Annotated in this window: 439 protein-coding genes and 1 pseudogene; 221 read left to right on the top strand and 219 right to left on the bottom strand. The window is 63.9% G+C overall.

What is annotated here, in order from left to right:
- Positions 1 to 944 precede the first annotated feature (944 nt).
- Positions 945 to 1193, top strand: coding sequence for a hypothetical protein (locus ACSBOX_RS11775; RefSeq protein WP_442542622.1), 249 nt, complete (start codon positions 945 to 947; stop codon positions 1191 to 1193).
- A 204-nt stretch (positions 1194 to 1397) separates the two neighbouring features.
- Here the strand turns inward: ACSBOX_RS11775 and ACSBOX_RS11770 are convergent, their stop codons facing one another.
- The 4 genes from ACSBOX_RS11770 to ACSBOX_RS11755 all read right to left on the bottom strand — a co-directional run bounded on the left by ACSBOX_RS11770 (position 1398) and on the right by ACSBOX_RS11755 (position 7198).
- Positions 1398 to 3191, bottom strand: coding sequence for an SAVED domain-containing protein (locus ACSBOX_RS11770; protein ID WP_442542621.1), 1794 nt, complete (start codon positions 3189 to 3191; stop codon positions 1398 to 1400).
- On the bottom strand, positions 3188 to 4660 hold the full coding sequence (locus tag ACSBOX_RS11765) for a ThiF family adenylyltransferase (RefSeq protein WP_442542620.1): 1473 nt from the start codon (positions 4658 to 4660) through the stop codon (positions 3188 to 3190). The genes ACSBOX_RS11770 and ACSBOX_RS11765 overlap by 4 nt, the downstream gene beginning before the upstream one ends.
- The gene (locus ACSBOX_RS11760) at positions 4657 to 5667 is read right to left on the bottom strand and encodes an SMODS domain-containing nucleotidyltransferase (RefSeq protein WP_442542619.1); all 1011 of its coding nucleotides are present in this window, start codon (positions 5665 to 5667) and stop codon (positions 4657 to 4659) included. Before ACSBOX_RS11760 ends, ACSBOX_RS11765 begins: the two co-directional genes overlap by 4 nt.
- A gap of 514 nt (positions 5668 to 6181) precedes the next feature.
- The gene (locus ACSBOX_RS11755) at positions 6182 to 7198 is read right to left on the bottom strand and encodes a hypothetical protein (protein ID WP_442542618.1); all 1017 of its coding nucleotides are present in this window, start codon (positions 7196 to 7198) and stop codon (positions 6182 to 6184) included.
- A 415-nt stretch (positions 7199 to 7613) separates the two neighbouring features.
- On the opposite strand from ACSBOX_RS11755, the gene ACSBOX_RS11750 reads away from it, so the two are divergent.
- The 3 genes from ACSBOX_RS11750 (at position 7614) to ACSBOX_RS11740 (ending at position 14449) form a co-directional block, all read left to right on the top strand.
- A complete protein-coding gene (locus ACSBOX_RS11750; protein ID WP_442542617.1) occupies positions 7614 to 12803 on the top strand; it encodes a sacsin N-terminal ATP-binding-like domain-containing protein in 5190 nt (1729 codons plus the stop codon).
- Between the two features lie 568 nt (positions 12804 to 13371).
- Positions 13372 to 13917: a hypothetical protein gene (locus ACSBOX_RS11745; protein ID WP_442542616.1), complete on the top strand. Its 546-nt coding sequence runs from the start codon at positions 13372 to 13374 to the stop codon at positions 13915 to 13917.
- Positions 13907 to 14449 carry a DUF6036 family nucleotidyltransferase gene (locus tag ACSBOX_RS11740; RefSeq protein ID WP_442542615.1) on the top strand — a complete coding sequence of 181 codons (543 nt, stop codon included), beginning with the start codon at positions 13907 to 13909 and terminating at the stop codon, positions 14447 to 14449. The genes ACSBOX_RS11745 and ACSBOX_RS11740 overlap by 11 nt, the downstream gene beginning before the upstream one ends.
- Before the next feature lie 1304 nt (positions 14450 to 15753).
- On the opposite strand, the gene ACSBOX_RS11735 is transcribed toward ACSBOX_RS11740, so the two are convergent.
- From ACSBOX_RS11735 to ACSBOX_RS11715, 5 genes are read right to left on the bottom strand one after another with little or no spacing between them, the layout of a single operon-like run.
- Positions 15754 to 16650, bottom strand: coding sequence for a 5-oxoprolinase subunit PxpA (locus ACSBOX_RS11735; protein ID WP_442542614.1), 897 nt, complete (start codon positions 16648 to 16650; stop codon positions 15754 to 15756).
- A complete protein-coding gene (locus tag ACSBOX_RS11730; RefSeq protein WP_442542613.1) occupies positions 16647 to 18143 on the bottom strand; it encodes an amidase in 1497 nt (498 codons plus the stop codon). The genes ACSBOX_RS11735 and ACSBOX_RS11730 overlap by 4 nt, the downstream gene beginning before the upstream one ends.
- A 23-nt stretch (positions 18144 to 18166) precedes the next feature.
- Positions 18167 to 19174, bottom strand: a complete 1008-nt coding sequence (locus ACSBOX_RS11725; RefSeq protein ID WP_442542612.1) for an ABC transporter permease — start codon at positions 19172 to 19174, stop codon at positions 18167 to 18169.
- Complete coding sequence (locus tag ACSBOX_RS11720) at positions 19171 to 20724, bottom strand: sugar ABC transporter ATP-binding protein (protein WP_442542611.1); 1554 nt, start codon at positions 20722 to 20724, stop codon at positions 19171 to 19173. The genes ACSBOX_RS11725 and ACSBOX_RS11720 overlap by 4 nt, the downstream gene beginning before the upstream one ends.
- A 1-nt stretch (position 20725) precedes the next feature.
- Positions 20726 to 21823, bottom strand: a complete 1098-nt coding sequence (locus tag ACSBOX_RS11715; RefSeq protein WP_442542610.1) for a sugar ABC transporter substrate-binding protein — start codon at positions 21821 to 21823, stop codon at positions 20726 to 20728.
- Positions 21824 to 21966: 143 nt separating this feature from the next.
- Between ACSBOX_RS11715 and ACSBOX_RS11710 the strand changes: the two genes are divergently transcribed.
- Positions 21967 to 22767 carry a FadR/GntR family transcriptional regulator gene (locus ACSBOX_RS11710; protein WP_442542609.1) on the top strand — a complete coding sequence of 267 codons (801 nt, stop codon included), beginning with the start codon at positions 21967 to 21969 and terminating at the stop codon, positions 22765 to 22767.
- 128 nt (positions 22768 to 22895) lie between these two features.
- Here the strand turns inward: ACSBOX_RS11710 and ACSBOX_RS11705 are convergent, their stop codons facing one another.
- From ACSBOX_RS11705 to ACSBOX_RS11690, 4 genes are read right to left on the bottom strand one after another with little or no spacing between them, the layout of a single operon-like run.
- Positions 22896 to 24554 (bottom strand): flavin monoamine oxidase family protein, encoded by a 1659-nt coding sequence (locus tag ACSBOX_RS11705; RefSeq protein ID WP_442546022.1) that lies wholly within the window; start codon positions 24552 to 24554, stop codon positions 22896 to 22898.
- 50 nt (positions 24555 to 24604) lie between these two features.
- Positions 24605 to 25417: a nitrilase-related carbon-nitrogen hydrolase gene (locus ACSBOX_RS11700; RefSeq protein ID WP_442542608.1), complete on the bottom strand. Its 813-nt coding sequence runs from the start codon at positions 25415 to 25417 to the stop codon at positions 24605 to 24607.
- Positions 25414 to 26784: a M20 family metallo-hydrolase gene (locus ACSBOX_RS11695; protein ID WP_442542606.1), complete on the bottom strand. Its 1371-nt coding sequence runs from the start codon at positions 26782 to 26784 to the stop codon at positions 25414 to 25416. The genes ACSBOX_RS11700 and ACSBOX_RS11695 overlap by 4 nt, the downstream gene beginning before the upstream one ends.
- Positions 26781 to 28304: an amino acid permease gene (locus ACSBOX_RS11690; RefSeq protein WP_442542605.1), complete on the bottom strand. Its 1524-nt coding sequence runs from the start codon at positions 28302 to 28304 to the stop codon at positions 26781 to 26783. The genes ACSBOX_RS11695 and ACSBOX_RS11690 overlap by 4 nt, the downstream gene beginning before the upstream one ends.
- Positions 28305 to 28488: 184 nt before the next feature.
- Between ACSBOX_RS11690 and ACSBOX_RS11685 the strand changes: the two genes are divergently transcribed.
- The gene (locus ACSBOX_RS11685) at positions 28489 to 29637 is read left to right on the top strand and encodes a helix-turn-helix domain-containing protein (RefSeq protein ID WP_442542604.1); all 1149 of its coding nucleotides are present in this window, start codon (positions 28489 to 28491) and stop codon (positions 29635 to 29637) included.
- Positions 29638 to 29785: 148 nt separating this feature from the next.
- On the opposite strand, the gene ACSBOX_RS11680 is transcribed toward ACSBOX_RS11685, so the two are convergent.
- The 4 genes from ACSBOX_RS11680 to ACSBOX_RS11665 form a co-directional block, all read right to left on the bottom strand.
- A complete protein-coding gene (locus tag ACSBOX_RS11680; protein ID WP_442542603.1) occupies positions 29786 to 30424 on the bottom strand; it encodes an RraA family protein in 639 nt (212 codons plus the stop codon).
- The gene (locus tag ACSBOX_RS11675; protein WP_442542602.1) at positions 30421 to 30825 is read right to left on the bottom strand and encodes a RidA family protein; all 405 of its coding nucleotides are present in this window, start codon (positions 30823 to 30825) and stop codon (positions 30421 to 30423) included. Before ACSBOX_RS11675 ends, ACSBOX_RS11680 begins: the two co-directional genes overlap by 4 nt.
- Positions 30822 to 32180: an MFS transporter gene (locus ACSBOX_RS11670; RefSeq protein WP_442542601.1), complete on the bottom strand. Its 1359-nt coding sequence runs from the start codon at positions 32178 to 32180 to the stop codon at positions 30822 to 30824. The genes ACSBOX_RS11675 and ACSBOX_RS11670 overlap by 4 nt, the downstream gene beginning before the upstream one ends.
- Before the next feature lie 148 nt (positions 32181 to 32328).
- A complete protein-coding gene (locus ACSBOX_RS11665) occupies positions 32329 to 33561 on the bottom strand; it encodes a PucR family transcriptional regulator (protein WP_442542600.1) in 1233 nt (410 codons plus the stop codon).
- 151 nt (positions 33562 to 33712) lie between these two features.
- Here ACSBOX_RS11665 and ACSBOX_RS11660 point away from each other — a divergent pair, with 151 nt between their 5' ends.
- From ACSBOX_RS11660 to ACSBOX_RS11640, 5 genes are read left to right on the top strand one after another with little or no spacing between them, the layout of a single operon-like run.
- A complete protein-coding gene (locus ACSBOX_RS11660; protein ID WP_442542599.1) occupies positions 33713 to 35050 on the top strand; it encodes an MFS transporter in 1338 nt (445 codons plus the stop codon).
- On the top strand, positions 35047 to 36663 hold the full coding sequence (locus ACSBOX_RS11655) for a thiamine pyrophosphate-dependent enzyme (protein WP_442542598.1): 1617 nt from the start codon (positions 35047 to 35049) through the stop codon (positions 36661 to 36663). Before ACSBOX_RS11660 ends, ACSBOX_RS11655 begins: the two co-directional genes overlap by 4 nt.
- 12 nt (positions 36664 to 36675) lie before the next feature.
- Positions 36676 to 38082 carry an aldehyde dehydrogenase family protein gene (locus tag ACSBOX_RS11650; protein WP_442542597.1) on the top strand — a complete coding sequence of 469 codons (1407 nt, stop codon included), beginning with the start codon at positions 36676 to 36678 and terminating at the stop codon, positions 38080 to 38082.
- A 9-nt stretch (positions 38083 to 38091) separates the two neighbouring features.
- Positions 38092 to 39774, top strand: coding sequence for an amidohydrolase (locus tag ACSBOX_RS11645; protein WP_442542596.1), 1683 nt, complete (start codon positions 38092 to 38094; stop codon positions 39772 to 39774).
- Between the two features lie 44 nt (positions 39775 to 39818).
- On the top strand, positions 39819 to 41078 hold the full coding sequence (locus ACSBOX_RS11640; RefSeq protein ID WP_442542595.1) for a M20 family metallo-hydrolase: 1260 nt from the start codon (positions 39819 to 39821) through the stop codon (positions 41076 to 41078).
- Here the strand turns inward: ACSBOX_RS11640 and ACSBOX_RS11635 are convergent.
- From ACSBOX_RS11635 to ACSBOX_RS11625, 3 genes are all read right to left on the bottom strand, one after another.
- A complete protein-coding gene (locus ACSBOX_RS11635) occupies positions 41075 to 41209 on the bottom strand; it encodes a hypothetical protein (RefSeq protein ID WP_442542594.1) in 135 nt (44 codons plus the stop codon). The two genes, ACSBOX_RS11640 and ACSBOX_RS11635, sit on opposite strands and share 4 nt — an antisense overlap.
- Positions 41210 to 41322: 113 nt before the next feature.
- Positions 41323 to 42573 (bottom strand): IS256 family transposase, encoded by a 1251-nt coding sequence (locus ACSBOX_RS11630; RefSeq protein ID WP_442546021.1) that lies wholly within the window; start codon positions 42571 to 42573, stop codon positions 41323 to 41325.
- Between the two features lie 241 nt (positions 42574 to 42814).
- On the bottom strand, positions 42815 to 43822 hold the full coding sequence (locus tag ACSBOX_RS11625) for a transposase (RefSeq protein WP_442542593.1): 1008 nt from the start codon (positions 43820 to 43822) through the stop codon (positions 42815 to 42817).
- A gap of 59 nt (positions 43823 to 43881) precedes the next feature.
- On the opposite strand from ACSBOX_RS11625, the gene ACSBOX_RS11620 reads away from it, so the two are divergent.
- The gene (locus ACSBOX_RS11620) at positions 43882 to 44025 is read left to right on the top strand and encodes a hypothetical protein (RefSeq protein WP_442542592.1); all 144 of its coding nucleotides are present in this window, start codon (positions 43882 to 43884) and stop codon (positions 44023 to 44025) included.
- A gap of 606 nt (positions 44026 to 44631) precedes the next feature.
- Here the strand turns inward: ACSBOX_RS11620 and ACSBOX_RS11615 are convergent.
- Entirely contained in the window at positions 44632 to 44970 is a 339-nt protein-coding gene (locus ACSBOX_RS11615; RefSeq protein WP_442542591.1) for a hypothetical protein, read from the bottom strand.
- Positions 44971 to 45183: 213 nt separating this feature from the next.
- On the opposite strand from ACSBOX_RS11615, the gene ACSBOX_RS11610 reads away from it, so the two are divergent.
- The 5 genes from ACSBOX_RS11610 (at position 45184) to ACSBOX_RS11590 (ending at position 49094) form a co-directional block, all read left to right on the top strand.
- A complete protein-coding gene (locus ACSBOX_RS11610; protein ID WP_442542590.1) occupies positions 45184 to 45396 on the top strand; it encodes a hypothetical protein in 213 nt (70 codons plus the stop codon).
- Between the two features lie 351 nt (positions 45397 to 45747).
- Complete coding sequence (locus tag ACSBOX_RS11605) at positions 45748 to 46605, top strand: hypothetical protein (RefSeq protein ID WP_442542589.1); 858 nt, start codon at positions 45748 to 45750, stop codon at positions 46603 to 46605.
- 90 nt (positions 46606 to 46695) lie between these two features.
- Positions 46696 to 46944 carry a hypothetical protein gene (locus ACSBOX_RS11600; RefSeq protein WP_442542588.1) on the top strand — a complete coding sequence of 83 codons (249 nt, stop codon included), beginning with the start codon at positions 46696 to 46698 and terminating at the stop codon, positions 46942 to 46944.
- A gap of 129 nt (positions 46945 to 47073) precedes the next feature.
- Complete coding sequence (locus tag ACSBOX_RS11595; protein WP_442546020.1) at positions 47074 to 47985, top strand: HNH endonuclease; 912 nt, start codon at positions 47074 to 47076, stop codon at positions 47983 to 47985.
- Positions 47982 to 49094 carry a hypothetical protein gene (locus tag ACSBOX_RS11590; RefSeq protein ID WP_442542587.1) on the top strand — a complete coding sequence of 371 codons (1113 nt, stop codon included), beginning with the start codon at positions 47982 to 47984 and terminating at the stop codon, positions 49092 to 49094. Before ACSBOX_RS11595 ends, ACSBOX_RS11590 begins: the two co-directional genes overlap by 4 nt.
- A gap of 382 nt (positions 49095 to 49476) precedes the next feature.
- Here ACSBOX_RS11590 and ACSBOX_RS11585 read toward each other — a convergent pair whose 3' ends face one another.
- On the bottom strand, positions 49477 to 50271 hold the full coding sequence (locus tag ACSBOX_RS11585) for a hypothetical protein (protein WP_442542586.1): 795 nt from the start codon (positions 50269 to 50271) through the stop codon (positions 49477 to 49479).
- A gap of 167 nt (positions 50272 to 50438) precedes the next feature.
- Between ACSBOX_RS11585 and ACSBOX_RS11580 the strand changes: the two genes are divergently transcribed.
- Positions 50439 to 50981: a hypothetical protein gene (locus ACSBOX_RS11580; RefSeq protein ID WP_442542585.1), complete on the top strand. Its 543-nt coding sequence runs from the start codon at positions 50439 to 50441 to the stop codon at positions 50979 to 50981.
- 743 nt (positions 50982 to 51724) lie between these two features.
- Here the strand turns inward: ACSBOX_RS11580 and ACSBOX_RS11575 are convergent.
- A complete protein-coding gene (locus ACSBOX_RS11575; protein ID WP_442542584.1) occupies positions 51725 to 51847 on the bottom strand; it encodes a hypothetical protein in 123 nt (40 codons plus the stop codon).
- Between the two features lie 598 nt (positions 51848 to 52445).
- Between ACSBOX_RS11575 and ACSBOX_RS11570 the strand changes: the two genes are divergently transcribed.
- From ACSBOX_RS11570 to ACSBOX_RS11550, 5 genes and pseudogenes are all read left to right on the top strand, one after another.
- On the top strand, positions 52446 to 52601 hold the full coding sequence (locus ACSBOX_RS11570; RefSeq protein ID WP_442542583.1) for a hypothetical protein: 156 nt from the start codon (positions 52446 to 52448) through the stop codon (positions 52599 to 52601).
- Positions 52602 to 52714: 113 nt separating this feature from the next.
- A pseudogene (locus ACSBOX_RS11565) lies at positions 52715 to 52783 on the top strand (DUF805 domain-containing protein); the annotation flags it as partial.
- A 91-nt stretch (positions 52784 to 52874) separates the two neighbouring features.
- Complete coding sequence (locus ACSBOX_RS11560; RefSeq protein ID WP_442542582.1) at positions 52875 to 52997, top strand: hypothetical protein; 123 nt, start codon at positions 52875 to 52877, stop codon at positions 52995 to 52997.
- A gap of 167 nt (positions 52998 to 53164) precedes the next feature.
- Positions 53165 to 53440, top strand: coding sequence for a hypothetical protein (locus tag ACSBOX_RS11555; RefSeq protein ID WP_442542581.1), 276 nt, complete (start codon positions 53165 to 53167; stop codon positions 53438 to 53440).
- 98 nt (positions 53441 to 53538) lie between these two features.
- Positions 53539 to 53949, top strand: a complete 411-nt coding sequence (locus ACSBOX_RS11550) for a hypothetical protein (protein WP_442542580.1) — start codon at positions 53539 to 53541, stop codon at positions 53947 to 53949.
- A gap of 88 nt (positions 53950 to 54037) precedes the next feature.
- On the opposite strand, the gene ACSBOX_RS11545 is transcribed toward ACSBOX_RS11550, so the two are convergent.
- The 3 genes from ACSBOX_RS11545 to ACSBOX_RS11535 all read right to left on the bottom strand — a co-directional run bounded on the left by ACSBOX_RS11545 (position 54038) and on the right by ACSBOX_RS11535 (position 56346).
- Positions 54038 to 54328, bottom strand: a complete 291-nt coding sequence (locus tag ACSBOX_RS11545; RefSeq protein ID WP_442542579.1) for a hypothetical protein — start codon at positions 54326 to 54328, stop codon at positions 54038 to 54040.
- Positions 54329 to 55596: 1268 nt separating this feature from the next.
- Positions 55597 to 55791 (bottom strand): hypothetical protein, encoded by a 195-nt coding sequence (locus ACSBOX_RS11540; RefSeq protein ID WP_442542578.1) that lies wholly within the window; start codon positions 55789 to 55791, stop codon positions 55597 to 55599.
- Between the two features lie 123 nt (positions 55792 to 55914).
- Positions 55915 to 56346, bottom strand: a complete 432-nt coding sequence (locus tag ACSBOX_RS11535) for a hypothetical protein (protein ID WP_442542577.1) — start codon at positions 56344 to 56346, stop codon at positions 55915 to 55917.
- A gap of 1861 nt (positions 56347 to 58207) precedes the next feature.
- Between ACSBOX_RS11535 and ACSBOX_RS11530 the strand changes: the two genes are divergently transcribed.
- Positions 58208 to 58621, top strand: coding sequence for a VOC family protein (locus tag ACSBOX_RS11530; RefSeq protein ID WP_442542576.1), 414 nt, complete (start codon positions 58208 to 58210; stop codon positions 58619 to 58621).
- A gap of 56 nt (positions 58622 to 58677) precedes the next feature.
- On the opposite strand, the gene ACSBOX_RS11525 is transcribed toward ACSBOX_RS11530, so the two are convergent.
- From ACSBOX_RS11525 to ACSBOX_RS11505, 5 genes are all read right to left on the bottom strand, one after another.
- Complete coding sequence (locus ACSBOX_RS11525) at positions 58678 to 59220, bottom strand: hypothetical protein (RefSeq protein WP_442542575.1); 543 nt, start codon at positions 59218 to 59220, stop codon at positions 58678 to 58680.
- Between the two features lie 96 nt (positions 59221 to 59316).
- Positions 59317 to 60057 (bottom strand): phosphotransferase, encoded by a 741-nt coding sequence (locus ACSBOX_RS11520; protein ID WP_442542574.1) that lies wholly within the window; start codon positions 60055 to 60057, stop codon positions 59317 to 59319.
- A gap of 213 nt (positions 60058 to 60270) precedes the next feature.
- Positions 60271 to 61164 (bottom strand): hypothetical protein, encoded by an 894-nt coding sequence (locus ACSBOX_RS11515; RefSeq protein ID WP_442542573.1) that lies wholly within the window; start codon positions 61162 to 61164, stop codon positions 60271 to 60273.
- A gap of 526 nt (positions 61165 to 61690) precedes the next feature.
- Positions 61691 to 62245 carry a barstar family protein gene (locus tag ACSBOX_RS11510; RefSeq protein WP_442542572.1) on the bottom strand — a complete coding sequence of 185 codons (555 nt, stop codon included), beginning with the start codon at positions 62243 to 62245 and terminating at the stop codon, positions 61691 to 61693.
- Between the two features lie 180 nt (positions 62246 to 62425).
- Positions 62426 to 62986 carry a hypothetical protein gene (locus ACSBOX_RS11505; RefSeq protein WP_442542571.1) on the bottom strand — a complete coding sequence of 187 codons (561 nt, stop codon included), beginning with the start codon at positions 62984 to 62986 and terminating at the stop codon, positions 62426 to 62428.
- 341 nt (positions 62987 to 63327) lie between these two features.
- On the opposite strand from ACSBOX_RS11505, the gene ACSBOX_RS11500 reads away from it, so the two are divergent.
- The 3 genes from ACSBOX_RS11500 (at position 63328) to ACSBOX_RS11490 (ending at position 64355) form a co-directional block, all read left to right on the top strand.
- A complete protein-coding gene (locus ACSBOX_RS11500; protein WP_442542570.1) occupies positions 63328 to 63528 on the top strand; it encodes a ribbon-helix-helix protein, CopG family in 201 nt (66 codons plus the stop codon).
- Entirely contained in the window at positions 63525 to 63893 is a 369-nt protein-coding gene (locus tag ACSBOX_RS11495; RefSeq protein ID WP_442542569.1) for a type II toxin-antitoxin system death-on-curing family toxin, read from the top strand. Before ACSBOX_RS11500 ends, ACSBOX_RS11495 begins: the two co-directional genes overlap by 4 nt.
- Positions 63894 to 64190: 297 nt before the next feature.
- A complete protein-coding gene (locus ACSBOX_RS11490; protein WP_442542568.1) occupies positions 64191 to 64355 on the top strand; it encodes a hypothetical protein in 165 nt (54 codons plus the stop codon).
- A gap of 283 nt (positions 64356 to 64638) precedes the next feature.
- Here ACSBOX_RS11490 and ACSBOX_RS11485 read toward each other — a convergent pair whose 3' ends face one another.
- The gene (locus tag ACSBOX_RS11485; protein ID WP_442542567.1) at positions 64639 to 66093 is read right to left on the bottom strand and encodes an MFS transporter; all 1455 of its coding nucleotides are present in this window, start codon (positions 66091 to 66093) and stop codon (positions 64639 to 64641) included.
- Between the two features lie 574 nt (positions 66094 to 66667).
- Between ACSBOX_RS11485 and ACSBOX_RS11480 the strand changes: the two genes are divergently transcribed.
- The 3 genes from ACSBOX_RS11480 (at position 66668) to ACSBOX_RS11470 (ending at position 69975) form a co-directional block, all read left to right on the top strand.
- The gene (locus ACSBOX_RS11480) at positions 66668 to 68029 is read left to right on the top strand and encodes a sensor domain-containing phosphodiesterase (RefSeq protein WP_442542566.1); all 1362 of its coding nucleotides are present in this window, start codon (positions 66668 to 66670) and stop codon (positions 68027 to 68029) included.
- A gap of 1017 nt (positions 68030 to 69046) precedes the next feature.
- Entirely contained in the window at positions 69047 to 69631 is a 585-nt protein-coding gene (locus tag ACSBOX_RS11475) for an SOUL family heme-binding protein (protein ID WP_442542565.1), read from the top strand.
- Between the two features lie 83 nt (positions 69632 to 69714).
- Positions 69715 to 69975, top strand: a complete 261-nt coding sequence (locus ACSBOX_RS11470) for a hypothetical protein (protein WP_442542564.1) — start codon at positions 69715 to 69717, stop codon at positions 69973 to 69975.
- 31 nt (positions 69976 to 70006) lie between these two features.
- Here the strand turns inward: ACSBOX_RS11470 and ACSBOX_RS11465 are convergent, their stop codons facing one another.
- Complete coding sequence (locus ACSBOX_RS11465) at positions 70007 to 70867, bottom strand: universal stress protein (protein ID WP_442542563.1); 861 nt, start codon at positions 70865 to 70867, stop codon at positions 70007 to 70009.
- 212 nt (positions 70868 to 71079) lie between these two features.
- Between ACSBOX_RS11465 and ACSBOX_RS11460 the strand changes: the two genes are divergently transcribed.
- The gene (locus ACSBOX_RS11460) at positions 71080 to 71553 is read left to right on the top strand and encodes a DUF805 domain-containing protein (protein WP_442542562.1); all 474 of its coding nucleotides are present in this window, start codon (positions 71080 to 71082) and stop codon (positions 71551 to 71553) included.
- Between the two features lie 22 nt (positions 71554 to 71575).
- Here the strand turns inward: ACSBOX_RS11460 and ACSBOX_RS11455 are convergent, their stop codons facing one another.
- Genes ACSBOX_RS11455 through ACSBOX_RS11445 form a run of 3 tightly spaced genes read right to left on the bottom strand, consistent with a single transcriptional unit; the run spans position 71576 to position 74650 of the window.
- Positions 71576 to 72046 (bottom strand): GbsR/MarR family transcriptional regulator, encoded by a 471-nt coding sequence (locus tag ACSBOX_RS11455; protein WP_442542561.1) that lies wholly within the window; start codon positions 72044 to 72046, stop codon positions 71576 to 71578.
- Entirely contained in the window at positions 72043 to 73665 is a 1623-nt protein-coding gene (locus ACSBOX_RS11450; protein WP_442542560.1) for an ABC transporter permease, read from the bottom strand. Before ACSBOX_RS11450 ends, ACSBOX_RS11455 begins: the two co-directional genes overlap by 4 nt.
- A 1-nt stretch (position 73666) precedes the next feature.
- Positions 73667 to 74650, bottom strand: a complete 984-nt coding sequence (locus ACSBOX_RS11445) for an ABC transporter ATP-binding protein (RefSeq protein WP_442542559.1) — start codon at positions 74648 to 74650, stop codon at positions 73667 to 73669.
- 236 nt (positions 74651 to 74886) lie between these two features.
- On the opposite strand from ACSBOX_RS11445, the gene ACSBOX_RS11440 reads away from it, so the two are divergent.
- Genes ACSBOX_RS11440 through ACSBOX_RS11425 form a run of 4 tightly spaced genes read left to right on the top strand, consistent with a single transcriptional unit; the run spans position 74887 to position 78066 of the window.
- A complete protein-coding gene (locus ACSBOX_RS11440; RefSeq protein ID WP_442542558.1) occupies positions 74887 to 76059 on the top strand; it encodes an FAD:protein FMN transferase in 1173 nt (390 codons plus the stop codon).
- Positions 76056 to 76625 carry a ferric reductase-like transmembrane domain-containing protein gene (locus ACSBOX_RS11435; RefSeq protein ID WP_442542557.1) on the top strand — a complete coding sequence of 190 codons (570 nt, stop codon included), beginning with the start codon at positions 76056 to 76058 and terminating at the stop codon, positions 76623 to 76625. The genes ACSBOX_RS11440 and ACSBOX_RS11435 overlap by 4 nt, the downstream gene beginning before the upstream one ends.
- Positions 76622 to 77845 carry an NADH-ubiquinone oxidoreductase-F iron-sulfur binding region domain-containing protein gene (locus ACSBOX_RS11430; RefSeq protein WP_442542556.1) on the top strand — a complete coding sequence of 408 codons (1224 nt, stop codon included), beginning with the start codon at positions 76622 to 76624 and terminating at the stop codon, positions 77843 to 77845. Before ACSBOX_RS11435 ends, ACSBOX_RS11430 begins: the two co-directional genes overlap by 4 nt.
- Positions 77842 to 78066, top strand: coding sequence for a ferredoxin (locus tag ACSBOX_RS11425; RefSeq protein ID WP_442542555.1), 225 nt, complete (start codon positions 77842 to 77844; stop codon positions 78064 to 78066). The genes ACSBOX_RS11430 and ACSBOX_RS11425 overlap by 4 nt, the downstream gene beginning before the upstream one ends.
- Positions 78067 to 78165: 99 nt before the next feature.
- Here ACSBOX_RS11425 and ACSBOX_RS11420 read toward each other — a convergent pair whose 3' ends face one another.
- Together ACSBOX_RS11420 and ACSBOX_RS11415 are read right to left on the bottom strand one after the other, a co-directional pair.
- Entirely contained in the window at positions 78166 to 79119 is a 954-nt protein-coding gene (locus ACSBOX_RS11420; RefSeq protein WP_442542554.1) for a hypothetical protein, read from the bottom strand.
- A complete protein-coding gene (locus ACSBOX_RS11415; RefSeq protein WP_442542553.1) occupies positions 79116 to 79823 on the bottom strand; it encodes a cytochrome b N-terminal domain-containing protein in 708 nt (235 codons plus the stop codon). Before ACSBOX_RS11415 ends, ACSBOX_RS11420 begins: the two co-directional genes overlap by 4 nt.
- 327 nt (positions 79824 to 80150) lie before the next feature.
- Between ACSBOX_RS11415 and ACSBOX_RS11410 the strand changes: the two genes are divergently transcribed.
- Positions 80151 to 80594, top strand: coding sequence for a pyridoxamine 5'-phosphate oxidase family protein (locus ACSBOX_RS11410; RefSeq protein WP_442542552.1), 444 nt, complete (start codon positions 80151 to 80153; stop codon positions 80592 to 80594).
- A 34-nt stretch (positions 80595 to 80628) separates the two neighbouring features.
- Here the strand turns inward: ACSBOX_RS11410 and ACSBOX_RS11405 are convergent, their stop codons facing one another.
- Both ACSBOX_RS11405 and ACSBOX_RS11400 read right to left on the bottom strand, forming a co-directional pair.
- Complete coding sequence (locus tag ACSBOX_RS11405; RefSeq protein ID WP_442542551.1) at positions 80629 to 81513, bottom strand: universal stress protein; 885 nt, start codon at positions 81511 to 81513, stop codon at positions 80629 to 80631.
- 61 nt (positions 81514 to 81574) lie between these two features.
- Positions 81575 to 82018: a pyridoxamine 5'-phosphate oxidase family protein gene (locus ACSBOX_RS11400; protein WP_442542550.1), complete on the bottom strand. Its 444-nt coding sequence runs from the start codon at positions 82016 to 82018 to the stop codon at positions 81575 to 81577.
- Between the two features lie 166 nt (positions 82019 to 82184).
- Here ACSBOX_RS11400 and ACSBOX_RS11395 point away from each other — a divergent pair, with 166 nt between their 5' ends.
- The 4 genes from ACSBOX_RS11395 (at position 82185) to ACSBOX_RS11380 (ending at position 84082) form a co-directional block, all read left to right on the top strand.
- Positions 82185 to 82472, top strand: a complete 288-nt coding sequence (locus tag ACSBOX_RS11395) for an SHOCT domain-containing protein (protein ID WP_442542549.1) — start codon at positions 82185 to 82187, stop codon at positions 82470 to 82472.
- A gap of 173 nt (positions 82473 to 82645) precedes the next feature.
- Entirely contained in the window at positions 82646 to 83452 is an 807-nt protein-coding gene (locus ACSBOX_RS11390) for a universal stress protein (RefSeq protein WP_442542548.1), read from the top strand.
- Positions 83453 to 83534: 82 nt separating this feature from the next.
- Entirely contained in the window at positions 83535 to 83816 is a 282-nt protein-coding gene (locus ACSBOX_RS11385; RefSeq protein WP_442542547.1) for a type II toxin-antitoxin system Phd/YefM family antitoxin, read from the top strand.
- Positions 83813 to 84082, top strand: coding sequence for a type II toxin-antitoxin system RelE family toxin (locus ACSBOX_RS11380; RefSeq protein ID WP_442542546.1), 270 nt, complete (start codon positions 83813 to 83815; stop codon positions 84080 to 84082). The genes ACSBOX_RS11385 and ACSBOX_RS11380 overlap by 4 nt, the downstream gene beginning before the upstream one ends.
- Positions 84083 to 84101: 19 nt before the next feature.
- Here ACSBOX_RS11380 and ACSBOX_RS11375 read toward each other — a convergent pair whose 3' ends face one another.
- Genes ACSBOX_RS11375 through ACSBOX_RS11365 form a run of 3 tightly spaced genes read right to left on the bottom strand, consistent with a single transcriptional unit; the run spans position 84102 to position 87572 of the window.
- Entirely contained in the window at positions 84102 to 85934 is a 1833-nt protein-coding gene (locus tag ACSBOX_RS11375; protein WP_442542545.1) for a heavy metal translocating P-type ATPase, read from the bottom strand.
- Between the two features lie 54 nt (positions 85935 to 85988).
- Positions 85989 to 87056: a zinc-dependent alcohol dehydrogenase family protein gene (locus tag ACSBOX_RS11370; protein ID WP_442542544.1), complete on the bottom strand. Its 1068-nt coding sequence runs from the start codon at positions 87054 to 87056 to the stop codon at positions 85989 to 85991.
- Between the two features lie 45 nt (positions 87057 to 87101).
- Positions 87102 to 87572, bottom strand: a complete 471-nt coding sequence (locus ACSBOX_RS11365) for a pyridoxamine 5'-phosphate oxidase family protein (protein WP_442542543.1) — start codon at positions 87570 to 87572, stop codon at positions 87102 to 87104.
- Between the two features lie 168 nt (positions 87573 to 87740).
- Between ACSBOX_RS11365 and ACSBOX_RS11360 the strand changes: the two genes are divergently transcribed.
- Positions 87741 to 89456 (top strand): GAF domain-containing protein, encoded by a 1716-nt coding sequence (locus tag ACSBOX_RS11360; protein WP_442542542.1) that lies wholly within the window; start codon positions 87741 to 87743, stop codon positions 89454 to 89456.
- Between the two features lie 35 nt (positions 89457 to 89491).
- Here ACSBOX_RS11360 and ACSBOX_RS11355 read toward each other — a convergent pair whose 3' ends face one another.
- A complete protein-coding gene (locus ACSBOX_RS11355) occupies positions 89492 to 90190 on the bottom strand; it encodes a response regulator (protein ID WP_442542541.1) in 699 nt (232 codons plus the stop codon).
- 194 nt (positions 90191 to 90384) lie between these two features.
- Between ACSBOX_RS11355 and ACSBOX_RS11350 the strand changes: the two genes are divergently transcribed.
- The 5 genes from ACSBOX_RS11350 to ACSBOX_RS11330 all read left to right on the top strand — a co-directional run bounded on the left by ACSBOX_RS11350 (position 90385) and on the right by ACSBOX_RS11330 (position 93888).
- Positions 90385 to 90822: a universal stress protein gene (locus tag ACSBOX_RS11350; protein WP_442542540.1), complete on the top strand. Its 438-nt coding sequence runs from the start codon at positions 90385 to 90387 to the stop codon at positions 90820 to 90822.
- Positions 90823 to 90876: 54 nt separating this feature from the next.
- Positions 90877 to 91083, top strand: a complete 207-nt coding sequence (locus tag ACSBOX_RS11345) for an SPW repeat domain-containing protein (RefSeq protein ID WP_442542539.1) — start codon at positions 90877 to 90879, stop codon at positions 91081 to 91083.
- A 70-nt stretch (positions 91084 to 91153) separates the two neighbouring features.
- A complete protein-coding gene (locus ACSBOX_RS11340) occupies positions 91154 to 92539 on the top strand; it encodes an MBL fold metallo-hydrolase RNA specificity domain-containing protein (protein ID WP_442542538.1) in 1386 nt (461 codons plus the stop codon).
- A 37-nt stretch (positions 92540 to 92576) separates the two neighbouring features.
- Positions 92577 to 92900 (top strand): DUF3040 domain-containing protein, encoded by a 324-nt coding sequence (locus tag ACSBOX_RS11335; protein ID WP_442542537.1) that lies wholly within the window; start codon positions 92577 to 92579, stop codon positions 92898 to 92900.
- Positions 92901 to 93024: 124 nt separating this feature from the next.
- Entirely contained in the window at positions 93025 to 93888 is an 864-nt protein-coding gene (locus tag ACSBOX_RS11330) for a universal stress protein (RefSeq protein ID WP_442542536.1), read from the top strand.
- Between the two features lie 39 nt (positions 93889 to 93927).
- Here the strand turns inward: ACSBOX_RS11330 and ACSBOX_RS11325 are convergent, their stop codons facing one another.
- The 4 genes from ACSBOX_RS11325 to ACSBOX_RS11310 all read right to left on the bottom strand — a co-directional run bounded on the left by ACSBOX_RS11325 (position 93928) and on the right by ACSBOX_RS11310 (position 96404).
- Entirely contained in the window at positions 93928 to 94371 is a 444-nt protein-coding gene (locus ACSBOX_RS11325) for a pyridoxamine 5'-phosphate oxidase family protein (RefSeq protein ID WP_442542535.1), read from the bottom strand.
- Between the two features lie 31 nt (positions 94372 to 94402).
- A complete protein-coding gene (locus ACSBOX_RS11320; RefSeq protein ID WP_442542534.1) occupies positions 94403 to 94846 on the bottom strand; it encodes a universal stress protein in 444 nt (147 codons plus the stop codon).
- Between the two features lie 292 nt (positions 94847 to 95138).
- On the bottom strand, positions 95139 to 95981 hold the full coding sequence (locus tag ACSBOX_RS11315) for an MBL fold metallo-hydrolase (protein ID WP_442542533.1): 843 nt from the start codon (positions 95979 to 95981) through the stop codon (positions 95139 to 95141).
- A gap of 84 nt (positions 95982 to 96065) precedes the next feature.
- Positions 96066 to 96404, bottom strand: a complete 339-nt coding sequence (locus ACSBOX_RS11310; protein ID WP_442542532.1) for a carboxymuconolactone decarboxylase family protein — start codon at positions 96402 to 96404, stop codon at positions 96066 to 96068.
- 132 nt (positions 96405 to 96536) lie between these two features.
- On the opposite strand from ACSBOX_RS11310, the gene ACSBOX_RS11305 reads away from it, so the two are divergent.
- The 6 genes from ACSBOX_RS11305 to ACSBOX_RS11280 all read left to right on the top strand — a co-directional run bounded on the left by ACSBOX_RS11305 (position 96537) and on the right by ACSBOX_RS11280 (position 100032).
- Positions 96537 to 97445 (top strand): helix-turn-helix transcriptional regulator, encoded by a 909-nt coding sequence (locus ACSBOX_RS11305; protein WP_442542531.1) that lies wholly within the window; start codon positions 96537 to 96539, stop codon positions 97443 to 97445.
- A 13-nt stretch (positions 97446 to 97458) separates the two neighbouring features.
- On the top strand, positions 97459 to 97587 hold the full coding sequence (locus tag ACSBOX_RS11300; RefSeq protein WP_442542530.1) for a hypothetical protein: 129 nt from the start codon (positions 97459 to 97461) through the stop codon (positions 97585 to 97587).
- A 22-nt stretch (positions 97588 to 97609) separates the two neighbouring features.
- Positions 97610 to 98044, top strand: a complete 435-nt coding sequence (locus ACSBOX_RS11295; protein ID WP_442542529.1) for a cupin domain-containing protein — start codon at positions 97610 to 97612, stop codon at positions 98042 to 98044.
- Entirely contained in the window at positions 98041 to 98898 is an 858-nt protein-coding gene (locus ACSBOX_RS11290; RefSeq protein WP_442542528.1) for an aldo/keto reductase, read from the top strand. Before ACSBOX_RS11295 ends, ACSBOX_RS11290 begins: the two co-directional genes overlap by 4 nt.
- Before the next feature lie 149 nt (positions 98899 to 99047).
- The gene (locus ACSBOX_RS11285; protein ID WP_442542527.1) at positions 99048 to 99479 is read left to right on the top strand and encodes a hypothetical protein; all 432 of its coding nucleotides are present in this window, start codon (positions 99048 to 99050) and stop codon (positions 99477 to 99479) included.
- Positions 99480 to 99531: 52 nt separating this feature from the next.
- On the top strand, positions 99532 to 100032 hold the full coding sequence (locus ACSBOX_RS11280) for a DUF1801 domain-containing protein (protein WP_442542526.1): 501 nt from the start codon (positions 99532 to 99534) through the stop codon (positions 100030 to 100032).
- Positions 100033 to 100093: 61 nt separating this feature from the next.
- On the opposite strand, the gene ACSBOX_RS11275 is transcribed toward ACSBOX_RS11280, so the two are convergent.
- From ACSBOX_RS11275 to ACSBOX_RS11255, 5 genes are all read right to left on the bottom strand, one after another.
- A complete protein-coding gene (locus ACSBOX_RS11275) occupies positions 100094 to 100267 on the bottom strand; it encodes a YqaE/Pmp3 family membrane protein (protein ID WP_442542525.1) in 174 nt (57 codons plus the stop codon).
- Positions 100268 to 100402: 135 nt separating this feature from the next.
- Complete coding sequence (locus ACSBOX_RS11270; RefSeq protein WP_442542524.1) at positions 100403 to 100756, bottom strand: TraR/DksA family transcriptional regulator; 354 nt, start codon at positions 100754 to 100756, stop codon at positions 100403 to 100405.
- 38 nt (positions 100757 to 100794) lie between these two features.
- Positions 100795 to 101853: an LLM class flavin-dependent oxidoreductase gene (locus ACSBOX_RS11265; RefSeq protein ID WP_442542523.1), complete on the bottom strand. Its 1059-nt coding sequence runs from the start codon at positions 101851 to 101853 to the stop codon at positions 100795 to 100797.
- A gap of 62 nt (positions 101854 to 101915) precedes the next feature.
- On the bottom strand, positions 101916 to 102338 hold the full coding sequence (locus tag ACSBOX_RS11260) for a hypothetical protein (protein WP_442542522.1): 423 nt from the start codon (positions 102336 to 102338) through the stop codon (positions 101916 to 101918).
- A gap of 101 nt (positions 102339 to 102439) precedes the next feature.
- Positions 102440 to 102751 carry a hypothetical protein gene (locus ACSBOX_RS11255; RefSeq protein ID WP_442542521.1) on the bottom strand — a complete coding sequence of 104 codons (312 nt, stop codon included), beginning with the start codon at positions 102749 to 102751 and terminating at the stop codon, positions 102440 to 102442.
- A gap of 337 nt (positions 102752 to 103088) precedes the next feature.
- On the opposite strand from ACSBOX_RS11255, the gene ACSBOX_RS11250 reads away from it, so the two are divergent.
- Together ACSBOX_RS11250 and ACSBOX_RS11245 are read left to right on the top strand one after the other, a co-directional pair.
- Complete coding sequence (locus ACSBOX_RS11250; RefSeq protein ID WP_442542520.1) at positions 103089 to 104105, top strand: hypothetical protein; 1017 nt, start codon at positions 103089 to 103091, stop codon at positions 104103 to 104105.
- A 260-nt stretch (positions 104106 to 104365) separates the two neighbouring features.
- On the top strand, positions 104366 to 105928 hold the full coding sequence (locus tag ACSBOX_RS11245; RefSeq protein ID WP_442542519.1) for an HIRAN domain-containing protein: 1563 nt from the start codon (positions 104366 to 104368) through the stop codon (positions 105926 to 105928).
- A gap of 315 nt (positions 105929 to 106243) precedes the next feature.
- Here ACSBOX_RS11245 and ACSBOX_RS11240 read toward each other — a convergent pair whose 3' ends face one another.
- Both ACSBOX_RS11240 and ACSBOX_RS11235 read right to left on the bottom strand, forming a co-directional pair.
- Positions 106244 to 106477: a hypothetical protein gene (locus tag ACSBOX_RS11240; protein ID WP_442542518.1), complete on the bottom strand. Its 234-nt coding sequence runs from the start codon at positions 106475 to 106477 to the stop codon at positions 106244 to 106246.
- Positions 106474 to 106875, bottom strand: coding sequence for a hypothetical protein (locus tag ACSBOX_RS11235; RefSeq protein WP_442542517.1), 402 nt, complete (start codon positions 106873 to 106875; stop codon positions 106474 to 106476). The genes ACSBOX_RS11240 and ACSBOX_RS11235 overlap by 4 nt, the downstream gene beginning before the upstream one ends.
- 325 nt (positions 106876 to 107200) lie before the next feature.
- Between ACSBOX_RS11235 and ACSBOX_RS11230 the strand changes: the two genes are divergently transcribed.
- Positions 107201 to 108895 carry an APC family permease gene (locus tag ACSBOX_RS11230; protein ID WP_442542516.1) on the top strand — a complete coding sequence of 565 codons (1695 nt, stop codon included), beginning with the start codon at positions 107201 to 107203 and terminating at the stop codon, positions 108893 to 108895.
- Positions 108896 to 108952: 57 nt separating this feature from the next.
- Here the strand turns inward: ACSBOX_RS11230 and ACSBOX_RS11225 are convergent, their stop codons facing one another.
- A complete protein-coding gene (locus tag ACSBOX_RS11225) occupies positions 108953 to 109978 on the bottom strand; it encodes an NADPH:quinone reductase (RefSeq protein WP_442542515.1) in 1026 nt (341 codons plus the stop codon).
- A 508-nt stretch (positions 109979 to 110486) separates the two neighbouring features.
- Here ACSBOX_RS11225 and ACSBOX_RS11220 point away from each other — a divergent pair.
- Both ACSBOX_RS11220 and ACSBOX_RS11215 read left to right on the top strand, forming a co-directional pair.
- On the top strand, positions 110487 to 111269 hold the full coding sequence (locus ACSBOX_RS11220) for a carbon-nitrogen hydrolase family protein (RefSeq protein WP_442542514.1): 783 nt from the start codon (positions 110487 to 110489) through the stop codon (positions 111267 to 111269).
- A gap of 295 nt (positions 111270 to 111564) precedes the next feature.
- A complete protein-coding gene (locus ACSBOX_RS11215; RefSeq protein WP_442542513.1) occupies positions 111565 to 112992 on the top strand; it encodes an APC family permease in 1428 nt (475 codons plus the stop codon).
- Between the two features lie 80 nt (positions 112993 to 113072).
- Here ACSBOX_RS11215 and ACSBOX_RS11210 read toward each other — a convergent pair whose 3' ends face one another.
- The 6 genes from ACSBOX_RS11210 to ACSBOX_RS11185 all read right to left on the bottom strand — a co-directional run bounded on the left by ACSBOX_RS11210 (position 113073) and on the right by ACSBOX_RS11185 (position 120601).
- The gene (locus tag ACSBOX_RS11210; RefSeq protein ID WP_442542512.1) at positions 113073 to 114686 is read right to left on the bottom strand and encodes a PucR family transcriptional regulator; all 1614 of its coding nucleotides are present in this window, start codon (positions 114684 to 114686) and stop codon (positions 113073 to 113075) included.
- Between the two features lie 51 nt (positions 114687 to 114737).
- Positions 114738 to 116060 (bottom strand): ATP-binding protein, encoded by a 1323-nt coding sequence (locus ACSBOX_RS11205; RefSeq protein ID WP_442542511.1) that lies wholly within the window; start codon positions 116058 to 116060, stop codon positions 114738 to 114740.
- Between the two features lie 386 nt (positions 116061 to 116446).
- Positions 116447 to 117826, bottom strand: coding sequence for an aspartate aminotransferase family protein (locus tag ACSBOX_RS11200; RefSeq protein ID WP_442542510.1), 1380 nt, complete (start codon positions 117824 to 117826; stop codon positions 116447 to 116449).
- Between the two features lie 34 nt (positions 117827 to 117860).
- Positions 117861 to 119348: a CoA-acylating methylmalonate-semialdehyde dehydrogenase gene (locus tag ACSBOX_RS11195; protein WP_442542509.1), complete on the bottom strand. Its 1488-nt coding sequence runs from the start codon at positions 119346 to 119348 to the stop codon at positions 117861 to 117863.
- 200 nt (positions 119349 to 119548) lie between these two features.
- Positions 119549 to 120367, bottom strand: a complete 819-nt coding sequence (locus ACSBOX_RS11190; RefSeq protein WP_442542508.1) for a sulfurtransferase — start codon at positions 120365 to 120367, stop codon at positions 119549 to 119551.
- A 75-nt stretch (positions 120368 to 120442) separates the two neighbouring features.
- Complete coding sequence (locus ACSBOX_RS11185) at positions 120443 to 120601, bottom strand: DUF1059 domain-containing protein (protein ID WP_442542507.1); 159 nt, start codon at positions 120599 to 120601, stop codon at positions 120443 to 120445.
- Between the two features lie 64 nt (positions 120602 to 120665).
- Between ACSBOX_RS11185 and ACSBOX_RS11180 the strand changes: the two genes are divergently transcribed.
- The 10 genes from ACSBOX_RS11180 to ACSBOX_RS11135 all read left to right on the top strand — a co-directional run bounded on the left by ACSBOX_RS11180 (position 120666) and on the right by ACSBOX_RS11135 (position 130736).
- Positions 120666 to 121418 (top strand): AfsR/SARP family transcriptional regulator, encoded by a 753-nt coding sequence (locus tag ACSBOX_RS11180; RefSeq protein ID WP_442542506.1) that lies wholly within the window; start codon positions 120666 to 120668, stop codon positions 121416 to 121418.
- 48 nt (positions 121419 to 121466) lie between these two features.
- The gene (locus tag ACSBOX_RS11175) at positions 121467 to 122039 is read left to right on the top strand and encodes a pyridoxamine 5'-phosphate oxidase family protein (protein WP_442542505.1); all 573 of its coding nucleotides are present in this window, start codon (positions 121467 to 121469) and stop codon (positions 122037 to 122039) included.
- Between the two features lie 145 nt (positions 122040 to 122184).
- Positions 122185 to 122826, top strand: a complete 642-nt coding sequence (locus ACSBOX_RS11170) for a hypothetical protein (protein ID WP_442542504.1) — start codon at positions 122185 to 122187, stop codon at positions 122824 to 122826.
- 79 nt (positions 122827 to 122905) lie between these two features.
- The gene (locus ACSBOX_RS11165; protein ID WP_442542503.1) at positions 122906 to 123844 is read left to right on the top strand and encodes a 5'-3' exonuclease; all 939 of its coding nucleotides are present in this window, start codon (positions 122906 to 122908) and stop codon (positions 123842 to 123844) included.
- 81 nt (positions 123845 to 123925) lie between these two features.
- Positions 123926 to 124375 carry a DUF7793 family protein gene (locus tag ACSBOX_RS11160; RefSeq protein WP_442542502.1) on the top strand — a complete coding sequence of 150 codons (450 nt, stop codon included), beginning with the start codon at positions 123926 to 123928 and terminating at the stop codon, positions 124373 to 124375.
- Positions 124376 to 124414: 39 nt separating this feature from the next.
- Positions 124415 to 125953, top strand: coding sequence for a putative bifunctional diguanylate cyclase/phosphodiesterase (locus tag ACSBOX_RS11155; protein ID WP_442542501.1), 1539 nt, complete (start codon positions 124415 to 124417; stop codon positions 125951 to 125953).
- Positions 125954 to 125962: 9 nt separating this feature from the next.
- Positions 125963 to 126772 carry a class I SAM-dependent methyltransferase gene (locus ACSBOX_RS11150; RefSeq protein WP_442542500.1) on the top strand — a complete coding sequence of 270 codons (810 nt, stop codon included), beginning with the start codon at positions 125963 to 125965 and terminating at the stop codon, positions 126770 to 126772.
- A gap of 109 nt (positions 126773 to 126881) precedes the next feature.
- Positions 126882 to 129590 (top strand): LuxR C-terminal-related transcriptional regulator, encoded by a 2709-nt coding sequence (locus ACSBOX_RS11145; RefSeq protein WP_442542499.1) that lies wholly within the window; start codon positions 126882 to 126884, stop codon positions 129588 to 129590.
- 97 nt (positions 129591 to 129687) lie between these two features.
- A complete protein-coding gene (locus ACSBOX_RS11140) occupies positions 129688 to 130005 on the top strand; it encodes a hypothetical protein (protein ID WP_442542498.1) in 318 nt (105 codons plus the stop codon).
- Complete coding sequence (locus ACSBOX_RS11135) at positions 130002 to 130736, top strand: DUF4386 domain-containing protein (protein ID WP_442542497.1); 735 nt, start codon at positions 130002 to 130004, stop codon at positions 130734 to 130736. The genes ACSBOX_RS11140 and ACSBOX_RS11135 overlap by 4 nt, the downstream gene beginning before the upstream one ends.
- Before the next feature lie 12 nt (positions 130737 to 130748).
- On the opposite strand, the gene ACSBOX_RS11130 is transcribed toward ACSBOX_RS11135, so the two are convergent.
- Entirely contained in the window at positions 130749 to 131333 is a 585-nt protein-coding gene (locus ACSBOX_RS11130; RefSeq protein WP_442542496.1) for a helix-turn-helix domain-containing protein, read from the bottom strand.
- 123 nt (positions 131334 to 131456) lie between these two features.
- Between ACSBOX_RS11130 and ACSBOX_RS11125 the strand changes: the two genes are divergently transcribed.
- A complete protein-coding gene (locus tag ACSBOX_RS11125; RefSeq protein ID WP_442542495.1) occupies positions 131457 to 132497 on the top strand; it encodes an NAD(P)/FAD-dependent oxidoreductase in 1041 nt (346 codons plus the stop codon).
- Here the strand turns inward: ACSBOX_RS11125 and ACSBOX_RS11120 are convergent.
- The 3 genes from ACSBOX_RS11120 to ACSBOX_RS11110 all read right to left on the bottom strand — a co-directional run bounded on the left by ACSBOX_RS11120 (position 132455) and on the right by ACSBOX_RS11110 (position 135927).
- Positions 132455 to 133471: an aldo/keto reductase gene (locus tag ACSBOX_RS11120; RefSeq protein ID WP_442542494.1), complete on the bottom strand. Its 1017-nt coding sequence runs from the start codon at positions 133469 to 133471 to the stop codon at positions 132455 to 132457. The genes ACSBOX_RS11125 and ACSBOX_RS11120 overlap by 43 nt on opposite strands.
- A gap of 38 nt (positions 133472 to 133509) precedes the next feature.
- A complete protein-coding gene (locus ACSBOX_RS11115) occupies positions 133510 to 134394 on the bottom strand; it encodes an aldo/keto reductase (RefSeq protein ID WP_442546019.1) in 885 nt (294 codons plus the stop codon).
- An 81-nt stretch (positions 134395 to 134475) separates the two neighbouring features.
- On the bottom strand, positions 134476 to 135927 hold the full coding sequence (locus tag ACSBOX_RS11110; protein WP_442542493.1) for an MFS transporter: 1452 nt from the start codon (positions 135925 to 135927) through the stop codon (positions 134476 to 134478).
- A 102-nt stretch (positions 135928 to 136029) separates the two neighbouring features.
- Here ACSBOX_RS11110 and ACSBOX_RS11105 point away from each other — a divergent pair, with 102 nt between their 5' ends.
- A complete protein-coding gene (locus tag ACSBOX_RS11105; RefSeq protein ID WP_442542492.1) occupies positions 136030 to 136911 on the top strand; it encodes a helix-turn-helix transcriptional regulator in 882 nt (293 codons plus the stop codon).
- Positions 136912 to 136926: 15 nt separating this feature from the next.
- Here ACSBOX_RS11105 and ACSBOX_RS11100 read toward each other — a convergent pair whose 3' ends face one another.
- Positions 136927 to 137229: a helix-turn-helix domain-containing protein gene (locus ACSBOX_RS11100; RefSeq protein WP_442542491.1), complete on the bottom strand. Its 303-nt coding sequence runs from the start codon at positions 137227 to 137229 to the stop codon at positions 136927 to 136929.
- Positions 137230 to 137272: 43 nt separating this feature from the next.
- On the opposite strand from ACSBOX_RS11100, the gene map reads away from it, so the two are divergent.
- The 3 genes from map (at position 137273) to ACSBOX_RS11085 (ending at position 139951) form a co-directional block, all read left to right on the top strand.
- Positions 137273 to 138058, top strand: a complete 786-nt coding sequence (gene map / locus ACSBOX_RS11095; protein ID WP_442542490.1) for a type I methionyl aminopeptidase — start codon at positions 137273 to 137275, stop codon at positions 138056 to 138058.
- A 198-nt stretch (positions 138059 to 138256) separates the two neighbouring features.
- Positions 138257 to 138898, top strand: coding sequence for a VC0807 family protein (locus ACSBOX_RS11090; protein WP_442542489.1), 642 nt, complete (start codon positions 138257 to 138259; stop codon positions 138896 to 138898).
- Between the two features lie 42 nt (positions 138899 to 138940).
- On the top strand, positions 138941 to 139951 hold the full coding sequence (locus ACSBOX_RS11085) for a LacI family DNA-binding transcriptional regulator (RefSeq protein ID WP_442542488.1): 1011 nt from the start codon (positions 138941 to 138943) through the stop codon (positions 139949 to 139951).
- Between the two features lie 56 nt (positions 139952 to 140007).
- Here the strand turns inward: ACSBOX_RS11085 and ACSBOX_RS11080 are convergent, their stop codons facing one another.
- The gene (locus ACSBOX_RS11080; protein ID WP_442542487.1) at positions 140008 to 140751 is read right to left on the bottom strand and encodes a hypothetical protein; all 744 of its coding nucleotides are present in this window, start codon (positions 140749 to 140751) and stop codon (positions 140008 to 140010) included.
- 815 nt (positions 140752 to 141566) lie between these two features.
- Here ACSBOX_RS11080 and ACSBOX_RS11075 point away from each other — a divergent pair.
- The 3 genes from ACSBOX_RS11075 (at position 141567) to ACSBOX_RS11065 (ending at position 144584) form a co-directional block, all read left to right on the top strand.
- Entirely contained in the window at positions 141567 to 142073 is a 507-nt protein-coding gene (locus ACSBOX_RS11075) for a hypothetical protein (protein WP_442542486.1), read from the top strand.
- 154 nt (positions 142074 to 142227) lie between these two features.
- Positions 142228 to 142995 (top strand): glucose 1-dehydrogenase, encoded by a 768-nt coding sequence (locus ACSBOX_RS11070; protein WP_442542485.1) that lies wholly within the window; start codon positions 142228 to 142230, stop codon positions 142993 to 142995.
- Complete coding sequence (locus ACSBOX_RS11065; protein ID WP_442542484.1) at positions 142992 to 144584, top strand: GMC family oxidoreductase; 1593 nt, start codon at positions 142992 to 142994, stop codon at positions 144582 to 144584. The genes ACSBOX_RS11070 and ACSBOX_RS11065 overlap by 4 nt, the downstream gene beginning before the upstream one ends.
- Here the strand turns inward: ACSBOX_RS11065 and ACSBOX_RS11060 are convergent.
- The 3 genes from ACSBOX_RS11060 to ACSBOX_RS11050 all read right to left on the bottom strand — a co-directional run bounded on the left by ACSBOX_RS11060 (position 144581) and on the right by ACSBOX_RS11050 (position 147978).
- The gene (locus ACSBOX_RS11060) at positions 144581 to 145768 is read right to left on the bottom strand and encodes a hypothetical protein (RefSeq protein WP_442542483.1); all 1188 of its coding nucleotides are present in this window, start codon (positions 145766 to 145768) and stop codon (positions 144581 to 144583) included. The genes ACSBOX_RS11065 and ACSBOX_RS11060 overlap by 4 nt on opposite strands.
- An 84-nt stretch (positions 145769 to 145852) precedes the next feature.
- On the bottom strand, positions 145853 to 146710 hold the full coding sequence (locus ACSBOX_RS11055; protein WP_442542482.1) for a patatin-like phospholipase family protein: 858 nt from the start codon (positions 146708 to 146710) through the stop codon (positions 145853 to 145855).
- Positions 146707 to 147978, bottom strand: coding sequence for a phosphatidylserine decarboxylase family protein (locus tag ACSBOX_RS11050; protein WP_442542481.1), 1272 nt, complete (start codon positions 147976 to 147978; stop codon positions 146707 to 146709). The genes ACSBOX_RS11055 and ACSBOX_RS11050 overlap by 4 nt, the downstream gene beginning before the upstream one ends.
- 97 nt (positions 147979 to 148075) lie before the next feature.
- On the opposite strand from ACSBOX_RS11050, the gene ACSBOX_RS11045 reads away from it, so the two are divergent.
- The 3 genes from ACSBOX_RS11045 to ACSBOX_RS11035 all read left to right on the top strand — a co-directional run bounded on the left by ACSBOX_RS11045 (position 148076) and on the right by ACSBOX_RS11035 (position 150541).
- Positions 148076 to 148996 (top strand): DUF5996 family protein, encoded by a 921-nt coding sequence (locus ACSBOX_RS11045; RefSeq protein WP_442542480.1) that lies wholly within the window; start codon positions 148076 to 148078, stop codon positions 148994 to 148996.
- 90 nt (positions 148997 to 149086) lie between these two features.
- Entirely contained in the window at positions 149087 to 149434 is a 348-nt protein-coding gene (locus ACSBOX_RS11040) for a UBP-type zinc finger domain-containing protein (protein WP_442542479.1), read from the top strand.
- Positions 149435 to 149605: 171 nt separating this feature from the next.
- Positions 149606 to 150541 carry a pilus assembly protein TadG-related protein gene (locus ACSBOX_RS11035; protein ID WP_442542478.1) on the top strand — a complete coding sequence of 312 codons (936 nt, stop codon included), beginning with the start codon at positions 149606 to 149608 and terminating at the stop codon, positions 150539 to 150541.
- 4 nt (positions 150542 to 150545) lie between these two features.
- On the opposite strand, the gene ACSBOX_RS11030 is transcribed toward ACSBOX_RS11035, so the two are convergent.
- Positions 150546 to 151160, bottom strand: coding sequence for an isochorismatase family cysteine hydrolase (locus ACSBOX_RS11030; RefSeq protein WP_442542477.1), 615 nt, complete (start codon positions 151158 to 151160; stop codon positions 150546 to 150548).
- Between the two features lie 183 nt (positions 151161 to 151343).
- On the opposite strand from ACSBOX_RS11030, the gene ACSBOX_RS11025 reads away from it, so the two are divergent.
- On the top strand, positions 151344 to 151673 hold the full coding sequence (locus tag ACSBOX_RS11025; RefSeq protein WP_442542476.1) for a DUF4234 domain-containing protein: 330 nt from the start codon (positions 151344 to 151346) through the stop codon (positions 151671 to 151673).
- A 220-nt stretch (positions 151674 to 151893) separates the two neighbouring features.
- Here the strand turns inward: ACSBOX_RS11025 and ACSBOX_RS11020 are convergent, their stop codons facing one another.
- Both ACSBOX_RS11020 and ACSBOX_RS11015 read right to left on the bottom strand, forming a co-directional pair.
- Entirely contained in the window at positions 151894 to 152214 is a 321-nt protein-coding gene (locus tag ACSBOX_RS11020) for a hypothetical protein (RefSeq protein ID WP_442542475.1), read from the bottom strand.
- A 523-nt stretch (positions 152215 to 152737) separates the two neighbouring features.
- Entirely contained in the window at positions 152738 to 153856 is a 1119-nt protein-coding gene (locus ACSBOX_RS11015; protein WP_442542474.1) for an alanine racemase, read from the bottom strand.
- A 219-nt stretch (positions 153857 to 154075) separates the two neighbouring features.
- Here ACSBOX_RS11015 and ACSBOX_RS11010 point away from each other — a divergent pair, with 219 nt between their 5' ends.
- Together ACSBOX_RS11010 and ACSBOX_RS11005 are read left to right on the top strand one after the other, a co-directional pair.
- Positions 154076 to 154381 (top strand): hypothetical protein, encoded by a 306-nt coding sequence (locus ACSBOX_RS11010; protein ID WP_442542473.1) that lies wholly within the window; start codon positions 154076 to 154078, stop codon positions 154379 to 154381.
- A gap of 12 nt (positions 154382 to 154393) precedes the next feature.
- Positions 154394 to 154855 carry a GyrI-like domain-containing protein gene (locus ACSBOX_RS11005; RefSeq protein ID WP_442542472.1) on the top strand — a complete coding sequence of 154 codons (462 nt, stop codon included), beginning with the start codon at positions 154394 to 154396 and terminating at the stop codon, positions 154853 to 154855.
- A 28-nt stretch (positions 154856 to 154883) separates the two neighbouring features.
- On the opposite strand, the gene ACSBOX_RS11000 is transcribed toward ACSBOX_RS11005, so the two are convergent.
- The 3 genes from ACSBOX_RS11000 to ACSBOX_RS10990 all read right to left on the bottom strand — a co-directional run bounded on the left by ACSBOX_RS11000 (position 154884) and on the right by ACSBOX_RS10990 (position 158778).
- Complete coding sequence (locus tag ACSBOX_RS11000) at positions 154884 to 155786, bottom strand: alpha/beta fold hydrolase (protein ID WP_442542471.1); 903 nt, start codon at positions 155784 to 155786, stop codon at positions 154884 to 154886.
- 103 nt (positions 155787 to 155889) lie between these two features.
- Positions 155890 to 156585, bottom strand: a complete 696-nt coding sequence (locus tag ACSBOX_RS10995; RefSeq protein WP_442542470.1) for a maleylpyruvate isomerase family mycothiol-dependent enzyme — start codon at positions 156583 to 156585, stop codon at positions 155890 to 155892.
- Between the two features lie 72 nt (positions 156586 to 156657).
- Positions 156658 to 158778, bottom strand: coding sequence for a putative bifunctional diguanylate cyclase/phosphodiesterase (locus tag ACSBOX_RS10990; protein WP_442542469.1), 2121 nt, complete (start codon positions 158776 to 158778; stop codon positions 156658 to 156660).
- Positions 158779 to 158958: 180 nt separating this feature from the next.
- Here ACSBOX_RS10990 and ACSBOX_RS10985 point away from each other — a divergent pair, with 180 nt between their 5' ends.
- Both ACSBOX_RS10985 and ACSBOX_RS10980 read left to right on the top strand, forming a co-directional pair.
- Positions 158959 to 159441, top strand: a complete 483-nt coding sequence (locus tag ACSBOX_RS10985) for a MarR family winged helix-turn-helix transcriptional regulator (protein WP_442542468.1) — start codon at positions 158959 to 158961, stop codon at positions 159439 to 159441.
- A gap of 100 nt (positions 159442 to 159541) precedes the next feature.
- Positions 159542 to 159838, top strand: coding sequence for a hypothetical protein (locus ACSBOX_RS10980; protein WP_442542467.1), 297 nt, complete (start codon positions 159542 to 159544; stop codon positions 159836 to 159838).
- A 163-nt stretch (positions 159839 to 160001) separates the two neighbouring features.
- On the opposite strand, the gene sigK is transcribed toward ACSBOX_RS10980, so the two are convergent.
- A complete protein-coding gene (gene sigK / locus ACSBOX_RS10975; RefSeq protein ID WP_442542466.1) occupies positions 160002 to 160586 on the bottom strand; it encodes an ECF RNA polymerase sigma factor SigK in 585 nt (194 codons plus the stop codon).
- 258 nt (positions 160587 to 160844) lie between these two features.
- On the opposite strand from sigK, the gene ACSBOX_RS10970 reads away from it, so the two are divergent.
- Positions 160845 to 161495: a TetR/AcrR family transcriptional regulator gene (locus ACSBOX_RS10970; protein ID WP_442542465.1), complete on the top strand. Its 651-nt coding sequence runs from the start codon at positions 160845 to 160847 to the stop codon at positions 161493 to 161495.
- A 29-nt stretch (positions 161496 to 161524) separates the two neighbouring features.
- On the opposite strand, the gene ACSBOX_RS10965 is transcribed toward ACSBOX_RS10970, so the two are convergent.
- The 7 genes from ACSBOX_RS10965 to ACSBOX_RS10935 all read right to left on the bottom strand — a co-directional run bounded on the left by ACSBOX_RS10965 (position 161525) and on the right by ACSBOX_RS10935 (position 166409).
- Entirely contained in the window at positions 161525 to 161962 is a 438-nt protein-coding gene (locus tag ACSBOX_RS10965) for a hypothetical protein (RefSeq protein ID WP_442542464.1), read from the bottom strand.
- Between the two features lie 40 nt (positions 161963 to 162002).
- Entirely contained in the window at positions 162003 to 162449 is a 447-nt protein-coding gene (locus tag ACSBOX_RS10960) for a cupredoxin domain-containing protein (protein WP_442542463.1), read from the bottom strand.
- Positions 162450 to 162523: 74 nt separating this feature from the next.
- Positions 162524 to 163237, bottom strand: a complete 714-nt coding sequence (locus ACSBOX_RS10955) for a class F sortase (RefSeq protein WP_442542462.1) — start codon at positions 163235 to 163237, stop codon at positions 162524 to 162526.
- Between the two features lie 17 nt (positions 163238 to 163254).
- Positions 163255 to 164013, bottom strand: coding sequence for a hypothetical protein (locus tag ACSBOX_RS10950; RefSeq protein WP_442542461.1), 759 nt, complete (start codon positions 164011 to 164013; stop codon positions 163255 to 163257).
- Positions 164014 to 164158: 145 nt separating this feature from the next.
- On the bottom strand, positions 164159 to 164764 hold the full coding sequence (locus tag ACSBOX_RS10945) for a hypothetical protein (protein WP_442542460.1): 606 nt from the start codon (positions 164762 to 164764) through the stop codon (positions 164159 to 164161).
- A gap of 19 nt (positions 164765 to 164783) precedes the next feature.
- Positions 164784 to 164963, bottom strand: a complete 180-nt coding sequence (locus ACSBOX_RS10940; protein WP_442542459.1) for a hypothetical protein — start codon at positions 164961 to 164963, stop codon at positions 164784 to 164786.
- Between the two features lie 45 nt (positions 164964 to 165008).
- Complete coding sequence (locus tag ACSBOX_RS10935; protein WP_442542458.1) at positions 165009 to 166409, bottom strand: glycosyltransferase 87 family protein; 1401 nt, start codon at positions 166407 to 166409, stop codon at positions 165009 to 165011.
- A 112-nt stretch (positions 166410 to 166521) separates the two neighbouring features.
- Between ACSBOX_RS10935 and ACSBOX_RS10930 the strand changes: the two genes are divergently transcribed.
- Together ACSBOX_RS10930 and ACSBOX_RS10925 are read left to right on the top strand one after the other, a co-directional pair.
- Positions 166522 to 167739 carry a molybdopterin-dependent oxidoreductase gene (locus ACSBOX_RS10930; protein ID WP_442542457.1) on the top strand — a complete coding sequence of 406 codons (1218 nt, stop codon included), beginning with the start codon at positions 166522 to 166524 and terminating at the stop codon, positions 167737 to 167739.
- The gene (locus ACSBOX_RS10925) at positions 167739 to 168251 is read left to right on the top strand and encodes a hypothetical protein (RefSeq protein ID WP_442542456.1); all 513 of its coding nucleotides are present in this window, start codon (positions 167739 to 167741) and stop codon (positions 168249 to 168251) included. Before ACSBOX_RS10930 ends, ACSBOX_RS10925 begins: the two co-directional genes overlap by 1 nt.
- Here the strand turns inward: ACSBOX_RS10925 and ACSBOX_RS10920 are convergent.
- The 8 genes from ACSBOX_RS10920 to ACSBOX_RS10885 form a co-directional block, all read right to left on the bottom strand.
- On the bottom strand, positions 168212 to 168991 hold the full coding sequence (locus ACSBOX_RS10920) for a methyltransferase domain-containing protein (protein WP_442542455.1): 780 nt from the start codon (positions 168989 to 168991) through the stop codon (positions 168212 to 168214). The two genes, ACSBOX_RS10925 and ACSBOX_RS10920, sit on opposite strands and share 40 nt — an antisense overlap.
- Complete coding sequence (locus ACSBOX_RS10915; RefSeq protein ID WP_442542454.1) at positions 168988 to 169689, bottom strand: TIGR04282 family arsenosugar biosynthesis glycosyltransferase; 702 nt, start codon at positions 169687 to 169689, stop codon at positions 168988 to 168990. The genes ACSBOX_RS10920 and ACSBOX_RS10915 overlap by 4 nt, the downstream gene beginning before the upstream one ends.
- The gene (locus tag ACSBOX_RS10910) at positions 169686 to 170501 is read right to left on the bottom strand and encodes a glycosyltransferase family 2 protein (protein ID WP_442542453.1); all 816 of its coding nucleotides are present in this window, start codon (positions 170499 to 170501) and stop codon (positions 169686 to 169688) included. The genes ACSBOX_RS10915 and ACSBOX_RS10910 overlap by 4 nt, the downstream gene beginning before the upstream one ends.
- Before the next feature lie 98 nt (positions 170502 to 170599).
- Positions 170600 to 171664 (bottom strand): NAD-dependent epimerase/dehydratase family protein, encoded by a 1065-nt coding sequence (locus ACSBOX_RS10905; RefSeq protein WP_442542452.1) that lies wholly within the window; start codon positions 171662 to 171664, stop codon positions 170600 to 170602.
- Positions 171661 to 172641: an MTAP family purine nucleoside phosphorylase gene (locus ACSBOX_RS10900; protein WP_442542451.1), complete on the bottom strand. Its 981-nt coding sequence runs from the start codon at positions 172639 to 172641 to the stop codon at positions 171661 to 171663. The genes ACSBOX_RS10905 and ACSBOX_RS10900 overlap by 4 nt, the downstream gene beginning before the upstream one ends.
- 84 nt (positions 172642 to 172725) lie before the next feature.
- The gene (locus ACSBOX_RS10895) at positions 172726 to 173073 is read right to left on the bottom strand and encodes a DUF6510 family protein (protein WP_442542450.1); all 348 of its coding nucleotides are present in this window, start codon (positions 173071 to 173073) and stop codon (positions 172726 to 172728) included.
- On the bottom strand, positions 173070 to 173807 hold the full coding sequence (locus ACSBOX_RS10890) for a ferredoxin reductase (RefSeq protein WP_442542449.1): 738 nt from the start codon (positions 173805 to 173807) through the stop codon (positions 173070 to 173072). Before ACSBOX_RS10890 ends, ACSBOX_RS10895 begins: the two co-directional genes overlap by 4 nt.
- Before the next feature lie 10 nt (positions 173808 to 173817).
- The gene (locus ACSBOX_RS10885) at positions 173818 to 174414 is read right to left on the bottom strand and encodes a sulfite oxidase-like oxidoreductase (protein ID WP_442542448.1); all 597 of its coding nucleotides are present in this window, start codon (positions 174412 to 174414) and stop codon (positions 173818 to 173820) included.
- A 185-nt stretch (positions 174415 to 174599) separates the two neighbouring features.
- On the opposite strand from ACSBOX_RS10885, the gene ggh reads away from it, so the two are divergent.
- On the top strand, positions 174600 to 175955 hold the full coding sequence (gene ggh, locus ACSBOX_RS10880) for a glucosylglycerate hydrolase (protein ID WP_442542447.1): 1356 nt from the start codon (positions 174600 to 174602) through the stop codon (positions 175953 to 175955).
- A gap of 17 nt (positions 175956 to 175972) precedes the next feature.
- Here ggh and ACSBOX_RS10875 read toward each other — a convergent pair whose 3' ends face one another.
- Together ACSBOX_RS10875 and ACSBOX_RS10870 are read right to left on the bottom strand one after the other, a co-directional pair.
- Positions 175973 to 177046 (bottom strand): DNA polymerase IV, encoded by a 1074-nt coding sequence (locus tag ACSBOX_RS10875; protein WP_442542446.1) that lies wholly within the window; start codon positions 177044 to 177046, stop codon positions 175973 to 175975.
- 78 nt (positions 177047 to 177124) lie between these two features.
- On the bottom strand, positions 177125 to 177541 hold the full coding sequence (locus tag ACSBOX_RS10870; protein WP_442542445.1) for a hypothetical protein: 417 nt from the start codon (positions 177539 to 177541) through the stop codon (positions 177125 to 177127).
- A gap of 240 nt (positions 177542 to 177781) precedes the next feature.
- Here ACSBOX_RS10870 and ACSBOX_RS10865 point away from each other — a divergent pair, with 240 nt between their 5' ends.
- A complete protein-coding gene (locus ACSBOX_RS10865; RefSeq protein WP_442542444.1) occupies positions 177782 to 178453 on the top strand; it encodes a dihydrofolate reductase family protein in 672 nt (223 codons plus the stop codon).
- 16 nt (positions 178454 to 178469) lie between these two features.
- On the opposite strand, the gene ACSBOX_RS10860 is transcribed toward ACSBOX_RS10865, so the two are convergent.
- Positions 178470 to 179003: a hypothetical protein gene (locus ACSBOX_RS10860; protein ID WP_442542443.1), complete on the bottom strand. Its 534-nt coding sequence runs from the start codon at positions 179001 to 179003 to the stop codon at positions 178470 to 178472.
- Positions 179004 to 179400: 397 nt separating this feature from the next.
- On the opposite strand from ACSBOX_RS10860, the gene trxA reads away from it, so the two are divergent.
- The 4 genes from trxA to ACSBOX_RS10840 all read left to right on the top strand — a co-directional run bounded on the left by trxA (position 179401) and on the right by ACSBOX_RS10840 (position 180910).
- Complete coding sequence (trxA, locus tag ACSBOX_RS10855; protein ID WP_442542442.1) at positions 179401 to 179727, top strand: thioredoxin; 327 nt, start codon at positions 179401 to 179403, stop codon at positions 179725 to 179727.
- A 66-nt stretch (positions 179728 to 179793) separates the two neighbouring features.
- Positions 179794 to 180183 carry a heavy metal-responsive transcriptional regulator gene (locus tag ACSBOX_RS10850; protein WP_442546018.1) on the top strand — a complete coding sequence of 130 codons (390 nt, stop codon included), beginning with the start codon at positions 179794 to 179796 and terminating at the stop codon, positions 180181 to 180183.
- A gap of 70 nt (positions 180184 to 180253) precedes the next feature.
- The gene (locus ACSBOX_RS10845; RefSeq protein ID WP_442542441.1) at positions 180254 to 180724 is read left to right on the top strand and encodes a cupin domain-containing protein; all 471 of its coding nucleotides are present in this window, start codon (positions 180254 to 180256) and stop codon (positions 180722 to 180724) included.
- 57 nt (positions 180725 to 180781) lie between these two features.
- On the top strand, positions 180782 to 180910 hold the full coding sequence (locus ACSBOX_RS10840) for a hypothetical protein (RefSeq protein ID WP_442542440.1): 129 nt from the start codon (positions 180782 to 180784) through the stop codon (positions 180908 to 180910).
- 6 nt (positions 180911 to 180916) lie between these two features.
- Here the strand turns inward: ACSBOX_RS10840 and arfB are convergent, their stop codons facing one another.
- Both arfB and ACSBOX_RS10830 read right to left on the bottom strand, forming a co-directional pair.
- Complete coding sequence (arfB, locus tag ACSBOX_RS10835) at positions 180917 to 181339, bottom strand: alternative ribosome rescue aminoacyl-tRNA hydrolase ArfB (RefSeq protein ID WP_442542439.1); 423 nt, start codon at positions 181337 to 181339, stop codon at positions 180917 to 180919.
- Positions 181340 to 181391: 52 nt separating this feature from the next.
- Positions 181392 to 181976 (bottom strand): HhH-GPD-type base excision DNA repair protein, encoded by a 585-nt coding sequence (locus ACSBOX_RS10830; RefSeq protein WP_442542438.1) that lies wholly within the window; start codon positions 181974 to 181976, stop codon positions 181392 to 181394.
- 137 nt (positions 181977 to 182113) lie between these two features.
- Between ACSBOX_RS10830 and ACSBOX_RS10825 the strand changes: the two genes are divergently transcribed.
- The 3 genes from ACSBOX_RS10825 (at position 182114) to ACSBOX_RS10815 (ending at position 184763) form a co-directional block, all read left to right on the top strand.
- Complete coding sequence (locus tag ACSBOX_RS10825) at positions 182114 to 182986, top strand: NAD-dependent epimerase/dehydratase family protein (protein ID WP_442542437.1); 873 nt, start codon at positions 182114 to 182116, stop codon at positions 182984 to 182986.
- Positions 182987 to 182994: 8 nt separating this feature from the next.
- Positions 182995 to 184026, top strand: coding sequence for an aldo/keto reductase (locus tag ACSBOX_RS10820; RefSeq protein WP_442542436.1), 1032 nt, complete (start codon positions 182995 to 182997; stop codon positions 184024 to 184026).
- 92 nt (positions 184027 to 184118) lie between these two features.
- Entirely contained in the window at positions 184119 to 184763 is a 645-nt protein-coding gene (locus ACSBOX_RS10815) for a hypothetical protein (protein WP_442542435.1), read from the top strand.
- A gap of 57 nt (positions 184764 to 184820) precedes the next feature.
- Here ACSBOX_RS10815 and ACSBOX_RS10810 read toward each other — a convergent pair whose 3' ends face one another.
- Complete coding sequence (locus ACSBOX_RS10810; RefSeq protein WP_442542434.1) at positions 184821 to 185702, bottom strand: transglycosylase domain-containing protein; 882 nt, start codon at positions 185700 to 185702, stop codon at positions 184821 to 184823.
- 363 nt (positions 185703 to 186065) lie between these two features.
- Here ACSBOX_RS10810 and ACSBOX_RS10805 point away from each other — a divergent pair, with 363 nt between their 5' ends.
- Positions 186066 to 186965, top strand: coding sequence for a diacylglycerol/lipid kinase family protein (locus ACSBOX_RS10805; RefSeq protein WP_442542433.1), 900 nt, complete (start codon positions 186066 to 186068; stop codon positions 186963 to 186965).
- Between the two features lie 13 nt (positions 186966 to 186978).
- Here the strand turns inward: ACSBOX_RS10805 and ACSBOX_RS10800 are convergent, their stop codons facing one another.
- Genes ACSBOX_RS10800 through ACSBOX_RS10745 form a run of 12 tightly spaced genes read right to left on the bottom strand, consistent with a single transcriptional unit; the run spans position 186979 to position 200045 of the window.
- Positions 186979 to 188214 (bottom strand): cytochrome P450, encoded by a 1236-nt coding sequence (locus tag ACSBOX_RS10800; protein WP_442542432.1) that lies wholly within the window; start codon positions 188212 to 188214, stop codon positions 186979 to 186981.
- Positions 188211 to 189926, bottom strand: coding sequence for an FAD-dependent oxidoreductase (locus ACSBOX_RS10795; protein ID WP_442542431.1), 1716 nt, complete (start codon positions 189924 to 189926; stop codon positions 188211 to 188213). The genes ACSBOX_RS10800 and ACSBOX_RS10795 overlap by 4 nt, the downstream gene beginning before the upstream one ends.
- 16 nt (positions 189927 to 189942) lie before the next feature.
- Entirely contained in the window at positions 189943 to 190746 is an 804-nt protein-coding gene (locus ACSBOX_RS10790) for an ABC transporter permease (protein WP_442542430.1), read from the bottom strand.
- Positions 190674 to 191042 carry a hypothetical protein gene (locus ACSBOX_RS10785; RefSeq protein ID WP_442542429.1) on the bottom strand — a complete coding sequence of 123 codons (369 nt, stop codon included), beginning with the start codon at positions 191040 to 191042 and terminating at the stop codon, positions 190674 to 190676. The genes ACSBOX_RS10790 and ACSBOX_RS10785 overlap by 73 nt, the downstream gene beginning before the upstream one ends.
- Positions 191042 to 192151 carry an ABC transporter permease gene (locus ACSBOX_RS10780; protein WP_442542428.1) on the bottom strand — a complete coding sequence of 370 codons (1110 nt, stop codon included), beginning with the start codon at positions 192149 to 192151 and terminating at the stop codon, positions 191042 to 191044. The genes ACSBOX_RS10785 and ACSBOX_RS10780 overlap by 1 nt, the downstream gene beginning before the upstream one ends.
- The gene (locus tag ACSBOX_RS10775) at positions 192148 to 193086 is read right to left on the bottom strand and encodes an ABC transporter ATP-binding protein (RefSeq protein WP_442542427.1); all 939 of its coding nucleotides are present in this window, start codon (positions 193084 to 193086) and stop codon (positions 192148 to 192150) included. Before ACSBOX_RS10775 ends, ACSBOX_RS10780 begins: the two co-directional genes overlap by 4 nt.
- Positions 193079 to 194374, bottom strand: coding sequence for a vWA domain-containing protein (locus ACSBOX_RS10770; RefSeq protein WP_442542426.1), 1296 nt, complete (start codon positions 194372 to 194374; stop codon positions 193079 to 193081). Before ACSBOX_RS10770 ends, ACSBOX_RS10775 begins: the two co-directional genes overlap by 8 nt.
- Positions 194367 to 195311: an AAA family ATPase gene (locus ACSBOX_RS10765; RefSeq protein ID WP_442542425.1), complete on the bottom strand. Its 945-nt coding sequence runs from the start codon at positions 195309 to 195311 to the stop codon at positions 194367 to 194369. Before ACSBOX_RS10765 ends, ACSBOX_RS10770 begins: the two co-directional genes overlap by 8 nt.
- The gene (locus tag ACSBOX_RS10760; RefSeq protein WP_442542424.1) at positions 195295 to 196245 is read right to left on the bottom strand and encodes an XdhC family protein; all 951 of its coding nucleotides are present in this window, start codon (positions 196243 to 196245) and stop codon (positions 195295 to 195297) included. The genes ACSBOX_RS10765 and ACSBOX_RS10760 overlap by 17 nt, the downstream gene beginning before the upstream one ends.
- 1 nt (position 196246) lies before the next feature.
- Entirely contained in the window at positions 196247 to 198640 is a 2394-nt protein-coding gene (locus tag ACSBOX_RS10755) for an aerobic carbon-monoxide dehydrogenase large subunit (protein WP_442542423.1), read from the bottom strand.
- On the bottom strand, positions 198637 to 199161 hold the full coding sequence (locus tag ACSBOX_RS10750) for a (2Fe-2S)-binding protein (protein ID WP_442542422.1): 525 nt from the start codon (positions 199159 to 199161) through the stop codon (positions 198637 to 198639). The genes ACSBOX_RS10755 and ACSBOX_RS10750 overlap by 4 nt, the downstream gene beginning before the upstream one ends.
- 5 nt (positions 199162 to 199166) lie before the next feature.
- Complete coding sequence (locus ACSBOX_RS10745) at positions 199167 to 200045, bottom strand: FAD binding domain-containing protein (protein ID WP_442542421.1); 879 nt, start codon at positions 200043 to 200045, stop codon at positions 199167 to 199169.
- Positions 200046 to 200261: 216 nt separating this feature from the next.
- On the opposite strand from ACSBOX_RS10745, the gene ACSBOX_RS10740 reads away from it, so the two are divergent.
- From ACSBOX_RS10740 to ACSBOX_RS10725, 4 genes are all read left to right on the top strand, one after another.
- Positions 200262 to 200588: a YciI family protein gene (locus ACSBOX_RS10740; protein ID WP_306870842.1), complete on the top strand. Its 327-nt coding sequence runs from the start codon at positions 200262 to 200264 to the stop codon at positions 200586 to 200588.
- A 43-nt stretch (positions 200589 to 200631) separates the two neighbouring features.
- Positions 200632 to 201975: an RNA polymerase sigma factor gene (locus tag ACSBOX_RS10735; RefSeq protein WP_442542420.1), complete on the top strand. Its 1344-nt coding sequence runs from the start codon at positions 200632 to 200634 to the stop codon at positions 201973 to 201975.
- Positions 201972 to 202310, top strand: a complete 339-nt coding sequence (locus ACSBOX_RS10730) for a YciI family protein (protein ID WP_442542419.1) — start codon at positions 201972 to 201974, stop codon at positions 202308 to 202310. Before ACSBOX_RS10735 ends, ACSBOX_RS10730 begins: the two co-directional genes overlap by 4 nt.
- 79 nt (positions 202311 to 202389) lie before the next feature.
- On the top strand, positions 202390 to 202995 hold the full coding sequence (locus tag ACSBOX_RS10725) for a DUF1326 domain-containing protein (RefSeq protein ID WP_442542418.1): 606 nt from the start codon (positions 202390 to 202392) through the stop codon (positions 202993 to 202995).
- A 567-nt stretch (positions 202996 to 203562) separates the two neighbouring features.
- Here ACSBOX_RS10725 and ACSBOX_RS10720 read toward each other — a convergent pair.
- The 7 genes from ACSBOX_RS10720 to ACSBOX_RS10690 form a co-directional block, all read right to left on the bottom strand.
- Positions 203563 to 205284, bottom strand: coding sequence for a CocE/NonD family hydrolase (locus ACSBOX_RS10720; RefSeq protein WP_442542417.1), 1722 nt, complete (start codon positions 205282 to 205284; stop codon positions 203563 to 203565).
- A complete protein-coding gene (locus ACSBOX_RS10715; protein WP_442542416.1) occupies positions 205277 to 206245 on the bottom strand; it encodes an MBL fold metallo-hydrolase in 969 nt (322 codons plus the stop codon). The genes ACSBOX_RS10720 and ACSBOX_RS10715 overlap by 8 nt, the downstream gene beginning before the upstream one ends.
- Positions 206242 to 207174 (bottom strand): alpha/beta hydrolase, encoded by a 933-nt coding sequence (locus ACSBOX_RS10710; protein ID WP_442542415.1) that lies wholly within the window; start codon positions 207172 to 207174, stop codon positions 206242 to 206244. The genes ACSBOX_RS10715 and ACSBOX_RS10710 overlap by 4 nt, the downstream gene beginning before the upstream one ends.
- A gap of 5 nt (positions 207175 to 207179) precedes the next feature.
- Positions 207180 to 207701 (bottom strand): FAD-dependent oxidoreductase, encoded by a 522-nt coding sequence (locus ACSBOX_RS10705; protein ID WP_442542414.1) that lies wholly within the window; start codon positions 207699 to 207701, stop codon positions 207180 to 207182.
- Complete coding sequence (locus tag ACSBOX_RS10700; protein ID WP_442542413.1) at positions 207620 to 208318, bottom strand: FAD-dependent oxidoreductase; 699 nt, start codon at positions 208316 to 208318, stop codon at positions 207620 to 207622. Before ACSBOX_RS10700 ends, ACSBOX_RS10705 begins: the two co-directional genes overlap by 82 nt.
- Before the next feature lie 66 nt (positions 208319 to 208384).
- Entirely contained in the window at positions 208385 to 209338 is a 954-nt protein-coding gene (locus ACSBOX_RS10695; RefSeq protein WP_442542412.1) for a phosphotriesterase, read from the bottom strand.
- A 40-nt stretch (positions 209339 to 209378) separates the two neighbouring features.
- Positions 209379 to 210389 carry a phosphotriesterase gene (locus tag ACSBOX_RS10690; RefSeq protein ID WP_442542411.1) on the bottom strand — a complete coding sequence of 337 codons (1011 nt, stop codon included), beginning with the start codon at positions 210387 to 210389 and terminating at the stop codon, positions 209379 to 209381.
- A gap of 218 nt (positions 210390 to 210607) precedes the next feature.
- On the opposite strand from ACSBOX_RS10690, the gene ACSBOX_RS10685 reads away from it, so the two are divergent.
- From ACSBOX_RS10685 to ACSBOX_RS10645, 9 genes are all read left to right on the top strand, one after another.
- Complete coding sequence (locus ACSBOX_RS10685) at positions 210608 to 212329, top strand: MFS transporter (protein WP_442542410.1); 1722 nt, start codon at positions 210608 to 210610, stop codon at positions 212327 to 212329.
- Positions 212330 to 212376: 47 nt separating this feature from the next.
- Positions 212377 to 213549 (top strand): cytochrome P450, encoded by a 1173-nt coding sequence (locus ACSBOX_RS10680; RefSeq protein WP_442542409.1) that lies wholly within the window; start codon positions 212377 to 212379, stop codon positions 213547 to 213549.
- The gene (locus ACSBOX_RS10675) at positions 213546 to 213740 is read left to right on the top strand and encodes a ferredoxin (protein WP_442542408.1); all 195 of its coding nucleotides are present in this window, start codon (positions 213546 to 213548) and stop codon (positions 213738 to 213740) included. Before ACSBOX_RS10680 ends, ACSBOX_RS10675 begins: the two co-directional genes overlap by 4 nt.
- Complete coding sequence (locus ACSBOX_RS10670) at positions 213737 to 214993, top strand: NAD(P)/FAD-dependent oxidoreductase (protein ID WP_442542407.1); 1257 nt, start codon at positions 213737 to 213739, stop codon at positions 214991 to 214993. The genes ACSBOX_RS10675 and ACSBOX_RS10670 overlap by 4 nt, the downstream gene beginning before the upstream one ends.
- Before the next feature lie 442 nt (positions 214994 to 215435).
- Positions 215436 to 216050, top strand: coding sequence for a TetR/AcrR family transcriptional regulator (locus tag ACSBOX_RS10665; protein ID WP_442542406.1), 615 nt, complete (start codon positions 215436 to 215438; stop codon positions 216048 to 216050).
- A gap of 79 nt (positions 216051 to 216129) precedes the next feature.
- Positions 216130 to 216333, top strand: a complete 204-nt coding sequence (locus ACSBOX_RS10660) for a hypothetical protein (RefSeq protein WP_078105172.1) — start codon at positions 216130 to 216132, stop codon at positions 216331 to 216333.
- A gap of 101 nt (positions 216334 to 216434) precedes the next feature.
- Positions 216435 to 217604, top strand: a complete 1170-nt coding sequence (locus ACSBOX_RS10655; RefSeq protein WP_442542405.1) for a carboxylate-amine ligase — start codon at positions 216435 to 216437, stop codon at positions 217602 to 217604.
- 26 nt (positions 217605 to 217630) lie between these two features.
- Positions 217631 to 218083, top strand: coding sequence for a DUF1003 domain-containing protein (locus ACSBOX_RS10650; protein WP_442542404.1), 453 nt, complete (start codon positions 217631 to 217633; stop codon positions 218081 to 218083).
- Positions 218084 to 218149: 66 nt separating this feature from the next.
- Positions 218150 to 219259 (top strand): AI-2E family transporter, encoded by a 1110-nt coding sequence (locus ACSBOX_RS10645; protein WP_442542403.1) that lies wholly within the window; start codon positions 218150 to 218152, stop codon positions 219257 to 219259.
- A 20-nt stretch (positions 219260 to 219279) separates the two neighbouring features.
- On the opposite strand, the gene ACSBOX_RS10640 is transcribed toward ACSBOX_RS10645, so the two are convergent.
- Positions 219280 to 220593, bottom strand: a complete 1314-nt coding sequence (locus tag ACSBOX_RS10640; protein WP_442542402.1) for an alkaline phosphatase family protein — start codon at positions 220591 to 220593, stop codon at positions 219280 to 219282.
- 90 nt (positions 220594 to 220683) lie between these two features.
- Positions 220684 to 221268: a histidine phosphatase family protein gene (locus ACSBOX_RS10635; protein ID WP_442542401.1), complete on the bottom strand. Its 585-nt coding sequence runs from the start codon at positions 221266 to 221268 to the stop codon at positions 220684 to 220686.
- A gap of 463 nt (positions 221269 to 221731) precedes the next feature.
- Here ACSBOX_RS10635 and ACSBOX_RS10630 point away from each other — a divergent pair, with 463 nt between their 5' ends.
- Positions 221732 to 223390 (top strand): phosphodiester glycosidase family protein, encoded by a 1659-nt coding sequence (locus tag ACSBOX_RS10630; RefSeq protein WP_442542400.1) that lies wholly within the window; start codon positions 221732 to 221734, stop codon positions 223388 to 223390.
- A gap of 27 nt (positions 223391 to 223417) precedes the next feature.
- On the opposite strand, the gene ACSBOX_RS10625 is transcribed toward ACSBOX_RS10630, so the two are convergent.
- The 5 genes from ACSBOX_RS10625 to ACSBOX_RS10605 form a co-directional block, all read right to left on the bottom strand.
- On the bottom strand, positions 223418 to 224389 hold the full coding sequence (locus ACSBOX_RS10625) for a magnesium transporter CorA family protein (protein ID WP_442542399.1): 972 nt from the start codon (positions 224387 to 224389) through the stop codon (positions 223418 to 223420).
- A gap of 91 nt (positions 224390 to 224480) precedes the next feature.
- Entirely contained in the window at positions 224481 to 226073 is a 1593-nt protein-coding gene (locus tag ACSBOX_RS10620; protein WP_442542398.1) for an AMP-binding protein, read from the bottom strand.
- A 113-nt stretch (positions 226074 to 226186) separates the two neighbouring features.
- Positions 226187 to 226567 (bottom strand): YegP family protein, encoded by a 381-nt coding sequence (locus ACSBOX_RS10615; protein WP_442546017.1) that lies wholly within the window; start codon positions 226565 to 226567, stop codon positions 226187 to 226189.
- Between the two features lie 206 nt (positions 226568 to 226773).
- Entirely contained in the window at positions 226774 to 227637 is an 864-nt protein-coding gene (locus ACSBOX_RS10610) for an HNH endonuclease (protein ID WP_442542397.1), read from the bottom strand.
- A 28-nt stretch (positions 227638 to 227665) separates the two neighbouring features.
- Positions 227666 to 228130 carry a GatB/YqeY domain-containing protein gene (locus ACSBOX_RS10605; RefSeq protein ID WP_442542396.1) on the bottom strand — a complete coding sequence of 155 codons (465 nt, stop codon included), beginning with the start codon at positions 228128 to 228130 and terminating at the stop codon, positions 227666 to 227668.
- A 174-nt stretch (positions 228131 to 228304) separates the two neighbouring features.
- Between ACSBOX_RS10605 and ACSBOX_RS10600 the strand changes: the two genes are divergently transcribed.
- Positions 228305 to 230800: an ATP-dependent Clp protease ATP-binding subunit gene (locus ACSBOX_RS10600; protein ID WP_442542395.1), complete on the top strand. Its 2496-nt coding sequence runs from the start codon at positions 228305 to 228307 to the stop codon at positions 230798 to 230800.
- A 40-nt stretch (positions 230801 to 230840) separates the two neighbouring features.
- On the opposite strand, the gene ACSBOX_RS10595 is transcribed toward ACSBOX_RS10600, so the two are convergent.
- Entirely contained in the window at positions 230841 to 231707 is an 867-nt protein-coding gene (locus ACSBOX_RS10595; RefSeq protein WP_442542394.1) for an SDR family oxidoreductase, read from the bottom strand.
- A gap of 222 nt (positions 231708 to 231929) precedes the next feature.
- On the opposite strand from ACSBOX_RS10595, the gene ACSBOX_RS10590 reads away from it, so the two are divergent.
- Entirely contained in the window at positions 231930 to 232469 is a 540-nt protein-coding gene (locus ACSBOX_RS10590) for a hypothetical protein (RefSeq protein ID WP_442542393.1), read from the top strand.
- Between the two features lie 212 nt (positions 232470 to 232681).
- On the opposite strand, the gene ACSBOX_RS10585 is transcribed toward ACSBOX_RS10590, so the two are convergent.
- Positions 232682 to 234799 carry an ABC transporter permease subunit gene (locus tag ACSBOX_RS10585; RefSeq protein WP_442545936.1) on the bottom strand — a complete coding sequence of 706 codons (2118 nt, stop codon included), beginning with the start codon at positions 234797 to 234799 and terminating at the stop codon, positions 232682 to 232684.
- An 8-nt stretch (positions 234800 to 234807) separates the two neighbouring features.
- Entirely contained in the window at positions 234808 to 236028 is a 1221-nt protein-coding gene (locus ACSBOX_RS10580; RefSeq protein WP_442545935.1) for a sugar ABC transporter substrate-binding protein, read from the bottom strand.
- Positions 236029 to 236422: 394 nt separating this feature from the next.
- Here ACSBOX_RS10580 and ACSBOX_RS10575 point away from each other — a divergent pair, with 394 nt between their 5' ends.
- Positions 236423 to 236785 (top strand): SPW repeat protein, encoded by a 363-nt coding sequence (locus ACSBOX_RS10575; protein ID WP_442545934.1) that lies wholly within the window; start codon positions 236423 to 236425, stop codon positions 236783 to 236785.
- 124 nt (positions 236786 to 236909) lie between these two features.
- Here the strand turns inward: ACSBOX_RS10575 and ACSBOX_RS10570 are convergent, their stop codons facing one another.
- A complete protein-coding gene (locus tag ACSBOX_RS10570; RefSeq protein WP_442545933.1) occupies positions 236910 to 237965 on the bottom strand; it encodes a zinc-dependent alcohol dehydrogenase family protein in 1056 nt (351 codons plus the stop codon).
- A 250-nt stretch (positions 237966 to 238215) separates the two neighbouring features.
- Here ACSBOX_RS10570 and ACSBOX_RS10565 point away from each other — a divergent pair, with 250 nt between their 5' ends.
- Both ACSBOX_RS10565 and ACSBOX_RS10560 read left to right on the top strand, forming a co-directional pair.
- Positions 238216 to 238914 (top strand): ABC transporter ATP-binding protein, encoded by a 699-nt coding sequence (locus ACSBOX_RS10565; RefSeq protein WP_442545932.1) that lies wholly within the window; start codon positions 238216 to 238218, stop codon positions 238912 to 238914.
- Complete coding sequence (locus ACSBOX_RS10560) at positions 238911 to 240197, top strand: ABC transporter permease (RefSeq protein WP_442545931.1); 1287 nt, start codon at positions 238911 to 238913, stop codon at positions 240195 to 240197. The genes ACSBOX_RS10565 and ACSBOX_RS10560 overlap by 4 nt, the downstream gene beginning before the upstream one ends.
- A 48-nt stretch (positions 240198 to 240245) precedes the next feature.
- On the opposite strand, the gene ACSBOX_RS10555 is transcribed toward ACSBOX_RS10560, so the two are convergent.
- Entirely contained in the window at positions 240246 to 240440 is a 195-nt protein-coding gene (locus tag ACSBOX_RS10555) for a hypothetical protein (RefSeq protein ID WP_442545930.1), read from the bottom strand.
- 74 nt (positions 240441 to 240514) lie between these two features.
- Positions 240515 to 240739, bottom strand: a complete 225-nt coding sequence (locus ACSBOX_RS10550) for a hypothetical protein (RefSeq protein ID WP_442545929.1) — start codon at positions 240737 to 240739, stop codon at positions 240515 to 240517.
- Positions 240740 to 240865: 126 nt separating this feature from the next.
- On the opposite strand from ACSBOX_RS10550, the gene ACSBOX_RS10545 reads away from it, so the two are divergent.
- On the top strand, positions 240866 to 242047 hold the full coding sequence (locus ACSBOX_RS10545) for a low temperature requirement protein A (protein ID WP_442545928.1): 1182 nt from the start codon (positions 240866 to 240868) through the stop codon (positions 242045 to 242047).
- A 53-nt stretch (positions 242048 to 242100) separates the two neighbouring features.
- On the opposite strand, the gene ACSBOX_RS10540 is transcribed toward ACSBOX_RS10545, so the two are convergent.
- Genes ACSBOX_RS10540 through ACSBOX_RS10525 form a run of 4 tightly spaced genes read right to left on the bottom strand, consistent with a single transcriptional unit; the run spans position 242101 to position 247595 of the window.
- Positions 242101 to 243510 (bottom strand): aldehyde dehydrogenase family protein, encoded by a 1410-nt coding sequence (locus tag ACSBOX_RS10540; protein ID WP_442545927.1) that lies wholly within the window; start codon positions 243508 to 243510, stop codon positions 242101 to 242103.
- A gap of 54 nt (positions 243511 to 243564) precedes the next feature.
- The gene (locus tag ACSBOX_RS10535) at positions 243565 to 244092 is read right to left on the bottom strand and encodes a hypothetical protein (protein WP_442545926.1); all 528 of its coding nucleotides are present in this window, start codon (positions 244090 to 244092) and stop codon (positions 243565 to 243567) included.
- Between the two features lie 27 nt (positions 244093 to 244119).
- On the bottom strand, positions 244120 to 245634 hold the full coding sequence (locus tag ACSBOX_RS10530; RefSeq protein WP_442545925.1) for an APC family permease: 1515 nt from the start codon (positions 245632 to 245634) through the stop codon (positions 244120 to 244122).
- Positions 245631 to 247595 carry a primary-amine oxidase gene (locus tag ACSBOX_RS10525; RefSeq protein ID WP_442545924.1) on the bottom strand — a complete coding sequence of 655 codons (1965 nt, stop codon included), beginning with the start codon at positions 247593 to 247595 and terminating at the stop codon, positions 245631 to 245633. The genes ACSBOX_RS10530 and ACSBOX_RS10525 overlap by 4 nt, the downstream gene beginning before the upstream one ends.
- A 100-nt stretch (positions 247596 to 247695) precedes the next feature.
- Here ACSBOX_RS10525 and ACSBOX_RS10520 point away from each other — a divergent pair, with 100 nt between their 5' ends.
- The 3 genes from ACSBOX_RS10520 (at position 247696) to ACSBOX_RS10510 (ending at position 250325) form a co-directional block, all read left to right on the top strand.
- Positions 247696 to 248304, top strand: coding sequence for a TetR/AcrR family transcriptional regulator (locus tag ACSBOX_RS10520; protein WP_442545923.1), 609 nt, complete (start codon positions 247696 to 247698; stop codon positions 248302 to 248304).
- An 87-nt stretch (positions 248305 to 248391) separates the two neighbouring features.
- On the top strand, positions 248392 to 248790 hold the full coding sequence (locus ACSBOX_RS10515) for a hypothetical protein (protein ID WP_442545922.1): 399 nt from the start codon (positions 248392 to 248394) through the stop codon (positions 248788 to 248790).
- 50 nt (positions 248791 to 248840) lie between these two features.
- The gene (locus ACSBOX_RS10510; RefSeq protein WP_442545921.1) at positions 248841 to 250325 is read left to right on the top strand and encodes an MFS transporter; all 1485 of its coding nucleotides are present in this window, start codon (positions 248841 to 248843) and stop codon (positions 250323 to 250325) included.
- Positions 250326 to 250352: 27 nt separating this feature from the next.
- Here the strand turns inward: ACSBOX_RS10510 and ACSBOX_RS10505 are convergent, their stop codons facing one another.
- From ACSBOX_RS10505 to ACSBOX_RS10495, 3 genes are all read right to left on the bottom strand, one after another.
- Positions 250353 to 250823, bottom strand: coding sequence for an Hsp20/alpha crystallin family protein (locus ACSBOX_RS10505; protein ID WP_442545920.1), 471 nt, complete (start codon positions 250821 to 250823; stop codon positions 250353 to 250355).
- Between the two features lie 111 nt (positions 250824 to 250934).
- Positions 250935 to 251618, bottom strand: a complete 684-nt coding sequence (locus ACSBOX_RS10500) for a hypothetical protein (protein ID WP_442545919.1) — start codon at positions 251616 to 251618, stop codon at positions 250935 to 250937.
- A 45-nt stretch (positions 251619 to 251663) separates the two neighbouring features.
- A complete protein-coding gene (locus tag ACSBOX_RS10495; protein WP_442545918.1) occupies positions 251664 to 252515 on the bottom strand; it encodes an alpha/beta hydrolase in 852 nt (283 codons plus the stop codon).
- Between the two features lie 162 nt (positions 252516 to 252677).
- Between ACSBOX_RS10495 and ACSBOX_RS10490 the strand changes: the two genes are divergently transcribed.
- The 4 genes from ACSBOX_RS10490 (at position 252678) to ACSBOX_RS10475 (ending at position 254945) form a co-directional block, all read left to right on the top strand.
- The gene (locus tag ACSBOX_RS10490; RefSeq protein WP_442545917.1) at positions 252678 to 253070 is read left to right on the top strand and encodes a nuclear transport factor 2 family protein; all 393 of its coding nucleotides are present in this window, start codon (positions 252678 to 252680) and stop codon (positions 253068 to 253070) included.
- Between the two features lie 102 nt (positions 253071 to 253172).
- The gene (locus tag ACSBOX_RS10485) at positions 253173 to 253463 is read left to right on the top strand and encodes a hypothetical protein (protein ID WP_442545916.1); all 291 of its coding nucleotides are present in this window, start codon (positions 253173 to 253175) and stop codon (positions 253461 to 253463) included.
- Between the two features lie 131 nt (positions 253464 to 253594).
- On the top strand, positions 253595 to 254602 hold the full coding sequence (locus ACSBOX_RS10480) for an isopenicillin N synthase family dioxygenase (protein ID WP_442545915.1): 1008 nt from the start codon (positions 253595 to 253597) through the stop codon (positions 254600 to 254602).
- A 31-nt stretch (positions 254603 to 254633) separates the two neighbouring features.
- On the top strand, positions 254634 to 254945 hold the full coding sequence (locus ACSBOX_RS10475) for a hypothetical protein (RefSeq protein ID WP_442545914.1): 312 nt from the start codon (positions 254634 to 254636) through the stop codon (positions 254943 to 254945).
- A 2-nt stretch (positions 254946 to 254947) separates the two neighbouring features.
- Here ACSBOX_RS10475 and fdxA read toward each other — a convergent pair whose 3' ends face one another.
- The 8 genes from fdxA to ACSBOX_RS10435 all read right to left on the bottom strand — a co-directional run bounded on the left by fdxA (position 254948) and on the right by ACSBOX_RS10435 (position 262866).
- A complete protein-coding gene (fdxA, locus tag ACSBOX_RS10470) occupies positions 254948 to 255265 on the bottom strand; it encodes a ferredoxin (RefSeq protein WP_442545913.1) in 318 nt (105 codons plus the stop codon).
- A 6-nt stretch (positions 255266 to 255271) separates the two neighbouring features.
- Positions 255272 to 256747, bottom strand: a complete 1476-nt coding sequence (locus tag ACSBOX_RS10465) for an aldehyde dehydrogenase family protein (protein WP_442545912.1) — start codon at positions 256745 to 256747, stop codon at positions 255272 to 255274.
- 59 nt (positions 256748 to 256806) lie between these two features.
- A complete protein-coding gene (locus tag ACSBOX_RS10460) occupies positions 256807 to 257592 on the bottom strand; it encodes an SDR family oxidoreductase (protein WP_442545911.1) in 786 nt (261 codons plus the stop codon).
- The gene (locus ACSBOX_RS10455; RefSeq protein WP_442545910.1) at positions 257592 to 258524 is read right to left on the bottom strand and encodes a dihydrodipicolinate synthase family protein; all 933 of its coding nucleotides are present in this window, start codon (positions 258522 to 258524) and stop codon (positions 257592 to 257594) included. Before ACSBOX_RS10455 ends, ACSBOX_RS10460 begins: the two co-directional genes overlap by 1 nt.
- A gap of 57 nt (positions 258525 to 258581) precedes the next feature.
- Positions 258582 to 259382: an enoyl-CoA hydratase-related protein gene (locus ACSBOX_RS10450; RefSeq protein ID WP_442546016.1), complete on the bottom strand. Its 801-nt coding sequence runs from the start codon at positions 259380 to 259382 to the stop codon at positions 258582 to 258584.
- A gap of 8 nt (positions 259383 to 259390) precedes the next feature.
- The gene (locus ACSBOX_RS10445) at positions 259391 to 260650 is read right to left on the bottom strand and encodes a CaiB/BaiF CoA transferase family protein (protein ID WP_442545909.1); all 1260 of its coding nucleotides are present in this window, start codon (positions 260648 to 260650) and stop codon (positions 259391 to 259393) included.
- Entirely contained in the window at positions 260647 to 262029 is a 1383-nt protein-coding gene (locus tag ACSBOX_RS10440) for an FAD-dependent oxidoreductase (protein WP_442545908.1), read from the bottom strand. The genes ACSBOX_RS10445 and ACSBOX_RS10440 overlap by 4 nt, the downstream gene beginning before the upstream one ends.
- A gap of 228 nt (positions 262030 to 262257) precedes the next feature.
- A complete protein-coding gene (locus ACSBOX_RS10435; RefSeq protein ID WP_442545907.1) occupies positions 262258 to 262866 on the bottom strand; it encodes a helix-turn-helix domain-containing protein in 609 nt (202 codons plus the stop codon).
- Between the two features lie 546 nt (positions 262867 to 263412).
- Here ACSBOX_RS10435 and ACSBOX_RS10430 point away from each other — a divergent pair.
- On the top strand, positions 263413 to 264717 hold the full coding sequence (locus ACSBOX_RS10430; protein WP_442545906.1) for an MFS transporter: 1305 nt from the start codon (positions 263413 to 263415) through the stop codon (positions 264715 to 264717).
- A 4-nt stretch (positions 264718 to 264721) separates the two neighbouring features.
- Positions 264722 to 265174 carry a hypothetical protein gene (locus ACSBOX_RS10425; protein WP_442545905.1) on the top strand — a complete coding sequence of 151 codons (453 nt, stop codon included), beginning with the start codon at positions 264722 to 264724 and terminating at the stop codon, positions 265172 to 265174.
- A gap of 74 nt (positions 265175 to 265248) precedes the next feature.
- On the opposite strand, the gene ACSBOX_RS10420 is transcribed toward ACSBOX_RS10425, so the two are convergent.
- Positions 265249 to 265590 (bottom strand): YegP family protein, encoded by a 342-nt coding sequence (locus ACSBOX_RS10420; RefSeq protein WP_442545904.1) that lies wholly within the window; start codon positions 265588 to 265590, stop codon positions 265249 to 265251.
- Positions 265591 to 265831: 241 nt separating this feature from the next.
- Here ACSBOX_RS10420 and ACSBOX_RS10415 point away from each other — a divergent pair, with 241 nt between their 5' ends.
- The gene (locus tag ACSBOX_RS10415) at positions 265832 to 266089 is read left to right on the top strand and encodes a DUF6458 family protein (RefSeq protein WP_415984111.1); all 258 of its coding nucleotides are present in this window, start codon (positions 265832 to 265834) and stop codon (positions 266087 to 266089) included.
- Positions 266090 to 266221: 132 nt separating this feature from the next.
- On the opposite strand, the gene ACSBOX_RS10410 is transcribed toward ACSBOX_RS10415, so the two are convergent.
- Positions 266222 to 267538 (bottom strand): serine/threonine-protein kinase, encoded by a 1317-nt coding sequence (locus ACSBOX_RS10410; RefSeq protein WP_442545903.1) that lies wholly within the window; start codon positions 267536 to 267538, stop codon positions 266222 to 266224.
- 308 nt (positions 267539 to 267846) lie between these two features.
- On the opposite strand from ACSBOX_RS10410, the gene ACSBOX_RS10405 reads away from it, so the two are divergent.
- Positions 267847 to 268368, top strand: a complete 522-nt coding sequence (locus ACSBOX_RS10405; RefSeq protein ID WP_442545902.1) for a hypothetical protein — start codon at positions 267847 to 267849, stop codon at positions 268366 to 268368.
- 128 nt (positions 268369 to 268496) lie between these two features.
- Here ACSBOX_RS10405 and ACSBOX_RS10400 read toward each other — a convergent pair whose 3' ends face one another.
- Positions 268497 to 269450 carry a sugar kinase gene (locus tag ACSBOX_RS10400; protein ID WP_442545901.1) on the bottom strand — a complete coding sequence of 318 codons (954 nt, stop codon included), beginning with the start codon at positions 269448 to 269450 and terminating at the stop codon, positions 268497 to 268499.
- The gene (locus ACSBOX_RS10395; RefSeq protein WP_442545900.1) at positions 269447 to 270121 is read right to left on the bottom strand and encodes a bifunctional 4-hydroxy-2-oxoglutarate aldolase/2-dehydro-3-deoxy-phosphogluconate aldolase; all 675 of its coding nucleotides are present in this window, start codon (positions 270119 to 270121) and stop codon (positions 269447 to 269449) included. The genes ACSBOX_RS10400 and ACSBOX_RS10395 overlap by 4 nt, the downstream gene beginning before the upstream one ends.
- A 165-nt stretch (positions 270122 to 270286) precedes the next feature.
- Here ACSBOX_RS10395 and ligD point away from each other — a divergent pair, with 165 nt between their 5' ends.
- Positions 270287 to 271309: a non-homologous end-joining DNA ligase gene (ligD, locus tag ACSBOX_RS10390; RefSeq protein WP_442545899.1), complete on the top strand. Its 1023-nt coding sequence runs from the start codon at positions 270287 to 270289 to the stop codon at positions 271307 to 271309.
- Between the two features lie 137 nt (positions 271310 to 271446).
- Here the strand turns inward: ligD and ACSBOX_RS10385 are convergent, their stop codons facing one another.
- The 6 genes from ACSBOX_RS10385 to ACSBOX_RS10360 all read right to left on the bottom strand — a co-directional run bounded on the left by ACSBOX_RS10385 (position 271447) and on the right by ACSBOX_RS10360 (position 276402).
- Positions 271447 to 271794, bottom strand: a complete 348-nt coding sequence (locus tag ACSBOX_RS10385) for a YegP family protein (RefSeq protein ID WP_442545898.1) — start codon at positions 271792 to 271794, stop codon at positions 271447 to 271449.
- Between the two features lie 205 nt (positions 271795 to 271999).
- Positions 272000 to 272248 carry a hypothetical protein gene (locus ACSBOX_RS10380; protein WP_442545897.1) on the bottom strand — a complete coding sequence of 83 codons (249 nt, stop codon included), beginning with the start codon at positions 272246 to 272248 and terminating at the stop codon, positions 272000 to 272002.
- A 178-nt stretch (positions 272249 to 272426) separates the two neighbouring features.
- Complete coding sequence (locus ACSBOX_RS10375) at positions 272427 to 274319, bottom strand: transketolase (RefSeq protein WP_442545896.1); 1893 nt, start codon at positions 274317 to 274319, stop codon at positions 272427 to 272429.
- Between the two features lie 270 nt (positions 274320 to 274589).
- The gene (locus ACSBOX_RS10370; protein ID WP_442545895.1) at positions 274590 to 275276 is read right to left on the bottom strand and encodes an SRPBCC family protein; all 687 of its coding nucleotides are present in this window, start codon (positions 275274 to 275276) and stop codon (positions 274590 to 274592) included.
- Positions 275277 to 275331: 55 nt separating this feature from the next.
- The gene (locus ACSBOX_RS10365; RefSeq protein WP_442545894.1) at positions 275332 to 275634 is read right to left on the bottom strand and encodes a hypothetical protein; all 303 of its coding nucleotides are present in this window, start codon (positions 275632 to 275634) and stop codon (positions 275332 to 275334) included.
- 285 nt (positions 275635 to 275919) lie between these two features.
- A complete protein-coding gene (locus tag ACSBOX_RS10360; protein ID WP_442545893.1) occupies positions 275920 to 276402 on the bottom strand; it encodes a DUF6328 family protein in 483 nt (160 codons plus the stop codon).
- A 475-nt stretch (positions 276403 to 276877) separates the two neighbouring features.
- On the opposite strand from ACSBOX_RS10360, the gene ACSBOX_RS10355 reads away from it, so the two are divergent.
- Entirely contained in the window at positions 276878 to 277858 is a 981-nt protein-coding gene (locus ACSBOX_RS10355; RefSeq protein ID WP_442545892.1) for a cation diffusion facilitator family transporter, read from the top strand.
- Positions 277859 to 278058: 200 nt separating this feature from the next.
- Positions 278059 to 278523, top strand: a complete 465-nt coding sequence (locus ACSBOX_RS10350; RefSeq protein WP_442545891.1) for a hypothetical protein — start codon at positions 278059 to 278061, stop codon at positions 278521 to 278523.
- A gap of 55 nt (positions 278524 to 278578) precedes the next feature.
- Here ACSBOX_RS10350 and ACSBOX_RS10345 read toward each other — a convergent pair whose 3' ends face one another.
- From ACSBOX_RS10345 to ACSBOX_RS10330, 4 genes are all read right to left on the bottom strand, one after another.
- Positions 278579 to 279469, bottom strand: coding sequence for a helix-turn-helix transcriptional regulator (locus tag ACSBOX_RS10345; RefSeq protein ID WP_442545890.1), 891 nt, complete (start codon positions 279467 to 279469; stop codon positions 278579 to 278581).
- Positions 279470 to 279585: 116 nt separating this feature from the next.
- Positions 279586 to 279738 (bottom strand): hypothetical protein, encoded by a 153-nt coding sequence (locus tag ACSBOX_RS10340; protein ID WP_172465612.1) that lies wholly within the window; start codon positions 279736 to 279738, stop codon positions 279586 to 279588.
- 89 nt (positions 279739 to 279827) lie between these two features.
- Entirely contained in the window at positions 279828 to 280694 is an 867-nt protein-coding gene (locus ACSBOX_RS10335) for a class II glutamine amidotransferase (protein WP_442545889.1), read from the bottom strand.
- 46 nt (positions 280695 to 280740) lie between these two features.
- A complete protein-coding gene (locus ACSBOX_RS10330; RefSeq protein WP_442546015.1) occupies positions 280741 to 282141 on the bottom strand; it encodes a glutamate decarboxylase in 1401 nt (466 codons plus the stop codon).
- Between the two features lie 209 nt (positions 282142 to 282350).
- Here ACSBOX_RS10330 and ACSBOX_RS10325 point away from each other — a divergent pair, with 209 nt between their 5' ends.
- The 4 genes from ACSBOX_RS10325 (at position 282351) to pgsA (ending at position 287415) form a co-directional block, all read left to right on the top strand.
- Positions 282351 to 283949 (top strand): S53 family peptidase, encoded by a 1599-nt coding sequence (locus ACSBOX_RS10325; protein ID WP_442545888.1) that lies wholly within the window; start codon positions 282351 to 282353, stop codon positions 283947 to 283949.
- Between the two features lie 198 nt (positions 283950 to 284147).
- Positions 284148 to 286157 (top strand): threonine--tRNA ligase, encoded by a 2010-nt coding sequence (gene thrS / locus ACSBOX_RS10320; protein ID WP_442545887.1) that lies wholly within the window; start codon positions 284148 to 284150, stop codon positions 286155 to 286157.
- A 30-nt stretch (positions 286158 to 286187) separates the two neighbouring features.
- Positions 286188 to 286793, top strand: coding sequence for an HIT family protein (locus ACSBOX_RS10315; protein ID WP_415984083.1), 606 nt, complete (start codon positions 286188 to 286190; stop codon positions 286791 to 286793).
- Positions 286786 to 287415 (top strand): phosphatidylinositol phosphate synthase, encoded by a 630-nt coding sequence (gene pgsA, locus ACSBOX_RS10310; protein ID WP_442545886.1) that lies wholly within the window; start codon positions 286786 to 286788, stop codon positions 287413 to 287415. Before ACSBOX_RS10315 ends, pgsA begins: the two co-directional genes overlap by 8 nt.
- A gap of 65 nt (positions 287416 to 287480) precedes the next feature.
- Here the strand turns inward: pgsA and ACSBOX_RS10305 are convergent, their stop codons facing one another.
- A complete protein-coding gene (locus ACSBOX_RS10305; protein ID WP_442545885.1) occupies positions 287481 to 289337 on the bottom strand; it encodes a DUF222 domain-containing protein in 1857 nt (618 codons plus the stop codon).
- 443 nt (positions 289338 to 289780) lie between these two features.
- Between ACSBOX_RS10305 and pdxS the strand changes: the two genes are divergently transcribed.
- Complete coding sequence (gene pdxS / locus ACSBOX_RS10300) at positions 289781 to 290707, top strand: pyridoxal 5'-phosphate synthase lyase subunit PdxS (protein WP_306959754.1); 927 nt, start codon at positions 289781 to 289783, stop codon at positions 290705 to 290707.
- A gap of 388 nt (positions 290708 to 291095) precedes the next feature.
- Here pdxS and ACSBOX_RS10295 read toward each other — a convergent pair whose 3' ends face one another.
- From ACSBOX_RS10295 to ACSBOX_RS10285, 3 genes are read right to left on the bottom strand one after another with little or no spacing between them, the layout of a single operon-like run.
- A complete protein-coding gene (locus tag ACSBOX_RS10295; RefSeq protein WP_442545884.1) occupies positions 291096 to 293108 on the bottom strand; it encodes a M3 family metallopeptidase in 2013 nt (670 codons plus the stop codon).
- Positions 293109 to 293157: 49 nt separating this feature from the next.
- Positions 293158 to 293910 (bottom strand): type 1 glutamine amidotransferase, encoded by a 753-nt coding sequence (locus ACSBOX_RS10290; protein WP_442545883.1) that lies wholly within the window; start codon positions 293908 to 293910, stop codon positions 293158 to 293160.
- Complete coding sequence (locus ACSBOX_RS10285) at positions 293907 to 295202, bottom strand: MurT ligase domain-containing protein (protein ID WP_442545882.1); 1296 nt, start codon at positions 295200 to 295202, stop codon at positions 293907 to 293909. Before ACSBOX_RS10285 ends, ACSBOX_RS10290 begins: the two co-directional genes overlap by 4 nt.
- 101 nt (positions 295203 to 295303) lie before the next feature.
- Between ACSBOX_RS10285 and pdxT the strand changes: the two genes are divergently transcribed.
- The 9 genes from pdxT to ACSBOX_RS10240 all read left to right on the top strand — a co-directional run bounded on the left by pdxT (position 295304) and on the right by ACSBOX_RS10240 (position 305198).
- Entirely contained in the window at positions 295304 to 296005 is a 702-nt protein-coding gene (gene pdxT / locus ACSBOX_RS10280) for a pyridoxal 5'-phosphate synthase glutaminase subunit PdxT (protein WP_078108967.1), read from the top strand.
- Positions 296006 to 296008: 3 nt separating this feature from the next.
- Entirely contained in the window at positions 296009 to 296764 is a 756-nt protein-coding gene (locus tag ACSBOX_RS10275) for a YebC/PmpR family DNA-binding transcriptional regulator (RefSeq protein WP_078108968.1), read from the top strand.
- 44 nt (positions 296765 to 296808) lie between these two features.
- Positions 296809 to 297387 (top strand): crossover junction endodeoxyribonuclease RuvC, encoded by a 579-nt coding sequence (gene ruvC / locus ACSBOX_RS10270; protein ID WP_236810689.1) that lies wholly within the window; start codon positions 296809 to 296811, stop codon positions 297385 to 297387.
- A 103-nt stretch (positions 297388 to 297490) separates the two neighbouring features.
- Positions 297491 to 298135, top strand: a complete 645-nt coding sequence (ruvA, locus tag ACSBOX_RS10265) for a Holliday junction branch migration protein RuvA (protein ID WP_284754937.1) — start codon at positions 297491 to 297493, stop codon at positions 298133 to 298135.
- Complete coding sequence (gene ruvB, locus ACSBOX_RS10260; protein WP_442545881.1) at positions 298128 to 299204, top strand: Holliday junction branch migration DNA helicase RuvB; 1077 nt, start codon at positions 298128 to 298130, stop codon at positions 299202 to 299204. The genes ruvA and ruvB overlap by 8 nt, the downstream gene beginning before the upstream one ends.
- 190 nt (positions 299205 to 299394) lie before the next feature.
- Complete coding sequence (gene yajC / locus ACSBOX_RS10255) at positions 299395 to 299778, top strand: preprotein translocase subunit YajC (protein WP_442545880.1); 384 nt, start codon at positions 299395 to 299397, stop codon at positions 299776 to 299778.
- A 109-nt stretch (positions 299779 to 299887) separates the two neighbouring features.
- The gene (gene secD / locus ACSBOX_RS10250) at positions 299888 to 301642 is read left to right on the top strand and encodes a protein translocase subunit SecD (RefSeq protein WP_442545879.1); all 1755 of its coding nucleotides are present in this window, start codon (positions 299888 to 299890) and stop codon (positions 301640 to 301642) included.
- Positions 301642 to 302655: a protein translocase subunit SecF gene (gene secF, locus ACSBOX_RS10245; protein WP_442545878.1), complete on the top strand. Its 1014-nt coding sequence runs from the start codon at positions 301642 to 301644 to the stop codon at positions 302653 to 302655. Before secD ends, secF begins: the two co-directional genes overlap by 1 nt.
- A gap of 149 nt (positions 302656 to 302804) precedes the next feature.
- Complete coding sequence (locus ACSBOX_RS10240; protein WP_442546014.1) at positions 302805 to 305198, top strand: RelA/SpoT family protein; 2394 nt, start codon at positions 302805 to 302807, stop codon at positions 305196 to 305198.
- 11 nt (positions 305199 to 305209) lie between these two features.
- On the opposite strand, the gene ACSBOX_RS10235 is transcribed toward ACSBOX_RS10240, so the two are convergent.
- The 3 genes from ACSBOX_RS10235 to ACSBOX_RS10225 all read right to left on the bottom strand — a co-directional run bounded on the left by ACSBOX_RS10235 (position 305210) and on the right by ACSBOX_RS10225 (position 308295).
- Positions 305210 to 305854, bottom strand: coding sequence for a hypothetical protein (locus ACSBOX_RS10235; protein WP_442545877.1), 645 nt, complete (start codon positions 305852 to 305854; stop codon positions 305210 to 305212).
- A 93-nt stretch (positions 305855 to 305947) separates the two neighbouring features.
- Complete coding sequence (locus ACSBOX_RS10230) at positions 305948 to 307456, bottom strand: DUF349 domain-containing protein (RefSeq protein ID WP_442545876.1); 1509 nt, start codon at positions 307454 to 307456, stop codon at positions 305948 to 305950.
- A gap of 65 nt (positions 307457 to 307521) precedes the next feature.
- Positions 307522 to 308295, bottom strand: a complete 774-nt coding sequence (locus tag ACSBOX_RS10225; protein WP_442546013.1) for a peptidylprolyl isomerase — start codon at positions 308293 to 308295, stop codon at positions 307522 to 307524.
- Between the two features lie 258 nt (positions 308296 to 308553).
- Here ACSBOX_RS10225 and hisS point away from each other — a divergent pair, with 258 nt between their 5' ends.
- The 5 genes from hisS to ACSBOX_RS10200 all read left to right on the top strand — a co-directional run bounded on the left by hisS (position 308554) and on the right by ACSBOX_RS10200 (position 314169).
- Positions 308554 to 309909, top strand: coding sequence for a histidine--tRNA ligase (gene hisS, locus ACSBOX_RS10220; protein WP_442545875.1), 1356 nt, complete (start codon positions 308554 to 308556; stop codon positions 309907 to 309909).
- 145 nt (positions 309910 to 310054) lie between these two features.
- A complete protein-coding gene (gene aspS / locus ACSBOX_RS10215; protein ID WP_442545874.1) occupies positions 310055 to 311848 on the top strand; it encodes an aspartate--tRNA ligase in 1794 nt (597 codons plus the stop codon).
- A 97-nt stretch (positions 311849 to 311945) separates the two neighbouring features.
- A complete protein-coding gene (locus ACSBOX_RS10210; protein ID WP_442545873.1) occupies positions 311946 to 312434 on the top strand; it encodes a helix-turn-helix domain-containing protein in 489 nt (162 codons plus the stop codon).
- On the top strand, positions 312431 to 313285 hold the full coding sequence (locus ACSBOX_RS10205; RefSeq protein ID WP_442545872.1) for an IS3 family transposase: 855 nt from the start codon (positions 312431 to 312433) through the stop codon (positions 313283 to 313285). Before ACSBOX_RS10210 ends, ACSBOX_RS10205 begins: the two co-directional genes overlap by 4 nt.
- A 104-nt stretch (positions 313286 to 313389) precedes the next feature.
- A complete protein-coding gene (locus tag ACSBOX_RS10200; RefSeq protein WP_442546012.1) occupies positions 313390 to 314169 on the top strand; it encodes a GNAT family N-acetyltransferase in 780 nt (259 codons plus the stop codon).
- Positions 314170 to 314234: 65 nt separating this feature from the next.
- Here ACSBOX_RS10200 and ACSBOX_RS10195 read toward each other — a convergent pair whose 3' ends face one another.
- Complete coding sequence (locus tag ACSBOX_RS10195) at positions 314235 to 315944, bottom strand: DUF222 domain-containing protein (protein WP_442545871.1); 1710 nt, start codon at positions 315942 to 315944, stop codon at positions 314235 to 314237.
- A gap of 286 nt (positions 315945 to 316230) precedes the next feature.
- Here ACSBOX_RS10195 and ACSBOX_RS10190 point away from each other — a divergent pair, with 286 nt between their 5' ends.
- Positions 316231 to 317904, top strand: coding sequence for a peptidoglycan D,D-transpeptidase FtsI family protein (locus tag ACSBOX_RS10190; RefSeq protein WP_442545870.1), 1674 nt, complete (start codon positions 316231 to 316233; stop codon positions 317902 to 317904).
- Between the two features lie 233 nt (positions 317905 to 318137).
- Here ACSBOX_RS10190 and ACSBOX_RS10185 read toward each other — a convergent pair whose 3' ends face one another.
- Positions 318138 to 318815 (bottom strand): acVLRF1 family peptidyl-tRNA hydrolase, encoded by a 678-nt coding sequence (locus tag ACSBOX_RS10185; protein ID WP_442545869.1) that lies wholly within the window; start codon positions 318813 to 318815, stop codon positions 318138 to 318140.
- A 41-nt stretch (positions 318816 to 318856) separates the two neighbouring features.
- Between ACSBOX_RS10185 and ACSBOX_RS10180 the strand changes: the two genes are divergently transcribed.
- The 27 genes from ACSBOX_RS10180 (at position 318857) to ACSBOX_RS10050 (ending at position 347745) form a co-directional block, all read left to right on the top strand.
- Positions 318857 to 320317, top strand: a complete 1461-nt coding sequence (locus ACSBOX_RS10180; RefSeq protein ID WP_442545868.1) for a replication-associated recombination protein A — start codon at positions 318857 to 318859, stop codon at positions 320315 to 320317.
- Between the two features lie 170 nt (positions 320318 to 320487).
- Positions 320488 to 321108 carry a 30S ribosomal protein S4 gene (gene rpsD / locus ACSBOX_RS10175; RefSeq protein ID WP_028267147.1) on the top strand — a complete coding sequence of 207 codons (621 nt, stop codon included), beginning with the start codon at positions 320488 to 320490 and terminating at the stop codon, positions 321106 to 321108.
- Positions 321109 to 321257: 149 nt separating this feature from the next.
- The gene (locus ACSBOX_RS10170; protein WP_442545867.1) at positions 321258 to 321632 is read left to right on the top strand and encodes a DUF948 domain-containing protein; all 375 of its coding nucleotides are present in this window, start codon (positions 321258 to 321260) and stop codon (positions 321630 to 321632) included.
- Between the two features lie 58 nt (positions 321633 to 321690).
- Entirely contained in the window at positions 321691 to 321903 is a 213-nt protein-coding gene (locus tag ACSBOX_RS10165; protein ID WP_442546011.1) for a hypothetical protein, read from the top strand.
- 130 nt (positions 321904 to 322033) lie between these two features.
- Positions 322034 to 324712 (top strand): alanine--tRNA ligase, encoded by a 2679-nt coding sequence (gene alaS / locus ACSBOX_RS10160; protein ID WP_442545866.1) that lies wholly within the window; start codon positions 322034 to 322036, stop codon positions 324710 to 324712.
- A gap of 2 nt (positions 324713 to 324714) precedes the next feature.
- Positions 324715 to 325305: a Holliday junction resolvase RuvX gene (ruvX, locus tag ACSBOX_RS10155; RefSeq protein WP_442545865.1), complete on the top strand. Its 591-nt coding sequence runs from the start codon at positions 324715 to 324717 to the stop codon at positions 325303 to 325305.
- Positions 325302 to 327005, top strand: coding sequence for an endolytic transglycosylase MltG (gene mltG / locus ACSBOX_RS10150; RefSeq protein WP_442545864.1), 1704 nt, complete (start codon positions 325302 to 325304; stop codon positions 327003 to 327005). The genes ruvX and mltG overlap by 4 nt, the downstream gene beginning before the upstream one ends.
- Positions 327002 to 327889 (top strand): shikimate dehydrogenase, encoded by an 888-nt coding sequence (locus tag ACSBOX_RS10145; RefSeq protein ID WP_442545863.1) that lies wholly within the window; start codon positions 327002 to 327004, stop codon positions 327887 to 327889. Before mltG ends, ACSBOX_RS10145 begins: the two co-directional genes overlap by 4 nt.
- Before the next feature lie 29 nt (positions 327890 to 327918).
- Positions 327919 to 329118 carry a chorismate synthase gene (gene aroC / locus ACSBOX_RS10140; RefSeq protein WP_078108990.1) on the top strand — a complete coding sequence of 400 codons (1200 nt, stop codon included), beginning with the start codon at positions 327919 to 327921 and terminating at the stop codon, positions 329116 to 329118.
- Between the two features lie 56 nt (positions 329119 to 329174).
- Positions 329175 to 329684, top strand: a complete 510-nt coding sequence (locus ACSBOX_RS10135) for a shikimate kinase (RefSeq protein ID WP_078108991.1) — start codon at positions 329175 to 329177, stop codon at positions 329682 to 329684.
- Entirely contained in the window at positions 329681 to 330772 is a 1092-nt protein-coding gene (gene aroB / locus ACSBOX_RS10130) for a 3-dehydroquinate synthase (RefSeq protein ID WP_078108992.1), read from the top strand. The genes ACSBOX_RS10135 and aroB overlap by 4 nt, the downstream gene beginning before the upstream one ends.
- Positions 330769 to 331290: a tetratricopeptide repeat protein gene (locus ACSBOX_RS10125; protein ID WP_442545862.1), complete on the top strand. Its 522-nt coding sequence runs from the start codon at positions 330769 to 330771 to the stop codon at positions 331288 to 331290. Before aroB ends, ACSBOX_RS10125 begins: the two co-directional genes overlap by 4 nt.
- 156 nt (positions 331291 to 331446) lie before the next feature.
- Complete coding sequence (gene efp / locus ACSBOX_RS10120) at positions 331447 to 332010, top strand: elongation factor P (RefSeq protein WP_078108994.1); 564 nt, start codon at positions 331447 to 331449, stop codon at positions 332008 to 332010.
- Positions 332010 to 332420: a transcription antitermination factor NusB gene (gene nusB / locus ACSBOX_RS10115; RefSeq protein ID WP_059389192.1), complete on the top strand. Its 411-nt coding sequence runs from the start codon at positions 332010 to 332012 to the stop codon at positions 332418 to 332420. The genes efp and nusB overlap by 1 nt, the downstream gene beginning before the upstream one ends.
- Positions 332421 to 332619: 199 nt before the next feature.
- A complete protein-coding gene (pyrR, locus tag ACSBOX_RS10110; RefSeq protein ID WP_078108996.1) occupies positions 332620 to 333201 on the top strand; it encodes a bifunctional pyr operon transcriptional regulator/uracil phosphoribosyltransferase PyrR in 582 nt (193 codons plus the stop codon).
- On the top strand, positions 333198 to 334211 hold the full coding sequence (locus ACSBOX_RS10105; RefSeq protein WP_442545861.1) for an aspartate carbamoyltransferase catalytic subunit: 1014 nt from the start codon (positions 333198 to 333200) through the stop codon (positions 334209 to 334211). Before pyrR ends, ACSBOX_RS10105 begins: the two co-directional genes overlap by 4 nt.
- Positions 334211 to 335560: a dihydroorotase gene (locus tag ACSBOX_RS10100; RefSeq protein ID WP_442545860.1), complete on the top strand. Its 1350-nt coding sequence runs from the start codon at positions 334211 to 334213 to the stop codon at positions 335558 to 335560. Before ACSBOX_RS10105 ends, ACSBOX_RS10100 begins: the two co-directional genes overlap by 1 nt.
- Entirely contained in the window at positions 335560 to 336081 is a 522-nt protein-coding gene (locus tag ACSBOX_RS10095; RefSeq protein WP_442545859.1) for a PH-like domain-containing protein, read from the top strand. The genes ACSBOX_RS10100 and ACSBOX_RS10095 overlap by 1 nt, the downstream gene beginning before the upstream one ends.
- On the top strand, positions 336062 to 337351 hold the full coding sequence (carA, locus tag ACSBOX_RS10090; RefSeq protein WP_442545858.1) for a glutamine-hydrolyzing carbamoyl-phosphate synthase small subunit: 1290 nt from the start codon (positions 336062 to 336064) through the stop codon (positions 337349 to 337351). Before ACSBOX_RS10095 ends, carA begins: the two co-directional genes overlap by 20 nt.
- Positions 337351 to 340671, top strand: coding sequence for a carbamoyl-phosphate synthase large subunit (carB, locus tag ACSBOX_RS10085; protein WP_442545857.1), 3321 nt, complete (start codon positions 337351 to 337353; stop codon positions 340669 to 340671). Before carA ends, carB begins: the two co-directional genes overlap by 1 nt.
- Positions 340664 to 341542 (top strand): orotidine-5'-phosphate decarboxylase, encoded by an 879-nt coding sequence (gene pyrF, locus ACSBOX_RS10080; protein ID WP_442545856.1) that lies wholly within the window; start codon positions 340664 to 340666, stop codon positions 341540 to 341542. The genes carB and pyrF overlap by 8 nt, the downstream gene beginning before the upstream one ends.
- Before the next feature lie 110 nt (positions 341543 to 341652).
- Complete coding sequence (gene mihF / locus ACSBOX_RS10075; protein WP_241709964.1) at positions 341653 to 341979, top strand: integration host factor, actinobacterial type; 327 nt, start codon at positions 341653 to 341655, stop codon at positions 341977 to 341979.
- Positions 341980 to 342033: 54 nt separating this feature from the next.
- Entirely contained in the window at positions 342034 to 342606 is a 573-nt protein-coding gene (gene gmk, locus ACSBOX_RS10070) for a guanylate kinase (RefSeq protein ID WP_345450601.1), read from the top strand.
- 39 nt (positions 342607 to 342645) lie between these two features.
- Positions 342646 to 342906 (top strand): DNA-directed RNA polymerase subunit omega, encoded by a 261-nt coding sequence (rpoZ, locus tag ACSBOX_RS10065; protein ID WP_028267125.1) that lies wholly within the window; start codon positions 342646 to 342648, stop codon positions 342904 to 342906.
- Between the two features lie 26 nt (positions 342907 to 342932).
- On the top strand, positions 342933 to 344180 hold the full coding sequence (coaBC, locus tag ACSBOX_RS10060) for a bifunctional phosphopantothenoylcysteine decarboxylase/phosphopantothenate--cysteine ligase CoaBC (RefSeq protein ID WP_442545855.1): 1248 nt from the start codon (positions 342933 to 342935) through the stop codon (positions 344178 to 344180).
- 92 nt (positions 344181 to 344272) lie between these two features.
- Positions 344273 to 345502 carry a methionine adenosyltransferase gene (gene metK, locus ACSBOX_RS10055; protein ID WP_442545854.1) on the top strand — a complete coding sequence of 410 codons (1230 nt, stop codon included), beginning with the start codon at positions 344273 to 344275 and terminating at the stop codon, positions 345500 to 345502.
- A gap of 116 nt (positions 345503 to 345618) precedes the next feature.
- Positions 345619 to 347745 (top strand): primosomal protein N', encoded by a 2127-nt coding sequence (locus ACSBOX_RS10050; RefSeq protein ID WP_442545853.1) that lies wholly within the window; start codon positions 345619 to 345621, stop codon positions 347743 to 347745.
- Here ACSBOX_RS10050 and ACSBOX_RS10045 read toward each other — a convergent pair.
- The 4 genes from ACSBOX_RS10045 to ACSBOX_RS10030 are packed head-to-tail and all read right to left on the bottom strand — an operon-like array spanning position 347742 to position 351679.
- Positions 347742 to 348827 (bottom strand): glycosyltransferase family 4 protein, encoded by a 1086-nt coding sequence (locus ACSBOX_RS10045; protein WP_442545852.1) that lies wholly within the window; start codon positions 348825 to 348827, stop codon positions 347742 to 347744. The two genes, ACSBOX_RS10050 and ACSBOX_RS10045, sit on opposite strands and share 4 nt — an antisense overlap.
- A complete protein-coding gene (locus tag ACSBOX_RS10040) occupies positions 348824 to 349771 on the bottom strand; it encodes an alpha/beta fold hydrolase (RefSeq protein WP_442545851.1) in 948 nt (315 codons plus the stop codon). Before ACSBOX_RS10040 ends, ACSBOX_RS10045 begins: the two co-directional genes overlap by 4 nt.
- A 10-nt stretch (positions 349772 to 349781) precedes the next feature.
- Positions 349782 to 350663, bottom strand: coding sequence for an aldo/keto reductase (locus ACSBOX_RS10035; RefSeq protein ID WP_442545850.1), 882 nt, complete (start codon positions 350661 to 350663; stop codon positions 349782 to 349784).
- A gap of 53 nt (positions 350664 to 350716) precedes the next feature.
- Positions 350717 to 351679, bottom strand: coding sequence for a sugar-binding transcriptional regulator (locus ACSBOX_RS10030; protein ID WP_442545849.1), 963 nt, complete (start codon positions 351677 to 351679; stop codon positions 350717 to 350719).
- Between the two features lie 124 nt (positions 351680 to 351803).
- On the opposite strand from ACSBOX_RS10030, the gene ACSBOX_RS10025 reads away from it, so the two are divergent.
- From ACSBOX_RS10025 to holA, 9 genes are all read left to right on the top strand, one after another.
- Entirely contained in the window at positions 351804 to 353633 is a 1830-nt protein-coding gene (locus ACSBOX_RS10025) for a glycerol-3-phosphate dehydrogenase/oxidase (protein WP_442545848.1), read from the top strand.
- Between the two features lie 175 nt (positions 353634 to 353808).
- The gene (locus tag ACSBOX_RS10020) at positions 353809 to 354558 is read left to right on the top strand and encodes an MIP/aquaporin family protein (protein ID WP_241709955.1); all 750 of its coding nucleotides are present in this window, start codon (positions 353809 to 353811) and stop codon (positions 354556 to 354558) included.
- 57 nt (positions 354559 to 354615) lie between these two features.
- On the top strand, positions 354616 to 356130 hold the full coding sequence (gene glpK / locus ACSBOX_RS10015; RefSeq protein ID WP_442545847.1) for a glycerol kinase GlpK: 1515 nt from the start codon (positions 354616 to 354618) through the stop codon (positions 356128 to 356130).
- Positions 356131 to 356537: 407 nt separating this feature from the next.
- Positions 356538 to 359066: a leucine--tRNA ligase gene (leuS, locus tag ACSBOX_RS10010; protein WP_442546010.1), complete on the top strand. Its 2529-nt coding sequence runs from the start codon at positions 356538 to 356540 to the stop codon at positions 359064 to 359066.
- A 57-nt stretch (positions 359067 to 359123) separates the two neighbouring features.
- Complete coding sequence (locus ACSBOX_RS10005) at positions 359124 to 360146, top strand: DegV family protein (protein ID WP_442545846.1); 1023 nt, start codon at positions 359124 to 359126, stop codon at positions 360144 to 360146.
- 168 nt (positions 360147 to 360314) lie between these two features.
- Positions 360315 to 362075, top strand: coding sequence for a DUF222 domain-containing protein (locus tag ACSBOX_RS10000; protein ID WP_442545845.1), 1761 nt, complete (start codon positions 360315 to 360317; stop codon positions 362073 to 362075).
- Between the two features lie 122 nt (positions 362076 to 362197).
- On the top strand, positions 362198 to 363103 hold the full coding sequence (locus ACSBOX_RS09995) for a helix-hairpin-helix domain-containing protein (RefSeq protein ID WP_442545844.1): 906 nt from the start codon (positions 362198 to 362200) through the stop codon (positions 363101 to 363103).
- Positions 363104 to 363119: 16 nt separating this feature from the next.
- On the top strand, positions 363120 to 364787 hold the full coding sequence (locus ACSBOX_RS09990; protein ID WP_442545843.1) for a ComEC/Rec2 family competence protein: 1668 nt from the start codon (positions 363120 to 363122) through the stop codon (positions 364785 to 364787).
- Positions 364788 to 364857: 70 nt separating this feature from the next.
- A complete protein-coding gene (gene holA, locus ACSBOX_RS09985) occupies positions 364858 to 365874 on the top strand; it encodes a DNA polymerase III subunit delta (protein ID WP_442545842.1) in 1017 nt (338 codons plus the stop codon).
- A gap of 294 nt (positions 365875 to 366168) precedes the next feature.
- Here the strand turns inward: holA and rpsT are convergent, their stop codons facing one another.
- Positions 366169 to 366429 carry a 30S ribosomal protein S20 gene (gene rpsT, locus ACSBOX_RS09980; protein ID WP_028267110.1) on the bottom strand — a complete coding sequence of 87 codons (261 nt, stop codon included), beginning with the start codon at positions 366427 to 366429 and terminating at the stop codon, positions 366169 to 366171.
- A 171-nt stretch (positions 366430 to 366600) separates the two neighbouring features.
- Positions 366601 to 367170 carry a type II toxin-antitoxin system PemK/MazF family toxin gene (locus ACSBOX_RS09975; RefSeq protein WP_442545841.1) on the bottom strand — a complete coding sequence of 190 codons (570 nt, stop codon included), beginning with the start codon at positions 367168 to 367170 and terminating at the stop codon, positions 366601 to 366603.
- A 147-nt stretch (positions 367171 to 367317) separates the two neighbouring features.
- Here ACSBOX_RS09975 and lepA point away from each other — a divergent pair, with 147 nt between their 5' ends.
- Both lepA and hemW read left to right on the top strand, forming a co-directional pair.
- The gene (lepA, locus tag ACSBOX_RS09970; RefSeq protein WP_442545840.1) at positions 367318 to 369171 is read left to right on the top strand and encodes a translation elongation factor 4; all 1854 of its coding nucleotides are present in this window, start codon (positions 367318 to 367320) and stop codon (positions 369169 to 369171) included.
- A gap of 78 nt (positions 369172 to 369249) precedes the next feature.
- Positions 369250 to 370479 carry a radical SAM family heme chaperone HemW gene (gene hemW / locus ACSBOX_RS09965; protein WP_442545839.1) on the top strand — a complete coding sequence of 410 codons (1230 nt, stop codon included), beginning with the start codon at positions 369250 to 369252 and terminating at the stop codon, positions 370477 to 370479.
- Positions 370480 to 370518: 39 nt separating this feature from the next.
- Here hemW and ACSBOX_RS09960 read toward each other — a convergent pair whose 3' ends face one another.
- Both ACSBOX_RS09960 and ACSBOX_RS09955 read right to left on the bottom strand, forming a co-directional pair.
- Entirely contained in the window at positions 370519 to 370932 is a 414-nt protein-coding gene (locus ACSBOX_RS09960; protein WP_284752243.1) for a DUF4870 domain-containing protein, read from the bottom strand.
- A gap of 103 nt (positions 370933 to 371035) precedes the next feature.
- On the bottom strand, positions 371036 to 371890 hold the full coding sequence (locus tag ACSBOX_RS09955; protein ID WP_442545838.1) for a DUF3097 domain-containing protein: 855 nt from the start codon (positions 371888 to 371890) through the stop codon (positions 371036 to 371038).
- 187 nt (positions 371891 to 372077) lie between these two features.
- Between ACSBOX_RS09955 and hrcA the strand changes: the two genes are divergently transcribed.
- The 3 genes from hrcA to ACSBOX_RS09940 all read left to right on the top strand — a co-directional run bounded on the left by hrcA (position 372078) and on the right by ACSBOX_RS09940 (position 375064).
- On the top strand, positions 372078 to 373091 hold the full coding sequence (hrcA, locus tag ACSBOX_RS09950) for a heat-inducible transcriptional repressor HrcA (protein WP_442545837.1): 1014 nt from the start codon (positions 372078 to 372080) through the stop codon (positions 373089 to 373091).
- 66 nt (positions 373092 to 373157) lie between these two features.
- A complete protein-coding gene (gene dnaJ / locus ACSBOX_RS09945) occupies positions 373158 to 374285 on the top strand; it encodes a molecular chaperone DnaJ (protein ID WP_442545836.1) in 1128 nt (375 codons plus the stop codon).
- A gap of 2 nt (positions 374286 to 374287) precedes the next feature.
- On the top strand, positions 374288 to 375064 hold the full coding sequence (locus tag ACSBOX_RS09940; RefSeq protein WP_442545835.1) for a 16S rRNA (uracil(1498)-N(3))-methyltransferase: 777 nt from the start codon (positions 374288 to 374290) through the stop codon (positions 375062 to 375064).
- 11 nt (positions 375065 to 375075) lie between these two features.
- Here the strand turns inward: ACSBOX_RS09940 and ACSBOX_RS09935 are convergent, their stop codons facing one another.
- The gene (locus ACSBOX_RS09935) at positions 375076 to 375963 is read right to left on the bottom strand and encodes a GerMN domain-containing protein (protein ID WP_442545834.1); all 888 of its coding nucleotides are present in this window, start codon (positions 375961 to 375963) and stop codon (positions 375076 to 375078) included.
- Between the two features lie 420 nt (positions 375964 to 376383).
- On the opposite strand from ACSBOX_RS09935, the gene ACSBOX_RS09930 reads away from it, so the two are divergent.
- The 5 genes from ACSBOX_RS09930 (at position 376384) to ACSBOX_RS09910 (ending at position 381868) form a co-directional block, all read left to right on the top strand.
- Positions 376384 to 377472, top strand: a complete 1089-nt coding sequence (locus ACSBOX_RS09930; RefSeq protein WP_442545833.1) for a PhoH family protein — start codon at positions 376384 to 376386, stop codon at positions 377470 to 377472.
- Positions 377469 to 377942, top strand: coding sequence for an rRNA maturation RNase YbeY (ybeY, locus tag ACSBOX_RS09925; protein ID WP_442545832.1), 474 nt, complete (start codon positions 377469 to 377471; stop codon positions 377940 to 377942). Before ACSBOX_RS09930 ends, ybeY begins: the two co-directional genes overlap by 4 nt.
- Positions 377939 to 379270: a hemolysin family protein gene (locus ACSBOX_RS09920; RefSeq protein ID WP_442545831.1), complete on the top strand. Its 1332-nt coding sequence runs from the start codon at positions 377939 to 377941 to the stop codon at positions 379268 to 379270. The genes ybeY and ACSBOX_RS09920 overlap by 4 nt, the downstream gene beginning before the upstream one ends.
- Positions 379254 to 380216 carry a GTPase Era gene (gene era / locus ACSBOX_RS09915; RefSeq protein ID WP_078105123.1) on the top strand — a complete coding sequence of 321 codons (963 nt, stop codon included), beginning with the start codon at positions 379254 to 379256 and terminating at the stop codon, positions 380214 to 380216. The genes ACSBOX_RS09920 and era overlap by 17 nt, the downstream gene beginning before the upstream one ends.
- Before the next feature lie 74 nt (positions 380217 to 380290).
- Positions 380291 to 381868, top strand: a complete 1578-nt coding sequence (locus ACSBOX_RS09910) for an LCP family protein (RefSeq protein ID WP_442545830.1) — start codon at positions 380291 to 380293, stop codon at positions 381866 to 381868.
- 86 nt (positions 381869 to 381954) lie between these two features.
- Here ACSBOX_RS09910 and ACSBOX_RS09905 read toward each other — a convergent pair whose 3' ends face one another.
- Positions 381955 to 383907 carry a M13 family metallopeptidase gene (locus tag ACSBOX_RS09905; protein ID WP_442545829.1) on the bottom strand — a complete coding sequence of 651 codons (1953 nt, stop codon included), beginning with the start codon at positions 383905 to 383907 and terminating at the stop codon, positions 381955 to 381957.
- Positions 383908 to 384158: 251 nt separating this feature from the next.
- Here ACSBOX_RS09905 and leuA point away from each other — a divergent pair, with 251 nt between their 5' ends.
- The 3 genes from leuA to ACSBOX_RS09890 all read left to right on the top strand — a co-directional run bounded on the left by leuA (position 384159) and on the right by ACSBOX_RS09890 (position 387558).
- Positions 384159 to 385898, top strand: coding sequence for a 2-isopropylmalate synthase (gene leuA / locus ACSBOX_RS09900; RefSeq protein WP_442545828.1), 1740 nt, complete (start codon positions 384159 to 384161; stop codon positions 385896 to 385898).
- A gap of 83 nt (positions 385899 to 385981) precedes the next feature.
- Positions 385982 to 386737 (top strand): DNA repair protein RecO, encoded by a 756-nt coding sequence (gene recO / locus ACSBOX_RS09895; protein ID WP_264636457.1) that lies wholly within the window; start codon positions 385982 to 385984, stop codon positions 386735 to 386737.
- Between the two features lie 2 nt (positions 386738 to 386739).
- Positions 386740 to 387558, top strand: coding sequence for an isoprenyl transferase (locus tag ACSBOX_RS09890; protein WP_442545827.1), 819 nt, complete (start codon positions 386740 to 386742; stop codon positions 387556 to 387558).
- A 36-nt stretch (positions 387559 to 387594) separates the two neighbouring features.
- Here ACSBOX_RS09890 and ACSBOX_RS09885 read toward each other — a convergent pair whose 3' ends face one another.
- The 3 genes from ACSBOX_RS09885 to ACSBOX_RS09875 are packed head-to-tail and all read right to left on the bottom strand — an operon-like array spanning position 387595 to position 391403.
- Positions 387595 to 388668, bottom strand: coding sequence for an alpha/beta hydrolase (locus ACSBOX_RS09885; protein WP_442545826.1), 1074 nt, complete (start codon positions 388666 to 388668; stop codon positions 387595 to 387597).
- Positions 388665 to 389711, bottom strand: a complete 1047-nt coding sequence (locus ACSBOX_RS09880) for an alpha/beta hydrolase (RefSeq protein ID WP_442545825.1) — start codon at positions 389709 to 389711, stop codon at positions 388665 to 388667. Before ACSBOX_RS09880 ends, ACSBOX_RS09885 begins: the two co-directional genes overlap by 4 nt.
- A 9-nt stretch (positions 389712 to 389720) precedes the next feature.
- Positions 389721 to 391403 (bottom strand): FAD-binding dehydrogenase, encoded by a 1683-nt coding sequence (locus ACSBOX_RS09875; RefSeq protein WP_442545824.1) that lies wholly within the window; start codon positions 391401 to 391403, stop codon positions 389721 to 389723.
- A 68-nt stretch (positions 391404 to 391471) separates the two neighbouring features.
- Here ACSBOX_RS09875 and ACSBOX_RS09870 point away from each other — a divergent pair, with 68 nt between their 5' ends.
- On the top strand, positions 391472 to 392539 hold the full coding sequence (locus tag ACSBOX_RS09870) for a quinone-dependent dihydroorotate dehydrogenase (protein WP_442545823.1): 1068 nt from the start codon (positions 391472 to 391474) through the stop codon (positions 392537 to 392539).
- A gap of 96 nt (positions 392540 to 392635) precedes the next feature.
- Here ACSBOX_RS09870 and ACSBOX_RS09865 read toward each other — a convergent pair whose 3' ends face one another.
- Positions 392636 to 393229: a DUF3043 domain-containing protein gene (locus ACSBOX_RS09865; RefSeq protein WP_415984011.1), complete on the bottom strand. Its 594-nt coding sequence runs from the start codon at positions 393227 to 393229 to the stop codon at positions 392636 to 392638.
- Between the two features lie 121 nt (positions 393230 to 393350).
- Here ACSBOX_RS09865 and ACSBOX_RS09860 point away from each other — a divergent pair, with 121 nt between their 5' ends.
- From ACSBOX_RS09860 to ACSBOX_RS09840, 5 genes are all read left to right on the top strand, one after another.
- Positions 393351 to 394778 carry a dipeptidase gene (locus ACSBOX_RS09860; RefSeq protein WP_442545822.1) on the top strand — a complete coding sequence of 476 codons (1428 nt, stop codon included), beginning with the start codon at positions 393351 to 393353 and terminating at the stop codon, positions 394776 to 394778.
- Between the two features lie 170 nt (positions 394779 to 394948).
- On the top strand, positions 394949 to 395335 hold the full coding sequence (locus ACSBOX_RS09855) for a HesB/IscA family protein (RefSeq protein WP_059390004.1): 387 nt from the start codon (positions 394949 to 394951) through the stop codon (positions 395333 to 395335).
- 181 nt (positions 395336 to 395516) lie between these two features.
- Entirely contained in the window at positions 395517 to 396389 is an 873-nt protein-coding gene (gene ctaC / locus ACSBOX_RS09850; protein WP_078105134.1) for an aa3-type cytochrome oxidase subunit II, read from the top strand.
- A gap of 10 nt (positions 396390 to 396399) precedes the next feature.
- On the top strand, positions 396400 to 398118 hold the full coding sequence (ctaD, locus tag ACSBOX_RS09845; RefSeq protein ID WP_078105135.1) for an aa3-type cytochrome oxidase subunit I: 1719 nt from the start codon (positions 396400 to 396402) through the stop codon (positions 398116 to 398118).
- Positions 398115 to 398516, top strand: a complete 402-nt coding sequence (locus ACSBOX_RS09840; protein ID WP_442545821.1) for a cytochrome c oxidase subunit 4 — start codon at positions 398115 to 398117, stop codon at positions 398514 to 398516. Before ctaD ends, ACSBOX_RS09840 begins: the two co-directional genes overlap by 4 nt.
- A 106-nt stretch (positions 398517 to 398622) precedes the next feature.
- On the opposite strand, the gene ACSBOX_RS09835 is transcribed toward ACSBOX_RS09840, so the two are convergent.
- Positions 398623 to 398916 (bottom strand): HPr family phosphocarrier protein, encoded by a 294-nt coding sequence (locus ACSBOX_RS09835; RefSeq protein ID WP_442545820.1) that lies wholly within the window; start codon positions 398914 to 398916, stop codon positions 398623 to 398625.
- A 156-nt stretch (positions 398917 to 399072) separates the two neighbouring features.
- On the opposite strand from ACSBOX_RS09835, the gene ACSBOX_RS09830 reads away from it, so the two are divergent.
- Positions 399073 to 399864: a GntR family transcriptional regulator gene (locus ACSBOX_RS09830; RefSeq protein ID WP_078108937.1), complete on the top strand. Its 792-nt coding sequence runs from the start codon at positions 399073 to 399075 to the stop codon at positions 399862 to 399864.
- 93 nt (positions 399865 to 399957) lie between these two features.
- Here ACSBOX_RS09830 and qcrB read toward each other — a convergent pair whose 3' ends face one another.
- The 4 genes from qcrB to ctaE all read right to left on the bottom strand — a co-directional run bounded on the left by qcrB (position 399958) and on the right by ctaE (position 404291).
- Positions 399958 to 401631, bottom strand: a complete 1674-nt coding sequence (gene qcrB, locus ACSBOX_RS09825) for a cytochrome bc1 complex cytochrome b subunit (protein ID WP_442545819.1) — start codon at positions 401629 to 401631, stop codon at positions 399958 to 399960.
- Entirely contained in the window at positions 401609 to 402679 is a 1071-nt protein-coding gene (gene qcrA, locus ACSBOX_RS09820) for a cytochrome bc1 complex Rieske iron-sulfur subunit (RefSeq protein ID WP_241710217.1), read from the bottom strand. The genes qcrB and qcrA overlap by 23 nt, the downstream gene beginning before the upstream one ends.
- A 96-nt stretch (positions 402680 to 402775) precedes the next feature.
- A complete protein-coding gene (gene qcrC, locus ACSBOX_RS09815) occupies positions 402776 to 403564 on the bottom strand; it encodes a cytochrome bc1 complex diheme cytochrome c subunit (protein ID WP_078108934.1) in 789 nt (262 codons plus the stop codon).
- 88 nt (positions 403565 to 403652) lie between these two features.
- Positions 403653 to 404291 carry an aa3-type cytochrome oxidase subunit III gene (gene ctaE / locus ACSBOX_RS09810; protein WP_442545818.1) on the bottom strand — a complete coding sequence of 213 codons (639 nt, stop codon included), beginning with the start codon at positions 404289 to 404291 and terminating at the stop codon, positions 403653 to 403655.
- Between the two features lie 148 nt (positions 404292 to 404439).
- Here ctaE and trpD point away from each other — a divergent pair, with 148 nt between their 5' ends.
- Positions 404440 to 405498 carry an anthranilate phosphoribosyltransferase gene (gene trpD, locus ACSBOX_RS09805; RefSeq protein WP_442545817.1) on the top strand — a complete coding sequence of 353 codons (1059 nt, stop codon included), beginning with the start codon at positions 404440 to 404442 and terminating at the stop codon, positions 405496 to 405498.
- Between the two features lie 23 nt (positions 405499 to 405521).
- On the opposite strand, the gene ACSBOX_RS09800 is transcribed toward trpD, so the two are convergent.
- Both ACSBOX_RS09800 and ACSBOX_RS09795 read right to left on the bottom strand, forming a co-directional pair.
- Positions 405522 to 405803 carry an Lrp/AsnC family transcriptional regulator gene (locus tag ACSBOX_RS09800; protein WP_078108932.1) on the bottom strand — a complete coding sequence of 94 codons (282 nt, stop codon included), beginning with the start codon at positions 405801 to 405803 and terminating at the stop codon, positions 405522 to 405524.
- Between the two features lie 61 nt (positions 405804 to 405864).
- The gene (locus ACSBOX_RS09795; protein ID WP_442545816.1) at positions 405865 to 406263 is read right to left on the bottom strand and encodes a DUF3054 domain-containing protein; all 399 of its coding nucleotides are present in this window, start codon (positions 406261 to 406263) and stop codon (positions 405865 to 405867) included.
- A 140-nt stretch (positions 406264 to 406403) separates the two neighbouring features.
- Between ACSBOX_RS09795 and ACSBOX_RS09790 the strand changes: the two genes are divergently transcribed.
- Together ACSBOX_RS09790 and ACSBOX_RS09785 are read left to right on the top strand one after the other, a co-directional pair.
- Positions 406404 to 406778 carry a VOC family protein gene (locus ACSBOX_RS09790; RefSeq protein WP_442545815.1) on the top strand — a complete coding sequence of 125 codons (375 nt, stop codon included), beginning with the start codon at positions 406404 to 406406 and terminating at the stop codon, positions 406776 to 406778.
- A gap of 118 nt (positions 406779 to 406896) precedes the next feature.
- Positions 406897 to 407316 carry a VOC family protein gene (locus tag ACSBOX_RS09785; protein WP_442545814.1) on the top strand — a complete coding sequence of 140 codons (420 nt, stop codon included), beginning with the start codon at positions 406897 to 406899 and terminating at the stop codon, positions 407314 to 407316.
- Between the two features lie 61 nt (positions 407317 to 407377).
- Here the strand turns inward: ACSBOX_RS09785 and ACSBOX_RS09780 are convergent, their stop codons facing one another.
- Entirely contained in the window at positions 407378 to 408904 is a 1527-nt protein-coding gene (locus ACSBOX_RS09780; protein ID WP_442545813.1) for an LCP family protein, read from the bottom strand.
- A gap of 119 nt (positions 408905 to 409023) precedes the next feature.
- Here ACSBOX_RS09780 and ACSBOX_RS09775 point away from each other — a divergent pair, with 119 nt between their 5' ends.
- The gene (locus ACSBOX_RS09775) at positions 409024 to 409656 is read left to right on the top strand and encodes a LysE family translocator (RefSeq protein WP_442545812.1); all 633 of its coding nucleotides are present in this window, start codon (positions 409024 to 409026) and stop codon (positions 409654 to 409656) included.
- Between the two features lie 14 nt (positions 409657 to 409670).
- Here ACSBOX_RS09775 and ACSBOX_RS09770 read toward each other — a convergent pair whose 3' ends face one another.
- The 7 genes from ACSBOX_RS09770 to ACSBOX_RS09740 all read right to left on the bottom strand — a co-directional run bounded on the left by ACSBOX_RS09770 (position 409671) and on the right by ACSBOX_RS09740 (position 416319).
- On the bottom strand, positions 409671 to 410147 hold the full coding sequence (locus ACSBOX_RS09770; RefSeq protein WP_442545811.1) for a GbsR/MarR family transcriptional regulator: 477 nt from the start codon (positions 410145 to 410147) through the stop codon (positions 409671 to 409673).
- Between the two features lie 47 nt (positions 410148 to 410194).
- Positions 410195 to 411817, bottom strand: a complete 1623-nt coding sequence (locus tag ACSBOX_RS09765; RefSeq protein WP_442545810.1) for an ABC transporter permease — start codon at positions 411815 to 411817, stop codon at positions 410195 to 410197.
- Positions 411814 to 412800: an ATP-binding cassette domain-containing protein gene (locus ACSBOX_RS09760; protein ID WP_442545809.1), complete on the bottom strand. Its 987-nt coding sequence runs from the start codon at positions 412798 to 412800 to the stop codon at positions 411814 to 411816. The genes ACSBOX_RS09765 and ACSBOX_RS09760 overlap by 4 nt, the downstream gene beginning before the upstream one ends.
- An 84-nt stretch (positions 412801 to 412884) precedes the next feature.
- On the bottom strand, positions 412885 to 414363 hold the full coding sequence (locus ACSBOX_RS09755; RefSeq protein ID WP_442545808.1) for an MFS transporter: 1479 nt from the start codon (positions 414361 to 414363) through the stop codon (positions 412885 to 412887).
- Positions 414360 to 414926: a cysteine hydrolase family protein gene (locus ACSBOX_RS09750; protein WP_442545807.1), complete on the bottom strand. Its 567-nt coding sequence runs from the start codon at positions 414924 to 414926 to the stop codon at positions 414360 to 414362. Before ACSBOX_RS09750 ends, ACSBOX_RS09755 begins: the two co-directional genes overlap by 4 nt.
- A 5-nt stretch (positions 414927 to 414931) precedes the next feature.
- Positions 414932 to 415381 carry a MarR family winged helix-turn-helix transcriptional regulator gene (locus tag ACSBOX_RS09745; RefSeq protein ID WP_442545806.1) on the bottom strand — a complete coding sequence of 150 codons (450 nt, stop codon included), beginning with the start codon at positions 415379 to 415381 and terminating at the stop codon, positions 414932 to 414934.
- A 74-nt stretch (positions 415382 to 415455) separates the two neighbouring features.
- Positions 415456 to 416319: a PhzF family phenazine biosynthesis protein gene (locus ACSBOX_RS09740; protein WP_442545805.1), complete on the bottom strand. Its 864-nt coding sequence runs from the start codon at positions 416317 to 416319 to the stop codon at positions 415456 to 415458.
- A gap of 134 nt (positions 416320 to 416453) precedes the next feature.
- Between ACSBOX_RS09740 and ACSBOX_RS09735 the strand changes: the two genes are divergently transcribed.
- Positions 416454 to 417086, top strand: coding sequence for a dihydrofolate reductase family protein (locus ACSBOX_RS09735; RefSeq protein ID WP_442545804.1), 633 nt, complete (start codon positions 416454 to 416456; stop codon positions 417084 to 417086).
- Positions 417087 to 417130: 44 nt separating this feature from the next.
- Here the strand turns inward: ACSBOX_RS09735 and ACSBOX_RS09730 are convergent, their stop codons facing one another.
- From ACSBOX_RS09730 to ACSBOX_RS09720, 3 genes are all read right to left on the bottom strand, one after another.
- Positions 417131 to 417583 (bottom strand): META domain-containing protein, encoded by a 453-nt coding sequence (locus ACSBOX_RS09730; protein ID WP_442546009.1) that lies wholly within the window; start codon positions 417581 to 417583, stop codon positions 417131 to 417133.
- 93 nt (positions 417584 to 417676) lie between these two features.
- The gene (locus ACSBOX_RS09725) at positions 417677 to 418660 is read right to left on the bottom strand and encodes a serine hydrolase domain-containing protein (protein ID WP_442545803.1); all 984 of its coding nucleotides are present in this window, start codon (positions 418658 to 418660) and stop codon (positions 417677 to 417679) included.
- Positions 418661 to 419345: 685 nt separating this feature from the next.
- Positions 419346 to 419537, bottom strand: a complete 192-nt coding sequence (locus tag ACSBOX_RS09720) for a hypothetical protein (RefSeq protein ID WP_442545802.1) — start codon at positions 419535 to 419537, stop codon at positions 419346 to 419348.
- Between the two features lie 840 nt (positions 419538 to 420377).
- On the opposite strand from ACSBOX_RS09720, the gene ACSBOX_RS09715 reads away from it, so the two are divergent.
- Together ACSBOX_RS09715 and ACSBOX_RS09710 are read left to right on the top strand one after the other, a co-directional pair.
- On the top strand, positions 420378 to 422693 hold the full coding sequence (locus ACSBOX_RS09715; protein ID WP_442545801.1) for a hypothetical protein: 2316 nt from the start codon (positions 420378 to 420380) through the stop codon (positions 422691 to 422693).
- 98 nt (positions 422694 to 422791) lie between these two features.
- Complete coding sequence (locus ACSBOX_RS09710) at positions 422792 to 423451, top strand: class F sortase (protein WP_442545800.1); 660 nt, start codon at positions 422792 to 422794, stop codon at positions 423449 to 423451.
- A 33-nt stretch (positions 423452 to 423484) separates the two neighbouring features.
- Here ACSBOX_RS09710 and ACSBOX_RS09705 read toward each other — a convergent pair whose 3' ends face one another.
- Positions 423485 to 424159 (bottom strand): hypothetical protein, encoded by a 675-nt coding sequence (locus ACSBOX_RS09705; protein ID WP_442545799.1) that lies wholly within the window; start codon positions 424157 to 424159, stop codon positions 423485 to 423487.
- Between the two features lie 185 nt (positions 424160 to 424344).
- Positions 424345 to 425079 (bottom strand): hypothetical protein, encoded by a 735-nt coding sequence (locus ACSBOX_RS09700; RefSeq protein WP_442545798.1) that lies wholly within the window; start codon positions 425077 to 425079, stop codon positions 424345 to 424347.
- Positions 425080 to 425329: 250 nt separating this feature from the next.
- On the opposite strand from ACSBOX_RS09700, the gene ACSBOX_RS09695 reads away from it, so the two are divergent.
- The 4 genes from ACSBOX_RS09695 to ACSBOX_RS09680 are packed head-to-tail and all read left to right on the top strand — an operon-like array spanning position 425330 to position 429036.
- A complete protein-coding gene (locus ACSBOX_RS09695) occupies positions 425330 to 426466 on the top strand; it encodes a type III polyketide synthase (protein WP_442545797.1) in 1137 nt (378 codons plus the stop codon).
- A gap of 13 nt (positions 426467 to 426479) precedes the next feature.
- Positions 426480 to 427208 carry a class I SAM-dependent methyltransferase gene (locus tag ACSBOX_RS09690; protein ID WP_442545796.1) on the top strand — a complete coding sequence of 243 codons (729 nt, stop codon included), beginning with the start codon at positions 426480 to 426482 and terminating at the stop codon, positions 427206 to 427208.
- Entirely contained in the window at positions 427201 to 428343 is a 1143-nt protein-coding gene (locus ACSBOX_RS09685; RefSeq protein WP_442545795.1) for an FAD-dependent oxidoreductase, read from the top strand. Before ACSBOX_RS09690 ends, ACSBOX_RS09685 begins: the two co-directional genes overlap by 8 nt.
- A 15-nt stretch (positions 428344 to 428358) precedes the next feature.
- On the top strand, positions 428359 to 429036 hold the full coding sequence (locus tag ACSBOX_RS09680; RefSeq protein WP_442545794.1) for a peptide deformylase: 678 nt from the start codon (positions 428359 to 428361) through the stop codon (positions 429034 to 429036).
- On the opposite strand, the gene ACSBOX_RS09675 is transcribed toward ACSBOX_RS09680, so the two are convergent.
- On the bottom strand, positions 429026 to 431053 hold the full coding sequence (locus ACSBOX_RS09675) for a S9 family peptidase (RefSeq protein ID WP_442545793.1): 2028 nt from the start codon (positions 431051 to 431053) through the stop codon (positions 429026 to 429028). The two genes, ACSBOX_RS09680 and ACSBOX_RS09675, sit on opposite strands and share 11 nt — an antisense overlap.
- A 68-nt stretch (positions 431054 to 431121) precedes the next feature.
- On the opposite strand from ACSBOX_RS09675, the gene ACSBOX_RS09670 reads away from it, so the two are divergent.
- The 4 genes from ACSBOX_RS09670 to ACSBOX_RS09655 all read left to right on the top strand — a co-directional run bounded on the left by ACSBOX_RS09670 (position 431122) and on the right by ACSBOX_RS09655 (position 434276).
- Complete coding sequence (locus ACSBOX_RS09670) at positions 431122 to 431976, top strand: methyltransferase domain-containing protein (RefSeq protein WP_442545792.1); 855 nt, start codon at positions 431122 to 431124, stop codon at positions 431974 to 431976.
- Between the two features lie 109 nt (positions 431977 to 432085).
- Positions 432086 to 432547, top strand: a complete 462-nt coding sequence (locus ACSBOX_RS09665; protein ID WP_415986403.1) for an NfeD family protein — start codon at positions 432086 to 432088, stop codon at positions 432545 to 432547.
- A 118-nt stretch (positions 432548 to 432665) separates the two neighbouring features.
- Positions 432666 to 433685 carry an SPFH domain-containing protein gene (locus tag ACSBOX_RS09660; RefSeq protein WP_442545791.1) on the top strand — a complete coding sequence of 340 codons (1020 nt, stop codon included), beginning with the start codon at positions 432666 to 432668 and terminating at the stop codon, positions 433683 to 433685.
- Positions 433686 to 433928: 243 nt separating this feature from the next.
- Complete coding sequence (locus tag ACSBOX_RS09655; RefSeq protein WP_059389983.1) at positions 433929 to 434276, top strand: RNA polymerase-binding protein RbpA; 348 nt, start codon at positions 433929 to 433931, stop codon at positions 434274 to 434276.
- 81 nt (positions 434277 to 434357) lie between these two features.
- On the opposite strand, the gene ACSBOX_RS09650 is transcribed toward ACSBOX_RS09655, so the two are convergent.
- The 15 genes from ACSBOX_RS09650 to arc all read right to left on the bottom strand — a co-directional run bounded on the left by ACSBOX_RS09650 (position 434358) and on the right by arc (position 452069).
- Positions 434358 to 435101, bottom strand: a complete 744-nt coding sequence (locus ACSBOX_RS09650) for a polyprenol monophosphomannose synthase (RefSeq protein WP_442545790.1) — start codon at positions 435099 to 435101, stop codon at positions 434358 to 434360.
- Between the two features lie 437 nt (positions 435102 to 435538).
- A complete protein-coding gene (locus tag ACSBOX_RS09645; protein ID WP_442545789.1) occupies positions 435539 to 437215 on the bottom strand; it encodes an amidohydrolase in 1677 nt (558 codons plus the stop codon).
- A 32-nt stretch (positions 437216 to 437247) separates the two neighbouring features.
- A complete protein-coding gene (locus tag ACSBOX_RS09640) occupies positions 437248 to 440145 on the bottom strand; it encodes a DEAD/DEAH box helicase (RefSeq protein ID WP_442545788.1) in 2898 nt (965 codons plus the stop codon).
- 24 nt (positions 440146 to 440169) lie between these two features.
- The gene (gene tatC / locus ACSBOX_RS09635) at positions 440170 to 440964 is read right to left on the bottom strand and encodes a twin-arginine translocase subunit TatC (protein ID WP_442546008.1); all 795 of its coding nucleotides are present in this window, start codon (positions 440962 to 440964) and stop codon (positions 440170 to 440172) included.
- A gap of 48 nt (positions 440965 to 441012) precedes the next feature.
- Positions 441013 to 441279 carry a Sec-independent protein translocase subunit TatA gene (tatA, locus tag ACSBOX_RS09630; protein ID WP_078108908.1) on the bottom strand — a complete coding sequence of 89 codons (267 nt, stop codon included), beginning with the start codon at positions 441277 to 441279 and terminating at the stop codon, positions 441013 to 441015.
- A 32-nt stretch (positions 441280 to 441311) separates the two neighbouring features.
- Positions 441312 to 441662, bottom strand: coding sequence for a hypothetical protein (locus ACSBOX_RS09625; RefSeq protein WP_442545787.1), 351 nt, complete (start codon positions 441660 to 441662; stop codon positions 441312 to 441314).
- Between the two features lie 9 nt (positions 441663 to 441671).
- Positions 441672 to 443708 carry a helix-turn-helix transcriptional regulator gene (locus ACSBOX_RS09620; RefSeq protein ID WP_442545786.1) on the bottom strand — a complete coding sequence of 679 codons (2037 nt, stop codon included), beginning with the start codon at positions 443706 to 443708 and terminating at the stop codon, positions 441672 to 441674.
- Between the two features lie 95 nt (positions 443709 to 443803).
- On the bottom strand, positions 443804 to 444199 hold the full coding sequence (locus tag ACSBOX_RS09615; RefSeq protein ID WP_442545785.1) for an FKBP-type peptidyl-prolyl cis-trans isomerase: 396 nt from the start codon (positions 444197 to 444199) through the stop codon (positions 443804 to 443806).
- A 49-nt stretch (positions 444200 to 444248) separates the two neighbouring features.
- Positions 444249 to 445187: an FKBP-type peptidyl-prolyl cis-trans isomerase gene (locus ACSBOX_RS09610; protein ID WP_442545784.1), complete on the bottom strand. Its 939-nt coding sequence runs from the start codon at positions 445185 to 445187 to the stop codon at positions 444249 to 444251.
- A 110-nt stretch (positions 445188 to 445297) separates the two neighbouring features.
- The gene (gene pafA, locus ACSBOX_RS09605; protein ID WP_078108903.1) at positions 445298 to 446662 is read right to left on the bottom strand and encodes a Pup--protein ligase; all 1365 of its coding nucleotides are present in this window, start codon (positions 446660 to 446662) and stop codon (positions 445298 to 445300) included.
- A 1-nt stretch (position 446663) separates the two neighbouring features.
- On the bottom strand, positions 446664 to 447371 hold the full coding sequence (gene prcA / locus ACSBOX_RS09600) for a proteasome subunit alpha (RefSeq protein WP_442545783.1): 708 nt from the start codon (positions 447369 to 447371) through the stop codon (positions 446664 to 446666).
- A gap of 1 nt (position 447372) precedes the next feature.
- Positions 447373 to 448182, bottom strand: a complete 810-nt coding sequence (gene prcB, locus ACSBOX_RS09595; RefSeq protein WP_442545782.1) for a proteasome subunit beta — start codon at positions 448180 to 448182, stop codon at positions 447373 to 447375.
- 78 nt (positions 448183 to 448260) lie between these two features.
- Entirely contained in the window at positions 448261 to 448464 is a 204-nt protein-coding gene (locus ACSBOX_RS09590) for a ubiquitin-like protein Pup (RefSeq protein ID WP_078108941.1), read from the bottom strand.
- 123 nt (positions 448465 to 448587) lie between these two features.
- Positions 448588 to 450204 carry a depupylase/deamidase Dop gene (dop, locus tag ACSBOX_RS09585; RefSeq protein WP_442546007.1) on the bottom strand — a complete coding sequence of 539 codons (1617 nt, stop codon included), beginning with the start codon at positions 450202 to 450204 and terminating at the stop codon, positions 448588 to 448590.
- A gap of 50 nt (positions 450205 to 450254) precedes the next feature.
- Entirely contained in the window at positions 450255 to 452069 is a 1815-nt protein-coding gene (gene arc / locus ACSBOX_RS09580) for a proteasome ATPase (RefSeq protein WP_078108900.1), read from the bottom strand.
- Positions 452070 to 452099 lie beyond the last annotated feature (30 nt).

The raw sequence follows: 452099 nt of genomic DNA, 5'->3' as shown, positions 1-452099 counted from the left end.
ATGTTCACGATGCTTCCACATCACCGGCGCCTACGCCGCCCTGCACATATTGGAGGTTTTGGCGGTGGGACGAATGACGACTCGTGAACTTACTGGGGGAGTGCCCAGTCCAAAATGACGCCTGTTGAGTCGTTTGAGTACCGTGCAGTCGTCATTGGTGTGGTGTTTGATCCCTCGATGATCACCCAGGCCCGGTAGCAGTCTCCGGCCTTAACTTGCTGTTCCGGCGGCCAGAACCCCGGAACCGCTCCCGGATGCTGCCATGTTGAGCTTGCCGGGGTGTAGGTACGGTTCGCGGCATCGCGAAGCGACCAGAAACGTTGATAGACGGTAGCGGGGGAGCTCGAAGTCTGGGCCGGGACGCAGACCTGAATGTCGATGGCCTCTTGGTTCACGTCTTGTGGCTCAACGCCTTTTCGATGTTCAAACACCGTAACGCTGCCGCCGCTTGGAAGTTGGGCCGCGGTTCCTAACGGCAACGGCCCCGACCGTGTCGGCGTCGGTGTAGGTGATGGACTTGGAGTGGCAGTGACCGTCACCGTGTGAGTAACGGTGACGACGGGCTGTGCCGTCGCACTTCCACCTGCGCAGCCTGCTAGAAGGGTAGGCAGGGAGAGCCAGAGGGCTAGGGTGCGCTTACGCATGTGGTTCCCGATCTCGAAAATACTGTTTGTATCCCTTGTTGTACCACTCCAACTGTTGTCTCCAGGCAGTGACACATTCGTTCTTGCGTCGAATCTCGAATCACTCCTGTTCAGGGCGGCGTTCCGGTCCAGGAGCCAGCTGGGGGTTCCTGCCGCGCCCGGGCTTTCCTACAGATGACACCGACAATACGGCCTCAGTGTCGCTGCCGCTGCCGGAGACCGGAAGTTCTAAACGCTGAATTGCGGCCAGTGGGCCAGCCGATGTCCAAAATTTCCATTGGCTGAAATTAGAGTGGAGGCATGACCGAATCGCGCTCCACCTTCCCGTCCAAGGCCGTTGAGATCTACTTGAACTCCCCTCACATCACTGGAGAAAAGAGGCGCAGGCTTTCGGCCGCCACTACACACGATGAGCAGTGCGAGGCCCTCGATTACGTCGTCGAGTCGATGCAGGGTGATAAGGACTTGATCCTCGCGTTCAGCGACACCGAACGCCAGGCGATTGCACTTGGCGCGATCGCCGCCAAGCAGTACCTCGCGCGCCTGTAACAACATGAGAAGGCCTATCCGGGATCCTGCGCGAACCGGAACCACAGGGGCGGCACCTTTCGTGCACTAACGGCGGAACTACTGTGCTACCGCGGCGATGATCAGTGTGGGTATCGTCGCGAGCTCAGCCGGGTTAAATGGACCACGGCCGTTGCTTACCCTCGACCTGCGACCCCCAAATTCCTCCTACGGACACAAGGCTTGTCAGGCTTCGGGCAACTTCGCTGAATCTTCAAGCAGCACTTCGGTGACGGGACCGCCGGCATGACCCGGGTCAAGGACGAGGGCCGGACGGTACCGGGGGGCGCCGCCCTCGTCCTCCCACTCATAGACCACGGTTCGGAGCGTGTTCAAATGACGTCCGATCAGTAAGGCCATGGTGTACGGGCCGTGGAATGCCAGATGGACCTCGGCGCGCCCACTGTCGGCCGCCAGTTGTTTGATGTGGTGCGCGATCGATGCACTGAGGCGTCCGGCTTCACGGGCGTCAACCTTGGTAGTAGTTGAGGTTACTTTTGCGGCTTTGGTGAATTCGTTTGGGGACGTGCTGATGAGCAGCTCGAAGGCCGTGCTGTCTGCTGCGGGCGTGAGACTGACGAAGATTGCGATTCTGTTCGGGGTACTGGCCTTTTGGTGGGCTGAGAAGTCGATTTCTTCCACGTTGATGAGGTTGTCGTGCGGGTCATCTTCGCATGGGTCAGAGGCCCATGCTTCGTTGCGTGTGTCTATTGCTTCGACCGTTCCGAATTTGGTTTCCGGCAGTGCTGCTCCCAGTGCAAGAGCGATTGAAAGGTGTGCCCCGCCTAGGATCTGCACACGGGGCGCCCGGGATGCGTAGATGGCGTCGCTGATGAGGGGGAGTGTTTTCTGAAGGAGATGGAGTCCTTCGGGTGAGGGGAGCCGTCCGTTCTCCGCGGCGTTGACCCGGATATGCAGGTCCTCATCGTCCGCGTCGATGGCGAATGGTGTCGGCCGGCTCTGGATCCGAATCGTGAAGGCTCGATTTTCTGTCCGGAGCGTGGGCTTGCGTTGCTCGATGCGGTGCATGAGCAAGTCACGTACTATCTCCAGTTCACCCGTGATGTCGAGCATGTTGCTCTGCTTCTTTTCTGCCAGTGTGCGCTGAGGCGTACGGCGCAGGAGCCGGTCAGGGGCATCGTAATCACACTTGTAGGGGCTCCTGCGTCTGGCGACTGTGTTCGCGATGCTAAGACTGAACTCAGGGTTTTCGTCGAGTTGTAACAGACGCGGGAGTTCACGTTCCCTGACGATCTCGCTGTAAACAATGTCGGGGGTCACTACGAGCACCGCCCCTGAGAGGCCTTGGGTCAGGGCCTGTTCGAGTCGGTCCGTTGTCGTGCCGGCTCGCAGATCGCGGTAGTCACGCCAGACCACTAGGCCGGCAGCCCTGAGAAGGTGTTCCAGCTGTTCGGCTTGCCCGGTCCCGTCTGTTTGGCGGTATGAGATGAAGACAGGCCCGTCGCCTCGTACAGCAGTTGCCGGCAGAAGGCCAAGGGGCTGGAACCTGGGCTTCGGCAGCATCACTGGGACAGCTTCGGTACTGATACGGCCAAACCGTTGGCGTCGGGCGACGACTCCGTGGAACGGTGCGGTGTGCGAAGTGGCGCGGACGATCAAGGCGATCGGTCCGTCGGTGGTCTTGGCAATTGCACGAAGTGCGCTGATGTCGGTGGGGCTCGGGCCTGCCGGGGCGGGGTGGCTGTGCCATTCGCCGACGTATCCGGTGGGGTCATCGATGGCCCGATCCGCTAGGAAGTCCTTGAGCAGCTTGTTGGCGTAGACGTCGTCGCGGACGTACTGGTTTGTCGTTGCTTGGTCGCTGTCGATTGTCAGTGCATTTGTGACCACGATGGTGTTGGATTCGTGGTAGCCGAGCAGGATACCGCCGGTTTCGGTTGGCAGGCTTTTCGCTGTTTCGGTAGCGATTGCCTCATGCGACGCATGTCGTAGTTCGATGCGATCAGGTGACCGGGTCATTGGTGATGCCTTTCAGGAACAGAGGTGAGGTCTCGTGATTCTCCTGCTGGATGGAGGATGCGTTCGGTGAGTAGCCCAATGCTGTGTCGTACGGCGGCGGCTGCTGCTTCGATAACGGCGTGCGGTGGAGTTGGGGAGATCGGGCTTCCGCATCCGGCCTCGAACAGCTCGGGGGCGTGGACGCCGGTATCCGGTGACGGCGCCCTGGGCGGCAAGGGGGAGGCGTTTTCCGAGGGGGGTAGGATGTCGACGCGATAGGCTGTCCCGTCATCATGTAGTGAGACTGAGAGAATCCGTGTGCCTAGGGACTGGGCCATGACGTGGAGCAGCGCTGTCGTGGTGAAGTCGGCTGTGGCGTTCACGACTAGGTCGTGATTGCTGATGAGTTGGGCCGCCATCGTGCCGGAGGTGAGGTGCTGGGTAAGCACCTCGAAATCCTCATGCTTTAGTTCGTTCCTGGCGACGAGGTGACGTTTTACGGCTTCGCTTTTCGGCAATCCGATTGCGTCGGGTCCCACTAGATGCCGGACGATGTTGCCGGGAAGGATTAGGTCTCCGTCCACTAGTGTCATCCGGCCGATTCCTGCGCGAGCCAACATGTCAGCGACGAAGGATCCGAGCGCGCCCAGCCCGATAATAGCCACGCTGCTGTTCCCAAGCTCTGCCTTTTGGACGCCCGCGCGGGCAGTTCTGGCCGCGGCCGTATCGGCCGCGGATGTTAGTCGCCTTGCGGCGATGTCGCCGCCGACTGTTGGCCAAACTTCCAGCACGATGACGCCGTCGTGAGTGCCGCGGTGGTACTTCAGCAGTACCACGGAGACGTCGTGGCACCGGATTCTGGCATCAAGCTTATTCTCCGGCTGGATCCGGGCGCTGATGTCTGCCCAAGTGCGTGGTGGGACGTCGAATTCACCCACGTCGGCGACGTACCCGGAACGGTCGTTGCCGGCTTTCCTTAGCTTCTTCGGGATTGTCCCGCGGCTTGCCCGCATGTTGTTGTTCTTGGCTGGGCGGAATCGAATGAAGCCGTCAAGGAACGACCCGGGTTCCTCATAGAGGTAGACCCGGGTGTCCTGTGAACGTTGAAAGTACCGATCCAGGTCCAGATCGGGGCGATCATCCGGCCAACCAGCTGCTGCTTGCGCTAGCCATTCCGAGACATGCTCAAGGAATGCCGGGGCTTCACTCCACCACAGCCCGTCATGATCGTCCTCGGCGATCAAGCAGAGTGCGCCGTCCAACTCGCGGTGCCAAGACCACGGCACAGCGTCCTCCGCAACCGGGGCTACTTTCGGAGGCGTAAAGGGAAAGCGCTCCGGCAGGGAGATGAGGACCTTGGTCGGGTTCTCGGGGTCCCCTGTCAGCCCTGTCCAGCCGTTCTCTGTTTCGGTAAATCCTGCTCGGATGAGGCCTTCCTCGAAGTGCTGGCGAGCGTGGGCTACGGAGTCGTTGTAGGCGTCGAGGTTCACCCAAATGTCCTCGTTCCGGCGGGGACGGTGCGGGCCCCGGCCGAAATTGCGGATGCACGTTTGGTACCGTCTTCGTTGAAGCCAGGTGGCATTTCGAACACGGTTTCGTCGTCACCGTTTTTGCCGAGCAGTTTCCGGAATGCCAGGGCAGCGTTACCCTCGTCCTCTTCGTTGAGAGCTTCGCGGGCTGAGGCGGCAGCGTCGGCAAACCGGAGCCTCGCGGTCTCAAGTTCGTCCTCGGTTGCACGGATACTGATGCTTTGTCCCAAGACAGTCGGGTCGGTCACCCCGATTCCGTAGACGACGAAGTTGTTGATGATTTTGGCGACCTCTTCAAGAGCTGACACGTAGTATTCTGCGTCGTCATTTCCCGAGACAAGGCCGGATTTGAACGCCTGGTGGGTTGCCATTTCGATGAAAAAACCTCCAGGCTTCGCACCGCTGCGAAGGAGAGCGCGTCGGGTCTGCCGCAGGAGTTTGACGGTAGGGACGTAGTAGCCACCGTGGGCAGCGTTCATTTCACTGGACAGCGCGGTCAGTGCTTCAGGGTTTGTTTGAACCCATTTGTTCTCATCACCCTTTTGCGGAATTTCCCATGTCTGTCCGCCCAAGTGTGGACGGGCTGGCACAGCGTCCACGTAAAGATCGTATTCGGGAAACGAAACCTGCAGGCTTCGGTCTTGGCGCTTCGTGCGGCGGTGCCCCTCGTCGTCGGAGCCAAACTCCTTATGGAGCACGGTGAAGAATCGGTCGAGGATATCTTTCGAGGTCACGTCGCTCGGAAGGTCAGGGAGACGGACGAACACATCGACGTCTTTGACGCGCTTGATGGAGACGCTGCGTTTGTATGAGCCGATCAGCACGGGGCTAACCCCATACTCCAACAGCTTGGAATCAGCCTCGAGGGCTTGGCGAACAAGCTGGTGTGCCTCCGGGGCGTTCACCTTGTCGTCGCCGGGTTCGACCGAGCGCAGGGCATCTTTGAATTGCTGTTTCAGATGAGCCAAAGGGCTCCTCCGATCTTGGTAGGAAATTGTTGGACCTGTCGAGTCTGCCGTGTACCACCGACATTTTCGCGGGTTACGGAAGCGTATACGACCTGACTATCACGTCTATTGCAAGTTATTCTCAGTTTCAGCCTAAGATCCCGTCAAGAACCGGCCGACCGACGTAACTGTTTATGCTCGTAGATCTCGAGCAGCCCCGATCGCTTCGGCCGTGCCAGTGGGGCTGCCTGATTTTCGCGAGCGTTTCTCAAACGAGGCATGCGCCTGTTTCACCAGCACTATGGGCGAGTCTCGCGGACGTATTGACTTCCAACTGAGGGAGCGGCACCATTCGACCTATGGGCGACGATAGGGTAACGGGGGTCGGGCCTGCAGGGGCGGAGGAGTGGGTATGTCCGCGGCCAAGGTGCGGGGAGAACAGGTTCAGCACCTTGCCACCCACGTGTCCAAAGCACAGCGTTCTCATGGTGAAGAAGTCGAACTAGAGTTCCTCTTCCCTGGTTGTCCGGTTTATCTACTGCTCGCGCTTGGCCTCCGCGTTCATTGCTAGAAGAGTGGAGCCGTATCCTCTGGCCGACGCAATAGCAGCTCGGTAGCTAAGCCACGCCAAACTCGCCAGCAGAGTGAACCCTACTGCCGGCGGTGTCCAAGCATAGTCCGTGCGAGACTCCATCAGGAGAGGAATGGATGCGACCGCAAGAACGGCGAAAACCAGCACCAACAGCGAATACATGTCGAGCCGGTCCCGGAATTGGTCATGCTGCGCCATTAGGCGCGGTGGCATGGACTTGTAGTTTTCCATCACGAAGCGCTCGAGCGCCGATCCTTTGAGGTTCAGTCCCTCTTCTGAGGCTCGAAGCACGTTACCCAGGGTTGTCGGAAGCACCCGGTTTCGTGCAGAAGGATAGTCCTCTGCACGCTGATGCGCGCGGTAGAACAGCGCGGCAAGTGCCGGGTCTGCCTTCTCTCGCCAATCGATTTCACTGGCTTCGGCGATGACGCCGTCGTCCTGTTGGCGCCATTTCTCCCTGGGAATCTCGTACACGTCGGCTTCCCAAACATCAACGTAGTCACGTTCTTCTTCGCGGAGCAGCCTTGCTCGGGCCGACTCGAACAACTTCTGTTGGAGAACCGACGCTCGTTGGGTGATTCGTGCGGCTCGCTTGACGTGGTGCTTGACTCTGGCCTTAGTGAAAGAGTCAAGCAGCCTGCTCGGCCTCCAGTAGCCCTCCAGCGCGCGGATGATCCCGAACGAGAAGGCTTGCGTCACCATCGTCGCCAAGACAAGCCCGAATGCCAAGATGACAAGCACGCCCCATGGCTTGGACGCAATATCGTCGACGGCCTTAGGGACGTCTAGGTTGTTGTTCTCGTGCAGTTGCACTAGAAGTGTGCCTATACCGATGAGCATAGCCGCGGGTAGCCAAGCACTAACGGCCAACTGCTCCAGGATCCTCGTGGTGAACCCGGAGACCCCTTCCGGGCCCTTTGGCGATCGGCTGTCCTTGGCCACGGGGGTCTCGTCCACCATGGGCCTATTTTCTACTCCAGTCCGGGCACGGCCGTGCCGCCACGCCGACGAGAGTCGGGTACTAACCGAGGCGGCGATTCTTAGTCACTGCAGGTTCAAGGAACGGGATGAGGAAATTGCGATTCTTCAGCGATGGCTAAGCGGTCTCCTGCCACCTTGTTCGTGCGGTCAATTGCAACGAGGAACGAGGTCTGAGCTACTGCACGGGGCAGACCACCCATATCCTGATTCAATGGATGGAGGAGTTGAGCGTGCTTCTGACGAATTGTCGGACAGAGGAGCGCCTTTCGGCGATGAGGCCGATGGCAGAACCAGGCGCGACTTTCGGAAGCTGGTCACCGAACGCGCCCGCGATGTCGTAGACGCGTATCTCGAGACTCGCGATCGCGTTGACTGGGGCCGGAGCATTAAGAGTATGACGGAACACACCGCTCATGAGTACGGCGGCCGTTTTCTCCTAGAGCTCCTTCAGAATGCCTATGACGCTCACCCTCGTGGTTCCCAGGAAGGCCGGATCCACATTCGGCTGGACGAGTCATCGGGTGACCATGGCGTGTTGTACATGGCCAACGGCGGCCGAGGGTTTACGGAAAGTAACTTCCGGGCGATCTGCAATCTGGGACTCAGTGACAAGCCGGTGGGGGAAGGAATCGGCAATAAGGGCGTCGGGTTCAAAAGCGTCCTTCAAATATGTGAAGCCCCGGAGATCTACAGCAGCGATCCGGCCGATATTACGCAGGCGGGATTCTCATTTAGATTTGCCCGTCCTGAGGACATCCCCGGGCTGGTTCACGCTAACGTAGAGAAGTCGGACCAGATCCTCGCGGACGTTTCCTTGTACACGATTCCTGTTCCCTTGGAGGTCACGGACACATACGTCACGGAACTGCGTGCCGAAGGGTACGCTACGGTCCTCCGTCTGCCTATGCGTAACGGGATCTCGCTCGAGGAAACGCGCAAGCGACTCCAAGAACTAGCAGGCGAGGACGCACCCGTGCTGTTGTTTCTACCGAGAATCGACAGGCTCATCATCGACCATGTGTGCGACGAGGACTTGAGCCGTCGGGAACTCCGCAGAGAGGCGACCCCACTGAGCTGTGACGGGGCCGAAGCGCAGCGAGTCCGACTTACCGAAGGGGGAGAATTCTTCATTTTTTCCCGCGACGTCGACCCCGGTGAATTGCACAACTCCATCAGCAACGCCGTTGAGGCGGAATTGCTGGACCCGCGCTGGCTCGAATGGAACGCTCCAGCGAGTATTTCCGTTGCTGTTCCTGCCTCTCACGAAATTTCGGAATTCCGCAGCTACACGTCCTTACCCATGGGGGAGAAAGCACCCGCACCATTTGCGGGCCATTTGAACGCGCCCTTCTTCACTAACCTAGCGCGACTTGACGTCGACACATCCCACCCCTTGAACTCAATGCTTCTGGGCGCGTGCGCTGAATTGGCGCTGACGGCGGCCCAAACTCTCGCCTCTGGTGTCGAGACTGGCTGGGAGAGCGCAGTTGTGGATCTGATCAGCTGGAAGGCCGATGCGGTCAATCATCTTGCGGCGGTCCGGGATCTCGACGGAGTAAAAGTCGGCGACAGGAGGCTGCTTCCCACCGGACAGTCTTCGGCCCCGTTGACGTCGATGGCGGACGGATGGCGGTGGCCGCTTCGCGGGGCCGATATCTTATCGGCCGATCTCGGGCATAGAACCACAGGAATGTCACCGGTATGGGATGGGTTGGGTGATGCCCGCTTGGCCCGGCTAGGCGAGACTATGTTGGCTCTAGGGTTTGAACTTGATCCAAAGGCTGAAACTTTAGCGGCGTGGGCCGAGAAGATGGCGGCGCAATGCCTTCAAGAAGAGCTGTCGCTGAGCGGATGGGACCAGCTGTACAACGACATTGCTTGTATGTTCGAAAGAAGTCCGCAAGTACTTATCGGCCGACGGATTCTGCTCTCGGATGAACGTGAGCTAATGCCATGCGCCGGGCGGCGGGCCCTAAAGGAGCCCCGGCGCCAGGCCACTCCCTTTTTTCCGCCAGTCCGGCAGCGTATCGAAGACGAGGACATAGTCGAGACGGACGCTGACTTGCGTTTGCCCTCGGACGTGAAGAAGAGGATCTTCTATCTTCACCCGGGCCTGACCTGGCACGACGAGAACCGGGAACAAACCCGGGCTCGGGCGTTTTTCCAAGACCACCACCTGGTTCGCAGATTCGACGCCCGGAGCCTGCTGGAGCACCTCAGGTCAATTCTGACGAGCAGTCACAACAAACGGCTTCATTCTGAGTCTCTGCGATTTGTCTTCAACCTCAGCCGTCCCAGGGCCCCCAGAGGCGTGAATCTCATTGATCTCGGCCTGCGGCTTCCGAACGGGAGCGGGGAGTGGATTCCGGCGGAAACAGCACTGTTCTCCCGTGACTGGCCCGGCACACATGGCGAGGACCTTTCCCTTCTCACGGCGGCGCCTCCCGATGTTGCGCCGGACCTAGCTGCCCTCGGCCGTCGCATGCTTGCGCCCCCTTCCCAGCTTCTTCGCCCGAACGACGCAGTGGAGCAGTGGGTGGAGTTCCTAAGCGACTTGGGAGTGCGCAATGGGCTTCCTGTGCTGGGCGCCCCGGATAAGCGGAAGGTGTATGGGCGGAACATTGGTCGCGGCGAGCTCGAAAAAGCAGCTGGCCTGCCGGCGGACGTCGTACCATCCTGGGGTTCGATCTTGCCTCCTGACTGTCAGGCAAGATATCCGGATACCGAGTACGTGGCGACGACGCCCGTTTGCTGGCTGACGGGCCAGACCTTCTTCGATAAACTGCCACGCCGCCATCGTGAAGCTTATGCTCGCCTTGTCATTGACGGGCTATCACAGTGGCCGGACGAGTATTTCAGAACGTATTGGGAGCGAGACCGTACTGGTAATAAGGATCAGCAGCCGATCCCGACACCTCTCACTGCCTTCCTGAGAGTGACCGAGTGGATCCCCATCCACGATCCCGGCCACCGCACAAACCGATTCTCCAGAGCCGCGGATGCCTGGTACTTCCCCCTTCGCGACACTGATGCGCCGCGGTTCAGCCCTCTAATATCGGCTGCTCTTCGAGAAACAATGGACGGCAACTCGGTCGTCGTGCGCCGCCTTAAATATATCGGTGTTGGTATCTGGACCGATCCCCAGCACGCCTATCGACTCATTGCCTTCCTCGGCGAACAGTTCGCCGCCGACCGGCCCGATAGCTCCCATCTGTCCCAATTCCTCCAAACATACGTTGCCGCATGGACACAGGCCGCTAGCCTTTCCAGACCCTCCCTGGACGGGCTCCGCCACCTTGTAGTGGAAAAGGACGGCCACCTGCAGGCTGTTGCGGTCGAAGACCTGCCGGAGCACCCACCGCTCGCTGTCGCCGACAAATCGGACGATCCTTTCGCGACCAGGCTCATTCGCGAATTCGGCCAACCCCTTTTGAAGCTTGCTGACAGCGCTTCCAAAGTCGCTCCCGTGCTTGCCCAACGGTTTGATTACCGGATAACCCGACTAGCTGACATGAAACTCTCCCCGGTACTCGATGGCCAGATCTTCAGTCCCACAGGCGGAGCTCCCGCGCTCCTCGATGAAGTTCCGTGGCTGCGAGCGACATTGGCTGTCGTGCTCGAGCACCGATGGCCAAACCCTACGCCCTTGTCTGAGAGAGTATTCCAGTTGGCCATCGATCGCCTCTCCCACGTTCGCGTGGTTCACACCAATGCCATCGGCGTTCGGGTTGGAGACCAGGACCGTGCACTGCCGAAAAAAATGCGCGGAATCCTGCCCATTCCCGACCCTCATCATCCGACACTCGCAATCCAGGGAGGAAAGGCCGAATCAGATTGGGGGCTTCTTGAAGCGATCCCAGAGGCGCTCCTTCAACTGGTGGGCCACCGATCTTTGGCAACCGAGTTCTCCCTGGTCATCCATAAACTCCGCTCCATGCACGTGGACTTCCAAGCAGGTCCGGCGACGGCCACTCTCGCCGAGGCCTGCGACCTCGACGCACATGCGGTCGAGCAGACGCTGCACCGAATCGACTCAGCACTGCTTCCGCTATTGGAACGGCTCTTCCCGATTGTGCACTTGTGGGCAGGATCGGAAGCGGCCCAGCCGCTGCTGCCCCAGGAGGATGGCATCAGGAACGAAGAAGACCTACTCGCTGAACTAAACAAAATAAGTGACAGTCTGCCCGTATCCGCGGCTGACCTCATCATTGTCGCTCGGAGCGTAAGCAGTCTTGACGAGCTGCGGAAGAAGCTCGAAATTCCGCTGTCCGACCTCAACCCTGTGCTGAGCCATCTCCACCCGCAATACCAACCCATCGACTATTCGCAACAGCATTCCGAGGAATTCGATTGGTACGTGCGGTCGAAATGGAACGAAATCACCGACCGCATTAGGTGGGCGCTACTGCCCACATTTCGCGCCAATCACCCCATCAACCGATGGATAGAAATCCGAGAGCCCAAATCACTCACACCCGACATGGCCTGGAATCAAACGCTAGATCAACTGTCGGAGAACCAGCTTAACCAACGGATCGAGAACCAGCTCAAAGCCCTCCTCGGAGACACCGTGCCGACACAAGGCCCAGCCCTCCCGGCGATGGCCTCCGTGCACCAAGCAAACGTTCGCCTGGGAGAAAGCGAATATCCAACGTTGGCCCGCAACGTTCACGCTTGGTGCGCGAAGAATGGCGCCATGCCGCCTACTGCATGGGGGGATGTGACGGACAGCCGGCCAGCCCTCCAACGGTTGGATGATGTAGGAGCCCTTGATTTCGAGCCACTCGACGCTAGCCAGATGTTGAAATGGTTGAAGGCTGCCGACCTATGGCCTACCGGGATGCCGCTCTCGACGGACCCCAAAGAGGTCGGGTTGAGTGCCCAGGACCTTGAACGCGCGGATTCGGACGAACACAAAGCGCGGCAGGAACGGCAAAGAGCACGTCAGACCGTCACCGTCAACGGCGAACCAGTTAATGTGGGCGATGGTTACAGAGACCTCCGGGAAAGGATCGAGGCCTCACTTAACGATGATCCAAAAATCATCAATACCCCGATCCGCTTCGCCAAGCTCGAGGAACTTGACAGCCCTTCAGCACGAGGGGGCAATGAGGGCCGCACAAAGGGCCCGACCGCTTCGGCGCGCCCACGCCCGTCCCAAAGCCAGCTCGAGGCCATCGGGTTTGCAGGTGAACTGGTGGCCTACCGCTGGCTCGCTAGCCGCTACAAAGACCGGTTCACCGACGATTGCTGGGTCTCCAAAAATCGAGCCTTCTTCATGACCGGCTCCGCTGGTGACGACGGATGCGGATACGACTTCCTCATCCCTGCCCGGGGAGGTGCCCTCATGTACGAAGTCAAAGCCACCTCCGGCGGTGCCGGCGAATTCCAACTCGGCGAGAGTGAAGTCCGGCAAGCCCAGATGAATGCACGAAATGATCGCTGGCGGCTACTCATTATCACTCACGTGCTCGCAACTGAGCGGCAGCTCCTGGTACTGCACAACCCCTTTAGCCCAAATAGCAGAGGTCAATACGTCTTCGCAGGGGAAGGGCTGCGAATCCGCTACAACCCCTCTCAGTAGCACCGGGGGTCGGCTAGCGTCGCAGCAGTCCGTCTTCCTCTGACACGAAGGAGGGCCAGCCACGGTTGGGGTCGTCTCAGAGTACGTGATGGACGTCCACAGGGGAGGTTAAGGAGCCTATCAGCGCGGGTGCGTGCCCCGAACGCGGAGTCTTGCTTCCCGCCAGCGCTACAAGAGTCCGGTACTCGACATCCCTGGGGGTGCTTTAAGGGCTTCCGTAGCTGTCGCCATACATGCGAGCTTAGGTGTGATGTCCAGAATTTCTGGACATCACACGCGTCGGATTTCGGCCGATCTCAACGGCAGCCAGGGAAGGGGAAGCGATTGCGTGTGTGGGGGCAATTTCACCACCTTCTGTAGTAACCGTCCGACCCGCTGTCTAGGGTGGCTTCGGCTTCCGCGAGTCAGTCGCTCTCTTCAAGCCCCACCCCTTCCCGGCGTCTGCGGGAAGTTCCAGAGACACGAGGTGGGCCTGCCCGGGCCAGCCTCAAGGGAGGAAACGGCCGAAAGGCAGCAGCATTCTGATCGCGGGCTTTTGGGTAGACTTGTACCCGGGTAGGATACAACCATGTCCACCCTGTTGACGGATGTGCTCATCCAGAAGGTGAAAGTTGCTGGCGACGCGGCCAATAGGGCGCGTCGGGAGATGGTTGCGGCTTCGGATAGCCGCGCGGAAGCTGTCTTTTCTTTGTGGGTCGAGGGCATGACGGTTCGGGGGATCGCCAAGGCGACGGCTGTCAGTCCTTCGGTGAGTCAGCGCCTGTTGGAGAAGGCCCGGGCCGGCCGGCCGGCGTTTGAACGGCGGGAGGAACGGGTGTCCTATGAGTTGCACCGGGCCGTTGCCGAGAAGTTGCGTGTCGATCCTCAGGCTGTTCTGAGCAAGGCGACGGTGAACCTCGCCCGTCTTGCGGCAAGGTCCCGGGGCTCCTTTGCCGAGGGGTGGGTGAGGGATTGGTCGACGTTGCTCGCTGGCCCGGTCGAGAACCTTATTGAGGTGATGCTCCGCCCGGACGAGCGGTCGATCGACCTGCGCCAGATGACGCCATTCGCCGGAGTGTTGACGGGTGAGGAGAGGCTTTTGGCCATTCACAAGGCGACACGGCATGGATCGTAGCCAGTTGGAGCACGCCATTCGGGCTGCGACGGAAATCATCCGGCATGACACCGTCGTGATTATCGGCAGCCAGGCGATCCTGGGGTCGTTCACGGAGGACGAGTTGCCGCTCGAGGCGACGATGTCCGAGGAAGTCGACGTCGCTCCGATGGAGGACGATGATGCCCAGTCGTTGGCGACGGAGCTGGACGCGGCGATCGGTGAGATGTCGTTCTTCCATGAAACGCACGGGTTTTATGTCCAGGGCGTCGGCATGGACACTGCGGTGCTGCCCGAGGGCTGGACGGACAGGCTTGTGAGGGTCAATAACGCGAACACCAGGGGCCGGACCGGACTTTGCCTTGAACCGCACGATCTGTGTGCGGCCAAGCTCGTCGCCGGCCGGGCCAAGGACCGCGTCTTCGTGAATGCCCTCCTTGAGCATGGGCTGGTCGACGCGGACACGATTGCCGTGCGGCTTGAAACCGTACGTGGTGACGACATTCGCCGGGACCGGGCCCTGGCATGGGTCCGCAGTTCCGCCGGCCGCTGACAATCAGGCAACCACGCCCTCCTCATCCCCGAGGGCGGCCTGCGACGGAGCCCCCCGCCGTTTCAGCTCCAACCCGTTCGCTCGGTTCCACGGCCCACGGTGACGTTGTCGTGCAGACTGCAAGGTCATGGGCGCTCCTGCACTTTGGGTCTATGAGATGTACGAAGGAGGATCGCCGTGGCCAGAATCAAGCCGACACATCTGTCGCGGACGGATGCATCGAGGACGAGTTGGCCTGATCCCGTTGCAACCGACGATATAGCGACTGCCGCTTCTCCTAAAACGAGGGCGGCAGTCGCTCTGTGTTCTTCAAATTCTGTCAGTAAGGGGTGTTGACAATGTCAACAGATTTGGCTCCGTACTGGGCCGTACATCGGCCGGACTGGCTCGGATTGGCTATGTTTTTGGGATTTCCCTGTGTTTGCAAGGTTCGGAATGCGGTTCGAGTCCCACCTCGGGCACAGCATTCCCCCTCGTCAGAGGGGTTTTTGCTTTAACATGTGTACAAAGCTTGTGGTCAGGTCCCTCTGACGCTAGGTTGGCGGGCTTTGGCCTGGCCGCCGCGGTGGCCTATTCAGATGTGTGGGTTGCGGGTTCAGGGTCCTGGCTGGTGGACCCTCCGCCTGCTCTGGGGTGGGGTTATGCGGTTCCTCGTTCCGGTTCGCTCTGGTTGGTCGTGGATGGCCAACACCCGTTCATGGTTCATGGTCCGGAGTACGACATGATGAAACCGAATTTGGCTCGGAAGTTTCTTGGAGAGCTGTTCCTGGTTGTAAGGGCGTGCTCTGGCTGTCCGCTTGTCCTGCCAAAGGGGGTGTGGACAGTGTCCACGCTTAAGTCTGATTTTATGGAAGCGCCAGTGGCGGTCCGCTCCTGAGTATTGGACGTATGTGGCCTCAGTGCACGGCCGGGCTGGTTGCGGCCTGCGCCCCGACCGCGGCGGCTTTCATCGCCTCTGACTAGATGGCCTTCCGGTGCGCTCATGGTCGTCCGTCGGGCGGGTCTGGACCTCCCGTGGGATTGCTCCGTGCTTGGTTTCGAGAATCACGAACTCTGCGAGGTCCTGGGCATGACAACGATGGACCACGACGTGGCTGGTCAAGGCCAGGACGTGCTGGATCGGCCGGCCAACGCCAAACGTTTCCGCCGCAAACGTAGGCGCGAGCTGGCCCGAGTAGTTCGACGACACCGTCAAAGCCGCGGACCTGGCCCTGGACGGAGAAACTCTCTCGCTCGAATCGACGGCGCGCTCGGCGACGTGATTGAGCTGGACCCGCCAACGTCGAACCCTTCGCGGAACGAGACTAGCGGCAGTATGGGTGGCCCAGATTATGGTCCTGCGGACTCGGGGAGGGGAAATTGTCGTTCATTCTCTGATTGGGAGTGAAACGGGTTCTTGATACGGCAAAGCCGGGCGCCTGGGTTTGGCAGGCGCCGGCTTTGCCGGGCTTGGTGGGCGCGGATAAGGTGTTGAGGACGTCCCGGACTGCGGTTGCCAGTTCGATGGAATTTGCCTGGTCGGAGTGGATACAGATGGTGTCCGCCCTGACGGTGACGGTTTCACCCGTCACCGAAGCTATCGTTCCCTCCTCCAGGTATCTGTGGGTGCGTTGAACGGCTTGTGTAATCCCGGTTTCATGGCTTGAGCGGTTGACGATGACGGTGCCGTCGGAGTTGTAGTCAAGGTCGACGTAGAGTTCGCCGATGAAGGGGATTCCTCGGCGTGCCGCGATTGTTTCGTGGCAGGTTCCCGGGAGTCCGTAGACCGACACGTTGAATTGCTCAGCGACGTCGCAGAGGGCGTCCATGAGTTCCTCGCTTCTGGAGAGCATGGCGAACAGCGCTCCGTGCGGCTTGATGTGGTTCAGGGGTACGCCTGCGGAGTCAAGGAATCCCCACAATGCACCGACCTGGTACCGGACGAGGTCCCGGACTTCGTCATTCCGCAGGGCCATTTCTCGCCGGCCGAAGCCGACGGGGTCCGGGAGGCCGGGGTGGGCGCCGATTCGGACACCGGCTGCGGCGGCCGCGGTGACGATGCGGTTCATGGTGCCGGGGTCTCCGGCGTGCATGCCGCAGGCGACGTTGATGGAGTCGACGAGGGGCAGGAGGGCTTCGTCGTTTCCGAAGGAGTGGATTCCGTAGGACTCGCCCATGTCCGAGTTGAGTGTCAGCTGCGGGATCGAGGTCTTGCCTTTCACGCTGTTACCTGGGACAGGCTGGGTGCCTTGCGTGCGGCGGTGGCCTTCTCGACACCGTGTGCCAGTCCGAGCAGTTGCGGTTCGGAGTAGGGCAGCGCCATGATTTCCAGTCCGACGGGCAGTCCGCCGCTGGTGAATCCGGCGGGAACGGTGATGGCGGGGAACAATAGCTGGGATGCGATGACGGTGTTGGTCGGGTATGTCAGGCAGGTCCAGCGGTCGGCGAAGATGTCTGCGTGGCTCGGGGCTGCGACTTTGACATCGGGGAAGCAGATGGCGTCAAGCTTTTGTTCGGCCATGATTCCCGCCACCAGTCGCTGGAAGTCGCCTTGGCGGGCAACCCGGTCCGGGTAGGTGGGGTCGTCCTTTGCCGTTGCCGGGCCGGTGGCAATCCCGACGAACAGGTCCAGCTTCTCGTGGAATTTGCCCTCGGCGTGCAGCTGTTCGACCGAGCCGATGCCGAGTTCGGGCCGTTTGGCGATGAAGGCATTCATGTCCTGCCGGGACCGTGAGAAGTACACCGAGGTGTCGGCGACGTAGTCGTTCAGGTTCGGTACCTCCACATCGACCAGCTGGGCGCCAGCCGCTTCCACATTGGCCAGTGCCTGGCGGATGACGTCGTTGACTTCTGCCGATTCGGCGTCGGATTCCGGGCCGAAGGCCTGGCGGAGGACACCGATGCGTTTGCCGGCGAGCCCGTCCTTGGCCACGGCTTCGGCATAGGTGCCGGAGTGCCGGGCAATGGCATTCGCCACGGTGTAGGGGTCTTTCGGGTCGAAGCCGACCAGCGCGTCCAGAACGACGGCGGCATCCGTGACGGTTCGGGTGATGGGTCCGGCCGTGTCCTGCGGCACAACGAGGGAGGACATCCCGGCGCGGCTGATCAGGCCCGGCGTTACGCGTAGTCCGACGACGTTGCAGAAGGAGGACGGCAGTCGGATAGACCCGCCGGTGTCTTCGCCGATGCCCACAAGGGCGAGGTTGGCGGCGACGGCGGCTGCGGAGCCGCTGCTGGACCCACCCGGGTCGCGGGCCAGGTCGTAGGGATTGCGGGTGATTCCGCTGCGCGAGGAAGTGGAGAACCAGGAAGTGGCGAAGTCCGGCATGGTGGTCTTGGCCAGGATGATCGCACCGGCTGCGCGCAGCTGGGCGATCGCGGTCGCGTCCTGGGCGGCTGTGTAGGCGCCGGTTGCGGCGCTGCCGAAGCTTGTGGGAATTCCGGCGGTTTCGATCTGGTCTTTTACCACCACCGGAACCCCGTGCAACGGGCCGGAAAGCGTGCCGTTCGCGGCGAGGTACGCGTCCTGCGCATCGGCCTCCTCGAGTGCGGTGTCCGAGACGGTGACGATGGAGTTCAGTGCCGGTCCCTCGGTGTCGAGGGTGCGGATGCGTTCCAGGTAGGCCTCGACGAGTTCCCGCACGGTGAAGGTTCCTGCGAGGAGCGCATCATGGACCTGGGCGATGGTCAGTTCTTCGACGGTTGTGATGGTCATGGTGATTCCTTGGTTTCTGGTTCTTATTTGGAGGAGTTGGGGCGGCGCAGTCTGAGTGCGGGCCGGATTCCGGGGAGCCGGGTCAGAGCGGCGATGATGATGATGCCCTTGATGATGTTCTGGTAGTACGAATCGATGTCCAGAAGGTTGAAGCCGTTCTGGAGGGTGGCCAGGATTGCCACCCCGACGGCGGTCCGCCAGATGGCGCCTTTTCCTCCAGTCAACGACGTGCCGCCGACGATCACAACAGTCAGGACATCGAAAACCAGGTTCGGGTTGAGGTTCGGTTGTGCCGAACCCAGTTGCGAGGCCGTGACGACACCGGCAATGCCGGCGCACAGCCCGGAAAGTGTGTAGGTGCTGGCCACGACGCCGCGCGTTCGGATACCGGCGAGACGGCTTGCTTCCTGGTTCCCTCCGACCGCGTAAACGGATTGCCCGTACGGCGTGAAGGCCAGGATGAAGCCTGCCAGCAGAAGCAGGACGAGCAGAAGCATCCCCGAGTAGGGGATCCCTGCGAGCCGTCCGCTGCCGAGTTCCTGGAACGGGGCGAAGCTCACCACGACGGCCCGGTTTCCCGTGATGACCAGCGTGGTGCCGGAGATGATCAAGGAACTTCCCAGGGTAGCGATAAACGGGTTGACCTTCAGCCCGGTAACGATCCAGCCGTTGATGGCTCCTGCCGCGATGCCGGCTCCGGCTGCTGCGACGAAGGCCACGATCGGGGCTTCCGTCCGGCCGACGGTCGCCGCGATGACGGCAGTAAGGGAGTAGATGGCCCCGACGGAGAGGTCGAATCCGCCCGTGATGACCACGTACGTCATGCCGATTCCCATGATGGCCACGGGAGCCCACTGGCTGACGATATTCATCAGGTTCCCCCCGGCGAGGAAACCCGGTTGGGCGATGCTGATGAGCGCCACCAGGACCAACAAGGCCGCCAGAACGCCGAAACGGCGCAGGGTTGGACCTATCCGGGGCGTCTGCCCGGGCTGAGACATCCTGTTCTTTTGAAGTGTTGTCGTGCTCATGATGCTGCCATATCTGTTGTTGTGGGCCCGAGGCTTCCGAGCGCCGGCGCGGTGTAAGTGTGGGTGAGGATGTCCTGGACGGTGGAGCCCGCCGGTAGTTCGGCGACCGCCCGGCCGGAGGCCAGGACAACGATCCTGTCGCTGTACCGGGTGACTTCGTCCAGGTCGCTGCTGCACCAGATGACGCACAGCCCTTCGTCGGCCAGCTTGCGCACCGTGGCGAAGATCTGGGCTTTGGCGCCGATGTCGATGCCTCGTGTCGGTTCGTCCAGGAGTAGGCAGCGCAGGCCGCGGTCCAGCCATCGGGCCAGGACGAGTTTCTGTTGGTTTCCGCCCGACAGGGTTCCCGCTGGACTGTTCAGTCGATGTGGGTGGAACCCCATCCGTGCAGCGCCGGGACTTGCCCATCCCGCGAGGGCGCCGGTCTGGAAGGGGCGGCGGCCCGATGCTTTGGTGAATTGGCCCAGGGCAACGTTCCACGCAGCGCTGCGGTCCAGGACAAGGGCCTGTTCTTTTCGGTCCTCCGGGGCCAGGGCGATCCCGCGCCGGATGCCGTCCCGAGGGGAACGGGGCCATGGAACCTGCTTTCCGTCGAGCGTGAGGGCTCCGGTTGTGTGCCGGTTCGCACCGGCCAGGGTCCGCAGAAACCTGGTGCGTCCTGAGCCGACGAGTCCGGCCAGTCCGATGATCTCGCCTTCGCGGATGTCCAGTGCCGGCAGATCGACGCCGGGGGCCGTGAGGCCGCGGACGCTCAGGGCGATCCTGCCCTTGGTGTGTCCCGGGGCGGTAGGTTGGACCTCAGCGGGGGTGCCGCCGAGCATCGCGACGATCAGGGAAGGTTTGTCCCAGTCGGCTGTTGCTCTGCTGTCGATCACGGCGCCCTCGCGTAGCACGGTGACCGTGTCGGCGATGTCCAGGACGTCGTCGAGGTTGTGGGATATGTAGACAACCGAGCATCCGGCGGAGGTCAGTTCCTTGATGGCTTTGTGGAGGGAACGGCTGTCTTCCGGGCCAAGCGAGGCGGTGGGCTCATCCATGACGATCATGCGCCGGTGGCTGGCTAGGGCCCTCATGATTTCGAGCATCTGCTGGTTGGCCGTTGAGAGGTCTCCGGCACGGGTGGCTGCGGGTATGGAGGTGCCGGCCGCTGCGGCGGCCTCCCGGTATTGGGCAAGGGCGGCCGGGCGGTCGATGAAACCAAACCTTTGTGGTGGCCTGCCGAGCAACACGTTTGCCAGTGCTGTCGTTTCCGGAACGATGGTCAGCTCCTGGTAGATCACCGCGAGACCCGCGGCGGCAGCCTTGCCTGGCTGGCCGCCGTCGAGCTCCTGGCCCCAGATACTGACCGTTCCGCTGTCCTGCTGGACGGCACCGGCCACGGTTTTGATGAGCGTCGATTTTCCTGCACCGTTTTCCCCGACAAGTGCATGGACTTCACCTGCCCTGACCGTGAGGGAGACGTTCCTCAGGACCTGGGCATCCCCGTACTGCTTGTTCAAGCCGCGGACGACGAGCGCGTCGGCGGCGGTGGATGGAGCGTGGGCCCGCATGTCAGTACTCCGGGTGGAATTTGCTGGCGTTGGCTGCGGTGATGAAGATCGAGCCTGGTCCCTGCGTGACGGCGGGTGCCTGGGCCAGGTAGGCGAACCCTGGGGTGTTTTCGCCGCTGGAAAGGGCACGGACAAGCTGGGCGACACCGTAGGAGGATTCCTCGTAGGGGAGCAGCACCGATGTTGACGTCCAAGCCCCGCCGGTTACCTTGGCCACGCCTGCCGTGGTGCCTCCCACGCTGTAGATGCGGACGTCTTTCCCTGGGGTCTTGCCGGCGTCGTGTACGGCCTGTTCCACACCGCGGGTCATGTCATCCCAGGAGGAAATTACGAGGTCGATCTTGCCGTTCGCGCTGATCGCGTCCTGGACCACCGAGAGAGCCTTGGCGGGGTCGAAGTTTCCCGGCTGGTCGGAGACAACCTTGACGTTCGGGTATTTCGCGCCCGCTGTCTTGATGGCGGTCTCCCATCGGGTGAACAGGTCTGACCCGACGAAGCCTCCGACGGCGACCGCATTGCAGGATGCGGTGCAGGACCTGAAGGCGTTTTCGACGTGCTCGGTGAAGAACTGGGTGGTCTGCATGCCGACGAAGCCGGCAGTCTCCGGTGTGTAGTCGGGGTTGCCGCACATGGGGCTGTTGATGGTGCTGACGGGCTTGCCGCTGGCCTGGAGCAGGTGGAAGTCCGAGCATCCGGGGGCGTCGGCGACGGGCGAGAAGATGTATCCGTCGAATCCCCGCTGCACGGCGTCCTGGACTTGCTGCAACTGGGCGGCCGGGTCGAAGTTCGCGTCGAAGACGGTCAATTGGACACCCAATTTGGCGGCTGTCTCCTGCGCCCCTTTCAGCCGGGTCTGGCAATAGGCGTTGGCGGCGGCGCATTCTGCCAGGTAGGCCACCTTTTTCCCGGCTGGCGCCTTGGTCCCGGCATCGACGAACTTAAGGGTGTTGCTCATGGCTTCGGTGCTGGCCGCGGATCCCGATGCTGCGGCTGTGGCGGGGGTATCCGTTGCGGTCTTGGGAGGTGCGGTGCAGGCGCTGAGGGAAATAGCGGACACGAGTGCAGCGATCCCCAACGCTGTGCTGATCTTCAAACTCATCGGTTTCTCCAAGGGGTGGATCGGGTGGCTCCCGCAACGATCGTCGGGGGGAAAAGTCAATGTCTAACTTTGGACATTATGCAAGGAGTATCCTTTCCTTGTAAAGGGGTTTCCACCGATGTGAAGGCAAGGTGCGTTTAGCGATGCCAGAAGAGTTCGTGCCGGTTCAGCTCGGCCGCAAGGACGCGTCCGGGCAAATTGCCCGCCAGCTGCGAAGGGCGATCAGCGTCGGCCAATGGCTGCCGGGGGAGCGGCTGCCCTCTGAGTTGGAGCTGGCGGAATCATTCGATGTTGCGCGCGCCACCGCAAGGGAGGCCCTGAAGATCCTGGCGGCAACAGGACTCGTCGTCTCTTCCCGCGGAAGCCGGGGAGGGACCTATGTTGCGGTGCCCGATGCTGAGACCGTCGCCGAACAGCTCAGTGACGCGATCCGCTTGTGGTACCGGGCCGGCAACGTCTCCCTGCACGACGTGGACGAGGCCCGCTGGGTGCTGGAAATGCAGTGCGTTGACCTGGCCGCACGGCGGCGCACCGAGGACGACCTCGAGGCCATCCACCAACCGATACACCTCGCGTCGAACCCCGATCTCGATCTCGCTGAATGGCTCCAGCTAGACATTGAGTTCCACACAGCGATCACCAGGGCCGCAAAGAACCAGATTCTCGAACTCGCCATGATGTCGGTGCATCTCATGCGGCCGGCCACCAACACCGTGTTCGTCGATCTACTGGACCGCGAAGCCGTATGGGCGCAACACGCGGTCATCTACCAGGCAATCGCAGACCAGGACCCGGAAGCCGCCCGCGCGGCATTCCAAAACCACGTCGGATACCTCGACGACACCCGGCGCAAGGCACTGGCGGACATCAGCGCGACGGACGTTTTCGTGGCAACATTGCCCGATTCGAGCCGCCTGGCAGCGTCAAGGCCCCGCGCCGAATAACCGCCCAGAGCGGGCCGTTCATCCGGTGCTACCCATTGGCATGGGCACGGCCGTATGGAGCCCCTTTGAGACGGGCCCCATACGGCCGATGCGTGAGTCTGGCCGATGAACAGCCTGCCCCGGGGAGGTCAGGGAAGCCGAATGGGTTTGAGTTCGTCGAAGCGGTCGCCCGGGCCCGGGTTCTCTGGATTGGTCTTGCCGCCCAGCTGCGTCATGACGCCCCACACGGCATTGAGGCCCGTAGTCACGGCTCCGTCGGCCCAGCCGCCGGTCCAGGAGATGCCGTCGCCGGCCAGATAGATGCCGCGGTGGGCCGGGTCCATTCCTTCCTGCATGAAGTGCGTGTAGAGCCGCTCCTGGTAGCGGTAATGCCCTGGGAGGTTGTCACTGAAGGCACCCATGAAGTTGGGGTCGTCTTCCCAGGAGACCGTGATTGGATCCCCGATGATGTGCGAGGCGATGTCCGCGGTGGGATAGATCTGCTTCAAGGAGTGCAGCATAAGCCGGACTCGCTCGTCGGCATCCAGCGGCAACCACTTCAGGGCGTCGTCGTTCCAGGTGTAGGACAAGCAAATCAGGGCGGGCTGGTCCGGGCCGTTGTCCAACAGGTAGGTGCCGCGCGTGAGCCGGTCTGTGAGCGTGGTACTCATGAGCTGGCGGCCGGTCTGTGGGTCGATGTCCTTCCAGAACGGCCTATCGACCACTACGAACGTCTTGGAGGACTGCATGTAGTGGCTACGCTCGATCGCCGTCCAGAGCTTGTGGCTGAAGAGCGACTCGTCGACATCGATGCGCGCCGAGAGCAGCCAGCTCTGGCACGTCGCAATGACCGCCGGATACTCCCGCGACTGTCCCCACTTGTCCGTGACGGCGATGGGTCCCTCGACCGCTGCAGCGGCGCCCCCACTGTCAGGAAGGCGCCGGATGGACGCGACGCCGGGCCGCGGGTGCCCGCCGTGAAGGGACGCGAGGCTTGTGCCTTCTGGCCAGTGCGCCAGGTCGGAGGGGGCATGGTTCCAGAGACGTTCCGGCAGGAGCTGCGCCCCGCCGATGATCCGGTGCTGGTCCGCGTCGGCATCCACGTACACGACGCGGAGGATCTCCAGGATGCTGTCCGGGAAGTTGGTGTCCCAGCCGCCCGTTCCGAACCCGACCTGGCCGAAGGCCTCCCGGTATTCGAACGAGAGGGACGAGAACGCCTTTGACGTGGCCAGGTAACCGGAGAAGGAGATGTCGTCGAAGCGCGGAACCAGTTCGTTCCAGAGCCTCTTGATGGTGGCGAGGTCCTTCGTCCGGATGGCTTCCTGCATGGCGCTGAAGTGGGCGCGTTCCTCCAGGCAGTCGTCCCAGGCGTTGGACACGTCCCGGAAGAACCCAGGAAGATCGTCGGGGGTCTCGGCATAGTGGGCCGTGCCGCCAAGTTCGATCACAGTGCTTCCGGCGGCAGGCGTCAGTGGGTTGGGGAACGGTTGCGTTTCGATGCCAACAAGATCCGCGTAGTGGAAGAACGAGGTGCCGCTCTTGGGGAACCGCATTCCGCCCAGGTCCGCCACGGGTCCGGGCTTGCCCGGCTGGGTGCCTCCGCGGAGGCGTCCTCCGATCCTTGAGGACTCGTACACAACCGGCCTGAGTCCCATTTTCATGAGTTCGTAGGCTGCGACGAGTCCTGACAGTCCGGCGCCCACAACGGCCACTTCGGTGCCGTACATGTCGGCCGGGACGGAACCTATTCCCGCTTCATGGGTGATGTAGTCGTCGTAGGGGAACGGGAAATCGGGGATGAGCATGCTCAGTTTTGCAGTCGGAGTGCTGGTGGCTGCGATGGTCACGGGGGTCCTTACTTGGGGTTGGCGCTGGCTGCGCTGTCGATGAACCGGGAGAGGTAGTCGGTGTCCAGCCGGGCCTGGCGAAGGCTGGACAGGGCAACGTCTGCGACGATGAGCGCGGCATCGTCACCGGCGGCCGCAAGGTGCCGCCCGTACGGATCGGCGATGGTGCTTAGGCCGGCGAAGTGTGGGCCGGTGTGGTTGGCGTACGCAATGAACAGCTGGCTTTCGAGGGCTCTGGTGGGTACCACCATCGCCGGAATCATCCGGGTGTCGAACGGGTGTGAGTCGGACTGGCCGCCTTCACGCAGGGGGACTGCCGTTGGAATGCAGAGCAGTTCCGCGCCCGCGACGGCCGCGGCGCGCGCAAACTCGGGAAACTCGATGTCGAAGCAGATTCCGAGGGCAACGTTGACTCCGTCGAAGCGGACGACGGCGGGGGGAGCCTCCCCGGCGTCGAACGCTTCCTTCTCGACTGCACCGAAGAGGTGCTGCTTGCGGTAGCGGGTCAGTTCGGCACCGTCGCGGTCAAAGAAGGACGCCGAGATATAGCGCCGCTCCCGGTCGTGTTCGACTGTGGAGCCCACGATCGCCAGGCCCGCGGATAGGGCGATGTCGGCGATCTGCCGCCGCTGGGCTGTCCCGTCGGTGCCGTGGACCAGGCCCGGAGCGTAACCGCTGACGAACAGTTCGGGGGTTACCAGAAGGTCCGCACCCAGTGCCTTTGCTTCCTGCGCCCGAGCAGCAAGCCTGATCAGGTTCTGCTGCGGCGAGTTGACCAGCCCGGTCGCTTGCAGGACGGCCACCTTGATCCGGCCGGTCACGTGGTGCCCTCCAGCCGGGAGCCGGGTTCCGGCGACGCGGCATCGTCGAGGTCTCCGTTGCACAGCCTTTCAACTACGCGGGTCAGCATGTCCACGCCGGCGCAGGCATCGTCGTCGTTCGTGTATTCGCGCTCATTGTGGGAGATGCCGTCCACGCTGGGGACGAACAGCATGACCGTAGGGACGACATCCTTCATGTTGATCGAGTCGTGCCCGGCGAGCGTGAACACTCGGAGATAGCTGAGGCCCAGCTCGGCTGCGCATTCGGCGGCCAAGGCCACACCCGCGGGCTGGTAGGCGTTGATGCCCCAGGCGTGGGACTCCTCGACCTCTATGCTGACGTTGGCCTCCGTCTCGATGGCGGCGATACCGGCGCGGAGCAGGGCCTTGGCAGTGGCCAGGACGCCCTCATCGGCGGTCCGCAAGTCCATCACGAGGTCCACCCGGGACGGCACCACAACGGGCGAGTTCGGATACACCGTCAACTGACCCACGGAGGTGTGCAGCACGGCACCGCTGAAGTGGTCCGCGATTTCCCGAAGCAAGACCACTAGGCGCGACGCTCCCAGCAGGGCGTCCTTGCGGTCGGCGATGACGGTTGAACCCGTGTGTGCCTGCTCGCCGTGGACCGTAACGGTGTATTTCGCAGCGGCCCAGCAGGCGTGGACTAGGCCGATCGTGGTGCCGGAGTCCTCCATCGACCGGCCCTGTTCAATGTGGATCTCCGCATAGGCGGCGGCAGCGGGCCCATCGCCAGTTCCTAGGTGCCCGATTTCGGTAAGGGCTTCGCGCACGCTGGTACCCGCGGTATCCGTAATGGACAGCGCGACGTCGGCGCGGAGCTTTCCGGTGTAGACGGAACTTCCCATCATGGACGGGGTGAAGCGGCACCCTTCCTCGTTGAACCAGTCAACGACGGCAAGGTTGTACTTGGGAACCGCTGGCGGGGTGCCGTCGTCGGGCGATTTCGAGGCTGCGCGGTCGGCCAGCCTGCGGGCAGCGTGAAGGGCCGCGGCGACACCGTAGGCGCCGTCGTACTTTCCGGCCGTCGGCTGGCTGTCCAAGTGCGAGCCCACCAGTACGTACGGTGCGCCGGGGTTCCATTCGATCAGCGCGAAGAGATTACCGATCCTGTCCGTCTCGGTGCGGAATCCGTACTGGGAGGCGAGAGAAGTGAACCACGCACGTGCCTGTGCGTCCGCCGCAGTGCCGGCCTGACGGTCCACACCGTGGCCGGGTGTTTCGCCAATGGTCGAGAGGCTGCGGAAGTCGCGGAGGAAGGACGCAGCGTCATCGGTCGCTGCCCGGCTGATGGCGGCTGGATTTTGGGACGGGGCGTTGGCGGGACGCGTTGCTGCGGTGGTCATGGCGTGTGCTCCTCGTTGTTGAACCGCGCGGTGGAAGACTGGGGCGGTGATTGCTGGGCTGTGGCCTGCGCTACCGGGATGGCATTGGTCAGCGGCTGGGTCCTAGCAAGTTCGTTGACGCGCCTTCGCACGGAGTACCAGCCGGCCATGAGGGCCGGGATGATGATTGCCAAGGAGGCGACCGTGTACGTGCCGATCGGGAAATCAAACAGCATCAGGACCAGCACCGCTGCTAGAAACGCCAGGGTCAGGTAGGAGGTCCAAGGCGCACCGAAGAGCCGGAAGGCTGGCCGCGGCATCAGTCCCGCTTTGGACAGTTTGTACAGTTTCAGTTGGCACAAAATGATGGTTGCCCACGTGCAGAGGATGGCCAGGGCGGTGGCGTTGATGGTGATTTCGAAGGCCATCTTTGGAACAACTGCGTTGAGCCCCACGCCGAGCAGAGTGAAGGCTGCCGTGAAGAGGACGCCGCCGTAGGGCACCCCGCCGCGGCTCATCCGTTTCATGAATTGGGGTGCCGTCCCGGTCTGGGCCATGGAGCGGTAGATCCGCCCGGTGGAGTAGAGCCCGGCGTTGAGGCTGGATAGCGCGGCGGTGAGGACCACGAAGTTCATCACGTCGCCCGCACCGGGCACGCCGATACTGGCGAAGAAGGTTACGAACGGGGACTCCCCGGCCTTATAGGAGCTATACGGAAGCAGCATCGCCAGCAGGGCAGTGGAGCCCACATAAAAGATGGCGATCCGGAAGATGACCGCGTTGACCACTTTGGGCATGATCTTCCGAGGGTCCTTTGTTTCGCCGGCGGCTACACCGATCATGTCGATGCCGGCGTAAGCGAACACAATGCCCTGCACAATGATGACCGCGGGGAGTAGCCCGTTGGGCAGCAGCCCCCCGTGGTCGGTGATCAGGGAGAGCCCGGGCTGGTGTCCGGCGACCGGGAAGTTGCCGGCGAGGAAGATGCCGCCCACCAGCAGAAACGCCACGAGCGCGCCCACCTTGACGATGGCGAACCAGAATTCCAGTTCACCGAACAGCTTCACGGAGATGAGGTTGACCCCGGTGACCACGAGCAGTGCAGCCAGCGCCAGGACCCATTGCGGGACACTGCTGAAGGCTGTCCAGTAGTTCAGATAAACGGCGACGGCGGTAATGTCCACGATCGCGGTGAGTGCCCACGACAGTGAGTACACCCACCCGGAGATGTACGCTGCCTTTTCGCCATAGAACTCCCGAGCGTACGAGACGAAGGAGCCTGATGACGGGCGGTGCAGGACCAGCTCGCCGAGAGCGCGGAGGATGAAGAAGGCGAACACTCCGCAGATCGCGTAGACAACGGGGAGTACGGGCCCGGCTGAGGCCAGGCGTCCGCCGGCGCCGAGGAAGAGTCCCGTGCCGATGGCGCCGCCGATGCCGATCATTTGGACCTGGCGGTTGGAAAGGCCCTTCTTGTAGCCGGATTGCTCGTCGGGGCGGACAGCCGTTGTCCGCTCCTCGACTGGATCAATGGTGGTCATGGAAACTCCTGGCCGGTGAAAGTGTTGGGCTGCCACAGGAGCAGCTGATTTCGATCGTCCCAAGGCGATGGATCATTGCCCATGACAGCGGCGAACGTAAAAGCATGCAATAAATGTACGAACGTACATGGGCCGTGGCGTCCGGTTCCGCGAGGATGTATGGAGATGCTGTGGGAGGGGCGACATGACGGACGATGAGCAGTGGCTGACTTTGGTTGATGCCGTGGGCAGGCAGCTCCCTGGCCTCGTCGAGAATTTCCTGACCCGGATTCTTCCCGATCCCGCCTACGCCGATTCCGGCCTCACGCTTGAGGACCTGCGTCGCAGCAGTTTCAGCTCCTTCTCTGCCATGCTTTCGGCTCTCGGCGGGCGTGCCGAGGATATTGGCGCGCTTTCGGTCTTTGCCTCCGAACTTGGCGCCCGGAGGGCGCGCCAAGGCGTTCCGCTGGAAAGCCTGGTCCGGGCGATTCGCCTCGATTTCTCGGTGCTCTGGGATGCTTTGTCCGCACCGGAGCTGCGCGCAGACCCTGCTTTGTTGGTAAGGAAGGCGGAAGTCGTGTGGGCGACTGTCGACCGCTTCGCGTCCAGCGTCCAAGAGCGGTATTTGAGGGAGTTGGAGGAAATTGAGGGCGCCGATGCCGATCTTCAGCAGCAGTATCTGACCCAACTGTTGGCGCCGGCCGAGCCGTCCCCAACTGAGCTGTCACGCATAGCCGGTGCCCTCCGCATCAACCCTCACGCGATGCTTCTTGTAGCGGCCATCGACCGGAACGATGGCCTGCTGATCAGGAGGCGGGTCCGGGCGCGTCCGCCGCGGGACTTTCCTGTGCTGACCTATGACCAAGGGCACCACACTCTTGTCATCCGCCCCCGAACGGTGGACTCCAACGAAAAGCTGAGTTATCAGGAGGCCGCGCTGTTCGACGATGTGGCCGTCGCTGTGGCACCGCACGCCAACGGGATAGCAGGAGTGCGCACAGCAGTCAGCGCCGCCCGGGAAATCATGAAAGACCTGCCCATGGGCAGCAAGGGGGTCTTTACGCTGAGGGACCGTTGGCTGTCCATTACGGCACACCGACTCTCGCAAGTGGGCTGTAACCCTGAAAACCTGGTCTTTTCGGCGCTTGGTCGATGCAGTGACGCGGAGCGGGAACGCCTCCTGGAAGCGGCGCGAGCATTCCTGGAGCTCGGGAGCCTCGTAGCCACGGCAGACCGACTCGCCTGCCACCGGAACACCGTTGTCAACAGGCTGGCGGCATTTGAAGGTTACACGGGCCTTGACCTTCAAAAGCCACGGGACAGTGCGCTGGCGCTGCTTGCCATTGGGGGGTAGGGGCGCAGGTTCCGGAGTCGATATTCCCGTGCTGGCATCACGAAGCCGCGGCGTGGAGACGGCTCAAAGCCACACACTCCTGTGTGGCTTTGAGCCTTCTTCTCTGGGCAAGTCCAGCGTGCTGTCAGCACCGTGGCGGTCACATGCTTCAGTGCACGAGCAGCGTTTCGAGTGGTTCACCCGCGGCGATTCGTGCCAGCAGTTCCGGCTCGGCCGCGTCCGAGGCCAGTGCCCGCTCCAAGACCGCTGTCGCCTCCTCCTGGGTCAGCACGATCACGCCATTATCGTCACCCAGCACCCAGTCTCCGGGATGAACCTCGACTCCGCCGAACGACACGGGAACGTTGACCGATGATTCCTTGCCGTGCAGCCGCTTGGTGGTGAGGCACGAGGTCCCGCGGGCGAAGACCGGCAGGCCGGTGCTCCGCAACTCCAACAGATCCGTGGCTCGGCCGTCTACAACTATGCCGGCCGCGCCACGGGCCTTGGCAGCTGCTGCCGTCACTGCGCCGACGGGGGCGTGACGGTGGTCGCCATCCATGTCGATCACCAGCACTGCTCCTGGGTACAGCTTTAGGAGTGCACGGTTCATGGCGATCGCATCGTTGTCAACGATTCGGACTGTCACCGCAGGCCCGGCCACCTTTACGCCGTCGAGCAGCGACTGGATTGCCGGATCAACAAATCCGTCCTCAAGAAAGTGTCCGATAGTGGGGTAGCTGACCTCGGCAAGCCGGGCTAACAGGCCTGCCGAAGACCGAAGCTCCGCCGTAGATGCCTGGCTCATGCGAGCACCGCCACGCATTCAATCTCAAGGGATACTCCCCAGAGGCTCACACAGACGGAAGTACGCGCGGGCTTCGCGGAGCCGAAGTACTCCGTGTAGACGCGGTTGTACTCCTCGAGTTGGTCCTGGCTGGTCAAGTACGTGTTGACCTTGACCACGTGCGCCAGGCTGGAACCTGCTGCCTCCAGTACCGCACGCAGGTTTTCGATCGTCTGACGGACTTGTCCTTCGAAGGTCTCCGGTTGGTCGTCCAAACCGGTGATGGCCGGGATCTGGCCGGAGGTGAACACGAAACCATTGGCGATGACCGCGTGGGAGAAAGGTCCGACGGCGGCTGCCTGGCCGGGGACCTCGCCGAGCCGCGTGATGGTGGCCGGGTTCGTCGCTGGGGAATCGCTCATTTCGCCGCCGCTTCCGCCGCATCCACCGGGGCGACGTCGACGGCGTCGATGTTGCCGTGGCGGGTTTCCGTCAGGACGAACAACGCCGCCAAGGAGATTAAGGCAGCGGCTGTGATGTACCAGGCGATGGAGGAGCTCTGGTGCGTCATGCCCAGGAGCCAGGTGGTGATGAACGGGGTAGCGGCGCTGCCGAGGAGGCCGGAGAGCATGTAGGCCACGGACAATCCGGAGTAGCGGACCTTGGAACCGAAGAGTTCGGCCAGGAACGTGGCGATGGGACCGTAGTTGGCTGCGAAGGCCGTCATCATTCCGAGGTAGGCGACGAATAGCAGGGCGACGGACTTGGTGTCCATGAGCCAGAACATCGGGAAGGCGAAGAGCGCCTCCGCCGCCACTCCGGCGTAGATGATGGGCTTGCGGCCGTACTTGTCCGAGAGCTTCCCGAAGTAGGGGATGAGCACAAAGCACAGTGCGCACGAGGCCAGGACAACCCAGAGCATGAGGCTTTCCGAGTGGCCGAGGTCCTTCTTGCCGTAGGAAACGCCGGAGGCAACCAGCAGGGTGAAGGTGCTGCCGGTTGAGAGGGTGGCGATGCCGCCGAGGACAACTTGCTTCCAGTACTTGGCCATGAGGGTGGCAAAGGGCATTTTCGCCTTGGCGCCGGCGGTCTTGACGGCCTGGAACGACGGGGTTTCCTCGATGTGGAGGCGGATGTAGACGCCGACAGCCACCAGCAAGCAGGAGGTAAGGAACGGGATACGCCAACCCCAGCTGAGCAGCGCGTCCGAGCTGACGGTGGAAGCGACGATCAGGAACGCGACGTTGGCGATCAGGGTGCCTGCCGGAACGCCTACCTGGACGAGTGAGCCGTAGAAGCCACGGCGGCCGGAAGGAGCATGCTCTACGGTCATGAGTACCGCGCCGCCCCACTCGCCGCCCAATGCCAGGCCTTGGATGACGCGTAGCAGGAGGAGAAGCAGCGGTGCCGTGATGCCGATGCTGTTGTAGTCAGGCAGCAAGCCGATGGCGAAAGTTGCCGCTCCCATGGTCAGCAAGGAGATCAGGAGCATGGATTTGCGGCCGAGACGGTCACCGAAGTGGCCGAAGATGATGGCGCCTACCATGCGGGCAATGTAGGCGGAGGCGAAGGTGCCGAAGGCCAGCATGGTGCCGACGATCGGGTCGAAGCTGGGGAAGAAGATCTTGTTGAAGACTAAGGCGGACGCTGTTCCGAACACGAACAGGTCGTACCACTCGACTGTGGTGCCGATGACGCTGGCGAGGGCGATTTTGCGCATCTTGGCCAGGTCAAGCCTGGCTGCGGACGCGGAAGCGGTATCTACCGTTTGGGCCATGAGAAGCTCCAGATGAGTGTGGGGGCGAGTGCCCGGGTGAGGATGCAGATAACTATCCTGTGTTGCGTACCACACTTCAATGGCTGAATTTCCAGCAAAAAACGACGGAAAATGTGTGTTCACACAACACCGCTTTCCTTTGCAGATCTCAGGCCCAGGCCACCACCAGCCGGGCCGCTTGCGCCGGCACGGCCAGATCGATGCCAGTGAGCTCCTGGAAGCGGTTGAGCCGGTTGAGGATGGTGTTCCGGTGGCAAAACAGTTCCTGCGCCGTCGTGGTGATGTTGCCCGTGTGCAGGAAATGGCGCACCGTCTCGGTCAGCCGCTCGCGCTCGCCGTCGCGGCATTCCGAGAGGGCGGACTCAAGATCGGCCCAGAGGTCCAGGCCCGCATCCTGGAGTTGCTGCTTGGCGAGACGGGCCCACGCTGCTGCCGCCGTCAATGGGCCTCGGTCAGCGGGCTGGAGCAGCAAAGCGAGGCGCTCCGCCGTGCGTGCTGCGGAGGGCAGGGCGCGCAGGCCGGAAAATCCCTCGACATAACCACAAGGTATTCCGATGATGGGCGCAGGAATGTAGGCAGGTCCTTCGTCTTGCCGGCCTGCGCCGCCGAGTCCAGCGACGCGGGGCCCCCCGCCATGAGCCCGCGGCAACGCCCAGAAGACGTACGTGCTGCCGCCGAATTCGTGGACGTAGAGCCGTTGGGACGGTTGGAGCCAGCCGCCCTGGGTGGCAATCGTCCGCAGTTTGGAGGCTGCCTCGCCGCTCGCCGCCACGATGGAAAACCTTGCTTCCGGGTCCGTGGCCAGTGCTGCCGCGGCCTGGCTGATGGTGTCTGCCGATAGCTCGGACTTGCTGAACAACCGGGCGATGAACTCCCGGCGGATGTTTGATTCCTCCTGGGCCATCCGGACGCGCTCGCTCGAATAGCTGGAGTGGGTCTGGGTGGCAAATTCATCCACCACGCGCCACACCTGGTCTACATGGGACGTCAGGAGCACGGCATCCTCCGCGTCCGAGATCTTCAGGAGATCTGCCCAAAGAATGCTGAAATCCAGGCGCACAGCTGAAATCAGGGCTTCGGGCGAAATTCCGGCACGGGCCCGTTTGGCACCAAGCTCCGAGGAGAAGCGCGCCAGCGAATCCTGACTGCCATGGGAGTTTGAATGGCGGAACCTCTCGTCCCGCAGTCCGTCGATGAGGCGCCGGAAAGTTTCACGTGCCGTGATCCTCAATTCCGGCAAGCTCACCCTATTGTCGGCATATTCGGGGATCTCCTGGACGCGCGTCACGAAAAGCTCGACAAGTTCCTCCAGCCGCCCGTGCAGCCCTTCCACGAGCTCTCCCCAGCGTGCTGCGTCGCCAGCCTTCTCTGCATTGTGCATTCACACATTCTACGGCCGATATTCAGTGGCCCGAAGCTAGTTTTTTTGGGCGGATCTACTGGCACTATGGGAGTAGTCACCGCCGAGTGAGGCCAATCACAACGGCAGTTCCCCGGTTTTCACGGCATCGTTCGAATCTTTTGGAGTAATCATGGCCAGCAGCGCAGGCAGCGCCCCCACGCATCTGACTCCCGGGATGCCCCGCACAGTCGATGAGAGGGTCACCAGGAAGGTCGCGCTCGCCGCCCTCGTAGGCACAGCGCTGGAGTGGTACGACTTCTTCCTCTTCACCACCGCGGCAGCACTCGTGTTCAACGCGCAGTTCTTCGTGTCTCAGGATCCATTCGTGGCCGCGATGGGCTCCTTCGCCACCCTCGCCGTAGGGTTCGTCGCCCGTCCCATCGGTGGATTCATCTTCGGCGCCCTCGGCGACAAAGTAGGCCGCAAAAAGATCCTCATGGTCACCATCGTCGGAATCGGTGTCGTCACCGGCCTGATCGGATTGCTGCCGAACTATATGACCATCGGTCTGGCCGCCCCGATCCTCCTGGTGGCCCTGCGGATCGTCCAGGGCCTCGCCGTCGGAGGGGAATGGAGCGGCGCGGTGATCATCGCCGTCGAAAACGCCCCGGTTGCCAAGCGTGCCCGCTACGCGGCGCTGCCGCAGATCGGCTCTCCGATCGGGACCATCCTGTCCTCCGGAGGCTTCTTCGGCATGCTTTTCATGGTGGGCCAGAACAACTTCGACGCGTGGGGTTGGCGCATCCCTTTCATCGCGGCCATGCCGCTCCTGGCCATCTCCATGTGGATCCGCAGCAGACTCAGCGAGTCGCCCGAATTCGAAGCCCTCATCGAATCGGGCGAGACAGAGCATGCACCCATCCGCGGCGTGCTGAAGAACAGCTGGCGCCAGATCCTGGTGGGCATGTGCTCGGCGCTGCTTGGCATCGGAGGCTTCTACCTCATCACCAGCTTCGTGGTCTTCTATGGCAACAAGGTCCTGAAGCTGCCGTCCGAGCTGCTTCTCCTGGGCACCCTCCTTGCGGCCGCACTCGAAATCGGGGCGCTGATCTGGGCCGGCAGGATGGGTGAAAAATTCGGTGCCAGCAAAGTCATCTTGTGGGGCGGTGTGGCCTCAGCCATCATTGCGGTCCCTGTCTTCCTTGCCATCGACAGCCGTAATCCGGTCCTGGTGGTCGTTGGCATGATGATCGGCGTCGCCGTCCTGTCCATCCCGTACGCCGTCTCCGGCACGGCGCTGACGGCACTGTTCGCCACCAAGGTCCGCTACACGGGCGTCGCCATCACTTCCAATACCGCGGGTGTCATATCCGGCTTCGTACCCCTTATCGCCACAGCGCTGGTGGCCGCCAACGGCAACTCATTTTGGCCCGGCACCATCATTCTCCTGATTGTTTCCATACTGACCGCCGTGTCCGGGATCTTCCTTCCCGGCCTGAGCATCAAAGAAGAAGGAATGAAGCATTGAGCACCACTACAGCAGGCCACCTCATCGTCGAGCAGCTTGAACGCGCAGGCATCAAACGCGTCTACGGCGTCCCCGGCGAGAGCTACCTGGATGTCCTGGACGGACTCCACGACTCCTCGATTGAGACCATCGTGACGCGCCACGAAGGCGGAGCCGGTTTCATGGCGCTGGCCGAGGGCCGCCTCACGGAACTCCCCGGCGTCGCCATGGTGACGCGCGGCCCCGGCGCCGCCAACGCGTTCATCGCTATCCATACGGCACACCAGGACGCGACACCAATGATCCTGTTCGTGGGCCTCATCCCCGTGGCGGACCGCGGGCGGGAATCCTTCCAGGAGTTCGACATCAACGCCTGGTTCGGCAGCACCGCGAAGAAAGTCGTGACTCTCGACGACGCCGCCTCCGCCGCCCGTGTGGTGGACGACGCCATCTTTACCGCGCTTAGCGGACGCCCCGGTCCCGTAGTGATCGGCTTGCCGGAGGATGTGCTGGTGCACGCCGTCACCGAAGGCACCGTGGAGCCGCGCCGGGTCTCCCGCCCAGAACCCAGCGCCGCGGACCTGGCCGCGCTGGAAACGCGGCTCGCCGGAGCCGCCAAGCCGCTCGTCGTGGTGGGTGGCGAGGGTTGGACCCAGGAATCCGGAGACGCGCTGGCCGCCTGGGCGGCACGCCACAGCATCCCGGTCGTGGCCGACTTCCGCGCCTACGACGCCATCCCGCACAGCAGCGAGTCCTACGCAGGCTTCCTGGGATACGGCCGCAGCGACGCCACCGCAGCGCTTCTGAACGACTCCGACCTGCTCGTTTTCCTTGGCTGCGTCCGCGGCGACGTCCTCTCCGACGGCTACACCCGTGGCCACAATACCGGGACCGTCGTGATCAACCAGGACCCGGACCTCCTCGGCCACTTCGGCCAGGTGGACCAGCACATCACCGCAAACGTCTCGGCGTTCTCGCTTGCCATCGCGGACACGGAATCTGCCGTGCGGCCGGCCGCCGGCTGGTTCCAGGATGCCCGGGCAAATTACCTCAAGTTCTCTTCGGCCCAACCCGACGGAGGCACGGCAGTGGACCTCGGCGTCGTGATGGAGATCCTCAAGCAAGAGATGGACGACGACGCCGTCCTCACCTTCGGCGCGGGCAACCACGCCTTGTGGCCGGCCCGCTACCTGAAGCACAACAGCGCCAACTCGCTGGCCGCTCCGCGCAACGGAGCCATGGGCATGGGAATCCCGGCAGCCGTTGCGGCCTCGCTGGCATATCCCGGCCGCCAGGTCATCTCGGTGGCCGGCGATGGCTGCTTCATGATGAACGGCCAGGAAATCGCCACGGCCATGGGCCACGGCGCACAGTTCATTGTGCTGGTGGTGGACAACGGCATCTTCGCCACCATCCGCGAGCACCAGGAAGCGCACTACCCAGGCCGACCGTCCGGCACGCACATGACCAATCCCGATTTTGCCGCCCTGGCCCGCTCCTACGGCGGCTACGGCGAGCGCGTTGAGAGGGCCGAGGACTTCGCCGCCGCGTTCCGCCGCGCCGTCGACTCCGGCCTCCCGGCCGTGTTGCACCTCCCGCAGGACCCCACCACCCGTTCCCCCAAGAGCAACTGACTGGAGCCCCACGTGATCACGCTCAAAAACATCATCAACGGCCAAGCGGTGGACGCCCCGGCGAGCCTGCCCTTCTTCGATCCACGGACGGGGACCCAGATCGGCACCGCCCCGGACAGTGACGCGGCCGCCGTCGACCTCGCCTTCCGGGCGGCTGCCGCCGCTTTCAAGAGCTACAAGCGCACGACGCCGGGCGAGCGCCAAGCGCTGCTGCTGCAACTCGCGGACCTCATCGAAGCCAATGTGGACCGGCTGCTGGACGCCGAAGTGGCGTGCACGGGCAAGCCGCGGGCCGTCACCCGCGAACTGGAGATCCTCCGCGGCGCCGACCAATTGCGCTTCTTCGCCGGAGCCTGCCGCGTCGTGTCCGGTACCGCGTCCACCGAGTACGTGCAGGGCTTCACGTCCACCATCCGCCGCGAACCGCTGGGTGTGGTCGCGCAGATTACCCCGTGGAACTACCCGTTCATGATGACCATCTGGAAGATCGGGCCGGCTTTGGCGGCGGGAAACACTCTGGTTTTGAAGCCCGCGGACACCACCCCGTGGTCCACCGTGATCCTGGGCGAGCTGGCCCAGCAGATCTACCCGGCCGGCGTCGTGAACATCGTGTGCGGAGGCCGCGAGGCCGGTGCCGCCATGGTGGACCACGAGATCCCGGAGATGGTGTCCATCACGGGTTCCACCCGGGCGGGCGCCCAGGTCATGTCCGCCGCGTCCAAGACCTTGAAGGACGTCCACCTGGAGCTGGGCGGCAAGGCACCGGCGATCGTTTTCGCTGACGTCGATATCCAGCAGACCGCCCGCGAACTCGCCCTGAGCGCCTTCTTCAACGCCGGCCAGGACTGCACCGCGGTGACCCGGGTGCTGGTCCACGCGGACATTCACGCCGAGTTCGCCAAGGCCCTCGGTGCTGCCGCCGCCGCGCTGACCCTCGGCGATGACGCCTCGGACCTTGGGCCGCTCAACAGTGCAGCGCAGCTTGAACGCGTGGAGGGCTTCATGACCCGGCTTCCGGCCAACGCTACCGTCCTGTCGGGCGGGAAACGCACCGGCGCGGGGTACTACTTCGAACCGACAGTGATCGACGGCGTCTTCCAGACTGACGAAGTGGTGTGCGACGAGATCTTCGGCCCAGTAGTCACGGTCCAACCTTTCGCCACCGAGGAAGAGGCGCTTGAGCTTGCCAACGGTACGAAGTACGCGCTCGCCTCCAGCGTTTGGTCCAACAACCACGGCGTGGTCACCCGGGTGTCCAACGAGCTCGACTTCGGCGCCGTGTGGATCAACTGCCACCAAGTCATTCCGGCCGAGGCGCCACACGGCGGTTTCAAGCACTCCGGCACGGGCAAGGACCTCTCGGTCTTCGGGCTGGAGGACTACACCCGGATCAAGTCCGTCACCACCTCGCACCGCTAGGCCATCGGTATGAAACTCGACCTGCTCCTGCGCAACGCGGACATCATCACGATGGACCCGGGCCGTCCATGCGCCCGCTCGCTGGGAGTCTGGAAAGGCCTCGTGGCGGGACTCGATGAAGACCTGGATGGCATTGCCGCCACCGAGATCCTCGACCTTGGCGGCGCCACCGTCACTCCCGGCTTCATCGATGCGCACTGCCACACCACGTGGTTCGGGCTGGGCCTGGCCGAGCTGGATGTGTCCAAGGCGCGGGGGCTGGGGGAGTTGTACGGGCTGCTGCGGGAAGCCATGGACGACGCTGGCGCTGGCCCAGGCCATGGGGCTGGCGCCTGGCTCATGGCCACTGGCTTCAGCCAGCAGCAGCACGACGGCGCGTTCCCGGACATCCGCGAACTCGACCGCATCACGGGGGAGCGGCCATTGTTCATGCGGCACAACTCCGGTCACATGGCCGTGGTCAACACAGCCGCACTGCGGCAGGCCGGTGCTGAGTCGCCGTCGTACTCAGATCCCGACGGCGGCGTGATCGTCCGCGACTCCGCCGGGAGGCCCACGGGGCTTGTCCAGGAAACGGCGCAAGCACTGATCCAGCAGCTGACCCTGCCGTATTCGATTACCGAAATCGAGGCGGCCCTGGATCGGGCCACGCGGCACTACGCCTCCGAGGGCATCACGAGCTTCACCGAAGCGGGCGTGGGTGGTGGCTGGATCGGACACAGCCCGGTCGAGCTAGCCGCCTACCAGCGGGCCGCGGCCAACGGCAAGCTCCATGCGCGCGCCCAGGTCATGCCGGTGCTGGACGTTTTGCACCGGATTGGCAGCCACGACGACGACGGTTCCGGTGCGGCAGGCCTGGATTTGGGCATAGCGAGCGGATTCGGCAACGAATACCTCTCCCTGGGCCCAGCCAAGGTCTTCCTGGACGGCTCGCTTCTCGGCGAGACCGCCGCAGTCAGCGACGAGTACTGCAGCCATGGGCAGACGGACAACACAGGCAACACGGGATACTTCCAAGCCGAACCCGCTATGCTGCGGGAACGGATCGAGGCCGCCTACGCCGCTGGATGGTCCATTGCGGCCCACGCCATCGGAGACCGGGCCGTGGACTTGGCGATCGATATTCTTGCGGATTGCGACGCCAAGAACGGTCCGCGCACGATGCCGAACAGGATCGAGCACGCCTCCATGACCAGACCGGAACAGCTCGAACGGCTCGCAGCGGCGGGGATCGCCGTGACGCCTCAGGCCAGCTTCTTCCATGACGGCGGCGACGGCATGGCGGCGTCGCTCGGTCCGGAGCGACTGCCTTGGGCCTACCGCGCGTCGTCGTTCCTGTCCGCAGGGGTGACCTTGGCCGGGAGCTCCGACCGCCCCGTCGCGAACGGAAGCGTTTTGCGTGGCATGCAGGCTTTTGTGGACCGGAAGACGTCATCCGGCGCGATGTTCGGCAACCCGACAGAGCGGCTCAGCCCGTACGAGGCACTCGCCGCTTACACCACGGGAGCGGCCGCGGCCACAGGGATGTCGGCCGTAAAGGGCTCTTTGGCCCCAGGCAAGCTTGCCGACTTCACCGTCCTGTCCGGCTCGCCGTTTGACACCGGAAACATTGCCCAGCTGCACGTCCTGGCCACCGCAGTCGGCGGCCGCTTTACCCACAACTCTCTGACCGCACTTCAACACAGTTCATAGATTCAGCACTCTACTTAGATCCAACTCAGTTCATAGGGGAACCAATGACTTCCACCACCAGCTTCACTGCCCAGGACGCCGCCTTCGTCCAGGACTTCCACACGATGAGCGCTTTCGGGGCCACCGCCAACGGCGGCGTGGACCGGCAGGCTGCCAGCGAGCCCGACGGCGAACAGCGGCACTGGCTCAGCAGCTTGCTCGAAGCCCGCGGCTTCAGCGTCCGTTTTGACCAGGTCGGCAACCAGTGGGGTCTCTATGAGGCCGTGCCGGGAGCTCCGTTTGTTGTGGTTGGCTCGCACATGGACTCACAGCCGACGGCGGGACGTTACGACGGTGCCTTCGGTGTCCTGGCCGCCGCGCATGCGGCCTTTCGGCTGGTCGACCAGTGGAACGCGCACGGGGCTGAGGCGCCCAAGTTCAATATCGCTGTGGTGAACTGGTTCAACGAGGAAGGCAGCCGCTTCAAGCCCTCCATGATGGGTTCCTCCGTTTACACCGGCAAGCTCCCGCTGGACACGGCACTGGCCACCACGGATGCCGCCGGGATTTCCGTGCAGGACGCCCTGGACGCCATCGCGTGCCGTGGTTCCTATGAAGGACCCGAGGCTGCATACTGCGCCGAAATCCACATCGAACAAGGCCGCAGCATGGAGCGGGAAGGCATCACGATTGGCCTGGTGTCCTCCAACTGGGCGGCCAACAAGTACGAATTCGTGGTCCACGGCGAGCAGGCACACACGGGCTCCACCGTCATCGCTGACCGCAAGGACGCTCTCCTGGGAGCCTCGATGTTGGTGGTTGCCGCCCGGGATATCGCCAACCGGTTCCCCGGAGTGCTCCACACCTCGGTTGGGCAATTGAACGTCTACCCCAACTCGCCCGTCGTCGTGCCGTCCCGCGTCAGCTTGCTGTTGGATCTGCGCAGTGCCGACGAAGCCGTACTCGCCCAGGCCGATGCCCTGCTGCACGAGCGCATCGCGGAAATCGAGGCGCTTGCCAACGTTTCCGTGGAACAGCACCACTCGCACTCGTGGCCGGTAACTCCTTACCAGCCCGAGGGCGTGGAACTCGCCGCCAAGGTTGCGGCCGACCTGGGGCTGTCCAACAAGGAAGTCATGACCTTGGCCGGGCACGATTCCACCAATATGAAGGACATCGTTCCCACAGTGATGCTCTTTGTTCCCAGCGTGGACGGCATCTCCCACAACGAGCACGAATACACCAAGGACGAGGACATCGTAGCCGGCCTGGCAATGCTCACCGAAGTGGTCAATCGGCTCTGCAACGGAGCGCTGGAGGATTAGTCCAGTCTGAAGCCGATGACGACGGCTTCCTCGTCGTGTCCCACGGGGAGGCTGGCGAACTCCTCGTGTTGTCGGGTGATCTCGATGGTGTATCCCGCGGCTCCGAACGCGGTGTCCGTACTTCGCGTCAACGTTGAACTCGGCGACGAACCGATCCAGATCGCCTTAGCGGTAACCCAGACCACTACTCATTCATCCGTTGGGGGACTGTCCGATAAACGGTGTGTGGGTCCGGCGGTTTTCATTAGTGAATGGTTCTTTCGAACCGGCCGGCGAAGGTGATCGCGAACGCGTTCAGCGCAGGCTTCCACCTCATCACCCAGCGTGCCCGACCGCCGCCGGTGGGATCAAGGGCTCTGGTGACCAGATACAGGCATTTCAGGGCGGCGGCCTCGTTCGGAAAGTGCCCGCGGGCCCTCACGGCCCTCCGGTAGCGGGCGTTGATCGACTCGATCGCGTTTGTTGTGCAGATCACCCGCCGGATCTCCACGTCGTACTCCAGGAACGGCACGAATTCCGCCCAGGAGGACTCCCAGAGCCGCACGATTGCCGGATATCGCTGGCCCCACTCGGCCGTGAATTCGGCGAACCGGTCCTTCGCCGCTTGCTCGGACGGGGCCGTGTAGACCGGCTTGAGCGCCTTGACGATGCCGTCGCGGTGCTGGCGTCCGGCGTAGCGGAAGCTGTTGCGGATCAGGTGCACGATGCACTGCTGCACGACCGTTCGCTCCCACGTGGTCGTGATGGCCTCCGGCAGGCCCTTGAGCCCATCGCAGACAGCGATCAACACGTCCTCAACGCCCCGGTTCTTGAGTTCGGAGAAGACCTGCATCCAGAACCGGGCACCCTCGCCGCCGTCGCCGGCCCAGATGCCCAGGATCTCCCGCTCCCCGTTCACGGTGACGCCCATGACGACGTAGAACGGGGTGTTGCGCACCTGCCCGTCACGGACCTTGACCACGATCGCGTCAACGAAGAGCACCGGATAGACCGGATCCAAAGGTCGGGACGACCATTCGGCCAGTTCCCCGGCGACCTTCTCCGTGATGCGGCTGACGGTGTCTTTGGAGACCTTGGCCCCGTAGACCTCCTCGAAGTGCGCGGCGATCTCCCCGGTGGTCAGCCCCCGGGCGGAGAGCGAGAGGACGATCTGGTCGATCCCGTCCAGGCGCCGTTTCCGTTTGGGCACGATCACCGGTTCGAACGAGCCGTCCCGATCCCGGGGCACCTCGATCTCGACCGGGCCGATCTCGGTCAGCACGGTCTTGGGCCGGGTGCCGTTGCGCATGTTGGCTGCGATCGGCGTCTGGCCGTGCTCGTGCCCGAGGTGCTCGGTAAGTTCCGCTTCCAGCGCGGTTTCCAGCACGTTCCTGGTGAGCTGGTTCAGCAGTCCGCCAGGGCCCACCAGGCTCACGCCCTGTTCCTTGGCCTGCGCGAGCAGCCGCTCCGCAAGCTCCTTCTGATCGATGATCTCTCCCGTCACAGGATCGATCATCACCCCTGTCATCTCGGTCGTGGATTCCAACACGGCCGTCTCCTTTCGGATCAGGCCGGACCCCACACACCGTTATTCAGACAGTCCCTCCGTTGGTTTCTGCGTGAATCGGATTCAGAAGTGGGATAAGAGGATGTGTTGACAGTGTCAACACATTTGGCTTCGGGCTGGGCCGTACATCGGTCGGACTGGCTCGGATTGGCTATGTTTTCGGGAGTTCCCTGTGACGCTCCTATGGTTGTCAATTCGTTTTTTGAGTGCCCTGCTCCTCGAGCCATTTCCTGTAGCTTGTTGCGAGGTCGTCGTTGCGCATGAGGCCTCGTTCGATGCGGGAGATAACGGAGGGCCATTGGCTGAGTTCGCCGGCGACCGCATTGACGGTCAACCCGAGGCTTTTGCGTTTCTGGCGTAGGTCGGTGATGCCTGGTGCCGGTACCGGGTTGAATATCTGTCGGTATATTTCACGGGATACGTAGCGTTTGAGGCAACGCATGATCTCTCGCTTGCTTTTTCCTTCCGTGGTGCGTTTGCTGACGTAGTTTTTCGTGCGTGGACACGATGCCATCCGGGTCAGCACTACTTGATGCAGGGCGCGGTTTTCGTTGCGGTCACCGCCTCGGCTGAGCCGGTGGCGGGTCGTTTTTCCTGACGATGCCGGGATGGGTGCAACCCCGGCGAATGCCGCGAACTGGGCTTCGTTTCCGATCCGTCCCTGGTTGTCTCCCACGGTGATGAGGAGCTGGCTGGCAACGTCCGGTCCTACACCTGGGACGTCGCAGAGCAAGGGCGCATAGGAATCGAGGATTTCTTGCAGGGCGGTATCGGCGGCGGTGATTTCCTCGGCAAGCGCCTGGTAACGGGTGGCCAGGGTTTTCAAGGTCAGCAGCGTCATGTATTCCGGGTCGGCCACATGGCCTGACGGCCTGCTCCGCTGGAGGGCGGTGATCATGGCAGGAGTGGCCATCCCCCTGTATTTCGCCCGGAGAGCGTCCGGTGCCGACACGAGGAGACCCTTGATCTGATTGATTGCTGCCGTGCGGGCCTTCATTGCCGATGAACGCGCGGTACGTAGGATCCGCAGGCATTCGACGGGTCCGTCTTTGGCTTTCGGGGTCGAGAGGCCTCGTTGAGCCAGTACCGACTGGACTGCCTGGTAGGCATCCAGGGGATCGGATTTGCCTTTCAGGCGACGCTGGGCCCGGTTGGGCCGGTCGACTTCCAGGACAGTGAGCCCTTCGTTGCGAAGCACCTTGGACAGCCCGGCACCGTATGAGCCGGTTCCTTCGACCCCACCGCGGCAGCCGTTCCATGACTGGCAATGAAGTCCAGGATTTTGCGGTATCCGGAGCCCACGGCAAGGAACTCCTGATCGGCCAGAGGTTTGCCGTACTCGCTGATGATGGCGACGTGGTGAGTATCGGCATGCGTGTCGACGCCGACGAAGTCATTTAGCGGTTCTTTTGCCAAAATGGAAACTGCCCTTGAGATATCAGTGATTAGTTGACGGGCACGTGGGCCAGGTGGGCAGACAAAACGGTAATGGGACTGGTCGAATCAGGCTCCTATGAAGTCATGTCCGCCAGGCTCAACGCGCTTATAGCGGAACTTGAACCGGCAGACAGATCACAGGGAAGACAGCACCGGCACGCACGTCAGTTTTCAAGCGGGTCACACCGGTTCAAGACCAATTCCATTATTACCGTTTTCAGGGCCTGGAATGCAGTTCGAGTCCCACCTCGGGCACAGTGTTTCCGCAGGTCAAAGACCTGTTTGCTCTTTACTGTTGACAAAGCTTTACTTTTCAAAGCGGAATGAAATCTTTGCTACCCTGCCACGGTACGTTGGCCTTGTCATATAGAGCCAGCATCAAGCTTGCTCAACTCAAGTCACTCTCCAGGATCGGCGCGACAGACGTAGCCAATCCAAAGGAGCCGAAGGCCCAACGGGAAGTGGAGCCCGCCATATTGCGCCATACCCGTCGGATATCACCCTGGCACCCTCAGCCGCCAAATGGAGCGGCGATTCCTAAGAGATGGGGCGGCCAGTGGATAAGGGCCGCTACTTGCCGAGGCCGGGCAGACCTGCAGAGCGGACGCTTTTGACGCTTTGGGTGTGCCTCGATGTTGACCCGCTCCATGTATCGCGGATGTAGTGCTGAGCGTCTAGGAACGATATGACGGAGCGCATCCGTTCCAGCTCCCGGATGAGGTCTGTGCGATCTGCCCCGGGCTTGAGGGCTCGGGCTTTGTGCAGGGTTTCCCTGACGTCACGGCTAACGGCGCGGGCAATCGTCGGGTAGTTCTCGTCCTTCTTGGCCCACACTGTCACGATGAAGGCAACCTGCCTGCCCTGCAGCTCGCAAGCCCCAGCCAGGTCTTCGAACCTCACAGATTCCATCGTTCGTCGTCCATCCCCAGTCGCTCGTTACCGACCAATCTAGTCGGATGGGCGGCGCCGGCAAGGAAACGTGGTCAGCATGTGGGAGTGCGTGTCTTCCGGGTTACGCGAGACCCCCTGACTCACCAGCAACCGGCGAGGACGATGCATTCGACGTGTGACAGGGCCAGTTCCGTAGCATCCGGGGTTCGCCTGCATCACCAGCAATGCGACGTGAAACGCGAGCTGGTCGTGGGGGAACGGCGTCGGGCACAGCAGAGCATGACCGACGCGGAGAAGGCGGCCACGCGTGACTTGCAGAGAAGGCACGGAAAGAGGCAGCGCGACGATGGCGCGTCGCGGAGCATCGAGCCGGCGCAAAAGGCCCTTCTTGAAGCCTGGAAGCACAGGCCAGAGGGGCTGGAATATGCCTCGCCGTCTGCGTGATCCAGCTCAACGGCAGCCCCACACAGTTGACCACAATCATGTGGGTTTTCACGCCGCCTTTCCTGCCTTAGCGGACGCTGACCGTGCCTTGCTGGCATGCTTGGGCTCGTGGTCAGCGCCGATGGCTGCGGTGAGAACGAAGAACCCTCTTCACCTCCAATATCCCGATTTTCTTGGGAGTGCCGCGGTTCAGTCCTTTTTGCCGGGTGCAGGCACCCCGGACCGCGGAGTGCTGTTCCTTGACGAGTCCGTCAAGCCTTAGCACCGTGCGCTATCTAAAGCCCAAATGTGGGCGGGAAAGCCGATGCCTGACGCTCCAATCCTGCGCACCGCGACTGTTAGGCTCCCAAGATGAGTAAGAGCAGTCCCGGTCCCCGCAGCTACAGCAGTGCCACTGTGCGGGCGCTCTTCACCCTCTCGGGAACGACCTGTTACTTCCCGGACTGCCCGCGTTCCGTCGTCACTTTCATCGACGATGAGCCTTTCACCGAGGTTCAGATTGCGCACATACGCGCGGCAAGCTCCGACGGGCCCCGCTACGACCCCGACATGACCGATGACGAGCGCAGAGCATTCGCAAACCTGATCTTGCTCTGTACCCCTCACCACGAACTGGTCGACAAGCGGCACCCGGAGCGCTATTCCGTCGAAACGCTTGTGGAGTGGAAAACCGGGCGGGAAACCGCTATGGGCATTGAGCGGCAGAATCTGGCAGGTGTCAACGAAGACGGCCTCATTGAAGCCATCCTGGCAGCTATCGCCAGCACTCCTCCTCAGCGAAAGGTTGTCGTCGAACTAGGGATTGGCTACTTCGGAGCCCAAGGCTTGATTGAATTCCCAACCGAGACCGCCAACCAGTTCGTTGGTCTGGAGCAGTACAAGAACCTCGGTAATCAGATCCTGCTGCTGACAGTGCGGAATACCGGGACACTGCCGGCCTATTGGGACGGGCATGTGCTCTACTACCACCCCTGCGGGATCGCCCGTGCCGGCGATAACTATTTTCCTTACGACAATCCGACGTTGCCTTGTCGACTCGAGTCAGGACAGTCCGCACGCTGGTTGTACTTCCTGCCTGAAGTCAGTAATTTAGTGGCATTCATGCGAGAGAAGAAGTTAGCAATTGAGACGCTCGTGGCGAAAGTCAACCTTGGATCGGGTGAATCGATCGAATCAAGCCCGCTGTCAGTGGCGTTTCTTCCAAACTGATCCTGCTGCTCGTCTTGTAGTCCTTGGCCCGGACGGGAACTATCAAGCCCTTAGCGGAAGTTTGCCGTTGTACCTTGCTAGAGCCCGACCATGACGACTGACTTCACTGCCGAGGCGGAAAAGCTGGCAGAGCTGTGCCGGGGCATCTTTGGCGACGAGACCAAGTGGATTTCACCCGATGATTACCCTCGCAACCTGGCGCTCTGCATCAATGACTCGATATTCTCCACGGGCTCGCACTACACGCACGTCATCGACGTCGTGAACGGCTACCGGGCCACCGGTGCACGGAGGCTTAAGACCCCGAGTCAACAAAAGCCGGGGCAGTCCCGGACATAGTCCAGCTTGTCTGGAAGTGAACGCAGAAAACGGGAAGAAGTGGGCGTTGATACCGCCCATGAGATGTCGTAAGGCAGAAAATAGGTTGGCCTGTGGCGATTCAATGTCATGATTGTCGGTGTGACTGAAATGGAAGCGGGAGCTGAGGCGTCCGCTGCGCCGCCCAAGATCGGTCAGCCGGGGGTGATAGCTTCTGTGACCGGGCATGGCACTGCTCGTGGAATCCCTGAAGCCCATCACCTTTCACTCCAAATGGATGACGGCTCTGTTCTCGAGACGCGCATGCCGACCCCGCAAGGCGTAAAGATCTCCGGTGGGTTGCTGCCGGTTAATGTCGAGTACTTCAACTTCGGCGAGTGCCCGATTTGTCTAGTACCGAGCCCGTCAAGCCGAGAACACGTTCCGCCGCATTGTATCGGCGGCAATGTGCGGACGCTCACCTGCGAACGGTGCAACAACGAGTTCGGAAGTCGGTTCGAGCCGCACCTTCAGACCTGGTACGAACGGTCACTCGGTCGGGTTCGCATCTCAGGCGGGGATGTCCGCGGTCGCCGCAACGGCGGACAATATCTCTATCGAGAAACGCTGACCGGCGAATATGTCCTCTTTCAGACTGGGCGTTCCGACCCAAACTTCGACCGCATGGTTCAAGGCGGCAGGATCGAAATCACGGTCCCGGAATTCAACGAAAAGGCGTTCCGGCTCGCGGCGCTCAAGACTGGGTACGTGGCGGCCTGCCTCATCATGAAGGAGGTTCCTCGAACCGAACGCGCCACTGCGATCCGCGCCGAGCTGGTGGCCGCACGGGACCGTGATCGAGGAGAGGACTACGAGTTGAGCGCCCTCGCCCGATCGATCCAAGTGAGCCGCACCGCAGCCGATCCGGTGCCCGGCGAGATCGCCCTCGCCGAGATGACGGAAGCCGACGGGTCGACGTTCTTCGCCGTCAGCTTCAACCGTGTCTTTGCAGTCGATTGGCCCCTTGACCCGATCTTCATCCGGGAGGCAGGAGCTCCAGATCCTGCAAGGACGCAGTCTTGACCGGCCAACGACGCTGTGCCTTTTGCGGGAGTGCGGGTCCGCTCACACGGGAACATGTGCTTGGGAACTGGCTCAGCAAGATTGGTTTGGAAAGCGCGCCCGTCGAGAATGTCGCAGGCCCGCTCAACCGGATCGGCAAATCGCTGGGCGTGGCTCCACCGTTTCAGATGACCGTGAAAAACGTGTGCAAGACTTGCAACAACGGCTGGATGGAAGGCCTCGAGCAGGTAGCCCACCGAGTCCTCACTCCGCTAATCCTTGGAGAGCCCGGAGGGATCCACCAAGGGGATCAGGGAGCTGTCGCCGCATGGCTTCAGAAGACCGCACTCGTCGCAATGCTCGTGTCTTCGGCTGACGACAGGGAACAAGGCTACGGTTTACCGCCCTCGGAGTATGAACTCCTGTATCAACTACGCAATGACAAGACGCCACTACCAGCCAGCATGTTCTGGATCGGGCGATACTCAGGTGAGCTAAGGCTGGGATCGGTTTGGGTGACGCCGCTCTCGCTCAACGTCGATCGGCTGCCAGAGTCGGACATGCCGCACGCATACGCGATGACAGTTGCTTTGGGTGCCCTTCTCATCCACGGCATCCGATTCACAAATTTGCCCTTCTATATTGACGTCGCGACAGGACACCTTTTCGAGCACCTCTGGCCTACGCAGGAAGCCATGACAGGGACCAATTGGGAGGATCTGGAGGAACTCGGGGACACTGAGTTTTTGGCTCTCGCACGTGGGCGAAGCTTCGTCGTACCTGAACCGGAGTTGACGCTGCGGCCCTGGCGACCAGCGGCGGAACTGAAGGAGAGCACTCTGGTCGGATCCATGGTCAAGCTCCCGACCTTGTGCGGCAAACATGTCACCTACTACCCGGCGTCACTGGTCGAAGAGGCACTGTGCGGCCGATTTTATTGGTTCAAGGCCTCATGCGACTGCGACCAAATTGCCTATCTCGTTCGCACCGAATCAGACGGCGCACACGCGAAGTCCGCTGACACTCCTGAACGGGTTGCAGCTCAGTACGACGCACTCCCTGGTCCCGAGCTCGTTATCGAGAATCCCAATGGTAGGTTTGTCGTCAAGCCAGCTTCGAAGGTCTCTTGAATAGCTGTCGTGAGCAACAAGTGCCAAAGACCTCGTTTCGACTGTCGCTGACGGGGATTCCTACGAGCCGAATGATCCATGAGCAAATGGCTGAGGGCCCCACAGCTCCTGGCCGTGAAGACAAGGTGTTCATCTACATCAAGGAGAGCACAACCAGGACGGACGCGATCAACACGGCGTCAGGGGCGTGTGGACTGGGCCAGGCATTGCCATGTAGCAAGCTTTCATGTTGCCTAATCGACTACGAATGCCAGGACAAGTGGTTTTCCACCTACGCGATGCAGCGGTACGGGAGCTGGGCTAAGGCTAAGGCCTTCTGGCTTCAACACCACTGGTGGTAATGGATAGTAAGGAAGGCTATGCGAGGGTCTTCCTTATTTTCTTATGCGCTGGCGGGTTCTGGCTTATCGTCATATTTGTCGGCGGGAACGGCCTCAAGTCTTGAGATCATCTGCGACTCGATGGTGCCGATCTCCAAGGCCGTGACAACGACGTTCACCGAGCTAAAGCGCTTCTGGAACCCCTTGACTACCAATGCCACCACTGCGATGAGGCCGATGTATCCGGCCCAGGGCCACAGAGTCAGCGTGCGGTCCATCCCGAGAATGATGAACTGAGCGGACAACATTGCTATAGGTGGCGCAATACTTAGCCGGAATTCTGACTCGGACCTGTCTCGGTCATAGCTCCCGTAAAGCAACGGGTTCTTGTCCTGGAGCTTGATCGCAAGTGAGGGTATGGATTGGACGATCTCTTCAGAGACGGGGGTGCGGAGTTCCTTGAGTGAATATTCGCGCCACTCATCGTCCATCATGCGCTCGTTGCCCTGGTTCTCCGTATGGAAGATTTGGTACTCTCCCTCGCCGTCGATCATGGATCTAAGACGAAACTCCCGTTCGATTTCGAAGCCGTTCACCCTGCGGACTCTCGCGCGATGGAACGCTGACTCAATATGGGCATTGATCACATCGAGATCGCTACGGGAGATGTAAGGAAGGCTGAGCCGTCGGCCGAGGCGGATAACGGACCCTGCCTTGATGTCCACCATGAGCAACATGCCGATGACATACGCCAGGAAGCTTAGGACTCCGACGTAGATCGTGGGGGTCAGGAAGTTGCCGAAAGCATTGATAGCCCCCATCACGCCAGTCGTCGCGTCCTTGTCGGGTAAAGGCATGCCAATGAGTGTCCACACGACAACGAGCCACAGGTATCCGGTGACAAGCGGTGTGCGGAAGTCCCGGAAGCCGGGCAGTATTTGAGCGAGCAATTTTCCCCCTAGGAGACGAAGCTCTAGCAGACTACCGCCACGGAGGGGCAACCAAGTGCTCATACACTGTTGACATGCCTTCCATGTCTTTCAAGTTCAAACCCGCAGCTATCAGCCTGGCTCTCGGTGAGTCCTCCACAGCGGCGTCAACTGACGACACTGACGAGAAACCGGTCGATCAGCTCAAGTTAGTACATGCGGAGGTTGACCGGCAGCGTGCTGCCGTCACGCAGCGGCTGGCCAGCATGCACACCAGAGGTGCGATTTTAGTGACCGCATCAGGCGTTTTCAGTACGGTTCAAGCCAATACGTGGGTGTCGGGGTGGCAGTTCATCGGCATCGGACTCTCAGTCATCGCGGCTGTCTTTGGTCTCCTGGCGATGCGCCCAACAAGCGGGCTGGACGCGTTTGCAGGGAAATCTTTCGAAGACAGACTGTGGGCTGACACCTACAGCGTCGAGTACAGCATCGTCACGGATAGCATTACAGGACTATCGAACGACATGGAGTTGGTGGCCAAGACCGCCAATATCGTCGTCATCGGTTACGCCATCCTTGCAGTGGCATGGTTGGCGATGCCGGTGATGGTTGCTCTTATCAGTTCGAAGATTATTTAGAAGGATAGAAGTTGGGCAACGACAAACCTAGAAGTATCAAACCAAACGTGAGCATCCCCGCGACAACAGTGCGGGTCTCTAAGTCCACCGAGTTTTCAAATCGCGAGCCGAAGATCCCCACGAATCCGAGGCAGAGCGGTTCGAAAGATCCAAAGACGAAGTGATGTAGCGTCAGCCCCTATCGATACGGTGGGGGCTTTGCTCTTTTAATTTCTTCGTGTTATTTCTCAAGACATCGGTGACAGTTCTGCGGGCTTTGGTGGCGTGTCGTAGTCGACATGGAGGTGAAACTCGACGCCGACACCGGCGCCCTCGTCGTCATGGGGTCCGATGTTCGTGACCTAAACACTAGCCTCGCCCAAGTGCGGCCGGCCGATCACGTCCTCCGGATTTGGTGGATCCAATGGCTTCCATTCGGGCGCGGTAATGATGACTAACGATCTCCGGTTGATGGAGTCCCGGTGGCAGTTTTGCCGTGACCGGCCCTTCATGTTGCGGTAGATAAGGCGGATCGAATGCGACATGGCTTGCCCCGGCTTGCGTTGAGAGGGATCAGCTGGCGCCCCCTGCTCCCAGCTGATCCTCACGAGCCGACCCGCCGTCAAGGAGTCACGACGGGAAACGGCCTACTTGAAGAGGAAGATGGTGGGCATTGCCCTGGAGACCGGCTTCCCCCAGCGCGGTTAACCGCCTTGCCGGCAGATGCGACGGCGTCGGGCTCAACAAGTTCTGGGTACGGGTTTTCAGTTCGGTACTAACGCCAGGCCGACGCGCTGCGGAAGTACGTTGAAGCGGTGGGTGGCCGGCTTCGTGTCGAGGTTGAACGCGGCGACGAACGGATCCAGATCGCCTGACCCGCAACTCATTTCGTATCTTCGAATAACGTGGTCGTGTTCGGGTGCAGGCTACGAAAGTAGGAAAGAGGAGGTGTTGACAATGTCAACACCTTTGGCTTCGGATCGGGTCGTACATCGGGCGGATTGGCTCGGATTGCCTATGTTTTCGAGAGTTCCCTGTGTTTCCGGGGCCTGGAATGCGGTTCGAGTCCCACCTCGGGCACAGCATTCCCCCTCGTCAGAGGGGGTTTTTGCTTTAACATGTGTACAAAGCCTGTGGTGGCGTCCCTCTGACGCTAAGTTCGCGGGCTTTGGCTTTGGCCTGGCCGCCGCGGCGGCCTGTTCAGGTGTATGGAGTGGCAGGTTCAGGGTCCTGGCTGGTGGGCCTTCCGCCTGCTGTGGGGTGGGTTATGCGGTTCCTCGTTCCGGTTCGCTCTGGTTGGTCGTGGATGGCCAACACCCGTTCATGGTTCAGGGTCCGGGGTACAACATGATGAAACCGGCTTTGGCGCTCAGATTTCCTGGAGAGCTGCTTCCCGACCGCAAGCGGGAGCTGCGCCTGTTCGCTTGTCCTGTCAAAGAGGGTGTGGACAGTGTCCACACTTAAGTCTGATTTCTGGAAGTGCCGATGGCGGTCCGAACCGGGGTCCTGCTGGGTTCGGAACGCGGGATGAACATCTTCTACGATTGGGTCCGCGGCCACAACGGGCACCCGGTGAACGACCTCGCAGGCCGGCTCGCGGTGTTGGCCCGCGGGAACCGGGAATGGGTGTCGATAAACTGACCAACGCCCAGATGATCGCCTCGATCCGGGATGACGCCAAGTAGGTCCGGGTGGGGGAGTGGCTGGAAGGCCAGCATGCGATGGTAAAGGTCGGACAGGCATCCTGAAGATCCATCGGTGAGGCCGCACGCCGCTTCTTCAAGAAGTACGCCACCTTCACCGGCCGGGCCAGCCGCAGCGAATACTGGTGGTGGGCCCTGATCGCCGCAGGCGCCACCGTCAGCGACTCCGGCGCGATGGTCCCTGGCCCTCGTCGTCCGGCGCCTGCACAACGTGAACTTCAGCGGCTGGATGATCCTCATCGAGCTGGCCCCGTTCCTCGGGAGCCTGGCGCTGCTGATCATCATGATCCTTCGGTTCAAACCGGAAGGTCAGCGCTTCGACGTCCCCGCCTAGGAGCACTCCTGCAAATGCACTGAAGGCCACCGGCATTGTGCTGGTGACCTTCGGTTCGTCGCGATCGTCCGCCTTCGACTCTGGCCGGGGCCGGTTCTATCGCCGGGCCGACATTCTTGGTTCACTGACAAGAACGGAACTGATTGCACGAGCGCACGGGAGGACGCGTGGCCACAAACGAGGAAGTTCGCCGCAGGTTCCAGCGCATCAGCGACTTGGCCCTTCCAATAGTGGTCTTCGAATTCGTTGCGAGCGTCCTGAGCCTCATGGGCATCGATTCCGAGCCGCGGCTCTGGATCCGAACGATCATTCTGGCGGTCGCGGTGACGGTACTCTGCGTGCAGGTGACCCGGTTTACGTTGTGGCAGCGCGATGAGTATTGGCGAGAGCGCGGCAAGGACCCCAAGCACCCGGAACTGCCGGGGAGGACGGACGGCTCCTGAGGTTTTTAGAATTAGTCCCACCCTGACAGGGGAGTGGGAGACTTTCAGTAGTTTCGATTATTGGGACCGCACCTTGCAGTACGGATCGAGGGAGCACGATGGATGGTGATCGCACGGCCTTCACTGTTGCGTTTCCCGAAGCCAGGAAATTCAGGGCCGTCAGGATCATCTCGGGGGTTTGCTTCCTCGTGGTCTGGTTCCAGTTGGGTGTCGACTTGTTCGGGACAGCGGAACTTCCCAAGTGGCCCGTGTTCATCGTCGCGGGACTCGCGATGGTCTTCGCCTTCGGGTTGACTATGTATGAGAGACGGAAGTGGAAGGGGCTTGCTCTTGTCATCAACCGCAGATTCGCAGAAGAGTTCACGGCCCACACCGGGTGCGACTATCCGCAGGACGTGGACATCTTGAGGGTCCAACGATCCATCGCCGTCCGAAGGCCTGACGGGTCCGTCTTGCTCTGGGGCGTAAGCCGCTCCAAGGATGGGTTCATGGTGTTTCCGATGGCCTGAGAGCAGCAGTATGCCGAGCTGAAGCGCCAATAGGTGACTGGGCGCCCTGCTGGGAATTCTGGTGAAACCTGGTCCGGCTAGGGGCTGCCTACATTGAAAAGATCGCCATGCAAAGCCAAAGCGAACCCATGACCATGTACATGAATCCCATGCCTTTGAGTGTTGGTACGTCGGCAAAGGTGAACTGCGCTGGGGAGAGGCCCCGGCTTTCCTTGTACATGCGGGACCATGAACTTGCCGCGCCGTTGATGTCTCGGAAGATGCAAAATCCGAAAACTAAAAGGAACACACCCGCCGCACCAAAAGCGATACGAGATGGCCAAAACTGCCGTGTGAGGACATAGATCAACGGGCCTGCGATGAAGAGTGAAGGGATCATCGACGACAATGCGCGAGCGGGCTGTGGCATCTCAGTGACGAGGCGCCTGATCAACCGGATAGTTTTGATGACGCCTCCAAGATCCGAGCGGCTTGCCGATCCATTGCATTCCTGCAAGCAGGAAGGCCCACCCGAGGTGACAAGAGATCGCAGCCGCACGTTCAGCCCGGTGTTTTGTCGAGGTCCGCCATCTCGGTCTAGCCCCGGATTCAGCTTTCCGCCTGCACCAGGGTGAGGTGCCCGAAGCACTATGAATCCGGCTCGGGTCCGAAGGCCTCGCCGAAGATCATGTAATCGTTCGCGACGGGAATGAAACCGTAGCAGTATGGGGCGAGCCTTCTCTGCGTTAGATGCGTGCCCGCCGGGAAACAGGCGCTATCGGCGGGGATGATTGGCGCCATTATGGTGTGTCTTCAGGCCGCCGTGCTCCTTTGAACTGTCCGTTCCTCTTCTTGTAGATCGTCTCCTCTTCTGGTAGATCGTCGCAACATCACGAAGTTAGCAACGGCCAAGACAAGAGACATCACGACCAGGGCTGCCGAGTTGCATGTCCCCTCGGTCTCGGTTCCCAGCGACGGAGCTCCAGTGTCACTGCCGGGAGTATTGCACTATTTTGTTATTGCATGGATTGCGCGCCGTTACACCGGTGACTCTCAGGGACAACGTCCGTGAGCCGATCCCCTTTCGGGCTGCGTTGCGGCGACTCACCTGGCAAAGAATCGGCCTTGCCCCTGACGCGTTTTGGGATCCATCGGGTAGCCAAGCTCCTCGAGGCAATCCAGTACCTCCGTAGGGTGATAGGTCCAGAATGTCCACCAAGTTCCGTCCGGCCGCAGGAATCCCAGACCGTGAAACGTATCTAGGCCCCTCATCGTCCGGTAAACCAGGCGGACGTCATCCCGTTCCAGTGTCCATGGGCCGAAGAACCTGCCTAGCCCGTGCCGCGCCCGGAACTCCAGATGGTCCTTTGTGGGCACGAGAAGGATCCATGGCGTGCCCGCCGCGAACTTTCCGGGGACAGCGAGACCTCCCCTGAATTCTGGCTGCTTCTCCATCTCATTCCAATCCACCTCAAGGCGCTCTCACGTCACCGTACCGCCTGGTCGGGTGAGGGTGCCCGATCCGGCCCTTCCCTGAAGGGCGACCGCCTGGATGGGGACCCTGCAACGGGCGCCGCAATCGAATCGTCTCAAGGTCGATTCCTCGATGGGGTCGGACGACTGCTTTTCCGAAGAGGGAGACTCCGACGACGCGGCGGAATTTTTTGGCTAGTGTCTTTCACGTTCCGCGCAGTCAATCCTGAAGTTATTGACGACCGCAAGGAGGATCACCACTAGCAGGATTGTTGGTAGCCAGTAGCCAAATCGGTTGCCGCCTTGAGCTGCAATAAACAACCCGACATCCACAACCCCGACCGGAATAAAGGACAAAGCCGGCGTTTTCTTGTTCCAAAACTTAGCCATTAGTCCCCAATTTACTTCGGTCGTCTACGGAGCGTTGGGTTCTCGATTCCAGCTCTTGGCCAAATCGGGACCTGCTCGTCGATGTCGATGGTGCTGAGGCGCGCTCGTCCCGTCGGTGGATCCTCAGGGGGTGGCGTTCGGTTTGCGGGGCCATTCGCGAATGATGTTGGCGACGGTCACGGTGATGCCGGCACCCAGTCCGCCGTAGAATCCCCCGCCGAAACCGATGAGGTCGCCTGCAGCCCAGGCCAGGAGCGGGAACATCAGCACGGGTGGAACAAGCATGATCGCACGATGGACCCACAACTGCTTTCGGACACGTTCCGGGGCGTTAAGTGAGAAGACGGCCAGAAGCACAAACAGCACGGGGATGAGCAGCGCCGGGAACATCCACTCCCGCAGGGGCCACCAGCGCCAAAGCACAGCGCCGGCCATCCCGAAAAAAACCACCACTGCCACACAAGCTCCGACAAGGATCGCCCAGCGCAACCGCGAGACTCGAAGCTGCTCAAGGCCCCGGGCGACCATAGCGGATTCTTCCTCATCGTCCGCCATCGCGGCTGACTCCTTGAACGGTTCCGCAGGGATGTCTGGTTCGCGGACTAAGAATCATTATTGCTATGGCATTCATTCGTGTCCCCCTAAGCATCTTGACGCCACGGAGTCGCGTGAAGTTGCCGGCGCAAGCATGCCCGAACCACGCTGGCCTTGTTCTCTTGCGCCACGGATCTCGCGTAACAGTGAACATGCTGCTAGCCACGGTAAACAATCAGCAAGCTTCCTAACTAGAGTGTTCGATACCCGCTTGCGCTCGAGAGAGTAAAACCACATGGATGAGCGGTTAGAAGTCCGCCTACCAATCGGGAGATGGACGCTCAAAAGGTGATGCCAAAAAGGAGCCATTTAGCCATCAGTACCGCCCGGTGGGGGATCGATCACCGTACTCTTGGTGCGCGTTAAGCGAACCCTCAACGGGCTATATCTGAGTCCCAGAGGCTTCCCTTACCGCCCGTTGAAGCGCCAGTCGATGGGAATGGTTACCGTCGCCATGGACTTGTACCGATCAGTCAGTGTTGTTTGTTGTGATCTGCTGAGGGTCGACCAAGGCTGAATAGGTATCGGCGCCAAATGATGACGTGAGGACCGGCAAGAATCCCGGCGAAAAGGATGCTCATCCATGGAGGCTGGCCGCCGTTAACAACGATCAGGAGTGCCCATGGCCCTGAGCAGAACAGCGCCACGATGGACCACAACAGTCTCTTACGTACGTCGGCTGGTTCCATGCCGGCATCGTAGCTGCGCACGGTTACGGGCGACAGCCTCGGAACGAAGAGCCTTCTCGCAGGAGAAAATGCACGCTGGTGGATCCCTCACCGCGCGCCGAAGGTCGGAGGACGAATGTTCTGTATAGCTGTTGGTCTAGAAAGGGCTATCCACTTCAATCCGCCGGGTTTACAGTCCTATCTATCGAACTGGAGGATATAGTGAGCAAAACGCAAGTTCTGGCTATCGTCGGCAGCCTCCTGATTGGAACCGTCGTTTGTGCCGGAATTCTCGCAGTAACCCTAGGACCCGCAAGCACCAAGTTCTGGCCGGCGCTGGGTACCAACATGGTAATTGTGGCCATCGTAACGGCGCTAACTCAAAAGGCCCGAAGAGGCGATGACGGCCGAGCGGACAAATTTCGACAATGAAAGCGGCGTCCAGAAACCGAGGTCGTACGGGAATCCTCATTCGGGCGGGGTCAGATGTAGAGGTCTTCGCCTCGAAAGTCTGAGACCCGAAGGCGTGCATCTGGCGCCAAGGCTTTCCCTGAGGCAAATTCCGTGCCAGCATTTGCACAAATGCTCTGGACGGAGTGCCGTGACGGGTCGAAAGCAGAAAGCCTTCATTGCGACAACCACTGTGATTTTGGCTATTGGCATTGCGGTCTGGATCCAACTTACAACGGGCTCCCCGGCTGTGACGGCGGCGGCTTTCGCGTTAGCTGGTCTTCTTGGCTCCTATTTCGGTTGGCAGTGGTCTCGGAAGAAGTCTGCAGAAGTTGAGGGCTATCGCCAGGAGCTCATCGGCAAGAGGACAAATCTGCACCCGGATGGGCGAGAAGACCTCGGCGATTGAGCGTTAGATCGGACTGCCGGCCCCAATACGGCTCTCCGTCGGCTGACCGCTCAACTTCGGCCCCGCGCGCATAAGGCTCCGAGCGCTAAATGCATAACCCCCGACGTGAGCCACGTGCCCGCAAGCCCGTCCCCTACCGGTTTACGGGCAGTCACACTAATCAATCGATAGGGCGTCTGACCCCGGCTGCGAATTCTCGCTGTGCTCCTCGTGATCGACGGCGATAGCCTTACATCCTCCTTTGGAAGCAAAGCGGCGCTGCGTGGAAGACGCTGATAATTGTTAGTCTCGGCCCATGACCGGATTTCCTCAGTTACTTCACACGGTTCTCGACGCTGCTGATGTGCGAGGACTCGCGGAGTTCTACCGCCAGCTTCTCGGACTCCAGTACCGGTCAGGAGACGAGCCCGCGGCCGAGGGCTTCCCTGATGATGTCGACTGGCTTGTCCTAACTGATGCGGAGGGCAATCGTAAGCTCGCTTTTCAGCAGGTTGATCATTTGAAGCGGACCACATGGCCTTTGCCTGATGTGCCAATGCAGATGCACCTCGATCTCACCGTTCCTGACCGAAAAACCCTCACACATCAACACTCCAGGGCACTGGCATTAGGGGCCGAGCTCCGCTTTGATCGTACGGACGATCCGAACGAGCCGCTGTACGTCTACGCCGATCCAGCCGGTCATCCGTTCTGCATCTTCGTAGGCTAACGCAAGCATGAAATCCCCGACCGTCCCGTTCGGGGATGGTTCACCGGGACCCTCCTTCACTGCCTCTGTGATGTCCGCCCGTTTTTCGATAGTTGTTCGCCAGTGGAGAAGTCACCAAGGTACTCGGGGGCGGAATGTGTTGGCAGTTCCTCGTCACCAGTTGGCTGGCGGCGGCGAAGTTTCTGGTAAATGTTGTTGGATTCCTGACGCCCTATGAGAGCAAGGACTATGACTGAGAGGATCGCTGAGACACCGTAGGAGATACTAGCCACTACAGTCAACCTGCTGCTCAGTGTCAGGAATGCGATCGATGCTGCTAGCAGAGTCAAAATTCCCAGGACGATGGTGAGGTTCCTGGCCCATAGCCGTCCCTGGTAGTTCTTCCAGCCCATCCATAGCCACAGGGACGCCGCTGCTAGGAAGAGAAGACCCTTTATGACCCCCATTGGGGCAAAAGGGGCACCTGGTGAATTTCCGTCACCCTGAAGAATCCCTGCGGTCAAGAAGAACTGCACGGCTGCGAGGACCACAGCGACTTCAGCCCCGGCGACCAGAATCGAGCAAACGACTACGACATTGGTCGGAACACGGGGCGTCATGATCTGAAGCGTACCCGGTCGCGTAAGCCGGTCCCTCTCGGACCTCTCCACCGGTTATAGCAATGTGCGCGGTGAGGGATCCCTAAGCGTGCGTGTCTAGGTAGCTGTTGGGTCGTGAAGTGATCCTTCTTCGAGCCGGCGCGTGAAGTTCGACAGTGCGTGGCTTTGGAGCTTGTGGTCTGCTCCGAGCGCTGCGGCCGCCGCTACCTGGAGGGGTAGAGAGGCGCGGTACACCTTCGCCCGCGCCAGCACGTCTACGTCCACAATTTGCCCTGCTCTGGCCGCGCCGTAAAACCCGATGAGGGAAGCAACATCGATTGCAGGGTCTGCCGCACATGCATTGTCGAAGTCGATCAGGCCCGGTGTGCCGGAGTCGTCCCACAAAATGTTGTGCGGACCGAAGTCACCATGGACGAGAGAAGGCGTTACCTCTTCCTCGAGGCTCAGAACCTCCCGCACCACAATCTGAGCAGCCTTCCGCACGCGGGTGCCGGAATCTGCCGTGATGCGCTCAACGACGTCGGGCCAGGAGTTTCCTCCGCACCACGAACGTGCAGTAGGCAGCCCTGTCAGTAGCTGCGCACCTTGAAGGTCATCGAGGATACCGACGAAGTAGTGCCGGACCTCATGCCACGGCCGGTCCGCCCTATGGGCTCCCGCGACAACGGTGCACGCCATCGCTGACCAGGTGTCACCGGTCAGTGTCCGAAGGAGCTTCGGGATGCGGGTCTTGAGCCCGGCACTGCCGACGGCGAGGAGCGCTGCACTCTGACGGGCGATCTGCGCCTCATGGTTGGCAGCAAAGGACACGCGCACGACGCCGGTTGAGCCAAGCACCGCGACATGATGAAAGGCTCCATGACTGTATACGGGGCTTGTCCACGCCAAATCCGGCCAGACACTCCGAAGAGCCGACCAAGCCGGGGAGGCGTCCCGCTCAAGAGTGCTCATATCCAGCAGTCTGCCATTACACCGAACGTCCCGCTGAGGGATCTCGGAATTGAAACGCTTTGGAAAAATAAGTTTCGGGGTGCATGCTGGCAAGGACGTTCAAGACTTGTCGGAGTCTCTTGTCGGCAGTGGAGCATGACCCCAGGCTCGGACAATGATGGAAGAGAACCTTGAGTTCCATCCACGTCCAGGGCCTACAAATCGTTCTCGGCCCTTGCGCTTGCCAATGAGTTCATGTTCCTTACGGCACAGCCAATAAAGTGCCTCTAGTCGGCGTGGAACATCCGCTATGGGAATACCAGCGTAGGCGGCCGAAAAGGTCATTAGTTTGCCCATTGAGCGTCCGGCAGTGTCGAAGCCCCAGATGACGGTCATGACGTCGATCGTCGGGCTGTGCAAGTTGACCGCAAAGCGGCGGGTCGCCCTGCCCAATGCCCATGCTGCTCCGTGGACAAACCCGGACAGACGACGGTAGGACTCTTCTCCCAGCTCGGGAAATTGAAGCCGCATGAGTTCAACCGCTGAGATTGTCGATGAGGTCGGCTTGAATGTGCCAGAGGGATCGATCACCCGATTGCCCTGAATTTCAAAACCGGCGTTAGACACAAGGAGGCCGATGCCTTGCAGAGTCATTTCAACTCCGGCGTTCATCTCCTCTAGCTCTACTGGCTCGGAGTTCGTAGCGGACTTCGCCATCTTCGATTCCTCGCTATTGCTCCAGAGCATCAGTGCAGCCATGCGCATCAATCTTTCTTCCGGCGCAATCCCAGGGTCGATCACGTAGCAGAATCGAGCGGCCGATTCGGCGCAAATACGCGCCATCGCAAGGAAAGGCCAAGGAAGTTGGTTGCCCATGAGGAGCCGGGGGAGGGAAGAGAAAGACATGGTGCCATGGCTCAGAAGCACCTCGAGGTGGTCAACGCCAGTTGCCAGAAGAGAGATCCTGGCTATTCCTAGATCGGTGGTGCCGAAGTGCTTCATATCGCTTGCCATACCACCGCGCCCATTTCGGTATGGGTTGTGGCGCAGGCGTTGCCGAGACCACGTGCTCATCAAGCGCCGGGTCCCGTGTTCCATCTTGCGCGGAAAATTCCACATCGGTGCAGCCTTCCCGGTTATACCATGATCTAGCAATCTAACCGCAGCTCGCCCGAGGTTGGCCTTAAGCGATGTTTTCTGAAAACGCAATGGCTAACCTTCGATTTCAGTGTGCCGCTGAAAGCCGGTGACTGGATCCGAGTGAGGGCGGGTCTGGGCGATGTACGTATGACCCGCACGGTGAAATGAACGATGAGGGGGCGCTAACAGCAACTGCCGCCGGGGACAGCGCGGTACGCCCTACCTCGGAAGCCTGTTTCATCAAGCGCGAACGCTGTCGACGTCAAAAACGACCCTTTTTGCATATGGGTCGGGCCGTGTTGGTTAGCTGTGTGACTCGCAACGATAAATGGCGGCCTTTTCGCAGCGCTATTTGTCACCCTACAGCCCGTTGGGAGGATCCATCATCGCGGGTGTTCGACTAATCTCCAGTGTCCGCTTGTGGCGCGAGCCGCCTGGAATCAAGCCACTCCGCGTCATTCCAGAGCACAGGCGTGGCGCCCACTGGATCAAAACTGATCCGGGAATCATTGCTCTGCACAAGGCAGATCATCCTGTGCCCGAACAGAGCCGCTTCTCGGGAGCGCTGGGCGATGATATCCAAAAGGGTCTGCGCCGTCCCGGGACAAGCCAATGCGAAGGCGTTGTATCCGAGGAACGTCAACACGAACCCGGTGGCGTCGGCGTCCCAACCGTAGTCATGCGAGATGACATCCCGAAGGCAGTCATTCAGGGCGTCCAGGTTACGGCGGTAGTAGCTCGGGAAATCAAGCGCCTCGGAGATCGCCCCATGCATATCCGCCTCGCCCGACCACGATGATGCGTCCAAAATAGTGACTTGGTAGCCTTGTTCGGCCAGCCATGTGGTTGTCTCATCGAGCACGTGCCGCCGATGAAACAACGAGACCGCCGTGTTTATCAATAGGCGGAAGTCTAGATCGTGCTCGAGATCTGCCTCGGAGTCGAAAGCATTCATGCAGCGATCTTACGGCCCTTCACTTGGCGGCCGGCCCTCGATAAATTGGAGATAACCCCGGCAGGTCGGGAGACACAGGATCGGCACACACGGCTCATGGCACGGTCAGGTCCGCCAATTAGCCAGCCGATCACCATGCCGCGGAAGCCCACCCACTGGTTCAGCTGGCCGAGCCCACGCTCACGGCCACGCCTCAATCGCGGCTCGCGCTGACCGCTCCACCCCTCGTCCCATAGAGCTGGAATGGAGCACGATCGCCAGGAGCTCGGCAGCCAGTTCGAACGCCATCGGTGATGACTCGACCGGATCGAAAGCTGCACGATCTACAACGATGCGGCCGGCCGGCAGCGGGCGACGAATGAATCCGTCGACGACCGACTGCGCAAACCCGTCTGGCAGTCCCGGAATCAGCGGGGTCCACAAACGGCTCTTGCACGAAGGCTTCCCGGCGTAGTCCTCGCCCGAGGTCTGCACCTCGATCAGAAGATCAGCGCCGTCTTCACTGGGAGTGAAAGCCCCTCCCAGGAGTGCTCGCGGCATCAACCCACCGCCGTGTCGGACGATCTCCACAACGGCACGGACCGGCCGAAGGGGTTCCCGCGAGGACTTCGTTTGAACCGACTCAAGGATGGTCCGGCCCAGGGTAAACGATGCGGTCAGCTCCTCGTCGATCACTGACGCCCGCCGGGTTCCCAGGGAGATGATCATCTGATCCGGCTCGCCACTCGCGCTAATGCTCATAATCAGATCGTCTCAGACGGCGACTGCCACATGGCTCCGCGACATCCTGGCATCGCAACGGCAGTTCACAAACGATCGTTTGCGCGAGGATAGCGACCCGAACTCTTGCGATGTCACGGTGGGCGTTAGCGTCCGAAACACGTTTACCCCACGGAAACGATGAAAGACGCTGGCATGTCATGGACTTTGCATCAAACCGAAAATCTCTAGATTTCGCGGATTTTCGAGACAACACAAGCCGTTGGCAGGCAACGAAATATGCTGTGCTACGAGAAGAGGTTAGGAGTTCGGATCGCACCTCAGGATTCGCTGGTACTGTTTTGGTACCATGAGGTATGGCCATGAATTTGCGTGTTCCCGAAGACCTCGACCGCCGTCTCGATGACCTTGCCGCCGAAGAGCACACGTCCAAGTCGGCGCTGCTGCTCCAGGGGGCTGAGCTTGTCCTGCAGAGGCACGGGCGAAGCCGCGAGATCAATGAGGGTCTGGATTTCGTGATGAGCCATGACGCGGATCTGCTCAAGCGCCTTGAGGATGCATGAGTTCGTACCTCGAAATTGAGGACGCACTGCAAGTGATCGACCGGTACGCCTTCCACGTCCGCGACATCGGGCTGCTCGCGTCCGCCTTGGCGCGCCCCGCAACGACGGTCATGGGCACGGAAGCCTATCCTCAACTGGCCATGAAGGCGGCGGCGCTGCTCGAGTCAGTGGCCAGGTTTCATCCGTTGATCGACGGCAACAAGCGCACCGCGTGGACGCTCATGGTCCTGCTGCTGTGGATCAACGGCTACCGGCACGACTTCAACACCGAAGAGGGTTTCGACTTGGTTGTGGGAGTGGCCGCCGGCGACATCGATTTGCAGGGAAGTGCTGTCCTGATCGAGCAACACTTGATACGACGGTAGATCCAGTGGGCGCGCCCGCAAGCTGATTATCGGGGTTCTTTCACGTGTGGTCCGGGGGGAGCCTGGGGTGAGATTTGGGGTGTGTACAACATACACACTTTTGCGGTCGGACTGGGTCGTACATCGGCCGGACTGGCTCGGATTGGCTATGTTTTCGGGAGTTCCCTGTGTTTCCGGGGCCGGGAAGCCGGTTCGAGTCCCACCTCGGGCACAATGTTGTCGCAGGTCAGGGGCCTATTTGGCCCCTGACTGTGTACAAATCTCCAAAATATTTGTGCAGAGGCCTAGCATTTTTATTTGGCCCGCCTTGACCTCCTGATCCGGCCGTCCAGCGGAACCACCCGGACCTACCAGACGATGCTGGATCTTCATGTCCGGGACGTCATCGATCACATCCCGGTGGACAAGCTCGATTACCGGCAAATGAACCACTGGGTGAAGTCGATGATGGCCCCATCGTGAAGCCGCAAGTCGCTAAAACCTGATGCCCGGGCAAAGTCCTCGGTCAGAGCCCGGACACAAAGTTCCAGGGCTTCATCCCGTGCCATCGACTGGGGCGGACCGGTTGATATCCCGATCGCACAGACCTTTCCGCCCTATCCGGCAGCGGCCGAATGTACATTGTTCAAGGCCAAGGCCAAGGCCAAGGCCAAGGCCAAGGCCTCGACAAGACCACTGGAGCCTCTGCCTGCCGGCCCGTACCCCGCGGGCGACGCCGGTCACCGTTACCGGATCGGCGGCCGGACTAGGAACTTCCGGACTTCTGTCGACCAGGCCTGAAAGTCCAATATCTGCGCGCGCTATTCGACGAGGCTTCCTGTTGTATCCGGCCTGCCGACCGGTCGCGGGGGTTCTGAATGCCGAGCGCGGAGACAATGCCTCCGAGGATGAGCAAGACCGCCGTCACGGTCACCACCCGGTGAAATCCATCCAGGTCAAGCTTGTTGCCCACAACGAGGCCCACCAGTGCGATGCCGATCAGACCCGCCACCCTGCTGACGGCATTGTTCACTGCCGAGCCGATGCCGGCCTGCTGTTCGGAAATTGAACCGAGAATGGCGGCCGTGAGGGGTGCGACGGTCGCGGAGAGTCCGAGGGCGAACAGGAGGATCCCGGGCAACAGCTGGGCCCAATAGTTGACCGGCATTTCGGACGCAAGCATCAGCAGGTAGCCGCCTCCGGCAAGCGCGGGGCCGAGTGCCATGAACCACCGCGGGCCAAACCGCCCAGCCAGTGAGCCAAACCACGAGGCCAGGAGGATGTTCACGATGCTGACTGGAAGCAACGCGAGGGCGGCAAACGTCGCCGGAAAACCCGCGACCTGCTGCAGGAAGAGCACGATGATGAATCCCCCGATCGACAACGCGGCGTAGATGAAGGCCGTAGCCACATTGCCCACAGCAAAGTTTCGAACAGAGAAGAGGCTGAGGGGCAGGAGCGGCTGTTGCGCCGTTCTTTCCCGCCAAAGGAACCCGGCGAGGCACAGGGTACCGAAAACCACGGGCATCAGAATGAGCGGGCTCCGCCAGCCAAAGTTGCCGTGTTCGATCAGCCCGTAGACCGGTCCCGCCAACCCGAGCACGCAAAGCACAGCGCCCGGGTAATCGATGCGCACTCCCTCCTCACGCACATCCCGGACGCGCAGCACACCTAGCAGATACAAAGTCACGGCAATAGGCAGAACGTTGATCCCGAAGACCCAACGCCAGCCCGCCGAATCCACGAGCACACCCCCGAGCAGTGGACCGGCGATGAACGCCACGGTTGTGCCCGCTGTCCACTGGCCGATTGCCTTCGCCCGGGGAGCCTCTTCGAAGGTTGAGGTGATGAGGGCGAGGGAACTGGGCACCAGCAGGGCGCCCGCGACGCCTTGAAGCGCCCTCGCCAGGATCAGCACCTCCCCGGTGGGTGCCAGCGCACACATCAACGATGTGGCGCCGAATCCGATCAAGCCCGCACGGAGAACGACAATGCGGCCGAGAAGATCCGAGAGTGAACCTGCCACCAGGATCAGTGAACCCAGTGTGATCAGGTAGGCATCGACAACCCATTGCTGAGTTGTGAGGCCGCCGCCCAATTCGCGGGAAATAGCCGGCAGCGCCACGTTAATGACGCTGCTATCCAGAAACGACACAAAGGACGCGAGAATCGCGATCCAAAGGACGAGCCTCTGCGTGCGCGACACCAGTGGGAAACTCACCCTCCCAGTTAACACCCGTACACAGCAGTACCGCACACGGGCCGGGATGTTCCACGCAAAGCCGGTCCCCGGCACACCGGCTGACGAACTGTCCCGGAGCAGCCACCAATGTCCGCTCGCGGTCGAAGTGCTTCGAAACATAAGGGCGTCCCAAGTTCGGGTAGGTGACGCGCGATGCCGCGCCGCAGCTTGCGGCTATCCGGGCGCTGCCTGGCTGCAAAGAGTTCGCTCTCGGCGGTGGCCCCGGCAAGCTAGCACCATGCGATGCCCCTACGGTTTAACCTTCAGCTGCCGATTCCTTGTCCTGAGCATCAACCAGATACCAGCGGCGAAGACCAAGGAAAGGATTTATAACCGGCATTAACAGCGGCAGCGCAAACGACCCGGGGATTAGAAGTCCCCTGCTAGGACCGCTCGGTCAGATTGTGCGTTCCCTCGCATCGTGCCGCCGCGGAGGCGGTTGTCCCGGGTCCGGACCCGCCGCACCGAGGGCCTGGGGTGTTGGTTGTTTCTTCCGCTCGGGGTTATCGTTTGGAGCCGGGGGTGCATGAGGATGGTTCAGGGACACAAAGGAATGATCCGGTCGATTGCCGGCGGTCACTTGCTGACAACGATTGTGTGCGTCCAGGTCGCCTTTGCCGTTGCCGTCGGGGTGGCCCTGGGCTCGGGGGTCGTGGCGGTGGTTTCGCCGGCGGCCGACATTATTCTGGGCTGTTTCGCCGGGAGCCTGATCTTGTTGGCGGTCCTCGCCGCACTCAAAGGATTCCGTGCCCTCCACGGTGAGCGTCGCCGGGCCAGAGCCGCAGCTGATCTCATCGATACCGTCGCCCATGCTGGCCGGGAATGGCTTTGGGCCGTGGACAAGGAGGGAAAGTTCACCTTCTCCAGCCAGGCCAGCATGGCTTTGCTTGGCTACCCGCCCCCCGAGCTGCTCGGCAAACCCTGCGAAATGGTGATTGATCAGGAGGAGCTCGCAAACGCACGGCGGTCCATGGCCGATGCCACCGATAATCGCGGCCCAGGCTGGAGCGGCGTTGTTACCATCTGCCGCCATCACAACGGAGCACCGGTCTGGATGGATGTGACCGTCAGGGCAAATCCCGACAGGACAGGTTTCGAGGGAACGAGCCGGCAGCTCCCGGCCCAGAGTGCCCGTGCGCTCCTGAAGCAGCGCATCACGGAACGCGTGGAAGAGACACTCCGGGCCCGCCTGATCCTGACCGCGTTCCAGCCGATATACGACCTCACGAAGGGAAAGATCATTGGTGCCGAAGCGTTGGCACGGTTTCCCAGCGACAGCGGCAAAGGCCCGGAACACTGGTTCAACGAGGCCAACACTGTTGGACTCGGCGGCGAACTGGAATTCGCTGCCCTTGAATCGGCACTCGAAGCCGCAGGCAAGCTCCCCACCGACCTGTACGTGGCCCTGAATCTTTCCCCGGAAACCTGCCTGGACCCCCGACTGCCCGTCTTCCTCGAGAATGCAGCCCTGCCGATTGACCGGATTGTCCTTGAACTGACCGAGCACCTTGCCGTCAACGAATACGCCCCGTTGCTGGGCGCATTGGCTCCCCTTCGCCGGCGCGGTCTGCGGATCGCGGTCGATGACGCCCGGTCCGGGTTCGCTTCAATGCGGCATGTCGTGCGGCTGCGGCCGGACATCATCAAGCTCGACCGAAGCCTCATCGCCGGGATCGACCATGACCAAGGCCAGCAGGCCCTTGGCGCGGCCATGGTCGAATTCGCCAAACAGATCGGCGCCAAGATCGTCGCCGAAGGAATCGAAACAAGCGCGGAACTGAGCGCAATTACGGAACTCGGCATGAACTCGGGGCAGGGATACTTTTTGGGACGGCCAACGGTCATCGCCTCCGAGTGGGGAAGCTGGCCGCACCAGTCCCTAAACACATCAACCAAGACCGCCGACGCATCCTGAAGTCGGCAAATGTGGCCGGGCGTGTCGCAAGCGCTCTCGAGGCAGGTCTCCACCGCCCCGGACGATATCGGCGGTTCCAAAGGTCCTGCAAGGCGCCCCGGGGGCTGGGCTCATCCATCACCTGATATCTGACAACCTTCGCGTCTTGTCGGCGCAGGCGGTGTCGGCGAAGCCTCAAACTCCCGGCGAATGGTTCGTGGATCCCGTTCAAGAAGTACTAAGCGTGCTTAGTACTAAGTCTTTCAGGCAAGAGGTGGAGCAAGATTCAAGATCGGGGATGGGCGCCGGCCCGGGGCTTTAGCCGGGAGGATATGCCGTCGTCGCGCGGCCCTTTGGTCCGCTCGCCACGCCAGCAGATGGGGCCCGGAGGGAGAGAATCGAGCTCGGGGGTTGGTTCCCCGGCTGAGAAGTCCGAGGCCAAGAAACCGCTGGTTAGGGGCCTGTCGTATACGAAGCAGGTTCGGCGGGTCGAGGTCCTCAGGGCATGTTTTGGTTTCCGTCAGGCCTTGGATCTTGCTTTGGAGTGCGTTGTGGCCGCCGAAGCCGATCTGGGCTTTCACGCCCGAAAGCGGTGAGCGGAGAAATCCCGACTCGGGGAGTCCTGTTTAGGTCATCTCCGGCTCAAAGTCCGAGCACAGCAACCCCAAGGGGTCCTCGTCGTCGAACCCGGAAAACGCCAACGCACCGGGGCCGATGAACCCGCTTTCGTCGGGTGGAGCCGGGCGACGCTGTGCCGCGTCCGGGCGGCCCTTAGCTCTTGGCGCAACCCAAACCACACGGCGCTGCAAGTTCTACGCCATCTATCTGGATGGGATCGGCAGACGACCGTGTGCGACGGACCACGGCAATTAGTCACGGCGAGGTGATATGAGGTGGCTGTGAAAGGGTCAAGGGTCCGACGGTTTTTTCCCGATCGGCGCGGATCGGATGAAGCCCCAGGGCAAGAAAGCCACGCGAATACTCACCTCCCTTAGGAACCTCATGGCTTGGGCAACGCCGCCGGAGTAGCGTGATGCCATGACGGCGCAGCAGCCCTATCAGATTGTGCGAAGCTACGACGATTTTGAGGTTCGAAAGTATCCCGAACACCTACTGGCAGAGGTCATTGTCAAAGGCACTTTTGAAGACTCCGGCAACCGTGCGTTCCGCTACCTGTTTTCCTATATCAGCGGAGAGAACCGCTCCAAGCAGAATGTACCGATGACAGCGCCGGTGGTTCAGGACGCAGCTTCAGAAAAGATCGCCATGACTGCCCCGGTGGTGCAGCAGGGAATCGAAAGTCAGCCGGGTGAGACAGGAGAGCAGAAATACCGGATTGCTTTTGTTCTGCCGGAAGGTTTCACTATCGAGAACGCACCCGGCCCCACCGACCCGAATGTGCACTTGCGGACAGTTCCCGAGAGCCTTGCAGCGGCAATCCGTTACAGCGGGCGCTGGAGCGCGGTGAGCTATCAGCGCCATCTTGAGAAGCTAAAAAGCGCTTTGCGGTCGGCTGAACTCACCCCTGCCGGGACTCCGCGATTCGCGCGGTTTGATCCACCCTTCAAGCCGTGGTTCATGCGACGCAACGAGATAGTCATTGACCTGAAGACCCCTGAGTGAGCCGGCCAGGGGATATTCCCTGTTCGTTCTTTTGTCAGGGCCCTAGCGCCGCGTACATATGTGGCGGTCCTGAGGGTCGGGTGATGCACTCCGAACTGCGGATGGACGAGGTTGTCGTCATGCTCGCGAGTGATGACAGCGACTATGTTGTCGCTCCGCTTGTCGGTAGCAGGCAACTACCCCTCGGGTGCGACCATGCGTTCGTCGTCGTCAATCTTCAGGGCACGCATCTTGCGGTAGAGCGTTGGCGAGGGGACTCAGACAACCCGGCACTCTCGCCGGTCCTCTCGCTCGCGGAAGGCGTCTGGCCCGACCGCGCCCGGGAAGCAGGATCGCCGGGATGACACCGTAGGCGAGAGATGACTGGGCTAGCCGTCAGCCCACATGCTTCACCCGCCGCACCCTGGTAATAACGGTTGGGCAAGGCAGGGACCTGAGTACCCCATGGGCCGTCGACCCCATGAGGAGGCGTTTGAAGCTGCCCTTTCCCCGGCTTCCCAGCACCAGCAACGTGGCGTTGGCCGCGGCATCCACGAGTGCTTCGGCGGGTTCGTTGTTGGACACCAGAACTTGATGGACAACCAGGTCGGGGTAGTTTTCGGCCAGTCCGGCCACGGTCTCGGCGAGGACGATTCGTTCTTCCTCCAAGATCGTCTCGGCGACGTCGCTCGCCGGCATGACGCGCTGAATGAGCGGCGGCGCGAGGACGGCGTGAACTACTGTCAGCTCCTGGTTGTCCCTGTCCGCTTCTTCGGCCGCGAAGGAAACCGCTTGCGTAGATTCTTCGGAACCGTCAGCGCCGACCACGATGCCGCGGCGCACCGTCATGTCCTGCTCCCCGACGACTGCCACAGGGCATTGGGCGACGGCGGCGATCTGCAGTGCCCTGTCAGCCACAGGTCCTCCAGGCCAGTTGTGCCCGGTTCCGATGACAACCATCGGGGCCCCTTTCGAGTGCTTCCTGAGCGCCTGTCCAGGGCTACCGGAGAACAGCAAGGCCTCCGCGTGGACCGACGGCTCCAATTCGCCTGCATATGCTGCGGTCTTGCCCAGCAGTTCGTTTGCTGCGGCCCTGACCACCTCGCTGGAACCGACCGATTCGTCGAGCCATCGACTGTCTACCGCATGGACGAGCAGCACCGGGAGTTTCCGCCGCGCCGCCCGGTCCATCGCCCAAGCCAACGCGGCCCGGCTCGCTTGGGTGTCAACGACGCCGACGACGATTGGTTTCTTCATGACTCTCTCCGCCTCCATGAAATGTGGCTCCCGCATTCCGGGTGCTTTGCCCATCATTTTCTGCTCGTTTGGCCCAGCCCGGCAGGGCCGGAAGTCCCGCAGGCGACCCGCGCCTGCGGGGCGTCTTGCGACGCAGGGCTTTGTGCCCTATTCGGACGGGCATGACTGCGCCTAGCATGCCGGTGTCGAATAGTCTGCATGGAAGGGCTTGAATGATGTCCAGCTATCAGCCCCGGAATTTCCCCCCGGGTGGAGTCCCGCTTGAGCTGCCTTACTATGGCGCCACGCCGATCGAGGCCGTCAAACGGTTCTGGAAGAAGTACGCAATCTTCCACGGGCGGGCAAGCCGCAGTGAGTATTGGTGGTGGGTTCTCGCCTCAGCCATCGTCTCTGGGGTGATCAATGCGGCCGGTGCGACCGGGAACGGAAACACAAGCACGTCGACGGCCCTTGGCGGACTGTGGTTCCTGGCGACGATCGTGCCTTCGCTCGCCTTGGCTGCACGACGCCTGCATGACGCGAATCTCAGCGGGCTCTTTTTGTTGCTCGCCCTGGTCCCGGTGCTCGGATGGATCGCACTGCTCGTGTTTGTGCTCCTGCCTGCCAGTCCCAGGGGACAGCGTTTCGACCGACTGGTACAGGCATATCCGCCGAACCCGCGGCAGCCGTATCCGCCACAGGCTTGAGGCTCAAGCGGAACCGGAGCATTCATGCTTTGCCCCGCGTATGCTCCCACTCATCGAGGAGCGCCGGCAGCCTGGTCATGAGGAACCGGTAGAAGGCGCCCATCTCGCTCACCCTCGTCCTCGCCGGCGACCCTTCCGGGAGGCTTGAAGCCGTGGAGTCGGCGAGCTCAGCGAGGCGCATGTACACGGGGTTCTGCCGTAGGGATGCGACGTACCACGCGTTATCGGGGAGGGCATAGCGGTCGCGCCTGCTGCCAGGCTGCGAGACCCGATGCACGAAGCCGACTGTCTGCAAGTACCGGACGGCGCCGGAGACCGCGGCGGCGCTCGCGCCCAGTATCTCGGAGAGCTCGGCCGCGGTCAGCGAGCCGTCGTCGGAGACCACAAGCGCCATGAGGGCGCGGGCCGGCATCTTGGGGAAGCCCGCGGCCGTGAGTACGGCCGCGGATGTCTCGGCGGAGTCGGGCAGACGCTTCTTCCCCGGATCTGTCACGCCGTGCCCACTTCCCGACGGCGAACCGCTGCGAGCGCGAGCGCCGCGAGGACCGCGGCGATGCCAAGCATCCAGAAGCCGCCGCTCCAGTCGGTGCCAGTGCTGGTGGTGACCGGGGTGTGGGTAAATGGCGAGAGGTCCCGTAGCTTCTGGTCAATGCCAAGGATGGAACCATAGATCCCTAGGATGACGCCGACGCCAAGGAGTGCCCACCCGGTAGGGATCGTGGCTCGGGGCCACACGACGAACACCAGGGCTGGCAGGGCAAGGTAGATGAGCGCCGCGGGGAGTTGGTCGAGTGCGGTTTGCCAGACGTCGTCGACGGCGCCTGAGGTGTCTCCGGAGGCGGCGAGGGAGGCCCATGCCCCGACGGCGGTGAACGCCAAGACGAGCGCCACCGAGACGGCCCCGAGTCCGAGGAAACTCCCCAGCCAACGCATCCTGCCCACCGATTCGGCCACGACGGGCTCAGCGGTTCCGGCCACCTCCTCCTGGCGGAGGCGAAGGACTGTCTGGAGGCCGCATGCAGCGGCAAGGATCCCGGCCACTTCGAACAGGGCCGCGACCAGCAGTTGGGTCATTGAAATGCCCTGGGCCTCGATCATGCCGCGGAGAACCGAAGAGACTTGGGGGTTGGAAGTGATCGAAGACTGGATAGCGGAGCCGAGTGATCCCGTGAGGAGACCCGTCGCGAGGCCGCCGATGCACCAGCCGATGATCGCTCCCTGTTGCAGGCGCAGCGCGAGCGAGAAGCTCCCCCGCAACCAGGGCCGGGCGTCGGAACGTCCGGATCGCCCCGCGAGCACGCTCGAGCCGACGTCGCGGCGCGCCATGATGAACACGACGACGGCGGTGCAGGCCGCCCATAGCCCGAGCGGCAGAAGCAACGGCCACCATCGGTTTCCTGTGTAGGCGAACGTCTGTTGGCCCCAGCCGATGGGGGAGATCCAGCTCGGCCATGCGGCTGTCATGGTGGTCCCATCGGGACTGACCTGTCCGGTGGCGTCGCCGACACCGCGCAGCAGGTACGCAACTACTACGAGCGTCGACGAAATGCCGTTGGCCCCGCGTGACGTGCTGAAGAACTCGGAGGCCAACAGGCCCACACCAAAGAAGGCGAACCCAACGGCGCCTGTCGCGAAGCCGGCTACGAGCGAGCCGGCCGGGTCAAGCCCTCCTGCCATGAAGCCGAGCGCCGTCGCGACAGCCACGAGTACGTTGGCCACAGCGCCGTGGAGGACGGTTGCGGCGAGCGGGGCCCATCGCCCGGCGGCCGTCGAGGAAATGAGCTCGGCCCGGCCCGATTCCTCTTCGGCCCGGGTGTGGCGGACGGCCATGAAAGTATTCATCAGTCCGGCAAGGACGCCCAGGAACGAAAAGATCTCGAAGAAGGCGAACGAATCCAGGGCCGGACCACGCGGAAGGCCGCGCAGCACGAGAATCGCGGGCGCTGCGGTCGCGAGCTGAAGCACCTGCGTGCGTGTCGCGTCGTCGCCGAACGTCTTCGCAATGGCTGCAACGGCGAACAGTGCAAGCATTCCGATCGAGAGGACCCAAACAATGACCTGCCAACGGTCCCGGCGCAAGCGCTGCCGGTACAGGATCCACAGGGCACCCATCTCAGGCTCCCGTCGGAGCGGCGCGGTGGCGCCGAAGGTGGGATCCTCCGTCGTCCTTTTCCTGCGAGGCGAGCGGGGCAACTGTTTCACCGTAGTGGCGCAGGAACAACTCTTCGAGCGACGGCGGCGCGACGAGCAGGCCTTTCACCCCGAGCGTACCGAGAAGGGGCAGCACTTCGTGGACGCGATCGGAATCGGCGCCGAACTTGACTCGTCCCTCAGCCACCGTGAGGTCGTGGACCTGCGAGAGCGTGGCGAGCGCATGGGTGTCTACGCTGTCCTGCGCGAACGAGATTTCAGTGCGGGTGAGGTGGCGCAGTGCGTCGAGTGTGCCGCCGTCGACGATCCGGCCGGCGCGGATGATGCTGACGCGGTCGGCGAGCTGCTCGACTTCGGAGAGGATGTGGCTTGAGAGCAGGACTGTTGCGCCGTTCTCGCGTACGATCCGCCGGATCTCGCGCGTGAAGACCGCTTCCATGAGCGGGTCAAGGCCGCTCGTCGGCTCGTCGAGGAGATACAACTCAGCGTCCATGACGAGGGCGGAGATGAGCGCGACCTTTTGGCGGTTTCCCTTCGAGTACGCGCGGCCCTTCTTGCCGGGGTCGAAGTCGAAGAGTTCGCAGAGGCGGTGCTTGCGCTCCTTGTAGGTGGCGTGGTCCACAGCCCCGTCACGGAGGCGGGAAAGCAGGTCGATGGCCTCGCCGCCCGAGAGGTTGGGCCAGAGGCTCACGTCACCCGGGATGCTCGCGATGCGCCGGTGGAGTTCGACGGCGTCCGCCCAGGGATGCATGCCCAGGACGCTCGCGGTGCCCGACGACGGCCGGGCCAGACCGAGAAGGATGCGTAGCGTGGTGGTCTTTCCCGCGCCGTTCGGCCCGAGGAAGCCGTGGATTTCGCCCTTGTGGACCTCGAGGTCGAGGCCGTCGAGCGCTTTGACGCGCCCGAAGTTCTTGTGCAAGCCGACAGTCTGGATGACGATGTCCATGAACACAAAAGTACGCAGTTTTCACAAAGTTTTGAATGACCGAAAGGCCCTTGTTTTCCGGCGCGTTTCGTGCCTAGGGTTCAGCATTTCTACACAGCTTCTATACAGGAAACGCTTGGCCGAGGCTAACGCTTGCAATCCTAGAATTAACCCAGCGACATCGGTCAGGCACGAGCCAAGGAGGCTGCCATGAACTCGAGGGAAAGTGGCCGCAGGATCGCCCGTCAAGTGACATCGTGGGTGGGGGCCGCGAGTGTGGCGGGCGTCGTGGTCGTGGGAGCGGCGGTCTCGGCACCAGCCGCGGCAGGCAATACCTCTTCCGGAACCACGTCTTCAGGCAATACGTCTTCAGGCAACACAGGGGAGTCGACCACCCCGAACTATGGTTCGCGCCGCCACAACTCGTCCACATCGCCGGTGCAGCCCGTCGGGCCCGGATCAACGGCCCCGCAGGGCCGATCGTCAGGATCCTGATGGTAACGGCGGCGCGACGCTGGGAGCTATGGAGCACCGAGGCATGTGTCATCGTCACCGAACCATCGATGCTTGACCAGGCCGTCGGTCTATGTCGAGAGGTCTGCCACGACGTTGAGATGGCGTGCAGCCGTTTCCGCGACGATTCGGAGCTCATGATCCTCGGCAGCCGGCTGTCGGAGGGGCAGGAAATCAGCGAAGTATTCGCCGCGATCGTCCGCAGCGCATTGGCTGCTGCGGAAATGACCGACGGGGATGTGGACCCGACAATCGGGAGCGTCCTGCTTGGACTCGGGTATGACCGCGATTTCGCGTTGCTCGACGTACGCTGGAACCCGGCGCCGGAGTCCCGGGGATCAATCGTCGTGACAACGGTTGCCCCGGCCTGGACCCGTATAGGACTTGCTGGAAACAGGATTGAAGTGCCCGACGGCGTGCTGCTTGACTTTGGTGCGATCGGCAAAGCCTTGGCGGCCGACTGGGCCGCGCAGCGGATTTCGTCAACGCTTGGCTGCGGTTCGATGGTGAGTCTGGGCGGCGATCTGGCCACCGCGGGGGAGGCGCCCCCGGAGGGATGGGTGGTGCTGGTCCAGGATATGCCGGACGATCCTTCGGGGTGCGTCCGGCTGAGCTCCGGCTACGCGTTGGCCACATCGAGTACGCAAAAGCGCAGATGGAACCATGACGGCCGGCAAGTCCACCACATCATCGACCCGCACACCGGATTGCCTGCTGAACCCGTCTGGCGGACGGTCACGGTGGCGGCGGAAAGCTGCGCGGACGCCAACGCAATCTCCACGGCATGCGTCGTGCGGGGCCGCCGCGCGCCGTCGTGGTTGAAAGACCTCGGGGTGCCCGCCCGCCTGGTTGACAGTGCGGGCAGGGTAGCCACTTTCGGTGGCTGGCCGCCGGACGAGATGGCGGGTGCGTCATGAACGCCGTCTTCGATCAGGCCCTGTGGGCTGTGGGCCGAGGCTCGGGGGTGGTGGCCCTCGTGCTCCTGACATTTTCCGTCCTGCTGGGAATTGGTGCCCGCTCCGGGCGGGCTGTCGTCGGGATGCCGCGGTTTGCCGTCACGTTGGTGCACCGCAATCTCTCACTCTTTTCGGTCTTGTTTGTTGTGGTCCATGTTGTGTCCTTGCTCTTTGATCCATTCGCCCAACTGAGGTTGGTGGATTTCTTCGTTCCCTTCCTGGGCGCATATCAGCCGTTCTGGCTCGGACTTGGGACGATAGCCTTCGATTTCCTGATCGTCGTGACGGTCACCGCCTTGCTGCGCAACAAGATCGGTCCCAAGGCGTTCAAGGCCGTGCACTGGTTGGTCTATGCGATGTGGCCCGTTTCGGTACTTCATGCCATCGGAAACGGTACGAACGGCCGCGAACCCTGGTTCCTCGTCCTGGCGGTGTTGTGCCTGGTGGCAGTTGGAGGGGCCATCGCGTGGAGGCTGCACGAAGACTTTGTCGAATACCGGAATGTGCGCAGCCGGGAAACCCCATGACTTCGGACCAGGGCACCATCAGCCGCCGGGACCATGTTGCCGGTCCGTCCGGCGCAACACGATTGTTTGCAGCCGGTTCAGCCGATTTAGCACGTCACGAGGCTGCCTTCGGTCCGCTTCCGGCAATAAACCTGGCTCCGTTGATCGACGAACTGTTGCAGTCCGGGCTGGATGGCCGCGGAGGGGCCGGGTTTGCGACGTGGCAAAAGTTGGCGTCGATCCCTCCCGACAGGCGGCGGCCGGTCGTCGTCGCCAACGGCGCGGAAGGCGAACCGTTAAGCCAGAAGGACGCGGCCCTGCTGCACAACGCCCCCCATTTGGTGATCGACGGCATCCTGATCGCAGGCCGGAGCCTTGGCGCCGAGGAATTGCACTTGTATGCCGGCGCGGAGCAGTTGGCTCCCGTCGCCCGCGCTTTGGATGAGCGTAGGGAGGCGCGTATACGCCTGCACGAAGCGCCGGATACGTTTATCTCCGGAGAAGCCACTGCGGCTGTCAGTGCTATTTCCGGGGGTCCGGCTATCCCGCGCGACCGAACAAAGCGGCTGAGCGACAGCGGACTGAATGGGCGGCCGACCCTGGTCCACAACGTGGAGACCCTGGCGCACCTCGCTTTGATCGCCCGCTTCGGTTCTGCGTGGTTCCGCGGCGTCGGAACCGGCTCTGCGCCCGGGTCCAGACTCATCACCTTGTCCGGGAACGCGGCCGGACCAAGAGTCTACGAGATCCCGACCGGCGTGCGCCTGACGGAGATCCTCCTGAGTACCGGCGTCGAGCTGCTCTCTGTCCGTGCTGCTCTTGTGGGCGGGTACCACGGCACGTGGCTCGCCGCGGACCAGCTCGACGTACCGTTCTCAAAGGAAGGGCTGGCCCCTGTGGGTGCCAGGACAGGTGCGGGGATCGTCATGACGCTGGGGTCCGGGTCCTGTGGCCTCGCGGCTACCGCCGACATTCTGGCCTACTTGTCCGGCCAGTCGGCGCGCCAGTGTGGTCCTTGCACCAATGGCCTTCCCGCCCTCGCGAGGCTCTTCGCGCGACTGGCTTACGGTGACACCAACGGGAAACTTCCGCAGGAGATAAGCCGGCTCGCTGCTCTCGTGACGGGCCGGGGCAGCTGCGCCCATCCGGACGGGACAGCACGGCTTGCCTCCAGCGCCCTGATGGCTTTTGCCTCCGACGTCGAAGCACACCTGCGCGGGCGATGCGAGGCGCCGCGATGACAGAGGGAAAGGTGCACCGCACCACAATGCACATCGACTGGACCCGTTGCGATGGCCGGGGCCTTTGCATCGAATTGCTTCCGGAACTGCTCACCCGCGACGATTGGGGATATCCGCTTGGCCGTGGCGGCTCCGAAATCGCCATCCCCAAGAACCTGGAAGACGCGGCCCGGGACGCAGCGGCGCTCTGCCCAACGCAAGCGCTCAGACTGCACGAATGACGCCGTTGGCCCCAGCTCGGCCGCCTATGCTCCGACTATGAATGAGATGAAGCCGCGGCCGCACTCGACGCAGCGAACTTAAAGGGAACGCACGCGGGACTAGCGGTGCTTGTAATAGTCCCGCCAGATCAAGCGGTGTACGGGTATGCGGCGGGGCAAGGACCTGAGTCCGGGGATAAAGGGCACCAGGGTCAGGAGGGCTGTCAGGATCACCATGGAAAACACGACGAGGACATCCGCGTTCGGCGATGATTTGAAGGGTTCCACTTGGTAGAGGGCGGAGAAGAGCCACAGCCAGGACTGACCGGGGTAATTCCCCGTTTCATTCATCATTCCCCACTGGTCGCCGGTCAGATGCTGGGCATCGGCGAGGCCGGGGAAGTAGCTGCCGTCACCGAGGAACAAGATGCTGGCTTTGTAATCGGTGCTGTAGAACGAACCTCGTGCGCTCAGGACCGGATCAAGGGTCCCTTGCTGCGCCATGGCCAGAAGGGCTTCGGTGACAGCCGGTACCGGGCCGTAGTCGCCGGGCCGAACCTTCGCCGGGTCGTTGTCCGGGGCTTTGCTTAGTGCGTCCGCGTACGCCGTGGTCCAGGCAGTGTGTTGGGCGTCGCTTGCCTTGGTCCATTCGTCGACTGCCGCCGGAGGCGTCGGTAGCGTTTGGAGCGGGCCGATGACGAAGTCGTTGGCGGTGTCGATCGGAAGTCGTACGCCCGAAAGACTCTGCAGGTCGATCGGGCCGAGCTTTTGAGTGGCATCGGGGGTCGAATTGTAGGGTGGCCCATATCCCGCGGTGCCGCTGGTACCACCCAGTTCGGTGGTGGCCGTTGCGACGAAGTCTGCGGGGTCGGCTAGGGCCCAGGATTTCAGGGTCACCGTCGGTTCGTCCGGAGAGCTGAATACCGCCGAGAGTCCCAGGACAAGCAGGCCGACAACCACCAGGCCGACAGCAAGTTCCCTGAACAAGTCGTATTCGCGCGTCGTGCCGCTCCATGGCCTGCTGACGATGTCATTGCGGGCGCGCCACGACGTTGACCCTGGTGACTTGCTCACTTCTTGACCTCGCTGTCAGTGGCACGGCTTGGCGCTGTCGAGCGTAGCTGGGCATCGGATGCTGCGGCCTCCAGCGGGGGCACTACGCCGTGCATCCGCACGAGAACAACGTGGAGGGCGACGACGACGGCGACAGCCAGCGGGAGAAGCGTGATGTGCCACATGAGTATCTGGCCCAGATCGGCGACGTTGAACCATGCGCCCACACCGACGGCGTTGAGGGCGTCCTTGGCTTGGAAGGCAATCCATTGCGAGTCGAAATTGGTTTGAAGCAGGTATCCGGTGAAGGCAGTCACGATCGAGACGACGAACGCGAGCATCCCGGTGATCCAGGTCAGCACTCGCCCGCCGCGCCAAGCGGCCATCCAGAACTTGCCCCAAAGGTGGATCACCATGAACATGAAGAACAGTTCAACGCTCCACAAATGCGTGCTGTTGATGAAACGTCCGAACGCCGAGGCATGGAACCACGTGGGTCCGCTCAATGCCAGTACGGCGCCGGAACCGAGGATATAGACGAACGCGGCAACGGCGCCCATGCCGAAGACGTAAATCCAGGACGACACGTAACTCGGCTGGCCTTCGGGAAGCAGCTTGTCCGGCGGCAGCCGGCGGAGGGCCCAGCCCCTGGCCTTTCCTGTCCAGGTGGAGAACCGTGGTTCGCCGTCGGCGGCAGTCGAAACCGGGCCGTGGTCGGCGGTCATTTCCGGCTCCTTCGGCCTGGGAACGGAAGAACCAAAGCGAGAATGAACAACACGATCATGGTGGCTATGACCACCAGATTGCCGAATTGGATCAGGAAATCACCCCACTGGAAATAGATTCCGGTATCCGGCATTCCGGCATCCGCCGGTCTTATTCCGAGCATCACGGCCTCTTTCAATGAAACGCGAACCTTGGATGGGAAGCCTTCTCATCACCGACGCTACAAGCTTGTAGTCCAATGGACACGGGTCGAAGGGCCCTATTGGATGATGTGCGCCGCGCGCATGCTGGAATGGCTTGGAATGCCGCAATCGAAAGGACCCGCCATGTCACCGGATACCGCAAACCCCGTGGAGGTCCTGAACGAGGAAGAATGCTGGAATATCCTTTTGGGGGCGACATTGGGGCGGTTGGCATTGAGCATCGCCAACGAACCGGAGATCTATCCGATCAATTTCGTTGCCCACGACCGAAAAATTCTCCTCCGGACGAATCCCGGGGAGAAGCTGTTCGCGCTCACGATCAACGACAAAGTTGCGTTCGAGACGGATGGGGTGGGGAGCCAATCCGTCTGGAGTGTCGTGGTTAAAGGCAGGGCGCGGCAACTGGAATCCGGTGCCGAGGTAGAAGCCGCCGAGAGGGTTCCGCGCCAACAATTGACCTCTACCAAGAAGCGGGTTTTCGTGGAGATCATCCCGACGTCCATCACCGGGAGGCGCATTCACCGTGGGCCGGAAAGCGACGAGCTGGCCCCTGGCGACTTGTACTGAACAGCACCTACCTCACTGGAGGTCTCGGGAGATCTCAGCTGGGCCAGCTGGGCCAGCTGGGCCGGCGCACTACCAGGACCGGGCAGCTGGCGTGGTGAAGCACAGCGTGGGCGGCCGAACCGAGGGTGCCCCGAATGAGTCCGCGTGCGTTGGTCCCGACGACGATGATGGAGGCATCCTGAGCCTCCGCCAGAAGAGTGCCCGGAATGGACGTGCCGATTGGAGATCGTATCTGGAGATCAAGGCCTGGAACTGATTCTTGGGCGTTCCGCGCCGCGGAGTCGAGAAGCGCCTGGACGTGGAGATCTGCTTGGTCTTGAGTCGGGGTGCCCGCGTTTTGGAGATGCCGTGGAATCCATTGTGTCTTCCGGACGTGCACCACTCGAAGGGCTGCACCCGCCAATGCGGCCAGGGTGCAGGCATGCCGAAGCGGTAGTTCCCAATCGTCGACGTTGACGCCGACGACGACTGGCCCGCCGGAGTGTTCTCCGCCGCGGATGACGGCAACCGGGCAATCGGCTGTTGCCGCGAGTTCCAGGCTGACGGAGCCGATCAGCAGTCCCGTAAATCCCCCTGCGCCGCGGGTGCCGACGACAAGCAGCGCGGCACCGGAAGAGAGGGTCCTGAGGTGTTCGGCCGGCCATCCATAGACCAGCGTCGTCTTGACAGCCAATCCAGGAACCGTGCCGTGGACCTGTGCCAAACCATCGGTCAGAATGTCCTCCGCCGCGCGTCGCAACCCGCTGCCTTGGACGCCCGGCATCGGACCGGGCTCGCGGGGGATTGCCGGCCACAGGGAACTGTGAACCAAGTGGAGTACGCAGTTCCGCTGAGCCGCCTGGCGGGCAGCCCAGTGCATGGCGGGGACAGCGACGGCGGAGCCGTCGTACCCGACGATGATTTCTTCCGCGGTATCCATGGTCTCCTTGCCCGTGAGCGTGTATGAAGCTGGAATGGCTTTGGACTCACTGTCGATGGGCTCACTCCAGATGCACGTGGCGTCCGGTGACCCTGTGTGCCTGGATCCGGATAAAGATGTTCCGTGCTCCGCCGGCCCACGGCTCGGCCATGACCTTTCCCCATAGCCGGGTCAGCAGGTCTTTGTCCTCAACACGGGATGAGGCCCCACTGACCAGTACCGACCAACCCTCGGCCCGATCGCCACGTGAATCGTCGATTTGAAAGGACGACCCGAGGGAGGGGACTGCCTCGGCGATGGATCCCTCTCCGGCCGTACGGAAGTAAACGGACTGGCCGTCGACCAGGTAATTCACGGGGAGGATTACCACCCTGCCTTGCTCAACAAAGCCGAAGCGCCCCGTGGTGTTTGAGCGCAGGAGGTCCCAGCACTGTTCCTGGCTGAGTTCTTCCGCGACGTGCATTCCGCCGTCAACACGGCCTGCGTCCATGCTGGGGAGTGACATGCCTGCTCCTAAGTAGTTTGGCCCTATTCCTTGTTCGGGCACACGATCGCAGGTGTAGACCTGCAACTCCCTGCAGCCTATTGAGCGCGCATCTGCCGCTGTAGGGCCAAAAGGCCCGGCGGTGTCTAAATGCCCTGTGGGTGGGGTAGGAACCGAACGACACTGGATGCAGGTACGCAATCCAAAGCACGGGAAATTGGCGATGATGTATGGATGGGGTGGAAGCATCGGCATCGGCGGCTGGATCGCCATGGGGCTGATGATGTTGCTGTTCTGGGGTGGCGTTGCCACCCTGGTGATCCTCCTGTTGCGCGGGAACCACGCCGGCGCACGGGGTTTCCACGGGCCGCCGGATGATGATTCCGAGCGCATCCTGAATGAGCGCTTCGCCCGGGGCGAGATCGACGAGACGGAACTCACCGCGCGCCGCGCCGCCCTACGGCGTCGGCAGTGAACAGGATTCCTGCCGGATCTGCGGCTCACCGGACCGTGGAACGCGACACCCCTTGAGGAACATAACCCGGAAATTGCGTTCGCGGGGAGGGTCTTACGGCCCTTGCAGGTCATCGACGCAGCCCACGAAACTGGGAAGAGGTTGCTGCTGGTTCCGGGAAGGCACGTGGGCTCGTGAAGAAGAAGATCCTCGTCGGTGTCGATGGGTCGGCGGTCGGCAGCGCCGCCGCGGACTGGGCTGCCGAACGGGCCCGTGATCTTGGTCTTGGGCTCAACCTGGTCCATGCTGTTCCAGAGCCTTGGGCGTTCCCGGCGAAAACCCTTCACGAGGACGCTACCGCACAAGCCAAGGACCTGCTGAAAGGCGAGGCAGCACGGGTCACCGCACGGTTTCCCTCCCTGGAGGTGGTGACGACACTGAGCTCCGGAGAGCCCGCGGAGACCATGCGCAAGCTTTCCGCAGACGCGGAAATGGTCGTCGTGGGAACGGACAGGCGCCCCGGCAACCACGGTGAAGGATTTGGTTCGGTCAGCTTTCAGATCGCGGTCATCAGCCATTGCGCCGTCGCGATTGTGCCGGCCCCTTCAACGCTTGAGTCATTCGGCGTGGTGGTTGGTGTCGATGGCTCCCGGGACTCCGAAATCGCCGTCGAGTGTGCAGCTGGCGAGGCACAGCGAATGCGACAGGAACTCGTGATCGTCCACGCCGGTAGCGGCCCAGGACCCGCTGGCGACACGATCCTTTCCGCGTCGGTCGAGGGTCTGGACGCCCGGCACTCGGATCTGGCTGTGCGCGAAATCCTGGACCGTGAGCGCCAGCCGGTCGAAGCACTCCTTGACGCCAGCGCTCATGCACGGTTGCTTGTCTTGGGTTGCAAGGGAAGGGGCGGGGCCCGCGTGCTCGTCGGCTCCGTGGCTCAGCACGTACTGCTCAACGTCCGGTGCCCGACGCTGATAACCCGTCCCGCGTCGCCGGCTTAGGCCCTGGATGCGCCGGAGCCTAGGGACCAGCTGACATCAGTCGGCCGAAATGCCGGGACATCAGTGCGCTAGAATTATGTACATGACAACGCTACCAGTGGCAGAGGCTCGATCGCATTTTTCCCGGATCGTGGAGCAGGCATCGTCCACGCATGAACGATTCGAGATCACCCGAAACGGTTCTCGTGCTGCCGTCCTCTTGGGTGCAGATGATTACGACGCGATGATCGAAACTGTGGCGGTATTGTCTGACGCGAAGCTGGTGAAGGATATTGGCAAGGGGCTGAAGGAACTCGCTGGTGGAGAGAACTTCACCATCGACGAGGTCAGGGCGGCCATGCGCACCACCAAGCATGAGGCATGAGCCCCCGTTACGACGTCAGATTCTCCAGGTCGGCGAAACGTGCCCTAACTCGTGACCTGCCAGAAAAGGTCGCAGCTGCGGCATTTGAGTTCATCACCGGTGCCCTCAGCGAGAACCCGCGACGTGTGGGCAAGCAACTGCAGGAGCCGCTGTTCCCGTTGTATTCGGCAAGACGGGGAGAGTACCGCGTCATCTACCGGATCGTGGAGGATGTTGTACTGATCGAGATCGTCTCGATCGCGCATCGCCGCGACGCCTACCGCTAGGCCGGATGGTAGCCCCGCGTCACGGGGTTCCGCGCCCCAAGGCCCGGAGCGCATTCAGGATCGTCGCGAGATCCACCAGCTCCTGCAAGAGAGCCCCGGCCACCGCCGGCACGAAGCCGTATGCTGCCGCGGCCATCAACCCGACGCTCAGGAGAATGCCTGTCCAGATGCTGGTGCGGGCGATGTGGATGGTGTGCCGGCCGATGTCAACGGCAGCGGCCACCTTGGATAGGTCATCGAGCATGATGACGACGTCGGCCGATTCGCTGGCCGCGGTTGCTCCCCGGGCACCCATTGCTACACCGACGTCGGACGCGGCGAGGACTGGTGCGTCGTTGACTCCATCACCGACCATCAGGACCGGGCGATCGTCCAGTTCGGCGACGGTTGCCACCTTGTCGGCAGGCAGGCAATCGGCCAGGACCCGCGTTATCCCGGCTTCGGCCGCAATATGTGAGGCAGTGGAATGGGTGTCGCCGGTCAGGAGCATGGTTTCCCGCACGCCGAGGCGCCGCAGCTGGGCCAAGGTGGCCAGTGCGTTCCCACGCAAAGGGTCGCTCATGATCAGCGTTCCGGCGAATCGCCCATCCACGCCGACGTAGATACCTAGCTGTCCGCTGCCCAGGACTGCTTTCTCGAAGCCGCTCGTGGCTGGGCCGACGAAGGCAGCTTTGCCAACCATCACAGTCTGGTTTCCACAGACAGCCGTGACACCTTGGGTCGCGTGCTCGCTGGCGCTGCCGACCGGAAGTAGAGGCAGGCCGCGGGACCGTGCGGCCTCAATCACGGAGGCCGCCAGCACATGCGAGGAAGACTGTTCAGCGGACGCTGCGAGTTGCAGTATCCGATCGGCTGACATGCCTTGCGCGGCGGTCGCGGAAACCTGTACCGCGTGCAGGGCGGGGCGGCCGCGTGTGAGTGTCCCGGTCTTGTCGAAGACAGCCGTCCTGACGCGGGCGAGTTGTTCGAGGGTACCGGCATTCTTGATGATGATCCCCGAATGGGCTGCCCGGCTGGTGCCGGCAAGGAACGCCACAGGTGCTGCGATCAACAAGGGACACGGTGTCGCAACGACGAGCACCTGGGCAAACCGTTCTGGATCGTGACTGAAGTACCAAGCGACTCCGGCAACCAGGAAGGCGAATATCGTGAACGGCACGGCGTACCGGTCCGCAAGCCTGACGGTGGGAGCCCGGCTCGCCGCGGCTTCTTGGACCAGGGCCACGATCCGGCTGTACTGGGAGTCTGCAGCGGTGGCGCTTGCAACCATGCGAACGGCTTCTTCGCCGTTGACTGACCCACTCATGAGGGTGTCGCCCTTGCCATGCTCCACCGGCAGGCTTTCGCCAGTCAGGGAGGATTCGTCGAAAGTCCCGGCGGGGGAGAGCAGACGTCCGTCTACGGGAACGATTTCGGAGGGTTTGACCAACAGTGTGTCTCCGGAGCGGACGCTCCCCACGCGAACCTCTTCCACAGGGTGGCCCGGGGTCTCGCGGTGCGCGGTCCGCGGAGCCCGCTCGAGGAGGGCTTTTAGTTCGTGGGTAGCCCGTCCGTGCGCAAATTCCTCCAACGCGTCTCCTCCCGTAAGCATGAGCACGATGATGAGTGAAGCAATATATTCGCCCACCACGAGCGTGCTGGCTATCGCTGTTACGGCCAGCAGGTCGATGCCCCACCTGCCTCGAAAGAGATCCCGCAGCATGGACACGGCACGGTATCCGGCCACGGCCAGGGCATAGATCGTCGCTGTAGCTTGTGCCGCGGCCGGCTGCCCGAGGCCCAGCATAATCCCAACGCACACTCCTGCAAGCATCGTGGCGGCTACCAGCGGAAAACGCCGGATTGTGTCCATCGGAACCGCCGCCCTTGGTTGCCGTTCAGGGAAGGAGCTTCAGCCGGTGTTTGCCTAGTGGTGGGATTCCCGGCTGAGAATGACCTTCAGTGCGTGTGTTTCAGCCGCCCGTGAGAAGGTGTCGTAGGCATCGATGATCTGCGCCAGGGTGAAATGGTGGGTCGCGAATTTCTCGGCCGGGATCTTGTGCTGGGCCACCAGGCGGAGGAGCATCGGCGTCGTGTTGGTGTTGACGAGGCCCATGCTGATGTTGATGTTGCGGATCCAGAGGTCCTGGAGGCGCAGTTCAACGGATTTTCCGTGCACGCCGATGTTGGCCACATTCCCGCCGGGGCGCACGAGCCGCACGGCCATGTCGAAGGTGTCGGGGATTCCGACTGCTTCGATGACGACATCCACTCCGGCGCCGTCGGTGTAGGATATGACGTCGCTGATCCAACCAGGACCGGAAGGGTTCACGACCCCCGTTGCGCCGAACTCCCGGGCCCGGGCAAGGCGCCCTTCGTCCGGGTCGATGGCGATGATCGTGGCGGCGCCGTGGAGGCCTGATGTGGCTATCGCGGCGAGGCCGATGGGGCCCGCTCCGACCACGGCGACGACGTCGCCCGGCTTGATGCGACCGGCTTGGACTCCAATTTCGAACGCCGTCGGCAGGATGTCGGAGAGCATGACGGCCTGGTCGTCGGTGACCCCGTGGGGCAGTTTGTAGAGCGAGTTTTCCGCGTACGGGACACGCACGTACTCGGCTTGGGTGCCGTCAATGAGATGGCCGAAGATCCAGCCGGTTCCCGCTTGGCCCTCCTCCCCGGAGCAATGCGAGTAGAGGCCTTTCTTGCAGTTGCCGCAGTGTCCGCAGGACTTGATGCAGGAAATGAGGACGCGGTCTCCGGTCCTGAGCCCGGTGACGGAGGAACCTATTTCGGTGACCGTTCCGACGCCCTCATGCCCGAGGACCCGTCCCTCCTGGACCGCCGGAACGTCGCCTTTGAGGATATGAAGGTCCGTCCCGCAGATTGTGGTGGTATCGATGCGGACGATCGCGTCGGTGGGGTTGACGATGTGGGGATCCGGGACGTCCGTCCAGGACTTCTGTCCCGGTCCGCCATAGACGAGTGCTTTCATGATGCTCCATCAAGGTAGGGCAAGAGGTACCGCCGGGCGCCCCCATCACTCAAGTCCGGAGCGGGTGGCGTCATCCAAGGGACTCCACCACGTGAGGGGAGGGGTGACGGTGAAGCGGCGCCCGGTGATCGACGTCGGGACAATGCGGATGAAATGGTCTTTGTGGCCCGCTTGCCAGGGGAAAAGGAGCAGCCCGACCGTATCAAGCACCTCCTGGGTGAGCCTAATAGCAACAGCTTGCCCTTTCACGACCACGCTCCACGCCACCCCGGTGTCCGGGTTGACGCCGTCGGCCTCCAGCGCAACCGGCGTTTCGCCCAGGGCCGAGTGGAGCTTGGTTCCCCCTCCGGTGCGGAAGACGAGGGTGCCGTGGTCGACCTTGTAGTTGATCGGGAAGATATCCGGGTGGTCTTCCGCCCAGACGGCGAGGCGCCCCACCGAGACGCCGCGCAAGAGTTCCCAGCATTGTTGAGGTTGCAGGACCTCCGGTTCTGGTGTTGATGGTGTGTTCGTCATGTCGCCGAGGCTACTCCGGGGCATGAGGGGGAAACAGGGCACAAAGGCCCTCGCCTCACGGGCGTCTGGAGGAACCGAAGACTCGGGGGTAGTCTGGCATCGGATACGCCACCTGCCACAACACGGGTTACTTGGCCTGTGTGGGCGGTACCGCTTGAAAGGCAGTAGATGAACGGCTCCATTCCAGAACCTGTGCGGGCTGATCGTCTCCACGCCACCGGGACCCGGATCGAAGACCTGCTCAGGGACTTTCTGGGCAGGGCTGGAGAACTCTTGGATGCCCAGGAACAAATGCGGGGACTTCTGGAAGCGGTGGTGGCCGTCGCCGAAGACTTGAGCTTGGACGCCGTACTGGACAGGGTCGTCAAGTCCGCCTGCCGGCTGCTGCATGCCCGCTATGGCGCGCTGGGTGTCATCGGTGAAGACAAATCGCTGAGCCACTTTGTCACGGTCGGCATCGACGAGGAGCTTGCACACCGAATCGGCCCACTGCCTACCGGACACGGGGTCCTCGGCCTGCTGATCACCGAACCAGCGCCGCTTCGACTTCATGATTTGCACCAACATCCGAAGTCGTACGGATTCCCTGCAAACCATCCACCGATGAAGTCCTTCCTTGGTGTCCCGGTGCGGGTCCGTGACGTCGTCTTCGGCAATCTGTACTTGACCGAAAAAGAGGGCGGCGGCGATTTCACTCCGGAAGACGAGGACCTTGCGGTGGCGTTGGCCGCTGCTGCCGGCGTGGCCATCGAGAACGCCCGGCTCTATGAGGACGCCCGCCGCCGTGCTTCCTGGCTTGAGGCATGCATGGATGTGACCGGCCGGATGCTGGGCGACGACCGGACGGCTGAACCGGAAAATGTCGGGCTTGACCAGATCGCCGACAGGGCGCTCCGGGAATCTGGTTCCCAGCTGGCCCTGATTCTCGTTCCAGACGGAGGGATGGATTCGTACGGCGTCGCGGGTGCCGCGGGAACGGACAGCGCACATTTCGCCGGAAACATCCTGCCGATGAATTCCGCCGTCATCAGGTCGGTCGCCGCCACCGGGATGCCCGCCTCCATGGACGAGGCTGGAGACATCCTCGGACCGGCTGACGGCTTGTCCAAGGGAAAACTCCTGGCGATAGATCTCAGTGCACAGGGAGCCCATCATGGGCTTCTGTTCCTGGTTCGGGCCCCAGGAACGGGGCCGTTCGCTAAGACGGATGTGGAAATGGGCGCCGTCTTTGGCTCGCACGTGGCCTTGGGCCTGGAGCTTGACCGGATTCACCGGCTCCGTGAACAGCTTGTGGTCTTCTCGGACCGGGACCGCATTGCCCGGGACCTGCACGACCTCGTCATCCAGCGCCTTTTCGCCGCGGGACTCAGCATTCAGAGCCTGCGGCGGTTCACGACGGGCGAGCCCGCCCTGACCCGGATCGATGCGGTCACCGCCGAATTGGATGAGACCATCCGGGACCTCCGGAACACGATCTACTCTTTGCGTTCTTCCGGGGAGCAGGAGTTGCTGAGCAGCCGGATACTTCAGACCGTGCGCACCGCCACCAGATCGCTGCACTTTGCCCCTCACCTGACGCTCAACGGGCAGGTCGATTCGGTGCTCGACGACGCAACAGTCACCAACGCGCTCGCGGTCATCTCCGAAGGCCTCAGCAATGCGGTGCGTCATTCCGAGGCACAAGCAATCAGCGTTTCAGTGTCGGTGGAGGACGGCATGCTGACCTTGATCATCGAAGACGACGGCAAGGGCTTCAGGGATGCCGTCCCCGGAAACGGCCTGGTGAACATGGAACAGCGGGCCTCGGAGTTGCGTGGTTCGTTTGAGGTGACCAGCGCCCCGACGAAGGGCACAAGCGTGCTGTGGTCTGTGCCGGTCTGCTGAAATTGCCGTTTGCCGAGATTGCATCCGCCGGTGGATCAGCGAACCGGCCCCCTCGGTATCTCTGTTCCATGGGCAACATAGACAGCTGCCTGGGTGCGTCGTTCGAATCCCAGCTTGGCCAGCATCGAGGACACATAGTTCTTCACGGTCTTTTCGGCGAGCTGCATTACTTCACCGATCTGCCGGTTTGTCAGGCCCTGTCCTACTAGGTCAAGGACCCGCCGCTCTTGGGGCGTCAATGAGGCGAGCCTCGGGTCCACTCGCTGCGGTTCCGTGAGTCCCTGGATGATTTTCGCCTTCACAGACGCGTCGAACAGGGACTCGCCCCGCGCGGCCCGGCGGAGCGCGCCAATTAGGTCGGTACCGCCGATTTCCTTGAGGACGTAGCCTGCCGCACCGGCAAGGACCGCTCCCCGCAGGGCCTGTTCGTCGTCGTAGCTGGTCAGTATCAAGCAGTTAAGGGTGGGGTCCACGGACCGGACCTCCCTGCACACCTCGATGCCCGTGCCGTCGGGCAACCGGGCGTCCAGCACCGACACGTCCGGGCGCAACGCCGGAATGCGCCGGGCGGCCTCCTCCGCGGAGCCGGACATGCCCACCACCACAAAGCCTTCGCTCTCGAGCAGTTCCTGCAGCCCTCGGCGGACCAGCTCATGATCATCAAGAACATAGACGCGGATAGGCGGCGCGCCAGGGGCCCGGGCGTCGCTTTGGGGCGAAAATGGGCGTTCCATGATCCTCCTATCAGGCAGCCCGTGGCCGCTGTCCCGCCGGTTCCTGATGCTTTCCCGGCTATGTCATTGTTCACTGCCCGCCAGCGGCAAACAAGGGCCGAAGTACCCAAGCCGGGGGCCATGACTTTCGGCCCTGTTTGGCGGGGAATTTTCTACCCATTCTTAGAGAAACCGCGGGAAAGGAAGGGGAAACCATGGCCACGGGAACCCGGCACGACAAGATCATCGTTGGTGTCGATGGCTCAGAAGCCTCCGTCGAGGCACTACGCGAAGCCCACCGCCTCGCATCGGCACTAGGGGCCAATGTCGAAGCCTGGGTCTGTTGGGACTTCCCGGTGGGACATGAGGCTTACGAAATGATGGGACGCGACGGATTCAGCCACCAGGCGTCCGAGATACTCCAAGACGCCATGACGAGGGCTTTCGGCCCGCGACTGCCCGGGAACGTCCGGACCAGGCTCGTCCTCGGCGGCGCCCGGCAGGCGCTCGTCGATGCCAGCAGATTCGCCTCTTTGCTGGTGGTGGGGAGACGCGGCCACGGCGGGTTCAACGGGCTGTTGCTCGGCTCCGTCAGCGCAGCCTGCGTTGCCCATGCCCATTGCCCGGTTCTCGTCGTGCGAGAGCCCGAATGAGACGAACCCATCCTCTGCGTCCTCCTGGTCGCCGCCGGTGTCACCAACCTGGCCATGCCAGGGATGCCGGTGGCCGAATGGTCGCAAGCCGTGCTCGCCGTCGTCCTCCTCCTAGCGCCATGGCTCGGAGGCTTCGCCTCGATGGCGGGCGCCGCCTGGAGCGCCTGGATTCCTGGCGCGGTGACCCTGGTGGTCACGGCCCTGGCGATCAAACCCAGTACCGAAGAGTACCGCCACCACCATGTGATGCCGGCCCCGTAGCTGCGCAACACGGTACCGGGCATCAGGCCACCGCCGGATGCCCGGTACCGCCGACACTGAGGAGACCGGCATGAACAACACCCACCCGGCCCGTCTACGGTTCCTGGGAGCAACGGACACTGTCACAGGGTCCCGCTACCTCCTTGAATCCCGGGGCACACGAGTCCTGGTCGACTGCGGCCTCTTCCAAGGCTACAAACGCATCCGGGACCGCAACAGGATTCCGTTCCCCATTCCTCCGGGTTCGATCGATGCGGTGCTGCTCACTCACGCGCACCTGGACCACACGGGATATGTTCCGGCGCTTGTCCGTGACGGTTTCACGGGGCCGGTCTACGCCACCCACGGGACGAGTGAACTGTGCAAATTGCTGCTTCCGGACAGCGGCCACCTCCAGGAAGAGGAAGCCCGCTACGCCGATCATCGAGGCTCCTCGGTGCATGTTCCCGCGCTTCCGGTCTACACCGCCGCCGATGCGGTGAGGTCCCTGAACGCCTTCGAGCCCCGGGATTTTGATGCCCCGCTTGATCTTGGCGATGGCATCGAGGCCACCTTCCTCCCGGCCGGGCACATCCTCGGAGCAGCCCAGGTCCACATAAACGTTGATGGGCATTCGATACACCTCACCGGAGACCTGGGCCGTGCCGACGATCCCCTCATGTTCCCGCCGCGGGAACTCGAGGCTACCGACGTTCTTGTCACTGAATCTACGTACGGCAACCGGAGCCACCCGGACCAGGACCCGGAGGCCGAGCTTGGAGCGGTCGTGTCCCGCGTTGCCAGGCGCGGCGGGGTCGTCATGATTGCCGCGTTCGCCGTCGGCCGCGCAGAAACCCTGATGCTCCACCTCACAAGGCTCCGTCGCAAGCACCTTATCCCGGACATTCCGGTATATCTCAACAGCCCCATGGCCATCGACGCTTCCTACATGTACCGGCAGCATGCCGATGAACACCGGCTGCTCGTGGACGAGTTCGAAGACATGTACAAGCTGGCCACGATGACACGCACTGCAGACGATTCCAAGCTTCTCAACCTGAGGGGAGGACCCATGATCATCATCTCCGCCAGCGGCATGCTTACCGGAGGAAGGATCCTCCACCACCTCGAGGCCTATGGTCCGGATCCGAAAAACGCCATCGTCCTCAGCGGCTACCAGGCCGGAGGAACACGCGGTGCCGACCTGGCGGCCGGAGCAAAGGAACTCAGAATTTACGGCCAGGACGTCCCCATTCAAGCCGAGGTCGTACAAATTGAAGGATTCTCCGCGCATGCCGACGCCGACGAAATCATTCGTTGGATGCACAGAGCGGATGAAGCCCCGCACATGACATACATCACCCACGGCGAACCCGATGCCTCTGATGCCCTGCGCCGCCGCATCAAGCGAGAGCTGGGCTGGAACGCCAGAGTCCCTGAATACCTCGAAGCAGTCCCGCTCGACAACCCGCTCTAGCAGCAATAGTTCCCACCTACGCCGGCATAGGAGGCCGATGATGGCTCTCTCCGAACACGAAAAGAAGACACTGGAACAGATCGCCCAGGAAATGGAGCGCGATGACCCGAAATTCGCCTCGAAGATGAGATCGACGCCGGGGCCTCCCAAGTCCCGACACATCGCTTTCGGCATCTTTGCCGCCGTCGTCGGATGCCTTGTGCTGCTGGCCGGAGTCGCGGCCCGCACCCCGGCCTTGGGAATCGTTGGATTCACCATCATGGGCGCAGGGGCGTACCTGGCAACGAGGCGCATTGGCTCGCCGCTGATACGGTGGCGTCCGAGCTCTTCCCAGTCCATGGGTCCCGCAGAGCTGGGGTAGTGGGCGCTGTCTCGAATTGGCCCGCGGGACTTCCGGCCCTAACAGGCAGCAGCGGCGGGACGGAGACTGAACCTGTATAGGTCGCGACTGGCCGAAGACTTTCTCGAGGAAGGGCGGACATGCCATGAAGGAGCCAATAGTCGTCGGCATCAACGACACCGGGGCCAACGAGGCCGCGGTGACTTGGGCAACGCACCGGGCCGCGGCTTTGAAGCTGCCCGTGGAGCTCGTGCATGCGGTGGATGACCGGTGGATGGCCGAATCCTTTGCCTACAACGAGATGGTCAACAAGGCCGCGACCGAGCTTCTAATCAAGGCCAAAGCTCATGCAGCCGGGGTGGAACCGACAGTTGATGTTCGAACCGTACTGATCTCGGGCACCGCAGGCTACGCCCTCCGCAAGAGGTCCAAGAAGGCGTCCTTGGTGGTCATCGGCTCCGGGACCCATGTCCGGCCGGGAGGCCGGTTGACCGACCACGCCCTGCAGATCGCTTCCGTGGCGCTCTGCCCTGTGGCTGTAGTCGGAGAAGAGACGGCGAACTCCCGCCGCGGAGTCGTCGTCGGAGTGGACGGTTCGGAGGAATCAACGCAAGCGGTAGCCTTCGCTGCCGCGGAGGCGGACCGCGAAGGACAGGAACTCACCGTGCTGCACGCCTACCCGATACCCGGTGCCTGGTTGCAAAGGGGGTTGCCCGAGGGCAGCTTCGTCGAGCAATTCATGGAAGAAGAACGGCTGGTCCTCGCCGAGACAGTCGCCGGCCTGGCGGAAAACTACCCCGACCTCGTCGTCCACAAAGTACTAGCCGCCGATCCACCGGCCCAGGCCCTCGCTGAAGCCGCATCGACGGCGAAGCTGCTGGTCCTCGGCAGCCGCGGCGGAGGCGGAATCAAGCGTCTCCTGCTGGGCTCAACCGCCCACGCAGTCCTTGCCCAGCTGGCGTGCCCCACCATCATCACCCGGATACGCCGGGTCAAGAACAGGAAATAGCGGGCGGGCGCCGTCGAGGGGTGGCGCCAGTAACCGGATTCAGGCTAGGTGGACGTGGCGGCCAGTCACTACCGCCGCGTGGATCCGGATGAAGTCGTTCCTTGCCCCGCCTGCCCAGGGCTCTTCCATGACCTGTCCCCAAAGATAGGTCGGCAGCTTCGGTTCCTGCACATGCGAGGAAGGTCCACTGACCAGGACCGACCACCCTTCGCTGCGGTCCGGCCGTGCCTCATCAATCTCAAACGATGAACTGAGGCGAGGTACGGCGTTGCCGATGGTCCCGGCAGCAGAGGTGCGGAAATAGATCGCCCTGTTGTGGACGAGGTAGCTGACGGGCAGGATCATCACTCGGTTCTTGTAGGTGAAGCCGAAGCGGCCTGTGTCCTGTGAGCACAACAGCTCCCAGCAGCGCTCCTCGCTAAGCTCCTCTGTGACGTGCCGGGCACCGTCGAAGCGGGCCGGATCGATGTCGGGAAGGGACATTGGTTCTCCTCCAGGGGTCTCCTCGCGCCCTTCAGCTCTCTTCCGGAGCATGGACAACAAGGACCGGGCAGTGGGCGTGGGCAACGCAGGCAGAGCTCACCGATCCGAGCAATAACCCGCCAAATCCTCCGTGGCCACGCCTGCCGAGAACGATCATGTCCGCTCCCCGGCTAGCTTCAATGAGGGATTCCCGTGCGTGACCGCGGACAACGCGGGAGACGACGTTGTCCGGCAATTCCGGACCGAACGCCTTCTCCAAGGATTCCTTGAGGACGTGTCCGGCGCCTTCCTCGAAGTCCTCCATGCCCATGGCCACATAGCCGCCATAGACCTGAGGGAACTCCCAATAGGCAACGGCCTCAATTTGCGCTCCCAATGCCACCGAAAGGGTCTGGGCCTGCCTCAGTGCCTCGATGGAGGCTTCCGACCCATCAACACCAACAATGATCTTTCCTGTGGAGGCTTCCCCGCCCATGACTTTCTCCCGCGATTAAGGTGTTCCGTACACCGCTAGCGTGACCGGTGGCTGTCCCGGGTTGTAGGGCCGAAAGTCACAGCTCGCCCGTGGCAGTCTCTTTGGACCGTGTCCGGCACTGGCAGCCTGCGGACGAGAGAGTCGTAGCCCCGGCAGTTCGTCGCGAACCACCAGGGTGGTGCCTCGTGTGCCCAGTTTTACCGACCTGGATGCGCCTTTGCGTGAACTACCGTTCTTCGGGTTGGAAAGCGGCCGCCCACCTGGGCTACGTCAACCGCTGATTGTGTCGTGCTTACGCTGACGCGCCGCCCAGCCGGAATGGCTCGCCCGGTGCGAGTACACGGATGCGTTTGGGGTTGACCACGACGCCCCGGAGCGTCTCCGGGTCGGCATTGAACGGGGAGAAATCGGGGGAGTCCACCGAGCCCCAGTGGTGCAGGAGCAGGTCCGCGTCGGGGTAGGCATTGGCCATCTCGACCGCGCCGTCGAAGGTGAAGTGCCATTCGCTGTCCGAGAAGTCGAAGAGTAGCGCGTCCGGGGTCGGCATGGTCAGATGGTGTTCGCGGATCAGCCGTGAATCGCCTGGTGCCCAGATCACGCCGTCAGGGGTCTCGATCCAGAAGCCGCAGGAGTCCTCATCGTGGAAAGTCCGCTGCCCCGGTTGGGGCGTGGCATTCTGCCAGGCGTGGTCGGCGGGTGTGACCGTGATCCGGACGCTTCCGACGGTGAAGGCATCGCCGATGCCGTGGCCTTGGGCGGGCATGCCAAGTTCATGCATCAGCTCGGAGACGTAGCGGGTCGAGTGGAACCGGTGGGTGACTGAATTCAGGGCCGTACATGTCGGCACGCTGAAGTGGTCGTTGTCGGCGTGGGTGACAAGGATCGCATCGAGTCGGGGGACGTCTGCTGGCTGGAGCGGGAAGTTGATGAGCATTGGCATGTCGAAGTCCTGGAGCAGCGGGTCGACGGCCAGCAAAGTTCCTCGTGCGTTGATCAGAAATCCCGCCATACCGAGCCAATGGAGCACGGTGCCGTGGGGGTCGTCGAATGCCTCGACCTGAATCGGCATTGTCGACGGTGCCATGGCCTGCCCGCGGGGGCTGCGCCGGAGCGGTGTGCGCGGATCGTTCATCATCTCTCCTGGGGAATGCTGGGGTGCAGCGGGTCTTTCTCTGGTCGAGCTACAACAGGTCCGGTCGTACCAAGCAGCTGTAAACGCTCAGCTCTCTTCATCCATGATGCCCTTCAATACGCTCATCGCGCCCATGCCGTTGGGCCAGCCGGAGTAAAACGCCAAGTGCAACAGGGCCTCTTTCAGTTCGTCCGCAGTTACTCCGTTCTTCATTGCGAAGTCCAGGTGGAAATTCAGCTGCTCCATCTTGCCCAGCGCGGTCAATGCAGCGACGGTGATCAGGCTGCGATCGCGCTTGGACAGGTCCTCGCGTTCCCAGACCTCATCGAAGAGGACCTTGTCGGTGTAGTGGACCATTCCGGGTGCGAAGTCACCGAAAGCGTTCTTCGCGCCGCTCCAGCCGGTGTTCCGTTCCTTGTTGCTCATGGTTTGTCTCCTTTGTCGTCGTTGCGTGGACGGATCCATTCCATCGTGACGGCAACCAGGGAGGGAGTCTCCAGTGAAGGGTGTACCAGTGGAGACTCCCTCCAAGGCGCCGATCGAATTAGCGTTGTCTGCATGAATACCAGGGACGAAGCGCGGGAGTTCCTCATGTCCCGCCGAGCGAACATCAGCCCCGAGCAGGCCGGGTTGGCGGTCTCGGGGCATCGTCGCGTGGCGGGATTGAGGCGGGGCGAGGTCGCGATGCTCGCCGACGTTAGCCCGGAGTACTACGCCAAGATCGAGCGAGGCAACCTCGTCGGGGTGTCCGACTCCGTGCTGGAGTCGGTCGCACGGGCCCTGCAGCTCGACGACGCCGAACGCGAGCACCTGTTTGATCTCGCAAGGGCGGCAAACGGCGGCGCGCAACCCGTGCGGCGGCGCAAGCCGAAGACGTGGGTGGCGCGGGATAGCCTGACCCGCGCGCTGGAGGTCATCGTGAACGGCCCGGCGTTCGTACGGAACGGACGGATGGACATCCTAGCGGCCAATGCCCTGGGCCGCGCCTTCTACGATGAGGTCTTCGACGGGCCGGGGCAGGGAAACCTCGCCCGTTACTGCTTCCTCGACGAACGGGCGAGGACCTTCTACCCGGACTGGGAGGCGGCGTCCGATGTCACCGTGGCGATCCTGCGCACTGAGGCCGGTCATGATCCTCGTGACAAGCAGCTGCATGACCTCGTCGGTGAACTCTCAACCTGCAGCGATGCGTTCCGTACGCGGTGGGGTGCGCATAACGTCCGCCGCCACGGCTCGGGCACGAAGGACTTCCACCACCACGCGGTCGGCGATCTCACCCTCAGCTATGAAGGTCTGGAACTGACCGCCGAGCCCGGGCTGTCGTTCCTCATTTACACCGCCGAGCCCGGTTCGCCGAGCGAGCAGCGCCTGCAGCTGCTGGCGAGCCTCGCGGCCACCGAAATCGCCACCGGGACCGTCTCGCCGTCGCGCACCGTACTCGACGCCACTATGACTACGAAGGACTGATCATGCACACCATGTGAAGGCCCTCGCCGAGGTGAAGGGGGCGGAGCTGCGCCAGATCGCCCTGGCCTCGTTGTCGGCGCAGCAACCGCGCATCCGCGGAGACCGCTACAACGCCGAGCACACGGCGTACGTCAACCACTGATCACAACAAAAGGAAAAGCAGAATGACCGGCAACAACTTCAAACAGATCTTCCCGCTTGGGGCGAAGAACGACGCCTACGCGCAATACTTTATCGGCCAGAGCTATCTGGCCCCGCTCGCCGGCGGGAACGTGCCGGTCAGCAATATCTCTTTTGAGCCGGGATGCCGCAACAACTGGCACATCCACCACGGCTCCGATGGTGGAGGCGACCAAATCCTGATCTGCACTGCTGGCAGCGGCTGGTACCAAGCAGAGGGCGGCGAGCCTATGAGTCTGGAGCCGGGAACGGTGATCCACGTTCCGGCCGGCACGAAACACTGGCACGGAGCCAAGGCTGACTCGTGGTTCTCCCACCTCGCCTTCATCACCCCTGGCGAGAACGTCAGCAACGAATGGCTGGAGCCCGTCACCGACGAGGTGTACGACGCGCTGCCGAAGAACGGGGCGAAGGCATGAACATTCTGAACGAGAGCTACACACTGGCCAACGGCGTCGAGATCCCGAAGCTGGGCCTTGGAACCTGGTTCATCGACGACGACAAAGCTGCTGACGCGGTGAAGGCCGCGATCGAGATCGGCTACCGGAACATCGACACAGCTCAGGCCTACGGCAACGAGCGCGGTGTGGGCGGAGGGATCCGCACCAGCGGTGTCGCTCGAGAAGAGTTGTTCCTCTCTACCAAGCTGGCCGCGGAAATCAAGGACTATGACGGTGCTGTTGCGGCGATCGATGGGTCGCTGGAGAAGCTCGGGCTCGGGTACGTAGACCTGATGCTCATCCATTCTCCGCAGCCGTGGGAAGACTTTCGCGGCGGTGACTACGCAGACGGGAACCGCCGGGCATGGCGTGCCTTGGAGGACGCCTACCGAGCCGGCAAGATCCGCTCGATAGGGGTATCGAACTTCCTGCAGGAGGACATGGAGAACATCCTGTCCGCCGCGACCGTGGTCCCGCAGGTGAACCAGCTCCTGGTCCACGCGGGCAATACACCGGCGGACCTGCTGGCCTACTGTGCGAGCAAAGGCATCCTCGTCCAGTCATACTCGCCGATCGCCCACGGGGAGATCCTGAAAAACGCCGAGGTTCGGGCGATGGCAGCCAGATATGGGGTGACGGTGCCCCAGCTGTGCATCCGGTACACGCTGCAGCTGGGCACGGTGTCGCTGCCAAAGGCCGCTAACCCCGAGCACATGCGCGCAAACGCCGAGGTCGACTTCGTGATCGCCGACGACGACATGGCCGCCCTGCGTGGTCTGCGGGACGTGGACTACGGCGAGCACAGCGTATTCCCGGTGTACAGCGGCAAATGACACAAGAGGACGAAGGAGCCGCGCTGGCGGCACACGGCCGTCAGGTAACGTCGGTCTTCAACCGATCGCTGCCCCGGTGTTCGGTCGGCTATTCGTTCAACGGATCTTCCGCAAGTTACCGGCAGTCGGGACGACGATAGGGTTGGTGCATGAGCACACCGGATACCACACACGACTGGCGGCCCCTGTGGGCGCGGCTCAACGACGGCGAGGAAACACTTCCCGCCGGCGTCCTGATGACCGCCCCGCCGGGTGAGGTCAACAGCGTGCCGCCGCTGGAGTCCGAGTTCGGCGTGTTCGAGGCGCCCTTGGAGGATTACGACGTCGTGGAGCTGACCCGCTTCGACCGCCCCCTGGCGCGGGGCCGGGTGGCGTTCGGCGATGGTTTCGCTGTGGTGGGCCCGGTGCGCGCAGTGGACAGCGACACTGTGGCGCCCGATCACGAGGCCGTGGTTCTGGCCCGCCTGACGGAGGAAGCGTTCGTCGAAGGCGCGGATGTTGTCTACGCGCCCGTGGACGCCGGGACGGCGGACCGGTACGAGGCCCTCGGGTGGACTCGGGCGGGCGAACTCGCCCCCTAAGAGCAATGCCGCTCGCTCAGCTCTAGTTCTTTCCCGCGATGCGTAAGGAATAATGCTCTCTATGACCAGTAGGCAGACCGGCAAGAGGGAAGCCCAGAAGCCGGCCACGCCTGCAATGGCGGCCGATGTCGCGGTCACGCTGCCGGAAGCCATGACTGGGAGGGCAAGCCCCGCGAAAGCGGCGGTCGGCGACAAACCGGTCTTCGCATATATCGCCAGCCTGCCTCAGCCGCAGCGCGGCATCGCCGAAACGGTCGATGCTTTGGCGGCAAAGACGCTGCCCAACCTCCGGCGCTCCGTGAAGTGGGGCATGTCGTACTACGGTGTAGGCGACGGTTGGTGCTTCAGCTGCGGCGGCTTTGCTGGCCATGTCAAGCTCATGTTTGTGAATGGGGCGGCGCTCGAGCCCGTACCGCCGATTACACCCGTGGGGATGGGCAAGTCCACACGGGGTGTGGAGCTTGAATCCCTGGACGACATCGACGAAAGCCAGATCGCGGCGTGGATGAAACAAGTCGCGTCTGTGCCGGGTGTTGGTGGCAAGAAGCGCTGAACCTGACCGCGCCGCTGAACAATCGACGTCGATGGGCCCTGGCACGCCGAGCGACCGGGCGTTATTTCCTCTCGGGGTCCTTAGTAACCACGAGAATTCCGTAGATGACTCCGGGGAAGTGTCCTAGCAGCTGCCACAGCAGTGCCCACAGTACTTTCCGGTTCAGGCCCTCGTGCAGGAGCACGGCCAGGGGCGGCAGGAAGAAACACAGGACGATGAGCAGGATCTTCTTCATACCCCAATCCTGCCTCATAGGTGGTCGGGCTGGCTTCCGCTCGGGTTGCATTCGCGCGCGGGCCGCATCAGATGCGCCCTCACGCCGGATCGCACATCGTTGGCAACGAGTGACGGGAGGGGTATTTGTCTTGGCTTAGCGCTGACCGGATGCGTGCTCTATGCAATACGGAGTCCAAGGCCTTGCCTCCAGGCGACCCTCCGCTATGGGCTTGCCGCACACGGCGCACAGTCCGTAGCTGCCGCTGGCAATCCGCAGCAAAGCCGCCTCGATCTGTTCCAGGCCCACCCGGCTCTGCTCCATGAGTGCGGAAGCCTGGGAAAGTTCGAAGGCGATCGTGCTCCCTTCCGGATCGTGTTCGTCGTCGACGTTCGAGTCCTGCCTGGCGACATTTACCGAAGTGATGTCCCCAAGGAGGGCATTCAAGAGCGCGACCTTGCGGTCACGTTGCTCCTCTAGGAGCACTCGGAACCGCTTCGCGTCGACCATGGGACGAAAGGCTACCGGGCGATTGCGGGCCGTGAGGCCTACTGCGGGTCGCGACGGACTTCAGCCGGAGTCCATCCCAGGGATGGACCGAGTTTGCTGGCGATGTCGGTGAGGATCTGGACGTAATCCTCGTGGTCGAAGCTGAAGGGCAGCGCAAACGCCACCTCGTCGACTTCCTGGAATCCTGCGTGTGCGTATAGCTGCTCGGCGATCTCGTCGCTGGTACCGATCAGGTCCGCGGCGAACAGCATGCCCCTTGCCCCCTGCGGCGCCCGTGTGCGGGGAGTGCGTTCATCAACATACCGCTGGTATTTCTCCCGCTGACCGGCCGAAGCCGAATCAGTTGGGATCACCACCAGGCCCTGCGACACACGGGCCTGTCCATGCGCCTGGGCGGACGTTTCAGCGGCTTCACGGAAGGCGCGAATCTGCGACTGCTGGATTCGGGCAAAGTCCGGTTCCTGATCCGCTTCCGGAAAGATGACGCTGCTGGAGAGCAGATTGAAGCCGTTTGCCCCGGCCCAGACGGCCGATTTCCTGCTGGCCGCCCCGTACCAAAGGCGATCCCGGAGCCCGGCAGAGTGCGGCTCGACGCGGTTGGAGAATTCCTCGACTACACCCTGCCTGCCGGAAAAGTCCCGCACCTTTTCCCCCGCAATCAGCCGCGCAAATCGGTTCAGGCGCCCGTAGCTGAAATCCTCCAACTCGGAGGAATCCGGGTACAGCTCGTGCTTCACGGTGTGGTAGTGCATCGGTTCACCCACGCTCAGCCCCGGATTGATGCGTCCCCCGGCGAGCAGATCCACGGTGGCCAGGTCTTCGGCCAGGCGCAAGGGGTTTTCCCAGCCGAGCGGGGTTACGGCGGTTCCAAGCTCGATCCTTGAGGTGCGCTGGCTGGCGGCGGCCATCATCGCGATGGGGGAGGAGATTCCGAACTGCAGATGACGGTGCCGCAGCCAAGCGCTGTCGAATCCGAGGCCTTCGCCAAGTTCGATGATCCGCAAAGTGGATTCGTGGCCCGAGGCGGGATCCGCCGGATCGAACAGGCCAATGGTGAGGAATCCAAGTTTGCGTAAGGGGCGTGAGGTGTCGGGCATGGCTTCCTTCAGGATCGGATACGGCTGATCCCAGAATATGCGCCGGGACCTGCACGTTCTTCTCACAATGGCGGGAGGTTACCCTTCGTGTCGGCTGAGGTGGGCAGTGCCACGTCGCCGGCATCGAACGCCTGCCGGAGATGGAGCTCCCTCCACAGGGCTAGAGGGATGGAGTGGTCGCCTTGTTTGTCGTAGGCGAGGTCGACGGCGTCGTTCGCTTTTGTGATGTTGAGCCGGCGGAAGAGCCGGGTGATGTCGAGCGTGGCCTTGTCGCGCTCGGCGGCGATTTTCATCGCCAGGAGCGTTTCGGTGTCCGCGGCCTGGAGCGTGAGTCCGTCGGTTTGTTCGAGGATTACCCAGGTCGCGTTGTCTGGGACGAACGCCGCTGCGTGGACGCCCGGGATAAGTCTCGCGGACTGCAGAACGCTCGGCCCGCCAAGGGCCGAAGTGGCGCGCCTACCAACGGGATCGGGGCCGGAACTCAAGCTGGGAGGGGCCCATGGTGAGTATGACCCAGGGGCCTTGGATCTTGAACCGCCCGCGAATCGATAGGCCACCTCTAAAAACGTAAGGATCCCCTGGGGTTTTAGTCATCGTCGTGTTCGGGTTCCAACGGAAGACCCGCGGCGATCCGTCGCCGGTCCTCCTTGTGTTCTTTGCGGACCAGCCTGAGTCGAAGTAGTCCCTTCAGCATCAGGCCTCCCGCCACGAGCATCAAAGCTGCCATCAATGCGATAGCCCAATACGTGCTCGGGTCGCTGGCTTTGGGTTGGAATACGACGAGCACGACAATGACGAGGAGCATCGTGAAGTTGGCGACGGCCATCGGACCGAACATGGAGTACACGGCTTGCCACGTGTTCCTGCTAGTCGTCGGCCTGTATGGTCTCTTGGTCACGTCAGCGGCCCTCCTGCTCTTGTTAGCCAGTCGCCAAATGCACAGTACACCCATATACCGAATGGTTTTTCACGCCTTTGCACCCCAAGATCGCTCCGGAACAAGCTTATTCGTCCGTTTCCCAGGAACGGGTAGCGGAAGCTAGCGCGGCGATTGCCGGTCGTCTTTGCGGTAAGAAGTACGACCGGAATACCTTGTGCGCGCCAAGAAATGGTTAGTTGGAGAATTTGTTGTCTAAGGGTTCCACAGCATCACTGAAGCAGACAGCCTGGTTACAACTGGTGGTCGGGTGTTAGATTCGAAATCTCGCGGTGTGCAGCTGACGAAGGGTTCCAACATGAAAGTGCTTGCCTTCATTTTCTCTTTGGTTATCGCGACCGGACTAATGCTCGGTGGAACGATTTTGATTTTCTTCCAGTCACCGCGCCACTCCATGGGACCGCAGTTGTTGGCGATCTTTGCGCTTACCGTGATGACCTACGGACCATTATCGCTCGGCTCGTTGACCTCGTACTGGAACGTGAGAAGAACCGCGGGAAGCCACAGGTTCTACAAGCGGTGGCTGTGGGTGGTGATAGGGCTTGAATTCCTGGGCGCAATCGCAATCATCACATTCGCGGTAGTCGTGCAGGCGCCCGTATGGCTTCCCGTTCTGTTCATTGCGGGTGGGATCGCGCTGACCGGTCTGAGCCTTCTCATGGGTCGACTCCTGCGCCGCCACGACGAAGCTCACCCGCTGCCGCCGAGCTGGGCGCCCATCACCCGATATGAGATCCAACGGAAGATTGCAATTATCGCCATTACCTTCGTCGTTGTCTTCGCCATTGCGGCAGTCGTCCTCGGTGTTGTCGGCGTCGGCAGCCACGATGCCGCCTCACAGGTCGGCGCGCAACCGCTCTTTGCGTTGGCGTTCGCACTGTTCGCGGCCGGATTCGCGTGTGTCATTGTCAGCCTGCCGTTGAGTCGTCGCCTCCGGGACGCGGTCGACCGCGACCTCGGCACGATACGGAAAGTAGCCAAGGTGGTACTCAGCAACAAGAAGCTTGACCTTGATCAGAGCGAGCAAGTTGCTGCCGCGAAATACGCGGCCATCATCCCGACCACGCTTTCCTTCATGCTCGGCTACCTCATCCTGCTGTACTTGGGGCTTGGAATTCAGCAGATGCAACACCTCATTTCCGGACAGGTAGATGCTTTCACTATTGGCTTTTCCGCTTTCCTTGTCGCCGCACTCCTTATCTTCATTCCGATCTATGCCGTCCGAATACGACGCGCTCGAATTTATGCTCGAAACCACGCAGATCTCCTTCCAACGGCAGACGAGGGGAGTACCGGGAGCGCGGACCGTGCGTAAGTTCCGTCGTAGAGAAAGGGCTGGGAGTTCGAAACTCCCTTTCTCCACAGATAAATTAGGAAGATCGGAGCGTCGACGAGAACCTCTTTCCTGCGTCTCCCGGGACGCAAGCCCGATCGCGACTCCTGAGGCTTAGAATCTCCCTTACGGGGACAAGCGCTTCCTCGTGTTTGCCTATCGTTTGGGGGTGCGAGTTGGGGTTCCGTTATCGCAAGTCGAAGAGTTTCGGGCCTGTGCGGATCACTGCCTCGAAGCGTGGGGTGAGTGCGAGCATTGGGGCAGGTCCGTTCCGGGTGACGAAGTCCACGACGGGCCGCACGACGAGCACGGCGAGGATCCCCGGAACGGGCGTCTCGTATGTGAGCACCAGTTCAAGCCGCCGCCCGGCCCGGAAGTCTAACGCGCGGGCGTCTCAACCGGCCCGCCCGAAGACCGCGCGCCAGATCATCAGCGACGAGACGTGGCGGGAGTTCCTCGCCGCCGATGGGACGCTCCCGGCGTCGAAGTTCCAGCGTGACTTTGTTCGCGCGGCCGTCGCGCGCGCGACGGGCAAGCGCCCGAGCCTGATGCCCCTGACCTTGGGACAGGCGGCACGGGTCCTGGAGTGTGTCGGTCAGAGCCCGGCGAAGCTCACTGCCCGGGGCCGCGGCGTGCCGGGGTTGGAGAAGGCTGGGACTGTGGCCCAGTGGACGTTGTTCGGGCTACTGGTGCTGGTGGTGACGGTGTCCTCGCCCACAGGGTTCATTCTGGGCGCGGGGTTTGTCGGGCTGATGTTCCTGGTGCGGAAGAGACGCCGTGGCCGGCAGGCGTGGGAGGACGCGACCTGGACCACGGTCCCGGCCGGCGCTATGCAAGGAACAGCGGTTCCTGATGCCTGGATTGAGGCGCCGGCGAATCACGCTGCGCCACAACCGGCAGCTGTTGAGGGGCAGGCACCGATTTCCGCAGTCGCTCGGCCCGATTCCCCAAGCCAAGGGCTGTACCGGGTGTCGCTGGGCCGTTCGGAATGGCCGAACATCGAAGTCGTGGGCGAACACGCCTACAGTAAGGCGATCAAAGCCGCGCTCCGCGCCAATAAAGCGCCGGTCAATGTGCGGAGCGACAGCGAAGCTGAGGACGTTCACGTGGAACTCGTGGCTGAACCGGATAATCCTTATGACGTGAATGCCGTCAGCGTCCGTTGGCGGAATCAGGTCCTGGGTTATCTCAGTCGTGAAGACGCGGTGCGCTACGCGCAACCGATCAGGAGAATTATTGCCAGTGGGTTCTCCGCGGCTACTACGGCCCGCATCTGGGCGTACGACGGCGGCGACCGGCTCCAGGCCCGGGTCACCGTCGCGCTGCCGGTGCCGGAGCTGATCGCGCCGCTCAACGGGGCGCCAGCGGGCGTGACCACTCTCGTGCCGTGGGGATCGGCGATTCAGGTCCTCAAGGAAGAGGGCCATTTCGACTTCCTTTTCAATTACGTGCCTGCGGAAGGGGTCGGACTCCTGCTGGTCAGTTTTCATAAGGTGACCCGCACTCTCAGGAACGGCACCGAGCGCCCGTTTGTCGAAGTCCGGCTCGACGGCAAACGCGTGGGTGAGCTGAGCAATGTCACCTCCGCACATTTGCTGCCGCTACTCGAGCACACCGAAACTATTGGGGAAACAGCCCTCGCTTACGCAAAAATCACCGGATCAGCCCTCGCAGCTCAGCTCGTTCTGCACGCTGCCAAGGCCACCGAGATCAGCAACGACTGGCTATCCGACGGGCCGCACGCCGCACCAAAGCTCCTGCCGTTGGCGGCGGGATATGACGTCCCGCCCGCTTTCTCCACATAGGGAATGCTCCGGGCGGACAGCCTGACAAGAGATCGAAGGTCATGTGCCTGTCCTGTGAAGACTATTCGCCGGATTTGAGTTCGAGGGTGGCGGCTGCGTCGAGGGCGTCGTCGAGGATGAGGTAGCCGGCCCGGCCTGCGGCGAGGGGGATGGAGTGGTCGCCGTATTGGTTGTCGGCTGAGGTCGACGGCGTCGTCGGCGTTGGTGGTGTTGAACCTGCGCAGGAGCCGGGCGATGTCGAGCGTGTCCTGGTCGCGCTCGGCGATTTTCATCGTCAGGAGCGTTTCGGTGTCCGCGGCTTGAATAATCAGCCCGTCAAGTTGTTCTATGGGCGCCCAAGTCGCGTTGTCTAGGACGAACGCCGGCTGCGTTGGAATTGAGCCAGTCAGGCGCAAGATCGTAGTCCGCTGCCATTTCCATGACGACGGCGCTGAGCCCGGCGCCGCCGACGAGTTTGATGTCCGCGTGGACACCTTGGGCCTGCAGGCGCCGGCCGAGTTCGTGGAGGAGGTCAGAGATTTGGCTTGCGGTGAGTCCTCCGCCGCTCATGCGGTGGCCAGGCTGCGTTCGCGGATGAAGACGTTCAGGGCGGCGAGTTCAGCGGGTGTTTCCGAAATGGTGAGTTGTTTCATGGGTTCCTTGACGGCCCGGTAGGACTCGGCGGGCATCCATGCCTCGTTGAGGGGCTTGATGCGTCTGGTCCAGGACGGTGCGGGTTGCCCGAGCCAGTGTGCGGTGTAGTTGGTGATGCCGGCTAGGGCGGCGGACCAGTACGGGTCCTTGAGCCGGGGGCTGCGCTGAAGGGGCGGCCTCCCGGCTTTGAGGGAGGCTGTGGCGTAGTCGGCGAGCATCTTGATGGCGAACTCGAAGTCCCGTGAGCCGATCAGCTGAGCGAAGGTTTCGGCGTAGTCCCGCCGTGCCGGGTCGTAGTCGCTTCCGCGGGGCATAGGGTCGGAAATTAGCGAGAGCCCGAGGGTGTGGAGCACGGCCATGGTCTTGCCGAGTTCGGCCCGTTCGTGGCCGGCCTCGAGGTCAACAACGAACTTCCGCGAAACACCACTCGCCTATGCGAGCGACTGCTGTGAAAGACTGCGTTCCTGGCGCCGAGCGCGGATGATCGCCCCGGCTGGCGTTTCCCCAGCTCAGAGTCCCTTCGGGAAAAATCGTGAGCACTTTGGCGAGTTTCGTCGCGGTGCCTCTTTCCAGTTCGCGGCGGCGTCGCTATCGTCAAAGGATCATGACTGTATGCGACCCTCCGAGGGAGTGGTTTGTATGGCAAGTGAAGTTGTCGTCAGGCCCGGCGAGGGGCAGTTGCACGCCCTGAAAAGGGTGGTCGGGTTCTGGGGATTGCTGTTTGTTTCCCTCGGTTCGATCATTGGGTCGGGCTGGTTGCTGGGTGCCCTCGGTGCGGCACAGACTGCCGGTCCGGCGTCGATCATTTCCTGGTTGCTCGCGGCGGTGCTGCTGGTGGTTCTGGCGCTCATTCATGCCGATCTGGGGGCGGCCTATCCGGTGGCCGGTGGTACGGCGCGTTACCCGCACTACGCATTCGGTGCCCTTGCGGGATTCACCGCGGGTTGGGCCGGATACCTTCAGGCGGTCACTATCGCTCCCATCGAGGTAGAGGGGAGCATCACCTATCTTGCCAGCGCACCGTGGGCTTCGGGCATCAAGATGGTGAACCCTGACTCGACACTCACCCCCATCGGGTTGCTCATCGCAGTTCTCTCGCTGGCGCTCTTCACGGTGATCAATCTTTTGGGTGCGAAGTGGCTCTCGGACAGCAACATCATTCTGGTGATCTGGAAGACCGCGGTTCCGGTCCTCACGATAGTTGTGCTCATCATTCTGACGTTCCACCCGGGGAACTTCAGCCAGGGGGCCGGCGGCTTCGCGCCGAACGGCATTCACGGGATTTTCGCCGCACTTCCGCTCGGGGTGGTGTTTGCGCTTCAAGGATTCGAACAGGCGGCCCAGATGGCAGGCGAAGCCCGCAACCCGAAGAAAGACGTTGCCCGGGCGATCATCATCGCGATGTTCGTCGGCGCGGCCATCTACATCCTTCTGGAGGTGGCGTTCATCGGGGCCCTCAACCCTGGTGACATCGCCCATGATTGGAAGAACCCGGTGGGAGCCGGTTCGTTCGGTCCGTACTACGAATTGGCCATTGCCGCAGGAGCGGGATGGCTGGCGACTGTTCTCCTCATCGACGCGGTCATCTCTCCAGCCGGCACTGGCTTGGTCTACGTCGGCACCTCCGCACGGATTTCCTACGCCCTCGGCGAGGATGACGCCCTGCCCGGCTCGCTCACCAAGGTCAGCAAGAGGGGCGTTCCTTTCGGGTCCATCCTGCTGTCCTTCGTGGTGGGAATGATCGCCCTGTTGCCGTTCCCCAGCTGGCAGTCCCTGGTCGGGCTGGTCACCGACGCCACGGCCATCATGTACGCGTTCGCTCCGGTTTCCCTGGGTGCGCTGGTCCGCCAGCACTCCGGGCGCGATCACCCGTACCGGGTTCCATGGCCGTCGATCCTGACTCCTTTTGGGTTCGTGGCCGCTAACCTGATCATTTATTGGTCCGGGTTCGAGGCGATATGGAAGCTGCTGACAGCGATTCTCCTGGGACGCATCATCTTCGAGATCGCGCTTCGCCGCTCCAAGTCCCTGCAGCAGCGGCGCGACATCGACTGGCGTGCCGCATCCTGGATCTGGCCGTGGCTGATCGGCATCCTTGTGATCGGACTCCTGGGCCGCTACGGAACCGGATCGCTCAACGTCCTGCCTGAGTGGATCGACATTCTCTTCGTAGTTGTCTTCAGCCTCATCATGTTCTACTACGCCGTCAGCCTCGCGATGAAACCCGACGATATTGCGGCGGCGGTGGAGGAGGACGAATTCGAATTCGGATCCATCGACCTACCCCTCACGCCCAAGGTGACTGGAACATCGAACACCTCAGACAAGGGGTGATGTGCCGCCGTTCTGTCGTCAAGTGCGTGGTCGCGGCCGTCACCCGCAGAGGTTAATTCAAGACGCGGACACGTCGATCAGGACCTTTCCGACGGAGCCTTGTTCGACGGCGTCGTGGGCAGCCGCGGTTTCCTCGAGCGGAAAGCGGATGAGCGGGAGCCCGTGTTCATTGCCGACACGTAATGCCCCAGCCTTCAGTGCATCGGTGACGGCCTCAACGGCCGCCTTCTTTTGCTGATCGGTAACCGTGTACGTGAGGACGAACTGGTACTGAACGTTTTTGGCCATGCTCTCGCGAATGGGAATGGCCAAGGACTCACCGGGTGCTGCAGCATAAACGGAAATGGTTCCCCCGGGCTTCAGCACCTCGACGTCACTGGCGATGTTCGCCGGCGCGTTGACATCGACGATCGTATCGACGCCTCCTGGGGCGGTTTGAAATACAGTCTGCGCGACGTCCGCAGTGCGATAGTTGATTACTTCGTGCGCGCCCGCAAAGCGGGCAAGTTCGCCCTTCCGCTCGCCGCTCACGGTCGTGATAACCGTTGCCCCGGCCCAGCGGGCGAGCTGAATGGCGGCATGCCCGACGGCGCCCGCGCCTCCCGTGACAAGCACCACCCGCCCTTCCAAAGATCCAGGGGAGAGCCTGGCTGGTCCGTCTTGATGGGCGGTCAGCGCACGGTGTGCGGTCAACGCAGGGATCCCCAGGGACGCGCCAGTGTCGAAGGATTCCGTGCCTGGGAGTGCAACTGCCTGCGCCGCTGGGACCACCACATATTCCTGGGCTGTGCCCTCATTGCCACCCCAGGCAACGTCCCAAAGCCACACGCGATCTCCGATGGCCAGGCCCGTCACGCCGGGTCCGAGTTCGTCGATAACGCCGGCGCCATCTTGGTTGGGCACCTTTGGTTCCTTCAACCTGTTTCCGGTTCCGCTGCCGGCCCGGGACTTCCAGTCGGTGGGATTGACTCCCGACACCACCACACGGACCCTGACCTCGCCCGGTCCCGGTGAGGTTAGTGGCTTGTCTTGAAGAGCCAGGACCGACGACGGCCCGGTCCTTTCGTACACGATGGCCTTCACCGTTGCTCCTAGTCTTCGGACCTATTTGGGAGAGAACGCGCCCGTGGTGGGGGAGTGCCCGCGACCACCAGATGTTCTCCTTCCGCCATTATGGCCGAGACGTTCTCCATGATGGCAAGTGCATCGACGTGGTTGCTTCCGGATGTTGGTGGAGGGGCCGTGTCGGGAACTGCCGCGCACGGGATGGATACTCAGGACGGACTCTCTGCGGACGGAAGTGGCGGACAGAGGCAACGAAAATTGGATCGTTGCATATCGGCTCCCTCAGACCTGGCTCACTGTGTAAGGGATCTGACCACGGGTGTGACAACCTGTAAATTGCAGGCGGCTCCCGGCTGTCTGATCATTAGATGATGCTCCCAATAACTGTTGGACAAACAATAAATAGGGACGAGGTCGCAGCTCGTTCCGACGCCTATTGTCGAAATTACGGCTTCGTTCGGGAACAGCTGCCCGACGGCGAGTTCCCGTGGCCTGTCACTTGCGACGGGAGAGGATGAGAATGTCTGTGTTACGCATTGCAGGCCTGCAAACGGCTGGCAGCCCCGGTCAATTGCAAGCCAATCTGGATGAACTCGATCGCTCAGCGGCCCAGGCGAGGGCGGCGGGCGCCGGTTTGCTCATCACCCCAGAGATGTTCGTCACTGGTTATGACATCGGGGAAGCCCGCGTTGCTGAGTTTGCCAAGCTGGACTTAGTCGGCCCGGTCGCCCAGATTGCGAAACGACACGACATAGCAATATTGGTTGGGTTGCCCTTGGGCACTGATCAAGGCGTGGTGAACGCGGCCGTGTTGATAGATTCATTCGGGGTCCCCCTGGTGACGCATTCCAAGACGCACCTGTTCGGTGACCTGGATCGGTCGATGTTCATGCAAGGCCTCACCCCGGTTTCTATGGTGGAGTATTCAGGAGTCAAAATTGCTCTCCTCATTTGCTATGACGTGGAATTCCCTGAAAATGTGCGTGCGGCAGCTCTCCAGGGCGCACATCTAGTAGCCGTACCAACCGCCCAGATGGAACCATTCAGATTTGTAGCAGACCATCTCATCCGGGTCCGTGCCTGGGAAAATCAGGTGTACGTCGCCTATGTCAACCACATTGGACACGAAGGTTCGACGGCGTACGTCGGCGGAAGCAGTATCTGTGGTCCAGGCGGAACTGTGCTTGCACATGCTGACCGGAACCGGGCTTTGATCATCGCGGACATCGACACTGAAGCCGTTGCAAGAGGGCAAAAAGAGAACCCCTATCTTGCGGACCTTCGCATTGAACTGTTCAAGGGGATCTGACCCACAGCTCGGCACTGCCTGAGCAGAGAGGCGCCCTGGAACCTTAAACGGGTGTCGTAAGTATCAGTCAGCGGTATCTACTGACGCTGTTTCCGATAGGACCAGGGCTTCGCGGCAATCCGCCACTCGCCACGGCAACGGGTCCATTTCACTCCATCCAAAAAATCAAGAGCCTTGCTTTACACAATGCATTGATGGCGACGCGGAAGTTTACAAGGTGCAGCTATCCGCCTTGTACTTTCTCCACCACACTGAAGTGACTGAGACCCGTGTCACACGTCTAGGAAATGGAAAAATGGAAACTACCTTGAAATCTCAGGCCGCTTCGCGGGTCGCTCCGCAGGCCAGACTCTCCGGAAAGCTCGGAACGGCGAGCATTGTGTTCATGGTTATAGCGGCCGCAGCCCCTCTGACGGTCATAGGCGGCAACGTTCCGCTCGCCATCGCAAGCGGCAATGGTGCCGGCGCGCCTGCAGGCTTCGTCATAGCTGCATTGGTGCTCGCAGTCTTTTCGGTGGGCTTCTTGACCATGACGCCATATGTGAAGAGCGCGGGAGCGTTTTACGCATACGTGCGGCAAAGTATGGGGGATCGTTTCGGCCTTGGGACGGCGTACGTGGCGCTGGTGGCATATACGGCGATCCAGGTTGGAGTCTATGGATACTTGGGCGGCTCCGTGGCGGCCTTTGTGGAATCACTCGGCGGCCCAGCCCTTCCGTGGTGGCTGTATAGCGGCTTGGCCTTGCTTGTGGTCGCCTACCTTGGCTACCGCAATATAGATCTCAGCGCAAAGGTTCTAGGCATTGCCCTGGTTCTGGAGATCGGCATCGTTCTTGTTATGGATTCTTCCATCTTCTTGAGCGGCGGTGCAGAGGGAATAAGCGCGGTCTCATTTACTCCGGACGCAATCTTCTCTGGCCCAATCGGGGTCGCAATCCTCTTCGCGTTGACCGGTTTTATGGGTTTCGAATCCACCGCTGTTTTCCGTGACGAAGCAAGGACGCCTGAGAAGACCATCCCGCGCGCTACGTATATCGCGGTCGCTGTCATCGGGGTGTTTTATGCAATATCCAGCTGGGCGCTTGTCGAAGGATGGGGCCCCAGCCGGGTGGTACAGGAAGCGACGGCGAATCCGGGCTCATTCATGCTTGACGCCGCGCAGACCTATATCGGCACCGTCGGGCATGACATCATGAACATCCTGCTCTTGACCAGCCTCTTTGCGTGCGTGCTTTCCTTCCACAACGTCATCGCTCGCTACCAGTTCACACTTGCCAACGAAAAGCACCTGCCGGCCAGGCTGGCCACCGTGCATGCCAAGCATGACTCCCCGTCTACTTCTTCGCTCGTCCAGAGCCTCACAGCGGCCCTGCTGGTTGGCGTCTTTTCGGTCTTTTCCATTGACCCGTTGGTGATCGTGTTCGGCTCTATGGCAGGGGTGGCAACCGTGGGGATGATGATGTTGCTTATTGTCACCTCCATTGCAGTAGTGAGGTTCTTTGCGGCCCACCCGGAGCTTGCCACGTCAATCTGGAAGGGACGCGTCGCCCCCATCATTTCCACGGTGGCCGTCACAGGCTGCATGTTTCTCGTCCTCACCAATTTCGTCCTTGTGACGAGTTGCCCTCCGGAGGTAAGCGTGGTCCTCGCCCTCATCCCTCCTGCAGCATTCGTCGCCGGACTCCTGGTATCAAAGCGCGGAAAAGGCGGCAACGTCAGCTGAGCTTGCCGGCGCGACCGCTGCGTCAGACTTCATGCCGATGCCCTGCTGGCAAGACCAGCAGGGCATCGGCACGGGCAGTACTATGTGGAAAGGCCTCGCAAACGGTAGAGCAGCAGGGCGACATGGAGTGAGGTTCGGGACTCCTGCGAGTTCAGTTGCACGCCCAACCGCTTCTCGAGTCGAACCAATCGTGCATAAAGCGTGGGGCGGCTCAGATAGCTGTTCCGGGCTAGTTCCGCTTTGTTGCCCTGAGCCTCCAAGAACTTCTCAAGGAGTTCCAACTCCTCCGACTCATCGGCTCCAAGAATGCCGCCCAACTCGCCCTCCACGAAGGTTTGGACTCTGGGATCATTTAGCAGAAGGGCAAGCAATCCCCGCAGTCGGATGTCAGAAGTCTTGTAGAAAGGTTTGTCCCTTTTCTGTAGGGTGCTGGCAGCTTCTGCCACATGGTTCGCCTCGTCCAGCCCTGCCGCTGCAAGAAGCAAGGAGCTTCGAGGACGCCCGATACCGGTCACCCACCGCAGGTCTTCGGCGCTCTCGGCGGCGGAAGTATCGAGCTCGGTGCATATTCGGGCAACGGCCTGGTCTTCCGTCTGTTGGGGTTGAAGACCCAGCAAGACGGCAACCGTGCCAGTATGCAGGCTGGCGGCCAGGGCTGAGAACTTGAGCGACTGAAGGGACCGGTTAACGGATTCCAACAGCGCGCGTTCCCGGCGTTGAAGCGCGATGGGCCCCTCGCTGCTCACTGGATCCAGGCGAAAGACCACCGGGACATAAGATGCGGAACTTCGCAGGCCCAGTGCTCCTGCTCTGGCCTGTGCTTCAGATTCAGTGAGTGATCGAGGCTGACGGAGTTCATGCATCAAACCCGCGCGGGCCTGGTGACCCAGCTCCCTCTGGTCCCGCTCGGCAAGCCTGTTGATTGACAGGGCCTGGCCGGCCCGCTCAAGGACCATCGACGCTTCCGGGTCATTCGACAGTGCCACCGGTACGATCAGGCGTCCCCAACGTTGTGATCGGAGACCCACAGGAGTCTGCAGCCAGTTTTCCTCGCCCGAACGGGTTGTTTCCTCCCGCAAGTGCACGACTCGAGAGCGGCTCTCCCAATCGCGAAGTATCTCAGCGGCGGGAATGTCTGCACTGTCGAATGCGACCACCAAGTGAGAAACGTTCTCGAGGACTACGGGGGCCCCGATCAGTTGCGCTGCCCGGGCTACGATCTCGTCGGCACTCGCGCTTTCCAAGCTCAGCAGTGTGAAGACCTCATGGACATGCCGGGCCTTCTCGACGCGTGCCAGCTGCTCGCCGACGATGAGCTTGTGGACATTCTCGGTGATTTCGACGAAACGAACCGGTTTTCTCATCAGGACGACCGGTATTTCAGCGGAACCTGCAGCAATGCGGAGCGCTTCGGCTGCTTCAGGCCGGTCCTCCAGGATTTCCACTATGACTCCTGCAGCCCCATGCAAAGCGAGCTCACCCAGATACTGACCTGCTTCGACCGCGGATTCCTCGAAGGCGAGACCGGTGCTCAGCACCAGCTCCCCGCCTTCCAACAGTCCGGTCAAGTTGCGCATTTCCGCTACATGGACCCATCGCACGGGAGCATCGAGCCTGTCCTGTCCGGACAGGATCTCCGGATCCCCCTTCTGTACAACCGGAAGGGCAAGTATGTGGGCCAGATCAATCAGCATAAACATAGTGTATAAATTCGAGCCCTCATCAATACACAGTGTCTACACAAGCTAGACACGGGCCAGAGCGTCAATATCGCAGCGGAAGTCTTGGTGGACTTCGTCGCTGACGGTGGTGCGGGTGTCGGCGATGGCGTCGAGGTAGTCCTGGGTGACCGGTCCCTTGCGGGCGTTCGACGCCGGTGCGGCGCCTTCGGTGGGCGACGCGCCGGGAGCGCCGTCGTCGTACACGGCTTTTTCCAGGGCGCGCTGGGAGGCGCTGCGTGCCGCGTATTCGATGTCCGCGGGGGAGAAACCTTCCGTGCGTGACACGAGCAGCTCCACATCCACGGCGTCCACCACGCTCGCGGGGATGAAGCGTTGCCACATGGCCTCGCGGGCATGGACGTCGGGCAGGCCGATGGGGATGACGTAGTCGAAGCGGCCGTGGCGCAGGAAAGCGGTGTCCAGGGCGCGGATGAAGTTGGTGGCGCACACCAGCAGCCGGCCGGGCTGTTCACGGAAGGCCGGGATGATCTTGAGGAGTTCGTTCGTGACGCCCTGCAACGGCGACGGCGGCTCGCCCGAGCGCTGGGACGCGATCTCCTCGACCTCGTCGATGAACACGACCGCGTGCTCCAGTTCGGCGATTTCCAGGAACGTCTCGCGCAGTGCCCCGGCCAGGCCCTTGGGATCGGAGGCCAGCCGGGAGGGGAAGACCTCCACGAAGGGCCACTCGAGCCGGGACGCGATTGCCTTCGCAAAGGTCGTCTTGCCGGTCCCGGGCGGGCCGAAGAGCACGACGGCGCGCGGGGGCACCACTCCGAACTCGTCGGCGAGGTCGGCCTCGGCCAGGGGCAGGACCAGGCGGCGTTCCAGCAGTTCTTTTTCGCGGCGCATGCCGGCGACGTTTTCCCACAGGTCCCGGGCCAGGATGCGGCCGCCGAGCTGGCTCAATGGCTCGAGTTCCTGGCGTTGGACCGGGATGGTCCGTTCGAAGTAGTGCAGGTTTTGCTTGAGCAGGAAGCCGCGCCCCAGGAACGCTTCGACGCGGGTTTCGGACTCGGGCATGAGGGCCGAGAGCTTGTTGAGCCCGTGCGGGGTCATGCGGTTCTCGACGGCGGCCAGCAGCGAGGTGCCGATTCCGCGGCCGCGGAACTCGGGCAGTGTGGCCAGGAAAACGATCCAGCCCTGGTCATGGGCTGCGCGTCCGACGGCGGCACCCACCACCTGCTCGCCCTGCACCGCCACCACGGCGTGGTCCTTCTCGCACGACGCGAGGACCTCGGAGAGTGCGTAGACAGGGTCCACGTTGTCCGCTTTGAGGGACTCCCACAGGTGCAGGATGCCGTCCATGTCCGAGGAATGGAAGTCCCTGATACGCCAATTGCTCATGCCCTGCTCCCGCGTCGTCTTTTGAATTTCTGGTCGGCCCGCAAACCCTGACCGGCTGGCTAGCCTCGTTGCATTTCCGGCGGCCCGATCGCGGAAAATTGGTCTACTTTTGGTTACTCGTGAGCTTTCCTAAGGAGCCTATTTTCCATATTTGGGGATTGCCGTTCCTCGACGGCATGAGTTCCCCTTCCGAGATGTAGCGCGGTGCACCGTCCTCGCCAACGGGTTCCCACCATCCTCCTGACGGGCAGTGTTCACCCGTTCTTAGGACCGTTGCGTTGTTCATTGCTGCGGGGCGCATCGTCAGCACCTTTTTCATTAGCTCCTTCTTCGACATCGAACCGATTCTGGGATCCTATTTCGGCATCCGAATTTGTGGTTTTCACTTAGGCGCCGGTTGTGTTCGAGTCCGCGATGTAGAGCACGTCATCCAAGATTTTCAGGCCCGCGTGAGCATCCTTGACGGGGATGTTGCAGGGGGGAACGACGTGAATGCGGTTGAAATTGGCGAATGGCAGAAGTCCCCGCGCCTTGCACTCGGTGACGAGTTGATTCATCTCGGGACTGGTGCTTCCGTAGGGGGCCATAGGTTCGCGGGTGGTGCGATCCTTGACAAGTTCGATGGCCCAGAACACGCCGGTTCCGCGGATTTCGCCGACGGAGGGGTGACGTTCAGCGAATCCTCGAAGGGCTGGGCCGATGACGTCGTTACCCAACTGTGCCGCGTGCTGAACAATCTGTTCTTCTTCCATTGCGTTGATGGTGGCGACTGCGGCTGCCGTAGCGAGCGGGTGTCCCGAATAGGTCAGGCCGCCTGGGTATGCGCGTTTGCCGAACGTTGCGACAATCTCGGGGCTGATGGCGATACCGCCGAGTGGGACGTAGCCGGAGTTGACGCCCTTGGCGAAGGTGAGGAGGTCCGGGACTACATCGAAATGCTCAACGGCAAACCATTTGCCCGTGCGGCCGAAGCCGGCCATGACCTCGTCGGCGATGAAGACGATACCGTGCTTGGTGCAGAGTTCGCGGACTCCCTGCAAGTAGCCCGGCGGCGGCATGTAGATGCCGGCGGTGCCAGGAATTGATTCAAGGATCAGTGCCGCGATAGTGGCCGGCCCTTCGAAGCTGATCAGCTGTTCGAGGTGCTCGAGTGCGCGCTGGCTTTCCTCCTCCGCCGTCGTGGAGTGGAATGTGGTCCGGTACAGGTAGGGCGGGAAGAAATGGACGGTGCCAGTAGTCGCGGTGTCGCTGGCCCATCGACGTGGGTCGCCCGTCAGGTTGATTGCCAGCTGTGTTCCGCCGTGATACGAGCGGTAAGCGGAAAGGACTTTCTGCCGTCCGGTGTGCAGCCTTGCCATGCGTACGGCATGCTCGTTGGCGTCTGCGCCTCCGTTCGTGAAGAAGATCCGGTCCAGCTCGCCGGGGGTGCGTTCGGCGATCAGGCGCGCTGCTTCGGAGCGGGCGTCGTTGGCGTAACTCGGGGCGATTGTGCAGATTTTCGCGGCCTGGGCGATGATGGCGGCGACGACGGCAGGGTGCTGGTGGCCGATATTTGTGTTGACCAACTGGGATGAGAAGTCCAGGTACTTGTTGCCGCCTCCGTCCCAGACGTACGCGCCCTCGGCGGCCGTTATGACCATCGGATCGAGGGTGTCTTGCGCGGACCAGGAGTGGAAGACGTGTTTGCGGTCCATTTGGTAGGCGTGGAGCGCCGCGTCGCGTTCGGCTTGTCCGAAGACGCGGGGAGCTTCAAGTGTGGAGGTCATGGGTTGTCCTGTCGCAGGGTCTAAGTCGTCTTGTTTACGCGTTCTGGGGGAAGCCGAGGTTGATCCCACCGTGGCTCGGGTCCAGCCAGCGGGAGGTAACAACTTTGCCGCGCGTGAAGAAGCCGACACCTTCGGTGCCATGGGCGTGGGTGTCGCCGAAGAGTGAGTTCTTCCAGCCGCCAAAGGAGTAGTAAGCCATCGGCACGGGAACAGGGACGTTGATGCCCACCATGCCGACCTCCACCTCGTTTTCGAAGCGGCGGGCGGCGCCGCCGTCGTTCGTGAAGATCGCTGTCCCATTGCCATACGGGTTGGCGTTGATGAGCTCCAATGCCTGGTCGTAGGACTCGACGCGCACGACAGACAGGACGGGGCCGAAGATCTCATCGGTGTAAACGGACATATCTGTGCGCACGTTGTCGAAGAGGGTCGGTCCGAGGAAATAGCCCTCCCCTTCGGATTCGGGGGAGACACCCCGGCCATCGACGACGATGGTGGCGCCAGCCGCCTCGCCGGCGTCGATGTAGCCGGCCACCTTGTCGCGGTGTGCCGCGGTGACAAGTGGGCCCATGTCGCATCCACGCATGCCGTCACCAGTGCGGAGCGAACTGGCGCGAGCAGCAATCTTCGCCACCAGTTCGTCGCCGATGTCGCCGACGGCAAGAAGCGCGGATATCGCCATGCACCTCTCGCCGGCGGACCCGAACCCGGCGTTGACAGCTGCATCGGCGGCGAGGTCCAAGTCTGCGTCCGGCAGGACAATCATGTGGTTCTTCGCACCGCCCAGGGCCTGGACCCGCTTCCCGTGGGCGGTGGCTGTCTCGTAGACGTATTTCGCAATCGGGGTGGAACCGACAAAGGAAACGGCCTTGATGTCCGGGTGGGTCAGCAGCGCGTCGACCGCGACCTTGTCGCCGTGGAGGACATTGAAGACACCGTCAGGCAGCCCGGCTTCCTTCCAGAGTTCCGCGATCCAATTAAGAGCCGTAGGGTCCTTTTCACTGGGCTTGATCACCACGGTATTGCCGGCGGCGATCGCAAGGGGGAAAAACCACATCGGTACCATGGCGGGGAAGTTGAACGGGCTGATAATGGCGACCGGCCCCAAGGGCTGCCGGATGGAATGGACGTCCACTTTCGTGGATGCGTTCTCCGTGTATCCGCCTTTAAGCAGGTGGGCGATCCCGCAGGCGAATTCGACAACCTCCTGGCCGCGCGTGACTTCACCCAAGGCATCATCCAGGACTTTCCCATGCTCTGCAGTGATGATGGCCGCGACGTCGCCCTTGCGGGCGTTCAGCAGCTCCCGGAAAGCGAAAAGAATCTGGGTGCGCCGGGTCAAGGACGTGTCCCGCCACGCCGGAAAGGCGGCCGTGGCGGCCGCAACGGCGGCACTGCTCTCGTCCTCGGTGGCCAAGGCGACTTCGCCGAGCAGCTTTCCGGTTGCCGGGTTGGTGACCGGTGCCGTCCGACCGACCGGCGCGAAGTAGCGGCCATTGATCCAGTGCTCGGTGATGTTCAAGGTTCTCCTCCAGTGTGCATTCAGCTTGGTAAGCGCTGAGTGGGTATGTACCTAGTTTGGAGTTGATAGAAGAACCACGAAATGTGCACGCTGTAATGAAATTTGGCCATTTTGGTACAGTTCGTAAAACTTTTTGGATTGCCCTGGAGTGCGAACCCCCGCAGGATCTCCTCTAGGGGTGTAGGCGACGTGCCTCCTCGCTAGCGTGCTGAAGCGTGCGATGCCTCGACCGGGGTGTCGGGGCGCAGACCCCATTCGGCCCATGATCCGTCGTAAACCCGGACACCCCGGCGTCCGAGAATTTCGGTCAGGACGTACCAAGCGGTGGCCGCGCGGCCTCCGACGGTGCAGTAGGTGATCAGCTCGTCTTGGTCATCGAGCTCGGGCACGTGCATCGCCTGACGCAGTTCGTCGATCGGGAGGAAGGCGCCGTTGCGGTCGTAGAGATCACCGAACGGCCGGTGGACGGCCGTGGGGACATGGCCGGCGCGCCCTCCCGGCTCCATTCCGCCGGAGGGCCAGAACCGTTCACCGGCGAATTCGGCCTCGGAGCGGACATCCAGAATCGCTGTTCCAGGGCGGCCGATGGCCTGCAGTACGGCGGGCATGTCCGCGAACAGCCTCTGGTCCCGTTCGGCGAGCTGGTACGGAGCCTCTGCCACACGGATCGGGGACGTGCCGTAGGGATGTCCTTGGGCGCGCCAGGCGTCGCGGGAGCAGTTCAGGATGCCGACGTCGGCGTGCCCGTACGATTTGAGCAACCAGTAGCCGAGCGCCGGAGCGTAGCCGTGGCATACGACAGTCGACGCCGGCCCGATGCCGGAGCGGACCAACAGCCGTTCGAACGCGTCCCCGTCGATCGGGCGGTACCGTTCGTCTTTCAGGTCGGCGTAAACGTTCCACAGGACGGCGCCGTCGATGTGCCATTGGTTGTAGGCGGTCGCGGAAACATCAACCTCGACGACGCGGACCGCAGGATCGTAGAGGTGATTTGCCAGCCAGATGGGTTCGATGAGCATGTCCACATTCTGCGCGCGTGCCATTGGGCCAAGGTTGGCTCAATGTTGGCGCTACATTGGCGCCGCGGCGCCCGCCTATTCCACTTGGATCCACCCGAGCAGATCCTCGCGGCTGACGGCGTGGAGGAGGGCCGGGTGGTCGCTGGCCAGGTGGCCGCGGATCGCTCCGATCACTTCCTCATCCGTATCGCCGCGGACGACGAACCCGCATTCGCATCGGATGAGCTTCGCCATGACGACCTCCCAAACGTTGACGGGCCCTCTCCGGAGCGACGAGGGCCCATGAGATCATGGTGTCATGAGCGTGCAGTCAACGCTGCGTCTCCAGATCTGCGGGCCACTGGTTGTGGAGCGGGACGGTATCAGGCTTGATCACAGCCTGCCGGGTCGTCAAGGGCGCCTGATGTTCACCTATCTTGTGGTCAACCGGCACCGGCAGGTGCCCCGCGACGAAATCGCCGAGGCGCTGTGGAGCTCTCCCGATTCAGCCGGGATCGACGCACGCCTCAATCCGTTGCTTTCAAAGCTTCGCCATGTCTTCGGTCCGGAGACAGTGGATGGGCGCGTCACTGTACAACTGCATCTCCCCGACCCGTGGATTGACCTCGAAGCTGCCGTGGATGCAATTCACCGCGCCGAGTCTGCCGTGGCACAGCAGGATTGGGCCCGCGCCTGGGGACCGGTTCTGGTGGCCCTGTTCGTCTCCGAACGCGGATTCCTGCCGGGGGAGGACGCTGGCTGGATCGACCAGACCCGCAACCAACTCGTCGAGATCCGGCTGCGGGCCCTGGAATGCTACGCCGCCGCCGAGCTCGGCATCGGCGGTGCCGAAATCGCCGGTGCGCGACGTGCCGGCCGCCGGCTGATCGCCTTGGACCCTTTGCGCGAAAGCGGGCATCGCTACCTGATGCAGGCTCTTGCCGCCCAGGACAACCTGGCCGAGGCGCTGGCCGTGTACGGCCGGCTGTCCGCACTTCTCCGCGACCAGCTAGGCGTCTCGCCCGGCCCGGGAACGCGTGCGCTTTACCAGCAGCTACTCGAACGGACCTGATCTTCGACGAAGCGCGGGGTTCCCCCTCCGTTCCACTAAGCTCAGGTCGTGGCCCAAATATTTGATTCCATAGATGAGAAGCTGAAGGCGTGGATCGAGGAACAGCCCATGTGGTTTGTCGCAACCGCGCCCCTCGGAGCAGACGGGCATGTGAACATGTCGCCCCGCGGCCACGACTCGTTCTCAGTCCTGGATTCCCACCGGGTCGCTTGGGTCGACTACACCGGTAGCGGCGTCGAGACCATCGCGCACATCCGGGAGAACGGCCGCGTGTGCCTCATGTTCAATTCGTTCGGCCCCCGGCCCCGAATCGTTCGCCTGCACGGCCGCGGCTTAGTGTTCCTTCCGGGAGATGCGGGATTCGAAGAGGTGGTGGCACTCCATCCGGACCACCCAAGCACCAGGGCAGTCATCTCCGTGGATGTGACCCGTGTCAGCGACTCATGCGGATGGGGTGTTCCTGTCATGGAGATGACCGGAGAACGCGACCTTCTCCGTCTCCAGGCAGAGAAAAAGGGCATGGAAGGTATGTCCGCCTACCGCGCCGAAAGGAACGCGCGGAGCATCGACGGTCTGCCTGGATTCCCTGTCTCTGATGGACAGCAGGTTAACCCTTTGTAACTACCCTGGATTCGCTTTCCTGAGAACAACGTGGGTGATAGCGTCAGCGCTGGCTAGACATTTGGGATTTCAGCACGCATTTATGTGGGGATTTACCTTCCCTTACCATCACGCGAATTCCGTATTTCGTCTCAGGGGGGACAAAATGAAAAGGTCTATTGCAGCGCTTGCACTCGCAGGAACCATCGCACTGGCTGGCACCGCTCCGGCCGTGGCAGCCACCACCTACCCGGCTCCGGGCAATGAGTACGGAACCGTTTCCGACGGCACCGTAGCTCGCGGCGAATCCATTACGTTCTCAGGAAGCGGCTACATCGCCGGCGAGACCATCAACGTCACATTCCAACGGACCGGCGGCAAGAAGGCTTCGGACGGAGGGCGGCCCGCTCCGCCCAACTTCAGCGTGAAAGCCGACGGCACCGGCGCTTTCTCCACCACCATTACCTTCACGGACGGCGGCAACTACATGATCAGCGCCGTCGGCGCCAGCTCCGGCAACACGCGCTGGGCGGCTGTGGTGGTGAATTCCGGGAACGGCGGAAGCAACAACGACGGCGGCGGGAACCACGGCGGTGGCAATCGTGGCGGCGGCAACGGCAAGGGCAACTCCGGTCTGGCTGCTGTTTCCAGCGTCACCGCCGCCGGCACCGCAATCGGCGACGCCAACAACGTTGCCGAGTCCAACCTCGTCCTGTGGTCGCTGGTCGGCGCAGGCACACTGGCCGCCACCGCAGCATCCGCAGCCGTGATTCGCCGCCGCGCCAGGAATACTGAAGCCAAGGCCTGAGCTTCAGGCAAGTAACACGTTTCGGGGGCAGGCGGCGGGGCGGATCACCGGATCGGGTTGGTTGATGCAAGGATCGGTTATGTCTCACCGCCTCATGCTCCTCGATACGGCCTCGCTGTACTTTCGGGCCTTCTTCGGCGTTCCCGATTCGATCCGCCGCGCCGACGGTACGCCGGTGAATGCCGTTCGCGGCCTGCTGGACATGATCGCGAGGCTTGCCACCGACTATGGGGCGACCCATCTGGTGGCGTGCTGGGACGATGACTGGCGTCCGCAGTGGCGGGTGGACCTCATCCCGACGTACAAGACGCATCGTGTCGCGGAGGCGGTAGAAGGCGCTCCCGACGTCGAAGTGGTGCCGGACGCGCTGCAGCTGCAGGTTCCGATGATCCGGCGGGTGCTCGGGCTCGCGGGCATCGCCGTCGTCGGGGCCGCGGGACATGAAGCCGACGACGTTATTGGCACCTATGCGAGCCACGCGGAGCTTCCTGTCGACGTCGTCACGGGAGACCGCGATCTGTTCCAAGTGGTCGACGACGCCCGCGAGGTGCGCGTCATCTACACAGCGAGAGGCATGAAGAACCTCGAAATCGTGACCGACGCCGTCGTCGTCGGCAAGTATCGCGTGCTGCCCGGGCAGTACGCCGATTTCGCGACGCTGCGCGGCGACGCCTCCGATGGGCTGCCTGGCGTGGCCGGGATCGGCGAAAAGACGGCGGCGTCGTTGCTCGCCGCATACGGCACGCTCGACGCGTTGCTCGCGGCAGCGGCGGATCCCGGCAGCGGATTGGGGGCGCCCGTGAGGTCCAAACTCGCCGCGTCCGCCGACTATCTGGCGGTCGCGCCCGTTGTTGTGAACGTCGTGCGCGACCTCGCACTGCCCACCCTCGACGAGGCGGGAGCGCGGCTGCGCCCGGTCGTCGGCGACTCGCGCCGTGAACTTGAGCGCCTGACTACGGACTGGAACCTCGGGGGCTCGGTGAAGCGATTGCTCGACGCTCTCGAACTCTGCCAGTGAGCGGGAGAAGGGCTTGAGGACAAACGCGCGGGAAAGCTACGCTGGCGGGGTTGGTGATTGCTCGGCCCGGCGTCGTTTCAAGTGAAGTTGGGAACCTGGGGTATTTTTTGGGGAGTTGCCGAAGAGCTCGGCGGTTGCCCGCGGGAGGACGTGATCGTGGTACCGGAAACAGCGGACGGTGAAAAGGCCAGTGTCGTCTTGAGGGGCGACGGACTTCTCCACCTGCGCTGGGCGCAGGGGGTCGACATTCAGGTTGACGATGCCCGGGCGGCCATGGCCAAAGTCAACGAGCTATGCCAGCAGGAGCAGTATCCAATGCTTGTAGACATGGCAAAAGTAGCTTCCGTCAGCCGAGAGGCGAGGGGCGTGTGGTCTATTCCCTGCGGCGCGTCTCGCATAGCTCTGTTAGGCACGTCGCCTGTAGACCGGGTCCTGGCGAACTTCTTCCTCGGAGTGCACGTCCCGCCTTGCCCGACCCGTTTCTTCACGTCGCGCAGCGAGGCCATGGACTGGCTTAATGCCGGTGCGTGAGCCGCGGATGTGCTTCCGGCTTCTGCCCGCCGGGATCATATGAGCCCGAAAAAGAGCGTTGAGGACCCGCGTCTGCAGTTATTGGTAGACGGCGTTGTCCGATTGGCCGCGGGTGACTTGGACGCACGCATTGAACCGTCGTCGCATCGTGACGATATCGATGCTGTCATCACGGGCGTCAATCTGCTCGCGGAGGAACTAGGCCACATCCATGCGGATCTCGAACAGCGGGTGGCCGCCCGCACGGCCATGTTGCGGCGAACGCAGGTCGAGCTGGAACAGATGGCCAAGACGGATGCTCTCACCGGCCTTGCAAACAGGACGCTGCTTACCGAGCGGATCCAAGAGGCGATCCTGTCCAGCGCGGACGACGGAAAAGCTCCGGCCGTGTTGCTGCTTGATCTGGATTCCTTCAAGGCCATCAATGACATCCTGGGCCACAGCGCCGGTGACGCCGTGCTGGTGGAGGTTGCAAAGCGACTCCGCTCCGCCGTCAGGGCCACGGACACGGTGGCCCGCCTGGGCGGGGATGAGTTCGCCATCCTTATTACGGCGGCCACCGAACAGGAGATTCTTCGAATTGCGCGCCGCGCATCGGATTATCTGCAGGACAGCATGTCTATCGGGCTGGAAACGGTGTGGGCGATGGCAAGCATCGGTGTTTGCATCGGTGCGCCGGGGTACCGGGCTGAGGCACTGATGCGCGACGCCGATATTGCGATGTATCAGGCCAAGGCGCGGGGCCGCAACAATGTCCAGCTCTTCCACCCGGACATGCTCGACGCCGTTCAGGAACGGTCGCGTATTACCGCCGAACTACGCACCGCTGTTGCCGGAGGGGAGCTGGCGCTGCTGTATCAACCGGTGGTCGAATTGGCCTCCGGCCGCGTCATCGGCGTCGAAGCCCTCGTCCGGTGGCACCACCCTGTCCGCGGAACCATCATGCCGGGCAGCTTCATTGGCATCGCAGAAGAAACCGGCTTGATCTTTGAGTTGGGACGGTGGGTGCTGCATGAAGGTGTTGCCCAAATGATGCGCTGGAGCCAAACAGATCCGGACCTGGCAGACTATTGCCTGCACATCAATCTTTCTGCCGCCGAACTGCTTCGGACAGACCTCCTGGACGACATCAGGGACACGCTGGCAAGGTACGGCGTGGAGCCTCGGCGTTTGGTCTTGGAGATCACCGAGACCGTGCTGATGGCCCGTGAGACCGGACAAGAACAGGTCCTCAGCGGACTCCGGGAGCTGGGTGTGGGGCTGCAAATTGACGACTTCGGCACGGGCTATTCGTCCATCAGCTACCTCAGGTCGCTTCCGGCGGACACAGTGAAGGTCGATCAGTCCCTCATCAAGGGCATGGAGTCGGATCCTCGGCAGCAAAAGTTCGTTTCTGCGATTCTGCAGCTGATTTTCGCTGCGGGTCTCAACGCCACCGTGGAAGGCATCGAAACCGCCGAGCAGGCGGCGCAGCTGGGGGCCATGGGTTGCCTCTACGGGCAAGGGTACTTCTATGGATATCCGGCACCGGCCGCCGACATACCGGATCAGCTCCGCCTGCCCGCGCGGCGTCTGTAGAGTTAGCGCATGTCGAAGCTTTGGGACCAGATGTTGCTTGTCCCCACCGTAGTTCGCCTTGCGTCCCGGGCACCCAGAAATCCGGACACAGCGTGGGAAGGATACTGGCGCGGAATCCGCACTACCGGGCGTTCCGGGGACGTGCTTTGGGACTCCGGTTCCACGGCCGAGCATGGTCAGTACTCCGACGCGATTGTGGCTCATTTTGATCCGGCCCTTCCGGTGGTTGACGTCGGGTGTGGCAACGGCACACACACCCGCTGGCTTGCCGGCCTGTTTCCCCGGGTCCTCGGAATCGACGTATCCAAGGGGGCGATCGAGATGGCCAGCAAGGAAGCTGAAGGCGTCCAAAACGCCGATTTCATGGTTCTGGATGCGGCGGGGGCAGGGGCCGGAGAGCTCCTGCTGCAGCGCTTGGGGCCCGCCAACGTCTTTGTCCGCGGGGTCTTCCACGTTCTGAAACCCGGCAAGCAGGCTGCCATGGCTGCCAACCTGCGGACCGTCATCGGGAACAGGGGCCGGTTGTTGCTGGCTGAAACCAACTTCCGTGGAAACAGCCTCGGTTACCTGACCGAACTCGGCGCCACCCGGCAAAGCATGCCCGTGCAGCTACGGCGCGCCTTGGAAAACCTTCCACGGCCCGGGCATTTCGGTTCCGAGGAACGGCACCGCGTCTTTTCGGACTCGGACTGGCGATTGATTGCGGACGGCCCGGTCAAGATCGAAGTGGTCCCGATGAACGCCAGCGGTCTTCCGCAGTGGGTTCCGGGATATTACGCACTCCTGTCGGGGGCGGAAGATTCGGGAACAGAGCAGTGATTTACCGCCGATAGGCAAGTTCCCCAAGATGCGGGCCCAACCTCCCCCGGCTATACACTGGGATCACCCGGGCCGAGGCAAAGTGCCGGGCTGTCGAGGGAGATCCGTGATGGCAGGTCCATTGCTCGAGACCAAACTTCACGTCCCCGGGCAACGACGCGCGCTCGTGACGCGTCCCAGGCTCAGCGACCGTTTGAGCCAGGCCGGCGAGCAAACCCTGATCCTTGTCTCAGCTCCCGCCGGCTTCGGGAAAACGACGGCGCTGACCGGGTGGTTGGCACAAGCACCCGCCGACGGCCGATCGCTCGCCTGGCTCTCGCTCGATCAGCGGGACAACGATCCCACGCTGTTCTGGACGTACCTTGTAGCAGCGCTGGACAAAGCATCGGACGGTCTCGGCGCTACAGCACTCGGAACACTCCGATCTCCGCAATCGAGTACTGAAGCCTTCCTAGCCACCCTGATCAACGAGTTACAGGCCGCCCCGAACAGATTTATCCTGGTGCTCGACGACTACCACGTCATTGAGAATCAGGACGTGCAGGAGGGCATGGCCTTTCTCGTCGATAACCTGCCTGCACAGCTTCAACTGGTCATCGCGAGCCGTGCCGATCCAGCTTTGCCGCTCCCGCGGATCAGGGCTCGAGGCAGGCTCCTTGAGGTCCGTGCCGCCGATCTCCGCTTCACCCCGGAGGAAGCTGCCGCCTACTTCAACGGCGTCATGGGACTGGGCCTTACGGCGCAGGATATCGCCGCCCTCGAAGAGCGGGCCGAGGGCTGGATCGCCGCGCTCCAGTTGGCGGCGCTCTCGATGCAGGGAAGGGACGACGTTGCCGGCTTCATCGCGGGCTTCGCAGGTGATGACCGGTACATCGTCGATTACCTCGCGGAAGAGGTACTCCAGCGCCAGCCCGACGACGTCCGGAACTTCCTGCTGCAGACTTCCATCCTGAACCGGCTCAACGGTGAACTCTGCGACGCCGTGACCGGCCAAAACACCGGAAGAGCAATGCTCGAGTCGCTCGATCGAGGGAACCTGTTTGTGGTTCCGCTCGACGACCGCCGCTGGTGGTACCGCTATCACCACCTCTTCGCGGACGTGCTACGGGCGCGTCTCTTGGACGAGCAGCCGGGCCGTATTCACGAACTGCACGAGCGCGCCAGCCTCTGGCACGAACAAGACGGCGACACTCCGGAAGCTGTCCGCCACGCAATGGCCGCCAAGGACTTCGCGCGGGCCGCGGACCTGATCGAACTCGCGATCCCTGCCATGCGCAGGGACCGCCAGGAAGCCACGCTGAGCCGCTGGCTGGAAGCGCTCCCTGGCGAACTAATACACGCACGGCCCGGGCTGGGCGTTGCTTACGCCGGGGCGCTCCTCGCAAGTGGCGAGCTCACCGGCGTCGACGCCCGCCTTGAGGAGGCAGAACAGTGGGTAGGTACGACCGCGGAAGGCGGCGACGGCGGCAACCGCACCAGTTCGATCGCGATCTACCGTGCCGCGCAGGCGCTTGCAACCGGGGACACCGCCGGGGCAATGACGCACGCGGCTACCGCGCTCGGCCTTGTCCGGAAAGACGACCATCTCGAGCGCGGAGCCGCATCCGGGCTCTTGGCGATCGGTCACTGGACGAACGGCGAACTGGAGCTAGCGCACCGCCTGTGGTCCGATTCCTATTCCAACCTTGAAAGGGCCGGGCATCACTCGGACATGCTCGGCTGCTCCATCGCCTTGGCCGACATCCGGATCACCCAAGGCCGCCTCCGCGACGCGATGGCCATCTATGAGCGGGGTCTGGAGGTCGCGCGCCGGCACCCTGAGCAACGACTACGGGGAACCGCCGACATGCACGTCGGAATGAGCATGCTCCTTCTTGAACGTGGCCAACGTGAATCCGCGAGGCAGCACCTCCTGACCAGCCAGAAGCTCGGCGAGGATGCCGCGCTGCCACAAAACGCGTATCGCTCGCGGGTCGCGATGGCCCGGGTCCTCCAAGAGGAAGGAGACATGGACGGCGCGCTCGAGCAACTCGACGATGCAGAGCGCCTCTACGTCGGCGACTTCTTTCCCGAGGTGCATCCGGTCGCGGCCGTGCGGGCGCGCACGTGGATCTCGCACCGAAAGACGTCCGACGCTCTCCGCTGGGCGCGCGAGCGCGGCATTTCTGCCGAAGATGACCTTTCGTACCTGCACGAGTTCGAGCACATCACCTTGGCCAGGGCACTCCTCGTCCAGGACGGTCCGGTGCCGTCGGAGAACCCTGTCGGGCGTGCGATCGCCCTGCTTGAACGCCTCCTTCGGGCCGCGGAAGAAGGCGGCAGGACGGGGACCGTCGTCGAACTTCTGGTTCTCACGGCACTTGCACACCAAAAAGCAGTGGACGACGGCGGGGCGCTGGAAGCGCTGGAACGCGCGGTAGCGCTCGCCGAGCCAGAGGGCTACGTTTCAGTGTTCGTCGATGAGGGTGAAGCGATGGCCAACTTGCTGGAATCGCTCGCGAAGCAGGGGAGTGCCCCAGACAACGTAGGCCGGCTCTTGGAGTTGTTCGGGACCGAAATGCGCAGCACCCCGGCACAGCAACGCTTAGTCGAGCCGCTGAGTGAACGCGAGCTGCAAGTGCTTCGGCTTCTTTCCTCGGAGCTGGGCGGCCCGGAGATCGCGCGCGAGTTGCTCGTTTCCCTCAACACTCTGCGGACCCACACCAAGAACATCTACGCCAAGCTCGGTGCGAATAACCGCCGCTCTGCCGTCCGTCGGGCCGAGGAACTGGATCTGTTGTCGCGAAAAGATCACCACATCAATCACAGGATGTGGTGATCCCCGCTCACCACATCTCCTTCTACCTTCAAAGCTAAAGGAAGTCATCCGCAAAGGCGGCTGAAATCCCCTAAGGCAGAAGGCAGAAGGAGGGGCGATGAACGTGAGATCGGTAGGCAGGGAAGACACGCCGGTCGAGTACGAAGTCCGCGTCAAAGGCCATCTTGATTCCCGCTGGGCCGCTTGGTTCGAAGGACTGAGCCTCATCAACGAACACGACGGAACCACCGTCATCCGCACGCGGACCGTGGACCAAGCCGCGCTCCACGGAATGCTGCAAAAGCTCCGCGACTTGGGGCTACCGCTCCTGGCAATCACCCAAACCGGAACCACGCAACCGGCCCGCCGGCGTCGAACACTGACCTCCCGGCGTCGAACACCCGCATCTTCATCCCCAAAGAGGACCACACCATGAAAACCATCATCCAAACCCAGACCCCAACACCTGGCCACGTCCGGATGGACCCGCTGCGGAAGACCGCGATGGTCGCAGGCATCCTGTACCTCGTGACCTTCGTCAGTTCGATCCCGGCGCTTTTCCTGATTTCCCCCGTCCTGAATGATCCGCACTACATCACGGGCCCGGGTGCCGACTCGACCGTCATCTTCGGTTGCTTTCTCGATCTCGTCAACGCACTTTCGGCGGTGGGCACCGCCGTCGCGCTGTTTCCTGTGGTCAAACGACAGAATGAGGGCATCGCGCTGGGCTTCGTCACCGCCCGGATGTTTGAAGCTGCGGTCATCGTGATCGGCGTCGTCAGTCTCCTGGCTGTTGTCACTTTGCGCCAAAACGGCGGCGCGGACCCTGCCTTGGTTCCCGTGGGCCAAGCGCTCGTTGCAGTCCGTGGCTGGACGTTCATTCTCGGACCGAGCCTGGTTCCGGGCGTGAGTGGGCTGCTGCTCGGGTACTTGATGTACCGTTCAGGGCTGGTGCCGCGGATCATTCCCCTCCTTGGGCTGATCGGCGGACCGCTGCTCCTTTCGTCGACGATCTCAACGATGTTCGGCATCAACCAAGGGATCTCGCTGTGGTCGGGACTCGCAACCTTGCCAATCTTCGTTTGGGAGTTGTCGCTGGGCATCTGGATGACGGTCAAGGGCTTCAAGCCCTCGCCCATCACCACCGGGCAAGTGCGCACCGCTTGAGGGCTATGCGGGCTATGACGACTTGGGGCGGGCGCGTACATGCATCCGCTCGCCCTGCTGCCCGAACAAGCTGATGAATTCGACGGGTTTTCCGTCGGCGCTGGCGAACCAATGGGGTGTGCGGGTGTCGAATTCCGCGGCTTCGCCAGCGCGGAGTTCGAAGTCTTTGTCGCCCAGCACCAGCCGCAGCCGTCCGTTGAGGATGTAAAGCCATTCGTAGCCTTCGTGCACACGCGGATCGGGCTCGGAGCCGCGGGCATCACCAGCGAGCACCATCTTGAAGGCCTGCAAACCACCCGGGCGGCGCGTGAGCGGAACAGCCGTCATGCCGCCATGGGTGATGGGCCTCAGGTGAATTCTCGGATCCCCGGTGGGAGGGGCGCCGACCAGATCATCAAGGGGAACACCGTACAACCGTGCCAGGGGCAGCAGGATGTCGAGGTTCGGCCTGCGTTGGCCGGATTCCAGCCGGGACAGGGTGCTGACCGATACTCCGGAGGCGGTGGACACTTCTCCGAGGGTGAGATCCCGTTCCGTACGGAGTGCCCGAAGCCGGGGCCCGACAGCTCCAAGAACATCATCAAGCTCATGTGCCATACTCTGCAGTTTGCCACAACAGCAAAGTCGTTTGCCAGTTTCCTCTCGTGAGGTCAAAGCTGGTTTGTAACCGCTGCAGAACGCTGACGGCGGACTTTCAGGACAAACGAAGGGGACATCAGTATGGACACCGCGCGGTATGACGTTGTGATCATCGGGGGCGGCGCTGCGGGACTCAGCGCCGCGACGACGCTGGGCCGCGCGTTGCGCTCGGTGCTGGTCATCGATTCCGGAGCACCCCGCAACGCGCCCGCAGCGGGCGTGCACGGTTATCTGTCGCGGGACGGCATGAGCCCGTCGGAGTTGCTGTCCATCGGACGCAGTGAAGTGGTCTCCTACGGGGGAACCGTCATTGACGGCGAAGCCGTTTCGGCACGGCGCACCATCGACGGGTTCGAAGTGATGCTCGGAGGCGCCCGCCGGTTCTCCGGCAGGCGCCTCCTCGTCACCACCGGTTTGACCGACGGCCTGCCTCCCCTCGACGGACTGCGTGAGCAATGGGGAAAGGGCGTTGTGCACTGCCCCTACTGCCATGGTTGGGAAATCCGCGGGACAAGGATTGGGGTGCTGGGCACCGGTCCGATGTCCGTCCATCAGGCATTGCTGTTCAGGCAGTGGTCCCCGGACATCACCCTTTTCCTCAATGACACGGTGGAACCCACTGACGAGGAATGGGACAAGCTCGGCGCCCGGTCCGTGACGGTCGTCGACGGCGCCGTGGCCTCTGTTGACACTGCCGACGGCGTCCTCACGGGTCTCACGCTCCTCCAGGGCTCCTCGTTCGACATCCAAGCCCTGGCTGTCGCCACAAGGATGGAAGCCAGATCCGCGCTCCTGGAATCACTCGGGCTCAGTGCCCAAGCGCATCCCACAGGGGCCGGACGGTTTATCGAGGCTGATGCCACGGGTGCGACGGCCGTCCAGGGAGTCTATGCAGCGGGCAACGTCTCCAATGTGATGGCCCAAGTCATCACCGCGGCGGCCGAGGGCGTCATGGCCGGCGCCAGGATCAACGCCGATCTGATCGAAGAAGAAACCCGGTGGGCTGTTGAGGGGCGGTTCGGTCCCTTCTCCGCGGCCTCGGAAGCCGCCGTTTCCACGATCGTGCAGCGAGAGGTTGATCACCGTCGTCGTGCCAGCGGCGTGAGTTCGTGGGCACCGTAGCTGTTGTCGTCCGGGTTGACTGTGACTCCTGGCGCTACCAGCTGGTCGATGCGGTCGAGTACGTCGGTGCTCAGCGTGATGTCCGCGGCCGGCAGGTAGGACTCGAGCTGTTCCATAGTGCGCGGCCCCACGATGGCGGCCGTGACGCCGGGGTGGTTGATCACGAACGCGATGGCCAATTCGATGAGCGTCAGGCCAGCCTGTTCGGCGAGCTGGGCCAACTCTTCGACGATGTCGAGCTTGCGCTGGTTGGCAGGGCTGCCCATGTCGAACCGGGCGCCCGGACGGGCTGCGGAGGTCGGTGCGGACGCAGAGTCTTTGCGCCAGCGCCCGGAGAGCCAGCCCCCGCTGAGCGGGCTGTAGGTGAGGGTGCCCATGCCGTGGCGCTGGACTGTCGGGAGGATGTCTTCTTCGATGCCGCGGACCAGGATCGAATAGGGCGGCTGTTCCGTGACGAACCGCTCCAGGTTCCGTTCCCGCGACGCCCACTGGGCTTCAACAATCTGGGATCCGGAGTACGACGAGGAGCCGATGTACCGCACTTTGCCTTGGCGGACGAGGTCGGTGAGCGCGCCGAGCGTTTCTTCGACGTCGGTGTCGGGGCTGGGCCGGTGGACCTGGTAGAGGTCGAGGTAGTCGGTGTTCAGGCGCCGGAGGGAATTTTCGACTTCGCGGATGATCCAGCGACGGGATCCGCCACGCTGGTTGGGGTCTTCGCTCATGGGCATGAAGAACTTGGTGGCGAGGAACACCTCGTCCCGCCGTCCTGCCAGTGCTTGTCCGACGATTTCTTCGGATGCCCCGCCCGAGTAGACGTCTGCGGTGTCGATGAAGTTGATACCGGCGTCAAGGGCATGGTGGATGATGCGGATGGCATCGGCGCGGTCGTCGTTGCCCCACGGGCCGAACATCATCGCGCCGAGGCATAAGGGGCTGAGCTGCACGCCGGTGCGGCCGAGGGAACGGTACTCCATGGTGGTTCCTTTCTCTCTGTCTAAATCTTCGGGCTGTCTTAGGCTTCGGGGATGACCATGGCGAAACGCTCCTCGCGGGCTTCGTCCGGGTCTGGACCATTGCGGTTGCCGGTGTCCAGCGAGTCAATTGCGGTGAGTTCGCCTGCACTGAGCTCGAAGTCGAACACGTCGAAGTTCTCGGCGATGCGCGCCGGGTTCGTCGATTTCGGGATGGCTGAACGGCCCTGCTGCAGGTGCCATCGAATCATGACCTGGGCCGGACTTTTCCCGTGCGCCCCTGCGATGGCTGCGATCGCGGGGTCTTCCATGACGTTCCGCCGCTCCTGGTCGCCCCATCCTGGGTAGAACGTGATCCCACCGATCGGTGACCAGGCCTGCGTGAGGATGTGGTGTCCGGCGTCGGCGGCCTGGACGTCCGGCTGGGTGAAGTAGGGGTGAAGTTCGATCTGGTTCACGGCCGGGACGACGTCGGTGGAATCCAGCAGTTGCTTCAGGTGGTGTGGCATGAAGTTGCTGACGCCGATCGCCCGCACCCGCCTGTCGGCGAGCAGGGTCTCCAGCGCCTTGTACGCTGCGATGGTTTTTTCGAACCGGTCAGGGGCAGGCTGGTGAATGATGAGCAGGTCCAGATAGTCGACACCGAGTTTGCCGGTCGCTTTGTCCCAGGCGTGGAGCGTCTGGTCGTAGCCGTAGTCGCTGACCCAGACCTTGGTCTCGATGAACACCTCCGCCCGATCCAGGCCCGAGCGGCGGACGCCCTCGCCGACCTCCCGCTCATTGCCGTACGCGGCGGCAGTGTCGATGTGCCGGTAACCGGTGGCCAGTGCGGCCTCAACGGCCGCCGTTGTTTGCTCTGGGGCGCTTTGGAAGACGCCAAGGCCCAGGGCTGGCATTGTGACGCCGTTGTTGAGTGTAAATTCCATGTCCATGCCTTTCACGGTATGCAGATGTGCGGGGTTGTGGGAGTGCACGTCAGTACCCCCTTGAAGTTGTGGTTGCGAGGATCAGCGGGCGCCTTGAAGCTGCGGCGCAGGCGCGGACTCCTGGGGTGTCCCGGAGCGGAGGGCGGCCAGGTCGGCAGGCAGGACGAGTGCAGCGGTGACGGCCAGGGCCAGGAGCAGCAGGACACTGCCGGTCGTGAGGGCGACGCTGACCTGGGCGGCCAGGTGCACGACGGCGGATCCCGTCGTCGGGACGGTCGCTGCCGCCGCGACCGCGATGCCAAGTCCAAGGCAGGTGCCCACCTGGTGGAAGGTGTTCACCACGCCTGAGGCTGCGCCCGCGTCGGCCGCCGGGGCGCCGATGATGCCGAACGAGGTCAGCGGCGCAAACGCGAGACCCTGACCCGCGCCGATGAGGACCATCGGCAAGGCCACCCCTGTCAGATAGCCGGAGTCGACACCGACACGGCTGAGCCAGAACATCCCGGCAAGGGTGACCAGCACGCCGGCCACGAGCGGAATCGAACCCGTCATCCTGCCCAGGAGCCGCGGGATGCTCATTGCGACGGCGAAGTTGACCGCGGTCATGGGCAGGAAGCCCATGCCGGCCTGCAGGGGATCGAAGCCAAGGACCTCCTGCAGGAACTGGGTGGTGAAAAAGAAGAATGCGATCATCGCGCCCAGGTACAGGAAGCGGGCGACATAGGCGCCGGTCCGGCGGCGGCTCGCGAACAGCCGCAACGGCATGATCGGCTGGGCCGCCCGGCGCTCGATCAGCACGCACGCGATGAGAAGCACGACGCCGGCGCTGACCGCGGTGATGGTGACAGGCGAGTCCCATCCGGCGTCGGCGGTGTTGATGATCGCAAACACGAGGGCGCCGACGCCGAGCGTGGCGCTGAGCGCCCCGAGCACGTCGAAACGACCCCGGGCCCGTCCGGTTTCCGGGAGGAAACGCGGTGCGAGTGCGATCATCGCGGCGCCGATGGGCACGTTGACGAAGAACCCGGCCCGCCAGGAGATCCAGTGGGCGAGCGCCCCGCCAATGACCAGGCCGAGGCTGGCGCCGATCCCTGCGGTGGCGCCGTACAAGGCCACGGCCCGGGTGCGCTCACGGCCCTCCGGGAAGCTGGCGGTGAGTAGGGAGAGTGAGGCGGGCGCAACGATCGCCGCCCCGATACCCTGCACGGCGCGGCCGGCGATCGCCCACCAACCCGCGGGTGCCAGTCCGATCAGCAGCGACGCGATTGAGAACACCACCAGCCCGAACACGAAGACCCGCCGGCGGCCGAGTAGGTCTCCCGCCCGGGCGCCCAGGAGGAGCAGGCCGCCGAAGACCAGCGTGTAGGCGTCCTGGACCCAGGAGAGCTCACCGGTGCTCAGCTGCAGATCTGCCTGCAGACTCGGCAGGGCGGTGAAGATGACCGAGTTGTCCAGCAGGATCATGAAGTAGCTGACGAGGATGATCGCCAGGATCGCTTCAGGGCGGGAAGCCGTTGCGGGTTCAGGTTTCATGTCTTCAATGCAACCTTGATTCCGGACGGGCCGGGAGTCACGGCCGTTCCGGGTAACGCCAGTGCCTCCCTCCTCCCATTGTCCTGGCGTAGCGTGGATGCCATGACACACAGCGACGATGTGCGGAAGTTCCTGACCTCCCGCCGGGCAAGGATTACGCCGGATGAGGCGGGGCTCCCCGTCTACGGCGGCAACCGGCGCGTCGCCGGGCTGCGCCGCGAGGAAGTCGCGATGCTTGCCGGCATGAGCATCGATTACTACATCCGTCTGGAGCGGGGAAACCTCTCCGGCGCCTCGGATAGTGTCCTCGAAGCCGTCGGACGCGCACTGAAGCTCGACGACGCCGAAACGGCCCACCTTTTTGACTTGGCACGCGCTGCCACTGCCTCTCCCAGGGTGCGGCGCAAGCACAGCCCGCAGACAGTGCGGCCGAGCGTGCAACGCGTCATCGACGCGATCACGGCCGCTCCGGCTTGGGTCCGCAACGACCGCGGGGACGTCCTCGCCGCCAACGAGCTGGGCCGCGCCCTGTACCTGGACATGATGGCGGAGGTGGCCACTCCGCCGAACAGCGCACGCTTCACTTTCCTGAACCCCAAAGCGCGGGAGTTCTTCGCCGACTGGGAACGCGCAGCGGACGACATCGTGGCCGTCCTTCGCTCCACCGCAGGAAAAAACCCGTACGACAAGGACCTCACGGACCTGATCGGTGAACTATCCACCCGCAGCGAGGAGTTCCGCACCCGGTGGGCCCGCCACGACGTGAAATACCACCGCGCCGGCCGCAAACACCTTCACCACCCCATCGTGGGCGACTTGGATTTGAGCTTTGAAGCATTGGAACTCCCTGCCGATCCGGGACTGCGGATCAACGTCTATACGGCAGACCCCGGGACACCCTCCGAGGATGCGCTGAAAGTCCTCGCCAGCTGGGCCGCCACCCAGCGCGACACCGCACAAGTAGCGGTCAAAGAGAAGAAGTGAACGCAGCTGCGGGATTTACGAGGCTAAGCGCTCACGCGTCTTGTGATTAGGGAGGGTCGCTTCGACGCCACGTTGGGGCTGGTTGATCTCGGCCCACACCCCATCGAGGGAGAGCCCCAGGACCTCGGCGATCGCAGCGATGGTCGGGAAGGCAGGGGTCGCTACGCGGCCCGTCTCGATCTTCCGGAGGGTTTCCGGTGAGACATGCGCATCGAGGGCGATATCGAGAATCGAGCGCTGGCCCCTGGCGCCACGCAACAGGGCACCGAGGCGCTGTCCGCGCTCTACCTCTTCGAATGTGAGCGGCAATCTAACCATGGCTCCGATTATACCGGGATAATATGACCGGTATAGTTATTGGATGATTGAGATTCTGAACGCCACCGAACTGGCCCGCGCAAAAGAGACAGGCGCGCTGGTCGCTGACATCCTGCAGGCGCTGAAGAGCCGCGCCACGGTCGGCACGAACCTGCTGGACATCGACCGGTGGGCCAAGGCCATGATCGTCGAGGCCGGTGCGCTGTCCTGTTACGTCGACTACGCGCCATCCTTCGGTCGTGGACCGTTCGGCCACTACATCTGCACGGGTGTCAACGACGCCGTGCTCCACGGACTGCCACGCAACTACTCGCTTGCCGACGGCGACCTGTTGACCCTCGACCTCGCCGTTTCCAAGGGTGGAGTCGCCGCTGACTCTGCCATCAGTTTCATCGTGGGGGACTCCCGGCCCCCGGCGAGCGTCGCGATGATCGGCGCCACCGAGCGCGCGTTGAGCGCAGGGATAGCCGCCGCCGTGCCGGGGGCCCGCATCGGCGACATCTCCCATGCCATCGGCTCCGTCCTGAGCGAGGCGGGGTACCCGATCAACACCGAGTTCGGGGGTCACGGCATCGGATCGACGATGCATCAGGACCCGCACATTCCGAACACCGGACGGCCCGGACGCGGATATGAACTGCGTCCCGGGCTGCTGCTGGCACTCGAGCCGTGGGTCATGGCGGACACCGCCGAACTCATCACGGACGCGGACGGGTGGACGCTCCGAAGTGCGACAGGCTGCCGGACAGCCCACAGTGAGCACACGATCGCCATCACCGACGACGGGGCTGAAATCCTTACGATGACGACTCAGGCGCACTCGAAGTGAGGCGAGCCTGCGACCCGTTGACGAGGCTTCTTGCCCGGACCTAGCATGGCGTTGTTGGCGCATGAAGCTCTCGGTCATGAGCGGAGGAGGAGCTGAAATGGCGGCTCCGGCGATCATCGATTACGGCGCGGTCACCGTTGCGGCGATGACGCCAATCGGGACAGTGGAAAGGCCCTGTCTCCGTAAACGAGCACGCCAATGAACGCTGAGCAGGCTTCGGGACCGTTGCGTCCGACATTCATGATGCGTACGTTGGTGCGCGGCCTCGCCTGGGACGTGGGGGCGCCGCTGGCTGTCTACTACGTCCTGCACCTGGCCGGTGCCACGGACTGGGCTGCGCTGTTGGCGGCCACGGCGGCGGCTGGCTGCCGGCTGTTGTGGACAGCCTTCAAGCGACACTCCCTGAACCCGTTTGCGATGCTGATGGTCATCGTCTTCGGACTCGGTCTGGTTCTGTCCTTCCTCACCGGTGACCCGCGGTTTCTGCTGCTCAAGGATTCGGCAATCACCGGTGGCATGGGAATTTCGTTCCTGGTTCTGGCCGGGCTGGGACATCCCCTGACTTTGGACGCAGCCAAGACGTGGAGACCGGAGCGCGCAGCGGAAATGGATCGGGATTTCCACAGTAATCCGGCCGCGCACCGCTGGCACCTGAAGGTCTCCGCCGGTTGGGGTGCGGGACTGATTGCCGAAGCCGGCACGCGGGCCGTCCTGGTCTATTTGCTGCCCATTGATGTCATGGTGGGGCTTTCCGCCGCCCTGGCAGTGATCGCTTTCGCCGCCCTCATCGCCTGGACTGTCTGGGACCGGAAACGTCGGCAAGCAGCGTGGTCGTCCTGACGGCTTTGCGTCGTTGTGCGCCGGATCGACCACAATAGCTCCATGACACATACCAGCAGGCGCTTGCCACGGCTTGAGGACGTGGCGGAACGGGCCGGGGTTTCGCACCAGACCGTGTCCAGGGTGATCAATGACCATCCGAACGTCAGCAAGGGCACCCGGGAGCGTGTCGAGGCGGCCATTGCCGAGTTGGGTTACCGGCGCAATACTGCTGCGCGGAGCCTCGTGACCCGCCGTTCCCGGACCATCGGGGTCCTGGCGAGCGAGCTGGCGCAATACGGCCCGGCGAACACCTTGCTGGGCGTCGAACAGGCCGCGAGGGATGCCGGGTATTTCGTCAGCATCGCGGCCTTGAGGTCGGTCAGCCGCGAGGCGATCCTTGACGCGGTCCGGCATTTCCTGGACCAGTCCGTGGACGGGATCGTGGTGATCGTGCCGCGTTCGGACACCCTGGTGGCGTTGGCGGAAATGAACCCCGGGGTTCCCGTGGTGGCCGTGGGATCGCTGGGCGACGCCTCCGTCGGCGGAGCCATGGTGGACCAGAAGCGCGGCGCGGAATTAGCCGTCAAGCATCTGGTCGAGCAAGGACATCGCCGGATCGGGCACGTGGCCGGCCCGCAGGACTGGATCGACGGCGTGGCCCGGGCCGAAGGGTGGAGTGCGGCCTTGCAGGCGGCCGGCCTTGAGGACGACTTGCTGGTGGTGGGGGACTGGAGCGCCGGCAGCGGCTATGAGATCGGCAGGAAACTTGCCGGTGAAAGGACAGCGACGGCGCTTTTTGTGGGCAATGACCAGATGGCGTTGGGCATGCTGCGTGCGTTCAACGAAGCCGGTGTCCGCGTGCCCGGGGATGTTTCGGTGGTGGGTTTCGATGACCAGCCGGAATCGGGGTTTTTCTCGCCGCCGTTGACCACGGTGCGCCAAGACTTCGAGGAACTCGGGCGGCGCTGCATGGACCTCGTGCTGCGCGGGATCGAGGGCGGGGAAAGCATCGGCGCCACCGTGGTGGGGCCGGAGCTCGTGGTGCGCCAAAGCACGTCGGCCCCCGCCTGAGCGCCCCGGGGCAGCCACGGCGCTCGGGTACGTTTCCGGTTCATGCCAGGACGGTGTCAGCCCTCGTAGTGGCGGCTGGTTGCTTGCCGGGCCAGTTCTACCGCGGTGGCGCTCATCTCCTCGGAGAGTTTCAGCACGTCGTACATGCCACCTACATTCCGGTCTCCGCTGTTGGCAGTGATCCGGGTCCCGCCGACGATCTCTTCAATCCGAAAATGGAGGCCGGTCACCGATTTCAGATATCGAGCGGCGTCCTTGTGGGACCAGGTTCCTCCCCTCCATTCACGGTTTATCTCGACCCATACGTCTTGGCCTGCCGTCGTTACGCTCAGCCCGGGCTGACGGAAGACGCGGGCCAAGGACTCCAAAGCGAATTCGAGCGTCAACGTGGTGGTCCATTGTTCCGTGTGTTGGAAGCGCTCGGCAACGGTCCTGAACTGCAGCAGAGTCCACAAGCCAACCATGTTCGGCAACAACGCCGCTGTGACAAGTGCCTTGGCGCCCTCTGTGAATCCCCAGGCGACCGCAGCGGTTCCGGCCGCGGCAATAGCGGCCAGCGCAATACGCCGAGCCCGCCCGGGAGCCATCACCATTTGAGCTGCCTTGCGCCGGCCGCTGACGAGATAGATGCCTGCGCCCAGTGTGAACAGCGCCTGGATTCCGTACAAGGCATCCAGCGGAATATCAGACCAATGCTCGCGGCCGGACGCGAAAACCATGAACAGCGAGAGGACCGCCAAGGCCATGATGACGAGTCCCCCGCAGATCCGGATCCGTTTATCGCGCGCCGAAGGCTGCATCACTACATGTCAGCACGTGGCACTGAACTTGTCCACGTGCTTTGGACGCGATTGCTGGCAAGCCAAGGCCGATCCGGATCCTAGCTCGAGGAACTACCCTTGCTCCGAACGGCATGCCGCTTCCGCCGCGACTGGCTAGGGGCTACTGTTTGTTCAATTCAGCCAAATAGGCGTGTGGGGGGCAACGATGATGGTGTCAAAAGTCCGGAGAGGCGTAATACGGCGGGACCGTTGCATGGAAGGCCGTCCGGTGCGGTCCGCCGCAGCTACGGCCACGGCGGTCCTGCTGATAGCCGGTCTGAGCGGGTGTTCCTACTCGCCACAATCCGAGACAACCCCGGCAGCGCTGAATGGCGCCTCATCGACAGTGGCTGACCTCCAGCAAGTCATGGGGCTCAAGCCCGCTGGAACGGTACTTGACGGATCGGGAGGACTTGCCGGCCCGCCATCTGCGTTCGCAGTCGGGTATAACGCCCTCGACAGTGGGGATTACTCGGTGACCGCGGCATGCATAGGCGCACCGCAGGCTTTGCTGACAGTTTCCCAGCAAGGCTCGAGCAGCAGCTCCAAGGTGAGTGTTTCGTTTTCATGCGGGAGCCCACACACAGAACAGATGCACTTTGTGGTTGGGCCTGTGTCGGCTCAGGTCGCTCTCCCCACGGGAACCGTCGGGTCGTCGGACGCCCGTGCCGAGATCAGGATCACGAAGCACTCAATCGGGTGAAAGTGCCCCGGAAAGCCTTCCTTCGGGTGCCAAACGGCGGCACCATGAAGGAGAGCAGAACCCGTCCAACGACCGAAGGGAGAGACCGGGCGTGGATGAGCAGAAATCCCCTGGACGTCGAAGATTCCCAGGGTGGGAAGTCGGGCCGGCGGCGGTCGGACTGGGGCTGGTAGCCCACCTGGTCTCAGGTGGCGTATCTCCCGGAGCCCCGGTGCTGATCGCATTGACGGCTCTGCTGAGCATGTGCGCCTCATTGGTGTCCCGGATATATCTGCCGAACTGGTTGTTGCTCGTCCTCTGCGGCGTGACCCAGCAGGTTCTGCATCTGGCTTTCGACCGGCTCTCCGGAAACTTCTCGATCCTGGCACCTGCCCAGCATCAGCACGGGGTGACGGGATTGCAGCCTGGGCAGTTGACCGCGGTGCCCTTCGTTTCGTCCGGGCACTCACCGGATTTGATGCTGGACACGCACGTTGCCGCTGCCTTGCTGACCGCCCTGATAGTCGCCCGGGCGGACATATCGGTTACGCGGGCGTTGGCCTTGTTGCATCGCACGCCTTCCGGAGGTCCAAGCAGAGCCCATCGAGGGGCTCCTTGAGCCAATCTTTTACTGTTGTGGCTGCCACCCCATGTGCATCCAGCTGGACTGAGTACCATGAGCCCTACATCCACGCCGGACGCTCCCGGACCATCATCAATCCGGTTCAAGCGCCCGGCATCAGCCGGAGAACTCGACAGGACGGAATACAGCCATGCTCCTGAAAGACAAGACAGTCATAGTGACGGGCGGCAACAGTGGAATCGGTGAAGCGATCGTGCTCGCCGCAGCGGCCGAGGGCGCCAACATTGTCATCGACTACGTAGCGCACCCCGAAGAGACCTCATCCCTGATCGCCCGCGTCGAGGAGGCTGGCGGGAAGGCTGTCGGACTCGAAGCGGACATCAGCTCGCTCTCGGGTTTGCAGGCTCTCGTGCAAAAGGCAGTCGAAGCCTTCGGCAGCTTGGATGTACTCGTTAACAACGCAGGGATCGAAACCCGGACCTCCGTGCTGGAAACCACGGAGGAGCAGTACCAGAAAGTACTCGACATCAACCTCAAGAGCGCGTTCTTCGGCACCCAACTCGCGGCGAAGCAGTTCATCCTCCAAGGCAGTGGCGGGGTGATCTTGAATATTTCCTCCGTCCACGAGGATTGGCCGATGCCCGGCAACACCGCCTATTGCGTGTCGAAAGGCGGGATGAGGATGCTCACTCGCACGGCCGGTGTTGAACTTGGCGAGCACGGCATCCGCGTCCTCAACCTTTGCCCCGGCGCGGTGGAAACTCCCATCAATGCCTCCACCATGGCAGATGCCGGGAAGCTGAAGTCCCTGAATGCGGCCATACCGCTCGGACGCATGGCAAAGCCGGAAGAAATCGCCCGCATGGCCGTTGTCCTTGCCTCCGACACGTCCGCCTATGTGACCTCGACTTCCGTCTTCGTCGATGGCGGCATCATGCAGGGGAGCGTCGGCCTGTGAACGCGCACTCCACGGACGCAGGTGACGCGTACGACGTCGTCGTCATTGGTAGCGGACCCGCAGGCGGCACACTTGCCGGCAGGCTGGCCAGGACCGGCAAGCGGATCCTGCTTCTGGAACGAGGCGACTACCTCAAGCGCGAGCGGGCCAACTGGGACTCCCAGGAGGTGTTCGCCAAGGGCCGCTACACAGCAGCCGAAACCTTCTATGACCGGACCGGCAAACCGTTCCATCCGGGGTTGCACTATTACGTAGGCGGCAATTCGAAGGTCTACGGGGCCGCGCTTTTCAGGCTGACCCCCGCGGACTTCGGACAAATCCGCCACCACGGCGGCATCTCGCCGGCATGGCCCATCAGCTATGCAGATCTCGAACCCTACTATGTCCAGGCCGAACACCAGTTCATGGTCCACGGCCTGCACGGCGAGGACCCCTTCGCCGGGCCGTCAAGCCGTGACTACGCGCACCCGCCAGTGAAGCACGAACCACGGATCCAGGAACTCTCCGACGGGCTCGAAAGACTTGGACTCCACCCTTTCCACCTGCCCCTGGGCATCAATCTGGACCAAAACCCGGACGGCACTGCCGCGGTCGGTTCCGCGTGCATCCGCTGCGACCGGGTTGACGGCTTCCCTTGCCTCCTGGGCGCCAAGTCCGATGCGGAAACCGCCGCCGTGAGCCCGGCACTGGCCGCGCACCCGAACCTGACCCTGATCACCCGGGCCACCGTCCAGCGCCTCACAACCGATGAGGCCGGCCGCACCATCACGGGCGTCCACGCAACCATGGAGGACGGAAGCGCCCGAACCTTCGTCGGAGACATCGTGGTCCTTTCCGCCGGATCGATCCTTTCATCGGTGCTGCTGCTTCAGTCAGCCAACGAGAGGCACCCCCGCGGGCTGGCGAACAGCTCCGACGTCGTGGGCAGGCACTACATGCGGCATAACAACGTCGGTTTGATGGCCGTGTCCAAAGACCCCAATCCCACCGTGTTCCAGAAAACACTGGCCCTGAACGACTTCTACGGTTCCAGCGCGGAATGGGAGTATCCGATGGGGAATGTCCAGATGCTGGGAAAATCGGACGACTGGCAGATCAAAGCCGAAGCGCCCAAGCCGTTCGGGCTTGGACCGTCCGCAGCCTTCGGGGCCGTCGCATCGCATGCGCTCGACTTCTGGTTGGCTGGGGAAGACCTTCCCTTGCCCGAGAGCCGGGTGACGCTGCGCGCCAACGGGTCCGTGCAGCTGGCACTTCAGCCCGACAACAACACCGAGGGCGTCAAACGACTACGGAAAGCCTTCGACGCCGTTCTGAACAGACTCGATGCACGTTCGACTTCCTTCGCACGCAGCATCTACCCCCACAAGGACATGGATATCGCAGCCACCGCCCATCAGGCCGGAACTGTCCGCTTCGGATCCGACCCCGCGGCTGCAGCCCTGGATCTGGACTGCAAAGCCTACGACCTTGACAACCTCTACGTCGTTGATGGCAGTTTCATGCCCTCCATCGGCGCGGTGAATCCGACTTTGACCATCATCGCCAACGCTTTGCGCGTCGCCGACCGTATAGCCGAGCGCATCCTCTAAGGTGCCGGGGTCCAGTCAACCCCGCCGTCGGCGGTGGTATACCGGGTGGTGAGCGTGGTGCAGCCGGTCTTCCCGGCAGTGCAGGTGGTCTTGGTCGCGTCGGCGAGGCCTCTGGCTGAGTCCCGGAACCGGATGCTGAGCGTATTCGCCCCTAAGGGGATCCCCGACGTCGCGATTGGCTGGAATCGGGCGTCGGCGGTGACCTTGAGCAGCTGCGCGGCGCTGGCCGCGATGACGGCGTTACCGCCGTAGCTGCTGGCGAGGCCATTGAGCGGCCCGGGAGCGATGTTCGGCAGGTCCGCCGAGGCGCCCTTGGCGAACGTGGCGCCGTCGTGCGTCACGTAGGCGGTCGCGGTGCTGCCTGCTCCGCTCGGTGCAAGAGCGACGGCTGCCACCCCGCTGCCCAGTTGCAGCAGCGAGACCGACGGCGAACCCTGATACCCCGGCGGCGGCATCGATCCTTGGACGCTTGGGCTGAGGTCGGTGAAGGAATGCCCGTTATCGGTGCTCGACCACACGTGGGTGTCCATCGCTCCGCCGCTGACGAGCAGGGCGGACCCGGCCCAGGCCGCATGCGATGCCTGGCCGGGTAGGGACACCCGCTGCAGGGCACCGCCCGACGTCGAGACGTAAGCGGCCGTATAGCTCGACACCGTCGCGCCTCCCTCATGTGGCGGTCCGACGATCCAGTGCTTGCCATCACCGGACAGCGACACGTCGACGTACGGCACCGGCGTCGCCAGCTCAACGTGGTTGTTCGTCCAGCTGGCGCCCGAATCGGAGCTGTGGGCCACTACCAAGGTGCTGCCCTGCAACCCCGCCTCCACGATGACCGATCCGGCCTGGGCTATCGAGCGTCCCGCGCTCGGCGCCACTGGAAACGTGACATCCCGCCACAGTGCCGCTGCGCCAAGCGGGATTGTCGATCCGATCAGCCTGATCGGATCGCCCGGGACACCGGAAGGGCTCGACGGCGGCGGCGAACCCGGACTCGATGGAGCCTGGGAAGCGAGCAGGTTGCCGGGACCGGGAGGAGATGGCAGCAGGCTGTCGACCCGGGCCCACGGCTGAATGATCAGGAACGCGGCTGCGATCGTGGCTGCCGCAGCCATCCCGGCCACGGCTGTGAAGCGCCTTTTTGCGGAGGGGCGTCCGGGCCTGGCTTTCGTCTCGACTGCGCGCATGCGCTTCTCCGTCCCTGGCTCAGCCCGGGCAGCGAGCCCGTGGTCCGGATTATCCTCTCCATCGCCGGGGACGGCTAGCAGAATTCAGTTCCAGAAGGTGTCGAGCTCCGCGGCGAGGCGGCGGCCCTGATCCCGGCCGGCGTGAGCTGCGGGAGCACGCGACCCAGGATCCAGCGGATTGGCGCCGATTGCCTTCAGTGACGCGGCGTCGGCATTGATCATGCAGACGCGGGCAGGATCAAGGGCACGCAATTGTTCCTCTGAAACTGCGACGCCGAAGGCTGACTCCGCCGGCGAGGGAACGAGGATGAGGACTTGCTCTGCTCCAGCGGCAAGGTCCGCGTTGGCCAACGACCTCGCGCCGCCATCCATGTAGAGGTGCCCTTCGATTTCGACCGGCGGCCAGACTCCGGGAACAGCGCAGCTTGCGGCCACGGCATCCACCAGGTTCACGCCCGACGCGTTGTCGAAGACCCGGAGCTCGCCGGTGTCCGTATCTACGGCAGGGATGAGGAGCGGCCAATCCGACCACTTGTGCGTCGTCAAACGTCCTTCGATGACGTCGCGCCGCACGGCCGCTGGTGGGGTGTCCGCTTCCTTGGCGAATGCGCCCAACCGTTGCCGTGCTTGCTCAGGCGACGCCGCGCCTTGTGTTGCGTCCGACATCAGGCCGCCCAACCGGGCCAAGTCGATGGCAACGTTCAGCTCTGCGGTCGCCGCCGTGACCTGCCGGTCGAAAAGCTCCTGGAGTTTGTTTCCGCTCGCGATCTGGGCCGCGACCGTTGACCCTGCAGAGGTTCCAAGCAAAGTGGTGGAGTGCGTCAGGAGGCGCTGGACCATGCCGGGCGCTGAGTCCTGGAGGCCGAGGAGGAAGCCGGTCTCCCAGGCGATTCCGGCGACGCCGCCACCGGCGAGTACCAGGGTGCTTTTCGTTGAAATCATGCGTTCTCCTCATCCCTGGCGGTAGCAAGTTTCGACCGGACCCGCACGAGAGGTGCGTCCGGATTCTGCGGCTGGGGGATAGCGGTGAGAGCGAACTGGTCGATAACCCCGGGCCTGAAGACGAGGCACTCTGTGGAGCCGCCGAACTGGAAGTACCCCAATTCGTCGCCCTTGTTCACATGGTGGCCCGGGACGATCTCGGGATCGATGACGCAGGACGAGACCTCGACCATGCCCACGGGGATCACCGCCATGAGACCGATGACGGGGTCGTCGGCCTGGATCAGGATGATCGCGCGTGCCGCGACATGGGCCAGGTATGACTGCGAGAGAGTCGCCTCCACGGCGTCGGCTCCTTCGGAGTCCGCTTCGGAGAAGTACGTACCGTCCTTGAGGTACGCCCGCACGACCGTTCCGGCGACGGGGGCGTGCCACCGGTGATAGTTCAGTGCGCTCAGGAACGCCTGGTACACCGTTCCGCCGACAAAGTGGTCCACCGATTCATCCCGGGCGAGCAGGTCCTCGAGTGAGTAGGGCTGGTTCTTGACCCAGAACCGGCTCTGGCGTTGAACGTCGGAGCTTATCTTGTAGGGGGTCGATTCGCAGGCGCTGACGATGATTTTGTCGTCTTCGGGTGCAGCGACGGGTCTGGAATCGGAGGTGAGCCGGCGGGTGAAGAAATCATTCCACGACGTGAAGCCCCAGTGCTCGGCGAGGGGATCGTGTTCATAGTCGTCCATCCCGACAACCTGCCGCGCTCTCTCCGACATCCAGCCGGACGCCGAGTCGTTCAGCACGTACAGCGAGTCCTCGCTGCTCAGGAACTCGCACCAGGCATTCAGTATCTTGCGGAACATGGCGACGATCCGAGGATCGCGATGGGCAGCGAACCCGGCCTCGGTTCCCATGGTCCAGTCAAGGATCGCCGTCAACGGCGTCGTGACCATGCCGCCTTCGCTGAACTCCGGGGCGGTCGTCAGGACCTCGTTGATCAGCCGGAGCATCTGGTCAACGCTTGTCAGGTGCCGTTTGCGGTAGGGCTTCGACTTGGGAACCTGCTCGATCATCTCTGTCATGTAGAGGCGGACAACCGGATCGCCGGAGATAAGCTCCTTGAACTCCGCGATCACGGGATGCAGAGGAGCATCGTCGCCCCGGGCCTCCGCCCGTTCCCGGTGGCCGGCAATCCATTCCTCAAGCTCGTCCTGTCGCTCGGGCAGCCAGCCACCCGGTCGACGGACACGGTCGGATGAAGCGTTGATAGTCATAGTGGCGAGCCTACGCGCCCCCGACCGGGGCAGTCGATGGAAAAGCGCCGGAGAAGCGACCCGGCGGTCCGGACGGCAGGAGTGGCAGAATTGTCAGATGGCTCACCCTGAATGGCCCAAGCTTCGCGCCGATGAGTGGACCGCAACCAGGGAGACAGTGCACATGTGGACCCAGATTGTGGGAAAAATCCGTATGGCGCACGCCCCGATGTTGAACCACTGGTGGCAGGTAACGTTGTACGTCACGCCGCGCGGACTCACGACATCAACGATCCCGTACGACGGCGGTGCGTACGACGTCGAATTCGATTTCCTTGACCACCGGCTCCACATACGTGCCAGCGACGGAACGTCAGCATCCGTCGTCCTCGAGGCCAAATCGGTGGCCGAATTCCACTCCGAGGTCTTCGAAGCCTTGGGCAGGCTCGGTATCGAGGCGACCATCCGCGGCATTCCGAACGAGGTGGACCTGGCTATACCCTTTGCTGAGGACTATCAGCATGCTTCGTATGACCCGGAGGCTATTCGGTTGTTCTGGGGGCAATTAGTCCAGTCGGACCGGGTTTTGAATGAATTCAGGTCCCGATTCAGGGGCAAGGCCAGTCCCGTCCATTTCTTCTGGGGAGGCATGGACTTGGCACACTCCCGCTTCTCCGGGCGGGCCGCGCCTATTCATCCCGGTGGTGTGCCGAACTGCGCCGACTGGGTCATGGTGGAGGGTTATTCCCACGAGCTCAGCAGCTGTGGGTTTTGGCCCGGGGGAGGAGACGAAGGAGCCTTCTATGCATACTCTTATCCTGAGCCGGCCGGTTACGCCGAATATGTCAACGATGCCGATGGTGCCTTCTATAGCAGCGATGGCCGGTTGTACCTCCTCCCGTACGAGAACGTCCGCACGGCGGCGGACCCCGACAAGATGCTGTTGCGGTTCCTGCAATCCACCTACGAGGCGGCGGCGGAAACGGGACAGTGGGACCGTGCCGCGCTGGAAGTGGATCCGGCCCGTTGGCGGCGCTGACGACGATGCCGATATTCCTTCGGCGCGGAATGGCCGTGGGCGTAAAGTAGTGGGTGGTCTAGAGGCACTCCAATGCGAGGGAAAGCCGCAATGAATGCAAATCAAGGAATCGACGTTTCGATTCCACCCAGCGGGCCGGGTTGTGTTGAATGCGAGGCCAACAGTGGCTGGTGGCTGCACCTCCGACGATGCGCCCAGTGCGGGCACATCGGCTGCTGCGACAACTCGCCGGGGCAACACGCCACAGCCCATGCGCGATCCAGCGGCCACCCGGTCATCCGCAGCTTCGAACCGGGCGAGGACTGGTTCTTCAACTATCCAGACTCGGCATTTTTCGCCGGTCCGGAGCTTGAACCACCGGCACATCATCCCCTCGATCAAAGCGTTCCTGGCCCGGCCTCACGCGTCCCGACTGACTGGGAACAGCGGCTGCACTGACGGGAGTGCGCTGCCGATGGGCACCGTACGATCACTGCCGGGGAAACGCAGGATTTGCGCAGGACTTGCCCAGTACTTTCCCGCTGAGGTGAAATCCGCTCTGGCTGCCGCCACAGCCGGGGCAAAATGGGCCCTGTACGGTTTTCCATGAATGTTTGTCGGGGGCTTCCGTTGGAACGAGAAAAAGAACGGGGCGCAATCGCGGTTCTCGTGGCGCTGCTTTTGGTCGTGCTGCTTGGGTTCGCAGCGATCGCCGTCGACGAAGGCATGCTCTATAGCCAGAAGGCCCAGATGCAGAACGGCGCCGATGCAGCTGCATTGGCCATCGCACAAGACTGCGCCAAACGGGGGACCACACTTTGCATGCCCGCCGCCCCCGGGACCGCCCTCCAGCTCGCGCAAGCCAACTCGAACAGCGGCATGGCGGACGCGCCCGCACCATCGTTTCCATCGCCCGGGACTGTCGTGGTGAGCACGGCCGCGAGGGACGCACAAGGGAGCGGAGTGCAGCTCTTGTTTGCCAGGGTTTTCGGTATCTCACGTGCCGACGTCGCGGCCTCCTCCACCGCGAAGTGGGGGTCGCCGTCCGGACTGACCACTGCCCTTCCCGTGGCATTCTCCGAATGCCAGTTCGACCTCTCCGGTACGTTGCAGCTGCTGATCCTTCATGGGTCCAGCACATGTGTCAGTGACAGCCCGTCCGGACAGGTCATTCCCGGCGGTTTCGGCTGGCTGACGCCGGACAACTCCAATGTCTGCGGATCAACGGTGACCATCGCCAACCCGGCAGTTTCGTCAAAGAGCGGCGATAGCATGCCAAACCAGCAGCTGTGTAAGGCGGCGTTCACGGCCTTGGAAGGCCAGACTGTCCTCCTGCCGGTTTTCGACAGCATCGATGCGAGCGGGAATTTCCACATCAAGGGCTTCGCCGCATTCCAGGTTCTCGGATTCAACTTCCCGTCCCTGTCCTGGAACAACTCCGGCACGCCTGGCTGCAAAGGCTCGTGCACCGGTGTCATCGGCAAATTCGTAAAATTCGTCTCACTCGCCAACCTTCCCTTTGGCGGCGTTGATCTTGGTGCGGAGACGGTCAAGCTCGGATTGTAGGAGTTCAGGCCAAAAGCTGTGCGACCAGCTCATCGCTCGTCAGGATGGCGTGGGCATAAGTGGGCCCGTTGATGGCGTGAGCGGAGTGCATGGCTTCGGGGCTGAATGCCGAGGTCGCGTCGGTGACCAAGGTGACGTGGTAGCCGAGTTCCATGCCGAAGCGACCGGTCGCCTCGAGGCAGGTATTGGCGACCATGCCGATCAGGACGATACGGCGGATGCCGTGTTGGGTGACCTGCAGGTTGAGGTCTGTGTTGGCAAAACCGCTTGATCCCCAGTGCTCGTGGATGACGATTTCGCCCGGCATGGGTTGGAAGTCGTCGTGGAATGTTCCGCCCCAGCTGTCTTTGGCGAAGACCTGGGCCTTGGCCGAGCCGAGCTGGTAGGGCGTTGGATTGTCGAAGGCGACGTAGTCGCCGGGCACCCAGCGGTGATGGGGCACGAAAATGACTTTGTAGTCCCGGGCTCGCGCGGTCGAAACCACCGCCTGTAGATGATCGAGCAGCCGCACCTCTTCGGCGATCGCCTTCACCCGGGGCCACAGTTTGCCGCCCTCGCTGAGGAAATCGTTGTAGGGGTCCACCAACAGAATCGCTGTGCTTGAAGGGTCGTAGCTCATAGGGCGATCTCTCTTTCGTTCGCGCCTTGCGGCTCGGTTGCTGGTTGAATGGCCGTCAGGCCCCGCCATGGTATGAAAAGATCAGGGGTCCCTGCCATACCTTTCTCTCGACCGGAACTCCTTCATTATCGCTGCGGGCTGTTTCGTCGTCGCCGCGATTGAGGAATATTCCTGCCCCAACCCATGAAATACCGCAGCATCGCAGCGCCTTTGCTCTTGCCCCTGATTACGTTCGGCATCTACGCCCTGGTCTGGAGCGTCAAGACCAAAAACGAGATGAACAAGTCAGGAACGGCCATCCCGTCGGCTTGGCTGCTCATTGTGCCGATCGCCAACATCGTCTGGCTATGGAAGTATTCAGTCGGCGTGGAGACGTTCACCCGCAAGGGCCTGGACCGTCACGCAGCCTTTTGGCTGATGCTCCTTCTCGGAGCGATCGGCTCGGCTATCGTTCAGAGGATCTTCAACAAAACCATTGAAGCCCACACAGCGCCGGTGCCCGTAGCTGCCTAGCCCACCAAAAAGAACCGCTGTCCCGATGCGGGGCGGCGGTTCTTTTGGTTCCCGTCGGCGTGGCGCCGCACGATTGTCGCATTCTGCTCAATCATTCGAATGGACAAATTCCGGGCCCGCGGAATCAAGGGACCGGCAACTTCGGCGAAGGGAGTGATCCAGCAGAATCCGACGATGTCCATAGATCGTCGAACCGAACGGGCTGGGGGATGACTGGTTTCTAGGACGCGTCGGTGATGTCGGCCAGAAACCAGTCCGGGGAGCGCGGATTCCGCTGCAGATGGAAAGTACGCAATGCGGAGTCGGAGTTGCGGCGGACCTGTAGCCGCCAGTGTTCAACGGATGCGGGGTCTTCGCTGTCGTTGGCGTCCGGGTCGCTGCCTTCCGGCCAACGTCCGCGCCCGAACCAGTGCGCGGCGTCGGCGTCGGGATCCACGGCCAAGATGCTGCCGTCATAGCGGACGGCCAACGGGATGCCATCGGGGCTGAAGCGGACGGCGATCTCTTCTAGCGTGTGTATGGCCTCGGCAGTGAGTGTCATTTGTGTGTTCTTCCCGGGTTGTGCGCCGTTGTCATGCGGGCTTCGCGAGGGCTGACTTGGTTGTGTACGCACTCTTTTAATCGTCTGAGTCCACGGAAAAGGTACGCCCTCGGCAAAAGTGTTTACCCGAATCTCTGGTGGCCGGATGTCTACTGCACACCGACAGGCAAGAACAGGGCAGATAATAATGCCAAGCGAACCGTCGCAGGACCCAATCCGGGAGGCGATGAAATGATTTCCGAGATCATTCTCCGTTTGGTGGCAGAGCTGATCCAGGGATGGTTCGATTTGCGCCCGGCGCCTCGCCAGCGTGTCTTAAGGGCTCTGGATCTGTCCAGGCAGCCTGTCCTGTCCCTAGAACAGAGGGAGTTCGGGCGGAGGTGGCTCACCTACGGCTTGGCACATGTTGCGGACCTCGGGCTTGAATCCCAAGCCGGGGAGATTCAGAAGGCGCTGAGGCGTGTTGCATCCTTCCCTTGGGAAACCAGGGAGTAGGCACTGGTTTCCCCGTCGAACCAGCCGTTTAGAACACGGGCCGCCAGGTCTCGACGGCGTCATAGCTGACTGCCACGATTTCGCGCCAGCGGTCGAACAGCGAGCAGGGGTGGGAGATGCCCAGGTCCACGATGTCGCCGACCTGCAGGCCTTCGGCATCGTCAACGATGGCGTGGTGGTCGAAGAGACGGGTCAGCGTGGCGCCTGCACCGGCAGGCAGGAGGACCCCGTCGCGGTACCGGGAGACGATGACCGGCAGGCCGGCGTCGTACGCCAACTCGCGCTTGCCCGCGTTCAGGACCACACGCCCGGCCTCCGGGGCGGAGATGACCAACGCCCGAACCACCGCCGCGGCGGTGAGGCCGGGCACTGGCGAGACGCTCTGGTAGGTGCCGTGGTCGTGCACTACGTAGCAGCCAGAACGCAGGACGTTGACGGAGGCGTTCTGCGGCAGGAAAGCAGCCGCACGGTCCTGGAACGCCGAGCCGCCGTTGGTGAAGACCGGCAGCTCCACTTCGAAAGCGGCGTGCAGTTCATCGAAGATGTCGCGGGCCAAGCGGCAGTGCGAATCGATCCCGGCCAGGTTCTCATCGGTCCGGGTGTTCGGCGCCACGCCCTCGTAGGCGCTGACGCCGGCCAGCAGCAGCCCGCTTGCCGCGCGAATCTCGGCGGCAAGCGGCCCGGCTTCGGCCGCGGTGCGGATCCCGGTGCGGCCGCCGGGGGTTCCGACGTCGATCAGCACTTTCAAGGGCTGCGGCGAGTCCTCGAACACCTCGGCCATCGCCCGGACGCCCGCCGTCGAATCGGCCAGGCAGTAGATTTCCAGTTCCGGCGAGGCGGCCAGCCAGGCACGCAACTGCTCAAGGTGGCCGCGGAACAGCATCTCGTTCGCGATCAGGATCCGGGTGGCACCCCACTCGATGGCCTGCGCGGCCTGCGCGGTTGTCGCCACGGTCACGCCCCAGGAGCCGGGCAGCTGCCGGCGGACAATCTCACCCGTCATGGTGGTCTTGATGTGCGGGGCCAGCACCATGCCGTGCTCATGTGTCCAGGCCTCTTTGATGCCGATATTGCGCTCGACGGCGGCAACGTCCAGGAGCATCTGCGGCAAAGTGTGGAGGGGGAGGGCTGGATCAAGGTGCGGCATACGGTTCTTTCAGGATCGATCGGGGAGCGGGCTTCCCGGAAATCCTATCCGGGTTCAGTAACTAGAGAACCCTCGACGGATGGCGGCAAATGACAAGTAGCGGCCACTCGGGCGGTTGCCCGGTGGAGTGAGTATGGTCTTCCACGTGTCAGACCGTTCAGGTGCATCGCCGCGTGGAGGGCTGCCACGAGTTGAGTCCAGGCCATAGGAGGTCACATCATGTCCGTCATCATTTCGACCAAGATTTCCGGTGACACGAGCGTTTTCGCCAAATCGCTTGAGGAGCGCGCCGACGAATACCGCCAATGGGGCGAGCGCGGCCGGGCGGCAGGTGCTATTCACCATCAGTTCGCGCTGGGGGACGGGTTTGTCCTCGTCGTCGATGAATGGGAATCGACGGAGGCATTCCATAAATTCTTCGGGGACTCCGAGATTCAGGCGTTCATCGCTTCGGCCGGAGGCGACCCGGGCGTGGCCCCGGAAATCACAATGGGGGAGTCCGTCGACTCCGCAGACAAGTACTAGCCGACTCCCTGTATGTCGGTTACCGTCACTGTCCAGACTGTCCTCCCTCGCACGCTGGCCGCCGTCCGGCGCGAGGTTGCGCCGGGCGAAGTGGGTTCGGCATGGGGCCCTGCGGTGGGCCTTGTCTGGGACTTCATTCGCCGCCAGCCGGGCCTGTGGACGGACGGCCACAACATCTTCGTCTACCACCACCCGAACCAGCCCGGCGCGCTCCTTCTGTGCGACTTCGGCGTCGAAGTCACCCGCACCTTCGACACGGTGGGCGAGGTGTACGCGAGCGCAACGCCGGGAGGCGAAGCTGCCGTAGCAGTCCACCATGGGCCGTACCACCGGATGAATGAGGCGTACAAGGCGATCGAGGAGTGGATGACCGCGAATCATCGGGAGTCTGCCGGGCACTCGTGGGAGATCTACGGAGATCCGACCCCCGACCCGGCCGACACCGAAACGACGATCGTGCACTTGCTGAAGTAGCACCGACCGTTGGCGCGTCTGGAACGCGTCACCGGGGCCACAATTCGTCGATCAGCCGGTGAACCTGATCCGGCTGCTCGATGTGGGCGAAGTGGCCGCACCGCGGAAAAGTCGCCAAGCGGGTTTGGGGGACCAGAACAGCCAACCGCGCCAGGTCGGACTCTGGCGTGAACACATCCCTGTCGCCGCGGATCGCCAGGACGGGACAGAGGATGCTTCGCCACCGGCCGAAATCGTAGTGGGCGGCGGCCTTGGCGGCAGCGGAAAAGCTGGCGGGCCGGGCATCGTCGCCGAGCTCCCTGAACACCGCCGGGGCAATGGCTGCGGGATCTGCGAAGAACGGGGACATCAGCGGTCGCATCAGGGGTGTGGTGGCGATGGTACGGACCACAGCCGTCCCTGCCGCGCCGAGGGCCGCCATGGAGCGCATGGCCAGGAGCATGCCGGTGAACGCCGGGAATCTGTAGAGGCCCCGGAGTGGCGCGCCGCAGGCGTCGGACACGCTGAATGTGGTGGCCGAAATGGCGGCTACGCCGGCGGTCTGCTCCGGCCATGCCGCGGCCATGTGTAAAGCCAGGAAGCCTCCCATGGAGTGGCCCACCAGATTCCACCGTTTGTAGCCGAGCGCAGTCAGTACCCCGACGACGGCCCGTGCCATCGCCTCGATGCTGAATTGTCCACGCCGCGCGCCTGCCGTTGATTCGCCCCAGCCCGGCAGGTCGATCAAAACCCGGTCATGGTCCGCTCCCTTGGAAAGCAGTGACTGGAAAGTAGTCCATGACCCCGCGGCGCCGTGAAGGTAGACCTCCGGTGTGCCGGATTCGGCCCACGGTCCTTGGGGGCCCTGCTGAACGCGCACCGTGCAGGGCCCCAGCTCGGTGGGAAAGACATGCCGCCGCAGCGTGGGGGCGTTTTGCTGTTGAAGACTCATGGTCACCTTCGCTCTTGCTCGTTGACAGTGGTTCGTAGCCACGGAGGTACTGGACTGGATCCACTTCGACGAGCTGGTCCGGGATATGCCGGGAGCTTGGTGGTCAGGGGGTGAGCGGACCTCGCAGGACGCCGACCGCAAGGGCCTTGTCCCCTTCGATGGACGCTGATTCTGCGAGGTTGGAGCGGCCCCAGAGACCCAGGTACATCCCGCCCGGTGTCGAGGAAATCGAAGCTTTGGCTTCTCCTTCGCCGATTTTCCAGCTGCCGGCCCCGGCTACCTCGAAGGTTACCGCGCCTTCTGGCTGGGGCATCCGTCCCAGCCGAAGCTGGCGCGGGGTGAACATTGTGAGGATCTCGTCAATGCCGTCGACCAGGAAATCGGCTGGGAAAGCGGGGTCCGCCAAGCCCGACGCTTGGCAGGCGTCGATGAAGTGCACGGCGTGTTCATGCGCCTGGCGTCGACGCCAGAACCCGGCCGTGCGCGGGGGAGGGCCGAAGTTCCAGCACGGTTCTTCCGGATCGAGCGCCGACATCGTCCCGAGAAAAGCGTCCGCGCCCTCGAGGAACCACGCTACGGCGCCGGTGGCCGGTGGTGCCGGTTCCTCGGCAACCTTGCCCGAAAGGACTATTTCGGCCGCCCAGCGTTCAATGGAACCCAGATGCCCGAAGAGATCCTTGAGGTTCCAGCCGGGACAAGCCGGCACAGGACGAGTCAGAACGTCCTCGGGCTGGCGTGCCAAGACGCTAAGACGGTCCAGGGCGCTGATCAACTCGGGAAGATAGAGATCCGGCGGCATGTCTCGAGCATAACGGGCGATGCGGAGGAGTCTTTCCGAGCCGGCCCGGTGCCAGGACCGCTCAGTTCCTGGCTACAGCGTGATGCCAAGGTCTTTGATCCGTTCAGTGGCACCAAGGATGGCCGCTGGAAGCTCCGCCGGTGGTACCGGGTGCGAGAAGAGGTAGCCCTGAAGGGAGTGGCAGCCGAGCCGGAGCAGGTGCCGCGCCTGTTCCGGGGTTTCGACACCCTCTGCGGTGATGCGGTGTCCGAGATGGTGGGCCATCACCGCCATCGAGGCCAGGATGGGCAGGTCCTCCTCTCCGGTGTGAATGACGGAGACGAACGAGCGGTCGATTTTGAGAATGTCGACCGGAACTTCCTGGAGGCGACCAAGGGAGGAATAGCCGGTGCCGAAATCATCCAGGGCAACCCGGATGCCTTCACCGCGCAGCAGCGTCAGCTGGGCGGTGATGTGGGGTGCGGGGTCGAGGAAGACGCTTTCGGTGACCTCCAGGATCAGCTGGCTTCCCTGAATCCCGGCGGCGGACAAGGTTTCCAAGACGGTGCGGGCATAACCGGGTTCGCGCAGCTGGACGGCTGAAACATTCACGGCCACGGCACGGTTGCCGTCCTTCAGCAGCCAGGGCTGCAACTGGGCGCAGGTCTGGGTCAGCACTTCCTGCCCGATCGCGTTGATCAGTCCTGAGGCTTCGGCTGCTGGGATGAAGTCCGACGGCGGGGTGAGACCGTCCGGGCGCTCCCACCGGACAAGTGCCTCGACCTGGGTGACCGAGGCGGACGCAGCGTCAACAACAGGCTGGTAGTGAACGGTGATTTCTCCGTGTTCAACCGCGGTCCGAAGCCCGGTTTCCAAATCGGTGCGGGCAAGCAGGGCCGTCATCATGTCCGGATGGAAGCGCAGGCAACGGTTCTTGCCCGCCGCCTTGGCTTCGTACATTGCAATGTCCGCCCGCCGCATCAGATCCGGGGCATGAAGCACGTCGTCGGCGCTGATCAGACCGACGCTGACGCCGGGGCGGAGGTCGCGCCCGTGAAGGATGAAGGGGACGTTCAACGCGTCCACGAGGCGGGCTGCCACAGGTGCCGGGTCTGGAGTGGAGGTCAGGAGGATGACGAATTCGTCTCCACCGAGCCGGGCGACCGTATCGCCCGGGCCTACGCAGGGCAGCAACCGGCGCCCGACCTCGATGAGCATCTCGTCGCCAGCCTGATGGCCCAGGACATCGTTGACCTCCTTGAAATCATCCAGGTCGAGGAGCAGGACGTGGATCCCTCGACGGTCGCTCGATGCCAGCGCATATTCAAGCCGGTCCCGGAACAAGGCCCGGTTGGCCAGCCCCGTGAGGTGGTCCCGGAAGGCCAGAAGCTTGAGCTCTTCGGCTTGACGGGCAAGCTCCGCAAGCGCCGTCCTGGCTTGGTCTTGCGCCTGAGTCCGGGCGGTGATGTCGCGGAAGCTCCAGACCCGCCCGACAATGGATTCGGCTACTCTTTGGGGTCGCGAATACCGTTCAAAAGTGCGTCCGTCGCGGAAATGCAACAGATCCAGGCTCTCGGCCCCTGGATCGGCGTACAGGTCCTGGACTTTTGCCGCGAACGCTTCCTGGTCTGTGAGCTGGTCCAGGACGAAGGCCATGACTTTGCTGTCGTCGTGGGAATTGAGGAGATCCTTGCTGATTCCCCACATGTTGGCGAACCGTTCATTCGCGCCTGCGATCTTTCCGTCCGCGGTCACAACCAGTATTCCGTCGGCCGTGGATTCAAGCGTCGCGCTGACCAACGACAGCGCTTCACGCAGTGCAGCGTCACTGCGTTTGCGTTCACTCACGTCCCGGACTGTCGCCACGACGTTGTTCAGGGAAGCGGTCACCGGTGCGAGGTTGACCTCCATGGGAAACTCCGTGCCGTCACGCCGCAGACCAAATAGTTCCAGTCCCGCATTGGCCTGCCGCATCCGGGGATCGCCGCCGAAAACGTCCCATTGGCCTTCACTGCGTCCTTGGAGCCGACCCGGCAATAGCGTGCGGTAGTGCCGGCCCAGCAGCCACTCCCGACGATGCCCGAAAAGGCGTTCGGCTGCGGCATTGAAGAATCGGATAGCTCCGCCGGAATCGATCATCAGCAACGGGTCAGGCGATCCCTCGAGCAAATCACGGTATGAAAGAACGGGCGTGCTCGAAAAAGGCTCAGTCATTCCCCCGACCTCAACCGGAACCGCCGCAGCGCTCCGTATCGATGAACAAACATGCCGGCCAATTGGCCCTGCAGCTTCAGTCCGTGAATCATCCCTTATCGCGGTACCACAGGCAAGCATTAGTCCATCTGATGGATTACTCAGCCTGCACATAGGAAGCAGGCTTACTATGGTGGGACCATGCCGGACCTAAACGACTGGACGACTCCACGGTTGCTCTCAACGGCAGCGCGATTGGTCGAGCATGCCTGGAATGAGGAGCTTGCCGTCCTGGGCCTGACCCATGCGGGCGTTATCGCGCTCGAAGTTCTCGATGCGGAAGGGTCCATGGTTCAGGCCAGGCTTTCGGCCAAAGTCCAGGTGCAGGCGCAGACCATGGGACAGACGCTTTCGAGGCTTGAGGCGCACGGGCATATCACCCGGGAACGTAGCCGCCTGGACGGGCGCTCGCAAAAGGTGGCAGTTTCGGAGCTGGGGAAAGCGGCCCTCGTCCAGGCTCGGGAGATTGATCGGAACCTGACTCCCGGCGTCGACATCGGGGTGGAGGAACTGCGCGACAAGCTGACGGCCGTGATCCGCTGGCTCGGGTCTGCCCGTTGGGGCAAAGAGATGCCTGAGAGGGCGCCGGCCCCAAAGGACAGGGCCCTGCCTGAGCCGAGCTAAAGTCCCTTCGAGGAGTTTGGGAGGGGAAGTCAGGGTGGCCGGGTACACTGGCGATGCCGCGGGGGACCCTGCGGCGGACGATTCGTCTTTAGGAGTCATCTTGGCCAAATTTCTGATCACCTATCACGGCGCAGGGCATCCGGATCCGGCCGAAATGGAAGCTGCCCGGAAGGACTTCATGGCGTGGCTCGGCAACGCCGGTCCGGCGGTTACCGATCCCGGCGCGCCGCTGGGCTTTGCTGGTCAGGTCGCCACCGGGGCGCCGGAGGCCGTTGCGGATATCCTCGGCTATTCCATTCTGGAGGCCGACTCGGCCGAAGCCGTGAGCGAACTGCTCGCCACCCACCCGTTCGTCACGCGCGGCGGAACGCTGCAGATCAATCAGGCCATGGCCTGACACGCATTCCGGATCCTACGTAGTCGTCGAAGGGCCCCTTGCCGAGCCGCCGTCAGGCGGAGGGCGAGGGGCCCTTCGGTTTCCGCTCCGGGATGCCCCAGGGTCTGGCAGGGATCGACGACTCCTGCCCGGGCTCCTAGGGCCGTCCGGACCCGTTTGAGCGTCAGGCGGTTTCGTACTGCGTGCGGAGTTGTGCCAGGCCGTCGCGGATCCGGGACTTGATGGTGGGTAGTGGCACGCAGAGCTTCTCTGCCACTTCGCGGTACGTGAGGCAGCCGAAATATGCCAGAAGGATGGATTCGCGCTGCAAGGGAGACAGCACCGTGAGGGAGTCGAAGACGTGAAGGGTTTCCATGCTGTCAGTGACCGACTCGCCAACTTCGTCGAAGGGGTGCTTCCATCCAGCCGCAGCCCATCGGGCGTCACGGTTGGTGCTGCTTTGCCGTGAGCGGACCTTGTCCACTGCCTTTCGGTGGGCGATGGTCACAAGCCACCCGGTCGGGCTGCCAAGGGCGGGGTTGTATTTTCCCGCGTCCTGCCAGACCAGCATGAAGATCTCCTGTGTCACCTCTTCGCTGAGCTCTGGATCCACGACCACCCGGCGGACGACGCCGAACACCCGGGCCGAGGTGAGGCGGTAGAACTCGGTAAATGCTTCATGGTTGCCCCGGCCGGTTTCAAGGAGCAAACCGGCCAGGTAGGTTTTGGTTTCATCCGGCCCGGATGTTGGGCGGTCCAGCGTTTCCATGATGCCTTTTCGGTCAGTCCGCGTCAGCCCCCAGCGGGCCAGCGATGAAGCAGGTGCGAGTGCGCATTTCGGAAACCCCGGCAAATCAGGGTGGCGCAATTCGGGCGGCACAAGCAAGAAGCCGGTGCCCCGCCACCGAGTAGGCAATCTCATGGAGCCATCCGGTGGAGAACGTTCATTCTCTCCTCTTTCGCTTACAATAGAGAACGATCGTTATCCATGCAAGCCTCCACGCAAGCGGAATCGGAAGAGAGTGCCGTGCCAGTAGCCCAGACGGGGCCGATGTCCTCCGGCGGCACCACGGCGGCGGACGACGATGCGGCTCGGGCCGGCATCGTGGCGGCCGTGGCACCGTTGTTCTACGCCCGCGGGTTCACCACGGTCGGTATGGATGAGGTCCGGACTGTCTCCGGTGTGTCGCTCAAGCGCCTGTATCGTCTCTTCCCGTCGAAGGAAGACATCATCGAACAGGTTCTGCTTGGATGGCGGGATGCCTGGGAGAAGAATGTCACGGCCCAGGTGGAGTCCACGCAGGTACCCCGTGACAGGTTATTGGCCGTGTTCGATTTCCTGGCGGCGTGGTTCACCTCGGAGGGCTTCCGGGGGTGCGCTTTCATCAACTCGTTCGGCGAGCTGGGCGGGACCTCGGGGCGCATCGGCTCAATTGTCCGGGGGCAGAAAGCAGAGTTCCAGGACTACCTGGCACGCGTCGCCGCCGGCATTGGCGCGCCACCCACGCTTGCTCCGCAACTGGCTATCCTCGCCGAAGGGGCTGTGACGACCGCGGCGATCTCCGCGAGCCCCGAACCGGCCCGCCAGGCGCGTGCCGCAGCGGAAATCCTCATCGATTCCGCCCTGGGGACGTGTACTTGCCACAGGAACCGCTCCGAACCCGAGGACGAAGCCTAGGATGTGATGGCTGGGCCGGTGAAGGCACATCAAACCAGCGGGGTGCGCTTTCGGGCCAGGCGGATCGTGGCCATCACGACTGAGGCTGCCTGCGCGAGGGCGGTCAGGACCTTGTCGAAGAACCATACGGGTTCATACATGGCCGGGAACGGCCCGAAGGCGGGTATGTCAAGGTAACGGTAAAGCAGCAGGGCCGCCAGCCCGCCCCCGGCCGTGAGCAGGACCGCCACCCAGGCAGCCCTGCTCCCGCGGATGAGGACGTAGAGGCCGGCCAGGGCGGCGGCCGCGGCTTCGGCCAGGAACAGGTTGCCTTCTCCGATGCCTTCGGGGGCTGCGGACTGGTATCCGCTTGCCAGCCGGACATGCACCACGGCGTCGACCGCCAACGCGGCTGCGGTGAGGACCCGGAGCACGACGGCGGCAGCGACGCCGCCGCGGGGTGGCCGGGCGGCTTCCTGGGTCTTCATCTCAGCGCCAGGGGGATGCAGGATGTTGGCTCTGACTCGGTCATTTGACGGTCAGGGTGCCGTGCATGTTGGAGTGATAGGTGCAGTGGTAGGCGTAGGTGCCGGGTTTCTTGGGAGCGGTAAACGTCACGCTCGTGCCCGCTTTGACCACGGCGTCGAAGGAGCCGTCGTCGGCGGTCACGGTGTGAGCTTCGCTGTCCATGTTCATTACCGTCACCTCGGAACCGGCAGGGACGCTGTCCGGGCCGGTGTAGGCGAAAGACTTGATGTGGATCGTCGCGGTGGCAGCCGCGCTACTCGCGGACGGCATGGCAGAGGCTCCCATGCTGGAATCCATCGTCATGGTCGATGGCGGCGCGGAGCTTGCCGGCTGTGCGGCCGGGGAGTTGCCGGCGGGTGCGCAGGCGGACAGGGCCAGGGCAGCGGCTCCGGCGAGGAGTGCGAAGCGGAGAGTGGCACTGCGATGGTTTCTGGATGTGGGGACCATGGTGTTCCCTTCTGTGATGGCGTCCAGGGCATCACCCTGGAGCTGAGGCCCGCGAGAGCCGGATGGGCTGTGGCTCAGGCGGGGTGGCTGGAGACAAGGTGGGCGAAGACAACGGTGTTGTCCAGGTATTGCCCGGAGGCCGGGTCGTAGCCTCCGCACGTGATCAGGCGGATCTCGGGCCGGTCCGCGTTCTGGTAGACCTCCACGGTAGGAAAGCTTGACTTGTGGTAGGTCCGGACGGTGTCGACGGTGAAGACCGCGGCCGTGTGGTCCGAGCGAGTGACGGTGATGTCCTGGCCCGGGACGATCTGGCGAAGACGATAGAACACTCCGACGGGACTTTTCGTGGAGTTCACGTGACCGAGGATGATTGCAGAGCCACTCTGTCCAGGAGATGGGGAGTCTTTGTACCAGCCTGCAGGGGAACCGGGATCCCCGGGCGGGGTTTCCACTTCACCATCGGGCTGTTTGCCTAGTTGCAGCAGGGTGGAACTGATCCCGACCGAGGCGACCACGACGCTGACGGGCACGGAGGCGGGCAACGCCGCGTCCGGAGCCGGTGCTGGAGCCGGATTGAGTGCGGTCGGCACCGGGCTGGCACTCGCCGACGCTGGGACCGGGGGAGCTGAGGTGACAGGCGTCTGGGCAGAGGCCGGACTGTTTCCCTGGGGTGCCGAGGGTTCGGCGTGGAGTCCCAGGCCGATGCTGGTGATGCCGCCGACGAGGAGCAGGGCGGCCGCCGCGGACGCGATGAAGCGTCCGCGGCGGTTGCTGGTATCAGATCGCATCAGTTTCGAGCGTCTTTTCAGGCCTTGGCGGTCATCCGACGGCGGACCGCGTAGGCTCCGCCGGCTGCCACAAGCAGACCGCCGCCAGCGGCGAGCAGGCCAAGGTCAGGGCCGGACTGGCTGGCCGGGGTGGTGATGCCTGTGCCGGGGGCTCCGGCGGGCATCGCGGTCAACGTCCCGCACAGGGCCGGTGAGGTTGCGGCCAAGGGAAGCGAAGGAACCAGGTCGCTCGGTTCCTTCTGTGCCGCGGCGGACAAGGTGGCCGGATCCAGGCCGTGGACTACGACGACGCCGGTGCCGGCTTTGAGGGAATCGGCGGTCTTCGCGTCCAAGGTGATGGTCCGCTGATAGGTGTAGGCCGATCCCATTCCGGCGACCGCGAGGTCCGTGCCGGCTGCCGGGCTGGTGTCGCCGCTGGTGGACAGAGTGGTGCCGATGCCGCCGTAGAACGGAGCACCTTCGGTGGTGCTGATCACGCCGTCCTTGTTGGTGTCGGCGGACATGTCAGGGCAGGTCCCCTTGGCGCCGATGTGGATGTGCTGGACGTGGGGGTAGGGTTTTCCGCCGAAGGTCGCGGCAAGCCCGGAGACCTTTTCGGTGACTGTAGCCTGGTTTCCGTTGACGGTGATCATCACCGTGCCTGTGGCGTTGCTGCCGTTGATCGCAGCGAGGTTTGCCTGGTAGTTGGTGGTGTCGGCGGCGAAAGCCGGGCTGGTGGAGAGTGCGAGGGCGCCCAAGGCCAGGGCCGGGGCGATCAAGAAAGCGGATTTCTTCATGACTGGTTTCCTCCAATGACAGGGCCGTTCCCCTGATGGGCACGCCCATGATGGTGACATCAGTGGTTCGGCGTGGTGCAGGTCACGGATTGGTCAGCAGGGGAAACTTCTTCAAAAAGTTTCCAGGGCGGGTCCGGGCCAGGGCCTATTCGGACCAGCAGGCCAGAACCGCCGTCGCGACTTCGTAGGCAAAAGCCCCGCGGGTGACGCCGTGCGGACCCAGGCTTGCGGGGAGGGCTGCGGCATCGACCTTGAGGATGAAATTGTCCTTGACGAAAACCACGGATCCGGCGGTGCTCTCAAAAGCCGGAAAACCCAGGTTCGCCATTCCCTCGATGGGACGGGACGACGCCGTAGAACTGGCCAGAGCGTCGAAGTAGGCACGTGCCGCGGCCGGATCGGCTGCCTCCTTGACCGAGAGCACCAGCGGGCCTGCCGGCAGAGCGTACGTGCAGGTATAGAGCTTGCTGGCCCAGGAATCGGTGGTCCGGGGAGCGGTAGCCAGCGACAGGATCTTGACGATGTTGTTCCGCGTTTCATCCTCGCAAACCATCTTTGCCGACGCCGACGGGGTCCCCTCGCTTGCGGCCGGCGAAGCCGCCGTGGCCGACGGCGGCTGCGGTGCTCCCGCCGTCGTGAGCGCTTCCGGGCCGCCGGCGCAGCCAGCCAGGAGAACCACCATCAGCGCCGCCGCGGCCGGGACAGCCATTCGTTGCCGCGGATTGCGGCGCAACCGGACCCTGTTTGTCATAAGGACATCTCTCCTGTGCTCATTCTTCGCCGTTGTCCTGGGCTTCAAGGTGTTTCGCCATGGCCTCGCAGGCCTGGTTCCAGCGCGCCATGAGCGCGTGTCTGTTGAGCGGTTCGAACATGCCGTTCAGGACATTCTCAAGGGCATCGTACGCGGCATCCTTAACCCGTTCCTGCGCCGCCATGCTGTAGTAGTTCATGACAGTGATTCGTCGCCGAGGGCACGTCAGATGGCTCGACGGACGTCATTTGCTGGATGGCCGGAATTGCCGCGACCGTCGCCTCACCATGGCGGCAACCAGCAAGAGCACGACGGCGGCGCCCAGGCCTGATCGCGCCGCCAACTGGCCGTAGGGTTCAGCTCCGGTGAAGTACATCAAGGCCAGCACGGGAGCGATCGCGGTGAACTCGTAACGGGCGCTCAGCACCACGAACGGCAGGAGCAGCAGCGCATACCAGGGGTAGCTCGGCGACACGATCAGCAGCGTTCCTCCGACCATCAAGACCTGTCCGTCCCAAGGCCGGTCGGCGTCGGTGGTCCGCCATACGTAAAAGGCCAGGCCGAGCAGCAGCACGGGTGCGGCCGGCCCTGCCCAACTGGCCGGGAGCAGCAGCTTCAACAAGGTGAAGCGCGGACTATCCTGCCCGTCATAGCCCTCCGATCGCAGGTATTCGGGCAGATAGCCGAGTACCGCCCAACCGCTTGCGAGCACGTACGGGACGTACGTCACGGCAAAGGTTGCCATGGCCGCGGCGACGAAGCGGAGCGGCCGCCGATACAGCAGGGCCGGGGCGCTGATGACAGGAATGAGCTTGGTGGCAACCGCGGCGCCAAAGGCCACTCCGGAACCCAGGGTGCGTCCGCCCACCAACAACAGCGCTGCCGCCAAGGCCAATGCGGTGCCCAACGCATCCACGTGCGCACCGTTGACGGCCTCAAAAGCCACCAGCGGAGACCATGCCCACCACACCGCTTGGTGTGCAGGCCTGCCGGTGCGGCGCAGGAACGCCAGCAGCGCCACCGTCACAGCGAGACTCAGGACCAGCCCGGCCAACTGGAAGGCGATGAACCCCACGTCGGAACCAGGGATGAGCCGCACTGCCAGGAAATACAACTCTGCCGCTGCGGGATACACGGTGGGTACGGCAGGCCGGTTGATGGCCGTGCACAGTGTGCTGCCGCCGGGAATATTGGTGGTGGTCTCCGTGCCGGTCGGGAAGGGATTGGTGTGGCACGTTCCGTCCGGCCCGGCGTCTTGGAATAGCCAAGACGGCCGCAGCGGACGCAACGCCTCGTCCGCCGGAACGTGGGCATAAGGGGAGATCCCGGCCTTTTGAACGATGCCGTCCCACGCATAGCGTGCGGAGTCGTTGCTGGTGGCCGGCGGGGCGGCGATGGCCGCAACTCCCACCAGGAGTGAGCCCAGGAGCACGACGGCGGCCGCGTATCGCACCGGGATCCGGCGCGCCACGAGTGCTGCCGGGACGAAGACGGTCCAGGCCGCGAGCGTGCCAAGGGGGGACACCCACTCCGCGGACGGATCCGTAGTGACCGTCCACCAGACGACGACGGCGAGCAAGGCCACCAGCGCCAGCGCCACCGCAGCCGAAATGCCGGACGCGCGCCGGGGTGATGATTCGCTCACCCTTTGATCCTGCATCACTCGGGGGCCGGCAGGCCACGGACCCGGGAGACCGTTTGCCTTTCGTAAGGTCTGGACCGGGACGACAGGCCGGTCTTGGTGGTCTGATCAGGGTATGGACAGATTGACCACTTTCCTCCAAAGGCGGATGGAAGCGGTGAACGGACGGTTCTCCTCGCCGTTGCGCAGCAGGCGGCTGACGGTGGTGCTGGGCCGTTGGCTCGGCGTCGCCTTCACTGTGTGCTTCGTGACCGGGCTGTTCAGCCACCTTCTGCAAGATCCGCCGGCGTGGATGCTTTTCCTCACCCGTCCCGTGTGGCTATACGTGGCGACGCAGGGTATCCACGTCACCACCGGCATTGCTTCCATCCCGCTTCTGGCGGCCAAGCTATGGTCCGTGTTCCCCGAACTCCTGCGCTGGCCGCCGCTGAAGTCCGTGGTGCACGCACTCGAACGGGCGTCGATCGCGCTCTTCGTGGCTGCTTCGCTCGTGGAAGTCACCATCGGATTGCTCAACACTTTCCAGTGGTATCCGTGGCCGTTTTCCTTCAGGGACGTCCACTACTGGCTGGCGTGGGTCGTCATCGGGTCTTTGGCGCTTCATATCGCCGTCAAGATGCCCCTCATCACGGCCCATTGGAGCCGCCGATCGGACGCAGCCGCTATTGCCGCGGACACCGAAAGAGGAGTGCAGGCAGGCAAAGCGGTTCCGGGGCCCGTGAAGCCCGGAACCGGGAACGGCTGGAGCCGCAGGGGGTTCCTGGCGGCACTCACCGTCGGCACCGGCGTCGTCGTCTTGACGACAGCGGGCCAGTCTTTCGCGTGGCTGTCGGGCCTGAACATTTTCGCACCGCGCCGCATGGATACCGGCCCGCAGGCCGTCCCCATCAACAGGACGGCCGCCGAGGCCGGTGTGGCTGACGCTGCGCTGGCCCCCGACTGGGTGCTGACCGTGTCCTCTGGATCGGTGCAGAAGACGTTCACGCTGGCACAACTCGCCGCCTTGCCGCAGTACAGCTACGGATTGCCCATCGCCTGCGTGGAGGGCTGGAGCCAAGGAGCGCAATGGCGTGGTGTCCGGATCCGGGACCTGATGGCAACGGTGGGCGCACCCGTAGATGCCGAGCTGCAGATTTCGAGCATGGAGAAGGGCGGCGTCTATGGGCGTTCCTTCATGCCCGCCGCATACAGCCAGGACGAGCAGACATTGCTGGCACTTGAGCTGAACGGCAAACCACTCGACCTCGACCATGGCTATCCGGCGCGGATCATCGCACCAGGTCGGCCGGGAGTGCTGCAGACCAAATGGGTGCATAAAGTGGAGGTGATCTGATGCGGCTTCCCTTGGTGGTTCCGTCGACGCGGGGTGGGCGCAGGGCTGCCTGGTGGGTGCGGGCAACACTTGGCGCCCTGGGCGTGGCCGCCCTCGGTTATGCGCTCTTCGGATTCCTCGCCAACGTGCCGCCCACCCAGCTGATCGGTGTGGCGGCGTGGCTCGCCGTGGCGTTGTTGGTGCACGACGGCATCCTGGTCCCGCTGACAACGTTGGCCGGCGGCGGATTGTCGAGGTTCACGTTCGGGCTGAGACCTGTCCAGCAGGGGATAGTGCGCGGCGCGCTTCTCGTGGGTGCGGTGGTGACCTTGGTCGCGGCCCCGCTGATCCGTGCCCAGCAGGTGCTGCAGCCGAGGGGCCCGGGCAGCGGCGTGAACAACACAGTCCTGCAGGGGGACTATGCGCTGGCCTTGGGCGTTTTCTGGATAGTCCTGGCGGTCGCCGCGGCCGTTGTCGTGACCGCCGTCGGACTTTACGGCCGCCGTTCCAAGGTCAGGAAGATCCTGTCCTGAACGGTCCGGGTAGCAACCACCTTGAGCCCGGCCCGGGCCGCGTGGCGCACGAGCGCTTTCTTGCCGGCGCGGGCCCAGGGAAAGGCCGCGCTGGCACGTCCGTCTGAATCCTCCAGCACCGCCAGATAGGCCACATCGAGAAAATCCGGGGCTTCCGCTTCTGCCAGAACTTGGCCGCCCGGGGCGAGCAACGAGGCAACACGCTCCAGCAGCATCCGGATGTTTCCGCCGATGCCGATGTTGCCATCCAGCAGCAGGGCCGAACCCCAACCCCGCTCGTGCGGGACGGGGTCAAAGATGGAGCCCAGGACGGCCGCGCCGCCGCGCTCGGTGGCCAGCTTCACGGCGGCTGGGCTCGAATCGACACCCATGGAGGCCATCCCCAGTTCCCGGGCGGCCTCCAGCATCCGGCCTGGGCCGCAACCCACGTCGAGGACGGGCCCGCGGAGGGTGCGGAGCAGTTCGCGCTCACTTGCCGTGGGCGGGCCGGACCAGCCGAGCATATTGAAGTGGACTGGCCCGATGCGCTCCGCGAAAGCAGATTCCGGTCGCAACGTCAGGTGCCCCACCCCGAGGGACAGGCTGCGGGCGTAAGGCTCGTAGCCGCCCTGTCCAAAGAGAGTCTGTCCAAAAAGAGCCTGTCCAAGGAGAGCCTGTCCAAACAGGGCGGGTGGGCGGGAACCCGCAGCAAAAGCGTCGGCACGGGCACCGGGACCTCTCGGGAATGTGTGGATGCTCATGTCCGGGCAGCCCATGGCGTGGGTGCGGCGTCGGATGGCACCGTCCGTGTCCATTCCGCCGGCAGTCCCATGCTCAAGAGGTCCACCTCGCGGGCAAACGGCGTTCCGTTGCATTCCTGTGCGGCAGCCACGGCATCGGGAAAGTAGTCCACATCCCTGAGGACGGGCAGCACGCCCACGTGCAGGCCGGCGCCGGCCAGCCGGCCCCATTGCTGCGCGCCGGTGTGGGGGGTGGACATGTCCACCCCGCGGAGCAGACCGCCGTCGGGCGTGTGCAGGCCCAACGCCCAAAAGCCACCATCCGACGCCGGGCCGAACCAGGCGCGGCGGGGCGCCGGGGCGGGGGTTTCCCAGTCCGCCAGCAGCGGGGCCAACTGCTCGCGGCGGAGCTGGGGCGTGTCCATTCCCAGAATCAGCAGCGGTCCGGCAGTGAGCGAACAGATGGCCGCCAGCCGTTCGTCCAGGCCGCCGGCCCCCTGGGGGAAGACTTCAAAACCGGCAGCGTCCGCGTGGTGTGGCGTACCGTCAAACACCAGCAATCTCCTGGCCGCGGGAAGGGATCGCACCGTTTCCAGCGTCTGGCTCAGGCTTGTCTGGGCCAGGGCTGCGGCCTGCTCCGGCGTGAGCGGGGGAGTGAGGCGGGTTTTGACCTTGCCGGGGCTGCATTCTTTGGCAATGACGGCGATGGTGAGATTCACGGCGTTGCCCCGTGGGCATCGGCCGGCCGTCGATCAGCTCGCCTCCAGCTCTTCGGCCTAGAGGTCTGGAGCGAAGCGGCGGCCAACTGGATCCCCATGTCTTTGAGGGCAGTGACGGTTCCGCGGAGCGTCCCCGTGACCTTGGACTTTCCCAGCCGCGGCGCATAGTCGACAGGGACCTCGGCCACGCACCAGCCGTCCCTGTGGGCTTTGAGGAACATCTCCAGCGGATAGCCGCTGCGTCGGTCCCTGAGGTCCAGTCCCAGGAGTGCGCTGCGCCGGGCAAGGCGAAGGGGGCCAAGATCCGTGATGGCGATCCCCGTGAGCCGACGTAACCGCCAGCTCAGGGCCCTGTTGGCCAAGCGGGCGTGGAGCGGCCAGGAGCCGCGGACCGGACGCCGGGCACCCAGCACCAGGTCGGCTCGGCCGGTGCGGACGAGGTCCAGCATCGGGGCCAATTGGGCGGGGTCCAGCGAACCATCGCAATCGCAAAAGGCCACAAACTCCGCAGTGGCCGCGAGGAGTCCGGCATGCGCCGCCGCGCCAAAGCCGCGCCGCGGTTCCTCGACGACGGTGGCTCCCAGCCCGGCGGCCAGGCCTCCGGAGCCATCGGTTGATCCGTTGTCCACGACGATTGCGCGGTACCCGGGTGGCAAGGCTCCGAGCACCTTGGGAAGGGCCGCACGCTCGTTGAGGCACGGAAACACCACGTCCACGAGCGCAGGGATCAGGCCGCCGTCGTCGTCCGTGGCTCCCTTGGGGATACCGGCCATGCCTCTTCGATCGTGCGCACTGCTTTGCTCTTTCTCCACCCTTTGACCGTAGAATCCGCAGGCCCGGCGCGACAGGCGGATTTCCTTACGGAACCGGGACGTTTGCCCTCGGACCCGGTCCTGAAGCGCCGGGCCGTCTACCGGTGATCCCCGCGCAGCGGTGCAGCGGCGAACTCGCGCATTCCGTCCTCGAAACCATGCGTGGGGATCCAACCGAGCTCTGCCTGGGCGCGGGCAGAGCTCGCGGTGACATGCCGGACGTCGCCTAGCCGGAATTCGCCGGTGACCACGGGTTCAGGCGCCCCGCTCACGGAACTCAAAATGGCCGCCACCTGCCCAATGGTGTGGACTTCAGAGGCGCCGATGTTGTACGCCCGCAGGCTTCCGGAGGCGATCCAGCCGCCCGCCAGCGCGTCAATGGCCAACAGATTCGCCACGGCAACGTCCCGGACATGGACGAAACTTCGGCGCTGGCCGCCATCCTCGAACACCCGCAACGCCTCCCCGCGGGCCAGCGCAGAGCGGAACAGGCTGGCGACGCCCGCGTAGGGGGTGTTTTTGGGCATGCGGGGGCCATAGACGTTGTGGTAGCGGAGTGCGACGGCGGTGCCTCCGGTTGAGCGCGCCCATGCGGAAGCCAGGTTTTCCTGGGCCACCTTGGAGGCGGCATAAACGTTCCGCGGATCCATGGCCGCGTCTTCGCTGACCAGCGCCGGCAGGAGGAGCTCTCCGGTGGCAGGGTCGCGGGGATCGAAGATTCCCTGCTCCAGATCCTCCACCAGGCGCGGGCCCGGGCGCACCGGACTGCCCGCCGCATCGGTGTAGGCGCCCTCGCCGTAGACCACCATGGACGAAGCCAGGACCAGCTTGCCGATGCCTGCGGCTGCCATCCCTGCCAGGAGCACGGCCGTGGCCAGGTCATTGTTGCGGATGTAGTCCGGCGCGTCGAAGAAGTCGACACCGAGGCCCACTTTGGCGCTCTGGTGCACGACGACGTCGACTCCCGCGACCGCCTGCGCCACCGCGGCCGGGTCTCCGACATCGCCAACGATCAGGTCCGTCCCGGGAATTCCTTGGGGCCGATCCGGGTGTACTGCCGGATCCAGTGAATCCAGGATCCGGACCTCCCAACCGCGTGCCACCGCGGCATCGACGATGTGGCTACCGATGAAACCGGCCCCGCCCGTGACCAATAGCCTCACGGCGCTCTTCGTCCCGTGCTGGGGCGGGCGGCGCCGTCGCCGGCCGGGCCGGCGGTTCCCATCACGGTGGCCACCGCGGCAGCCGGCATGAGAGCCATCCGCCACGGCCCGTCGTCGTCCGCTGGATCAGCGCCGGTGAGCCCCTCGGACACCGTCCTCACAGCGTCGGACAACACCGCGAGGATCCGCGGTTGTGCGGCCGCCAGCCGGCCCAGTACCAGTTCCGCCGTCACGGGTTCGGATCCGTCGTGCCCGGTGTCGGCATCGGTAATGAATGCCAGCGCGGCGAAGTGCATGTTCAACTCCGCCGCGAGCATCGGCTCCGGGTACTGGGTCATGCTGATCAGATGCGCGCCGGCCTGGACCAGGGCCGCGGACTCGGCCTTGGTGGAGAATCGCGGACCGTTGATCACGGCCACGGTGCCCGCCCCGGCGAAGTCTTCCCCGTGCCGCTCCAGGGACGCGATGAGTGCCGCTCGCAGCGGGGCGCTGTAGGGCTCGGCGGCGGGCAGGTGCCGCACCCCGGTGGGCATCGAGCCGTCGTAGAAAGTGTCCGCGCGGCCCCAGGTCTTGTCCAGGACCTGGTCGGGTACGGCAAAAGTGCCGGTTCCGTGGCTGGAAACCAGTCCGCCCACGGCCGCGGAGGAGATGACGGCCTCCACTCCGAGGCTCTTGAGGGCCCAGAAGTTGGCGCGGTAGTTGATCTGCTGCGGAGCAACGCTGTGCCCGCGGCCGTGCCTGCTCAAGAATGCGACCACCGGGCCGTCGTCGCCGCCGTGATCGCCGCCGAGGCCGTCCGGCACGGCGAGCCGGGCGACCGTCACCGTACTGGAGGGAGGCCCGAACGGCGTCGGGATGTCCAGCGTGCTGAGCACGACGGCCCCGGGCAGCTTGTACAGGCCGGTGCCGCCTATGATTGCGATCCGTGGACGGGGTTCTGCGCTGGGTTCTGCGGTCTGTTCCGGGAGCGATGACATGACCCCATCATGCCAATGCTGGCCCGCCCCGTTGCGGGCGGAATCCTTACGTGTCCGGAACGCGGGCGTTGGGCGCGAATCGCCCTAGCCCTCGCGGTCGATGTGCAGATAACTGAGTCCGCTCACATCGAGCCAGTATCGCGTGGGCGTCTCCACGAGCCGGAGCAGCACGCCCTCGCAGGAAGCGCAGCGCACAACGATTCCCGGCGCGTCGACGTACACCATCGTTTCAGCGAAGACGCGGACCGCTCCGCAGTGCTTGCATCGCCCGATCGCGGCGACGATATCGAAGCGGAAGAGTTCCCACAGCGGTCCTGCCAGCGCGTTTCCGTCCAGGTGGGGTATCGCATTGCCAGTGGTTCCCGCGATGTCCTGATCCCCGAAGCCCGGATCCATTGCGCCCGGAGAATCGGGCCCGTTGTTGCCATTCACCGGGTTCCTCCTGTTCCGCCGAAGCGCTCGGTCTTGATCGACGCGGCGGGATATCCCGCCTGCACGAGCCATTCCGCGACCGTTTCCACGAAGACGGTCTGGCCGCAGATGAAGACGTCCGGGGCGGGGTCCTTCGGCAGGATGTTGGCCAACAGGGTTTCCGCCGTGAGCCGTTGCGGGGCAGCCGGCCAACCATCCGGGGCCTTGCGTGTATAGATGTAGTCGATGGTGAGCTTGCGGGATTCCCGGACCAAGGTGTGGAGTTCTTCCCGATAGAACCCCGCTTCGGGTGACTTGAGCGAATAGAGCAGCCGGAACTGCGCAGGATTTTCCGAAGCATGGTGCGCGCGGATCATGGACATGAGCGGCACGATGCCGGATCCTCCGGCGATCAACTGAACGGGGTTGGTATCCGTTGGTTTCCAGATGAACCAGCCGCCCACTGGTCCGCGGATCTCCAGTTGGTCCCCGACGGCCAGTTCCCGGACCAGATAGGGGGAGACCTCTCCGTTGGCCAACTCGTCAACGGTGATCTCCAAGGTTTCGTCCATGCCTGCCCGCGCCACGGAGTACGAGCGGACGGCCGAGTACCCGTCCTCGGCGGTGAGGCGGATGTCGATGTGCTGTCCGGCGAGGTTGCCGTTGAGGCCGTCCACCCGCAGCCCGATGGTCCGGGCGGATTCCGTTTCTGGCATGCTGCTGACGACGTCGGCCACGCGCCATAGCGTGCTCATCGGGCGCGCCTCATGAGTAGCGCTCCTCGCGCCACGGGTCGCCGTGGAGGTGGTAGCCGTTGGATTCCCAGAAACCGGGAACATCCTCCTGGGTCAACTCGATGCCGTTGATCCACTTCGCGCTCTTCCAAAAGTACAGATGCGGCACCAGGAGTCGGGCTGGTCCGCCGTGGGCGCGCTCAAGCGGCTCGCCGTCGAACTCCCAGGCCACCCAGGCCCTGCCGTCCAGAAGGTCCGCGAGGGGGACGTTGGTTGTGTATCCGCCGTAGGAGTGGGCCATGGTGAACCCGCAGCTCGTTTCCACGTTTTCAAACAGGGTATCCAGGGACACTCCCCGCCACGTGGTGCCCAGCTTGGACCAGCTGGTCACGCAGTGGATGTCCGAATGGATGTCCGTTTGCGGCAATGCCATGAACTCGTCCCAGGACCAGGCATGACGCTGCCCTGCCTCAGTGGTGATGAAGAATTCCCAGCGGTCAGTGGGGATCCGGGGTGCGGGGCCCGCGGTGAGGACCGGGAAACTGCCGGTCTCGTATTGGCCCGGCGGCAACGCCGGATTACCGCTCTGCCGTCTTCCATGAAATCCAGAAGAGATGATGCCCACCATGTACCTCCGATGCGGAGACTCACGCCGATTGAGCCCGGTTCCCCCACGATAGGGCAACGGCCGGGCACGGTCTAGACGCTAGGCAAAGCCTGACCGGGTCACGGCTGCTGCAGTAGCTTGGTAGGTGTCATGCACGCTTTCGTGCCGACGCGGATCCGCACCAAGCCAATGGCATCGGAGGCCACATGAACACCACTCCACGCGTCAGTGTGCAGGACCTTCACAAGGCAGCAGCAGAAGTCCTCCGGCTCAACGATCTGGGCACCATGACCACTGCGGCGCCCAACCTGTACCCCCATATGTGGAGCTGGGACGCAGCCTTCGTAGCCATCGGACTGGCGCGGATCAATGTCCCACGCGCCATCACGGAACTCCGGACCTTGCTGGCCGCGCAGTGGTCCACGGGAATGATCCCGCACATCGTTTTCAGCGGGAACAGCACGGACTACTTTCCAGGTTTTGACCGATGGGGCACGGAGTCCGCCCGCGCACGTCCTTCCGGCATCAAGAGCAGCGGCATTTGCCAGCCTCCCGTCCATGCGATCGCCGTGCGCCACATCCTGGACCGGGGGCGGGAGAACGGCGGCGCCGACCAGGAAGCGGCAGAGAACTTCCTCGCCGAATCCTTCGACGGCTGGCTCGCGTGGCACCGGTGGCTGGCCACCGTGCGTGACCCGGACAACGCAGGGCTGATTGAAATCCACCACGGATGGGAGTCAGGATTCGATAATTCCCCGCGCTGGGATGGGCCCTACGCCCGCGTCCAGCCCGGCACCGTCCCCGCCTTCACGCGGCGTGACACCCTGCATGTTGCAGACACGAGCGAAAGGCCCGACGACAGCGAATACACAAAGTATCTGTGGCTCGTTCAGCAGATGGCTTCCGTGGAGTACGACGACGAGGCCGTACGGAGCGTCGTCGACTTCCGGGTGCGTGACGTCTTCTTTTCCGCGATCATGGCTGCTTCCAGCGATGTCCTCGCCGACCTCGGCGAGGAGATCGGGCGCAGTTCCGACGCCGGGGAGCTGCGGGATTTCGCGCGGCGCTTCCGCGACGGGGTGGCGTCTACGATTGATCCCGTGAGCGGGCTTGCCCGCGACTACGACATCCTGGCCAAGCAGTGGATCTCTACCGACACCGTTTCCGGATTTGCCCCTCTGGTGTCCGGAGGCGGGGAATCGTTGCTCGCGGCGCAGAGGAAGCTCCTTCTCGGGCCGGACTGGATGGGGCATCCCGCGCTGCGGTTTCCTCTCCCGCCGTCCACCTCACCGTCGAGCACAGCCTTCCGGCCCCGGACCTATTGGCGCGGCCCCGTCTGGCCTTTCCTGAATCTCCTTCTCGGTTGGGCCTCGCACCGCGACGGGCAAAACGAGATCTACGAAGCGCTCAAGGCCGCGTCACTCGATCAGTTGGCCGACCTCCAGTTCGGCGAATACTACGAACCCTTCACGGGAGAACCGCTGGGGAGCCTGAACCAGGCCTGGACAGCCGCCGCCTGCCTCGAATGGATCGGGCCGGGTTGGCAGGCGGGGGCCGCATAAGGAAGGGAACGACGGCGTCACCAACCGCCGCGCGTGGGCGTGTGTCCTTTCCGGGCATCGTCGGGCATCGCCATTTCGGCCCGCAGGCCAAGGAGCCGGATCGGACGGCCGGCCTCGATTCCGGCTGCGAGGTCCATGGCCCGCGCGAGGATTTCGTTCCGGTCGAATGTCTCCGGAATCTTCTTCCCCTGGGTCGTGGTCAAGAACGGCGCGTACCGGACCTTCAGGGTCAGTCCAATGACGGGCCGTCCTTCGGCCTCGACGTCCTCGAGGACATGCGCTGTCAGCTCCCGCACAGCGTCCTCCACTTGGACCGGGTCGATCAGGTCGTGCTGGAAGGTGGTCTCCCGGCTATGTCCGCGGGCAACCCACGGGGAGTCGTCCACAACGCTGGCGCCGTCGCCTCGTCCGAGCTGCGCGTACCACGGACCCATCTTGGGGCCGAACTCCGGGACCAGGTCCTGGGGATCGGAGGCGGCGAGTTCGGCGACGGTGTTGATGCCGAGTTTGGCCAGCCGGGCGGACACCCTGGTGCCGACGCCCCACAGGTCCTTGGTGGGTCGGCTGCCCATGACGTCGAGCCAGTTCCCGGCGGTGAGGCGGAAGACGCCGGCCGGCTTGCCGAACCCGGTGGCGACCTTGGCCCTGACCAGGGTGTCGCCGATGCCCACGCTGCAATGGAGCTCCGTTCGGGCCAGGACGGCGGCCTGAACGTGGCGGGCGTAGGCTTCCGGATCCTCCGTCTCAACGCCTACAAAGGCTTCATCCCAGCCCAGCACCTGAACGGTGGCGCCGGGCTGCGCGCGCAGGGTGGCCATGACCGTTTCAGAGGCCGCGAGGTAAGCCTCGTGATCGACGGGCAGGATCACGGCGTCGGGCACTTTCCGGGCCGCAATGCGCAAGGGCATCCCGGAACCCACACCGAACGCCCTCGCTTCGTAGGACGCCGTCGACACCACAGCCCTTTCCGTGGGGTCGCCCCGGCCGCCGACAATGATCGGCTTGCCGGCAAGCTCCGGCCGCCGGAGCACCTCGACGGCTGCGATGAACTGGTCCAGGTCAACGTGCAGTACCCACGGGATTCCGCTCACGGCACTAGTCTGCCGTAAACGTCCCCGCCAAGCATCGGTTTTCGACCCGGCTTGAATTGCGTTGTGTTCGGTCCTAGGTCAGTGATCCGGCTCGTCGAACAGGAGCGTCAGGCAGTCGGTGTAATGGGTCATTGCGTCCGCGAAAGTGAGAAGTTGGAGTCCGCCGTCGGCTGCGCCAGCCTTTTCGATACCAGTTTCCTCGGAGCGGCAGAGAAGTGGCTCGCAACTCGTTCCGTTAGCGCTGAGGATTGCTATTCCCCACGGATGGCTGGGATCGGTGACTGCGATGCCTGCTGCGTCGAAGGTGTCGCGGAGGACGTATCTTGTGACTGTCCTCCACGACTGGAGGAACTGTGGATGCAACTGTTCAAAGAGTTCGTCGTCGTTGCTGCCGTAAGCGCGCTCGAGGTCTGTGGATAGTTCGTCCCATTCCTCGGCGTCGCGGACCATGAGGTGTCCGGCCCGGAGACGGGCAATGGTTTCGTTCAGCGTCATGGTCTGTCCCCAAACTTCCTGTCGTGTCTTTCCCGCCTCCGAAAGAAGGTCATCAACGAAGAGAACGGACGGGAAGCCGGCATGATTCCCGCGCACGAGCCCGCTGACTGGAGATTTTGCTCGCGATGAGGTCCCTTGAACCTCCGATCGCTCCGGGGATAGCATGGCCGCCACGGGACCCGTCCGTCCCGGGCCTTGCGGCCGGGCGAGACCGGCGTCGATCAACTTCGAGGAGACGGCATGGGCGAGGCAACTGCGGCTGCGTCCTCGGCGGAGCTGATGGTCGACCTGATCATTTCCCTGGACGGGTATGCCTCGGCCGTGGGGTGGCCCGGCTGGTGGGGCCTGGAGGGACCGGAATACCTTGACTGGCTTCGGCAGGAAGGGGAGAAGGGCTACACCTTCCTTCTCGGGGCGAACACCTACCGGCTGATGTCCAGGATGTCCGAGGATGCCGCGGCCGAGGGCTCGGGATTCTCCGGTGATGAGGGAGCCACCCTCACCGGCCTTGCCGCCGTACCGAAAGTCGTCTTCTCCTCCACGCTGCAGGCGCCCCTCACGTGGCCGAACTCGGAGCTTGTCACCGGGGACGCGGTCCAGGCTGTGACGGAGATGAAGCGGACCCGGACCGGACCCTTGAGCACTCTCGGGAGCCTCAGCCTGTGCCGGTCACTGCTAAGCGCTGGACTTGTGGACAGGTTCCGGCTGGTCGTTTTCCCCGTGATCACAGGCAGCACTGGTCGGGAGCAGATCTACGACGGCTATCCGGACGTTTCGCTCGAAATGGTGCAGAGCAGGACCTTCGACGGTCGGCTCCAGCTGCTCGAGTATGTCCCCACGGTACTCAGCGGTCCGCCGGGCAGTGGTGCATTGCGCGGGCGCCCAGAAGGGCCACCCAGTTCTTCGAGCTGACGCTGCTTACCGCGCGCTAGTGCGAAGCGGCATGCCTGGCCCGAGCCGCCGGTTCAACGAAGTCCACGGCATACGGTTTGGTGGCGGAGCGCTGCAGCGGAGGTCGTAGGCGCGCCTGATAAGCGCCGTTTCGGAACCTGTAGCGGGGATCCATCTGGATCACCAGGAGCGGCTCCTGGCGGGAAGCGTCCACCCGCAGCAGCATTCCGTGCCGTCGACCATCGACGAGCAGCGGGGTGGCCGCCTCCACCGCGGTTTGCTTGAGGATCTCCTGATATTTCGGCCCGGCCGCCAAGAACAGGACTCCATGGGAGAACCCGACGACGCGTAACGGGATGACCCGGTCAGGCTGCCGGATGGGTTGGGGATGTCTTTCGTGTTCCTGTACAGGAGGCTCCGTGGCCGAGTTCAGGGATCGATCGCATTCCCGGCACCCGGTCCGTGTCCCGACGTCGGCCAAACGGGTCACCAGCAAGCCTCGGGGGGCGCTGCTCCATTTCTCGGCGACAATGCGGCACCACGCCGGGTGGTACTCCGTTCCGTACTTCATCACATAGACCTGATCTTCGCCGAGGAGGGGCTTGCCCTCCCGCCGTTGGGCCGGCTCGACAGGCTTGAGGGCGCCGAGGCCTTTGGCTTCTGCGCGGCCCGCGTCACTGCCCTTGAGGTACGTGCGGATCCAGGGACTGAATGGTCGTTTTGGGCTGGGAATTGCGGGGCCTTCCTGTGCGGAGGGAATGCGTTCGTTCCCTCATTACCCCCTACCTAGCTTGATGGCTTTTCGCGCAAGTCGCCAGTCTGGCCGCCAGTTGTTCCCTTGACTTTTCCCTTGGGGGAAGGTGCGAAGGTGGAGGGCAGGGCAGGCTTCCAGTCGGGGTGACAGCGAAGGGGACGGAGCGGAGCAGTAGCCCGGTATCGCAGATCGGGCCATTCAATAGGGGGAAAGCATGGCAAAAACCAAGGAAGTCACCGACGCGTCCTTCGACGCCGACGTGCTGAAGTCACCCAAACCCGTCGTGGTGGAATTCTGGGCGGGTTGGTCTGGTCCCTGCGCCAGGCTTTTCCCGGTCCTGGAACAGCTCGCGGTGGAATACGCCGACAAAATCGATGTCGTCAAAGTCAACGTCGACGAGAATCCCGAAACCGCGGTTGCCTTCGGGATTAGCTCTGTTCCGTCGGTGTTCCTGTTCAAGGACGGCGAACGCCGAGTCTCCGTGATCGGGGTGGGGGCGAAGAGATACTTCGAAATGGAATTCGCTGAATACTTGCGCTAGTCCGTCTTCACCCCATGAACACCGTCCCGCTACAGTGGAGCTCAACGGGGGAAGACGAGGTCCATGGTGCGAATCGGTGAAGCTGCCCAGGCGGCGGGTATGACGAGCAAGGCCTTGAGATTCTATGAAGAGCACGGGTTGCTGCCTGCGGCGAAGCGCACCGCCAGCGGATACCGCGATTACACGGACGAAACCATCAATAGGCTCGACTTCATCCGCCGCGGGCGCGCCGCAGGACTGGCACTCGCGCAGATCCGCGAAATCCTGCTTTTGCGCGACGCCGGCCGCGCCCCTTGCACGCATGTTCGCGACCTTCTGGCCGGGCAGTTGGCCGACCTCGACGCGCAGATCGCCGAACTCGTCGCGTTGCGCGCCACCGTCGCCGGGTACCACGCTGCCGCGGCTGCCGCGGATCCGGAGGCGTGCGACGCCGAGAGGATCTGCAGCTACCTCTGACCGCTGCATCACTACCTGACGCGCCTATCATTGTCTCAGGGGTGCCGCCACTGCTTTGCGGAGGATGAAGATGAGCCCTGATTCACAGCCGAATTGGCGCGACCACGGAGTCAAAGTCATTCCAGGTTCGCAGCTCGATCCGAATACGCCGCAAACCCCTGGCATGGCGAGAGCCGCGGCAATCACACATGCCCGGGCGGGAGCCAGCAAACTGTGGGCGGGCACCGTCATCATTGATGCGAATGCCAAAACCGGGGCCCACCATCACGGAGAACTGGAAAGCGTCATCTACGTCGTCAGTGGCCGGGCACGCATGCGGTGGGGAGACAACCTGGAGTTCGTTGCCGAAGCCGGGCCGGGCGACTTCATTTTTGTTCCGCCGTTCGTACCCCATCAAGAGATCAACGCGAGCAAGACCGAGGCTCTCGGTTGCGTCCTTGTCCGCAGCGGTCAGGACCCAATAGTCATCAACCTGGATATCGAGTCCGCCGAGCCCCCGGAAGTAGTCCGGTGGATCGATCCCCTTCATCCCGGTCCCTGAAGCCAAACATGTTGCTGCTCGACACAGACCGATGGGACCGGTGCGTTCCGTCTGACCTTGCCGGACGGCAAGTACGTCATCAAAGCGAGCAACGTCGGCGGTTACGTCTCGACGGCGACCGAGCCGGTGGTCATTTCCGAGACGCCCGTTCACATCACCCTGGTTGTTGACAGCGGGATTCGCTAACCCTGGTTACTCGACGGAGGGTCGCTTTCGTTGTTGTTTCGTCGCCGCCCGGTGTTCCTTTGCGACCCGGTGCCGTCGCTTCGAGCTCCGGGTGGGTTTGCTCGCCCGGCGGGCAGCAGCTTCGGGAGCAAGACCCTCCGCCACGAGGCGGGAGAGCTTGGCCAGGGCAATCTCACGATTGCGCAGTTGGGACCGCTGCTCGGAGGCGGTCACGGTGATGACCCCGGCGATGACGCGTGATCCAAGACGCGTGACGAGCAGCAGCCGTTGGTCGTCGGAAAGCGCCGTGGAGCCGGCGATATTCCATGACAGTTCGACGCGGCTGTCCGAGGTGTTGACGTGTTGACCGCCGGGCCCCGACGAGCGGGAGAACCGCCAGCCGAGTTCCGACGTCGGAATCGTGAGGGCGGGCGACACTTCGAGATCCATGCTGCAAGCGTTTCACGATATGGGCGGGAACCAAGCCCCCGCCCCGCGCTTCTCAGCTCCCGGATGCCTTCGTTGCCTTGATGGCGGCCTTGGCAGCTTGTTTGTTGGCGCGGACTTTTCCCAGCGACTCCGGATCCACGATGTCGGCGACAGAAAGGAATGCGTTCTCCTGGCCGTAGGCGCCGGCAGCCTCCCGCCAACCTTGTGCCTGGAGTCCGCGCTGCTTGCCGAGCAGTGCCAGGAAGATCTTTGCCTTTTGCTCTCCGAAGCCGGGCAATTCTTTCAACCTGCGGAGCACTTCCTGGCCGTCGGGGTCATCCTGGGTCCAGATGGCGGTTGCGTCGCCATTCCAATCGCGCTGGACGACCGCGGCCAGATCCTGCACGCGGCCGGCCATGGAGCCGGGGAATCGGTGGACGGACGGACGCTCCTTGAAGACCTCGACGAAGCCTGCAGGATCGTATTCGGCGATTGCGCCAGGGGACATGGTTCCGATGCGGGCCCGGATCTTTTCTGGTCCGGCAAACGCAGACTCCATGGTCACCTGTTGATCCAGCAGCATGCCGATGAGAAGCGCGAACGCGTCATCGCTGAGCAGATGGTCGGCGGCGGGGTCGCCGGTAATGTGCAGTTCCATGCGCCCATCCTCCCACTTTGCTAAATCCCGCGGGAGCGTGTGCCTGACGTTCCTAGGATCCGGAGGGCCATGCGCAGGAGCCTGCTTCTGCCCTAGTGTCGATGATGAGACCAGCAAGCCGTATCGAGGGAGTACCGATGAGAATTGCAGTGACGGGTGGAAGCGGAAAATTGGGCCGGCACGTGGTGCGCCGGCTGAGCGCGGACGGCCACCAGGTGTTGAACCTGGACCGTGCGGGCGAAAGGAACCCGGGCCTGGCAATCGTCGACCTGCGGGACTATGGCCAGGTGCTGGATGTGTTCCTGGGCCTGGACGACCGGCACAGCGGCTTCGACGCCGTCGTGCATCTGGGGGCCATTCCAGCACCCGGCATCGTCCCGGACGTCGCGACATTCGAGAACAACATGCTCTCGACGTACAACGTGTTCCAAGCGGCCCGCCGCGCAGGGATCAAGAAGATTGTCTACGCCTCAAGCGAGACAGTGCTGGGACTGCCGTTCGACGTCGACCCCCCGTATATTCCGGTGGATGAGGAATACCCGGCCCGACCGGAAAGCACCTATTCGCTCGTGAAGCACCTCGAAGAGCAGATGGCGATCGAGTTGACGCGCTGGGACCCCGAGCTGAGCATCGTGGGGCTCCGGTTCTCCAATGTCATGGACGTGGAAGATTACGAGCGGTTCCCGTCCTTCGACGCCGACGCGAGGCTGCGCAAATGGAACCTGTGGGGTTACATCGACGGCCGGGACGGGGCACAGGCTGTGGCCCGGGCCCTTGAATACGGCAAGCCCGGGTTCGAGGCATTCATCGTCGCGAACGCGGACACCGTCATGAGCCGGTCCAGTGCCAGCCTGGCTGCGGAGGTGTTCCCCGATGTGAAGGTGGTCAAGGAACTGGAAGAGCACGAGACCATGCTGTCCATCGACAAGGCCAGGCGCTTGCTCGGTTTCGAGCCCGAGCACACATGGCGCACCTACCATTCGAACCGCACTACACCCGTCGAGGATTGAGGAACAGCATGCAATACCGCACTTTGGGCAACAGCGGCGCCGTGGTGTCGAACTACGCGCTGGGAACCATGACTTTCGGGGCCGAGGCTACCGAGGAAACGTCCCGCGCCATCCTGGACAGCTACGTCGAGGCAGGCGGCAACTTCATCGACACCGCCGATGTCTACAGCGCCGGCGTATCGGAGGAAATCATCGGCCGCTGGCTGGCCGAGCGGCCCGACGCGCGGGACCGCGTGGTGCTGGCCACCAAGGGCCGCTTCCCCATGGGGACGGCACCGAACGACGTCGGCACTTCCCGCCGCCACCTCACCCGGGCGTTGGACGATTCGCTGCGCCGTTTGGGCGTGGAGCAGATCGACCTCTACCAAATGCACGCGTGGGACCCCATTACGCCGTTGGAGGAGACGCTGCGCTTCCTGCACGACTCCGTGGGCAGCGGCAAGATCGCCTACTACGGTTTTTCCAACTTCCTGGGGTGGCAGTTGACCAAGGCGGTCCACGTGGCCAAGGCCTTTGGCTGGAGCGCGCCGGTGACGTTGCAGCCCCAGTACAGCCTGCTGGTCCGTGAAATCGAATCGGAAATCGTTCCGGCGTCGTTGGATGCCGGCATCGGGCTCCTGCCGTGGTCGCCGTTGGGTGGCGGATGGCTCTCCGGTAAGTACAAGCGCGACGTGCCGCCCACCGGGGCCACCCGCCTGGGTGAAAACCCGGAACGCGGCATGGAAGCATGGCAGGCCCGCAACGACGACCCCCGCACCTGGGACGTCATCGGGACAGTGGAAAAGATCGCAGCGGATCATGGCGTCAGTGCCTCCCAGGTTGCACTCGCGTGGTTGGCGGACCGGCCCGCCGTGACCTCCGTGATCCTCGGCGCCCGGACCACGGAGCAGCTCGCTGACAACCTGGCCGCGGCAGACCTGGAACTCAGCCCCGAGGAAACCAGCCGGCTCACGGAGGCCAGCCAACCGCGCGTCGGCGTCTATCCGTATGGTCCGATGGCCCGGAACCAGCGGAGCCGGAAGATCGAGGGCGGCCGGTAACGCGGGGGCCCGGGTTCGACCCCGGGCTTCGCCGGCGCCGCACACGCCTGAAGCCGATTGCCCGCGGCGCAGGACAGGCGTTGAATGTGGCTATGGTCGACTGGGTATTGCTCTCCAACCTCGGCACCGCGCTTGGCACGACTGTTCTCGCCGTCGCGACGTTCATCTCCACGAGATCGGCCAACCGATCGGCGCGGCTGGCCGAGCGTGCCCTGCTGAATGGATTGCGCCCGATCCTGCTGCCCTCCAACTGGTCTGACGCGCCCCAGAAGGTGCGGTTCATGGAAGGCAAGTGGATGGTGGTGCGCGGCGGCCATGCCGCTCTCGAGATCGGTGACAACGCTGTGTACTTGCTGATGTCCGTGCGCAATGCAGGCGCGGGAGTGGCGATCCTGCACGGCTGGCACCTTCCGCCGGACTCAAGGGCTCCGTTGTCGCCGGTGGAGGAGTTCCACCGGCTGACCCGGGACATCTACGTGCCAGCCAACGACGCCGGATTCTGCCAGGTGGCGATCCGGGACCCGGAGTCGGCCGACTTCCGCAACGCCACCGCGGGAGCGGCCGGTGAGGGCTTCGCCGTCGACGTGCTCTACGGAGACGCCGAGGGCTCGCAGCGCGTTGTCTCCCGCTTCTTCATCACCCCGGGACCGGCGGGCGCCGGCCAGGACGACGACGTCGACTGGCTGCTGATGGTCTCGCGCCACTGGAACCTGGACTTGCCGGCGCCGCGCGGCTGATCCCGGAGCCTTGCGTTGGGGTGGGATTTGGTGCCGGTTCGACGCCGGTAGGCACACCTAGCCGGCTTCGCCCTGGATGCGGTCCTTCACGCTTTGGGGCATGGTCGAGCATGCGTCGTTGTCGGAGCGCTGGTCCGCATGGCTGTCCGCCGTGTCGGTGATGCCGATTGTCCCAACGGCTCCTTGCCATCCGCCCAGGCCGACGAGTTGCCGGGGAACCCAGACGTTCGCGGCCCCGTTCACCAGGTTCCACACGGCTGGGTCGACACCTGCGCCCAGGTAGATGCCTCCCTTGGGGTCCCGTTTGACCAGGTCCGGCAGCGGAAGGACGCCCATCAGCTGCGCGGATTGATAGTCGGTCATGTTCCACGGCGGTGTTCCGAAGTAGTACCAGCTGGCGGCGCAGACGCCATACAGATGGGGGCCGAACTGGGCATAGTTCAGGTACAGCTCCAAGGTCCGCTGAGGGCTCAACGGGTAGCTGAACTGGGTTGCCAGGACTGCTTCAATGCCCTTGCGGACGGCGTTTTGGTCGTCCCAGAGGAAGATGTTCTTCACCAGCTGCTGGGGGATGGTGGAACCGCTCGGGTCCGGCTTTCCTTGGAAATATGCCTGGGCCCTCGCCTGGAGGTCGCCGAGGTCGAAGGCCCCGCTGCGTGTGCCGAGCTGTTCGTCTTCGTGGGCGATGGTCGCGGCCAGCAAATGCCGGCTCATGTGGTTGATCGAGACGAACTGGTAGACGTTGGGCTCACCCGCCTCCAGCATGTACGCGGTGCGCGTCGGAGTCACGCCCATGCTGAACATGAAGGCGATGATTTGGACCAGGACCAGCGGGGTGACCAGCGCCAGCAAGAGCATGCGGCGCCATTTCCGTTTGGATCGCTTGGCCTTCTTGCCGTTTGCGGGGGCCGGCGGTGGGGCTTGATCAGGCTCCGTCACGGGCCGCCTCAAGCGGCCTTGTACAGCTCCCTCCGGCTCCATGGCGACAGGCACCGGGTAGCTGGTGACTTTGGGCCGCCCCTGGTCAGGGCGGCCCGCTGAAGGACGCCGCCCTGGCTGCGGACGCCGAGGCGAGGTCGGTGGTGTTGGATTGTCCATCGGTCTGCTTTCGCTTCTCGTCCCGCGCGGAACCCCTGAAAGGGGTAGAGGATGGCACGAAAGTCTACCGGGCCTTCCTGGTTGTTCCGTTCAGCCAGGCGCGCTTAGCCGGGTAAGCGGAGTCCTCGCCGCGGGCACTTAGGGTGCGGCGGAAGATTGTAAGTACACTTAGCGAAGTGATCACGAACGAATATCGGAGCGGCAATGACTTCTGCACGGACGTTTGAATCGATCGTCATCATTTTCAATCCCAACAGCACCGGGGACGCGCGCAGACTGGCCGAAGGTCTGCAGAGTGAGCTCGAGGGTCTGCTGAGCTACCCGGTGGACATCAGGCTCCAGCCGACCGCCCGCGCCGGGCATGCCGTCGAGCTGGCACGGGATGCCGTGAGCGGTGGCGGGGACGTGTTGGTGGTGTCCGTCAGCGGTGACGGCGGTTACAACGAGGTTGTCAACGGCGTGATGCAGGGCGGAAACCCCCAAGCCGTGTGTGCGGTGCTGGGGGCGGGCAACGCCAATGATCACCGGCGGAGCACCGGCACCCAGCCACTCGGTGAAGCCATCGCCGGGGGCAGTGTTCGGAGCATCGACTTGTTGCGCGTCCACACGGGCAAAGGATCGGACTCGCCAGCGGAGTACGCGCACTCCTATGTTGGTTTCGGGCTGACCCCGGTCATGGCAATTGACCTGGAAAAGGGCGGCAAGGGGCCCTTGAAGGAAATGGTCTCCGTGATGCGGACCTTCTCCAAGTTCGAGCCTTTCGAAATACGCCAGGCGGACGGTAAGCGCCGCCGCTTGGACAGCCTCGTGCTCGCCAACATTCCGGAGATGGCGAAGTACGCCACGCTCAGCGACGCGGACGACAAGCTCGCTGACGGCAAATTCGAAGTGGTCCTCTTTGCCCACAGGCCAAAGTGGCGGATCCTCTTGATGGCGCTGCGGGCCGCCACGAAGGGCCTGGGGGACCAGCCCAGCATGAGCAGCTATTCGTTCACCACCATCGAGCCGCTGGCCTATCAGATCGATGGCGAGGTGAAGTCCGTTGATGCGAACGTCCCTGTCACAATCGAGTGCGCTCCGGCGACCCTCTCCACCCTGGGATAGGAAGGCGCGGGGCTTAGCGCCGCGCCACGACGCCGTCGATGTCGATCGGCAGGTGCGACGGCCCGCGCAGGAACGGGCTTGGCCGGTAGCTCGGCGGATCCTCGACGAGCCGCGGGTTCTCCAGCCTGCGGGCAAATGCGGTGAGTGCGGTCTGGGCCTCGAGCCGCGCGAGGGGGGCGCCAAAGCAAAGGTGGATCCCGCCGCCAAAGCCCAGATGCTGGTTGTCGCGCCGCTCCGGTATGAAAACGTCGGGGTCGGCGACGTGGGCGGGGTCGCGGTTTCCCGCGGCCAGGAGCAGGGTGATCGAGGAGCCTGCCGTGATGGTCGTTCCGCCGATGTCGATGTCGTCGAGGGCTGTGCGGAACGGAATGAAATGCACCGGCGGCTCGTAGCGCAGCAGCTCCTCGACCATCGGGATGGCCAGGTCCGGGTCGTTGCGCAGCCTCTGAAGTTCGTGCGGGTGGCGAAGCAGGGTGAGGATGCCGTTGGAAATGAGGTTCACCGTGGTTTCGTGCCCGGCTATCAGCAGGAGAAGTCCGGTGCTGACCAGCTGATCGGCAGGCATGCGGCCCTCAGGGCCGTCATCGGTGGCCAGCGCAGAGAGCAGGTCGTTCCCCGGGGCCTGGCGGTGGGCTTCCACCAGTTCTTCCATGAAGGCCCTTAGTTCCTTGCCGGCTTCGGCTCTCTTCTTCTGTTGGGTTTCCGGATCGAGACCGGGGTCGGTGGATTGCAGGGCGACCTCAACCCAGGCCCGGAACCGGTGTTCGTCTCCCGGCGCTACGCCGAGAAGCTCGCAGATGATGGTGACGGGCAGCGGGTATGCCAGCTCGTCCACGACGTCAACGCTGGTCCGGCCCTCCATCTTGTCGATCAGATCCGTGACGATTTCCGTCATCCTTGGCTCCATCCCGGCGACGCGGCCCGGCGTCGTGGGTGGACCGAAGTGGCGCATGGTGATTCGCCGGAACTTGTCGTGGTCGGGCGGGTCCATGCTCAAGAACGTCGGAGTCATGCCGGGGCCGTCTCCGTCCTCTCCGGCTCCCGCAGCGGCTGCGACCGGGTTGCGGCTGAAGTCGGAACTCACCCGGGGGTCATGCAGGAGCGAGGCGATCTCCGCGTAGCCGCTGGCGACATACGCCCCGTCCTGAAGCCGCGCGACGGGCGTCCGGCGGAGCTCAGCGTACAACGGGTAGGGATTGGCCCGATGTGAGTAGTCGAGGATCTGCTCCCAAATGCTGTCCACGGTCATGGTGACCCCTCCTTTGTCTTCGCGGCGCTTTCCGCCGGTCTGCGTGACGGTGTTTCGCCGGCGGCGGGGTTGGTCAGCCTCGCCCGGCGTTCATTCGGATCGTGTCCGGTGACGACGACGGTGGCGTCCTGCGTGGGGCTGGGCGCGGCTTTGAACCCTGCCGGCACGGGCTGGGCATGGGTTGATTCGTCAATGTGGTGGAATGCCGGCGGGAAAGGGGCTGCCTGCTCGATCAGCGGCTCGTAGAAGTCGAGCCATTTGTTCTGGTTGAAGGCGACCGCCGCCACGATGCGGCCCTTGTACCCATAGACGGCCAGGAATCGCCGCTGGGCCACCGATCCTTGGACGATGGCGACCTCGTCGGCAGCCGAAGGCACTCCCACGCTTTTGATCTCGGTGCCGAATTGAACCGACCAGAATTTCGGCACCGCCAAGTGTGGCCACCGTTCGGTCTCCCGGCTGACCATGTTGTGCGCCGCGACTTCGGCCTGCGATATGGCGTTGCCCCAATGCTCGACGGCGAGGTATTGATACCCGTACATCGGCTGCGGTGCGCGCGCTATGTCGCCGGCGACGAAGACGTCGTCGGTGACCAGGCCGTTCGCGTCGAAGGCGCGGCAGCCGGCGTCGCACGCGACGCCGCACACTCCGCATGCCAATCCGGAATCCGCGAGCCATTCGACATTGCGAACGGAACCCAGCGCGGCCACCGCCACGTCGACTTCAAGGGTTGTTCCGTCCGACAGAACGGCACGGCGCAGCTGTCCCGTGGCATCGCCTTCAAGGGACGTGACCCGGACACCGCAGCGCAAATCCACGCCATTCTCGAGTTGCAGTTCGCCCGCTATTGCGCCGATTGTGCCTCCCAGGGCAGCGACGAGCGGAGCCGGACCAGCCTCGGCGACGGTGACCCGCAGGCCTAGTTCGCGGCACACGGAAGCGACCTCGCTACCTATGAATCCGGCTCCGATGACCAACACCCGACGGGGATGGCCTGCGAGGAGGTGGCGCAAGGTGGCGGAGTCCTCCTGGGTGCGCAATGTCAGCACCCCTGCAAGGGCTGCCTCCGCCGCATTGGGCCAGGGGCGGGAGCGCAAACCGGTTGCAATCAGCAACTTGTCGAAGCCGATCCGGTTGCCGTCGGCCAGTTGGACCTGCTTCGTCGCCAGATTGAGGCTGGTCGCGGCGACGCCGAGCCGCCAGGTGGCGCCGATGTCCGGGCGCTGGGGCAGCGAAGTATCCGCCGACCGGAATGCCCCTGCCAGGAGCTGTTTCGACAGCGGCGGCCGGTCGTAGGGTTCGTGCGGTTCCTCGCCGATCAACGTCAGGGAGCCCTTGAAGCCCTCCTCGCGCAGCGCCTCTGCGGCGTGGAGTCCCGTCAGCGAGGCTCCGACGATGACGATCCGTCCGGTCTTCTTGAAGGCGCCTCCGTTGTTGAGAACGGGGTCGGACATTCCGGGCCGCGTACTTGTTTGGAAAGCCACGTCCGGACCGGCCTGTCCATCGAGGGTGGCCGGACCGGGAGGCTGTTCGAGCCGGATGGCCTGGACCGGACACGCAGCGGCAGCCCGCCGAATCTTCGTGGCCTGCGCGTCGTCGGGATCCGGGTCGTACGTGAGCGCCTCGTCTCCCTGGATGGTGAAGACATCCGGGGCGAGAAAAGCGCACTGGGCGTAACCCTGGCATTTCGTGAGATCGACGACGATCCTCATGCCCAGCATCTCCTTCCTAGTAATCGACGAGCCGCCGTCGAAGGGACGCCGTCCCCAAAGCGAGCCCGACGGCCGCGGTCGCCAGGAGCACCGCGAAGTCGCGGCCCAGGTTGTCGGTCGACTGGTAGAAGATCGCGGCCTCGAGTGCGTCAACACCGTAGAAGGTCGGGGTGAAGTGCGCTATGGCCTGGATCCATCCGGGCAGGAACGCTGCAACGCTGATGCCTCCGCTGAGGAAGAACAGGTAGATCGACAGGTTGATTCCGGCCCCGGCAACGGCTGAGAAGCGCCGCAGCGCACCTCCCAAAGCGGTCCCGAGCCCCGAGGCCGCCAGCGCGATCAGTCCGATCGCGGCCAGCGCCGGCAACCAATACCAGCCGGCAGGCCGGAGGACCCCGAAGGCGAACGACAAGGCCAGCACCACCGCCGCCACGAGCATCGTTGTCACCCAGCACGCCAGGATTTTGCCGATAATCAAGGTGCCGCGTGCGATCGGCGAGAGCAACAGTGCCTTGATGGTCAGGTCTTCGAACTCACGGGCGGCGGCCAATCCGCCGTTCACGATCCCCATGATCGTGAGCAGGAGCACCAGGATCGGCACGAGCTGGAACTGGACCAGGTCGACGTCGTGCGGCCTCAGGTCGGATTCGGCGACGCCCACCATGATCGGCGTGTCCGGCTGGCCGGCATAGAAGTTGGTGATCGCAGCGGGAACCGAGCGGCGCAGATCGTTGGTGAAGTCGAGGTTCAGGTTGTTGATCTGCACGCTGACGGGGTCGGGCCGCTGTGCCCGGTAGTCGTCGTCGAACGTGGCCGGCACCGTAATGACCGCCGCGACCTGAAGGTGTCCAGCAGGTGCGTGGCTTCAACGGGGTCGGCACGCCGGACGCGGAAGGCATCCGAATTCTCAAGGATCGAGACCAGTCGCTGCGCCTGCGGTCCGCTGTCCTCCACCACCAGCGCCACCGGGTTCCGGCCCACCGCACCGGCCACCACGAAGATGATCAGCAGGAACGCGACAGGCGGCAGCAGACTGGCCAGAATCGCCGACGGCGTGCGGAACCAGGTCAGGATGTCTTTCGCCGCAATGGCAAGCACGGCACGTCCGGCGGCCATTAGTGCCTCGCCCCCCGCCGGCCGAACACGAAAGCCGCGCACCCGATGGCCACCACGGTGAAGGCTGCCAGCACGATCGCGTCGACAGCCAGGCCTTGCGGAGCCGTCTGGTAACCGTGGAAGGCGTGCTGGAAGGCCGCGATCGCATAGGTGAGGGGCGATATCGCGGCGATCCCGCCCGGGATGGCACCCAGCCAGTTCGCCGGCCCGAACGGTCCGCTCAAGAAGAACAGGGGAAGGACAGCCGCGAAGGACAGGGGGATTGCCTGCTGTCTCCGACGGACCAGAGTCCCGACGAGGACGCCGAGGGCGAGGAAGGTTGCCAGAATCAGGAGTCCGAAGCCCAATACTTCAAGGGGATGGAGCGGGCGGACTCCGATAAAGAGGACCACGACGGTGAGTAGCAGCAGCGCGGACGCCGAGGCGAGGACTGCGGCACCTAGTACCTTGCCCACCCCGATGGTCAGGCGGCTCACCGGCGCCAGCGCGAGTTCCTTGATGGTCCCCAGTTCGTAGTCCCGCGCAGTATTAACGCTGCCTTGAAGTTGGGACGCGAGCATCAAGCCGGCAACCATGATGCTTACGGCGAGGTATGGAATGTAGCCGGTGTCCTGGGCCTGCACATCGGATTCGCGGGCTGTCACCACCACCTGTTCGGGGAAGGCGTCCGCGTAGAAGGACGTGATGGACAGCGGAACGGCCCGCCGGATGTCGTTGGTGAAGTCGACGTTCAAGTTGTTGACTTCCACCGGAATCTCGATCCGAGCTCTCGCGGCGAGTGCGGTGTCGAACCCTTGCGGCACGGTGACGACGGCGACGATGCTGCCGGAACGGATCTCGCTTTCCGCTTCGGCCGGACTTGCCGTGTGGATGATGAACGAATGCGCGCCGTCCATGGCCTGGACGAAACGTTCCGCGAGCGGTCCGTGGTCATTCATCACCACGGCGATCGATGCCTGGCCGCCGCTGATCGCGAAGAGCAGGAAGAGAAGCAGGAAGTTGATCGGGATGAGGACGCCGATGATCGCGAACAAGGGTTCCCGGAGGGTCAGGCGGATGTCCGTCGCCGCGACGGCCCGGACCACACGCAGGTCATGGCGGAGGCTCATTCCCGGAGCTCCTTGCCTGTCAGGCTCAGGAAGACCTCGTCGAGGCTCGGTTCCCGGCTCTGGATCTCCTTCAGGCTTGTCCCTCCGACGACCGCGGTCACCACCCTGCCGGTGGCATCGGCGCGGCCCTCCACCGTGACCTTCAGCGAGCCGTCGGAAGCAACTGCCGAGACAACGCCGGGGAGCGCAAGGACCTTTCGAACGATCTCTTCCCCGGGGGCGGGATGTGTGCGCATTTCAAGCACCGTGTCACCGAAGCTGCGCCGAAGCTTGGACGGCGAATCGAGCGCTACCAGCCGTCCGCGGTCGATGATGGCCAAGCGATCGCACAGGGCGTTGGCTTCCTCAAGGTAGTTGCTGGTGATGAGTACGGTGGTGCCGTGATCCTTGAGCTCGAGGATCCGGTCCCAGAGGGCATGCCTGCTCTGCACGTCGACGCCGAGGGTGGGTTCGTCGAAGTAGAGCAGCTCGGGTTCGTGGAGCATGGCCCGGACCAATGCCAGCCTTCGCTTCATGCCGCCGGAGAAGGTGGAAACGCGGCTTTTCCGGCGCTCCTCCAGTTGCGCCAATTCGAGCAGCGAGGTGATCTTCCCCTCGAGGCCATGCCTGGGCACGTCGAAGAGATCGGCGTGGAACCGGAGGTTGGCCTCCGCCGTGAGTTCCTCGTACAGGGCGTTCTCCTGCGGCACTGTTCCGAGCGAGCGCCGGATCCCGCGCGGATCCTTGAGCAGGTCGATGCCCAGAACCGTGACCTGGCCGGAGCTTGGGCGGCTGAGTCCGCTGATCATGTCGATGGTGGTCGTTTTGCCGGAACCGTTGGGCCCGAGGAGCCCGAAGATCTCCCCGCGTTCAACCTGCAGGCTGAGGTCGTCGACGGCGGTGAGGGAACCGAACCGCTTGGTCACGCCAACGAGCTCAATGGCGGTCTCAGTCATGCGTTTCCTTCCCTGAACTGCTCAGTTGCCCTGCACGGCCGTTTGCACGGCCCCGCGCCGGACGTGACCGCTGCTCGCGGATGGCGGTTGCGGCTTCCGCCAACGCGGCGTAGTTGTGGCCGCTGACGAAGGCGTCGCAATAGGGCAGCGCGGCGGCCATGCCACCCGCCAACGGTTGGAAGTCCGTCCCGGCCTTCCTCGGATTGACCCACACGATCCGGAACGCAAGGCGCCGCAGCCTCGCCATCTGGGCGTCCACCAGTTCCGGCGCGTCCTGGGCCCAACCGTCGGAGAGCACCACCACCACCGCGCCCCGGGCCAGCCCGCGGCGTCCGTGGCCATCGATGAACCGTTGGAGGCTCTCTGCCAGCCGGGTGCCGCCCGCCCAATCCCGGGCGGCGGCGGCTCCCAGCGCCAGGGCCTGGTCAGCGTTGCGGTTCGACAGCTGCCGGGTCAACCTGGTCAACCGGGTGGAAAACACGAAAGCTTCGGCCTGGGCGCCGGCCACCGCGCCTTGAAGCAGGGAAAGGAAGACCTGCGTGTACGGTTCCATGGAGCCGGATACATCGCACAGGAACACCAAGCGGCGCGGACGCGGACGACGTCGGGCATAGACGAGGGAGCTCGCGTCGCCCCCGGTGCGCCGGGCCGCGCGGATAGTGCGCCGGAGGTCGAGCTTGGCGCCGCTGCGCGTTGACTGGCGTGTCCTGCGGCTTCGTCGCTCCGGGGTAGCCAGCACGATGCGCCGCACCAGCTGGCGCACGCGGGCTGTTTCCTCGGGGGTGAGCTCGCCGAACGACTTCTCATGCAGGTGCTCGTCGGGGGAGGCCATGGCGAGGATTGCCTCGACCCAGGGTGCATCGGATTCGCCGTTCCCGCTCTCCACGCCGGGGGTGGCGACGGGTGTCCGCGACGCCGGGACGCGGCCGTCGGCATGAGCGGGTCGTCGTTCGCTGGGAGCGGCCCGGGTGTGCTCCGACGCGCGGACTGCCGGAGGGCTGTTGGCATCGCCACGAGTGTCTGCCGGATCGAGAATTCCGTCAAACGCGGCAGAGAAGACGGCGTCGAATACCGGCAGTTGTTCATGCGAGGAGACGAGGGTTACCCGGCACGTCCAGTACAGCGGCTCACGCGCAACAGGAGGAACGAGCCTGAGTGCCCGCGCCAGCCAGGCCGCGCGATCCGGAGAACCCGGCAGCCCGGCACGGCGCAGGGCCGTGCTGAAGCCCACTGCTAAAGCTGCGGCATCGACGTGCGCCAGGCCATTCCTGAGCGGATATTCAGTCATGGCTGCCGGCCACCCACGCGGGGCCGCGTGCCCAGGCCATGTCCAGATCGTCGCGATTCTTCAGGACCGAACCCCAGGTCTGTTTCACCGCAGCCGGGTCCAGCCGTTCCACGCCAAGCACCGTCAGGGCGGCCACCCAGTCGATGGCCTCCGCGATCCCAGGGGGTTTGGCCATGTCCAGGGACCGCAGCCTCGTGATGGCCGCTGCGGCGTCCAGGGCGAGCGGCTCGGCGCTTCCGGGCACCCTGCGCCGCACGATCGCGGCGATGCGCTCGGGCCGGGGGTAGTCAATCCAGTGGTACAGGCATCGCCGGGTCAGCGCGTCGTGCAGGTCCCTCGTCCGGTTGGAGGTCAGCACGACGACGGGTGGATGCGTGGCGCGTATGGTGCCCAGCTCCGGAATCGTCACCGCGGCCTCGGCCAGCAACTCGAAGGTGAAGGCCTCGAATTCCGCGTCCGCCCGGTCGATCTCGTCCAGCAGCAGGACGGCCGGACGCGGACCGGGATGCTCGATCGCCTTCAGCAGCGGTCGACGCAATAAATACTGTTCCCCGAAAAGATCGGCCTCCTCCACGCGGAGGTCCCGGACCTCGGCCAGGCGGATGCCCAGGAGCTGGCGTTGATGGTTCCACTCGTACAGGGCTTCGCCCACGTCAATGCCCTCGTAGCACTGCAAGCGATACAGGGGAGTGCCGAGCACCTTGGCCAGCGCCTTCGCCGCCTCGGTCTTCCCGACGCCGGCCTCACCCTCCAACAGGATGGGTTGCGGCAACCGGACGGACAGGAACAAAGCGGTCGCCAGTCCGACGTCGGCAAGGTAGTCGCCGTCGTCGAGGGCGGACATGAGTGCGGAAACATCCGGGACAAGCCGCCGCACCTCGCCTTCCGCGCCCGCGCGCGCCGCTCCGGCGGCGGCGGGTTCAGGACGCGATGGCATAGTGTTCCGGATCGGCGAGGAAGGCCCTCCTGCATCCAGCGGAACAGAAGTAATACGTCGTTCCGGCATATTCGGCGTGCAACGTCGACTCCACAGCCGCGACGCTCATGCCGCAGACGGGATCCACGGCGCTCGCAGGTTCGGCGCTCGCCGGAACCGGACCCGCGGTCGCAGTCTCCGCAGTCTCAGCAGTCTCAGCCCCAGCGGACCGGCCAAGGTGGCGCACGGACACGAGCTCGGCCAGTATCGACAACGCGATTTCGGCAGGTGTCCGGCCGCCCAGCAGCAGGCCCGCCGGGCTGTGCACACGCGCCCGCTGCTCGTCGTCGACGTCGAGTGACGCCAGCACGGCGGCGCCGCGCGTGCGGCTCGCGACGAGGGCGACATATGGCACCCCCAGCCGGAGCGCTGCCTCCAACGCGGGCTCCTCGTCCCGCCCCTGCGACGCGACGATGAGGGCGGCGTCGTCGGCCCGCGGTTCAGCTGCGGTTCCGTCGCTGAGTTCCATGTCCAGGTCGAGGATGGCACCCAAGGCACCCAAGGCCTGTGCCACGGGGGTCGCGCCGACCACGACCACGCGCGGAGCGGGCATGTGCGGCTCGAGGAAGATCTCCACCGCACCGCCGCTGAGGCAGGGGTTGGCGACCTCGACGGCGCCCTCCTCGCGGATGCGGGACGGTTCGCCTGGAACGACGCGGAGCAACAACGGTTCGTGCTTGGACAGCGCCTGCAATCCATATTCGCGCACGGAAGCCTCGACGCACGTGCCGCCGAGGAACCCGTCGATGTCCCCGTTGGCCAGCACCAGGGCGGTGTCCCCGGCATGGGCACTGGTGGGGTGCTGCGCGCGCACTACCGTGGCGCGCACAAACGGTTCCCGGCGTTCTACGAGTTTCTGCGCCTTCGCGGCCAAGGCTTCTCCGTGCAAGGGCATGTCACACCGGTGGCCTGGCCCGGCCCTGCATGGCCGCCCACACCCGGGCCGGCGTGCACGGCATATCCATGTGGGTCACGCCGTACGGCGTCAAGGCATCCACGATGGCGTTGACGATGGCCGGCGGGGACCCGACCGTGGCCGATTCGCCGATGCCCTTCGCACCGATGGGGTGGTGCGGGGACGGCGTGACGGTAAATCCCGTCTCCCAGTCGGGGACTTCCATCGCCGTCGGGATGAGGTAGTCCATGAAGGATCCGCTGAGGCAGTTGCCGTCCTCGTCGAACGCGATGATTTCCATGAGCGCCATCCCGACGCCGTCGGTCAGCCCGCCGTGGACCTGGCCTTCGATGATCATCGGGTTGATTCGGGTCCCGCAGTCGTCCACCGCGATGAAGCGCCGGACCTTGACGTGGCCGGTCCCGGCGTCGACGTCCACCACGCAGATATAGGCGCCGAACGGGAACGTCAGGTTGGGAGGGTCATACGTCACCTCCGCGTCCAGGTTGCCGTCGATGCCCTCCGGGAGGGCCACCGTGCCGTGGGCGCCGAAGGCGATCTCGGCGATCGTCTTGCCGGCGCTTGGATCGCCCTTGACGAACCAGCGGCCCTTTTCCCATTCGAGGTCCTCGGGCCGCGTCTCAAGCATCGCCGCGGCAATGAACCTCGCCTTGTCCCGGACCTTCCGCGCCACCAGCGCCACCGCGCCGCCGCTGACCGGCGTCGAGCGGCTCCCGTAGGTGCCCAGGCCGAAAGGCGTCTGGTCGGTGTCGCCGTGGACGACGTCGATGCTCTCCGGCGGGATGCCGAGCTCCTCGGCCACGATCTGGGCGAACGTGGTCTCGTGGCCCTGCCCCTGGCTCTGTACCGAGATCCTGACGACGGCCTTGCCGGTGGGGTGGACGCGGAGTTCGGCGCCGTCGGCCATGCCGAGTCCGACGATGTCGAAGTGCTTGCGCGGCCCGGCGCCGACGGTCTCGGTGAAGAAGGAGACGCCGATGCCCATGAGCTCGCCGCGCTCGCGCTTTTCGCGCTGCTCGCGGCGGAGATCCTCGTACCCTGCCATTTGCATGGACAGTCGCATGGCGGGCTCGTAGTTGCCGGAGTCGTAGACCCAGCCGGTCTTGTTGGCGTAGGGGAACTGTTCGGGCTTGATGAAATTCTTGAGTCGGAGCTCTGCCGGATCCATCTCCAGTTTCCGGGCAAGGATGTCCACCATGCGCTCCACGAGGTAGACCGCTTCGGTCACGCGGAAGGAACAGGCGTAGGCCACGCCCCCGGGTGCCTTGTTGGTGTAGACGCCGGTGACCTTGCAGTAGGCCGCCTTCAGGTCGTAGCTTCCGGTGAAGATGGAGAAGAAGCCGGCCGGGTTCTTGGTGGGCTGCGCGGTCGCGTTGAAGGCGCCATGGTCTGCCAGCACGCTGGTCCGGACTGCGAGGATCTTGCCCTCCTTGGTGGCCGCGATCTCGCCCTGCATGATGTAGTCGCGGGCGAACGACGTCGACATCAGGTTTTCCGAGCGGTCCTCCACCCATTTCACTGGCTTGCCGGTGACGATCGAGCCAACGACGGCCAGGACGTAGCCGGGATAGATTCCCACCTTGTTGCCGAAGCCGCCACCGATATCGGGGGAGACAACCCGGATCTTGTGCTCCGGGATGCCGGCGACGATCGCATACAGTGTCCGGTGGGCGTGCGGGGCCTGGGTTGTTTCGTAGAGCGTCAGCCTGCCGTCGACCGGGTCGAAGTCCGCCACGGCGCCGCAGGTTTCCATGGGTGCAGGGTGCACGCGCGGATACACAACCTCCTGGGCAACGACGACGTCGGCCGCGGCGAACACCGCCTCGGTTTCAGCGGCGTCGCCGATCTCCCAGTCGAAGATCCGGTTGTCCGTCCGGCCCTCGATATCGTCCCGGATGACCGGCGCCCCCGGCTCAAGGGCACGGCGGGCATCAATCACCGGCGGCAACATGTCGTATTCGACGTCGATCAGCTCGAGGGCGTCCCGGGCAGCGTAGCGGTCCTCCGCGACGACGAAGGCGACCTCCTGGCCTTGGAAGCGGACCTTGTCCGTGACCAGGACCGCCTGGACATCCGCCGACAGGGTGGGCGCCCACGCGAGGTTGAGGGCCTGCAGGTCCTTGCCGGTGATAACGGCGCGGACCCCTGGATGCGCTAACGCTTCGGCCGTGTCTATGGACACCAGCCGGGCATGCGCAACGGGTGCGCGCAAGATGGCTCCGTGCAGCATGCCGGGCAGCACGATGTCGTCGAGGTAGTTGCCCTTGCCGCGGACGAACCGCGGGTCCTCCTTGCGCTGGAGGCGGCCGAACCCGATCGGGCGGCCCGGGTCTCCGGCCGCCGGGTTGGGTGCATGCTCCTGGATGGTGGTCATGCCGTCACCTCTTCTTCGATGGTGCCGCCGGCACCGCCGTCGTCGGTCCCAGCGTCCGCGCCGGACGGGTGGGCGGCCGCCCATTGCACCGAGCGGACGATCGTCGCGTAACCGGTGCACCGGCAAATCTGGCCGGAGATGGCCTGGCGGATCTCGCCGTCGTCGGGATGCGGCTTGCGGTCCAGCAGGGCCCTGGCGGTGAGCATCATGCCCGGAGTGCAGAACCCGCATTGCAGGCCGTGTTCCTCCATGAACCCTTGCTGCACCGGATCGAGCGTGCCGTTGACGGCCAGTCCCTCGACGGTCCGGATATCGTGTCCGTCGGCCATGGCCGCCAGCACGGTGCACGATTTCACCGGTTGTCCATCCATGAGGACCACGCAGGTTCCGCAGTTGCTCGTGTCGCACCCCCAGTGCGTGCCGGTCAATCCAAGGTTTTCGCGGATGAAGTGGACCAGCAACACGCGGGGTTCGATCTCCCGGGTCACCTTGTCCCCGTTGACCGTCATGCTGATCTGCATTGCTTTCAGCCTTCCTGTGCAGCTGCGGCGCGCGCATAAGCACGGCGCAGGACCCTGCGGGTAAGTTCGTCGGCCAGGTGCCGTTTGTAGTCGACCGGTCCACGCTGGTCGTCCACCGGTTTGCACGCGGCGGCTGCGATCCGGGCGGCCTCGACGAACAGCTCTTCGTGCGGCTGCTGTCCGCGGAGCACCGCTTCGGCCTCGGGAAGAGTGCCGTCCAGCCCGACCGCCGTCAGCCCGATGGCGGCCTCTTCCACCGTGCCGTCTGCGGAAAGCCCGACGGCGGCCCCGGCCGCGACGATTGCCCAGTCACCCACGCGGCGCTCCACTTTTTCATAGGCGCTGCCCGAGCGCGGGCGGATCGTAAAGCGGACTTCGTACAACAGTTCGTTTTGCGCCACGGCGGTTTCGTAAGGGCCCCGGTGGAAATCCGGCATCGCGACGATCCGTTCGCCGTCGGGCCCGTGGATCACGGCCTCGGCGCGCAGGACATCGCAAACGGTAGAGAGGTCTTCGGCCGGATCCGCTTGGCAGAGCGAGCCGCCGATCGTGCCGCGGTTGCGGACCACAGGGTCCGCGATCACCTGCTCGGCGTCGCGAATGATCGGAAAGAGTTCGGCGACGTCGGCGGACTCGAGGAGCGCCGTGTGGCGGGTCAACGCGCCCACACGCAACTGCTCGCCTTCCCTGCGGATGAATTCCAGTTCCGCGAGGTCGTTGATGTCGATGAGCCACTCGGGCCGCGCCAGGCGCAGTTTCATCATCGGCAGCAAGCTGTGTCCGCCTGCGATGATGCGCGACTCGGGACCGTGGCGTTCGAGGAGGGACAGCGCGTTTGCGACGTCGCTGGCGCGCTCATACTCAAATGGAGCCGGAATCTGCATTGTCCACCCCTTAGGGGCCAGACGTCCTGCACACCGTAGGACGCGGACCTATGATCAGTCTTGCCCGCGTCATTGTGGGTGTCAACATGGTCAAGGGGGCAAGATCACGGCCATTTTGGCTTGAAGAAAAGAATTTCCGTGGCAGTGTCCTTTTCGCGAGGTCCCGCCCGTCGTGATGGTGTATCAACCGATAAAAAGGGAGTCATCGTGGAGTACATGCTTTTCATTTGCAGCGATCCAGCAGCGCCGGAATATGTTGCCGCCGAGGACAATATCGAGGAATGGGTGGCCGAGATGGAAGCCCGGGGCGTGAGCCGTCACGGCGACCGCCTGCGTCCTGTCGAGGACGCGACCACCGTCACGGTGCGGGCGGGCGAGGTGGTTGTCTCGGACGGCCCGTTTGCGGAGACGAAGGAATGGATCGCCGGGTACGACATCATCGCGTGCGCCGATCTCGATGAGGCCATCGAGGTGGCGTCCAAGCATCCGATGGCACGATTCGGCAAGATCGAGATCAGGCCAGTGTGGCCGCTCGGGCTGTAGCGGTACACCCGGTGGCGGGCGTCTTGAACGTGGGAGGGGAGAAATGGTTCCGGGACTGACGGACGCCCGGACCGCCGTCGAGGCTGCCTCCTCCGAGGAGACCGCGCGCATCACCGCAACCCTCATCCGCGTGACGGGCGACTGGAGCCTTGCAGAGGATTGTGTCCAGGACGCGTTCGCAAAGGCCCTCGTCGATTGGCCCGAGCACGGCATTCCGAGGAATCCCGGGGCCTGGCTGACCACTGTGGCCAGGAACAGGGCGATCGATCGTATGCGGAGTGCCGCCAGCGAAAAGAGGGCGGTCGGTGAACTAGCGATCATCGCCCAACTCGAAGGCCTGGAAGAACGGGGTGGCGATGATCCGGGCGCGGAAGATGACCGGCTGCGCCTGATCTTCACGTGTTGCCACCCCGCCCTCCCGCTCGACGCGAGGGTTGCGTTGACGCTGCGCACCGTCGCTGGGATGACGACGGGTGAGATTGCGCGCGCGTTCCTCGTCTCGGAGGCAACCATGTCAAAGAGGCTCGTCCGCGCACGGGCAAAGATACGTGACGCAGGGATCCCGTATCGGGTACCGCCGCCGGAGCTGAGGGCTGAACGCACGTCCGGAGTCCTGGCGGTGCTCTATCTCATGTTCAACGAAGGCTACTCCGCCACGGGCGGCGAATCGTTGATCCGCGAGTCCCTTGCCCTGGAAGCGATACGCCTCAACCGCTTGCTCGTTTCGCTGCTCGCCGGTTCCCCGCAAGAACCGGAGGCTATGGGTCTCCTGGCCCTCATGCTGTTCCACCACGCCAGGCGGAACACACGAACTGACGACGCGGGGGACTTGGTGACGCTGGAGGAGCAGGACCGCGCCTTGTGGGACCACGCTGAGATTGCCGAGGCCGTAGCGCTCCTTGCCGCGGCCGAACGGCTTGGCATTTCACGCCGGGCCCGGCCGGGGAGCTACCGTGTCCAGGCCGCGATTGCGGCGTGCCACATGACTGCCCGCACCCCAGCGAGTACGGACTTCGCCCGGGTGGCCTCGCTGTACGACTCCCTGGCGCAGATTGCGCCGTCGCCGGTTGTCGAACTCAACCGCGCTGTCGCCGTCGCGATGTCCCAAGGTCCCGAGGCAGGGCTTGACCTCATCGAGCAGTTGGACCGATCGCGGTCGCTCGAGGGGTACTACCTTCTGCCTGCCGCGAAAGCGGACCTCCTGAGGCGGCTCGGCCGAAGGTCGGAGGCGCGGGAGGAATACCAGCGGGCCCGCGAACTCGCCCCATCCGAGGCGGAACGCCGCTACCTTGGCAGGCGCCTGGCGGAGGCCGGGCCAGGGTCTTTGTCCCCATACGAAGCCGAACAGAACAGTCGCACGAAATCCACCCTTGAGGAGAAAAAATGAAGCACCTCTTGCTGATTCAAAACAACTTCGACACCTGGAACGCGCTTCCCGCGTCCGAAATCGACGCGATCATGGAGGCGCACACCTCCTTGCAAAAGGAACTCAGGGCCTCCGGAGAGTTCGTGGAGGCTCATGAATTGGGTGAGGAAGCGAAGTTCGTGAGGAACACCGGCGGCGGGCCTACGGTGACCGACGGCCCGTTCATTGAAACGAAGGAAATCGTGGCCGGCTACTACGTGGTCGACTGCGTGGACATGGCCCGGGCCGCGGAAATTGCGGGCAAGTTCGGGGAGGCCAGGCTGTGGCCGATCGAGGTACGCCCCATGGATCCGTGAGGGATCCGGAGAGCGTTGACACTGTTCCAGGCCACGAGGAGACTTTTTTCTGGGGATGCCTCGTCGAAAGGAGCCCCAGATGTCGTGGCACGTCGAGGGTACGTATTTTGAGAATTGCAACTGCGACATGGTCTGCCCGTGTTCCACTTCCGGGTTGACCGCACCGGCGGACAACGATCGCTGCAACGTTGCCCTCGCCTTCCATGTGGACTCCGGTGAGGTAAACGGCGTCGACGTCGGAGGCCTCACGGTCTGCGTCGTTGCAGATACACCCGCCCTCATGAGCGACGGAGGATGGAAGATCGGCGTCCTGATGGATGCCGCCGCCTCGCCGGAGCAGGCGGAAGCGCTCGGTGGCGTCTTCGGTGGACAGCTCGGCGGACCGATGGAGGGCCTGACGCCGTTGATCGGTGAAATGGCCGGAATGGAGTCGCTGGAAATGGCCTACACCGAGGACGGGCGCATGCACCAGGTCCGGATCGGCAGCGCCGTCGACATGGCTGTTGAGGACTTCGTGTCTCCGATGGATGCCACAGGACTGGGAGTGAAAATCAGCGGGATCGGGTTCCCGGCCGACACCCTGGCGGCGGGCACAGCCAGCACGGCCCGCGTGGACGTGTTCGGGATGACCTGGGACAACGCCGGGAAGAACTCGTTCTCGGCTCCGTTCGCCTGGTCGGCCTAGGTACCGCTTCCCTGGCCGGACGCCCGCTCACATATACGGCCAAATTCCACGACGCTCGCTCACAACACGTGAGCGAGCGTCGACGGAAGACACCCTAAAAGTGAGCGAGCGTCGGTGGCGGGCGTGCGCAAGGCAAGACGGCCGCGCAAGGGACTGTCCGCCGTCGGGCGGTGAGGCCTTCACCCACGACGCTCGCTCTGATATGTCATCAAATTTCGGGACGCTCGCTCTGATATGTCGCCAAATTCCGGGACGCTCGCTCTGATATGTCGCCAAATTCCGCGACGCTCGCTCTGATATGTCGCCAAATTCCGCGACGCTCGCTCTGATATGTCGCCAAATTCCACGACGCTCGCTCTGATATGTCATCAAATTTCGGGACGCTCGCTCTGATATGTCATCAAATTCCGCGACGCTCGCTCACATCATGTGAGCGAGCGTCGGCGGAAGACACCCTAAAGGTGAGCGGGCGTCCGGGGACGCGAAGCTTAATCAAGCGGTCCGACAATTCGTGGCGGTTGGCTGCGGCCGTGCGAACGCCAGGAGCCGGAATCAAGACCGGTGCGCTCAGCCGGCCGCCGTCGTGAACGGCAGGACGAGCCGCGATGGGTGGGTGGCGTCGCGGTAGATCTTGTGCGTGACGGGGCGGCCCACCGGCAGGTGGAAGGCGTCAGGCGGGAGCAATGCGTTGTGCTCGTCGGCCAGCGGCTCATCGTTGGACAGCTCAACCGTGAGGCGATGGCCTGGCTTGAAACTGTTCGCGAACGGGTAGAGCCGCAGCACATACTCCTCGATCGCCCCGGGCTCCACGGGCACGGACCGGGTGTGCGGGTGGTAGGGGTTCCCCTCGGTGGTCCGGTCATCCAGTTCGCGGTGCGAGGCCTTGAGGTAGCCGGTGGTGATCAGCTGCCGTTGCCCGTTCGGCGCGGTGTCCCAGAGCCGCAGGATGAAGTTTGTGTCCGCCTGGTCGATTTCCGCGAAGATGTGGGCGGCGCCGGCGCCGATGAGTTCAGTATCCTGCTCGAACGGATCGGTGCTCCACGAGAGGATCTCCACCTTGTCCGTCACCGTTAGCGGCGGTTGATAGAAACCGTCGGGGGCGGCGTACTCGGCACCCATGGGCTCCGGCTCTTGCGACAGCTTGTGGCGGGGGCGGAGGTAGAGGGACGTGTATTCGATGTCTTTCGGCGGCCACTGCCCGGCGGTCACCACCTCGCGCGAGCCCTCCACGAAGACGCTGACGGGCGGCTCGTCCATGACCCCGTTGTCGATGCCCTTGATCCAGTAGTCATACCACCGGAACATTTTGTCGTGCTCCTCGATGAAGGGACGCGATTGCATGGGAGGGTAGGGGCCGATGGTCAGCTTCTTCGGTCCCTTCAGCGCGTTGTACAGCTCGATGGTGCCGTCCAGGGTCCACCCGCGGCCCTGGTCGAGCTGCAGCCAGACGGGGATGTCGATGTTCGGGGCCAGCGTGATGGGGTTGCGCTCTTCGTACCATTCGCCGTCCAGCTCGTTCATGACGATGTCGAACCAGGCCTCATGGTTCTTGGGGTAGTTCAGCAGGTGGACAAGGTTCGGCCAGGCCGCAATGTCCGGGTCCTCAAGGCGCATGGCGACGAGCTTCTTGAGGTCCCCTAGGGAACGCGTCTCGATCATGCGGGACTTGACGTTGTCGGTGAACGCCCAGCCGGAGTCGCCTCCGCGGCCCTCGCGGGCCGCACGCGGCATGAACCACATGATGCCGCCGTGGTAGGTAGTTTCGTAGAAGTCGTAGTGGCCGCCGGAGACGAAGATCGCCTTGAGGTGCGGAGGACGCTCGGCGGCGGCCAGTACCTGCATGGAACCGAAGTAGGAGATGCCCACCATGCCCACGTTGCCGTCGCACCAGGGCTGCGCGGCGACCCATTCGATGAAGTCGTAGGCGTCCTCGCCGAGCGAAACACCGCCGGCGTTGTAGTTTCCGATGTGCTCGCCGCCCGAGAAGCCCGAGCCGCGGAGATCGCCGATGACGTGGACGTAGTCCTCCTTCACGATCCTGGCGATGTCCCCGGCCTCGATGCAGCCGTCCCACATGGGGCTCGGCCGTCGCTGCGGGGGAGTTGTGAGGGCGAGCGCCTGCAGTTCCTTACCGTACGGACTTAAGGCAACCAGGGCCGGCCGCGGCTTGTCTTCGGTGCCGTGGTAGGCGTCCGCGGCGAGTTCGACGCCGTCCCGCATCGGGACCCGAAGGTCCTTGCGGACAGCTATGGATTGCCCGCTGGCATTCAGCAACTGAAAGTCATCCATGAGTGGTGGTCTCCTCATCTTCGATCAAATGGTCCAGCGACGTGCGGTACCCGTGCAGGGTGGTGAAGAACGGGGAGGGCTCACGCGTGGGATCTCCTTCGTATCCAAGCTCCTTGGCCGCGGGGGCAAAGGGGGAGTACGGCGAGTTCGTATCCTGCAGGCCCAAGGTCAAGCTGGCACACGCCGCATTGTTGACGCGGGCCTCGATGTCCAGGCTCCCCTGGAGCGCTTCCCTGGCCTGTTCGGCGTCGAGCTCCACACCGTAGGGCGTGCCGTCCCCGCGGCGATAGGGGTGCCCCAGGTACAGGTGCCGGGGACGGACTTCATCGCGCAGGTATTCAAGGCTCGAGCGGTAGGCGGCCGGATCCACGAACCCGGGGAATCCGTTGGCCGCGCCATGGACCTGGACCGCGTCGCCGACGAAGACGTCATTCTGCCCGTCGAGGACGTAAGCGACCGACCCCGGGGTGTGGCCCGGAATCGCATGGACCGACACCGTGACGCCGCCGCCCAGCGGAATGGTCTCGCCGCCCCGCACCAACAGCGTTGGCTCCATCTCGCCCGAGATCACGGCATTCGTTGCCGCGGTGAGCTTCGCTTCGCCGTCGGGATCCTGCACATACCGCGCCCGCCCACGCAGGTATTCGTCCACATGGGCCCGGCGCGAGCGGAGCAACGGTGCGTCGGCCTCATGGATGACCACCCGGGCGCGCCGCCCGGTGAGCTCCCACAAGGCGTAGGCACCGCCGATGTGGTCGATGTGTCCGTGCGTCAGGAGGATCCAGCGGACGTCCTCGACCCGGCGTCCGATCGCCTCCAGAGCCGGCTTCATGCCTTCGGCCGGGGAGGAAACGATCCCGGTGTCGACGATGGCCGGTTCGGGGGCGTCGATGAAAAAGCTATAGAGCCCGAAGCGGCCCCACGGCGAGACGAGCGGATGCACGGCGACCGGCGTCGTCATTGCCCGGCCTCCGCGTTCAGGAATTCCGCTGCCTCCCCGAATGCCCGGTAGAGCTCCGGGATCCAGGAGAAATGCTGCACGAAACCATGGTTGGCGCCGAGGTAGCGCGCCACTTTCGCTTCGACGCCGGCCTCCGCCAAGCGCTGGCCATAAAGCTCGCCCTCGTCCCGGAGGGGGTCGTGCTCGGCCGTGATGACCAGCGCCGCCGGCAGCCCGGCGAGATTTTCCCGCTTCATGGGGGAGACCCGCGGGTCCCCAGGATCGGCCCCGCTCTCAAGGTAGAAGGAGTTGAACGGCTTAAGGCCCGCCGTCTCCAGTCCGTACCCTTCGGCGTTCTCGCGCAAGGAGGGGTACCGCTCGACGTCGAAGTCCAGGTCCAGCGAGGGGTAGAACAGGACTTGGTGGGTGATCCGGTTGAACCCGTCGTCGTGGGCGATCGCGGCGACGGCGGCGACGAAGTTGCCGCCGGAGCTGTCGCCGGCGATGGCGAGGTTCTTCCCGTCCCACTTCAGGCTTCCACCCTTCCCGGCCGCCCAGCGGACCACGGCGTAGCAGTCATCGAGCCCTGCAGGGAAGGCGGCCTCGGGAGCCAGACGGTAGCCCACCGAGATGACCTTGTGCCCGGTTTCCCGTGCCAATGCGCGCGCCACGTGGTCGTGGGTGTCCAGGCTGCCCAGGAAGAAGGCGCCGCCGTGGAAGTACACCAGCAGGCCATAGGACTCGGCCTCCATCGGCGTGTAGATCCGCACCGGCACCTCGCCCGACGGCGTCACAACCGTGGCGTCGTCCACCGGGTACAGCGGTAGCCGCTCCGCCAGCGGCGGGACCTGGGTTGCCTCGCCGGCGCGCATCGCGCCGGGGTCCAAGGGGGAACCATCGGGTGCCGGCAAAGTGGCCAGGACCTTGGCGATTTCCGGGTGGATGGCCATGGCGTTCAGGCCCTCGCTTCTGTTGTTGCGGGAGTTCTGGAGGGCTTCTGACCCGGGAAGACATCGTCGACTTCTTCCTCGCTCCAGCCTTGGCGGGAAATGCGCTGGAGCTCGTCCGTCACCGGCTTGCGGATTGCCTGGAAGAGGGCCAGCGCCTCCTTGACCGTGTCGGCCTGGGCGAGCGCGTCGGCGAGCGCGCCTGCATCCTCGATGGCGGAGTTCGCGCCTTGTCCTTGGTGGTGCAGCATCGAGTGCGCTGCGTCGCCCATGAGCACCACGGAGTCGGTGTGCCATGAGTCGACGGGGTCGATGTCGTAGACGGCGCGGATGTTGACCGTGCTCATGTCGAGCCCGCGCGTAATGTTCACGATGCGCTCGTCGAATCCGCGCACCGTTTCCAAGAGGCTTTCCTTGCTTACCTCAGGGGCCCAGGTGCCGTCCGGGTTCAGGGCAGTGATGTCGAAGGACACCTGGTTCCGGTGGCGAAGCGGCAACAGATAGACCTTGGTGCCCTTGCCGATGTACATCCGCAGGTTGTCGTCGACCACCAGTCCGTGGGCGTCGTCGGCGGAAATGACCACACGGTAGGCGTGCTCTCCGGAGAACACGGGCCCTTGTCGCTGAAGAGCTGCTCGCGCACCACGGATTTGATGCCATCGGCGCCTACCACGAGGTCTGCCTCAGCAATATTGCCGTTGGTAAAGCTCAGCACGGAACGGCCGTCCCTTTCCTCGATGCTCTCGAGCTTGTGGCCCAGGTGCACCATTCCCTCCGGGAGCACGCCCAGCAAGGCTTCGATGAAGTCGCCGCGGTGGATGAGGTAGGTGTGAGCCTGTCCGCCGAACTCCGGCCAGGTGTCCTTCATGATCGGTTCACCGGTGGCCGTGAGGATTTCGAAATAGTCGCTCGGCGAGCTGACCTTGGCGATTGCGTCGAAGATGCCCCACGTGCTGAAACGGTCCATGGTGGCGGGGCGCAGTCCGATGCCGGCGCCGACCTCCCGCATCTGCGACGCTTGCTCGTACACGTTGACGTTCGCACCGAGAAGGCTCAGGGCCTTGGCTGCCGCTGCGCCGCCATACCCTGCGCCGATGATGGCGATGTTCAGGTTCTTGATGTCTTCAGATTTCATTGCGTGGATCACTTTCTGGACTCTTCCTTGGCCGGGGCCAAGTCTGGAGAAGCGGTAGCTTGGGGTTCCTGTCCGACGTCATGCGTCCAGCGACAGGAAGTCGGCCGGGTTGTCTTGGAGGAGGAGTTTGAGGGTGGCGTCGTCGATTCCCGCCGCGCGCATGTCGGGGATCATGTCCTCGAAGATGTAGTTGATGGTGTGGCCCTTCACGCCCGGCCAGCCCAGCGGGCTGCAATTCGCGTCTGCCGAAACGAGGAGCTTGTCCACGTAGCCCTTGTTCACGAGGCCTACGAAGTGCTGCATGCGTTCGGCGCGCTTGCGGCCCCAAAACGGGGGATCCGGAAGCTCCAGGTCGTAGCCGAAGGTATCGAAGCCGATCCGTCCGCCCTGCTCGTAGATCCAGTCGTGCGGGGTGATCGGAGCGTTCAGTCCGTCGTCGGCGTGGCCGAAGAGCACTCGGTCGAGGGCGAGGCCCTCTTCCTTGAAGATGGAGACCGCCGGTTCGGGGTCGATGGCCAGGTGGGTGAGCACCGGCGCCCCGGTGACGACGGCGGCGCGGGCCGCGGCCCGGTAGATGCGCTTGTCCAGGGCTGTCATCCGTCCACCGCGGCTCACGCCGACCTTGATGACGCCTGCCTTGGCGCCGGTGTTTCCGATGCCCACCGTGACCTCGTGGATGAAGACTTTCGCGAGGTAGTCAACGGTGGCGCGGGAGAAGTGCGGCAAGGCGGTGTCGCCGCCGACGAACCCGGTGCTGGCCACAATGTGCACGCCGGTCTTCCGGGACAGGGACTTGTAGTAGTCGACGTCGCGGCCGTTGCAGATACCCGTGGCGTCCACGAAGGTGCCGCCGCCGTATTCCCGGAACTGCCGCAGCTTGGGCACGGTTTCTTCGTAAGCCTGTTCCGGGGTTTTCCACCATGCGCTGTCGAGTTCGGATCCGGGCATGCCGTAACCGATGTGTTCGTGGACCGCCACGATTTCCAGTTCTTCGGCCGGGATGGTTCCCAGCACTGTGTTGACCTTGGTCATTCGTTCACCTCGGGGGTTCTCAAGCTTGTTATGGGTCTGGTTACTGCACGGTGAGCAACCGGCGTGGATTGTCCACAAGGATGCATCGGGAGTCCTCCTCGCTCAGGCCGCAGGCCTGGAGGTAAGGCACGAACGTGGACAGCACGTGGCTGTACGGCAGGTTGTACTCGGGGAGGCCCTTGGCCACTCCGATCGAGTTGCCGGAAAGAATGATCTTGTCGGCGTGCCCGGCGTGGACGAGCTCGAGAACCAGCGCGGTGCGTTCGTCGTCGCTGAGGTAGCCGGGATGGTCGTTCAAGCCCGCGTGGTCGATTCCGACAAAGGCCCCGCTGCGGGCCACCTCAAGTGCGGAGCCGGCGGCGTCCTTGCGGTCCAGTTCGCCGACGAGCACCCGCCCGGCGTCGATCTGCTCATCCAGGACGATGTCCAGATCGTGCAGGGCGTCGGCGCCGAAGCGGATGGAAACCGGAACACCGGTGTCCTTGGCGGCGCGGGCGGAGCCACGGAACAGGCTCTCCTCGGTGGAGGTCATCCCTGCACGGTCGGCGATGGTGGCCACGATGCCTGCGGGGGCACGGCGCTCAAGCCGGGGAACCACCATCCCCTCGCTGACCTCCCTGCCGAAGAGTTCGGCGAACTTTTCGGCCGGCCACGGGGTGGGCGGGTTGGTTTGTGGCGTCAGGAAGTAGCCGCCGAGTTCTTCCTCGGGGCCAAGGCCTGTGGAAGCGACAATGTGGACGCCCGTGGACCGGGAAAGCGCCTCGTAGAGCCTGAGGTCGCGGCCGTGGAACATTCCGGTGCTGTCGACGATCGTTTGCCCGCCGTGCTCGCGGAATTCGGTGAGTTTCGCGGCCAGGGCCTGGAAGATCTCTGCCCTGTCCATGGAGATATCCGGAGCGTATTGGGCGCCCGGGAGTACCGACAACAAGGCTTCATGGACCGCTACGACGCCGAGTTCGGAAGCAGGTACGGGACCCAGGACCGTGTTGACGGTTTGCCCGCCGGGGGCAGCAATCGTGTCGGCGGTGCCGGCGGGGGTGGTGTGACTCACGGGGCTTCTCCCTATAGATCGGGTTCGTAATGCAGGGACGCCGCGGAGTGTGACCATGCCGTCGCTCCGTTGCGGTGCAGTCAGCATCACATTTCCCTTTACATCGTGTCAAGCAAATTATCTTCGAGAATTTTCCTTGACACACTGTAAGAATTAACTCCACACTGTCTCATACAGTCCCTCTACGCCAGATCGACCGGAACAAAGGAGTTTCATCGATGAGTCAGCCCATTTCCGTACAGAGCCGCGGCTCTGTACGGGCCACTTTCGTCGCCGCATACAGCGCGGTTAGCCTTGCGCAGATCACCAACGCGTTGCCGGGAGCCCTGAGCGGCACCTTCGCCGTGGAATTCCACACCTCGGGCGCCGGCCTGACCTGGATCGCTGGCATGTTCCTCATGGGCATTGTGGTCTTCGAGCTCAGCTGGGGACTCCTCGGCGACATGTTCGGACGCAAAAAGCTTCTCTACGTCGGCGCTGCCGTCAGCATCGTCGGTTCCGTCATGGCCGCGATGGCGCCCTCCACCGGGATCATGATCGTGGCGCAGGCCATCGGCGGGATCGGAGCCGGCATCCTGTTTCCCATTTCGCTCTCCATGATCGCGGCGATTACTCCCGACCACCGCGCCCGGGCGAAGGTCATTGCCACCTGGGCCGGTTTCCTGTCACTCGGCGCGGTGATTTCCCCGGTTCTCGCCGGGTTCACGGCGCAGTTCTTCACGGTCGCGGGCCGTGGGCCCGGCGCCCCGAACACCTTCAGCGGTTGGCGGGCGGCGTATTTGATCGCGGCAGCCGTCGCCGTCGTCGTGCTTCTCATCGCGGTTCGGGCGAAAGATTCCGCGGCCGCCGAGGGGCGCAAACTGGACATGCCCGGCCAAATCACCCTCGCCGTCGGCCTCATCGCAGTCCTTTACGCCACGGTGACGGCGGTTGACGCCGGCTTCGGCAGCGCGCAGGTGATCGCAAGCTACATCGCGGGAGGAGTCCTGCTGCTCGCCTTCGTTGTCATCGAGTCACGCACCGCGCAGCCGCTGATCCACCTCTCGTTGTTCAAGAACAGCTCCTACTCGATCACGGGCATTGTGGCAGTCACGGGGATGTTCGCCTTCCTCGCCATCTGCTTCAGCACGAGCGTCGCCGTCAGCGGCCTGGCCTTGGCCGAGACCTGGAAGGTCGGAGTTCTGTTCGTCTTCATCCAAGGCCCGGCGTTCGCCTTCATCCCGGTTGTCGGGTGGCTCATCCACCACGTCGCTCCACGCTGGGTGCTCACGGCGGGCTTCGCTTTCATGGCCGTCTCCGGTTTCTGGCTCTCCACGTTCGCGCTCGGCACTCCGGAGACCTTCGGTGGCACCCCGTGGACGGCATTCATTCTGCCGCTGCTCCTGCTGGGTATCGGCTTTGCCCTCACGGTCGGCTCCGTTACGGCGGTAGCCATCAACACCGTCCCGGGCGGGCAAATCGGCATGGCCTCCGCCACGACGAATCTCCTGCGCGACCTTGGCTTCGCCCTTGGCCCGGTCATCGGCTCGGCCATCGCCTTCGGCATCGGAGCCACAGTCTTCGCGGGTCCCCTTGCCGGGATCCTCGGGGCGGCAGGCTTGCCCGCAGATGCCGTGGCGGGACTTGCGCACGTGCCGCCGCTGGGGTTCCTCTCAGGCTGGGACGGCGTCGTCGCCCAATTCTCCGGCCAAGCAGCGGCGGGCGGCGCCCCCGCGCAGGCGGTCGACGGCATGGTCAAGGCCCTCACCGCCGCCAAGCCGCACATCCAGGGGGTCGCCGGGACGTCCCTTGGCCAGGGTTTCCAGACCGTCTACCTCTGCGCGGGCATCGCGGCGACGCTCTCCGCAGTTCTCACACTCTTCATCTCCGCGCGGTCCTCGGCGCCTGCCGCCGACGCCGTCGCGGAGACCACCGAAGCAAGCGCCGAGGCCGCGGTCTAAGTCCTCCGGCGCTGACCCGACCACTTACGAACCACTAGGAGAACACCATGACTTCACCCATAGAGTCAGACATCGACATTTGGGACGACGACATCCTCGTAGACCCCTATCCCAGCTACGCGGCGCTCCGGGAGCAGGCTTCCGTGGTCCACCTTCCCAAGAACGACCTCTACGTCCTGACGCGCTACGACACCATTCGGAACGCGCTCGGCGATCCGGAAGCGTTCTCGTCCACCAGCATCGGATTCAACCCCATGGTGAACGAGGCACTCCAGGGCACCTCCCTGGCCTCCGACCCGCCGATCCACACGCAGCTCCGCGCCACGCTGTCGCAGAACCTCACCCCACGGGCCCTCCGCGGCCTCAAAGTGGTCATCGACGAGAAGGCAGACAAGCTCGTAGCGGACCTGGCGGCCAGCGGCAGCTTCGAGGCAATCGATGCCCTGGCCCGGGCGTTCCCGATTGAAATTGTCGCCGATCTCATTGGCTTCAGCGGCCACGTCAAGGACAACATGCTGCGCTGGGGCCAGGCTGCGATGCAGGTCATCGGCCCGCTGAACCAGCGCACCCACGAGAGCTTCCCGATAGCCGGCGAGCTGTACGGCTGGTGTTCCTCGGTCACCGCGGATGATCTCACTCCCGGCTCCATCGGCCGCGGCATCTTCGACGCCGAGACCCGCGGGGACATTCCCGCGGGCTCCGCGGGCCACATCATCCACCAGTACCTGGGAGCCGGCGTCGACACGACCATCGCCTCCATTGGCAACATCGTCGCGTTGTTTGGCCGCCACCCGGATCAGTTCGAGCTGGTGCGGGCGAACCCGGACCTGGTTCCCGCGGCGTTCGCCGAAGTGCTGCGCTATTGGGCGCCGGTCCACATCTGGGGGCGCAAGGCTACCCGCGACGTGGACATCGATGGAGTCACCATTCCTTCAGGCGCCCAGCTCGGCATCCTCTTCGGTGCCGGCAACCGGGATCCGCGCCACTATGCGAATCCCGACACTTTCGATGTGAGACGCAACCCCGTGGACCACCTCTCTTTCGGCTACGGACCGCATGGATGTGCCGGCCAGGGCCTCGCGAAACTCGAGGCGCATGCGGTCATCGAGGCGCTTGCCCGCAGGGTGCAGTCCCTGACCCTCTCCGAGGGGGTCCGCGAGCCGAGCAATATTACGCGGAGCTTCGAGGTGCTCCAGGTCGAAAAAGTGGTGGCGGCATGAGGATCGAACTGGACCGTCCCCGGTGCGAAGGCCACGGCCTGTGCGAGGAAGCCGCGCCCGCGCTGATGCACCTGGATCACGACGGCGAATTGGTCATCGATGTGCCGGTCGTGGAGGGGGTCGGGCTTGACGCCGCGAAGGCAGCGGTCAGGGTTTGCCCGGTCGCAGCACTCCGATTGGCTGCGGCATGACCATGCGCAGGATCGTGGTGGTCGGCAACGGCATCGCCGGGCTCACGGCCTGTGACTCGCTGCGTTCGGCGGGCTTCGACGGCGAGTTGACGGTGGTCGGCGCCGAGCGCCACCAACCGTACAGCCGTCCCGCCCTGTCGAAGGCGCTGCTGCACGCAACTGAAGGGAACGGAATTAACGCCCTCCAAGCGCACGAACTTCCCGAGCCGGGCCACGGGGCGATCGAACTGCTGGGCGTCAGCGCCACAGGACTGGACGTCGACGCACGGCTGGTTCATCTGGAGGGGGGCGATGCGCTGCCGTACGACGGCCTCGTCATCGCCTCCGGTTCCCGGGCGAAGCGCCTCGCGGCGGGAGCGAACGGTCATGGATCCGCCCGGGAGCTCACGCTGCGCACCATCGACGATGCGATCCTGCTCAAGGAACGCCTAGCATCGCGTCCCTCGGTGGTTGTGGTCGGCGGCGGGCCACTCGGAATGGAGGTCGCCTCGGGTTGCCTGCACCTTGGCTGCGAAGTCACGCTCGTCTCCGACGCCAAGCCCCTTTCGCGCCAGCTTGGGGACCACCTGGCGGAGCTGTTCACGTCCGCTGCCATCCGGGGTGGATTGCGCGTGGTTGCCGGCGGGAAAGCCCGCCTAGTGGACTCCGACGACGGAGCGCGGGTTGTGCTGGCCGACGGCACCGAGCTTTCGGCGGATCTGGTGGTCACCGCCGTCGGCGACGAACCGAACACCGGCTGGTTGGCTGGCACGCCACTCCTCGTCGATGGAGGGCTGCGGGTCGACTCCCGCGGCAGGCTCCGGCCGGATATCGTCGCCGCCGGAGACGTTGCGTTCTTCCCAAGCAGCCGCGGGGTACGGCGAGTGCCCCTCTGGACGAGTGCCATCGACCAAGCGAAAGCCGCCGCCGTCGGCCTGCTCAAGGGCGACGCGGCTCCCGGGTTCAACTTCCAGCCGTACTTCTGGACGGAGGCGTTCGGCTTGTCGCTCAAGTCAATCGGCTTCACGCCGGTGTTCGGCGCACCGGACTACTGCGAGCCTGGGGAGGGCAGCGACTCGATGCTCCTGCGCTGGACGAACAAGGACGGTTCCGGGACCGCCGCGGCGATCAACTACCGGATCCCGGTCCCGAAATTGCGTCGCCTTGCGGACGCCGGCACTAACCCCGGACGCCCGCTCACATATATGGCCAGATTCCGAGACCCTCGCTCACATCATGTGAGCGAGCGTTGGCCGGAAACACCGCAAAGGTGAGCGAGCGTCCGGGAGGGGCACGGCACGAAGGGAGGACGACGGCGGAACGGCCCGGCCGCCGTCGCGCCCTAACGGACCAACGCCGGCACTAACCCCGGACGCTCGCTCACATATACGCCCAGATTCCAAGACCCTCGCTCACGTCATGTGAGCGAGCGTTGGCCGGAAACACCTCAAAGGTGAGCGAGCGTCCGGGAGGGGCACGGCACGAAGGGGGACGACGGCGGAACGGAACTGCCGCCCTCGGGCCCTGAAACACCAACGCCGGCACTAACCCCGGACGCTCGCTCACATATATGGGCCAATTCCGAGACGCTCGCTCACATATATGGCCAAATATCAGGACGCGTGGCCTTCTTTACGGCCTGTCAGTTCGCTTGGCGCCGCGCATCCTTTGCTCTTCATCCGCACAAGTGCCGCACACCACGGTTAGGATTGACATATGTCGTCGTTGCGAGAAGCCCAGAAGCAGCTGACCCGCGACATGATCGTCGAACGGGCGCTCAAACTCTTTACCGAGAAGGGCTACGCCGCCACCACGATCGATGAGATCGCCGCTGCTGCCGGCACCACCCGCGTGACTTTTTACGCGTACTACCCCTCGCGGAGTGACCTGATGCGGGACTTCATGGCGCGCGTCAACGCCGTGCTCGACCGCGCCGATGGCCCCGACAAAGCGTCCACCGCCGTCGAGCTCGTCGACGTAGTACGGGAGGGCAAGCTGCCGGGCATCCTTGGCTGGCTCGAATCGCGTGCTGCGCTCTGGCCCGTCTTCCGTCCTTACCTCGATGTGCTGGACGAAGCCGCTGCAGTCGATCGCGACGTGCGGACCCTGGTGGATGGATGGCATGAGGAAGTCATTTCCGATATCGTCCGTGGCATGCAGCTGGCCGGCCGCTTCCCCGAAGAAACGCACCACATTCGCGGAACCCTGGCCTTCACCCAGCTGGACTATGTCGCCACGCTTTGGACGCGCCGCAAGCTCGAACCAAACCGCGACCATGCGCTCGAAGTGCTCGCCGACAGCTGGTACCACTTGCTCTGCGACGAAGGATAATCAAGCTCTGCGCAGCTGCTCAGGTGGTCTTTGTGCCTCACAGGAGTAGCGTTTGCCTTGGCTGAGGATAGGGGTCCACATGAGCTACAAGTATCGAACCGTCAGGGTTCGCGGCACCGAGTTGGTAGGAACCATCGCCCGGAAACACGGCAGCGCGCCGGAGATCTACGAAACCTCGAAGGACGCCAACACATCGGTTGTTCCGGTGTACTTCCAGGCGACCGGCGAGATCCGATTCTTTGACAGGTCGGTCCTGGAAGACGTCGTGACGCCGGCCAGCTAGCAGCAGTTGCGCGTCCCGGAGACAGACGAAACACGTTTTTATTTTAGAGGTCCTGCGACTTGTGGTCATCGGCGGCAGCTTTTGTGGCCCACACTTGGCAAGTGCGTACTTTTGGCGTTGAAGAAGAATTCCTGATCGTAGATCCTGACAACGGCAGTCCCGTGCCCCTCGCCGGCGATATGCTGCGACTTCATGGCGCCCGTCCCCAGGGCGTGGCTCCTCCTTTCGGCCCGACGCTGGCGATCGAGCTTCAGCAGGAGCAAGTCGAAGTTATCACCTCCCCGCACAGCAGCCTGAGTGCACTCAGCGCTGAAATACGGGCCGGACGCTCCCACGCCGATTCGCTCGCTCGGAAGGCGGGCGCAAGAATTGCCGCGCTCGCGACGTCGCCGCTGGCGGTCACACCGCATGCGACAAACACCGAGCGCTACGACGCCCTCCTGGAAAAGTTCGCTATGACTGCCAGAGAGCAGCTGACCTGCGGATATCACGTCCACGTTTCCGTCGACTCAGATGAGGAAGGCGTCGCAGTGCTGGACCGGATCAGGTCATGGCTCCCGGTGCTGACTGCCCTGAGTTCGAATTCACCGTTCTGGAACGGGGCCGACAGCGGTTACGCCAGTTTCCGGACCCAAGCTTGGAACCGATGGTCCAGCGCCGGTCCCACCGATGTCTTCGGATCTGCCGCGGCCTATCACTCTTTGGTGGCCGACCTGTCGGGAACCGGGGTGATCATGAGCCCGGACTTTGATGCAAGGCTTTCCGTCCGGCATCCTACAGTCGAGATCCGTGTGTCGGATGTTTGCCTTGATGCCCGCGATTCCGTCCTGATTGCGGCCTTGGTGCGTGCTTTGGTGGAGACTGCCGCCAGGGAATGGCAGTCCGGCCAACTGCCGGACATGGTTTCTGCCACGGTCCTGCGCCAGGCCACGTGGCGGTCGAGCCGTTTCGGCCTGCACGGAGAGCTGCTCGACCCGATAACCCACAGGCCCGCTGCGGCAGCGCATGTCCTCGGTGCACTCCTTTCCCACGTCCGCGATGCCCTCAAGGAGACCGGGGACGCACTCTACGCCAAGGACGGTTTGCAGAGGATCTTCAGCCAGGGCACGGGAGCCGCCCGCCAACGGCAGGCCTACGAACGCACCGGCAGCCTCGCCGGAGTCGTCGCATACGCAACGGGCGTTACCCACCTCGGCCCCGCTGATCACCAGCACAACGGCGAACCGTACCTCGCTTCTGAAGCAGGGACTGCAACGCTCGTTGCGGGCTAGCTTGGCGTGCCCCGTTAGGGTGAGGCATGAGCAATACGGGAAAGACCTGGCACGACAATCACAAGGACTCATTGACGAAGGGTCAACGCGCCGCTGATGTCATGCGCAACGGGATGGGCAGTTGGCCGTTCGTCGGCAGCTTTGTTGGGTTCATGGTCCTCTGGGCAGCCATCAACAGCTGGGCGTTGGCGAACAACGCGTGGGATCCGTATCCGTACATCTTGTTGAATCTCTTCCTCTCGATGTTGGCAGGGCTGCAGGGAGCCATCCTTCTCATCGCCGCCAAGCGCCAGGATGCGATTGCCGCGGCGATGTCCCGGCACGATCATGACACCAACGTGAAATCCAAAGAGGAAATCGACCTGCTCATGTCCATCAACAGCCAGCAACTGGAGATCCTTCGGGAACTTCAGGTACTTGCCGTCGCTGGGAACATCAAGATCGACACAGCTGCGGGCAAGACCTCCGACCGTTCTTAGCGCACTACGCCCAAAATGCACGACGGCGGGGCGTCCGCGCCGGAACCACCACCAGGAAGGAACTCCATGACTGAGAGCAACGATTCGCCGAACAAGCCCAAGATCGCAGCGATCTGGACCGACGGCCTGGGCCGCGCCGGGATCCGTTCGGCGCAGATGCTGCTGGTCATCACCTTCGTTTCGGTGATTGTGTGGGCGATGACCAGGGTGCCACTTGTCATGATCCCGGTTACCATCGCCCTCATTCTTGCCTCCGCAATCTCGCCTCTTGTGCGTTGGCTGACTGCACACCGGTGGCCGCGTGCCCTTGCCGTCGCAGCATCGTTCGTGGGGATCCTTGTTGTCTTCGGCGGCGTCATCACCGGAATCGTCTTCCTTATCAGGGCGCAGTCCAAGGAACTTGCCGTGAAATTCACTGCCGGCATCGACCAATTGCACCAATTCCTGAACAACGGGCCCTTCAGGGTCAGCGACGAGCAGCTCCGCTCCGTGGCCGATTCCGTCCAGCGCTTCTTCACGAGCAGCAGCTTCGGCGCCGAAGCGCTGACCGGCGCCCGTACGGTCGGTGAAATCCTGGCCGGCTTGGTCCTTATGGTGGTGATCTTGTTCTTCTTCCTCAAGGACGGCGAGAAGATCCGGACGTTCCTGTTCGGATTCCTTCCGGCGGCCCATCGCGGGAAGGCGCACTTGGCTGCGGAACGAAGCGCCACCGTGCTGGGAGGCTATGTCCGGGGAACTGCCCTGATCGCAGCTGTGAACGGCGTGATTATCGGGACCGTCCTGGCGATCCTCAGTGTCCCGCTCGCCCTGCCCCTGGGCGTTTTTGTGTTCATCGGCGGGTTCATTCCCATCATTGGTTCCACTGCGGCAGGTACCCTCGCCGTCGGGGTCGCCCTGATCTCGAATGGTCCCGTGACCTCGCTGATCGTCCTCGCTGTCCTGGTGGCGGCCAACCAGCTTGAGCACCATTTCCTCCAACCCGTCCTGATGGGCAAGGTCCTGAGCATTCATGGGCTGGCCATTTTGTTGGCCTTGGCCATTGGCACGATGCTCGCAGGCATTATCGGTGCCTTGTTGGCCGTGCCGACCGCCGCTGTTGCCTGGACCGCCATCAAGACGTGGACGGGGCGCGGTGAAGTGGCGGATATCGCTTCCGACGACGGAACCGTGGCCTGACCAAGGCCCAGGGTCAAATTCTAGGGTTGCGCGAGGAGTTCGTCGTGTAGCTGTTGCAGGTGGGACGGTTGTTCTGCCAGTGCCCGGGTGGTCGGCGGGGGAGCAGGTGCCTGAACGCCCGCAAGCGGGTCGTCGGTGCGGGGGACGGTGAGGCTCAAGGCCCCGCCGACGTCGGCCGCAGCCGCGTCGCGGCGGGTGAGCGCCGGCAGATTCCATCGATGTTCGACGGTCGCCAGGATGCTGGTGTGATCCAGGGGGACAGGACCCGGAGCCCGGAAGACGGTGCCGGCGGGGATGAGCGGACTGATCAGTACCGTCGGCACCCGCACCCCGAAACGGGTGAAATCGAAGCCGAATTCCCCCGGGCTGTTGTCCGGCGGCGTCGCGCCCCAGGGCGGAGCCACGTGGTCGTAGCAGCCGCCGTGTTCGTCATACGTGACGATGAGCAGGGTGGAGTCCCACGCCGGCCCATCGTGGACGGCGCGATAAGCGTCGAGCAGGAACTGCTCGCCGAGCGCGACGTTGTAGTTGGGGTGCTCGCTGTTGCCCGTCGAGGACCAGGACGGTTCAAGGAATGCGTACGCAGGGAGCTTGCCGGCTGCCGCGTCGGCCTGGAAGTCCGCGAACAGGCCAATGTTCGACGCCGGAGCGTGGCGGGTGTCGTCGAAGTCGAGTTTCGTCAGGGGCGAGGCGGTTTCGCCGTAGATCTTCCACGGAATCCCATGGTTGCCCAGGTGCCCGAAAATACTCGGCACGGTGAACCGCTTGGCCTTGTCATCCAGGTTGCCCTGGCTGGTGCCGGCGCAGGCGAAGGCCCGGTTGGGCATCGTCATGGTGGGAGCTGACGCGAACCATGCGTCGCAAACGGCGAATCCCTTCGCCATTGCCGACAACACGGGCAGTGTCTCCGGAGTGAAGCAGCCCATGATCATGTGCTCCGTTGTTCCCGGCACCACATGCCAGCCCTTGGCCAGGTTGTCCTTGATGGCGCCGGCATAGTTGCCCACAAAGCCGGTCATGGAAGGGACAGCCCCTGCGTTCGGCGCGCCGGCGCTGCCATAGAGCTGCTCGTTCGTTGCCTGGTATCCCTCTCCGGGGTCGGCGCCCGGCATGAAGTAGACGTCCGAGGTAGAGGGACGCAAGCGATAGACGCCCACTTGACTGCCATCGGTTCCGGGGCAGGACTCCGTGCCGGTCAGGCCCTCGAACGGCTCTCCCGCGGGTGAAACATTTCCGGAATCGGCATAGAGGTATCCGAGCATGTGATCGAACGAGCGGTTTTCGAGCATCAAGACGACGATGTGCTCGACGGCGTTGAGACCAGTTGCCGCCACGGTGACCATCCCTTCGGGAAGAGTTCCTGTCCGTGCTGAACAGTCTCCCACGCCGTTGTCCTGGCGGATACGGCTTCGGTTCGGCGGTGTTCAGCCGGGAACGTTTGCCATGACGCGTTCACCATTGAAGTATTCGAGCTGCCACCCGTCAATGGCTTGGTGGTGGGCAAGGTTGAGCGCGGCGTTGTCGATGCTGTCGAGGGTGCGGCCGACTGCGCGGCCGAGGCTCACGCGGAGCAATGTCCCGTGGGCGACAACAAGCACGCGGCCGCCGCGGAACTCTTCGGCCAGCGCTTCCAGCGCGGCCAAGCCGCGGGATGCTGCGTCGTCCTCGCTTTCCGCGCCGCGGAAGCCTCCGGGAATGCGCAGTGCGTCCAGTTCAGGTCCTGCCCGCAGGCCTTCGGCAGGTCCAAAGCGCCGCTCGGTGAGCTCACGCACGTGGCGGTCGACGCACAGCCCCAGCCCTGCGGCGATCAGCCCGGCGGTTTCCGCGGCCCGGCTCAGGGGCGACGAAACGACGGCGTCCCACTCGTAACCGGACAGCACGGCGACGGCGTCGCGCGCTTGGCCGCGGCCGACGTCGTTCAGCGGAATGTCGGTGGATCCCTGCAGCCGGCGCTGGGCATTCCAGTCCGTCTGGCCGTGGCGGACGAGGGCGAACGTAGTAAGGGGCATGCTGTCCATTCTGCCTTGAACCATCCGAAGCGGATCAACGCAGGAACGCGAGATTCCGGCGAAGACATTTCAGTTAACCGTCAATAACTCTTTCATTAACCGGCTGTTCGTACTATTGTGCCTGTGGGGGCTGAGGGGCAGCTCGTACCCATGCCAATCTGGACAAATATCAGGGGGGACTTGTGTCCAATAGCAAGCAGGCGCCGGACGAGCCACACGATGTATCGCACGTTGATACTCATGAGTCGTATACGGACGCCGCGGCGCCCAACGATGGTTCCTTCGACCCCGTGAGGTCAAGCCGGGTTCCCAAGCCCACCGTCGGGGTCTGGCGGAACCGGGATTTCTGGCCCTAGGGAGCATTGCCGCGTACAAGTGAACGTGGCATGAAGGTTCGGTCAATAGGCATCGCAAACCCGTAAATCCGGCTTGGGCGACGGCCCGGTCTCTATACGGTGGACGCATGAATGCCTCCCTCAAGCATCGCAGTGCCCTCACCGGCGGACTGGTTGTGGCCGTTGTTTCAGCGCTCCTGAGCCCCGCGGGCCCTGCCCAGGCGGATGATGGCCGGATTGTTCGCAACGGCACGGATCAGGGTTCCCACCTCAACCTTGGCGCCGCCGACCTTCCCGAGAGCCGGACAGTGACAACCCTCGCCCCCGGCGTCACGCTGACCAAAATCAGCCGCGGCGGAGCGGACTCTTCGCTTTTCTGGACAGCCGAAGTGGCCCTCCCCTCGGATTCACCGGATCCGGATGCTCCGACGTCGGCGCTCTCAAGCCAGGACACCGCGCAGCGCACGGCTGACAAGCTCAAGGCCGCCGGCGTCGATGCCCGTGTTGAACATGTCCAGTCGCCGCAGCTTGCCGACGCCGGGGGCGATCTGGGTTACCGGGTCCGCGCCGGCCACCTTGCCGCGCAGGCCGACGGCGCCGCCGTCGTCGCACAGATCAAGGCTTCCGGTTTCGCCTCGTCCGTGATCTACACGGGTTGGGATGGCGACGCCGGGACCAGCCCGACGACGCGCGGACCGTGGAACCTTGACGTCATCACGGTCGACCCCGGAAAGTACCAAGGTCAGCTCGCCGCTTCGTTCGGCACGGATCTTGAGAAGCGGGAGACGACCAGCCAGCTGGCATCGGACGGCCACGCCCTCGCCGCCGTGAACGCAGGCTTCTTCGTGTTCGACCCGAAGGCCGGTGCCGAAGGCGACCCCGCCGGTGTCGGTGTGTACGGAGGGAAGGTTCTCAGCGAAGCCGTGGCGGACCGTCCGGCCTTCGTCATTGACGGAAAGAAGAATGCCAGCAGTATCCAGCGACTGACCTGGTCAGGGAAGATCGCCTCCCCCTCCGGAGAAGCCGCCCTGGACGGCATCGACCGGGTACCCGGGCTGATCCGCAACTGCGGCGGTGCCAACGACTTGCCTACCCCAGGCCCGCTCCAGGACGTGACCTGCACGAACTCGAACGAGCTCGTCACCTTCACTCCGGAGTTCGGGCCGACCACGCCTGCCGGTCCAGGCCTTGAAGTGATGGTGGACAGCCATGACACCGTTACCTCCATCGCCGAAACCCGTGGCGCGGCCGTCCCTGCGGGCGGACACACCATCCAGGCCACCGGAACCGACGTCGCACGGCTCCGCGCCCTCGCTCCTGTAGGCGCGAAGCTGCGGATTGATGCCGGGCTGCTCGGCCAGGACGGGAAGCCCCTGCACACGGACAAGGCCACGAGTGTGGTCAACGGCGGCCCGCTGCTGGTCAAGGACGGCAGTGAAGACGTGACCGTGCGGCATGACGGCATGGTGCACCCCAACGATGGAAACAGCTTCTACTACGGTTGGGTCCACAAGCGGAACCCCCGGACCTTCGCCGGGACCGACGCCCAGGGCAGGACCTTGCTTGTCACCGCGGATGGACGATCGACTGCCTCACTGGGACTGAGCCTGAAGGAAGAGGCCGACGTCGCACTCTCGCTCGGCATGGTCCAGGCCATGAACCTCGATGGGGGAGGATCAACGACAGCGGTTGCCCAAGGAAAGGTCCAGAACAGCCCGTCCGGCGGATCGGAACGCGCCATCGGGGACGCGCTGCTGGTGCTTCCGGGCCGCAAGGACGGGCAGTAGGGCAGAGGACCGTCCAAGGGGAACCAGCTAAATCCAGTCCCGCTTCTTGAAGGCCAGGTACAGGAAGATCGAACCGCCGGCCATGAGTGCGCTCGATAGCCAGAGACCGTAGTCGTTCTGGAAGCCGAAGAAGGGCACGTTCTGCCCGAAGAAGCCGGTCACTGCCGTGGGGACGGCGATGATCGCTGCCCAGCTGGTGACCTTCTTCATGACCAGGTTCATCTGGTTCCCCTGGATGCTGATGTGGGTTTCCAGGATGGTGGTGACCAGGTCGCGGAGCGATTCCGTCCATTCCGAGGCACGCAGCACATGGTCGTAAACGTCCTGCAGGAAGGGCTGCATCGCCGGGCTGCAGCCGACCAGGTCCTCCCGCCGGAGGAGGGTGTTGAGGACTTCACGCATGGGCAGGACGACGCGGCGGAGCCGGACGAGGTTTTTGCGTAGTTCGAAGGTCTTCCGCTGCAGGTCGTGGTCGGGGGAGTGGTCCTCGAAGAGCGACTCCTCGAGGGTGTCGATGTAGCCGTCGAGCTCCTGGACGGCGTCGAAATGCCCGTCGACGATCATGTCCAGCAGGCCCCAGAAGAGGAACGGCACCCCGTGCTGCGCCAGGTCGGGTTCGGCGTCCCAGTGTGCCGTCAGCTTGTCGGTGTCGAACTCGGGCCCGTGCACAGTCACGAGGGCGTTGTGGGTCACGAAAGCCGAGAGCTCGACGACGGCCAGTTCGCCGGTGCCGGGCTGCAACGCCGCCTGGTAGGCCGAGAGGAACAGATGGTTCGGGTACCGGTCCAGTTTGGGCCGCTGGAAGTCGTGGACGGCATCCTCGACGGCGAGGCGGTGGAGCCCGTACACCGTTTCGACGCCGAGCAGGTCATCCGCCGTCGGGTCCGTATAGTCGATCCACAGCACCACGTCATCCTGGCGGGCCAGGGCTTCGATTTCGTGGGCGCGGACGTCGTCGCGTTCGAGTTTGCCTTCGCGGTATAGCCGTATGAACACCATCCGCCCCATGGTACGGGACGCGAATCCGTGCTTCCTGAGGGGCGAGGCTTCCCGGCCACGCCTTGTCCTGATGAGCGTTGAGTCATCCTTCCTAGCCCCTCGCGCGCAGCTCCCGCCGAAGGATCTTTCCTGACGCCGACTTCGGAATGACCTCGACGAACTCGACCGATCGCACGCGCTTGAACGGCGCCACGTGGCCGGCGACAAACTCCATGACGTCCCCGTCCCCGAGCTCGGCCCCCGCCTGCCTGACGACGAACGCCTTCGGTACCTCTTCGCCGTCGTCCGCGTGGACGCCGATGACCGCGGCGTCCGCGATACGCGGGTGGGTGAGCAGGAGCGCTTCGAGCTCGGCGGGCGCGATCTGGTAGCCCTTGTACTTGATCAGCTCCTTGAGCCGGTCGACGATCGTCACGACGCCGTCAGCCGTGACGGTCGCGATGTCGCCGGTGCGGAGGAATCCATCCGGATCGATCGTCGCAGCGGTTGCGTCGGGCCGGTTCAGGTAGCCGAGCATGACCTGCGGGCCGCGGACGAGGAGCTGTCCCGGGGCGCTCGGTCCCTCGGCCGGGACGTCGATCTCCTCGTCGGTGGCGGGATCGAGGAGCTTGCACTCCGTGTTCGGCACGGTGTAGCCCACCGAGTCGAGGGGGACCCGCTCGGCGCCGTCACGCGGAATGGCGTGGGATACAGGGCTCAGCTCGGTCATCCCGTAGCCCTGGAGCATCGTGCAGCCGAGCCGCTTCGCGACGGCGTGCCCCAGTTCGCCGTCGAGGGGCGCCGCTCCCGAAAGCACTGCGCGGACGGACGAAAGGTCGTATTGGTCTATCAGCGGATGCTTTGCCAGTGCGACGGCGATGGGCGGCGCGATGAAAAGGTAGGTACAGCGATGGTCCTGGGTGATGCGGAGGAATTCGGCGAGGTCGAACTTCGGCATCGTGACGAGCCGGGCCCGGTCGCCGAGGGCCAGGTTGAGCAGCACGGTGAGTCCATAGATGTGGAAGAAGGGCAGGACGGCGAGCAGCACGTCGTCGGGAGTCACCCGGAAGAAGGCGCTCGACTGGGCGACGTTCGCCACGAGGTTGTACTGGCTCAACAGGACGCCTTTCGGCGTGCCGCTCGTGCCGGACGAGTAGGGCACGACGGCGGCGGCGTGCGGATCGACGCTGAGCGTCGGCGCGGGAAGACCGGCTTCCAGCACATCGGCGAGCGAGGGATGCCCCGCGGCGGCGGAGAGCTCGCCGCCGTCAAGCACCACGAGCCGTTCCGCCGGAATGCCGGCAGCCAGCGCCGCCGCCTGCGCGCGCTCGAGGAAGGGTGAGACGGTGAAGAGCCAGGAGGCGCCCGCATCGCTGAGCTGGCTGCCTACCTCATCGGCGGTATACAGCGCGTTGACCGTGGTGACGGCGGCGCCCGCACGGAGGACACCGTGGAAGACGACGGCGAACGCCGGCACGTTGGGGCAGAAAAGGCCCACCGTGGTCCCTGGTCCCGCCCCGTGGCTTGCGAGCCAGCCTGCGGTGGCGTCGATTCGGCTGACGAGTTGCCGGTAGCTCATTTCCGCACCGGACGTTCCGTCCACGAGTGCAGTCCGGTCAAGGTCCTCGTCGCTCAGCCCACCGAACAGGTACTCATAGATGGTGACTTCGGGGATCTCTACATCAGCGTACGGGCTGGTGAACATGGCGGCTCCTTCGACGCACGACGCCGGGAGTCGCCGTCGTGGGTCCATTACACCCGGCGGTGCGGGGCCGGGACAAGGGCTGCCGCGGCGGGATGTGCCTTCGGGAGAAGGGTCTACGCCTCAACCAAGTCCGCGCAGGATGCGTCGACCAAGGCGGGTGTGTGCCAAGGATGGCCGCTCCGCTCTCTTTGGGGGAGTGGACTATGGTGCCGTGGGGAAACGGGAAGGGTCGGCATTGGTGGCTTAGGCGGCATGGGGGCCGGATTGGGTTGCCGTACGACGGGAACCGGTGGCGCGGCGGCTGGTCCACGGTGGGGGACTTCCGGGCATAGATCGGTGATCAGTCCCATTCCTGCATATTCGCGTACGTCACTGATGCCGCACACCGCGGCGGGCTTGTCGGGAAAGGACCTGGAGACGGCCACTACGGTTCCGTCCGGCGCTTTCAGCCTGAATTTGAAGCTCGTGTCCTCGTCGATGAAAAGTTCAAACATCCCGGTCATGCGTATCCTCCTGAACAGCGGGCGACACGCGACGCCCGGTAGGTCTCGCCGGGTATGGGTCGCGGCGTTGCGCCCCAGTGGTTTCAGTCCGGCAAATGGATCATCTGACTCACAGTGTGTGGTGCTCGCCACACAGTGTAGTTAACTAAAATACGGCGAAGAATCTCGGCTGGCTAGTGCTGGGGACGGAACGACGTTCAATGCTGCTCGAGGATCCTGTGCGCGTCGTCCTGCGCGGCCAAGGCCCTGTCGTCTACAATCTGGCCTGCCAAGTGTCCGGCGGCGGCGATCGCCCGCCGCAACTCCGCCACAGTGCGGGGATTGTCCACGCCCCGGTGCGCCATGGCGTGGCAATTGGCACACAACGGCACGAGGTCCGCTATGGGATCCAGCCGGTAATTGCCGCCAAGCTGTGAAACGGGAACCACGTGGTGGACGTGGATGTAGTCTTTGCCGATGTCGCCGTAGCTTACTTCGAAGGAGAAGCTGCATGCGGCACAGGACGTTCCGTGGAAAGCCAGGCACACGCGACGTGCTTCAGGGTCCCGTTCGTAGCGGTTCGTGTCGATCCGGCTGACGGCTTCCTCTGGATAGGTTCCGGGGACGATCCGGCACGGCTCCGGGGCCATTGGTCCGTGCTCCCGCCACACGCGCTGAAGGAGGAATTCGGATTCTCTCGGAATGAACCTTCCGGAACCGCGGAAGGTATCCCAGGCCACATCCGGCACTTCACTGGAGAGGACACGGGACGGTATGTGGCTGCCCAGGGGGAGCAAGGCATCGAAAGACACGCTGACGTACCGCGCACTACTCTTCGGCTCGGTGCGTTGTGGCGCCTCGTAGCTTTCGGACATCACGACGCCGTGTCCGATCAGCCCGCGTCCGTGCGGGCCCTCGCCTTGCAGGAGAAGCCACGCTTGGTTGCCCGGCTGGATTTTCCGGTGCCGCCCGACGTTCCACCGCTCCAGGAAGTGCCCTGTTTCGGCGACCTGCTCGATCACAGCCTCGTAGTTCCAGTCGTTCCAAAGCCCTGGATTCCATCCCAGGATGATGGCCACCATGGCTGCTCCTCCCTGCGTGCCGATGAATTTATGCGAGTCGGTTTCGGACGATTTCGCTGACGGCCTTTCCGTCGAAGCGGCCGGCGACCTTTGCTGTGACGGGCTTCATCACGGCCCCCATCTGCCTGATCGAGAGTTCCGTGCCACCGGCCTTCAACGCGGCGATTGCCTCGTCGACGATGTCCTCGACTTCGGCGGGCGTCAACATCTTGGGCAGGTACTCTTCTATGACTTCTGCTTCGGCGATTTCCGCCGCGGCGCGGTCGGCCTCTCCGGCCTCCGTGTAAATGCGGGCCGTGTCCCGGCGCTTGGCGGCTTCCTTTTGCAGCAGGGCGGTCACCTGGGTGTCGTCCAGCTCGACGGGTGTCTTGCCGGACTTCTCACGCGTCTCGATTTCGCCCAAGACGTTGCGGACCGTCGTAAGCGCGGTTTTGTTGCGGTCCTTCATATGGACTACGACGTCGGCATGCAGCCGTTGCTTCAGGGTGCTCATGTGAATTTCCCCTTCTTGGTAGTTGATTTCATTCTTCACGGTCTGGAGCGTCTGTGCAGAACAGCCATGCAGCCAACCGGCCCGGTATCTAAAATTCTGCCTCCGGCGAATCCCCCCCAAGAAGGCCCGCAGAGACGTAGCATCAAGGTAAGCGGCTGCCAGGAGTGTGGCGAAATGTTTGAGAGATTTACGGACCGTGCCCGTCGCGTTGTTGTGCTTGCCCAAGAAGAGGCACGCATGCTCAACCACAACTACATCGGTACCGAGCACATCCTTTTGGGTCTGATCCAGGAGGGTGAAGGGGTTGCCGCCAAGGCGTTGGAGTCGATGAGCATTTCGCTCGATGGCGTCCGCGAGCAGGTGCAGGAGATCATCGGCCAGGGCCGGCAGGCCCCGTCGGGTCACATCCCCTTCACCCCGCGTGCCAAGAAGGTGCTTGAACTCGCACTCCGCGAAGCCCTGCAGCTCGGCCACAACTACATCGGTACTGAGCACATCTTGCTCGGCCTCATCCGTGAGGGTGAAGGCGTTGCCGCGCAGGTGCTCGTCAAGCTTGGCGCCGACCTTGGCCGGGTCCGCCAGCAGGTCATCCATTTGCTCTCCGGGTATGAGGGCAAGGACCCGGCCGGGACGGTCGCCGGACCGAGCCAGGCCGAGGTGGCTCCGGCCGGTTCGGTGGTGCTGGACCAGTTCGGCCGCAACCTGACCCAGGCCGCGCGGGAGAACAAGCTCGATCCCGTGATCGGCCGCGAGCTGGAGATGGAACGCGTCATGCAGGTCCTCTCCCGCCGCACCAAGAACAACCCGGTGCTGATCGGTGAGCCCGGCGTCGGCAAGACCGCCGTCGTCGAGGGCCTCGCCCAGGCGATCGTCCGCGGCAACGTGCCGGAGAGCCTAAAGGACAAGCAGCTCTACACGCTCGATTTGGGCTCTGTGGTGGCCGGTTCCCGTTATCGTGGTGATTTCGAAGAGCGCCTGAAGAAGGTCCTCAAGGAAATACGCACGCGTGGCGACATCATCCTCTTCATCGACGAAATCCACACGCTCGTGGGTGCCGGCGCTGCCGAGGGTGCGATCGACGCAGCTTCCATCCTCAAGCCGTTGCTGGCCCGTGGTGAACTCCAGACCATTGGTGCCACCACTTTGGACGAGTACCGCAAGCACATCGAGAAGGACGCCGCGTTGGAGCGCCGCTTCCAGCCGATCCAGGTCCAGGAACCCTCGGTGGCCCACACCGTCGAGATCCTCAAGGGCCTGCGTGACCGTTACGAGGCGCACCACCGGGTGACCATCACCGACGGAGCGCTGGCGGCCGCGGCGAGCCTCTCGGAGCGTTACGTTTCGGACCGGTTCCTGCCGGACAAGGCCATCGACCTGATCGACGAGGCGGGTGCACGGCTGCGCATCCGCCGCATGACCCGTCCGCCCGAGCTGAAAGCGATGGACGCACGCATCGCCGAGGTGAAGATGGAGAAGGAATCGGCCATCGACGCCCAGGACTTCGAGGGCGCTGCCTCACTGCGGATGAAGGAGCAAAAGCTCGTCGCCGAACGCAGGGAAAAGGAACTGAGATGGAAGTCCGGCGGCACGGAAGGCCACTCGGAGGTCGACGAGGAGTTGATCGCCGAAGTTCTCGCGAACTCCACCGGCATCCCGGTCTTCAAGCTCACCGAGGAAGAGTCCAGCCGCCTCCTCAAGATGGAGGAGGAACTCCACAAGCGCGTTATCGGGCAGAATGAGGCGATCAACTCGGTGGCGCGTGCCATCCGCCGCACCCGTGCAGGCCTGAAGGACCCCAGGCGTCCGGGTGGCTCGTTCATCTTCGCCGGACCCACCGGCGTCGGCAAGACCGAGCTCGCGAAGGCCCTGGCCGAGTTCCTCTTCGCTGACGAAGAGGCCCTCATCACGCTGGACATGTCCGAGTACTCGGAAAAGCATTCCGTGTCGCGTCTCTTCGGTGCCCCTCCGGGCTACGTCGGCTACGACGAGGGTGGTCAGCTGACCGAGAAGGTCCGCCGTCGTCCGTTCTCCGTGGTGCTGTTCGACGAGGTGGAGAAGGCCCATGCCGATCTCTTCAACTCGCTGTTGCAGATCATGGAAGACGGCCGCCTGACGGATAGCCACGGGCGGGTGGTGGACTTCAAGAACACGGTGATCATCATGACCACCAATCTGGGCACCCGCGATATTTCCAAGAGCGTGGCGACGGGTTTCCAGTCCGGCACGGACACCACCACCGGTTACAACCGGATGCGGGCCCGTGTCACGGAGGAGCTCAAGCAGCAATTCCGTCCCGAGTTCCTTAACCGCGTCGACGACGTCATTGTGTTCCCGCAGCTCACGCAGGAGGAGATCATCGAGATCGTTGACCTCATGATCCGACGGCTGGAACAGCATTTGGCCGACAAGGACATGGGCATCGAGCTGACGGACGCCGCCAAGGTCCTCCTTGCGACCCGGGGCTACAACCCGGCCATGGGTGCGCGGCCGTTGCGCCGCACCATCCAGCGCGAGATCGAGGACCAGCTCTCCGAGAAGATCCTCTTCGGCGAACTGCACCCGGGCGACATCGTGGTGGTCGACGTGGACGGCGAAGGCGACGACGCCAAGTTCACGTTCGCCGGCAACGCCAAGCCGCGCATCCCCGACGCGCTGCCCGCCGTGGGCTAGGGCGAGCGGACAGACCGCCCGTGCTGCCGTCGGGCCTGTGTCAGTCGAGCTTGTGTCCGAGCCTGGTGAGCAGGCGTGCGACGGCGTCCTCCGCAGTCGGCGGTGGGCCGAAGACCTCGCGTTGCCGTGAAGTGTCGGCGACATAGCGGCCGGTCCCGAACCACTCCATCATCGCCCCGAGGTCCGGCCCCATCTGGCGGACCGGGTTGAGGACGAGGTCGATCTGCCGGCCGAGCATTCGGGAAGAGATATCGGCGATGTCCTGCATGGTGACCGGCCGGTCCCAGCCGATGTCGATGCGCTGCCCCTCGACGCCGTTCGCGTCGACTGCCGCCGCGAGGTAACCGGCGAGGTCACTGGCAAGAACGTACGTCAGGGGGACGCTTGACGACCCGAACCACATGAGCCGCCCTTCGCTGAACGGGTCGCCGAAGCGGGTGATCTGCTCAAGGAACGCGCCCGGGCGCAGGGCCACGAAAGGGACCCCGAGTTCTTCCAAGCGGTCCTCGGTCAGTTTCTTGTGCCAGAAGTGGGGCACATCCGGCGTCTGATCGCACGTGAGGATGCTGGTGAGGACAAATCGGCGAATTCCGGCGCGGCTGGCCGCATCGACGAGGTTGATGTTGCCCACTGTGTCGGTGAGAGGGGTGTCACCTTCCCGGTGATGGGTGTAACCGGCCGCTGAGGTGATCACCGCGTCGACGCCGTCCATGGCGTGCGCCAGCGATTCGGGGTCCATCATGTCGCCACGGGCGATCGTGGCTCCTGCTTCTTCAAGGCGGCCCGCATCCGAACCGGGCCGCACCAAGGCGCGGACTTGTTTTCCACCGGTTAGCAGCCTGGCCACTACCTGGCTGCCCAGCATCCCGGTGCCCCCGACCACAAGCACTCGTCCAGACTCAATCATTGTCGCCTCCAGCAATCAAACCCATAGGCAATCCCGCGCTGAGGTAAATCTACTCCTGCACTTCGCGGCGCGACCACCAGTTTTCGTTCCTGGCTTACGGATTCAACACTGCGCGAATCGGGGAAACGACTCAGGCTGCGTTCCCTGGTTTATATTTGCCTCACCACACTATCGTTGACCCAATTTCTGGTTTCTGCTACTTTTTAAAACCCATAAGGACGTTTGGAATTTTTGGGGAAATTCATGCGCGCATCAATAAAGGCAACCATTCTCGCCGGCGCAGTCTGCGTTTCCGGCATCACACTGACCGCCGCAACGCTCAACGCTCCTCCGTCGATATCATCAGCCTCAGACGTCGTTCCGGCTTTCTTATCGCGTCAGGCGGAGTCTGATAAATTACCGGACAAATTCATTGCCATTTTTGGGCCAACCGGCGCCGATCTGACAAACGCCCGGTTTCTTGGGGCCGGCCCGAACGCTCGCTACTTCGCCGTCACTCGCGGTTCGGACAAGATTTGCATCGCAACCGTCGGGAAAGCTGCCGAGCCGCTCGGTTTGGCCTGCACAAACGTCAAGGGCTTCGAAGGCTATGGGCTGCGAGTCGGGAACGATGATCACAGCGAACAGGCTTGGTTGATATCTCCACACGGCGCGCCCGGAAATACGCTGAAGAGTGCGGACGCCGTCGTGGCCACGAGAACGGGCGGTCAATGGAAGCAGATTGCCCCCAGCCTCCTCGTACTGGAGCCGAATAGCCAATAGACGGGCAGTCAACGTGTGACATGAAAAACAAACTAATTCTTGAATATGTTGGAGATTATCCTTCAGGGGAGTCTCCCGGATCCCAAAACCATATTCATTGTCCTCGGTGTTGAATCAATCCCCGATAGTCCTGAGGACTACGCACGTTGGGAAGCCAGGGTTTGCCGACTAACTACGTCCAGTCCTGCCACGACTGCTGGCCTGGTTGCCGCTTACGTCCGGGAGCGCCCGCGGCGCGCCACGGCGTCGATGGTCACGGCCGCGACCAGAACCAGCGCCGTGACGACGTACTTGGCCGGTGCGCTGTAGCCCTGCAGGCCCATGCCGTTATCGATCGTGGCGATCACCAGTCCGCCCAAGACTCCGTGCAGCACCTTGCCGCGCCCGCCGAACAAGCTGGTCCCGCCGATCACTGCTGCCGCCACGGCGTAAAGCACCAGCGTGCCGCCGTCGTACGACGTCGAGACGGAGCGGAGCCGCGACGCGTAGACGATTCCGCCGATTCCCGCGGTGAAGGAAGCGAGAATGAAGGCGAGGGTGCGAATGCGCGCAAGGTTCACGCCTCCCCGCCGCGCGGCCTCGGCGTTGCCGCCAATGGCGTAGACGTAGCGGCCGAACCGTGTGCGCCCGAGCAGCAGCGTCCAGGCGGCGAGGACTCCGAGCACCACGAGGAGCACCCAGGGCACGCCGCTGATTTCCACGAGGGTACCCCGGTCGGTATTGCAGAGCCACACGATGGCCACGCCCGCGGCGAGCACCGCTGCGATCTTCAAGGCGCTCACGCTGGCGGGCGGTGCGACGAGCCCGGTTTTGCGGCGGCGGCCGTCCCGCAGCCACGTCCACGCGCTGAACGCCCCGACGACGACGAGCATGAGGATCCAGCTGGTGACCGGGCTGAGGTTGCCGCTCGCGATGTTGTTGATGACGGTGTCGTTGATGGGCACCACGCCGCCGCTGCCGAGGATGATGAGCATCACGCCAAGCCAACCAAGCTGGCCGCCGAGGGTCACGACGAACGACGGCAGGCCGAGCCGGGTGATGATCGTCCCGTGGAGCAGTCCGATCCCGGCACAGCTCAGCAGGCCGACGGCGATCGCCGCCCACCATGGCCAGCCGGTGGACTCCTGGACGAGTTCGGCCATGATGACGCCGCCCACTCCGCCGACGTATCCGATGGACAGGTCGATTTCGCCGAGCAGGAGCACGAAAACCTGGCCCATCGCCAACAGCATGAAAACCGAACCCTGGATGAGCAGGTTCACCATGTTGCCGGGAGTCATGAAATTCGGGTTCAGGGATTGGAACAGCACCGAGATGAGCAACAGGCCCGCGAGAACCGGCAGCACGCCGCTCTCGCCGCCCCGGACCCGCGCGAACGCCGCGCGGAAATAATCGGGCAGCGAGGTCGCGGTGATGTCCGGGTTCAACGCCAATGCGGCCTTCCGCTTGGCTGCAGCCGTGGTCGGCTCGTCCTGGAGCACCGCCGCCGCGGAAGGGAGCGGACCCTTGGCGGCGGTCAGCTGACGGTTCGACGGCGATGGCGGCGCGAGTTCCGGCCGTGCCCGATCGGAGAACCCCGTGGTCATCAGGTCCACCACGATCTGCCGGTCCATCTCCGTGACAGGCCGGACGGCAACTAGCTGCCCGAGCCTGAGCACGGCGATGCGGTCCGCGACTTCGAACACGTCGTTCATATTGTGTGAGACGACGATGACGGCCACTCCGCGGTCGGCGAGCTGGCGGATCAGGTGAAGGACCACCTCCGTCTGGGCAACGCCGAGGGCCGCGGTGGGCTCGTCCATGATGACGAGCTTCGAGTTCCACAGCACCGACTTCGCGATCGCCACGGACTGGCGTTGCCCGCCGGACAGCGACGCGACCGGCTGCCGGATCGACCGCACGGTGGTCACGGCCAGGCTCGCGAGTGTCTCCCGTGCCGCGATCTCCATGCTCTCTTCATCAAGGAGAAGGTGGCGGAGGCGTTCGCGGCCGAGGAACAGATTCTGCACGATGTCGAGGTTGTCGCACAGTGCAAGGTCCTGGTAGACGGTCTCGATGCCGAGCGCTGCGGCTTCGTGCGGCGAATTCAACCGGACGGGCTGGTTTTCCCAAAACACCTGCCCGTCGTCGGGGGCGTGAATGCCGGCCACGCACTTGATCAACACCGATTTGCCCGCGCCGTTGTCGCCGGCAAGCGCAGTCACCTTGCCGATCGGCACCTCTAGGGTGATATCGACCAGTGCTTGCACCGGCCCGAAATTCTTGTCGATGCCCTCCAGCCGGAGGAGGGGCCCGACGTCGGCGGGGTCCGGGGCTGCCAGCTCACTCATCGTTGGGACTACTGGATACCTGCCGCGGTGCACGCGTCCTTCACTTGCGAGACGCACAGCGAAGAACTCGTTACGGCACCGTCCTTGACCACTGTGTCCGCCATGTTCTTCGTAGTCACCCACAGCGGGGTCAGCAGGACTGATGCGACGTCGGACTTCGCGGTGTCGTCTGTGGTCTTGCCATTCACGAGGGTCGACGGAACGGTAACGCCCGCCCGAAGGTAGAGTGCTGCCGCGGCTGCCGCCTGGGCCTCAAAGTAGATCGGCTTGTACACCGTTCCGCACTGGTAACCCTTCAGGATGTTCTGCAGGCCGGACAGGGACGCATCCTGTCCCGTCGTCGGGAAGGTCTTGGCGGGGATCTGCTTGCTCTGCAGGTAGGCGATCACGGCGTTGGCGTTGTCGTCGTTAGGCGTGACCACCGCGTTGATGTTCGGGTGGGCGGTGTATTGCTGGGCGAAGGTGGTCTGTGCCACCGACGGCGTCCAGGTGCCCGCCGGCTCTCCTACGTTGACGTACTCGCCATTGTCGAAGTGCGGCTTGAGCACGCCGTTATAGCCTTCGGCGAACAGTTTCGCGTTGTTGTCGGTCGGATCGCCGTCCATGACCAGGATGTTGGGTTTGGTGACTTTCCAGTCCGCGAGGCACGTGACTTCGCCCTGGCCGATCAGCTGGCCAACCTTGACGTTGTCGAAGCTCACGTAGGTGCGGTCCGTGGCCCCGCCTTTGACGAGCCGGTCATAGTCGATCACTTTGACGCCGCGTGCGCTGGCGGCCGCCTCGATGGCTGCGCCCGATCCGGAGTCGAGGGCATCGACAAGCAGCACGGAAGCCCCGGCCGTGATGTCAGCCTCGGCTTGCGTCTGCATGGTGCTTGCGCTGCCTTGCGCATTGTCGATCTTGAACTTGGAAGAGTCGAGTCCCGCGGCTTCGAAGGCCTTCTTCAGGTAGGGGGCATCGAAGGTGACGTACCGCGCGGAGGTGGTGGTGTCCGGCAGCAGTACCCCGACCATCCCTTTGCCTTGGGATGCGAGGGACGTGAGTTGTTTCATCGCCGAGAAGTCGGCTGTGAACGCATCCGCAGAGATTTGCGGCACCGCTCCTCCGGAGCTCGTGGCGCTCGACGTCGACGATGTGCTCGTGCTCGAGCATGCGGCGAGTGCCGTGATAGCGAGGGTTGCAATGAAGGCGGTTCCGGCGCCTCGTGCCGGGACCTTCATGTTTAACATTTCTTTCCTTCCATTGGTTTCGACAGCAGGCGACCTGGCGGGGTCGGGCCGGAACCTGGGCGTTGGCGCCGGACGCAGGTCCACGCCGGAGGCCACGGCGGTTCTCACCAACGGACGTCGAAGAGCCAGCACTCGGCTGACTGCGACTTTACGACCAGCGACTCGATATCACGGGGTCCTCTCCGGACGGACATGCCGGCGACGCCGGGCACGTCCGTCGATGTTGCTCTATGACTACGTTGTAGACCGGAAGTCTGCTCTTAGCAAGGCTTCGTGCGGGGCAGGATTCGACGATGGGATGCCGGGAAGCAGCCGGGCTCGCATTTTGTTACATCAATACCGGAGTACCTGCCCGATACCCCGGGATGCAGTCCACATCACAGAGGTGGGTTCAATGAAGAAATGGACGCGATGGCAGGATTGGGTCACGGTAGTTGCCGGGCTCTACGCTGTGCTATCAGTCATCTGGACCAAGGCGGCCGGCGGCTCGACTGCCTTGATGCTCGTGTTCGGCGCATTGCTGGTCATCAGCGGCGTCATCAATCTGGCCATCCCCGGAACCCCGGTCATGGAGTGGATCCAGGCAGCCTTTGGCGCCCTGTTGTTCCTTTCTCCGTGGTTCGGTTCCTACGCCACGCAAACCGGCGTCGCCTGGACGTCCTGGATCACTGGTCTGGTGGCGCTCGTCGTCACCGCGATGGCGATCAAACCCAGCACCGAGGAGCACCGGCATCACATGGTCAGCCCTTCGCACTGACGGGATGAAACACCGAGGTGCTGAAACACTGAAGTGCTGAAACGCCGAACAGCGGGAACATCGACCGGCGGGCCCTCATCGGACCCGCCGGCCGCTTGCCAAGTCCTGTAACGCCGTGTCGACCTCAGGGGGTGAGCAGGACCTTGATGGCGCGACGTTCGTCCATGGCGCGGTATGCCTCGGGCGCTTCCTCGAGCGGCATCACGGTGTCGAAGACGCGGCCCGGATTGATCTTGCCGTCAAGCACGTCCGCGAGCAGTTCGGGGATGTAGGTGCGGGCAGGTGCCATGCCGCCGGCGATCGAGATGTTCGTGTCGAACAAGTAACGCAGCGGGGCTTCGGCTCCGCCCGTCGGGACACCAACGAAGCCGAGGGCACCGCCCGGGCGGACACTGTGCAATGCCTGTTCCATGGATTCCTTGGTTCCGACGCACTCAAGCACCGAGTCGGCCAAGACGCCTCCCAGCAACTCCCGGACCTTGGCTACGCCGTCCTCGCCGCGCTCGGCGACGATGTCGGTGGCCCCGAACTCGAGGGCAATCGCCTGGCGGTCGGCGTGCCGGGACATCGCGATGATTCGTTCGGCTCCGAGCCGCTTCGCTGCGAGCACGCCGCAGAGTCCCACCGCGCCGTCGCCGACCACGACGACGGTCCTGCCGGGGCCGACCTTCGCCGCGAGGGCTGCGTGGTGGCCGGTCGCCATCACGTCGGAGAGCGTCAGCAAGCTCGCGCGGAGCGCGTCGTCGGGTTCCGTGACGCCGGGAACCTTGACGAGGGTGGATTCGGCGAGGGGTACCCGCACGGCCTGGCCTTGGCCGCCGTCGATCGCGTGCCCGCTGTCATCTTTGCCGCCCCAACCCGCCAGATGGTCGCAAGCAACCGTGACGCCGCCCAAGCACTGCGGGCACGCGCCACAACTGACCAGGAAGGGAGCGATGACGAAGTCGCCCACCGCCAAGGTGGTGACGTCGTCGCCGATGCTTTCCACCGTGCCGATGAATTCATGCCCGATGGCCGAAGGCCCGTGGGTGGGCTTGACGCCGCGGTACGGCCACAGGTCCGATCCGCAGACGCAGGAGGCAGTGACTTTGACGACGACGTCGGTGGGCAGCTGGACCGTGGGGTAGTTACGGTCTTCAACACGGATGTCGCCGGGACCGTGGATGATGGTGGCGCGCATGGGGGCTCCTCAAATGGTGGTTGTTGGGCTTGAATCGAGTCTATCCCCGCGGTGCCTATGGTCTTGTACTCCCCGGTAGCCAGCGGGGTGCCCGTCGACGTCGCTCGCGGATATCCTCGGTAGGTATTCTTCCTGAGCCTGCCTTCCAGATTGGCGTGCTAATCTCCCTTGGCCGAACAGACAGTTTCGTGGCGGATGCACCCTGGTTTCCGCGGACCACCGGCTCTTAGACCTATTGATTGGAATCCGCATGCCCGTCCCGATTCTCACCGCGCGCGAGTTAACCAAAAGTTACGGGCGCGGTCCTGACCGCTTCGACGCGCTCAAGGGTGTCTCCTTGGACATTCAGCACGGAGAATCCGTGGCGATCGTCGGCAAGAGCGGATCGGGCAAGTCGACTCTCATGCACCTTCTCGCTCTCCTGGACACCCCCGGGACCGGCACCATCACGGTGGACGGGACGGAGGCCCGGAGCTTGAACGGCCGGAAGCTGAACGGTCTACGCAACGAGATGTTCGGATTCGTCTTCCAGCAGTTCTTCCTGAATCCTGCTGCGAGCGTGCTCGAGAACGTGGTGCTTCCCCTGAAAATAGCCGGTGTGGGCGCCAGGGAACGGCGCCGTCGGGGCATGGAAGTCCTGGAACAGCTCCAGCTGGCGGACAAAGCGCGGAACAAGGCCTCGAATCTTTCGGGAGGACAGAAGCAGCGAGTCGTCATCGCCCGCGCTTTGGTGAACAAGCCCCAGGTGCTTTTCGCGGACGAACCGACGGGTAACCTCGACACGGCCACGGGCCGGATCGTCGAGGACATCCTGTTCGACTTGAACCAGAACCACGGCATCACCCTGATTGTCGTCACGCACGACCACGACCTCGCAGAGCGCTTCCAGCGCCGCTTGTACATCCGCGACGGCCTGCTGATCACCACGGACGAGGAGCACGCGGCATGAAACCGCTCGAAATACTGAAAACAGCCATCGCGAACAGCTTCCGCAGCAAACTGCGTACAACGTTGACTGTCCTGGCGATCTTCGTCGGCGCTTTCACCCTGACCATCACCAACGGCCTGGGCACGGGAATCTCGAACTACATCGACTCCCAGCTCGCCGCCGTCGGGCCCGGCAACGCCTTCACGGTCACCAAGACCGACACCACCGGCAACACGGGCACGGGGCCTAAGAAATACGATCCGACGATCAAGCGCGTGGCCGCTGGCGGCAGGCCCGGATCCTCACAGCTCACCTTGGGGCAAGCCGACCTGGACAAGATCGGCGCCATTCCCGGCATCACCGGCGTCGCCCCCGTCACCCGGATCAGCCCGGACTACATCCAGTGGAGCAGCCACGACAAGTACCAGCTCTCGGTCAGTGCCCTCGCCGGGGCCCGGCCCCAGCTCGCCTCCGGGACCAACCTGGACGACACCAGCAGCCAGACCCAGCTGCTCCTGCCGATCAGCTACATCGCCCCGCTCGGATTCGCCGACAACGGCCAAGCGATCGGTCAGGACGTGAACATCGGCATCACCGACGCCACCGGTTCGATGCACATCGTGGCCGGGCGCGTCGCCGGCGTCGAGCAGGACAGCCTGCTCAGCAGCTCCGGGATAGCAGTGAACAAGGCCCTTTCCATGGCTCTGACGCAGGCCCAAGCCACAGGCGCCCTTTCCACAGCTGCCAGCACGTGGACCGACGCCACTGCGAGCTTCGCGCCTTCGTCCGCGGCCCAAGTGAGTGAGATGAAATCCAACCTCAGCGCAGCTGGGTACACCGCGCAGACCCTCGACGACCGGATCGGCACCGTCAAGACCGTGATCAACGGGATCATCGGAGTGCTGGACGCTTTCGCGGTCATCGCCCTTCTGGCAGCGGGATTCGGCATCGTCAATACGCTCCTCATGTCCGTCCAGGAACGCACCCGCGAAATCGGCCTCATGAAAGCCATGGGCATGGGCAGCGGTTCCGTGTTCGCGCTCTTCAGCACGGAGGCGGCGTTTATCGGCCTTCTCGGAAGCGTCATCGGCTCGGCGGCGGCTATCGGCCTCGGCACCGTAGTCAGTGGTGCCCTCGCCCGCGGTCCGCTCAGCGACCTCGCCGGGCTTCACATCCTTGCCTTCGCACCAGGCCCGGTTGCCGCCGTCGTCCTCCTGGTCATGGTCATCGCGTTCATCGCCGGCACACTTCCCGCGTGGCGCGCGGCGCGGCAAAATCCCATCGATTCGCTGCGCTACGAGTAGGTGACGCGGGTTCCTGTTCAGCGGCACCATGCTGAACAGGAACCTGCATCAGTGCTGGAATTTCTCCCGGGCTTCGCGCTGTTGCCGCTGAAGCTTGGCTTCCGCTTCCGTCCGCCGCTGACCTACGATGCGCATCTGGTGGGTGGTCGGGTGCTCGTATTCCTCCGCGGGGATACCCTTTTCCCTGAGCAGGTTGTGGCCGGCGGCCGGGGACCCGAGCTTTTGGTCTTGGGTTTCGCTCATACCAAAATCGTCCCACTGGAAAGTGGGCCCCAAAAGGGTTCAAAATCGTTCGAAGGGCGGGAGCCGGCGCGCCGCTACATCAGCCACTGGACTGAGACGTTCATGGCGAGCAGGGCATTCGTCAGGGGCGCAAGTATCGAATCGTCGGCTTCCATGCGATGCAACGTTGCCACGAATTCATCTATTTGGGCGGTGGTGAACCCGCCGTCCCGGAGTTGCTGGATAGCAAGCTCGGTATTCTGCTTCCGGGTGTTGCTGAATCGCGGATTGACCTCTGGCTGTAACGGTTCCGAATCCATGACCACTGCTTGCCCCCGATGTTTCCCTTTGCGTAGGACGCTCCCCGCATAAGGTATTCCTGCCTCACAAATGCTACTATCCCAAACCGTGTGTGGCGCAACCTCGGCAGCCAATACCATGGGGCAATGATGGATAAGTCGTCGGTTCCCGGCGCGTTGAAGCACGAGGTTGCCCGTGATCCTCGCCGCGTGCACTGGATGGAGCTGTTCTTCGACCTCGTCTTTGTCGCGTTCGTCGGCCAACTTGCGCGCGGGATCCACGGCGATCCTGGATCGGCCCAATTTGGCACGTTCATCCTGCTCTTCTTTCCGGCGTGGTGGGCCTGGGTCAACATCGTTTCCGTCGTCAACCTCCTGCCCGGTTTGTCGTCCCGGGCGCTGGGTGTCGCGATGCTCGCGGCCATGGCTGCGGCGAGCATCATGGCCGCTGCCGCGCCCGGTGCCTTTGGCGAAAGGGCGTGGGCCTTTTCGCTGGCCAACGCAGCGATTCGCGTTGTCCTCCTGGTCCTGTGGCTGTACCAACACCGCGAAAATTCGTCCGAAACTCCGTGGCGCATCTGGATCTACAACGGCGGCACAGCTGTCCTCTGGCTGATCTCTGCCTTCTTGCCGCTCCACATCGCGGTGGTTCTGTGGGCTGCCGCGATCGTCGTCGAGGTTGGGATGGTGGTGGTTGGAGCCCGCCTTTGGCCCGAGCGGAGCATCGGTGGCATCAACGTCGAACACGCTTCGGAACGGCTTGGCCTGTTCGTCATCATTGTCCTCGGCGAGTCCATATTCACGATCGTCACTGAGGTGTCCGATGATTGGGGTCCGGGCGCCGGGCTGGTCGGCGCTCTCGGATTCCTGGTGGTGGCATTCCTCGGCTGGGCGTTCTTCCAGTACGGCACCGGGACCATCACCGCGGGTCTTGAGCGACTCCAGGCCCGCTCCGATTTCGCCGGGATCCTTCAGACCACGTTGTTCATGCCGTTTCTCCTGGTGCTGGGGGTGACTGCGATTGCCGGGGCGATCGCGACAGCCATTCCAGCACCCTTTGAGCATCTGCCGTTCGGTTCCGGGATTTCCCTCGGTGGAGGCCTTGCCCTCTTCTATGGATGCAACGCGATCGTGTCGCTTCGTTACGGCCAGCCACCACGCGCAGTGCTGCCGTGGGCAGTTCCCACCGTGGTAATCGCCGTCGTGCTCGTACCGGTGAGCGCCGTGGTTCCCGCCGCCGTCGTTCTGGCACTTTCCGCGGTGGTCCTGCTCCTGGTCACGGCCTACGTGGAGATTCACAGACGACGGCGGCACGCCCCAACTAGCTGACAGTTGTTGTCGTTCTGGGGCGTCAAAACGACAATAACTGCGAGTGAGTTGGGTCAGCCGTTGATCACCTGGGGGACACCCAAAGCTTTGAGTCCTTCGGCGCCGAATTCGAGGCCGTAACCGGACTGCTTGGCGCCGCCGAAGGGGATGCGGGGGTCGACGGCGCCGTGTTTGTTGATCCAGACGGTGCCGGCTTCGAGTCGCGCCGCTACCTGGCGGGCGGCGTCCAGGTCCGTGGACCAGACGGAGGCGCCGAGTCCGACGTCGAGCGCGTTCGCCATCGCCACTGCCTGGTCAACGGAGCTGTAGCGGATGATCGGCAGTGCCGGGCCGAATTGCTCCTCGGCGACGAGCGGGTTGTCGTTGTCGATGTCGGCCACGAGGGTGGTGGGGTAGAAGTTGCCGGGCTGGCCGGTCTCGGGGTTGCCGCCGAGCAGGATCCGGGCGCCGGAGTCCCGGGCGGCGTCGACGAGGCGGGCGACAATGTCGAATTGCTGCCGGTTCTGCAGCGGGCCGAGGACGTTCCCCTCATCCAAACCAACGCCCATGGGCATCGCGGCGGCCACCGCAGTGAGCTCGGTGCAGACGGCTTCGTAGAGGGAGTCGTGGACGTAGAGGCGCTTGAGTGCGGCGCAGGTCTGGCCGGTGTTGATGAAGGCACCCCAGAAGAGGCCCTCGGCGATGGCGGCGGGGTCGGCGTCGGGCAGGACGATGCCGGCGTCGTTGCCGCCGAGTTCGAGGGTGAGGCGCTTCACCGTGTCCGCGCTGGAGCGGATGATGGCTTTGCCGGTGGCGGTGGAGCCGGTGAACATGACCTTGCCGATGGCGGGGTGGGTAGCCAGCGCCTCGCCGACGTCGCGGCCGCCGGAGATCACCGTGAGGAGGCCTTGGGGGAGTTCTTCGTTGATCACGGCGGCCAAGGCCAGGACGGACAGTGGCGTGTATTCGGAGGGTTTGACGACGACGGCGTTGCCCATGCGCAGGGCGGGGGCGATCTGCCAGACGGTGATCATCATGGGCCAGTTCCAGGGTCCGATCGCGCCCACGACGCCGATGGGCCGGTAGTGCAGTTCGGCGCGGGTTTCGCCGTCGTCGACGACGGTTTCCGCATCGAGCGGGGTGGCGGCGGTGGCGCGGAGCCACGCGGCGCAGGCGCCGACTTCGAAGCGGGCGTTGGGGCCGTTCAAGGGTTTGCCTTGCTCGCGGGAGAGCAGGCGGGCGAGTTCCTCGGCGGAGCGCTCGACGGCGTCGGCGGCCTTCAGGAGCGCAGCGGACCGGGCGTCGTGGCCGGCCGCAGCCCACGCCGGCTGGGCTGCCTGGGCGGCGTCGATGGCGGCCTGCAGGTCCTCGACAGTGTGGACGGGCGCCTCGCCGACGGCGGTGCCCGTGGCGGGGTCGAAGATGGTCCGGGTTTCGCCGGCGGTCGGGGTGATTGAAGCGAGGAGGGCGTCGTAGCTTTCCAAGGGGTTACTCCACTCTGAGTTGGTAATGGTTTCGAAGGACAAAGTTCCAGCGCGTCACACGGTCATGAGGATCATGGCGCCCAAAGCGCCAGCCGAAGAGAGGGCCTCAACCGGTGCGGACGCGTGACGACGGTGTCCGCGGCCTTTCCCGCTGAGCGATTGGGAGGCCAGGACGATCGAGTAGGCGATGACCGCTGCCGCGAGGACAACTGCCAAGGCCGGGTTCACTCCACCCAGTCCTGAATGCGCATGGCTTGGGTGTACGGAACTGGATGGGGCTGCGGGAAGGGTGGTGACGAAAACGGCGAACATCGCCACCATGGACAAGGAACGGTGTATTTCCATGCCGCCGCGGCGATCCTTGGGCAGGAGCATCAGCGGTAACGGTGAAGTGAGAAGCAGCAGCAGGCCCCACACGACGCCCGGAAGGATGCCGGGCCCGACGGTCGTGTCCGCCATTGCCACGAGCATGAGTGCCATCGGTCCCCACTGGCTGAGGTTCCTGACCACGCCTTCGCGCAGGGGGCTCCAGATGCCGAGGGCGCAGCAGGCCAGCATGACTATCGAAAGGGTTGTGTGCATGGTGTTCACCGGTCATCGGTCCCGGAGCTACTCGTCTTCTTCGTCGCCGAGGTGGACGGCTGCCGGTCCCTCTTCGCCGTGCCCGATCCGTCGGTACACGCCGGGGTTGTTCCGGCGGAGGCGGAACGCCCAGGCGATCCCCACCAGCCCGGGCACGATGATCGTGGCCGGCAGGATGAACGTCAGCGCATTGGTCTCGTTTTGGCCCAGCAGCACGTTGAAGTTGAGCACTATCAGGACGAAGATCGCCGCCAGGAGCACGAACCCCAAGGCGGGAGCGATCACGCGGGTCCACAATCCGGCGTCATACCTGTTCTTGCGGAAGAATCCAATGACCGCCAACGAAACAACGGTCATCAAGAGGACAAGCCCCATCGCGCCGTCGTTGGTCAGCCAGGTGAACATGGTGAGGACAGGGTAGAGATCACCGAGCGAGGATCCGGTCCCGGCGATGGCGAACGCCACGGTGACGACGACGGCGATCACCGTCTGGGCGATCGAGCCGGCGTAGGGGGCGCCGCTGTGTCGCCGGACTGCCCCCAGCTTCCGGGGAAGGACTTGTTCCCGGCCAAGGGAGAAGAAGTAGCGCGCGGCGGCGTTGTGGAAGCTGACCAAGGCTGCGAACAGGCTGGTGACGAAGAGCAAGCGGGCCAGGTCGGCGAGGAGGACGCCGGCGTGGTCACTCAGGAAACCGAACATGAGGTCCGGTCCTTGCTTCGCGGAGGCATCGACCACCGCCGACGGTCCGGTTCCGACCGCCATGGCCCAGGAGGACACGGCATAGAACAGGGCAATGATGGCCACCGCCGTATACGTGGCCCGGGCGACGGTGTGCTTGGGGTCCTTGCTTTCCTCGCCATAGATCGCGGCCGATTCGAATCCCATGAACGCCGCGATGCCAAAGGAGAGGACGGCCCCGACGCCCGGGACAAAGAGGCTCTGCGGGCTCAGCGGCGCGCCGCTGACTCCCTCGGGCGCCACAATGAAGGAGGCGATGTCGTACACGATCACCACGAGGAACTCCAGTCCGACGAGCACTCCGAGGACCTTCGCTGACAGGTCCACCCGGTTCACGCCGAGGAACGCGACGACGGCGATGCAGACGAGCACCGGAATCCACCACGGGACAGTGGCGCCGAATCGTTCGTTGATCAAGCTCGAGACAGTGAAGCCGAAGAGACCGTAGATGCCGACCTGCATCAGGTTGTAGGCCATCAGCGCCACCATGGAAACACCGACGCCGACCGGCCGGGAGATGCCCTGGGCAACGTAGGAATAGAAGGCGCCGGCGTTGACGACGTACCGGCTCATGGCCGCGTAGCCGACCGCGAAAACCGCGAGGGTTCCGCCGAGCAGCAGGAAGGACAGCGGCACGCCGGTGACCCCGGTGACGCCAAACGTCGTCGTCACCCCGCCGGCGAGGACGGTGAGCGGAGCCGAGGCGGCAATGATCATGAAGGTCACTGCCGGGACGCCGAGACGGCGCCGATGGTGATGCGGGTGGTCCACCTCAGTGGTCTCTTTCCCGGTTGCTAAGCTCATTTCTGGACCTCCATGTGGCAGTGGCCGCCTTCGGCGGGCTTTGAGGCGGGGACATCGAGGACGGGGCTCCGATCGAAGAAGCCTTCGGGGCGCAGTTTGAAGCCCACGGTGTCCACGGGCATGATGGGCCAGTCCTCGGGGCGGGGGAAGTGAGTCAGCCCGAAGGTGTGCCAGACGACGATGTCCTGTCCGTCGATGTCCCTGTTGCCGGCAATGTAGGACGGCAGTCCGGCTCCTCCGCAGTGCTGGTTGACGAAGTCGCCGCTCGGGTAGCGCTCGTTCTCGTCGTAGCGGGTCACCCACAGATCCTTCGTAGCGAATGCTGCGCGCCGGGCGATGGACGATTCGGGGTCGGCCAGGAGCATGGGATGCCCTTGTCCGTGGAGTTTGTAGCCGACGGGGTCGCCCAGGCGGTTGAGTGATTCGGGATTGGAGATGATCCAGGCCCGTCCGGCCGCCATGTCGGACTCGCGCACGGCCTCCGCTTCGCTCTTGAGCACCGTCCGACGGCGGGCGAAGGCGTTGCCGCGCTCGTTGCCTTCCCCCATGGGTACGCGGACGGCGTCCTCTTCCTCCACCCTGTTGCTCAGGCCGTCGATGGCGAAGTCCAGGCGCGCGCTGAAAAGATGCTGGTGGAAGGGAGCCCCAAGTCCGGGGGCGAGTTCCGAGGCGTACGGGTAGCCCTTTCCGGGATGGGCGCTCGTGAAGACGACGCCGGTGGCCTTGGCCTCGAACTCGATGGTTCCATCGAGGTAGAGGTACCAGTAGAAGCCATAGTCGTAGTTGCCGATGGTCGTGAAGAAGCTGATGACGAGCCTGCGGTTCCGGCGGGTGTAGTTCACGCCGCTCCAGAGGTCGCTGTGCTTGGCGAGGATGCTCCAATCCTCTTCGTGCATGCAGATTCCGTTGCGGATTTCCCGTGGCCGGCCGAACGCGTCGCTGACTACCGGGCTGAGGTAGGTGATGTCGCCGAGGCAATCGCAGCCGAGCTCGAGGGAGTTGGCGTACTGGCCCACGAGGTATTCGCCGGTATCGAAGTAGTTCTGCCAGGAGCGCACGGGGGAGGGGTCGCCGTACGGAACCACCATTTCGGCGATGGAAGCGCGCTTGAGGATGCTGCGGCGGCGATCGCCGTCGTCGAACGCCACATTGTGGAGAACGACGCCTTCCCGGACATCGAAGCCGATGTCGAGGCTCCACTTCTCCCACTCGACGTGGTTTCCATCGTGGACTGTGAAGCTGGGGCCTTCCGGCTGGGTAATGTGGATCGGCTTCTGGGTAGTGCGCATCTGACCGGTCAACTCAGGGTCCGTAAAGTTGCCGTGTTCTTCCGGCACCGGGACCGGCCCGAAATCCAGGACCTGGTCCACCGTCTTGCTGACGACGTCGACGTACGCAACCAGCCCGTCCACTGGGTGGGCCCAGGCGCTGTCCCCGGGGAACTCCTGGACGAAAGCCAAACCCCGCAGGATCCGGCGGCCCTTCTCTCCCGGGTACTCGAAAACCCCGGCCGACAGGGGAGCGACCCTGACTTTGCTGACATCGAGGTTCCGGTCGGCCAAGGCCTTGAGCCATTGTTCGTCCTGGGCGAGGATCTCTTCGACCACCTCGAATTCTTCTTCGACCACCGGAAGCTCGCCCGTCACGGAGGTGTCGAGTTCCACTTTCGAGACCACTTCCCGATGTGTCACAGAGACCACGACGTCCTGTGCCGCACCGGTTGAAACGTTGTGGAGGAACGCCCTGAACCTGCGGTCCGGAGTCCCTGATTCGCGCGCCTCCGCACTCCGCGGTGGTTCAAGCAGGCCAAGATAGGCGATCCGGATGGAGCCGTCGAAGAGTCCGGCGTCGGACAAGATGCCCCTGACGGCCGTGATGTCTTCGGCACTAGTCAAGGCATAGGGAGACAGCCCGGTAAACGCAGCCATGTCGGCGATTTCGGTAGAGGAAGTTGTGCTCATGGAAGGCCTTTGTGAGTGGCGGTTTATTTTCTATGTGTGTAGAGAATAGCATCGTGTAATCTAAGTCACAACGGTTGTAGAAAAAAGATTTGGGGAACGCGTGCCGAAGATCGTAGACCACGACAAGCGCAGGGTAGAGCTCGTCGAGGCGACGTGGCGGATCATCGCCAGCAGGGGGATCGAGGGCGCCACCATGCGCGAGATTGCCATGGAGGCAGGCTTTGCCAACGGCGCTCTCAAGCCGTATTTCCCCACGAAAGACGATCTGTTGACGTTTGCCTTCGGCCACGTCTTCAACCAGACGAATACCCGCATGAGCGACTCCACTGCCGGTCTGCGCGGCCTGTCCGCATTGCGCAGCTATTGCCATGAAATATTGCCGCTCGACGCCGAAAGGCTCAACGAAGCGCGCATTGCGATTGCCTTCTGGCAGCGCGCACTGACTGACCCGGCGAAGGCCGCGCTGCATGATTCCTCGATGGAACAATGGCGTGAGGCCCTGTTCGCCAAGCTCCGTGAGGCCAGGGAGCTTGGCGAACTGAAGGAAGGACTGATCGACGACGACGTGGTCGGCGGGATCATGACGTTCGCGCTCGGTGCCCAGATCACGGCGACGCTGACGCCGGAACACCACTCAGCGGATCAGTTGCGGTCCCAACTGGAGACCTATCTATCGCTCATTTCATCCGAAGCGGCGGTCTCGCGCTAGCCGCTGGCCCTGTTGCCCCGCAAAGCCCCTCGATAGACTGGGTAGGCGCCGAAGAGACGCAGAGTTGGTTGCGGGAAAGGCAAGATCATGACCGACAGCAGCGGCGTCGAAGAACCCACTGAAGAAGAGAAGAGCGGACCTCCCGAAGAACCGGAACTCCGGGGCCGGTACGTCGAAGGCGACTACGGGAAAACGGGAACGCAGCCCGGGCGGCACTCCGAAGACGAAGAAGGCCAATACAGCGAGGGCGACTATGGCACCGCCGGCATCCAGGGCGGCTTGCCGGAACCCTTGGGCGGCAAAGCGAAGGACGCCGGGCGCTACGCGAAAGGCGACCTGGGGGATGCAGGAACAGTTCCGGGGCGCACGGCAGAGTCCGAAATCGGCCAGTACGCGGAGGGGGACTACGGCGCCGACGGGGCGGTGGGTCCGCTTCGTGGGGCAGCCAATCCACCGGCGCCGGCGGATGACGACGGCGAGGACTGACGGGGCCGGTCACCTCGGCCGGACCGGGTCTCTCGAGACAGGGCCGTGACATGGCAACTGAAAGCGACGGCGTTGGTTTCCGTTCCAAACGGGGCCCGGTACTCATAGCCCTGATGCTCTCGAGCGGCCTCGTCGCAATCGATGCCACCATCGTGGCTACCGCGGTGCCATCGATCGTCCATGAAATCGGCGGATTCTCCTCCTTCCCGTGGCTCTTCTCCGCGTACCTGCTTGCGCAGGCCGTCTCGGTGCCGGTCTATGCGAAACTCTCCGACATGGCGGGTCGCAAACCGATCATCCTCACGGGTGTTGGGCTCTTCCTGCTCGGATCGGTCCTCTGCGGGCTGGCCTGGAGCATGCCTGCGCTCATTGCCTTCCGGGTGGTGCAGGGCCTGGGTGCCGGCGCGGTCCTGCCCGTGGCCATTACGATCGCCGGCGATATCTACACCCTGGCCGAGCGCGCGAAGGTGCAAGGCTATCTCGCCAGCGTGTGGGCAACCTCCTCGGTTGTCGGCCCAACCCTGGGCGGGGTGTTCTCTTCGCTTGGAGTGTGGCGCGGAATCTTCCTGGTCAACATTCCGCTGTGCCTCGTGGCTGCATGGATGTTGGTCCAAAAGTTCCACGAGAACATCGAACGGGTAAAGCACCGCGTCGACTATCTTGGATCCGCCCTTCTTACCGTCACGTTGACCTTGACCATCCTCGGAGCCCTCGAAGGTGGCCAGGCCTGGGCCTGGGACTCTCCCATCAGCATCGCAGTGTTCGCCATTGGTGCAGTCTTGCTCGTTGCTTTCATCCTGGTTGAGCGACGAGCAGCTGAACCCGTCCTTCCGCCGTGGGTCGTTTCGAGGCGCCTCCTCGCCACGACCGCACTGATTTCCTTCGGTGCCGGAGCGGTCGTGCTTGGCCTCACGTCGTACGTCCCCACTTTCCTCCAGGGCGCGCTTTCAGTCTCGCCCATCACGGCGGGCCTCTCCTTGGCAGCCCTGACAATCGGGTGGCCGATCAGCGCCTCGCAGTCGGGCCGCTTCTACCTGCGGATCGGCTTCAGGGCCACATCGTTGATCGGGATCTCGGTCACCGTCATCGGTTCGGCGGCCCTCGCGATCACGGCCTACACACCGAACCTCGTCTTCGTCGCGGGCAGCTGCTTTGTGGCCGGGCTCGGTCTCGGCCTCCTTGCAACCCCGAGCCTGATCGCAGCGCAGTCCAGTGTCGAATGGCACGAACGCGGTGTGGTGACGGGCACCAACCTCTTCGCGCGGTCCATCGGCAGTTCGCTGGGAGTAGCAGTTTTCGGAGCGGTCGCCAACGCAATCTACGCCGGCCGTCCGGAGGGCGGAAAGAGTTCGCAGGCGATTGTGTTCGCCTCTGCAGCGGTCTTTCTCGCCGTGCTTGTGAGCGCCGCGCTGACCGTCGTCGCCGTCCTCGCAATGCCTCCCACGCCCGTGGAGGCCACCGCTGCGCAGCGCAAGGAACCTGCCCCGCGCCTCCAGAAAGTACGCCGAGCAAACGGGCGGGACGACGGTCCATAGGCTCGCGCCCCGGCTGCTTCGCCCCGGCTAGTAACCCGTCTGTTCCGAAGGCGGGTTGGCTGCGCGGCCGCCCTTACGGACAACGCGGACTTTCGTGGTCTGCGGCTCTGACTGTTCGGGGAGTTGGATGCGTACTTCGAGGACGCCATCCTCGTACGTTGCGATGATGCCGTCTTGGCTCACGCCGCGGGGCAGCGGGATGCTGCGGGACCGTTCGCCATAGCGGACTTCGGTGCGGTAGCCCTTCTTGTCCACGTGCTCGGCATCCTCTTCGCGTCGCGCCTTGATATGCAGGGTGTCGTCGGCGATGCTGATGTCGACGTCGTTCTCGGGGTCGATTCCCGGCAGATCCACCCTGACGACGAGCGTGTCCCCCTCTTGGTATTGCTCGATGCGGAGCGAAGAGTCGGATTCGCCTTGAAGGAAGCGTCGGAGCGGCTCCGGGACGTCGAGTCCACCGAGTCCGCCACGTCCGCCGCGTCCGAATAGGTTGTCCATGATGACCTCCTGGTAGGTACCGGCTGCGGGTCAAGACAGAAGTGCCGGGATGAGAAGAAAGCTACGCCTAGCAGGGTCCCGTGGGTAGCCCCCTCGGGACGATTGCGCGTGTCAGCTTTGATGGAAGTCGGGAGCCTTGGGTGCATCGAGGATTCCGGCGATCTTCTCCTCCAACGCAGCGATGGTCGCTTCGGGCAGGACAATCAGGCCGTCCAATTCGCGCCGGGCGCGCTTGTAGGCTGTCTGCCGCTCTGCCGGCGTCGCTGCACTGTCCGAAGCGATCCTGAGCAGCTTCCTGGCAGTCGCCAGCCGCTGACGCTCGGGCTCAGTGAAGTTGCTGTCCTTGATGCGTTTGGCTTCCCGCTCCGCCACATCGAATGCCAGTTCGTAGCTCCGGACGGCCGTGCGGTATTCGGCCAGCCGGGCCGCCGTCGTGATTTCTTCCGGCGATGCCGGGCGCAGGCCGTCAGCCTCCCGTTTGGCCCGAAGAAACGCCACGGTGAGCGGCTCGCGGACATCCGACATGACCGGAAAGTCTATGAGTTTGCCGACGTCGAGTTCGTAGTCAAGCCACCGCCGGTTCACTGCGTCGTGTGCCTCTTGCAGGCGCAGGACCTCGGTCTGGCTGGCGTGCTCCGTTTCGGCTGCACGGTTCTTGAGCTGATAGAGCTCCACCCGACGGCGGTGCCGGCGTTCGCTGGCCCTGGACCAGGACCGCGCCCAACCGCCAGCCAATCCGCTCAGGGGAAAGACCAGCCACCAGTAGCGGCTGACAAATTCGAGGAAGGGATTCACCGCTTCATCGTCCCACCGGCCCCGATGTGTCTCAAGGGGTCGCGGCTAGCCGACCTTCCGGAGCCAGTCAGTCAGGAGAGGCAAGACGACGGAGCTGTGCATCGCTCCGATGTGATCGAGGCCGGGAAGCACTCGCACATCCCACCCGGCGTCAAGCAGGGTTTGCTTGTGCGTCGTCAGGGGCTCGCCGATCTTTACGTGAACGTTGCCCCATGCGGGGCCGTAATCGATGCGGTCCTCCGCCCCTGCGAAGGCGAGGCGGGACAGGCCCGGCGGGACGTCGGCGGCGGAATCATCGAAGCCTTGAAGGGCTTCGTAAAGGGTGACGAATTGGCGGGTCTGTGCTTCGTTCGTTTGCACGGGCACCGAGTCCCAGTCTCCAGGCTCAACGTCAACCGTCGGTGAAGGAACGGCGTCGGCGGATTGTCTGGACATCGAGTGTGCTGCCCGTGTGACTGCCAACATGCTCTCGTACGGTCCATCGAGGGGTGGGAATCCGCCCATCACGAGAGCCCAGAGTCGGTCGGTGCGGATCGCAAGTTGCAAGCCGCAGAGTGCCAGCCAGGAGTAGCCGTAGTAGGCGAAGGTTCCGGCATCAGCGGCATCGGCGATTGCAAGGAGATCCACTGCGACGTTGCCGGGGGTAAGGGTGTCCGGTGCCGGGTGGGCCATGCGGTGACCTTCGTAATCGGCAACGACCACCCGGTGTGATCGCGCGAGTCCGTTCACCAGCGAGGAGCCCAAGTCCGGATCGGCGCCCCAGCGGCGCATCGTTTCGGCTTCCTCGGGCGGATAGGGGGCGAAGCGGGCCGGGACCAACAGGGCGCGTCCGTTTCCGTGCATGGTGACGGGGATGGTTGTGCCGTCGTGAAGAACGGCTTCTGCGGTGTCAATCACGGTTTGCCCTCCATTTGGGTGCGGCATCCTGGGATCAAGCTTGCCACGCTATTGCTGACAGGGCCCGTTGCAGTGGTCCGCGAACCCATCGACAGGCATCCTGGCCAGGAATAACCTTAAGCCGTCCCATTGACCGACGAGGATGACGGAGAGGTATCCGACATGGGAGCAGAAGAAAACGCCGAATTGGTCCGGCGGGGATACGAGGCCTTTAACGCAGGTGATCTGGCGACACTCAGCGAGCTGTTTGCTGAAGACGCAGTCTGGCACGTAGCAGGAAGCGGCGTGCTGTCCGGGACGAAGCAAGGACGCGACGCCATCCTGGCCTATTTCGGCGAGTTGGGAGCGCGCTCCCAAGGTACCTTCCAGGCGACGGTCCAGGACATCGTCGGCGGAGAAAACCACACCTTCGGACTACAGCAAACCCACGCCGAAAGCGACGGAAAAACCCTCGACATCGCGACTGCCATATCCTTCGTTCTCCGCGACGGAAAGGTTGTCGAGGGCCGGGAATTCTTCGAGGACACAGCCAAGGCAGACGAATTCTGGACTTGAATCCCGGAGGTGGATCCCGCTTGTGAAAACTCATTGACATCTCTGGTGGCGGGGTCTATTGCTTGGCATGTCCACACCCGTCGACACCAGCAAGGAGCAGATATGGAGCGCTATGGAGTCGTGCACTTCTTCGCAGGAGGCACGAAAGACCAATACGAGGCATCAATAGCCGCTGTCCACCCAGGAGAGGGACTCTTGCCCGAGGGCCAGACTTTCCACGCCGCAGGCCCGTCGGCAGGCGGTTGGACGATCATGGCCGTCCACGAGTCGAAAGAAAGCTGGGAGAAATTCCGCGACGGAATTCTCATGCCCCGCATGCAGGCAGGGATCGAGGGCGGATTCGAGTCGCCCCCGGAAGAGACCGTCGTCGATCTCTATAAGATCATGCCCTGACAATTCGAAAAAGCCGCCCCCAGGTCTCACGGGCGGCCTTCGACTCTCAGCGAGAGAATTGGAACGGAAACCCTCTGAAGCGACAGGAACATGCGCACGCTTGCCACATTCGATGAAAAGGACGAAGTGCATTGACACTCGATACATTGCCCGTGATCGATTTCTCCCGACTGAATGCAGGCCCGGAGGAGGCCGCCCGGTTCCGTGACGATTTGCGTGAGGCGATGCACGAGGTTGGCTTCCTCTACTTGGCGGGCCACGGCATTCCGCAGGAGTTGACCGACGCCATTCTCGATGTGTCGCGCCGCTTTTTCGAGCTGCCGGAAGAGGAAAAGCTCGCGATCGAGAACGTGCACAGCTCCCAGTTCCGCGGCTACACCCGCGTTGGCGGCGAGCTCACCGACGGCGGAATCGACTGGCGCGAGCAGATCGACATCGGCGTCGAACGGGATGCTGTTGAACCTGGCCCGGGTGTCGCCGAATATTGGCGCCTGGAGGGGCCCAACCTGTGGCCGGATGCGTTGCCGGAAATGCGGGAGATTGTCTCGGAATGGACCGAACGGCTGAGCACCATCTCGCTTGCGTTGCTGCGGGCCTTGGCACTTTCCCTCGGAGCGCCCGAGGACACCTTTGATGCGGCATTCGCGGCACGGGCTTTCCCGGTCCTCAAAATTGTGCGTTATCCCGGGGAATCGAACCCGGAACCCAAGCAGGGCGTGGGGTCCCACCGCGACGGGGGAGTGCTCACGCTCCTCCTGGTTGAGCCAGGAAAGGGCGGACTCCAAGTCGAGTACCAAGGGAAGTGGATCGACGCGCCCCAAGTGCCGGGGACTTTCGTGGTCAATATCGGCGAAATGCTCGAACTGGCTACCAACGGCTACCTCAAAGCGACGCTGCACCGGGTCATCTCACCCCTCCGGGGCACGGACAGGATTTCCCTTCCCTTCTTCTACAACCCGGCGCTCGACGCGACCATGCCGCAGCTTGCCGTGAGCCCGGAGTTCCAGGCAAAAGCACGCGGCTTGTCTGTTGACCCGACGAATAGTCCGATTCTGGAAACCTACGGGGAGAACGCCCTCCGGTACCGGCTTCGGGCCCACCCGAACGTCGTCGCGGAGCACCACGCCGACCTGCTGTGAGGTTAACTGCACGGTGCCGGATAATGGGGCCATGGACTTCAAATTGCTCACCATCCAGGACTGTCCGCACGGCTCGGCCGCCCGGGAACTGTTCTCCAGGGCCGTGGAACTGGAAGGACAGGACCCGGTCCTGATTGCTGCGCGGGAGATCGGGAGCGACGAAGAGGCCAAAGCCTTCGGATTCCACGGATCCCCGACGTTCCTGGTGGACGGGAAGGATCTCTTCCCGTCTACCTCAGAACCAGCCATGACATGTCGGGTCTACGGCACGGCCGGGGGCCTCTCGGGCCTGCCCAGCCTGGAATCGCTTCGACAAGCGATCCAGGCCAGGCTGGCTGCTTAGGATCAGCCCGGGACCTGTGCCGCTGAAACCACAGGGTGGTCCCGGCCCAGGTTTCCCAGCGCCGCTGCTCCCTGCGGGGATCCAAGTTCCTCGAAGAACTCGACGTTGGCCCGGACATAGTCCGCCCACTCATCCGGAACGTCGTCCGAGTAGTAGATCGCCTCGACCGGGCAGACCGGATCGCAGGCGCCGCAGTCCACGCATTCGGACGGGTGGATGTAGAGCGAGCGTTCGCCTTCGTAGATGCAGTCCACGGGGCATTCGTCGATGCAGGCTTTGTCCTTGACGTCGACGCATGGCTGCGCGATCACGTAAGTCATGACGCGCTACACACCGGTGTAAACGGTCTTGCCCCACGTGAAGAAGTCCAGTGCGGACTTGCCCTGCTCGCGGAAGGTGTTGGTGGAGGAGTCCTTCACGCCACCGAACGGCACGTTCAAGTCCAGGCCGGCCGTGGGACGGTTGACCTTGATCACTCCGGCCTGCGCCCGCGCGGCGAAGTCCGTGGACAGGGCCAGGGAATCGGTGCAGATGCCTGCGGTGAGTCCGTAGCGGGAGTCGTTGATCGCGGCCAGCCCGGCCTCGTAGTCCGGGACCTCCAGGACCGCGACAACCGGACCGAAGATTTCCTCCGTCACAGCGGCGTCGTCAAACGGAATATCGGTGAGGACAGCGGCCGGGAAGAGCAGCGCGCCGGAGGGGTCGCCGTCGTACTCTCCGTGAAGGAGGGTGGCGCCGCGTTCGACGGCGGTGCGCACCGCGGCCTGGTCCTGCTCGAACTGCTGGCTGCTCACCACGGCGCCCATCTTGGCGCCGTCGAGCCCGTCTCCGGCGGTGTAGCTGGCGGCCTCGGCAACAAGCGCTTCGAGGAACGCGTCGCGGACACCCGGGGTGACATAGACGCGGGAGGTTGCCGTGCAAGCCTGGCCCGTGAGTCCGAAGGCGCCGGCTGCGACGACCGCGGCGGCCTTCTGCGGATCGGCGTCGTCGAGCACCAGCACGCCGTTCTTGCCGCCCATTTCCAGCTGGACGCGGGCCCGGCGGCCATTCAGTATTTCCTGGAGCCCAAGCCCCACCTTGGTGGATCCGGTGAAGGACAACCCGGCGATGCGGGGATCGCGTGCCAAAGCGTCTCCGACAACGCGGCCCTTGCCGTGGACCACGTTGAAGACTCCCGCGGGAACTCCGGCGTCTTTCAGGGCGCGGGCGAGGTGCGTCGCGGAGAGCGGGGTAAGTTCGGCCGGCTTGATGACCACGGCGTTGCCGCTGATGAGTGCGGGGGCTGCCTTCCATGCCGGGATGGCGATGGGGAAGTTCCACGGGGTGATGAGCCCGACGACGCCGAGAGGCTCCCGCCGGGTAGTGATGGTGGTGTCCGGGAGGCCACTGGGAAGTACTTCGCCGGTGGCGGCCCAGCCGAGGGAACCGAAGAAGCGCAGCACGTCCGAGGCGCGCTTGACCTCTCCCTTGGCTTCGGCGAGGGTCTTGCCTTCCTCACGGACGAGGTCCTCGGCGATCGCGCTTTGGCGTTCTGCCAGCAGGTTGCCGGCCGTCATGAGGATGGCGCCACGGGCGGGAGCGGGAAGGGCTGCCCACGCCGGTTGGGCGGCGACAGCGGCTGTGATCGCCGCGTCGACGTCCTCGGCGGTGCCTCGCGGGGAGAGGGCAGCGAGTTCGTCCGGGCGGGCCGGGTTGATTCGCTTGATTTCGGGCTCTCCGGTCCATTCGCCGTTGATCAGGTGCTGCGCTGCGGCAGCATCCTTGCGGGTGGACGTTGCAAATTCGGTGGCGGTGGAAGTCATGGTAATCCTTTGGCTTGTGCGGTTGGGATGGGCAACTGCTGTTCAGGAGGAGGCCGGGCCTAGAGGCTCCGGATCAGGCCTCCGTCGCAGCGAAGCGCGACGCCGGTGATGTAGGAAGCCGGGGCACTGCAGAGGAAGGCGCCGGCGGCGCCGAACTCTTCCGGTTCGCCGTAACGCCGGGCAGGGATGGTCTTGCGGGATTCGAGTTGGATTTCCTCCGGTGTGGTGCCGCGGCGTTTGGCCGCCGCCCGGTCCAGTTCGGCGACGCGCTCGGTGCCGATGCGGCCAGGCAAGAGCATGTTGACCGTGACGGCGTCGAGGGCCACTTCGGCCGCAAGTGTCTTGAGGTAGCCGGCCAAGGCAGCGCGGCCCGTGTTGGAGACGGCGAGGTTCGGCAGGGGCGCCACGACTCCGCTGGATCCAATGGCCAGGATCCGTCCCCAGCGCCGCTCCCGCATTCCCGGCAGGATCTGCGAGACAAGGGCGTGGTGCGGCTTCACCAGCAACTCGAACGCCGCGGCGATGTCGTCGGAGCCAAGGCTCGCGGCAGCACCGGGTTTGGGGCCGGGGCCGTTGAGGACGAGGATGTCGATGGGACCGAGGAGTTCCACGGCGCGTTCGACGGCGGCCGTCACCCCGTCCAGGGTGCTCAGGTCCGCCTCGACGGCCACGGCGCTGTGGCCGTCGGCCTGCAGCTCCGCCGCGATTTTCTCGGCCAGTTCGCCACGCCGGCCCGTGATGGCAACCCGGACGCCCTCGGCGGCGAGGCCGCGCGCGACGGCCAGTCCCAGCCCTCCTGTGGAGGCGGCGACGAATGCGGTCTTTCCGCTGATTCCGAAATCCATTAGATCCCTCCTGCTGTGTGGGCGGCGGGGGTAAGCGAGAGATTCAATGCCTGGGCCGCTTCAGCCAGATGCGTCAGCATTCCGTTCCTGAGGACCTCCGGGAAAGGAGCCGCGGGCGGGCGGACGCCGGAGTCCTTGATGAAGCCCCGCTCGCGGAAGCACTCCTTCCGGACAGCCAAGGCGATCCGGGCCTGCTGCTCGAAGTTGATGAGCGGCAGGTAGGGGAGCAGCGCGTCCCGGGCGGAGTCGTAACCGTCCGACTGCCAGGCGCTGACGCAGGCAACGAGGGCTTCCGGGTAGGAGAATCCCGTCATGGCGCCGGCTGCACCGGCCACCAGCTCGTCCAACAGTCCTTGACCGCCCAACCCGCCGAACACGGAAACGTCGACGGCGGACGCGAGTTGGGCGATGGCCACACTGGTGGGTGGGGCCTCGGCTTTCACCGCGACGATGAACTTGCAGCTCTGGACCACGTAAATAAGTGCTTCGGTGCTGATGCTGACACCGCTGGCCACGGGGTAGTCCTGCAGGACAACTTTGGCCCCGGTGGATTGGTGGATGGCGTTCAGGTGCGCGATGACCACCTCCGGCCGGGCCGAATTGGCCTGCACCATGACGGCTGCGAGCCGGTCTCCCGCGACGGCCTGGGCAGCACGGATTTCTTCGACGGCGGTGCCCGTGAAGAGCGACGTCACACCCACCACGAGCGGCAATCGGGTCTCTTCGACCACCACTTCCAGCGCCAGGCTGCGCTCCGCTGCGGTCAGGGCAGCGGCCTCGCCGAAGACACCCAGGACAGTCAGCCCCGTGGCGCCGATGGATTCATAGTGCTCCACCAGCTGGGCCAGGCTGTCCGTGTCCAAATCGAGGGTGCTGCCTTGGAATGGCGTGGCGACGACGCCCCACACGCCGGGTGTCAGTGATTCCCGCATTGGATTGTCCTTCCGTTCGTGCTGAAGTTCGGTGTCTTGCATCCGTTCGTGCTGCATTCAGCGCCCCGGCCACACCGGAGGGCGCTTTTCCTGGAAAGCTCGCACGCCTTCGGCGGAGTCTTCGCTGTCCAGTGCGGCCATGAGGGCCGGCAGCCGGAGGCCGCGGGCTTCCGTGGCGCTCAAGTGGCTGGTCCGGCTGACCATTTGCTTGACGGCCCGGACGGAGCTGGGGGCGCAGGTGAGGATTTGGTCCACCCAGCGCTGCACCGCGGCGTCGAGCTCCTCCGCGGGAACCACTTCGTTGACAAGGCCCATCGACTGCATCTCCGCAGCCTCGGCCTTGCGGCCCGTGAGGAGCATGCCCATCGCTTGGGTGTAGGGGACGCGGCGCACCAGCTGGTGGATGCCGCCGTCGAGCGCCAAGCGCCCGACGCGCGGTTCGGTGAGGCCGAACCGGGCCGTGTCAGCGGCGATGACGATGTCGGCACCGAGGACGATCTCCATGCCGCCGCCCAACGCATAGCCGTTCACCCGGGCGATCACCGGAATGTCCAGGCTCGTGCGCAGGCTCAGTCCGCCGAAACCGTTGGGGTCAAGTTCCGCCCAGTACTGCAGGCCGGTCTTGTCCACGGCAGAGGCGGACATGTCCGCCCCGACGCAGAACGCCCGTGTGCCGGCGCCGGTGATCACGACGGCGCGCACGTCGGGATCGGCTTCGATCTGGGTCCAGATCTCGTTGAGCCGGGCCTGTGCTGTCCCGTCGACGGCGTTGAGCACGTGCTGGCGGTCGATGACCGCCGTGGCGACGTGGTTTTCGATGGTCAGCGTGACCTGGTCGACGATCTTCTTCTCTTCCATCGACACAGTCACCGGAGGACTCCCAACTTCTGCAGGCGTTCGATGGTTTCAGCGTCGAAGCCGTTCTCCAGGAGGACCTCCACATTGTGCTCTCCGAGCCGCGGCGCCACGCGCCGGACCGAAGGCGGCGTGGCGGACAGGCGAATCGGGGCATTGAGCATCTTCACGGTGCCCACGCCCGGGTGCTCGGCCTCCACGATCATGCCGTTGGCCGCCGTTTGGGCATCGGCCAGGGCTTGCTCCAGCGTGTGGACGGGCGCGTTGAGCAGGCCTTGGCTTTCGAGCTGGTTGGTCCAGTACTCGGTGGTGTTCGTCGCGATCCGCTCCCGGAAGATTGCCTGCAAGGCCGGCTTGTGCTTGAACTGCTGCTCCAGGTTGGCGAACTCCGGCCGCTGGGTAAGGTCTTCGTCCAGGCCCAGCGCTTCGGAAATCCGGGCCAGCGGGTCCGGGGTGAAACCGCCCACCATGCAGACGGCGCCGTCGGTGGTTTCGAAGACGCCGCTCAGCGGCATGGCGCCCCAGTTGACTTCGTAGCCGCGGTTGAGCTGCATGCACGCCTCCTGCATCTGCAGGTGGAGCATGGAGTCGTACATCGTCACCTCGACTTTTTGCCCGACGCCGGAGGCCTCCCGGGTGCGCAGTGCCAGCAGGATGCCCTGCATGAGGTGCATGCCCGTGATGTAGTCGCACAGCGTGGTGGGGTAGATGGACGGCTTCACGTCGTCCGACTCGCGCCGCCACATCACGCCCGAGTAGGCCTGTGCGATCGCATCCTGGCCGCCCTTGTGGGAGTACGGTCCAACCGGGCCGAAGCCCGTGCCGGAGGCCCAGATGATTCCCGGGTTCTCTGCCTTGAGTTCCTCGTAGCCGAAGCCCATCCGTTCCATCACACCGGAACGGAAGTTGCTGACCACTACATCGGCGTCGGCCATGACCCGGCGGAGGACGGCTTTGCCCTCGTCGGTGCGGGTGTCCACGGAAACGCTGCGCTTGTTCCGGTTGATGGACAGGAAGATCGGGTTGTCCTGGCCGTCCTTGTCCGGGAACGAGTTGCGCGAGATATCGCCGGCGCCCGGACGTTCCACCTTGATGATGTCCGCGCCGTAGTCGCCCAGGAGCTGGGTGCACGACGGTCCCATGAATACCTGGGTGAAGTCCACGATCTTGATGCCGTCGAGCGGCAGCGGGATGCCGTTCGGTTTGGCAGCAGCGTCGGCGGCCGCCGTCGTGGTTTCCTCGAACTCATCGAGAAGGGTGTCGGTGCTCATGCCCCCACCACCGCTTCGCTGTCGACGGTAGCGTTCGACGACGGGACGTCGCCCGGGTCTGCACCGTGCCGGCGCATGCCCTGCTGGATGTCCAGCGCGGAGACGTCGCGGACGAGGGTGCCGTTCTGGACTGCCAGTGCGGCGGCGACGCCGACTGCCTGGCCCATGGCCATGCAGGGCGGGATCTCGCGGGACATCTTCTGCGCTTCCGGGGTGGCCGAGTAGTGGCGGCCGGCGACGAGCAGCTGGTCCACTTCCTTGGGAAGCAGGGAGCGGAAGGGGTAGTAGTAATCGCGGCCGCGGGCCACCGTGTCCGCGAAGTGGCGGCGGGAGGTGACGTCGTCCTTCGTCATGACGTATTCGCCCTCGAGCAGGCGGGTCTGCCGGACGCCCATTTGGGAGGCGACGTCGAGCATGTAACAGTTCTCAAAGCCCGGCAGGTGGGCGCGGACGTACTCCACGGCTTCGGTGATCCGGTCCCGCGCGGCGAACTCGGCGGCGGTCATGTCCGCCGGGTCCACGCCGTCGTATCCGGTCATGTGGGGAGCGTTGCACCAGACGACGCCGTCGATGGGTGTCTTGAGCCACCACAGTTCCCAGGCGCCGCCAAGGAGCCGCTTGATGGTGCGGTTGATGGCGCGGGCTTCCTTCGGGTTGGCCTGCTCGAAGGCTTCAGCGGCGGCGGTGTCTACGTTGCCGAGGCGGAAGACGAGGGTGGTGAGGTAGCTGTCCTTGATGTGGCTGGCGCCGGCACGGGAGGCGACGTCGATGTCTCCGGTCGTGTCGATCACGATGTCCGCCATGAAGGCCTGCGGGCCGGACTTGGTCTCGCAAATGACGCCCTTCATGACGCCGTTGTCAACGATCGGGCGGGAGAACCACGAGTGCAGGCGAAGGTTGACTCCGGCTTCGCGGACGAGGTCGTTGGAGACCCGCTTCCAGCCGTCGGGGTCAAAGGCAGCGGCGTAGCAGATCGGCTTGGGGTTGGTGTGGGAGTGGAAATCGAAGGTGCCGTAGCGGCCCCACTTGTTCCAGAGTTCCTCGGAGGTCTTGCGGTCATCGGCCGGCGGAACGACAGCCAGGCCGAGCTTCTGCAGACGCTCGACGTACTCCGAAACGATGCCGGTCACCGTGATTTCCTGGCCGTTGATCATGTCGTCGAGCACCAGGACCATGCCTCCGGAGGCAAGCCCGCCGAGCGAAGAGTAGCGCTCGAGGAGCGTGACGGATGCACCGGACCGTGCTGCAGTGACGGCGGCGGCCACGCCGGCGGGCCCACCGCCGACTACGAGGACATCGGAGCGGGAGATGACGGGCGCGGTGAGATCCGCCGTCGTCGTACTGAGTTCCAGTGACGATGTGGTGGCAAAGGAGTTCATGGTGGAGGATCCTTACTTCCCGGCGGGCATGCCGTGGGCACGGTTGCCGGGGTATAGACGAGGTGCTCAGGAGGAGCCCGCAGCGATGCAATGCGGCGGACCAGGCCTGGCGAAGGGCATGACGAGTAGAGGTCCCGGGGGACCTGGACACGGAAAGGGAGATGTTTGCGAACGGACGTCCAAGGGTCCGTGCGTGTATGGGAGCGGGCGGCGTCTAACGCCGGCTGATCACCACACGTGAGGGGCGTTGACCCAGATTGCTACGCATACCTCTTCGTAGCTGTTTTTGTACCAGTGAGGCGTATCCGAGGAGAAAGTGATCGAATCGCCCGCCTCAAGCGTGTAGCACTCACCGTCGAGGAAGATGTCCTTCCTTCCCGACAGGATGATGCCGAATTCCTCGCCGCTGTGGCGAAAAGGAGTGGCGCTGGTGTCGTGGCCTGGCGGACTCACGATCCATTGGGCCTCCAGCGCACCGTTGAGGTCCGGGGTCAGGAGCTCATAGACTGCCTCTCCCACGGACTTCTTGGTGACGCCCTTGAGGTTTCGCCGCTCCGATTTGCGGACAACCGGCGACTTGGTTTCTTCCTGGCCGAGGAAAAACTTCCCCACCGGAATGTCCAGGCCGTGAGCCAGTTGTGCAAGGGTGGTAAATGATGGGTTAGCCAGCCCACGTTCGATCTGGCTGACGATCGCCGGGCTGAGACCGGTGATTTCCGAGAGTTTGGACAGGGTCATCCCCTTGTCCTTCCGCATCGTACGGACCTTGTTGCCGACAGTTGCCAGAAGCGCGCTTGTGCCGGCGGGTGAGGATGCCGTGATGATCTCGTTGGTCATGATCCAGCTTTCTCTCGGTGAGCTGACTCACATAACTATAGTGAAAAATTTTAGCGAATCAATGGTTTGGTGAAACTTTTCTCTCTCGCCCCGCTCATCAGCCCCCTCGCGGCGCAGGACTCTCCGGCGCTGGCGGCGCCACGAGGGCTATTTATCAAAAAGCATTGACCTGGTGAATATCTTCAATATAGTTAAGTGAGTCGCATCACGTGGGGAAGTTTGCAACACGATCGACAGACGCGGGCGTTCAGCCTTCTGGCGGAAGGCCCAGCCCAGCCCCACGTCCACCCTCGTGTTTCCCTGCTGATCCTGCGACACCCAAGCAAGCCATCCACTCCCTTTCCGGACTGGATGTCCCCGTTTGCTTCAAAGCGCTACGAAGAGGCACGCGTAGCTATCTGGGCTAACTCGCTTCCCATGAGGTGAGTTGGTTCGGCCCTGCCGAACCAAGCCAAAATGATAGTTTCGATCACCGTCCATACCCCCTGGATATCAACGGTGATCCGTACCCTCACGCACCAGAAGGTGCGGAGGAAGGAAAGAATCATGACTGACACTGTCGTCAAGAATGGCCCGGAGAGCGCCCGGAAGTCCCGGCTCTCTCCGGAAATCCGCCGTGGGCTGCTGGGCCTCGGTCTCGGGAACACCCTTGAGTGGTACGACTGGATGGTCTTCGGACTCCTGTCGGCCTTCATCGGGCCAAAGTTCTTCCCCTCGCAGGACCCCACCGCCGCGACGCTCAACGCCTTGGCGGTCTTCGCCGTCGGCTTTGCGTTCCGTCCGCTGGGCGGCGTCCTGCTCGGTACTTTCGCCGACAGAATCGGGCGTCGAAAAGTGATGCTCTGGTCCATCATGATGATGGCCATCACCACGCTGGTCATCGCCCTGTGCCCGACGTACCAGCAGATCGGCGGCGCTGCCGGCATGATCCTCCTGGTCTGCCGCATCGTCCAGGGCATCTCCACCGGTGTTGAGGCTCCTCTTTCCACCGCACACGCCGTGGAACTGGTTCCGGTGGGACGCGAAGGGTTCGTCGCAGGCATCATCTCCTTCTTCGTCAACTCGGGCATCCTGCTCGCTTCGCTGGTCAGCTACCTGTGCAGCCTGATGCTCAGCGGCGCTGTCATGGCCGACTGGGGATGGCGTGTTCCCTTCATCGTGGGCGCAATCTTCGGATTCATCGTGGTCTACCTTCGCCGGACCCTTCCGGAAACCATGCGGCCCGAGGAGCTTGCAGAAAACTCCTCCAAAGCGGTGTGGGGCGGAGTGCGCAAGCATTGGCTGAGCGTACTGGCCATCACGTTCGTCGTTGGAGCGGCGCAGGCCTACAACTACGCCTGGAATACGGGACTGCCCACCGCGGCCCGCAGCAGCTTCAAAGAAGACGCAACCGCCGTCTTCGCCCTCACCACCATCCTCGGAGCGGTGCTGGTTGTCGGTAGCCTGGTTGTCGGCAAGCTCGCCGACGGCAAGTCGATCTCGAAGTGGTTCCTCATCACCCGGGCTCTTTCCATTCCTTCGGTCTTCCTGATGCTGATGTACGTCCGTCCGGGCATCGGTGGATTCGCCGCAGTCCTCCTGGGCGGCTCGGTTGTCCTGGTCCTGAACATGACCCTGTACAACGTCGTCACCAGCTCACTGATGCCCAAATCCTGCCGTGGCGCCGGAACGTCCCTCGGTTATGGAATCGGCGTCGCCATCTTCGGCGGCACGGCTTCCTACCTCCTGGTCTGGCTCCAGTCCATGAATGCATCGTGGATCTTCCCGGTTTACGTCGCAGTACTCTCCGTGCTGAGCATCGTGTTCTACGTGCTCGCCCGGCGGAAGAACGGCATCTTCATTGGAAGCTAGGAAGGTGATCTCGTTCGACCTCAGCCAGTCCGACGTGGAGCTCTACACCGCGGCCCGTCAGCTGCTTCTCGCGGCTCACCATGGCGAGAACCACCGGGTGGCCGCGGCGATGCGGGGCGAGTCAGGGGCGATCTACCTGGGCCTTCACATCGGCTCGAAACGAATCAACGTATGCGCCGAATCCAGCGCCCTCGCCAATGCCCGGATGGCACAGGAAGCCTCCATCCGGTCGTCCGTCGCAGTGAGCATGGACGAACACGGCGAACCCCAGGTCACCAATCCTTGTGGGGTGTGCCGGGAACTGCTGCGGAACTATGGGCCTGAGGCAACTGTCCTGGTTGATGCTGGGGGAGAGGTCGGAAGTATCGGCTTGGAGGAACTCCTGCCGTATCCCTGGATGCGCGCCACCGAGACGGAATGGACCACCCAACCGCCAGGCGCCGGGAAGCCTTACTAAATCCGATGGAAAAGGCCGGGACGTGGGGTCCCGGCCTTTTCTGCTGTTCTGCGCTATGTGGCCGGCTTCTCTTGCTACTTGACCGGGCTCAGCCATCGCTTGGATGCCGGCGCTTTGTGGCCGCGCCTGCGAACGACAATGGTCCGGCCGAGCCAATTCCGGCCGCGTGGTGGCCCCTCTTCGGCCAAGGCCGGCGCGGAGGTTTCCGGTGCTGTTCCGGATGCCGCCGGCTGGACCGGGCACAGGTCTGTGATCAGTCCCATTCCGGCACATGCCCGCACTTCGCGGATTCCCGCCACCGCAGCTCGTTTGGACTCAAAATCCTTCGAGACGGCCATGACGGTCCCGTCCGCCGCCTTCAACCGGAAGCGGTAACGTTCCCCGGCATCGACAAACAGTTCAAACTTTCCTGCCACTTGCTGACCTCCCCCAATAGAGACACGTGGTCTATAGAGACACGTGGTCCTTATTGGACCGTACTCGGCAGTCACCGAAAATGCAAAGCACCCTTAGTGTTTTGGGTTGAGGCGCCAGGGCGGTGTCGGATCCGCGGCACGTGGTTGCCGGATGAAGTGCTGACGTGTAGTTTTGGCGATGCAAAGTAACCTTAGTAATACCCGCCACCGCCGGGTCCGCGGTTCAGCAGGAGGTACAGCAGTGGGTATCGGATCATCCATCTTCCTTATCGCGATAGGCGCCATCCTGGCCTTCGCCATCCCCGGAGATGTCGTGTCATTCATCGACCTCCATATGGTCGGCTACATCCTCATGGTCGTCGGCGTCATCGGCTTGCTCGTTTCCCTCTTCGTGTTCGGCCCGCGCCGGACCCGCCGAATCAGCGAAAGCCGCGCCACAGTCGACCCCGTCACGGGGGACCGTATCGTGACCCGGGACACCCGCGACGGCGGTATCTAGCAACAGCAGGAACGAAAGGGAGGGTCGGCACGCCGACCCTCCCTTTTTCAATGCACCCGCACGGCAATCGGACGCGCCGTTGCCGACGGCCGGATCCGGCAAGCTGGCTGGCCTCAGTCCAGGCGCCGGCTCCTAACCGCCATTGCCCTTGCCATTGCCGTTGCCCTTGTGGCGCCCCGGCGCCGGTGCCACGGGAACCGGCGCAACCGGCGTCGACGTCTCAACGCTCGGTGACGGCGTCGGCGTCGGGCTGGAGATGCTGGGAGTGGGCGTTGGCGTTGCCGAGACGGAGGGTGCCGGAGCGGCGGGAGCGGGCGGCTGGATGGCGCTGACGCCAAAGATCACCAGGGCCGCGGTCAGCAGGACGGCCCCCACGGCCCACGCCACGCCGCGCGGACGCCTCAGCGCCTTTCCTCGCCATGGGCGGCTGTTGCGTACGGCCGGCGCGACGACGGTGGTGTCGCCCGCGCTTTCGCTCGCCACCGGCTGAACGCGCGTCTGCGTGATTGCGTTGGCTGTGCGGGGCGGACGGTCGGGCATGCGGGGAAATGCCTGAGTGGCTCCGACGCCGCGAACGGGGATCGCCGCAGGGACGCCGGTACTGAAGCCGTTCCGCAGGGCTTGCTCAACGTCCCGTGCGGCAGGTCGTGCGGAGGGTTCGCTCGACGTCATGGCGGTCAGGAGGTCAACCCACTGCGTTCCAAAGGTATCGGGCACCCGTGGCGGGCGGTGGAGCCTCGCAACGGCCGACTCCACGCTGGTTCCCGGGTATTCGAGCTTTCCGGTCAGGCATTCGAGGAGGACAAGTCCCAGGGAGTAGACATCGCTGGCCGGTCCGAGGGCAGAGCCAGTGGCCTGTTCCGGGCTCAGGTAGGCGGCGGTTCCCACCATGGTGCCTGTTGCAGTCAAGCGCGTGCCCTCGATGATGCGGGCGATTCCGAAGTCGGTGAGCTTGGGCCGGATGGGGGATCCTACGGGGGCATCAGGAAGGAGGACATTCGCAGGTTTGATGTCGCGGTGGATGATCCCGCGCCCATGGACGTATTCCAGGGCCGACGCCAGGTCTGCCCCGATGTGGGCTACGTCCTGGGTGGTCAGCGGGCGGTCCCGGAGCCGTGCATACAGGTCCGGACCGTGAATCAGTTCCATGGTGAGGAATGTCCTGGCATGCTCCGGATCCCGATGGTCGGTACCGGCGTCGAAGAGAGTGACGAGTGACGGATGGTTGAAGGTCGCCAGGAGCCGCATCTCGTTCTCATGCCGGGCAAGCTCGTCCGGGCCGCCCAGCAGGGGAGCAAAGAGTTTCAGGGCCACCTCGCGGCCCAGCCTGTCATCCCGCGCCCGGTACACCGAGGCCGTCGCGCCCCGGCCGATCAGGGTTCCCAGCCTGTACCGAGCTGCTACCAGCGCATCGCTGTCTCCAGTGATGAGGCGATCCGGCACGCTCACACCTCGCTTTCTTCGAACCGACGGAGCCCGTACAGTCTAGGCCCCCTTTGCCTGGCCGCGGACATTCGTCCCCATTGGGGTAATCGTCCCGCACGGAGGCAAGGGTACGGTCCGGCCGAAAGTCCCCCGGCGAGGTGAACGGTGGGTGAACAAATGCTCGATTGTTGCTCCGAAGGGCTGATTTCGAGCGGCTTCTGTGCCTAGCTTGGCTGCGGGAGTTCCGATACCGGAACGCGCGGTGAGGCAACCGCAACCCAGTCCGTGAAATATCCAATGAGCAATCAAGAAGAGAATTCCGGAGGTCTCCAATGCCTATCCTGACCAGCCTTGCAGCCAGCAAAGCCGTGATCACCATGATCACGGCGGGCGCCATCGCAGCAGGAGGCGGCGCCGCCGCCTTTACCAGCATCACCACCACCACCGAAGCGCCTGCGCCAACGTCCACCGCATCGGCCAGCCCGTCGACATCGGCCCCTCGGGTCTCCTCCCCGGCGACCCCGACGACGGCGGTCCCCTCGACGACTTCGGCACCTCCTGCGTCGGCTCCTGAGACGGAGTCCCCGGAGCCGTCGTCGTCGGCTCCCGCTGCGGACGAACCGGCTGGGGATGCGCCGGGCACTCCGGCCCCGGCTCCTAGTTCACCAACGCCGACGCCTAGCCACTCGGCACCTTCATCCCATACTCCGGCTGATCGTGACGACGACGGAATGAAGGAAGCGAAGGACAAGGACGCCGGACACACCAAGACGGACCACGAGTCCAAGGGCGAGGACCAGCACAAGCAGGACCATGCCCACACCGAGGGCACCCCGGACGCAGGGGAGCGCTAAGCGGTTCCCGGCCCAAAGGTTGGGTGCAGCGCGTGCATCCCGTAGCGGGAGGGGCTCATCTGCCCTCCTGCTACGGGGTTGTCCCGTTCAAGCCGGGTGCTTCAGCCTAGGCGCCAAGGAGGATTTGCTCAGCGGCTGACCGGTTCCTGGTTGCGGAGGATATGGAGTTCGTCGCGCCGGGGGAGTCCTTCCCAATCGCCGGGTACCAGGCACACAAAAGCACCAGTGCTCACTGCAGTCCTAAGACGTTCCCCTGGGCCTAGGCCCTCCACGAATTCGGCGAGGTACCCGGCCACGAACGCGTCGCCGGCGCCGACAGTATCGAGGGCGTCGATGGCCAGTGCGTCCTGCCTGAAAACCTGGCCGTCAACGAATGCCACGGCACCGTCTGCACCCAGCTTGATAACCACTTGGCCGGGTCCCATGGAGGCGATGCGTCCGGCAGCCTCCTCGGCGTCGTGGACTGTCCCGACGGCGAGTCGGGCCTCCTCAAGACCTGCAAAAACGATGTCCACCTGCGGGATGATCTCCCGATAGGCGTCTGAGGCAGTCGCTGCGCTCCAAAGCTTGCTGCGGTAATTCAGGTCGAAGGACACCGGAACACCGGCGGCTTTGGCTGCTGCGACCGCATAACGAAAGGTCGCCGCGGCCTGCGGAGAAAGTGCCGGGGTGATGCCGCTGACGTGGAGCAACGCCGCCCCCGCAATCAGCTGCTCATCGACGTCGCCCGGGGCGATCCGGGAGCCCGCGCTGCCGGAGCGGTAGTACACAACGTTCTGGGCCGTGGGGGTACGGCGTTCCTTGATCATCAGACCGGTGGGCGCTTCGTCATCCACGGCGGCGCGGACGTCCACCCCTTCGGCGCGGATCTCCCGCTCAACAAGCCGGCCAAGGGAATCTCCACCGACGCGACCGCACCAGACAGCCTGGACGCCGAGGCGCTGCAGGCCGATGGCAACGTTCGATTCGGACCCTCCGATGCCAAGGCTCAAGGTGGACGCATGGGCCAGCGGTCCAGGTGTGTCCGAAGCCATGAGCGCCATGGTTTCACCAAGGGTTACTACGTAAGGTTTGGTGGTCATTGCCCGGCACCTGCCTGGTCGACGAGTGCGCGGACCCGCCGGGCCCGTGCGGTCAGTTCAGTCAGGCTGCCGCCTTTGAAGGCATCGCCGAGGAGCGGTCCCCCGAGGCTGACCGCCATTGCGCCTGCCCGAATCCAGTCAGGTACGTCCTCGATATTGACGCCGCCGGACGGGACCACCTGGATGTCCGGGAACGGGCCGCGCAATTGAGACACGTAGCCGGGCCCGACGGTGGAGGCGGGGAAGACTTTGACGGCGGTGGCCCCCAGCTTCCAACCGGCGTGGAGTTCGGTGGGGGTGAGTCCGCCGGGAAAGACGGGTGCGCCGCGTCGAGTGCAGGCGGTGATGACGTCCGGTTCGGTGATGGGCGTGACAATGTAGGCGGCACCCAGGTCGAGTGCCGTTTCGGCTTCCGCAGGAGTGGTCACGGTACCGACGCCGATTTCCACAGACTCGCCGAACCGCTCCAAAAGCACGGGAAGCTCCTCGAATACTCCCGGTGTGCTCAGTGTCAGTTCGATACTCAGCACACCGCCGTCCCGGAGGGCCTCAATGACGGGACTGTAGTCCTTGGCCTGTCTGGCCCGCAGCACCGCCACGACCCTCGTGTCGAGGAGCAAGGCGGATGGTGCAGGACGGGAGGCGGTACCGGGGGTTTCGAGATGGAACATGGATGTCCTTCGTGCGGTGACGGGTTGGGCGCGGTCTCCCGACGGCGACCTGACCGCCGTCGGGGACCGTGGGTGAACTCGCGGCTCAAGGTGACACCAGCGTAGCGGTAGCACAATCCATTCAGGCTGCTGACACCGAGGGTAGGGCCGGGGTAGCTTGTCCCCATGGCTACCGAAGCAACCACCCTCACCGTTGATGGGCCGAACGGTCCCCGCGAAATACGGATCTCCAGTCCCAGCCGGGTCCTGTGGCCTGAGATGGGCCTGACCAAGCTGGATCTCGCGCGCTACATCGTTGAGGTCGGGGACGCATTCATCTCTGCGAACGGCGACCGGCCGGTCTCGTTGCAGCGCTTTTCGGACAACATCGACGGCGACCAGTTCTTCTCCAAGAATCCGCCCAAAGGAACACCGGACTTTATAAGGTCCGTGAAGGTTATTTATCCGAGTGCGCGCTCGCATCCCCAATTGGTGCTCGATGAGCCGGCAGCTGCAGTGTGGGCCGTCCAAATGAACACAGTGGTCTTTCACCCTTGGCCCTCGCGAGTCGAAAACACAGACAACCCTGACCAGCTGCGGATCGACCTGGACCCGCAGCCGGGAACGGATTTCGACGACGCCGTTCCCGCGGCCCTTGCGTTGAAAGACGTACTCGCGGAGGCCGGATTGACCACCTTCATCAAGACCTCCGGAAACCGCGGGCTCCACGTCTATGCCCCGATCGAGCCGTCACATGAGTTCCTGGACGTACGGCATGCCGTGATTGCAGCCGCCCGGGAGCTCGAGCGGCGAATGCCGGACAAGGTCACCACTGCCTGGTGGAAGGAAGAACGGGGTGAACGGGTGTTCGTCGATTTCAACCAAGCCAACCGTGACCGGACCATAGCCGGCGCGTATAGCCCGAGGGCGCTCGCCCATGCCCCGGTCTCATGTCCCATCACGTGGGACGAACTTGAATCAGCGGACCCGAAAAACTTCACCATCCTTAGCGTGCCTGGCAGGTTGAAAACCCTCGGCGATCCGTGGAGTGGGATGCATTCCGAAGCGGGGAAGATCGACGTGCTGCTTCAATGGTGGGAACGCGACGTCGCCGCAGGACTTGGGGAGATGCTGTTCCCGCCCGACTACCCAAAGATGCCGGGCGAGCCGATGCGCGTGCAGCCGAGCCGGGCGCGCAAGCCTGACTGACTGACGGCCGGGATAGTGGCCTCGGCAGGCGATGAGTGGGAGAATGAGGGCTGGACCAAAACGGCCGGCGGCGCATCTTGCCTGCTGAGACCCAGGTAAGTCCCCCAGTGCGCCGTCGGTCCTTCGCCGTAGACCTCTTAAGCCGCGCCGGTCCATCTGGGCGCGGCCGACGCCCGCCCGAGTCCCTTGGCATGCGTACGGAATCCCTTGGCGGCCTCGCGCGGTTCGTCACAAGCCTGGGAAGCCGCGTGGTGGGGGATCGCGCCCCGAAGAACGGTGGCGGCAGGTTGGCGCACGCCCGCCGCCGGGCAAAGATCGGTGACAAGGCCCATGCCTGCGCACTCCCGCGCAGCCGCGATGCCGGCCACAACCGCGGACTTGTCCTCGAACGGCGTCGACACGGCAATGACCGTTCCGTCAGGGGATTTGAGGCGGAACCTGAAAAAGGACTCCCCGTCAACAAATACTTCGAATATGCCGGCCACTGCCACCCTCCCGGTCTGCGGATCCACCCCTAGCGACATCGCTACAGGGCAGGACGGAGCATCGCTGCGATCCTCGTCCGCTGCTCTGGTTGAACAACCACCGTGAAGCGTTTTTCACGTGATATTCAGTCTGTGCTAACGCCGTCGAGGCTAACAAGACCGGTTGAGTAAACCCTGTGTAAAACGTGTGCAACTCCGGGACAAGTCAGCTGCCGCTGGCCCGGTTCATCAGGTGTTCGAGCAGGGCCAGTTCGGGATATCCGGGGTGTCGGGCAATGCTGGACCGTAGTTTCACCCGGAGATGCTCGCCGCTCGGTTCGGTTCCGCTGAGGACTTCGTCGATGATTTCCTGTGCTTGCCCACGCAGGGCCGCCAGGGTGTCACTCTTGTCTCCCGGAACCAGCACGGGTTCCGGCTCGACGAGCGGGTCTTGAGACTCCAAAGGTTCCGACACGGCCAGCTCCTGATTTTTCATCCCGGCAACTCCCAGCTAGGTCCGGAATTCGCCCCCATCCACTGTCGATAGTAATGAGGGCGTCCGGGTTGTTCACTGCTTGAGGATCAGAACGACGAATATGGCATCCAAACGTTGGTTTGTGACGCGAACGATGGCGACGCCGCGCCGTTGCTTGTCAGTCCATGACCAGGTCGCGCGCCGCGGCAGCGATGTGCCGTGCGGAAATGCCTGCGGCGTTGAGCAAGTCCTTGGGTTCTCCGGACCCCGGCAGTTCCCTCACCGCGAGCAATGCCAGATGGAGTTTTGGAGTGTTGGCACTCGCAAGCGCTTCGAGGACGGCCGAGCCGATGCCGCCTTGGGCGTAGTGGTCTTCCACGACAACTATCCGGCCGTCGGTTTCGAGGCACGTACGGCGCAGGGTCTCGACGTCGATTGGCTTGATGGAGTAGAGGTCGATGACGCGGGCCTTGATTCCGGACTCGGCCAGTTGCTCGGCGGCCGCGAGGCACTCGTGGAACGTGACGCCGGCGCCGATGAGCGCCACTTGGTCATCGGGGCCGGCGCCGTGGACTTTGCTCCCGCCAAGGGGGAATTGTTCGTCAGGCCCGTAAATCACTGGATAGGCTCCACGGGTGGCGCGCAAGTAGGAGATTCCGGGAGTGTCAGCCATGGCGCGCACGAGTTGCGCCGTGGAGGGAGCGTCGGATGGATAGAGGACTGTGGAACTGTGCACTGCCCGCATCGCGGCAATGTCCTCCAGCGCCATCTGGGAAGGACCATCCTGCCCGATTTCAACGCCGGCATGCGTGCCGACGAGCCTGATGTCCACCTCGGAGACTCCGGCCATGCGGATAAAGTCGAATGGCCGCGAAACGAGGAAAGCCGCGAAACTTGAGGCAAAGGCCACGTAACCGCGGACCGAGAGGCCGATGGTGGCGGCGACAAGTTGCTGTTCGGCGATGAACACTTCGAAATACCGCTCAGGGGCGACCTCCTTGAAGTCGCCCGCGTGGGTCGAATTCCCCACCTCGCCATCGAGGACCACCACTTCGGGCCGGACCGCAAGCGCGGACACTGCGGCGCCGAAGGCGGCCCTGGTCGCCACTTTGTCGCCAACCTTCCACTCCGGAAGTGCGGCCGCAATGTGAGCGTCCGGCGTGATTGCCGGGGTGCCGGATTCCGGAGGGCGGGTGCTCACGCGGACGCTACTTGGACCCCCAAGGGCCGCTATGGCTTTCTCGGCCATGTCGGCGGGTAGCGCTTTGCCGTGCCAGCCGTTTTGGTCCTCGATCTCAGGTACGCCTTTGCCCTTGATCGTCTTAGCGAGAATGACTGTTGGCTTATCGGGATCGCTCCGTGCTTCGCCCAGGGCGCCGTCGATCTCGGAAAGATCATGTCCGTCGATGATGACGGCCCGGGCCCCGAAAGCCTCAACCCGCCGGGCGTAGGCGTCCATGTCCCACTGCAGTTCGGTGGGGCCGTCCTGGCCAAGCCTGTTGACGTCTACGACGGCGGTGAGGTTGCCAAGCTTGTAATAGGCCGCCTTGTCCAAGGCCTCCCAGATGGACCCTTCAGCTAGTTCGCTGTCTCCGCACAACACCCAGGTGTGGAAGGGCAGCTTGTCCAGGTACCGTCCGGCCATGCTTACCCCGACGGCGACCGGAAGCCCTTGCCCCAGCGAGCCGGTAGCCACATCCACCCAAGGCAGCATCGGCGTCGGGTGGCCCTGTAGCCGGGCACCGAACTGGCGGTAGGTGTTGAGCAGCTCATCTTCCCCGACTACCCCCACGGCCCGATACATGGAATACAGCAAGGGCGAAGCGTGTCCCTTGGAGAAAATGAGGTGGTCGTTGTTCGGCAGTTCCGGGCGTTCCCAGTCGTAGCGAAAGTGCCGAGTGAGGAGGACCGCCATGAGATCCGCGGCAGACAGCGACGACGTCGGGTGGCCAGAGCCGGCGTTGGTGCTGCACCTGATCGAATCCACGCGCAATTGCGTGGCCAGCGCCCGGATGGAATCCGCTTCGTCGGCTTCCATCGGGGCAGGACGCAATTCTTGACTTTTAGACATCTCAGTTGCCTTTCATGAGCTCCGAGCGGGTGGCCTGTCCTACGTGCCGGGCCTACAAGATCGTGAGTGGCGGCTCTCCCAAGGGCCGCGAGGGCGGGAAGGGTAGGTCCGGACCGGGCTCGGGGACAGGGGAAGGTCCCGGCTCGGGCAACGGAACCGGTTCGGGGCTGCCGGGACGGGGCCCGGGACCGGGCTCCGGCGTCGGTGTGGGGCCAGGCTCCCGGGTGGGGTCGGCGTTAGGGTCTCGCGTGGGGTCGGGAGGAAACTCACTCATTGTTGGCTCCTCGGCGTTTCTTCAGCGGTGTAGTCACCTTCGATGCGCTCCGCGGGCAGGTCAGCGACGCGTTCCGTGCCGTAGTCGCCCTCGGTGTACTGGCCGACGCGGGTCGCGTCGCCGCCGTCGGCCACTTCCATCGCCGCAGGGGCGGTCAGGTCGGGATCGACGGCGGGAAGTTCTGACGTGGTGGCGGAACGGGAGAATGCTCCCCCGGATTCGTCGACATCGCCGGCGGCCACGGAGCCCCGCCAGCCGCCGGTCTCGTGGCCGCGCTCTTCGATGAATTTCTTGAACTTGTCGAGATCGGCCGAAACCCGCATGTCGTCGATTCCCACCAGCGAGCCGGCCTTTTCGGCGATGCTCTCCGGCTCCCATTCGATCTCCACGCTTACGCGGGTACGGTCCGCGCCAAGGGCCTCGAAGCTTACCGAGCCTGCGTTCCGCGGTCCGTCGATGCTGGCCCAGCTGACCAGGGAATCCGGAACCTGTTCCAGGATCTGGGCGTTGTAGTCGCGCTTGACGCCGCCAACGTTGGTGGAAAAATGCAGGGCGGTCTCGTCGATTTGTTCGACCGCTTCGACGCCCTTCATGAATTCCGGGAAGGACTCGAACTGGGTCCATTGGTTGTAAGCCACTGAAACGGGAACTTCCACGTCGATCGTTCGATTAACCGTAGCCATGTTCATGCTCCTTGCTAGTGCTTATCCTGCGGAGTTTGGTGGTGGTTCAGGCGATCTAGCCAGCGTCGAATGTCTCGCCGTCGTCGTCTTTCGGGGACTTTTCCTGGGGCAGCCCGGTGGCATCGCCCTTCGGCTCCGACGAGAAGGAACTCCCGGGCTTGGTCCCTTCGGAGTTCGAGTCGTCCAGCTCGGCATCGGCTGATGGGACCGCGACTGAATCGTCGCCGTCGTCGCCTGTTGTCGGGGCGTCCTGTTCATTCAGCTGATTCGCCTGCTGCCCCTCGCCGCCTGGCATTTCCTGTTCGGGGGTCGGAGTTCCGTAGCCCCCGGCCTCTTCGGCTGCATGCTGCTCGTCCATGTCCACGCTGTCCTTTCCGTGCTGGTTGAACCTGTTGATGGAAAATCAAGGACCGGCTATTGAGGCGTCTTCCTCCGGTGGTCTGGAGAACGGACTCGGAAACGCAGGACCCTTGGCCCCGGGCGAGATGGACGCCGTTCTTCGTTCGACGGTTCGCGTGACCTTGCCACCACATCGAAACTAATAGGCCGGACGGACTCTTGTCCATGGATTCCGGCAAATTGATCAGCAGACTTACTATCTTGATCGAAAAGGCCTAGACTGGCTCGGCTTTCGTGCCGCGATCTACGGCTCGCGGCTTGTGGGCGCGGTGCCTGATGGCTCGTTCGGCAAAGCCTTCCGCCGCCGAGGCGACCAGGAAAGCAGCGGGTACAGCAGTACGAGTGCAGTGAGCGCCACAAGGATGGCGCCGCCGGCGGCGAACCCCGCCTCGGGCCCCACTGCAACACTGAAAATCAGTCCGGCGCATCCTGCAATCAGCAGGGCGACGCAAGCGACGACGGTCTTGACGATCGTGTTCCCGGCAGCCACCAGCCGGTACTTGACGTGATGCTGGAAGAGTCGCCGGTGCAGGCTGACCGGGACCAGCATGAGCCCGGTAGTCATCGTCGCCAGGACAACCAAGACGAGGAACCACCACTTCTGCAGCTCTGTCAGCGTGGCGAATCGCTGCTGGAACGGAAGGGTCAGAAGGAAGCCCCCGATGAGTTGGACGCCTGTCTGGAGAACGCGCATCTCCTGGAGCAGCTCGTTCCAGTTGCGGTCCATCCGTTGGTCCTCGGACTCGTGTCTGGTATCGGCCGCCGGGCCAGGAAGCAACGGATCCTCCGGGTGGCTCACGATGGCCGAGGCAACTGGCAACCTGCCACAGGGTTCAGTCCCATGTAGTTCAGCGGACCGGAGACAATATTCAGCGTAATCGTCGCGAACTGGGAACACTGCGCGGGGACCGCGTTGAAGTAGCCCCGCTGGCCCGCGGCTACCGCCCCCACGACGAGCCAAATCACTACGATTAGCCCGAAGAATGACCCGAATCGCATGGCCATCGACCAACCTCTCCTCAATTCCGGATATCCTCAGCTTACTTATTAAGCGACCTCGACCATAGGCTGGCCTGATGGGAAACCACGTGGGGACCTCGGGGTGGAGTTATGACCATTGGGAACATGTGCTCTGTCTTCCCGGCACACCCTCTCTCGGCAACTGCGAGGGCTGACCCCCCGATCGTTAGGCGATAGATTTCATGGGTCAAAGCAAGGGGGCCAAGGTGCCATCGTCATCGCTCATGACTGTGATTCTGGCTTTTGCCGCAAATCTTCTTGTTGCCGCGGCAAAAACAATTGCTGCCGTTATTAGCGGGTCGGCTTCGATGATCGCCGAGTCCGCCCACTCCTGGGCGGACACCGGAAACCAGGTGTTCCTGCTGGTGGCGGAGAGGAGATCGTCGAAACAGCGCGACGTAGCCCACCCTATGGGCTACGGGAGGGAAGCGTACGTGTGGTCGATGTTTGCCGCATTTGGGCTTTTCACCGCGGGTGCCGTGGTCTCCGTGATGCACGGCATCCAGCAGCTTTTCGCACCGGAGCCCGCCGGCGATTTCGCGGTCGCCTATATTGTTTTGGCAATATCGTTCGTTCTCGAAGGTGCGTCGTTCTTCCAGGCGTTACGGCAAGCGCGCACGTCCGCGCGGGAGCTTGAACGCCGCACGTTGGAGCAGGTCCTCAAGAGCTCGGATCCCACCATGCGCGCCGTCTTCGCGGAGGACAGCGCGGCGTTGATTGGCCTGGTGATCGCCTTCTTGGGCATCTTGCTGCACCAGCTCACGGGATCGCCACTTCCAGACGCTCTCGGATCCATATTTGTCGGCATCCTTCTCGGGGTGATAGCGGTGGTGTTGATAGATCGCAATCGTCGATTCCTCGTCGGCCAGGGCGTTACTCCCGAACTCGAGAAGTCGATGGCGATCAGGGTTCTGGAACACCCTGAAATCGAGCGCCTGACCTATCTGCACCTGGAATTTGTCGGTCCGCGCAAGCTGTACCTCGTAGCGGCCGTGGATATCACGGGCGACCTTCGGGAGCACGAAGTAGCCGTGGCCCTGCGCCGCGTGGAACGGGAACTTGAAGACGAGGAAACCGTCGAGGAAGCGGTGCTGACCCTCGCTACCCCCGACGAACCCTCGCTGTCCTTTGGTGTTCGGCGGCCGTCGCCGGCCGTTGAGTAAGACGAGCTCGGCAATCGGCCGGAACCCCCGGAGAAAACAAGTACACGCCACTCGTGCCATGGTCCACGCAAAGCTGTTGACTCAAGAGACCAGCATCCGCGCGCTGTCCGGGGACGCCGATCCCAGCTGGCCAACGGCAGGGTCGGCCGATCGATCGAACAGGCGCCGCGGAAGCACAGCCAACGTTGAGGGGAGCTGCAATGGACGCGCAAGTTTGGATTTGGATCGTGGTGGCGATTGTCATCATCGCGGTGATCGTCGCCGTCGTCCTTTATGGGCGCCGCGCTAAGAACGCCGCCAACCGCAAGCGCGCCGCGGACCTCCGCGAGAAAGCCCGTACCGATGCCCTCGGAGCTCATGAGCGCAGCGCCGAAGCCGCCCGGGCGACGGCCGACGCGGCCCGGGCCGAGAGCGAAGCGGAGCGGTTGCACCAGGAGGCCACCGAGAAGCAAAGGGCTGCCGAGCGTGCCAATGAAGCCTCGCAGGACAGGCTGCGGCGGGCAGAGGAACTTGACCCCGATGCGGGCAATCGCTCGGTCAGCGACGACGGCAGCCGTCGGGATAGGAACGACGACGGCGGCCGTTTGGACAGGGACGACGAAAACCGGCGGGAGGGGGACGAGGACCGAGGCGACGAGGAAGGCCGCCGAGGGCCGAGACCTTAGGCCAGGGCAACGCATCCGATGATGAGGACTCTGTCGCGCGTAGCCAGGGCAGCCCTTACACCCCGCCTGCGGTGGGAGCGGTTTGAGGTTGCTCTGCCAATTCCTGGGTAGCGGCCCAACTCGCAAGGAGGCGCAGGGCATCTGCGGAAGGGGAGCCGGGCTCTGCAGGGTAGATGAACAGCGAAAGGCCGGTGTCCGCTGACAGCTCCATCGCTTCGAACAGCAATCGGAGTTCGCCCACCACGGGGTGATGGAAATGCTTGAAGCCGCTGTAGTGGCGGCGCACGTTGTGTGCTGCCCAGCGAGTGCGGAATTCATCGCTGCGGGTGGAAAGCTCTCCTACGAGGTCGCTCAGTCCGCGGTCAAAGGGATCCCGGCCGGCCTCGGTGCGGAGGATGGCCACCATGTTGTTGGCAGCGAGCTCCCAATCCGGGAAGAACCTCCGCGCCCGCTCTTCATCCAGGAAAATGAAGCGCGCGTAGTTGGCCGGCCGGATCGGGTCGACGTACATCTCGGAATGCAATGCGCGGCCGAGCATGTTGGCGGCGAGGATGTCCATGCGTGCGTTACGGACAAACGCCGGCGCGTCAGTGATGGCGTCGAGGGCAAACTGGACGCTCGGCCGGAGATTTTGCGGCGCAGATCGACGCTGCCTCTTGCTTGTTCCCGCCGCGCGGGCCAGATCGAAGAGATGTGCCCGTTCGGCGTCGTCCAGGTGCAACGCCCTGGCCAACGCTTCGAGGACGCTTTCAGACACTCCGGCAAGGTTGCCGCGTTCCAGACGGGTGTAGTACTCGACGCTCACCCCGGCGAGCGTGGCGACTTCTCCGCGACGGAGCCCGGGTACCCGCCGGTTGCCGCCCGACGTCGGCAGCCCAGCCTGTTCGGGAGTGATCTTCGCCCGACGTGTGGCAAGGAAATCGCGTGCGTCGTTCCGGTTGTCCATACGCTCAACGATAGTGACCTTACAGCGCCGTGGGGGAGTCCCTGCCAGTACCTCCATCAGCGGAAAGTCACCAGCGAAGGTCACGGACCCGGCGTCGTGATGGCTCCGGCGTCGCCCTAGAAAATGTGGAAGTCGCCGGCGTCGGCGTTAGCCGACGGGTACACCACAGGTTCCCGCCCCAACTCAAGCAGGACGTCGTTGATGCTCATTTGCCCGTCGAGTTGGACGGCCGGGACGAAGGCGGTTTCGGATTCGACTTCAGCGGTCATGGATCGATCCTATGCGCGGCGGGGCCCGCGGACATGATGAACACGCGGCTGTCAGGGCAAGACGGCGAGCGTTGTTTTGCGCTCGAGGGTCACGGTTTCTGGGATGCGGCCGCCGAGGGGGAGAGATCGGCCAGCGTGAGGGGATGCGCGGGAGTCCCGGGGAAGGGGTGGCTGACTGTCACAGCCAAATCCGCATTGACGTGGACCAACGCACCGGAGGGCAGTGCACTCCACCCGGAATTGTCATCCATCGGTTCTGTGGCGATGAGGACGTGTCCTGCACGCGAGGCCTCCTTGCTGTGCGCGCGGATTCGGGAGCTGCGTGCGTCAAGGGGAGCTGCCTCGTCCGAACGGGAAGGCAACCGTTCCAGGATGTGCAATTCATGCGTTTCCGGATACCTGACGGCCCAAAGGTCGCTAGCGGTCGTCAGGATGAGGTTCAAGCTGAACACCGGAAGCTCCGCGGCGATCCAGCTGATCGCCCGGGTGATACCTTCGCCGACGTCGCCATCCGCCCTTCTGATCTCCGCGGTGATCAGTGCGAAGAGCCGCTCGCTGTCAGTCTGGCCCTCCACCAGGTCTGCGACGACGAACTCGGCCAGCCGCTCGTCGAGCCGTTCAAGATCGCCGAATGCGCCGTTGTGGGCGAACAACCGCCCGTCCTGTTCGAACGGGTGGGTGTTGACCATGGTGTGCGCGCCCGTGCTGGCATACCTCACATGGGCCAGGAACGTCGTGCTTTTCAGGACCCGTGCCTCACGAGCAAACGCGTGGTCCTCCCACGCAGCGAGCGGCTGCTTGGCAACATGGGCCGTGCCGTCGCCGTCGAAGGTGCCTATGCCGGCGCCGTCGGGCTCGCGCCTGCTCTGGTCAGCGAGGCTGTCCGGCGCGTCCAAAAGCCAGAAAGTGGCCCGAACTGCCTGCGAACCGGCATGCAAGCCAAACAATCGGCACATGGCACTCCTCTTCCTTGAAATGCTTGGATTTGCTTGAAGCTGCTGGCTAGTGGTGGAACGCCTGGGTTTGCCCACCCGCGGGCATCGGCGCAGTGAGGCCGTCCAGGTAAGCGACTTCCTTCTTGAGGTCGGCCAGGAAACTGGAGGCGAGATCTCGAGTGAAGCCGTTGCGGACAACGATCCGCTGAACCGTGATCTCGCTCAGTCCCTCCGGCATGGGGTACGCGGGAACGAGCCATCCATTCATCCGCAGCCGTTCGGACAAGTGGTGAAGGTTCCAATTCTCCGTATAGCCGTCAGTGAGCTGCCACGCAAAGACCGGAATGTCCGATCCGTCGCTCCACAAAGTAAACGACTCCATCGCCCCTATTTCACTGGAGAGATAGAGCGCCACGTCCCGGGAGGTTGCTTGCACGGATCTGTATCCCTCGTATCCGAGCCGGAGGAACAGGTAGTACTGAAGGAGGACCTGGGCGCCCGGGCGTGAGAAGTTGAGCGCGAAGCTCGGCATGTTGCCGCCCAGGTAACTGACATGGAAGATCAGGTCCTCCGGGAGCGCTTGTTCGTCGCGCCAGATGATCCAGCCAAGGCCGGGATAGACCAAGCCGTACTTGTGGCCGGACGTATTGATCGAAGCGACCCTCGGCAGGCGGAAGTCCCAGACCGTCTCCTTTTGCAGGAAGGGCGCAACCATTGCTCCAGAGGCGCCGTCGACGTGGATCGGCACATCAAGGCCGTGCTTTTCCTGGATTTCGTCCAGGGCAGCCGAGATTTGCTCCACAGGTTCATAGGCCCCCGTGTAAGTCACGCCCATGATGGCCACTACGCCGATGGTGTTCTCGTCCACGTACTTGTCCAGCTCGTAGCCGTCCAGGACTTGGTGTTCCTTCGACACAGGGACGTACCGGGCCTCCACGTCCCAGTAATTGCAGAACTTCTCCCAGCACACCTGCACGGCCGAGCTGAGGACAAGGTTGGGCTTGTCCGTGGGAAGGCCGGCCGCGCGGCGCGCATGCTGCCAGCGTCGCTTCAAGGCCAGGCCGCCCAGCATGCATGCCTCGGAAGAACCGATCGTTGAGGTCCCGACGGACTTAGCGGGATCGGGCGCGTTCCACAAGTCTGCGAGCATCCGCCAGCAGCGGGTCTCGATCAGGGCCGTCTGGGGGTATTCGTCTTTGTCGATCATGTTCTTGTCGAACGTCTCGGCATACAGTTTCGACGCTTCCGGTTCCATCCATGTGCCAACGAAAGTAGCCAGATTCAGGCGGGAGTTGCCGTCCAGCATGGCTTCGTCATGGACCACCTGATAGGCAGTCGAAGGAAGGGACTCACCGTCCGGAAGAGTGAACCGGGGAAAAATACTGGATTCTCCCGGCCGGCTGAACACCGGGTTCAACTCAACTGCTGTGTCGGGTTCATGGGCTGATGTTCGGTGTGACCTATTGATGGTTCGCTCCTTTGACTCGCCGCAGCGTCAGCCGCTGCATGGGCATGGCCCGCCAAGGTCCCACGCTACCGTGGCAGGCCTCCGTGCCCAAGCTCTTCCAGGAGCCGCGCCGGCCGAGTCGATCCACCCCCATGCCATGGTGCCAAAGTGACTCCTGGTGCATAATCGCAGGGGACGGAGCTCAGTCACCGCGATCGTAGGAGGCACCAATGCCGATGCAGGACACTCCAGAAGATCCACAGCCGGGGGAAACGCGAAGCGTTCCGCTGCCTGGATCGGAGCGGGCTGCCGCTCCGGGCGTCCGGGACAGTCTCGGTCCGGTTGATCCGTCCCGGCGGATCGAGGTCACGGTCATCCTGAGGCGGCAGGAGGACATGGCTGACGGTCCGTCCGAAGCGATTTCGCGGGACGAATTGGCCTCCCGATACGGCGCATCGGCCCCAGACCTGGATCTGGCCGAACGCACTTTCGCCAACCTTGGCCTCGACATTGTGGAGTCCGACGCCGCCAGCCGCAGGATTCGGCTGGCCGGATCCGTGGAGCGGATGAGCAGCATCTTCGGGACGTCCCTGGACGAGCTGACGAGCCGCAGCCCGGACGGCAGCGCTGTCACTCACCGCCATCGCACTGGAGGACTCCAGATACCTGCAGCCCTCGACGGCGTCGTCGTCGCCGTCCTTGGCCTTGACGACCGACCCCAGGCACGGGCCCAGTTCCGCGCCATCCCCCTCGCCGCGGCAGGAACCAGCTACACCCCGCCCCAGTTGGGAAAGATCTACAACTTCCCGGCGGGAACCGACGGTACGGGCCAAACCGTCGCGATCCTCGAGTTGGGCGGCGGATACGGCCAGCAAGACCTTGACGCTTACTTCCAGGGCCTTGGCATCGCCACGCCGAGCATCACCGCGGTGGGAGTCGACGGCGGGGCGAACCAACCGGGGCAGGATCCGGCGGGTGCCGACGGAGAAGTCCTCCTCGACATCGAAGTGGTGGGCGCCTTGGCGCCGAAAGCCGCAATTGTGGTCTACTTTGCTCCCAACACCGACGCCGGATTCCTGGATGCGATTGTCGCGGCCTCCCACGCTAACCCGACGCCGGCCGCAATCAGCATCAGTTGGGGCCAGAGCGAAGACTCCTGGACCGCGCAAGCCCGCACGGCCTTCGACCAGGCCATGGCCGACGCGGCGGCACTCGGGGTGACGGTGACAGCGGCAGCCGGGGACAACGGCAGTGCGGACGGCGCAACCGACAACAAGGACCACGCCGATTTTCCGGCGTCGAGCCCGCATGTGCTGGCCTGCGGCGGAACCCGTCTTCAAGCGGACGCCTCGACAGGTGTCATCAGCGCGGAAACGGTCTGGAACGACGGTCCCAACTCGGCAACCGGCGGAGGATACAGCGACGTCTTTCCGGTTCCGTCCTGGCAGTCCGGCATCTCGGGACACACCACGCACAAGCCTGCACCCAACAAGGCCGGCAGGGGCGTGCCCGATGTCAGTGGCGTCGCCGACCCGCAGACCGGTTACCAAGTACGCGTCGACGGGAAAGACATGGTGATCGGTGGAACCAGCGCGGTGGCCCCTCTCTGGGCGGCTCTTGTTGCCCGCCTCGCCCAAGCCACCAATAGGCGATTCGGGCTGATCCAGCCGCTGCTCTACCAAAACGGCACCCAACCGGCGTCGGGCTTCCATGACATCACTGTCGGCTCGAACGGAAGCTACCACGCAGGGACCGGCTGGGATCCCTGCACGGGCCTGGGCAGTCCGGACGGCACTGCCCTCCTTGCATTGCTGCAGGCCAAGCCCTGATCGCGCATTCCTCGGCAAAATTCATTGGCAGCCGGACCCAAGGGCCACCACCGCTTAAGCGTTGGCCTGGAGGCCACTAATCGGCACGCCCGCACCTTCTTTGGCTGCCTCAGCCGGAGCGGATACGATGGACGATGGCTGGCTGTGGTCCCCGTACGCCACAAGCTATGAAGCCATATCAATGAATAGGAGACACCCGTGTCAGATGCCCAGCAGATCACCCTCATCGTCGATGGCGAAGAGACCAAGGTGACGGAGGGGACCACCGGCGCGGAACTCTTCTTTGAGCGCCGCGACGTCGTCGTTGCCCGTGTCGACGGCGAACTCAAGGACCTCGACCAGGTGCTGCCCGAGGGCGCCCAGGTTGACGGCGTCACCATCGATTCGCCGGATGGCCTGAACGTCCTGCGCCACTCCACCGCGCACGTCATGGCCCAGGCCGTGCAGCAGCTTCGCCCGGATGCCAAGCTCGGAATCGGCCCCTACATCACAGACGGCTTCTACTTCGACTTCGATGTTGCCGAGCCCTTCACTCCGGAGGACCTGCGCCAGCTCGAGAAGATGATGCAGAAGATCATCAACCAGAACCAGAAGTTCGTGCGCCGCGTCGTCACCGAGGACGAAGCCCGCCAAGCCATGAAGGACGAGCCTTACAAGCTCGAGCTGCTGGGCAAGAAGAACGACGCCGCCGACGCCGGCGAAGGCGTCAACGTCGAGGTGGGCGCCGGGGACATCACTATCTACGACAACGTGGACCGCAAGAGCGGTGACAGCGTCTGGTGCGATCTTTGCCGCGGCCCGCACCTGCCCAACACCAAACTGATCTCCAACGCCTTCGCCCTGACCCGCTCCTCGGCGGCGTACTGGCTGGGCAACCAGAACAACCAGCAGTTGCAGCGTATCTACGGCACTGCCTGGCCCACCAAAGACGCGCTGAAGGCCTACCAGGAGCGCATCGCCGAAGCCGAGCGCCGCGATCACCGCAAGCTCGGCGCGGAGCTGGACCTGTTTTCCTTCCCGGATGAGCTGGGTTCCGGCCTGCCGGTATTCCACCCCAAGGGCGGGATCATCCGCAAGGCGATGGAGGACTATTCGCGCCAGCGCCACGTCGACGCCGGGTACGAGTTCGTCTACACCCCGCACATCACCAAGGGACACCTCTACGAAGTTTCCGGCCACCTTGACTGGTACAAGGAAGGCATGTTCCCGGCGATGCACATCGACGCGGAATTGAACGACGACGGCACTGTGCGCAAGCCCGGCCAGGACTACTACCTGAAGCCGATGAACTGCCCCATGCACAACCTCATCTTCCGTTCGCGCGGACGCTCCTACCGGGAACTGCCCCTGCGGCTCTTCGAATTCGGCTCCGTGTACCGCTACGAGAAGTCCGGTGTCGTCCATGGGCTGACCCGTGTACGCGGCATGACACAGGACGATGCCCACATCTACTGCACCCGCGAGCAGATGAAGGACGAGCTCACCACCACCCTGAACTTCGTCCTCGGACTGCTCAAGGACTACGGGCTGGACGACTTCTACCTTGAACTGTCCACCAAGAACGAAGACAAGTTCGTTGGCGAAGACGCAGCCTGGGAAGAAGCCACCCGTACCTTGGCCGAAGTAGCCGAGGCCTCGGGGCTGGAACTGGTCCCGGATCCGGGTGGAGCCGCATTCTACGGTCCCAAGATCTCCGTGCAGGCCAAGGACGCACTGGGCCGCACCTGGCAGATGTCCACCATCCAACTGGACTTCAACCTGCCCGAGCGGTTCGAACTGGAGTTCCAGGCCGCCGACGGCACCCGCCAGCGCCCGGTCATGATCCACCGCGCGTTGTTCGGCTCGGTGGAGCGGTTCATGGGCGTCCTGACTGAGCACTACGCGGGAGCATTCCCCGCATGGCTTTCGCCCGTGCAGGTGGTTGGCATTCCGGTGGCGGAGGCGTTCAACGACTACATGTTCGACGTCGTTGGCCAGCTCAAGGCTGCGGGTATCCGTGCCGAGGTGGACATTTCCTCGGACCGTTTCCCGAAGAAGATCCGCACCGCCAGCAAGGACAAGATTCCCTTCGTCCTCATTGCCGGCGGAGAAGACGCAGAGGCAGGCGCAGTCTCGTTCCGGTTCCGTGACGGCAGCCAGGACAACGGCGTGCCCGTTGCCGAGGCCGTCCGCCGGATTGTGGACGCCGTCAAGAACCGCGAGAGCTGACGAGTCGGACACCTCGGGGGACAGGAAACAGTGCAGGAGAACACGGGCGTGACAGCTGACTATCCGGGCGATGCCGAAGTGACTGACGACTTCGGTCTGGCAGGTGTTCCTGATGCCTTCCAACGCCTGTGGACCCCGCACCGTTTGGCCTACATCAAGGGCGGGCAGAACCAGTTCGATAACGAGGACTGCCCGTTCTGCGTGGCTCCAAGCCGCACGGATGAGGAATCTCTGATCGTGCGCCGCGGCAAGACCTGCTACGTGGTGCTCAATTTGTTCCCGTACAACCCTGGCCATTTGCTGGTGTGCCCGTACCGGCATGTTCCGGACTACACGGACATCACGGTGCAGGAAACCGCGGAAATGGCGGAACTTACGCAGACCGCGATGCGGGTGCTGCGAAAGGTGGCCAACCCGAGCGGCTTCAACCTGGGCATGAACCAGGGTGTAGCCGGCGGCGCGGGAATCGCCGCCCACCTGCATCAGCACGTGGTTCCGCGCTGGGGTGGGGACGGGAACTTCTTCCCGATCATCGCCCAGACCAAGGCCATCACCCAGACCCTCGCGGAGGTCCGGCAGCAGGTGGCCGACGCGTGGCCGGAGGAATCGGAACTATCCGGGGAGCCGGATGCTTAATCGGCACGCCCGCGGGTTCTTCACCGGGCTGTTCTCGCCCCTTGCCCGATTCCTGCTCAAGGTGGGGGTCTCGCCCGACGCCGTCACCGTCGTCGGGACCGCCGGAGTAGTCCTCGGCGCCCTGATTCTCTACCCCCTCGGCCAGCTTTGGTGGGGTTCGCTGCTGATCGCCATATTCGCGCTATCCGACGTCGTGGATGGCATTATGGCGCGGGAGCAGGGACGAAGCGGTCCGTGGGGAAACTTCCTCGATTCGACGCTGGACCGATTGGCCGACGGCGCCATTTTCACCGGCGTCGCAATCTGGTTTTTCACGGGCGGCGGGAACAGCGCGATAGCCATCGCGTCCCTGGCATGTCTGGTGCTCGGGATGGTGGTTTCGTACGCCCGCGCCAAGGCTGAATCTCTGGGCTTCTACGCCAATGTGGGCATCGCCGAGCGCGCGGAGCGGCTCATCTCGGTGCTCTTCGTCACCGGCCTGACCGGACTCGGCCTGCCTCCCGTCGTCTTGCTGGCGACCCTCGTCATCCTCGCCGCCGCCACGGCAGTCACCGTCGTCCAAAGGATGGTGGCCGTCCGCGAACAGGCGATGGCAGACGTCGACGGCGGGACGCCCGCTTAAGCGGGCGTGATCACTTTGCTGCCCCGGCGCGTTTTGTGCCGGGGCACGGTCGTCTCCGGGTGGGTTTATGTCCGGGTGGGTCTGAAGTGGTGGTTGCGTCGGGGTGTTTGGCGGGGGTCGAGGTGGGGTGGGGGTTTGAACCATGCCGTGCCGTTGTCCAGGGTGATGGTCCAGTGTTCTTTGTGGATGACGTGGTGGTGGTGGCTGCAGAGCAGGGTGCCGTTGTCGGTGCTGGTGGTGCCTTTGTTGGACCAGTAGGTGATGTGGTGGGCTTCGCACCAGGGTGCGGGGATGGTGCAGTCGGGGAAGGCGCAGCCTTGGTCGCGGGCGATGATGGCTTTGCGGATGTGGGGCGGGAAGATCCTGGTGGTGCGGCCGATGTCCAGGATGCGGCCTTCGCTGCCGAGCAGGACGGGGATGATGTCGGCGTCGCAGGCGATTTTGCGGATGGCCGTGGGGTGGATCGGGCCCTGGAAGGTGGACGAACCGCTGCTCGGGCGGGGGCTTGGAGCGGCGGGGGATTCGTGTTCGAGGCGGTCGAGCAGGTCGCGGTAGTCGATGGTCACCATGACCTGCGGCCGGAGACCACCGTTGGCAGGCAGTTCGCCGGTGGCCAGGGCCACGCTGCAGGCGCCGACGAGCCCGTCGAGGAGTTTCTGGGGACGGGAGCGCCGGTCCAGGGCGGGGTGAGCGCCGGGGTGCGCGCCGTCGTCGTCGCCGCCCGGATCGGTGTCCACTGAGTCCGTGGCCTGTGCTCCGTCACTGCCGGTGTCGCCGTCGTCGCTGCCGGTGTCGGTGCCGGCGGGGTGTTGGAGGCGGGGGTTGGTGGCGGTGTTCATGGCGGTGGTGAGGGTTTCGAATTGTTCGGCGGTGGCGAAGATTTCCAGGTGGTGCAGGCCGTGGCGGGGTTTGCGGATGAATGCGCCTTGGCGGTGGCGGAGTTCTTCTTCGCTGGGTTCGGTTCCGTCCTGGTCGATGGCGTCGACCCAGCGTTTGGCTATCCGGTGCACGAAGTCGGGATCGCTTTCGATGGCGGTCCGGGTCAGGGAGTGTTCCATCTGGCCGGCGGTGTCCGGGTCGGCGTGGTGGCGTACCTGGTCCAGGGCGGTGCTGATGAGGGTGGCCGAGCGGGACGGCACGGCCGCCGCGGCGAGGGCGGCGGCGAGGACCGGGTGCCGTGCGGGGAGGTCTTGTCCGGTGATTCCTGTCTGCGGGAGCACGCTTTCGGCCAGGGTGAGCCGGCGCCTGGCTTCGCTGATGCCGATCCGCAGCCTGGCGCGCAGGAATTCGGCGGCGTTCCGGTAGCCGTCGTGGACCGGGTCGGCGGCTTCGGCGAGGCAGGCCGCGGACCCCGGCGAATCTGCCGCCGCCGCGGCCGTGGTCGCCATGCCGGCTGTGGTTGCGGCGAGTTCGGTCCAGCCGGTCCTCCACCCCGGAGCCGGAGAGGCTTGCCGTGCCGCTTGCGCTTCGCTGCGCGTCCGTTCCACGGCCCGGGCCGCGACGATCTGCAGGAACTCCACCGTCCGGGCGATCTCCTCGACCTTGCCGGCGAACTCCGCGGCTTCAGGGAAGCCGAACAGGCCGGTGTCGGCGAGAGCGGCTGAACGCAGCGCATCCATCACCGCCAGTGCCTGACCAAGACCGCCTGCCGACGACGGCCCGCCGGCTGCCGGGCTTTCGAACTGCGCTGCGTTGTGGAGCTGGGCCGGGCTTCCGAACTGCGCTGCGTTGTGGAGCTGGGCCGGGCTTTGGAACTGGGCCAGGTTCTGGTGATGCTCTGCGAAGTGCAGCTGGGCAGCGTATTGGACCTGCGCATGGCGGGCGGCGACGGGCTTGAGGCCGCGGGACAGTCGCCCCTGCGACGGGATCCCGCCGTCGGGCGCGGCCGCACGAGGTGCCGTGAGTTGACCGATGCCTTCCATGACTAAACCCTGTCACGAGGCTCTGACAATTAAGCCCCCAGGCTGCCACCCGGCGTCGCGAAAAGCGAAAACAAGGAAAACACGTCCCAAGTACTAGCTGTTGAGGTCCCAACGAACCCGGATCGCTTCGGCGATGGGCCAGTGCTGCATCCACAATTGGCGAAGACAGACTCCCGCGCTTCACCCCGCCAACCAATCTGCCGCCGTCAATGCACCTGAAGTATCCGCGACACGCGGGACCCATATCACCCTGTGCGCGAAGCCCCGCCAGTCCCGGCGGAACTGCGTGGCGGAGGCGGGTAACCAAGTACGACGGGCACAGTGCAGGGGACTAGTATTGAAGTTACTTGGTCAATGTGACCTGGAAATCCGGTGTGCGCTGTGTGTGGCCCCTGTCCGCCTGCGCCCCGGCCAAGGTCTTCTATCTACCCATAGGGGTTTTTGTGTCTACACCTGATGTAAGCAACGAAGCCGGTTCGTCCGCAGCCAGCGTTACGGGCAGCAGCCGCGTCAAGCGCGGTATGGCCGAGATGCTCAAGGGCGGCGTCATCATGGACGTCGTCAACGTCGAGCAGGCCCGCATCGCCGAAGATGCCGGTGCCGTGGCCGTCATGGCGCTCGAGCGCGTTCCCGCCGACATCCGCGCCCAAGGCGGCGTGTCTCGCATGTCTGACCCGGACATGATCGACCAGATCATCGCCGCCGTGTCCATCCCCGTCATGGCCAAGGCCCGCATTGGCCACTTCGTCGAGGCGCAGGTCCTGCAGTCCCTCGGTGTTGACTACATCGACGAGTCCGAGGTCCTGACCCCGGCCGACTACACCCACCACATCGACAAGTGGAACTTCACCGTTCCCTTCGTCTGCGGTGCCACCAACCTCGGCGAGGCTCTGCGCCGCATCAACGAGGGCGCGGCCATGATCCGCTCCAAGGGCGAGGCCGGCACCGGCGACGTCTCCAACGCCACCACCCACATGCGCCAGATCCGCGCCGAGATCCTTCGCCTCTCCACCCTGCCCGAGGACGAACTCTACGTCGCGGCCAAGGAACTGCAGGCCCCGTACGAACTCGTCAAGGAAATCGCCGCTACCGGCAAGCTCCCCGTCGTTCTGTTCACCGCCGGCGGCATCGCCACCCCGGCCGACGCTGCCATGATGATGCAGCTTGGCGCGGATGGCGTGTTCGTCGGTTCGGGCATCTTCAAGTCCGGCAACCCGGCCCAGCGTGCTGCCGCTGTCGTGAAGGCCACCACGTTCTTCGACGACCCCGACGTCATCGCCAAGGTCTCCCGCGGCCTGGGCGAAGCGATGGTCGGCATCAACGTCGAGGAAATCCCCGAACCCCACCGCCTCGCCGAGCGCGGCTGGTAAATCCCGCTCTCTTGGCGCGCCGGACGGCGCTGATCCCCGCGTTCACTTGGCGCGCCGGACGGCGCTGATCCCCGCGTTCACTTGGCGTGCCGGACGGCGCTGATCCTCGGCCTGCTATTCCCCGCGACTCGCTGCCGCGGCTTTGCGGCGGCGAGGGGCGTGGGCCCTTTTACGCAGGCGGCCGGATCACACCGCCCGACGCCGTACGACGCCTTGCGGGGCCGGATCACACCGCCCGACGCCTTGCAGTCAGTAGAAGTACGCCGCCGGTCGGTCACCTTTTCGGTGACCGGCCGGCGTCGTGCGTTAACCCAACTAACTCGCAGTTGTTGTCGCTCTGAGGCTCCAAAACGACAGCAACTGCGAGTTAGTTGGGTAGACCCACAGGCTACTCGAGGCCGCGGCGCTTGAGGAGCGGCTCGAGGGCGGCATCGCGGCCACGGAGCGTGCGGAACGACTCCAGCGGATCGCGGCTGTTGCCACGGGAGAGCAGCTCCGAGCGGAATCGTTCGCCGTTCCCGCGCAGCAGTCCGCCGTTTTCCGTGAACCAGTCCACCGTTTCCGCGTCCAGCACTTCACTCCAGATGTAGGAGTAGTAGCCGGCAGCGTAGAAGTCCCCGGCGAAGATGTGCTGGAAATACCCAGTCCGGTACCGGGGCGGTATGAGGGAGTGCGCCACGCCTGCGGCTGCCAATGCTTTCGCTTCGAAGTCCTGCGCGTCCTGCGGAACACCGTCGACGTCCAGGACGTGCCAGGCCAGGTCCAAGAGGGCGGCGCCGAGATATTCCGTGGTCGCGAAACCCTCGCCCCACAGCTTGGACTCGTTGAGGCGGTCAATCGTGTCCTGGGGGAGCGGCTCTCCGGTCGCATAGTGGCGGGCGTAGTTGCCGATGATTTCCGGCCACATGATCCACATCTCGTTGACCTGCGACGGATACTCCACGAAGTCGCGCGGCACCGAGGTGCCGGAGAACCGTGGATACGTGACGTTCGAGAAGAGTCCGTGCAAGGCATGGCCGAACTCATGGAACGTGGTCCGGACCTCGTCCAGGGTGAGCAGGGTCGGTTCTCCGGCCGGCGGTTTGGAGATGTTCAGGTTGTTGATGACCACGGGCATGGTTCCCAGGAGTGCTGACTGTTCGACGAGCGAGTTCATCCACGCGCCGCCGCGCTTGGAGTCCCGCGCGTAGTAGTCGCCTAGGAAAAGGCCGAGCTCGGAGCCGTCCTCGTTTCGCACCTCCCAAACCCGGACGTCGGGGTGGTACCCCTCAAGGTCTTTCCGCTCGTGGAAAGTAATCCCGAAGAGGCTCGTAGCTGCGAAGAAGACGCCGTCCACGAGTACCCGGTCCAATTCGAAATAGGGCCGCAGCAGCTGTTCGTCCACCTCATACCGCTCCCGCCGGACCTTCGAGGAGTAGTACGCCCAGTCCCACGCTTCCAACGGGTGCCCCGCGCTCTCCGCCAAGGCAGCCGCTTCGGCGTCGGCGTTGCGTATAGCGGCAGGGGCGAGGCGGTTCAGCATCGTCTGCACGGCCGCGAAATCAGGAGCGGTCTGGCGTTCCAGGACGAGTTCGGCATAGTTGCCGAACCCGAGAAGGCCCGCCTTCTCGGCCCTCAAACGCGCCATCGCCTTCGCCAGCTCCATGACGTCCAGGCTGCCGCCGTCGCTGCCTCGCGCAATGGATGCCTCATACAGGCGGCGGCGAAGCTCGCGGTTGTGCAAAGAAGCCAGAGCAGGCTGGTTGCTCGGCTGTATGAGGGTCAGGAGGTATTTCCCCTCGTGCCCGGCAGTGCGTGCTGCCTCGGCGGCGCTGGCGATGTCGTCCGCGGGGAGTCCGGCAAGCTCCGTGGCGTCCTCCACCAAAAGAGCGGCGGCCTTCATGGCTTCCTTGACGCGTTGACCGTAGTCCGTTCCCAAACGGGAGAGCTCCGCGTTGAGGCTCTTGAGCTTTTCCTGGTCAGCCGGGTCGAGCTGGATCCCCGACTGCCGGAATTCCCTGAGGTACTCCTGGACCAGCCGGAGGGATTCGTCATCGAGCCCTGAGGTGTCTATGGCTGCGAATCGTTCGTACAGTCCGCGATTGAGGTAGACCGCGTCCTGGTGGCTCGCAAAGCGGGGGGACAGCTCGGTTTCGAGTTCCCGGATGGCGTCGGAGGCGTCGGCGGAAACCAGGGTGAAGAAGGCTGCGGCTGCCCGCTCCAGCAGGCGGCCGGAGCGTTCCATCGCCACCGCCGTGTTTTCGAAGGACGCAGGATCCGGATTGTCCACGATGGACTGGATCTCGGCCAGGTGTTCAGCGAGGCCCGCATCCACGGCTTCGGCGTAGTGGCTGTCCTGGATCGTTGCGAAGGGCGGCAATCCGAAGGGAAGGGTACTCGGCTCCAAGAGAGGGTTCGTCATGAAGCAACCCTTTCATGCAAGGTCCCCGCCCACAACGCTTTTCCTCGTGTTAGCGCGGCCGCCGCGCCGCATGTTCGCGCGCGAGGCGGGCGAAGTCGTCGTCGGGCGTTCCGGGGACGAAAGCACCGTACTTGCGTTCGACGGCGGTCCGGATCAGGAAATCGGCGATGGCAGGATTCTTGGGCAGCAAGGAACCGTGCAAGTAGCTGGCAACAACATTTCGGTGCCGGGCGCCCTCGTGGTTGTCCTTGCTGTTGTTGCCGGCACCTTTGGACACGGTGCCGAGGGGCTCGACGCCGGGGCCTAGCGAGGTCTGTCCGCTGTGGTTTTCGTAGCCGAGGATTTCGCCGAACTCGGACGAGGTGAGGGTGACGTTTCCGATGAGGCGTTCGTCGGTGCCCACCGTCTCGACGTCGAGGATGCCGATGCCCGGGATGACAGGCCCGCTCTTGGTCTTGAAGAACCTGCCGAAGAGTTGGTAGAGCCCGCAAATGACCAGCATGGGCGTTCCGTCATCGGCCATGCCGCGGAGCTGCTCGGCGCGTGCCTGGAGATCTTCCTGGATGACGATCTGGCCGCTGTCCTGTCCGCCGCCGCCCACAATGAGGTCGACATCCTCGGGAAAGTCGTCGCCCACGTTGTATTCGAGGAGTTCAGGCGTGTAGCCGTGCCAGAGCAGGCGCTGCCGCAAGACGAGCGCATTTCCCCAGTCCCCGTAGATGTTCATCTCACGGGGATACAGCTGCAGGACCCGGATGGTGCCCTTGCTGGCGTGGAGGGCGGTGTCTTCGGCCGGGGTCATGAGACCACCTCTACTGTGGTGATTTTGGAGAGTTCGCGCCGGATGGCCAACATTGCGGTGTAGGTGCAGAACACACGTTTCGGCTTGCCCGCCGACCCCCGGATGAATGAAGCCAGGGCCGCAGGAATATCTGTGTCGACCGATCCGAAGCGGACCTCGTCGTACTGCAGGCGCAAGGCCATGTCGTAGGCACGGACGCCGGTGAGGACCTCGACGCCTTCCTCCCGCAGGGAATCGAACTCAACGTCCCAGAGCCACGACATGTCACGGCCGTCGGCGTAGTTGTCGTTGATCGCGATCATGGACGCGTAGCCCTTCGCCGGGAAGGACTTGAGGCCCAGCCGGAAACCACTCGGGTTCTTCACCAGGACCAGCTCGAGGGGCTGGCCGTCCACCGTCAGGCTCTCCCCGCGGCCGAACGCCGGGGCCACCTCGGAGAGCGCCTTGACGAGCTTCGCGGCATCGCCGGGCCTGCCGCTCGCCCCGGTAATGCTCCTGGCGAGCACCAACGCGGCGGCCGCATTGAAGATGTTGTAGACCCCGCGGAGTTTCATGTGCGTCGCCACCCGGGTTCCGTCGAACTCGAAGTCGGCGTCGTCGGCACCCACCCGGCGGAGTACGACGTCGGCCGCCGGGGAGGCGGGCACGTCACCGAGGGGGGTGGTTCCCGGAGCCGCGGCCCGCATGTCGTCGTCGTTCGGGAAGGTGCTCCGGAGCGATTCGTCCAATCCGAAGTAGAGCACCTCGGGGCCGCTGACTGCTGCCGCGATGCGGGCGACCCGGGGATCCTCGCGGTTCAAGACCACGGTGCCTGTGGTTCGCTCGGCGATGCGCTGGAGAAGCAACGCGGTAGCGTCGATCTCGCCGAAGCGGTCCAGCTGGTCCCTCAAGACATTGAGGAGAAGGCAGTAGCGCGGCGGCACTTTGTTCACGAAATGCACGGCATGTGCCTCGTCGAGTTCCAACACCGCGACGTCGGCGTCCAGCCTGCCGCGCCAGTCCACCTCACCGAGGAGTGCAGCTGCGACGCCGCGGGTGAAGTTGCTGCCCGTCCGGTTGGTGAAGACCTTAAGGCCTTGGCTTTCCAACAGTTCCACGACCATTTTGGTGGTGGTCGTCTTGCCGTTGGTCCCGCTCACCACAGCCACGCCGTGGGGGAGCGAGGAGAGCGTCCTCTGCATGAAGCCGGGGTCGATCTTCTCGACCACGAGGCCCGGCAAAGCCGAACCCCCGCCGCGAAGCCGGGACACAGCACGGACCAGCTTGCCGAGCGGAACGGTGAACGAAAACATGCTCTGTAATATATCCCAGTTGGTGCATAAACCACGCGCCGAGAGCGTGCTATGGGGTTGCCGGGGCGAGGCCTGCAGTGACGGCGCATTATGATGGTCGAATGACCAATCCCCCTTCCGAGGCGTCATCAAGCGTGGGCACGGGCCTGCGCATCGGCGTCCTCGCACTACAAGGCGATTTTCGTGAGCACATCCACGCCGTCGAAGCGGCCGGCGCCACCGGCGTCGGCATCCGGCGGCCGGCGGAACTCGACGATATTGACGGCCTCATCATTCCCGGCGGCGAGTCCACCACCATCGACAAGCTGGCGCGCATCTTCGAACTCGCGGATCCCATCCGTAAGCAGATCGCGTCCGGGCTGCCGGTCTATGGGTCCTGCGCCGGAATGATCCTCCTGGCCGACGACATCGCCGATCCCGCCACGGACCTCGCCGGGAACCCGCAGCAGACTTTCGGCGGGTTGGACATCACGGTCCGCCGCAACGCCTTCGGCCGGCAGCGTGAGTCTTTCGAAACCGACCTTGACTTCAAGGGCCTCGAGTTCAGCGCCGGCGAGTCCGGCGTCGACCCCGTCCATGCCGTCTTCATTAGGGGACCATGGGTGGAGCGCGTCGGTCCCGGCGTCGAAATCCTTGCCCAGGTGGAACCCGGAAAAGCCAGCCACACGGACACTTTGCACGGGTTGGCTAGAATTGTTGCAGTGCGCTCAGGTCGGTTGCTGGCCACCTCCTTCCACCCGGAAGTGACTGGGGAGAAGCGCGTGCATGAATTGTTTATTCGAATGATCAGAGGGGAAGTTTAAAGCATGTCAGGCCACTCCAAATGGGCGACGACCAAGCACAAGAAGGCCATCCTCGATAGCCGCCGGGCCAAGTCGTTCGCCAAACTGATCAAGAACATCGAAGTCGCAGCCCGCATGGGCGGACCGGACCTTGCCGGCAACCCGAGCCTGGAACTTGCCGTCACCAAGGCCAAGAAGACGTCGGTCCCCGCTGACAACATCGACCGTGCCATCAAGCGCGGAGCCGGGCTCACCGGCGAAGTGGTCGACTACACGGAGATCATGTACGAAGCCCGCGGCCCGCAGGGTTCAGCCCTCCTGATCGAGTGCCTCACGGACAACAAGAACCGTGCCGCCTCCGAGGTCCGGCTGGCCATCTCCCGCAACGGCGGCACCATCGCCGACCCCGGATCCGTGAGCTACCTCTTCACCCGCAAGGGCGTCGTCAACCTGCCCAAGAACGGGCTCAGCGAAGACGACATCCTGATGGCCGTCCTCGACGCCGGCGCCGAGGAAGTCAAGGACAGCGGCGACAACTGGGAAATCCACTCGGAACCCACCGATCTGCAGGCCATCCGCGAAGCCCTCAAGGAAGCCGGCATCGAATACGAGACGGACGAAGCTGAGTTCGTCCCGTCCATGCAGGTACCGCTTGACCTCGACGGTGCCAAGAAGTTCATGAAGCTCGTCGACGCCCTCGAGGATCTCGACGACGTCCAGAACGTCTACACCAACGCTGACATGAGCGAGGAAGTCCAGGCTGCGCTCGAAGCCGAGTAATGCTTTTTGCGACATAGCCTGACAACGCACAGGGAGGCCCGGACTTGACTCTTCGCGTACTAGGAGTCGATCCGGGCCTCACCCGTTGCGGCATCGGAGTGGTGGACGTCGAACGGAACAGACGCGCCACCATGGTGGCCGTCTGCGTCGTGGGAACCTCCCCGGAACAATCACTGGACCAGCGCTTGCTGGTCATCGCCAAGGCCATCGACGAATGGCTCGACCTGTACAAGCCGGACGTTCTTGCGGTCGAACGGGTCTTCTCCCAGTTGAACGTCAGCACTGTCATGGGCGTGGCCCAGGCGTCCGGAGTGGTCATCGCGGCGGCAGCGCGGCGCGGCATCCCGGTGGCGCTCCACACGCCGTCGGAAGTCAAAGCCGCCGTCACGGGAAGCGGCACCTCCAACAAAGAGGCGGTGACCAAGCTCATCACCAAGATCCTGCGCCTGGACGCCCCGCCCCGTCCGGCCGACGCCGCAGACGCGCTGGCCCTCGCGGTCACGCACGCGTGGCGGGCCGGGAGCGGCGCCGCCGTGGCCACCACCGGACCGGGGAGCAGTGCGCTCACGCCCGCCCAGCGGGCATGGGCGGAAGCCGAAGCGAAAGCGCGCCGCGGCCGGTAATTGTCGGCGGCCCTTGCTAGGGTATTCGTAGATATGTTCGGATAGCCCCCGCGCTATAGATGCAATCGCAGCATGCACGGGGCAGTACTTCAGGAGCCGGGTCTTGATCAGTTTTCTCCGCGGAACCGTGGCACACGTCAGTCTCTCCACGGCCGTCATCGATCTCAACGGTGCCGGAATGAGCGTCTACGCCACGCCCCAAACCCTCAGCCACCTGCATGTCGGCGAGGAAGCGAAGCTGTTCACTTCGTTGATCGTCCGGGAGGACTCCCTGACCCTCTTTGGTTTCTCGAACGACGACGAACGGGAAGTTTTCGATGTCCTGCTCAGCGTGAGCGGGGTGGGACCGCGGCTGGCCCTCGCGGTCCTCGCCGTGCATGAGCCCGAGGCGATCCGGGTGGCCGCCCATTCCGGTGACGCCAAGTCATTCACCAAGGTGCCAGGGATCGGGCCGAAGGTAGCCGGCAGGATCGTCCTCGAGCTTGCGGGCAAGCTCGTGCCCCACGGCACCGCTCCGGGGGCCGCCCCCGCCGTCGCTGCCGAGTCCGTGTGGAAGCCGCAAGTGGTGGCTGCCATGACGAGCCTCGGCTGGTCGGAAAAGGACGCCGCCGGAAGCATCGACAAGGCAATGGCCGATTCCCCGGAACTTGCCGACGCCGGCAACGTCGCCCAGATCCTGCGAGCAACCCTTCGCTGGCTTGGGCAGGACGGCGCCCGTGCCGGAAACCGGGTAGGCAGCCGTGGCTGAGCAATCCCTCGTTACCGGGGGAGAGGAACCCGAAGAGCGCATCATCGAGGCAGCACTGCGCCCGAAGAACCTCCACGACTTCGTAGGCCAGCACCGCGTCCGCAAGCAGCTCTCGCTCGTGCTGGAAGCCTCGAGAATGCGCGGGCGGAGCGCGGACCACGTCTTGCTTTCGGGCCCCCCGGGGCTCGGGAAGACCACGCTCTCCATGATCATCGCAGCCGAGATGAACGCTCCCTTGCGCATCAGCAGCGGGCCGGCCATCCAGCACGCCGGAGACCTGGCGGCCATCCTCTCCTCGCTTTCGGAGGGTGAAGTCCTCTTCCTCGATGAAATCCACCGAATGTCCCGGCCCGCAGAGGAAATGCTCTACATGGCCATGGAGGATTTCCGGGTGGACATCGTGGTGGGCAAGGGCGCCGGCGCCACTGCCATTCCGCTCGAGTTGCCGCCATTCACCCTGGTCGGGGCCACCACGAGGGCCGGACTCCTGCCCGGACCGCTGCGTGACCGCTTTGGTTTCACAGGGCATCTGGAGTTCTATTCCGTGGCGGAGCTCGAACTCGTGCTTCGCCGCTCGGCCGGACTGCTTGATCTCAAGGTCAACTCGGCCGGCTTCAGCGAGATCGCGGGCCGTTCCCGTGGAACTCCGCGTATCGCCAACCGACTGCTGCGCCGCGTCCGGGACTGGGCCTTGGTTCACGGCATCGAACAGATCGATGCGCGTGCCGCCTCCGCGGCGTTGGACATGTACGAGGTGGACCAGCGTGGATTGGACCGCTTGGACCGTGCGGTGCTCGAAGCCCTGATCCTCAAGTTCAACGGTGGGCCCGTGGGGCTCTCCACCCTGGCAATCGCCGTCGGGGAAGAGCCGGAGACCGTGGAAACGGTCGCCGAGCCGTACCTGGTGCGTGAGGGCCTCTTGGGCCGGACGCCGCGCGGCCGGATCGCCATGGCGTCGGCATGGACGCACCTTGGATATGCGGTGCCGCCAGGAGTGTTCGGACAGGACCCGCTCGCGCTGTTCGAGGACAACGAAAACGGCGCTGAAAGCATCGACACCGGCCGATAGCACGATCCATTCAGCTTAACCCTCTAGACTGGTATGACACTCGGCACGTTCGAGTCCTTGGTTCTGTGCCCGCCCGTCGGAGCATTGTGCGGCCACGCGGGCGAAAGCTCCACGGCCGCCGGATCCACCGGGCAGACATGGCCGTGAAACCAAAAACGTAAGTAAAGAACGGAACTTCCCTGTGGATCCAATGACAATCCTGCTGTTCGCCATGCTCGGCGTCTTCATCTTCATGATGTTCCGCCGCAACAAGAAGACGCAGCAACAGCAGGCCAAGCTGCAATCCCAGTTCGCCCCCGGTGTTGAGGTCATGACCAGTTTCGGCCTGTTCGGCCGAATCGTCGCGATGGACGACACTGAGAACAAGGTTGTCCTTGAGCTGTCTCCGGGCAACCTCGCCACGGTGCACCGCCAGGCCGTCACCAAGATCGTTGAGCCTGTCGAGGAAACCCCGGTAGACGTCCCGGACGACGCGTCGTCGCTGACGGGTGCTGATGCCGAGGCGTCGGCATCCCCGGAAACCCCGGAGGAAACCCTCAGGCGCCTCAACGACGAGGGCAAGAAGGACAGTTAGCCCGTACCCGCTCTACAAGCGGGAATAGCTCTACGGCAATGAATCGCCGCCGGCCTGCGCTCACAAGTGCACGTCGGCGGCTGTTCCGTCATCAACAGGAAGATCGAACATGGCACGAACCAGCCACAAAAATGCAGCCCGCAGGGTGCTGATCTGGCTTGTCGCAATATTCGCTGTACTGACAGCAGTCCTCGGGGGCGGCGTCATCACCGGTCACGCGAGCTGGGCTCCCAAGCTCGCGCTTGACCTCGAGGGCGGCACGCAAATGATCCTCGCGCCCAAGGTCGAAGGATCCACCGGCATCAACGAAGAACAGTTGAACCAAGCCGTCGCGATTATCCGCCAGCGCGTTGACAGCTCCGGCGTTGCCGAAGCGGAAATCACCACGCAGTCCGGCCGTAACGTCGTAGTGAGCCTTCCCGGGACGCCAAGTTCGGAAACCCGTGCCTTGATCCAGGCATCTGCCGACATGAACTTCCGCCCGGTGATCACCACCGGCGATCCCGCTCCCGTTCCGGTGGCATCGCGGACGCCTGATGCGAGCCTGCCCAAGCCCACGGCTGCGCCGACCAACGCGAGCGACAGCAACTGGGTCACGGCGGACGTCTACAAGGCCTTCGAAGCCCTGGACTGCGCCAACCCTGCGCAGGACAAGCAGCCGCGGTCGGATCCGGCCAAGCCTCTGGTGACCTGCGAGCCGGCAACGGCCACGACTCCTGCCGTCAAGTACATCCTTGGTCCGGTCGAGGTAAAGGGCCAGGACATCGTGTCGTCTTCCTTCGACCCCGTCCAGGGCGCACAGGGCTCGGTGACCAATGCGTGGGGCGTGACGATCACGTTCGACGCCAACGCCACCAAGACCTTCAAGGACGTGACACAGCGGCTCAACCAGTTCTACGTGGCGTCGCAGGCCCAGGGCGGCAACGACCCCAAGGCCCAGTTCGCCATCGTCCTCGATGACCAGGTCATTTCCGCACCGCGTGCCCTCGCCGTCATCACCGATGGCAAGCCGCAGATCACCGGCAACTTCACGCAGGCGTCCGCGCAGGCATTGTCGGACCAGCTCCGCTACGGCGCGCTGCCCATCAGCTTCGATATCCAGTCCGAAGAGCAGATTTCCGCAACCCTTGGTGGCGAGCAGTTGCGCCTTGGCCTGTTGGCCGGTGTGATCGGGCTCCTGCTCGTGGTGGTCTATTCACTGTTCCAGTACCGGGCCCTGGGCTTCGTCACGATCCTCTCCCTGGTGGTGGCCGGTGGACTCACCTACCTCGCGATCGCGATCCTTGGCTGGACGGAAAACTATCGGCTGTCGTTGGCCGGTGTGGCAGGCCTTATCGTGGCCATCGGTCAAACAGCGGACTCCTTCATCGTGTACTTCGAACGCATCCGTGACGAACTTCGTGAGGGCAAGGGCCTCGTGTCCGCCGTCGCGAATGGTTGGAGGCGCGCCAAGCGGACGGTCCTTGCCTCCAAGGCCGTCAACCTGCTCGCAGCCTTGGTGTTGTATTTCGTCGCCGTCGGAAACGTCCGCGGCTTCGCCTTCACCCTTGGCCTCACCGCGTTGGCAGACCTCCTGGTCGTGTTCATGTTCACGCACCCGACGCTCCAGGTGCTGGCCAAGACGAAGTTCTTCGGCGAAGGTCACCGCTTCTCAGGCCTCGACCCTGAGCGCCTGGGCGCCGTGCCGCTGTACCTCGGTGCCGGCAGGCTCCGCACGCCGACGGAGAAACCTGCCGTCGTCCGCGCCCGCAACACCGGTGCTGCCGCTGAAGCCGAGCGCCGCATGACTATTGCCGAACGTCGCCTTGCCGAAAAGCAAGCCCAGCTGGCTGGTTCTTCCAACGGCACCAAGGAGGAGAAGTAATGACCACGAGCTTCGCAAAGTTCGGCAACGAGCTCTACACGGGCAAGCGCTCTTACAACTTCGTCTCCAGCAAGAAGATCTGGTTCATCATCGCCGCAGTGGCGGTGGCGATCTCCATCCTCCTGCCGGTGGTCAAGGGCGGCTACAACCTCGGAATCGATTTCCGGGGCGGTTCCGAGTTCACGGTTTCCAACGTGAAGACCACCGATTCAGCGCCGGGTGAGAAGGCCGTCCACGACGTCGTACCCGGTGCGGTTCCGCGCGTCGCCAACGTCGCGGGTAACACCATGCGCATCCAGACGGACAAACTCAGCGATGACCAGACCGTCAAGCTCAAAACGGACCTCGCAAAGGTCTACGGCGTCACCGAAAGCCAAGTGACCTCGACCTTCATTGGCCCGACCTGGGGGCAGGATGTTACCAAGCAGGCCCTCATTGGCCTGGCGGTGTTCGTAGGCCTGGCCGCTCTCTTGATGGCGTTGTACTTCCGCACCTGGAAGATGTCGGTCTCTGCCCTCGCCGGCATGCTGGTGACGATGTTCACCACGGCCGGTGTCTACTCCTTGAGCGATTTCGAGGTGACTCCGTCGGCCATCATCGGCTTCCTGACGGTGCTTAGTTACTCCTTGTATGACACCGTGGTGGTTTTCGACAAGATCCGTGAAAACACCTCGGACATCACCACCTCCAGCCGTCGCACTTTTGCCGAAGAGGTCAACCTCGCCGTCAACCAGACCCTGGTGCGCTCCATCAACACCATGATGGTGGCAGTATTGCCGGTCGCCGCGATTCTCTTCATTGGTGCCGGACTGCTCGGCGCCGGCACGCTCCGCGACCTGTCCCTCGCGTTGTTCGTCGGCATCCTGATCGGTACCGCGGCGACGATCTTCATCGCGGCTCCGCTCTACGCCTGGCTGCGCCAGAGCGAACCCGAGCTGCAGAAGCAGGCCAAGAAGGTGGCTACCCGACGCACCGCAGCCGCCAGCTCGAACTCGGAAGCCGCGGCCGTTTAGCCTCGTTTCCACCTTGAAGGGCCGGTCACCGCTGAAAAGCGGTGACCGGCCCTTTTCGTTCCCGGCTCCGTCATCTGGGTACCGGTTCTTGGAGAGGTCACCGGCGGGAATAGACTGGGAGAATTAAGTCAGTCGTGAGAGGTGCTTTTGTGGAGGAACGTACGACGTCGGCGCCGCCGGCGGGCGGAGAGGACGGCCTGAGCCGCGTGCCCGGCACCGCAACTGCAGCTACGGGCAGCACCCTGGATGGTGTGCCCGTGGACAGCCCGGGCGTGCGCCCGACGTTCCCCGGACGGCGGGAGCGGACGCGCTCCAGGCTGGCGAAATTGACCGGACGGGGCGCGAGCACCTATTCGCCGATCCTCGAACCGCTGCTGCGGACGGTCAGGGCCAACAACCCCAAGGAAGACCTCGATCTGATCCAGCGTGCCTTCACGGTGGCCGAACGCAGCCACCAGGGGCAGAAGCGGAAGAGCGGCGATCCGTACATCACGCACCCCGTGGCGGTGGCCACGATCCTCGCGGAACTGGGGCTCACCGGAACAACCCTGGCCGCCGCGCTTTTGCACGACACTGTGGAGGACACTCCCTACACCCTCGCTGATCTGACCCGTGATTTCGGTCCGGAAGTCGCGATGCTCGTTGACGGTGTCACCAAGCTCGACAAAGTCCAGTTCGGTGAGGCCGCGCAGTCCGAGACCGTCCGCAAGATGGTTGTGGCCATGGCCAAGGACATCCGGGTGCTGATGATCAAGCTTGCGGACCGCCTGCACAATGCCCGCACCTGGCGATTTGTTTCCGCTGAATCGTCCGCACGCAAAGCACGCGAAACGCTGGAGATCTTTGCGCCGCTGGCCCACCGCCTCGGCATGAACACCATCAAATGGGAACTTGAGGATCTTTCCTTCGCCGCCTTGTACCCGAAGGTGTATGAAGAGATCGTCCGGATGGTGGGGGACCGCACTCCGGAACGCGAGAAGAGCCTGAGCGTCATCCGCAACCAGATTGCCGAAGACCTGCGTGTCGCACGCATCAAGGCCACCATCACGGGCCGCCCCAAGCATTACTACTCGATCTACCAAAAGATGATCGTCCGGGACAAGGACTTCGACGACATCAACGACCTCATGGGCGTGCGAGTCCTGGTGGACTCCGTCCGTGACTGTTATGCGGCTCTTGGCACCTTGCATTCGCGGTGGAACCCCCTGCCGGGGCGGTTCAAGGACTATATCGCCATGCCGAAGTTCAACATGTACCAGTCCCTGCACACCACGGTCATCGGCCCCGGTGGCAAGCCCGTTGAGATCCAGATCCGCACCCACGAAATGCACCGCCGCGCGGAGTATGGCGTGGCCGCGCACTGGAAGTACAAGGACCAGCCCAACCGGACCGCCGTCGGCCCGGGGAGCCCCAAGGACGGCGACATGGGCTGGTTGCGTTCGTTGGTCGATTGGCAGCAGGAAACCTCTGATCCGGGCGAGTTCCTGGATTCGCTGCGTTTCGAGATCAACGCCCGCGAGGTGTTCGTCTTCACCCCGAAGGGCGAGGTCATGGCCTTGCCGGCAGGATCGACGCCTGTGGACTTCGCTTACGCTGTCCACACCGAGGTGGGTCACCGGACCATAGGTGCGCGCGTCAACGGCAAGCTGGTACCGCTCAACAGCGAACTCAATCACGGCGACTGGGTGGAGATCTTCACCTCCAAGGCCGAAGGCGCAGGACCGAGCCAGGACTGGCAGCATTTCGTCAAGAGCGCCCGGGCCCGCAACAAGATCCGCCAGTGGTTCAGCAAGGAACGCCGCGAAGAGGCCATTGAGCGCGGCAAGGACCAGCTGACCCGGGCGATGCGCAAGCAGAACCTGCCCTTGCAGCGACTCATGACGCATGACGCCTTGTCCACGGTGGCAGAGGAGTTCCACTACGTCGACATTTCCGGCCTGTATGCCGGTGTGGGCGATGGGCATACTTCGGCGCAGTCCGTCATGGAAAAGCTCATGGAGCACCTCGGAGGCCATGAGACGCCCGATGAGGACCTCGACGAGGTCAGTATTCCCTCGCAACTCCAGAAGACCCGGTACTCGGACTCCGGCGTCATCGTCAGGGGCGTTGGGGATGTCTGGGTGAAGCTCGCCCGCTGCTGTACGCCCGTACCGCCCGATCCGATCCTCGGTTTCGTGACCCGGGGTTCGGGCGTGTCCGTGCACCGCACGGACTGCACGAATGTCTCGGATCTCCGTGACCAGCCGGATCGCATCGTCGAGGTCGAGTGGGCTCCGACCCAGTCCAGCGTCTTCCTGGTTGAGATCCAGGTGGAAGCACTGGACCGGAAGTCGCTGCTCTCGGACGTCACCCGCGTGCTGTCCGAAAACCACGTCAACATCCTGGCCGCTTCTGTGCACACCTCCAGTGACCGGGTGGCCATCTCCCGCTTCGCTTTCGAAATGGGAGATCCGAAGTACCTGCACCACGTACTCAGCGCTGTGCGCCGGATAGACGGCGTGTTCGACGTCTACAGGACCACGGGGAACCGCAGGAGAAGCTGAATCGAAGCATCTCAAGCGGCCTCCTTGGGTTGGAATGCCTCGGCGGTCGGCGCCTGAGCGCTTTCGGCCAGCGTGGCGAGCTTGCGTAGGGCAGCCTTTTTGTGGGGCACCCTCCCGGACGCTTCCACCGCGAGGGTCAAGAGCCGTAGCCGTACACCCAACTCGTCTTGGGAGAGCATCATTCGCAGCGCTGGCACGGCCCTGCTGGCTTCGACGTGTAGGGCCACGTCGACGGCCGTCCGGAGCGGACTGGTCACGAGCAGCCCGCCGATGCTGACCACGTCCAGTTGGCCTAGACGCACTTCGTGCAGGATGCAGCCGCGGGCCGAACGCAGGCTCGATATACGGTGTTTGGCGTCCACCAGGAGCGAAAGCTTTTCAGGGGCATCCGCACAACCATAGATCCAGGCTGCCGTCATGCGGCCTGCAATGACCTTCCTGCGAATACGGTCCGGAACCACCAGGGCGGCCGCGCGGGCGCGGAGCCGCGGCGTGACGACCAGTCCGGGCGGCGTGAAGCTCTTCTCGTAGAGCGGGGTCAGCACACCGTCCGCGGCCATCGATTGCAGCTCGGCCCACGTGAACAGCGCACTGGGGGCGTACAGTTCCTGGGCAGGGACGTCCTGTTGATGCGAAGGCGGTAATCTCGGGGCCATCCAGCAATCATTGCGTGGCCGCCGCAACGGCAACAGGCCCCGTCCTGGTTATGTGGATAACCGGGACGGGGCCTGTTGATTCAAGCCGTACTACTAGGCGAGGTCGCTCGCTGAGCGCTGGATCTGGTCGAGCCAAGCCTCGCGGGCCTCAAGGGCCTCGCGGGCGTTCTTGATGCGGCGCTGGTCTCCGGCCTTTTCAGCCTTTTCCAGGTCTTCTTTGAGGCCGGCGATGGCTGCCTCAAGCTGAGACAAGGCACTGTTGGTGCGGGCCTTGGTCTCCGGATTGCTCCGGCGCCATTTGTCCTCTTCGGCGTCGCGGACGGCGTCCTCGACCTTGCGCAGGCCGGCTTCGATCCTGCCCATGTCGGCGCGGGGGACCTTACCGGCTTCTTCCCAACGGTCACGGATGGACTGCAAGGCCTTCTTGGCAGCGTTGAGGTCCGTGATCGGCAGCAGGGCCTGGGCCTCGACGATGAGCTCTTCCTTGACGGAAAGGTTGGCCGTGTATTGCTGGTCGATCTCGTCGTTGGCGGCCTGGCGGTTGCTGAAGAAGACGTCCTGGGCTGCGCGGAAGCGCAGCCAGAGGGCGTCGTCGTCCTTGCGGCTCGCTCGAGGCGTCGCCTTCCACTGATCCATGAGGCGGCGGTATTCACCGGCCGCGAAACCCCAGTCCGTGGAGCTGGAGAGGGCTTCTGCCTCGACGATCAGCTGTTCCTTGGCAACCTTCGCGGCCGAGTTGGTGCTGTCCAACTGGGAGAAGTAGGCGCGGCGGTGGCGGTCGAAGACGGTACGCGCCGAGCGGAACCGCTTCCAGAGGGCGTCCTCGTTGCTTCGGCCAAGCCGGATGCCGTTCTTCTGGGACGTCTTCCAGCTCTCGAAGAGTTCGTTCATGCGGGCGCTGGACGTCTTCCACTGCACCTGGGACGGATCCTGGGACGCGATGGATTCGGCCTCGGCAACGATCGCCTCGCGTGCCGCGAGCTCCGCGGAGCGGGCGGCGTCGTGTGCGGCCTTCTCCGACTTCTCCAATTCGGAAATCTGTTCAGCCAGGGCGTCGAGACGGGCTTCCGCAGCGCGGATGTCGCCCACCATGTTCCGCTCGGCAAGCTGCTCGCGCAGGTGCTCGACCGTCTTCTGCATGTCCGTGGCGGGGGCCTTGGACTCCACGCGGTGTTCCATCAGAACGATCTGCGCCACGACGTCGTCGTACTTCCGGGCGAAGTATCCCAGCGCCTCGTCGGTGCTCACTCCCGGGTACTGTCCCACCGGCTGCTCTTCGCCGTCGATGGTCAGGAAGACGTGGCCGTCACCCTCGGCTCGCCCCCACTTGGCGGCTTCCGCGAGGGACACAGCCGTAGGTTGGGCGGCCGGCGCGGCCGGAATCACGCTGGGTGAGGCTTTCGGGCGGGCAGCAAATGCCGCGGGAGAAGGCGCATGCGAGGGGGCAGGGCGTGGTGCCGGAGAAGCAGGCTTGGGGGCGGACTCGGCCGCGTCGTCTGCCGGGGCAGCTGATTCGACGCCGGTTTCCCCGGCCGTCGGTGCCTGGGTCTCTTCTTCGTTGGCCACTACTGCAGTTTCGTCGGATTTCTGACTGTCTGTCACCGCTAAAAGTCTTTCGCTTGGAGGGATTACTAAGGTAATGCGCCGTGGACCGTGGCCCGGGCTGGTTACTTCAGAGAAAACGAGTCTATCGTGACAGGTGCCACAGGGGCGCCGTCGGTGGCGCTGCTGCCCGGATTAATACCTGCTTGGGCAATCTTCGTCACGACATCCATGCCGCTCGTCACCTTGCCCACCACCGTGTACCCGCCGGCAGAATCCGGGGGAATGACCGTGTCCTTGTACACGATGAAGAACTGGTGCCCGTTGCCGTAGGCGTTGTTGCCGGTCCTGGCGACGGCGATGGTTCCGGCCGGGTAGGTGTTGTTGGCCGGGGTGTTCTCCAGCGGTCCCCAGTGGAAGTTGGGGTCATCGGTGGTGTCCGTGCCCTTGGCTCCGCACTGCAGCACCGCGAAGTTGTCAGCGGTGGTCAGTCGCGGGCACTTGAGTCCGCTGTAGTAGCTCGCATCAGTCAGGGATTTGAACACGGCCGCGGCCTGGGGAGCCGTCGTACCATCCAGTTCGACGCCGACCGCGCCTCCGTTGAGGCTGAGCTGGCCCGTGAAAGTCTTCCCTGCAGCGGTGTCCGGTTTGGGAATGCCGGCGCTGTTCGAGCCCGTCGCTGCGGCGGAAGCGGATGGGCTCGCAGAGGCTGAGGCCGACGGCGAACTCAGTCCGGCCTGCGCCGCGGCGAACTCCGACTCGCTCGGGTTCGAATTGAACACCGTGAGTTGGAGCACGACGGCGGCAATCAGGGCGACGGCGCCCACACCGACGGCGAGGACGTTGTCCCTGCGGCGACGCTTGCCTTGTGCACGCCGAAGCTCGCGCTTGGCTTCCATCTGCCTGATGCGCCGTTTGGCTTCACGGTTGTCCCGCGGCCTTGTAGACAAAGGTCCTCCTGGTTGTCTGGACAAGCTTCCATCGCAAGCAAGCCAAACCGTGGTGCCCGCATTAGATGTGCAGGCGCCGAAAGCATAAACTGGCTGCCGCACATAGTTTATGCATGACTGGCTGGACGCCCGCCCAAGCTAAGCCGAATCGGCCTCGGTTCGTGGCGGCGGTCCGGCCCGCGCAATCGTTGAGGAGAAAATTCCACCATGGCTCGTACCGCCTCCCTGTCCGGATTCCCCGAGTGGCTTCCCCAGGAGCGGTTGGTGGAACTGCACGTGCTGGACACGTTGCGCAAGACGTTCGAACTCCATGGCTTCTCTTCCATCGAGACCCGCGCCGTGGAAACAGTGGGCCAGCTCCTCCGCAAGGGCGAGATCGACAAAGAGGTGTACGGCCTCAGCCGCCTGCAGGAAGACGAAGACGCCGCCGGCGAGGGCGGAAAGTCCGACAAGGCAGATCCCAATGCCCTGGCCCTCCACTTCGACCTCACGGTGCCGTTTGCCCGCTACGTCGTCGAAAACGCCGGCTACCTTGCCTTCCCGTTCCGCCGCTACCAGATCCAGAAGGTATGGCGTGGAGAACGTCCCCAGGAAGGCCGCGCCCGCGAGTTCACGCAGGCGGACATCGACGTGGTGGGCGACGGCGAGTTGCCGTTCCGCTACGACGTCGAGATTGCCCTCGTGATTGCGGAAGCCCTGAGCGCCCTCCCCATCCCTGACTTCCGCTTGCGCATCAACAACCGCAAGCTGGCGGAGGGCTTCTACCGCGGCATCGGCCTCATGGACACTGCCGGCGTCCTTCGCAGCATCGACAAGCTTGAGAAGATCGGCGAAGCGAAAGTTGCCGAATTGCTCAGGAATGAGCTTGGCGCCACGGATGAGCAGGCGGCACTCGCGCTGAAGCTTGCCGGCATCCGCACCGAGGACACGTCCTTCGTGGCCCAGGTCCGGGCGCTCGGCGTCTCGGACGAGCTTCTTGAAGAGGGCCTCAGTGAACTGGAACAAGTCATCGAAGCCGCCGTGCAGCGCGCCCCCGGGAAGGTTGTTGCCGACCTCAGCATCGCCCGGGGCCTCGACTACTACACCGGCACCGTCGTCGAAACCGTCCTGGTGGGTCACGAGCAGCTCGGTTCCATTTGCTCCGGAGGCCGCTACGACGCCCTCGCCAGCAAGGGCAACCGCAAGTTCCCCGGCGTCGGCCTCTCGATCGGGGTGACCCGCCTCGTGTCCCGCATCCTCAGCCAGGAATTCGCGACGGCGTCGCGCTCGGTGCCCACGGCCGTGCTCGTGGCCCTTAGCAACGACGACAGCTGGTCTGCGGCCCAGGACGTCGCGGCGCAGCTGCGCGGGCGGGGGATCGCAACCGAAGTTGCGGCGAAGGCAGAGAAATTCGGCAAGCAGATCAAGTTCGCCGATCGACGCGGCATTCCCTTCGTCTGGTTCACCGACGACGACGGCAAGCACCAAGTGAAGGACATCCGCACCGGTGAGCAGGTCGACGCGGATCCAGCCAGCTGGGAGCCGTCGCCCGAGGATCTCCACGTCCGCATCACCACGCGCTAGGCACGAACCGGCGCCTCAAGGGCGGCAGCCCGGCCAACGTCGCCGGGAACCGGCCTGGCCCGGTGGGGCCTTGCATCATCCATACGGGTAAACTCGAACGGGATCGTTTTGTCATGGTCCTGAAAATCATGTTGAAAGGAATGCTGTGCTGCGCACACATGACCTCGGATCCTTGCGTTCCGAGCACATTGGACAGACCGTCACCCTGGCAGGCTGGGTAGGCCGCCGCCGAGATCACGGTGGCGTGGCCTTCGTCGATCTGCGTGATGCGTCCGGTGTCGCCCAGGTGGTTGTCCGCGAGGAAGAGGTCTTCCACGGCCTGCGCAATGAATACGTGCTGCAGATCGTGGGCACCGTGAGCAAGCGTCCCGAGGGCAACGAGAACCCGGCCCTCGCCACGGGTGAGATCGAGGTCATCGCCGACAAGGTGGTGATTCTCAACACTTCGGATCCCCTCCCGTTCCAGATCGACGAGCACGTGGAGGTCGGCGAAGAAGCGCGGCTCAAGCACCGCTACCTCGACCTGCGCCGCCCCGGCCCCGCGCACAACCTGCGGCTGCGCTCCGAAGCGAACCGCGTGGCACGCGAACTGCTCCACCAGCAGGGTTACGTGGAGATCGAAACTCCGACGCTGACGCGTTCGACGCCGGAAGGCGCCCGCGACTTCGTCGTTCCGGCGCGACTGGCACCGGGTTCCTGGTATGCGCTTCCGCAGTCGCCGCAGCTTTTCAAGCAGCTGCTCCAGGTTGGCGGTTTCGAGAAGTACTACCAGATCGCCCGTTGCTACCGCGACGAGGACTTCCGTGCGGACCGCCAGCCGGAATTCACGCAGCTCGACATCGAGGCCAGCTTCGTCGACCAAGACGACATCATCGAGCTCGGCGAACGAATCGTCAAGGCACTGTGGCAGCTGATCGACGTCGAAATCCCGACGCCGATCCACCGCATGACGTACCACGAGGCCATGGCCAAGTACGGCTCCGACAAGCCGGACCTGCGCTTCGGCCTCGAGCTCACCGAGTTGACCGAGTTCTTCAAGGACACGAACTTCGGAGTCTTCAAGGCACCCTACGTTGGCGCCGTCGTCATGCCGGGCGGTGCCTCGCAGGCCCGCCGCGCGCTGGACGCCTGGCAGGAATGGGCCAAGCAGCGCGGCGCCAAGGGCCTCGCGTACGTGTTGTTCAAGGAAGACGGCGAGCTCACGGGTCCCGTTGCCAAGAACCTCACGGACACCGAGCGGGCCGGCCTGGCCGACGCTGTGGGCGCCAAGCCCGGCGACTGCATCTTCTTCGCCGCCGGCGAGAAGTCCCCGTCCCGCGCACTGCTGGGCGCTGCCCGCGTCGAGATCGGCCACCGCACCGGCCTGATCGATCCCAAGGACTGGGCTTTCGTCTGGATCGTTGACGCCCCGATGTTCGAGCCTGCAGCCGCAGCCGTCGCCTCCGGTGACGTCGCAGTCGGTGGCGGACAGTGGACGGCCCTGCACCACGCCTTCACCTCCCCGAAGCCCGAGTTCCTGGACTCCTTCGACAAGGACCCTGAATCGGCCCTTTCCTACGCCTACGACATCGTCTGCAACGGCAACGAAATCGGCGGCGGGTCCATCCGTATCCACGAGAGCGACGTGCAGGAGCGCGTTTTCGAGCTCATGGGCCTGGACAAGGAAGACGCGCAGACCAAGTTCGGCTTCCTGCTGGAGGGCTTCAAGTACGGCGCGCCTCCGCACGGCGGCATGGCCTTCGGCTGGGACCGCGTGGTGGCCCTGCTGGCCGGCGTCGACTCGATCCGCGACGTCATCGCGTTCCCGAAGTCGGGCGGCGGCTACGACCCCCTGACCGCTGCTCCCGCGCCCATCACGGCGCAGCAGCGCAAGGAAGCCGGAGTCGACTTCAAGCCTGAAGCCAAGGCTCAGGCAGCGCCCGCAGCCAAGCCGGAGTAGCACGACACCGCAGAAGTAGCCCGGAGGCCCCCGCATTTGAACTGGTCCCCGGAAGTTGGACTGAGAAATTCAGTTCCGACTCCCGGGGAGCAGTTTTATGCATGCACGTAGTTCGTTATCGGAGGATCAGCGCGAGGCCGCTGTAGCGTGGTTTGAGAAAGGCATCGCGGATAGTGCGGCGGCGAGGTTTCTGGGCGTGTCTCGCGGACCGGTCAAGCTTCTCTATCGGCGGTGGAAGATCCATGGTCGAGGAGCGCTGGTGGCCAAGCCGACGAGACAGGCGTACTCGTTCGAATTCAAGCTCGCATTGGTCGAACGGTTCATCGCGGGCGAGACTGCCCCGGACCTCGCGGCGGAGGTGGGCTTGTCCTCTCCGGTGCTGCTGAAAACCTGGGCACGGGCGTATCGTCGCGAGGGTGCCGACGCATTGCGCCCGAAGCCTAAACGCAGACCCACGGCACCCGATGCCCCGCCGTCCGCGGAGATGCCCGAACTGGAGCGGTTGCGGCGGGAGAACGAACGGTTGCGGGCGGAAGTGGCGTACCTGGGAAAATTGCGGGCCTTGAGGGCGCAGGAACGACGGTGAAGGTTCAGGCCCTCATCGCTCTCAAGGCCGGCTTTCCCCTGCCCGTCCTGCTGCAGGTGGCCGGGCTTGCCCGGTCGACATTCTTCTATCACCAGGGGCGCCTTCAGGCCCGTGACCCGCAGGAAGCCCTGAAGGCCGCGGTCGCGGAGATCTTCCAGAAGAATCAGGGCCGGTACGGGCACCGGCGCATCCACACCGAGCTGGCCAAGCAGGGGTGGGCGGTCGCGAAGAAGACCGTGCTGAAGCTGATGCGTTCCCTGAAGCTGGTCTGCGAGGTCAGGCGGAAGAAGCGCTACTACTCCTACCGGGGCGGGCAGGGCACGGTTGCCCCCAACGTGCTGAACCGCGAGTTCGCCGCCAAAACACCGAACGAGAAGTGGGTGACGGATGTGACCGAGTTCAGCGTCGGCGACCGGAAGCTCTATCTTTCACCGGTCATGGACCTCTTCGACCGGCAGATCATCTCTTACGCGGTCGGCCCCTCCCCGAACCTGAACCTCACCAACACATCACTCCGTAAGGCGCTGGCAACGCTCGAGCGCGGGCAAGAACCGCTCGTGCACTCGGACCAGGGTTTCCAGTACCAGCACACCTCGTGGCGGACTCTCCTCGAGGGCGCCGGCGCAACCCAGTCGATGTCCCGCAAAGGCAACTGCTACGACAACGCCGTAATGGAGAACTTCTTCGGCCACCTCAAGGAAGAGCTTTTCCACCGTGTCCGGTTCATCAGCACCGACGCACTGGAAACAGCACTGGACGAGTACATCCGCTGGTACAACACCGAAAGAATCTCGACAAAGCTAGAGGGCCTGAGCCCGGTGCAATACCGTGCTCAGGCCCTCGCAGCCTAGGCTCTTACTTAGCCAGTCCAACTTCCGGGCGACCAGTTCAATTGCGGGGGCCTCCGGCGTACCATGACGGCGATTGATTTTGAGGAGGACGCGTGGCGCAGGAGATGAGCCTTTCACTGATCGAGGCGCTGATGGACCGGGCATGGCCGGCCCTTGATCGTGAGGACACCGAGGGATGGGTCATGCGTGCGGCCGGTGGCGTCACCCAGCGGGCCAACTCGGTCTGGCCCAGGGAACAATCCCGCGACGACGCGTCGGCGGTACGCGCCGCCACGCAGTGGTATCGCTCCCGGCGCCTGCCGCTCATCGTCCAGGTCTTTGACGACGAGCGGAGCAGGGGCCTCAACAACCTGCTTGATGCGCAGCGATTCACCCGGCAATCCGAGACCCTCATCATGGTGCGCCCGGGCGGGGCCCTTCCCTCAAGTCAGGATGGCCTGCCCGATAGGCTGCCGAACGACGTCGAGCTCTCCGAAGAACCGTCCGAAGAGTGGCTCCGGCTGTGGTGGTCGGTCGATGGCCGCGGGGGAGGTCCCGAGCTGGAGATTGCGCGGAGCATCCTGGTGTCCTGCCCTTCCCTCTACGCTCTCGTGAGGGACGACGACGGCGTCCCGGCCGCCGTCGGACGCCTTGCCTTGGTGGACGGCAGGGGAGGCATCTACTGCATGGCAACCGCAGCCGGACACCGTCGGCGGGGCTTCGGACGCCAGGTGCTCGACGCCCTTTTGACGGCTGGCAGTCACCGAGGCGTGTCGGAGTTCTGGCTGCTGGTGATGGCCTCGAATAACGCCGCCCAAGCTCTGTACGAGGGTGCCGGATTCACGGCGCGCGGCAGGTATCTCTACCGGCAAGCGCGGCCGCAGCGGGCGTTGTCGGGCTGCTAGGAGGCATAGCGGCGCCGGGCCGTTTACGACGGTATTCAGATTCTCGTCGGTCAGGCGGCTGTCGATCAGGTGCCTTGGTACACGGCGCATTCCGGGACGGGGTCATCCAGGAAAAGGTCGTCCAGGAAGGTTGGCTCGCCCCGATCGTCCATGTGGTCCGCGTCTGGCCATGGATGCGCATCCACGAACAGGTGCCAGTCCGGGAACGGATCCTGGGGCAGTATTTCCGGTTCGGGCGTGTCCGGTTGCGTGTCGGTGGTGGGGATGTGGGGTGGCCAGTGGGGTGGTTCCCAGTCCTGGTGTTCGGCGGGGTAGTGCCGTTTGGATGGTGAGGTCCAGCCGGGTGGACTGTCTTTGCTGGCCGGGGTGGGCGTCCATCCGGTCCGGTGTTTGAGGCGGTGGTGTTTGGGGCATGGCTGACCCAGGTTGGTGATGCCGGTGGCGCCTCCATCGGCCCAGGCCAGGAGATGGTCCGCGTCGTTGTCCAGGGAGTGGTTGTTGCAGCCAGGGAAAGGGCATTTGCCGTCGCGGAGCCGCAGCCACTGGCGCATGGCCTTGGTGAGGCGGTAGCTGCTGCGTCCGATTTCCAGCGGAGCGCCGTCGCGGGGGTCGGTCAGGACGCGGTGAAAAGCGTCGGCGCCGTCGGCGACCAGGGCCCGGGCCATGGACGGCGGGATCGGCCCGTACCCGTCCAGCATGGCCGGTTCCTCCGTGGCGCCCAGCAGGGACAGGACCGGGACGGTGACCAGCACCTGCGCCCGCGGGGACGGAACGCGTCCCGCCAGCCCGGGTTCCACGCGTCCGCCGTCGGGCACACCGCCGCCCGGCAGGCCGCCGTCGGGCACAGCACCGCCCGGGCCCGCCCCGCCAGCTCCGACGCCGTCGTCGGGCACGCCGCCGCTGGTGTTGGTGAGGAGCCAGGTGGCGGTGATGTCGGCGCGAAGCTGGGCGAGGGTTCGGGTCTCGTCGGGGCCTTGGAGGGCGCGGGCCGCGGCGGTGGTCCGTTCCCAGATCCCGGCTGCGGTGACTGCCGGGAGGTAGGCGGAGAGCCAGGCCATGCCGTCGCGGTCCGGGAGGTATTCGACCCTTCGGTCCGCCGCGCTTTTGGCGTGGCGTTCTTCGATGCTGACGGGGTGGTGGCGTTCGCGCCAGGTGCGTGCTTTGGCTCGGAACCGGGACGGGACGAGGTCCCCGGCCGGGCAGCCCCGGGCGGGGTTGGGAGCGTCGGGGTCCAGGAAGTGCGCTTCGAGCGCTGCCGCCCCGGCTGGGCCAAGGCCGCTTGTTTCGTCGACGATGATCCGGGCGTGCTGCCAGGAAATGGTTCCGGACTGCAGGGCAGCCAGGGTCCGCGGCAGTCCCGTGGTCAGGGACCGGGAATCGGCTAGAAGGGCCCCGGCGGTTCGTTCGCTGACGGTCAGGACGCAGGCGATTTCGGCGATCAGGGCAAGTTCCTGGGCGGTGGACTCCTGGGGCGAGGACGCCGGCGGCGCCAGGGAACTGGCCGCCTGGAGGTAATCCGTGGCGAGTTTCGCCTTCAGGGCGGCGGTCCGGGCTTCCAGCCGGGCCACTTCGGCCAGGCCGTCCAGGCAAGCATCCGCCAGACCCCGGAGCGGATCGGTGTCTCGGGGGAAATCAACGTCTTGCAGGGTGTCGAGGCCGGGCGGATCGGAGCGGTCCTCACCGCCGCCGATGAAGGCAGTGAGCACGGCGACGGATGCGGCAACGGCCTCCACGGCCGACCTGCTCTCCGCACTCCACGCTGTCCCTCGATCCATACAAACAGCATCGCAGGAGGCACCGACAATTTGGTTTCTCCACGACGTTGGGAAGATTTCCGACGCCTGGGCTAAGGCGATTCTTTCAAAAGAGCAACCGGCTTGACGTTGGCAGTGATTCTTCCACGGGATTCGGTGGGGGCGTGCGTAGGATGGGCAGGTTGATATCGGGGGAGGGGGGTCTGTAGCGATGGCTCAGGCAAGAGATTCTGCCAGGCGTGCATGGCGTTCAAGGGCTGGGTTGATCCTCGGGTTCGCCGTTTTTGCCCTAATTGGCGGCAGGCTTGTGTGGGTTCAGGTCATAGACGGGCCAGCCCTGAGCGCCGCGGCGCAGCAGCTGCGTACCGTTTCGCAGGATATCCCCTTCACGCGAGGGGAGATTCTCGATGAGCGCGGCAGGGTTCTCGCCCGTACGGTGCTGACCTATGACATCGTGACGGACCCCAGCCAGAGCTCCGCCTTCGATACCTTCGATATCCCTTTGCCGGACAGGTCAGTCCGCCATGTCACCCGTGATCAGGGAATCACCGAGCTGGCCCAGATTCTAGGCCAGGATGTTTCGGTCGTGAAGAAGGCCCTCGGCGGAACGGGGAAATTCGCCTACGTAGCCCGATCTGTCACGCCCGACGTGGAGCAGCGGGTGGCAGATCTGAGGTTTCTCGGCGTGAGTTCCAACGCCGTTCAGAAGCGTGAATACCCGCTTGGCGAAGTCGCAGGTAACCTCGTGGGCTATGTCAACGACCAGATGCAGGGCGCCGCCGGTGTCGAACAGACCCTGAACGATCAGCTCACCGGAACCCCGGGCAAACGCCAATTCGAAATCGGCGCAGACGGGATTCTCATCCCCGTGGCGCCCATCGAACAGGTAAAGCCGGTCAACGGCAAGAACGTCCAGCTGACCATCAACAGTGACCTTCAGTATCTTGCGCAGAAGGCGATTTCGGACTCCGTGGCCCAGCTCCACGCTGAATGGGGAAACATCGTCGTCGTGGAAGCCAAGACGGGCAAGATCCGAGCGATGGCCGACACTTCGCCCATGGACCCGAACAATCCAGGGGCCAGCAAGCCCGAAGACAGGGGTGTCCGGTCAGTGACGGCCTCGCTGGAACCAGGCTCGACGGAGAAGTCAGTCACCGCGGCCGCAGCGCTACAGGAGGGCAAGGTGCAGCCCCTGACGCAATTGAAGATTCCCCCGAGCTACACCATCGACGGTCAACCCTTTGATGACTCCTTTGGACACGGGACGCTGCATATGACTTTCGCCGGCGTCCTGGGCTATTCCCTGAATACGGGCACCGTCATGGTGGGCAAGGACCTGACGGCCCAGCAGCGCTACGACTACCTGCGGAAGTTCGGCATCGGGGAGAAAACAGGAATACCACTCCCGGGGGAATCATCGGGCATACTCGCCTCTCCCGACAAATGGGACGCCCGGCAACAGTACACGGTTCTGTTCGGGCAAGGTGTTGCCCAGACCCCTTTGCAGACAGCGATGGTCTATCAAACGATCGCGAACCGGGGCGTCAGACTCAAGCCGCAGCTCATTGAATCAACCACCGGCACCGACGGCAATCCCTTACCCACTCCACAGGATGCCGGAGTGCAGGTCCTTACCCCGGAAACTGATAAGTCGCTCAAGGACATGCTCGAGAGCGTAGTTACCGCCGGCGAAGTCCAGGACGTGAAAGTTCCCGGCTACCGGGTGGGCGGCAAAACCGGCACGGCTGAGACAGCAAAACCGGACGGCACAGGGTTGAGCGGCTACACAGCATCTTTGGTCGGCATGGCGCCGATGGAAGATCCGCAATACGTAGTGCTGGTGAACGTCCAGCACCCGCAGGGCGACATCTACGGGATCACCCAGGCCCCGGTCTTCAACTCCGTCATGTCCTCGACCCTGTCGACCTACAACGTCAGCCCCTCTACAACGCCTTCCGTCGTGCTGCCACAGAAGTACTGATCCCCAGCCTCGTGGCTCGTTCTTCGGTGCACCGGACCAGACGGGCCCATCCAAGGACCCTTCCTGCGTCAAGATGAGCAGCAACACGGCAACGGCAGTGTCGCCAAGATCACGATCATTCACGCAACCCGGTTCCCGTCAGGACTGCCTAGGGGACGCGAATCGGTCGCCCGGGCCCGGGTCGTCCACGGGACGATCTTGCGTTGTTGGGCTGCTTGTGGCATTGCGGTCTACTACAACGGATCAGTGACCTGTATCCGCACCGCGCACGCATCCGCCGCAGCCTTGCGAAGCACCGTCGCGTTGGGGTCGGCGACCGCCAGGAACGCGAGCCTTGTCCGTGATGCGTATTCTTTCAACGCCGCTTCCTCCAGGACTGCCGCGGACAGCGCGGCGTCTCCGCCCAGGACCAAGTATTCGATGCTGTGTCCGGCGAACACGCCCGCGGCATATCCGGCCACGGCCTCCGTTAGCGCATTGGCTTGGTTCTCGCGCCGCCGGGCAAAGCGCTGCTGCGAGGATCCGCCTGCCGCCGACCGGGACTGCACGTAACGGGAACCCGACTTGGACGCGGACACTTTGCCGCCGCTCACGACTCCCACCGCGTAGCCGCCGCGGCGCACCAGGATGATTCCGAGGCGCCGTTCCTGTGAAGCAAGCGACGCCAGGCGCTCAACCGTGGTGGTTCCCTTGCCGGGCCTGCCGTCGACAGGCCAGGGGGCCTTCAAGAGCGCGGTGGCGCCGTCAGCCGCCCGCAGGAGCGTGCCGCCGTCGTCGGGTTCTTCCTCAACGGCGCCGTGGCTTGAGGCGAAGCGCTCCACCCAGCCGGTCAGGCGCGGACCGGCGATGAAAGCGGTGCGTCCCGCCGCTGGCGGCTGCTTCTCGTTGGGGCCGGATGGCCGGGTCTCCACGTCGATGTCTCCTTAGCTGGAATCATGAGTAGCCTATCCATGTGGAAGATCTCTTTGGTGCCGGCGCGGACAACGACGACGACGCCGGCAGCCAGGCGGCGGATTCGGACAGTTCCGGAACAGGACGTCCGTCGTCGCCGCGCAGCCCCTTGGCTGTCCGTATGAGGCCCAGGACGCTCGACGACGTTGTGGGCCAGCAGCACTTGCTGGGCAAAGGTTCCCCCTTGCGTCAGCTCGCCGCCGGGGCCGACGCAGCCGGTCCTGCCGGTCCGAGCTCGGTCATCTTGTGGGGACCCCCGGGCACGGGTAAGACAACTTTGGCACACGTCATCGCCCGCGGACCGGGCCGGAAATTCGTCGAGCTGTCCGCCATCACCGCGGGCGTCAAGGACGTTCGACTGGTCATGGAAAACGCTTTGACTGCCCGGGATCTCTACCGGACCACCACCGTGCTCTTCCTGGATGAGATCCACCGCTTCAACAAAGCCCAGCAGGACGCATTGCTTCCCGGCGTCGAGAACCGATGGGTGGTCCTGGTCGCGGCCACCACCGAAAACCCGTCGTTCTCGGTGGTTTCCCCGTTGCTCTCGCGGTCGCTCCTGCTGACCCTCAAACCGCTCACTGACAGCGACATCGAGGCGCTCCTGCAACGGGCCGTCGCCGATGCACGCGGCTTGGCCGGCGGAGTGGAGCTCACTCCGGAAGCCCTTGAGCACCTGGTCCGTTTGTCCGGGGGAGATGCCCGCCGCGCGCTCACCGCCCTTGAGGCAGCTGCCGGCGTCGCCTACGGAGACCGGAACACGCCCGACGGCGGCGACGCTTCCGAAGAGCCCGGGCTCGCCGGCGACGGCGCCCCGGAGGCGCCGGTCGTCGTCGAACTCCGCCACACGGAGCGGGCACTGGATGTGGCTGCGGTCCGGTACGACCGTGCCGGCGACCAGCACTACGACGTCGCCAGCGCGTTCATCAAGTCGATCCGCGGTTCAGACGTCGACGCGGCCCTCCACTACCTGGCCCGCATGCTCGAAGCCGGCGAGGATCCGCGCTTCGTGGCCCGCCGGATCGTCATTTCGGCTGCCGAGGACATCGGCATGGCAGATCCGACGGCGCTTCAGACCGCCGTCGCCGCAGCACAGGCAGTGCAATTGATCGGGATGCCCGAGGGGCGGATCATCCTTGCCGAAGCCGTCGTGCATCTGGCGACGGCGCCCAAGTCGAATGCCGCCTATATGGGCATCAACAAGGCCATCGCCGATGTGCGTGCGGGGATGGGGAACGGGATTCCGGCGCACTTGCGGGATGCGCATTACCAAGGGGCGAAGGGCCTGGGCCACGGCCAGGGCTACAAGTACGCCCACGATGCCCCGCACGGCGTGGCCACCCAGCAGTACGCGCCGGATGATCTCGTCGGCAAGGACTACTACGAACCCACGGCCAACGGCGCGGAGCGGGATATTGCTCCCAGGCTCGAGCGGCTGCGCCGGATCATCCGCGGCAAGTAGGCGTCATGGTAGGCTAGATGCTTGTCTGGCAAGGCTCGGGCGCACAATCCAGCAAAACCCAGGTTTTGGTGCTGTGCCCTGCGCCCCGTAGCAAAAGGCAGCGGTTGGCCGATGCTCTCCCTCATGGAGGCCAGTAACACTGACACACCGCAGATATTGGAAGGACACAAGTGGCTAACAACACTCGTGCTCGCCGTACCGCACGCCTTTCGCGTGCACTCGGCATCGCTCTGACTCCCAAGGCCGCCAAGTACATGGAGCGCCGTCCGTACGGCCCCGGTGAGCATGGCCGCGCCCGCAAGAAGCAGGACTCTGACTACGCCGTACGTCTGCGCGAAAAGCAGCGTCTGCGCGCCCAGTACGGCATCCGCGAAGCCCAGATGACCCGTGCCTTCGAAGAAGCACGTCGCACCAAGGGCCTGACCGGTGAAAACCTGATCGAACTGCTCGAAATGCGTCTCGACGCCCTCGTGCTGCGTGCCGGCTTTGCCCGCACCATCGCCCAGGCCCGCCAGCTGGTTGTGCACCGCCACATCCTCGTTGACGGCATCCGCGTGGACCGCCCGTCCTTCCGCGTTGCTGAAGGCCAGCTCATCCACGTTCACAGCCGCAGCGAAGTCATGGCTCCGTTCCAGGTTGCAGCTGCCGGTGCACACGTGCTGAACGTCGTTCCGGCTTACTTGGACGTCAAGATCGACGCCCTGCAGGCACGCCTGGTTCGTCGCCCGAAGCGCTCTGAGGTCCCCGTGACCTGCGAAGAGCAGCTCGTGGTCGAATTCTACGCTCGCTAAATTCCAGCAAGCACATACAAAGAAGCCCGTGGCACGCGCCGCGGGCTTCTTTGTATGTAAGGTACTTGGGGAAGCCACGCCAAGGGTGCCTGTGCAGAACCACAGCGCGCGCCAATGGCAACGCAACAAATGCTAGGAGATGAGTGTCCATGACTGGTGGCGATATTGCAGGCCTGATCGCGGCCGGAGTTTTCGCGCTCCTTGTGGTGCTGTTGGCCGTGCCGATCCTCAAACTCGGGCGCGTCTTCGATGAAGTCCGCACCTCCATCCGCTCCTTGAGCGACGGAGCGACGCCCCTGATGGACGAGGTCACGGCAACGGTGTCCACCACCAACCAGCAGCTGAAAAGGGTGGACGGGATCACCGCAAACGTTTCCGATGCCTCCGCCAACATCTCTGCTTTGTCCTCGCTGGTGGCCGCAACAGTCGGTTCGCCGCTCATCAAGGTGGCAGCTTTCAGCTATGGAGTGCGCTCGGCTTTTGCCGCCCGCCGCAAGCCGAGCAGTGGCCGCCGCAGCCGCTGAGTCCGTTCGTAAGTCACGACCTTCGTACGTCAGGAAAACTGTGAAAAGAATTGTCTGGATGGGGATCGGCGTGGCAATCGGAGTCATCGCCTTCCGCAAGATCACCCAAGCACAGGCCAGTATTGGTCCCGATGGCCTGAACCGAGCCGTAGCGCGACTGGCCGACGGCGTCTACGACTTCGCCGATGCCGTGCGCGCCGGAATGAATGAACGCGAAGTCGACCTCCGTGCCGCACTCGGCATCGTGGAGGCCGACGCAGGGAGCCGTTAGCAGCCGCCAGGCACCGCGGTTCGCCCAAGCGGCCGTCAACAGGGCAGAATTAGAAGCTGCGGCGATGGCACATGCCAAAACCGCGCACAAACTCATGTGCAGTGAATTGAGAAGGGTAAGTAATCAGCTAATGAAGTCGCAGGAGATCACCAAACGCTGGGTGGACTTTTTTGTCAGCAAGGGCCATACCGCCGTTCCCTCAGCGTCGCTCGTATCCAGCGACCCTTCCCTTCTCTTCACGGTGGCCGGCATGGTTCCGTTCATCCCTTACCTGACCGCGCGCGAGGAACCGCCCTTCAACCGCGCCACGAGCGTCCAGAAGTGCATCCGCACCGGCGACATCGAGGAAGTCGGAAAGACCGCCCGCCACGGGACGTTCTTCCAGATGTGCGGAAACTTCTCCTTCGGGGACTACTTCAAGGAAGACGCCATCAAGTTCGCCTTCGAACTGCTCACGAAGAGCGTCGACGACGGCGGCTATGGGCTCGATGTCGAGCGACTGTGGGTGACCGTCTACGAGGAAGACGACGAAGCCAAGGATCTGTGGCTCAAGAACACGGGAATCCCCGCCTCGCGCATCCAGCGGATGGGGAAGGCGGACAACTACTGGTCCACCGGACAGCCTGGTCCGGCCGGCCCGTGCTCGGAAATCTATTACGACCGCGGCCCGGCCTATGGCGCCGAAGGCGGTCCCATCGCGGATGAAAACCGCTATGTCGAAATCTGGAACCTCGTGTTCATGCAGTACCAGATCGAGAACGTCCGCTCGAAGGTGGACTTCGACATCGTTGGCGAGCTGCCCAAGAAGAACATCGACACCGGCCTCGGCATGGAGCGCCTCGCGATGATCCTGCAGGGTGTCGAAAACATGTACGAAACGGACCAGGTCCGTCCCGTCATCGACAAGGCCGCGGCCCTGTCCGGCAAGGAGTACACCTCCGCCGAGTCCCCCGACGACCCGCACCACACGGACGATGTCCGCATGCGCGTTGTTGGCGACCACATCCGTTCGGCGCTCATGCTGATCTCCGACGGCGTTTCTCCGTCCAACGAGGGCCGCGGCTACGTCCTGCGCCGGTTGATCCGCCGTGCCGTCCGTGCAATGCGCCTCCTCGGCGTCGAAGAGGCTTGCCTCCCGCAACTGTTGCCGGCTTCCCGCGACGCCATGAAGGGCGTCTACCCCGTGGTGGAGACCGACTTCGATCGCATCAGCCGCATCGCCTATGCCGAAGAAAAGGCCTTCCTGCGCACCATCGCCTCCGGCACCGCACGCCTCGAGGAAGCCGTGGTGCTCTCCAAGGCTGCCGGAAAGCCCCTGTCGGGCGAGGATGCCTTCGCGCTGCATGACACCTACGGGTTCCCGATCGACCTCACCCTCGAAATGGCCGAGGAAGCCGGCTTGAAGGTTGACGAAGCCGAATTCCGCAGCCTCATGCTCGAACAGCGCCAGCGCGCCCAGGCAGATGCCAAGTCCAAGAAGGGCGGACACGCCGACGTCTCAGCCTTCCAGGAGCTCCTGGCCGAGGGCGAGACCGTCTTCACCGGATACACCGAGCTGGAAGGCGAAGCCCGGGTCCGCGGCATCGTCAGCTCCGGACGGCGCGTTGCCCACGCTTCGACGGGCGACGAAATCGAGCTCGTGTTGAACGAGACGCCGTTTTACGCAGAAGCCGGCGGCCAGTCGGCCGACAAGGGCCTCATCACCGGTGACGGTTTCGTCGTCGAGGTCCTCGACGTCCAGCGCCCCGTGAAGGGCCTGAGCGTCCACAAGGCGATCGTCCGCGAAGGCGAGATCGCCTCGGACGCGTTGGTGCGCGCCGCCGTCGACCGCGAACGCCGCCACGCCGCAGAGCAGGCCCACACGGGCACGCACATCGTGCACGCCGCCCTGCACCAGATCCTCGGCCCGGAGGCCACCCAGCGTGGTTCCTTCAACAAGGCCGGTTACCTGCGCTTCGACTTCGCCTGGGGCGAGGGGCTGAGCGCCGCCACCCGGTCCGAGATCGAAGAGGTCTCGAACATCGCGATCCGCAACAACTTCCGGGTGGACACCAAGATCATGGGCCTCGCTGAAGCGAAAGCCCTCGGCGCCATGGCCCTCTTCGGCGAGAACTACGGCAGCGAAGTACGCGTTGTGGAGATCGACGGCGCGTGGTCCCGTGAACTCTGCGGTGGCACCCATGTGGCCAACACCTCCCTCATCGGCAGCCTGTCGCTGCTCGGCGAACAGTCCGTCGGTTCGGGAAACCGCCGCGTGGAAGCCTTCGTCGGCCTGGACGCCTTCCGGCACCTCGCAGCCGAGCGCGCGCTGGTCACCGAGCTCACGGAGATGCTCAAGGTCCCGTCGGGCCAGTTGGCCGACCGCATCTCCAGCACCTTGGCCAAGCTCAAGGCAACGGAAAAGGAACTCGACCGCCTTCGCAAGGAGCAGCTGACGGCAGCCGCCGGGAACCTCGTCGCCACGGCCCAGGATGCCGCAGGCGTCCGGGTAGTGGCTCACGACGCCGGCCAGGTCGGGGGAGCGGACGACCTCCGCAGCCTCGCCATGGACCTGCGGAACCGGCTCGGCTCCGACGCCTCCACGGTTGCCGTGGCCGGTGTCAGCAACGACCGTCCCGTCATCATCGTGGCCACCAACGAGGCCGCGCGTGAAGCCGGCGTCAAGGCAGGTGCCCTGGTCCGCGTGGCCGCGGGGATCCTCGGTGGCGGCGGCGGTGGCAAGGACGATGTCGCCCAAGGCGGCGGAACCGACGCCGCGAAGATCGCACCGGCCCTTGCGGCCGTTGTGGACGCGATCGCCAAGCGCTGATCTTGGAGGCCATTGCGCGCAACGACGACTACCCCCGGGGCATCAAACTGGGGGTAGACGTCGGCACCGTCCGTGTGGGAGTTGCCATCTGCGACCCGGACGGAATCCTGGCGACGCCGTTCAAGACGGTGAGCCGGGACGCCAAGAAGAATTCCGATATCGGGGTCATTGTCCGGCAGGTCGCGGAGCTCGGCGTCGTCCAGGTCTTCGTCGGGTTGCCGCGCACCATGAAGGGCGAGGAACACGCGTCCGCGGTCATGGCCAGCGACTACGCGGAGTTGCTCGCGGCCCACTTGCAGCGCCGCGGGCTCAACGTTCCGGTCAACATGGTGGACGAGCGGCTCAGCACCGTGACGGCCCACCGCAATCTCCATGAAGCTGGCATGAGCAGCAAAGATCATCGTAAAGTGGTGGATCAGGTTGCCGCTGCCGGAATTCTGCAGCACGCGATCGACATGCAAAAAGCCAGAGGTGCGGATGTGGGCAGGCGCGTGCAGGCGCCGATGCCACCCCAACACATTGACGGTGCCAGTGCGCCGCTTCCAGCCTCCGGCATTGATCCACACTCTCCAACGAGGGGAAGACAACTGTGAGCCCGGTCAACAACGACCCCTCCAACGACGCAGCAGAAGACCGTACCCGGCCTCTGACTCGTCGTGAAATCCGTGCCAGGGAACGCTTCCTGGAGACGCAGAACCAGGAGGTTCTGCCACCACCCGTGCCCGTCCACTTTGAGCCTGCCGACGTTCCGAAGCCGCAGCCTGCATATGTCCCGGACTACGGGTCGGCGGCACCTGAAGCGACCATCCATGCCGCTGACCTCCGCGACCACGGTGTTCTCAACGAAGCCGCTGCTTCGGACGGCACGGCGCTGCACGGCGAACCGGTTCAAGCGGAAGAGGACCCGCAGCAGCACGACGCTTCGGATGAAGCCTTCCTGCCGCACGTCGATTCAGTGCAGCATGAGGACCCTCTGCAGAATGAGGACACACTGCAGCACGAGGATTCAGCGCAGCCGTTCGACGATGCCCACTACGACATGGTGCACCCCGACGCCGTGGAGCACGACGCCGCTTCCGGCTACGACGTCGCGCACGCTGACGAGTTCCACGAGCTGCCTGCCCATGAAGAGGGTTTTGAGCACCACGATCCCGAGTTGGCCTACGAAGCCCATGATGAGCACCCTGCCCATGACCTGATGGCAGCTGCGACTCCTGTGTCGAAGGCCCGCTCGAAGAAGGTCCGCAGGCGCCGTCGCCTCGTTGCGCTCCTGCTCACCCTTACGGTTTTCGTCGCGGCGGTTGCCGTTGGCGCGCAGTTCCTGAAGCCATTGCTCGGGATGGACAAGGTCAGCGACTACCCTGGCCCGGGTACCGGCTCGGTGACCATCACGGTGGCGCCCGGTTCCGGCCCCAAACTGGTCGCGACCAACCTTCAGAGCCAGCACGTCATTGCCGACGCCGATTCCTTCGTGGCGGCCTTCACTGCTGCCGGGGGTGAACTCTCACCCGGTGATTTCACCTTCCGGACGGAAATGAAGAACTCCGATGCGGTGAACGTGCTCATCGGCAAGGACACTTCCAAGGTCATGTATTTCGCGCTCAGTGCGGGATTGCGGATCGGTGAATCGCTTGATGCGATCTCCAAGGGCTCGGGCATACCGTTGTCCGACTTGAAGGCGCTGAGCGACTCGCCGGGCCAGTTTGGCGTCCCGGCCCCGGCAAAGAACCTGGAAGGCTTCCTGGCACCGGGGGAGTACCGCTTCCCCCTGGGAACCTCCGCCAAGGACATCCTCCAGAAGCTCGTCACGTCGACAACCGATGAGCTCAAGGCCCAGGGCGTCACGGATCCCGTCAAGCAATACCAGACCATCACGGTGGCCAGCATCGTGCAGGCTGAAGGCGGCCAAGCCGACTACGGCAACGTGGCGGGGGCCATCTACAACAGGCTCAAGCCGGGCAACACCGAGACGAACGGCCTCATCCAGTCGGACGCCACGGTTACCTATGGCCTGGGTACCAAGACCTTCCACCTGACCGATGCCCAGAAGGCCGACAAGAGCAACCCCTACAACACCTACGCCAACGTAGGCCTTCCGGTGGGCCCCATTGGTTCACCCGGCAAGACGGCGATCGATGCCGCCGCCAAGCCGACAGCCAACAACTACCTTTACTGGGTGACCATCAACCTGGACACCAAGGAAACCAAGTTCTCCAGCACTTTGGCGGAACACCTCAAGTACGTTGACCAATACAACGCGTGGTGTGCGGCCAACGCCGGACGGTGCGTGTGAGTAGACGTGCCGCCGTCCTGGGGCACCCCATCAGTCACTCGAAGTCACCGGCGCTCCACCGCGCGGCCTACGCGAAGCTTGGGCTCGACATCGAATACTCGGCGATCGACGTCACCGTTGAGCGGCTCCCGGCCTTCATGGCGGGCCTCCAGGCCGGGGACGACTGGTGCGGCTTGTCCGTCACGATGCCCCTCAAGACGGCCATGGTGGACGAAGTCGACGAAGTCCGCGGGGCGGGTGCGCAATTGGGCGTGATCAACACGGTCGCGTTTGAAGCTACCGCTCGGGGCGTGCGGCGGATCGGTCACAACACGGATGTGGCCGGGATCGTTGACGCCGTCAGGAACGCGGGAGTCGCGCAGCAGCCGGACTCCGCGATCCTTGGCGGCGGCGGGACATCCGCGGCGGCCATTGCGGCACTCCGGGAGCTCGGTTCGAAACACGTTGACGTCTTCGTGCGCGACGCCGGACGGGCCGCCGAGGCGAAAACCGCGGCGGCCGCCGTCGGGCTTTCCATTAACCTCCGGCCCCTGGCCGAGGCTGCCGAAGGCATGGCGGGATCCGACCTGGTGATCTCCACGTTGCCGCCCCGGGCGGCAGACGGGATTGCCGCGCAGCTCGAACAGCTTCCCGACGGCGGCAAGCTTCCCGGCGATGGCAGGCTTCCCGGCGGTGCCTGGGGTGTGCTGCTCGATGTCGCCTACGATCCTTGGCCCAGCCGCATCGCCGAAGCGTGGCATTCCCGGGGTGGAGTGGTGGTTCCGGGGCTGGAGATGTTGCTCTATCAAGCCGTGGAGCAAATCCGCTTGTTTTCAGGAGCCGACGTCACCGCCGATGTCATAGATGTGATGTGTGACTCAGTCGGGCTTCCCCGGCGGGTCTAGTAAGGGCCTTACATGGCAGGATTGGATATATGTTGCGTTGGTTGACTGCCGGTGAATCCCATGGCCCGGCACTGCTCGGAATTGTTGAAGGCGTCCCCGCCGGTGTGGAACTCACCAGCGAGGAAATACGTGACGCCTTGGCGCGTCGCCGGCTCGGCTATGGCCGCGGCGCCCGGATGAAGTTCGAGCAGGACGAAGTGAGCATCCTGGGCGGCGTCAGGCACGGCGTGACGCAGGGCGGCCCCGTCGCGATCCAGATCGGCAACACCGAATGGCCCAAATGGGAGCAGATCATGTCTGCCGACCCCGTGGACCCCGCGCTTCTCGCGGACCAGGCACGCAATGCGCCGTTGACACGCCCGCGTCCCGGCCATGCGGATTTCACGGGCATGCAGAAGTACGGATTCCCCGAGGCCCGGCCTGTCCTGGAACGCGCCAGCGCCCGGGAAACCGCCACCCGTGTTGCCCTGGGTACCGTGGCGTCGCAATTCCTGAAGCAGCTTGGCATCGAGCTGGTCAGCCACACCGTTTCCATCGCGAGCGTGACCGTGCCCGAGGGTCGCCCGCTGCCCGTGCCGTCCGACGTCCTGGCCCTCGATGCCGATCCTTTGCGTTGCTTCGATCGGGAGACCTCCGACGCCATGGTGGCCGAGGTTGACGCGGCCCACAAGGAAGGCGAGACCCTTGGCGGTGTCGTCGAAGTCCTGGCCTACGGTCTTCCGCCGGGACTCGGAAGCTACGTGCACTGGGACCGTCGCCTCGACTCCCGCCTGGCTGCTGCCCTGATGGGCATCCAGGCGATCAAGGGCGTCGAAGTCGGCGATGGCTTCCTGACAGCGGCCCGCCGTGGCTCCGCGGCCCATGATGAAATCGTCAAGGACGAGACCGGCCGGATCGTCCGCAAGACCAATCGTGCCGGTGGCATCGAGGGCGGCATGAGCATCGGCGAGGTCCTGCGTGTGCGCGCCGCCATGAAACCCATCGCCACCGTCCCGCGTGCGTTGAAGACCATCGACGTCAGCACGGGCGAGGCCGCCAAGGCCCACCACCAGCGCTCCGACGTTTGTGCCGTTCCGGCGGCGGGTGTCGTTGCCGAAGCCATGGTCGCCCTTGTGCTGGCCGAGGCCGTCGCCGAGAAGTTCGGCGGTGATTCGGTCGCCGAGACCGCCCGGAACCTTCGGGGTTACCTGGACAGCATCCCGGCAACCCTGGACTCGGTTGGCCACTAGTGGCCCGCTGTAGTTCGGGCGCCGCTTACGGGCGCGCGATCGCTTTGGTGGGGCCGATGGCCGTCGGCAAGTCGGTCATCGGCCAGCAGCTCGCCCAACAATTGGGCGTGCCCTTCGTGGACACGGACTCCGTCATCGTCGAGCACCACGGGACGATCGCGGATATTTTCGCCGGCCGCGGAGAACATGCTTTCCGGGAAATCGAGGCCAGGACGGTGGCACGTGCCGTTGAAGCTGCGAACATCGACGGCGCGGTGGTTTCGCTGGGTGGCGGCGCAGTGCTCGATTCCGGCACGCAACAACTGCTGGGCGGCTGCACCGTGATCTACCTCGAGTGCGACGCGGAGACAGTCGCCGAGCGCATTGCCCGCAATACAGGCCGGCCACTGCTGGCCGGCGACGCCATGGCCCGCTGGGATGCCCTTTTCGCCGCCCGGCGTCCTGTCTATGAACGCCTTGCAGACATCACCGTCGACGTCCGGTCCGGAACCGTGGCGGAAATCGCCCTCCACGTGGAGGAAAGACTGCGTGAATACGCGGCCTTGAAAGAGGAAGTGCAAAAGTGAGCAACGAAGCAACTGTCATCAAGGTCACTGGCCAGTCCGCCAACGAGAACTACGACGTCGTCGTCGGGCGCGGCCTCTTGGAGACCCTTCCCGCGAAGCTGGGTGAGCGCGTCAGGCGGGTCCTCGTGATCCACCCGCGTGCCTTGCGCCTCACGGGCGATACGGTCCGCGCCGAGCTCGAGGCTGCCGGGTTCACCGCCCTCACCGCTGAGATCCCCGACGCCGAAGAAGGCAAGCACATCCAGGTTGCCGCCTTCTGCTGGCAAGTGCTGGGCCAGAACGACTTCACCCGGTCCGACGCGATCGTGGCGGTCGGCGGCGGCGCGGTCACCGACCTCGCCGGATTCGTCGCCGCCACCTGGCTGCGCGGCGTCAAGGTCATCCACATGCCCACGAGCCTCCTCGGCATGGTGGACGCGTCGGTTGGCGGCAAGACCGGCATCAACACGGCTGAAGGCAAGAACCTGGTGGGTTCCTTCCATCCGCCCGCAGCTGTCCTTGCGGACCTGGACACGCTCCAGACGCTGCCCAGGAACGAGTTGATCTCCGGAATGGCAGAGGTCATCAAGTGCGGCTTCATTGCCGATCCCGCCATCCTGGAACTCGTCGAAAACAAACCGGAGGAAGTCACCGACCCAGGCTCGGCGGTGCTCCGTGAACTTATCGAACGGGCGATCGCGGTCAAGGCGAAGGTGGTTTCCGAAGACCTCAAGGAATCCGGCCTGCGTGAAATCCTCAACTACGGGCACACGCTCGGCCACGCGATCGAACTCGTGGAACGCTACTCATGGCGCCACGGCGCAGCGGTTTCAGTCGGTATGATGTTCGCCGCCGAACTCGCCCGCAGCGTCGGCCGGCTTTCCGACGTCGACGCCGACAGGCACCGCACCATCCTGGAGGGACTCGGCTTGCCGGTCACCTACCGCCGGGACCGCTGGCAGGGCTTGCTCGACGGCATGCGCCGCGACAAGAAGTCCCGCGGAGACCTCCTGCGCTTCGTGGTGCTCGACGGCGTGGCCAAACCCGGAATCCTCGACGTTCCGGACACTTCGTTGCTCTTCGCTGCCTACCAGGAAATCGCATCATGACCACCGAGACTTTCAGCAGTATCAGTGACTGGCCCACGGGCGGTTTTCCCGGAGTGCGGACCAACCCGGACACGCTCCTGCCGGCCATCGTCAACGAGGAAGTCATGCAGTCGGCATTGGCTGAGTCCAGCGACCCCGCTGACCGCGTCATGGCGCTCATGCTCGAAGGCCACCCGGGCGAGGCCGCCGAATTGTTGGCGGAGGCGCGCTACAGCGATCCCGAGTCGTTCAAGTTGCGGATCTTCGAAGCCGAACTGCACCGCGCCACCAACCGTTTCGACCGGGCCGTGGAACTCTTCCGCCGGCTACTGGGCGAAGTCCACGGAACCGCCGAGGAACCGGTGGTCCATCAGTATCTGGGGCGCGCCTATTTTGTGGCGGGCAATCACGTCGCGGCGGCAGAGTCGTTCACCAAGGCCTTGGACCTGCGAGTCGCCCTGGCGGCTGACGCTTCCCTGATCTACTCCTCGGCTGTGGCCCTGCAACGCGCCCGGAACGTCCTCGAGCTCGCCTCCTGACAAGGGCGCGGAAGGCGTGACGCATTTTGCCGGTAGAATGGACTTTGGATTTTTGATAAATACGCGCTGGCGGCCGTCACGGCATGCCTGCTTGGCATAGTCGGGCTGGAAGCCAGAGGCGTAGCTAGAACCAGTGAGAGAAACCAGAGGATACTAGTGGCAACCACAAATGACATCAAGAACGGAACCGTGCTGAAGCTCGAGGGCCAGCTCTGGAACATCATTGAGTTCCAGCACGTCAAGCCGGGCAAGGGCGGCGCGTTCGTGCGCACGAAGATGCGCAACGTCATGTCGGGCAAGGTAGTCGACAAGACCTTCAACGCCGGCCTCAAGATCGAAACCGCCACGGTTGACCGCCGCGACTACCAGTACCTGTACCAGGACGGCGCGGACTTCGTCTTCATGGACACCCAGGACTTCGACCAGATCACGGTCTCCGGTGCCACGGTAGGCGACGCCACCAACTTCATGCTGGAAAACCAGATGGTCAACATCGCCATCCACGAGGGCACTCCGCTCTACATCGAACTGCCCCCGAGCGTTGTCCTCGAAATCACCTACACCGAGCCGGGCCTCCAGGGCGATCGCTCCTCGGCTGGAACCAAGCCGGCTACCCTCGAGACAGGCTACGAGATCCAGGTGCCCCTGTTCGTCGAGAACAACACCAAGGTCAAGGTCGACACCCGCGACGGCAGCTACCTGGGCCGGGTCAGCGACTAGTGAGCGCCCGTGGTAAGGCCCGTAACAGGGCCCTCGAAGTACTGTTCGAGGCGGAACAGCGTTCCGCCTCCGCTTTCGAGGTCTTGAAGGCCCGCCGGGAAATGACCGACCTCGTCGTCAACCCGTACACGGTGGACATCGTGGAAGGTGTGGTTGCCATGCAGCCCACCATCGACGAGTTCCTGCAGACCTACGCCCAGGGCTGGACCCTGGAGCGGATGCCCGCGGTCGATCGCATCATCCTGCGGATCGGCGCCTGGGAGCTCCTCTACAACGACGACGTCCCGGACGGCGTGGCCGTCAGCGAAGCCGTTGCTTTGGCCAAGGTCATGTCCACCGACGAATCTCCTGCGTTCATCAACGGCCTCCTCGGCCGGTTGCAGACGCTGAAGCCTTCACTGCTCGCTTAAGGGGCATTGAAAGGATGCGAAGGGCCGGCGCCACAGGAAACTGCGGGCACCGGCCCTTCGTCGTCCCGCCAAGTGTGAGCCAAAACGCATCGCCCCGGTTCGAAGCGGGGCCGTCGGGTGTTGCCGCTGTGGTAATTTTGAAGAGCAAATGTTCCTTTTTTAATTCCGTCCCGTGAGGCGGGGAAAGGGGAGACGAGCGATGACTGAAGTCACTGCGCCGGTGCCGTCCCGGGTTGTTCTCAACCACGCGGACATCGACCGTGCGCTCACTCGTATCGCCCACGAGATCCTCGAAGCCAACAAGGGTTCCCAGGATCTGGTTCTTTTGGGCATCCCACGCCGCGGCTATCCGCTCGCCGTGCGGCTGGCTGGCAAAATCGCCGCCGCCGATCCATCCGTGAACGCTTCCGCGATTGTCGGTCAACTGGACGTCACCATGTTCCGTGACGATCTATCCCACCAGCCCGCCAGGCCCCCGTACCCCACCAAGCTTCCATTGTCCGGAATCGACAACAAGGTTGTTGTCCTCATCGATGACGTCCTGTACTCGGGCCGCACCATCCGGGCAGCCCTCGACGCGATCATCGACCTTGGCAGGCCGCGCATCGTCCGCCTTGCCGTCCTGGTGGACCGCGGCCACCGCGAACTGCCGATCCGCGCCGACCACGTCGGCAAGAACCTGCCGACGTCGTCCTCCGAAAAGGTCCGGGTCCACCTCGAAGAATTCGATTCCGTGGACGGCCTGCCCATCAACGAAGTAGTGATCGAGGCAGGCGCATGAAGCATCTGCTCTCCACCGAGAACCTGGGCGCTGCGGATGCCATCCGGATCCTGGACACTGCCGAAGAAATGGCGGCTGTAGGGGACCGCGAAGTCAAGAAGCTGCCCGCGCTGCGCGGCCGGACCGTGGTCAACCTCTTCTTCGAAGACTCCACCCGCACCCGCATATCCTTCGAGGCCGCGGCCAAGCGGCTCTCCGCCGACGTCATCAACTTCGCTGCCAAGGGTTCCTCGGTCTCGAAGGGCGAGTCCCTCAAGGACACCGCGCAGACCCTCGCGGCCATGGGTGCCGATGCTGTGGTCATCCGCCACTGGGCTTCCGGGGCTCCGCACCGCTTGGCGTCTACCGACTGGATCGACGCAGCCGTCATCAACGCCGGTGACGGCACCCACGAACACCCCACGCAGGCCCTCCTGGACGCGTTCACGATGCGCCGGCACTGGTCTGCGCTACACGGTTCGGCATCCACGGGCGCAGACCTCACGGGCATGCGCGTCGCTATCGCCGGCGACGTCCTGCACTCCCGCGTCGCCCGCTCCAATGTGTGGCTCCTGCGCACCCTCGGCGCGGAAGTAACGCTCGTGGCACCGCCCACGTTGCTGCCGATCGGCGTCGAACACTGGCCGTGCAAGGTCAGCTACAACCTCGACGAGACCCTCGAGGCCGGAGTGGACGCCATAATGATGCTGCGCGTCCAGGGAGAGCGCATGAACGCGTCCTTCTTCCCCTCCACCCGCGAGTATTCGCGACGCTGGGGCTTCGACGATGCCCGCCTGCGTGCCCTCGACGACCTCGGGCTCAAGGACACCATCATCATGCACCCCGGCCCCATGAACCGGGGGCTGGAGATTTCTTCTGCCGCCGCCGATTCGCCGCGCTCCACGGTCCTGGCCCAGGTCCGGAACGGCGTGTCGGTCCGGATGGCCGCACTGTACCTGCTGCTCTCGGGGGATTCCCGTGAAGCCGCCCCCATGCCGGGCACCGCCCGTTCCGATAAGGAGAGCAACTGATGACCGAAATCGCAACAGGGACCTACGTGATCCGCGGCGCGGCCATCCTGGGTGGCGACGCCGAGGACCTGCTGATCCGGGACGGCGTCATCGCCGAGCGCGGCACCGGCCTTTCGGCCGAAGGCGCCACCGTGATCGAGGCCGCAGGCCTCGTGGCGCTTCCCGGCATGGTCGACATCCACACCCACTTGCGTGAGCCTGGCCGCGAAGACGCGGAAACCGTCGAAACGGGTACCCGAGCCGCGGCCCTTGGCGGCTACACCGCCGTTCACGCCATGGCCAACAGCAACCCGGTGGCCGACACCGCCGGCGTCGTCGAGCAGGTCCACAGCTTGGGCCGCGCCTCCGGTTGGGTGGATGTGCGTCCGGTGGGCGCCGTCACGGTAGGGCTCGCCGGCGAGCAGCTCGCCGAGCTCGGTGCCATGGCGGACTCCCGCGCCCACGTCCGAGTCTTCTCCGACGACGGCATCTGCGTCCACGATCCCGTGCTGATGCGCCGCGCCCTGGAGTACGTCAAAGCGTTCGACGGCGTCGTGGCCCAGCACGCGCAGGAACCGCGCCTCACTGCGGGAGCCCAGATGAACGAAGGCACCGTCTCCGCCGTCCTCGGGCTGGCCGGTTGGCCCGCGGTCGCCGAGGAGAGCATCATCGCGCGGGACGTCCTCCTGGCCCAGCACGTCGGCTCCCGCCTCCACGTCTGCCATGTGTCGACGGCCGGATCGGTGGAGATCGTGCGCTGGGCCAAGGAACGGGGAATCAACGTCACCGCCGAGGTCACGCCCCACCACTTGTTGCTCACGGACGAATTGGTTCGCAGCTATGACCCCGTCTACAAAGTCAACCCGCCCCTGCGCACCGACGCGGACGTCCAGGCGCTCCGTGCCGGGCTCGCGGACGGCACCATCGACGTCGTCGGCACGGACCACGCCCCGCACCCAAGCGAGCACAAGGAGTGCGAGTGGGCCCAGGCGGCGATGGGCATGACGGGACTGGAGACTGCCTTGTCGGTCGTCCAGGAAACCATGATCGAAACCGGGCTCATGACCTGGGCCGACTTCGCCCGCGTCACGTCCACGGTGCCCGCGGCCATTGGCCGCGTAGCAGATCAGGGGCGTCCGCTCGAAGCCGGTGAGCCCGCGAACGTCATCCTCGTGGACCCGGCTGCCCGGTGGACAGTGGATCCGCATAAGATGGCCACCATGGGCCGGAACTCACCGTTTGCGGGCAGGGAGCTGCCGGGAGCCGTCGTCGCCACGTTCTTCAAGGGCCACCCGACCGTACTGGACGGCAAGCTCAACACGCCGTACCGCTACGCAGCGGAGCCGGCCGGCGCCGGCAGCAGCAACTGATGGACAACAAGATCGCTTCCCTGCTCCTCGTCGTGGTCCTTGCCGCGGTTGCGGCCGGACTCATCGCGATAGGTTGGCGCGGCAGGCTCAAGCGGCAGGCCGGCCTCGGGCAGCTTCCGGACGTGCCGGAGAGGCTCAGCCCGGCCGGCATGGTGGCTGAAGGCCAGTATGTGGCCACGACGACGGCGGGAGACTGGCTCGACCGGGTCGCCGTCCACGGGCTTGGCTTCCGCGGCAACGCGGAAGTGAGCGTCCACCCGGAAGGCGTCCTCTTCGACCGGAAGGGGACAGCACCATTGTTCGTTCCGGCGGAAGCCGTGACCGATTGCGGCAGCGCCGACGGCATGGCAGGCAAGTTCGTGGAGAAGGACGGACTCGTGGTCTTGAGCTGGATGCTCGGAGAACACGAACTCGATACCGGATTCAGGACCAGGCGCGCCGCCGACAAGCAACCGCTCCTCGAAGCACTTCAAGAATTGATCTCTGCAGCCCCCCAGGCAGATGCCGATAGTGGAAAGTAACAAAGTGACGGATAGCAATGCAGTAGCAGGCCCAGTGACAGGCAATACCAACCCAGCAGAGTCCTCCGCGGCAGTGCTGGTCCTCGAAGACGGCCGCACGTTCCGCGGCCGGAGCTACGGCGCCACCGGCGTGGCCCTGGGCGAGGCGGTCTTCGCCACCGGCATGACCGGATACCAGGAAACCATCACGGACCCCTCCTACGCCCGGCAGCTGGTGGTCCAGACGGCTCCGCACATCGGTAACACCGGTGTGAACAAGGAAGACGCCGAATCCCGCCGCATCTGGGTGGCCGGCTACGTGGTCCGCGACGCCGCGCGCCGCCCCTCGAACTGGCGCTCGGAGCGCAGTCTCGACGCGGAGCTCGTCGAACAGGGCATCGTCGGCATCCAGGCCGTGGACACCCGCGCCATCACCCGGCACCTGCGCGAGCACAAGACCATGCGCGCAGGAATCTTCTCCGGCGAGGCCGCCAAGGCCACCGACAAGGAACTCCTGGACACCGTCCTGGCCAGCGCGCCCATGGAAGGCGCCCGCCTGGCCGAAGAAGTGAGCATCGACGAGGCATACGTCGTCGAACCCGCCGACCATGGCTGGGACGGCGAGCCGAAGTTCAGCATCGCCGCGATCGACCTTGGCATCAAGGCCATGACCCCGGTCCGCTTCGCCGAACGCGGCGTACGCGTCCACGTCCTGCCGGCAACCTCCACGCTGGAAGACGTCAAGGCAGTCAACCCTGACGGCTTCTTCATGTCCAACGGCCCCGGCGACCCCGCCACCGCGGACGCCCAGGTGGCGCTTCTCCGCTCGGTGCTCGACGAGAAGATGCCGTACTTCGGAATCTGCTTCGGCAACCAGATCCTGGGCCGGGCCCTTGGCTTCGGCACGTACAAGCTCAAGTACGGCCACCGCGGGATCAACCAGCCGGTGATGGACCGCCGCACCGGCAAGGTCGAAATCACGTCCCAGAACCACGGCTTCGCCGTCGACGCTCCCATGGACGGCGCCACCATGGCTCCGGAGGAGCGCTTCGGGCGCGTGGAGGTCAGCCACGTGAGCCTCAACGACGACGTCGTCGAGGGACTCGCCTGCCTCGACATTCCGGCCTTCTCGGTCCAATACCACCCCGAAGCCGCAGCCGGGCCGCACGACGCCGCCTACCTCTTCGACCGCTTCATCGATCTGATGGAGAGCACGAAGAACGGCCAGGACGCCGCGCAGGCCGCCGACACTCAGACATCGAACTCCGCGAAGAACGAGGACACCAAGTAATGCCAAAGCGTACAGATCTCAAGAGCGTCCTCGTGATCGGTTCCGGCCCGATCGTCATCGGCCAGGCGGCCGAATTCGACTACTCCGGAACCCAGGCCCTGCGGGTGCTCAAAGAGGAGGGCCTGCGCGTCATCCTCGTGAACTCCAACCCGGCCACCATCATGACGGACCCCGAGTTCGCCGATGCCACGTACGTCGAGCCCATCACTCCCGAGGTGGTCGAGAAGATCATCGCCAAGGAGCGCCCGGACGCCATCCTGCCCACCCTGGGTGGACAGACGGCCCTCAACACGGCCATCGCCCTCGACAAGAACGGCGTGCTTGAGAAGTACAACGTCGAACTCATCGGTGCCAACATTGCCGCGATCGAACTCGGCGAGGACCGCGAAAAGTTCAAGGGCGTCGTGGAACGCTGCGGCGCCGAGTCGGCCCGCAGCCACATCATCCACACCATGGACGAAGCACTGACTGCGGCGGAAGACCTCGGCTACCCGATGGTTGTCCGTCCGTCCTTCACCATGGGCGGCCTGGGTTCGGGCCTGGCGTACAACGAGGACGACCTGCGCCGCATCGTGGGCCAGGGCCTGCAGTACAGCCCCACGTCCGAGGTCCTGCTCGAAGAGAGCATCCTCGGCTGGAAAGAGTACGAGCTGGAAATGATGCGCGACAAAAACGACAACGTCGTTGTGGTCTGCTCCATCGAGAACTTCGATCCGGTCGGTGTCCACACGGGCGACTCGATCACCGTAGCCCCGGCCCTGACCCTGACTGACCGCGAGTACCAGCGGCTGCGCGACATCTCCATCGCCGTCATCCGCGAAGTCGGCGTCGACACCGGTGGCTGCAACATCCAGTTCGCCATTGAACCGGACACGGGACGCGTCGTCGTCATCGAAATGAACCCGCGCGTTTCGCGTTCCTCGGCGCTGGCCTCCAAGGCCACCGGCTTCGCGATCGCCAAGATCGCCACCAAGCTCTCCCTGGGCTACACGCTGGACGAGATCCCCAACGACATCACGCAGCAAACGCCGGCTTCGTTCGAGCCCACGCTCGACTACGTCGTCGTGAAGGTTCCCCGCTTCGCGTTCGAGAAGTTCCCTGCCGCGGACAACACGCTGACGACCACCATGAAGTCCGTCGGCGAAGCCATGGCGATGGGCCGCAACTTCACCGAGGCCCTGCAGAAGGCCCTCCGCTCGCTTGAGCAGAAGGGTTCGCAGCTGGACTTCAGCCACGTGCCCGAATGGGAAGTTCCGGAGCTCATCGAGAAGTCCAAGCGCCCGACGACGGACCGCCTCCACCAGGTCCAGCGCGCCATGCTCGGCGGTGCCTCAGTTGAGGACCTCTACGCCGCCACCAAGATCGACCCGTGGTTCCTGGACCAGCTGCAGCTGCTCAACGAACTGTCCCACGAGATCCGCAAGGCCGGCGCCCTGACGGAAGACATGCTCCGCAATGCCAAGCGACACGGCTTCTCGGACGAGCAGATCGGCGCCTTGACGCACAACCCGGAGGCCGTTGTCCGCGGCGTCCGGCAGGCCCTGGGCATCCGCCCGGTCTACAAGACGGTGGACACCTGTGCCGCCGAATTCGCCGCGTACACCCCGTACCACTACTCCTCATATGACGAGGAGGACGAGGTCGGCCTGCACTCCAAGCCGTCCGTCATCATCCTGGGCTCGGGCCCCAACCGCATCGGCCAGGGCATCGAGTTCGACTACTCGTGCGTCCACGCCTCCATGGCGTTGCGCAAGGCCGGCTACGAGACCGTCATGGTCAACTGCAACCCGGAAACCGTCTCCACGGACTACGACGTCTCCACCCGCCTGTACTTCGAACCGCTGACTCTCGAGGACGTCCTCGAAGTCATCGCGGCCGAGGAGCGCACGGGCGGCGTCATGGGCGTGTTCGTGCAGCTCGGCGGCCAGACCCCGCTCAAGCTCGCACAGCAGCTGGCAGACGCCGGTGTGCCGATCCTGGGCACGTCGCCCGAAGCGATCGACCTTGCCGAGCACCGCGGAATGTTCTCCCGCGTGCTCGACCAGGCGGGACTGATCGCCCCGAAGAACGGCACCGCCGTGTCCTTCGAGGACGCCAAGAAGATCGCCGACGAGATCGGCTACCCGGTCCTCGTCCGACCGTCCTACGTGCTGGGCGGCCGCGGCATGGAAATCGTCTACGACGAAGCCAACCTCTCGCGCTACATCGCCAACGCCACGGAGATCACCCCGGACCACCCGGTGCTGATCGACCGCTTCCTCGAGGACGCCGTCGAAATCGACGTCGACGCGCTCTTCGACGGCACGGACATGTACCTCGGCGGCATCATGGAGCACATCGAGGAAGCCGGCATCCACTCCGGTGACTCCGCATGCGTCCTGCCTCCGATCACCCTCGGCAGCAACGTGATCGAGCGCGTCCGCACGGCCACGAGGGCCATCGCGGAGGGCGTGGGCGTCCGTGGCCTCATCAACATCCAGTTCGCGCTGGCTTCCGACGTGCTCTACGTGCTCGAGGCCAACCCGCGTGCTTCCCGCACGGTTCCGTTCGTCTCCAAGGCCACGGGCGTGCAGATGGCCAAGGCTGCGGCCCTGATCGGGACCGGCGTCACCATCAACCAGCTGCGCAGCGCCTACAAGATGCTGCCGGAGACGGGCGACGGTTCAACCCTGCCGCTCGACGCGCCTGTCGCGGTGAAGGAAGCCGTGCTGCCGTTCAGCCGTTTCCGCACGCCGGAAGGCAAGGTAGTGGACTCACTGCTCGGCCCGGAAATGCGTTCCACCGGTGAGGTCATGGGCATCGACAAGCACTTCGACACCGCGTTCGCGAAGAGCCAGGCCGCTGCCAACAACGCGCTGCCCACCGAAGGCAAGATCTTCGTCTCTGTCGCCAACCGCGACAAGCGCTCGGTGATCATGGGCGTCAAGCGCCTGTCCGATCTCGGTTTCGAGATTGTGTCCACGGGTGGTACCGCGGATGTGCTGCGCCGCAACGGCATCCAGGCCACTCCGGTCCGCAAGGTTGCCGAAGGCAGCAGCGCCGAAGGCGAGGGAACCATTGCGGACCTCATCGTCGCCGGTGAGATCGACATGGTCTTCAACACGCCTTCGGGCGGCGAAGCCCGCAGCGACGGCTACGAACTCCGTGCGGCCGCTACGTCCATCGGCATCCCCTGCATCACCACCGTGGCCGAGTTCAACGCGGCCGTGCAGGCCATCGAGGCCCTGCGCACTTACGAATGGTCGGTGACGAGCTTGCAGGAGCACGCCGCGGCGCTGTCAGCTTCCCAGGCCGCGGCAGCCGAGGCCGTCAATGCCTAAGTCTGCCGCAGCCGGAGCGGCTGTTGTTGGGTCGGGATCACAGCCGTTCGGTTCCCGCCTGGCGGCCGCGATGGCCGCACGTGGCCCCTTGTGCGTCGGCATCGACCCGCACCCGGCGCTCTTGGCGGACTGGGGGTTGAACGACGACGTCGCGGGCCTGGAGCGCTTTTCGCTCACGGTCGTGGAGGCCGTGGCGACGCTCGCTGCCGCGGTCAAGCCGCAGGTGGCGCTCTATGAGCGCCACGGCTCCGCCGGCATGGCGGTGTTGGAACGGACCCTTGCGGCCGCAGCCGATGCCGGAGTGCTGAGCATCGCCGACGCCAAACGCGGAGACATCGGTTCCACTATGGCCGCCTACGCCGACGCCTGGCTACGGGATGGTTCCGCCTTGGCGGCAGACTCGGTCACGCTGAGCCCGTACCTCGGCTTCGAGTCGCTGCGACCGGCACTCGACCTCGCAGCCGAGTCCGGCCGTGGTGTCTTCGTGCTCGCCCTGACGTCCAACCCCGAGGGCAAGTCCGTGCAGCACGTTGGCGGATCGGAATCGGTGGCGCGGCGGATCGCCGAGGCCGCGGCCGAGGAAAACCGCCGCTATTCCGGTGCCATGGGATCCGTCGGCCTTGTGGTCGGTGCCACGATCGGCGGCGCCCTCACGGAACTCGGGCTGGACCTCGATGCCGTCCACGGGCCCATCCTGGCACCCGGACTGGGCGCGCAGGGAGCCACACCGGCGGATCTGCGTGCCACTTTCGGCGCGGCATACCCGGCGGTCCTGGCGACGTCGAGCCGTGGAATCCTCGCCGCCGGTCCTGCTATTGCCGGACTGCGCTCCGCCACCGAGGCCACGCGCGACGGACTGCTGGAAGGCTGAGCCCGATCTTCGTTGGTCCAATGCATTGCGCTCCGTAGCGACCACACGATAGCTTCGGGATCAGTCCAAATCCGCTACGCACTCGATGCCGGCCAAAGGGGGATGTGTCAGTGACCTTAAAGGCATTGTCGCCAGAGGAACGTTCCGATGCCTTGGAGAAGGCAGCAAGAGCCCGGGCACGGCGGGCTCTCGCGAAGGAACAGCTCAGGACGGGCGAGCTCGGCTTTGCGGGGTTGATCAAATCGGCACAAACCGACGAGGCAATCGCCCGCATGCGCGTTTCCGAGCTCATCGAGGCTGTTCCGGGCATCGGTCCGGTCCGGGCCGCGGCCATCATGGCGGAAATCGGCATCGCCCCTTCACGCAGGCTCAGGGGCCTGGGAATTCACCAGTCCCGGTCGCTGATAGATTTTATGGAAGACAAATACAGCGTTTAAACGAATACAGCGTTTAACAAATGCGGCGTATAGAGAATCTCCACGAAGGACGATGTGAGCAAGAATCCGGGACTGACCGTCCTCGCAGGCCCCACTGCCGTTGGCAAGGGAACAGTATCCACGTATATCCGGGACAATTACCCCGAGGTCTGGCTGTCAGTTTCAGCCACCACGCGTGCTCCGCGGCCGGGGGAGAAGGACGGCGTCCACTACTACTTCAAGTCCGCCGAAGAATTCGACGCACTCGTTGAGGACGGCCAGTTGCTTGAGTGGGCCGTCGTGCACGGAAAGAACCGCTACGGCACGCTGCGCAGCACTGTGGACGCTGCCATTGCCGAAGGCAGGTCCGTGCTGTTGGAGATCGATTTGCAGGGCGCCCGCCAAGTCAAGGCGGCAGTTCCGGACGCCAACTTCGTGTTCCTCGCTCCGCCCAGCTGGGACGAAATGGTCCGCCGCTTGGTGGGACGAGGCACCGAAACCCCGGAGGAACAGCAGCAACGGCTGGAAACCGCTAAACTGGAACTTGCCGCTGAACCGGAGTTTGACCACACCGTCATCAATGACGACGTACGCCGGGCAGCGGACGAGCTTGTTTCACTCATGGGGCTTACCCCGCACCAGCGCTAAGCGCTAGCACTTGTCAGCCCGTTAGAATTTGGAGAATTCGTGTCCACGAACCTTGAAGGCATCATCAACCCGCCGATCGACGAGCTGCTTGCTGCTGCCGATTCGAAGTACGGCCTGGTGATTTTCGGCGCCAAGCGCGCGCGCCAGATCAACGCCTACTACGCACAGCTCCACGAGGGCCTCTTCGAATACGTTGGCCCGCTGGTCGACACGAAGCTGAATGAAAAGTCGCTTTCCATCGCCTTGCGCGAGATCAACGAAGGCCTGCTGGTTTCCACTCCCATCGAGCCCGCAGAGTAAACAGACTGCCTGTTGACGGAGGTCACGTGCGCATAGTCCTCGGAGTCGGGGGAGGGATCGCAGCCTACAAGGTTGCATCGCTCCTCCGGCTTTTTACTGAAGCCGGACACAACGTGACGGTCATTCCCACGGAGGCCGCCATCCGCTTTGTCGGCGTGGCCACCTGGGAGGCGCTCTCGGGCAATCCAGTGAGCAACAGCGTCTTCGACGACGTGGAGAAGGTCAACCACGTCCGTCTCGGCCATGAGGCGGACCTCATCGTGGTCGCCCCGGCTACTGCCGACCTGCTCGCCAAGGCAGCAACCGGCCAAGCGGGGGACCTGCTCACCAACACGCTCCTCATGGCCCACGGCCCGGTGCTTTTCGCCCCCGCGATGCACACCGAAATGTGGCAGAACCAGGCCACCCAGGCGAATGTGGAAACGTTGCGCAGCCGGGGCATCACCGTCCTCGAACCCGCTGTGGGCCGGTTGACGGGCGTGGACTCCGGGCCTGGCAGGCTGCCCGAACCGGAAGCGATCTTCGCGGCCGCGATGGCGTTGCTCGACGCCTCCGCACCCGCAACCCTGATGGCAGCCACGAAACCCCTCGCCGGGCGCACCATCACCATTTCTGCCGGAGGCACCAGGGAAGCCCTGGATCCGGTCCGTTTCCTTGGGAACAGGTCGTCAGGCAAGCAAGGTGTTGCGCTGGCCGCCGCGGCCCTTGCCGCAGGTGCCCATGTCAGGTTCCTCGCTGCCCACATGGATGTCCAAGCGCCGGCCGGGGTCGAACTGATCCAGGTTGAATCCGCCTTGGAGCTCCGTGACGCGGCGCTGGAAGCCGCCCCCGGCTCCGACGTCGTGATCATGGCCGCAGCAGTCGCCGACTTCCGCCCCGCCGAAGTTTCGGACACGAAAATCAAGAAGGTCAACGGCGACGATGCCCCCGTGGTGCGCCTCGTGCAGAACCCGGACATCCTGCATGAGCTGGTGGTGCGCCGCGACGCCGAGGCATCCACGCAGTTGATCGTCGGGTTTGCGGCCGAAACCGGGGACGAGGACGGCAACGTCCTGGAGCACGCCACTGCCAAGCTCAAACGCAAAGGCTGCGACCTTTTGGTGGTCAACCAGGTCGGCGTCGGGCGCGTGTTCGGCCAAGACCAGAATTCTGTGATCATTCTCTCCGGCCATGGCGCGGCGCCGCAATCGGCGGCGGGTTCCAAATCCGACGTCGCCGCCGCTGTTATTGACCGCATCAGCACTGAACTGAGCCGCGTACACCCGGCCCCCTAGCCATCGGGTAACGCTCATTTCCCAGCTGGTCCATCCTTAGCACAGGGACATACGGCGGAAGCCGGTCGCCCCCAACCGAGTAAGGTAGTCGAGTGACTTTACCGCTGCACCATGAATCCCACGGCACCCCGTCCAAGCTCCGGCTCTTCACCTCAGAGTCGGTCACGGAAGGGCACCCGGACAAGATCTGCGACCAGATCAGCGACGCCATCCTCGACGCGCTCCTGGCAGCAGACCCGGAGTCGCGCGTGGCCGTTGAAACCATGGCGACCACCGGCTTGGTGCACGTAGCCGGTGAAGTTACCACGGACGCGTATGTTGAAATCCCGCAGATCGTCCGCGAGACCATCCTCGGAATCGGTTACGACTCGTCCGCCAACGGCTTCGACGGCGCCCGTTGCGGCGTGTCCGTCTCCATCGGGCAGCAGTCCAACGACATCGCCGGCGGCGTCTTCAATTCGCTCGAGGCCCGCGAAGGCCGCCAGGAGGACGACTACGACCTCCAGGGCGCCGGTGACCAGGGCATCATGTTCGGCTACGCGAGCGACGAGACCCCCTCCTACATGCCGACGCCCATTTGGCTCGCCCACCGGCTCTCCGAGCGTCTCACCGAAGTCCGCAAGAGCGGCGAACTGGCCTACTTGCGCCCTGACGGCAAGACCCAGGTGACGGTCGGATACGACCGCGACCGTCCGGTTTCCGTCGAAACTGTGGTGATTTCCAGCCAGCACGCCGAAGGAACCCACCTGGATCGCCTGCGCGCCGATCTTGCCTCGCACGTCATCGATCCCGTCCTGGCTGCGGCCAACCTTGATATCTCCCACGTCACGAATATCCTGAACCCTGCCGGCGCCTTCGTCATCGGCGGTCCGGTCGGCGACGCAGGGCTGACCGGTCGCAAGATCATCGTCGACACCTACGGCGGCATGGCCCGCCACGGTGGCGGCGCTTTCTCCGGCAAGGATCCGTCGAAGGTGGACCGTTCGGCGGCCTACGCGATGCGCTGGGTAGCCAAGAACGTCGTGGCAGCAGGCTTGGCCAAGCGAGCCGAGATCCAGATCGCCTACGCCATCGGCCAGGCGCGTCCGGTGGGCACCTACGTGGAGACCTTCGGTACTGAAACTGTGGACCCGGCCAAGATCAGCGACGCGATTACGGAGATCTTCGACCTCCGTCCGCGCGCCATCATCGACGCCCTCGACCTCAAGCGCCCCATCTACGCCAAGACGGCGGCGCATGGGCACTTCGGTCGCGAAGAGCCCGACTTCACGTGGGAACGCCTGGACCGCGTGGACGAGCTGAAGGAATTCTTCAACGCTTGAACCGGCTTGCCCGTGACAATCGGTGGCGGCCGGAATCCGGGGGCCATACCGGACATTGTCGGTGGTACCTGCTTGGATTGCACCAAGGCATCCGGCACTCCAGGGAGGTGACAAACATGAGCGATGGTTCATTGCTTCCGATTGCCATGGCCTTGCCTTCGCCGTCCCGTCAGCCGTCCCTGTTGCAAGGCTTCCCTTCCCGCGGGAGCGACGCCACGGGGCCACCCCTTGCCGCGGGCAATCCGGTGGCACGCGTGCTGATCGAATCGTCCTTGCCACATCTGGACAGGCCCTTTGATTACAGCGTCCCGGCCGAGTTGGAGGACACCGCCCTGGCAGGCGTCCGGGTCAAAGTCCGCTTCAGCGGCCAGGAACTCAACGGCTACGTCCTGGAGCGCGTGGAATCGTCGGAAGCCGGACATTCCCTGACTCCGCTTCTCAAGGTGGTTTCAGCGGTTCCGGTGCTGACTCCGGCGTTGCTGGAGCTTGCCTCGAGTATCGCGGCCCGCTACGCCGGGACCCTCAGCGATGTCCTCCGCACCGCCATTCCTCCCCGCGTCGCGCGGCTGGAAAAGCAGTTCCTCTCCGGTGATTCCCTCCTGGACGGGCCCGAGGAAGACAACGCGGCTGCCGAGGTCTCCACCTCGCTGGCCCACGCCGCCTGGGCTTCCTACGCCAACGGAGCACCGTACTTGCAGCACCTCGCCGGGGGCGGCTCACCCCGCGCGGTCCTGACTGCGACGCAGGGTTTCGGCGCCGCCGGCTGGCCTGAGCTTGTGGCGTCCGCGGTGGCGGCCGTCCGCTCCTCCGGGCGCGGCGCCGTCGTCGTGGTTCCCGACTACCGTGACCTCGACCGCATGGAAGCCGCCCTGCGCGCTGTCCTGCCGCCGGGCGACGTCGCGCGGTTGACTGCCGACGACGGCCAGACACCGCGGTACCGAAGCTACCTCCGGCTCCTCAGCGGCGACGCGCAGGTTGCGGTCGGCACTCGCTCCGCTGCCTACGCTCCTGTGCAGGACCTGGGACTCGTGGTGTGCTGGGACGACGGCGACGACCTCCACATCGACCAGCGCGCTCCGTACGCGCACACCAGGGAAGTCCTGCTCTTGCGTGCCGAACAGGAATCGGCCGCTTGCCTTATGGCCGCGCATAGCCGCAGTACCGAACTTCAGCGGCTTGTCGAGGGCGGTTGGGCCGTTCCGGTGGAGGCTCCTCGGTCGGTGGTCCGCTCCAGCACGCCCCGGGTGCTCAATACAGCTGACAGCTTCGAGCAGGAGCGCGACCCCCTCGCTAGGATTGCACGTTTGCCCGGCGCGGCCTGGCGGGCCGCCAAGGAGGGCCTGGAACGAGGACCCGTCCTGGTGCAGGTGGCCCGGGCCGGTTATGCCCCATCCCTTGTGTGCGAGGATTGCCGCGAGCCCGCCCGGTGCAACAACTGCCAGGGCCCCCTTGCCATCGCCGGACAATCGGCCTTGCCGCAGTGCCGCTGGTGCTCTACCCCGGCTCCGGAGTGGCGTTGCCGGCATTGCGGCGGAGTCCGTCTTCGCAGGGGTGCGGCGGGCGTGCTGCGGACCGCGGAAGAACTGGGCAGGGCTTTTCCCGGCAAGGCTGTCGTGACGTCGTCGGGGGACCAGGTCAAGGCCGCGGTGTCGGATGCCCATGCGTTGGTGGTGGCGACCGTGGGGGCTGAGCCGATCGCCAGCGGCGGCTACGCGGCGGCCTTGCTCCTGGATGGCAATTCGCTCCTGCGCCGGGAGAACCTACGCGCCGGTGAGGACACCGTGCGGCGATGGTTCAACGCGGCAGCGCTCGTGCGGCCCGCGCATGAGGGCGGGCTCGTCGTCATCACCGCGGACGACACGACGGCGACCGGTGCCCTGTTGCGCTGGGATCCTGCCGGATATGCCTCGCGTGAGCTAGCGCTGCGGCAGGAACTCCAGTTGCCGCCCGCCGTGCGGATCGCGTCCGTGACGGGCAAGCGGGCCGACGTCGTGCACTTCACCGAGAGCCTGGCCAGCAGCATCCAGCTCCGGACCGCCGGCCCCGCACCGGTCTCCCTCACGTTGTCCGCCAAGCGCGGAACAGAACAAGAGGGCGATCCGGACGTCCGGACGCTCTTCTTCATTCCTTATGCCCAAGCAGCTGTTGCCACGCGTTCCATGCGGGCAGTCAAGGCTGCCAGCGCGGCGAAGCGCACGTCGGGACCCGTGCAACTGCGGCTCGACGGCGTCGACGTCCTCTAGCGCCGCTTGCGGCTGCGCATCGCAACGATCTCCTCGGCCACGGCCAGTAGTTGGCGCGCCGACTCGTCCCAATTGAAATCAGCCGCGCGTTCCACAGAGCGGCGTGAGCGCCCCTGCCACAATTCGCCGTCTTCAAGAGCCTTGACCGCTGCGGCAAATTCACCGGGCGATTCGGCGTGCACGTAGCTCACGGCGTCCCCGCCCACCTCGCGGAAGATGGGGGTGTCGCTCGCGATCACGGGAGTGCCAAGCGCCATCGCCTCGACCAGGGGCAGCCCGTAGCCTTCCGCCTTGGACAAGCTGACAAGCGCGGTGGCCCGGAGCAGGAGGGAGTCGTATTCGGCGTCCGTCACGCCGTTGTGGAACTCGACGTTCGCACCTGGCGGGACCAGGGGCTCGAGCTCGGCCCGGCGTTGGGGGTTGATCCTGCTGAGAAGGTGCAGCGTGAATCCGGGCAATCCGGCCATTCCCTGGATCATGGTCTCCACATTTTTGTAGGGCATGAACGAGCCCATGTAGAGCAGGGACTTCTCGGCGCCGGCTGCGGGATCGCGAGGCTTCTGCCCTGGCTGGGGTGCGTTGCCCACGATGCGTACCGGGCGGCGGGTCAAATTGAACTTGGCCATGAGCGACTCGGTGGTGTGGCTGATGGTCGCGACGATGTCGGCCCGGTTGAGAAGCAATCGCTGTGGCCAGTACGCCTTGTGGTACAGCCGCCAGAGGAGCCGCACGGGCGCCGGAAGGAAGCCGGGAGGGGCCGGGTGCTCGTAGTAGATGAGGTCGTGCAGGGTCAGGACCAGCCCGTACTTGCGGCCCCAGGTTCCCATGGTCTGCATGGGGCAGACCACGACGTCGGCGCCGAGCTTGTTGACCTCGCGCGCCACGAACAGTTCGCGGGGGGACAACGGGCTGCTGATGTGAACGTAGGGGACATCCGGGAGGAGTGCCAACTGGCGCTTGTCGCTGATGAGCATCGTGACGTCGGCGATCTTGGACGTCGCTGCTATGAGGCTCGATCCGTAGCGGCTGATCCCGTCATGATGGTCCGTGCGGGTAAAGCGGGCATCTATGACGATTTTCACGCGGGGTGTTCCTCCAGGAAGCTGCGGATGGCGGCGGCGGCGGGCGCCGGTGTCTCGTAATGGATCAAATGCCCGACGTCGGGAATCACTTCCAGCGCGCCGTCCGGCAACAGGTCCAGCAGCTTTTGCTGGTCCCGGAGCAGGGCGATCTCGTCTTTCTCGCCGGCCACCAACAACACGGGGAGGTCCAGCTGCCCGGCGACCTCGGACACATGGCTGGAGACCGAAGCCCGGAAGGACTCCAGGAGGCTCGCACGGTCGGCGAATGCGGAGAAGTACGCATCATGCTGGCCATGGACAAAGGCCCGGAGTTCCTTGTCCCGGGTCTTGGCCATCGCGGCGCTCATGACACGGACTATCAGGCGGCTGCGCAGGACGGCGAGTCCCAGCCGGCGGGGGAGCTTGGCGGAGACCTGGTAGTACAGGACTGCCAGCTTGGTCATGAGCCCCTTGGGTCCCTCCAGCGCGGGAGCGGCGATGGGATTTACCAGGATCAGCGGACGGATGGCGCCGGGATTCGATGCGGCGAAGTGGCTGGCAACGATGGATCCGAAGGAATGCCCCAGGAGGACCGTGTCCGGTCCGAGGCCCAGTGCCGCCATGAACCCCGTGATGAACTTCCCGTAGCGTTCCACGGTGTGGGGGTCCCCGGCGAAAGGCTCCGAGCTGCCAAAACCGGGGAGGTCGGGCATGATGACCCGCATTTCCGGCAGGTGGTCTACTACGCGGAGCAGGCCGTGGTGGTCGCCGCGGAAACCGTGGATGACCAGTATGGTCCGCGTCGCCGCGGTCACCTTGACCGGTTCGTAGCACCAATAGGCGACGTTGCTGCCGTCGAGGTCGATGTCTGACGCACTCGTCCGCGCGGCCAGGGCCTTGCTGAAGAACTCCCCGGGGGAGGCAGGTACGGGTTCGGGGGAGTGGTTGGTGTCCACTTGTTCCATTCGGCAGGTCCTAATTGACGTTGTCCGGGTGTGACCCGGTGCGGTGGTGGCGTTCGAGGGCGGCCAGGCCATCCATGTCGTCGGCATCAAGCTCGAAGCCGAAGACGTCGAAGTTTTCCTGGATGCGTGCCGCGGTGCTCGCTTTGGGGATGACGATGTTTCCCAGCTGGAGGTGCCAGCGGATGATGATTTGCGCGGGAGTCTTTCCGTACTTGTCCGCGAGTGCACGGACGGCCGGATCCTGGAGGACCTGGCCCCGGCCCAAAGGGCTCCACGCCTCGGTGCGGATGCGCAGCTGTTCGTGGAGCGTGCGGAGCCGGGTCTGCTGCAACCATGGGTGCAATTCGATCTGGTTCACGGCCGGAACCACTTCGGCTTTTTCCATGAGTGCCTCGAGGTGGGCCGGCTGGAAGTTGGAGACTCCGATCGCGCGCACGCGGCCTTCGCGGTACAGGGTTTCCATGGCCCGGTAGCTCTCCTGGAACAAGCCGCGCTCCGCGCAGGGCCAATGGATGAGGTACAGGTCGACGTAGTCGAGGCCCAGATTGGCCATGGAGGAATCGAAGGCGCGCAGCGTGGAGTCGTAGCCCTGGTCGTCGTTCCAGAGCTTGGTGGTGACAAAAACGTCTTCGCGGGAGAGCCCGTGGGTGCCTTCCCCGGAGCCTCCCGTGTTGCTGTCGACCCCCGGCGGGGGTATCACCGCACTGCCGATGCCGCGGCCGACGCCGGTTTCGTTGCCATACATTGCGGCTGTGTCGAAATGCCTGTAGCCGGCGCCCAACGCAGTGGCGACCAAAGACGTGGCATCCGTCGGCGGCACTTTGTAGAGCCCGAACCCCAACTGGTCAATCAAGACACCGTTGTTGAGATTGAGCCGAGGCGAGGGTTTCATAGCCAAAACTCTACCTATCTCGATGCCGGGAATGTTTCAGGTCCTTCAGTTTTTCAGGAAGGGCTGCCGAAACTGACCAGGCGCTTCGCTGTGGCCTCGTCCAGGATCAGATCCGTTGCCAGCCCCGCTTCAAGGGCTCCGCGCAGCCCGTTGATCTTGGAGGCACCCGAGACGACACAAATGCGGCGGCGGACCTGCCGCAATTGCTCGTGGCTGGGGCCGGTGGACCGCTCATTGAGGGTGATGCCGTCGGAGGAGCCGTCTGCACGGAAGAAGACGGTGGCAACATCGCCCACGACGTCCGAGCTCGCAAGCAGGTTCAAGTCAGTTTCATCGAGGTATCCGCCTGCGTAGACGTGGCTGGGGTAGTCCGAATGCACCGAGCCGACACCGAAGATGGCGATGCTCATCCTGGCCTGGAGGTCGAGCACGCGCTGGACGCTGCGCTCATTCCACATGGCGGTCTTCGTGGAGGCGTGGTCGAAGAAGGCGGGCACCGGGAACTGTTCCACCCGCGCCCCATAGGCGATGCCGAAACGGCGCATGATGTCGCTGGCGTAGGTGATGCCGGTGGTCTGCATGTTGCCGGCGCCGTTGAGCTGCACGATAGTGCTGCCGTGCGTGATCTTGCGGGTCAGGTGCCTGCTGACGGCGCTGATGGTCGCACCCCAGGCCACTCCGATGATCGCGTTGGAATCGACGAGGGGACCAATGGTCCGCGCGGCCTGCGTCGCCACCCGGTCCAGGGTTTCAGCCTCGTTCAAGGTGTCCAGGACCGGTACCACGTGCACATCGACGCCGTAGTGGCTGCGGATCATGCGCTCCAGTTCGGGGGCGGAATCAAGGGGACTGCGGATCTGGATCTGGACCAGTCCCGATTCGCGGGCCGAGGACAGCAGCCGGGAGACGGTTGAGCGGGAGGTCCGGAGTTCGCGGGCAATGGCGTCCATTGTGAGGTCTTGGAGGTAGTACATCTGCGCGGCCCGAAGGGCCTCTGAATGTCGTGATCGTGGCATCTCAGTTCCGTTCTGCACGTTTGTGCAAATAGCTTGATTTCATTTTCCATTCCTTCGAAGAATAGTTGTGCAAGGTGCGACGTCAAGTGATGCAGCGCATACACCAAAGCCCAAGGGAGCAGTTTTGGGATACACCAGCAATTCCGGTTCCGCAGCGGAATCACCACGCCGGACCTCGGTTTCGGCACTCCGCGAGCGACCCAAGGCCCAGGTGCTGATCATCGGAGGCGGCATCAACGGCGTCGGAACGTTCCGTGACCTGGCATTGCAAGGCGTGGACGTCGCACTCGTGGAACGCGGTGACTATTGCCAGGGCGCCAGCGGTGCCTCATCCCACATGATCCACGGCGGTATCCGCTACCTCGAGAACGGGGAATTCCGCCTCGTCCAGGAATCGGTGGTCGAGCGCAACCGGCTATTGAAGATCGCGCCGCATTACGTCAAGCCGCTGCAGACAACCATCCCCATCTTCAGCACCTTCTCCGGGATACTTTCCGCCCCCACGCGCTTCCTCACGCACAAGCAAGGCAAGCCGAAGGAGCGCGGCGCGTTCCTCATCAAGCTCGGACTGAGCATGTACGACTTCTTCTCCCGCGACGGAGGCAGCGTTCCCCGCCACCAGTTCCGTGGCAGGGAGAGGGCACTGGCCGAATTGCCGCGGTTGCACCCCGGCATCAAGTACGCAGCCACCTACTTTGACGCGTCCGTGCACAACCCCGAGCGCCTGACGCTCGATGTGCTGCAGGACGGCGAAAAGGCGGGCATCGGCAGCGGCTTGCCGGGCGGCAGCGCCCGGGCCAGCAATTACGTCTCGCTGATTTCGAATGACCCGGCCTCGACGGACACCGCCGCTGGTTCCGCCGGCGCTGTGGTGCTGCGCGACGAACTCACGGGCGAGGAATTCAGCTTCCAGGCCGACGTGATCGTCAACACCACCGGCGCCTGGGTTGACCTCACCAACGAGGCAATGGGTGCCGCGAGCCGTTTCATGGGCGGAACCAAGGGTTCCCACATTGTCCTGGACCACCCGGAGTTGCTCGCAGCGTGCGGCGGCCGCGAGATCTTCTTCGAACACACGGACGGCCGGATCGTCCTGATCTACCCGATGGGTGACCGCGTCCTGGTCGGCACCACCGACGTCGAAGCGGACATGGCCCAGGATGCCGTGTGCACGGAAGCCGAGATCGACTACTTCTTCGACCTCGTCGGACATGTCTTCCCGTCGATCACGGTCGAGCGCAGCCAGATCGTCTACAGCTTCGCCGGCGTCCGGCCGCTCCCGCGCCACGACGACACCCAGCCGGGCTTCGTATCCCGCGACTACCGGATCGAGCGAAGCACGCGGGAAGCGTCCGGCGCGGCCGCCGCCCAAGGCGGCAAGGCCGCCGTCGTACTTTCATTGATCGGCGGAAAGTGGACCACGTTCCGGGCCCTCGCCGAACACTTGAGCAACGATGTGCTCCGGGAGCTGGGCATGGAGCGGAAGGTTTCGACGGCGAAACTCGCCATCGGAGGCGGCTTGGGTTTCCCGGACAGCGAGGATGGAATCCAGGACTGGGTCAAGAAGCACATGGCGCCGGCCAATGTGGAACAAGGCCTGGGTGCCGATCGAGTCAGCGGCCTGCTGACCCGTTATGGCACCCGCGCCGAGGACGTCATTGCCTACCTCAAGGCAGGCGAGGAGCGGAAGCTCAGGTCCACGAACGAGCTCAGCGTGCGGGAGCTCGAATTCATGGCCGCCAATGAACAGATCGGGCACCTCGTGGATGTCCTCATCCGCCGCACCTCGCTGGCCTTCCGGGGCCTCGTGACGGGGGAGCTCCTCAACGAAATCGCCGAGGTCCTCGCAGCCCGGCTCGGCTGGGATGCAGCGAAGCGCGAAGCGGAAATCCATCACGCGCAGGAGGTGCTTCTGCGTTTTCATGGCGTGACTGTTCACAGCCTCGTCGCATGAACGTAATGTACGTCACATCAGCTTGATTGTTCGGGGCATGAAGCCCCAGACGCAAGGGTTGCGGTGCTCCGCTTGGCAAGGGGGCACCGCAACCGGGACGGCGGAAACAGACGCCGGACCAACGGCCCCCACAAAACCTGCAGGGCTGACAACAGAAGAAAATGAGGAGTCAAAGATGTCTCTCGGAATTGTTTTCCTTTCCGAAGTGTTCGGAACCGGCATGCTTACCCTCCTTGGCTGTGGCGTTGTGGCAAACGTCGCGCTCAAGGGCACAAAGGGCAACAACGGCGGATTCCTGATGGTGAATTTTGGCTGGGGCATTGCAGTGTTTGCCGGTGTATACGTGGCGGCCATGTCCGGTGCGCACCTGAATCCGGCAGTGACGCTTGGTCTCTTGGTTGACGGCAAGGCCGAGTTCGCCCCCGGGGTGGCCGTGAGTGCGGCATCCACGTTCACCTACTTCGGTGGAGAACTGCTCGGTGCCTTCCTTGGCGCCGTCTTCGCCTGGCTCGCCCACAAGCAGCACTTCGACGCCGAGCCCTTGGCAGCCAGCAAGCTTGCTGTCTTCTCCACGGGACCAGCCATCCGCTCGTACCCCTGGAACCTCGTCACCGAAATCATCGCCACGTTCGTGCTGGTCTTCGTGATCCTGACCTTCGGAGGCACTCCCTCCGGCCTGGGGCCGCTCGCGGTGGCATTGCTCGTCGTCGGCATCGGCGCGTCCCTCGGCGGCCCGACGGGTTACGCGATCAACCCCGCCCGTGACCTCGGTCCGCGTATCGCCCACGCAATTCTGCCGATCAAGGGCAAGGGTTCCAGCGACTGGGCCTACGCCTGGGTTCCGATCGTGGGCCCGCTCCTGGGTGGAACGATCGCCGGACTCGTCGCCCACTCAATACCGATCATGGCCACGGTCGCCAAGTAGCACACCGCTCAGACACCAATCCCGCATCCACCAAAGCAAACAGACAAGGACGTCAAAATGTCGCAATACGTCATCGCCATTGACCAGGGAACCACCAGCTCGCGTGCCATCGTGTTCGATCACTCCGGCAACATTGTCTCCACGGGCCAGATGGAGCACGAGCAGATCTTTCCCCAGGCCGGTTGGGTAGAGCACAACCCAGTGGAGATCTGGGACAACGTCAGGGAGGTCGTCGGTTCCGCGTTGTCCAAGGCCAACCTGACCCGGCACGACATCGCCGCGGTGGGCATCACCAACCAGCGCGAAACCGCCGTCGTGTGGGACAAGAACACGGGCGAGCCGATCTACAACGCGATCGTCTGGCAGGACACCCGCACACAGTCCATCGTCGATGAACTGGGCCGGGACGGCGGACCCGAGCGGTTCAAGCAAAAGGTCGGCCTGCCCTTGGCCACCTACTTCTCCGGCACCAAGATCAAGTGGATCCTGGACAACGTCGAAGGTGCGCGGGCCAAGGCTGAAGCCGGGGACCTGGTCTTCGGCAACACCGACTGCTGGGTCCTGTGGAACCTGACAGGCGGCGTGGACGGCGGCGTGCACGCCACGGACGTCACCAATGCCTCGCGCACCATGTTCATGGACCTCGAGACCTTGCAATGGGACCAGGACATCCTGGACGCGTTCGGCGTGCCGGCGTCAATGATGCCCTCCATCAAGTCCTCCTCCGAGGTCTATGGCACGGTGCACACCTCGCAGTTGCTGCGCGAAGTGCCCGTCGCAGGCATCCTGGGCGACCAGCAGGCAGCTACATTCGGCCAGGCAGCGTTCCAGGCGGGCGAAGCCAAGAACACCTACGGCACCGGCTGCTTCCTGATCTTCAACACGGGCGAAGAAATCGTCCACTCGAAGAACGGCCTGCTGACCACGCTGGGCTACAAGCTGGGCGACGCGAAACCGCACTACGCGCTGGAAGGTTCCATTGCCGTCACGGGCTCACTGATCCAGTGGCTCCGCGACAACCTCGGCATGATCAGCTCCGCGCCCGAAGTGGAGACCCTGGCGGCCGGCGTCGAGGACAACGGCGGCGTCTACATCGTGCCGGCGTTCTCCGGCCTGTTCGCCCCGTACTGGCGCGCCGACGCCCGCGGTGCCATCGTTGGCCTGACCCGTTTTGCCAACAAGGGCCACATCGCCCGCGCGGCACTCGAGGCCACAGCCTTCCAGACCCGCGAAGTGCTCGACGCCGTCAACGCGGACTCGGGTGTTCCGCTGACCGAGTTGAAGGTCGACGGCGGCATGGTCGCCAATGAGGCGCTCATGCAGTTCCAGGCCGACATCCTGGGCGTGCCGGTGGTCCGTCCGAAGGTCGTGGAAACCACGGCCCTGGGTGCCGCCTACGCTGCGGGCCTCGCCGTCGGCTTCTGGAAGGACCTCGGCGAACTCAGCTCGAACTGGGGCGAGGACAAGCGCTGGGAGCCGCAGCTTCCGGCAGAAGAGCAGGAGCGGCAGATGCGCCTGTGGAAGAAGGCTGTGACCAAGTCCATGGATTGGGTGGACGAGGACGTTAAGTAGGTTCAACAGTCGGTTGAGGGGCCCGCTCCCGCCGAGTTAGTCGTACTCGCCCCGAAAAAGGGGCCGGTGACTCCCGCCCGCCCGCTTCGCGGTGCCCACCACACCATGGCGGGGAGTCACCGGCCCCTTTTTCTACGGGGGCTGCTCACCGACGCGAAGTGCGGCTTCCGTCAAGCCTTCGCCTACTTCGGCCTCCTGTTGCGTGTTTCCATAAACACGTAACAGGCGGGTAAGGTGGCTTTATGCGTGCGATCCTTCTGCTTAGCTAGCCGCCCGGTTTACGTCGATTTAGACCATCGCGAACCGAGCGGCCGCCCCTCCTTGCCGAGGGGCTTTTGTGTGTCCGGGACCTTCCGGGGCCCGGAGCAGGAGGCAAAACCGTCATGGAAGAACAGAAGAGGGCAGCAGTGAGCGTTCAGCCGGAGACAGAAACCGGAGCACAGTCAACAGTGGCAGGCGAGACGCCCGAGGAGGGTGTCTACAGCTTCGCCTCGATGGAGGCCAAGTGGCCGCGGGTCTGGGAAGACCTTAAAGTCTTCACTCCTGTTGACGATGGTTCCCGCGAGCGGCGCTATGTCCTGGACATGTTCCCCTACCCTTCCGGCGACCTCCACATGGGCCACGCCGAAGCCTTCGCGATGGGCGACGTCGTGGCGCGGTACCTCCGCCAGAAGGGGTTCGACGTCCTGCACCCCATCGGCTGGGACTCCTTCGGCCTGCCCGCGGAGAACGCCGCCATCAAGCGCAACGCGCACCCCAGCGAGTGGACCTACGCCAACATCGACACGCAGGCCGCGTCGTTCAAGCGCTACGCGATCTCCGCCGACTGGTCCCGCCGGCTGCACACCTCGGACCCCGAGTACTACCGCTGGACGCAGTGGCTGTTCAAGCGCTTCTACGAGCGCGGGCTGGCCTACCGCAAGGATTCCCCCGTCAACTGGTGCCCGAAGGACCTGACCGTCCTGGCGAACGAACAGGTAGTCAATGGCGCGTGCGAACGCTGCGGGACCCCTGTGACGAAGAAGTCCCTGAACCAGTGGTACTTCAAGATCACTGACTACGCCGACCGCTTGCTGGACGACATGACCGAACTCCAGGGGCACTGGCCCGAGCGCGTGCTGGCAATGCAGCGCAACTGGATCGGCCGCTCCGAGGGCGCCCACGTCCGCTTCGCGATCGAAGCCACGGATGGCCGCGCCGAGCGCGAAGTCACTGTCTTCACCACCCGCCCGGACACCTTGTATGGTGCAACGTTCTTCGTCGTCGCCGCGGATGCTCACCTGGCGCTGGATCTGGTCACGCCCGAACACCACGACTCGCTCATGGCCTACCGCGAGAAGGTCAAGGCGCTGTCTGACATCGAGCGCCAGTCGACTGAACGCGAAAAGACCGGCGTGTTCACCGGCCGCTACGCCATCAACCCGCTCAATGGCGAAAGGCTGCCAGTGTGGGCAGCCGATTACGTGCTCGCCGACTACGGCACGGGTGCCATCATGGCAGTGCCCGCGCACGACCAGCGCGACCTCGATTTCGCCCGCGCCTTCGACCTGCCGGTGCGTCCGGTCCTGAACACCGGCGGGGAAGACCCGGCGGAGACCGGCATCGCGACGGCCGGCGAGGGCACCCTGATGAACTCCGGCGAACTGGACGGCTTGTCCAAGGCCGAGGCCATCCCCGCAGCCATCGACATCCTGGAGAAACTGGGCACGGGGGAGAAGTTCGTCAACTTCCGCCTGCGCGACTGGCTCTTGAGCCGCCAGCGCTTCTGGGGTACTCCGATCCCCATCATCCACTGCGCCGAATGCGGCGAGGTGCCAGTGCCGGACGATCAGCTGCCTGTCCGGCTGCCCGAAAACCTGCGCGGTGAGGCGCTCTCACCACGCGGAACGTCTCCACTCGCCGCGGCACTGGAATGGGTCAACGTCGAGTGCCCGAACTGCGGACGGGCCGCCCAGCGCGACACGGACACCATGGACACGTTCGTTGACTCCTCCTGGTACTTCCTGCGCTTCGTTTCCCCGCACTACACCGAGGGTCCGTTCGATCCGGCCAAGATCAATGAGTGGATGCCGGTCGGCCAGTACGTGGGCGGCGTCGAGCACGCCATCCTGCACTTGCTGTATGCGCGCTTCTTCACCAAGGTCATCCACGACATGGGCATGCTCGACGCGGACGAACCCTTCAGCGCCCTGCTCAACCAGGGGCAGGTCCTCAACGGCGGCAAGGCCATGAGCAAGTCGCTCGGCAACGGCGTGGATCTCGGCGAGCAACTGGACAAGTTCGGCGTCGATGCAGTCCGCTTGACCATGGTCTTCGCCTCCCCGCCTGAGGACGATGTCGACTGGGCTGATGTGTCGCCGTCGGGCTCCGCCAAGTTCCTTGCCCGCGCCTGGCGCCTTGGCCAGGACATCGCGAGCGAACCCGGCGTCGATGTCTCCACTGGCGACCGCGCGCTGCGCACCATCACCCACCGGACCATCGCCGACGCTGCCGAGCTGTTGGACAACAACAAGTTCAACGTTGTGGTGGCCAAACTGATGGAGCTGGTCAACGCGACCCGCAAGACCATCGACTCCGGTGCCGGTGGCGCAGATCCCGCCGTTCGTGAAGCCGTCGAAGCCGTGGCAGTCATCCTGAGCCTCTTCGCCCCGTACACGGCCGAGGACCTGTGGAACCAGTTGGGCCACCCGGCCTCGGTGGCGAACGCTGGCTGGCCCTCCCACGATGCCTCGCTTCTTGTCCAGGACACGGTGACGGCCGTCGTGCAGGTCCAGGGCAAGGTCCGTGACCGCTTGGACGTTTCGCCGGACATCAGTGAGGACGCCCTGCGCGAGCTCGCCCTGGCCAGCGAAAACGTGCAGCGGGCACTCGATGGCCGCGGCATCCGCACCGTGATCGTGCGCGCGCCTAAACTGGTGAACATCGTCCCGGCCTAGCCGGAAAACGGCCGCCGGCGCTTGTCGGCGGCCGGCCACCAGCTCCAGGAGGCTCCCTTGACGGACCGCGAACCACCCGCATGGTTGTGGCTCAAGGAACGTTTGGCCCGCCTGCGCCAATCCACGACGCCGGGCCGCGCCGGAACTGAGCCGGCGCCCGCCGTCGTGCGCACCGCCGTCGTCACCGACTCGGCTGCCGCTCTCCCGGCCGATTGGGTCAAGGCGTTCGTTGCCGACGGCCGCCTCGCCGTCGTTCCGATGCCCGTCATGGTGGGCGAGGAGATCTACGGCGAGGGGGAGGACGACATCACCCAGACGCTCGCGCTTGCCCTGGCCGCGGGATCGTCCGTGAAGACCTCAAGGCCGTCGCCCGGCCAGTTCGAACAGGCCTATCTCGCCGCCCGGGACCGCGGTTTCGAAGCCGTCGTCTCCATCCACATTTCCGCAGGGTTGTCCGGCACCGCCGATGCAGCACGGATGGCCGCGGAGCGTGTCTCGATCCCCGTCGAAGTCGTTGACTCCCGCACCGTCGGAATGGCGCAAGGCATGGGTGTCCAAAGCGCGCTGGTTGCGGCTGCGGACGGCCGCTCGGCAGCCGACGTCCGGCACTTTGCCGAGGAGCGATTGGGCCGCACCAAGGTCTACTTTTATGTGCCGAGCCTCGAGCAGCTGCGGCGCGGCGGACGCATCGGCACCGCCGCATCCTGGCTCGGGACGATGCTGTCCATCAAGCCGATCCTCGCGGTCGACGGCGGCAAGATCGTACCGCTCGAGAAGGTGCGCTCGGCTGCGAAGGCCGTTGCGCGGCTCGAAGAAATCGTTGCAGCGGATGTCAATTCCCGGCCCCCAGGGCAATCGCGGCTCGCCGTGCATCACTTTGGAAACCTTGGAGAGGCAGAGCGGCTCGCGGCCCGGCTCGGAGAGAACTGCCCCGATTGCCCGCCGGCACAGATCAGTGCCCTGCCTGCCGTGCTGGCGGCCCACGCCGGGCTCGGGGTCTTGGCGGTGGTTGTCGGGGAGAGCAGTACGCCTGGTGCTACGACGCTCCTACGCGACGGCGCGGAAGCCCCAACGGATTAGGCGAACACGACGCGGAGCCAGCCGTAGCCGCGGGCAAGCTTCGTGGGCATAGGTCCTGACCGACGCCACACTTGCGAACGACGCCGATGCGCGGAGGTTTTTGAATGAGGCAACGAGCATCCTGAGCTCCCGCCTTATTTTGTCGTACCCTCCTGGCAGACTGTTTCCATGGAAGCGATCGGATGCGTCGACACCCGGCAGGGCCCTGGGTCCCGTGGGCTTTTCGTGGCGTCCCATCATGCCCGTGGTCGGCGCTTTGCCGGGTCCCACGCCGGGATTCCGGGCGGGCTGGCGTTGGTGGATCCGCGCGATCGCGGCGGCCGGCCGGTGGCTTTGGACCGGGCCGTGGCTGCAGTGCGGTCGCTGGCCGAAAGAGCGGCCGACGACGTCGGAGTCACCGGTTTCGAAGAGGCTGTCGCGTTCGCGTCCGGGGTGGAGGAACTCTCCCGGACCCTGGATTATCTCCAGGTGGCCGCCGCTTCCACGCTCGACGCGGCCCGGAACGAAGAACCTGCCACCAGGCCAGGTTGGACAACAGGCTGGGCTGCCGATGCGGAGACCGGCGCCGGCGCGGGATGGACGTCCGGGACCGTGGCAGGCCAAGCGGATACGCAGGGCGGTGCGGCTTCTTCCCCGGGAACGGGCAGTGCCCGGGGCGCGGAGTTCAGGTCCACGGCCGAGCATCTGCGGTCGTTGTTGCGTATCAGTGCCGGCGACGCAAGGCGCCGGCTCGCCCTCGCGCAGGAGCTCCTGCCCGGCCGCGGCCTCAGCGGAGAAACGGTCCCTGCCCGGCACGGGGAAACGGCCGCGGCGCTGGCCTCCGGGGTGATCGGGTCCGCTGCGGCCGGGATCATCACGACGGCCGTGGCAAAGGTGCGCCCGCTGTGCAGCCCGGAGAAGGCCGCGGAAATGGAACACGCCTTGGCCCGCACCGCGGAGGACAACGACCAGGACTTCCTGGCCAGGGTGGCCCGGCGCTGGGTCGAGGCGATCGACCAGGACGGCCCGGAACCGTCCGAAGAATCCCTGCGCCACCATCAAGGAGCGTTCCTGCGCCGCCCCAAGCACGGGCTGGCGCACGTGGAGATCTTCGCCACCACCGAGCAATACGAACACCTGCTCACGGTCATGAACACCGCCACCAACCCCCGCACCCGGACATCTGAAGGCACAGTACAAGGCCCAGCTCCTGCCTGCGCGGAGACTTCCGGCGAGCCATCTGCCGATTCGTCCTCTGATTCTTGCGGCGATTCGTCCGAGAGTGCCGGGGCGCTGGAGCGGCGGTCGAGGGCGCAGAAGCTGCTGGACGGCCTAGTCGGCGCCTGCCGGATCGCCCTGGCCACAGGGTCCCTGCCGGCCACGGGCGGCCACCGCCCGCAGATCCTGGCCACCATCGACCACCGCGACCTCTTACCCGAGGAGGGCCGGCATCCGCAGTCCGGGAATCTTTTACGCTCCGGGCAGCCGTCGGGTCAGGCCGCCTTGTTCAACCACCCCCGGCAGGGTGGGGGCACTGGGTCCTTCACGTTCACCGGCCCCGTCCCTGCGGCCACGTTGCGCAAACTCGCCTGCGACGCCGACATCGTCCCCGTGGTCCTGGGCGGCGAGGGTCAGATCCTGGACATCGGACGGGCCTCACGGATCTTCCCGCCGCACATCCGCAAAGCCATCACCGCGCGGGACAAAGGCTGCGCCTTCCCCGGATGCACCATACCGGCCCCGTGGTGCGAAGCTCACCATATCGAGTACTGGTCCCGCGGCGGAGTCACGAGCGCGGCTAACGGCACCTTGCTCTGCAGTCACCATCACCACCTGATCCACAAAGAAGACTGGTACATCCACGTCCAAGCAGGCGTGCCATGGTTCATCCCGCCACCGCACATCGACCCGCACCGGAAGCCACGAAGAAACCACTACTTCCAGATATAGCCCCGAAATTCGCCTCGTCCCGCGCCGCCCACTGATCCTCCACAAGCACTCTGCGGGGGCCCTGTCCACATAGCGCCCTTCCGAGCTGCTGCTGCGGGCGTGGGCGGCCTAGGCTCGTGGATATGCCACGCCGGAACCGAGCCTCACCCGCGCACGATGCAGCGAGTGCCGCCCGGCTCCGGTTCGCTGTTCGTCTTGCACCACCCCCGGACCACGACGCTGACGCGCAGCCGGGCCACGTCAACAAAACAGAGCCTCTGCTTCCATTGCAAGCCTTGATGGCGGCCGGCTCGGGTAAGACCGATGCGGGCGAGAAGTCAGGCACCGAAGACCTTTCCTCGGAGGCACGTTCTCCAGCACGGCTCCGGTGGCGAACGCCGTGGCGCGTAGCCATGTTGCTGGCTCTGCCTTGTTTGCTGCTGGTGGTGTGGTTCCTCTGGCAGTCCTGGTCCGGGCAGCCGACGACTGAGCCCGTCGTGAGCAGTTCACTTGCGGGAGGAACTCCGAAAGCGGGCGCGGAAAGCAAAAACGACGATGTCAACGGGGCTTCGGAACGCGACGATGGAGCTCAGCTGCTTACAGTCCACGTAGCCGGTGCGGTGAAGAATCCCGGGATTGTCAGAGTTCCCACGGGAGCGCGGGTGTTCGACGCAATCGCTGCCGCTGGTGGTGCGGATCCTGCGGCCGAGCTGAACAGCCTCAACCTTGCGGCGGTGGTGCAGGACGCCGCGAAGATCCACGTTCCGCGGACAGGAGAGGCGGCTCCGTCGCAGCTTGCGGGGCCAGTTGGCGCAACTCCGACTGGGGGTAACACCGGTGCAGGGACATCCGCCGGCGGCAAAGTCAATCTCAACACCGCAACCGCTGAGGAACTCGACGCCCTGCCGAAGGTCGGTCCTGTCCTGGCCAAGCGGATCGTCGAATGGCGCGAGCAGCACGGCCCGTTCGCTTCCGTCGAGGACCTTGATGCAGTGGATGGCGTTGGTCCCAAGATGATGGAAACCCTGCTGCCCTTGGTGACGGTCTAGGGTGCGTGGAGTCAAGATGAGCCCGGGCCGTGTAGACCTTCGTCTGGCCCCGTCGGCCATTCTTACGTGGGCTGTTTCCCTAGCGGCCGCCTATCTACCTTCACTGTGGACAGGAATTCTGTGCCTGGCTTTGCTCGCCGCCACGGGTCTTCTTCTCGCCACCTGGGCCGCAGCCGTTCGAAGCCTGAGGACGATTCCCGCCACTCTGGCCGTCGCGTGCTTGTTCGGGGCGGCCGTGGCCGCCCACGCAGCAATGGATGCCGGACCGCGCCACGACGGTCCGGTTGCCGAGGCTGCGGCGTCGCGCGACTCGGTTGTCATTCATGCGCTGATAGTGGGTGACCCGCGCGAGCTAGGCACCGATTCACGCGGATCGGCACGCTGGGCCGTGCCAGCCGAAATCATTGATATTGCGGCCGACGGCATGCTAACCCGCGCCCGCACGAAAATTCTGCTGACAGGAGGGGAAGGCTGGGACCAGGTAGTCACCGGACAGGAGGTAAGAACCGCCGGAAAGCTGAAGCCTGCAAAGCCAGGACAAGTCGAGGCCGGTGTTCTTGCCGCCGCCACCCCACCCATGCGGCCGGACCCCCGGCGCAGGGACACACAGCAAAGTCCAGAGACACACAACAGGCCGCGGGTACCTGCCGACATTCCCCAAGGTCCTGCCCCATTGAAAAAGCAATTCAGTTCCGCCGCCGAGTGGTTGCAGGGCGACTCAGCCGGACTGCTACCCGGAATGGTCACGGGCGACACCACCGGTTTGGACGAAAGCCTTGAAACGGCCATGAAGACCACCGGCACCACCCACCTCACTGCGGTCAGCGGCGCGAACTGCAGCCTCATCCTCGGCGGCCTGGTGCTTTTGGCAAGGAGCTTCAGACTTGCCAGGGGAGTCGCGGCAATCGTGGCCCTTGGTGGCTTGGCGGCCTTTGTCATGATGGTCGGGCCGGACGCGAGCGTCCTGAGGGCGGCGGTCATGGGTGCGATCGGCCTCACCGCGCTAAGTGCCGGCAGGCGGGGCCGGAGCCTGGGCTTTCTCTGCCTTGCCGTGACTGGCCTGCTCATTCTGGATCCCTCACTTGGTACGAGCATAGGATTTCTCCTGTCTGTCCTCGCCACCTTGGGGATTGTTCTGTTGGCACGGCCTATCGCGTCCTGGGCTCCGGCCTGGGTGCCTTCCTGGCTGGCTTCCGCCGTTGCCGTTCCCTTGGCGGCGCAGCTTCTGTGCAGCCCGGTGATCGTGGCCTTGCAACCGCAGTTCTCCAGCTACTCATTGCTGACCAATATCGCAGTTGCTCCGTTTGTGGCACCCGTGACGATCCTGGGAACCATCGCGGTTCCCCTCGTTCCGCTGCTTCCCTGGCTTGCAATAGTTCCAATAGCCGTTGCCGGGGCCAGCGCGGGAATCGTGGCGGCAATCGCCAGATTCTTCGCCGGGCTCCCAGGCTCGGCCTTGCCGTGGCCGGAAGGTCCCACGGGAATCGCCACCATGGCCCTCTGGTCAGTTGCCACGGTCCTGCTGGTCTGGCTCAGCATGCATCCAATGTGGGTGGGCTCGGCGGTACTGTCGTTGCACCGCCGCTTGGTGTTCCTCATAGCCGCAGGAGAGTCTGCTGTCCGCCGCTGGATCGAGAGCCGTCCCGGTGCCCGCCGCCGCAGGGGAGGCGAACCGCGGGCTTGAAGATCACCACCCGCCCGCTCAACGTGGGAGACTGGGATCCTGCAAAAAACCCTTCTGGAAGGAAGCGACATTGGCTGCTGCCCAGGTCTCCAAGGCTAAAACCTCCGCGGCGAACACCGTCAGCTGGCGGGACATTGCCCCATCCGCGGTAGTGCTTATCACCGGCCCCGAGGAATACCTTGGAGTCCGTGCCATGGATCGGATCCGCTCGCAGGTCCGGACCGTGGCACCGGAAGTGGAAATCAGCAAGCTCAATGCCGGAAGCTACGAGTCCGGTTCCCTCGCAATGGCGGTCACGCCGTCGCTGTTCGATGAGGCCAAACTCATCGAGATCGAGGGCCTCGAATCAATGACCGATGCCTTCCTTGCCGATGCCCTGAAATACGTCGCCCAACCGGAGAACGACGTCGTCTTGGTCCTTCGGCACGGTGGCGGGGTGCGGGGCAAAAAGCTCTTGGACGCCATCAAGTCCTCGGGGTGGCCGGTAGTGGACTGCCAGCCCTTGAAAAAGGACGCCGAGAAAACAGCGTTTGTCGTCTCGGAATTCAAGGCGGGCGGCCGCCGCATCGACGCGGAAGCCGTCCAGGCCCTTGTCAATGCCGTAGGTGCCAGCCTTTCCGAGCTCGCAGCGGCATGCAACCAGCTCATCGCGGACGCTACTACAGCGGTAGACGCAGCCACAGTGGAGCGCTACTACGGTGGCCGTGTGGAAGCTACGGCATTCAAGGTTGCAGACGCAGCCATGGCCGGCATTGGGCCCCAGGCCCTGTCCAGCCTCCGGCATGCCCTCGCCACCGGGGTTGACCCGGTGCCGCTGGTTGCCGCCCTCGCCGCGAAGCTCCGCACCCTGGCCAAGGTTGCCGGGGCCCAGGGATCGTCGGCACAGATCGCCAAGCAGCTCGGCATGCAGCCATGGCTCGTGGAACAGGCGCAACGGGATGTCCGCCGTTGGACTCCGGAAGGCCTGATCCGTTCCATCCAGGTCACGGCTGAAGCGGATGCCCAGGTGAAGGGCCTCTCTCGGGATCCCGTCTACGCGGTGGAGCACGCGGTCACCGTCATTGCCACCTCGGCCCGCGGCCGTTAAGCCACCCAAGACCACCTAAGACACCCACGTTGTCAGGCGCTACATAGATTCCCTGGCGACACCCGGATCCAAGTGTCGCAGGTCCATATGCGGGACCCGACTCGGGCCAAGCGTCGCATGTCCATCTGCGCGTCGTCAGTAGCCCCGTCGTCAGTAGCCCCGGCCCCGGCCCAGCGGACCAACGAATCCTAAATAGGACCCACGAATATTAAATACCCGAGGAATATTAAATACCCGAGGCCGGCACCCAAGGGGTGCCGGCCTCGCGTTCAGCTCAGTCGAACTGGATAAACCTTAGAGTGCGTTGACCTTTTTGGAGATCGCCGACTTGCGGTTTGCAGCGTTGTTCTTGTGAATAACGCCCTTGCTGACAGCCTTATCCAGCTTACGGCTAGCAGCAACAAGAGCCTTTGCAGCGGCATCCTTGTCCGTGGACTCAACGGCGGTGGCAACGGCGCGGATGGCCGTCTTCAGCTCAGACTTGACAGCGTTGTTACGCAGGCGAGCCTTCTCGTTGGTGAGGATGCGCTTCTTCTGGGACTTGATATTAGCCACGTGTGTGAACTCTCTTTTTAATGCGGAAAATGGTCTAGAGGGTTTTCAGGTTGGCCATCGACTGAGCGGCGTGGGGATGCCTATGGCAGCCAACCATGAGTGGCCGTCGACCTGCACGGACACACAGCCATAAATATTATCAGACTCGGCGCATTTCCGGGGATTTGGCCTCTAGGCCCGGTCGTGTTGCCCATCGAGCCGGCGGGCCACCTGCTGGAAAGTGCGTTTGTCGAGGACGGCACCCTCGCGCCGGACGTCCGCCGGATTGATGCGGACCACCCGGTCCACCTTGACCTCGCTGGGCCGACCCTGGGGGTCCCAGGCGCCGGTGCCGATGTCCACGTAGTCTTCTGAGCGGCGGCCGTTGTCGTGGTCTTTGCTGGTCAGCATCAGCCCAAGCAGCCACCCGCCGTCGCGCCCGATCAAGAGGACCGGCCGGTCCTTGCCCTGGGAATAGTCCTCTTCATAGGGGACCCAGGACCACACGATCTCGCCAGGGTCGGGTTTGCCGTCCGGGTTGGGGGAGTACCGCGGGGAGACGGCGCCGCGGAAGTCGCCCGGGTAGGGGCGGGAGAGTTGCCCGACGCCGGTGCCTGCGCTCCCGGTCCGGCCCGCCTTCGCGGCGTCCCCGGCTTTCGGGGATCGGCGCGGGGGTGTGCCGGCCGGGGCTCCGATGATCCGTCGAAGGTAGCCCAGGGAGCCTTTGAGGAGTCTGCCAAGCAAATGTGTGTCCGATGCCATGGCTCCACCGTACTTTCCCTTGCCGCCACAGTGCACAAGCGGCGTCCTGTTCATGGGAGACTATTAGTTCAGATATGCGGCATCGGCCGGAATGGTCCAGACCAGTCCGGAGTCCGGCCGTGTGAGTATCGACAGTAAGGACCCTGCGTGTCTCCCATGGCCCGCACCGCACCGGTGCCCGCCGCGACAGATCCGGCCATCATCCGGAACTTCTGCATCATTGCCCACATCGACCACGGTAAATCCACCCTGGCCGACCGCATGTTGCAGTACACCGGCGTCGTTAAGTCCCGCGACATGAAGGCCCAGTATCTGGACCGCATGGATATCGAACGCGAACGTGGCATCACCATCAAGTCCCAGGCTGTCCGCATGCCCTGGGAACTGGATGGCACCAGCTACGCCCTGAACATGATCGATACTCCCGGCCACGTTGACTTCACCTACGAGGTTTCCCGTTCGTTGGCGGCCTGCGAAGGCGCTGTCCTTTTGGTGGACGCCGCTCAAGGCATCGAGGCCCAGACCCTGGCCAACCTCTACCTGGCGATGGAAAACAACCTCAACATCATCCCGGTGCTCAACAAGATCGACCTCCCGGCCGCCCAGCCCGAAAAGTATGCCGCGGAACTCGCCAACCTGATTGGCGGCGACCCCGAGGACGTGCTGCGCGTATCCGGCAAGACCGGTGTCGGCGTAGAGGCCCTGCTGGACAAGATCGTCCGCGATCTTCCGGCTCCTGTCGGCGACCCGAACGCACCGGCCCGCGCCATGATCTTCGACTCCGTGTACGACACTTACCGCGGCGTGGTCACGTACGTCCGCGTCGTGGACGGCATGCTGCACCCGCGCGAGCGGATCCAGATGATGTCCACCCGCGCCACCCACGAGCTCCTGGAAATCGGTGTCAGCTCTCCGGAGCCCACTCCCTCCAAGGGGCTGGGCGTCGGCGAAGTAGGCTACTTGATCACCGGCGTGAAGGACGTCCGCCAGTCGAAGGTCGGCGACACGGTGACCAACCTCGCCAAGCCCGCTTCGGAATCCCTCGCCGGATACGCCGATGCCAAGCCCATGGTCTTCTCCGGCTTGTACCCGTTGGACGGCACGGACTATCCCGTGCTCCGGGATGCCCTCGAGAAGCTGATGCTCAACGACGCAGCGCTGGTGTATGAACCTGAGACGTCTGCCGCCCTGGGCTTCGGTTTCCGCGTTGGCTTCCTTGGCCTGCTGCACCTGGAAATCACCCGCGAACGCCTTGAGCGCGAGTACAACCTCGACCTCATCTCCACCGCCCCCAACGTTGAGTACGAGGTCACGCTGGAGGACAAGCGGGTCATCCACGTCACCAACCCCAGCGAGTACCCTACGGGCAAGATCTCGGAGGTGCGCGAACCGATGGTGTCTGCCACCATCCTGGCTCCCAATGAGTTTGTGGGCGCCATCATGGAGCTGTGCCAGACCCGCCGCGGCGTCATGGGCGGCATGGACTACCTCTCCGAGGACCGGGTGGAAATCCGGTACCGCTTGCCGCTGGCCGAGATCGTCTTCGACTTCTTCGACATCCTCAAGTCCAAGACCCGTGGCTACGGTTCGCTGGACTGGAAGGCCGACGGCGAGCAGGTCGCCGACCTGGTCAAGGTAGACATCATGCTCCAGGGCGAGCAGGTTGACGCTTTCAGCGCCATCACCCACCGCGACAAGGCCTACGCCTATGGCGTCATGATGACGGGCAAGCTGCGCGAGCTCATTCCCCGCCAGCAGTTCGAGGTGCCCATCCAGGCCGCCATCGGCTCGCGGATCATCGCCCGTGAGAGCATCCGCGCCATCCGCAAGGACGTCCTTGCCAAGTGCTACGGCGGTGACATCACCCGTAAGCGCAAACTTCTGGAAAAGCAGAAGGAAGGCAAGAAGCGCATGAAGATGGTGGGCCGCGTGGAAGTTCCACAGGAAGCGTTCATCGCAGCCCTGACCACCGACGAATCCAAGGACAAGGCCAGGAAGTAATGGGGCTGTTCGCCCGGAACACTGCGGGACCGGCGCGCCCTGTAGCGGTGCGTACAGGACAGGCACAAGGGGAACTCTGTGCCTAGCGTTCTTCCCCTCGGGGATCCGGCACCTGCGGACGGCCGTTTGCCGCCGCAGGTGCTTGACGGCGTCGATTCACGCAAGTTTGGACTGTACGTCCACATACCCTTCTGTGCCGTCCGTTGCGGATACTGCGATTTCAACACCTACACCGCCACGGAGCTTGGCGGCGGCGCGTCCCAGGACGCCTACGCCTCTACCGCCATTTCGGAGGTGGAGTTCGCCGTCCGGGCCATGGAAGCCTCCGGGTTGCCGGAGCGGCCCCTGAGCACCGTGTTCTTCGGTGGCGGCACCCCGACCCTTCTCCCTGCTGAAGACCTGGCACGCATCCTGACGGCCGCCGTCGGGCACTGGGGCCTGGAACCGGGAGCCGAAGTCACCACTGAGGCGAACCCGGACTCCGTGACGCCGGAGTCCCTCCGGCTGCTCGCCGACGCCGGCTTCACGCGGATTTCCTTCGGCATGCAGTCGGCGGTTCCTCATGTGCTCAAGGTCCTGGACCGCACGCACACCCCGAGCCGGGTTCCCTTGGTGGTCCAGTGGGCGCGCGACGCCGGCCTTGCCGTGAGCCTCGACCTCATCTACGGCACTCCCGGGGAGTCCATGGCGGATTGGCAGACGTCCCTGGAGACTGCCTTGTCCTACGACCCGGACCACATCAGTGCCTATGCGCTGATCGTGGAAGAAGGCACCAAGCTGGCGGCTCAGATCCGGCGCGGAGAAGTTCCCGGGATCGACGACGACGACCACGCTGCCAAGTACGAACTCGCCGACCAGCTGATCAGCGCCGCGGGGCTGGACTGGTACGAGGTCAGCAACTGGTCCCGCACTCCCGAACAGGCGTGCAAACACAACCTTGCCTACTGGCGGGGAGACGATTGGTGGGGCATCGGACCCGGCGCGCATTCCCACATGGGCGGCGTCCGCTGGTGGAACGTCAAGCACCCCACCGCCTACGCCAACCGGCTTGGTAGCGGGGCCTCACCGGCCGCTGGACGCGAAACGCTCGACGCCGGAACCCGGGAAGTGGAACGCATCATGCTGGAGGCGCGCCTCGGCACAGGGCTTCAGGTCGACGCGCTCGACAAGGTGGGCCGTCACGCCGTCGCAGGCCTCATTGCCGACGGCCTGGTCGAACCCGCAGCGGCCTTCCAAGGACGGCTGGTCCTGACCCTGAAGGGCCGGCTGCTCGCAGATGCCGTGGTCCGCCGGATCCTTCCGGACTAGCGTGCGGCGCGGAGCCGCCAAAGGCTCCGCGAAGAACGGCTACTTGATCCAGCGCAGGTTGAAGCGGTAGCGGTGCGGCTGTCCGTGGTTGACGCGGATTCCGGCGGACACCGAGAAGCAGGTCACCGCGACCCAGATTCCCGTGGCGAGGACGGCGAACAGGTTTCCCACTACCGGGAGCAAAACGAGAATGTTGGCGAGCACCGCGGCAATCGTGGGCGGCAACGTGAAGTTCAGTGCTTCCTTGGATTCCTGGGCCGTGAACGGGCCACGTTCGCGGAAAATCAGGTAAATCAGGAGCGATGGAACACAGCCAAGGATCCCGCCGAAGTGCGCCAAGGTTGCCCATTGCCGGTCTTCCGAGGCGGTCAAGGGCAGCGCGTTGGCAGGAACGCCGTGGTACTGGGACTGGCCCGAGGCGCCGTCCCGATCGTCAGGAGCGTTGTCTGCCACAGTTTCTTCCTTCGAGTATCTATAGGTGCGGTGTTGCTGTCCCAGAATACTTGCTCGGGCCGGGATCGGACGACCACGTCCCGGGCCGGAGGCGTCTACATCATCATGCGACGGTCAGGAAATCGATCACTTCCTCCACGCGACCCAGCAAAGACGCTTCCAGGTCGGCGTAGCTATGGACGGCGCCCAGAAGCCTCTGCCAACCCAGTCCCACGTCTTCGGCCGTCTCGTGCGGCCAACCGAACGACCTGAGGATCCCGGTCTTCCAATCCGTGCCGCGCGCTACGGTCGGCCATTGATCGATCCCCAGCACCTTGGGCCGGATTGCCTGCCAGACGTCCACATACGGGTGGCCGACGATCAGGACGTTTCCTTTAGCGCCCGGCAACGTCATGGCGTCGGCAGCGATGCGCGACTCCTTCGAGTCCGGCACCAAGTGGTCCACCAAGATTCCGAGCCGGCGGCCAGGGCCGGGGGAGAACGCGGCGATGGCAGCCTTCAGATCGTCCACGCCGTGCAAGGGCTCGACGACGATGCCCTCCACCCGGAGATCGTCTCCCCAGACCTTTTCCACAAGTTCGGCGTCGTGCTTGCCTTCTACCCAGATCCGGCTTGCCTTGGCGACTTGGGCCCGCTGGCCGGCAACCCGGACTGAACCCGACGCCGTCCTGCCCGGTTGCGACGCGCCCTTTGCCGCCGCGCGCGGCGCCGGCGGGAGGAGCTTCACCGCTTGTCCCTCCAGCAGGAATCCGAAGCCGAGCCGGAACGATTTCGCCTTGCCCCGCCGGTCCTCAAGCACCACGATGTGCATGCCGCCGGACTTCTCCACCCTGGTTACGGCCCCGACCCAACCGGACTGGACGTCCTCGAGCACCATTCCGCGTTCAACAGGCACTTCAGGAAGTTGCCGTTTGGCCGGCGAGGAGAGGTCTTGCGGGCCCCAATTGTCGTAAGACACGGTCTTCACACCACTTTGCGCTAAGGGATCGGTCACGGTCCTTGGCATTCCGCAGGACCGCGCGGGCATCATGTTCGCCGCGAGCGGTACCAATGCTAACAACGAGGTGGCTCATACTAGACTTGTTAGCACTTGGGCATGTTGAGTGCTAACTGTAGAAGTACCGGTTGTTGAATGGAGGTGGGCAGTGAGCGAACCACGCAAGCTTGAAGTGTTACGCGCCATCGTGGAGGACTACGTTCACTCCCGCGAACCCGTCGGCTCCAAAGCCCTCGTCGAACGGCACCATCTGGGAGTGTCGAGCGCCACCATCCGCAATGACATGGCCCTCTTGGAAGAGGAAGGCCTCATTGCGGCACCGCACACCAGTGCGGGCCGCATTCCCACGGACAAGGGCTACCGCCTGTTCGTGGACCGTATTTCCGAGGTCAAGCCGCTGTCGGCTGCCGAGCGCCGGGCCATCCACTCGTTGCTTGAGGGGCCCGACGACGTCGAGGACATCCTGGAGCGCACGGTCCGGCTCCTGTCCCAATTGACCAACCAGGTCGCCGTCGTCCAGTATCCGCACCTGAGCCGGGCACGCGTCCGGCACATCGAGTTTGTCCTTTTGGCACCGCGCCAGGTTCTGGTCGTGTTGATCGCGGATTCGGGCAAAGTGGAACAAGGCGTTGTGCACGCAGCAGCGGACACTGCTGACGAGGAGCTCATGGCCTTGCGCGCGCGATTCCTTGGAAGCGTTGCCGGCTCCCAGCTCGACCTCATGCCCCAAGTCCTGCCCTCCGTGGTGGCCTTGTGCCCGCCGGCGCTTCGGAACCTTGCAGGCGCCCTTGCCCACGGCCTGCAAAGGCTCGCCGACCGGAGCCGAGACGAACGCATGGTCATGGCCGGCACGGCAAACCTGGCCCGCTCCAATGTGGACTTCCCCCTGAGCATCGGCCCCGTCCTCGAAGCGCTCGAGGAACAGGTTGTCATGTTGCGGCTGCTGTCGGACATGGCGGAAGACCCCCGGGGAGTCACGGTGAGCATCGGCCGTGAAAACCCCTATGACGGCCTCTCCGAGGCTTCGGTGGTTGCCACGGGGTACGGCCCGGGCAGCAGCGCCAAGATCGGCATTCTTGGGCCCACCCGCATGGACTACCCCAACACCATGGCGGCCGTCCGTGCCGTCGCGCGCTACCTTTCCCGCATTCTGGGCGGTTGACGGCTTCGGCTGGAACCGCCTCGCAAGAAACGCAGTGTACCCGTAATAAAGGAAGAGATACCGACTTTGAGCAGTCACTATGACGTTCTGGGCGTCTCGTCGGAAGCAACCGGCGAGGAGATCAAGAAGGCCTACCGCAAGCTTGCACGTAAGCTGCACCCCGATGTGAACCCCGGGGCCGGCGCTGCGGAGGAATTCAAAGCCGTGACCCACGCTTACGAGGTCCTCTCCGACCCCCAGAAGCGCCGCGTCTACGACGCCACAGGCAACGAGAACGGGACGGACAACGGTTTCGGCGGAGGCTACGCGGGCCAGGGATTCGCGTTCCAGGACATCTTCGACACCTTCTTCGGCGGAGGAGGCGGCATGCAAGGCCCCGCATCGCGCATGCGCCGCGGGCAGGACGCCCTCATCAGTGTCCGCATCGACTTGCGCGAGGCTGTCTTCGGCGTCAACAAGAAGCTTGAGGTGGACACCGCTGTCATCTGCCCCACGTGCGAGGGCTCATGCTGCCGCGCGGGCACCCACCCGGAGCGCTGCGACATCTGCGGCGGCTCGGGCCAGGTCCAGCGGGCTGTGCGCTCGATCCTCGGCCAGGTCATGACCGCGGCGCCGTGCGGATCGTGCGAAGGTTTCGGCTCGATCATCAAGGATCCTTGCAATGAATGCAACGGCCAGGGCCGCATCCGCAGCCGCCGTTCTCTGACCGTCAAGGTACCGGGCGGCGTCGCCACCGGAACCCGCATCCAGCTGTCGTCGCAAGGCGAAGCAGGTCCTGCGGGCGGGCCTCCCGGCGACCTCTACGTGGAGATCCGGGTCAACAGCGATTCCACCTACCTTCGTGAAGGCGACGACCTTCATGCAACGCTCAGCGTTCCGATGACCGCCGCGGCATTGGGCACGGAACTGCAGCTTGAGACTTTCGACGGCCCCCAGGAGATCGACGTCAAGTCGGGCACCCAGTCCGGCGAAGTCATCACCCTCCGCGGGCTGGGCGTCACCCACCTGCGCGGCTACGGCAGGGGAGACCTCAAGGTTCACCTGCATGTTGAGACGCCCGGCAAGCTCGACGCCGCCCAGGAAGACCTCCTCCGCCAACTGGCCAAATTGCGCGGAGAGCAGTTCACCGAGGGCAAGCTCGTGGCCAGCGGCGGTATGTTCGCGAAGCTGCGGGACAAGCTCGGTAACCTGTAGCGGTGAGCAACCCCGTATTCTTCACCGCTGCCGGAACCCTGGACGGGCTCGGCCCCGGTGACACTTTCGTGCTCGACGGTGCCGAAGCCAGGCACGCTGTCACGGTCAAGCGCCTGGAAATCGGCGAAGCGGTCGATATCGCCGACGGTGCCGGTAAGCGGCTCACGGGGACGGTGTCCGAATCCGGACAGGGAACCTTGACCGTCCTTGCCTCCGCCGTCCAGGAGGAAGGCCGGCCGGCCGTGCGGCTTGTGCTGGTCCAGGCGCTGGCGAAGGGCGACCGAGACGAGCTTGCCGTCGAGACGGCAACGGAACTCGGGATCGACGCCGTCGTGCCCTGGCAGGCCGAGCGTTCCATCGTCCGTTGGAAGGGCGAGAGGGCTGCCAAAGCCCACGCGAAGTGGCAATCCGTCGCCACCGCAGCCGCCAAGCAAGCGCGGCGCGCGTGGATCCCCGAGGTGCGTGCCGCCGTCGACGGCTCCGGACTGGCTGCGGCCGTAGCCGCGGCTGACCTGGCGATCATCCTTCACGAGGACGCGAAGCGTCCGTTGCGCGATGTCCTGGAGAATTGGCGGGGCGGGATTTCCGGCGGGGACACCGAAGCGGGGCGGGAAGTCCTGCTCATCGTCGGCCCGGAGGGCGGCATTTCACCCCGTGAAGTGACCAAACTCAGCGACGTCGGTGCCGTCACCGCGCTCTTGGGCCACCACGTGCTTCGCTCGTCGACGGCGGGTCCTGCCGCCGTCGTACTGGCCAGTGACATTCTGGGGCGCTGGTAGGAAGACGCTCGTCAGCGGACGTTGAAGGAGCGGGTATCCGTCGCGACGTCTGCGTCGTTGGGGCCCACCAAGGAGACCCGCAATTCATAGCGCCCGGCTCCGAGTCCCACGGTGAGGCTGAAGACGCCGCCCTGTCCGGGTACGGTCGAAGCGGTGGTCTGCCCGGTCAAGTAGGACGATTTGTCGCCGTTTGAATTCTCCCGAAGGATTTGCCAGTGCAGTTTCTTCGAGGGGTCCGTGCTCCGACCATTGAACTTGACCGGACCGGCAGGCAAGGTCAGGTCCTCCTGCGGATCGATGATCCACACGGGTGCCACCACGGTGGCGTCGCGGACCATGGCGTCGCCCAGCTTGACCTGCCCGAACGCCATATAGTCTGTGTGCCCGTCCACCAGGATGGTCACTTTGATCTGTTGTCCGGCATCGATGAGGCCTGAGCTCGCGGCCGCAGCAGTGGCGGTATAGACGAGTTGCTGGATCGCGCGCTGCGCCATCCCGCCGTCGAGATTGGAATTGAACGCGTCGCGGGAGACATCCACCGTGACGACGTTCTTACCGGAAATCGTGGTCGCCAGGCTGCTCGGGTTCTGCCACGGCGTGAAGTAGTCGTGATCCAACGGCTTCTGGGACATCATGATCCGCAGGGCCGTGGTGATCGGATTCTCGTTGCCCGGGTTGTCACGGAATTCGCGGTACAGGAAGGTGTCCGTGTCGCTGCGGCCGATCCAATACACAGGGATCTTGTTCGAGGCCTGCGTCGTTTCGAGCGGAGCATTGCTGTCGGGGGCCGCCTGCAGGGCGACCGTCGGGGTGGGGACCGGCGTCGTGGAACCCTGCCCCGTGCGATCCGCGATGCAACCCGACAGGAACAAGGCAGCCGTCAAGGCGGTCACAAGCATCGCGGAACGTTTCCGGATGCGAGTGCCGTGTGGAGTGACGGCTGGCCTGGTGATGGTGGATCCCTGCTCGTGTTCGGCCGCTGTGGTGCGGGGGAGTCGTGCGCCCGGCTTCGGGCACAGGGGCATTTTTGCCCATGAATCAGCTTGTCATAGTCCCGCGGGCGCCGGTTGGCGTTTCGATACTCCGGCGGCGAACTGCAATCCGATTGATACGAGGTCGATGCCGAGTTGATACCAAAGCGCGCAGATCCGCCGCTCGCGGGCCCGAGGGGAACGGCCCGGAACCATCCCGGAGACTGGCTGGCGTAGGATTGAAAGCAATCCGAGGCCCGCGATCCTGCGCCCATCCAGCACACGGACATCGGAGAAAATCGATGGACATCACCAAGCCGGAGGAGCACAGGCCGCAAGGCCAGCACTATGACAGAATCATTGAACGGGCGGCCCAAGGCCGGCAGCGTTGACACAGGTCCGGCCGAGTTCCCGCACTCTGTCCCGGGCGCCCGGACGGAAGTTGTCACCTTCGACAACTCGGATCAGATGGTTCAGACCCTTGGCAGCCATGACGAGGCGTTGCGCTACATCGAAGCCCAGTTCCCCGGCGTCGACTTTCATGTGCGCGGCAACGAACTCTCCTTCAGCGGCCCGTCGAGCGATGTTCCCCGGATCATGCGCCTCCTGGAAGAAGTCCGCGGCCTCGTCGGCAAGGGGACAGTGATCACCCCGGACGTCCTCCAACAGCTCGTTTCCTTGTTGCGCAGCCAGTCGCTGCAGAACCCCGTGGAAATCCTGACCCACAACATTCTTTCGAGCCGCGGGCGCACCATCCGCCCCAAAACGCTGAACCAGAAAAACTACGTCGACGCCATCGACGACAATACGGTGATCTTCGGGATCGGCCCGGCGGGCACCGGTAAGACGTACCTGGCGATGGCAAAAGCCGTTCAGGCACTGCAGCTCAAGGAAGTCAGCCGGATCATCCTCACGCGGCCTGCCGTCGAGGCAGGGGAACGCCTCGGCTTCCTGCCGGGAACGCTGAGCGACAAGATCGACCCGTACCTGCGTCCTTTGTACGACGCCCTGCACGACATGATGGACCCGGAATCGATCCCGCGGCTCATGGCGGCCGGGACCATCGAGGTGGCACCGCTTGCGTACATGCGCGGCCGCACGCTCAACGACGCGTTCATCATCCTCGATGAGGCCCAGAACACCACCGCGGAACAGATGAAGATGTTCCTGACCCGCTTGGGCTTCGGATCGAAGATGGTCGTCACGGGCGATATCACCCAGGTGGACCTGCCTTTCGGCGCCACGTCCGGGCTGCGCATCGTCCAGGAAATCCTCGACGGGATCGACGGCGTGAACTTTACGATGCTCGACGCCTCCGACGTCGTCAGGCACCGGCTCGTCGCCGACATCGTGTCCGCCTACAGCACATGGGATGAAAAGCACCGGGTGCGTGCCCAGCACACACCCATCCACGACAAACGGGGAGAACACCGATGAGCATCGAGGTCAACAACGAGTCCGGCGTCCAGGTGGACGAGGCACAATTGGTGACGCTTTCACGCTTCATCTTCGAGCGCCTCTACATTCACCCGCAGGCCGAACTCTCCATCCTTCTGGTGGACGAACCCGCCATGGAGAAGCTCCATATCGAGCTCATGGACGAACCCGGCGCTACCGATGTCCTGTCTGTTCCGATGGACGAGCTGACGCCGGGGACACCGGGCAAGCCGGCCCCGCAGGGCATGCTTGGCGACATCGCGATCTGCCCGCAAGTGGCCGAGGTCCAAGCACGCAACGCCGGTCATTCAACGCAGGATGAAATGCTCTTGCTCTGCACGCACGGAATCCTTCACCTTCTCGGTTTCGACCACGCCGAGCCGGAGGAAAAAGCAGAGATGTTCGGCCTGCAGCGTGAGCTGCTGTCCGCGTTCCTTGGCAAGGACGCCCCCCTGGAGACCATGCAGTGACATCACTCATCCTGGTCGGGATGGCGTTGGTGTTCCTCAGTTTCGTCGCCCTGCTGACCGCGGCTGAAGCTGCCTTCACCTTCCTGCCGCGGCACGACGCAGAGCAAGCCATCGTCAAGAGCCGGGGGAATTCGCTTCGCAGTATCCTCGCCCAGCCGGTCGCGCACATCCGCGCGCTGCGGTTCTGGCGGGTCTGGTTCGAGATGGCGGCAGCGGTGGCCGTCGCCGTCGTCATGCACAGCCTCCTCGAGAACGTCTGGCTTGCCGGACTGGCGGCGACGGGCATCATGGCCGTCATTGGTTTCGTTTTGGTGGGTGTCTCGCCGCGCCAGCTTGGACGCGCGCACTCCGGAGGCGTGGTCCGCTACTCGGCTCCGCTCATCAGGTTCCTGTGCTGGATCCTTGGTCCCATTCCCGGCTGGCTCGTGGCGATCGGCAGTACCGTTGCACCCGGTGCACCGAGCGGCGATGAAGCTTTCTTCAGCGAGGAAGAATTCCGCGAGCTCGTCGACAGGGCCACGGAGTCCGACATGATCGAGGACAGCGAGGCCGAACTCATCCAGTCGGTCTTCGACTTCGGGGACACCCTGGTCCGCTCGGTGATGGTCCCTCGAACCGACATTGTGAGCATCGAGTCCGGGTCCAGCCTGGAGCAAGCCATGGCCTTGTTCCTGCGCTCGGGGTACTCAAGGATCCCCGTCATCGGCGAGAACGCCGACCAGATCCGGGGCATTCTCTACTTGAAGGACGTTGCCGCCGCATTGCACCGCCCGGAACAGCCGTCCGTGCGCCAGGACATCGATGCCATAGCCCGCGAAGCACGTTTCGTTCCCGAATCGAAGCCTGTCAGCGACCTCCTGAGCGAACTCCAGCAAGAGTCCACGCACGTGGCCGTCGTCATCGACGAATACGGCGGCACGGCAGGACTGGTCACCCTCGAGGACCTCATTGAGGAAATCGTGGGGGAGATCGTGGACGAGTACGACTCCAACGATGCGGAGGTCACTGACTTGGGCGACGGTACGTACCGCGTCAGTTCCCGGATGAGCATCGACGACCTCGGCGAACTTTTCGACATAGACCTCGACGACGACGAAGTGGACACAGTGGGCGGCCTCCTGGCCAAGACCCTGGGCAAGGTGCCGATCGTAGGCAGCGCGGTGGAGGTGGATGGGATCTCCTTGAAAGCCGATAGGCTGGAAGGCCGACGAAACCGGGTCAGCCATATCATTGCGGCGGCCATTCCAAAAGAAGACACTGACCTTGAAGACCTTCTCGACGAGGCCGATACAACGCAACAGGGAGTTCCACGTGAGCAAGCACAATAAGAAGTTCGACGCCGATCAGGACTTCGGCGGCTTCCACGCAGGATTCTCGGTTCTTGTCGGCCGTCCCAATGCCGGGAAGTCCACCCTCACCAACGCTTTGGTGGGCCAGAAGGTGGCCATCACCTCGGCGAAGCCGCAGACCACGAGGCACACGATCCGCGGCATTGTCCATCGGGAGGACGCCCAACTCATCCTTGTGGACACTCCGGGCCTGCACCGCCCGCGCACCCTCCTTGGCAAGAGGCTCAACGATCTCGTCGCGGACACCCTCTCCGAAGTGGACGCCATCGGTTTTTGCTTGCCGGCCAACGAAAAAATCGGGCCGGGTGACAAGTACATCGCGGCCCAGCTCGCCGCCGTCGGACGCAAGCCCATCATCGCCTTGGTCACCAAGACCGACTTGGTGGACCGCCAGGCCCTGACCGAGCAGCTCCTGGCTGTAGCCGCCTTGGGCCGCGAAGTCCTCGGCGAACAAGGCTGGGCCGATATCGTCCCGGTTTCCGCGACCGACGGCTTCCAGGTCAGCACTGTCGCCGACGTCCTCATCGGCCACATGCCGCCTTCCCCTCCTCTCTACCCGGACGGTGAACTCACCGATGAACCGGAGGCCGTCATGGTGGCCGAACTTATCCGGGAGGCAGCTCTGGAGGGCGTCCGCGACGAACTTCCGCACTCCTTGGCCGTGGTGGTGGAGGAAATCCTGCCCCGCGAAGGACGCTCGGAGGACAACCCGCTCCTCGACGTGCGGGTCAACCTGTACGTTGAGCGCCCGTCCCAGAAGGCCATCATCATCGGCAAGGCCGGAAGCCGCCTGCGCGAGGTCGGAACGAACGCTCGCAAGGGAATTGAGGCCCTCCTGGGAACCAAGATCTACCTCGACTTGCACGTGAAAGTGGCCAAGGACTGGCAGCGCGACCCGAAGCAACTCGTGAAGCTGGGATTCTAACCGCTGGGGAATTTCCCAGATTGGGCCCGTAAAATGGTCCGAATCCCATTTTCCGAGGAAAGGTTGAGCAAGTCGTGCGACGTCGCGATGCACGCGTACAGGAGCCCGGCACCGTTGGTGCCCGCGGCGCTGCACGCCACGGGGAAGCTCCCGGCACCCCCCGCCACATGAATGCTCCCAAGGGCCTCCCGATCTGGCTCAAGGTCACTGCCGCCACGGTGTCAGTGCTGTTGCTCGGCGGTATCGCTTTCGCCGCTTACTGGGTTATCCGCTTGCAGTCGAACATCAGCACGGCACCGTTGTCGGCAGGCGCACCGAGGACCGAGGCCGCAGCAAACGATGCCACGGACCGCCTGCAGATCCTCATCCTCGGTTCCGATACCAGGGACGGGAAGAATTCGCAATACGGATCCACGCAGGATTCCACGGGCTATGGCCAGTCGGACGTCATGATGCTGCTCGACATTTCGGCGGACAACAAGAGGGTCAGCCTCACCAGCATTCCGCGAGACCTCCTGGTGGATGTCCCGTCATGCACCGATCCCAAAACCGGCACCGTATATCAACCGCACTCCAACGTCATGATCAACTCGGCCATGGCCGAAGCCGGGATCGGTTGCGCCGTAGACACCGTGAACAAGCTCATGGGACTGCAAGTGGACCACTTCATGATGGCAGACTTCAACGCCGTCAAGGAGCTGTCCAACGCCGTCGGCGGAGTCAACGTGTGTGTAAGCGACGCCGTATACGACCCCGATTCCGGGCTCCGGCTCCCCAAGGGAACATCGAGTGTCCAGGGGGAACAGGCCCTGGCCTTCCTCCGGACCCGCCACGGTTTTGGCGACGGAAGCGACCTCGGCCGCATCCAGGCGCAACAGGGCTTCCTCTCCTCCCTGACCCGCAAGATCAAGTCCGACGGAACGCTGGGCAATCCGCAGAGCCTGCTGTCCATCGCGGATGCCGTGACAAAGAACCTGACCGTGGACGAAGGCCTGGCGTCGGTCCAGTCGCTCCTGACCATCGGCAGCCGCCTCAAAGACGTCGACTTGTCCAAGGTAGCGTTCGTTTCGGTTCCCACCCAGCCCGCCGCCGTCGATCCCAACAGGCTCGAATTGGTTCAACCGCAGGCTTCCCAGCTCTTCGCCGCCATGCGCGCGAACCTGGACCTGACCACCCCGGGGGCTACCGCCGCTCCATCAGCGAGTCCCACGCCTGCGGCATCGGGCGCCCAGTCCAGCAGCGCGGCACCGGCGCCGACCGTTCCCGCCGTTCCCGCCTATGACAAGGCCCTTCAGCCAGTGACCGTTGCCGAAGGAACGGGCGTCGCATCCCGCGGCCAGGAGATCGCCGCAGCTTTGGCCGGTGGTGGATTCACGAAAGCCGCGCACTTCCTCGCGGCCGCCGTCCCGAAGACCGTTGTCTATTACGGGGCCGGTTATGCCGACGTCGCCCCGGACGTCGCGAGCCTCCTCGGCATCCCGGCGTCGCAAATCGAACCATCGACGGGTGTAGTTGGAGTCCAGGTCTATATCGGAAGTGACTTCGATTCCGGGACCAAGTACGGAGTGGCCTCCGTACCATCCAACGTCGTGAAGCAGACCGCGGGCGACGTGAAATGCCAGGCGGTCAACCCGGCACTCATCGCGAGGTAGCAACACAGGAAACACCCTGGACGCAGCGAAGGGAGCGGTCACCACACGTCGCGTGGTGACCGCTCCCTTCTGTTTGTTGTGGCCGCCTACCAGATACTGACGCGATCCTCGGGCGACAGCCACATGCCATCCCCGGCTTCCACTGCGAACGACTCGTGGAATGAGTCCAGGTTCTTGGCGATGGCGTTGGTCCGGAACTCGTTGGGGGAGTGCGGGTCAGTCGCGACGCGCCGGATGGCTTCCTCAGGACGGATGACCTGGCGCCAGCCGGCAGCCCAGGACATGAAGAAGCGCTGCCCGCCGCTCAGTCCTTCGAGGACGGGCGGCTCCGCGCCGTCGAGGCTCAGGAGGTACGCCTTGTAGGCGATGGTCAGGCCACCCAGATCGCCGATGTTTTCGCCGAGCGTGAGTTTCCCGTTGACCTTGTGCTCAGGGGCGGCATAGGGGGCAAGGGCGTCGAATTGGGCCACGAGCTTCGCCGCCAGCCCTTCGAAAGCCTTGCGGTCCTCCTCGCTCCACCAATTCCGCAGCGCCCCGCTCCCGTCGAACTGGGAGCCCTGGTCGTCGAAGCCGTGGCCGATTTCATGGCCGATGATGGCGCCGATGCCTCCATAGTTGACCGCGTCGTCGGCCTCCGCCGTGAAAAAGGGCGGCTGCAGGATCGCAGCGGGGAAGACGATCTCGTTCAACATCGGGTGGTAATACGCGTTGACCGTTTGCGGGGTCATGAGCCACTTGTCGAGATCGACCGGCTTGCCGACCTCATCGAGGTGCCGGTCGACGTCGGCGTCGTGCGCCCGCTCGACGTTCCCCAGAAGATCGCCCGGGTGAATGTCGACGGCGGAATAATCTATCCACTTGTCCGGGAAACCAATCTTGGGCCGGAAGGCCGCGAGCTTCTTCAGCGCTTCCGCTTTGGTGTCCTCGCCCATCCATTCGAGCGCAGTGATGCTCTCGCGGTAGGCCTCGATGAGTTTGGCAACCAGGGTCTGCATCCTGGCCTTGTAGCCCTCGGGGAAGTGGCGCTCCACATAGATTTGGCCGACGGCCTCGCCCAAGGCGGCTTCGACGACGGCGACGCCGCGCTTCCAGCGGTCCTTGTTCTGCGGAGTGCCGCTCAGCGTGGTGCCGTAGAAATCGAAGTTCGCGTCCACGAACCCCGAGGAAAGGTAGGGGGCTGCGGCATTGAGCACACGAAGGGCCAGCCACTCCTGCCACGTGGCAAGGGACTCGGACTCGACGAGGGCGGACGCACCGGTGAAGAAATCAGGCGTGCTCACCACCAGCTCGGTGAATTTGTCACCTTCGATCCGGGCCGAATCGAACCATGCGTCGAGGTACGGGAAAAGCTCCCGGCCCTCTTCCACGGTCTTGAGGTTGTACGTCTTCTGCGGATCCCGCAAGGTGACGTTGTCCCAGTGGTGCGAGGCGAGTGCTTTTTCGAGGGCGACAACGCGCGCGGCAGCACCGTCGGCGTCGGGAATGCCTGCCAGCCCGAAGAGCTTGGCCACATATTTCGCGTAGGCGCTGACAATGCCTGCGAACTTCTCGTCCCGGTAGTAGGACTCATCGGGAAGCCCCAGGCCGCCCTGGCCGATGTACAACAGGACCCGGTCCGGATTCCCGGCGTCGGGAGCAGGGTAGATCGAGAAGAGGCCGGAAACATCCGAGCGGAACAGCCGCCCTGTCAGGGACACCACGGCGGCCGGCGAAGCAGTCGCAAAAACCTCCGCGAGCCGGTCCCGGACGGGCTCCATGCCCTTTGCCTCGATGGCTTCCTCGTCCATGAAGCTGTTGTAGAGCTCGCCTACCTTGCGTTCGATGCCGCTGGCGTCGTCGCCCTTTGCGGCGGCTTCCTCGATGATCGCTTTGACTGCCAGTTCAGCGCCGTCCCGCAGGGCTGTGAACGTTCCCTCAAGCGGCCGGTCGTCAGGGATGACCGTCGACTTCAGCCACGCACCATTGACGTGCTGGTAAAGGTCGTCCTGCGGCCTGACGCTTTCATCGATGTTGGACAGTGTGATCCCCGACTGTGGCACAAGAACTCCTTCGGAAGACGAGCGGAATCGGCTCACAACCGTTCCCGCGTCTGCATAGTGGACGTTGCATCTGGTATTGCATTGTCATCATACGCACCCGTGTTAGTGTGAAATGGTGCGTGCAGGAATGCTTCTCCTTAGCTGCCGCGGCGGGGCCTCGAAGGCGATCATTCGCTAGGCCAACCCTCGCTGCGGAGTTAGCTGTGCCCGGCCAATCTTCCATCAAAGATTAAGAGAAAAGGCCCTAAGTCATGCGCAACGCACAAAAGCCCTCTGGAATGCCCATTCACCGGTACCTGCCTTTCCAGGACCAGATCAATGTCGAGCTGCCGGACCGCACCTGGCCGGACAAGGTCATCACCAAGGCTCCGCGCTGGTGCGCTGTGGACCTCCGGGACGGCAACCAGGCCCTGATCGACCCCATGAGCCCGGCCCGCAAGCTGAAGATGTTCCAGCTGCTGGTCAGGATGGGGTACAAGGAAATCGAAGTCGGCTTCCCCTCGGCTTCGCAGACAGACTTCGACTTCGTGCGGCAGCTTATCGAAGGCGGCCACATCCCGGATGACGTTTCCATCCAGGTCCTGACCCAGGCACGTGAGCACCTGATCGAGCGAACCTACGAATCCCTCGTCGGCGCCAAGCAGGCCATCGTCCACCTGTACAACTCGACGTCGGTCCTGCAGCGCCGCGTCGTGTTCAACCAGGACGAGGACGGCATCCTGGACATCGCCCTCCAAGGTGCCCGCTTGTGCAAGAAGTACGAGGAAACCCTCACGGACACGCACATCACATACGAGTATTCGCCGGAGTCCTTCACCGGTACCGAACTCGAGTACGCGGCACGGGTCTGCAACGCGATTGCCGACGTTTTCGAAGCATCCGCTGACAAGCAGGTCATCATCAACCTGCCGGCCACCGTGGAAATGGCCACCCCGAATGTCTACGCCGACTCCATCGAATGGATGCACCGTAACCTGCATCCCCGTGACGGCATCATCATCTCCCTCCACCCGCACAACGATCGCGGGACGGGCGTTGCCGCCGCGGAGTTGGGCTACCTGGCCGGCGCCGACCGCATCGAAGGCTGCTTGTTCGGCAACGGCGAGCGGACCGGCAACGTGGACCTGGTCACCCTGGGCCTGAACATGTTCGTCCAAGGCGTCGACCCGATGATCGACTTCTCCGACATCGACGAAGTCCGCCGGACGGTGGAGTACTGCAACCAGCTGCCCGTTCCCGAGCGCTCCCCGTATGGCGGCGATCTGGTGTTCACGGCGTTCTCCGGCTCGCACCAGGACGCCATCAAGAAGGGTTTCGAAGCCCTCGAAAAGGACGCTGCCGCTGCCGGCAAGGCCGTGGACGACTTCACGTGGCAGGTCCCGTACTTGCCGATCGACCCCAAGGACCTCGGCCGCAGCTACGAGGCGGTCATCCGCGTCAACTCCCAGTCCGGCAAGGGCGGCGTGGCGTACCTGCTCAAGAACGAGCACAGCCTGGACCTGCCGCGCCGGGCACAAATCGAATTCTCCGGCGTCATCCAGCACCGCACCGACACCGTGGGCGGCGAAGTCAGCGGAGCCCAGCTGTGGGCGATGTTCCAGGACGAATACTTGCCCGCCAGCACGGCCGATGGCCAGTGGGGACGCTATTCGCTGGGTTCCATCCGCACCGAGACCGATGAGTCCGGCGAGCTGTCCCTCCACGCAGCCCTGCGCGTCGACGGCACCGTGGTTCAGCGCACCGGTACCGGCAACGGACCGATCGCGGCCGTGCTGGACATCTTGCGCCAGGACGGCGTGGACGTCCGCGTCCTGGACTACTCAGAGCATGCGCTGTCCGAAGGTGGCAGCGCCACCGCCGCGGCCTATGTGGAATGCGCCGTCGGCGAACGCGTCCTCTGGGGTGTCGGCATCGATCCCAACACGAGCACCGCGGCGCTCAAGGCGGTCATCTCTGCCGTCAACCGTGCCATCAGGGCCGTCCGGGCATAGCCATTTGCCGTGCGGCGCCGCCAACACGGCGCCGCACGGCTTCACCGGACCAGAGAAGGCCCGGTGTGGTGCGAAGATTAACTGTGGCCAATCCTTCGTCGTTTGCAGCGCGCTCCTATCGGGACGATGCCGTCGTGCTGCGCACCCACAAGCTGGGCGAAGCGGACCGCATCATCACCTTGCTCACAAAGCACCATGGACAAGTTAGGGCGGTTGCCAAGGGCGTTCGGCGCACCAGTAGCCGGTTCGGCGCCCGGTTGGAGCCGTTCATGGTGGCTGACCTGCAACTCGTGTCCGGCCGCACCTTGGATATTGTCACCCAGGCCGTCGCCAAGGGAGCCTATGGGAGCTCGATCGCCGCCGATTACTCCCGGTACACCGTCGCTGCCGCCATGACCGAAACGGCGGAGAAACTGACGGACGCCGACGCCGATTCGGGAACCGCTCAATACAACCTGCTTGTCGGGGCACTAGCCGCGTTGAGCCGTTCCGACCACCCGCCGGAACTCATTCTTGACTCCTACCTGCTCCGCGCTTTGGCAACCGGCGGCTGGGCACCCAGTTTCACGGATTGCGCCCGCTGCGGGGCGAGCGGTCCGCACACGGCTTTCTCCGCACCCTTGGGCGGGATGATCTGCAACGACTGCCGCCCGCCCGGTTCGCCGGCACCCGCTCGCGAGACCGTCGTCTTGCTGGGCGCGCTGCTTACGGGGGACTGGGCTACCGCGGATAGCTCCGAATCCTTGCACCGCCGCGAGGCCGCCGGATTGGTGGCGAGCTACCTGCAATGGCATCTTGAACGAGCATTGAAGTCCCTCAAACATGTGGAGCGAAGCTGAAAGTGGCACTGGGAAAAAAGAAGACGGCAACGACGCGGACCACGCCGGTGAAGGCCCCGTACCACCATCCTTCCGGCGCCAGGCCGCCGGCCATCCCTGCAGAACTGATACCGCGGCACGTGGCCATCGTCATGGACGGCAACGGCCGCTGGGCGAACCAACGCGGACTGCCGCGCATCGAGGGCCACAAGGCAGGGGAGCCGGCCCTGCTGGACGTGATGGCAGGGGCGATCGAACTGGGCATCAAGTATGTCAGCGTCTACGCTTTCTCCACCGAAAACTGGCGTCGTTCTCCTGAAGAAGTGCGCTTTCTCATGGGATTTAACAAGGACGTGCTACGTCGGCAGCGCAACCAGCTCGATGAATGGGGAGTGCGGATTCGCTGGGCAGGGCGGCGGCCCAGGCTGTGGGGTTCCGTCATCAAGGAGCTGGAGGATGCCGAGGAGTTCACGCGCGGCAACGACACCTGCACTTTGACCATGTGTGTTAACTACGGCGGCCGCGCCGAAATCGCCGATGCCGTGGCCGCGATTGCCCAGGATGTTGCCGATGGCCGCCTGAAGCCTGGGTCCGTCACCGAGAAGACCATCCAGAAGTACCTCGACGAACCCGACCTTCCGGATGTGGACCTGTTTCTGCGAAGCTCCGGCGAGCAACGGCTCTCGAACTTCCTCTTGTGGCAATCGGCCTACGCGGAGTTCGTCTTCATGGACACATTGTGGCCCGACGTCGACCGCAGGACCTTGTGGGACGCCGTCGAGATCTATGCCAAACGCGACCGCCGCTACGGAGGAGCCGTAGACGCTGCTGCGCCCCGCTGACTGCTGCAAGGAATTGGCACAAGCGTGCCAAACCGCTCAGTCCGGGTACGAAGCCAACCAGATGGCAACGTCCCTGTAGGCCTGCTGCCGGACGGTGCGCCGTGACAGGAACACATCGTGGAGCGCACCCGGATAGCGGAACACCGCAGTGCGGCGCCCGAGGCCCAGCGCCCGGCGGGCAGTCTGCTCGACGTCGATCACGGCGTCGACGCGCATGAGCTCTGCGGTCCACTCAGCCTGGATCCGGGTCCGGCCGGAAAGCAGCACGAGCACCGGAGCGTCGATATTCAGTTTGCGTTCGACGGCGGCGTGGCCCGCGAGGACGGCCTTGGTCCACCCTGCGCGGATCGGGAAGGAAGCGCGCGGCCGCCATTCCGGGTCAAGGGTCCATTCGCCGTGGGCCAGGTTGCTCACGCTTTCCCAGTAGGCGGGCATCTCCGGGAAACGGAAGGGGCGCTTGGGGTCGGTGCGGGCAAACGGCTCCACGACGTGCATCGCAATGCTGCGGATCAGGCTGCTGCCTTGGAGCTCCAACCACGGTGAATTCAACGTCAGCGTGGCAATGCGGCCGGGATTCCGGTCCGCCCACAGGGCCGCGATCAGGCCGCCCAGCGAATGGGCCAGGAGGTGGACTGTAGGTGCCTCCGCGCTGCCCGTCAGCTCGGCAACGTCCTGTTGGATCGTGCGGAGGGCGGCATCAAGGTCTTCGTCATAGACCGAAAGGTCGGTGGTGTAGCCCGGTGTCTGGCCCGGCCGCAGGCTCCGCCCGAACTTCCGCAGGTCAAGGGCGTAGAAATGGAAGCCCGAGGCGCCCAGGAAGTCAGCCAATTCGGTCTGCATGAAGTAGTCGGCCCAGCCGTGCAGATAGAGCACCACCCTCGGTGGCCCCTGGCTGACAGGAACGTCGCTCCGGCGCCGGCGTCGGGTGAACGCGGCCAAGGCATCCAGGAGCCCGTGCGGCACCGACGGCAAGGCCACGGGACGGACGTGCCGGACGAGGGTGGCGCAGACTGGTCCCTCTTCGTCCGGCGGGAGTTCGAGTTCCAAGGCCTCGAACCCGTCGCCCAGGAAGTCCCGTTGCCAGACGGGCAACCCCAGTTCCGTGGTCATGGTGCGTCCCCCGGTTGTCCAAGCTCGCGACCTGCCGGAGGTTCCGTCCGTGGCCCAGTGGTGATGTACCCGCGGATCCACCGCGCAAGCCTGTCGTACGCATCCGCGCGCACCGGACCGGCTGACAGGAAAACGTCATGGAGGCCGCCATCCACCCGTTCCAGGGTGACGGTCCGGCCCAGGGTCATCGCCCGGACGGCCATGGTGTTGACGTCCAGGACGGCGTCCGAATGCCGCATGGACTCCTGCCAGACCATGCCGTTGGCGCTCGCTCCGGAAATCAGGACCAGGATCGGGATGTCGATTCTCAGCCCCCGGGCCACCCTCGTGTGGCCGCTGAGGACCGCACTGAGCCAACCGGCCCGCATGGGGAAGGCCAGCGGCGGGCGGTACTTTTCGTCGAGGAGCCATTCGCCTTCGGCCGAGCTGCTGATGCTTCGGAAATAGAAGCCGCGTTCGGGCAGGCGCAGGATCGTCGTGGGTCGGAATCGTGCGAGCGGCTTCACCATGGTCTGCGCGGCGCGGCGGACTACGGAACTCCCATGCATTTCGAGCCAGGGGCTGTTGAGCACGAGGTACTGGACGGAGCCGGGGTGGCTGCTGGCCCACAGTGCGGCTACGAGGCCCCCGGTTGAATGTCCCATGAGGGTCAACGAGCCGGGTTCCTGACCAGGCCCATCGGCGGAACCGATCATGGCGATGGCCTTGCTGATTTCGGCGTCGTAGTCGTTCAAGTGCTCTACGTAGCCACCCGGTCTGTCCGCTTGCAGGCTTCGGCCATGGTTGTGCATGTCCAACGCGTAGAAGTGGAAGCCTTGGTCCGTCCAGAACTCCGCGAGGGCGACGTTGAAAAAGTAGTCACTCCATCCGTGGAGGAACAGGACTGAGCGGTTGGCCGGAAGGGGGAAGCCGCCGGCGCTGCCCGGGAGCCGGCGCGGGACATGACGGACCAACGTTGCGCGCCGGACCACTCCATCAGGTCCAGCCGCCTCGAATGCGCAACTTTCGAAGTCCGCACCGAGGATGTCGGTCTGCCACTCCATGGGAACAGCTTAGACACTCGCCGCGGCATCACGCCCGGCTGCCCGACCGGAGAACAGGCACCCGCCGAGGAACGTTCCTTCCAACGCCCGGTAGCCATGGATTCCTCCTCCGCCGAAACCGGCAGCCTCACCCGCCGCGTACAAGCCGGGAACGGGAACTACGGAATCGTCCAGGACGCGCGAGCGAAGGTCCGTTTGAAGCCCGCCGAGGCTCTTGCGCGTCAAAACGGAGAGCCGGACGGCCAGGAGCGGACCGTGTTTCGGGTCGCTGAGCCGGTGCGGAGGGGCAACACGCATGATCTTGTCGGTTGCGAAACGCCGGGCCGCCCGGATCGCGGCGAGTTGTGGATCCTTGCCCAGGCCGCTCGCCACTTGCAGATCCCGATCGTGGATGAGGGAATCGAGCCGGGCGGGATCCATGAGCGCTGAACCTGTCAGCGCGTTCATTTTCGCAGCGAGCTCAGCGGGTGTTGGAGCTTGCAGGAAATCCACGCCACGGTCCAGGAAGAGCTGCAAGGGAGAATCGCTGCCGGGACCAAGCCTGGAGAGAAGGAGCCTGAGGTCCTTGTCAGTGAGGTCCGGGTTCTGCTCCGAGCCCGACAATGCGAATTCCTTCAGCGCGATGGTGCGGTTGCATACGAACCACGAATGTCCGTGCCCGCTCGCCAGGATGTGCCTGAGGGCGCCCAGCGAATCGAAGCCCGGAAACAGCGGGGCGGGCAACTGCCGTCCCGTCGCGTCAATCCAGAGCGACGACGGACCGGGCAAAATGCGGATGCCATGCGAAGGCCACACGGGGGAGTGGTTGTGGATGCCCTCGGGGTAATGCCACATGCGGTCGCCGTTGATGAGCCTTCCACCAGCGGCAGCAGCGGCAGCACGGAACGCTCCGTCGACGGACGCGGGCACACCGCTCAGCATGTGCTCCGGCGCACTGCCGTCCGGCCATTGCCTGCGCACCATGGCGTGGTTCCCGCCGATGCCGCCGGTAGTCACGATGATCGCTCCGGCGGTCGCCTCAAAGCGCCCGACGACGGTCCTTGGCGATGCTTCGCCCCGTCCGGCCCCGGACGGCTCGAGTATCTCGCCGCCGACCCCGGTGGCGCGGCGCGCCGTCGTCGTTATTTCGGTGGCGCGATGCCTGAAGTGGAGGGATATCCTTCCGCGGGCCACGCCTTCGTTCACTTTTGCCAGGAAGGGCTGCACGACGCCGGGTCCGGTGCCCCACGTGACGTGGAACCGCGGGACGGTGTTGCCGTGGCCTTGGGGACCATAACCGCCCCGTTCGGCCCACTGCACGAGCGGAAAGATCCGCACGCCAAGGGAGCCCAGCCACCGGCGCTTCTCGCCGGCGGCGAAATCGACGTAGGCCTCCGCCCACAGCCGGGCCCACGAGTCCTCCGGCCGGTCAAAGGCCGCCGACGCCAGCCAATCCCTCAAGGCGAGTTCGGCACTGTCCTTGACGCCCAGCCTCCGCTGCTCGGGGGAGTTGACCAGGAACAAGCCGCCGAAAGACCAATGTGCCTGGCCGCCAACGGAGGCCGGGGGTTCCTGGTCCAGGACCGCAACACGTTTGCCGGCGGCGTAGGCGTGGGCGGCGGCGACCAGCCCTGACAATCCCGCGCCAATAACAATGACGTCGGCTTCTATGATCGCCTGGGAGTGAACTCCATCACGTGGATTGCTCGGCATTCGTACATGCTACCGTCCAGTAACCGCGCTGGTTTGGTGCACGCCCCGTAAACCGGAAAACTAGGACCATGCGCGTTTACCCCACATTCTTCAAGTTGGCCTTCTCCTGGATGGATGCCGAAAAGGCCCACAAGATCGGCTTCCAGGCGATCCGCTTCGCACACCGCTCGGGAGCAGGACGCGTCCTCGCCAAAATGACGGCTCCCCACCCTTCCCTGCGCACGGAGGCTTTGGGGCTGACCTTCCCGTCACCCTTCGGCCTCGCGGCCGGATTCGACAAAGAGGGCCACGGAATCGAGGCCCTCGCCGAGCTGGGCTTCGGCCACGTGGAAGTGGGTACCATCACCGGCCAGGCACAGCCCGGCAATGAGAAGCCACGGCTCTTCCGCTTGATCGAGGACAAAGCCGTGATCAACCGCATGGGCTTCAACAACGACGGCGCGGCCGCCGTGGCCCCGCGGCTCAAGGCCGCGCGGGCGGCATTGCAGCGGACCCATTCAGGCGTCCGTCCCGTGATCGGAGTCAACATCGGCAAGACCAAGGTTGTTGAGCTCGACGACGCCGTCGAGGACTATTTGGTCAGCGCCCGCAGCCTGGCACCCGCCGCCGACTATTTGGTAGTCAATGTCAGCTCGCCCAATACCCCGGGATTGCGCCTGCTCCAGAACGTCGAAACGCTTCGCCCGCTCCTGCGCGCTGTCGGAGATACCGCAGACGAATCCGCCGGCCGCCATGTGCCGCTGCTCGTCAAGATCGCGCCGGACCTGAGCGACGAAGACATCGACGACGTCGCCCGCCTCGCCTTGGACCTCAAGCTCGACGGGATCATCGCCACAAACACCACCATCGGCCGTGAAGGCCTGGTGTCCGATCCGGGGAAAGTGGACGCGTGCGGCGCCGGGGGGCTCTCAGGCGCGCCGCTCAAGGAACGTTCGCTCGAGGTGCTGCGCCGCCTGAAGGCCGCAGTAGGGGAGGGCCTCGTGCTCATCGCGGTCGGCGGAGTGCAGTCCGCGGCCGACGTCCAGGAACGGCTCGACGCCGGCGCAACCCTCGTGCAGGGCTATACGGCATTCCTCTACGAAGGTCCGTTCTGGGCCGCCGGCATCAACAGGGCCTTGGCCAAACGGCGCAGCTAAGCGTCGCCGCTAAGCGCGGACAGCCAAAAAGACCCTGGAACAGTTGTTCCAGGGTCTTTTTGATTCATGGACTTGGGTCCGTCGCGACGGATGGCCTTAAGCGGGGTACTGGCCCCGCTGCACCTGCGGCTTGGGCAGGCGCAGGCGACGGAACTGCAGGGAACGCATGCTGCCGTACCAGACGGTGCCACGCTCGATGTCGCCGAACTTCTGCGTCAAGCCCTTGCGCAACTTGCGGGAAAGGACGAACACATCCGCGAAGACAGCGAGGAACATGACCCAGAAGCCGATCAGGATGTAGCTGAGGACGTCGCTTCCCGAAGGAATGACGAAGGAGATCACGACGAAAAGCAGGGCACCGAACATCAAGTACTCACCGAGGCTGAAACGGGCATCGACATAATCGCGCGCGAAACGCTTCTGGGGTCCCTTGTCCCGCAGCGGCAGGTACTTCTCGTCCCCCGTGTCGAGGGCCTGGCGCATTTTCTGGCGCTGGTCCTGCACGGCGACGCGCTCGGCTTCTTTCGATGCCTTGCGGTCCGTCGGTACGAGGGGACGCTTGCGGGCTGCTTCCTGTTCCTTGCGCTTGGGCGTGGGAGCGCCCTTGCCAGCGCCTCTCACGGCGGCATCGGCGGCAAGCTGGTCTATTGAGTCTTGAGCGCTCGGCTCATCCTTTTTACGTCCAAACACCACTACAGAATACCCCGCAGGAACCGCGCGAAAGTCGACGTGGCGCGCCGCCCTGCTCATGGGCCCGCCACGCCGCCCGGCCCGGTTCCCCATCACCACTCGCGGCGGTAGTGTTTTCGCCATGACTTCAATGAATGCGGAGATCCCGCAGACCCTTTCCGGCGGCTCCGGCACAATCAATGTTGATGCGCTCAAGTCCTCGATCGATGCTTCCTTCGGCGAGACCATGGCTCGTTTGAAGGCCCTGGTCGCTATTCCGGGGATCGCCTGGCCCAGCTTCGACCCGGCCGAACTCGAGCGAAGCGCCGAGGCTGTTGCCTCGCTGGTCCGCGAGTCGGGCTTCCAGGACGTACAGATCCTGCGCTGCGACAAGGCCGATGGGACCCCTGGTGGCCCTGCCATTGTTGCGCGCCGCGTCGCCGCGCCGGGCAAGCCCACCATCCTGCTGTACGCGCACCACGATGTGCAACCGCCGGGCGACGTGGCCTTGTGGGACACCGAGCCCTTCGTCGCCGAGGAACGCGAGGGCCGCCTTTATGGCCGTGGCGCAGCCGACGACAAAGCCGGAATCATGGCCCACCTTGCTTCCTACGCCGCTGTGACTCAGGTGCTGGGAGACGATTTCGGCCTTGGAGTCACCTTGTTCTTCGAGGGCGAGGAAGAGGCCGGTTCGCCCACCTTCCGCACTTTCCTCGAAACGCACCGCGAGCTCCTCGAAGCGAATGTCATCGTCGTGGCCGATTCCAGCAACTGGAAAGTCGGCGTACCGGCACTGACAACCAGTCTCCGCGGCCTGGTGGACGGCACCTTCGAAGTGCGGGTGCTCGAACACGCCGTGCACTCCGGCATGTTCGGTGGTCCCGTGCTGGATGCGCCGACCCTCCTGTCCCGCCTCATCGCCACTTTGCACGACGACGACGGCAACGTCGCGATCGAGGGCCTGGTTGGCAGGGATGATGTCGTGGAGGACGTGGACGAGGACCAGTACCGCGCCGACGCCTCCGTGCTCGACGGCGTGCGGCTCGCCGGCAGCGGCAGTATTGCTTCGAGGCTCTGGACCAAACCCGCCTTGTCCATCATCGGCATCGACGCACCCGCCGTCGACGTCGCATCCAACACGCTGCTCCCCGCTGCGAGGGCGAAGTTCAGCCTGCGCTTGGCTCCCGGGCAAGATCCCGATGCCGCGATGGACGCCGTCGGAAAGCACCTCGCGGCGAACGCGCCTTTCGGAGCGAAGGTCACGTTCGTGCCGGGGGAGCGGGGCAACGCCTTCTCCACCGATACAGGATCGGCTGCCGCCCGGATCGCGATGTGGGCACTCGGTGAAGCATGGGGAGTGCCCGCCGTCGAGATGGGGATCGGTGGATCCATACCGTTCATCGCGGACCTGACCGAGACCTATCCCGATGTCCAGATCCTGGTGACTGGTGTCGAGGATCCGGATTCACGGGCCCACAGCGCCAACGAATCTCTCCACATCGGGGATTTCCACAACGCAGTGCTGGCCGAGGCCCTCATGCTGGCACGCCTGAACTCGGAAGGCCTCTGAACCCACGCGCGCATCGGGCCGGGGAACAAGCCAAGGGTCCGGCCGGTTACGTTAGAAGTTATAGCTATGCGCCGGCTCGACGTAGCATGTAGCTATAGCCCGCACGTATTTGGGTAAGGGCAGGCAGCGCGTAGGCGCAGCCGCCAAGAGCGTCATAAGAAGGTAGGCCAATGAGCACTGCAACCAACGAAAACAGCACCGGAGCGCAGCTCGCAGGCGGCGAGCTTCCTGAGCACGAGGTCAAGTTGACCGATGTGGCCGCAGGTAAAGTCCGGAGCCTTCTCGAACAAGAGGGCCGCACGGACCTGCGGCTTCGCGTCGCTGTTCAGCCGGGCGGCTGCTCGGGCCTGATCTACCAGCTCTACTTCGACGAGCGCCTGCTCGACGGCGATGCCGTCCGCGACTACGACGGCGTCGAAGTGGTTGTCGACAAGATGAGCGTGCCGTACCTGAGCGGTGCGAGCATCGACTTCGAGGACACGATCTCCAAGCAGGGCTTCACGATCGACAACCCCAACGCCGGCGGGTCTTGCGCCTGTGGCGATTCGTTCCACTAACCGGGCATTCGCAGACTGTTGGCCCAGTTCAGGAACGGGTTAAACCCGTCCCGACGCACTGGGCCAGCATGTCGGCGAAAACCGCTTGGTAGCGGTAAGCTCTACATCGGGTAGTAAAACTTTAGTGTGCCCGGTGGGCCTTCCGCCTGCCGGGCTGCAGCAACAAGAGGAAGGGCCGTCTGTGAGTTCGCAGAACCGAACCGGCAGCCGACGCATAAAGATCACCTCGATCACTGGCTTGGCACTAGCCGGCGCGTTGGTTTTGACCGGATGTTCACCAGAGGTAGAAAAAGGCTGGTTGCCCACGGAGCGTGGTACAACCAGCAACACCGATCGGATCATGGACCTCTGGGTCAACTCATGGATCGCCGCCCTCGTCGTCGGCATTATTACTTGGGGCCTGCTGGTCTGGTGCATCATCGCCTACAGGCGCCGCAAGGGCACCACGGGTTTCCCGAAGCAGCTGAGCTACAACCTCCCTCTGGAGGTCTTTTATTTGACCATTCCGCTGTTCATGGTGCTGGTGTTCTTCTACTTCACCAACCAGGACCAGCAGGCGATTGACGATCGCTCCAAGCCGGCCGACGTCACCATCGACGTCGTGGGCAAGCAATGGGCTTGGGACTTCAACTACGTCAAGGGCTCCGTCATCACCGATGACGTTCACGAAGCGGGCGTCCAGGCGCACCTCACGGGCAACGCGATCGACTTGAACCAGTTGCCGACGCTGTATCTGCCGGTCAACAAGTCTGTTGACCTCGAGCTGAACTCCCGCGACGTCATCCACTCTTTCTGGGTTCCGGCCTTCCTGCAGAAGCGCGACGTGATTCCCGGCAAGACCAACTACATCAGGTTGACCCCCACCAAGGAGGGCACCTATGACGGCAAGTGCGCCGAACTTTGCGGTGAATACCACTCCGAGATGTTGTTCCGCGTGAAGGTCGTTTCCGAAGCCGAGTTCCAGGCACATATGGATCAGCTTCGCCAGAGCGGCAACACCGGTCTTCTCGATTCGAAGTACGACCGCAACCCGAACCTGAACGCAAAGAATTAAGGGACGCGACGTGGCTACTTATACTCAATCAGCCGGGGTCCTAGAGGCTCCCGTAGTACCGAAATCCAAGGGACGCATCGTCGTCAACTGGATCACCTCCACGGACCACAAGACCATCGGGTACATGTACCTGATCGCGTCCTTCGTGTTCTTCTGCCTCGGCGGCGTCATGGCGCTGCTGATGCGTGCGGAGCTCTTCGAGCCCGGCATGCAGATCCTGCAGACCAAGGAGCAGTACAACCAGCTCTTCACGATGCACGGCACCGTGATGCTGCTGATGTTTGCGACGCCGCTCTTCGCAGGCTTCGCGAACGTCGTCATGCCGCTCCAGATCGGCGCCCCCGATGTCGCGTTCCCGCGACTGAACGCGCTGGCCTTCTGGTTCTTCCTTTTCGGCTCCACCATTGCCGTGTCCGGCTTCATCACTCCGCAAGGTGCCGCCTCCTTCGGCTGGTTCGCCTATGCGCCGTTGTCAGACACCACGTTCACCCCCGGCGTCGGTGGTGACCTTTGGGTCTTCGGCCTCGCGTTGTCCGGTTTCGGAACCATCCTGGGTGCGGTCAACTTCATCACCACCATCATCTGCATGCGCGCTCCCGGCATGACGATGTGGCGCATGCCGATCTTCACCTGGAACACCTTGGTGACGGCCATCCTGGTCCTCATGGCGTTCCCGCCGCTCGCGGCCGCACTCTTCGCCCTCGGCGCTGACCGGCGCTTCGGAGCCCACATCTTCGATCCGGAGAACGGCGGCGCTGTCTTGTGGCAGCACCTGTTCTGGTTCTTCGGCCACCCCGAGGTGTACATCATCGCCTTGCCGTTCTTCGGCATTGTCTCGGAGATCTTCCCGGTCTTCAGCCGCAAGCCGATCTTCGGCTACAAGGGCCTGGTCTACGCGACCATCGCGATCGCCGCCTTGTCGGTGACCGTCTGGGCGCACCACATGTACGTCACCGGATCGGTGCTGCTGCCGTTCTTCTCCTTCATGACGATGCTGATCGCGGTACCCACCGGCGTGAAGTTCTTCAACTGGATCGGTACCCTGTGGCAGGGCTCGATTACCTTCGAGACGCCCATGCTCTGGAGCATCGGCTTCCTGGTCACCTTCCTCTTCGGCGGCCTGACCGGCATCATCCTGGCGTCCCCGCCGTTGGACTTCCACGTCTCGGACTCCTACTTCGTGGTGGCGCACTTCCACTACGTGGTCTTCGGCACCGTGGTCTTCGCGATGTTCGCAGGCTTCTACTTCTGGTGGCCCAAGTGGACCGGCAAGATGCTCAACGAACGCCTCGGCAAGATCCACTTCTGGCTCCTGTTCCTGGGCTTCCACGGCACCTTCCTGATCCAGCACTGGCTCGGCGTAGAGGGCATGCCCCGGCGTTACGCCGACTACCTTCCGCAGGACGGTTTCACCTGGATGAACCAGTTCTCCACGATTTCGTCCTTCGTGCTCGGCGCCTCGCTCCTGCCGTTCTTCTGGAACGTCTACATCACGTGGCGCAGCAACAAAAAGGTCGAGGTGGACGATCCCTGGGGCTTCGGCGCCTCCCTCGAGTGGGCTACGTCCTGCCCGCCGCCGCGGCACAACTTCACCTCGCTGCCCCGCATTCGTTCCGAACGTCCCGCCTTGGACCTCCACCACCCGGAACTCGCGCAGCACCACACTGCCCTGAGCCCTGAGCCGGCAGCAAGGGTGCTCGGCAACGCTGATCAGAAGGACGCGAAATGAAAATCGAATCTTGGATTTTTGGTGCAGGGAGCTTCTTCTTCGTACCGGTCGCGCTGGTTTACGGTTTCCTGAACAACTGGGATGAGTGGGTCGGCACCCTCGGCATCCTCCTGGTCGGTGGCCTGGCAGGCATGATCGGCGCTTACCTCGGTTTCACGGGCAGGCGGGTCGGCATGCGTCCGGAGGACCGTCCGGACGCGGAGATCCACGAAGGCGCCGGCGAGCAGGGACACTTCAGCCCCTGGAGCTGGTGGCCGCTGGTGCTCGGCTTGTCCTGCGCAGGCGGGTTCCTTGGCCTGGCCGTAGGTTTCTGGATCACGTTCGTCGCTGCCGGCCTGGCTGTCGTAGCCCTGGTCGGTTGGGTGTTCGAATACAGCCGTGGAGACCACGCGCACTAGAAAAGCGCTTGAACAACGACGGCGGGCCCCACCATTTGGTGGGGCCCGCCGTCGTTTGTCGTCTCCGGATGCCGTTGGGAAGCTATGCCATCGCGGGAATTGCCCTTCAGGGGCCTTCCAGGGCCTCCAGCACGGCCGAAAGGGCTGCCAAGGCATCGTTGACCTCATTCAGCGTGCTGCCGGCTTGCAGCGCTTCTCCCTCGACCGCCAGGACCACTTCGCAGCCATATCCGAAATCTTCGGTCATGACTTCGAGCAAAGAGCGGGCATCCACCGCTTGCTGGCCGGGCTTGCGGATCGTCACCGGCAGGCCAGTGGCCGTCACGGCCCGCACGAACACGGCGGCAGCCCGTGCATGGAGGCCGATCTTTGCGGCGACGATGGCTTTGTGCTCGGGCAAACCGGCTCCTTTGACTCGGACGGCCAGATGCCGACTTCGATTTTGATCCCTACAAGCCTAGCGCCGCCGCACCGTGTGTTGCGGACGGCTGGTCTAGACCTGCGGGTGGATTGGCCTACGCTTGTTTCATGAGTGATTTCGTTGCCGGGGTCCGCCGTGCCTGCTGAAGCAGCACGTATCGCGGGGGAGATCGACCGCAAGAGCGGCACTCCTATCTACGTTCAACTGCGCGAGATCCTGCGTAGCTACATCTCTGAGTCGTGCAAGCCCGGCGCGGCGCTGCCGTCGGAGCGGGACCTCTCTGAACGGTTCGGCCTTGCGAGGATGACGGTACGGCAGGCCATTGATGCCCTCGTCGGCGAGGAAGTCATCGAACGGGTGGTTGGTCTGGGAACTTTCGTTCGCAAACCCAAGCTGGACCTGCAAGTGAAGCTCACCTCGTACAGCGAGGAAATGCAGCGCCGTGGCATGGTTCCGGCTGCCAAGGTCCTGAGCTTTGAGCAAATCGCCGCCAGCGCCTTCCTGGCGAGGGAACTCCAGTTGGAGGAAGGCACACCGCTGGTCCGCTTCCGGAGGCTCCTCCTCGCGGACAACGAACCCATGAGCGTGGACGAGAACTTCATCCCCGCCCACCGCGTGCCAGGTCTTTTGGACGAGGCGCCTCCCACGTCCCTGTACAACGTGCTGAGTGAAAAGTACGGACTGGTAATGGAGTGGGGAGAGGACATGATCGAAGCAACGGCAGCTTCGCCATCCACAGCGCGGCTACTGAACGTGGATGTCGGTACTCCGCTGCTCAAGATCCAGCGCCACGCGTTCGTGGCCCGTGCCATGGTGGACTACTCCGTCTCGTACTACCGCGCTGACCGGTACAAGTTGTGGGTTCCGTTGCAACGGCCGGGCGTCCGGTCAACCCGAAGCCAATCCACGGGCTACCGCACCCACTAGCCCAAAGCCAGGGAAACGCCGCCCGGATACAGGACAACGAGTGAGGGCCCCGTCCGCATGGACGGGGCCCTCACTCGTTGTTATCTGCGGGAGCTAGTGGCTAAGGCTCTTGTGCTCTTCGCTGGATTCGATGGCCTCATGGTGGCCGTGTCCGTGCGCTGCTTCGAGCTCGGCCGGCGTTGCCGGGGCAACACGGTCTTCGAAGAACCACTTGGACAGTGCCGCGCGGCGCTTCTCGTTCGGAGTGACGACGCCGTGCTCGTTCGGCTGGGCCGCCAACGGGGACGGCGACTCGAAGCCCACAAGCTTGTATTGCTTGTAGTCGTCCAGCGGGGCGTGCACCTCGATGAACTCACCATGCGGCAGGCGCACGATGCGACCCGTTTCGCGGCCGTGCAAAGCGATTTCACGGTCCTTGCGCTGCAGTGCGAGGGCCACGCGCTTAGTCACCATGAACGCGATGATCGGGCCGATGAAGAACAGGGTGCGCAGCCAGTACGTGACATCGTTCAGTGCGACGTGGAAATGCGTTGCGATGAGGTCGGAACCGGCAGCTGCCCACATGACGCAGTACCAGGTGAAGCCTGCGACACCAATGGCGGTACGGGTAGGCGCGTTGCGCGGACGGTCCAGAACGTGGTGTTCACGGTTGTCCTTGGTGATCCAGCGTTCAATCCACGGGTAGGTGAACAGCACCGTGAAAATGATGCCTGCCGGAACCAGTGCGGGCAACAGCACATTCAGCGTCAGCACATGGCCGAAGATGATGTATTCGAAGTGGAAGTCGTTGACCACGCCGGGCATGAGTCGCAGGGCACCATCGACGAAGCCGATGTACCAGTCAGGCTGGGTACCGGCCGACACGGGGGAGGGGTCGTACGGCCCGTAGTTCCAGATCGGGTTGATGGTGAACATCGCAGCCATGAGCGCGACCACACCGAACACGATGAAGAAGAAGCCACCCGCCTTTGCCGCATAAACCGGTCCCAGGGGGTAACCGACGACGTTGCCGTCGTTGCGGCCCGGACCGGGGTACTGCGTGTGCTTGTGCACAACCACCATGAAGAGGTGGATGACGATCATCAGGAGAATCATCGCCGGCACGAGCAGGATATGCAGCACGTACAGGCGGCCGATGATCGCCGTACCGGGGAATTCACCCCCGAAGAGGAAGAACGATATATACGTGCCGATCACCGGGATCGACTTGATGACACCGTCGATGATCCTCAGGCCGTTACCGGACAGCAGGTCGTCGGGGAGGGAGTATCCCGTGAAGCCTTCAGCCATGGCCAGGATGAGCAGGACGCCGCCCACTACCCAGTTCATTTCACGCGGCTTGCGGAAGGCTCCCGTGAAGAAGACGCGCAGCATGTGCACACCAAGGGATGCCACGAACAGCAGGGCCGCCCAGTGGTGGACCTGGCGGAAGAACAAGCCACCGCGGACGTCGAAGGAGATGTTCAGCGACGAGTTGTACGCGACGGACATTTCGACATTGGTCAGCGGGGTGTATGAACCCGAATAGTGGGTCTCAGCCATCGACGGGTCGAAAAAGAACGTCAGGAACGTGCCCGACATCAGGAGGATGACGAAGGAATACAGCGCCACCTCACCGAACATGAAGGACCAGTGGTCGGGGAAGACCTTCCGGCCGAATTCACGCAGGATTCCGGATCCGCCGACGCGCTCGTCAACGAAGTCCGTGATCCGGCCAACCTTGGTTTTAGGTACGAAGGGGACTTCAGCTGTTGATGAGGCGCTCATGCTCGTCACGCTCCCAGTAACTCGGTCCTACAGGTTCTTTGAAATCGCTCGTGGCTACGAGGTAGCCCTCAGCGTCCACCGCGATGGGCAGCTGGGGGAGCGGACGGCTGGCGGGGCCGAAGATAACCTTGCATTCCTTGGTGAGGTCGAAGGTTGACTGGTGGCACGGGCACAGCAGGTGGTGCGTTTGCTGCTCATAAAGGGCAACGGGGCAACCGACGTGGGTGCAGATCTTGGAGTAGGCAACGATTCCGTTGTAGCTCCAGGTTTCGCGGCCCTTGGAAATCGTCAAGTCCTCCGGGTTCAGGCGCATCAGCAAAACGACGGCTTTGGCCTTCGCGTTGAGCTTGCCTTCCTGGAGTTCGTTGAGGCCTTCCGGGATCACGTGAAACGCAGAACCGATGGTGACGTCGGACGCTTTGATCGGTGTTCCATCGGGGTCGCGGGTGAGGCGCTTGAGCTTGCCGTCCTGCGGTGCCCACATGGTGTGTGCGAGCTTGTCGTCCGGGCGGGGTCCAAGGTCACCGAAGACGGCCAAGGCCGGGAGGGGAGCCAGGGCCACAGCACCCAAAAGGGTGTTGCGGATCAGCGGGCGACGCTTGATGCCGGTTTCCTCGACGATGTCCTCGACGATCCGCACGGCTGCCTGCCGGTCTTCCTCGGTACGGATGGCGTGGCGCTCTTCCGATACCTCGTGGTCCGGCATGAGGGCCTTGGCCCAGTGCACGATACCGGTGCCGATGCCGAGCATCGCGAATGCGGTGCCAAGGCCAAGCAGCAGGTTTTGGTTGCGGATCGTTGCGATCGATCCATCGGTGTGCAGATCGATGGCAAAGTACGACACCAGGAAGATCACCGTGCCGATGACGGAGATGCCAAAGAGTATGGCTACCTGCCGTTCGGCTCGCTTAGCGGCTCTCGGATCCGTGTCAGCCAGGCGCAAACGGTGCGGAGGGAGCCCAGGATCCTGGAACTTCTCCACATCATTCTGACCAGCCGTAGCTACGGTGCCCGAGTGGTTCGGACTGCCGTCACTATGGTTGCCCATAATTCGCCTCATCCTTCTCTCGTTGTCCCGGCCGTAACCGGGTTAATGTTCAATTCAAACTGCTGTGGGGACAGCAGAAGTTTTAGTGCGTCCGGACTATGACGTGCGGGACGTCAGCCAGATGGTGAAGGCGATGATGACGCCGAGGCCTGCGACCCAGACGAAGAGACCTTCGGAAACCGGACCCAGGGATCCGAGGTCGTTTCCGCCCGGCGAGCCGTTGGCTTCGATCGTCTTCAGGAAGGTGATGATGTCGCGCTTGCCCTCAGGAGAGATGTTGGCGTCGTTGAAGACGGGCATGTTCTGCGGACCAGTGGCCATGGCTTCGTAGATGTGCTGTCCGGAAACGCCGGCCAGCGCCGGAGCGAACTTTCCACGGGTCAAGGCACCGCCGGCTGCGGCAGCGTTGTGGCACATCGCGCAGTTCACGCGGAAGAGCTCGCCACCCTTCGCGGCGTCACCCTTTTCGTCGAGCAGCGATGCGTCGGGAATTGCCGGACCGGCACCCAGCGAGGCGACGTAAGCCGCGAGCTGCTGAGTCTGCTGGTCGTTGAACTGCCTTGGCTTTTCTTGGGCCTGGGGTCCGTTCATCTGCATGGGCATACGGCCGGTGCCAACCTGGAAGTCAACTGCAGCAGCACCCACGCCGACCAGCGACGGAGCGTCCTTGGTTCCGCTCGCGCCCATGCCGTGGCAGGTGGCGCAGTTTGCGGCGAAGAGCTTGCCGCCCTCCTGGGCGTCGCTGGCGCTGAAGGTAGTGGTGTCTGCCTTCGCTTGGTTGACCGTTGTGGCAACGGCGTAAAGCCCACCAGTGACGAGGAGTCCCAACAACAGCAGCGCAATTGCTGCCAGTGGATGACGTCGCTTCTGCGAGAGTGCCTTCACGTGGTGGTTCCTTTATTCGATCCTGCGTCGGCTCCGTGAGCCGCTTCTTTAAAATTCATCCTCTTGCGGAACAAGAGTCGGTGCCGTGCTACTTCAGGACGTAGATGACCAGGAAGAGGCCGATCCACACAACATCCACAAAGTGCCAATAGTACGAGGTGACGATTGCCGAGGTCGCTTCAAAGTGTCCGAACTTCTTGGCGGCGTATGCGCGGCCAATGATGAACAGGAAGGCGATGAGGCCGCCGATGACGTGCAGGCCGTGGAAGCCGGTAGTCATGTAGAAAGCGGAACCGTAGGCGTTGGCCGAGAGCGTAACGTGCTCGGACACAAGCATGGCGTATTCAGTGCTCTGGCCGGCAACGAAGATGGCGCCCATGACGAACGTCAGGAGGAACCATTCGTTCATGCCCCAGCGGGTGAACTGCAGCACACCACCTCGGCGGCGCGGTTCAAGTCGCTCGGCGGCGAAGACGCCCATCTGGCAAGTGAAGGAACTTGACACAAGGACGATCGTGTTTACAAGCGCAAACGGGAAGTTGAGCTTGCCGGTTTCGTCCGCCCACAACGCGCCTGACGTGGAACGCAGCGTGAAGTACATGGCGAAGAGACCGGCGAAGAACATCAACTCACTGGAAAGCCACACAACGGTTCCAACGGAAACCAAATTGGGGCGATTCAGCGTCGGGTGCGCCGGGGTACTGGGGGCATGGGTCGCAGATGTCACAAGGACATTATGTCTGTAAAAGTCCGGACTTCCCAATGCGAACCGCCATTTGGGGAGACTTTTTCTACAAACACGCGAATTCGCGCGGAAAAGTTCCCGAGCTCCTTCGCATTGGTCACGGAGCAGTGTGGATCGCTAGCATCAAGTGGTGACTTCACAGGCATCTGCACAGCAGGCAAGCAACTCGTGGCCCGGACTCATCTCTGCCTTGATCAACGGGCATGACCTCACGGTCGAGAACACGGCATGGGCCATGAACACGATCATGTCCGGGGAAGCCGCCCCGTCCCAGATCGCCGGTTTCCTGGTTGCCTTGCGCGCCAAGGGCGAAACCGTGGAGGAAGTTACCGGACTGGTCGAGGCGATGCTCTCCAACGCCAAAGCCGTGAGCATCCCGGGCGAAAAGCTGGACATTGTGGGCACCGGCGGCGATCGACTCAACACGGTCAACATCTCGACGATGGCTGCCCTCGTGGCGGCGGGCGCGGGAGCGCGGGTCGTAAAGCACGGGAACCGGGCCGCGTCGTCGTCGTCGGGCTCCGCCGATGTCCTGGAAGCCTTGGGCGTGAGGCTTGACTTGCCGATCGATCGCGTCGCCCGCAACGCAGAAGAGGCGGGGATCACTTTTTGCTTCGCCCAGGTTTTCCACCCGTCCTTCCGGCATACCGGCGTCGTGCGGGCCGAACTTGGTGTTCCCACCGCCTTCAATTTCCTGGGTCCGATGACCAATCCGGCCCATGTCCAGGCTTCAGCCGTGGGTGTTGCCAACGCCACGATGGCTCCGCTGATCGCCGGCGTCTTGGCGCGCCGGGGGAGCCGGGGACTGGTCTTCCGTGGGGAAGACGGCCTCGATGAACTCACCACCACGGGTCCGTCCACGGTGTGGGAAATCAGGAACGGGCAGGTCACCGAACAGCGGTTCTCGCCGTCAGAACTCGGGATTGCTCCGGCGACCGTCGCCGATCTTCGAGGCGGCGACGCCGCGGCGAATGCCGCCGTCGTGCGCGAAGTACTTGGCGGGAAGGCCGGCCCGGTCCGGGATGCCGTCTTGCTCAACGCAGCCGCAGGCTTGGTGGCCTATGAGACTGCTGCCGACGGCGCGTTCCTGGACCGCATGAAATCGGCCTGGCTGCGTGCTGCGGAGTCCGTCGACTCGGGAGCGGCTGCCCGGGTCCTTGACACGTGGGTTGGACTCACCCAAAGGTAGGCAAGGCGCCGGACTGCCGGGGGTTACTGCTCGAAGCCCAGCGAGAACGCGGCGTCCAGGTCATGCTGCGAGTAGGCGCGGAAGGCGATGTGGGTGGTGGTGTGAACCACTGCGGGGACCTTGGAGAGCTTGTCGGCGATGACATCCGCCAATTCCTCATGCTTCGCCACGCGCGCCACCGCAATAAGGTCCCATTCCCCGGTGACGGAGTAGACCTCGCTGATTCCCTGGATGGCGGAGATCTCCTCGGCCGTCTCCGGGATACGTGAAGCGTCGGTCTTGATCAGGACAAAAGCGGTGATCACTGGGGGCGGCCTTTCCGAAGTGCGGCAATGGACGTAGCAAGCCTAGTACATCGGCGGGCGCTCAGGACTGGCGGCTCCGTCGCCGGACCCGCACTACCAGCGCGATCACAGCGCGGTAGCCGAGCAGCAGGATCGCCAAGCTGATGAGGGCGACGATAATGAACGCGATCACCACGGTCTGTCCGGTGGCCGCACGCAGGAGCATGCCCCCGGCCACGGTTCCAATCCACACGGCGACGCCGGCCGGCCAGACCTGGAACGGTGCCCGCCAGACCCTTACGGCGAGCCAGCCGATCGCCGCGCCGGCTAGGAAAGGCCAGGCCGTGGAAAAGACCCCTGTCAGGACGTCGGCGCGCTGGTGCGCGTCGCGGCCGATGGCCGCGAAAACAAGAATGAGGATGGCGTCGGCCAGTCCGGCGATGAGGGCAGTGCGGACCAAGGTCGATTTTGCAGCAGGCATGGAAACGACCATATCCCGCAGCGAAGCCGAACTCGAACTGAAGGTCTTCCGCATGCAGCCAGGCTCTTGAACCCGAATTGAGTACCGCGGAAGATGTGGCTACCACCCGTGAAACGACCCGCAATCCCCGGAGGTACACCATGAGGTTGATCCAAGTTGCCCAGCGCGCCAGCGACCTCGACCGGGCATCGGCGTTCTACTCGAGGCTGCTGGGCAGTGAACCAAGCGCACGATTCGATCCTCCCGGCCTGCTCTTCTTCGACCTCGACGGCGTCCGGCTTCTCCTCGATCGGGGCGCTCCCTCGTCGCTGATCTACCTTGACGTACCCAATCTCAGGCCCATAGTTGAAGAACTCCGCGCCTCCGGGACAAGGATCGTCCAGGAACCGCAATTGATCTACAGCCACGTCGACGGGAGCCTCGGACCTGCAGGAACCGATGAATGGATGGCCTTCATCGAGGACAGCGAGGGCAACTCAGTGGGCTTGGTCGGACGCGAGGCGAGCGGAAACTAAGAACCGGGACAGCCGCCGTCGAGCTCGGTAATTTTGGCTGTGGATGGGCGCGGCCGGCGCTGTTAGCATGACGAAAAGGTAGCTGATCGTGCTGCCCTTATCACTGAGGAGCCATGTAATGACCACGAACCTCAACCCGTACATCAGCTTTCGGGACAACGCCAAGGAGGCCATGGCCTTCTACCAATCGGTCTTCGGAGGCGAGCTGACCCAAAGCACCTTCGCCGAGTTCCACGCGAGCGAAGACCCCGCCGAGGGCGACAAGATCATGCACTCCGCGCTCAAAACAGACAACGGACTGCAGCTCATGGCCGCAGACACCCCCAACAGCATGGATTACAGTCCGGGAAACAACATTTCTGTGTCGCTTAGCGGCGACGACGAGGCAGAACTTCGCGGCTATTGGAACGGCCTGGCCGACGGCGGCACGGTCACCGTCCCGATGGAGAAGGCACCGTGGGGTGACGTCTTCGGGATGCTGACCGATAAGTTCGGCATTGCCTGGCTGGTGAACGTTTCGGGCGAGCAGCCTCAGTAGCGAGAAAACAGAAAGCGCCCTCCGCCACGCAATGCGAGGCGGAAGGCGCTCTGTCTTCCGGCTATCCGACCGGGTTGGTTGTCTGGCAGGTCTGGTCTTGAGCGGTCTGGGCAACCACATCGTTCGGCTTGGGGGCCGGAAGTGTCGGCTTGTCCCCGGTCGCGAAGTCCTGCCCGGCGTAGAGCTGTACTCCCTGGACACTCGCTACCTGCTGCACGCTCGTCGCGGGCAACCCGAACATTGCGGCGACGTCCGCAGCAACATCGGCAAAGCCCGCACCGTAGTAGACCATTGTCTGTGGCCTGGCATCGGCTTGGATCTTGGCCAGCTTCGTGAAGCCTCCGGCGGAGAGAACCGATCCGATCTCCTGGCTCCTGCCGGTCACGCCCGTTCCATTGGCGACAGTGATCGGTTGAAGGGCCTTGTCGTAACCGGCTTTCGACGTTGCCGTGGATGGAGCCGGGGACGCCGCGGCGCTTGGTGCGGGTTGGCTGAGATCGGGGCTCTTCGTCAGGGCAGCGAAGAAGTTGCTCGCAGCCGGTTGGTCGAGATCGAGCCGGTTAGGATCGGACGCGGCCGGGACGTTGGGCACGGTGATGAAGTTGACCTTGGCCGGGTCAATATTCTTGAGCCTGCCCGCGATGGTCAACAGGGCCGGAACCGAGGCGAGTCCGTCATCGACGGTGAGGTTCTTCGTGACTGTGTCGGCGATGCCCAGCATCTTCTGGGGGTTGCCGAGCGTTCCGTCGGCCTTGAGCTTCCGAACGAGGGAACCGAGGAACGATTGCTGCGCCTTGATCCGTCCGAGGTCTCCGCCGTCGGAAAATGCATGGCGGGTGCGCAGGAACGCTAGTGCCTGGTCACCTTCCACCTGTGAGGTGCCCTTGGGCAAATGCAGCCCGGAGTCGGGGTCGTTGACTGCAGTGCTCACACAGACGTCGACGCCGCCGACGGCCTTGGAAAGTTCGGTCACGGCGTTGAAGTCGGCCATCATGAAGTGGTCAACCTCCAAACCCGTGAGCTTGTTGACGGTGTCAACAGCGCAGCCGATGCCAGCCTCGGCCATCGCACTGTTGATCATCGCATTTTGCCGTTCAGGGTATTGCTTGCCGGTTTTGTTGTCAGTGCAAGCCGGCACGTCGACCAACAAGTCGCGGGGGAAGCTGATCACATTGACATGGTTGTTGTCCGCAGAAATATCCAGCAGCATCATGACGTCCGATTGGCCGTAACCGGAGGACTGGTCGGTGGTGCCGAACTGCCCGTTCTTGCCGCTCCTGGTATCGGTACCCAGAACGAGGATTTGGAGGCGGTCCTTGCTGTCGTCAACCGGCCCTTCCGTCCTGATGCCACCGGCGCCAAGTGCGGACGATGAGATGTTGGACTGAAGGCGCCATACCCAATACCCTCCAAACGCGATGACTGCGATCAGCAGGACAGCCACTGCGGCGCTGGTTATTTTGAACCAGCGGGGCGAACGACGGAAGCTGAACCGCCGGCTGCGGGCAGCCAGCTTTCCCTGGCCCGGATAGGCAACAGGGGGTGACTGACCCGGCTCCGGGCTGGGTGCATCGTGGCGAGTGACCAAAAGGGGAACTACCTCTCCAGGGGAAATACGGACGGCCCCATTGTAGCTGGGGGCTCTGGGAAGGTTCCGTGAGGCCCGCGGTACCCGGTCGAGAAGCCGCGCGATGATTCAATGGAAACATGACTCTGAGTTCACTAGCGGCGTTCACCGGGTTGTGCGTGATCTTGGCCCTTACTCCGGGCCCTGACTCGTTCCTGGTCCTGAGGTACAGCCTGTTGAACGTCAAGGCCGGCCTCTCGGCCGGTCTCGGCTCCTCGTTGGGCAGCATCTTTTGGGCCGGGCTTGTCGGCATTGGACTGGCGGCTCTTCTGGAGCAGTCGGCCGAGGCATACAGGGTGGTGAAGATCATCGGCGGCCTCTACTTGGTTTACCTGGGGATCAGCGCCTTTGTCCACAGCCGGCGCGGGCAGCCAGTCCACCAGGAAGAGAACGCCCCCGGTGCGGGCCCCAAGCTGCGCTCGAGTTTCTTCGCAGGGCTTGTTTCGTGCATGCTCAACCCCAAGGTGGGCCTGTTTTTCCTCGCCGTGGTGCCCCAGTTCCTTCCTCCCGGGGAGGCATCCCTTGGACTGACGATGATCCTCGGCGTGATCGACTTCGCTATCTCGATGCTCTACCTGGGAATCCTGTCTGTGGTGGCGACCAAGGCCGTTCTCTGGCTGAAGAGGCCATCTGTGACAAAAGCACTCGAACGGACCTCTGCCGCGATCCTTACGGCCCTTGGCCTGGGGACCGCGGTTTCGGCGAACAGCTGAAAGGCATCAACGCATCACCCATTGCGATCGTCGCGCCCTTTCTCCCATTCGCTGATAAGTTCGGGAAGCCGGGCGTCCAGGAACCTGTAGAAGCTCGCCATTTCGTCCAGCCGGCCGGCGGCCGTGGTGGTGCGGTCACCGATTGCCTTGATTGCGGTGTCGGCGAGGTCTGCGAGCGCGCGGTAGACCGGACGTTCCTGGGCGAAGGACGACAGCCAGGCATTGGGTGGAACTTCGTAGCGGTCCCGGCGGCTGCCGGGCTGGGCTACCCTCCTCACGATTGCTATTGATTGCAGATAGCGGACCGCCCCCGAGATCGCGGCTGCGCTCACGCCGAGCACCTTACCCAGTTCGAGTGCCGTCAGGCCTCCGTCCTCCGCGACGGTCAGTGCCATGAGCACCCGGGCAGGCATTTTGGGCATGCCGGCGGCAGTGAGGATGGCGGCCGACTGTTCGGCCGCCTCGCGAAGCGCTCGTTCGTCCCTCGCCATCCGGGGGCTACCTTCCTCGGCCTGCTGGTTCCGGCCGGTCGTCGGCGCTAAGCCGTGTTCAGTTCGCGGCGTTTCATGCCCGCTGTCGCCAGAAAGGCGACCACCACTGCTATGCACAGCATCCATACCCCTCCGCTCCAGTCCGTGGAGGTGCCGATCGGCACAGGGGAGTGGGTGAACGGTGATATGTCACGGATCCATTCCGGCATGCCTACGAGCCCGCCGAATAGCCCGAATACCGTGCCGAGGCCAAGCAGCGCCCAGCCCAGGCCAATCGTCCACGCGGGCAGCGCAACGAACACCAGTGCGAGCACGCTGAGGTAAAGCAATGCTGCGGGCAGTTGGGCAGCTGCCGCCGCGAAGGAGTCGCTGACTGGCGAAGAGGCGTCTCCGGCGGCCAGGGCGCTGAGCCCCGAGGCAGCGGCGCCGCCAAGAAGCACCAGCACGACAGAAGCGGCGCCCACCGTGAGATAGCCAATCAGCCACCCGGCTCGTGAAACCCGGGTTGCGAGCACTTGCTCAGCAGTTCCCGCGACCTCTTCCTGGCGCATCCTGATGATGACTTGTGTTGCGCAGGCGGCCGCAAGCACACCGACCATCACGAAGATCGCCGAGATAAAGAGCTGGACCAGCGAGCCTCTGCCTCCAGGAATGAGGCCCTCCATGATCTTTTCCACCGTGGGGTCTGCCGTTGCCGCGCCGGAGACGGCATGTGCAAGGCTGCCCGTGAGCAGGCCTGCGAACGCGCTGCCGACGCACCAACCCACCACCGTGGGCCATTGCAGCCGCCATGCCAGACCCAGCGAAGTGGAAAGGGAGTCGCGGGCCTCTACACGGCCGAGGCGGCCGGGGAGCAAGCTGGCACCGCTATCGCGTTGCGCCTGAAGGGCGAAGACTAGGGAGAGGAATACTGCGGTCAGCGCCAGGTTGAGGAGGAGGGGCGTCAGGGTGTTCGCATCATAGGCGAGGGTTTGTTGGCCCCAACCGATAGGCGAGATCCAGCTCCACCATGCCACGGTCATGTGGAGGTGGTCAGCGGAAGGGGTGCCAAGGGCGTCGCCGATGCCACGGATGACGTAGGCCGCTGTGACGGCAGCCGCGGCCACGCCGTTCGCGCCACGGGAAGTGCGCATCAGTTGGGCGGCGAACAGTCCGACGGCGAGAAACGTGAGTCCGACGGCGGCAGTCGCGCAACCGGCGACGAGCGATCCTTTGGCGTCCAGCCCGCCGGCAATGAAGGCGAGCGCCACGAAGAGACCGTTGACGACGTTCACGAGAGCGCCATAGACGATCGTGGCCACCGTAGGCAAAGTACGCCCGGCCGGAGTCGCGGCGAGGAGTTCCGCCCTTCCGGACTCCTCCTCGGCCCGCGAGTGACGCACCGCCAGGAAAGTGTTCATGAGGCCGGCGAGCACCGCGATGAACGTGAAGATTTCGAAGAACACGAATTGGTCCAGTCCGCCGCCCTCCGGTGTTCCCCGAAGCATCAGGATGCTCGGGTTGGCAACGGCAAGCTGGAGGATACTCTCGCGTCCCGCCGGGTCGCCGTAGGTCTTCTCAACAGCAGAGACGGAGAAAAGAGCAAGTAGGGCGATGCCGACAATCCAGATCAGCAGCTGCAAGCGGTCCCGCCGTATGCGCTGGAGGAGCAACGTGGCCAGGGTGTTCATCGCACGCTCGCCTCTTTGGAGGCTTCCCGACGTCGGGCCTTGCGGGAGGATTGCTGCGCGAGTGACGCTTCAGCCGGATTGAGCTCATCGCCGTAGTGCCGCAGGAACAGCTCCTCGAGCGACGGCGGAGCTACCCTCAGGCCTTTGACGTCGAGTTCCGTAAGCACCGGCAGCAGGGACGAGATCTTGTCGCTGTCCACCGTGAAGCGGGCACGACCGTTGACAAGGGCAACGTCATGGATGGAAGGAATGCGGGCGATGTCGGCGTCCGTCAGCCCGTTGCGTGCGAATGACACCTCGGTCCGGGTCAGGTGGCGCAACTCGGCAAGGGTTCCGGATTCCACCGTCTTGCCTGCGCGGATGATGGTCACCCGATCGCAGAGTTGCTCGACCTCGGAAAGGATGTGGCTGGAGAGAAGTACGGTGCTGCCGAGCGAGGCTGCCCGCTTGATCTCCTGGTTGAAGACGCCTTCCATGAGCGGATCGAGTCCGCTGGTGGGTTCGTCGAGGATGTACAGGTCCGCCGGCGACGCAAATGCCGCTACCAACGCAACCTTCTGGCGATTGCCTTTCGAATAGGACCTGCCCTTCTTGGACGGGTCCAGCTGGAAGACATCAATCAGCCGGGCCTTGCGCGCGGCGTATGCCGTTTTGTCGTCCGTGCCGCCACGCAGGCGGCTGAGCAGGTCGATCGCCTCGCCACCGGAGAGGTTGGGCCACAGGCTGACGTCCCCCGGAACGTATGCCATGCGCTTGTGCAGTTCCACCGCGTCGGTCCACGGGTCCTGGCCGAAGACCGTCGCACTGCCGCCGCTGGCCCGGGCAAGTCCAAGCAGCACCCGGATGGTGGTGGACTTGCCCGCGCCGTTTGGGCCAAGGAATCCATGCACCTCCCCGGCGTCGACAGGTAGCTCGAGTCCGTCGAGTGCGCGAACCCGTCCGTAGCGTTTCTCAAGACCGTGGGCCTCAATCACTGTGTTCATGTCTCGAACGCTACGCTCGATTCACAAATTTGTGAATGTTCTTAACGGAACCTTAATGCGGTGGCGGGGAACACAATTTTTGGCTCAATGCTCCGCGGCGACGGCCGGAACGCTGCGGTCAAACGCCGTCAGGAGTACCATCGATGCCCCGATGGCGACCAGGATCCAGGCCAAAGTATGGAAGCCTGCGTCGGTGGCCGACGTTCCGAAGGCGATGCCGATGACGCTGGAGGAACCGATCGCGCCCAGGTACATCGACGTCCGCAGCAATCCCGAGGCCACCGCGATCTCCGCGGCAGTCGTTTGAAGGTACAACGCCGCCTGATTGGCGAAACTGCTGAAGCCGTTGGTCAGGCCCAGCAGCAAGGTCATTCCGATGAGCAACGCGACGCTGGAGCCGTGGTTCACCAGCAGCATCACCCCTGCGGAGAGTGTCAAAGCGACGCCGGCAAGGATCAAAGGCCAACGGACCCAGGCACGACCGGAGACGACCCGCGCTACGACGATGCTCAGCAGGCTCAGCGGAATCAGAATCAACCCCACGGTCGCGGCGTGCAGCCCCATGCTTTGTTCCATCCACTGGCTGGCGCCATACATCGATGTGTATGTAGCCAACGCGGCCAGGATCGAACGAAGGTACGTACGCTGCAGCGGTCTGTTCCTGCCCAGCATCCGGACGTCGATCAGCGGACTGCGTGCGTGGCGTTCCCGCACCAGCAGCGCCCCCGCCAGCACCACGGCCAGCGCGGCAAGCCACCAGACCGGCGTCGTGAGCGCCGAGAGGAACACCAGCAGCGAGACGATTGCACCGGCGAAGAGGGCTATCCCGGGCAGGTCCAGCATGGTGAGCAGGCTGCCCAAGCCCTGTTTGCGGACCGGGGCGTCCTTGGCCACGCCGAGCAAAGTGAAGGTGAATGCCAGGAGGGCCAGCGGTATGTTGACTGCGAACAATGCCCGCCAGCCGAACGCGCCCGCCAGCACCCCACCCAAGGGCAATCCGACGACGGCGGTCACTTGGGCTGCGATCGAAAAGTTGCCCAGGACGCGGCCCGGCACGCCGATGCCGGACTCGTCGGCCCGCCGGCGGACCAGCGCCATCGCCGTCGGGTAGCACGCTGAGGTCCCGACGCCGATGAGTGCCCGCGAAATAAGTAGCACCCCGAGATTCGGGGCAAGGACTCCGACGACGCCGGCCGCCAAAAGGATAGCGACGCCGGAGAGGAACACCCGTCTGGGCCCAAAGAGGACGGAGAGTTTCCCCATGGTCGGTTGGGCCACTGCGCTGCACAGATACAGGACGGATATGAGCCCGGCGGTGGCTCCCGGACTTGAGCGAAAGTCAGTCCCGATGCCAACCAGCGCGGTGGCGATCATCGAGCTGTTGATCGGGTTCAGGGTGGAGCCAAGCAGCAGCGGTGCCGTGAACCTCCAGCCCAGCGGGTTCGAGTGCCGTTGTCCTTGTGCGGAAGCCGGAGCACCGGCCGGGTTCAGCGGGGGAGTCAGCGGCTGGTTGTCCGCATCAGCGGACGGACTCGAAGGTGGGGCCGGGTCCCGCGCTGTCACGACCGTGAGGCTTTGAGCACGTCCAGGATTTCTTGGGTCGTTCCGGTCTCGCCCAGGCGGGGGAAAATCGTCGTGACGGAGTTCTCGTGGGCGTTCATGTTCATGTCGGTCATCGCGTCGAGGGCCAAGGTGACGTTGAGGCCGGCTTCGTGGGCGCTCCGCGCGGTGGATTCCACGCCAATGCTTGTGGCGACACCGGTCAGCACCACTTGGGTGACACCGAGGTCCTCCAGGAGCGCGCCAAGCCCAGTGTTGGTGAAGGCACCCCACGTTTTCTTCGTCACAAGGTGATCGCTTGGTTGCTGGTTCAGTTCAGGCAGCAGCTCGGCGAAATCGGCGGGGAACTCCCTTCCCGCGGTGCTGCCTTGATCTGTGCGGCCCGGTGCGCCGCCGGTGACGTTCACCAGCACCACGGGCAGTCCGTGGCTGCGGAAGGCATCCGCCAGGGCGGCGGAATTTTGCACTACCGGCTCGAGTGGGTGGGCTTTCGGGGAGGCAACAATGCCCCGCTGAAGGTCAACAACGATGAGGGCTGTCTGTGGGTCCAACGTGGTGATGGTCATGTGTATCACGGCTCCAAAAGGCGTTTGAGTAGGTTAATGGCGCCGGGCAACCGTTCCCGTTCGTCCGGCGTGAGTTTGGACAGGATGGTGCGGTAAAGCCAATCAGCTTTGGCTGCGCGGCTGGCGCTGATGCTCTCCCGGGCCTCGGCTGTCAGGGACAGGATCCGCTGACGGCCATCGGCCGGATCAGGTCCGCTCTCAACGAGTCCCGCGCTGGAAAGGGCGGAAATGATCGCTCCCATGGATTGGGGACGCATTCCCTCGGCTCGGGCCAGCGCGGACAACGTGGCCCGGCCGTCCCGTTCCAAGTGGATCAGCACGGCCTTTTGCGCATTCGTCAGGTTGTCCACTTGGGACTGCTCACGCAGCCGTCGGGTCAACTGGCCAATGAGGACACGAAGCTCTGCGGCAGCTTCGAGCGTGCCTGCCGCGTCCGCATCCGGGGTGGGGTTCATACCAACGACGCTACCAGATAGTAAGGCAAACTGAAAAGGTTGCCTTACTATCTATGTGGCCGGGTCTGGATTGCTCAGGGCTCGGCAATCTCCACGGCTTCGCCACTGACGACGATCCCGCCCTGGGACGGAATGTCGACGGTGAGGACGCTCGGGCGGCCGACGTGGCTGCCTTGATGAACAATGACCCGGCTTGGCGTCTCCACGAGCGAAAGCAGCCGGAGGTATGCGCCGAAAGCCGCGGCGGCTGAACCCGTCGCGGGATCCTCAGTGATGGTTCCGACGGGGAACAGGTTGCGCGAGTCGAACTCGCCGCCACCGATCTCGCAGAGCGTCGTGACAGTGCCGGCCCAACCCTGGGCATCCATCAGCGTGCGCATTGCATCCGGGTCGAAAACGAAGGAGTCGAAGGTGCTGCGTTCAGCGAAGACGAGAAGGGGGTGCCAGTTTCCGGCAAAGGCGACCATCGGAGGGTAGCCCGGGTGCAGTTCGCCTTGGCCCACGCCGAGCAATCCGAGCACGGAGTCCAGAACACCGTCGGCGAACTCGGCGATTCGCGGCTCCACGCTCGTGAAGCTTGCTGTCACAGTTGCGCCGTGTGACGCCGTCCCGATCTCCACTGGCCCAACCGCTGTATCGAACACAAAGGTTCCCGCACCGTCGCGTCCTGACAGCGCGACAGCCAAAGCGATGGTCGCGTGGCCGCAAAACGGTACCTCGGCGATGGGGGAGAAGTACCGCACGCGGTTTCGGCGGGTGTCCCCGCCAACGGCGATCTCGGTGACAAAGACCGTTTCCGCGTAACCGATGTCGGAAGCGATGGCCTGCATCCCGGCGTCGTCGAGGCTGCTTGCGTCGAGGACCACTCCCGCCGGATTTCCGCCGTCGGGCGTGGCAGTAAAAGCGGCATAGCGGAGTACATCCGGAGTCTGTTCCATGCGGTTATCGTCGCACGGAGTCGCCCTCATTCGACGGCGGTACTCGGACAAGGGCGTTAAGACTTGGGACAATGAGGGCGAGTAGCGTGGATCCAGAAGGTGTCCGCGACCGTTGTTCGACGGGGTGAAACGACATGAGGTTGACGACGACGACAAACGTCTCGGTAGACGGCGTGATGCAGGGCTTGGGCGGCGCCGACGAAGATCGCAGAGGCGGCTTTGACCGCGGGGGATGGGCCATACCGCTTCTCGATCCGGAAACGGGGGACTACCTCAGCCAGGTTTACGGGGGTGCGTCCGCGTTCCTCTTCGGGCGGCGGACGTACGAGATTTTCGCCCCTTATTGGGGAGCGATGATCGATCCGAGCACCAACCCGATCGCTGCCGCGTTGAACAGTCGGCCCAAGTACGTGGCGTCTGCCAGCCTCACCAACCCGCAATGGTCGGGCACCACAGTCCTAGCCGGCAACCTCGCCACGGCGATCGCTGAGCTGAAGGCCGATCACGACGGCGAGCTGCTGGTCCCGGGCAGCGGTGTCCTGGTCCGATGGCTGCTCGCGAACAACCTGGTGGACCAGCTCGATTTGCTCACCTATCCCGTGGTGGTCGGCCAGGGCAAACGTTTGTTCCCCGAATCCGGTCCGGACCTCGCGCTCGAGCTGCTCAATTCGCGGACGACATCCCGTGGCATCACCATCCAGTCATATCGGCCTGCCGGGCGTCCTGAATACGCAACGTCTACGGTGGAACCGGAGGATGTGTTCTGAGGTAGCTGCTGTGTAGACGGGATCAGGCGTGAATATTGCGGCTGCTATTTGCTTTTGAAGCTGAGGGTGTCTGTCCCAGTCGTCCAAGTCAGCGTGTCTTGGACGAACGACATTTCGATGGGGCGACTTAGGAATTGCGTGACCCATTGCTCCTGCGCAGAAGACTCGCCGGCGCAGCCCATTGCCCCAGCTGCGAGTTTACCGAGTGTGAGGGTGTTCCCTGTGATCGTCGCCGGTCCACTGATCGAATTGCAAGGGGTCTTCGCCGCGAACTGGAGCTCCCCGTTGACTGAATACAGTTCCACTTTTATCCCGCCTGTCGCCACCCACGGCAGGGTAGCACCGTCGGATGTGCCCGAAATGCTGACATATTGCGAACATGGGGCGGAGGGGAAGAACGATTTACATGTCACCAGGGGAGGCGTGGAAATGGTCGGGGAGATAGTTGTGACGTCCGGCCCGGTTTTGCCCACCGGACCCGATGCACAAGAAGTCATTAGCAGACCGAGAAACACTAGGCAAAAACTGTTTTGCCAAAATCGCGAATGCTTCATCGAACCCCCTGAAGATGGAAGCTGGCGAAGGGGCAGCTAGTTTACGAGTCGGTCCCAGTCGTAAGATTCGGCGATCCGGGCTTGGATTTCCTCAATAAGGGGCCGACCGTTGTGACCGTTGGTCATGATCACGGCTCCGTTGCCTTTGGCGACATGAGCGATGACTCGGGCCTTGAAACCCCAGTTTTCGCCGTCGTGCTCGAAGTACCAACCGTCACCCTTCTGCGCTACGACGAATCCAACCGCGAAGGGCCCTACGCCGACCGGTGTGATCATGTTTCGCATCGTGGTGCGGTCCAGGATCATTGTGGATCGTCCCGCGAGTGTCTTCTGTACCTCGATCAGGAATCTGGCAAGGTCGCCCGGTGTAGACCATAATCCAGCTCCAGCCTGCTCCGGATAGACGTGCCACGGCACACCCATTGCCGCGCCCGTCTCGTCATGGGCGCGCGCGGCCTGGTGTTCGAACTTGGCCGGTAGGGGCTGCTCGAAGGTGCTGTTGGTCATGCCGATGGGCTCCAGGATCCAGTCGTGCATGATCTGTGTGAAGGGTTCTCCTACAGTGTCGGTGAGCATGAGCTGCTCGATCTCAATGCCGCCGCCAGAGTACTGGTAGGCCGTCATAGCCGGCCGTACGAGCCGCACTGCGGGTAGGGACGAAGGTGCATGGCCGTCGAGGATTTGCAGGACAGTGGGCAGCGGTTCGCCGGGTTCATAGCCGGGGAACCCAAACCCGTCTCCGAGGCCGGAGGTGTGGCTCATAAGCATCCGCGGGGTGACAGCGGGGCCACCATTGAAAGGATCATCGGGCAGCGTCCAGCTCTTAAGGATGGTGTTGACGTCCTGGTCTAGATCGAACAACCCGTTCAGGGATGCCTTCAGGGATGCCATAGCCGCCACTGGCTTGCTGATCGAGGCTGCCTGGTAGAGCGTTTCGTTTGTCGCAGGCGCACCGGATTGCGCGTCAGCTGTGCCCCACGATTTAGTCCATGCGACCTCGAAGTTGTCAATGACAGCCACGCTGACACCTGGGACGCGGAAGTGATCTAGTAACTGCCGAATGGTCAGGGAAGCAGCCCCTTGACGGTCAGGTACCTGCGCGTTCTCGATTTCAGCGATCCTGGCGGCATGCGTCTTTGTTCGTCCTGGCAGGCTGGATGGCATGGTCAAGAACCTACCACGGTGGTTCGTGACCACACCCTAGACAAGACAGGACAGCATCCAGTCGATCCACGCAGGAACAGGTAGGCGAGGAGGAGGAGGATGATCATGCATCAGGCGCAATAATCACTTCTAGTGGTATCCCTGCGGATTGAAACCGGGCGTATTCACTGTGGCTTCGTCTCCCCGGCAGCTATTCCCAAGCATTTCAGCGGAGGTTACCGTTGGGCCATGACCGGTAGCGGGCGGCGTAACGCATGGTTGCGGATGACAGACATGATGGGTCTGACAGAGCCTGGGAAGAAGGCTCCAAGGCCCAGCCGCCGAGTCTTGGTGTTTTGGACAATTTTTTGGTCGATAGATAGCGTTCTTTGGCTCTCATGGACCGCTGTTGATTTTTCGCGAGGGACACCTGATTATCTGCATCTCATCCTCGCTGTTCTCTCAGTGGTGCTTGCGGTTGCCTATTTGGTCATGTGGCTGCAATCGAAGAAGACGAGGACGGATTCTGACTTTTCCTAAGTTGGTCCCTATCCTTCTTCGTTCAGGGTTTGGCCCGGAGGTTGACGTAGCGGGACCATGCGTCGCCTGCTGCGTCGGCGTGGAGGAACGCGATTTGGTGGCTGTATCCGAGGGCGTCGGCGACCAGTGGCGGCGGTGAGGCTAGGAGATGTTCGTCGAGGGCGGTGTTTCGTGCGCCGCGGAGGTCGATACCGAGGCTGCGGAGCCTGTCCATAATAGTGTTCGGGTGAAGAGGCTGGCCGGCTCGTGTTCCGGGAAAGAGCCAGGGGCATTGGGGATGAGATACGCAGAGTACTACTTTACATAATGTAGATTATCGGCGTTAAAACAATGGGAGCGGAAGCGGCTGCGTGAACTGTGCGTTCTCATTACAGATATGTCAGTTTTCGCATTCGCCATACACACGCCACGAGCACCGTCACGACATCTGTACTTCACAAGTGATACGAACGATGGGCCGCCGGATTTCCACCAGAACCGAACTGCCCGCGGCATGGCCAAACACGCGGAACTGACCCGGATGAGACGCATCGAGTCTGTTGTCGTCTCAACCAACCTGTCAGTTCCGACGTCGCGACTGATAGCTACGTTGAGAACAGACAGGAACTCCCGATCCTTGACCTAACCGGCGCTTTCCGCTGGCGATGCAACCGTCTTCGGACAACAGCTCACAACCCTTCTTTAGCAAGCTGTACGCCACCAGGGCGCACGGCTCGGAACTTGTGCGAACGCGCCAAACTCACACCCGTGGCCGTCATCGGCCTAATCCCTTGGCTACTCCCCCACGACCAAACTCACAAAACTCACAGGTGCCGGCTACCGGAAACACCAGCCTGGATGTCCTTGGACAAATGAAAAGAGGTTCGCGCGAAGCCAGTGGTTCAACTGTCAAATTTTTGACAGTTGAAGGTCCTGAAAAACGTCTCCCTCAAAAACTGACAGCTGAAAACCAAACCCTTCTCGCGGATTGCGATTTGTCCGGCTCTCTACAAACAGGACCACACGAAGCGTGGTCATCGCGTCTATGGGCGCGGTTGAAGAGAAGGGAACATAAGTGAGCCAAAGAAGATTCAAACGAGGTCCCGGCAACCCACCGGGACGGGCAAGGAACTGGCGGGCGTTCTTCAAGACCGGTGCCTTGGCAGCCGCCGGCGCACTGACCCTGTCCGCCGTCGGAACCGGTGGCATCCTGGCGGCACCAGCGGCGCACGCCGCAAGTGACCTGTCGGGCATGCATCGATCGGGCATCACAGTCCAGGCCCCGCCGGTCAGGGCGTTCGGGGATTGGTCGATGTGGCTGGGATCCCTGAACTTGAACGGCGCCGCTGGAGATCCACTGGCCTTCTGTTTCGACGTCGGGATCCCGGCCGGGCCGGCTGGCTCCGGGGCGGTGGGCTCCTTGGGTAACCCGCAACTCAACTACGCGATCCAGAAATACCAGGGTGACCCTGCCAACCACCCCGCATTGGCTTATCTCGCTCACCAAGAAGCCGACCCTAAGTTCAACGTACCGTGGAACGGCAACGGGGCTCCCTACGCTAATCTCCGGGACTCATCTGATCCGCAGCTGCCAGCCGTCCGCGCACAGGCCGCCGCGATGCTGGCCGACGCTCGGGCCAATTCCGGTCCGTATTCCACGAAACCCAAACTCTCGATGGACGCTAACGGTCGCGGCGGCACAGTCACCTCGACGGAACTGGTTTCCGCGGCCGGAAACAAGCTGAGCGGCTTCTCGGCCCGCGCAGTTCTGAACGGCCCTGCGGTGTGGTCAGGAACGAACTCCCAGGCAGTCAACGTCCGCACCGGAGATCAACTCGGCTTCGCGGCTACAGGAAACGGAACCGTGTCCGTCACACTGACGATCGACGCACCCGGGGTGTCAGCTACAACCTATTCGGTGCCCGGGTTCCAGAACCTTCTCGTTGCAGGCGGGGCCCAACCCGTCGCGGGCACGTCGGCCGATGCCAAAGTGATCTTCGATTTTCAGCCCGTAGCAACCTCGACAGCTCGCCGATATGTGGAGGGCGGCCAGCCCCTGGTGGACGTCCTGCACGTGAATACGTCCACGGGAAGCCCCAATGACTGGGCGTTCGTGAACGGTGGTAGCGTACCGGCCCGCTTCGACGTCGACTGGTACTACAGCCAGGTCAAACTCACCCCCGCCGCCCAAGTCCCTTCCACCGCGGTGAAGGTTGCCTCCGGGACGGTCACCGCGACGGGACCGGGCGACGTCACGGTGACCGCTGACGAGACGGCGGACAAGGCCGGCTATTACTATCCGGTGGCCCGTTTCTCCAAGGCGGCCCAGCCGGCGGAATTGCAACAGTACTTCCGTGCTGATTGGACGGCTGGCTTCAACGACCCGAATGAGGAGACGATCCGGAAATACCAGCCCGAGGTCGCGACCAAGGCATCGATCATTGAAGACGGCAAGGTCCACGACGTCGTCACCGTGACCGGCAACGAGCCCGGAAAGGAACTCTCCGTGACCACGGATCTGGTCCTGACCTCCGCGTCCCCGATTGCCGGCGGCACCGACACCGCCCCGGCCGATGCCGAGGTCATCGGTACCGTCACGACGAAGGTCACCGGCAACGGCGAATTCAGGACCGCCGCCGTCGAGGTTCCATGGGAAAAGATCGTCGCCGAGAAGTGGGCCAAAGGCCTGAAAGCCAATCTGTACTTCTCCGAGAAGATCGACGGTACCGAGTCCACCAAGGCCTGGGACGGCAAGGAACTGCTGCCCAACGAAACCTTCCCGGTCGAGAAACCTTCGATTGTCACCAAAGCCTCGGAGAACGGCACCGTTCCGCTCGTGGCTCACGACATCGGAATGATCTCGGGCACCATCCCCTCCGGCACCGGCATCAAAGTCACCACCAAAGTGAACCAGTACAAGTTTGGCGACTCGACCGACGGATCCGCCCAGGCCGTCTGCGCCAACCCGTCCTGGACCTCCACGGACCAGGACGTCACCAATACAGGTGACATCACCTACCCGAGCCACACCATCGCCCACAAAGGCACCTACGGGTACGTCGAGGAACTCAACCTGACCATCGACAAGGGCCAAGGCAAGGAACCATTCACCGCCCAACTGCACAAGGGCAACTGCGGCGAAAAGAACGAAACCGTCATCGCCTTCCCCGAAGCAGTCACTGTTACACCGAACAAGCCGGCCCTGATGATCAACACCGGCTTCGCGTCCGCGCCTGCACCGGAGGCCGGGCCGAACGTGCCGCTGCTGATCGCAGGCACCAGCACCCTCGCACTGGCTCTCCTCGCAGGAGCAGGGCTCTTCTACCGCAGGCGTTTCGATAACCGCGGAGCTAAAACACCCGCCGTGTATCCGGACGAACACGCCGAATAACGCCCCTTGGCGGGCCCCACCAAATTGACGCGGGGCACCCCGGTCCAGCCACCCAGGCTGATCACCGGGTGCCCCGCCTAACAACCAAGGAAAGTCCGATGATTCAGACCCGCAACCATTCCCGCGCCCGGCGGAGCTGCGTTGCACTGACTGCCGTAGTCTCTTTTGGCGTGGCCGGAGCCACCGCAGGCGTCCTGGCTTTCACAGCACCGCCCGCTCCCCCGCCGGCTCAACCGGTACCTGTCGTGTCGGCGTTTACTTCCGCCGAACCGGACACCTACATTGGCCCGGCCGCGATCCCCAGCCTTCCTCCTGACACGCTCTCCATCCCGGGCGTAGACCTCGAAGTAGGGCTCGTGGACGAAGGCCGCGACGATTCCGGCTACATGGTGGTCCCCGATGCCTCCAAAGCCGCCCACTATACAGGGTCCGCCGCTGTGTGTGCCACAAAGGGGTCGACCCTGCTGGCCGGGCACGTCAACTTCCGGGATGGGTCGTTGGCGCCGATGGCTTCCCTCGTTCGGGTGACCAAGGGCATGCCCCTCTACGTATCCGACAAGGCCGGCGTGACGTGCCGGTACAAGATCGTCGGCCTCGAATCGCTGGCCAAAACGTCCTTGCCCGCAGATACGTTTGCCACCGACGGCCCACCCCTGCTCCGGGTCGTCACCTGCGATCTCGCCAGCCCCTTCGTGGCAATAGCCGGGCACACTCAGTTCGCCAACAACACCATCGCCACCGCAATCCCCTGGCCATGACTCATCACTCCAGTCCAGAACGAGCTGGCTAAGTCATGCCGGGATATCCTCCCGGGACTGCATGTTTAGTGACGGGTAGCTCCTAGTCCGGGCATTCTTGGGTCTCGCCTTATTCCAAACCAGCGATTCCAACGCCTCCCGGACCCCGGGCAGGGCAAGGGCGTTGACAGGGGAAATTCCGTGGAGGCGGCCCCAGAGGTAGCCTCGTTCGCTGCAGACGAAGTCAACGAGCGCTCTCTTATGGCCCCTGGGCACGCAGCTCAAAGCCCTGTTCGATTCCAAACGGGAGAGCGCGGCCCCCGGCTCTGATCCGAAGGAGATCTCCTCCACGTGCCGGGACGCTCGTTGTTCGATCACCTGCAGGCCCTGCTCGGCTACGTCGCGATCCCAGCCGGCCCTGATCAACAACGCCTTGAGTTCGTCCCAGAGAGATGATGTACCAGTGGGGATATGCAACAGGGTGAACGGAATCTGAGGCCACTCGCACTCCTGTCCGTAGACCGACACCAGCGGCGCCCCCTCCCCCAGTGCCTGGTTCTTCTTCACATCCGCCCACACGCCGTCCCGGACATCCCGCTCGGAGAGCCAGTGGCGCTGGGTCACCGTCCAGGTTCGGAGCTCGTTGCGGACAACCGTCAGCAGCCATGCGCAAGCCGGAACGTCCGCGGGGATCCCGCTGTCGCAAAGAACTTCCGTGGCGTAGAACAATGGATCTTCGGGTGCAATCGAGGGAAACTCGTGCTGGAAAGGGGACAGAAGCGCCGGAAGAAATGAACCGAACAACTCCCGGGCGGATGGACCGCTCTGGTCTTCCCGTTGCCATCTGGCTACCAGGCCCCTCAGAAAGGCGTCCCGTTCGGCTGACGTCGAAAACCGGCTATGGACTCCGGGACTCACGCTGCAACACCCCACTGCTTCGCAACATCGCTCATCAGCTCCGCGGCCGCGTTGAACTGGGCAGCCAGCCGGCGTCGTCGTGCGGGATGCGCCTCGGCCAGGCGCTGGACAACAAGCTCAGAGGCCCCCATATTCCGGATGGAGTTCATCAACTCCCGCAGCTGGAGTTCCGCCAGCACGGCCGCGTCGGAAGGACCGCGATCCACGCCCAAGGCACCGACATCCGCCAGGAAGCCCTCCACATCGAAAACTCCCTCGCTGGAATCAGAGTTGGAAGCAGGGTCGGAATCCGGGTGACCCAGTTCGCCTGATCTTGGTACTGCGGGTGTAATGCGGCGTATTTTGCCGTCCAGTGACAATCTCACGGACGGCAGCGTTCCACCCTCGGCAACGCCCTTGGCGAGTAAGGTCTTCACGGTCCCATGAGACACGCCTAGAACCGGGGCGATGGCACGCAACGACAAGTTTCCGGCCGCCAACTCCATGGCGACACTCACCCGGGCATTGCCTCTCAGGCTAGGAAGGATCAGCTGCTCAGCATCCACCAGCTCAGCCCACGTACTCAGGCCAAAGGCCTTCCACGCCCTCGCCTCATACAACTCCAAAGCAAGCTTCACGACTTGGCCGAGCAAACGGTCAACCACGCCCACCTGGCGGTCAAGCTCAGCCAGGCGCAGACGCAACCGGTTCACCCTGACACGCGCATCCGCGACATCCAGATCCCCCTGCATACCTGCGCACCTCCCCAAATGCACTAAGGACCGCCCTGTTGCCGTCCAGCCGCTCGATGAGCTCAGCGAAACGGACAAATGGGCTGCTACTAGACCTAGTAGCCCGTCGCCTCAATTTGTGACGCAGAACCTTTGAAAACCCGGAAACCGGTCGAGGTGCGGCTCCCCGGAAACAGCCGATGCCCCTCAAAACGTCCACATATCCACGCTTTGCCATTGTCAACGGCATCTTCGTCGCCAACAATGAAGCATGCCGGTCTACGTGAGGTCTCTGGAAACTGCAGTACCGCCCACAGTGCTTGTGCAACCACAAGCACGCGACGTTTTTGCTTCCCAACCCGGCCTGACGCGGCTTGGATCCCGATTGGTGCGAACCTGCTTCGATTCAGCAGCGATCGATACCCGGTTCACCGCCGTCGCCGAATTGTCCCTTGATAATCATTCCGAGAATCCGTCGTTCTTCGACCCCGCCACGGGGCGTGTCCTTAGCCCCAGCACCAAGGTCCGCAATGAAATTTTTGCCGTCGAAGCCACCAAATTGTTTATTGAGGCTGCCAAAGCCGCTGTGGGGAAATGTCCGGATATCGATTTGCTTGACATAACTCATGTCATTACTGTTTCCTGCACAGGATTTTTCAATCCCGGCCCCGACTATAAAGTGGTCCGGGCCCTCGGGCTCAGTCCGGCCGTGCAGCGCTATCACCTTGGCTTCATGGGTTGTTACGCCGCGTTCCCCGCCCTCCGAGCGGCCCGGCAGTTTTGCCAGGCCGATCCTTCCGCCGTGGTCCTGGTCATCTGCGTGGAACTTTGCTCACTCCACGTCCGGACCTCGAATGATCCGGACACCATCATGGGGTCGGCGATCTTCGCGGACGGCGCGGCGGCCGCCGTCGTGACGTCCCGCGAACCTGAGGGGCCGGACCCGGCGATCAGGCTGGATCATTTCGAGACCGTCCTGACGCCCGTCGGTGAAGAAGCCATGGCCTGGAACATCGGCGACGAAGGCTTCGAAATGGTTCTCGGCACGTATGTGCCCCACATCATCGAGGAACACATCACCGGCGCGCTTGAGCCGCTGTTTGCGCAGGACCCTTCCCTGGCCGGACTCCCCTATCGGGACATCAGGCATTGGGCCATCCATCCCGGCGGCCGCAGCATCCTCGACAAAGTCGAGTCGAAACTTGAACTCACCGAAGAACAGATGATTCCCGCGCGTGAAGTCCTTCGCGACTACGGCAACATGAGCAGCGCCACCGTGCTTTTCGTGTTGAAGCACATCCTCGAACAGACTCCGGCACAGCGGGAGGAACGCATTTGTTCCATGGCATTCGGCCCCGGCCTCACCGTGGAGACAGGGCTGTTCACCCGGGTTTCCCCGGATCTCTGATGCTGGCTCCGCAATGAGCGCCCACCCCCGCCCAAACGGTTTCCTCGCCGCACGGGATGTCACCGCCGTCGAAGACATGGACCGCCCCGATTGCGAGCTCGACCGCCTCAACCGGAGCTACGCGCGCTTTCCCATCGTCAACGCAGTGGTGTCCGGCTGGCGCGCCACCTACAGCTCACGGATCAAACCATTGCTCACGACGGCGGCGCCCACCACGGTCCTTGACATCGGCTGCGGCGGTGGAGACGTCGCCCGCAGCCTCGCGCGCCGCGCCGCGGCGGACGGTTACCGCCTCGAAGTCACCGGAATCGACCCCGACGAACGTGCCTTCCATTTTGCGAATTCCGCACCGTCGGTGAATGGCGTGAGCTACCGAAAAGCACTCAGCTCGGAGCTCGTGTCAGAAGGGCTCACGTTCGACGTCGTTATTTCGAACCATGTCCTCCACCATCTGACAGCCCCGGAACTCGACTCGTTCCTCGGCGATTCCGAACGCTTGTGCCGCAGGCTCGCCCTGCACAACGACCTCAAGCGCAACCGCTTGGCATACGCGCTCTTCTGGGCCGGATCCTGGCCCCTCGGCATCGGATCCTATATCCGCGGTGACGGCCTCACCTCCATCAGGCGAAGCTACACAGCGATGGAACTCCGTGCCGCCACTCCCCCGGCCTGGACTGTTGAAGAGAACGGCATGTGGCACAACCTGTTGGTCTACCGGCCCCGCGAGGTCCCCGATGTTTGACGTCGTGGTGGTTGGAGCCGGGCCTGTCGGGCTGTTCATGGCAGCTCTGCTGCTGCAAAACGGGCATCGCGTTGCAGTTCTGGAAAGACGCGCAACGTCGAGCTGCCAGACCCGCGCCATCGGAATCCATCCTCCCGCCCTGGCCGCTTTGGACACCGTAGGCGCCGCCCATCCGCTCGTCTCTTCGGGCGTCCGGATCAGCCATGGTGCCGCGTACAGCGGCGGCCGGAAAGTCGCCGACATGGACTTCGCCCGCGCCTCGGCCGAGTACCCGTTCATCCTTTCGGTTCCGCAATACCTCACCACCCGGTTCCTTGAGTCCAGGGTCATCGACCTGGATCCTGATGCCCTCCACCGAGGGATCCAAGTTGAGGAAGTCGTCGACGACGGCGGGCACCTGCGTTTGCGGGGACAGCAAGCGGGGGCTCCAGTGGAGTTCCTGGGCCGCTTCGTGGTGGCGGCCGACGGCGTCCACTCGGCACTGCGCGCGGGACTCGGACTGGAGCCACGCCTTCGCACGTATCCCGACTACTACGTCATGGGCGATTTCACGGATGAATCGGAATACGGCCAGAACGCGGTCCTTTTCCTTGAGCCGGCAGGAATCGTGGAGTCCTTTCCGCTTCCTGGCGGCATCCGCAGGTGGGTGGTCCGGCTTGGCGCCCCGTGCCAGGAACCCACTCCGCATGCGCTCGCCGCCCTCATCAAAAGGCGGACCGGCAGTGCGGTGGACTCCGCAAGCAATACGATGATCAGCGCCTTCGGCGTCACGTCGCGGCTGGTCTCCCGGATGGTCCACGGACGGATCGCCCTTCTCGGAGATGCCGCGCACGAAATCAGCCCGATCGGCGGCCAAGGGATGAACCTGGGCTGGTTGGACGCCGTTGCCTTGGCGCCGATCATCAGCGAAGCGTTGCGGACATCCGAACCCGGCCCTGCCGGCAAGCAGCTCGCCGGTTTCGAGCGGGATCGCCAACATGCGGCGAAGAAAGCCATCTGGCAGGCCAGCCTGAATATGGCCCTCGGCCGCCCGCTGCCGCCAAAAGTCCTCAGCGCACGGAACGCCCTGATCGGCCGGGCCATCACGTTGCCGATGTTCTCGGAGCTTGTTGCCCGTCGGTTCACGATGCACTGACACTAAGCTCAATCCATGGACTTTGAGACGCGCCCCCTGCCTTCCGGCCCGGACACAACATTTACTGCCTCGGAAATCCGCAGCGCAGTCCAGGAGTTACTCGGTCTCGAAGGCCTCCCGCCCATCGTGCAGGTGGGCCATCCCGTGCTGCGCCAGCGCGCAGCGCCCTTTGACGGCCAGCTCGACGATACTGAACTGGCGCAACTCATCGAGCGGATGCGGGATGTCATGCACGCCGCTCCCGGCGTGGGCCTCGCGGCGCCGCAGCTCGGCATCCCCTTGCAGCTGGCTGTGCTCGAAGACCATTTCGATGTTGACCCTCTTGCCTCGGAGATCCGGCAAAGGACGCCCCTGGGCTTCTTTGCGATACTGAATCCCGGCTACGAGGCCGAGGGGACATCCACGGCGTCGTTCTATGAAGGCTGCCTGTCGATGCGTGGGTTCCAGGCCGTGGTGACACGGCACCGCGATGTCCGCCTGCACTACCAGCGTCCCGACGGCAGCTCGGCCTCGGCCGGATTCTCCGGGTGGCAGGCCCGGATAGTCCAGCACGAGACCGACCACCTGCACGGCGGAATCTATCTGGACCGCGCCGAGCTGCGTTCGCTGGCAAACGATGCAGAGTACTCCGCCCACTGGGCGTACCCCGGTATCGACGAGGCACGCAGCGGACTCGGTTTCCTCAACCCGTAACTGAGCCGGTTTCGCGCGGCGGGTTTGCGGTGGAAGGCAGGTGCCTTGCCCACCACGCCAGGATCTGCTCGAAACGCTGCCGCCTGTGGTGCGGCGTGCCCGATCGCGACAGTTCGTGGTCTTCACCCGGGAAGAGGAGCAACGCCGCCTCCACGCCCTGCGCCTTGAGGGCCGCGAAGTAGCGCTGGCCTTGTTCAACCGGGCATCGGAGATCGTTTTCGCTGTGGATCACCAGGGTGGGCGTCCGCACTTCAGTCACCACGGCCATGGGGCTTTGGGCAGCCATCTGCTCGGGTGAGCCTCCCGTGTATTGGCCACCGAAGAACCATCCGATATCCGAGGAACCGGCGAAGCTGACCGGGTCGAGGAATCCGCGCTCCACAATGGCTGCCTTGAAGCGGTGTTCATGGCCAATGACCCAGGCAGTCAGGTATCCGCCGTAGGACCCGCCCATGATGCCGATCGATTCCCTGTCCATCGCCGGGAAGGCTTCCAGCGCACCATCCAGGAAGGTCAGCACATCCGCCATGTCCACGGTGCCCATCTTTTCCTTGATGGCTCCACCGTGCGCCTGGCCGTATCCGGCGGAACCGCGCGGGTTGCACATCAGGACGGCGTATCCCGCCTCGGCGTACACCTGCGCTTCGTCGAAGAAGGCACCCGTGTACTGGGCGAAAGGACCTCCGTGGATGGTGAGCAGCACGGGATGGGGGCCGTTCCCCTCCGGCAGGACCGCCCAGCCATGGACCGGGTATCCGTCTGTGCCGGTGGCTGTGAACTCATGCGGTTCGAGGACGGTGGCTCCGTCCCGGAACGCCTTGGCGAAGTCCGTGAGCAACCGGAATTCGCCCTTTTCCAGAACGCCGACCTCGCCGGTGCTCGAGGCGTCCCCAGAAGTGACAGCCACGGCGTCTCCCGCCGCGGACGCGCCGATCACTACCAGTGGCCCCTTGACGAGGACCTCGCTCTCGCCGTCGGCCGACCATTGGATCAGCTGGACGCTCCCACGGCTCGTGTTGAGCGCGAGCACCCCATCCGCTCCACGAGCTTCGAGGCGGCCGCCGATGTCCTGGTTTTCGACGTCGCTGAGCATCGTTGCGCTGCCTCCCCGGACCGGCATGGCGTACAGTGCCGTGTTCCGCGCGACGAAGTCCAGGCCGTCGTCACCGAGGTCCTGTGCCGTGAAGAACAGCCATTCACCGTTCGCGGATGCGCAGACTTCATGGACGGACTGCGGCGCAGCGTCCGGACGCAGCGCTGTGGTCTCCCCGCCCGCGGCGGGGACGCTATGGATGCCCGAGGCGATATCGGCGTCGTGCCCTTCGTGGAGCGAAGCGACAAAATAGACACTCGCACCGTCGCCACCGAACGACGGCGAGGTGTGGTCGGCGTCGCCGAACGTTAACTGCACCGCCGGCGGCACCAGGTCAACCGCTTCGGCCCCGCGGGCCTTGGCGGCCCTCCCGGCGGGAACCACGGGAGGTTCCATTCCAGGCTCGGGAACGTCGACGACGAACAGTTGGGCCGGCTTGTCCGCGGTGTACCCCAAGCCATTGAGCCTGTATTGGTTGCCGGTGATCATGCGAGCGTCTTCGCTGCCCGCGCCGACGCCGTCAACCGTTCCGTAGCGGCCTTCTTCGGGAACCCGCGAGGAGAACACAATCCTGCGCGAATCAGGCGCCCAGGAAAATTCGGAGACGCCCAGTTTCTGGTCCGTGATCGCTTGCGGCTCCCCGCCGTCGGCCTCCACCACGTGCAGTTGCGGCTTGCCGTCCGGCGTCGCCCGCAGGAATGCCAGCACACTGCCGTCCGGCGAGAAGGCCGGTGCGGTGTCCCGGAAGCCACGGGTGATCCGTCGGGGTGCCATCGCCCGGTCAAAGGGAACGCTCCAGAGCTGCCCGACGTAGGCATCGGCGTCGAAATCGGGCCGGGCGACCGACACGACGGCGCGCGTGCCATCGGGATGGGTGGCGGGAGCATAGACGGAATTCAGCAGCGGGAGTTGTTCGGCTTTCACGCTGGTGAGCCTAGCGGCAGTCACCCCGGGGCGATATGCGCCACTCCGGCCACCGTAGGATTGTCCATATGCTTTCCGACGCCGTCCCTTCCTTGCGCTGCCCGGTCTGCAAGGGGCCTTTCGGCCTGAACGAGGCGCCGCCGTTTTCGCTGGGTTGCGTCGCCGGCCACAGTTTCGATGCCGCCAAACAGGGCTACTTCAACCTGCTCAGCGGCAAGGGCACGGTCTTCGAGGCCGACACCGCCGAGATGGTCGCAGCCCGCCACGATTTCCTGGGTGCAGGCCATTACGCTCCCCTTGCCGAGGCCATCGCGGAGCTTGCGGCCCCGGCCCTGGCGGCGCCGGGATCCCTCGTCCTGGATTCGGGGACCGGCACCGGCCACTACCTGCACGCAGTGCTGGACCGCACCCCGGCGGTGGCCATCGGCATCGATATTTCGAAGTTCGCCCTCCGCCGGGCTGCGAGGTTGAATCCGGGCGCCATCAATCTGGTGTGGGATATCTGGCGCCCCCTGCCGCTCGCGGACCACGCGGTGGATGCCCTCATCGTTGTCTTCGCCCCCCGGAATCCCCCGGAATTCGCCCGTGTGCTGCGTCCAGGCGGCCGGGTGATCGTGGTGACTCCGCGCGACGGACACCTTGGGGAGATTGCGGAACGGACCGGAATGCTGGGCATTGAGCCGGGCAAAGACGAGCGACTCGCCGAGTCCATGCAGGAGTATTTCGCTCTCTCGGACACCATTCGACTCGACGTCGACCTCAATCTCAGCGGGCGGGACATCGCAGATGTCGCCTTCATGGGTCCCGCGGGCCACCATCTCGAGCGCTCCGCGCTCCTTGCGTCGACGGCCGCGGAAACGTCAGTCCACGCCACTGCGAAGTTCACCCTCAGCGTTTTCACAGCGCCGGGGCAACGCTCCTAACGGGAACCTTCGCACCGGGCTAGGATGGAAAAACAGCGACTGTGATCTTGCCGACGCTGCAGTCCGGACCAGACCGGCTGCCGCCGCAAGTCCGGAAACAGGGGGAACGATGTTTGAATGGCTTGGCAGCAACTGGTGGGCCCTCTGGCTCACGGTGTTTCTCGCTTTCGCCGTGGTGGAGATGCTGACTCTCAGCTTCTTCTTCATCATGCTCGGGGCCGGCGCGCTGGCTGCCCTCGTCGCTGACTTCGCCGGAGCCGATCTATGGTTGCAGATCGTCGTCCTTTGCATCGTGTCCCTGCTGATGATCGCGTTTGTCCGTCCTATCGCACTGAAGCATCTCCGCAAGGGTCCTGCCGAGCAGCGCACCAACGTGGACCGCTTGATCGGCCAATCGGCCCTCGTCATGGAGCCTGTCAGCGCGACGGCGGGACTCGTCAAAATCGGTGGCGACGTGTGGAGCGCCCGCAGCGCGGCGGAAATCATCGACGCCGGCCAGACCGTGCAGGTCACCAGGATTGACGGCGCGACGGCGGTGGTCGCCTTGACGGCTGAAAACAGCCCGCACTGAGAAGCGTCCCGCCATGGCTCAAGCCGTACGTTCGACGACGAGCGTTCGGCGACGGGCGGCCGGCATTTTGCCGCACACATACCGCATCAAATACGTAACTGGGGAATGAAGGAGATGTATGGACAGCTTGGGAGGAACGGCAGCCGCGATTGTGCTGCTAGTTCTCGTCATATTCGTGATTATCGTCTTGGTCCGCTCGATCAGGATCATCCCGCAAGCGCGCGCCGGCGTCGTAGAACGCCTCGGTAAGTATCAGCGCACGCTCAACCCCGGGCTCACCATCCTGATCCCGTTTGTCGACCGCCTGCTGCCGCTGTTGGATCTTCGCGAACAAGTGGTTTCCTTCCCGCCGCAGCCGGTGATTACCGAGGACAACCTGGTTGTCTCCATCGACACCGTGGTCTACTTCCAGGTCACGGATCCCCGGGCGGCGACCTACGAGATCGCCAACTACATCCAGGCTGTTGAACAGCTGACCACCACGACCCTCCGCAACGTCGTGGGCGGCTTGAACCTTGAAGAAGCGCTCACCTCCCGCGACCAGATCAACGGCCAGCTCCGTGGCGTCCTGGACGAAGCCACCGGACGCTGGGGAATCCGCGTTTCGCGCGTGGAGCTCAAGGCAATCGACCCGCCGCACTCCATCCAGGACTCAATGGAGAAGCAGATGCGGGCCGAGCGCGACCGGCGTGCTGCGATTCTGACGGCCGAAGGCACCAAGCAATCGGCGATCCTCACGGCCGAAGGCCAGCGGCAGGCAGCAATCCTCGCCGCCGAGGGTGACGCCAAGGCAGCCATCCTCCGTGCCGACGGCGAAGCGCAGGCCATCCAGAAGGTCTTCGACGCGATCCACAAGGGCAACCCGGACCAGAAGCTGCTGGCCTACCAGTACCTTCAGACGCTGCCGAAGATTGCGGAGGGATCATCGAACAAACTGTGGATCATCCCCAGCGAGGTCGGCGAGGCCCTCAAAGGCATCGGCGGTGCGCTGGGTGGCGCCAACGGCGGATCAGGCGTAGCAGACCTGTTCAGCGATTCCGGAAAGCCGTCGGCCGAAGTTCCTGCCCCGGCGGGCACACCGACCGTAAGTCCAGGACACGCACAACCAACGTCAGCTGCGCAGGAACCGTCGCCGTAATTGCGGACATCGTGCAAGGGGACCAGCCGAATTCACTGGCGGGTCCCCTTCGCTTTGTCCTGTCCGCTTCGATCCGCGTATAATGGTGTATTTGTCCGGCCGGTTCAGTCCGAACGGAACATTAACGCTTGGTCAGGCGTTTCATCTAGTGATGCAACGTGTGCAGACAGTAGTCCGGGCGACGCCATCGCGGCGTCCGGCTAGCGCGGAGCATGGTTCCGCGAACAGACAGAGGGAGTAATCATGAGCGATCGCAGCCTGCGGGGCATGCGTCTTGGCGCCCAGAGCATGGAAACCGAATCCGGTGTGGAGCCGGCGCCGCGTCAACGGGTTGAATACCGCTGCGCGGACGGAGAGCAGGTCTTCGTTACCTTCTCCTCCGAGGCCGAGATTCCTCCTGTCTGGGTTTCCAAGACGGGCAAGGAAGCGCTCCTGGTTGATGGCGAACGCCCCGTTGACACCAACGAGAAGGCAGTCCGCACGCACTGGGACATGCTGCTGGAACGCCGCAGCCTTCCCGAGCTCGAGCAGATCCTCGAAGACCGCCTGAACATCCTGCGCGAACGTCGTGGGGAACGCCGCTCGGCATAGCAGCCACGATTTTCAAGGCCCACGACAAAGGCCGGATCCGCCCTCTTCGCAGAGCGCAGATCCGGCCTTTGTGTGTCCGGCCTACTTTGAGATCGGGGTCTTCTTCCCGGTCAACGCGGCCCAGCGGGAAGCGAGCCCCCATTTGGTGACGTTGATCATGGCTTCGACGACTATGTTGCCGCTCATCTTGGAGGCCCCGAGCTCGCGCTCCACGAAGGTGATGGGGCGTTCGACGATCTTCAGGCCAAGCTTGGCCACCCGCCACGCCAGGTCCACCTGGAAGCCGTAGCCAACCGATTCGACCTGGTCCAGCTTGAGCGCCTCGAGGGTGCTGCGGCGGAACGCACGGTAGCCGCCGGTGATGTCCTTGATTTTCAAGCCGAGCATGAGCCGGGCATAGGTGCTGCCCGTGCGTGAAATCGCCTGGCGGTAGAGCGGCCAGTTCACGGTGCCGCCACCCGGAACCCAACGTGAGCCCATGGCGAGGTCGGCGCCGTCGTTGATCGCATCTAGCAGCAACGGCAGTTGCTCGGGCTGATGCGAGCCGTCGGCGTCCATCTCAACCAGGACGTCATAGCCGGCGGCCATGCCCCACTTGAATCCGGCAATGTAAGCGGCTCCGAGGCCTTCCTTGCCCTTGCGGTGCAGGACGTGGACCTGGCTGTCCTCGGCGGCGATGCTGTCGGCGAGCTGTCCCGTGCCGTCAGGGCTGTTGTCGTCGACAACCAGGACGTCGGAGGCGGGCACAGCCGCGCGCAGCCGTCCGAGGGTCTTGGGTAGCGATTCCAGCTCGTTGTACGTGGGGATGATCGTCAGGACACGCAAGAAGAGGCCTTTCCTTGATGGAGCGGTCAGTGGGCCGGAGCAGCAGCGTGGCTGGCATTCAGGCGCAACTCTCCATTATAGGACGACAACCCGACGTACTTTGGGACATCTGTGGCGTCCGCCACAAGGGTCACGATTGGCCGCGGGCAGGTCCACAAGCCCAGGTCCAGTGCCGGCCCGCGTGTTGTACTCGTGGCCGAACCGTTTTCTGCAGCACCGTGGACCTGCCCACTACGAGTGCCGCGGTCCTGGGAAACGGGTCCGTTGACTGTTTTGACAAACGGAACCGACCGCGGCCAGACAACCAGGTATTCCCTGTGGCAGTCTGTTGACCCTAAATGCTACGGACTTCACAAATCCTGTCAAGCGCCCCCTGAGCTGGGGCTTTGTTCATCCATGCAGGTCAGGGGCCCTCAGGCCAAGCAAGCTATCTGGAACTATGACCGCAAAGTTTCGCTCGCGAAGATCTCCTGGCCTTCGCGCACTGTCTGCAGGCAAGCGGGGTCGCTACCGCGGTCCAACGCCGGGAGGAGGGGCGTTCGAGCGCGTGGATCGGTGGACCAGGACTGGACTCGATCATCGGCCACTTGCACCATCAGCTCCTCAACTTCCCACACCGCGAAACTTGCAGGAGCCCCGGGGACCAATTGCCCCATGAACGGATTGCGCTCTTTGCTCGCCCGCCACCCGGCCCTGGTGTGCCCGAGGAACGCTGCCCGCGCCGAAATGCGTTGATCCGGATTGCTGTGTTCCAGGCATGCCCTCACGCTGGACCACGGCCGCAACGGGGTGACCGGACTGTCGCTTCCAAAGCACACCGGCACACCGGTGGAGTAATACGAAGCGAAGGGATTCATGGCAAGGCTTCGATCCCCCAGTCGCTGCTCATACAGTTTTCCGGCCCCGCCCCAGGCGGCGTCGAAGGCTGGCTGAGCGCTCACGGTGATCGAATACTTCGCAAGCCGGGCCAGGTCACCGGCGTCGGCCATTTCCACGTGCTCCAGGCGGTGCGCAGCGGCACGGACGCGCTGCTCCCCTACTTCCGACGCGGCAAGGTCCAAGGCATCCAGTGCCGTCTTCAGCCCCGCGTCTCCAATGACATGAAAGCCTGCCTGGATACCGAGCGTCGAACAGGCTGCGAAGTGGCGCGCGGCTTCGTCGACGGAGACATAGAGGCTACCGCGGTGGCCCGGCGCGTCGGCGTAGTCTGAGCCGAGGGCAGCCGTTCGCGATCCGATCGAACCATCGATGTTCAAATCACCGGCCAGTCCCAGGACGGCGACGTCCAAGCCCTCCAGGATCGCAGCGGCATGCTCATCCGACGTGGCGAGTTCGCCCCAGTAGGGAAGGATTCGCGGGACCGCCGCCCTGCCCTCGCTCCCTGACTCAGAGTTCCACGCCGCGGACATCCGAAGGTCTTCGACACTGCAAATGTGCGGGGCCGCCATTTCGGCCAGTGCGACGTAGCCGTTGGCCGCGGCCTCCCGGAGTGCCACTTCCTGGTATCGGCGACGTTCGGCGTCGGGGAACTGCCTGGCGACCAGCCGGGCGGCAGTGTGGGCGGCCCTCAGGACGTGGGCGGAACCGTCGTAGCCGTCGAGGCCGTCCAGTCCCGCGGAGGATGCCAGGGAGGACGAGGCAAGGGCCGAATGCGCATCCACGCGCGCCAGGTACACCTTGCGCCCGCCCGCGGCGCGATCGAGCTCCTCCGGCGTGGGCAGGCTTCTTTCGCCCCACACTGACTCGTCCCAACCGTGGCCAAGCACGGAGCCGGTGGCGCCAAGGTCCCTGGCGGCCCCGGCGACGGCGTCGAGCAGTTCACGCGCCGAACGGACACCCGCCAGTTGGAGGGAACCGGCAGCGATCCCGGTCTCCGTGAGGTGCATGTGGGAGTCCACGAAACCAGGCGCCAGCAAGGCTCCCCGGAGATCGATGACTTCCATCGAGGAGTCGGCAATCGACGTCGCTGCCTGCTCCGAGCCAACCCAGGCAACTGTGTCGCCGTCAACCAGCATTGCGGTCGCAAAGGGATCAGCGGCCGTGTAGACAGAGCCGTTCCGGTACATGGTGACCTTGCGGGGCCGGGTGTCGGCGGGCACGCCTGGATGGGTCATGGATATGCTCCTTGCTGGGAATCTGTGGGGGGTCAGGAGACGTTGGAGTATGCGACCACGCCGCGGCGGACCAGGTCGATCGCTTCGCGGCATATCTTGGTGTGGCGCCGTTCGAGCCCTGGAATCTTGGCCATCTGGTCCAGCAGGTCGATCACCTGCTTCGCCCAGCGCACAAAGTCGCCCGCGGCGAGGTCGGTACCACTGAGAACTTCCTGAAGGTGGCGGCCCTTGGCCCATTTGAAGATGGGCCAGACAAGTCCGAGCTCCGGCTCAGCGGTCAACGGCAGCCGGTTCTTGTCCTCGACGTCCTCCAGCGCAGACCACTCGTGCACCACGATGTCCACGGCCGTTTCGAGGGACACAGACGGCATTTTGGGTCGCAGGCCTCGATCGTCGCGCTTCGCTTGGTAGACCATCGTGCTCGCCAGCGCAGCCAGTTCCGCGGCGTCGAGGTCCTTGATGGCCCCTTGGCGGATGGATTGCGAGATCAGCAGGTCTTTTTCGCCGTAGATCCGGCGCAGGCGCTGGCCGTCCGCGCTGATGGTGACATGGCCGGCGTCGGACGTCTGCAGGTAACCGTAGGCGGCCAGGACGTCGCACACGCGGTCGAATGTCTTCGCGATCGTATTGGTGCGGCCCTGGATCTGCCGGACGAGCCCATCGGTTTCATGGCGCAGTTTCCACCAGCGTTCAGCCCAGCGGGCATGGTCCTCGCGTTCACTGCAGCCATGGCAAGGATGGGCGCGCAGTGCCCTGCGAAGGTCCGCGATTTTCTTTTCCTGGTCCGGCAGGTATCGGGCGCGGCCGAAGTCCTCGCTCCGGTTGGTGCCGCGGGCCGGCGGGCGTCCCTCACGCACTGCATTCCGCATGGCGGATGCCAGGTCACGGCGCGATTTGGGCAGTTTCGCGTTGAACGACTTCGGAATCCGGATCCAGGACACGGGAGCGACCGGCCCTTCGACTTCGTGGGCACCGATCCTGTGCAGCTGGTTGTCGTCCGTGAGGACGGCGGGGCGTGGTTCACGCGAGTTGGGATCGGCATTGAGCACGACGGCGTAGCCCGGCGTACGCCCGCCGGGAACCTTGACGATGTCGCCGGGCATGAGCCGGGTCAGGGAGTCGACGGTCAGCGATTTGCGGGCCCGCGAGGTGCTCCGCGAGGCGAATTGCTCGGCTTCGCTCAGGTCCCGCCGGAGTTTGGCGTACTCAGTAAAGTTGCCCAAGTGGCACTTCATGGATTCCGCATACCCAGCGAGCGACTCTTCGCGGCTTTGAACCTGTTTGGCGAGCCCCACGACGGAGCGGTCCGCCTGGAACTGGGCGAACGACGATTCGAGGATCTGCCGTGCCCGGGGCCGGCCGAACTGGGCAATCAAGTTGATGCTCATGTTGTACGTGGGCCGGAAGCTTGAGTTCAGAGGATAGGTGCGCCGCGATGCGAGGCCGGCGACGGCGGCAGGGTCGGTGCCCGGTTGCCAGAGGACCACGGCGTGGCCCTCGACGTCGATTCCGCGGCGTCCAGCGCGGCCGGTCAGCTGCGTGTACTCCCCCGCGGTGATGTTGACATGGGCTTCGCCGTTGAACTTGTCGAGCTTCTCCAGGACGACGCAGCGGGCAGGCATGTTGACGCCCAGCGCAAGGGTCTCGGTGGCAAACACGGCTTTCACCAGGCCATCCGCGAAGAGCGTCTCCACGACTTCCTTGAAGGTCGGCAGCAACCCGGCGTGGTGCGCGGCGAGGCCGCGGAGCAGCCCGTCGCGCCAGCTCCAAAAGCCCAGGACATCCAGGTCGTCGGCCGGAATCTCGCGGCTCGCCTCATCCACCCGGGATGCGATGATTTGTTGTTCGCGCTCCGTCGTGAGCCACAAGCCGGCGGCGGCACACTGCGCTACGGCCCCGTCACAGCCGGCACGGGAGAAAATGAAGGTGATGGCCGGTAGCAATCCCTGGCGGTCCAGGCTCGCGATGATCTGGGGCCGGCTAGCCTTCCGGACCGGGCTGCGCTGCTCCGCGGCGGTGTTGTCCCGCTGGCGGTCCTGCCGGCGGCGACTGCGCCCGCCATGGCCGAAGCGGCCACGGTAATTCATCTGGCTTTCTGCGCGGGCCATGGACAGGAGTTCCGGGTTGACTTCGAATTCCCTCCGCAGGGGATTCCGTTCCGGCTCCCGTACTGCCTCCGGTGCGGGCGCTTCGCCGTCGGGTGCCTCCGGAGCGATCTCGTCGAAGCTGGTGTCCCCCGCGAAGAGGTCGACGATCTCACGCCCCACCATGACGTGCTGCCACAAAGGAACAGGACGGTGCTCGGAGACAATCACATCGGTGTGCCCACGCACGGTGTCCAGCCACGCGCCGAACTCTTCCGCGTTGGACACCGTGGCGCTGAGGGAGACCACTTGCACTTCGCTCGGCAGGTGGATGATCACTTCTTCCCAGACCGCGCCGCGGAAGCGGTCTGCCAGGTAATGCACCTCATCCATCACCACGTAGCCAAGATCCCCGAGGGTATCCGAGTCCGCGTACAGCATGTTCCGCAGGACCTCAGTGGTCATCACGACAATAGGAGCTTCGCCGTTGATGGTGGTATCGCCGGTCAGCAGTCCCACGTTCGATGCGCCGTACTTCGCCGAGAGCTCGGAGAACTTCTGGTTGCTCAGCGCCTTGATGGGCGTCGTATAGAACGCCTTGAGTCCGCGTTCGAGCGCCAGATAGATGGCGAACTCGCCGACGATTGTCTTCCCGGCCCCCGTGGGCGCCGCCACGAGCACTCCCCTGCCCTCCTGGAGCGAACGGCAGGAGTCACGCTGGAATTCGTCGAGTTCGAACTCCAGCGATTGGGCAAAAGTGCCAAGGTAGGTCTTCGACTCAGCACTCCGCTGCGCTGCGGCTTGAAAGGCTTCTGAGGGCGAAAGGGCCCCTGAATTGGAGGACATGCTTCAACCCTAGTGGCCGTGAGACTAGAGATTCTCCAGATCGGAAGCGGGTGTGGCGATGTCGGCCGTGGCATCCGTCTCAGCGGCGATCTTCGACTGCTGGCGCGCGCGCCGTTTGTCGTTCAGCATGCAGAGCCCGATCGCGGCGAAGAACAGCGCAAGGAGGGGGCCGGCGAGCATGAACATCGACAAAGCGTCCGCACCGGGCGCGGCAACGGCCGCCAGGACAAACACGAGGAACACCGTGATGCGCCAGGCTTTGAGGATGGTCTTGCCACTCAGGACACCGGCCATGTTGACGCCCACCAACACCACCGGCACCAGGAACGCGATGCCGAGGAAAAGAAGCATGTGCGTGGCGAACGTCAGGTACTGGGATGCATCGATGTTGTTGGCGCCGTTTTGTGGCGTGAACTGCAACAGCGCACGCACGACGTTCGGAATGACTGTCCAGGCAACAAAGACCCCGGCCAGGAACAACGGCACCGCGGCGGCCATGTACCCGAGCGTGTAGCGGCGCTCTTTCTTGGTCAGGCCGGGCGTAATGAATGCCCAGACCTGGTAGATCCAGATGGGGCTGGAGAGCACCAAGCCGATCTGGATCGCAATGCGGAACTTGAAGTCGAAAGGATCTCCCACGCTCGCGAAGTTCAGGACCGCGGTCCGCTTGGTCTCCTGCGCGATCTTGATCAACGGATCCGACAGGCCGTTGACCACCGGCTCGTAGAGGAACCACCCTGCCACGGCGCCAATGAGAACGCCGATGGCAGACTTGATCAGCCGGTTCTTAAGCTCCCTCAGGTGGTCTAGGAGCGCCATCCGCCCTTCGGGGTTGGCTTTGCGGCCCGTCTTCGTTGCCACTACTGCTTAGCTACGGTTTGCGGGCGGAACGTCAGTGTCGTTGCCGCTCTTGTTCGCTTCGGGGTGGTTGACCACTCTGCCCTCAACGGGGTCCGTGTCGTCCTTGGCCGCAGGCTTCCCGTCGTTCTTCATTTCCTTGACTTCGGATCTGATGATGCGCATCGACTGGCCGAGGCTACGGGCCATGGCAGGCAGCTTGGGTGCCGCGAACAGCAGCAGGGCCACGATGATGATAATGACAATTGGCCAAGGGCCATCAAATAGTCGTCCCACGGGAAGTCCTTTCGTTGGAATACATCCTACGTCTAACTGAATTCGATGTCGTGCAGAGACTGGGGTTGGCCCCGTTCTGCTTTGCGCTTAACGCGCTTTTGGCGACGCACTTCCTGGCGGGAGGCCTTGGCCGTCACGTAATCATGACGCATCTCTTCCGGTGAGGCAAAAACGGCCGCACCGAACACATCCGCCGGGCCCCCGCCGTCGTCATCGTCACGTTCGCGAAGGTGCGGGCGGTGCCCGAGCGCCTCCCCTGCGGCACTGAGTTCATGCACAGTGGCCATGAACTTCCGGAAAAGCCGGACGCCCAACAGGACATAGCAAAGCAGCGAAACCGCAATCAGCGCGACCCACAGAAGGATCCAGGACCACCAAGGCATTTGAGTAGTCTAACCAGCCTTCACGGTTTGTATCGGGTCCGCCTGCTTGTACTGCCGGAGGGCCGCTGCCACCCACGCTGCAGACGTGTCCGCCAACTCGGCCGGCTGCAATATGCGGGCCGCACCGCCATGCTGCGCGACGAACATCGGCAACCAGTCAGCATTTCCGAACCGGACCTCGGCCAGCATGCCGCCGTCGGGAAGGACGGCCGTCCGCTCAGCGTAATAGTCGCCCGCCAGCCCGACGCCTTGCCGGGTCAATTGGAGGACGACGACGACGTCGTCGTCGTTGGGCGTGTACAGCTTCACCGGAACGCCTTCCTCGACGGCGGCACTCTCGGAAACCGGCCGGCCGTTGGGCGTGACCTCTTCGATGCGGTCCAGGCGGAAGTTCCGCAGCCCGGCCTTGCTGTGGCAATAGGCCTCGAAATACCACGTGTTGTCCAAGGAATAGAGCCGGAAAGGGTCGACGTCCCGCTCGGAGACCGAGTCGCGCTGCCGGGACAAGTAGCGAAGCCGCAATTGATGACCCGACTGGATCGCGTGGGTGATGGTGTCGAACGCCCCGGCGTCGGCGGGGGTTACGGGTGGCCCCGCGACGGCCGCCGCCAAACGACCGGCCTCCCCCGCAGCGCCGGTGAGTTTCAGGGTCACGGACTCCAGGGCGCCGCTCTGCTCGTCCTCCGACATGCCGGCCTGGGCGGGGAGCCCGCCCAGGGTGGCCAGGCCCGTGAGCAGCGCGCAAGCCTCGTCAACGCTGAAGCGGATGGGCCGGTTGAGTTCGAGGTGCTCGCGGATGTAGACGTGCTCGTTTTCCCAATCGATGTCAAACAAGTCGTCCGGATAGCCCTCGGGCCGTCCGGAGCAAATCAGGATGGTCAGGTCGGCCACGAGTTCCTCGCGGGTCACACCGAAGCGGTCCGCCACTTCCTGGATCGGCAGGCCCTGGTTGTGGACCAGGAAAGGGACCAGTTGCAGCATGCGGTTGAGCTGGTCTTCCGAGGTCCGCTTACGGGCCAGCGGTGCCGGCCCGGCGCCGGAGAAGCGGACCTCGACGGCGGGGCTCGAGGCGAACGCAGCGGCCGCCTCAAGGCGGCGGATCACGGCGTCGCGCAGCTCCGGAGGTCCAGCGACGCGGACGTGGGGACCGTAGGAGGCCAGCTCCTCGGCGAGCAGCTCACTGTCCCGGAAAGGCACCGACAGACGGTCCCAGCCGCCCGGGGAGCCGCTGGTGGCAGCCGTCCCGGTGGCACCCACCGCGCGCTTGCGAAGACCGAGCAGTCGGCCTTCGGCGACGTCGAGGTGGGCCTCCTGCACGGGAAGTTCGGTGAGGCTGTCCAGTTCGGCACGGATATCGAACCCCGGAGGAGTCTCGCAGTGATGCCCGGTCTCGACATGGACATCGCTAGTCATCCGGGACAGCCGGAAAAACCGCTTCGCCTTCCGGGCCCGGTCCAAGCCCACCAGGTACCACTGGCCGAACCGGCTGCCGAGGCCCCAAGGCTCCACGGTGCGGCGTTCGTCCTTGCCGGTGCTGGCGGCACGGTAGCCGAAACTCACGGGGTGCCGGCCGTTCATGGCCACGATGATGTCGTCAAAAGCCTGGCCGGCGGGCTTGATGCGCGGCTGGACGCCGGCGGGGAGTTCGACGTCGGCAAGGTCGCCGGAAGCCTGCAGCTTCCGCAGTGCGCTTGCCGCGGCCGAACCGAGCGCCGCGCGCTCCCACAGCTGCGCAGCCAGGAGCAGGACCGTGCCCTCCGCCGGCGTCAGTTGCACGTCAGGCAGGCGATTGGACTCCTTGCCGATGCGGTAACGGGTCGAGGCGGGATCGTCCGAGCCGAATCCGTGGTCGAAAAGCGTTTCGATCTCGAAGCCAAACTGCTTCAGGTCTGACTTGTCGCGTTCAAACATGCGTCCGAACGCGACGTCGCTGCCGCCGGCGTCGTGATAGACCTTCTGCCTGAGAACGGCCCGGGACAACCCGTATCTCGTGTTCAGAAGGGCAATCAACAGGTTCAGGAGTCGTTCGGTACGTGATGCGGACACGCTTGCAACGTTACTAAATTCCGCCGGCAAAGGCGGAAGGCGCGTCTGCGGCCGGATTTCTCCGGCTGCAGACGCGCCTTCCTATGCTGTGAGACCTAGCGGACTGCCACGAGGTCCACCACGAAGATGAGGGCTTCGTTGGGCTTGATAGCCGCGCCGGCGCCACGGGAACCGTAGGCAAGCTCGGAGGGGATCTCAAGGCGACGACGGCCGCCGACCTTCATGCCAAGCAGTCCCTGGTCCCAACCCTGGATGACCTGGCCAACGCCCACGCGGAAGTCCAGCGGCGCGCCGCGGCCCCAGGATGCGTCGAATTCCTCGCCGGTGGACCAAGCAACGCCGACGTAGTGGGTGGAGACGGTGTCGCCGGCCTGGGCCTCGGCGCCGTCACCAACGACGATGTCCTTGATAACGAGTTCCGTGGGGACGTCGCCCTCCGGGAAGTCGATCTCCGGCTTGGTGCGGTCGTAATCGCGCTGTCCAAATGACATGGGTACTCCTCAATGTGATAGTTACGGTGTTTCGGAAAATTGCGGAAAGCTACTGGGCGCCCAGGATGTCCACGACGAAGACCAGATCGCCCGTGGGCTGGCCTTGGGCTGCGGCCGCGTCGCCATATGCGAGGCTCTTGGGGATGACCAGGAGGACACGGGAGCCGACGGTCTTGCCCGTCAGGCCTTGAGTCCAGCCCTTGATGACGCCGTTCAGCGCGAAGCTGGCTGTCTGGCCCTTGTCATAGCTGGAGTCGAACTTCTTGCCGTCAGCCAAGGTGACGCCGACGTAGTTGACCGTCAGGGTGTCCGTTTCCTTGACCACTGCGCCCTTGCCCTTGATGAGGTCCTGGGAGACGAGGGCGTCGGGGGCCTTCGCACCGGCAACGGTAATCTGCGGAACACCCTTGTCGTCGGCCTTGACCGTGGGGAGGCCGGCGGGCGGGGTCACGACATCGCCTTCCGGCTTGTCGAGGGGCTTGACTGCATCCTTGACGCCGGTGACCTTGAAGACCACCAGTTGGGATGACGTTGCCGCTGCTTCAGCCGATGCCGGGGTTCCTGGCACGGCGAAAGCGATGTCAGCGCCTACCTTCGCCCCGACCAGCGCGTTGTAGAGCACAGCGCTGCCGGTCTTGAGCTGATCGTTCAGTTCGACGGGCTGGGACCCGCTGGGGAAAGTGTCCTCGAGGGTCTTGCCGTCCTTGCCGTCGACGGCGATGTAGGTGATCTGCGCCACCTGGCCGGCTTTCACTTTGTCGCCAGTGCCGTCGCTGACCATCTTGATGGTTGGCTGCGTCACATCCAACGGCTTGTTGAATTCCAGGCCGGGTGCCTTCTTGTCTCCATTGTCGGAGACCTTAAGGGAATCCAGCTTGGCTACATCGCCGGCGGACTGACTGGTGGGCTCCGGAGCTGCTGCCGGACTTCCGCCACAGGCGGTGAGCAGCAAAAGGCCGGGGATAAGAATTGCTAGTAGACGTCGCACAAATTGAACTTTCGTCGGGGCAAAAGGAGGGCATGGCCGGGCCAGGCTCGGCCATGCGCGTAGCGGCCTGTTAAAAGGCCAACCTCCAGAATAGCGGGTGAAGCTGGGAGTCAGCTCATCGAGTCCAGCAGGGCATCCACTCTCTCGTCGACGCTGCGGAACGGATCCTTGCACAAAATCGTCTGGTGCGCGCGGTCGTTCAACTTCAAATGGACCCAATCCACGGTGTAGTCACGCCCGAGTTCCTGGGCGCGCCGGACGAAGTCGCCACGGAGTTTTGCCCGGGTGGTCTGCGGCGGCGCATCCACTGCGTCCTTGATGTCCGTGTCAGCCACGAGGCGCCTCGCCGCACCGCGCGACTGAAGCAGGAAGAAGAGCCCGCGCTTGCGCGAGATGTCGTGATACGTGAGGTCCAGTTGTGCGATCCTCGAAGAGTCGAGGCCGATTCCATGACGGCGCATGTAGCCATCCATCAGCTTCTTCTTGATGGCCCAGTCAACTTCCGTATCTATTCCGCTGGTGTCGCCGCTGTCGATCGCGTCGAGCGTCCGCTCCCAAAGATCCAGGATGAGCGGCACGTGCGGATTGTGGGCTCCATTTGATGCCACGAAGGCGGTGACCTTTGCGAGGTACTCCCGCTGGATGTCCAGGGCCGTCAGTTGCCTGCCGTTGGCCAGGCGCACCAAGGCCTTACCGCTCAGATCGTGGGAGATTTCACGGATGCTGCGGATCGGGTTCTCCATGCGCATGTCCCGCATGATCACCCCGGCCTCAATCATGCGCAGGAGCAGGTCCACCGTTCCCACCTTCAACAGGGCGGTGGTTTCGGACATGTTGGAATCGCCGACGATCACATGCAGACGGCGGAAGAACTCGGCGTCGGCGTGGGGCTCGTCACGGGTGTTGATGATCGGGCGGGACCTCGTCGTCGCAGAAGACACGCCTTCCCAAATGTGGTCGGCACGTTGGGAGAACGCGAACGTGGCCCCATGTGGTGTCTTCAGGACCTTGCCCGCGCCGGCGATCAGCTGCCTCGTCACGAGGAAGGGAATGAGGATCTCGGCGAGCCGCGAGAACTCGCCGCGCCGGGGAATCAGGTAGTTTTCATGGCTGCCGTAGGAATTGCCGGCGGAATCGGTGTTGTTCTTGAACAGGTAGACCGTTCCGTTGAATCCCTCCGCCGCGAGCCGCGCCTGCGCTTCATCGACGAGGTCATCGAGAATGAGTTCCCCGGCCCTGTCGTGGGCGATCAACTGCGCGAGGTCGTCGCATTCCGCAGTGGCGTACTCCGGGTGCGAACCGACATCCAGGTACAGCCGCGAGCCATTGGTCAGGAAGACGTTGGAGGAACGTCCCCAGCTCACGACCTTCCGAAAGAGGTACCTGGCGACTTCCTCGGGAGCCAAAGGCCGCGAGTCCGGGCTCGAATACGAAATGCCGAACTCGGTTTCAATCCCGAATATTCTCTTGTCCATCTCAGGCCTCCCCTGCCAGCAGCTGTGTGATTTCGTCCGCCCGGAGCCGCCGGAAGGCCCGTCGGGAACCGCGTCCGCTTTCCGGACTCCGGTCAAGGACTGCGGCCTCGACGGCGGTGCCGGGCAGGGCGTCGACTTCCTTGTCCGTGGCCAGCGCCTTGACCGCGAGGCGGAGTGCGCCGGCCAGGTTGAGGTCGGCTTCCCAACCGCCCGCCACGGTCTCAGCTACCTGCTCGGCCAAGCCGCCCATCACCACAAAACCGTTCTCGTCGGCGATCGAACCGTCGAACGTCAGCCGATAAAGATGGTCCTCGGCCTGCGTGTGCCCGACTTCTGCGACTGCGAGCTCCACCTCGAAAGGCTTTTGTTCCGCGGTGAAGACCGCGCCCAGGCTCTGCGCGTAGACGCTGGCCAGGCCACGGGCCGTGACATCCTCGCGATCGTACGAATAGCCGCGGACGTCGGCGTAGCGGACGCCTGCTTGACGAAGACTCTCAAACTCGTTGTACTTGCCCACGGCGGCGAACGCGATCTTGTCGTAGATCTCACCGATTTTGTGGAGCGACGGCGAAGGGTTCTCAGCCACCAACGCGATGCCGTCAGCGCAACTGATCACGACGACGGAACGGCCCCGGGCGATGCCCTTCCGCGCGAAATCCGCGCGGTCCTTCATCAGTTGTTCGGGCGAAACATAGAACTGCTGGGTCATGTCAGGCCTCCCGTCCGGCAACTGCGCGCGACTCAATAATGGATCCTGCGATCGCCGCCAATTCCCGTTCCGGCACCCGGCGGGCGCCGGCGCGGTTGACCGTATACACCACCGGCCAGAGCTGCCGGACGGGGTCCGGACCGCCGGTGGCGGAGTCGTCGTCGGCAGCGTCGTAGAGGGCTTCAACGGCGACGGCGACGGCCTCGTCCTCCGTGAGGTTCGGCCGCCACAGCTTCTTCAAGGCGCCACGCGCGAAGACGGAACCGGAACCGACCGAATGGTGCTCCAATTCCTCGTAGCGTCCGCCGGTGACATCGTATGAGAAAAGCCGTCCCACGCCGGCCGCCTGGTCGAATCCAGCGAAGAGCGGAATGACCGCGAGGCCCTGCATCGCCATGGGCAGGTTGCCGCGGATCATGGCTCCAAGCCGGTTGGCTTTGCCGTCCAGGCTCAGCAGCGTGCCCTCGATCTTTTCGTAGTGTTCCAGTTCCACCTGGAACAACCGTGTGATGTCGATCGCCAGGCCTGCTGTCCCGGCAATTCCCAGGACGGAATATTCGTCGGCCGGGAAGACCTTCTCGATGTGCCTGCTGGCGATCACGTTGCCCATGGTGGCACGCCGGTCCCCCGCCATCAGGACGCCGCCTGGGTAACTCAGGGCGACGATTGTCGTGGCATGGGGCACCGGCGGAATTTGTCCCGCAGGCAGCGCTTGGTTGAAGGGAAGGAGTTCAGGCCTGGAGCGTTGCAAATGCTCTATGAACGAAGACGTTGCTTGGGTGGCCAGGTGGCCGGCTGATGGATCCTGCATTGCTGCGCTCCTTCGACTCTGACATCCGATGCCCGGCGGCCTCGCGCCGGCCGGGCCCTTGGCTGGGCTGGCTGCTGGCTACTGACCGCCCTTTTGCACAAATGCCCGCACGAATTCCTCGGCGTTCGACTCAAGTACGCCGTCGATTTCGTCGAGGAGATCGTCAACGCCCTGCGTGGCGACCGAGGCCTGTGCCTCTGGCGCTGCGGGCGGTGCTTCGGGGGCATCGGCCTCCGTCTCGACGTCCCGCGACTGCGGTTGCTGCTGCTCCTGAGCTGCCATTTCCTTCTCCATTCTGTCCATCCCCGGCAACGGGGACTTCCTGTAATGCCATACTGCCACGGGGCGGGCCGCGACGCTGCGGTTTTGTCGGGCCCGTTTGGACGCCGTTCCTCGGCTGCCCGGTCAGGCGGGCGGGGCCGGGTCCAGGCCGAGCAATTCACGGAGGAAGGCTCCCGCTGTGGCATGTTTCCGAAACAACTGGCCGGTGAGTGCTTCCGTGCCGCGGAGGGGTTCCCTGGTCGGCACCCGCTGCAGTTTCCCGATGCCCGGAACGTCGAAGATGACCGAATCCCAGCTGGCGCCGACTACGTCCTTGCCGAAGCTGGAAACACACTTCCCGCGGAAATACGCCCGGGTGTCCGACGGCGGTTCGACGACGGCGCGGCTGATCGTCGCGTCGTCGACGATCGTCTGCATGCGATCGCGGGAAAGCATCCGGTAGTACAGGCCTTTCTCCGGCCTCACGTCAGACCATTGCAAATCGACCAGCCCCAGGCGGGCGTCCTTCCATTCCAGGCCGTCACGGTTCCGGTAGCCGTCGAGCAGGGACATCTTGGCCAGCCATTCGACGGAAGACGCGGCACTCGCGGGGTTGCTCCCCAAAAGCGCCAGCGTCGACTCCCACCGCTCCAGGACGTCACGGGTGTGGCCGTCTCCACTGAAGGAATCGGAGACTCCGGTTTCCTGGCCAAGTTTGGCCGCTGCCTCGTAGTACATCCACTGGATATCGAGCGCAGTGACGCGTCGTCCGTCAAGAAGCCTGACGGTGGCGGTCAGGGAGGTGTCATGGCTGATGGCCTGCAGGCCCGCCACGGGCTCATGCACTTCGATCTTCGGTGCCTGGCCGGCTTCGATAAGGCTCAGGACCAAAGCCGTGGTGCCGAACTTCAAGTAGTTCGACACCTGGCTCAGGTTGGCATCGCCGATAATGACATGCAGGCGCCGATACTTGTCCGCGGTGGCGTGCGGTTCATCCCGGGTATTGATGATCGGACGCCTGATGGTGGTTTCCAGTCCCACCTCGGCCTCGAAGAAGTCCGCCCGCTGGCTGATCTGGAACCCGGCAGTTGAACCGTCCTGGCCCTTGCCGAGCCGACCGGCTCCGCAAATGACCTGGCGCGTGACGAAGAACGGCGTCAGGCCCCGGACGATGTCCCCGAAAGGTACCGAGCGCGGCATGAGGTAGTTCTCGTGGGACCCATAGGACACCGATTTGTTGTCGGTGTTGTTCTTGTACAGGTTGATGGGCGGCAGATCGGGATCGGCTGCCACCTTCCGCACGGTGGCCAAGGCCACGAGGTCGCCGGCCGCGTCCCAGGCCACGGCGTCACGGGGATTCGTGACCTCGGGACTGGAATATTCAGGATGGGCATGGTCCACATACAGCCGGGCCCCGTTGCCGAGCACCATGTTCATCAGCAGAGATCCGGACTCGTCGCTGCCGTCGACTTCCAGTTCCTGGCGCCCGTACGCCAGCGCGACGGCCTCGGCGTCGAGCACCGGGGGCCTGTCAGTCAGCTGGCTGGGATCGGCGGCACTCCGCTCGAGTGTCCAACCGCGCGCGTCATGCAAGGGTTCTTCGTCCGTATAGTCCCAACGGGTCTCGGCGCCGCCGGCCGCCCGCTGCCGCGTCAGGTTGGCGTAGGCCTGGATGATCCGGGCGGACATCATCGTGGCATTCGCCCCCGGCGCGGAGGGCGAATGGATGCCGTATTCGGTTTCCGATCCCATGACCCGCATGGCCCCGCCGACGGGAAGCTTGTCCGAAGGCAGGCCTTCCGGCCGGGCCGTCACAGGTACTGGCCGGTGTTGGGAGTCGTTTCGATCGACTTCCCGGGCTCCTGGCCGGCCTTGCCCTGGACGATGGTGCGGATGTAGGTGATGCGTTCGCCCTTCTTGCCTGAGATGCGTGCCCAGTCATCCGGGTTGGTGGTGTTGGGCATGTCCTCGTGTTCGCGGAATTCGTCGACGACGGCGCGCAGGAAGTGGTCGATCCTCAGGCCTTTCTGCTGGGTCAGCAGGAGGTCCTTGATGGCGTACTTCTTGGCCCGGTCCACGACGTTCTGGACAACGGCACCGGAGTTGAAGTCCTTGAAGTAGAGCATTTCGGTATCGCCGTTGGCGTACGTGACTTCGAGGTACTCGTTGGATTTCTCCGTCGAGTACATGGCTTCGACGGTGCGCTGGATGATGGCGTCGACCGTGGCCTGGACGTCGCCGCCATGCTCTGCCAGATCCGTCGCGTGGAAAGGAAGGTCGGTGGTGATGTACTTGGCGAAAATATCAGCCGCCGCCTCGGCGTCGGGCCGTTGGATCTTGACCTTCACATCCAGGCGGCCGGGACGGAGAATGGCCGGGTCGATCATGTCTTCGCGGTTCGAGGCGCCGATCACGATTACGTTGTCCAACCGTTCGACGCCGTCGATCTCGCTCAGGAGCTGCGGGACGATGGTTGTTTCGACGTCGGAGGAGACACCGGTGCCGCGGGTGCGGAAGAGCGAGTCCATCTCGTCGAAGAACACCACCACGGGGCTGCCATCCGAAGCCTTCTCCCGGGCGCGGGCAAAGATCAGCCGGATGTGCCGCTCTGTTTCGCCGACGTACTTGTCAAGGAGTTCAGGTCCCTTGATGTTCAGGAAGTAGCTCTTCAGGTCCACGTTGCCGGCCCGTTCGGAGGCGCGTGCGGCCAGCGAGTTGGCGACGGCTTTGGCGATCAGCGTCTTGCCGCAACCCGGAGGGCCGTACAGCAGGATGCCTTTGGGTGCTTTGAGCCCGTGTTCGCGGTACAGATCCGGGTGCAGGAACGGGAGTTCCACCGCGTCGCGGATCTGTTCGATTTGCGGGCCCAGGCCGCCGATGTCCTCGTAGGTGATATCCGGGACTTCCTCGAGGACGAGGTTTTCGACCTCTGCCCGGGGAACCTTCTCCAGGGCGTAGCCGGTGCGGGAATCCAGGGACAGGGCGTCACCGACGCGCAGGTGCACTTTCTGCAAGGCACCCGAAAGCCTCACCACCCGCTCTTCATCGGCCCTGCCCACTACCAGGGCGCGGTCCGTGCCTAGCATTTCCTTGAGCGTGACGAGTTCGCCTGCACGTTCGTAGCCCAGGCCGGTCACCACGAGAAGGGCCTCATTGAGGAGGACTTCCTGCCCGACGGCCAGCTGGTTGATGTTCACGAGCGGGCTGACGCCCACGCGCATCTTGCGGCCGGCGTTGAAGATGTCTACCGACTCCTCCGTGGCCGCCTGGCCGGTGCTGCCTGCCGTGGGCTGGCGCCTCGGATTGATCTGCAGGATCGTCCCGAAGCTGTACGGCGGTTGGCCGTCCTGCTCGAGGGCTCCTTTGAGCCGCAGGATTTCGGCCTTCGCCGTTTCCAGCATGGTCACGAGCTTGGTGTTGTTCTGCGTGGCGGCGGCAAGCTGACGGTCGATGTGGCGCAGCTTGTCTCGAAGGATGTTTATCTGGCGTTCCGCGACGGTGAGCTCCGCGGAGTCGTCCACCGGCTGGATTGCTCCACCCCCGTGTCCCGCTTTTCCCTCAGTCACAGCCTTGTTCGCTGGCTCCTCCGGCGTTGTTCGCCCGAAGTCATTGTTCGACGTATCCACGAAGCATCAGCTCCTTCCCGCTTTCTATAA

The organism is Arthrobacter sp. KN11-1C, assembly GCF_052180225.1.
Lineage (GTDB): Bacteria > Actinomycetota > Actinomycetes > Actinomycetales > Micrococcaceae > Arthrobacter.
The sequence above is the reverse complement of the archived record's forward strand: the minus strand, read 5'-3'. Positions and strand labels throughout refer to the sequence as shown.

What these genes read in the sequence shown, in the direction of transcription:
- ACSBOX_RS11775 (WP_442542622.1), top strand. Translation starts at nt 945, where the DNA reads ATGACCGAATCGCGCTCCACCTTCCCGTCCAAGGCCGTTGAGATCTAC.
- ACSBOX_RS11770 (WP_442542621.1), bottom strand. Translation starts at nt 3,191, where the DNA reads ATGACCCGGTCACCTGATCGCATCGAACTACGACATGCGTCGCATGAG.
- ACSBOX_RS11755 (WP_442542618.1), bottom strand. Translation starts at nt 7,198, where the DNA reads ATGGTGGACGAGACCCCCGTGGCCAAGGACAGCCGATCGCCAAAGGGC.
- ACSBOX_RS11750 (WP_442542617.1), top strand. Translation starts at nt 7,614, where the DNA reads ATGACGGAACACACCGCTCATGAGTACGGCGGCCGTTTTCTCCTAGAG.
- ACSBOX_RS11745 (WP_442542616.1), top strand. Translation starts at nt 13,372, where the DNA reads ATGTCCACCCTGTTGACGGATGTGCTCATCCAGAAGGTGAAAGTTGCT.
- ACSBOX_RS11740 (WP_442542615.1), top strand. Translation starts at nt 13,907, where the DNA reads ATGGATCGTAGCCAGTTGGAGCACGCCATTCGGGCTGCGACGGAAATC.
- ACSBOX_RS11730 (WP_442542613.1), bottom strand. Translation starts at nt 18,143, where the DNA reads ATGACCATCACAACCGTCGAAGAACTGACCATCGCCCAGGTCCATGAT.
- ACSBOX_RS11725 (WP_442542612.1), bottom strand. Translation starts at nt 19,174, where the DNA reads ATGAGCACGACAACACTTCAAAAGAACAGGATGTCTCAGCCCGGGCAG.
- ACSBOX_RS11720 (WP_442542611.1), bottom strand. Translation starts at nt 20,724, where the DNA reads ATGCGGGCCCACGCTCCATCCACCGCCGCCGACGCGCTCGTCGTCCGC.
- ACSBOX_RS11715 (WP_442542610.1), bottom strand. Translation starts at nt 21,823, where the DNA reads ATGAGTTTGAAGATCAGCACAGCGTTGGGGATCGCTGCACTCGTGTCC.
- ACSBOX_RS11710 (WP_442542609.1), top strand. Translation starts at nt 21,967, where the DNA reads ATGCCAGAAGAGTTCGTGCCGGTTCAGCTCGGCCGCAAGGACGCGTCC.
- ACSBOX_RS11705 (WP_442546022.1), bottom strand. Translation starts at nt 24,554, where the DNA reads ATGCTCATCCCCGATTTCCCGTTCCCCTACGACGACTACATCACCCAT.
- ACSBOX_RS11695 (WP_442542606.1), bottom strand. Translation starts at nt 26,784, where the DNA reads ATGACCACCGCAGCAACGCGTCCCGCCAACGCCCCGTCCCAAAATCCA.
- ACSBOX_RS11690 (WP_442542605.1), bottom strand. Translation starts at nt 28,304, where the DNA reads ATGACCACCATTGATCCAGTCGAGGAGCGGACAACGGCTGTCCGCCCC.
- ACSBOX_RS11685 (WP_442542604.1), top strand. Translation starts at nt 28,489, where the DNA reads ATGACGGACGATGAGCAGTGGCTGACTTTGGTTGATGCCGTGGGCAGG.
- ACSBOX_RS11680 (WP_442542603.1), bottom strand. Translation starts at nt 30,424, where the DNA reads ATGAGCCAGGCATCTACGGCGGAGCTTCGGTCTTCGGCAGGCCTGTTA.
- ACSBOX_RS11675 (WP_442542602.1), bottom strand. Translation starts at nt 30,825, where the DNA reads ATGAGCGATTCCCCAGCGACGAACCCGGCCACCATCACGCGGCTCGGC.
- ACSBOX_RS11670 (WP_442542601.1), bottom strand. Translation starts at nt 32,180, where the DNA reads ATGGCCCAAACGGTAGATACCGCTTCCGCGTCCGCAGCCAGGCTTGAC.
- ACSBOX_RS11665 (WP_442542600.1), bottom strand. Translation starts at nt 33,561, where the DNA reads ATGCACAATGCAGAGAAGGCTGGCGACGCAGCACGCTGGGGAGAGCTC.
- ACSBOX_RS11660 (WP_442542599.1), top strand. Translation starts at nt 33,713, where the DNA reads ATGGCCAGCAGCGCAGGCAGCGCCCCCACGCATCTGACTCCCGGGATG.
- ACSBOX_RS11645 (WP_442542596.1), top strand. Translation starts at nt 38,092, where the DNA reads ATGAAACTCGACCTGCTCCTGCGCAACGCGGACATCATCACGATGGAC.
- ACSBOX_RS11640 (WP_442542595.1), top strand. Translation starts at nt 39,819, where the DNA reads ATGACTTCCACCACCAGCTTCACTGCCCAGGACGCCGCCTTCGTCCAG.
- ACSBOX_RS11630 (WP_442546021.1), bottom strand. Translation starts at nt 42,573, where the DNA reads ATGATCGATCCTGTGACGGGAGAGATCATCGATCAGAAGGAGCTTGCG.
- ACSBOX_RS11620 (WP_442542592.1), top strand. Translation starts at nt 43,882, where the DNA reads ATGACTGGCAATGAAGTCCAGGATTTTGCGGTATCCGGAGCCCACGGC.
- ACSBOX_RS11615 (WP_442542591.1), bottom strand. Translation starts at nt 44,970, where the DNA reads ATGGAATCTGTGAGGTTCGAAGACCTGGCTGGGGCTTGCGAGCTGCAG.
- ACSBOX_RS11605 (WP_442542589.1), top strand. Translation starts at nt 45,748, where the DNA reads ATGAGTAAGAGCAGTCCCGGTCCCCGCAGCTACAGCAGTGCCACTGTG.
- ACSBOX_RS11600 (WP_442542588.1), top strand. Translation starts at nt 46,696, where the DNA reads ATGACGACTGACTTCACTGCCGAGGCGGAAAAGCTGGCAGAGCTGTGC.
- ACSBOX_RS11595 (WP_442546020.1), top strand. Translation starts at nt 47,074, where the DNA reads ATGGAAGCGGGAGCTGAGGCGTCCGCTGCGCCGCCCAAGATCGGTCAG.
- ACSBOX_RS11585 (WP_442542586.1), bottom strand. Translation starts at nt 50,271, where the DNA reads ATGCCTTTACCCGACAAGGACGCGACGACTGGCGTGATGGGGGCTATC.
- ACSBOX_RS11580 (WP_442542585.1), top strand. Translation starts at nt 50,439, where the DNA reads ATGCCTTCCATGTCTTTCAAGTTCAAACCCGCAGCTATCAGCCTGGCT.
- ACSBOX_RS11575 (WP_442542584.1), bottom strand. Translation starts at nt 51,847, where the DNA reads ATGAGTTGCGGGTCAGGCGATCTGGATCCGTTCGTCGCCGCGTTCAAC.
- ACSBOX_RS11570 (WP_442542583.1), top strand. Translation starts at nt 52,446, where the DNA reads ATGGCGGTCCGAACCGGGGTCCTGCTGGGTTCGGAACGCGGGATGAAC.
- ACSBOX_RS11550 (WP_442542580.1), top strand. Translation starts at nt 53,539, where the DNA reads ATGGATGGTGATCGCACGGCCTTCACTGTTGCGTTTCCCGAAGCCAGG.
- ACSBOX_RS11545 (WP_442542579.1), bottom strand. Translation starts at nt 54,328, where the DNA reads ATGATCCCTTCACTCTTCATCGCAGGCCCGTTGATCTATGTCCTCACA.
- ACSBOX_RS11540 (WP_442542578.1), bottom strand. Translation starts at nt 55,791, where the DNA reads ATGGCTAAGTTTTGGAACAAGAAAACGCCGGCTTTGTCCTTTATTCCG.
- ACSBOX_RS11535 (WP_442542577.1), bottom strand. Translation starts at nt 56,346, where the DNA reads ATGGCGGACGATGAGGAAGAATCCGCTATGGTCGCCCGGGGCCTTGAG.
- ACSBOX_RS11530 (WP_442542576.1), top strand. Translation starts at nt 58,208, where the DNA reads ATGACCGGATTTCCTCAGTTACTTCACACGGTTCTCGACGCTGCTGAT.
- ACSBOX_RS11525 (WP_442542575.1), bottom strand. Translation starts at nt 59,220, where the DNA reads ATGACGCCCCGTGTTCCGACCAATGTCGTAGTCGTTTGCTCGATTCTG.
- ACSBOX_RS11515 (WP_442542573.1), bottom strand. Translation starts at nt 61,164, where the DNA reads ATGGCAAGCGATATGAAGCACTTCGGCACCACCGATCTAGGAATAGCC.
- ACSBOX_RS11510 (WP_442542572.1), bottom strand. Translation starts at nt 62,245, where the DNA reads ATGAATGCTTTCGACTCCGAGGCAGATCTCGAGCACGATCTAGACTTC.
- ACSBOX_RS11505 (WP_442542571.1), bottom strand. Translation starts at nt 62,986, where the DNA reads ATGAGCATTAGCGCGAGTGGCGAGCCGGATCAGATGATCATCTCCCTG.
- ACSBOX_RS11500 (WP_442542570.1), top strand. Translation starts at nt 63,328, where the DNA reads ATGAATTTGCGTGTTCCCGAAGACCTCGACCGCCGTCTCGATGACCTT.
- ACSBOX_RS11495 (WP_442542569.1), top strand. Translation starts at nt 63,525, where the DNA reads ATGAGTTCGTACCTCGAAATTGAGGACGCACTGCAAGTGATCGACCGG.
- ACSBOX_RS11480 (WP_442542566.1), top strand. Translation starts at nt 66,668, where the DNA reads ATGATCCGGTCGATTGCCGGCGGTCACTTGCTGACAACGATTGTGTGC.
- ACSBOX_RS11475 (WP_442542565.1), top strand. Translation starts at nt 69,047, where the DNA reads ATGACGGCGCAGCAGCCCTATCAGATTGTGCGAAGCTACGACGATTTT.
- ACSBOX_RS11470 (WP_442542564.1), top strand. Translation starts at nt 69,715, where the DNA reads ATGCACTCCGAACTGCGGATGGACGAGGTTGTCGTCATGCTCGCGAGT.
- ACSBOX_RS11465 (WP_442542563.1), bottom strand. Translation starts at nt 70,867, where the DNA reads ATGAAGAAACCAATCGTCGTCGGCGTCGTTGACACCCAAGCGAGCCGG.
- ACSBOX_RS11460 (WP_442542562.1), top strand. Translation starts at nt 71,080, where the DNA reads ATGATGTCCAGCTATCAGCCCCGGAATTTCCCCCCGGGTGGAGTCCCG.
- ACSBOX_RS11450 (WP_442542560.1), bottom strand. Translation starts at nt 73,665, where the DNA reads ATGGGTGCCCTGTGGATCCTGTACCGGCAGCGCTTGCGCCGGGACCGT.
- ACSBOX_RS11445 (WP_442542559.1), bottom strand. Translation starts at nt 74,650, where the DNA reads ATGGACATCGTCATCCAGACTGTCGGCTTGCACAAGAACTTCGGGCGC.
- ACSBOX_RS11435 (WP_442542557.1), top strand. Translation starts at nt 76,056, where the DNA reads ATGAACGCCGTCTTCGATCAGGCCCTGTGGGCTGTGGGCCGAGGCTCG.
- ACSBOX_RS11430 (WP_442542556.1), top strand. Translation starts at nt 76,622, where the DNA reads ATGACTTCGGACCAGGGCACCATCAGCCGCCGGGACCATGTTGCCGGT.
- ACSBOX_RS11425 (WP_442542555.1), top strand. Translation starts at nt 77,842, where the DNA reads ATGACAGAGGGAAAGGTGCACCGCACCACAATGCACATCGACTGGACC.
- ACSBOX_RS11415 (WP_442542553.1), bottom strand. Translation starts at nt 79,823, where the DNA reads ATGACCGCCGACCACGGCCCGGTTTCGACTGCCGCCGACGGCGAACCA.
- ACSBOX_RS11410 (WP_442542552.1), top strand. Translation starts at nt 80,151, where the DNA reads ATGTCACCGGATACCGCAAACCCCGTGGAGGTCCTGAACGAGGAAGAA.
- ACSBOX_RS11405 (WP_442542551.1), bottom strand. Translation starts at nt 81,513, where the DNA reads ATGGATACCGCGGAAGAAATCATCGTCGGGTACGACGGCTCCGCCGTC.
- ACSBOX_RS11400 (WP_442542550.1), bottom strand. Translation starts at nt 82,018, where the DNA reads ATGTCACTCCCCAGCATGGACGCAGGCCGTGTTGACGGCGGAATGCAC.
- ACSBOX_RS11395 (WP_442542549.1), top strand. Translation starts at nt 82,185, where the DNA reads ATGCAGGTACGCAATCCAAAGCACGGGAAATTGGCGATGATGTATGGA.
- ACSBOX_RS11385 (WP_442542547.1), top strand. Translation starts at nt 83,535, where the DNA reads ATGACAACGCTACCAGTGGCAGAGGCTCGATCGCATTTTTCCCGGATC.
- ACSBOX_RS11380 (WP_442542546.1), top strand. Translation starts at nt 83,813, where the DNA reads ATGAGCCCCCGTTACGACGTCAGATTCTCCAGGTCGGCGAAACGTGCC.
- ACSBOX_RS11375 (WP_442542545.1), bottom strand. Translation starts at nt 85,934, where the DNA reads ATGGACACAATCCGGCGTTTTCCGCTGGTAGCCGCCACGATGCTTGCA.
- ACSBOX_RS11370 (WP_442542544.1), bottom strand. Translation starts at nt 87,056, where the DNA reads ATGAAAGCACTCGTCTATGGCGGACCGGGACAGAAGTCCTGGACGGAC.
- ACSBOX_RS11365 (WP_442542543.1), bottom strand. Translation starts at nt 87,572, where the DNA reads ATGACGAACACACCATCAACACCAGAACCGGAGGTCCTGCAACCTCAA.
- ACSBOX_RS11360 (WP_442542542.1), top strand. Translation starts at nt 87,741, where the DNA reads ATGAACGGCTCCATTCCAGAACCTGTGCGGGCTGATCGTCTCCACGCC.
- ACSBOX_RS11355 (WP_442542541.1), bottom strand. Translation starts at nt 90,190, where the DNA reads ATGGAACGCCCATTTTCGCCCCAAAGCGACGCCCGGGCCCCTGGCGCG.
- ACSBOX_RS11350 (WP_442542540.1), top strand. Translation starts at nt 90,385, where the DNA reads ATGGCCACGGGAACCCGGCACGACAAGATCATCGTTGGTGTCGATGGC.
- ACSBOX_RS11345 (WP_442542539.1), top strand. Translation starts at nt 90,877, where the DNA reads ATGCCAGGGATGCCGGTGGCCGAATGGTCGCAAGCCGTGCTCGCCGTC.
- ACSBOX_RS11340 (WP_442542538.1), top strand. Translation starts at nt 91,154, where the DNA reads ATGAACAACACCCACCCGGCCCGTCTACGGTTCCTGGGAGCAACGGAC.
- ACSBOX_RS11335 (WP_442542537.1), top strand. Translation starts at nt 92,577, where the DNA reads ATGATGGCTCTCTCCGAACACGAAAAGAAGACACTGGAACAGATCGCC.
- ACSBOX_RS11330 (WP_442542536.1), top strand. Translation starts at nt 93,025, where the DNA reads ATGAAGGAGCCAATAGTCGTCGGCATCAACGACACCGGGGCCAACGAG.
- ACSBOX_RS11325 (WP_442542535.1), bottom strand. Translation starts at nt 94,371, where the DNA reads ATGTCCCTTCCCGACATCGATCCGGCCCGCTTCGACGGTGCCCGGCAC.
- ACSBOX_RS11320 (WP_442542534.1), bottom strand. Translation starts at nt 94,846, where the DNA reads ATGGGCGGGGAAGCCTCCACAGGAAAGATCATTGTTGGTGTTGATGGG.
- ACSBOX_RS11315 (WP_442542533.1), bottom strand. Translation starts at nt 95,981, where the DNA reads ATGATGAACGATCCGCGCACACCGCTCCGGCGCAGCCCCCGCGGGCAG.
- ACSBOX_RS11310 (WP_442542532.1), bottom strand. Translation starts at nt 96,404, where the DNA reads ATGAGCAACAAGGAACGGAACACCGGCTGGAGCGGCGCGAAGAACGCT.
- ACSBOX_RS11305 (WP_442542531.1), top strand. Translation starts at nt 96,537, where the DNA reads ATGAATACCAGGGACGAAGCGCGGGAGTTCCTCATGTCCCGCCGAGCG.
- ACSBOX_RS11295 (WP_442542529.1), top strand. Translation starts at nt 97,610, where the DNA reads ATGACCGGCAACAACTTCAAACAGATCTTCCCGCTTGGGGCGAAGAAC.
- ACSBOX_RS11290 (WP_442542528.1), top strand. Translation starts at nt 98,041, where the DNA reads ATGAACATTCTGAACGAGAGCTACACACTGGCCAACGGCGTCGAGATC.
- ACSBOX_RS11285 (WP_442542527.1), top strand. Translation starts at nt 99,048, where the DNA reads ATGAGCACACCGGATACCACACACGACTGGCGGCCCCTGTGGGCGCGG.
- ACSBOX_RS11280 (WP_442542526.1), top strand. Translation starts at nt 99,532, where the DNA reads ATGCTCTCTATGACCAGTAGGCAGACCGGCAAGAGGGAAGCCCAGAAG.
- ACSBOX_RS11275 (WP_442542525.1), bottom strand. Translation starts at nt 100,267, where the DNA reads ATGAAGAAGATCCTGCTCATCGTCCTGTGTTTCTTCCTGCCGCCCCTG.
- ACSBOX_RS11270 (WP_442542524.1), bottom strand. Translation starts at nt 100,756, where the DNA reads ATGGTCGACGCGAAGCGGTTCCGAGTGCTCCTAGAGGAGCAACGTGAC.
- ACSBOX_RS11265 (WP_442542523.1), bottom strand. Translation starts at nt 101,853, where the DNA reads ATGCCCGACACCTCACGCCCCTTACGCAAACTTGGATTCCTCACCATT.
- ACSBOX_RS11250 (WP_442542520.1), top strand. Translation starts at nt 103,089, where the DNA reads ATGAAAGTGCTTGCCTTCATTTTCTCTTTGGTTATCGCGACCGGACTA.
- ACSBOX_RS11240 (WP_442542518.1), bottom strand. Translation starts at nt 106,477, where the DNA reads ATGAGCGGCGGAGGACTCACCGCAAGCCAAATCTCTGACCTCCTCCAC.
- ACSBOX_RS11235 (WP_442542517.1), bottom strand. Translation starts at nt 106,875, where the DNA reads ATGCCCCGCGGAAGCGACTACGACCCGGCACGGCGGGACTACGCCGAA.
- ACSBOX_RS11230 (WP_442542516.1), top strand. Translation starts at nt 107,201, where the DNA reads ATGGCAAGTGAAGTTGTCGTCAGGCCCGGCGAGGGGCAGTTGCACGCC.
- ACSBOX_RS11215 (WP_442542513.1), top strand. Translation starts at nt 111,565, where the DNA reads ATGGAAACTACCTTGAAATCTCAGGCCGCTTCGCGGGTCGCTCCGCAG.
- ACSBOX_RS11210 (WP_442542512.1), bottom strand. Translation starts at nt 114,686, where the DNA reads ATGCTGATTGATCTGGCCCACATACTTGCCCTTCCGGTTGTACAGAAG.
- ACSBOX_RS11205 (WP_442542511.1), bottom strand. Translation starts at nt 116,060, where the DNA reads ATGAGCAATTGGCGTATCAGGGACTTCCATTCCTCGGACATGGACGGC.
- ACSBOX_RS11200 (WP_442542510.1), bottom strand. Translation starts at nt 117,826, where the DNA reads ATGACCTCCACACTTGAAGCTCCCCGCGTCTTCGGACAAGCCGAACGC.
- ACSBOX_RS11190 (WP_442542508.1), bottom strand. Translation starts at nt 120,367, where the DNA reads ATGCTCATCGAACCCATCTGGCTGGCAAATCACCTCTACGATCCTGCG.
- ACSBOX_RS11185 (WP_442542507.1), bottom strand. Translation starts at nt 120,601, where the DNA reads ATGGCGAAGCTCATCCGATGCGAATGCGGGTTCGTCGTCCGCGGCGAT.
- ACSBOX_RS11180 (WP_442542506.1), top strand. Translation starts at nt 120,666, where the DNA reads ATGAGCGTGCAGTCAACGCTGCGTCTCCAGATCTGCGGGCCACTGGTT.
- ACSBOX_RS11170 (WP_442542504.1), top strand. Translation starts at nt 122,185, where the DNA reads ATGAAAAGGTCTATTGCAGCGCTTGCACTCGCAGGAACCATCGCACTG.
- ACSBOX_RS11165 (WP_442542503.1), top strand. Translation starts at nt 122,906, where the DNA reads ATGTCTCACCGCCTCATGCTCCTCGATACGGCCTCGCTGTACTTTCGG.
- ACSBOX_RS11155 (WP_442542501.1), top strand. Translation starts at nt 124,415, where the DNA reads ATGAGCCCGAAAAAGAGCGTTGAGGACCCGCGTCTGCAGTTATTGGTA.
- ACSBOX_RS11150 (WP_442542500.1), top strand. Translation starts at nt 125,963, where the DNA reads ATGTCGAAGCTTTGGGACCAGATGTTGCTTGTCCCCACCGTAGTTCGC.
- ACSBOX_RS11145 (WP_442542499.1), top strand. Translation starts at nt 126,882, where the DNA reads ATGGCAGGTCCATTGCTCGAGACCAAACTTCACGTCCCCGGGCAACGA.
- ACSBOX_RS11140 (WP_442542498.1), top strand. Translation starts at nt 129,688, where the DNA reads ATGAACGTGAGATCGGTAGGCAGGGAAGACACGCCGGTCGAGTACGAA.
- ACSBOX_RS11135 (WP_442542497.1), top strand. Translation starts at nt 130,002, where the DNA reads ATGAAAACCATCATCCAAACCCAGACCCCAACACCTGGCCACGTCCGG.
- ACSBOX_RS11130 (WP_442542496.1), bottom strand. Translation starts at nt 131,333, where the DNA reads ATGGCACATGAGCTTGATGATGTTCTTGGAGCTGTCGGGCCCCGGCTT.
- ACSBOX_RS11125 (WP_442542495.1), top strand. Translation starts at nt 131,457, where the DNA reads ATGGACACCGCGCGGTATGACGTTGTGATCATCGGGGGCGGCGCTGCG.
- ACSBOX_RS11120 (WP_442542494.1), bottom strand. Translation starts at nt 133,471, where the DNA reads ATGGAGTACCGTTCCCTCGGCCGCACCGGCGTGCAGCTCAGCCCCTTA.
- ACSBOX_RS11115 (WP_442546019.1), bottom strand. Translation starts at nt 134,394, where the DNA reads ATGGAATTTACACTCAACAACGGCGTCACAATGCCAGCCCTGGGCCTT.
- ACSBOX_RS11110 (WP_442542493.1), bottom strand. Translation starts at nt 135,927, where the DNA reads ATGAAACCTGAACCCGCAACGGCTTCCCGCCCTGAAGCGATCCTGGCG.
- ACSBOX_RS11105 (WP_442542492.1), top strand. Translation starts at nt 136,030, where the DNA reads ATGACACACAGCGACGATGTGCGGAAGTTCCTGACCTCCCGCCGGGCA.
- ACSBOX_RS11100 (WP_442542491.1), bottom strand. Translation starts at nt 137,229, where the DNA reads ATGGTTAGATTGCCGCTCACATTCGAAGAGGTAGAGCGCGGACAGCGC.
- map (WP_442542490.1), top strand. Translation starts at nt 137,273, where the DNA reads ATGATTGAGATTCTGAACGCCACCGAACTGGCCCGCGCAAAAGAGACA.
- ACSBOX_RS11090 (WP_442542489.1), top strand. Translation starts at nt 138,257, where the DNA reads ATGAACGCTGAGCAGGCTTCGGGACCGTTGCGTCCGACATTCATGATG.
- ACSBOX_RS11085 (WP_442542488.1), top strand. Translation starts at nt 138,941, where the DNA reads ATGACACATACCAGCAGGCGCTTGCCACGGCTTGAGGACGTGGCGGAA.
- ACSBOX_RS11080 (WP_442542487.1), bottom strand. Translation starts at nt 140,751, where the DNA reads ATGCAGCCTTCGGCGCGCGATAAACGGATCCGGATCTGCGGGGGACTC.
- ACSBOX_RS11070 (WP_442542485.1), top strand. Translation starts at nt 142,228, where the DNA reads ATGCTCCTGAAAGACAAGACAGTCATAGTGACGGGCGGCAACAGTGGA.
- ACSBOX_RS11060 (WP_442542483.1), bottom strand. Translation starts at nt 145,768, where the DNA reads ATGCGCGCAGTCGAGACGAAAGCCAGGCCCGGACGCCCCTCCGCAAAA.
- ACSBOX_RS11055 (WP_442542482.1), bottom strand. Translation starts at nt 146,710, where the DNA reads ATGATTTCAACGAAAAGCACCCTGGTACTCGCCGGTGGCGGCGTCGCC.
- ACSBOX_RS11050 (WP_442542481.1), bottom strand. Translation starts at nt 147,978, where the DNA reads ATGACTATCAACGCTTCATCCGACCGTGTCCGTCGACCGGGTGGCTGG.
- ACSBOX_RS11045 (WP_442542480.1), top strand. Translation starts at nt 148,076, where the DNA reads ATGGCTCACCCTGAATGGCCCAAGCTTCGCGCCGATGAGTGGACCGCA.
- ACSBOX_RS11040 (WP_442542479.1), top strand. Translation starts at nt 149,087, where the DNA reads ATGAATGCAAATCAAGGAATCGACGTTTCGATTCCACCCAGCGGGCCG.
- ACSBOX_RS11030 (WP_442542477.1), bottom strand. Translation starts at nt 151,160, where the DNA reads ATGAGCTACGACCCTTCAAGCACAGCGATTCTGTTGGTGGACCCCTAC.
- ACSBOX_RS11025 (WP_442542476.1), top strand. Translation starts at nt 151,344, where the DNA reads ATGAAATACCGCAGCATCGCAGCGCCTTTGCTCTTGCCCCTGATTACG.
- ACSBOX_RS11020 (WP_442542475.1), bottom strand. Translation starts at nt 152,214, where the DNA reads ATGACACTCACTGCCGAGGCCATACACACGCTAGAAGAGATCGCCGTC.
- ACSBOX_RS11015 (WP_442542474.1), bottom strand. Translation starts at nt 153,856, where the DNA reads ATGCCGCACCTTGATCCAGCCCTCCCCCTCCACACTTTGCCGCAGATG.
- ACSBOX_RS11010 (WP_442542473.1), top strand. Translation starts at nt 154,076, where the DNA reads ATGTCCGTCATCATTTCGACCAAGATTTCCGGTGACACGAGCGTTTTC.
- ACSBOX_RS11005 (WP_442542472.1), top strand. Translation starts at nt 154,394, where the DNA reads ATGTCGGTTACCGTCACTGTCCAGACTGTCCTCCCTCGCACGCTGGCC.
- ACSBOX_RS11000 (WP_442542471.1), bottom strand. Translation starts at nt 155,786, where the DNA reads ATGAGTCTTCAACAGCAAAACGCCCCCACGCTGCGGCGGCATGTCTTT.
- ACSBOX_RS10995 (WP_442542470.1), bottom strand. Translation starts at nt 156,585, where the DNA reads ATGCCGCCGGATCTCTATCTTCCCGAGTTGATCAGCGCCCTGGACCGT.
- ACSBOX_RS10990 (WP_442542469.1), bottom strand. Translation starts at nt 158,778, where the DNA reads ATGACTGAGCCTTTTTCGAGCACGCCCGTTCTTTCATACCGTGATTTG.
- ACSBOX_RS10985 (WP_442542468.1), top strand. Translation starts at nt 158,959, where the DNA reads ATGCCGGACCTAAACGACTGGACGACTCCACGGTTGCTCTCAACGGCA.
- sigK (WP_442542466.1), bottom strand. Translation starts at nt 160,586, where the DNA reads ATGGAAACGCTGGACCGCCCAACATCCGGGCCGGATGAAACCAAAACC.
- ACSBOX_RS10965 (WP_442542464.1), bottom strand. Translation starts at nt 161,962, where the DNA reads ATGAAGACCCAGGAAGCCGCCCGGCCACCCCGCGGCGGCGTCGCTGCC.
- ACSBOX_RS10960 (WP_442542463.1), bottom strand. Translation starts at nt 162,449, where the DNA reads ATGGTCCCCACATCCAGAAACCATCGCAGTGCCACTCTCCGCTTCGCA.
- ACSBOX_RS10955 (WP_442542462.1), bottom strand. Translation starts at nt 163,237, where the DNA reads ATGCGATCTGATACCAGCAACCGCCGCGGACGCTTCATCGCGTCCGCG.
- ACSBOX_RS10950 (WP_442542461.1), bottom strand. Translation starts at nt 164,013, where the DNA reads ATGAAGAAATCCGCTTTCTTGATCGCCCCGGCCCTGGCCTTGGGCGCC.
- ACSBOX_RS10945 (WP_442542460.1), bottom strand. Translation starts at nt 164,764, where the DNA reads ATGACAAACAGGGTCCGGTTGCGCCGCAATCCGCGGCAACGAATGGCT.
- ACSBOX_RS10940 (WP_442542459.1), bottom strand. Translation starts at nt 164,963, where the DNA reads ATGAACTACTACAGCATGGCGGCGCAGGAACGGGTTAAGGATGCCGCG.
- ACSBOX_RS10930 (WP_442542457.1), top strand. Translation starts at nt 166,522, where the DNA reads ATGGACAGATTGACCACTTTCCTCCAAAGGCGGATGGAAGCGGTGAAC.
- ACSBOX_RS10925 (WP_442542456.1), top strand. Translation starts at nt 167,739, where the DNA reads ATGCGGCTTCCCTTGGTGGTTCCGTCGACGCGGGGTGGGCGCAGGGCT.
- ACSBOX_RS10920 (WP_442542455.1), bottom strand. Translation starts at nt 168,991, where the DNA reads ATGAGCATCCACACATTCCCGAGAGGTCCCGGTGCCCGTGCCGACGCT.
- ACSBOX_RS10900 (WP_442542451.1), bottom strand. Translation starts at nt 172,641, where the DNA reads ATGTCATCGCTCCCGGAACAGACCGCAGAACCCAGCGCAGAACCCCGT.
- ACSBOX_RS10890 (WP_442542449.1), bottom strand. Translation starts at nt 173,807, where the DNA reads ATGAGCACGCTATGGCGCGTGGCCGACGTCGTCAGCAGCATGCCAGAA.
- ACSBOX_RS10885 (WP_442542448.1), bottom strand. Translation starts at nt 174,414, where the DNA reads ATGGTGGGCATCATCTCTTCTGGATTTCATGGAAGACGGCAGAGCGGT.
- ggh (WP_442542447.1), top strand. Translation starts at nt 174,600, where the DNA reads ATGAACACCACTCCACGCGTCAGTGTGCAGGACCTTCACAAGGCAGCA.
- ACSBOX_RS10870 (WP_442542445.1), bottom strand. Translation starts at nt 177,541, where the DNA reads ATGACGCTGAACGAAACCATTGCCCGTCTCCGGGCCGGACACCTCATG.
- ACSBOX_RS10865 (WP_442542444.1), top strand. Translation starts at nt 177,782, where the DNA reads ATGGGCGAGGCAACTGCGGCTGCGTCCTCGGCGGAGCTGATGGTCGAC.
- ACSBOX_RS10860 (WP_442542443.1), bottom strand. Translation starts at nt 179,003, where the DNA reads ATGAAGTACGGAACGGAGTACCACCCGGCGTGGTGCCGCATTGTCGCC.
- trxA (WP_442542442.1), top strand. Translation starts at nt 179,401, where the DNA reads ATGGCAAAAACCAAGGAAGTCACCGACGCGTCCTTCGACGCCGACGTG.
- ACSBOX_RS10845 (WP_442542441.1), top strand. Translation starts at nt 180,254, where the DNA reads ATGAGCCCTGATTCACAGCCGAATTGGCGCGACCACGGAGTCAAAGTC.
- arfB (WP_442542439.1), bottom strand. Translation starts at nt 181,339, where the DNA reads ATGGATCTCGAAGTGTCGCCCGCCCTCACGATTCCGACGTCGGAACTC.
- ACSBOX_RS10830 (WP_442542438.1), bottom strand. Translation starts at nt 181,976, where the DNA reads ATGGAACTGCACATTACCGGCGACCCCGCCGCCGACCATCTGCTCAGC.
- ACSBOX_RS10825 (WP_442542437.1), top strand. Translation starts at nt 182,114, where the DNA reads ATGAGAATTGCAGTGACGGGTGGAAGCGGAAAATTGGGCCGGCACGTG.
- ACSBOX_RS10820 (WP_442542436.1), top strand. Translation starts at nt 182,995, where the DNA reads ATGCAATACCGCACTTTGGGCAACAGCGGCGCCGTGGTGTCGAACTAC.
- ACSBOX_RS10815 (WP_442542435.1), top strand. Translation starts at nt 184,119, where the DNA reads ATGGTCGACTGGGTATTGCTCTCCAACCTCGGCACCGCGCTTGGCACG.
- ACSBOX_RS10805 (WP_442542433.1), top strand. Translation starts at nt 186,066, where the DNA reads ATGACTTCTGCACGGACGTTTGAATCGATCGTCATCATTTTCAATCCC.
- ACSBOX_RS10800 (WP_442542432.1), bottom strand. Translation starts at nt 188,214, where the DNA reads ATGACCGTGGACAGCATTTGGGAGCAGATCCTCGACTACTCACATCGG.
- ACSBOX_RS10795 (WP_442542431.1), bottom strand. Translation starts at nt 189,926, where the DNA reads ATGAGGATCGTCGTCGATCTCACGAAATGCCAGGGTTACGCCCAGTGC.
- ACSBOX_RS10785 (WP_442542429.1), bottom strand. Translation starts at nt 191,042, where the DNA reads ATGGCCGCCGGACGTGCCGTGCTTGCCATTGCGGCGAAAGACATCCTG.
- ACSBOX_RS10780 (WP_442542428.1), bottom strand. Translation starts at nt 192,151, where the DNA reads ATGAGCCTCCGCCATGACCTGCGTGTGGTCCGGGCCGTCGCGGCGACG.
- ACSBOX_RS10775 (WP_442542427.1), bottom strand. Translation starts at nt 193,086, where the DNA reads ATGACTGAGACCGCCATTGAGCTCGTTGGCGTGACCAAGCGGTTCGGT.
- ACSBOX_RS10770 (WP_442542426.1), bottom strand. Translation starts at nt 194,374, where the DNA reads ATGACTGAATATCCGCTCAGGAATGGCCTGGCGCACGTCGATGCCGCA.
- ACSBOX_RS10765 (WP_442542425.1), bottom strand. Translation starts at nt 195,311, where the DNA reads ATGCCATCGCGTCCTGAACCCGCCGCCGCCGGAGCGGCGCGCGCGGGC.
- ACSBOX_RS10760 (WP_442542424.1), bottom strand. Translation starts at nt 196,245, where the DNA reads ATGCCCTTGCACGGAGAAGCCTTGGCCGCGAAGGCGCAGAAACTCGTA.
- ACSBOX_RS10755 (WP_442542423.1), bottom strand. Translation starts at nt 198,640, where the DNA reads ATGACCACCATCCAGGAGCATGCACCCAACCCGGCGGCCGGAGACCCG.
- ACSBOX_RS10750 (WP_442542422.1), bottom strand. Translation starts at nt 199,161, where the DNA reads ATGCAGATCAGCATGACGGTCAACGGGGACAAGGTGACCCGGGAGATC.
- ACSBOX_RS10745 (WP_442542421.1), bottom strand. Translation starts at nt 200,045, where the DNA reads ATGCAGATTCCGGCTCCATTTGAGTATGAGCGCGCCAGCGACGTCGCA.
- ACSBOX_RS10740 (WP_306870842.1), top strand. Translation starts at nt 200,262, where the DNA reads ATGCTTTTCATTTGCAGCGATCCAGCAGCGCCGGAATATGTTGCCGCC.
- ACSBOX_RS10735 (WP_442542420.1), top strand. Translation starts at nt 200,632, where the DNA reads ATGGTTCCGGGACTGACGGACGCCCGGACCGCCGTCGAGGCTGCCTCC.
- ACSBOX_RS10730 (WP_442542419.1), top strand. Translation starts at nt 201,972, where the DNA reads ATGAAGCACCTCTTGCTGATTCAAAACAACTTCGACACCTGGAACGCG.
- ACSBOX_RS10725 (WP_442542418.1), top strand. Translation starts at nt 202,390, where the DNA reads ATGTCGTGGCACGTCGAGGGTACGTATTTTGAGAATTGCAACTGCGAC.
- ACSBOX_RS10720 (WP_442542417.1), bottom strand. Translation starts at nt 205,284, where the DNA reads ATGGATGACTTTCAGTTGCTGAATGCCAGCGGGCAATCCATAGCTGTC.
- ACSBOX_RS10715 (WP_442542416.1), bottom strand. Translation starts at nt 206,245, where the DNA reads ATGACGACGCCGGTCGCCGTGCATCCGCTCGTCTCGCCGTGGGGCCGC.
- ACSBOX_RS10710 (WP_442542415.1), bottom strand. Translation starts at nt 207,174, where the DNA reads ATGGCCATCCACCCGGAAATCGCCAAGGTCCTGGCCACTTTGCCGGCA.
- ACSBOX_RS10705 (WP_442542414.1), bottom strand. Translation starts at nt 207,701, where the DNA reads ATGTACATCGGCAAGGGCACCAAGGTCTATCTGTTGCCGCTTCGCCAC.
- ACSBOX_RS10695 (WP_442542412.1), bottom strand. Translation starts at nt 209,338, where the DNA reads ATGACCAAGGTCAACACAGTGCTGGGAACCATCCCGGCCGAAGAACTG.
- ACSBOX_RS10685 (WP_442542410.1), top strand. Translation starts at nt 210,608, where the DNA reads ATGAGTCAGCCCATTTCCGTACAGAGCCGCGGCTCTGTACGGGCCACT.
- ACSBOX_RS10680 (WP_442542409.1), top strand. Translation starts at nt 212,377, where the DNA reads ATGACTTCACCCATAGAGTCAGACATCGACATTTGGGACGACGACATC.
- ACSBOX_RS10675 (WP_442542408.1), top strand. Translation starts at nt 213,546, where the DNA reads ATGAGGATCGAACTGGACCGTCCCCGGTGCGAAGGCCACGGCCTGTGC.
- ACSBOX_RS10670 (WP_442542407.1), top strand. Translation starts at nt 213,737, where the DNA reads ATGACCATGCGCAGGATCGTGGTGGTCGGCAACGGCATCGCCGGGCTC.
- ACSBOX_RS10665 (WP_442542406.1), top strand. Translation starts at nt 215,436, where the DNA reads ATGTCGTCGTTGCGAGAAGCCCAGAAGCAGCTGACCCGCGACATGATC.
- ACSBOX_RS10660 (WP_078105172.1), top strand. Translation starts at nt 216,130, where the DNA reads ATGAGCTACAAGTATCGAACCGTCAGGGTTCGCGGCACCGAGTTGGTA.
- ACSBOX_RS10650 (WP_442542404.1), top strand. Translation starts at nt 217,631, where the DNA reads ATGAGCAATACGGGAAAGACCTGGCACGACAATCACAAGGACTCATTG.
- ACSBOX_RS10645 (WP_442542403.1), top strand. Translation starts at nt 218,150, where the DNA reads ATGACTGAGAGCAACGATTCGCCGAACAAGCCCAAGATCGCAGCGATC.
- ACSBOX_RS10635 (WP_442542401.1), bottom strand. Translation starts at nt 221,268, where the DNA reads ATGCCCCTTACTACGTTCGCCCTCGTCCGCCACGGCCAGACGGACTGG.
- ACSBOX_RS10630 (WP_442542400.1), top strand. Translation starts at nt 221,732, where the DNA reads ATGAATGCCTCCCTCAAGCATCGCAGTGCCCTCACCGGCGGACTGGTT.
- ACSBOX_RS10625 (WP_442542399.1), bottom strand. Translation starts at nt 224,389, where the DNA reads ATGGTGTTCATACGGCTATACCGCGAAGGCAAACTCGAACGCGACGAC.
- ACSBOX_RS10620 (WP_442542398.1), bottom strand. Translation starts at nt 226,073, where the DNA reads ATGTTCACCAGCCCGTACGCTGATGTAGAGATCCCCGAAGTCACCATC.
- ACSBOX_RS10615 (WP_442546017.1), bottom strand. Translation starts at nt 226,567, where the DNA reads ATGTTTGAACTTTTCATCGACGAGGACACGAGCTTCAAATTCAGGCTG.
- ACSBOX_RS10610 (WP_442542397.1), bottom strand. Translation starts at nt 227,637, where the DNA reads ATGGTGGCCATCATCCTGGGATGGAATCCAGGGCTTTGGAACGACTGG.
- ACSBOX_RS10605 (WP_442542396.1), bottom strand. Translation starts at nt 228,130, where the DNA reads ATGAGCACCCTGAAGCAACGGCTGCATGCCGACGTCGTAGTCCATATG.
- ACSBOX_RS10600 (WP_442542395.1), top strand. Translation starts at nt 228,305, where the DNA reads ATGTTTGAGAGATTTACGGACCGTGCCCGTCGCGTTGTTGTGCTTGCC.
- ACSBOX_RS10595 (WP_442542394.1), bottom strand. Translation starts at nt 231,707, where the DNA reads ATGATTGAGTCTGGACGAGTGCTTGTGGTCGGGGGCACCGGGATGCTG.
- ACSBOX_RS10585 (WP_442545936.1), bottom strand. Translation starts at nt 234,799, where the DNA reads ATGAGTGAGCTGGCAGCCCCGGACCCCGCCGACGTCGGGCCCCTCCTC.
- ACSBOX_RS10580 (WP_442545935.1), bottom strand. Translation starts at nt 236,028, where the DNA reads ATGTTAAACATGAAGGTCCCGGCACGAGGCGCCGGAACCGCCTTCATT.
- ACSBOX_RS10575 (WP_442545934.1), top strand. Translation starts at nt 236,423, where the DNA reads ATGAAGAAATGGACGCGATGGCAGGATTGGGTCACGGTAGTTGCCGGG.
- ACSBOX_RS10570 (WP_442545933.1), bottom strand. Translation starts at nt 237,965, where the DNA reads ATGCGCGCCACCATCATCCACGGTCCCGGCGACATCCGTGTTGAAGAC.
- ACSBOX_RS10565 (WP_442545932.1), top strand. Translation starts at nt 238,216, where the DNA reads ATGCCCGTCCCGATTCTCACCGCGCGCGAGTTAACCAAAAGTTACGGG.
- ACSBOX_RS10560 (WP_442545931.1), top strand. Translation starts at nt 238,911, where the DNA reads ATGAAACCGCTCGAAATACTGAAAACAGCCATCGCGAACAGCTTCCGC.
- ACSBOX_RS10555 (WP_442545930.1), bottom strand. Translation starts at nt 240,440, where the DNA reads ATGAGCGAAACCCAAGACCAAAAGCTCGGGTCCCCGGCCGCCGGCCAC.
- ACSBOX_RS10550 (WP_442545929.1), bottom strand. Translation starts at nt 240,739, where the DNA reads ATGGATTCGGAACCGTTACAGCCAGAGGTCAATCCGCGATTCAGCAAC.
- ACSBOX_RS10545 (WP_442545928.1), top strand. Translation starts at nt 240,866, where the DNA reads ATGATGGATAAGTCGTCGGTTCCCGGCGCGTTGAAGCACGAGGTTGCC.
- ACSBOX_RS10535 (WP_442545926.1), bottom strand. Translation starts at nt 244,092, where the DNA reads ATGCACACAACCCTTTCGATAGTCATGCTGGCCTGCTGCGCCCTCGGC.
- ACSBOX_RS10530 (WP_442545925.1), bottom strand. Translation starts at nt 245,634, where the DNA reads ATGAGCTTAGCAACCGGGAAAGAGACCACTGAGGTGGACCACCCGCAT.
- ACSBOX_RS10525 (WP_442545924.1), bottom strand. Translation starts at nt 247,595, where the DNA reads ATGAGCACAACTTCCTCTACCGAAATCGCCGACATGGCTGCGTTTACC.
- ACSBOX_RS10515 (WP_442545922.1), top strand. Translation starts at nt 248,392, where the DNA reads ATGACCGACAGCAGCGGCGTCGAAGAACCCACTGAAGAAGAGAAGAGC.
- ACSBOX_RS10510 (WP_442545921.1), top strand. Translation starts at nt 248,841, where the DNA reads ATGGCAACTGAAAGCGACGGCGTTGGTTTCCGTTCCAAACGGGGCCCG.
- ACSBOX_RS10505 (WP_442545920.1), bottom strand. Translation starts at nt 250,823, where the DNA reads ATGGACAACCTATTCGGACGCGGCGGACGTGGCGGACTCGGTGGACTC.
- ACSBOX_RS10490 (WP_442545917.1), top strand. Translation starts at nt 252,678, where the DNA reads ATGGGAGCAGAAGAAAACGCCGAATTGGTCCGGCGGGGATACGAGGCC.
- ACSBOX_RS10485 (WP_442545916.1), top strand. Translation starts at nt 253,173, where the DNA reads ATGGAGCGCTATGGAGTCGTGCACTTCTTCGCAGGAGGCACGAAAGAC.
- ACSBOX_RS10475 (WP_442545914.1), top strand. Translation starts at nt 254,634, where the DNA reads ATGGACTTCAAATTGCTCACCATCCAGGACTGTCCGCACGGCTCGGCC.
- fdxA (WP_442545913.1), bottom strand. Translation starts at nt 255,265, where the DNA reads ATGACTTACGTGATCGCGCAGCCATGCGTCGACGTCAAGGACAAAGCC.
- ACSBOX_RS10465 (WP_442545912.1), bottom strand. Translation starts at nt 256,747, where the DNA reads ATGACTTCCACCGCCACCGAATTTGCAACGTCCACCCGCAAGGATGCT.
- ACSBOX_RS10460 (WP_442545911.1), bottom strand. Translation starts at nt 257,592, where the DNA reads ATGGATTTCGGAATCAGCGGAAAGACCGCATTCGTCGCCGCCTCCACA.
- ACSBOX_RS10455 (WP_442545910.1), bottom strand. Translation starts at nt 258,524, where the DNA reads ATGCGGGAATCACTGACACCCGGCGTGTGGGGCGTCGTCGCCACGCCA.
- ACSBOX_RS10450 (WP_442546016.1), bottom strand. Translation starts at nt 259,382, where the DNA reads ATGGAAGAGAAGAAGATCGTCGACCAGGTCACGCTGACCATCGAAAAC.
- ACSBOX_RS10445 (WP_442545909.1), bottom strand. Translation starts at nt 260,650, where the DNA reads ATGAGCACCGACACCCTTCTCGATGAGTTCGAGGAAACCACGACGGCG.
- ACSBOX_RS10440 (WP_442545908.1), bottom strand. Translation starts at nt 262,029, where the DNA reads ATGAACTCCTTTGCCACCACATCGTCACTGGAACTCAGTACGACGACG.
- ACSBOX_RS10435 (WP_442545907.1), bottom strand. Translation starts at nt 262,866, where the DNA reads ATGACCAACGAGATCATCACGGCATCCTCACCCGCCGGCACAAGCGCG.
- ACSBOX_RS10430 (WP_442545906.1), top strand. Translation starts at nt 263,413, where the DNA reads ATGACTGACACTGTCGTCAAGAATGGCCCGGAGAGCGCCCGGAAGTCC.
- ACSBOX_RS10405 (WP_442545902.1), top strand. Translation starts at nt 267,847, where the DNA reads ATGCCTATCCTGACCAGCCTTGCAGCCAGCAAAGCCGTGATCACCATG.
- ACSBOX_RS10400 (WP_442545901.1), bottom strand. Translation starts at nt 269,450, where the DNA reads ATGACCACCAAACCTTACGTAGTAACCCTTGGTGAAACCATGGCGCTC.
- ACSBOX_RS10395 (WP_442545900.1), bottom strand. Translation starts at nt 270,121, where the DNA reads ATGTTCCATCTCGAAACCCCCGGTACCGCCTCCCGTCCTGCACCATCC.
- ligD (WP_442545899.1), top strand. Translation starts at nt 270,287, where the DNA reads ATGGCTACCGAAGCAACCACCCTCACCGTTGATGGGCCGAACGGTCCC.
- ACSBOX_RS10375 (WP_442545896.1), bottom strand. Translation starts at nt 274,319, where the DNA reads ATGTCTAAAAGTCAAGAATTGCGTCCTGCCCCGATGGAAGCCGACGAA.
- ACSBOX_RS10370 (WP_442545895.1), bottom strand. Translation starts at nt 275,276, where the DNA reads ATGGCTACGGTTAATCGAACGATCGACGTGGAAGTTCCCGTTTCAGTG.
- ACSBOX_RS10365 (WP_442545894.1), bottom strand. Translation starts at nt 275,634, where the DNA reads ATGGACGAGCAGCATGCAGCCGAAGAGGCCGGGGGCTACGGAACTCCG.
- ACSBOX_RS10360 (WP_442545893.1), bottom strand. Translation starts at nt 276,402, where the DNA reads ATGGACCGCAACTGGAACGAGCTGCTCCAGGAGATGCGCGTTCTCCAG.
- ACSBOX_RS10355 (WP_442545892.1), top strand. Translation starts at nt 276,878, where the DNA reads ATGGGTCAAAGCAAGGGGGCCAAGGTGCCATCGTCATCGCTCATGACT.
- ACSBOX_RS10350 (WP_442545891.1), top strand. Translation starts at nt 278,059, where the DNA reads ATGGACGCGCAAGTTTGGATTTGGATCGTGGTGGCGATTGTCATCATC.
- ACSBOX_RS10345 (WP_442545890.1), bottom strand. Translation starts at nt 279,469, where the DNA reads ATGGACAACCGGAACGACGCACGCGATTTCCTTGCCACACGTCGGGCG.
- ACSBOX_RS10340 (WP_172465612.1), bottom strand. Translation starts at nt 279,738, where the DNA reads ATGACCGCTGAAGTCGAATCCGAAACCGCCTTCGTCCCGGCCGTCCAA.
- ACSBOX_RS10335 (WP_442545889.1), bottom strand. Translation starts at nt 280,694, where the DNA reads ATGTGCCGATTGTTTGGCTTGCATGCCGGTTCGCAGGCAGTTCGGGCC.
- ACSBOX_RS10325 (WP_442545888.1), top strand. Translation starts at nt 282,351, where the DNA reads ATGCCGATGCAGGACACTCCAGAAGATCCACAGCCGGGGGAAACGCGA.
- pgsA (WP_442545886.1), top strand. Translation starts at nt 286,786, where the DNA reads ATGCTTAATCGGCACGCCCGCGGGTTCTTCACCGGGCTGTTCTCGCCC.
- ACSBOX_RS10305 (WP_442545885.1), bottom strand. Translation starts at nt 289,337, where the DNA reads ATGGAAGGCATCGGTCAACTCACGGCACCTCGTGCGGCCGCGCCCGAC.
- ACSBOX_RS10295 (WP_442545884.1), bottom strand. Translation starts at nt 293,108, where the DNA reads ATGACGAACCCTCTCTTGGAGCCGAGTACCCTTCCCTTCGGATTGCCG.
- ACSBOX_RS10290 (WP_442545883.1), bottom strand. Translation starts at nt 293,910, where the DNA reads ATGACCCCGGCCGAAGACACCGCCCTCCACGCCAGCAAGGGCACCATC.
- ACSBOX_RS10285 (WP_442545882.1), bottom strand. Translation starts at nt 295,202, where the DNA reads ATGTTTTCGTTCACCGTTCCGCTCGGCAAGCTGGTCCGTGCTGTGTCC.
- pdxT (WP_078108967.1), top strand. Translation starts at nt 295,304, where the DNA reads ATGACCAATCCCCCTTCCGAGGCGTCATCAAGCGTGGGCACGGGCCTG.
- ACSBOX_RS10275 (WP_078108968.1), top strand. Translation starts at nt 296,009, where the DNA reads ATGTCAGGCCACTCCAAATGGGCGACGACCAAGCACAAGAAGGCCATC.
- yajC (WP_442545880.1), top strand. Translation starts at nt 299,395, where the DNA reads ATGACAATCCTGCTGTTCGCCATGCTCGGCGTCTTCATCTTCATGATG.
- secD (WP_442545879.1), top strand. Translation starts at nt 299,888, where the DNA reads ATGGCACGAACCAGCCACAAAAATGCAGCCCGCAGGGTGCTGATCTGG.
- secF (WP_442545878.1), top strand. Translation starts at nt 301,642, where the DNA reads ATGACCACGAGCTTCGCAAAGTTCGGCAACGAGCTCTACACGGGCAAG.
- ACSBOX_RS10235 (WP_442545877.1), bottom strand. Translation starts at nt 305,854, where the DNA reads ATGGCCCCGAGATTACCGCCTTCGCATCAACAGGACGTCCCTGCCCAG.
- ACSBOX_RS10225 (WP_442546013.1), bottom strand. Translation starts at nt 308,295, where the DNA reads ATGGAAGCCAAGCGCGAGCTTCGGCGTGCACAAGGCAAGCGTCGCCGC.
- hisS (WP_442545875.1), top strand. Translation starts at nt 308,554, where the DNA reads ATGGCTCGTACCGCCTCCCTGTCCGGATTCCCCGAGTGGCTTCCCCAG.
- ACSBOX_RS10210 (WP_442545873.1), top strand. Translation starts at nt 311,946, where the DNA reads ATGCATGCACGTAGTTCGTTATCGGAGGATCAGCGCGAGGCCGCTGTA.
- ACSBOX_RS10200 (WP_442546012.1), top strand. Translation starts at nt 313,390, where the DNA reads ATGAGCCTTTCACTGATCGAGGCGCTGATGGACCGGGCATGGCCGGCC.
- ACSBOX_RS10195 (WP_442545871.1), bottom strand. Translation starts at nt 315,944, where the DNA reads ATGGATCGAGGGACAGCGTGGAGTGCGGAGAGCAGGTCGGCCGTGGAG.
- ACSBOX_RS10170 (WP_442545867.1), top strand. Translation starts at nt 321,258, where the DNA reads ATGACTGGTGGCGATATTGCAGGCCTGATCGCGGCCGGAGTTTTCGCG.
- ACSBOX_RS10165 (WP_442546011.1), top strand. Translation starts at nt 321,691, where the DNA reads ATGGGGATCGGCGTGGCAATCGGAGTCATCGCCTTCCGCAAGATCACC.
- alaS (WP_442545866.1), top strand. Translation starts at nt 322,034, where the DNA reads ATGAAGTCGCAGGAGATCACCAAACGCTGGGTGGACTTTTTTGTCAGC.
- aroC (WP_078108990.1), top strand. Translation starts at nt 327,919, where the DNA reads ATGTTGCGTTGGTTGACTGCCGGTGAATCCCATGGCCCGGCACTGCTC.
- ACSBOX_RS10135 (WP_078108991.1), top strand. Translation starts at nt 329,175, where the DNA reads ATGGCCGTCGGCAAGTCGGTCATCGGCCAGCAGCTCGCCCAACAATTG.
- ACSBOX_RS10125 (WP_442545862.1), top strand. Translation starts at nt 330,769, where the DNA reads ATGACCACCGAGACTTTCAGCAGTATCAGTGACTGGCCCACGGGCGGT.
- pyrR (WP_078108996.1), top strand. Translation starts at nt 332,620, where the DNA reads ATGACTGAAGTCACTGCGCCGGTGCCGTCCCGGGTTGTTCTCAACCAC.
- ACSBOX_RS10105 (WP_442545861.1), top strand. Translation starts at nt 333,198, where the DNA reads ATGAAGCATCTGCTCTCCACCGAGAACCTGGGCGCTGCGGATGCCATC.
- ACSBOX_RS10100 (WP_442545860.1), top strand. Translation starts at nt 334,211, where the DNA reads ATGACCGAAATCGCAACAGGGACCTACGTGATCCGCGGCGCGGCCATC.
- ACSBOX_RS10095 (WP_442545859.1), top strand. Translation starts at nt 335,560, where the DNA reads ATGGACAACAAGATCGCTTCCCTGCTCCTCGTCGTGGTCCTTGCCGCG.
- carA (WP_442545858.1), top strand. Translation starts at nt 336,062, where the DNA reads ATGCCGATAGTGGAAAGTAACAAAGTGACGGATAGCAATGCAGTAGCA.
- carB (WP_442545857.1), top strand. Translation starts at nt 337,351, where the DNA reads ATGCCAAAGCGTACAGATCTCAAGAGCGTCCTCGTGATCGGTTCCGGC.
- pyrF (WP_442545856.1), top strand. Translation starts at nt 340,664, where the DNA reads ATGCCTAAGTCTGCCGCAGCCGGAGCGGCTGTTGTTGGGTCGGGATCA.
- ACSBOX_RS10050 (WP_442545853.1), top strand. Translation starts at nt 345,619, where the DNA reads ATGAGCGATGGTTCATTGCTTCCGATTGCCATGGCCTTGCCTTCGCCG.
- ACSBOX_RS10040 (WP_442545851.1), bottom strand. Translation starts at nt 349,771, where the DNA reads ATGGAACAAGTGGACACCAACCACTCCCCCGAACCCGTACCTGCCTCC.
- ACSBOX_RS10035 (WP_442545850.1), bottom strand. Translation starts at nt 350,663, where the DNA reads ATGAAACCCTCGCCTCGGCTCAATCTCAACAACGGTGTCTTGATTGAC.
- ACSBOX_RS10030 (WP_442545849.1), bottom strand. Translation starts at nt 351,679, where the DNA reads ATGCCACGATCACGACATTCAGAGGCCCTTCGGGCCGCGCAGATGTAC.
- ACSBOX_RS10020 (WP_241709955.1), top strand. Translation starts at nt 353,809, where the DNA reads ATGTCTCTCGGAATTGTTTTCCTTTCCGAAGTGTTCGGAACCGGCATG.
- glpK (WP_442545847.1), top strand. Translation starts at nt 354,616, where the DNA reads ATGTCGCAATACGTCATCGCCATTGACCAGGGAACCACCAGCTCGCGT.
- ACSBOX_RS10000 (WP_442545845.1), top strand. Translation starts at nt 360,315, where the DNA reads ATGGAAGCGATCGGATGCGTCGACACCCGGCAGGGCCCTGGGTCCCGT.
- ACSBOX_RS09995 (WP_442545844.1), top strand. Translation starts at nt 362,198, where the DNA reads ATGCCACGCCGGAACCGAGCCTCACCCGCGCACGATGCAGCGAGTGCC.
- ACSBOX_RS09990 (WP_442545843.1), top strand. Translation starts at nt 363,120, where the DNA reads ATGAGCCCGGGCCGTGTAGACCTTCGTCTGGCCCCGTCGGCCATTCTT.
- ACSBOX_RS09975 (WP_442545841.1), bottom strand. Translation starts at nt 367,170, where the DNA reads ATGGCATCGGACACACATTTGCTTGGCAGACTCCTCAAAGGCTCCCTG.
- ACSBOX_RS09935 (WP_442545834.1), bottom strand. Translation starts at nt 375,963, where the DNA reads ATGCTTGTGACCGCCTTGACGGCTGCCTTGTTCCTGTCGGGTTGCATC.
- ACSBOX_RS09930 (WP_442545833.1), top strand. Translation starts at nt 376,384, where the DNA reads ATGACAGAATCATTGAACGGGCGGCCCAAGGCCGGCAGCGTTGACACA.
- ybeY (WP_442545832.1), top strand. Translation starts at nt 377,469, where the DNA reads ATGAGCATCGAGGTCAACAACGAGTCCGGCGTCCAGGTGGACGAGGCA.
- leuA (WP_442545828.1), top strand. Translation starts at nt 384,159, where the DNA reads ATGCGCAACGCACAAAAGCCCTCTGGAATGCCCATTCACCGGTACCTG.
- ACSBOX_RS09885 (WP_442545826.1), bottom strand. Translation starts at nt 388,668, where the DNA reads ATGACCACGGAACTGGGGTTGCCCGTCTGGCAACGGGACTTCCTGGGC.
- ACSBOX_RS09880 (WP_442545825.1), bottom strand. Translation starts at nt 389,711, where the DNA reads ATGGAGTGGCAGACCGACATCCTCGGTGCGGACTTCGAAAGTTGCGCA.
- ACSBOX_RS09875 (WP_442545824.1), bottom strand. Translation starts at nt 391,403, where the DNA reads ATGCCGAGCAATCCACGTGATGGAGTTCACTCCCAGGCGATCATAGAA.
- ACSBOX_RS09870 (WP_442545823.1), top strand. Translation starts at nt 391,472, where the DNA reads ATGCGCGTTTACCCCACATTCTTCAAGTTGGCCTTCTCCTGGATGGAT.
- ACSBOX_RS09860 (WP_442545822.1), top strand. Translation starts at nt 393,351, where the DNA reads ATGACTTCAATGAATGCGGAGATCCCGCAGACCCTTTCCGGCGGCTCC.
- ACSBOX_RS09855 (WP_059390004.1), top strand. Translation starts at nt 394,949, where the DNA reads ATGAGCACTGCAACCAACGAAAACAGCACCGGAGCGCAGCTCGCAGGC.
- ACSBOX_RS09840 (WP_442545821.1), top strand. Translation starts at nt 398,115, where the DNA reads ATGAAAATCGAATCTTGGATTTTTGGTGCAGGGAGCTTCTTCTTCGTA.
- qcrB (WP_442545819.1), bottom strand. Translation starts at nt 401,631, where the DNA reads ATGAGCGCCTCATCAACAGCTGAAGTCCCCTTCGTACCTAAAACCAAG.
- qcrA (WP_241710217.1), bottom strand. Translation starts at nt 402,679, where the DNA reads ATGGGCAACCATAGTGACGGCAGTCCGAACCACTCGGGCACCGTAGCT.
- ACSBOX_RS09795 (WP_442545816.1), bottom strand. Translation starts at nt 406,263, where the DNA reads ATGCCTGCTGCAAAATCGACCTTGGTCCGCACTGCCCTCATCGCCGGA.
- ACSBOX_RS09790 (WP_442545815.1), top strand. Translation starts at nt 406,404, where the DNA reads ATGAGGTTGATCCAAGTTGCCCAGCGCGCCAGCGACCTCGACCGGGCA.
- ACSBOX_RS09785 (WP_442545814.1), top strand. Translation starts at nt 406,897, where the DNA reads ATGACCACGAACCTCAACCCGTACATCAGCTTTCGGGACAACGCCAAG.
- ACSBOX_RS09775 (WP_442545812.1), top strand. Translation starts at nt 409,024, where the DNA reads ATGACTCTGAGTTCACTAGCGGCGTTCACCGGGTTGTGCGTGATCTTG.
- ACSBOX_RS09770 (WP_442545811.1), bottom strand. Translation starts at nt 410,147, where the DNA reads ATGGCGAGGGACGAACGAGCGCTTCGCGAGGCGGCCGAACAGTCGGCC.
- ACSBOX_RS09765 (WP_442545810.1), bottom strand. Translation starts at nt 411,817, where the DNA reads ATGAACACCCTGGCCACGTTGCTCCTCCAGCGCATACGGCGGGACCGC.
- ACSBOX_RS09760 (WP_442545809.1), bottom strand. Translation starts at nt 412,800, where the DNA reads ATGAACACAGTGATTGAGGCCCACGGTCTTGAGAAACGCTACGGACGG.
- ACSBOX_RS09750 (WP_442545807.1), bottom strand. Translation starts at nt 414,926, where the DNA reads ATGACCATCACCACGTTGGACCCACAGACAGCCCTCATCGTTGTTGAC.
- ACSBOX_RS09745 (WP_442545806.1), bottom strand. Translation starts at nt 415,381, where the DNA reads ATGAACCCCACCCCGGATGCGGACGCGGCAGGCACGCTCGAAGCTGCC.
- ACSBOX_RS09740 (WP_442545805.1), bottom strand. Translation starts at nt 416,319, where the DNA reads ATGGAACAGACTCCGGATGTACTCCGCTATGCCGCTTTTACTGCCACG.
- ACSBOX_RS09735 (WP_442545804.1), top strand. Translation starts at nt 416,454, where the DNA reads ATGAGGTTGACGACGACGACAAACGTCTCGGTAGACGGCGTGATGCAG.
- ACSBOX_RS09730 (WP_442546009.1), bottom strand. Translation starts at nt 417,583, where the DNA reads ATGACTTCTTGTGCATCGGGTCCGGTGGGCAAAACCGGGCCGGACGTC.
- ACSBOX_RS09720 (WP_442545802.1), bottom strand. Translation starts at nt 419,537, where the DNA reads ATGGACAGGCTCCGCAGCCTCGGTATCGACCTCCGCGGCGCACGAAAC.
- ACSBOX_RS09710 (WP_442545800.1), top strand. Translation starts at nt 422,792, where the DNA reads ATGATTCAGACCCGCAACCATTCCCGCGCCCGGCGGAGCTGCGTTGCA.
- ACSBOX_RS09700 (WP_442545798.1), bottom strand. Translation starts at nt 425,079, where the DNA reads ATGCAGGGGGATCTGGATGTCGCGGATGCGCGTGTCAGGGTGAACCGG.
- ACSBOX_RS09695 (WP_442545797.1), top strand. Translation starts at nt 425,330, where the DNA reads ATGCCGGTCTACGTGAGGTCTCTGGAAACTGCAGTACCGCCCACAGTG.
- ACSBOX_RS09690 (WP_442545796.1), top strand. Translation starts at nt 426,480, where the DNA reads ATGAGCGCCCACCCCCGCCCAAACGGTTTCCTCGCCGCACGGGATGTC.
- ACSBOX_RS09685 (WP_442545795.1), top strand. Translation starts at nt 427,201, where the DNA reads ATGTTTGACGTCGTGGTGGTTGGAGCCGGGCCTGTCGGGCTGTTCATG.
- ACSBOX_RS09680 (WP_442545794.1), top strand. Translation starts at nt 428,359, where the DNA reads ATGGACTTTGAGACGCGCCCCCTGCCTTCCGGCCCGGACACAACATTT.
- ACSBOX_RS09670 (WP_442545792.1), top strand. Translation starts at nt 431,122, where the DNA reads ATGCTTTCCGACGCCGTCCCTTCCTTGCGCTGCCCGGTCTGCAAGGGG.
- ACSBOX_RS09665 (WP_415986403.1), top strand. Translation starts at nt 432,086, where the DNA reads ATGTTTGAATGGCTTGGCAGCAACTGGTGGGCCCTCTGGCTCACGGTG.
- ACSBOX_RS09660 (WP_442545791.1), top strand. Translation starts at nt 432,666, where the DNA reads ATGGACAGCTTGGGAGGAACGGCAGCCGCGATTGTGCTGCTAGTTCTC.
- ACSBOX_RS09655 (WP_059389983.1), top strand. Translation starts at nt 433,929, where the DNA reads ATGAGCGATCGCAGCCTGCGGGGCATGCGTCTTGGCGCCCAGAGCATG.
- ACSBOX_RS09645 (WP_442545789.1), bottom strand. Translation starts at nt 437,215, where the DNA reads ATGACCCATCCAGGCGTGCCCGCCGACACCCGGCCCCGCAAGGTCACC.
- ACSBOX_RS09640 (WP_442545788.1), bottom strand. Translation starts at nt 440,145, where the DNA reads ATGTCCTCCAATTCAGGGGCCCTTTCGCCCTCAGAAGCCTTTCAAGCC.
- tatC (WP_442546008.1), bottom strand. Translation starts at nt 440,964, where the DNA reads ATGGCGCTCCTAGACCACCTGAGGGAGCTTAAGAACCGGCTGATCAAG.
- ACSBOX_RS09625 (WP_442545787.1), bottom strand. Translation starts at nt 441,662, where the DNA reads ATGCCTTGGTGGTCCTGGATCCTTCTGTGGGTCGCGCTGATTGCGGTT.
- ACSBOX_RS09615 (WP_442545785.1), bottom strand. Translation starts at nt 444,199, where the DNA reads ATGTCATTTGGACAGCGCGATTACGACCGCACCAAGCCGGAGATCGAC.
- pafA (WP_078108903.1), bottom strand. Translation starts at nt 446,662, where the DNA reads ATGGACAAGAGAATATTCGGGATTGAAACCGAGTTCGGCATTTCGTAT.
- prcA (WP_442545783.1), bottom strand. Translation starts at nt 447,371, where the DNA reads ATGACCCAGCAGTTCTATGTTTCGCCCGAACAACTGATGAAGGACCGC.
- prcB (WP_442545782.1), bottom strand. Translation starts at nt 448,182, where the DNA reads ATGCAGGATCCATCAGCCGGCCACCTGGCCACCCAAGCAACGTCTTCG.
- ACSBOX_RS09590 (WP_078108941.1), bottom strand. Translation starts at nt 448,464, where the DNA reads ATGGCAGCTCAGGAGCAGCAGCAACCGCAGTCGCGGGACGTCGAGACG.
- dop (WP_442546007.1), bottom strand. Translation starts at nt 450,204, where the DNA reads ATGCGGGTCATGGGATCGGAAACCGAATACGGCATCCATTCGCCCTCC.